This is a genomic window from Heyndrickxia sp. FSL W8-0496, assembly GCF_038007825.1.
Lineage (GTDB): Bacteria > Bacillota > Bacilli > Bacillales > Bacillaceae_C > Heyndrickxia > Heyndrickxia oleronia.
The window spans coordinates 1,673,069-2,134,441 of sequence record NZ_JBBOXX010000001.1 but is presented as its reverse complement, the minus strand read 5'-3'; the positions used below and the strand labels follow the sequence as shown (position 1 = coordinate 2,134,441).

The following is a 461,373-nucleotide window of genomic DNA, read 5'->3' as shown; positions in this document are numbered from 1 at the left end:
TTTACTAAAGCAATGAATCGCTTAGCTATTTTCCAAGCTATTTGCTGGACGATTGGTATGGCGATCATGTCTACATCTATGCATCTTGAAGGGCTATTAGGTGCACCTAGACGAACATCCTATACAACATATGGAGATGCTGCACAGGCACTGGATTGGATTCCATATCAAGTTGCTCAAGCAGTAGGTGGTTCCGTACTATTTTTAGGAATTGTATTGATTATCGTCATCGTCTTAAACCTTGCCTTTTTTGCACCGAAAGGAAATCAAGAGTTCCCAGTAGGTGAAGTAGCAGAAAATGCTGAGAAAACACCTATGGTATTAGAAAACTGGAAAATTTGGTTAACCATATTGGTAGCTTTAATCTTAATAGCCTATACCGTTCCTTTTGCTGATATGATTCAAAATGCACCACCAGGTTCAAAAGGATTTAAATTATGGTAATCAGAATTCCAATTTTATCTACTTTTACAATAAAATATAGGCATAATAAAACAGCCTTCGCGTCTTTACTATATCCTTTATAGTAAAAACAATAAATTAAAGATCCGCTCACTGCGGATCTTTTAACATTCCTTTGATATTCTTTTAGATAGATCCCCTTTTGTTTTTCTCTTTATGCTTAAAATAAACACTGAGGATAAAATAAACAGTATACCTATAAATTGTAAAATAACAATATCTTCTTTAAAAAGTATCATTCCTACTAAAATAGCTGCTACTGGTTCCATCGTCGCTAAAATAGCCGCCGTGCTACTTTCAACCTTATTTAATCCTATGGTATATAATAAATAGGCTAATACAGTAGGCACAGTTGCTAATCCAATCATATATAAGTGATTTTCAATCGTAAAATCGCTCATTTTCCGCCAAAAATGAAAAAAAGGAGCTAAAGATACGGTAGCAACTAAAAACGTGTAAAAGGTTATCGTCATTGAATCATAATGCTTCAAGGCTAATTTTCCAAAGATACTATACAGTGCATAGCCAAGCCCTGCCCCCAAACCAATAATAAATCCACTCCAATTCCAACTGGTTCCTCCTCCACTACTTGAAATCGCGATTAACGTACATCCCGTGATCGTTACAATTATCGCGAAAAATTTTTTTAGTGAGAGTTTTTCTTTTAATATAAAATAAGATAAAATCGCTACAAACGCTGGAGAAGTATATAGTAGCATAACAGCTAAGGATACGGAGAGTTGATTAATTGCGGTAAAATAACACCAATTAAAAAACACAATACTCAATAGACCAGTGCCAACAAAAAATGGGAGATGTTTTAATTTTATTTTAAACATAGCCTGTTTCTTTTGTATGAATGTTAAAGGAAATAAAAGAATCCATGCATAAACGACACGAATTGTCACGATTTCCATCGCAGTAAATCCATAACTAGTAAGTTTTTTCGTAAAAATAGAAATAAATCCCCAAGATAATGCCGCTAATATAATGAAAGCACTAGGCAATCGTTCCCCCTCCCTAGAGATGGAGGCTGCCTAAATTGAAAACTATTAGACAGCCCCTTATTAAAATTATAAATTATAGACTTTTGTATATTTATTCGTTAAGTATTCGATAAGATATTTTGCGTTTAGTCCTTCTCCCGTTACATCATGTAAAATTTCTAATGGTTTTTTCATTTTACCAAATTGGTGAATATTCTTTGTTAACCATTCTTGGATTGGCTTCAGATTTCCAGATGCTAATAACTCATCAAAATTCGGTAGCTCTTCTACCATCTTATGTTTAAACTGAGCAGCATACATATACCCTAAAGCATAAGAAGGAAAATAACCGAAACTGCCTCCAGACCAGTGAACATCCTGTAAGATACCTTCTGCATCATTATTTGGACGAATCCCTAAATATTCTTCATATTTATCATTCCAAATTTGAGGTAGATCTTTCACTTCAATTTCATCATTAAAAATTGCCTTTTCAATCTCATAACGAATAATAATATGTAATGGGTATGTCAACATGTCAGCTTCAATTCTGATAAATGAAGGCTTGGATTCATTGATCGCCTTATAAAAATCATCTATTTCGATTCCTTCAAATTGACCATCGGTATAATCTTGTAATATTGAATAATTATGCTTCCAGAAAGAATAATCCCTCCCCACAATATTTTCGTAGAATAGAGATTGTGACTCATGAATGCCCATCGATGTTCCACTACAAAGCGGAGTACCGATTAAATCTTTTGAAATATTTTGTTCATATAAGGCATGCCCGCCCTCATGGATGGTTCCAAATACTGCTGTCCGAAAATCATTTTCGTCATATCTAGTCGTTACACGAACATCTCCTGGATTTAATCCTGTTGCAAACGGATGGACTGTTTCATCCAAACGTCCCGAATCAAAATCATACCCCATTTGTTCTAATATCTTGAGGCTAAATTCTTTTTGCTTATCTTTCGGAAAATTTTCAAATAAGAAAGATGTTTTCGGCTTATTAGGCGATTCTGAAATTTTTTGAACTAAAGGAATAATTGCATTTCGAACCTCCGAGAAGACCTGATCGAGAATATCCACTGTAATCCCCGGTTCATACATATCCAATAATGTATTATATTTATTCCCTTCGTAGCCCCAATAATTAATAAATTTTTTCTGATAGTTAATAATTTTTTCCAAATAAGGAAGAAACATCTTAAAATCTGATTTTTCTCTCGCAACTTCCCAAACACTTTCCGCTTTAGATTGTAAAACGACATATTCCTGAAATTCCTTAGCAGGTATCTTTTTATTACGATCATATGCTTTTTTACATTCTTCCAATGTTTTTAAGGTAATTTCTGAAAGCTCGTTATTACAAGTCAAACTTGCAATATATGCTGCCATCTCTTCTGATGTTGACATGTGAAACACTTCAGAAGACAACATACCTATTACTTCTGCACGCTGATCAACACCATTTTTAGGAGCCCCAGTTCGTAAATCCCAATATATTAAGCCAAGCGCTTCATTATAAGCTTGCATTTTTTTAACATAATCTAAAAATTCTTTTTCTAATTCAATTAGATTTTCAGTCATTTTTATCCTCCTCCTCAATCGACTCTTTCTTATTTTATCATATTGTTCTGAAAAGGGAGAACTATTAATGAACAAAGTAAATTCCTAACTTAACTAAAAATTTAACAAGAAGAATTAAGTACTCTACTAATGCTTACACACGTTACAAGAAAAGCGCTAGTGGACCATTTTTTATAAAACAGTCCACTAGCGCACTATTAAATCATTCTTTCGTGAGAAACTTAAACTCTTGGTTCTACTGGTAATATTGATTTTACTTGATCCAAAATAGAATGATTACTTTCATTCTCCATCCATATATGAATGTCTCCCTTATCTGTGGACGTCCGAATTAGACGTCCAATTCCTTGTCTTAGTCGAAGTAGCATATATGGCAAATCAACCTCTTCGTATGGATTTACACTTGATTGACGTTTGGCATCAAAAACAGGGTCATTAGGAGGAAATGGTAAATTTGCGATAAGTACATTGGATAGAGATGGTCCAGGAATATCTAATCCCTCCCATAAATGGTATGAACAAAGGATCGTTTCGTCATTCTTTTGAAATTCTTCAACTAGATGACTAATTTCTCGATCTCCCTCAAATATTACTGGATAGTTCAATTCATTTGATTCGTTAATATACTTTTTAAATTGATTCATTGAATCCTTTGTATCAAATAAAATGAGGCTTTTTCCTCCCCTTTCATTTAGGAGATTAGTCATTTCTTTACTTTTATTTTTAGGATCATTTTTGTGCATAATAATCTTCATATTTTCTTCATAATCAAATGGTGAATCGACTTTTAAAGATAAGAATTTCTCTATACCAAGACTTTTTGCTATATAAGAATAATCGCCGTTATTTGATAGAGTTGCCGATGAAAAAATAAAAGGAATCTTTTTTGAAAATACTTCATCGCGTAGTATTTCCTCGACAAGTCTAGGCATAATCACTAGAGTATGTTCAGTATCCGACATTTCAACCCAAATAACACCCTTATCATCTTTAGAAAACAATTTTAAGAAATACAGCACTTGATCTAAATATTCTTCAACGATATGCAAATCATATTCATTTAAGACAAACATTTCACCCTCATAAACAAGCTGCTCTGACAATTTTTCTGTTTGTAAATGCAAAGAATGAGCATATTTCATTAGTTCATCTGATTTCTCAATATGATATCGTTCTGAACCACTAATAGACTTCGCGTCTCTTTCAATAATTTCAAATAATTTATCATTAAAGAATAATACATTTTCAATGGTGTATAACGTTTCTTCACGAACATCATTTTCCATAAGTCTTGTTAATAATGTTTCTAATGTTTCAGATTGAATTCGATAGGTTAAAGCCTTTTGACTAGCATATTCAAGTAAATGACCTTCATCAAAGACTACACAACTTGATTCTGGTAATAAAGGTAATTGCCCTTCACGGATTCTTGATTCCTTCGTCCAAATATGTTCCATATAATAATCATGAGAACAAATAATTAAATCTGCAGCTTTACGGTAATGATCTCGATGAAGAGTTTGTCCACATCGATGTCGTACATCACAGGCTAAGCAATCCTGTAATGAATCCCATCCAATTCGTTTCCATTTATCCTCAGAGAGATTAGAATAATCCTTTCTGTCTCCATATTTCTCATATTTAATCATGGATCCTTGTGCATGAACAAATTCAGGTAATTCTTCGTAGATATCGAGAAATTCATCTAATTCGTTCTTTGCTACTTCTTTATCTAATTTTTTTAAGCATAAATATTGGTCTCTTGACTTTGCTAATCTTACATCAGTCTTTAAACCAAGTGCTTGTTCTAATTTTTGAATATCGCCCTCTTTTTTAACAAGCTGTTCAATCAACGTCTCATCTGCACAAGCAATAATTGCAGGTCTACCTGTATACCTCGCATAGCAAATGGCATATAGAAGATAGACAATCGTTTTTCCTGTCCCAACTCCCGCTTCAGCAAACATGATACTTTTTTCTTTAAACGCTTTTTCTAATTGGAAGGCCATATAGATTTGTTCGTCTCTAATTTCAAAACCTTTTTCTGGAAGAAGATCGTAAAATACATCCCCAATCCAATCACCCAACTTTTCATAGAAGGATTCTTCCTTAGTTACTGTAAATGGTAATCCCGTTTTCATATTTTTCCTCCAGCTATTCACTTCTGTCATTTATTTCGATCAATAGGTTCACCATATAAAAACGCAAGTGCATCATCTACACTTGCGTTCTTAAATAATGGTTTTTTCCCTTGTTAACACATAGCTTTTAGCACAATTTAGAGAATGCTCTGCTTCCCTTAGCTGAGCCATTACCGCTTCAGATGGACTTTCCTCTAATTGGATAAGCCGATATGTATTAGAAATCGCTCTTGAGATTTTATCAAAGTCAATAGAAACCAATGACAAGTTTCCCACTCCTTCATCTAATTTTATATATTATTATACTCAAGGAATGGAGGACTTATAACTATGAACTTAATTTCTAGGTGGTCTTGGACCCCAAAATTGATAAAGATCTGTTCGAATAAACCCATTAAATAGTTTCCGCTTTTTCGTTGCCTTTTTACCATAAACTTCTTCAAATTGTTCATATGATGTCAGCATATAGATGGACCATGTATCTAGTTTAGAAAATGCTTTTCCCATTTCACTATATAATTTTTCGACTTCACGACGTTCACTAAGACGCTCCCCATAAGGAGGATTTCCAACAAGTACACCATATTGATCCCTTGTAGAAATATCAGTTACTTGCATTTGTTTGAATTCAATTAAATCACCTAATCCAGCTTCAATGGCATTTTCCTCAGACACTTTTATCATTCGATGGTCAATATCAGAACCAATGATCTTTAATGGTTGATCATACTTAGCTAGATCTTCCGCTTCATTACGCGCATCATCCCATATATTTTTTCCGATCCATGGCCAAGATTCTGAAGCGAAATCACGATTAAATCCAGGAGCAATATTTTGACCAATTAATGCAGCTTCAATGGGAATTGTCCCCGATCCACAAAAAGGATCCCAAAACGGACGATCAGGATGCCAATTGGTCAATTGGATAAGTGCGGCAGCTAAAGTTTCCTTTAACGGTGCTTCCCCTTGATTAACACGGTACCCTCTTTTATGAAGCCCTACTCCACTTGTATCGATTGTTAATGTTGCTATATCTTTGTGAAGTGCCACTTCAATTTTAAATAATGGACCATTCTCTTCAAACCAAGAAACCTGTTTATATTGGGAACGAAGTCGATCAACAATCGCTTTTTTTACAATTGCTTGACAATCTGAAACACTAAATAATTTTGACTTTACTGATTTACCTTGTACAGGAAATTCGGCATTAACAGGTAGGAATGTCTCCCAATTTAAAGCCTTCGTCTTTTCAAATAATTCATCAAATGTAACAGCCTTAAATTCTCCTACTTTAATTTTCACTCGATCAGCTGTGCGTAGCCAAAGATTACTACGTGCAATGGCTCGTTCATCACCTTTATATTCAATCTTACCATTATCGACTTTACATTCATAACCTAATTGATTTACTTCTTTTGCAACGATCGACTCGAGCCCCATCGCTGCAGTAGCAATTAAGGAATAGTTAGACATCATGTCACCCTTCGTATGTAATATTTTCACCTATCTAGTTTTTTTCTTTAAATAAGCATCTTTCAAACAGATAAGGATTATACAAAATATGCTCTCCTTTTCGGAAGGAGAGCATAACAATTTGTTTATTTATTACCTTCAATAACGTTCTGTAAGCCATGTTCTGTACCGTTGTACTTCTAACGACCAGGTAATGATCTCGTACTCAGGTGGTAATCATCTATCTACAGACACTTCATGTAGTGCCTGTCCCTTTCTTCGTTCATTTCCGAGAGAAAGGATTCCCCTACCATAATTTGAGTTTCTCGCTCGCGGGGTTTACCTCGTTCCACCCTTATGATTTCTCATAAGGCTACGTCACTGTGGCACTTTAAAGGTATTCACACCATATCCATTATTGGACTTAGGTATTTTCCCTGCCGTCAGCCCAGACGAATCCAAACTGCCCTAGCTTATGACTTTGCTAGGCACGATCACTACGGGCATCTCAGCACCGTGCGAGCATGGACTTTCCTCAACAACAGTTATCTGTTGCAGCGATTACCCGAACGCTATTTCATTACGACTTAACGTCGCTTGTTTATTATATATAAGATTTACTTAAATTTCAATAAGAAATTTCATCCAAGCAAATACTATTCACTCAGTTTGCTTCCAAAAACATGCTTTTCTAGATTTGATAGCCTCTTTAAGATATCAAAGTTAGTCGTTCCAGTTGTTGGCTGCGAAGGTTGTCTGCGAAATGAATCATCCGCTTGTTTCTTTAAGCGCATATTTTCCTGTTGTAAATCTTCTATTGTTTGATGAAAGGTTTCATAATCTTTAATAATAAAATCTAAAAATTTATCCACTTCTTCTTGCTTATACCCTCGAACTGCCGTTTTAAATTCTTTTTCTAAAATGTCCTTTGCAGTTAATTTAATTTTATCAGATAACATCTAACACACCACCTTAAATATTCGCAGGTTGCCCATTATTACTATTCTTTCAAAAATTAATATATTTGTCAATTTAATATGGTTTGACAACTAAAAAATCCAGTTAGATTTTATTCATAAATTAGTTTTGCTTTTTTACAGTAAGCATATAATAATGTTTATTTTTTCTTCACTACCGAAGAATTTTATCATTGTATTTTACTTTAAAGCAAGTGTGAAACGACTTATTGAGAATTCCATTGTGCCTCTTCTATTAACATTTGTAAATCATAAAAATCTATCGTTCTCATGTCATATTTACTCTCTTCGACTAATCGTTTTGCCTCATCAAAAATGTACTTTGGTGAACCTGGTTTTTCACCGTCATATACAATGATCATCCCTTGACTTTTATGTAAGAAAAGTTTGTTTTTATTACGGAATTGCTGTGGACTTGAATATGGTTGTTTTGATATAGAATCGACAAAATCAGCTTGACTAACGATCATTTCATAATAGTCTTTATTCATTTCATTCCAGCTCTCTTCTTGATGTAAAAAAGGTGTTAAAACAGCAAGCTTTAGTTCAGGATACTCATTTTGAAGTTCTAGAGTCACTTCAGCTGCCCAAAGTTCTACACCTAACTGGCCAGAAATTATCACCCATTCAAGTCCTTCATCCAAAAAGCTTACTAGCTCTTTTTTTATTGCCATTTTGATAAAGTCGATTGCGGGGTGTTTATTTGAAAATATCCCTAGTTCGAAGGGCTTATACCCCGTAATCGTAATTACATTAATCATCATTTTCACCTACTCTAAGACTCACTAGTTGATAAACCGATTATTTATATAAAAAAACAAGGATGGCAACTACCATCCTTGAAAATTCAACCTTTACCTCGGAAAACCGAATGGCATTGGTCCAGGACCACCCATTGGTCCCATAGCACCTGGCCCAAATCCACCCATCCCACCTGGAACCGGTCCGGAAACTGGACCTAAGTTTACATTTGACACTTCATTTACAAATGATTCAGTATGAGGATAGTAATTTGCGTGTCCAATTACTTGGTGATTCACATTTGTTGTATGTGATGGATAAATATGTGGTTGAATGAAATTTTGTTGAGTATGATTCGTACAGCATTTTGTCGGATGAACAATTGGTGGTAAAACCTTTCCACAAAACATAGTCATAACTCCCTTCATTAATTTGTCTTGCTACACTAACAAACTATGTGAAAAGGCTATAACATGTACTAATTCAAATACCTATTTTTAAAAGAAATCTTTTTTACTCGAAAGATTTAAATATTCTTGATTTTAACCAAAAATCAATTTAAAAGAAAGTATAAAAACTATCTTTTAAACTAGTAAAAAGCAATGCTGTTAAACAAACAACGATAAAAAACAAGATAAACAGTGCTCGATACATGATTTCAGCCCCTATAATCCAATAAATTGCAATGAAGATTTCCATTATTATTCACAAACGATAATTCGTCCATCTACCGTCGCAATTTATTATTCTACAGGTTTCTATCATTCGACACAATCATTCCCATATAAAATAATTATTAATTTTTTATGACATTCTTGTAAGTTTTTGGCGTTTTTTGAAAAACTTTTTGAAACCTACGTCGAATTATGCGCTTCCCCAGGAAATAGAAGCATTATTTTCTTTCAAGTCTAGTAATTCTTTTGATCAAATCTTGATAAATTTTATCATCCTTCTTTTGCTTTCCAGATTGCCCTTCTTCAAGCAAAGATAAACCGATTCGAGCGATTTTTAGTGCTTGTTCATAGTTCTTGAATTGGTGTTCGAATAATTTTGCAACCTCTATGCTTGATTTTATTTTAAGCTTACCATTCCCCATTTCTATCACTTCTAACCATAAATCCCTAGCTTCTGAATATTTTTTTTGCCTTTTCAAATGAAATGCTAATTCAAATTTCGCTTCAATCTCATTAGCAAGTGAAAGATTCTCAAACGTCTGAATAGCTACATCCTTTTCACCAATAGCTTGAAGCCATTTCCCAAGCATAAGTTTTTCTTGTGATGTCTGAGAGGGATCTAGCTGCAGAATTTGAAAGGTTAAGTGAGTATATAAAGTAATTAATGAAAGAATATCGTTTTCATTATGCTGTAAAATTGTAATGATCCCTTCAGGGTTTTTTCTTTCTACAAAATCAAAGTAAATCATCGGCGCTAAAAAACCTGGTACATCATCTTTTCTCTCAAATTCAAGAATATCCTTCTCTACATTTACTAGTTTTACAGAATCTAATTGATCCTTCCAAAATCTTCTTGATGCATGGTATAAATCAAAATGGCCAAATGATGGTAGTTTTGGGACATGTTCGCGAATAAGTGTATGCCTCGTTTTAACCTGTGGCCAATCAAAAGCTTTTCCATTGTATGTAACTAGGGTTGTATAATCAATATTCTCAAGAAAACTATAATATAAAGGGATTTCTAAACCAGGTTCAGGTAAAAAATGCTGCCTTAAAATGATTTCATCCTTTTCAAGATATGCGTATCCAAGTAGAAAGATTGTATTTCCAACACCGCCACCTAATCCAGTAGTTTCAGTATCGAAAAAGAACAAATCTTTCGGTTGATATCCATATGCAGATAATGGATGTTTCATACCATTATGATTCCACATATCAACAGCCTTAATATAATCTTGAAACCGATATTTTCCATGTTGATGGCTTAATGGATAATGAACCTCACGAATTAAGCAGTATTCATCTTCTAAATAATAAACCTTTGTATTTGCTTGTTCCCACATTTCTATGAAGGGGATTTCACCTTTTGTATCTATATTTTTTGGCTTTTCATTCATGTTTTTAGGCTGTTGTACCTGTTCTTTAACTATGTGATTTTTAAAGCGTTGCAGCTTATTTTTCAAGGACATGTTATTTCACCTCGATAGGGATCTATTCCTTAAAATGTGATAATAGATGTAATGCGATATTTTTAGAACGTGAAGTAGTTCCATCTAACCCAATACATGATGGGCAACCATTTTCACATGGACATTGAGATATCATCTCAGTCGTTTTGCTAATGATTTCTTTTATATTTTCAAATACCTTTTCACTTAAACCCACACCGCCCGGATAACGGTCGTACAAAAAGATGGTTGGCTTTTCATTGTGAATAGCTTTGATTTGTGGTACCACGTGAATATCCTGAGGATCACACATAACAAATAAAGAAACAATTGAATTCAATGCATGTGAAATTCCAATTAAACCTTCTTCTAATTTACTTTCTGATAACTCACTTTCAAACGTAAACCAAGTAGCACTTGTATGCAATTCTTGTTCAGGAAGATTGATGGGACCAGAGCCAATATTTTCATGTGTATTAAACTTAATTTTTTTAAAAATAGTTGCCATCGCTTGGACAGTGACATCTCCATAGCTCACTTCTCCATTATGAATATATTTATGTTTATCCTCTTCTAACACATGTAATTGTACGGCTATATTAGCATCAGTATAATAATCTACTTCAACTTCCCTTACATACGCTTTTTTCTCTTCCCAGTCTAGTTTCTCCACTTGGTATTGAATTCCTTGATGAAGGTAAATTGCTTCCTCATGTAAAAGGGTCATTGCACTAAATTGATCCATTTCACCAATCACTTTCACATTTGCTATTTCAGTATAATCAATCACTACAACATTTTCCTGTGAGGCAGAACGTAAACTAATATTATGTGCTGGAAAGGAATCATTCATCCAATTCCATTTTTCACTTCGGTAATGGAGGACTCTTTCTTCTACCAAATATTCAAGAATATCTTCAATTTCAACATCACCAAATGTTTCTCCCTTTTTAAAAGGTAATTCATATGCAGCGCATTTAATGTGATCAACAAGGATAATCAGATTATCTGGGTTAATTCTAGCAGTTTCGGGTGATTGATGCAGAAAATACTCAGGATGTTCAATAATATATTGATCGAGAGGTGAAGAACTTGCGACCATTATTACTAATGATTCTCCATGTCTTCTTCCTGCCCTCCCCGCTTGTTGCCATGCACTGGCAATTGTTCCGGGATACCCTGTCATAATACATACTTGGAGTTGACCAATATCTACTCCAAGTTCTAATGCATTGGTACTTACTACACCAATAATCTCTCCATTCCTTAATCCTTTTTCGATTTCTCTCCTTTGTGAAGGTAAATACCCTCCTCGATATCCTTGTATGGATTTAGAACCCAATTCATGTTTGACTACCTCTTGCAAATAGGTCAATATGATTTCAACTTTTACTCGACTACGCGCAAAAACAATTGTTTGAATTTTTTGCTGTAATAATTGCTTAGCAAGATGACTCACTTCTAATGTAGCACTTCTTCTGATATTTAAAGGCTTATTTACAATTGGAGGATTGTAAAAAATAAAATGCTTCTTCCCACTAGGAGCACCATTATTATCGATTAGCTCCATAGGCATTCCTGTCAATCCTTCTGCTAGTTCTTTTGGATTTGCAATAGTTGCAGAAGTACAAATAAATACAGGGTTACTACCGTAATACGTGCAAATTCGCTTTAATCTTCGCAGGACATTTGCCACATGACTCCCAAATACACCTCGATATGTATGTAATTCATCAATAATTATATATTTCAGGTTTTCAAAAAAAGCGACCCATTTTGTATGATGCGGGAGAATAGCGGAATGGAGCATATCAGGATTAGTAATCACAATATGTCCAGCTTTTCTTACCTTCTGCCTGATACTTGACGGTGTATCTCCGTCATATGTATAACTGTTAATGGCTAGTCCTGTTTCCTCAATAATCTCATTTATTTCACTTTTTTGATCTTGAGCAAGTGCCTTAGTTGGAAACATATACAATGCTCGAGACGTTGGCTCTTCGAGAATCGTTTGGATAACTGGTAAATTATAACAGAGAGTTTTTCCGGACGCTGTTGGTGTAACAGCAACAAAGCTCTTCCCTTGCATTGCCTGCTCAAACGACGATTTCTGATGTGTATATAGTTCAGAAATTCCTTTATGATTTAATGAATCTTTTAATAATGGATGAATTCTATTTGGAAACGGAGTAGTTTGTGCTTCTTTTGATTTTAATGTATGCCAATGAATAATTTGCTTATTTATATGAACATCCTCTTTTAAACCTTGGATGACTTCTTGTAAATTTTTTCGACGTTTCATTTTCTACACACCTCTTTCTATATTTTAGCGAATAAACGTTCGTTTTCCTAGTGTTTTTTATTGGTACTCATTGTCAAAAACATCATATTATACAATAGATAAAGTTGGTATTTAAATCTTACAGAGAGGAGTTTTTATTAAAATGACAGAGAAATTACCTGAAGAACCTAAAAAGGGATTGTTCCACGAACCCTTTCAAGACTTTTTTCGATCTATGAATGAACTTTTCCAGGAAAGGCCAGTGAAAGGCTTTCTTCAAAGCATTGATGATTTTTTTTCCTCGCCATTTCCAATCAATGGTTTCCCTATTGACTTAACTGAATTAGAGGATAAATATATTATCACCGCAAAATTATCTGGCATAAAAAAAGATCAAATAGATATTGGTATATTTCCTAAGTATATTACGATTACAGTCGAAAATAATGAAAAAGTTACAAAAGAAGATCAAACCCAAAATGTATTTTTTAATAAAAGCTCAATCCAACGATCCTCTAAAACCATTCCATTTCCGCAACCGATTATTGAAGATAAAGTCAAGGCAACCTATGAAGATGGCTTACTAACGATTAAAGTACCAAAGGAAAAAGGAAAACGATTAACAATAGAATAAACATAATAAAACGGAATCAGAAAATTAGCTGATTCCGTTTTAACTATTTAGCTGTTATATGATATATGTAAAACTATATTTTTCAAACGTTGGAAACACAAAAAACAAATGCTAGTTTAGACTAGATGGATAAATAAAAAAGCAAAAAGGCTTGGAACTCTACGGTTTGAAGAGTCCCCCTAGCCCTTTCACCATCGTTGACACCTGGTTAACTGCATTCATCATTTGCCCTGCTGTGTTGACCATTTTATTAAAGTCAATCGAACCATCCTGTGATTTAAAAGAGTTCATTAGTGAATTAATCCCGCCTGTTTGTGGTTGTTTAAAATGATTCCCTTGAGGATATGGATGAACGTATTGATTTAACATTTGATTTTGTTTATTGGTTTGATAGGTTTCTTTTGCTTGAAGCGGGTTATCAAAAATGTTTGGCTGTGGACTATGATTCTGTTCATAACCCGGTTGTTGATAATATGGACTGTTTCCATTTTGCATAAATGGTGGTATCCCATTGTAATGGTAAGGTCCGTATGGATGTTGATATGGTATATTTGGCTGATTATATGCTTGCATATGAGGAATACCCTGTGCATGATATGAATGATTTTGCGGTTGATAATTACGTATTGGTAAATAGTTCATATATGGATTATAACCTTTCATCACTTTTTCCTCCAGATGACAATCTTTACTACCACAATATGAATGGTAAAAAAAATGGTGATATGTCTAAGAAAAAAATAAAAAGGCAGGGTTTGACTCATCAGTTATTTTTTTGGGTTTCCTCCAACAGTCTTCTCAACACATAATCTACAGATTGAATATGACTTTTAAATTTTTTTAAACTAGAGTCTGGATAAAAGGCTTTAACCGAAACCATTTGGAGATTTTCACTTGTATTTTTTAACTGTATTGAATGTAAGTGTTTTGGCTGAACCTCATTTACCCAAGCAATTGCCAAGGGCAACCATTGTTCACAAGCATCTCTTACTTGATCTGCAAAGGGTTTAACATCTTGATAAAAATCCCCTTGTTCCCCTTTTTCTCTAACTTGATTATATGAACGATAGGCATAATCATTCAATTCTATTAATTTATTTGTTAAATGTATCAAGTCATTTTCGTACATTTGCATTATTCCTCCTGAGAAACTAACTAATGCAATTATACGCTGGAGTCACCACTAAGGTCAAAAAGACTAACTCAACCAAGCTGCTGCAACTTTGATTGTTCATTTTTAATGTTTATCGAAGTTGACAGTTTTTTAATTTTGAATTTCTTTTCGAGACGTTTCAGTTTAGCTTCTAAAATGGAGTGATCCTCAGAAGCCCTCAATATGATTTCTTTTCTTACTTTTTTGATTTCTGCGTCAAAACATTTTTCTAGCTTCTCTAATAACTGTTCACATTCCTCAAGCTTTGCTAAAATCTCTTCCTTTAATAACATATCAACGCCTCCTAAGATTCTTTTAACGCTATATATTCTTCCTAATCTTCTAATCACCTCCATGCATGACAAAACTAGAACTGATTCGTCAAAGAAAGTGTTAAACGAACAATTCCTTTTAATCTATTCGACAAAAGAATAAACTTCTTTAACAATGAATGGAGAACAGTCTTTGGTGCAAAATAGGTTCTAGGAGGTGGAAAATAATGAATAAAGAACTTAAAAATCAACGTAAAAAAGAAGAACGTTCTAAAACGAAAGCTGGTAACGGAAATCCTAAATTATCTGGGCCAAATCGTCCCTCAACTTAATTATAGAAATTCTAGTGATTCATACATTTATGCTGCTAGTAAGAAATAGGAAAAGGTTGATCCAAATGACAAAATTGGATCAACCTTTTTATTATTTTGTAATAAAATTACACCTAAATTTTAAATAAATGAAACAAATGGTGATTGCTATTCGTCGAATACTAATAAGAAGCAGCAAAAAATCAATATTTTCCCTTAAAAAACAACCATTTTACGCAATCTAACGTTATATTGGCAAGAAATCAAACTTTTTATTCACCCAATCTGTCCAGTTTTCTGCTATGATATAATTTAGTTTGTGAGGTGAGGATGAATGAATCTTCGATACCCTAATGGAAAACAATATACGATGAACAAAACGGGCATAAATAAATCTATCGCTTCGAAGAGTATTTCATACAGTAATAGAGGGATGACGTTGGAAGACGATTTAAATGTAACGAATCAATATTATTTACTAAATGAGATTGCTGTTATTCATAAAAAACCGACTCCGGTACAGATCGTTCATGTTGATTATAAGTCAAGAAGTACTGCAGTTATTAAAGAGGCGTATTTTAAACAACCATCAACAACCGATTATAATGGAGTCTATCAAGGTAGATATATTGATTTTGAAGCAAAGGAAACGAATAATACAACATCTTTTCCATTACAGAACTTTCATGAACATCAAATCGAACACATGAAAAAAGTAGTTGCACATAATGGAATATCCTTTGTTATACTTCGTTTTGCAAAAACTGAAGAAGTCTTTTTATTACCTAGTTCAGATTTATTTATCTTTTGGGATCGAATGCTAAATGGTGGGCGAAAATCTATAAAAAAAGAGGAAATTGAAGAAGTTGGACATCCTATCTCATTAGGCCTTCACCCTCGAATTGATTATATTCAAACGGTAAAAAAGATTTTTACAATCTAAGTTTTACACTTCTAAATCAATATTTGGTTTAGATTGGCTTTTTTTAAAATTTTTGTTGCTTATTTAAACATAATTGTAAAAACTATCATTTAAGCAATAATCAATGTTTAAAAACAGCCTAAAGGAAAGAGAGGAAAATTTGTTTATGGCTGAAAAATACCAAACACGTGAGGAACGAAGAAAACAGCAGGAAGCTGTTAAAAATAAAAAAGGAAAAGGTAAGAAGAAAAAACGTTCTATATTTAAGAAAATCATATTAAGTTTATTTCTAACTTGTGTTGTTGTTTTCTTGGCAGGTGTTGGAACATTCGCTTATTATGCAAGTAAAGCACCACATTTAAATAAAACCCAATTAAAAGATCCTATCGCTTCTGAGGTATTAGCGATGGATGGTAAATCAGCTGGAACGATCGGCGCAAAAAAACGAGATTATATTGCCTATGATAAAATTCCTGATAAAGTAAAGGATGCAATTATCGCTACTGAAGATTCTCGTTTCTTTAAGCATCATGGGATTGATCCAATTCGACTTGGTGGTGCTGTTATTGCCAATGTTACTCGTGGATTCGGTTCTGAAGGAGCGAGTACGATCACCCAGCAAGTGGTGAAAATGTCCTTTTTGACTAATAAAAAGACACTAGAACGTAAAGCACAAGAAGCATGGCTTTCATTACAGCTTGAACGTCAATACACAAAAGAAGAAATCTTCGAGATGTATGTGAACAAAATTTATATGTCAGCTGGAATTCATGGAATCCAAACTGCTTCTAAATATTATTATGGAAAGACATTAGATAAATTAACCCTACCGCAGATTGCATTAATTGCGGGACTACAGCAGAGTCCAAATAACTATAATCCATTTGAACATCCAGATTTGGCTGAAAAACGAAAAAATGTTGTTTTAGGGTTAATGTACCAACATAAGAAAATTTCTAAAGAGGAAATGGAAGAAGCGAAAAAGGTTCCTGTTACAAAAGGACTTAAAAAACAGACTAATGTCAACAATGTTGCTCAAAATAAATATGATGCGTTCATGGACATGGTCATTGATGAAGTTGAAGCGATGGGTTATAATCCATTTTCTGATGGCTTAAAAATCTATACTACATTAGATACAGATGCCCAAGAATATACAGAGCAAATTTTAAATTCAAATGATATTGTGCAATATCCGGATGATATGTTCCAAGCGGGTATCACATTATTAGATACGAAAACTGGAGAAATTCGTGCAGTAGGTGGGGCAAGAAATCCAAAAGTTCAACGTGGATTAAATCGAGCAGTGGATATCAAGCGTTCACCGGGATCTACAATCAAACCGATATTAGATTACGGCCCAGTGATCGAGGAAAAACAATGGTCCACTTATCATCAAATAGTAGATGAACCATATCATTATGAAAATAATGGTCCTGCATTAAATAACTTTGATAATCGTTTCTTAGGACAAATGTCAATGAGGGAAGCTTTATACCGTTCCCGAAATGTACCTGCGGCAAAGGCTTGGGCAGAAGTTGGTGCTGACAAAGCTAGAGAATTTGCTAATAATTTAGGCTTAAATTTACCAAAAGAAATTTATCATTCATCCTCCATCGGTGGTGGACTTGAATTATCCCCACTAAAAATGGCAGGTGCGTATGCAGCATTCGGTAATAATGGTATTTATAATAAACCACATACTGTAAGAAAAATTGTTTTACAAGATGGGGAAACTATTGTTAAAACAAATCCTGAACCAAAAGTTGCGATGAAGGATTATACAGCATATATGATTACAGATATGCTAAAAGATGTATTATCTTCAAAACCAGGGGCAACAGGTCGCTCAGCAATCATCCCTGGGCTTGATGTTGCGGGAAAAACAGGAACAACAAATTTTGCTAGCGAAGATGTTGCAAAATATAATATTCCTGCAGGCGCCAGCCCTGACTCATGGTTTGCAGGCTATACGACTAATTACACTGCTGCTGTCTGGACAGGATATGATAGTTCCAAAGATGAGAATGGTAACTTTAAATATTATTTAACACCAAATGAACAAAAAATCTCACAGCTCATCTTTAAAAGCCTAATGGAACATGTATCAGAAGGAAAAAACACACCTGATTTCAAAATGCCAAAAAGTGTTGTGAAGATTCCGATTGAAAAAGGAACAAATCCACCACAAAAAGCAAGTGAATATACTCCTTCGGGAAGTATTTCATATGAATTATTTGTTCGAGGTCATAATGAACCAAGTCAAGTTTCACATAGATATGAGCAATTAGAAGCTCCTACAAATTTAAACGGAACTTATGATCAAGCAACCAATCAAATAATTGTCAATTGGAATCATCCAAAAATATCTGAAGGCGTTTCTTTTGAAATATCTGGTTCACTTAATAATGAAGGTAAACAATCCTTTGGAAATACGAAGGATACAACATTATCAATAGCCAATCCACAGCCTGGTGGAACCTACCAAATTGAAGTGAAAGCTATATTAGGTGATCAAACAAGTAAACCAGCTACAATCACTATAAAAGTCCCAGATCCTGATGAATTAGGAAATGGCGATGATATTGGTGATATTGGTGACCAAGATCAAGACAATGGTGAACATAACGGTTCTGATAATGGTAATGGTCCTGGTAATGGGAATGACAATGGTTCTGGTAACGAAAACGGACCTGGTAATGGCAACGGAAATGGTAATGGCAATGGGCCTGGTAATGGCAATGGCAGCGGCAATGACAATGGAGGAGGTAATCAAGAAAATCCAGATCCAGGTAGCGGAACCGAAACACCCTAATTAATACAAAAAAGTCATCTAATCGAATATGATTAGATGACTTTTTTCATTATATGGTTACTCCCCTCTTCTTCATACGTTTTTGTCCTTCCCGACAAACACTTAATAAAGGGCAAATGTCACATTGCGGGTTTTGTGCCTTACAATGATATCTACCAAAAAAAATTAAGCGATGATGAGTCTGAGACCATTCATCTTTTGGAACTTTTCTCATTAATGTATTTTCTACTTCTAACACACTATCTTTCCATCTACAAATTCCTAGTCTTTTACTCACCCTTTCAACATGTGTATCTACGGCGATAGCAGGAATACCAAATGCTACTGAAACGACGACATTAGCTGTCTTTCGTCCTACACCAGGAAGTTTTGTTAATTCATCTCTATCCTCCGGAAGCTTCCCTTGATATTCATTAATAAGCATGCTACATAATTTTTGAATGTTTTTCGCTTTGTTTCTATATAGACCAATAGATCTTATATCATTTTGTAACTCTTCTAAAGAAACAGCTAAATAATCTTCGGGGGTCTTATATTTTTCAAATAAAGATTTAGTTACTTTATTAACAAGAACATCCGTGCATTGTGCTGAAAGTGAAACAGCAATGACAAGTTCAAAAGGATTAGAATGATTTAATTCACAATGTGCATTGGGAAACATTTTCCCTATTTCATCTAAGCAAAATCGAATTTGCTGCATATTTAACATTTTTCGTTCCACCTTGACTATTTCTTAAGTAATATATTATTGTTCTAACCAATTATAAAAAGGGATGGTTTTCGAATCACTTTTTTGAACGAGCGTAGTTTTTTTACGTTGCTGACGAAATTTATTACCATAATCCTTTGCTTGTTCAATTGTTTTAATTCCGTTTTTCTTCCATTCAAATAATATTCGATCAATATATCGAAAATTTAATTTTCCAGAAATAACAGCTTCCCTTAGAGCTGCCTTTATTACAGATGGATCTTGATGATCTTGGTCAAGCCACATCGCCAAAGTTTCGCATTCAAGAGGAGATAATGGTCTCCCAAATTCCTGTTCAAAAATAGTATATAGATTCGTTTCTTCATGTAAATTATGTTCTAGTTCAGCTTGTTTCTTTTCAAATGTAAACTCATCGATTAATTTACTCCATAGAGGTTTTAATGAGTACTTTTCATAACGTATATTCTCTTCGGAATACCCTTCTTCAATACTAATATATTGATTCTGAACTAATCTTCTTAACAATGAAGCACACATGCCATCGGGAATCGTCATTCTTTCTGAAAGCTGTGCCGGGGTAGGAAAATCATTTCCTTTTTCTAAAAAGGAAAAAACCTGTAATAACAAAACTAATTCAGTTTCGTTTAAACCAATATGTTTATATTTAACCATTAAAAGTCGAGGAATCTGAATCATCCCATCCTCAATCCATGATAAAATTAAATCCTTATCCATTTTGTACACCTCATAAATAAGTATAAAGGAAGTATTACAAATATGGAACAAGGAAAATCTGCCCTTTGATTTTCCCTAAATAGGAAAGTCATGTTCCTAGACTTTCCAAGAAAATCTGCCCTTTGATTTTCCTGTATACCCACACTGTAATGTCTATCAATCAAGAAAAAAAGGCTGTGTTTATTAGACACAACCTTTTCATTCGAAATTATGGGTAAAGTCGGTTAAGTAAACGTGGGAATGGAATTGTTTCACGAACATGCTCTACTCCAGAAATCCAAGCTACAGTACGTTCTAGTCCTAATCCAAAACCTGAATGCGGAACCGCTCCATATTGACTTAATTCAAGATACCATTGGTATGCATCTATTCCTAAGCCATGTTCTTCGATTCTTTTCTTCATTAATTCATAATCATAAATACGTTCAGAACCACCAATAATCTCCCCATAGCCTTCAGGCGCAATCAAATCAGCACATAGAACAACTTCAGGACGCTCTGGATGTGGTTGCATATAGAATGGCTTTAATGAAGTTGGATAATTCGTAATAAAGACTGGTTTATCAAATGATTCTGCAATTGCTGTTTCATGTGGTGCCCCAAAGTCGTCGCCCCACTCAATATCATTAAAACCTTTTTCATGTAGAAGCTTAAGGGCATCATCGTATTCAATACGAGGGAACGGTGCCTTTACTTGCTCAAGCTTAGAAGTATCCCTACCTAATCGTTCCAATTCTAATTTGCAATTCTTTAGAACTGATTGAACAATATGAGCTACATATTCTTCTTGAACTTTTAAGCTATCTTCATGTTGGTAAAATGCCATTTCTGGTTCAATCATCCAAAACTCAATTAAATGTCTTCTTGTTTTTGATTTTTCCGCGCGGAATGTTGGTCCAAATGAGAATACTTTACCTAAAGCCATTGCGGATGCTTCCATATATAGCTGACCACTTTGTGAAAGGTATGCATCTTCATCGAAATATTTTGTATGAAATAATTCTGTTGTTCCTTCAGGCGCACTTCCAGTAAGAATTGGTGGATCGATTTTAGTAAATCCATTGTCATTAAAAAATTCATACGTCGCGCGAATAATTTCATTACGGATTTTCATTACCGCATGTTGACGACGTGAACGCAACCAAAGATGACGATGATCCATTAAGAACTCTGTTCCATGTTCTTTCGGAGTAATCGGGAAATCATGTGCTTCATGAATCACTTCTACATCCTTTACTAAAAGCTCGTATCCGAAAGATGAACGACTATCTTCTTGAACAGTTCCTGTCACATAAATAGAGGTTTCTTGTGTTAAAGATTTTGCTTTTTGAAAAACTTCTTCAGGGACATCTGTTTTTACAACAACCCCTTGGATAAACCCTGTTCCATCACGAAGTTGTAAAAATGCGATTTTCCCGCTAGATCTTTTGTTGGCAACCCAGGCACCAATCGTGACGTCTTGTCCAACGAATTTATTTACTTCATTAATTGTCGTTTTCAATCTACTTCCCTCCAAAAACTTCAAAAACTACACTTCATATCATTTTATATCCAAACTTATTATACTAAACAAGTATATAAAAGGAAAATATTAATTAAAAATCCCCCCTATTTATTAGGGGGATAAAATTTATTTTATTGGCTCCATTTTTATAGTGGATTTATTTCATTTTACTTTTTACAAACTGTTGAATTCTTTCAATGGCTTTTTCTAATAGTTCTAATGATGTCGCATAAGATAAACGAATATAATCGGGAGCTCCAAAGCCTGAACCCGGAATGACTGCCACGTTTGCCTCTTCAAGTAATGCTTCTGCGAATTGATCCACTGAATCAAAACCTGTTAGCTTAGCTGCCTCGATTACATTTGGAAACAAATAAAAAGCACCTTGAGGCTTCAAACAGCTTACTCCTGGAATTTGAATAAGTTGTTGATGTATTTTATTCAATCTATCTTCAAATGCTTCTCGCATTGTTTCTACTGGCTCCTGAGTGCCATTATATGCCGCAATCGCTCCATATTGTGATGGAGTAGTCGGGTTTGAGGTGGAATGACTGGCAAGGTCTGTCATTGCTTTGATAATTTGTGCATTTCCAGCTGCATATCCAATTCTCCATCCAGTCATTGAATGTGATTTAGAAACTCCATTGATGATGATTGTTTGATTTTTTAATTCAGTTGAAAGTTCTGCAATTGAAACATGTGCATGATCACCATAAATTAACTTTTCATAAATTTCATCAGAGATAATCAAAATATTATGTTCTAAACAAATTTCACCTAATTCAGCTAACTCTTCTTTTGTATAAAGCATACCTGTTGGATTGCTTGGTGAGTTAATAATGATAGCTTTTGTTTTAGAAGTTATAGCAGATTTCAGCTGATCTGCTGTAATTTTAAATTGATTTGCTTCTTTTCCATTAATATATACGGGTTCTCCTCCAGCAAGCTTAACCTGTTCTGGATAACTGACCCAATATGGAATTGGAATGATGACCTCATCCCCTTCATTTAAAATCACTTGAAAAAGTGTATAAAGAGCATGCTTAGCACCATTTGTTACAATGACTTCAGAAGGCTTATAATCAATATTTTGATCCTTTTTAAACTTTCCAATAATAGCTTTCTTTAATTCAGGAAGTCCACCTGTAGCTGTATATTTTGTTTGTCCTTCATTCATCGCCTTTATTGCAGCGTCGATAATATGTTGTGGTGTATTAAAGTCTGGTTCTCCAGCTCCTAGACCGATTACATCAATTCCTTCTGCTTTCATTGCTTTTGCTTTTGCAGTAATGGCTAGTGTAGATGATGGTGTAAGAGCACTTACACGATTTGCTAGTTGTAATGTCATTTCTCCTCACCTTTTCTATATATTTGTAATCATATACGGAGTTTTATCATTATCCTTTAAAAAGTACACATAGGCATAATTTAACCGTGATGAATGATCAAGATATGAAATTTCCCAAACCGGTTCCTTTTCTAACATACCTAAGCGACTACCTAGAACTTTAGCCGGTTTTTCCTTTTTTATTACTGTATTAATTGCCTCAGACTTTGAAATTCCATCTGACCATTTTTCAATGGTAATTTGATCACTGTTTTTTTCAGGAATCCATACAGCAACCTTTTTCCCATTTTTTTGTTTTCCAACTGCTACATAATAGGTAATATCCCCATTATACAGATAAAATTGATCCATAGACGTAAGATTCGCCTTTTCTCTTGCCTTTTTTTCTGCAAAATCTTTCGCATGGCTTATAGGCTTCATTGATTGGAAGTATACATTTACACTGACCCCAACAATAACTAAAATACATAATCCAGCGATGATAATCCATTTTTTCATAATAACCCTCTATGTACGATATATTGTAAATACTGCTTTACTTTGGTCCTCAGTATCTAATGCTAATCCGAACATTAAATCTTGATTTTTTAATGTTCTGTTGAGTGCATCAACGATTTTGTATAATTCAGCTTGATATTCAATCTTTACAGTTGATAGCACTTCTATTTTGCTGTCCATCATAATCCCCCTACAAAAACAAATATTGTTATAAATATCGTAACCGATTATAGCCACAATATAAATACTGAAACACAAATTTATTATAACAACATTTCCGTGTTTATTAACGATATACCAAAAAATTTTTCTAATCCACACATTTTTTCACGCTGCTACTAAAAAGCAGCGTGTTTTTTACGATAAGAAATTATAAAATTCGATGTAGTTTTTATAATTGAGTCGTTCCTACTCAAGTCGAAACAACGCCTAACATCAAATATCTCTACGCTAAAAGAGAACAATTTCTTCTATAAAAGTTTTAATGCAAATTTTGTATTTAGAAAATCAAAAGCCAATGAACAACTCCACATGTCTATAACCACTTTTCAACCGTTTCAATCATTTCCTTTAATGATACATGTTCAATTGGAACAGATGGAATCGAGCGAATAAAAGCATTTCCATATGATGTTGTTTCAATTCTTCTATCAAATACAATGACAATTCCTTTGTCTGTACTACTACGAATAAGTCGTCCAAACCCTTGCTTAAATCGAATTACCGCTTCAGGTAATGAATAAGTAGAAAATGGATTTTTCCCTTCGGCCTGTATAGCTTCATTCTTTGCCCATGTATATGGCTCATCAGGAGGACTAAATGGCAATCTCACAATTGATAAACACGACAGATCTTCACCAGGAATGTCTACGCCCTCCCAAAAACTATTGGTACCAAAAAGGACCGCTTTATCAAATCGTTGAAAGTTTTTTGTTAATCTCATCCTGCTTCCTGTCGTAATTCCTTGAGCAATAAGTATAAAATCATCCAATAAGCCACTTTCCTTCATTAACTCATACGTTTTCTTTAACATGTCATATGAGGTAAATAAGACGAGCATTCTACCTTTTGTTGCCTGTGCAATGGCAATTAAATGATTAGCGATGGCTTCTACATATTCAGATACTGCCACCTCACGAATTTCAGGGATATCATTTGGAATTAACAACTTGGTCATTTCTGAATATGGAAAAGGAGAAGGAATTTGCTTTTTTATTAAATCCGCAAATTGATGAAGTCCTAATTCATTTTCAAAAAAACGGAAAGAATCTTTTACAGTTAAAGTAGCAGAAGTTAAAATCACACTCTTTCTTTTAGCAAAAAACTCTTTGCTCAATTTCTCACTTACAGAAATCGGCTGTGCTTGTATCGAAATACTATTAGGTATAGCCCTCATATCACCTTCTAGCCAATAAACAAATTCATTTGTTTGCTCTAACAAAAGATGTTGGATCGAATGCTTAAATGATACTAATTCATGCTCATAGCTAAAGACTTCCTCAAGAAGAGCCTTATCCTTTTCAGATAATTTTTCACTAATCTTTTTCAATTGACTTAACCGCTCTTCTAATCCATTTCTTATTTGATTAATGGATGATATTACTCTTTCAGCTGCAAATAAAATTGGTTGTAAAGTTTTTTCTTTCATTAACTTGTTTGAAAGACGAATCTGCAGTTTATGATGTCCTTTATTTTTCTTCTCATTTTTCAACAATTTCTCTGCAATAATCGTAAATAATTCATCGATTTCCGTTTCAAGCTCAGCGATAATAAAATCCAACTCAAAGGTAGGCATTTTTAGTGAAATTTTCTGCTTTTGTACCATTAATTCGAGTTGATAAAATAGTTGTTGTTTTTCATAAGAACCTAGTTGGCTACAAAAAAATTTGCTAGGAATATACTCTAATTTTTCTCCTAGAAAGCCTCTAGAAGTTTTTTCAAAATGATGGGCTTCATCCAGAACCACATAATTAAATTCTTTAAATAGTTGTTGCTTCTGAATTAAATCAAGTAGTAGCATAGAATGGTTTGTAATAACAATATCTGCATTCTCGGCTTCTCTTCTAGCGTATAAATAAAAATCCTTTGCTATCCATGGATCTCGTTCTTTCGATAAATGCCAGCCATCATGCCTTATCCGATTCCAAAAGATTTTTCCGCCACTTGATAAATTCACCTCATCAATATCACCTGTTTCCGTATGAATAAGCCAAACTAGTAACTGCATTTTCGTTAGGATTGTGTCATATTGCTGATCAGCCTCATAAAGTGTTTGTTCAAATTTAAATAAATTTATGTAATGTTGTTTTCCCTTAAGCACAACTGCTTTAAATGGAAAAGAAAGAACTTTTTCAAGTTTTTTCAATTCCGTATTTAATAATTGATCCTGCAATTGTATCGTATGAGTACTTATTAAAATGGGTTGATTTTCAGTTTTACTAAAATAAATACTAGGTAATAAATACGCAATTGATTTACCAATTCCCGTTCCAGCCTCAATCATTGCATGCTTATTTAATCGAAATGCTTCATACACCGTATCCATCATTTCATGTTGACCATCTCTTACTTCATAATGCTTTATTCCATTTGATAGTAATTTTTGCTTATCATGTTGATGTAAAGGATACTCCTTTTTTTCGCGATAGTTATAATTGGAGTATTTCTTATTTTTTTTACGGAGGGCAATTCCTTTAAATACCTCTAAATGCTCAGAGAGGTTTTCTAAATGATTTCGTTTCTCTGTCAGAATGTCTTCAAAAATTTCGTTTAAATTGCTCTTTAATCCTATTGAAAGTTTTGCAAGCTTTTCGAGTGTTACAAGTGGTAGCTCTCTTGTTTTGTTAATAAATTGCAAAAGCAATTCAGCGGTTACTAACGCATCACTATCCGCTTGATGTGGCCGATCATGCTTGATTGCGAGATATTCAGTCAACTCAAATAGCTTATAGCTATCAGACGTTGGCAATAATACTTTAGCTAATTCGACCGTATCGACATTTAAGCCGACAAATTCCGGACAACCTACTCGATTAAATTCTGATTGGAGAAAATTCAAATCAAACAAGACATTATGCGCCACAAAGATACTGTCTTTTAGAATCCTTGTTAATACAGGGGCCACTTCTTCGAATAATGGTGCATGTTTGACCATATCATCATTAATCCCTGTAAGTTCCTCAATAAATGATGGAATTGGTACACAAGGATTAACAAATGTTGTATATTGATCAATTATTTCTTCATTTTCAATGACAACAGCAGCTATTTGGATGATTCGGTCACCTTTTTTGGGTGAATTTCCTGTTGTCTCTAAGTCTACTACTACAAAACGCTGTTTCATTCAATCACCTATTTCATATTTCAAAAGGCTATTTTTGTTTCTACTTAGTTTATCATATTAAAGCGATTAATCCATAACTATTATATCCAAAAACGTATGCACCTTGTTCAATAACGTACGAATGTGAGAGCTATGCAATGACAATTTCAATATTTTAAATTGTAGCGTGGTTTAAACATTCTCTACATAATTCGGTTCATTAAACTATTTAGCATAAATTTTGAGAAAAGAGCATTATATACACTTTTCGTGTAAGGTTGCTTTGTAAAAGGGTAGCGTTTATAACCGTATGCAGCTCTTTTTTCAGTTAACATGGAGAGACTCATCTCCACTTGATGTTAGTTGGAACATAAACTAAATAGGATCTGAGAAAAGAGCCTATACATAAATACACTTCAACTAATGTGTTGCTTTGTAAAAGCCTACTGCCGGCTTTTACACACTATAAAAAGGGGGAGCGTTCTTATATTGCTTGCAGCTCTTTTCTCGGTGAACTAAAGAGACTTATCCTAAACTTATTTTTATTTGTAAAAAACTTAAATTCTATACTATTGAGAAAAGAGCCCTATACATAAATACACTTCAACTAATGTGTTGCTTGTAAAAGCCCTACTGCCGGCTTTTACACACTATAAAAAGGGGGAGCGTTCTTATATTGCTTGCAGCTCTTTTCTCGGTGAACTAAAGAGACTTATCTTAAACTTATTTTTATTTGTAAAAAACTTAAACACTATACTATTGAGAAAAGAGCCCTATACATAAATACACTTCAACTAATGTGTTGCTTTGTAAAAGCCCTACTGCCGGCTTTTACACACTATAAAAAGGGGGAGCGTTCTTATATTGCTTGCAGCTCTTTTCTCGGTTGAACAAAGGAGACTTATTCCAAACTTATTTTTATTTGTAAAAAACTTAAATTCTATACTATTGAGAAAAACCGTATCCACTGAGATACGGTTTTCTTTTTATCTTAAATGATTGTTGCTTCGGGTTCATAGGAAATCATCTGCGAAATATGGTTATTTTCATCCAGAATAGCGATTTTTGGCTGATGATTTTTTATTTTATCTTCTTGAATAAGAGCGTATGAAATAATAATGACAATATCTCCTACTTGAACAAGTCTGGCAGCTGCACCGTTCAGACAAATTACACCACTTCCCCGTTTGCCTGGGATAATATACGTTTCTAAACGTGCTCCATTATTATTATTAACGATTTGTACTTTTTCATTAGCAACCATTCCAACCGCGTCTAGTATATCCTCATCGATTGTAATACTGCCGACATAATTTAAATTAGCTTCTGTAACTGTTGCTCTGTGAATTTTCCCATTCATCATTGTACGAAACATAAATGATTCTCCTTTTATTTCTTTTGTGCAATCTACCGGACATCAAGGATGAGATTATCAATTAATCTTGCTTTTGAAAACTTAACTGCTATTGCGATGATAACCTTCCCTTCAATGACATCTAACGCTTTTAATGATGGATAAGAATATATTTCAACATAGTCAATCTCACCACTTGTATTTAATTGAAGATGATCAATCACCATTTCTATAATCCGTTTTTTAGATTTTTCACCAGAGTTAATTGCAGTCTTTGCCTTTGTAAGACTTTTATATAATTCTTTTGCCTCAACTCTTTCTGAATCCGATAAAAAGACATTTCTTGAGCTTTTTGCTAAACCATCAAGCTCTCTATTTGTTTCAACAGCAATAATTTGGATAGGTAAAAAGAAATCCTGTACAAGTCCATCAATCACTGCAATTTGCTGTGCATCTTTCTTACCGAAATATGCTCTCTCAGGCATAATTAGTGAAAATAGCTTTAACAAAATGGTAACTACTCCATCAAAATGGCCAGGTCTACTTCTCCCGCAAAGTACCCCGGCTCTTTCCACGACAGTAATTTGATTATTCATTTTATTTGGATACATTTCCTCAACGGAAGGTGCAAAAATATAGTCCACTCCTGCTGCTTCTGCTAAACGTTGATCATGTGCCAAATCTCGTGGATAGGAGTCAAAATCTTCATTTGGTCCAAATTGAGTAGGATTGACAAAAATACTCATAATCACGATATCATTTTGTTCCTTAGCTTTTTCCACTAAAGCTAAATGGCCTTCATGTAAATAGCCCATGGTAGGAACAAATCCGATACTTTCATGATTTTGTCTATGCTGCTTAACTATTTTCGAAATCGTCGTTCTATCTGTCACCAATTTCATTTTATTTTCCTCCGTAAAGTGTAGACAATTCCTCTTGTTTCATAGTGAACGTATGCTTATCCTCTGGGAATTTACTCGTTTTCACATCTGCCACATAATTTTTTAGTCCATTCAAGATTAAATCATTACTATCTGCATATGTTTTTACAAATTTAGGTACTCGTTCAACTCCGAACATCGTTAAGTCATGAAAAACTAATACTTGACCATCAACATCTACTCCTGCTCCAATACCAATGGTTGGAATACTGATGTTAGCTGTCACCTCTTTTGCTAATTGCTTTGGTACACATTCTAAGACAATTGCAAAAGCACCTGCTTCTTCACATTTTTTTGCATTTTCAATCAACTGTATAGCTGCATCTGCCGTTTTGCCTTGAACCTTATATCCCCCTAAGACACCTACAGTTTGAGGGGTTAAACCGAGATGTGCCATAACAGGAATACCTGATGATGTTAACGCTTCAATCATTGAAATTACATGTCCAGCACCTTCAACTTTTACAGCATTCGCACCACCATTTTGAATAAGACTAGCAGCATGTTTCAACGTTTCCTCCCGGCTAAGATGATATGTCATAAATGGCATATCGGTAACGACAAATACATCACTAGCTCCTCGTTTTACAGCTTTTGTATGATGTATCATATCCTCAATCGTTACAGGTACTGTTGAATCATACCCTAAAACAACCATCCCTAAAGAATCACCAACTAAGATCATATCCATATTGGCCTGCTGTGCCAATTTTGCAGTTGGAAAATCATACGCGGTAACCATGGTGATCTTTTCCTTATTTTGCTTCATCATTTTAAAATCTGTCGTTTGTTTCATCATGTTTCCTCCCTTAGTATTTGACTAGGGGAGCATCCAACCTTGCTTTTTATGGTTCTTGACACAAAGTCTAATTTACTGGTTCATATTTAGAACGTTTGATGCAAAAAAAGCCCTTCCGCAAGGCAGAAGGACTCCTGTTATTAGTAAATGATTGACCCATCCTCCGTCCCCGTCCAATTCATGGATCAAGGCAGAACAATATTCTATTAATAATAAATGTAAGCAAGGTGCAGTTCCTTTTGGATACTACCCGAGTAAATTATATCAAAATATTTCATTACTTACTATCCATTTTTTATTTTCCTACCTCAATATCCGCAGAATAAATATCATGAATGACACCATTTTTATCCTGGATTTTTAATACGCCTTCATCAGAGATACCTATTGCTTTACCAGCTATCACTTCATTAACGGTACGAGCAATAATGTCCTTCCCAATACTGATGGCATAGCTTTCCCATAATAACTTTAATGGAGCAAAGCCTTTTTCTAAGTAAATCTGATAATACTTTTCCAAATTAGCTAGTATTTGTTGAATAAGTATAGAGCGGGACAGCTTTCCACCATTTTCAATTGCTATTGATGTTGCAACTGAATGCAATTCTTCGGGAAAGTCTTCTCTCGTTTGGTTAACATTAATTCCGATTCCAATAATAATAGAGTGAATTTTATCCGAATCTGCTTGTAATTCCGTCAATATGCCGGTTACTTTTTTTCCTTTTATTAAGATATCATTTGGCCATTTAATTTCTGGTTGTAGGTCGCATAGTTGTTCGATTGCCTGTACAACTGCAACTGCAGTAATCAAAGTAAATTGCGGTGCCTTAAAAGGTGGAAGTTTTGGTCGTAACACAATGCTCATCCATATTCCAGTAAACTTTGGAGAATGCCAATGTCTAGTTAGTCTTCCTCTTCCATTCGTTTGTTCTTCAGCTACCACTATTGTTCCTTCTGGACAACCTTCTTGTGCTAGTTGATGGGCCACTTTTTGTGTCGAATCAATTGTATCTAAATATTGAATCATACTACCTAGTTTAGAAGTTTTCAGGCCTAAACGAATTTCATTTTCTGTCACTCTGTCCATTGTCGATATAATTCGATACCCCTTTTTACGAACAGCCTCTAGTTCAAATCCTTCTTTTCGCAGCTCCTCTATATGCTTCCATACTGCTGTTCTTGAACAACCTAAAATATCAGCAAGTGCTTGTCCTGATAAAAATTCTCCATTTGCATTGGTAAATGCCTCTAGCAATCGTTTGCGAATGGGAGATTGCATGTTCGACTCCACCCCTTTATCTCATCTCTATCATTGGCAATTTCTTTATTTAAAATGGCCAATTCAATCTGTTGCAATAAATCCTTAATCCAAGGTCCACCGGGTCGATTAAACCAATTTATTAAGTCTTCCCCTGAAATGACTATTTCTTCACGTGTCTTAATCGGCATGATTGAAAATTCATTCTCGATTGTTTCCTGGATCATGTATATCGACTGTTTATTCAATGTTTGATATACTACTTCAACATCAATCGCAATATCCTTTGTTGCATAAAAAAGTGAAGCAACTGTCCAAGAACTTTGATATCTTTCCTTCAAGACCGAAAGAGCTTTCACAATGTATTTCATTTGTTTAGATGGCATTCGCCATTCTCTTAAGAAATTCATCGGTTCGTTTACATCGATTAAGGCTAATATTAAAAGCCATGTTTGATTTTCGGAAAGTGCATTCACATCTAATTCTAAGCATTGTTTCAATTTATCTGTATGGTCTTTAAAACCGGGTAAGTAATCAATAATTTGACAATCAAACAATAGAGTTAAAGCTTGTTTTTTATTGCTGCCTCTAATTAACTTTGTAAATTCTGCGAATATACGCTCTATCGCAATATGCTTTAATAAATAGGCATTTTTACTAATTGCCAGCTTTGTGCCCATATGCAATGAAAACCCAAGTTGACTAACAAATCGAACCGCTCTCATCATTCTTAATGCATCTTCATGGAATCGTTCTTTTGCATCTCCAACTGTTTCAATTAATTGATCATTAATCGCTTGTATACCATTAAACAAATCAATGATTTTTCCTTTTTTATCCATGGCTAATGCATTCATAGTAAAATCTCTTCGTTCTAAATCCTTTGTCAATGAACGGATAAAATCAACCGTTTCTGGTCTGCGATAATCGCGATAATCAGATTCTGCACGAAAAGTAGTAACCTCATAGCCAATCCCGTCGAAGAGAACAAGTATCGTTCCATGTTCAATACCAATATCTACTGTTTGACTAAAAATTTTTTTTACTTCCTGAGGAGTAGCAGATGTTGCAATATCAACATCATCAATTTTTCGATCTAGTAAATAATCTCGGACGGAACCCCCGACAAAATATGCATCAAATCCATTACTTTCTAATGCCTCTAAAATTGGGATGGCACTTAGAAATGGTTCATTCATTCCATCCCCACCTTTTCTGTGTCTGGTATTAGATGGTAATAAATGTCTTCATATTGTTCAATTATTTTCTCTGACATAAACTGATGATGAACGGTTTGAATCGCATTTTCAGAAAACTCATTGTGTATTTTTTCATCTTCAAGAAGCTTTAACGCATAGCTTGAAATCATTTCAATATTTCCTAATTCACAAACATACCCATTCATATCATCTGTAATTACTTCTGGAATTCCACCAATATCGGTTCCAATACATGGAACACCACAGGCCATAGCCTCAAGAGCTACTAATCCAAAACTTTCCTTTTCTGATAGCAAAAGCATTAAATCACTTATGGAGTATAATTCTTCAAGATTATCTTGCTTTCCTAACATGAGCACGTCTTCATTTAGTTGTAATTCATTCACTAATTTGCATACGATTGTCATCTCGGGACCATCACCAACTAAAAGGAGTTTAGCAGGTAGTTTCTTTTTTATTTTGGCAAAAACCTTAACTACATCTGGTACTCTTTTCACATTTCGAAAATTAGATACATGGATGATGATTTTCTCATCTGGTGAAATTCCATATTCCGTTTTTAAATCACTTGAATTAACTTTTCTGTATACCCGTTCATCAATAAAATTATAGACTGTATCAATTTCTTTCTTTGGTTGGATTAGATCATAAGTTTGTTGAACTAAAGCTTTTGAAACAGCAGTCACATAATCAGATTGCTCTATACCAAAGCGAATCGCTTCAGTTAAAGAAGGATCATACCCCAACACAGTAATATCTGTTCCATGTAAAGTCGTTACAATCTTTACATTAGTCCCGGCCATCTGTTTTCCTAATATTGCACAAACAGCATGAGGCATTGCATAGTGAACATGGAGAATATCTAATTTTTCTCTCTTTATCACTTCTGCCATCTTACTAGCTAAAGCAATATCATAAGGTGGATATTGAAATACAGAGTATTGATTCACTTCGACCTGATGAAAATAGATATTATGATACATCTTATTTAAACGGAATGGGATGCTTGAAGTAATAAAATGGATTTCATGGCCTCGCTCTGCAAGAAATTTTCCTAATTCTGTGGCTATGACACCTGAACCTCCAACAGTCGGGTAACAGGTAATTCCAATTTTAAGCTTTTTTCTCATTCTCCAATCACATCCATATTTAATATAAGCGGCTTTTTCGTTTTAAAGCCCTCGGCAAATTTTACTCCAACTTCTTTTCCGAACATTCTCTCTCTCGCTTGTACAGTTTCAATATAGCCATCTGTTAGCGGTGTCCTTACACCTGTACTATTTATCACAAACTGGCTCTGGTATGTTTCTAAGCTTTCTACTTTTTTATCCATATAGTTGGTTACATCAATGACAAAATCAGGATGATGAAAACCATTTATCATATAATGATATAAACTTTTTGGTTTATGTGGAGGCAAATTTAAACTCGTTTCAAATTTTCTAATTCCCGCAGAAAATATTGCCTCTTCTACTAATTTTGCACAATTACCATGGTCAGGATGTCTGTCCTCTAAAAATGGCGCAAAAACCACTGTAGGTTTATATGTACGGATGACTTCTACAACCATGCGTATATGTTCAGTGGTAAGATAAATTCCACGATCAGGAATTTTTAATGAGATCCGTTCCTCAACACCTAAAATTGAGGCAGCCTTTGCCGCCTCAATCTTTCGATTTTTAACTGTTCCATTTGAAGACAATTCTGCTTCTGTTAAATCACAGATGACGACTTTTTTCCCTTCACTCGTCCATTTTGCAATCGACGCGGCCATTCCAATCTCTACATCATCTGCGTGTGCCCCAAATGCTAATATATCTATTTTCTTATTCATGCCTTGTTTCACCTCTAATAATACTTCGCCATTGTAAATCGCCTTTTTCTAGCCCACGAACAAGAACTTCGGCAGTACCCATATTCGTTGCAAGGGGAACGGAATATACATCACATAAACGAATTAATGCGGTCACATCTGGTTCATGTGGCTGAGCTGTTAATGGATCCCTAAAGAAAATAACCATATCCAGTTTATTATTTGCGATTAATGCTCCTATTTCTTGATCGCCACCATATGGCCCTGATTGGAAACGGATCACTGGTAGGTTTGTCTCTTCGTTTATCCTTTTCCCAGTCGTACCTGTTGCATATAATCGGTGCTGTGCAAAAATATCTTTGTATGCTGTCACAAACCGAATCATATCATCTTTCTTTTTATCATGTGCAATTAATGCAATCTCCATATCCTATGCCCCTTAATCAATAATATTTTCCAATCCGTAGACTAATGTATTGATTGCCAATACTGTTTCAATGGATAATTTGACCCCTGACATAAAGGAAGAACGATTATACGAATCATGACGAATTGTTAAGGATTGTCCATCTGCACCAAATAACACTTGCTGATGTGCAATTAATCCTGGTAAACGGACACTATGTATATGCATTCCATCAAAGTTGGCTCCTCTAGCACCAGTTATACTTTCTGATTCATTTGGATGTCCCTGTTGCTTTTTCTCCCTTGATAAAGAAATCATCTCCGCTGTTTTTACAGCTGTTCCAGAGGGTGCGTCAAGTTTCTGATCATGATGCATTTCAATTATTTCTACATCTTTAAAATATTTTGCAGCTAATTGGGAGAACTTCATCATTAACACCGCACCTATAGCAAAATTAGGTGCAATGATACAACCAATATTTTTTTCTTCTGCTAATTGTTTCAATTCTATTAGTTGTTCTTGGGTAAAACCTGTTGTTCCTACAACAGGTCGAACTCCATACTGTAGGGCAGTTTTTGTATGTAAATAACCAACTTCAGGTGTAGTTAAGTCCACAAATACATCTGCATTTGATTTCTGAAGGCATTCTTCTACATTTGAATATACAGGAATATTTTTGTATAATTGGAAATCTTCTATCTCGTGTAACATTTTCTGATCATGCTTATGATCTAAAACACTCACAAGCTCAAATTTTTCTTCGTGAAAAACCAGCTTGACTGCTTCTTTTCCCATTCTTCCACGAGGCCCTGCAATAATTACTCTCACTTTATCCATAATATTTACTCCTTTTCTTTTTTCGTCCATCTATCTTTATCACGTGTATTAAATTTGTACATTACTCTTTCATGAGCTTCTTGTAAATTTATATTTAATGAATTAGCTAAACAGATAAGAACAAACTGTAAATCTCCTAACTCTTCTTCCACCGTTTTTTCCTTTTCTGTATTCTTCTTCGGTTTCTCTCCATAATAATGATTAACTTCCCTTGCTAATTCACCGAGTTCCTCAGTTAAGCGGGCAACCATCGCTAATGGGCTAAAATAACCTTCCTTGAATTGTCCTATATAATCATCAACTTCTTGCTGCATTTGTTTTATTGTTTTTTCTTCCAATATCAATTACACCTCACTTATTTCTCTCTTCATGTTAGCTAAAACAAAAAATTTTTACAAATGTTTTAATTTATTCTAGAACCAAGCATTGCCAGTTGTAAATCCGTTTTATATAATGAGAACGTTGTGCTAATTTTGATTTTATTAACTTTTTCTTGAATAACTTGGACAATCTATACTCAAAAGGACAGGAGGAAACAACATGCTTCGTGGTTTAAAAATAAAAAATATTTTATTTATTCTATTAGGCTCTGCTATTTTTTCATTTGGTATCTATCACTTTAATATGCAAAATAATCTTGCTGAAGGTGGATTTACCGGTATTAACCTGCTATTATATGCCCTTTTTAACATAGATCCTTCCTATTCAAACTTAGTGTTAAACATTCCGGTATTTATTATCGGTTGGAAATTACTTGGGAAAAGAGAATTTATTTATACGGTGATTGGAACAATTGCAACATCCATATTTCTATGGATCTTTCAAAGGAAGCATTTAAATATTCCACTTGAGCATGATATGTTTCTTGCTGCTTTATTTGCTGGAGTATTTATTGGTATTGGCCTAGGGATTATTTTCCGTAATGGTGGTACAACAGGTGGCGTTGATATTATTGCACGATTAATATTTAAATATAAAGGATTAGCCATGGGTAGAACGATGTTCATATTTGATGCATGTGTCATCACTCTTTCCCTTTTGACCTATTTGAATTATCGTGAAGCCATGTATACACTAGTCGCTGTATTTGTTGGTGCAAGAGTGATCGACTTTATGCAGGAAGGTGCTTATACCGCAAGAGGAGCATTAATTATTTCACCAAAGCATGATGAAATCGCTAATTTAATTATGAATGATATGGAAAGAGGAGTAACAGTTCTACAAGGGCGAGGCTCCTACACAAAGGAAGAAAAAGATGTACTCTATTGTGTTGTTGGAAAAAATGAAGTCGTCCGTTTAAAAGGATTGATAAATGCCGTAGATCCACATGCATTCGTTTCCGTTACAATTGTTCATGATGTATTAGGAGAAGGTTTTACTCTTGATGAAAATAAGAAACCCATTGAAGTTTAAATTCATTTCCACAAAGTATAAAAAGGAAGGCATGTTATCATGCCTTCCTTTTCTTAATCATCACTTCTATTTGTAAAAATTAAGACCAGCCTTAACAATTCAAGAACTGCAACAGCTGCAGCAGCTACATATGTTAATGCAGCAGCATTAAGCACCTTTCTTGCATCATGCTCTTCCTGATTATTAATTATGCCTAATGAGACAACTTGATCCATTGCTCTTGACGAGGCATTAAATTCTACAGGGAGTGTGACTAATTGAAATAAAACCCCTAAAGCCATTAAAACAATCCCAATTAGAAGAAAAGTTTGACTAGCGAGTAATCCAATAATAATGAAAATCCAAGAAGCATTTGAACTAATATTTGCTACAGGAACAAGGGAGTGGCGAAATCTTAACGGACCATAGCTCTCTTTATCTTGAATAGCATGACCAACTTCATGGGCTGCAACAGCTGCTCCAGCAACAGAATTGCCATGATAGTTTGAAGAAGATAAATTTACCGTTTTCGTCATTGGATTATAATGATCACTCAAAAAGCCACTATGTTCAACCACTTTTACATTGTATAAACCATTTTCGTCTAAAATTCTTCTAGCTACTTCTGCTCCATTCATACCAGTAGTATTTGGAACTTCCGCATATTTCTTAAAAGTTCTTTGTACTTTAACCTGCGCCCAAATCGGAATAAGAGCAATAATAATATAGTAAATAATAAACTGCATTGGTTTCCTCCATATCTCGATGATATTACTATTATTTTATTCAATTCAGGTGAAATGGTCAATCATAATGCTCTTTTTGCTTCGTATGTTTTTCTCCTCTGTATTTTCTCCAGCCAACATACGATAATGTCATGACAATAATACTTCCTGTTGTAATAATCACCCACCATAATGAAGGATCTGTTTCATCCTCAGATAATTTATCGAAAATATGTTGTAAATCCGACTCTATAATATCTAATTGTACTAACTGTGTGTCATCTTCAATAATTCGATTTCTAAACTTATCAATGAAAGAAATATCAGAATCTAACTTTTCTAATTTTTCTAAGGACAAATCCACCTTTAAACTTGGTTGAATTAATGAATATTTTTCTAAAAACATAGTAAGTGCTGCTTCATATGCCATTCGGTCCTTCTCTTTAGCCGCTTCCTTAATTTGAGAAAATGCCCCCATAATTGGCTCCTGTAACTCTGTCCACATTGGTTGATAGTGAGAATTAATTGCATCAATCACTAATCGGAACGTAGTTACTTTATCCATTTTTTCTCTAGGTTCTAAGCTTACTTTATTTATGGCACGAATAGCATCATTATATGACATCATGACTATTTTTAATTCATCCATTGTTAATATCGAGCCGTAGGATGTCTCTTCAATAAATTGGTCTTGAAATTGTTCAAGAAATTTTTTAGCAGCTTCAAACCGGCCAATCTTTGTCATTTGTAAAGCTTCATCAGCAATTTTATCTAACCTATCTAGTGGTGAAGTTTCCGCCGCACGAATATGAGTGGAAGTCAAAAAAACAAGCGAAAATAGAAGGATTAATATTTTTTTCATCCTTGTCCCTCCTCAAACTACTAATAAAGTGTATGAGAAGATGGACAAGATTAGACCTGAATTTAAATAGGACTAATTAATAGATCGTTAATTTAAGACTATTTTTTCGAACGGAGAAATAATAGCCGATTGCTAACGATAATATGCTTAGCCAGAACGTAAAATATCCAATTTCCCGAACATAGATTGCCAATGCACCGTATTTCGGATATTGCATAAATACGTAGTCAATTACATCATTATGTAAGGTCCAGATAGCTACTATTATAATATGTTTAAGCTTTATTCGATAAAAAGGAGAATATAATATCCCTTCTATTGCCATAGCTCCATGTGACATAATTAGCATATACCCTTGCCATGGCAATTCTCCAGTCACAATTAAGGTTAAAATGTTCATGACTACGGCCCAAACCCCATATTTAAATAAAGTAACGATTGCTAAAGCTTCAATGATCGGCCAATTTTTTTTCAATAAAAACGCAAATAATACAAGAGTGAAAAACAAACTAGCTGTAGGGCTATCAGGTACAAAAGGAAGGAATATTGTCGGAGTAACATCAAATTGAGGTTTATACCATATATATCCATAAATTGTCCCTAATAAATTTACGATTAATAACACCCACAAAATATACCGATTCGCTAATATTGGATATAATAACTTCATTACGTACCGCCTTTCCTCTCACTCCCCAAATGACTTGAAATAGAAAGAAAAGCTGGCAAAAACGCCAGCTTTATCTCTTTCTATTATTCAGCTTTTAACCCTGAAATAAATTCAGATAGCTTTTTCAATTCATCGTCAGAACCTTTAAATTGATTAGCTGGCATATTGCCTTTACCTTCTTTAGCAATTTTTGCAACTTCATCAGCACTTAAACCAGTACCAATTAATGATGGAGCTGCAGGGCTACCAACAAGGTTTTCTCCATGACATGTAATACATGATTGTTTAGAAATAATTTGGTAGCCTTCTGAAGATTTATCAATATCTGCTTTCGCAACAATTTTTCCTTGCTCAGCCGCTTTTTCCCAATCATGGTGAGCCGCAGCTTCCCAAGTTAAATAGAAGACTGCCGCAATGGATAATAGCATAAATCCAGTAGCTAACGGACGTTTTAATGGACGTCTATGTGGTCCACGATCAATAAATGGAGCTAAAAGTAATCCTACAAATGCAATACCAGGAATAATTAGTCCAATGATATTATATGGACCTGATGCATAGGAATATTTCAACATTTGATAAAGGAATAAGAAATACCAGTCAGGCATTGGAATATAACCTGCATCAGCTGGGTCAGCAATACGCTCTAATGGTGCTGGATGTGCAGCAGTTAGGCATAAAAATCCAACTAAGAATACAGCACCGACCATCCATTCCTTTAATAGGAAGTTTGGCCAAAAGGCTTCTGTTTTCCCTGGATATTCCGAATAGTCCTTAGGGCCCATTTTTTTACGAACCGAAGGGTCAAGAACACGTGAATCCCCTACAAATTTCATCCCTTTTCCACGATGCATTATGTCCCCCTCCTTCTTATAAAGAGTCAAAAATTTCTTAAATCAATTATTATAGCGAAATTAATTTTACAATGGTCCAGAAATACCTTGTTTACGGATCATTAGGAAATGGGCAGCCATTAATCCTAATAATACTGCTGGCAAGAAGAACACGTGAATCGCAAAGAAACGTGTCAATGTTTGTGCACCAACAATATCCGGATGTCCTGAAAGTAGTTCTTTCGCATATGGCCCTATTAATGGTACAGAATCAGCAATTTGCAATGTAACTTTTGTCGCAAATAACGCTTTCATATCCCAAGGTAATAGGTAACCAGTTAAACCTAAACCAAGCATAACAAATAAAATAAGTACCCCAACAATCCAGTTTAACTCACGAGGTTTTTTGTACGCGCCTTGGAAGAAAACACGAAGTGTATGTAAGAAAATCATAACAATAACTAGACTTGCTCCCCAATGGTGCATACCACGAACAATTTGACCGAATGCTACTTCATTTTGAAGATAGTAAACAGACTCCCAAGCGTTCTTAATATCCGGTACATAGTACATTGTTAAAAACATACCAGATAAAATTTGGATTACCGTAATGAAGAAGGTTAATCCACCAAAGCAGTAAACAAACGCTGAAAAATGATGCGCCGGGTTTACATGTTCTGGTACTTCATGATCAGCGATATCTCGCCATAAAGGCGTAATATCTAAGCGCTCATCTACCCAATCATAGATTTTATTAAGCAATGATTACGCCTCCTTTACTTTACAAATGGATTTTCTTTCGGTTTTCCTAAGTACAAGTAACCATCCTTAACCTTTGTTGGATACGCATCCAATGGTGCAGACGGTGGTGTACCAGGGACGTTTTTGCCATTTAGCTCATAGCGTCCACCATGACAAGGACAATAGAATTGATGTGGATGTTGTTTGTTTTCGCCCCATGTTACGTTACAGCCTAAATGTTTACAAATCGGTGACAATGCGATAATTTCGCCCTTATCATCTTTATAAACCCATGCAGTTTGTTCTACATCTGACTTATACCATGCATCGACTTGTTCATATTTAAACACGACACGTTGTGGTTCATTTGTCAGATCAGCTACTTTTTTTGGCGTAGCGTGAAACTCACCAGCACCTCTATGCTGTAGAACTGGGTCTACTGCAAAACGAACCATTGGCATTAAAATTCCAGCTGCCATAAACCCTCCTACACCTGTAAGTGTGTAGCTAAGGAATTGACGTCTTGTTACAGGATTCTTGCTCATCCTTTTCCCCCCTCTAACAGTAAGGTAAGTCCAATGGACATTAATATAATACGCACAAATACAAACTAGGACATAACCATGATATATCAATCTTTCAACTAGGTCAATATGTCACTACTTTAAAAACATGTCAACAATGTGACGATTATCCGAATTATTATATAGTTTGCCATTGTTTTACGATAATATTTATTAATTGTTTAACTTGATCCTCTAAAATGGAATGTTTATATTGTTCTTCCATATGTTCAAGCGGGATAGAAGGTGTCCAGATCAATTTCCCCTCTGTTTTTTCTTGCTCCCTCCATGAGATATCAGAAGTTATATAAAAGATATGGGCAAAACCACTTTCTTTCAATTTCATCTCCCAATTTAGAAGCATGTCCATTTTTTGATGATCTTCCAATGTATTTAAATACGTAAAAGCTGGAAATAGAAGCAATCTTCCTTTAAATTGCCTTTCTAAATGTAAGGATAATAGCTCAATGAATTCACCTTGTGAAGCAGCTTGTTTCATTTCTGATCCAATTGCAATGGGCAATAAGGGGACGACTGCGGTATCAATAAACTGCTTCTCCTTTAAATAAAGATCAATATCTTTACCATTCCATTTCATATAAATTCTCCTTTATGTATATTTAAATTTAATTAATCTATTTTAAAGATCACTCCTATTTTACTAAAAACAAATAAAAATTGTAGAATTCATTAATATTTTTTTTCATTAATAAGTATTAGTATTTATTTTCATTTATTGTTCAATGCAATTTATTGCCTCTGACACTAATGTTGTATTTATAAATTTTCCCAAAAAATTTCAATATACAAAAAATGGAACTAATGGACTATTTTATAAATTTTGAATATATGTAATAATTTACCTGTAAAAATAATTAATTGGAGGTAAAAATTTGAAAAAATTTAAAGTGTTTTTGTCGGTACTTTTATTGTCAGTGTTTAGTATTGTTGGTTATGGTGAAATTAAGGCATCAGCAGCTAATATCGAGCAAGTTACTCCTAATGCAGCGTTTAATGTTAGTGTAACAAGTACTTCATGTAGTGGCGGATGCAGGGTTGGTTTAAAACTTACAGCAACCCCAGGTGCTAATGTTGAATTAATTTTTGGAATAGGTAGTGTAGAAATAAAGAGAAGGATGGTTTACAATATACCTGCATCAGGTGTGGTTTATGTAAGTGAAACATTACCTGGGCCAGGTTCATATTCGGTTGGTGCTCATCAAAGAACAAAAGGCTATCAATTTGCTACCACTTCCTTTACTTTAAAATATTAATGTTAATAAATATAATTAAAGCTTGTAGACGATTTGTCTACAAGCTTTTTTATTAATTATTTTTGGTTAAAAATCATATAAGTTCTGAAATATTCATGATTACCAAAGTAACCTTCTCCTCTTAAATTAACAAGGAGAAACTAGTCGACATTTAATTGTTTAAGCTGCTCTGTTAATTTGTTAAATGAATCTAAGTCATGGTTATCAAGAGCTTCATCAATTTCCTTTAATAATTTTTCCCGTTGAAATCCTAGAATACTTTCCTGTAAAAATTTTTCAGCAACTATACGATCTTCATCATTTATGCGTAATAAATTTGGCATAAATGGATTCTCTTCAAGCACAGCGGCATACTGATAAGAAAGATTAGCTGATTTGAAATTTAACTGGATGTAAATATCTTCCTCTCGATTTAAGCGAATATCATGAAACGATTTTTCAGCATCAGTAGTCATAATATTTTCTTTATAAAATCGGAATGGTACATTATCAACACAATGGGTAGACATTATTAATCCTCGAGGACAAAATTGCGCTTCTTCAACAAAATGAACCTTTTCCATTAATTGGTCATGACTCATTAAATAATTTAAGATCCAGACTGATTCCCTTCTCTTTAATTGATAATGATTCAAAAACCAGCGTATAAAATCTTTTTTCTCGTTGACAGATACAGGGGTGGCAGCCAATGTAATCCCTCCTCTGCATAATGAATATATGCGATTAATGATCTTCTAGTCGTTCCAAGAGTGAGATCCATTCCTCATTTAACGGATCATCATGTAAAAGTGTTTGAAAAATTTCAATTGCTTCTGATCTCTTTCCTTCTTCCATTAAGAAGTAACCATATTCCGCTAAAAATTCTGAATGATTCTTTAAGTCATTATATGCTTGCTGATAATGTTTTAATGCATCTTGATATTGTTCTAAAGCTTGGAAAGAGATTGCAGCATCCCAATGTAATTGTGGATCGATGTCACCTTCTTTTTCCATTTGCAATGTAATTTCTAAGACATCTTCATAGCGCTGTTGGTGAAGAAGAAGCTTATTTAGTGTTAAAGCAGCATCAATATAACCTGAATCTAAAACAAGTGCTTGTCGAAAATATTCTTCAGCAAGCGACTCATCTCCTAACTTTAACGCAAGCTTTCCACCAAATTGGTATAATTCTTTATTAAATTCATCTACTGCTATGCCAGATTTTACAGCTTGCATCGCATTTTCTAGATCCTCTTCACTTTCATAACATTTTCCTAAATACAAATAAAGTGAATGATATTCAGGATCCATTTCTCTCAATTGTATAAATAATTCGATAGCCTTTTTGAAAAATCCTGCTTGATAGGCGGTCAATGCATAACCAAATAATGTATTTATTTCATTATTTTCTTCAACGGCTCGTTCAAAGAAAGGTAAAGCCTCTTCGAATTTTCCGGCTGAACTCAGTACTTCAGCTAAACGTCCATTTATATCCACGCCTGCAATTAAAGTTTTTCCTCTATTAAGAAGCTCTTCATAGAACTTTATCGCTTCATTATTTTTCCCCTCCGATGCATAGAGTTCCCCTAATGCGAAATCAATAATGGATTCGTCTGGAAGTAACTGTTTTGCCTGACGTAGTTTATTCTCACTCACTTCCACTAATCCTTGCATTTGGTATAAATCCGCTAAAATTAGTAAAGCTCGCGGATAATCAGGATCATCCTCTTGGATTGAATCTAAATAACTAATTGCATCAGATTCCTTATCCATCTCAATGAGTATTTCTGCTAATGAAACTTTTAATTCACCTTCATTTGGATATGAGACAAGTAATAGTTCATAAAGTTCCTTTGCTTCATTTAAAAACCCTAATTGCAATAATTCCTCAGCTATTAAATATTTTTCTTCATCATTATTTGAATTTTTTATTTTAAGAAAAAGATCCTTTGCTTTATCCATATCTCCATTTTCTAGTAACTGAATCATTTTCTCTATATTTTCGTGTATGTTCATTTTCTTTCCCTTTCTTACACAAAGAGGGAAGTTCTTCTTATTATTATTTCTTCCCCGAAACCTGGACGAAATGCCACATGATTCGCCGTAGTAATTACTCGCCCTTTGTGTACCATAATCGCTAATCTACTATTATCATAAAGAATCTTACTCTGTTCAGCAACTATCCCGTTTTTAAAATAAAGATTATAATTGATTTCTCCCCCAACATGCAAATCTCCTCTCTTAGGGTATAAACCAAATTTCTTTAAGTCTTTTATTGAAATTGGGGTTTTTTGCAGCAATTCTTTAGAAAGTTTCGGAATTTTCTCTTTTCCTAACACATCATTCCATTGTTTTAAGATCAATTTTCTTTTTGACTCTTCTTTAGTTAATAAAGTCGGTACTAGTATAGGATTATAAGGAAACATTGCTTCTCTTATCCAACCCCATGGAATATCGTTTATAGTAGATTCATCTTGAATTTCTAATAAAATTATGGCAATTTTTTCCTTTTTACACTTTCGAATCAAACTAGTTGATAGTTTTTCTAATGGTAGTCTTATGGCAATACAATAATCAACAGGACTATTGAGTAATGTTATTCTTTTTTTATGTAGTTCTTCATCAAATTGGAATTCATATTGAATGGCGAAAGACGTAATAATCGTATGACAACCTTCTTGAAGAAAATTTTGAATGAAGTACTGTTTTAGTAATGGAAACGAGGTGTTGGGGAGTTTTTCGTCTAGCATCACATGTGTAGGTGTCATGATAAATGACGCTACATTCATTTTCATTAATGATGATTTCATCTTAGTTGCTTTAATTGAATGGAAGCTATTGTTTTTAATAATAAATGATTGCTGCTTAATGTCTTTTGCTTCTTCAGAGTATATATCTGCATTATCTATGATATACATACTTTCCCCTCCATCAAATAACTATATAGACAAGCTATGTTTAGATGGAGGAGAAAATGACAGGATGACCTGTAGATTTTTTTCTTATTTTTTTGTTAAATAATGTAAATGTTCAAAGAAATTCGGGTAGGAAACACTGACTGCTTCTGCTCCTTCGATATATACATCTTCTTGGCAAATTAAGGCAGCAATACTTAGCATCATCCCTATTCGATGATCTCCATAGCTTTTTACTTTTCCACCTTTTAGAGGTGTTTTCCCATAAATAATCATTCCGTCCTCTGTAGCTTCAATCTTTGCTCCAAGAATAGACAATTCCTTTACAACCGCATCAATTCGATTCGTTTCCTTTACTTTCAATTCTTCTGCATTTTTAATAACCGTTTTCCCACTTGCTTGGGTAGCTAAAAGTGCAATTATTGGCAATTCGTCGATCAGACGTGGAATCAACTCACCTCCGATTTCGATTCCCTGTAAATTACTCGTTTTTACAGTCACTGTACCTGATGGTTCGAAATTACTCAAAGTATTTTCTTTTACTTCAATGGAGGCACCCATTTTTTGTAAGACTTCAATAATTCCTGTACGAGTCGGGTTTAAACCAACGTTTTCAAGAATTACTTTACTCTCATTCACTATCACTGCAGCAACCATAAAGAAGGCTGCAGAGGAAATATCCCCTGGAACTTGAATATCTGAAGCTACTAATTTTTGTTTTCCAGATATCTTTATTGTATTTTCATTAATGGTTAAACTTCCACCGAATTGTTTAATCATTCTTTCTGTATGATCTCTCGTAGAAGCAGGCTCTATAATTGTCGTTTCACCTTCTGTTTGCAATGCAGCTAAAAGAAGACAGGATTTAACCTGAGCACTTGCGACAGGTAACCTATACTGTATAGGATGCAATGTACCACCTACAATAGATAATGGGGTATAATTCGCACCTCCCCTGCCATATATTGCCGCTCCCATTTGTTTTAATGGGTCTGTTACACGATTCATCGGTCTTTTAGCAATGGAATCATCTCCAATGATGACTGAATGAAAGGGCCTACCAGCAAGTAATCCAATAATAAGCCGTGTCGTTGTACCAGAATTCCCAACGTCTAATATTTCAACAGGTTCCTTTAAGCCATCAAAACCATTTCCATGTATTTTTATTTCGCCATTCTGCTCCTCTATCTTGATCCCAAGCTTTCGAAAGCACTCAATCGTGCTTTTACAGTCTGCTCCGTATAAGAAGTTTTTTACAGTCGTTATCCCTTCTGCAATCGCTCCAAACATAATGGCTCGATGAGATATCGATTTATCACCGGGAACATCAATTGTTCCATTCAATCCCGATTTTCTTGATTGTAGATGGATCATTTCGGCAACACCCCTTTTTTTTATTGTATGAATAGTTCATAATTGGTCCTATTTTTTAAACAAACCATCGCTTGTTCCCGATCTTGGATTGTTTGAAAACTAATTCGCAATACTCCATAAATGTCTTCTCTCGTTTCCAAAATTCGGATATTTGTAATACTTATTCGTTCTTCAGCTAAGTACCCAGTTATTTCGGAAATAACCCCTGGATAATCAGGTACATCGACATATAAATCATAAAAAGAATGGATGACACCTTTTGTATGTATGGGTAAGCCATCACGATAAGATTTTGCATTAGCAAAAAATTGATAGATTTTATTATATTCATCATCTATCAGCATTTGTTCGATTTTCTGCATTTCTTGTTTCCATTCACACATAAGCTGTAATAATACATCCTTGTTACGCAAAGATATATCAGTCCACATATGTGGGTTAGAGGAGGCAATCCGTGTAATATCTCGAAATCCACCAGCTGCTAATCTTTGCAATAATGGATAGATCTCTTGATATTTTTTTGCATGCCCTACTAATGACGCTGCAATAATATGAGGAAAATGACTAAGAATACCGGTCATTTCATCGTGTTCATCTGCGGTTAATTCAATAAACTTAGATTTTGTACCAACTAATAAATGTTTTAATTGGTTCACTTGTTCCGTCATGATTGTATGTTCGGGTGGAGTTAGCATGTAAAAGGCATTTTCAAATAACAAACGTTTGGCAGCTACCACTCCACTTTTATGTGATCCTGCCATCGGGTGACCCCCAATAAAAGAAATACCTTTCTCAATAAATAATGCAGCCTTTTTCATAATTGATTTTTTTGTACTTCCTGTATCGGTGATAATAACGCTTTGTTTTAATGGCAATAATGCTAATTCTTCCATTACTTTTTCCGTTTCAAAGATTGGAATAGACAAAATAATGAAATCGGCATCAATGGCACCTTGTTTGATGCTCTCTACCATATCATCGATTACTTTTAAAATTTTTGCCTGATTAGCTATCTCTGCATCCCGATCATAGCCGATAATTGTAGTATTTGGGTGCTCATTTTTAATTGCTAAAGCAACCGAACCTCCAATTAGACCTAATCCGATAACGAATATTTTCTGTTGCAACTCTTCTCCCCCTGATGTGTATAAATTCTAATTTATCATCGATGCTTGCTTCAGAAATTCGAGCATTGCATCCATAACACCATCATTTTGTTCTTTTGTACCAATTGTTACACGAACCGATGTAGGAAAACCTAATGCTTTCCCTGAACGAACAATATATCCCTTTGAGAGTAAAAATGAGAATACCTCATCACCATCATGTGCAAAATCAATTAAAATAAAATTTCCTTGTGAAGGATAATAATTTAGATTTTTTTTCTCACAAAATTGATAGAAACGTTCTAATTCCTCATGATTTAATTTCCTACAATTTTGAACAAAGCTTTGATCACTCAAAGCTACTGATGCTACTTTTTGAGCTAAAACATTTGTATTGAATGGTTGTCGGACAGGTTCAAGTGCTTGAATAATTTCTTCAGATGCAATTCCATATCCTATTCTAAAACTTGCAAGACCATAAATTTTAGAAAATGTTCTTGTCACAATTAAATTTGGATATTGCTGGATTAATACACGTGCATCATAATAATCTTCAGCGCAAACATATTCATAGTAAGCTTCGTCTAATACCACTAGTACATCTTCAGGTACTTTCTTTAAAAAACTCTGTAATTTTTCATCGTTAATATATACGCCTGTAGGGTTATTAGGACTACAAACCCAGACAATTGCTGTATCCTGATTAATTTGAGTAAGCATTCCATCTAAATCATGTTCCCCGTTTATTAACGGTACCTCTCTTATCTCAGCACCTTCTAATATTGCATTATGCTTATATTGTGAAAAGGTAGGATTGGCCATCACTGTATTTTTTCCTGGCTCTAGTAGAGCATTAGAAATAATATGTAGCAGTTCATCTGTTCCATTTGAGAAAATTAACTGGGTTGGCTTCACCCCTAAAAATTCAGCCGCTTCTTTTCGTAATTGGGTTGAATATCCATCCGGATAATAAGAAAATGTTGAGCTACCCTCTTTATCTAATAAGTCCTTTACTTTTAGTGAGTAGCCATACGGATTTTCATTTGATGCTAATTTATGAATTTCATCTAAATGAAAGGCTGCTTTCACCTCTTCTATTGATTTACCTGGTTGGTATGCCTTAAGATTTAAAATTTTACTATTCCATTTCATGAATATTCACTCCTTTATCAAATCTGGTCTCAGAGTTACTGCATCTTTTAAATAGATGTGTATAATATCTTGTTGAGCTTTATCTGTATTTACATGAATCATCACACGGATACAAAGAGGGAGACTTCCCTTTACATTAATTTCCTTCATACACATCACAGGTACATATTTCCATGAAGAAAACCTTCTCAATGCTTTGGCAGGAAACTCGGCATTGATATCTGCTGTTACTGATATGAAAACAGAAGCAACATTAGCTGCTTCTATGGCATTTTGTTCTATCAATTCCTTTATTAATTCCTCTGTCGAGTTCACAATCTCATTTTCATCATTTTGTGTAACTGTTGTCGCTCCCCTAACTCCGCGTATCATTTTACCCCTCCTATTAACTCATCATATAAAATGTTTCCCTTAATACAGGCACATCTACAGCTGTTAATACGGGTTCTCCTATGCTTTTAAGTAAAACAAAAACAGGTTTATTTGCAACAGACTTTTTGTCTCTTTTCATTAATTCGTATATTGTATCAAATTGTGTGGATGAAGGAATTTTCCACTGATACCCTAATCTTTCAATCCAATTTATAAATGAATCTAAATCAAACTCCAATCCAACAAGCTTTTTGCTTAATAAAAGAGCGTAAACCATGCCACACATAACTCCTTCACCATGAGTAAGATTACCAAATCCCGCATGTGCTTCTAATGCATGACCAAGTGTATGCCCAAAATTCAAATAGGCTCGTACACCACTTTCCCTTTCATCAAGACCTACAATTTTCGCTTTCACTTCAATTCCTCTTTTTAAATAGGTAGGAAGCTTGTCACTAATTACTTCTTCAATTGACTGGACATGATTCATGAGTTCATTTAAGAAATTAACATCCGCAATCAGAGCATGCTTAACCACTTCTGCAAATCCGCTTTTAATTTGTCTCACAGGCAAAGTATTGAGATAGTTTGTATTATAAATAACAATATCTGGTTGATAAAAAGCGCCAACCATGTTTTTACCAAGCGGATGATTGATGCCTACCTTTCCACCTACTGCACTATCATGAGCTAATATTGTGGTTGGGATCTGTATAAATGCAATTCCACGCATATATGTCGCTGCGACAAAACCGGCTAAATCACCAATAGCCCCTCCACCAAACGCAAGAATCACTGATTTTCGATCAAGACCCACTTTTAACGCAAAGGAAATACAGTCTTCATAAACCTTAAACGTCTTCGCTTTTTCTCCACTTGGAGTCGTATAGACTTCATAATCTATTCTTTCTGGGATACTATCAATGATCGTATTTAAATGAAGACGATTGACCGTTTCATCTGTCACCAATAGTACCTTTGAATATTTATTCAGTCTCATATGTAATGAATCTAAAATATCTTCCCCTATAAACACTTCATAATTTTTTGAATCAGTAAAAATCGCTACTTTTTCCATACTAAAAAAACCTACTATATGTTTTTTCTTTTTCTACGATTTCCTTTAATGTTTCAAAACGATCACTATAATACTGTTCAACTATTGCAGATGCTACTTCCCAAGCAACCACTGCTTCAGCAACAACACTAGCAGCAGGAACAGCACAGCTATCTGAACGTTCAATACTTGCTGTAAATGGTTCTTTTGTTTCAATATCAACACTTTGTAGAGGCTTATATAATGTAGGGATAGGCTTCATTACACCACGAACAACAATTGGCATACCGGTGGTCATTCCTCCCTCAAAACCACCTAAACGGTTGGTTCGTCGTTCATAGCCTCTTTCCTCACTCCAAAGGATCTCATCATGAACCTGACTACCTGGTATATGAGCCATTTCAAATCCCAGACCAAACTCAACACCTTTAAATGCATTAATACTCATAATGGCTGCAGCAATCTTAGCATCTAACTTCCGATCATAGTGCACATAACTCCCTACACCTGATGGCATACCTTCCACTATCACTTCGACAATTCCCCCAATGGAATCGCCATTCTTTTTAGCTTTATCAATCGCTTCCATCATATTCTTTTCTGCTTCCTTATCAATACAACGAACAGGAGATTTTTCACTTCTTTCTTTTAATTCATCTATGCTAGAGTATTCCAATGCATTTGCACGAACTCCGCCAATTTCAAGCACATGTCCTGCAACTTTTATCCCTAGTAATGCTAATAGCTTTTTTGCCACTGCACCTGCAGCTACTCTCACAGTCGTTTCACGTGCAGAGGAACGTTCTAATACATTACGCATATCACGATGACCATACTTTATACCGCCAACTAAATCAGCATGTCCTGGTCTTGGGCGAGTCACTTTTCTTTTGATTTCTTCATCTTGACCTTCCTCTAGTGGTTCTATCCCCATTATTTTGGTCCAATGTTTCCAATCCTTATTTTCTACAACCAAAGCTAATGGTGATCCAAGTGTTAAACCATGGCGAACTCCACCTAAAATGTTTGCGCAATCGGTTTCGATTTGCATTCTCCTTCCACGACCATAACCTTTTTGTCGTCTTGCTAATTCAGTGTTAATATCCTCAGCTGTTAAAGGCATTCCCGCGGGTAGCCCTTCAATAATCGTCGTAAGTTGTGGGCCATGGGATTCACCAGATGTTAAGTATCTCATTTCCTCTTCCTCCTTCAGTACTTTAAAGGATTTATGTATCACTATAACATAACTTCCAATAGAGATAAATAAAATTTTGAATTTTTACGATAGTCAAAAACCCTTATACAAATCTAAAAAATAGTAATTAAATTAATCCTATTAAAAAAAGTGACACCTAAAAAATGGGTCACCCTCAATTAAACTTTTTTATAAAAGAACGTATCTTCAATAGCAAAATGATAGGATTGAGGATTAAAAATTTGTTCGGTACTTCCTACAAATAACATTCCTCCTGGTCTTAGAGCTGCATTAAATTTTTGGTAAAGAGAATCTTTCGCTTCTTCAGTAAAATATATCATTACATTTCTACAAACGATTAAATCAAAACCTGATTCATATGAATCTGCAAGTAAATTATGTTGTTTAAATTTAACGGTTTTCTTTATCTCGTCTGCGACATGATAGTAGGAACCCTGTTTTTCGAAATATTTCTTTTTTATATCATCTGGTACTTCATTAAGAGATCTTTCAGGATATATACCTAACTTTGCTCTTTGTATCGCGTTTACATCAATATCGGTTGCCAAAATAGAAATACTCGATAAAGGAACATGCTTCGATAGCACCATTGCAATTGTATATGGCTCCTCACCTGTAGATGAAGCAGCCGACCATATTTTTAATGGCTTTCCATTTTTTAAGAGTGTAGGGAATATTTTATTTTCCAAAACATCCCATCTTTGTTTATTACGATAGAACTCGGAAACATTAATTGTCATTCTATCTAAAAATTCATTTAATAATTCTTGGTCATTATTCATCGCCTGAAAGAATTCTTGAAAAGATGTAAAACCTTTCTTTTCATACAAAGAGGTTAATCTTCTTTTCATTTGAGCCTCTTTATATAGAGATAAATCTATTTTGGTCTTTCTCTTTACTTGGTTAATAAAATCTACGTAATCCGTTGTCATTTCCATTCTCCTATGAAATAGTCATATTACTATTTAAGTATAACGGACTTTACCAATAAAAAGCACCATGAAAATGAAAAAAGATTGGTGAAATCACCAATCCTAAAAAAATTAATAAATCCAGTTATTAATTAATTTTGAGTACTCTACTAGTTCTTCTTCTTTGAAGAAAAGTCCAATCTCTCTTACTGCGCTTTCAGGTGAATCAGAACCATGAATAATATTTTTACCAACTGTTACTCCAAAATCACCACGGATTGTTCCAGGTGCAGCATCTTTTGGATTAGTAGATCCCATCATCTGACGTGCAGTAGCAATAACGTTTTCACCTTCCCAAACCATTGCAAAAACTGGACTTGAAGTAATGAAATCCACTAATTCACCAAAGAATGGACGCTCTTTATGTTCACCATAATGTTGTTCAGCTAATTCTTTTGATACGCTCATAAGTTTTGCACCAACAAGGTGGAATCCTTTTTTCTCAAAACGGGAAACGATTTCACCAATTAATTCTCTTTGTACTCCATCTGGTTTTACCATTAAAAATGTTTTTTCCATTATAAAATCCTCCTACTGATGTTCCTCTTTTTTTAGTTGGAAATATGTATCCTCGAAAATATTATCATTTTTTGCGAGATTTAGCAATGAAAGGTATGATAACTAGACTTTAATATTTACGCTTTCCAATGAAATTAGCCACATCAGTCAATGATTTTCTGACACGATTATTCGGAAGTTGCTCTAACATGGATAATGCTTTTTTTAAATATCGCTGACTCATTTCATTCGATTTCTCGATTGCACCTGAGCTTTTTATTTTCAAGATAATTTCTTTCATTTCATCTTTTGATGTATGCTCATTAATTCGCTTAATCATTGTTTCTATTTCAGGATCTTGCATAGCATATAGTACAGGTAGTGTAATATTTCCTTGCAGCAAATCACCACCAGCTGGCTTACCTAGTTCCTTTTCAGATGCAGTAAAATCAAGTATATCATCTGTAATTTGATAAGACATTCCAACATAATAGCCAAATTTATAAAGTTTCTTATGTATATCTTCTTCTGTTCCACCAGCAATTGCACCTAATTGGCAGCTTGCTGCAATTAATATAGCTGTTTTCCGTTTGATTCGTCGAAGATAATCACGTAAATTTTGATTATATCGATATTTATCTTGAATTTGCTTAATCTCTCCTATGCATACTTCTACCATCGTATCAGCTAATATTTTATGTGCTAAGTAATGATCAATTTTTGTCATGTATTCAAGAGAACAGGCTAATATGTAATCACCTGTATACATAGCAATACGATTATCCCATTTCGCCTTTACAGTGGGTTTGCCTCTCCTTAGCTCCGCATCATCAATTACATCGTCATGAACAAGAGAGGCCATATGAATAAGCTCTAAAGAGACAGCGACATTTTTTACTCTCTCAATATCATAATTTCCAAATTTAGCGGAGAGAAGTACAAAAATTGGTCGTATTCTTTTTCCGCCAGCCCTTATCAAATTTAAAGATGCTGTTTCCAATAATTTAGATTCAGACTGTATTGCTGCAATAAGTTCCTTTTCAATTATATCTATATCCGTTTTTAGGAACGAATACAATCTTTGCAATTTCATATAATATCCACCTAGCTTATTATTTCTCTTTATAGCCTATATGTGATGCTGCAGCGCCCCCGCTATAAGGCTTATATTGTATATTTACAAATCCTGCCTTTTCAAACATATTTGCAAGTTCTTTAATACCAGGAAAGTCCCTTGCAGATTCTTGGAGCCAAGAATACTCTTTATAGCTTTTCGCAAATATTTTTCCCATTAAAGGCATGATATATCGAAAGTACATATAATATAGTTGCCGATATCCGATCATGGTTGGCTGGGATGTTTCTAAACATACAGCTATACCACCTGGCTTAAGTACACGATTCATCTCTTTTAATACCTGCATATAATCTGGAACATTTCTTAAACCAAAACCGATTGTTACATAATCAAATGTATGATCATCAAATGGAAGCTCCATTGCATTCCCGTGGATCATTTCAACTTGATCAAGACCTAATTTTCGTACTTTTTCTTCCCCTACTTGAAGCATATTTTTACTGAAATCCAAACCGTAAACCTTGCCCTCTGTTCCTACTGCATCGGCAAGTGCGATCGTCCAATCACCTGTTCCACAGCAAACATCTAGAGCAGTTTTTCCTCTTTCCACAGCCATTTTTTTCATTGTATCTTTTCTCCATTTAAGATGCTGTTGAAAACTTATTACGGAGTTCATTTTATCGTAATTATCATAAATTTTTTCGAAAACATTATGTACACGCTCTTCCTTTGATGCCATCGCTTAACCCTCTTCCAAAAATAATTTTTCTCTTGAATGTTGTTTCAGAAGAAAATGTATTCTTTGATCTAATAATTGATTGAGATTTAATTTTTCCTTTACCATCACTATCTTTTCAATTGCCTGATCCAAAAATGGTTGACATTTTTCAATTAGGTAATATTTGTTTTCTGATGATAGTTGATGAAAAGACTTTAAATTAGTCGGCAAGAGAAGCTTAGTTAGCGCTTCAAAGAGTGTTGAGTGTTTCTCTTTTTTTACCTTATCAATTTCATTACTGATTGTAATTAAAAATAATAGCTCTTCACCTAGAATAGAAAGTTCTTTTGAACCAAAAAAATTAATAAATTTAGAAATAATCGTTGATTCAACCTTTTTTAAAGTATCCATATACTGTTCAACAGTGCAATCTTCTAGTCGGTAGATTGCTACTTTATGTTCATTTACGATTTTAATTCCTTCAGCAAGCGTTCGAATGAGTGGTACATTTTCAACTTCAGCTAATATTTTATAATATAGACCACTATAATAATCACCAGCTAAAACAGTTAATTGTCGCTTTTTTAACAATTCGGAGGTATTATTCACTTTATCATGGGTATCAAGGGCTATTTGAATGAGCATGGTCGTCGTTACATATTTATTTATATTTCCTTTTGAAAGCTTCATATTAGACAAGCTTTCAATTAATATGTTCATACGATCCTCATCAATATAGGGCTCATCAATAAACTGCATTAAATAATTTTGAGATATCTTTTGTTTAATTGTTTTTTTAATTAAAGCGATTTGTTGCATCCTTTCTTGCAAGTCCATTTCCCTTAAGCCCCATTTCTTTCTCGTACTTGATTTATAACTAAAAATAGTGTGTCATGAAAACTTCAACAAAAAATATTATAACATAAAAAAACTATATCTTGTGAGCATTATAAATTTGTTAGGCTCTTTTCTAAAACTTTGTTACAAGAGAAAAATATAATGATCAATTATGTATTAAATTTAGTATTTCTGAGCGTGCATATGAATCATTGACGAGTGATCCACGAACGGCTGTCGTAATAGCCTTTGCCCCTGGCTTTTTAACTCCTCTCATTGTCATGCACATATGCTCTGCTTCAATAACTACCATAACACCATGTGGGTCAAGAATTTCATATATTGAATCTGCTACAGTTGAGGTCATTCTTTCCTGTATTTGTGGGCGTTTTGCTACAATTTCAATTGCACGAGCTAATTTACTTAAGCCAGTGACTTTCCCATTACGAGGCAAGTAGGCGATATGTGCTTTCCCATAAAAAGGGAGTAAATGATGTTCGCACATTGAAATAAATGAGATATCTTTTACTAAAACTAGTTCCTCATGTTCTTCACTAAAAACTAAATCAAAAGATTCTTTCGGGTCCAGTTTAATTCCCTCAAATATTTCTTCATACATTTTAGCTACCCGCTTAGGTGTATCTAGCAAACCTTCTCTATCAGGATTCTCCCCAACAGCCTCTAAAATCATTCGAATAGCTTGTTCTATTTGGCTGTGATTGATCTCTACCATGGTGTGTCCTCCTACAAATTAAAAAACATTAATTATTTTTCAGTCATTATATCGGTTTCACAATTGTCTGTTTCCATAACAAAGTTTTAGAAAAGTGCCTTAACATAACAGTTCTAATCTTAGCATATTCTGTGTTATACAGTAAAATACTAGAATCGAGATTTGAAACATTTTGTTGGAAGTTTTGATTTAAGGAGAGTAACTATCTTGAAGAGTTATAAAAGAAAAAGGGCTGTTGCCAGCCCTTTTTTAACGCCTAAAGTAAAATATGTATTATTTCACAGCATCTTTAAGCGCTTTACCTGGTTTAAATGCAGGTACCTTGCTGGCTGCGATTTCAATTTCTTCACCAGTTTGTGGATTACGTCCTTTACGAGCAGCACGTTCACGCACTTCAAAGTTACCAAATCCAATTAATTGGACTTTATCACCACTAGCTAATGCATTTTGAATAGATTCGAAAATAGCATCAACTGCTTTAGTTGCATCCTTTTTAGAAAGTTCTGTGCTTTCAGCAACAGCATTGATAAGTTCAGTTTTGTTCATGCCATTCACCTCCTCCCAGAGAAATAAAACATTTAGTTTTTGTCCTATTTACATTACTAAACATTTTGACCGGTTTCTATACATGTATACCATGAAAAACCTGAATAGAACAGCGTTGATTGCTGAACCAACAACAATTCTGATAAAAGATTATCACAATAAAATAGCCTTAGCAAGAATAATTCGTGAATTAGTGGGAAATCTTTCATCAAAAAAGAAAAATACCAAGCTTTTTTAGCTTGGTATTTCTTTTTCTAAACGATTATAGTATAATCGCAATCAGTCCACCTGAACCTTCATTTATGATTCTTTCCAATGTTTCCTTAAGTTTATATCTAGCATTTTCAGGCATTAATGACAGCTTCGCCTGAATTCCTTCTCGTACTATTGAACTTAAGTTACGACCAAATATATCAGAGTTCCAAATGGATAGTGGATCATCTTCAAAGTCCTGCATGAGATATCGAACAAGTTCTTCACTCTGTTTCTCTGTCCCAATAATCGGTGAAAATTCTGATTCAACATCAACTTTAATCATATGAATGGACGGTGCAACAGCTTTTAATCTCACTCCAAATCGTGACCCTTGGCGAATAATTTCCGGCTCATCCAAACTCATATCTCCTAAAGTTGGAGACGCAATTCCATAACCAGTTTGTTTTACCATTTTTAGCGCATCTGCAATTTGATCATATTCTCGTTTTGCATGGGAGAAATCTTGCATTAATTCAAGCAAATGATCTTTTCCGCGAATTTCTACCCCTACTATCTCTTTTAATACTTGATCATACAGTTCATCAGGAGCAAACAAATCAATTTCTGCAACCCCTTGCCCCATTTCAATCCCTGCTAGTCCTGCATCCTGTATAAATTCATATTCATTAAATTGTTGTACGACACGATCAACATCTCTTAGCCTTTTAATATCTTTGACAGTTTCCTTGACTGCTTCTTGATAATTTTCTCTTAGCCAATGATTTTCTGTTAGAACCATCACCCAGCTTGGTAGATTAACATTTACTTCTAGCACAGGGAATTCATAAAGTGCCTCCCTTAAGACATTTAATACATCCCCTTCTCTCATGCTTTCAACTGACATGGCTACAACTGGTATATCGTATTTTTCAGCAAGTGATGAGCGCAAGGCTTCCGTTTCAGGATGATGAGGCTTCGCTGAATTAACAACCATAATAAAAGGCTTTCCAACCTCTTTCAACTCAGCAATGACTCTTTCCTCTGCTTCAACATAATCCTGACGCGGGATTTCCCCAATTGAACCATCAGTTGTAATGACGACGCCAATAACAGAATGCTCTTGAATTACTTTACGTGTTCCGATTTCTGCTGCTTCGTGAAATGAGATAGGTTCTTCATACCATGGAGTATGAATCATACGTGGTCCATTCTCATCCTCATACCCCTTCGCACCTGGTACGGTATACCCAACACAGTCAACAAGGCGAATGTTGACATCCAATCCATCACCGACATGAACAGAAACCGCTTGGTTCGGAACAAATTTCGGCTCAGTTGTCATTATTGTTCTACCTGCTGCACTTTGAGGCAGTTCATCCTGAGCTCGATTACGGTCCGCTTCTGTAGCAATATTTGGTAAAACGACTAACTCCATAAATTTTTTTATGAATGTTGATTTTCCAGTTCGTACTGCACCTACTACACCTAAATAAATATCGCCGCCTGTTCTTTCAGCAATATCTTTAAAAATATCAACCTTTTCCAAGAGATTCCCTCCCCACATTAAGTTCCTGGGACATTACATCCTTAAAAAGTTTTGGACACTATATGTGTATGATGTTGTCCTATTCTCTTATGACTATAAATTGATGATTTATCAACTTTTTCTATCATTTTGGCCAAGTTAATCTATACCTTGATAGTGGTATCCCATTCATCTATTACAAGTCATGAGACAGATTCATATCAATTTAAAATGACCACAAAACCATAAAAATAAAACCCTTCCTTTACAATATATTTTGCAAAGAAAGGGTTATGACTATTTTGCTAAAAAAATAGGTTCATTTTTTTGGTTTATTGTATAGGGTAGAGAATACGCTGGTACAAATAAGGAATCATCCGTTAAAATATGTCGTATATCCTCTCCAGGTTTAACTTTTACATTTTTGTTGCGAAGTACATGATATAGGTCACTACTATAGTCTACAAAAATGTCTCCTTGTCCTGTAACGACAAAAGGAAGATTATTATTTGTATACGGGGATACAACAAACGGTTCCTCCTTGTAACCAATTTTTTTATAGTTTAGTGTATATACATTTTTAGATACTTCATTTTTATATGGAGGATACCCTTGAGCATTGATCCTCATATGTAATTCTCTTATTTTTTCCGCTATTCTTAAATCAAATATTTTAACTGTAGGGTTTGTTTCTACATCTATTAAAACATATTGAAAGATTCCACCATTTTCATAAGAATTCCCAGGAGAATCAGATAAGTATTGCGGAACTATTTTTTTATAGTCTATTGGATATTTTTCATATATTGGTGTACTTTGATCCCGAGTCTTGATAGGTAGAATCCCACCATTATCTTTTTGAAATTTATCTACTGCCGTTTGTACTGATTGTATTTGATCCTCATAAGGAATTTGATTTTCAGTTAATTTTTCTTGAGGGTATAGACAACCACTTAACATAGTAATAGAAATACATACTAGAAATAGGAGAGTCAATCTTTTCAACGTACTATTCCAATCCTTTCCACGGAAAATTCATCATTAACTTGTAGGTCCTGTAAATACGACATATACCATGATTAATCCGCCTATAATTAAACATAAATAAGCAATAATTGCTGTTATAGCTTTTAAAAATTTGAATTTAATCTTATACCTACTTAAATAAATGACAACCATCGCTACTGCCATTAAGCCCATTCCAGCAATAGACACCCACATTTTAAACATCGATTCAGACATATAATATCCACCTTTTTGTTCAACTAATCTTATGTATAATGACTGCGTTTACTATTAAAAATAAGCAAAGCAACTATATTATAACACAATCCCTTCTATGGTCTATCTATGTTTGACAAGCCATGTGACAAAATCTGAAAAATTTTTCAATGACATCATTTGATCAATATCGATTAGTAAATGAACTGAAAAATTTTAAGTATCTTCTATACTTCATGCTGTTTTCATATCGTTAGTTGCCTTTTGTATAAGTCCTACTGCAGGCTATTACGCCTAATAAAATGTTTAGTGTTCCTATCACGTTCACCATTCTTTTCTTAGTTGATCAAAGGACTCGGCGGTCTTCAACCTATTTTTTTCCAATTAATATCACCTCAAAAATGTATAAGAAAAAATATCTTATTGAACAATAAAAAAACCGAAGCAAGGGGCGTTAACCTCACTTCAGTAAGAAAAAAATAGACAAATACCCATTCCACAAGTTTAAAGCTTTTACTTCATGGCATTTTATGCAATTCAATACCTATTTGCATCGTCGAATGCCCATTCATTTGAAAAAGTAGGACAAAAAAAGTTACTCAATGTATCATTCAATATTTAATAAATTTGTTAAATCTTCCATCTCATTCGTTTTCAATCTTCCCATGAGATTATCAACTGCATCTTTTGGATGGTATTCATTAAAGAGAACTCGATATAATTCATCGGTTATCGGCATTCTAACAGCATATTTCTCTGATAATTGATGTGCTGCTTTTGTAGTTCTCACACCTTCAACGACCATTCCCATATTTTCTAGTACTTCTTCTAACTTCATTCCCTTACCAAGCATATTTCCTGCTCGCCAATTTCGTGAATGAACACTTGTACAAGTGACAATTAAATCACCTATCCCAGAAAGACCCAAAAACGTTAATGGGTTAGCACCCATTTTTGTACCAAGTCTTGCAATTTCCGCTAATCCTCTTGTTATTAATGCCGCCTTCGCATTATCCCCATAGCCAAGTCCATCAGATATACCTGCTGCCAAAGCAATGATGTTCTTTAATGCACCACCTATTTCAACACCAATAACATCTAGGTTGGTATAGACACGAAAATTTTGATTCATAAATAGGTCTTGTACACGTTTAGCTGCATCTTCATTATGAGAAGAAACTGTAACTGTTGTTGGATGTCTCAAGCTTACTTCCTCAGCGTGACTAGGTCCAGATAAAACAACAACAGCATTTAAAAGATCGTTAGGCATTTCTTCTTCAATCATTTCAGATATTCTAAGTAAAGTATCTGGCTCAATTCCCTTGCTGACATGAACAATTGTTAATTTAGATAATTGAAATTCACGTATTTTCCCTAAAACTTCTCGAATGGCCTTAGTTGGGACAGCCAAAATGATGACTTCGATATCTTCAAGGGCTTCTTGTAATGAAGAATAACCAATAATAGATTCAGATAATTGAATATTAGGTAAATATTTTTGATTAGTATGAAAACGATTAATTTCCTCGATTTGTTCTTGTTTATGTCCCCAAAGACGTACCTCATGCTCATTGTCTGCTAAAACCATTGCCAGAGCTGTTCCCCAGCTACCCGCTCCAATCACTGCAACCTTTTCCTTTTTATTAGACAACACGATCACCTGCTTTTTTATTTGAAGATAAGTATAAAATGACAAAACAGTTTTTACGATAGCCATCTTGTTTTTCTCATTTACTGTTTTTTCACAATTATTATTTCCTTCTACGTGGTATTAAACGAATCGGTGTACCTTCAAAGTCAAAGGCATCACGAATTCTATTTTCAAGAAAACGTTCATAGGAAAAATGCATTAATTCAGGCTCATTTACAAAAACAACAAAGGTCGGGGGTTTAACTGCCACTTGAGTTGAATAATATATTCTTAAGCGTCTTCCCTTATCAGTTGGAGTTGGATTCATTGCAACAGCATCCATTACTACTTCATTTAATATGCTTGATTGTACACGCATTGCATGATTTTCACTTACAGTTTTAATAATAGGGATTAAATTTTGTAAACGTTTCTTTGTTTTTGCTGATAGAAATACAATTGGTGCGTAACTTAAGAAAAGAAAATGTTCGCGAATATTTTCTTCAAACTTCTTCATCGTTTTTTCATCTTTCTCAACTGCATCCCATTTATTTACTACAATTACGATTGCTCTACCCGCTTCATGTGCATAACCAGCAATCTTCTTATCTTGCTCTCTTATTCCTTCTTCACCATTAATTACGACACAGACAACATCTGAACGCTCAATCGCTCTTAAGGCACGTAACACACTATATTTTTCAGTACTTTCATAAACCTTTCCTTTTTTCCTCATTCCAGCAGTATCAATGATGACATATTCTTGATCTTCAAAGGTGTAGGAGGAGTCAATTGCATCTCTTGTTGTCCCTTCAACATCACTTACAATTACTCTTTCTTCACCTAAGATCGCATTTACTAGCGAGGATTTCCCAACATTTGGGCGTCCAATAAAACTAAATTTAATCGTATCTTCTCCATATTCCGTTTCTTCCATTTTTGGAAAATGTTTTGCAACTTCATCTAAAAGATCTCCAAGACCAATCCCATGTGATCCAGAAATCGGAAATGGATCTCCGAAACCTAAAGAATAGAAATCATAAATTTGATCTCGCATTTCAGGATTATCAATTTTATTTACACCTAAAACAACAGGTTTTTTTGATTTGTATAAAATTTTAGCGACCATTTCGTCTGCTGAAGTAATCCCTTCACGACCACTAGTAATAAAAATAATCACATCAGCCTCATCAATTGCGATTTCAGCTTGTCCTCGTATTTGTTCGAGGAATGGTTCATCACCGATATCTATCCCTCCGGTATCAATGATATTAAAATCGTGAGTAAGCCATTCTGCCGAGCTATAAATACGGTCTCTTGTCACACCGGGAACATCTTCAACAATTGATATACGTTCACCGACAATACGATTAAAAATTGTCGATTTTCCTACATTCGGACGACCTACAATTGCGACAACTGGTTTTGTCACCTCAATCACCCTTTCATTTATAATTTCTTTCATTTCATTCATTTTTACTCTTTCAATTACTTGTTTTAGTATAATGTCTAACCTACATAGTTTATCAATAATATGTATGACAAGCAATCATTGAATGGAAGAAACTCAAATCTAATAAAATAAGCGGTTAAACATCTCATCCATATTATAGAGAGCCCAAAACTATTTTAACAATTTCGCCTTATTTTCCTTCAGGACATTATTTTTTAGTGTTATACTTGTTATCATTTTATTAATCATAAACCAAGATAAAAGGAAAAAAACAACTAAAGCGCAAATATCTAAACACGATCTATCACCTATAATATATGGAAATCCCCACTTTTTTAAAATTAAAGAATAGATTATTTCTCCATGTATAGTACCAGTGAATGCACACAAAATTTGCGAAGATAAAGAACGAGGATATAATAATTGAGCAAGTAAAAAAAGCACGAATCCAAATAAAAATTTCCTGTCCATAAAAATCCAAACTGGATCGTATAATTCTAATAATAAAAATCCAGAATAACCAATCATAATAATAAAAATAGCCAAAAACATATAGACTTTTTTCCAAAATTTCAGCTTACTAAAATAAAAATAACAGATAATAAGTAGAATAATGGATGACAATTGCATCGGAATGGAAAAAAGCGAAATGCTATATGGATATACGATTAATAATAATAATGATAGAAATGCAATTCTGAATCTTAATCGGTTTTGACGACTTAAGATAAATGTAGTATAAATCCAAACTGACCATAAAAAGAATAAAGAATAAAAACCATCCATCCCTTTAACCTCCTTTCATTTTCATTATAGGAAAATAAAAAAGGTTCTAACCATGAATAGTAATAATTTTTCAAGTTATCCTACTTTTTAGGAGGTGTTTAAAATATGGGAAGAGATAGACAAGAAAAAAAGTTAAAACAAAGTAGAAGAGTTGAATCAGATCGAGATCAGGCCCTTCATTATAATGGCTCAACTAAATTAGAGAGTGCCGAGGATGCCAGAAGGAATCAAAAAGGCTAACATAAAATGGCAAATTTTATGTTTTATCTTCATTAGAGTAGATCCGAATAGATAAGCATGAACAAACTTTTATACTGAAAAAGGCTATCCTTATATAACTGTGAGGATAGCCTTATATCTTATTTTATTTATTTAAATCTTTTAGTTTATCACCAATCACTTCACCTAATTGGAATCCTTTTGTTTCTTCGGGAAGTTCATAGTCCACAACTTCTACTTCACGTTCTTCTAGATCTTTAATACTTAAAGAGAGGCGACTATCTTGAGTATTTACATCTAATACTTTCACTTGAACCTCTTGACCTTCTTTTAGAACTTCATGTGGTGTATTAATATGCTTATGAGAAATTTGTGAGATATGAACTAAGCCTTCCACTCCAGGGAACACTTCAACAAATGCCCCAAATGAAACTAATCTCTTCACTTTACCCGTTAGTACTGTTCCTTTCGGAGCCTTTTCTTCAATGTCTGCCCAAGGTCCAGGCTGAGTTTCTTTTATAGACAGTGATATACGTTCATTATCGTGATCAACCGATAATACTTTCACTTTTACTAGTTGCCCTTCCTCAATTACATCAGAAGGTTTTTCTACATGTTCATGAGAAAGTTGAGAGATATGAACAAGTCCATCTACACCACCAATATCAACAAAAGCTCCAAAATCTGTAATTCTTTGTACTTTCCCTTCAAGAATTTGACCAGCTTGAATATGATGTAGAGCCTGTTTCTTTTTCACTAATTTTTCTGATTCAATAACTGCTCTATGTGAAAGGATAATACGGCTTTTGTCACGATCAAATTCTACGATTTTAAAAGTTAATTGTTTACCTTTATAATCGCTGAAATCCTCTACATAATGATCTTCAACTAATGAAGCAGGAACGAAACCACGGATACCAAGATCAACAACTAATCCGCCTTTAACTACATCACTGATGGTTGCTTCAAAAATTTCATTGTTTTCAAAACGACGTTGCATTTCTTGCCATGCTATTTCTGCATCTACTTTGCGTTTAGAAACAACTAATGCTTCTTCTTCAACCTTTGTTACAATTAGATCAAGGACATCCCCTTCTTTTACAACGTCAGATGCTTGTTCAACATGAAGACTAGACAGTTCACTGATTGGGATGATGCCATCTATTTTACTACCTTCAATGGCTACCAGCACTTGTTTTTCTTCAACCTTAGTAACCGTTCCTTTTACCCTATCATTCTCTAAAAAGGTCTTTACTTCCACTTGATTCATATCATCTGTCATATGTACTCCTCCTTAATCCAAATAACGATAAGCTTTGGCTAGTTGTCTTTCAAGTCATCATCTCTATCGATAAAACTAGAAATCATCCAATTAGCAACAATAGCTTTTTATACTTTCAAACAATTCAAAAATGATCCTTTATACTAACTTCTAACAAATACTACATTTTGTCAAGTAAAGTGACTCATTTGCGATGTTCATCGATCAATTTTTTTATTCGATTCATGATCACATCTGTGACTTCACCAGGATTTGCTTTGTTATCACGATATTCTTGTAGGTCTATCGGTTCCCCATACACCACTTTTAATTTGCTAAAAGGTTTATAAGGTCCAATAATTGCACAAGGAATAACAGCGGCATCCGTCCTTAATGCAAAAAAACCTGCACCGGCAAGACCTTTACCTAGTTCCCCAGTTTTACTGCGTGTACCTTCAGGAAAGAGTCCTAGAACTTGATCCTTTTTTAGAACATTTAGTCCTTTACGCAACGCTTCCCTATCACTCATACCTCTTTTTATAGGAATGACATTTAATTTTTCCATTAATGTTTTTAATAGTGGTTTTTGAAAAAGTTCTTCCTTTCCCATAAATACAACTGGTCTAGGTGCTGTAATACCAACTACTGGTGGATCCAGATTATCGATATGATTAGCACATAAGAGCACACCACCCTTTTCAGGAAAATGCTCTTTGCCAATAACCTGAATTCTATATAGCGGTTTAAAAATCCTCCATACAACCACTTTTGCAAATGAGTAAAAAGTCACTTTTATTCGATCCTTTCATTAGCAAAATTCATTATTTTATTTACAACATCTTGAATAGATAATGAAGTTGTATCAATCACTATAGCATCATCAGCCTTCTTTAACGGTGAAACTTCCCGTTCTGAATCTAACTTATCCCTTAATTCAATTTCTTTTTGTAACTGATTTAAATCAGATGGATAATTTTTCGCAAGATTTTCAGTATGCCTTCTTAAGGCACGTTCTTCTACGCTAGCAAGTAAAAAGATTTTTAATTCAGCGTTCGGGATTACATGAGTTCCAATATCCCGGCCATCCATGACCACTCCACCGTCTTTAGCAAACGCTTGTTGCCTTCTTACCATTTCCTCACGAACTAGACGGTGTTTAGATACTTCCGATACATTATTTGTGACCGAAGCTTCACGGATTTTTTTAGTTACATCCACTCCATCTAAATAGACTAGCTGACCTTCCATCCCTGGCTTTAGTTCAATCATAGTGACATTCAGCAAGTCTGCTAGTGCTGATTCATTATTTGGAGATATCTGATGATCTAGAGCCTTTAATGTTAAAGATCTATACATTGCTCCCGTATCTATATAGATATAAGATAGTCTTTCGGCAACAATTTTTGCAACCGTACTTTTGCCTGCAGCAGCAGGACCATCAATAGCAATACGAATTTTTTGATTCATTCAGCTTTCCACCCATTCTTTATAATAACCATGACAATCCACGTTAACCAAATACTCTAGTATGATGTACTTTTAGGTAGTTAACAGTTCACTTAATATTAACATATTATATAACAACTAAAAAAGACAGAATCTAATCTGCCTTAATGATGATTCTTCCATGTTTCTATTATAGGGGTTTCATTCATTTTATTAACCCCTTCATAAAAGGTGATCTTTTGATAATCTTGAAAAAAATGAAGTGAGTGCAGAACCCCTTGAATCAATAGTAATAATATAAAGTGAAAAATTATTAATTTTACCATCCATCTTTCTATTAATTTCATTTCATTCACTCCCAAAATAATATATTAATCATTATGGGAATAGAAGAAATTCTTTATTCATTTAAGAAACTTAAATGTTTTTTAATTAAAGCTGACTTCAAGTCTTAAGACCAAATTATAATAGTTAAATTTCACCTAAGAAAATGCTTTAAGTTAATAATCCTTTTTTTCGAAGCTCTAATTGTCTTTCAAAACAGAAGCGAAAAAGTGATTGGGTATCTTTCTCATCTAAATCAATGAATTCAATTGATGCAATGTTCTTGCCTGCATCTTCCCAATTTCTTATGAGTTTAATTGGTGTATTAATATACTGATAATCTCCGTTTTGCATTGGAAGTACGATGGTAGCATCACCCGTTTCTAATGGGTGCATCTGTATATTTTTTGGTAAAAGAACGGCACATCCTCCTGCACTTATATCCTCAGTAATTGTCGTAAATCTTTCTTTAGAATTTTGTAAATACAAGGATATATCAACCGCTGTTTCAACCCTTACGTACTGTCTACGTTGTACCTTCTTAAACTCCTCAACTGGTGGGATATGTAAAATAATCAAGGGGATATTTTTTTTAACTTTGCCTATAACTTTTGTACGAAAGAGATAAGTTCCATTATCTTCTGTAGAAAAAATACAATTTAAATGTAAATCATTCACAAGAAAAGCAGTACGATTAGTCGTTAAACTAATGGGATAATCGATATATAAATTATTATTTTCAATATCAGCAATTTTGCATTTATATTTATCAGGATTATTACTTTCCAAAGATTCAAGAGTTAAGTTCATTCCAATATTTAACATCGATTTGCAAATCCTTCCTTGACATAAGAATATGGTCTTAAGTATATTATGCCATTTAATGACAGACTTTTCTAGATATTCACCAAAAGAAAATGAGGAAAGCTAAATTGCTTTCCTCATAATACATTGTGATATACAGGTTCAGCGTTTTGCAGTTTTTCTACATTTTCTTCTTTTCCATCGTTTGCATTTATAAAGATCCGGTACGTATCCTTACCTAGTGTACCTAAGAATTCATAGCAAAGCACTTCTTTTCCTAGTTCATTACTGATTATAGCCAATCTATCCTCCATTACCTTTAAGTTAGGATTAATAGAGCCTTTTGCCTCTGCCATTGTTAGCTTAGGCTTAGGAATTTTTCGATCCTCAGTATTTTTCATATAATCTTGAGCAGTAAAACCAATTATTTGTCCATTATCTAAAGCAACCTTTAACTTGATTGTTTCTGGATAGATTCGAACGCCTTCTTCATTTACTACAAAGGAAAAAACACCTATATGATCATATTGTGTACTCTCAAAAACCTCCATATGATCAAACTTATTATTTTTCAAAAATTTAGACGCAGCCTGAATTCCATCATTTAAACTTAAATTTTGCTTTGTAATGTCTCGCCTTTCAATAAAATATATCGGATGTCCGCCTTTTTTAGTCATATCCATATTGCCCTCATTACCATTCTTATCTGCTAAGGTTACACTATAGAAACTAAAATTAGCACCTTTTCCATTTTCGGTTACCTTTACCTTGGAAGGATTTTTTATGTTTGTAAACTTCTTTGCTATTTGAATTGCTTCATCTTTAGTAATCGATTTACCTTTTACGTCCCTAAAATTATTGTTATTTTTTTGAAAGCTTACTAAAGAAGGATCATTTGTATTCGATTCATCGTATCCCTTAACTGTTTTTTCTACCGTTTTAAATCCATCGATAATCGTATTATCTGCACCTTCCTTGCCAGTAGCTAGTGCCATTTCAACATCCATCCAACGTAAGTTGTTTTTTAGTACTAAGTGTTGTACTTTTCTAAGTTCCCCTTGAATATTAGCACTTTGTGAATATAATCTTTTAAGTGTCCCATATTCTTCATTAGATAGTGGTTCCTTATCAAGATCTCTAACTGCTGTCCGATAACTAAAATTTCCGATATTCGATAAAAATTCCTCTGTTTTATTAAATGGTAATAAAGTAAGAGGCAATTGACCTACATTACTATGTGCCTCCGAAGTAAGTCTCCATACATCTGCAAGGGCAGGTGAAAGAGACTTTCTTGAATTCATGGCTAACGTAGTACCAATTTGGTCATGTAACTGATCCATTTGATAAGCTAAATCATGAAATGCTCGTTGATAATTATTTTCAGCGTTTATTAAGATTGCATTTTTTTCTCGGTGTTCTTGGTACCCCCATACACCAGTTCCAATGACACCAAGTGATAATACAGCTATAATAATTCCTCTAATCATTCAAATCACCCCTTACATACAAAATATATGTTTGCCAATTTGCTTGATTTGTGGTCTCGACCAAATCCATTTACTTGTTGCTGTAACAGGATTAAAGTAATATAAAGCATTTCCTGTTGGATCCCATCCATTAATCGCATCAATCACAGCTTTTTTTGCCGTTTCATTTGGTGTTAACCAAATTTGTCCATCTGCTACTGCTGTAAATGCACCTGGTTCAAAGATTACACCTGAAATTGTATTTGGAAATGAAGAGCTCTCCACTCTATTTAATATGACAGCAGCTACTGCCACCTGACCTTCATATGGTTCTCCTCTTGACTCTCCATACACTGCATTAGCTAATAATTGAATGTCATTTTGAGAGTAGCCATTTGGTACATTGGTCGCGGTAACATTAGAAGTGCCTGATGGTTTTTTTGTTGTAGTAGTTTTTTTATTAGACGTAGATGATTTAGGCTTAATTTGTTTATTAATATCAACGCCACCATAATAGGTAAACTCATTCCCCTTTTTAATTTGATCTTTAACAAAGGCTGCATTATAATTCGATGCTTTAACCAATTTTGCTTTTGTTGTTGGTCCAGCTAATCCATCAATATCTAAGCCAAAATCCTTTTGAAAATTTCGTAATGCCCAATACGTTCCCCACCCAAAAACACCATCAATTTTACCTGTATAAAATCCGATATTCTGCAATCTTGCTTGCAATTCTATAACATCGTCTCCAACTGCACCCCTTTGGATCACTTGATTTGTAAACGCCTTAATTGGCTGTTTTGAACTTAAAATTGTCAATGTTACAAGACAGAATAAAAGTACGAAAACAACTTTTACAAAAATGTTGTTCCTCATTGCGTTTTACCCCTCCAAAAATTGTTTTAGAATTATGGCTAGTTTTTGTTTCCAAAGGAATTTTATACAAAAAAGTAATAGTATCCTGTCATTTGCTGAATTTAGGCAAAAAAAAACAACCGGACACAGATCATCCAATTGTATCTATAGCCGATTGATTATTTTCTGTCGTATTCATTTCATGATGCTTTTTAGATAAGGCATGTGCTTGCTTTACCTTTTTTAAACCTAGCCACCATAGAAAGAGCATAAACGGAATAATATAATATATCCATTTTGTCTTTGACAATAAAATATAATCATAAAATCCATGAAGTAGTAAAGGGATTGTGAAAGAATAAATTAATGCTTGCTTCATCTTACGATCAAGTGAGAATTTGGCCTTACCTAAGTAATAGCCCATAATTACCCCAAATAATGCATGACTTGAAACTGGTAGTAATGCTCTTCCAAAAGCAGTTCCGACACCATCAGCAATTAAATATAAAATATTTTCAACGGTTGCGAATCCTAAAGAAACACTAGCACCATAAACAATTCCATCATAAGGCTCACTAAAATCCCCATGCTGATAAACGACAAAAAAGAGGATAAACCATTTAAAAAATTCCTCTAATAATGCTATATTTATAAAAGCGTTAAAAATATTACCTTGTAAAATTTGCTCAATATCCAAAACATGCTGAATAAACATGATTGGAAACGTAAGAAATGCACCAAATAAAAAGGCCTTAAATACTAGTAGTACAGGCTCTAATTCATATTGATCTTTTAAATAAAAATAACTTAAAAGTGCTAAACCTGGTGCAATTCCTGCTGATAATATTACCAGCATTTTTCTGCCTCATTTCTTTTTCATTTTCTTAATCGTATCATGTATACTATAGAAAGAAAATAACCTTTTCAAAATTTGGAAAAGTATTGCTTTATTTGGGGGAATTTTTATGAAAAAAAATATATTGGTCATTCACACTGGTGGAACCATTTCTATGTATGAGGATGGGGAAACTGGTGCAGTTAAGCCCGGCGAAGAAAATCCTTTATCAGCTCAAACAAAAGGACTTTCTAATCTTGCTAATTTAATTGTAAAAGAGCCATTTAATTTACCTTCACCACATATTACAATGACAGAAATGCTAAAATTAAAGGAATTAATCATAAATGAAACAAAAGAAAATACTATTGATGGGGTTGTCATTACTCATGGAACAGACACTTTAGAGGAAACTGCTTATTTTCTTGACCTTACCACTGGACTTGAGCTCCCTATAGTAGTAACTGGGGCAATGAGGTCTAGTAATGAAATCGGTTCTGATGGATTATATAATTTAATTACGTCTATAAGAGTTGCTGCCTGTGAAGAAGCAAAAGGTAAAGGTGTACTAGTTGTTTTAAATGATGAAATCCATACCGCAAAAAACGTTACAAAAACACATACAAGTAATTTATCAACATTTCAAAGTCCACAGTTCGGACCAATTGGAATCATATCAAAGCCAGGTATATTTTTCCACAATGCACCGACACATAAGGAATATTATCCTATCGATAGCATTACAAAAAATGTAGCATTACTCAAAGCACATGCCGGAATGGACTCATTATTATTTAAAGCTATTTTAGATTTAAACTATGATGGTCTTGTAATTGAAGCATTAGGACAAGGGAATTTGCCGCCAGCAACTGTAGAAGGAATTAAGTTACTCATTGAAGCAAATATCCCGACAATCATTGTCTCAAGATGTTTTAATGGCATCGCACAGGATATTTATGGCTATGAAGGTGGAGGAAAACAGCTAAAGGAGTTAGGTGCGATCTTTTCTAACGGTTTAAATGGGCAAAAAGCTAGAATTAAACTTCTTATTGCCCTTTCACAAACAAATAATATGAAAGAAATCGAAGAAATGTTTCATAACATATAAAAATAGAAGCAGTCCTACAAGTACTAGGTTGTACTTGCTATGACTGCTTCTATTTTTTGAAGTCAATAAGATTACAGTTTTCAACGAAACATCATATAGGGCAATACCGAGTGGAATAAGGAAAAAAAGTCTTTTTTCTATTCTATCTCCCCCACCCTACCTCTAGTAAGAGATATTTTATTGTTTTTTTTCTTTTAAATAATTGGCGATTAACTCACCATGAAATCGTCCGTTTTCAATAAAGATTTCATTTGCATTATTCCCGGCAGCAAGCACACCTGCGATAAAAATCCCTTCCACATTTGTTTCCATTGTATCCTGATTAAATTCAGGCTTACCTGTCTCAGAATCAATCCTTACTCCCATCTCTTTTATAAAATGATGGTCAGGGTGGTAGCCAATCATTGCAAATACATAATCATTACTAATTTCCTTTATTTCCTCGTTCACTACATATCTCACAGTACCCTCAGTAATTGCTAAAGGCTCTGCATTAAATTCCATTTTTATTTGACCGTTTCGGATTAGTGAATCAAATTCTGGTAATATCCAAGGTTTTACACTTTTGGAATACTCCTTCCTTCTATATAATACCGTCACATTCGCACCAGCTTTATGTAATTCAATTGCAGCATCAACAGCTGAATTTTTCCCGCCAATTACCATGACATCCATATCGAAATATGGATGAGCCTCCTTAAAATAATGAAAAACATGTGGGAGAGTTTCTCCAGGAATATTTAATTGGTTTGGATGATCATAATAGCCCGTTGCGATGATTACATACTGTGCATGATATTCGTTCTTTGATGTATGAACTTCAAAACTGCCATCTTTCATTTTCTGTACACTTTTGACTGTTTCAAACCTATTAATCCGTAGATTTTTTCTTTTTACGACTTCACGATAATAAACTAATGCATGATTTCTTCTCGGTTTTAAATTTTCGTTTATAAATGGAACCCCACCAATTTCAAGCTTTTCACTAGAGCTGAAGAAAGTCTGATGGGTCGGATAATTGTAAATAGCATTGACAATATTTCCTTTTTCGATTACTAATGGATTCATTCCGATTTCTTGTAAAGCAATTGCAGCTGAAAGTCCACATGGGCCTCCTCCAACAATAATACAATTCTCAAACTGCATGTTTTGGTCACCTCTTATACACTATTTTGTTCATGAAAGAACAAAATGTTCCATATTCACTTTTTATATTATTACTAAACAGTACCGAACTGTTAATTAAAATCAAAAAATCTCCCATCCATAATGATAGGAGATTTTCTATTTTCATGCAATGATTTAAAATGATATGGAAAAGTCCATGTATAATTCGTTTAAATCCAACCTCTAAAGCGAGAAGCTTCTGCAGATTTTCTAACACCAACCATATATGCAGCTAGTCTCATATCGACTCTTCTCGTCTCAGCAGTATTGTAAACATTTTCAAATGACTGCACTAAGACTTTTTCAAGTTTCTCATCTATTTCTTCCTCTGTCCAATAGTATCCTTGATTATTCTGTACCCACTCAAAATACGAAACGGTTACACCACCAGCAGAGGCTAAAACATCAGGTACTAATAAAATACCACGATCAGTAAGTATTTGTGTGGCTTCTAATGTAGTTGGTCCATTAGCAGCTTCTACAACAATTTGTGCACGAATATTATGTGCATTTTCTTCTGTTATTTGATTTTCAATAGCAGCTGGGACTAAAATATCACAATCTAATTCTAGTAATTCTTTATTTGAAATGGTATTGTCAAAAAGCTTTGTTACTGTACCAAAGCTATCACGACGGTCAAGTAAGTAGTCAATATCTAAACCATTAGGATCATAAAGAGCACCATATGCATCTGAGATTCCGATGACTTTTGCTCCTGCATCATGCATGAACTTCGATAGGAAGCTTCCTGCATTTCCGAATCCCTGTACAACAACACGAGCACCTTCTAAATTAATACCGCGTTTTTTTGCTGCTTCGCGAATACAGATGGTTACTCCTTTAGCTGTAGCAGTTTCACGACCGTGAGATCCACCTAATACTAATGGTTTACCAGTAATAAAACCTGGTGAATTAAATTCATCGATTCTGCTATACTCGTCCATCATCCATGCCATAATTTGAGAGTTTGTGAAAACATCCGGAGCAGGAATATCCTTTGTTGGTCCTACGATTTGGCTAATTGCTCGAACATATCCACGACTTAATGCCTCAAGTTCACGAAATGACATTTCACGAGGGTCGCAAATGATTCCTCCTTTACCGCCACCATACGGTAAGTTAACAATTCCACATTTTAATGTCATCCAAATTGATAACGCTTTTACTTCTTTTTCAGAAACATTCGGATGGAAACGTATCCCACCTTTTGTTGGACCCACAGCATCATTGTGTTGGGCACGATACCCCGTAAAGATTTTTACAGAGCCATCATCCATTCGAACAGGTATTTTTACTGTTAGCATACGGATTGGTTCTTTTAGAAGCTCATATACTTCTTCAGGGTACCCTAGTTTTTCTAGTGCCTTATGAATTACTGTTTGTGTTGATTTTAAAACATCATGCTTTTCGTCAAATGCTTGATTATCTGCACCCAAATCGGCTGCCATTGTTGCAAACCTCCTAAAAATCACTCGTTGATGTGTATCATCCTTTCAGACATAGTATACACTTTTACTGCATTTATGCAAGACTTAAAATTATACTTTTTAAATTTTTGCAAACGCTATCAAACTATATTTAGATTTGCTTAGTAAAACTGACAAAAAATAGGGCAATAGAAAAAATTCTCATCGCCCCATTTAGGTTGTTATTGGTTGAAATAACTTAAAAGTACCGGTAAAGCATTATTTTCAATAATCACCATTCCATATTCCTCTACCATTTCTATAGACATAGTTGATTCAATTCCATACTCTTCACAAAGTACATTTACTGCCTTAGTATTTGGTATCTTAAGATAATATTGATCTTCGAAAACCATTAATTTACTATTCAAACGTATTTGCAAATTTTCAAAGCATTGTGCTAGTTGAATAACATCTTCAATTGATTCAAAGCAAAAAACACTATCTGGAATAAATGTTGGAATTAAATGATTCGTTGATTGCTCTTCATTCATTGATTTCTCATCCATAGTTAATATTAAAACAATTTCCATTGAACTTAGTGAGAATATTTCAATTGAGATCGTATCGGTAATTTCACACTGATATTCTTTTTTTGCAATTTCAACCATCTCATCAAAAAGGTCATACCATATAAATGATTCAAACTCATCTGTTAAAAATCCTTTATCAGATAACTCTTCAAATGTAATCGAGTATTTTATTTTATTTCGTGATAATCGTTCTAATTTCATTTATTTCCGCCCCCTGATATGGCTTCTATGACCATACTATGTAAAAATGGGGAGAAAGTTCATTTTAAAGTAATGATATGGGCTTCAGGTTTGGCACCAAGTCTTAAAGGAAATAATGATGTTCCGTAACCATTGCTTACTAATTGAATGGTATCTGAGTATTTATACACCCCACCTTTTTTATAAGGTGTATAACCTAAAATACGGATCTGGCCACCATGCGTATGTCCACTAAGAATAAATGAGATTGTATCAAAATCAAACATTTTTTGAGTAATATCTGGGTTATGACTCAATAAAATTTGAAAGCATGGTTCACTAATTTTTTCCATTGCTTTATGTAAATCATCCTGCTCTTGTGAGATATCATCAATTCCAATAATCGCAATTTTTTCTCCTGCTTTTGATTGGAGAAAATCAACATCATTCCTCAGCATTTTCACATCATATTTCTTAAAAATACGAAATAATTTAGTTTCATCAATTTCATAATCATTATTTCCCCAAATAAAATAAATTGGACCAAGCATTTTTAATTTGCGAAGATTTTCATCGATTCTTGTCAGTGGAACACCTTGTTCAGCTAAGTCACCACCAATTATTACAAAATCAACCTTCCCTAATGACTGCTTAATGATAGATGAATGAATATTACGCCGGTGTATATCAGAAATGAAAAACAGTCTAAGCTTCTTAAAAGATTTTGGAAAATTATTAAATCCAAATGTATGATATTGAATATTATTCTGAAAAGCTTCTGTCACCATATAAGCTACTAGTAATACTCCAGCAATTATTACCATCATAAAAATTAACCAATAAATCATGTTTTCCTCCAATAATTTGGATCAATTACTAATAAATCATACCATAAATGTTGGTAATCGACACAATTGCAAGCAATTTTTCCACTTATCCTATTAACTCATCTTTTTAATTAGAGCTGCGGCAAAAAATGAAAGGCAGTTGACCATTTAAGATCAACTGCCTCTTTTATTTAATCTTCAGTAATATTTAAGATTCTAAATCCTGCATCTTCTAAACTATCCGTAAACTTTTTAATATTATCTCGTTTTTCTATTTTTAAAATAATTCTTCTTACCAATTTATCTGTTTCATCAAACGTTACTAAAGAGATTACTGATTCATGATACTGCTGTATAATATTAGCTAATCTTGCAATTCTACCTTCTACTTCCACTGAACTAAATGCGATCCGAATCCCTGGACGTTTAATTCCAAAGGCACTTTGGAATTGTTCGATTACATCAAATCTAGTTACAACTCCTAGAAATTTTCTATTCTCATCTACTACCGCGAATAAAGGAAAATCCTTTAATTCAACTAATGTATTTTCAAAAATTTCATTACCCTGGAAAAAGATTTCCTGATGGGTTGCAATTTCCTTTACCTTTACTGTTTTTAGATACTCTTCTTTATTGAGCTCTGAATTAAAATAATTCCTATATATATGATAATGCGTAATCATACCTACATATTCATCCCCATTTAAGACAGGCAAACCATCAACTTGCTTTTTTCTTAGTACTTCCAATGCTTCTTCAATTGAATCTTCAGCATGAACATAAAAGCATTGAGATTTTGGAATCATAATATTTTTTGCGAACATCACTTTCACCTCATAAGATAGATTTCACCATGAATATATATTCTACAAACAATGAAATATTCCCTTTATGTAGATTCGCTTTTTTGCTTAAATATACATTTTATTTTATTGTCTTTATTTTAATGACATGTAGGACAAATCTTTCCCATAAAATTAAATGATGACAAATAGAAGGAGGGAAGAAGATGCATTCATTTTATAAAAGTTACAAACCTTATATTAGTCCATTTGATCCATGTCCACCGATAAAGGTAAAAACCTATTCAACACCACCCAATTTATATATGGGCTTTCAACCACCAAATTTACCACAATTCCCACCATTAGAAGCATTAAGAAAAGGAACACTTTGGCAACCATTATATGATCCTTACTATAGTCCTTATGAACGAGCAAAGGAGCGAACCGAGTGATGAATCAAGTACCTCCTGAATATTATCAAAAACTTGAGGAACTTCAGGCTATTGATTTTGTAATAGTTGAATTGACATTGTATTTGGACACTCATCCAAAAGACCAGGATGCTGTTCAACAATACAACCAATTTGTACATCACAGAAAGAAACTAAAAAAGGAGTTTGAAAAGCTGTTTGGACCGCTGACTAACTTTGGTTATAGTTATTCTGATTATCCATGGAATTGGAAGGATGCACCTTGGCCATGGCAAGTTTAAATAGACTAATAATAAATACAAAGGAGTGAATATCATTCATGTGGGTTTATGAGAAAAAGCTCCAGTACCCAGTTAAAGTTGGTCAATGTAACCCAATGCTTGCAAAATTCTTAATTGAGCAATACGGCGGTGCGGATGGAGAACTTGCTGCAGCACTTCGTTATTTAAACCAAAGATATACAATCCCAGATAAAGTTATAGGGCTACTAACAGATATTGGAACTGAGGAATTTGCTCATCTTGAAATGATTGCAACGATGGTGTACAAATTAACAAAGGATGCAACACCTGATCAAATGAAAGCAGCAGGTTTGGGTGCACATTATGCAGACCATGATAAAGCTCTTTATTATGAAAATGCTGCAGGAGTACCTTGGACAGCTGCACATATCCAAGCTAAAGGCGATCCAATTGCTGATTTATACGAAGATATTGCTGCGGAAGAAAAAGCTCGGGCGACTTATCAATGGATAATTAATATGAGTGATGACCCTGATATTAATGATACTTTAAGGTTTTTAAGGGAACGTGAAGTAGTTCATTCTCAGCGATTCCGTGAGGCAGTTGAAATATTAAAAGAAGAAAGAGGAAAGAAAAAAATATTTTAAATATTTCATGTTCCTCTATTTACTTTCATGGTATAAATTTATATTAAACTTTGCTTTCATGATTTCAAAAACTATATATCTAGAAGCCCAAGCATCATTTTTCCATAAATCTTTACTACGATCAACAATTTCACATCTTAATTCATGATACTCTTTTTCAGCTTTTTCTTTTTTTTCATAAAGCACCTTTGTCGCACCGAATAATCCTATAGCAAGAAAAATAAATAGCAAATGTGTATTGTCTCCCACCAGAATAGAAAAGATCTCTGAAAATGTATACGAATATGGTTCAATAATACGATAATATAAAAAATAAAGACATCCAAAACTGTAAAATACGCTAATTGTTAAAAGCAATATATGTTGCTGCTTTAAACGATCAAATTTTATTTTCCTGTTGACAAGATTTTGCAGCATTTGTTTTGTAGCTTGGTCAGTTTGCTTAAGTGATAAAATAGTAGATTCCATTGCAACTCCCCCTTTCAAATTCATTGTATGAACCAGTCCAAATAGGTATACCAAAAATAGATGTTCACTTAATTTTTAATTGAGGGGTAAGTCACCAATGACATATTTTTAGGGTGATCGGATTGAGACTACCTTTCACCCTAATACACTATAAACTTATTATGGAAGATGAATTTCCAACACTTGGCCAACAATGATGCCATCATTCGATAGATCATTCCATTGTTTTATACGATCTATTCCTGATTTGGAATGATAGTATTTTAACGCTATGCTATACAATGTTTCATTTGGCTGAACAGTGTGAAAAATAATTTTTTGGTCTTCCTTATTTGTCTGAGAATTGGTTTCCATATCTATTTTCTCGGCGACAGAATCATTTTGGGTCTCTTGTTCACCACTATTTTTATTTTCATTTGAGCCACTGTTATTATATGTACTAGGTTGCTTTGCCTGTTTTTTTCCCGGTGACACAAACTCATAAGGAACCTCTTCCCCAGCCATTTTCGCACCTAAATCAAGAAAAAATGATTTTTTTAATATAAATGTATATAAGGAAAAACTAATAATTGGTAATAAAATAAAAAAAGTTAACAGTACTCTTAATAATGGGAAAGTCATTTTCCTTTTTTTCTTTTTTCTTTTTTTAGTTCTTGAACCGTGTAGTTCACTTCTAGTAGGTAGACGATGCACCTCTTCATTTTCTTCTATATTCGTCTCATCCATCTTTATCTTTTCAATTTTCTTTCGATGGATCTCAATTGGATCTTTATATGGATCCGTCCTCATTTTTCATCACTTCCACTGCACTTTACTTAATTGTCTTGTTATTATATTTGATACTTAAACCAAGCAAAAAATCAACAATAAAATGCATGACGATTGTTGTCACAACATTATGGTCAGAAAACTCGTAAACCAGGCCCATCCAAAAACTTAGAACTACGATGTTTACGATCAAAAACCAATGTCCCCAGTACCGAATATGTGCAATTGCAAAAACGATACTAGCAATAACGATTCCGAAATTCGTTTGAATGACTCCTCTAAATAGGAGCTCTTCACTTAATGCAATTACTGCTGCTAAAAAAAGAATCTCAAGGAATGAGCGGTCTTTAAATATTTTTTCATTTACCCCACCATCGTCATAATAATGTTGAGGTAGAACTCTCATCAAAATTAGATCTAATATAACGATGATAATCCCACTGACAACTCCCAATGATAGGATAGATGAATTTACTTTAAATAAATGAAGAAACGATCGATAATCATTAAATAAAAAAATAGACAAAATGATAGAAATTATTAAGATTATTACTTGTGTAATATATAAATGGAAAGTTAGTTCCCGTTTCGACAGCTGCTTTATTATATCTGATTGTTTGTTTTTTCTCATTATTTTTCGCCTCTCAGCAATAAATGACCTAGCATGGACTGCCAAGTTTTCTGTTGCTCCTCATTAATTGACTCTACTATTTCCATTTCAAAATCTTCCATCTGTACGCCACAATTATCACAACAGTTGTGAATCAGAAAGGTTTGAGTTTCATTAAAATACTCTAATATATCTTTTCGACGGCATGAGGTTGATTTTAACCATTTTATCATATCCATCAGTTTTAATTGTTTATATTGAATCCTACTATCTCGGATTTTTTTCACTTTGTTAATTAATACAGACTTTTCCTCTGATAACTTACTATAATAGATTAAAAAACGATGCTGTATTTCAGATAAGTTAAGAAGATCCACATGCTTTTTTCTTTCATCAGATAGATTATAAAACTGTTCTATTTGAGAATCAGTTGGCAGTTCTTGATCGAACATTTGTAATGGTAATAATTCATCCCCTGGAGCATATAAAAGAATGGCTATGCTCTGTTCTCCATCTCTACCTGCACGACCAATCTCCTGTAAATAAGACTCGATTTGATAGGGCATATGAAAATGAATAACAAAGCGAATATTATCTTTATTTACCCCCATGCCAAATGCACTTGTTGCACAAATTATCTGTATCTGATCATGTAAAAATTGTTGCTGTATCAGTATTCTTTGCTCTTGATCCATTCCTGCATGATAAGCTGCTATATTACCTATGCCCTCATTGCGAAGCAATTGAGCAATTTCTTCCGCTAGACGCTTACTTGAAAAATAGATAATGCCAGGCTTTTGTAGATGTTTAACCAAATATAAAAGTTTTGTAACCTTCATTTGATGGTTCCTAACTTTATCCACAGTTAATGAAATATTCGGGCGATCCACAGAGAATATTAATTGATTTACTCTTTTTAATCGCAAATATTTAATTATATCTTCACGTACTTCTTCTGTGGCTGTAGCAGTTAAAGCTAATGTAACCGGATTCCCAAGTAATGCTCGTACCTCATGTAAATTTAAATAATCTGGTCTAAAATCATGACCCCATTGTGAAATACAATGTGCTTCATCTACTACAAATAGAGAGATATTCAATTTCTTAATCTTTTCTAATACAAATTCATTTGTCAGCATTTCGGGTGAAATATAAATAAAACGATATAAATGTAATGTATTTAGTAATTTTTTTCGTTCTTGAAATGTAAGAAATGAATTCAATGCAATTACCTTTTTTTCTCCCATCATCCGAAATTGATCTACTTGATCCTGCATTAAGGACAATAATGGAGAGACGATTAAAACAGCACCTGTCATTAAATAACCCGGCAACTGATAACAAAGAGATTTTCCGGTACCTGTTGGCAATAATGCCAATGTATCCTTGCCGTTTAAAACCGAAGAAATGACATCCTCCTGCCCCGTACGAAACGAAGAAAAACCAAAATGATTATATAATTCATCAGTTAAGTTCATTGCCATTCCCCTTGTTTTTTGCTAATGCTAATCGAATTTGAAAATATGATACCTCTTGTATTACTTCTTTAATCGGCTTTAACTTTTTTTGCCCTACGATTGCCGCTGTTTGAATAATTTCAGTTTCTAATTCCTTTGATAAATATGGTGAAACATCCAAATCTACTTGATTTAGCAAAATTTCAATTACATGGTCTTCAATTGTATTCGTTTTAAGTTTACGTAATGTCGCTATTTCTTGAATCGAATGCCCGTTTTTTAATAATAAATAGGTTTCTTTCGTAGAATTTGTTAGAGGAACGGATTGATGGCTGTCTTTTATAAGCGAAAATAATAGCGGATATTCCGAATTATTCTGCAAAATTGTACCGAGCATAAAATGCAGTAAATGGATAAAACGATACCAATATTCCGTATACTCCATTCCGAAATATTCAGCGGATTGCTCTATCGTTAAGCCGACCTGTTGATTACCTGTCAAACGAATGAGGAATAATTCCGTTTTTTCCGGAGGTTCCTGTTTAAAAATGGAAGATAACTCATGAAATAATTTTATACTTATCTCTTGTTTTGAAAAATGTGATTGCTTAAAAAAGGATTTAATCCATCTTTGTGTATCTGGATCCCTGACAATTGGATAGTATTTTTGTATATCATGAATGAAATTTGAAAGAACCTGAACAAATAATGTCAACCGTCTCCAGAAAATGATTCCTACATCTTGGTATTTCAATCCGTTTAAGTATGAAGGAAATGTATCTTTTTCAAAAAAAACAGCTAATTCCTTACAACCTTTTTCAGAAAGGACGAACTTTAGTTCGTCTTGTTGAGCAATCAATCCATTTTGATATAGGTCATGGATGATCTCATCAAATACATTCCGTTGTAGATTGGGAAAGGTTTGAAAAAAAATACCTAAATTAAATAAGTGAGCATCCTGAATCGTCTGAGATGACTTCTTACCTTTAAGTAAATGGTAAATGGAATAAACTGTACGTACTCCTTCTATTCTTTGTAATTGAACTAATACAATAGCTTGTAAAAACGTCATTATGTTTTTACCTCTTTGTCTTTTTATGTCTAATTTTATCATGAATGATAAAGCTGTTGTTGATTATTTTTATGAACAAATTAAGAAACAGAAACTATCTATTGAAAAGTTGCTAGATGAGTTTTATTATTAGGATTGTATGAATAATAATGTTTCACAATTATATAGCTCCCAGATCAATGGGTATAGATAGATATTAGGAGGTCTTTTTTCATGCCAAAATATACAATAGTTGACCAGGATACATGTATTGCCTGCGGTGCCTGTGGCGCTGCTGCACCAGATATATATGATTATGATGATGAAGGAATTGCCTATGTGATTCTAGACAATAATAAAGGTGAAGTAGAGGTCCCTGAAATTTTAGAGGATGATCTTATTGATGCTTTCGAAGGATGTCCTACAGATTCAATCAAAATGGCTGATGAACCGTTTGATGGTGACCCACTTAAATTTGAATAATAATAAAAAAGCAAGTGCCAATGCACTTGCTTTACGTATTTTTAAGGATGGTTTGTTTATTAATCCAATTTTGCATTTTTGAAAACAATAGCATAAATATAATAGCTACTAAAATACCTTTTATGAAATTAAACGGAAGAACTCCAGCAAGAATATATTCTTTTACATTAGGTACTTGGAAATTCATTAAAGCTAGATATGCAGGTAGGATGACAAAATAATTTAATATACTCATCATTACTGCCATTGAAATCGTACCGACAAACAAAGCTAAAGTCATACCTTTTTTCGTTTTCATTCGTTGGTATATATAATAAGTTGGAAGTACAAATAAAAGACCTGCAAAAAGATTAGCAATATGACCAATTGGAATCCCTGTTTCACTACCTGTCGTAAGGAAATCCAATAAATTTTTTATAAGTTCCACTAATAAGGCTCCGATAGGTCCGAAGATTAGTGCGGCGATCAATGCAGGTATATCGCTAAAATCTACGGTTAAATAATTCGGAAATGGCGGAATGGGAATTTTTATTAACATGATGACATACGCTAAACTACTTAATACCGCAATACTTACAAATGATTTTAAACCTAATTTTTTCATACTTTCTCTCTCCTTATGAGATCCATCTCTTGTCAGAAGAAAGTTGCCTATTTTTGAGCATAAATAAACCCTCAAGGAAAGAACCTTGAGGGAGAAAAAGGCATGCTCAATAAGCGTTCAAAACCTGCATTTTTTGAACGCTAAGAGACTGTCTATCGAAGGGTTACCCTATTAATAGACTGCTCTAGGCACCTCCATCTTCTCCCATCCAGACTGTACTGTCGGCTTTGGAATCACACCAAATCCTGCCTTATTATTCTAAAGGCTCGCGGGCTAAAAGCATTTATGAGCTTTATTACCGCCGGTCGGGATTTTCACCCTGCCCCGAAGATGAATCGTATTTTTTTTACATTTTAAATTATATCCCATCACGATACAATAGGGAAGTAAAATGATTCTAAAAAGTTTTTTTATAGGCTCCTTTTCTCATCGTTGCTATTTAAGTAAAGTTATAACAAGAAATATCAACTGATGATCGCTAACGTTGAAAAAGCTGCATCACCATAGGAACCTCTAGAATTCTTTAATGCGAGTAAAATCCGACAAATGTGCATTTACAAAAGCAATAAACTATACGAAAACAGCCTTTTTATCATTAAGATGTATTGCTTTTCGATTATTATGTATGCTTAATGACGATTTTTTGCTTAGTATGAATTAAATCCTTGTTAGAAATATTATTCCATGACAGTAATTGATCAATTGTTACATCAAATTTCCTAGATATTTTACTTAATGTATCCCCTGATTGAACGATATACATTTCCTCTTTATCATTGTTAGATGATAAGAAGTTATCTACATATATTGGTTGACCTTTTTCTATCGATTGATTACCAATAATCTCAGCTAAAAAATGTGTAATAATGACCTTTCGATCAGCGATCGGTTTTGCAGTCAGATTTAGTGTCAATTGTTCTTCCTTTTGTTTTTCTTTTTGTACTTCCTGTAAATTACCTGCCACATCAATGACGCGGTAAGGATCATGATTAAGAGCAAATACAAATTGTCCTATCTCTCCTTCACCAAATACAGTAAATGGATCGATTGCATTTACTTTGTCAATGGTCCATTCGCCTTTATGAATTTCAAAATGAAGGTGAACTCCAGTGGAATTACCTGTATTACCCATTTTTCCGATTTCATCACCTTTTCCAACAATTTGTCCTTCAGCTACCATCCGATTTTGCAAATGGGCATAAACGGTCTCAAAACCATTGTCATGATGGATAAAAATAACATTCCCATATGATGGAGAATAGTATGAACGAATGACTTCTCCTCCTTCTACAGCATAAACAGCTGATTGATATTCCCCAGCAATATCCAAACCTTTATGGATGCCACTTCTAGAATCAAATACATCCGAAATTTCCCCTTCTGCAGGAAAGTACCAATCGTCCGTATTTTCATATATATTTATTTCGGCAGCTTGCACTCTTCCGCCTAAAATAAGCATGCTTACACATAAAGCCATGATCGCTACAATTAACATTCTTTTTAAATAATCAAGCATAATTTTCCTCCTCGGATAAACAAACTCTTGCTTAAACTTATATGACTGCTTGTATATTTTTAGAACATATTGTCAAAATCAAGTTTGCTAGAGCGAATCTTATTTTATGCTAAATCAAAGCTTTTATTCAAAACAAAAAAAACTGATACTTTTTAAAGAAACTATTGTTACACACAAAAAAGAGACATTCTATATTTGAGAATGCCTCTTTATTATTATTTTTTTATAGTGTATTTATTTGGGGCAATCGGTACCTTAATTGGTTTAGAAAAATCGAATTTCTCCCATTTCATTGGGGAAACATCTTTAAAGAGTACCTCCTTATATCCAAAGCTTTTCGCTGTTAACAAAATCCCATCTAACATTAATTGGTAATCCTCATTACCTTGTGAAAAATCAAGTAACTTATTGAATTCGATATTGAGACTGTTATCATGATTTTCTGTCGCTTTCAGATGAATCTGATTTGGAATGATTGGTTGATAAATATCATTTGGTGCTTTTTTCATATTTTCTATAGCGGAATTAAAAGAACTATATTCCAAATCTGAAGGTACTAAAAGTTTCATACCATTTGTTTGAAGATAGGAGAAATACCCAACATTCACTAACGGCGATACCTTATAAGATTTTAATAATCCGATATTATTTAATTGAATTGGATCCCCATTTTCATCAGAATAATCAACTTCTTTAATATGATTTAAAAATGAAAAACTGTATTGTAAAATACGAGTTAAATTCTGTTCTACATATTCTGGAACTTTCCTCACCTGATCCTTAGGAACGGTAATGTGGAGTTTCTTCTCATTTTGTCTATATTGTAATTCCCCAGGAATATTGGGTAAACTAGCAAACCCCCATTGTTCTAGTGGTAACGCTTCAGCAGTTTGCAAATAATTAGTAAACCAATCAATATCCGATTTGGAAACCTCCACACTAATTGGTACTAGGATAGCGTCTTTCGTAAAAACTCCATAGGTAAACATATCATTTTGTTGCAAATCTTGTTCATATATTGCTGACATGCTTTTTTTATCAATAGTACGTGCAGAGAACTCACTTACTATTCCTTCGTCTGGACTGACATCTCTTTTCTCTGAGAAAGAAAACTGCGAATTATGTTCAATATTTTGTTGATCTTGGTCTGTGACTGCTTTATTTTCTAATGATTCTTTTCTAGGCTCGATTGTAGATTTAGCTATTTCATTAGGATTAGATTGCATGAAGGAAGATGATATTAACACAACTATAATAGCAAAAGTGGCAATGATGACGGACGGAATCATTAGCATTTTCTTTTTACTTTGTTTTTTTTCAACTTTATATTTTATATTTCTGTAAATTTCCTCAGGACTCCGTTGATCTCTCATTTTTGGCATATTCAACAAAAGATTTTTGATATATTCTTCTTCATTTTCAAACTCAGCCATACCGTTGTACTCCCCCTTCCTGACCCTTTTCTACCATCATTTCTCGTAAGATTTTCAGTGTACGATGTTGTGTAATTTTCACTTTACTTTCAGACCATCCAAGTATTTCGGCCGTTTCTGCAATTGTTAATTCATTAAAATAGCGCATAATAATCACCATTTTTTGATCTTGAGTACAATGATCCAAACACTCATATAATTTTCTCATATCATCACTTTGAATAATTATTTCTTCAGGTAAGGCAGACGAATCTTTTAATTGGCTGCGATTCCAGTCAAACGTATCTAATAATTTTTTTTTCCAACTTTTTTGCTTACGAAAATAATCAATTGCTACATTTCGAGCAATGGAAAATAACCACGTTTTTTCTGAGCTGTTTCCTTCAAAATTTTGATACGCTTTTAATACTCTAATATATACCTCTTGAACTAAGTCCTCAGCTAGTTCACGACTTTTTACCATATAAAATAAGAATTGAAAAAGATCGCGATGATATCTTTGATGTAAATCATTGAAAACGGAGTCCATTCATCTCCCTCCTCCGTTATATATTTAGTCGCTATCAATAAGGATAAGTTTCAATTAATTTCGAAAACATTTCCCTTTATGAGTTTATACTACCAAAATACGAAAAAAAAAGCGCTACATTTCATAGCGCTTTTTTGTCATAATATTTTTATTATGATATTTTCAGTACTTGTTTCTCATGAAACAAGATTTCTCGGCAGCATTCATCAATCATTATTCATTTACTTAGGTAAAAAGAAGGAAAATGTCGTCCCTTGTCCAACCTTGCTTTTAACAGTTATATTTCCATCATGGGCTTCTACGATATTTTTAGCAATTGCTAAACCTAACCCTGTACCAGATTTACCACGTGTTCTCGCCTTATCCGCCTTATAGAATCGTTCAAAAACAAATGGAATATCTTCTTCAGGTATCCCAGAACCATTATCTTCGACATTAATCTGGAACCCTTTATTGGTTTCCTCAAACTTTACTTTGACATTCCCATTCTCTGGTGTATGTCTTATTGCATTATCGATTAAATTTGTTAAAACTTGTTCAATGCGGTCTGAATCAATGAAAAACGTATCTCTTGTAGATTGTATTTCACAGCTTAAATGGACATGGTTTTCCTTTGCTAAACCATTAAATTTATTTGTTACTCTTTCAATAAACGTGTGAATCGGTATGTCATCTTTTACTAAGGAAATATGACCTGCTTCCATTCTAGCTAAATCTAATAGTTCATTTACAAGTCTACCTATTCTTAGTGTTTCATCGTAAATAATTTTTGCAAATTCCTTTTTCTCTTCATCAGATGCAGCGATATCGTCAATGATTGCCTCACTATATCCTTGCAGCATTGCTACAGGTGTTCTTAACTCATGTGATACATTGGCTATAAAATCGTCTCGAAGCTTATCTAATCGCCTTTCTTCTGTCATATCACGAATGACTACGACTGCCCCTCTTACACTCTCTTGATTATAGAGGGGGCTAACTATGATAACATAGGTCCTACCTTGAATCGTAATTTCACCTGTTTGTTCCATTTCAGTTTCAAGAACCTTTTGTAATAGCAATTCCTCTGGAGCTAAAAATGTTTCATCTTCACCTTGTTCATAAAACCATTGTTGAAGAAATTTTTCAGCAGGTGGATTTGTTATTAATATCGTTCCGTCACGATTTAATGTTAAGACTCCATCTGCCATACTACTTAAAATACTTCTTAGCTGTTCTTTTTCTTGATTTAAAGCATTTATATTAAACTTTAGTTGTTTTCCCATTTGATTGAAAGCAGTAGCTAACTCCCCAATTTCATCATGGGTTAATATCGGTACCTTTTTATCAAATTTTCCTTTTGTAATTTCAAAAACAGCTTCACGCATTTTTCTTAATGGAGCTGCTATCCTAGTTGATAAAAAGAACGCAAAACCAGTAGTTAATATAATAGCAATTCCAGCTGCTAATAATATGAGCCTTGTTGTTTGTTTTGTCGTTTCTTGCAAAATATCTAACGACCGATAAATAAATATAGCCCCATTGCTATTGTCAGTTACATGTAATGGAACAGCAGCAACGATCACATTTTCATATCTATTATTCGTGTTGTTACTCGGGGCAGCAAATTCTTTTCTTTTACTCTTCCCATTATTAAATACTGCTGAAAATTCCGGATCGTTTAAAATTGTACTCGGAGGTATTTTATCCTTCGCATGAATATTTGGAGAATAATAAACATTATCCTTACTGTATGCAATCATTACTTTCATTGAGCGATCGACGAATTCCAGAGCCAACTCTTTTCCAAGATCATCACCAGAATGTGTCTCTACAATATTAGCTACTTTATGAGCTGTATTAGATAAATCTTTTTCAATCTGCCCTACATGGTAGTTCTCGAAAAACTCAAGCAATAGAATCGTTAATATAAAAAGAACGAAACATACTAAAAATAAAATCGTTAGCCAGAGTTTTCCGACAACACTTCGCCATAATCTCATTCCGTGGTAACCTCAAATTTATATCCGACACCCCAAACCGTGACAATCATCTTAGCCGCTTGTTCTGACACACGATTTAATTTTTCACGAAGTCTTTTTACATGTGTATCGACTGTACGTAGATCACCGAAAAATTCATAATGCCAAACTTCTTTTAATAAGTGCTCACGATCAAACACCTTATCTGGTGATTTAGCGAGGAAATATAATAATTCATATTCCTTTGGAGTTAAGTTTACTTCTTTACCATCAGCACTGACTCGGTGTGCATCATTATCAATAGTAAGATGAGGAAAAACAATCATATCCTTCGTTTTTGTATCTGTATTTAAAAAGCTTGTAGAAGATGATCTTCTTAGTAAAGCTTTTACACGTAAAACAACTTCTCTTGGACTGAATGGTTTTACAATATAATCATCTGTACCAACTTCAAATCCTTCTACACGGTTTGCTTCTTCCCCTTTTGCTGTAAGCATTATGACAGGAGTAGCTTTTTTTTCACGTAGTTCTTTACAAACATCTATCCCATTTTTACCTGGCATCATCAAATCTAGCAGAATACAATCATAATCATTAGTTAATGCCATTTCTAATGCTGTCTCACCGTCTCCTGCTTCTTCGATATAATAGTTTTCTCTCTCAAGATACATTCTCAATAATCTACGAATTCTATCTTCATCATCTACGACTAAAATTCTTGCTTCAAAATCCATTTTTAATCCCCCTATCATAGACTATTATTCAAATTCTTTACTCATAATAAATTATATATGAAAAAAGAAAATGAATCTTGTATTGTCATTACTTTCTTAAAAAAGCCTCCACAAAAGTGAAGGCTTTTTTTTGTTTTGGATCTTTTCTCAAACATTGTTGCTTTTAAGTATTGTTAAACTAGTAAAAATAGATGGAAGACCAATAAGCCTTCCTTCCTCTGAGAAAAGAGGTACAAACTTCATAAAAACGTTGAACCAATTATTTGCTGTAATATCCAATATAAGGGCTTATAAAAAAGCAACAAACTTTACGAAAATTTTTATATGTCCTAATAATTAATTGGACGCATATGAATGAAGACCTGCTATTACAAGGTTAACAGCTACTAGATTAAACATAATAATAGCAAAACCAACAACTGCTAGCCATGCAGATTTTTCACCATGCCAGCCTTTTGATAAACGTAAATGTAAAAATGCTGCATAGAATAACCAAGTAACTAGAGCCCATACCTCTTTTGGATCCCAGCCCCACGGACGACTCCAGGCAATCTGGGCCCAAATCATAGCAAAGATCAAACCACCTAAAGTAAATACAGGAAAACCAATAATTACTGAACGATAGCTAATTTCATCAACAAAATCTAATTTCAAATTTTTAGTCAGTGGCTTTAATAGTGCGCCAATTCGTTTTCTTGCAATGACTCTTACGAGTAAGTAAATAATAATACCAGAAATAAGTGACCAAATAACTGTATTCAATTTCACTGCATTTACAATACCAGGCACATTAAATAGTGGTGTGAAGCGATCCGGTGTTTGCAATTCACCTTCATGAGGTCCAATCAATGCTGGTAGCTCATATTTCAATCCAGTTTGTTCAGCACCTTTTTTATCCACCCAATTAAATGTGGCTTCATAATGACCTGCTTTAAAAATAACCGAACAAATGACAAAACCTAAAACTGCAATTAGCGAAAACATTACGAGTTCTAAAAGAAATGTTCGAGCAGACTTTTTAGATTGATCAATGCATTTAACTAAATAGATTAATCCTGCAGCAAAACTAATGGCCAAAATCGCCTCTCCTGCTGCAACGGTTGTAACATGTATGTATAACCAATGGCTTTTTAATGATGGCACTAATGGATTCAGTTCTCCTGGGAACATGCTTGCAAATGCAATAACAAGTAATGCAATTGGTAATGCAAACAACCCAAGGACTGGAGTTTTATAAATAAAGTTGATCACAATAAATGCTGCTACTAGCATCATACCAAAGAAAGTTACAAATTCAAACATATTACTAACTGGTGCATGACCAGATGCAATCCAACGAAGGATAAAGTAACCTAATTGAGCAATAAAGCCAATTATAGAGACGATTACTGCAATCGTCCCCCAACGATTCGGCTTTTCTTCATTCCCATGAATCTTTTTTTGCCTAATTGCTCCTCCGAAGAAAAACGTGCCTAATAAATATAGAATAAAAGCTGCATATAATAAATTACTACTAATCTTAACTAATTCAGACAAATTCGCCCCTCCTTAATGTTTGTCTTTTTTCTTATCCTGCTGATCTACTGGTTCAGGAACATTTGTGCCTTGTAAAATATACTTAATTTCGTTCTTTATGCCATACCAATTTTTGTTGGTGTGTGCAGCAACTAGAACTTCACCATTCACACGTCTAATCCATATTCTACGATGATTCCAGTACATGCCTTGAACGACACCTATCATAAAAATAAGACCACCGAGAGCTAATATCCAAAGGGTTAAATCTTTTCGAACGGTTAGAATCGTTGCATTACGAGTATCGATTGATGAAAATGCAATTTTATAGTCATTTTCACCTAGTGGTTCTTGATTTAATTTAATTCCAATTAAACTAACTTCACCTTTTGGATGTTCAGGTGAAATCATATTAAATAAGAATGCTGGATTATTTGGCACAGAAGTTTTTGTTTGTGGTTCTCCTTCTTTAGAAATCCCACTAAAATCAGGATAATAACCCATTAGTTCTACTTTATACCCATTTTTCAAATCATAAACATCTTTCGGGTTATATAAATCAATTTTAAATTCACCCAATGATTGTCCATTCTTTTTATTTTGTAATTTAAACGACATTGCTTTTAGTTCATCAAGGGTGTAACTCATTTGATAAAGTCGGTAATGCTCCATTTTCAAAGGATCATTTACACGAATTGAATAATCTTTTACCTTTTTTAACTTATCCGATTCCCCTGCTATACCGCCATCTTCACGTTTATAGAGAGTTACATTCGTTTGGAAATTTTTCGCCACTGTACCAACTCGATCTAATGCTTGATTAAACTTTTCTTTATCTTTGTTTTTATCATATGTTTCTAAAATGAATTTCTTGTTTTCTAGTACATATTGCGAATGTGTACCTGGGATAACCTTCTTTTCTCCTTCACGTAGCTTTAATGTTTCATCCACATACATGCCGGGGACGGAGCGTAACATTGCACCTATAAGAAAAATAATAAGACCAATATGATTGACGTAAGGACCCCATCTAGAAAAACGTCCTTTTTCTGCTAGAATACTTCCATCTTCTTCCCGGATTTTGTATCTTTTTGCTTTAAGATTTTGTTTAATTAAATCAAAATGATTATCTGTAAGTTCTACTTCTGATCTGATATATAATCGCTGACGTTTTAAGAATCCCTCATGTCGACCAATTTTTTGAGTTTTCAATGCTCGATGTAGTGGAATAAAGCGATCCAAACTACAAATAACAAGTGAAACACCAATACTTGCAACTAATAACAAATACCACCATGAACTATAAAGATCTTGGAAGCCTAATTTGAACCATAATTCTCCAAACCAACCATATTCATCCTTATAATATTGTTCAGGAGTAAGTGAATTTATGTATTCTTCTTGCGGAAGGATCGTTCCGAGAGCACTTGCAATTAATGTTATAACGATTAACCATACTCCAACCTTAACTGATGAGAAAAAATTCCATATCTTATCTACAATTGTTTTATTATACGTTTGCGATCTGCGAGCACTACCTTCATAGCGCATGTCATGAAGTTTTTCCTGCTTAGCTTCATCTGTTAATGCTCTACCACAAGATTCACAAAGAATCGTACCAATAGGATTAACGTGACCACATACACATTTTATTTCTTTCATGATAAAACTCCTTAAGGTTTAATACTCTCCATTAAGTTTTTGATATCATCTTTAGACATCGTTGTTTCTACTATTTTCTTTATTGTTCCACTTGAATCAATAAAAAATGACGTGGGTATTGGATCTATGCCATATGCATTCTGTACATCCTTACTCTTATCTACTAGTACAGGGAAATTTAAATCATAGCTTTTTATAAACTTATTAATTAAGAAATTGGATTCTCCAACATTTGCAGCTAGAATTTCAACTCCTTGCTGTTTATACTCTTTATACAAATCTACCATGTAAGGCATCTCTTCTTTACAGGGCCCACACCAAGTTCCCCAAAAGTTTAAGAATACTCCCTTGCCTTTGTAATCGGATAAACGATGTTTCTGGCCATTCATATCTTGCAAAACGAAATCAGGGGCCTTCTCGCCAACTTTCAAAGCCTTACGACTATCCTTTGTTAAATTATTGTATAAAGCATAGGATACCGCAGCAATTAAAACGACTAGTATGATCGTTCGTATAACGAGCCTTTGCTTTTTCTTTTGTGACATTTCGTAACCTCCAATCGAAATTTCTGCCACATTATAATCAACATTATATCATTCCCCCAAATCATCCTGATTACCATAATTTGAAGGTTATGTGAAACTTTAAACAGTTGATAAACATGGATGGAACAACCATTTATTGGTTCCCTGATCCTGTTTCTGCAAGTGCACGTAATTGTTTAACCTCATGAGGAGAAAGTTCTCTTACTTCACCCGCATTTAACCCGTGTAAATTTAAAAATGCGTATCTTTCTCGTTTTAGCTTTTGAACGGGATGCCCTATAGCTTCAAACATGCGTCGAACTTGTCTATTTTTCCCTTCATGGATAGTTAATTCAATGATTGATTTTTGCGTTTTCTTATCTGCTGATAATAACTTTGCTTTTGCTGGTGCAGTTAACCCATCTTCTAATTTAATTCCTTTTTCTAATTGTCTCAACACTTGTTTTGATGGAATCCCTTTTACTTTTGCAACATATGTTTTATGAATTTCATAACGTGGATGCATAAGTAAATTAGCAAAATCACCATCATTTGTTAGGATTAACAGGCCTGAAGTATCATAATCTAAACGGCCAACAGGATATACTCTTTCCTTTATTTCCGGAAGAAAATCTGTTACCACTTTTCTGTTCTTATCATCAGTAACAGCAGATATGACTCCTCTTGGCTTGTACATTAATAAATATACTTTTGTTTCCCTTTCTAGCGGTATTTCATTCACTTCTACTTTATCATTAGAAGATACTTTGCTCCCTAGTTCAGTTACAATTTTACCATTTACTTTTACCTTACCCTCTAGAATTAACTCCTCAGCCTTTCGACGCGAGGCTATTCCCGCATGTGCTATAACCTTTTGAAGACGTTCCATCTATTTATCCACCTCATTTGAATTTTGAAAGTTATACTTTATGAATTATTACATATCAATGACAAAAAGCAAAGAAACTAAACCAGTTTAATGCGATTTTTGTTCTAAAACTTACTACTATTTATCATTCCATTCGTTTTTTCTAAAAACCGTTTTTGTATAATTTGTTACTCATTATATAAGTTTCAGCCGATCCTATGCAGTTTGCAGTTCTATTCCAGTGAATTAAAGGGGGGAACATTTTTATAAGTTTATACTTTACTTTACTAGCTATAAAATATTAAAAAAGAGCCTACAAAAAAAACATGGATGTTGGAGAATTATCCAAACATCCATGTAATAATAATGATAGCTGCACCTATACCAACCAAATCTGCTAATAAGCCAACTTTTAATGCATCACCCATTTTTTTAATACCTACTGCTCCAAAATAGACGGTTAGAACATATAGGGTCGTATCTGTACTTCCTTGAATGGTCGAGGCTAATTTACCAATGAAAGTATCTGGGCCATGTACTTTAAGAATATCACTCATCATTCCTAGAGCAGCATTTCCAGATATGGGACGAATCAGTGCTAATGGAACGATTTCTGTAGGAATTCCTAACCACTCAAGGACTGGCTTTATTAACTGTACAAAAAAATCTAATGCACCAGACGTTCGAAAGACAGTGATTGCTACTAACATTCCCACTAAAAATGGAATAATCGAAACTGCAATCTTTATACCTTCCTTACCTCCATCAACAAAGTTTTCATAGGCAGGTACTTTTTTCCACACACTATATAATAATATATAACCAATAAGAATAGGTATGATCCAAATAGAGATTAAGGAAATAATTTGCAATTTATTTCACCCCATTACGCGCTCTTTTATGATAAAAATAACGGTCTATTAAAATTGCTGCTATTGTTGCAATGGTTGTAGCCATAAGTGTCGGTCCCACAATTTCTGTAGGTGAAGCGGAATGGTAGTTCATTCGAATGGCTATTACTGTTGTGGGAATTATTGTCAATCCAGATGTATTTAACGCCAGAAAAGTGATCATTGACCTACTGGCACTTGTTTTTCCCCCGTTCAATTCCTTTAGCTGTTCCATTGCCTTTATTCCAAGCGGTGTAGCAGCATTTCCTAATCCGAACATATTAGCGATAATATTTGATAATATATAACCCATTGCTGGATGATTTTCAGGAACTTCGGGAAATAATCTCTTAATTAGTGGCCGAAAAATACGTGCAAATTTATCTAGGAGCCCTGACTCTTGTGCGATTCGCATAATCCCTAACCAAAATACTAATATACTTATTAAGCCAATACATAAGGTAACTGCTTCAGTAGCAGATTGAAAAATAGCCTCATTCACTTCTTTCATTCTTCCATTTATTGCAGCAAAAACTAATCCAATCAACGTCATCCCAATCCATATATAATTAACCATTGTTTTTCACACCTATATGGATTAAAAATGTTTTCACAAAAAAATTAAACCACCCTTTTTTCTCGTTCATTTCTGCGTATTTAAAATAAACAGGTACGGTTTTTAATCTCTGTTCATCTAAATATATGACTGCTTTACCGACTATTTCAGGAATGTTTTTTTGATCCTTCCACTCTTTTTTTGATTTTAATAGTTGATATTCAATGGTAACTTTATCTTTCTCTTCATTTGTTAGAGAATATACAACTTTATTTTTGATATAAATATGATTTTTTAAGTATTTTTGATTAATGTTATTGATTTTCCCTTTATCTAAAACAATGGTCGTATCAAAGTTCTTAAATCCATACTCAAACATATTGATGTGATCATCCCAGTCATTTGGTCCATTTAATGTAACAGCTATTAAATTTTGATGCTCTTTTGTAGCCGTTGTCACTAATGTACGTTTAGCTTTTTTTGTAAATCCTGTTTTTCCTCCTGTACAATATTTATACTTTTCAGTCAATAATCTATTTTTATTTGCCCAGCCTTTATAAGATTTTGTTCCTGAAATTTTTCTATACGTTTTATTTTGCATTGCATATTTAGTTAATAGCGCCATATCATATGCTGTTGAAAAATGATTATCCTTATTATCTAAGCCGTTAGGATTGGCAAAATGTGTATTTTGCATACCAATTTCTTCTGCTTTTTGGTTCATTAAGAAAACAAAACCATCAATACTTCCTCCAACATGTTCTGCAATCGCATTAGCTGCATCATTGCCCGATCTAAGCATTAAACCATAAACTAAATCTTCAAGCTTAACTATTTCTCCAGGTTTTAAATATATAGATGAACCTTCTGTCCGAACGGCAGTATCACTAATTTTCACATCCTCTTTTAATTTTCCAGATTCTATTGCTAAAATAGCTGTCATGATTTTAGTGATCGATGCAATCTTTCGAACATCCTTTGCATTTTTTTCATAAAGGATTCGCCCACTGTCTTGATCCATAAGTATCGCACTAGCTGCACTAACCGAAGGTGTCGCTGCAAAAGTTTTGTCTGGCAATACTATTAGAATAAGTAGAAATACAATCATCATTAATGATATAAACCGTTTCATATAATTGCCCCTTTTCTCAATGCTCATACGCTTAAACTATAGAACTATCTTTTGTACAAGTTTATGCAGGACAAGTTTGTATATGACAAGAAAAGCACAAGCATCAAGACATTCTTCATTCACTAAAGAGACTTTTTTCATCTCGTTCTAAATTAACATTACTGGGAGATGAATCATGCTTTATAGAAATTTAAGTAAGCTCATCACCGATATCCTCAAAAAAAAAAAAGACTATTTGCACTTGCAAATAATCTTTTTTACTACTACTAATTATTTTCGATTGTCTCTTGGAATTTCTCAAAAAATAAATCAGCATCTTCCTGCTCAAAGTCATCAATTGAAGCCTCTGCTAAAGGCGGTAATTCATTAATGTCCTTTAATCCGAAGTAATCTAAAAATTCCTTAGTTGTCCCATATAGGATGGCTCTACCTGCTCCATTTGCTCTTCCAACTTCTTTAATTAAACCTTTTGCGGTTAAGGTTTGCAGTGGACGTTCTGTTTTTACACCACGGATTTCTTCAATTTCTATCCTTGTAATGGGCTGCTTATAAGAAATAATCGCTAATGTTTCTAAAGCAGCCTGTGATAATGTATTCATTCCAGGAGATTCAACAAGTCTTTTTAAAAAAACAGAGTTTTCCTTTTTAGTAACAAGCTGATATGTACCAGCAAGTACAACGATAGCAATCCCTCTTTCTGCGTTCGAATCATACTCCTGCTTCAGTGATTCAACTAATTCAACTGCTTGATACTCTTCAAGCTCCATGACAGACATAATTTGTTTGATGGATAATCCTTCATCTCCTGCAGCAAACAAAAGACTTTCAAGAATTCCCTTCAAATTAGTAATTTCCAACCAAACTTACTCCTTTCCTTGCTACAAATATTTCCTCAAAATTCCCTTCCTGTTCAACCAATATTTCATTTCGCTTCATTAGTTCTAATACAGCAAGAAATGTAATCACGATATGATGTTTATCTGGTACCTCAAATAATGTAAAAAAGCTTCTTCTTCCTGATATGGAGGTTAAATCATTTAATATTTCCTCCATTCTATTTTCAATCGAAATTTCTTGTCTACTTATTTTCGTTGAAAGTGGCTTTTGTAATTTTTTTCTTCTTAATAATTTATTTAGAGCACCAATCATGTCATAAATCGTAACATCACTTTGTTGTTGATCGATCTGTATGTCTTTCATATACTCGGATAAATCACTTGGAGGTTTTGTAAATATCTGCCCACGCTCCTCTTCTAGATGCTTTAATTCTTGAGCTGCTTCCTTATACTTTCTATATTCAATCAGTTTTTCAACTAAATCATCACGTGGATCTTCCTCATATTCAAAATCCTCTTCTAGCTCTTCTTCATGCTTTGGAAGAAGCATTTTACTCTTTATTGCTAATAATGTCGCTGCCATTACTAAATATTCACTGGCAATATCTAATTCTAATTCCTTCATTGTATGAATGTAAATTAAATACTGCTCTGTAATTGCTGCCATTGGTATATCATATATATCAATTTCTAGTCGATTAATTAAATGCAGTAAAAGATCTAAAGGACCTTCAAACGCATCAATTTTTACATTATATTCCACAAATATCACCAATTCCAAATCAAAGCTTTTTTAAGTTACATAACACCATTGTTATTTAAGTATAGAGGATTATTTAAAGTAGTCCAATATAAATTTACCTTATACCGCAATGATTAACAATAAAAAATAGGCTGAGGCCTATACAACTCTAAAAAAACTTACATAGTATAAATCGACTAAACTATTTTCTTAGGAGGTTTTACATTATGTCAGACGGCTTTGGATATGGTGGCGGTTTCGCATTAATCGTAGTACTATTTATTTTATTAATTATTGTTGGCAGTGCATACATTTGGTAATTTACTCAATTATACATGATTAAAAAACAAGTTCAGTTTTGGTGCTGAACTTGTTTTTTTTGGCTTTTATGGAATGAAAAACACTATCATTCTCCTACTATTAAAATTAAAATCTTTCTATTTATGTTACACTTATATAAGACAGAGAGGAGTTCATTCATGATAGTAACAAAAGCATTTATACAATATTTAGTCCATTTCCATGGCGATAGAGATTATTTTGAATGCCATGAAATTCTTGAAGATCACTGGAAACAACAGGATGCAAGAAACCGTGACTCCATTTGGATTGCTTTTATTCAATTAGCAGTCTCCTTATATCATTATCGAAGAAAAAACCTGATTGGTGGTATCCGAATGATGGAGAAAGCCCTACAACGTTTCATTCACAAAAAAGACCAATTACTATTATTGAAAATTGATGTTGATGATTTAATTTGCAAAATCAATATAGTATTAGACAGGATGAAAACAAAACAAGATTATGAACCGATTCAAATTAAAATAGATGATCAACAATTATTAAATATATGTAAGGAAGAATGTAAAAAACTTGGTGTTACATGGGGAGGAAAAGAGGATTTGTCTAATGATCCTATTATTCATCGTCATTTACTACGTGACCGCTCTACTGTGGAAAACGAAAGATTTCTTTCTTCTGTCATAAAAAAAATGGAAAGAAACCAAGGTAAATTCATCAACAATTAGAAAAGGGCTCCGATCATTCATCGAAGTCCCCATCCTCTTTCTCACAGATTTCACAAAATGCTGCTGTGTATTCATTTGAAATAATTTTCTTACCTTCATATATTTGCTTTAATGATTTAAGCATATTTTTTCCAATTCCTTGAAGACGATGGGAAGGATTGACTGAGATGTGCTGAATTTCTACCGTTTCATTCTGAATAGTAACACCAATTAAGCCAACTATATCATCATCTATCTTCCATAAAAAAAGCTGCCAATCATCTTCCTGTTCATATTGCTTTATTGTCTGCTGAAGCTTTTTAATATCCTTCTCGTTTGGCATAAACGATAAAAGACCCATAGCAATTTTCTCAAATGCTTTTTTATATCGAATTAACATGAATATCCCTCGTTATCTTTAATACATAATGTGAATGCTTTTCTAACATTATAAACATTGGTGGCAAATAATAAACATTCTATCATACTTAGTCTTCACCTTATACGATAAATAACCAATAATATAATCCCCACCCTAAAGCTAATATTAGTATTAGAACAAATAACAAAGCGTTTTTTTTCCTCAAATGAATGACACTCCTATTTCTATTATTTCATCTCATCGTTGCTTGATCAAAAGGCCAAAAAAAAGAACTTGGGGCGTTCATTTTCAAAACACATCTATGTACCTTGTCTATTGTATCTATTTTCATCGTTTTTCGCAATCGTGAAAAAAGTGGTGTAAGTGTTTTCACTTCCAGCAGTATAAAAGACCTATAAAACAAACCCATTCAATCCCTAACTAGGACGATCGAATGGGTTCTTTTGATTTATGATTGATTGATTTTACTTGGTAGTGGTAAATCGAGTCTTATTAAATCCTCATATGTTTCTCGCTTTATCACTAAATAATCTTCACCATTTTCGACAAACACAACTGGAGGTCTTGGAATTCGATTATAATTATTGGACATAGAATATCCGTACGCACCAGTACAAAATACCGCTAAAATATCATTACTTACCGTCTTAGGTAAGGGTAAATCCCAAATTAACATATCACCTGATTCACAACATTTACCAGCGATTGAAAATGTTTCTTCAATAGTTGCTGTAGGTCGATTTGCTAGGACCGCTTCATATTTTGCTTCATATAAAGCAGGTCGGATATTATCGCTCATCCCTCCGTCCACTGCTAAATATTTCCTAACATTAGGAACATCCTTTCTCGAACCGATTGTGTATAAGGTGGTTCCGGCTTCTCCAACTAAAGATCTTCCAGGCTCAATCCAAATTTCTGGCATTGGTAGTTGATAAGATTTTGTTCTGTTTTGCACTTCGATGATAATTTCCTTGACATAACTATCAGGACTAAGAGGTTCATCCTCTTCAGTATAGCGAATACCGAAACCACCACCTAAATTTAATACAGAAGGGAAGTATAAAAATTTTGAATTCCATTCTGCTAATTTATCGATGATCTTTCTAGCAGCTAATATAAAACCGGTACTATCAAAAATTTGTGAACCGATATGACAATGGATTCCTAATAATTTTATATGGTCAGAACCCATTGCTATTTTTATTGCCTCTTCAGCTTGACCATTTTGAAGATCAAAACCGAATTTTGAATCCTCTTGTCCAGTCAATATATAATCATGCGTATGTGCTTCAATTCCAGGTGTAACACGTAAAAGAATGGAAATACTTTTTTTCTGTTCATTACATAAACTTTCCAATAACTCTAATTCATAAAAATTGTCTACAACAATGCATCCAATATTATGCTCGAGTGCTAGTAAAAGTTCTTCTTTACTTTTATTATTTCCATGAAAATGAATTCTTTCTACTGGAAATTTAGCTGCTAATGCAGTATATAATTCTCCACCAGAAACGACATCCAATGATAAACCCTCTTCATTTACTAAATTTAACATAGCTATGGACGAAAATGCTTTACTAGCGTATGCGACTTGTGATTTTACACCCAATTTTTCAAAAGTTTGTTTAAATCCTCTAGCACGTTCACGTATTAAAGTCACATCATACACATATACAGGTGTTCCATATTTTTGCGCCAAATAGACTGTATCAACACCACCAATTTCTAGATGTCCCTGTCCATTTACTGTCGTAGTACCATGAAAATACATCCGCTTCCCTCATTTCATTTGAATCACCGATTATAAGGAGAAATAGACAGTTGTCTGGGTTTGACAAACTGTCTACTATATTCAGTATTTATAATAAATTAGATAAACTTTATCATAAAAAAGTAATTTTGACAATCTTATTCTGGTGGTTGTCTAAATCGATCTCGCGGATGAACGATGCTTGGTCTTATTATTGATCCCGGAACGGTTCTTCTTATAAGAACATGGCTAATTGCTTGCGGATTAAATGGGATAAACGGCCATAAATAAGGGGCGTTCAAAGCACGTATATGAACCAAATAAATAATGAAAAGTGTACTACCAATCATCAATCCTGGTAGTTTGAAAAAGGCAACTAATAATAATAAGATAACCCTGACTATTTTATTGGCAACACTTAGTTCATAACTAGGTGTTGCATAGGTACCAATTGAGGCAACAGAAACATATAAAATAACTTCTGGTACAAACAAGCCCACATCTACTGCAATTTGACCGATTAACACGGCAGCAATTAAACCCATGGCAGTGGCTAAAGGAGTCGGGGTATGGATGGCCGCAATTCTTAGAAATTCAATCCCCATATCAGCAATAAAAAGTTGAAGAATTAATGGGATATGAGTATGTTTATTAGGACCAATAAAATCAATATTCTCTGGTAGAAAGTTCGGTTCTATTGCAAATAAATACCATAAAGGTAAAAGAAATAATGATGCAAGTATGCCGAGAAAACGAATCCAGCGGATAAATGTTCCGACTGCAGGTGCTTGTCTATATTCTTCAGCATGCTGAGCATGGTGAAAAAAAGTTGCTGGTGTTACCATCACACTAGGAGAAGTATCGATAAAAATTAATACATGTCCTTCAAGTAGGTGAACCGAACCAACATCTGCTCTTTCCGTATAACGAACGAGCGGATAGGGGTTATAGCCTTGTTTTAATAAGAACTCTTCAATTGTTTTATCGGCCATTGTAATCCCGTCGACATCAATGGTCTTTAATTCCTTCTTTATCGTTTCGATTAAATCTGGATTTGCCACCCCTTTTATATAGCCAATTGCTACATCTGTCTTTGATCTTTCACCAATCTGCATAATTTCAAATCTTAATCGCTCATCACGAATTCTTCTTCTTGTAAGTGCAGTATTAACAATAATATTTTCTACATATCCATCACGGGAACCCCTGACGACTTTTTCCGTATCCGGCTCCATCGGTTGACGGCCTGGGTAGCTACGTACATCTACAATAATCGCTTCGCCTTCGCCTTCTATAACGATTGCGATTAATCCTGATAAAACTTGATCTACCATTTCATCAACTGTTTTTACTTTTTCTACTGATTGATTGACAATTCTATTTTCAATTACTTCATAAACTTTACTGGAAAGTCGCTCGGTATCATTTAACAGTACGAGTTCTTTTAAAATTTCAATGATAAACTCTGTATCTGTGAGACCATTAACATAATATAGTTGGATATGTTTTTTTAAAACTTTAATGCTGCGTACTCCCAGATCAAAACTTACACCTAATCCGACTCTTTCTTCAAAAATTTTCTTTAGCTTTTTTACATCCTCAGGTATGGGGAGTTTATTGTTTAGATCTTTTGTCATAAAATCCACTCCTTTCTAAAACTAACTGTACAGCTTTTTTTGTAATTGGAGCTCCCTTTGAATAGTGATCTTGCTTTCCCATTTTTCCAATATCACCAATCCCAACAATAATTGGAACGTCTAATTGATCTAAAGAATACACCGTATCACCATTAATTTTTTTTAACTCCATTTCTGGAATTCCATATTTATCTACACCATAGGGAGTCAATTCTCCATCCCGATCGATACAAACATCAACCCTTGTCCATTCTGCTTGATGAGTTTTTGATGCGACAGCAATGATCCCTAGAACATCAATGTCAGGATGATTAGCAACAGTCAATAAGGAAGCCTCCCCTTGTCCTTCACCTAAAAATCCACTATCATCAAACATCACTAAAACTGGGTCACATTGCGCTTTTTTTATTAAATTGACGATCTCCTGACCAGAAAGATGGGAAGGATTTCCGTGGGACTGAGAAATGCAGCGGCCACCTATTTCCTTCGCTACTGCTTCCAAAGCTTTTCTGGCATAATCATCTCCATCTGTAATTAATATCACCTGTCGTTTACTATTCATACGAAAATCCTTTCTATTTTAATGATCAATAAAATAGATCCAATGAAATAATGAGCCGAAAACTTTTCCAAAAACGATTGCCATTAAAGCAATGATTAAATGACCTTCGATTCCAATTCTTTTTGCAAGAATTGGGATGACATTAATCACTTCTGTTAACGCAGCGGCAAGCATACCAACAAAAATTCCACATGCCAGACCAATAGGGATGAGTAATAGAGAAGTTAATTGAAAATGAATGTCCCTAAGCTGTGCCCAACCTCCCATTAACGAACCAATCACAATCGCCCATTCGTAAAGAGTAATGAATTTTGCTGTTTTCGATATTTGTGTCAAACGAGGAATAATTCCAAGAACTGATAGAAACGCAACCAAGCCACAACCAACAATTAATCCACCTGCTAATCCGATAAATGCTAAAAAGATCCACTTAATGATCATCAAGTCGTTTAATACTCTCTTTATTTTCATTCATTACTACATAATGATCGACATCTTGTTGGTAATTAAAGATTTCTACCTCTAATGGACTTGGTTCTTCATTAAATCTTTTTTTAAAGAGATGATTAAAGTAAATGATCATTCCTAAACCTAGCCCTAATGAATAAGGAATTTGAAGAATTAATGGTTTTGATTGATCATTCCCCGTAATCATTTTATATATTTTTTGATGAACGGCCCTCATACTAACATCCTCATGGAAATTCATGATGGCAAGTGCTGATCCTAAAAAAAGTAATAGCCAGATAAGAATAAAAAATATGATTGGTACTTTCTTTTTTTTATAAATGATATCGATAATCGTTTGCGATGGTCCTATTGTTTGGATATCAACAGCACCCCATTTTTCTGTAATAAGATCGATGAGTGTCATAACATCAATCACTACAGAAGATTTATCTGATGTAGATACTTCATATACCGTTAATTGTTTCAGCTTAGTTAAATCCTCTTCAGGTGCAATAATTTGTGCAATATCTGCAAGAGTAATTTTACTGTTCGGTCTTACTTCTACTCGATGCCGTAAACGAAGATAAATAAAACTCTCCATTTCCCTCAACCCCTGATTTTTTTATTGTAAATAGTAGTATGTGGAAATGAAATCATTTCATTCACGTTGTTTAATATGACTTTTCTAATGGCGACTTTCCAAAGACATTGCTGCTATTTAGATGTAGTTTTGACGAATAAATGGGTTGAAGAGCGTCAATCACCTTCTTATTCTAGGAAAAGTTGTAAACCTTATAACAACTTCTAATTAGTTGTAAAAGCAAGCTGGCAATAGGCTATACATAGCAAGACATACGAAAACGCCTTTTTAATTGAACAAAAAAAGGATCGCATGGTCTTATAAGTCCATACGATCCTTCATTTGTTCTAATATTTTTTTTTCTAATCTAGATACTTGTACTTGTGAAATACCTAATCTTTCCGCTACTTCTGATTGCGTTTGATCTTTATAATACCGTAAATATACAATTAATCTTTCACGATCGTCCAATCCACGAATAGCCTCTTTTAAGGCGATTTTATCAAACCATTTTTGGTCATTTTGATCAGCAATTTGATCGAGCAAAGTAATAGGGTCGCCATCATTCTCGTACACAGTTTCATGAATGGAGGATGGTGTTCTACTTGCTTCCTGAGCCATAATTACATCTTCAGCCGTTATCTCAAGATAATCAGCAATTTCATTCACAGTGGGGACTCGTCCTAAATCTTTCGTTAATAGATCCTTCGCCTTACGAATTCGATTACCAATTTCCTTTAACGATCGACTTACTTTTACTGTCCCATCATCCCTTAAAAAACGTTGAATTTCACCTATAATCATGGGAACAGCATATGTTGAGAACTTAACATCGTATGATAAATCAAATTTATCAACTGATTTTAAAAGACCGATACAACCAATTTGAAATAAATCATCTGGTTCATACCCACGATTTAAAAATCTTTGGACGACAGACCAGACGAGCCGAATGTTTTTTTCTACAATTTCATCTCGTGCCTCTTGATTTCCAGCCTGGCTCCTTTTGATTAAATCCTTGACCTCTTGATCCTTCAAAAACTTTCCTGTTTTCTCTTTCTTTAGTTCCACATCCATAGGCACGACTCCTTAATTACATAAGGCTTTTTTAATCGCCAAATGCTTTTTTAAACGAATAATGGTGCCTAAACCAGGTTGTGATTCAACTTCTATATCGTCCATAAAGTTTTCCATAATTGTAAATCCCATGCCTGAACGTTCCATCTCTGGCTTTGTGGTAAACAATGGCTGTCTTGCTTCTTCAATATCAGAAATTCCTGCTCCCTCATCACGAATAATCATTTCAACTACTCCGTCCTCTATGGCTACAGAAATATAAACCATTCCCTCTGGATTTCCTTCGTATCCATGAATAATCGAATTTGTTACTGCTTCTGAGACAACAGTCTTAATTTCTGTAAGTTCATCTAAGGTTGGGTCTAATTGCGCAATAAAGGCAGCAACTGTTACCCTAGCAAAGGATTCATTTTGACTAAGTGCTGAAAATTGAATATGCATCTCATTTTTCATTATTTACGCAACCCCCAATCTTTCTAAAGCAAATTTTTCTGACTCATCAAGTCTAATAATTTTAAATAGACCGGACATTTCAAAAAGCCTCTTTACTGCAGGAGAGATTGCGCAAACAACCATTTCACCATTTTTTTGTTTTATTTGTTTATATCTGCCTAAGATTACTCCTAAACCTGAACTATCCATAAATGTTAATTGTTCTAAATTTAATACAAGATGCTGTATTTGATAGTTTTCAATTGCTTGATTCACATTTTCTCTTAAGCTTTCAGCAGAATGATGATCCAATTCACCACTTAATCGAATGCATAGAACCTTTTGTTTGACTTCCAAATCGATTAATAGACTCACTATATATTTCCTCCTTCTATCTTTATAGTGAGTCAATTCGCCTTTAAAACCCTGTTTTCCTTCTTCATGACAAAACTAGAAGGATATCGTCATAATTAGCCTCTCTTCGACGTTATTCAATCAAACAATAAATTACAATGAATGATATTTTTGTTAATTCGTTTTATTGAACATACCAAATGAACGCTTAAATAGCTTCCACCATCCAGCTTGCTTTACATCTTTACTAGCTATTAGATTTGATTTTGCTAATACCTTTCCGTCTTTTTTAATTGTAATGGTCCCAATCTTATCGCCCTTTTTAACCGGTGCTTTTAGATTTTCATTTAGTTTAATTGTTTTCTTTATACTTTCTATTTTTTCTCCTTTTTTAGTTAATACAGAGATCGGTTCACTTGTTAATGCTTGAATTTTCTTTGTATCACCTTTACTTACTTTTACTTCTGCAAGTGATTGCCCTTTCTTATATATCGGATGAGTGACATATTTTGCAAAAGCATAATCTAGCATTTTAGATATTTGGGCATTTCTTACTTTCGTAGAAGGTGCTCCAAAAACCACTGCAACTACGCGCATACCATTCTTTTTTGCAGTTGCTGTTAAACAAAACTTGGCTTCATTTGTAAATCCTGTTTTCAAACCATCAACACCAGGATAAAACTTAACAAGCTTATTTGTATTAACTAACCAAAACTTCTTGTCGGTACTTTCACGTAAATAGGATTCATATGTACCTGTAAATTTCGTGATATTTTCATGTCTTAATAATTCTTTCGCCATCATTGCCATATCATAGGCTGAACTATAATGATCCTTCTCAGGTAAACCTGTTGCATTTTGAAACTTTGTATCTTTAAGTCCAAGCTCTTTTACTTTTTTATTCATCATGTCAACAAATTCTTCTTCACTGCCAGCTATCTTTTCTGCCATCGCAACGGAAGCATCGTTAGCAGACCCGATAGAAATACCTCTTAGCATCTCTTCGACAGTCATTTCCTCACCAGTCTCAAGAAAAATCTGTGATCCTCCCATAGAAGCTGCATATTCACTCGTCCGAACTTTTTCGTTCATTGATAGCTTATTTTGTTCAAGAGCTTCCATAATTAGTATCATGGTCATAATTTTCGTCATTGAAGCAGGCGGTAGCTTTTCATGACTATTCTTATCGTATAATATACTACCTGTATCACGCTCAATTAATATTGCTGATTTTGCGTCTGCAGCTAATTCTGTTGATTTTTCAGCTGCAAATGCAGGTAATGAAATCGTTGCAGTCAATAACAATAAGCATATGATTGAACTAAATATTTTTTTCATCTTGACCCCTCCATCATTGTTCTTCTTTTAACACGATACATAGCACCATTTTTTCCATCTCTAGTATTTTTATACAACGATTCCCCATTTCATCAATAAAAAAACAGTGGTCAATCCGTGTTCATCACGAATCGACCACTGTTAAATAATATAGTGGGTAATTGATGTCTAATTAATGTGTAATTTCTTCATGAACAAGTGTTGGAGCAGGTACTTTTTCTTTAGAAATTTTAATGTTTTTGTATAGGATCTGCTTCACTTCTTCAATTTGTTCTTGATTTGAATGAATAGTTAAAAGTGATTCACCTTTTTTCACTTGATCTCCAATTTTTTTCTTCAATACAATCCCAACAGCTAGATCGATGATTGATTCTTTTGTTGCACGACCAGCTCCTAACATCATAGCAGCTGTACCAATTTCATCAGCAACGATTTCAGAAATATACCCATCCTCTGTAGCTTCCAATTCAATGATATATTTCGCTTGAGGTAATTTTGCTGGATCATCTACAACTCCAGGATCTCCTCCTTGAGATTGTAAAAAGACTTTAAATGTTTCCAATGCTTTCCCATTGGAAATCACTTCATTTAACTTATTGCGTGCTTCATCTAGTGTAGCTGCTTTCCCAGCTAAATAAACCATATGACTACCTAATGTAAGACATAATTCTGTTAAATCTTCTGGTCCATCTCCACGTAATGTATCTATTGCTTCTTTGACTTCTAAAGCATTCCCTATCGCAAAGCCAAGTGGTTGACTCATATCAGAAATAACAGCCATCGTTTTTCTGCCAACATTATTCCCAATACTAACCATCGCTTTAGCAAGCTCTCTAGAATCATCCAGTGTTTTCATAAATGCTCCTGCACCTGTTTTAACATCTAAGCAAATAGCATCAGCACCAGCAGCAATTTTTTTACTCATGATGGAGCTTGCGATTAACGGGATACTATTCACCGTTCCTGTTACGTCTCTTAAAGCATAGAGCTTTTTATCTGCTGGTGTTAAATTTCCGCTTTGACCTATTACTGCAATTTTATTTTCATTTACCAGGCGGATAAATTCATCATTTTCAATTTCTACATGAAATCCTTTTACTGCTTCAAGTTTATCAATCGTACCACCTGTATGTCCTAAGCCTCTTCCACTCATTTTCGCCACAGGTACTCCTAATGCAGCAACTAAAGGCCCTAAAACTAAAGTTGTAGTATCCCCTACTCCTCCAGTAGAGTGTTTATCAACCTTTACTCCATCAATGGCAGATAGATCAATCGTATCACCTGAATTGACCATAGCCATCGTTAATTCTGCACGTTCACGTTCATTCATCCCTTGGAAATAGATCGCCATTGTCATAGCGCTCATTTGATAATCTGGAATGGAGTTATTGGTATATCCTTCAATAATGAATTGGATTTCTTCTGTTGTTAGCTCTTTCCCATCACGTTTTTTTTCTATCAAATCTACCATTCTCATTTTGGTTCACCAACTTTTATATTTTTAACAATTTCTTTTACAAAGAGTAAGAAATCTTTTCGAACCTTTTCTGTTGTTTCTATTACTTCATCATGAGTTAAAGGCTGATCTAATATCCCAGAAGCCATGTTTGATATACAGGAAATTCCTAATACCTTTAGCCCGGCATGTTTTGCTACGATTACTTCAGGAACAGTTGACATTCCTACTGCATCTCCCCCAAACGTACGGATCATTCTAACTTCTGCCGGAGTTTCATATGTAGGTCCTGTATTACCAACATATACTCCTTCTTGGATTCTAATATTTAACTTTTCAGCAACATTACGTGCAATTAAGCGTAATTCCTTATTATACGGCTCAGACATATCAGGGAAACGAGCACCAAATCGATTGTCATTTGGACCAATAAGTGGGTTACTTCCCATATTATTAATATGATCTGAAATAATCATTAAATCCCCTGGTTCATAAGTTTCATTTACCCCACCTGCAGCATTCGTTACGACTAGGACTTCAACTCCCAGTTCCTTCATAACCCTTACAGGAAATGTAACTTGGTCAAATGAATATCCCTCATAATAGTGAAAACGGCCTTGCATAGCAACTACTTCCATGCCGCTTAAAGATCCAAATACGAGTTGACCTGCATGGCCTTCGACCGTTGAAATAGGAAATTCAGGTATATCCTCATAACGGATTTTTACAGCATCTTCAATTTCATCTGCAAGAACCCCTAATCCAGATCCTAGTATGAGACCAATTCTTGGAGTTTTTGTATATTTGCCTTGTAAATATGTTACTGCTTGTTCTATTTGTTGAAAATTCACTCTTAGTTCCCCTCTATTCTTGTATATCTTTTAAAAAGCTAGTTCCGTATTTTGGCATTGTTACTTGGAAATTCTCAGCGACAGTTGCACCAATATCTGCGAAAGTTTTTCTAAGAGGTAATTCCTTTCCCTCTTTAAAACGTTTCGAATAGATCAACAGTGGTACATATTCGCGTGTATGGTCGGTACCATGATGAATAGGATCATTTCCATGGTCCGCAGTGATAATTAATAAATCATCATCTTTCATTTTTTCGAAAACTTCTGGCAAACGAGCATCATATTCTTCCAATGCTTTTCCATAACCAATTGGATCACGTCGATGACCATATAACGCATCAAAATCAACTAAGTTTACAAAGCTTAAGCCTGTAAATTCTTTATCAAATGTTTCGATAAATTTATCCATACCGTCCATATTAGATTTAGTTCGGATTGCTTCTGTTACTCCCTCTCCATCATAAATATCGGATATTTTCCCTAAAGCAATCACATCATAATGGCTATCCTTTAATTCATTCATAACTGTACGGTCAAATGGTTTCAATGCATAATCATGTCGATTAGGAGTTCTCGTAAAATGACCTGGCTCTCCGACAAATGGACGTGCAATAATTCGACCAACCATATATTTCTCATCTAAAGTTAGTTCCCTGGCGATCTCACATATTTTATATAGTTCTTCAAGTGGGACAATCTCTTCATGGGCAGCAATTTGTAGTACTGAATCAGCAGAAGTATACACAATTAATGCACCTGTCTCCATATGTTCCTTTCCAAGTTCATCAAGAATTTCTGTCCCACTAGCAGGTTTATTACCAATCATTTTTCGTCCGGATTTCTTTTCTAATTCATTGATTAATTCAGCTGGAAAGCCTTCAGGAAAAACTTGAAAAGGAGTTTCTATATTTAACCCCATAATTTCCCAATGCCCAGTCATCGTATCTTTTCCATTTGAAGCTTCCTGCATTTTTGTGTAATATGCAAGCGGAGGATTTGCCTTTTCAACACCCTGAATCTGCCGAATATTTGAAAGTCCTAATTTCCCCATATTTGGCATGTTGAGACCATTCATTTTCTCTGCAATATGACCAAAGGTATCTGCCCCTTTATCATCAAATTTCTCAGCATCTGGAGCTTCACCAATTCCTACTGAATCCATTACAATGAGATGTATTCGCTTATATGTATAGTTACTCAATTATTTCATTCCCTTCTTTAAAGATTAAAACGGTTACAAAAGGTTCAAAACTATATTACCCTTTTCCATGCATGTTACTCAAAATTAGAGCTAGATTAACCATTCATGTCTCCCCTCATGGTAAGAGGTCTGACAACTATATTGTATCAAATTCATTCCTTTTTCTGCAATAGTATCAAACGTTACATTTGAATGATTAAACATTGAATAGGGTTAGTATAAATAGTAAAGAGGTCTGCCCCATCATTCTATATCAAGGAAGAAATAGTTAATTTCTCACGAGGTACAGAATTATAGTGTGGTCAGACCCCTTAATAGACAAACTCTACCTATCTATTAAGCTCGTGGATGATGCTTTGCATAGACATCCTTTAATCTTGTTTTCGTTACATGCGTATAAATTTGTGTCGTGGAAATATCTGCATGACCTAACATTTCCTGTACAGCTCGTAAATCAGCTCCATTTTCTAATAAATGCGTCGCAAATGAATGGCGGAGGGTGTGAGGAGTTAACTCCATTTCAATATTTGCCTTTTTCGCCAGTCCTTTTAATATTTTCCAAAAACCTTGTCGGGTTAAACGATTTCCATGATGATTTAGGAATAAAGCTTCTGTTTGTCTCTGTTTCGAAGAAAGTTTTGGTCTGCCATCCTTTATATATTCTTCTAAAACAACGGTTGCAGTTTTGCCAATTGGGATAATTCTTTCTTTATTTCCCTTTCCAATACATCTCACAAACCCCATCGTTAAATGTAGGTCATCAAGATTAAGATTTATTAGTTCACTTACACGAATTCCAGTCGCATATAAAAGCTCTAGCATCGCTTTATCTCTCAATGGTAAAGGCCCTTTTTCCGAAGGAGCATCTAATAGTGCTTCAACCTCTGTTAAGCTTAGTACTTTCGGAAGACTTCTCTCTGTTTGAGGTGTTTCAATATGAACAGAAGGATCGTTTTCGGTTACTTTTTCTCTTAATAGAAATTGGTGAAAGGACCGAATTGATGCAACATGTCTTGCTAGAGTTTTAGCGGACTTTCCCTGCTGTTTTAAATGATGTAAAAAGTGGACAATATGTATTCTAGTAATCTCATTCAAGGATTGAATTTGCTCCACTTTAACCATATAAGTTAAATAGCTTTTTAAATCTCTTTCATAAGACACAATTGTGTTTTTGGATAATCCTTTTTCAACCACCATAAAATGGATGAAATCCTTTAAACGATCTAGCATATAATTACTCCCCATCTAAATAGAACAATAGTAAACGATCAAACCATCCCAAATCATTTTCTTCCACAGAATTTACTTTAATCGCTGTTCCTTTTGGTTCATCATATCGATGATAATCCTCATATTCTTGATTTACCCACATAATACCATAATAAAATAGTAATGTGCATCCAGTAAATAATATAAACACTTTTAACGTACGAAAAAACATCTTCATCCATGACATAGACCAGTCCATCCTTTTTTAAATTTATCTTATACAAGCCTATGCCAAAGAGTGCCATTTTTATACCTTTCACTTAATAAACATAAAAGAACCTTTTCACACGAAAAGGTTCTTCAATCTTCACTTTTTTCTTTATCCTGGCATCGCCAGCAAATCCCATGGAAGGTTAAGCGATGATCTTTAATTTTAAAGTTCCAACGTCTTTCTACAATTGCTTCTACATCTTCGAGTAAATCCTCTTGAATTTCATCTACAGCTCCACATTCTATACAAACTAAATGATGATGAAAATGTGCAGCTCCCTCTTGTCTTAAGTCATAGCGTGATACACCATCACCAAAATTAATCTTATCTACAACCTTTAATTCCGTTAATAACTCTAGTGTTCGATATACGGTTGCTAGGCCGATTTCTGGCGATTTCTCTTTTACAAGGAGGTAAACATCTTCTGCACTTAAATGATCTTCTTCGTTTTCCAGCAATACTCGGACGGTTGCTTCACGTTGTGGAGTAAGCTTATAGCTTGCAGAATGTAATTGTTTTTTTATTCTCTCAACACGACTTTCCATCTGAAGTATCCTCCCTCGCCACTATCCATTTTATTATAGCAGAAGGAAGAAAAGATGCAAAATAAAATTATTATAATCTCTAAAATAGAAATTTTATTTGATAATAATAATTATTATCTATTAATATATGACATTGCCGATTTCATTAATTCAGGTGAAATATACGCTTCAACACCTGCAGCAATGGATATAAAACCAACCGCAATGATTAACACAATAAAATATTGTGTTAACATTGGAATAATTTGAACCCCCATACTTTGTTTGATAAAGATTTTTCGAATTAACTTTAAAGATACACCAACAGCTACTACTGCAATAAAAATAAACATTGGGATGATAAAAAGATTTTGTGGTAATACGGTAACAAAAGAAAGAAGAAAGCCCCCCCATCCCATTTGATTGACAAGAAATCCTACGGAAAATCCAACAACAATTCCTTTAATAAATAACAGAACTAAAATAAGTGGCAAACCAATAATTGAGATTCCCAAAACCCACATTAAACCTAAAAATTTCACATTATGAAGAAAACTTAATCGAAATAAATCGGTTGGTGCTGCAATTTTCCCTTCCGAAATTTGTCCAAAAAATTGATTTAAATAATAAAATAAATCTTCCTTTTGGTCGATTGATAGGCTGTTCACAATAATGGCACCAAAAACTACTCCCATTAAAAATAAAACAATAATAAATGAGTAAATCGAGGAATATTCTTGTACATGGCGAATGATAGGATTAGACAACGACTTTTTTCTGCGCATTTTTACTTCCTCCTATTAATCTAGGTAACATAATCTCATTACTAAATTATGCAGGAAATAAAAAGATAGACCTTAAATCTACTAATTTTTAAAAATTATAATAGAATCAATAAGTTGGCGTTGCAAAAAAATTAGAGGGGTTCCCCCCTCATTACAAGATCGAATGATTAATCAAACCCTTTACATAAGCATTTTTTTTGCGACTAATGTAAAAGTCTTCGGCAATCCTATATCGTGAATTTTATGATTTGGTTCCTCTTCTAGAATATCTATTTTCATTGGTGCCTTTGCAACTGCTGTTACTACCTCTCCCAATGTCCACTTTCTTTGTAAGACATGTTGCAATTTAGCCTTTTCTTCTTCTGGCATATGCTTTGTAAACGCAACCTCATTCTTCACAATGGAAGGATCAAAATAATTCCCTAACACCTTATGCTTTTTACCAGTGGAGGTAATCAGTTTCGTTGAAATTGGATGGAATTCATGGAGTACAAATTTTCCATCCTTTCTTAATAACAGCTGAATTTTCTTCATTAATTCCTGTATATCTAACAAATAATGAAGAACTCCAAGTTCCATTAATACAAGATCGAATTGCTCTAAATATGTATCAATTGGTAGTGAGAGTACGTCAGAAACAATATAGTTGATCTTTACATTGACATGACTCGCAATTTCCATAGCGAACGCTTTATTTTCCTCTGAAAAATCAACAACAGTTACATCTGCCCCAAGCAGTGATAGGGCTACTGCTTTAATGCCATTGGAACCCATAAGATGCAGAACTTTTTTATTCGCAATTGGTTCAAGATAATGATCAAATGGGTGGAGCCTCCAACTTGGATTATGCCTAATTTTTTCTGCAATTTCTTGAGGGGAACCGTATCTATTTAATAAAGCTACATAATTATTTTGATTCCAAGCTTGTTCATTTAACTTAGTTACCTTAGCATGTTCATTTTCTAAGTACCAATGAATTTTTTCTCTATCTATACCGCTTTGTTCGCTAAATAAATATTTATAAAGGGATATACACCATATTGGTTGTTCATCGCATGTCACTTGGATTCGATAGGGGTTTGTTTTAATTGTCGTATTATAACGGCATTGTACAATAATGGTATATATATCTTGTTGTACCTGAAAGGATGCGGTGGCTATATTTGAGTTCAAGTCAGTCTTTTCTATTGTAGAGAATAGTTCATAGGCTTTTTCTATGATATCCCACTGTACTTCTATATATATAGTATTGAAATGAGGAATATCCACCCCTTGAATATATAAGGAAGTAGAATCTAAAAAATGATATGGGATATTTTCCTCATCAAAACGAATGGAAAGTTCCTTTATAGCTTGTGCATATTTTTTGTCTTTCATGTTAATCCTCCATCAATAGCTTGGATGAACGTTTATTGTTCATTAGCAACTCTACCATATTGGCCTCCGCCTCCAGCAGATAATTGCAGATTTCCCATTCTTGCTTTCATAATTAAATCAACTAACTCTTGTTTTATAACCTTTTCTAGTTCTTCCTTTGGAACATTATGTAAGATATTCATCTCTGTTCCGAAATGATCTAGAAGTTTTTCCATCGTTTTTGGTCCTAATCCAGGTAAGAAATCTAACGGTACTTGATGAATATAGGGTGGTCTATCGCAACCAGTCTCTGTAGTTGTTAGTTCCTGAATTCGTTCAGATACTCCCTTTGTAAATTGTGTTGATCCACATACGTGACAGACATCATGTTCTTTTTTAGCAAAGCATTTTGCACAGGTTGTTTGGTGGTATTTTCCAAGATAAGGATCTAGCCCATAATTCGCTATCACTTCATTTCCATCTTTTTGATGAAGTGCTTTTTCTAACCCCTTGAAAGTAGGAGCTTCTAATTGCATTATTTGATATTCACGTGCAATCTTCGCTAAAGAATGGGCATCTGAATTACTGACAAATGTATATCTATGGAGTTCTTTTATATGATCTGCCATGTCTGTATTTGAGCTTAATCCTAGTTCGATGGCATCAATAAGATTTGCATCAAATACTTCTTCTAACGATTTTTCAACGCCTTTACCATATAAGCTTTTAAACGGTGTAAATACATGGGCAGGAATAAATAGACCACCTAATGACTTTATTTTTTTTTGTAAGCTTCTAGCATCTTCGTGGATACGTTGTGTACTTAATTGATTATTCTTTACCTTTCCAGTATACCAATAGGAAAATTCCTTTAATGAGCGTAGTGAAGGAAAGTATCCTAATACATGCAATGGTCCTTTACAATTGTCATCATTTATTTCTATCTCTACACCTGGAATTAATGTAACCGATTCTTGATAAAGCAATCCTCCATCTTCCATTTCAATCATTTCTTTACTTTGCAGAAGATCTTCTATTTCAGCGATAACTTCAGGTGAATGGCAATCAATTACTCCAATCATATCTAAGCCTTTGGGTATTTTTGCTGCCTTCAAAATATTGGTAAGTGTCAATGTTTTTGAACCAGTAATTTTAACCGGTTTCCCTGTTTTCGTTCGTCCAATATGAATATGTAAATCAACAAAATAATTTTTCATCATTATTTTTGCGCCTCTTTTAACTGTAAATATTGAATTGCATATGCCGTTTTAGCATCAAATATTTTTTGTTCTTTTACTAGCTGAATAGCTTCCTCAAGTGATACCTCGATCAGCTCAACAAATTCATCCTCATCCGCAGCTCTAGGATTTTCTTTTTTTCTAAGCCCCGTTGCTAGATATAAATGAATAAGTTCATCCGCAAATCCCGGGGATGTATAAAAAGAAATGATATGGTCCAAACGGTTACACTCATACCCAGTTTCTTCTTCTAATTCCCTAACTGCAGTAACTTCAGGCTTCTCTCCTGGCTCCAACTTACCTGCTGGAATTTCAACGAGAGCTCGTTCCATCGGTTTACGATATTGTTCTACAAGAACAATTTTATTTTCTGGAGTTAATGCCAAAACTGCAACTGCTCCAGGATGTTTAATAATTTCTCTTTTTGAGGTTTTTCCATTTGGTAATTCAACATCATCTATTTGCAAACGAACGACTTTACCTTCAAATACTTTTTCAGTATGAATCGTTTTTTCTTCAAATTTATGCATTTCTTCCACTCCTAGTTCTAATTAAACATATCATTCATACATTTTAACACAACTAGGTAAGGAACAAATAATACGAACGGATTGTTGATCATCATGTATAGAATAAGGAGATGAGTTAACGATGAGAATCTATATTCAGAAGAATGGAATTGTATTAAGCGGCAAAGCTTGGGAAATTAGAGAACAGCTTAAATATTATTCTAAACAATACCAATTTGTTTATGATTGGATAAAGCAATCTAATTCATAACAAATTCTTGGTAATCTTACAGAATCTTCGATAGAATAGGAGAAAAAGTTAATTTGAAAGGACTTATTCTTATGGAAAAACAACAATTGGGAGCTTCCAATCTATTCATATCTAAGCTAGGACTTGGTTGTATGTCATTAGGTACTGATGAAAATAAGGCAAAGGACATTATTAAAGCAGCACTTGATGTTGGCATCAATTATTTCGATACAGCCGATCTATATGATTTTGGTGTAAATGAAGAAATTGTAGGGAAATCATTAAAATCCGTACGGGATCAAGTCATTATAGCAACAAAAGTAGGCAATCGTTGGAATAAAGATCGAACTGACTGGACTTGGGATCCATCTAAATCCTACATAAAAGAGGCTGTCAAAGCTAGTCTTCAACGGCTTCAAACAGACTATATTGATTTATACCAATTACATGGTGGAACAATTGAGGACAATATTGATGAAACCATTGAAGCATTTGAAGACTTAAAAAAGGAAGGCTTAATCCGTTATTACGGACTTTCCTCCATTAGACCAAATGTTATACGCGAATATGTTCAAAAATCTAATATTATTAGTGTCATGATGCAATATAGTTTATTAGATCGACGACCTGAGGAAACTGTTTTATCTCTTTTAAAAGCAAATAACATTAGCGTTGTTACTAGAGGTGCTTTAGCAAAAGGTATATTAAGTGAAAAAGCTCTCACTAAGATCCCACAACAAGGATATTTAAGTTACACGAATAAAGAATTGGTTGAGCTAGTTAAAGGAATTGAATCGAAATTAGTGAAAAAAAACCGAAGCATGACAGAGTTAGCATTGAAATATAATTTAAATAATGAAACTGTTGCAGCAGTTATCACCGGTGCTAGTTCCATTCATCAAATTAAAGAAAATGCTCATGCATTACAAGGAAATCCATTAACTAAGGAAGAATATTTGTTATTACAAGAACTCAGTAAACAAACAAACTATTCTGATCACCGCTAATAGTTTTTTATATGCTTATATTTAAGAGGGGTCACCCCCCTTTTTCTTTTTGCAGAAAACTTTTCACCATCTTTCGTTTTTTTTTAACAAAATCCCCAAATCGTTTCGATAAATATTACAAGGTTCACAAGTAATTCTTTGATTTATTTTTTGAAATATTCTAATTTTCTACATAATTGGATAATACATTCTTTTTTTTGTTCATTGCTCTAGGGATTTTCCCCCTTTTTTTCAGCTATAGTTATCGACAAATTTTACGAGTTAATTATGCTTAATTCCTTTATACTTTTCATAAAGATAGAGAAATAGTAATAGTAAAAAAGGTTTGCACAAGCTTAAAATTTCTTCATGGGATAGGAAATTGCAAACTTAATAGTTTTCTAGGGGGAAAAGGGAGATGGAAAAACAATTTATTGTAAAGAAAGAATCACTAGATCCTGAATGGGTCGACCTCATTCTTGATGCTTTTGATTTGGGAATGAGTGTTGAGGAGATAAAAGATTATTTTTCGAAAAAGCGTTACTCTTCTTGAAAGATTTTCCACACCTTCAAAGTATTCAAGTTAGATTTCACATGATTGTTTAGTATATTTTTTCACTCCATTAGATTTTTTACCATTACTAATATTTCACTCAGATTAGTTTTTTGACTTATTAATTATTTTTCATTTAATGCGAAACAATTCCTTCTGTATATGTTATAATAACACGAAGGAAGGTGACATTAAGTATGATTGGACAACGTATTAAAAAATTTCGCTTACAAAAACAATTATCTTTATCCGAACTAGCAGAAAGAGCTGGAATAGCAAAATCATATTTGAGCTCCATTGAGCGAAATTTACAATCCAATCCATCTGTTCAATTTCTCGAAAAAATTGCAGCAGTTTTAGGGATTTCCGTTAACTTGCTATTGCATGATCAAATAGATGAAACGAATACTACCGAACTCGATTCAGAATGGGAATCATTAGTTAGAGAAGCAATGAATTCAGGAGTTTCAAAAGAGGAATTTAGAGAATTTCTAGAGTTTAATAAGTGGAAAATAAATAATAAATAATAAGAGTTTAAGATGATTTCTTCATCGTAAACTCTTTTTTATTCATTAAGAAAGGAGACTTGACATTAATTACAGGCTTCAAAGTCAAATCAGCCATACTTTTGCCGCGCTAACAGCATCGACTCGCACTTTTTTTAATTGATGGTTTGATTTATAGGCTATTTTTCGTAATGCTTCTTGTGTAAAAGCCCTAATAGCAGCTTTTACACTAAATAAAGGCTTTCAACGTTTCCTATGAATTTTGTAGCTCATTTCATGTAAAATGAAGAGGATAGACGGCTTTCAACTCAAATTTCCGGTAAGACTATTTCTAAAGAATAATATTGTTTATGGGAAGAAATTATTTATATTTTTTCCAGTCCATCGGGTTTTCGTTTAATAATTCTTCAAACGACTTGTTTTTATCTTTTTGTCTTCTCTCTTCCCTTTTTCTCTCTTCTTCTAATTTCTTCTTCGACTCTTCATCCTGTTTCAGTTGCTGCTGTGTATGTTTCAACTTTAAAAGGATATCTTGATTTAACGTATCTTGCAATGTCAATTTATCATCGGTTTGTTTATTTTTTCTTTGTGTTTGTTTCGATCTTGCCATGGGATGACTCCTTTATATTCATTAATAATAGGCTCTTTTTACATAGATTATTAATTCCTAAATTTAGATTGAACCTGTAGTTCTTCTCATGAAAGCTTAATAAAAAAAGGGAATGCATTCATTCCCCCTTATTTTACTATAAATACTAATAGGCTTCTAGTTTGACATCCTTTGCAACTAATAGATCCGGTTCAGTTGATGAAAGAATTTCTTCTATTGAATATCCTTTTGCTACTTCCTTTAAGATCAAACCATTGGCAGTTACATCGATGACAGCTTGATCTGTAATAATCCGATTCACTACACCCTTACCAGTTAAAGGCAAACTGCATTGTTTGAGTATTTTGGGTTCGCCCTTTTTATTTACATGATCCATAATGACGATTATTTTTTGAGCACCATGGACAAGATCCATTGCTCCACCCATCCCTTTAATCATTTTGCCCGGAATCATCCAGTTCGCCAAGTCACCCGCTTCTGACACTTCCATTCCACCTAATATTGCTACATTAATATGTCCCCCACGTATCATAGAAAAGGATTCTGCACTATCAAAATATGCCGCACCTGGAATGGCAGTAACGGTTTCTTTTCCGGCATTAATTAAGTCGGCATCAATATTTTCCTCTGATGGATATGGACCAATTCCTAATAAACCATTTTCAGACTGTAAAACTACTTGTTTATTATCGGCAATATAGTTAGCTACTAATGTAGGCATTCCAATACCAAGATTAACATAATCTCCGTTTTCAATCTCCTTTTCCGCTCTGCGAGCAATTTTTTCTCGTATTGTGAACTTATCTAGTGCCATTCTACATTTCTCCTTTCACTATGTATTAATGACTGATGGTTCTTCTCTCGATTCTCTTTTCTTGTTTTCCTTGAATAATTCTTTGGACATATATACTTGGTGTATGGATAAAATTAGGATCTAAATCGCCAATTTCATAGAGCTCCTCTACTTCAGCAATGGTTACTTTTCCAGCTGCTGCAATCATTGGGTTAAAATTACGGGCCGTTTTGTTATAGACTAAATTCCCCATCTTATCCCCTTTCCAGGCTCGTATTAAACTAAAGTCTGCAATCAGCGCTTCCTCCAACACATATTCCTTCCCATTAAAATTACGGATTTCTTTTCCGTCAGCGATTGGCGTTCCGACTCCTGCTGGTGTATAAAAAGCAGGAATTCCTGCCCCACCTGCACGAATCTTTTCAGCTAGTGTTCCTTGTGGTGTTAATTCCACTTCTAGTTCTCCTGATAATACTTGTCTTTCAAACTCTTTATTTTCCCCTACATAGGAACCAATCATTTTTTGAATTTGTTTGTTCTGTAATAGAGGCCCAAGTCCCCAATCATCAATTCCACAATTGTTTGAGATAACGGTTAAATTTTTTACCCCTTTTTCAACTAACGCTTGAATTAAATTTTCCGGTATCCCACAAAGGCCGAAACCACCAACCATTAGAGTAGCCCCATCATGTATGTCAGCAACTGCCTCATGAAAGGATGTATAAACTTGTTTCATTGCTCTATCTCCCTTCTATTCTTGCATTATGCTAATTCAACGATTGTTGCAACACCCTGTCCACCACCGATGCATAAAGTAGCTAAACCTGTTTTCGCTTGTCTTTTTAACATTTCATGGATTAGCGTTACAAAAATTCTAGTTCCACTTGCTCCAATTGGATGACCAAGTGCTATCGCACCACCATTCACATTTAATATTTCTTTATTAAAATGTAGTTCGCGATCAACAGCAAGGCTCTGAGCGGCAAAAGCTTCATTCGCCTCAATCAAATGAATTTCCTCTAAAGAAAGGTTAGCCTTTTTCAATGCTTTATTTACTGCAGCTACTGGTCCAATCCCCATAATGCTCGGATCAACCCCTGCACTTGCATTGGCTTTAATTGTTACAAGCGGCTTAATACCAAGTTCTTCACATTTTTTCCGTGACATGACAACAACGGCAGCTGCCCCATCATTAATTCCTGAAGCATTACCTGCTGTTACAGAACCGTTCTTTTTAAAGGCTGGTCGCAATCCCGCTAATTTTTCAGGTGTCGTTCCTTTTTTCGGATATTCATCCGTATCGAATACGATTGGTTCGCCTTTTCTTTGCGGAATTTCAATCGGAATAATTTCCTCCTGAAATTTACCTGCCTCGATTGCCTTTACTGCCTTTGCTTGACTGTCACTTGAAAATTGATCCTGTTCTTGCCGTGTAATTTGATATTTATCACAAAGATTTTCTGCTGTAATTCCCATATGATAATCATTAAAAGCGCACCATAAACCATCTTGAATCATACTGTCTACGAGCTTTTGATCGCCCATTTTAAACCCATCCCTCGCCTGATTCAATAGATATGGAGCTCTGCTCATATTTTCCATGCCACCAGCGACAATAATGTCTGCATCCCCTGCCACTATTGCCTGGGTAGCCAAGTGAACCGCTTTTAATCCTGAACCACAAACCTTATTAATCGTCATAGAGGAAACGCTTTCAGGAACACCAGCTTTAATGGCAGCTTGACGTGCCGGATTCTGGCCAAGTCCTGCTTGAAGTACATTCCCCATAATGATTTCATCTACCTGATCACCACTAACCCCCGCCTTTTCAAGTGCACTTTTAATAACAATTGCACCTAACTCAGTAGCTGATGTATTTTTTAATGTACCATTAAAGCTACCTATCGCTGTACGTACAGCACTTACAATGACAACTTCTTGCTTTTCCACGTTTTCTCCTCCCCTGCTGAACATAGTACTTAAAAGCATTCTACATTTTATTTTTCGCTAAAAAATAAGAAATTCCTTTAATTTTCGCAATTCTTTTCTACTGCTTCCGCAGGAGTATGGTTGACTACTTCTCAAGATGTATTTATTTCAACTTCATACTCCTTTATAATAATATGCAATGAAACTTTTTTTTACGATATCCGTATATAATGATGTATTAGTTCTTTAGACAGGAGTCGATAGTTATGCACCCCTTTTTAGCATTCATGTTACGATTTTTTGTAACTCTTCCTACGATGACTATTATTTGGCTAATAAGCAATTTCGCATTTAACCAAACTTTTTGGTTCTCCGCATTGTTTGCATTAGGTGGAGGAGTGATTACTTACGTAGCCACTAAATGGTATACAGACCATGTTTTCTTAAAGAGGCATCAATTAACTAGGAAAGAGTATGCATATATAATAAAAAATCTAAAAGAGGCTCAACAGAAAATCTCACGACTACAAAAGGTATTTTTCAGTATTCGGAGTATCGGTTCTTTTAAACAAATGTTTGAAATTATTCGTTTGGTCAAACGTATCCAGTCGATTATAAAAAAAGAACCACAGCGTTTTTTCAAGGCGGAAAAGTTTTATTTCTATCATCTTGATTCTGTAGTTGAGTTATCAGAAAAATATTCCTTTTTAGCGTCTCAACCTGCTAAAAATGATAAATTATATTATTCATTAAACGAAACTCGTGATACATTAAAGGATTTAAAAAGATCGATCGAGAAAGATTTATATGAGGTTCTTTCCAATGATATTGAACATCTGGAATTTGAATTAGATGTAGCAAAACGCTCATTAAAAACATTAAAAAATCCATTGACGAAAGACGATGAAAGGAGATCTACTAAATGAGTGAAACAAAAGAAACATTATGGCAAGAAGATATAAGTGACGGGATGGATGACTTGTTATCTAACCCTTTTGGTGATAAAGAACTGATTATTAATGATACACCGTTACAAACAGAAACTGAAAAACCAACCCGATTAATTGATGTTATTCCCGAGGAAAACCGACAAAAGGCTATTCAATTAGCTGAGCAAATTGATCCTAAAAATCATCAATCCATTATTTTATATGGAACTCAAGCTCAATCCAAGCTTTTAAATTTCTCTCATTCTATGCTTGATCATGTACAAAAGAAAGATATTGGTGAGATCGGCGATATTCTTAGTGATTTAATGAAAAAATTACATGATGTAAATCCTGACGAATTAACACCTGAGAAAAAAGGGTTATTCTCTCGCATGTTCGGTAAGATTTCAAATTCTATTCAAGAGGTACTATCAAAATATCAAAAGACTGGTGCCCAAATTGATCGAATTAGTGTAAAACTTGATCATTCGAAAAAAACTCTACTTGCTGATGTTCAAATGCTTGAACAATTATATGAAAAAAATAAGGATTATTTCCATGCGTTGAATATTTATATTGCAGCTGGTGAAATCAAGCTTGAGGAATTACAAACAAAAACAATACCAGAATTAAAAAATAAAGCGGCTGCCACTGGAGATCAAATGGCTGTTCAAGACGTCAACGATATGATCCAATTTGCAGACCGATTAGATAAGCGACTTCATGACTTAAAATTAAGCAGACAAATTACAATTCAGAGCGCACCTCAAATTCGCTTGATTCAAAATACGAACCAAGCACTTGCGGAAAAAATCCAATCATCGATCATGACCGCAATTCCTTTATGGAAAAATCAAATTGCGATCGCATTAACCTTGATTCGTCAACGAAGTGCAGTGGAGGCACAAAAACAGGTATCGAAAACTACGAATGATCTACTTCTAAAAAATGCTGAGATGCTTAAGCAAAATACGCTTGAAACGGCAAGAGAAAATGAACGTGGTTTAGTAGATATCGAAACACTTAAAAAAACACAGGAAAATCTTGTTTCCACACTAGAAGAAACTCTACGTATTCAGCAGGAAGGTCGTGCTAAACGTTACCAGGCTGAACAAGAACTTATGACCATGGAAAATGAACTAAAGCAAAAACTGCTTAATTTAAAATCGTGATATTATGCGGTTTTCGTAAATGTTAATGCTAATAATAAAAAAATTTAGCGATTCGAATGAATTTTCCAGCCCTTTTCTAATTGAAATGAAGAGGTTAAAAGGCTCCAATACTAAATTATTAGTTAGCTAAATAGTAAATGTGTGATAGAATAGCCTACTTTAAAAACAAAGCTCTCATTCAGGGCTTTGTTTTTAATTATTCTTGCAATTCTTTCATTTCCCTCTAAAATGAAATTGGGAGGGAGATTTCATGTTATTACCTAATGAAGTAACTATTATTGAGGTTGGTCCTCGCGATGGACTTCAAAATGAAAAGAATTTTGTACCTACCGAAGTAAAAGAACAATTTATTCACAATTTATCTGATGCTGGAATACAAGAAATGGAGATTACCTCGTTTGTATCTCCGAAATGGGTTCCGCAAATGCAGGATGCAGCTACTATCGCGTCTTCAAATTACAATATTCAAAGGAAAATAGTTTTAACCCCCAATCGAAAAGGGGTTGATCGTGCACTTGAACTTGGTTGTGAAGCAGTAGCAGTTTTTGTTGGGGTTAGCAATAGCTTTAATAAGAAAAATATTAATAAAACGACGATGGAAAGCATGGAAGAACTAAAACCAATTATTGCAGAATTAAAGAAAAAGAATATTTTTGTTCGAGCCTGTATTTCCACCGCATTCTACTGTCCCTTTGAAGGAAAAGTTTCGGAAGAAGCCACTATTAAATTATGTCAAGAATTTGTCACTGCTGGTGTCGATGAGCTTAGTGTGGCTGACACGATTGGCATGGCTGTACCAACAGAATCCTTTGCACTGTTCTCAAAATTAAAAGAAAAGCTGCCAGCTATTCTTTTAACTGCTCATTTCCATGATACGAGGAAAATGGCTTTAGCAAATATCTTTGCAGCTTTGCAGGCTGGCATTGATCGTTTCGATACTTCTGCTGGAGGACTTGGGGGCTGCCCATTTGCACCTGGAGCAACTGGAAATGTTGCAACAGAGGATGTTGTTTATATGCTTGAAAGAATTGGCATTCAAACAGGAATTGAATTAGATAAACTCGTAAATGCCATTGATGTGATCGCACCTATGATTGCTCGACCAATCGAAAGTGGTTATTATCAACTAGCTAAGAAATCAGTATAGTTTTCTCCTCTTTTGCTCATTTTAAGGGTATCGTTGCAAATAAGGAGGATTGTCAAATGACTAAACAACGTGAAAAGGGCTATAGTCAAAAAGGGAAACCAACAGGTGATACAACAAAAAATATGATTGCTGCTGAAGAATTAGAGCAGGCCATTCACCCGACTAAAAGACAAAATTCCAAACAATAACTTGCTAGTTGAAACTGACTTTGTTAGTCAGTTTCTTTTTATATATGGTAAAATATAGAAAAAAACAAAAAAACATCGGAGGAACTCACTATGAAAAAAGGATTGTCCATTTTCGGTGGTGCCACATTATTAGCTACAACTGGATTGGGTCTCTATCTTTCCGAACGAATCATGCATATAACAAAAAAAGATGAAAAGTATGTATACGATCGTGAAGTTCATGCCAAACGGGTCGACCCTGTTTCTTTTGATGCCCTGCCAAAAGAAGATGTTATGATTCCTTCCCCTTTCGGCTACCAAATTAAAGCTTTATTTATCCGCCCCTTCCCCCAAGTCAAAAAGTATATGATTTTTTGCCACGGGGTTACCGAAAATAAAGTAAATTCCATTAAATATATGAATTTATTTTTGGAAAAAGGCTTTAATGCTGTCATTTATGATCATAGAAGACATGGAGAAACAGGCGGAAAAACTACGAGCTATGGTTATTATGAAAAACATGATTTAAAAGCTGTAGTTGATGCTCTTCTTTCCATTGAAGGAGAGGATATCGTATTTGGTATTCATGGCGAATCTATGGGTGCTGCGACTACCCTTTTATACGCAGGGATGCTAGAAGATCGCGCCAATTTTTATATTGTTGATTGCCCGTTCTCAGATTTTCGTGAATTATTAGCGTATCAAATCTCTAATGAGATTAAGCTTCCTGGAAAATGGTTTCTTCCCTTGGCAAATTTATTTATTCGATTGCGCGATGGGTACTCTTTAAAAAATGTTTCACCGATACAGGTTATAAAAAATATACAGAAGCCCATTTTATTTGTACATAGTGAAAAAGATGATTATATACTTCCGGAAATGACGAAAGAACTATTTAAACAGAAAAAAGGAGCTAAAATGCTTTATATGGCAATCAATGGAGCACATGCCCAATCCTTTAATGAAAACCGTCAGGAATACGATCAAACCATTGACGAATTCTTAACGAAGTATGTCAATGAAGCATGTAATTAAAAGAATTGTTAAGTTTTTCTCTTCCTATTTTTATTTTTTCTAAACATCCGCACCTGTCTATGAATACAGTAAATATTAAGGAAAAAAATAGGGAGAGATTGAAATGAACATTCATGTAGTACAAAAAGGAGAAAATCTTCGTGTGATTTCCCAGAGATATGGGGTCAATATAAATCAAATCGTTACGGCCAATCAATTGCCCAATCCCAATGTATTAGTCATTGGGCAAGCACTCGTTATTCCTGCCCCAGGACATGAATACGTTATTCAACCTGGGGACAATCTTTGGTCTATTGCCCAGCGATTTGGAACGACCGTTCAAGCGATCGCTGATATAAATCAAATTTCCAATCCAACCGATATAATGGTAGGACAAATATTAATTATTCCCATTCAGTACCATACCGTACGTTCAGGTGAAACCCTATGGTCAATTGCTCAACGTTATGGTGTCAGTATCACTTCTCTTACCCAAATCAATCGCGTTTTAAATCCTGCGAATCTTTATGTTGGGCAGGTTTTACGAATTCCAGAAACCTCCCTTCCTATAAAAGAAGTAAACGCTTATATTACTTCACTTGGTGAAAGTGGAGCTCGTGAAGTAAGGCAATTAGGTAGATACTTAACGTATATTTCTCCTTTTACGTATTCAATAAAGGAAGATGGCAGCCTCACTGAATTATCTGAAGCAGCCGTTTTGGATGCTGCCCGTGTGGAACAGGTTGCTCCACTAATGGTTGTTACAAATTTTACAAATAGCGAATTTAATTCTGATCTTGCAGCAACTATTTTAAGAAATCCCTCGCTTCAAAATACAATGATTGATCAATTGCTTTCTAAAATGCGTGAAAAGGGCTATTCAGGGGTGAATTTTGATTTTGAATATGTGTATCCAGAAGATCGTGAGAACTATAATGATTTTCTTAGACAGGTTGTTACAAAACTGCACCCTGAAGGATTTTTGGTTTCTACCGCACTCGCCCCCAAAATATCTTCTGATCAAAAAGGGATATTATATGAAGCACATGATTATGCTGCACAAGGAGAAATTGTTGATTTTATTGTTTTGATGACCTATGAATGGGGATGGGCTGGTGGAAAACCTTGGGCAATTGCACCGATTAACGAGGTGAAGCGAGTACTAGACTATGCTGTTACAGTTATTCCTCGTCAAAAAATTATGATGGGAGCGCCACTCTATGGTCGTGATTGGAAGATCCCCTGGAAGGAAGGGACCATTGCAAAAACAGTTAGCTCCCAGCAAGCTCTGAGCTTAGCAAGTAAGTATGGTGCCAGTATTCAATATAATACGACTTATCAATCCCCATTTTTCCGATATACGGACGAAAATGGTCAACAGCATGAAGTATGGTTTGAAGATGCACGTAGTGCTCAAGCAAAGTTTGACGTTGTAAAAAATTATCGACTTAGGGGGATTAGCTACTGGGTGCTTGGCAGTCCGTTCCCACAAAACTGGCTCGTCCAACAAAATAATTTCAATGCACGCAAACTTATTTAATGTTTTTTTTCTGCATTTTCATAACATCGGAATCAGTTTTGTCAATCATTATTTTCTCTTACTATCATCCAAAAGTAGTTAAAAAACCTTAAGATAAATAACATTAGAAATAATATCCATCTTACCTAGTTGCTTTTTCTACTTTTTCCTTATACCATCATAATAGAGTGCTAATTATAGAAAGGATGTTGTTAATGTCTAAAGTACAAATTAAAGTAAATGATAATGGATCCTACCGCATAACGGGGGATGTGGAACTAATTGACGCAGAAGGGAATGTGTTTGAAACTAAGCCGTCGTTTTCATTATGCCGCTGTGGATTATCTATGAAGAAGCCTTTTTGTGATGGTTCCCATAAAGGGCATTTTGAATCTGTTGTTCGTGCAAAATAAATAATTACAAAAAAAAAGAGTCCCGAAGTCATTCCTACGAATAATTCGTGATTCTTTTTTTTGATTCTTCAATATTCGCCTTCATTTTTATTAATCTCCTTTGTATAAAAAACAAATGGTCGGAGACAATGCTCTATTACGAGGTACATCCACATGTATTATTTATTCTTGATATTTCTTAATTAAATCAACAAACGCATCAACGAAGGATTGTAGGAATTTAACCGTTCCTTCATCTTTTATCTTACCATCTTCATCCAATATATCAGCGACATTTCCAATATAAGCCTCAGGTTGTTGAAGTATTGGCATATTTAAGAATACTAAAGGTTGACGTAAATGATGATTAGCACCAAACCCACTCAATTTACCTGGAGATTGACTGATAATTGCGGCTGGTTTGTTATTCCATACACTTGCTCCATAAGGACGAGAACCCACATCCAATGCATTTTTTAATACAGCAGGTATTGAACGGTTATATTCAGGAGTTACAAATAATACGGCTTTAATTTCCTTCATCTTGTTACGAAAGGTCGTATACTCCGGAGGAGCATTGTTTTCATCATCAAAATCCTGATTATATAATGCCAAATCTCCTATTTCAACAAATTCTGTTTCATATCCATTTGGGAATAAAGTTGCAACATTTGCTGCAAGTTTTTTTGAAAAAGATTCTTTCCGAAGACTACCAACCAAAATACCAACTTTAGTCATCATCCATTTTCCTCTCTGTTTTTTTATTGGACATAATAACATAGATTTCCTTTTATTATCTCTTAAATGATTGCTAATCATTCTTCAAACAGTTAAGCATTCGTTTAATTTCGTTGCTCAATCTTTTATAAAGTTTTTTATATGACTTTTAAAAGACCCACAAATCCTTCTTCCATTACTTCATCAAGCTCTATCTTTTTATGTAGTATATGCTTTGCTTTATATATTTTCTAAAATCTTATACTTTTATATGAACAGCTGCTTCATTTAATTCTATTCGCAAAAATCTCTATTTTGAGATATATAATAAATAAATTGATTCTAATAAATTTACAATATCAAAAAAAATTATCGGCTTTACCTTTGAATATAAACTAATCTTTATAAGTTATTAAGCAGCTTTTTCCTTTCAATAAAGTTGTTTAATTTTTCATTCAACAATAGCCCAACAAACTGATTCATAACTATTAACATTCATTACAGTTTGTTGGGTATTTCTAAAAGACTGTTTTCGTATAGATTATTGCTTCTCTATTGTCGACTTTTACATTTAATAAAGGTATTAGCGGTTAGTAGAAACAGATAATTATGATTAAAAATATCCCTAAGTAGGAACAATGCAGAAATATTAAGTTACATTTTGATTATGCTTAAATTTATCTAACATCTTAATGAATCCGACAAGACCCCTAATCGTAAATAAAGTAAAACTTACACTTCCGAAAGTATGAAACGGTGACCATTTTTTCCATTTAAATAATTTTGAATATTTTTGTAAATACCATTGACCTAAACTCATAGGGACACTAAAAAGTAGACTTTTCAAAAGTATTTTCCAAAAATTATCATTGTATGATAATTTAACCCAGATTACACTTAAAAGCGGGAAAAACAATATGTCATAAACGATATTGGTTTTAAAAATTTTTGGAAAAGGGCGAACAGGATACTCTATCCTTTTCGTACCTACAACATAAGCATCTATAAGGGTTGCGAGAACTCCTTTTGAGAAAAAAATAACAAGATTTTCTCTCATTTTTGATCCTCTAAATAAAAATGGTAGGCACAGCATGCATAGAGTAAATAGTAGATGTAGTAATCTTCTTTCCATTAAAAACATCCTTTCAAGGATTTATTTACAATTTCCTAAATAATTTGCATCTGCTTTAAATAATTGTAAAAATGAAATATAGGTAGACTTTATCATCCATATTATTTTTGCCTGAAAACATTTACAGTATTCTAGCATTACTTTTTATGCATGATGTATAATAGAGTGCGAATTTACAATATATTTCTACATTCCTAAAACACTGAAATGAGTTCAATGAATTGTTTTTCCTCCAATGATTCTTATGTAGACAGTACCTAAAATAACCTTTTAGGAAAATATTGCTCTACAACTCTTCTCCCCCTTTATTAGCTCAAGAACAAACTACAACCAAAAAGCATTAATCCTCCTTGGATTAATGCAATGTAAATGCAATAAAAAAATAACCTATATTTGTTGGATAAATTTAATCACTCATTTATATCTACATGATGCACCATTTGATCCTATCATTTGCTTTAACAGTACAAGAGGATAAAATTCTATTAGATAATCTAGGTTCTCTCTTATGTAAAATAAATGCTTGAAGATTATAAGTCAATTCCAAACTCAATAATAGTATATAACATTTTGTATCCTAATGATTTATATAAGGATATAGCCCTTCCACTAACACCAAATACACTTAAAGTGTGGCTTCACTCTTTCCTTTGTTTTTTAGGAACTTTAAAGCTTCTGTTATTACGCTTTAGCGATTCCTTTTCTTCTCCATTCTGTTATAAAAGAAATGTTTTCAGTAACACTTCTTTCCTTTCCCAAGTCATTACACTAATTCATTAAATAAAAAACTGTGTGCTAACGACACAGTTTTAAAATTCATCTATTTTAACCATTACATCCTTTAGCACTTCAATTGATTTAAAAATATCACCTTCAATCTCTATACTATGATTAGCACCTTCAATTAAACTTATTTTTAATCTATTATTGTTTTTAATTTTTTCGAATTTTTCATAGATATAACAAGGGTCATTATCACCAATAATACAAAGTGCCTGAGTTTTATTATTTAATAAAGCATTATAAACATCGTTTCGCTGTAATAAAGGAGTTAACCATATAGCCTTTGCTGAGTGATACTTCGGATATTTCAAAAGATGAGTCAATGCAATCGTACCTAATGATTTAGCAACTATAGTAAAGTCAGTGTAATCATTATCTTTTAAAATTGTTTCAATCACTGCTTGAACATCGGATGTATGTTCATCTGAACTTAAGGAAGATACTTCCTCTTGTGAATAATGATAATTTACAAGTAAAATATCAGAACCTTTTTTTAACATAATTCCTGTTGTATAGTGGAGTAATGGTGCCTGAGTAGTATAACCTGCACCAGGTAAGATGATAGTAAGAGAACTAGATTTCTCTTCATGTTTATAATGTATATATGGGATATCCCTGTTAGTTGATTTCGTATTGCCACTAATTAGTTTCATATTCCACACCCTTTTTATTTTAATAAAATTATACTATAAATCAAAAATTTACCAATATCAGTAATACACCACTTTAGTTTTTCTTCCATCCTACTAAGTAAAAAATAATTAGTATAAAATAATCACTTAAAACCTTTTATCTTTAGATATTCTCGCGTAGAATATTTAGACATTGGACTTCCACAATCACACGTGTTTAGGGAATAACGAAAAAGCCCAAGTTTCTCAATTTGATTGTAGAGAACCTGGACTACCCTATAAAAAAAATTGCTCTTGTAACCACTCAATTTTTATTGTTAACTAAGACATCTTGAAAACTGGTAATGCTTTTGTCATTAAAACACACTACGTACTAATCCGCCATCGATTCTCAAAGCAGATCCATTAATAGCTGAAGAAAGAGGACTACTTACAAACGTAACAAAATGTGCAATTTCTTCTGGTCGAATAAGCCTCTGAATGATAGAGGTTGGCCGATTTTCTTTCATAAACCGTCTTTCAGCTTCTTCCATGGTCAATTTCTCATTAGGATAAAGGGTATTTAGCATTGTTTCTACTCCTTCTGTTAGAGTTGAACCTGGCATAATAGTGTTGACTGTTACATTTGTTCCTTTAGTCAGCTCAGCTAAACTTCGTGAAAGCGAGAGCTGCATCGTCTTAGTTGCGCTATAATGAGCCATTTCTTGAGATGGCATTATGGCAGCTTCGCTAGCAATAAATATAACTCTTCCTTCCTTTTTTTGGATCATTTGATTTAGGTACCATCGAGTAAGCCGAACACCACTCATAATATTGACCTCAAACATTTTAAACCACTCTTCATCAGAGATAGTAAAATATTCTTTGGGTTCAAAGATTCCTAGGTTGTTAATGAGAATATCTACATCTGAAAATTCCTCTATAGCCTTTTGGCATCCTTGTTCTGTACCTAAATCAGAAACCAATGACTGAAGGATAGCTTCAGGAAACTGTTCTTGAATTTCTTTAATTGTTTGACTAACCTTTTCTTCACGACGTCCATTAATAATGACTGTAACACCTTCTTTTACTAATGACATCGCAATTGCTTTACCAATTCCGGCTGTTGACCCTGTAACGAGCGCAGTTTTTCCTTTCAAATGCAGAAACAAATTGAATCACTCCTAATTGCTTTTTAAATGATTAATTATATTTAATAATATGGTTAGTATGGATTTTTCCCCTTATTTTAAACTGAAGGGATAATTTTACTTATAGAAAGGTAGCTTTATCACGTGCAACTATATTGTTGTATATCCCATTGATAATCAAAATCTTTCGAGACATGACGAATTAGATGGTTAAAATCCAAACCTTCAATAGACCCGTAAGAAATCGAAACAACTCGATGTAAGGCTTTAGGATTTAACCAACAGAAAAAAGAGAGAGGTTGATGTACTTCTCTCCTTCAATCAAAAGCCAGGTGGACCACTATCTTGTTAATCCTTCCTGCATGTACATCACCAAAGGTTCATTACTGATATTGTCGCTACCCCCCCTATTATTCAATGAACAAGTAGTTTCATGAATTACAACTTAATCGCAGGAAAATGAGGCAAAACCTCTTCCCCTAACTCCTGTATTACTTCATCAGCTGGTCTTTTACTATCAAAAAGTGCAAAGAAAAGATGATTTACACCAATTTCTTTGTAAATATTCAATAATTCTATTAATCTATTACGTCCTATCCTGAATCCCAATCTTATAGCCGTAGGCATTTCATTTGGATCCTCAGACAAATCCAAATGCATCGGTTGTGAAAATGGTTTAAAAACTCCAGGATGGTATTCTTCAACAAGTTGTCTCCATTTTTCTATTGCTTCTGCTTGAAAATGCGGACTTCTAGGATAGTAAATCCATCCATCCCCATTCTTTGCAAACCATTCCATGGATTGTTGAGCGTAACCAGTAATCATTGTTGGAATTCGTTTTTTAGGTTTTGGAACTAAATTACTTCCTTGAATTAATCCTAACGAAGACTCAATAGAAGGATACTCCTCATATAATACTTGATTTAAATAATTAAATGATTCAAGGAATCGTTTTCCTCGTTCTTCATGGTTAACGTTTAAACCATAGAAATCTGCTCTTCGATCCCCAGAAGATACTCCCATAATTAGACGTTCTGGAAACAGTTGATCAATTGTCGCAATTTCTTTTGCAACGCGTAAAGGATGGCGCAGGGAAAGGACAACCGCTGCGGTTCCCAGAGCAATTTCTTTTGTATGGCTTGCTAAATATGTTAAATAAATTAACATATCATATATTTGTCCGGTAGCTGGGTCACCGAACGATGGATCATCTAATATGACATCTCGAAGCCATAAACCAGTAAAACCGTAAGACTCGGCTAATTGAGATAGCTCCACTTGTTTTTCCATCGTGGGAGTATCAAATTGATAATTTTCTAATGGTATATGGAGTCCTAGGGTCAACTCCCCTTCTTTATACATTCGACTATATCCATCATGCTTAGAGAATATATTCATAGTTTTTATCCTTCTTTCTTAACAAAATGCCATAATAACTCAGAGAACACTTCTTTTGGGAGACATCATATGACGATTCTTCTACCTTAAAAAGAAAGTCACCTTTTAAAAGGTGACTTTCTTTATTAAAATACTGTGACTTACTTGGGCTTACAGGTGAAAGATAAGATTCATTAGAAATTAAAATTATCAGGATCTGGACCTACTCGATGATTTTGATTTAAATCATCAATACGTTCCATATCTTCTTTGGTTAACTCCAAGTCAAATACATTTGCATTTTCTATAATTCGATGCTCTTTTGTTGATTTTGGAATAGTTACTACTCCGTTTTGTAGGTCCCAACGTAAGATGACTTGAGCAACGGACTTGTTATATTTAGTAGCAATTTCAGCTAGAACTTCATTATCTAATAATTGCCCTTGCATTAATGGTGACCACGCTTCTAATTGAATACCATGTTCTTGACAGAACGTTTGAACTTCCTTTTGAGTTAATCGTGGATGATACTCTACTTGATTCACCATCGGTTTAATTTCCGCATCTTTCATCAATTCTTCAAGATGATGTGTTTGGAAATTACTTACCCCAATAGCTTTAATTTTTCCTGCTTTGTAAAGAGTCTCTAATGCTCTCCATGCCTCTTTATATTTCCCTTCTACTGGCCAATGGATAAGATACAAATCAAGATAGTCTAGCCCAAGTTTTTTTAAGCTTGTTTCATAGGCTTGAATAGTAGACTCATATCCTAAGTCAGCATTCCAAACTTTAGAAGTCACGAACAAATCTTCTCTTGTGATTCCTGCTTCTTGAATTCCTTCACGAATACCTTGTCCAACGCCTTCTTCATTTCCATAGATAGCTGCTGTGTCAATACTACGATAGCCATTCTTAATAGCTGCTCTTACCGCATGAACCAACTCAGGTCCTTCTTCCACTTTAAATACTCCTATACCAAACCAAGGCATTTTTACTCCGTTATGCAAAGTAGTTGTATCCTGTAAATTTTTAACCATTCCTTTTACCTCCAAGATTCTTGATATTATTTATTATTCGAATGCTTACGCTTTTAAAATGTCCGACTTTTTGTAGGAATTACTCTATCTGCTCCCGTTATACCACTTTGTTCCCAATTTTCTAGAATTTTGTATCACGAAAAACCATGAGATCTTAATCCAATTAAGTAAATTAGATGTTAATTGAGAAGGCAGTGGACCCACTTATCATTTTTATCTTGATCAAATGTATTCTATTCATCAATGGTAAACTGAGCCATTCCATCTACGTTCCTTTCTAGTCATGATGTAAATTCTCCTTGAACAGGAACTTCAAAAAGTCTAGTAGAAAGTGTCCGCAAGAAGTATTATAAGCAATGTGTTTTATAAAAGTAAGTACGCACTTCAAAGTTATATAAGAACCCGAAAGTAACATAGTTACTTTTTGGTGCCTATAAATTTTAATTTGAAGAATAATTATCTACTTAAAAGGATCATATTTTGGTTGAAGCTATACCCGAGGTTATTGGTAGGAAATGGAAGTATGTATTTTTTTTATTTGACACATGGTAAAATGCGGACAATTTAATTTAAACGACTTGTGCCTGCCATCTCATAGAAAGTGTTAACCTAACAATGAGGTGAATGAAAACAGAATGGAATAATTGAATTATATATAAAAAAGCTTCTGCAAAATTCTAAGTCTAGAAAGAAGATTCCCAGGAAGGTGTAACAAGGGAAAAACTATTTTTACTAAAACTAAGGAACCAAGGCTACCTATAAGATGATTTTGACATGCAATCCTCCCCTGTTAATAAAGAGGATTATGAGAAATTATATAGGCTTATTATAGAAGAAACAAAAAAAGACCCTACAGGTACCTCCATAAGTTCATTAATAATGCTGTTTATGAATATTTAACAGGAAATGAAACCCACTTTCATATACTTCGCAGATTGTTCATAACTGAACATGCTTTTCATGCTTGAATTATGATAAACTGGTAAAGAACAGTTAGAGAATAGATTAACCTGATATATAGGAAAGAGGGTAAACATGCGAAGTGATGTAAAAATCGAGAAAGGTATTCAACATACCTCTTCAACGATTCAAAAACAGGCTTTGTCAAAAGTTTTGGCAGAAACCGTAAAAACAGGCATAATTAAATCAAATTTAATGGCGATGCTTGCTGGATTAGCATTAGCTTTATATACAAATCATATTAGACCCTTTGAAAAGCTACCTGAAATTATACTAGCAATCATTGGATCAGCTTTAGTTATAGGTGCAGCAGGTGTTTTTAATAATTTATATGATCGTGACATCGATTCCATTATGAATCGGACTAAAAATCGCCCAACTGTAACAGGTGCGATTCAACCAAAAACTGCACTCTTATTAGGTATCTTCATGGCACTAGTTGGACTCATTGCACTATTTTTCACTACTCCACTAGCAGCATTTTTTGGTTTTCTAGGCTTATTTTTCTATGTCATTCCATATACTATGTGGTCAAAGCGTAGAACCATTTATAATACGGAAATTGGAAGCATTTCAGGAGCGATGCCTCCGCTAATCGGATGGGCCGCCATTACTTCTGATATGATGCATCCCGCACTATTTGGAATTTTTGCGGTCATGGTCCTTTGGCAAATGCCACATTTTTATGCGATTGCTATTCGAAAGCATGATGATTATAAAGCAGCGAATGTACCGATGCTACCAGTAGTAAAAGGATTTAAACGTACATTCGTGCAAACAAATATATATTTAATTGCATTGATTGCAGCAAGCTTCCTATTTATTACTTTCAGTCTTAGCATTACAATTGTCGCGCTAGTATTAAGTGTAGCATGGTTCATCTTAAGTATTATGAGTTACAAAAAAATGGGTCCTGAAAAATGGGCAAAAACAATGTTTATATTTTCACTCAATCATTTAACCATTTTATTTGCAATTATCATTGTCTACTCTATTATCCGGACATATATTTAATAGATCTTGGACCGATCACAGAATATCATAGATCGGTCCTATTTTTTTATTTCAAATTCAAAACAATTTTTCCCCCTTCATACCGATCTTATATATTTTTCCTAATTGATTCATGTTGACATTCATTGTATTGCTTTTCCCCCACCATATCGGATACCTAGGGCCCAATAATTCATTCCTTTATGAGAAGAGTTCATCATCCTCATCATAATTAAGACTAAGATGCCATTAGGATTTTAAAACTGTTCAATTAACTTGTTTAGTACATCCATGTTTATGCGCTTTGCTCTTAGTTTATTGACTTTCAAATTCTCTAAAGATTTTTCAATGTTTTATATCTTTCATATCAAAAGTTATTTTTTCATTACCATCAATAATGACGATATTCGTTAATTTAGTTGATATATTTTTATCTACTTTAAAAACAAAGTTTTTTGGTTTTGCATCAGCGGTACATTCCCCATCCTTTGTAGATAACATAATATTCATCATTGAAGAATCAATTCTAATTTCTTTAATATTTGTAGGGCAACTCCCACTTTCAGTTAGCCCCAAAAAATATATGTCATATTTTGCAAAATCGATTTCTGGTAGATTTTTATCTTTGTTATATTCCTTCCAGATTTTTTTGTTCTCATTTTTCGTACTAGCTATTTGCATCAAAAAATGGTTTTCACCTCTATTAAATCCTTCAGGTAAACTTTGTTCACTTGACAACAAGTAATCCTTAATTGAAATATTATGATCAGAGGGTTTTACACAAGCATTCAAAAAAATTAACGAAGCAAATATTAGAGCAAAGAAAAATTTGTTCTTCATTTTAGCTCCCTTCTACTCACCAATTATTATTACTAGACGTTTTCATTGGTTAAATGTTTCATAATGAACCCCAATGATGTTATTATAATAGACGGAATATTCAATAAGCTCCCCCGAAGAAGTACCTTGATATTTTTCAGATTATTGCAACTTCGGCCGTTTAAAAACTGAATTTCTACAAAACAAGTATGTCATTAGATTTCAACTATCACGATTACAAAGGAGTTGCTTTTATTTGATCAGGACAAAAACATTTAGAGAGAGTATGAAACTTTATGACAAGGATGGACGTAAAAATTAGAAGTATATAATTTAGGAGGTGGGTTGAATGAATTTTCTGAAAGCCAACTATTTTGATTTTATTTTTTATATTGTCTTTAGTCTAGCGCTCTGTTATGACTATTTTCCAACTCTCTTTCCTTCAACACCTTTTCAAAAATGGATATTCTTTTTTGCCATTCTCATTTTATTCGTTATAGGGCTAATAAAGGACCAAATAAAAAATTCATCCGAACAAAATGTCTTTCCTGCACAATTATTTTTTCACATTTTTTCAATCGCCTTTATTGGAGCTTTAACATTTTTAGGTGGGGAATCTCATTCTGGAATCTCGCTCACGAATCCCATTTTATGGATTGTATTTACCGTTTCTTTTATCCAAATATTTCTTCAAAGGAAAAAAAGCAAGAGAAGGCGATTTGATACATTGTAAAACAATATAAATTAGACCGTTTTCTTTTTTATCATGGGCTGTTTTCGTAAAGTTTGTTGCTTTTATAAAAGCCTTAGTGGCTTTTATACCTTTACACCCAATAAAGGATTTAACAATTCTTTTGGAAATTGCCGCTCTTTTCTCAGTGAAAGGATAGATGTAGCAGTTTTTAGCCGATAGTTAATCGTTAAAACTTTACTTAAATAGCAACAATGTTTGAGATAAGAGCCTTTCATGCCTCTCTTCGTTTTTCTATAAGGAATAACCATTCACAAAAAAGCGAATAGTTTCTAACTCATCTTCATTTAATTGCCTTTTAATTATCTGCGACAATTCTTGAATGATTGAAGGTTCATTTCCAGCATATTTTTCAGTAAGGATTGCTGTGTTTTTTAATAGACTGAGCTGGGAACTAAACTGATTTTTCGTTAATGGCTCAGGTGTATGAGATTGAAAAATTATTTCTGCATCATATTTTTCAAGTTTGTCCAATAACTGGAGAGTTTCCTCTACCGTATAATTCCATTTCTCAGAATAAAGATTTGCATACATACAGTCCCCAAGAAAAAGCACTTTTTCCTCTGGGATATAAACGATACTAGAATCTGATGAATGATCCCCTCCAATATGTTCGATGAAACATGTCACTCCACCAAGGTCAATCGTCAGTTGACAATCAAATGTAATTTCAGGAACTGGAAGGTGAATCACTCGATTATTTCCAAGCTCCTTCTTTATGGCATCTGCACAAAATGGAATTTCGATTCCCTCTTTTACACGCTCATCTAAAAACTCATCCTCCCAAGATAAGAGCTGCATTTCTTCAATCTTTTCCTTAGTCTCAGCATAGCAAATTTTCGGAACAATCATCTCACTCATACCAAACACATGATCCCAATGCCAATGTGTAAGTGCTAAATAATCCCCTTTAATTTGTCTTTCTTCAAGTTGCTTCAAAAACAGCTTCGCGTGATTTTGCGAGTTTCCAGCATCAATTAATAAAGTTCTCTGAGATCCTTTAACCGCAGCCAAAATCGGGCGATCTGTTTCTTGATATGGAGGTAGATATAGGAAGTGGTCAGATATTTTTTGTAGTTTTTGCAAAGTTCATATCCTCCTTAACAATGTATGGATTAAATCATCTATTAACCAAGCTTACTCATCATTATTAGCGTTTTAAAATAAGGTGAACAAGTGATGATCTGTTCATATACCTATTCTACTGTACTCAATCCAGTATTCACCGTTTTGAACTTCCATTCCAGTTCCTTTCCAATTTAATGCTAAAAGCTCTTGCTGGCCATTTATATCTTTAATGTTTAACTTTACCTTTTCATCTAGAGACTTATCACAGGGTTCGTCTATTTTTTTGGTGAAAATATAGCGTAAACGACCACCATATTTTTCCTTTAGAGCAGCAATATGCATACCTTGGGCAAATTTATCTTTTAAACTAGGAATATTATATGGTGCAACAGTACAACAAAGATATGAATAAGCTAATTTCTTCCGTGCTAATTCTTTCATAATAAGTGTAGCTAAAGTTTGCTGCAACCGATTCCCACGATAGGTAGGATGAACATTTGAAATTTCTTGATAGATTACTTTTTTTAAGTTTTCTTCAGCAAGTCCAATATCTAATCCAAGATGTTCCTCATCAATGACTGGTACTAGGAGGGCACGAAAGGCAATCAATTCCTCATCCACAAACGCACCAATCATCAGACCATTTCCATTCAAGATATACGCAAATTCTTCTCTAGATAATGGCTGTAACATATCTCTATCCTCTAAAGCATCAATAACAATTTCTTGTAATTCTAATATCTTTTCTATATGTATTATAGATAACGGAATAACATGAAACGTTTCCTGTCCATTACATAAACTTCCTTCGAAAATTACTTCCATAAATCCACCTCCTTACTGAACTTTGTCCTGAAATACACTTAACTCATTCACAATCTTTTCACTCACATCAATCCCTAGCCCTGATTTTTCGGTCAATCGAATCATTAGAACATCATACTGAAGGGTACCAACATCCTTTGAAAATTTCAAAGGACCGGTTAATTCAACACTAGTAATATTTTTTATAGAAAAAGCAACATGAAATCCAGCAACAGAACCAATGGACGATTCAATCATTGAACCAATTTGACATTCTATTCCTGCGATTTCTGCTTGATGTGCCAGTTTCATCGCTGGATAGATACCACCACATTTCATTCGTTTAATGTTCACTTTGTCTGCAGCTCGTTTTTGAATGATTTCACGCATTTCACGTGTTTCTTTCAAGCCTTTATCTATCATAATAGATAATTATGCTCTCATTATTGTTTCAGCTAAAACACGTGCTCCTATATCTAGTGCCTTATGATTGAATGTCATGTTCGGATGATGCAAGCCTGGTGTCAAGTCAGCACCAATCCCTATCATTGTAGCTTTCACATTTGGATGTTTAATCGTATAAAAATGAAAATCATCGCTTCCCGATGTCACAACTGCTGGTGCAGTCGCTGCATCACCAACTACATGACGAATAGCTTTTTCAGCGATCGATGCCGCTTCCTTTGAAACTTCAGCCCCAGGTGTATAATCCACCCAACGAGCTTCAATATCAACCCCATATAAAGCTTTTAACCCACTTAATCCATTCATCATACGTTCCTGAAGTTCATTGAGTATAGAATTTTTTTGTGCCCGTACATCAATAGCAAACTCTGCAACACCAGGAATTATATTTAAGCTTTCCCCACCTGCTATAATTTTTGTTAATTTCGTTGAATACGATTCAAACGGTGAAATGTATATAGACTTCAAGAATTGATGCAACCCAACAACTACATCCAAAGCATTTTTTCCTTGATGCGGCCGAGCTCCATGTGCATCTTCACCAATTATTTTCCCTTCTAAAAATACCCCTGCCCCATGATGAATGGATGGTGCTACTAATCCAAATGGAAGCTCTTCAATCGGTCGTAAGTGAATACCAAATAAATAGTTCACCTGATCCATAGCCCCACGCTCAATCATTGCTAGTGCTCCATTCCCTTTTTCTTCAGCTGGCTGAAAAATAAAACGAACTCTTTTATTTAAGGTCTGATCTTTCAAATAAAGAAGTGCACCAAGGACCATTGTAATATTTGCGTCATGTCCACATGAGTGGTTGGCTTGCATGACCCCATTCACCTCTTGCCATAGTGCATCCATATCGGCTCTGACAGCAATTACTTCGTCCCCTTCACCTATTTCAGCAAATAAGCCTGTCACATCTGAAAAACGTCGACACGATATACCCACTTCATCTAAAATTTCGGCAATCTTATTTGTTGTATTAACCTCATTCCAACTCACTTCCGGGTGTGTGTGAAAATGATCAAACCATTTTAATATTTGTGTTTCTATATTGGCCATCATCTTTTTAACCTCCGACTATAAACATATGAATATAGTTTTTCTATTTTTTAAAAAAGGCCTTTCTTCCTACCCTTTCTACTAAACGTGGAAAAAGTGTATAGATGATGCTCCCTGCATTCATCCATTTTGGAGCATTAATTTCTCTCTTGTTTGTTAGCATACTATCCACAATTTGATTCGCTAATTTTTCCGGATTTAACATAAATCGTTCTACATTTTTAACATACGTACCTGACTGATCTGCAATTGAAAAAAAATTGGTTGCGATCGGACCAGGATTCACTGTTGTTACAAACACATCAAAAAGGGATAATTCCATGCGTATACTATTTGAATATCCAAGTACTGCATGCTTAGTTGCAGCATATATACTCGACTTGGGAGTAGCCATTTTTCCTGCCTGAGATGCGATATTGATGATATGTCCATACCTTTTTTTCATCATTTGAGACATCACCTCTTTGGTACATGCCATCAATCCAATTACATTTACGTCAAACATCCCTTTAATATGGCCAATGGAAACTGTATGTGCTTCTTCAAAAATTCCATATCCTGCATTATTAACTAGTACATCAATGTCTCCATTTTCCTCGGTGATTCTTTGAAATACTTTTGAGATTTGTTCATGATTTGAAACATCTAAATAATGGACGTCACATCGGACCCTGTACTTTTTATCTATTTCTTGTTTTATTCCTTCTAGCCTTTTTATATTTCTAGCAAGTAAAATCACATTGGCGCCATTTTTAGCAGAAGAAAAGGCAATTTGTTCACCTAATCCCCCTGAAGCACCAGTAATTACAATTGTTTTATTTCGTAGCCGTTGATTGGCCATCCTTCCCACTCCTATACTGCTGTAAAATAAGCCACACCATTTTCATTTACATGCTTTTCAACTGCCTCGATGGATAATAAAAAATCTATTTGTGCGGTTGTTTCTGATAATGTTAATCCTAATTCCTTCTGATAAACGGCTGGAAATAGCTGCTTACAAATCTCGTATGTTGTTAATGCTTGATTATGAAGCATTTCCCTTACTTGCATCGCGCGATCATATTGTCTTTGCAGCCTTCTTTCCACTAGGGCGTGTACATGATTAATTTCTGTACCATGACCAGTAAAAACCTTGTTAATTTCATATTTAAATAGCTTTTTTAAGGAAGCATTATATTGTAGCTGTGGTTTTGGACGCTCATTCTTTTTAAGTAATGGAGGTTCTAATAATGGATTAGATGAAATTGTCGCAAGAACATGATCTCCACCAATGAATATTCCATCCTTTGGGCGGTAAAAGGACAAATGGCTCTGAGCGTGTCCAAGAGTTTCTACGATTATCCAATCATTCAATCCCTCTATTTTATCACCTTCATTTATAGCATTTGTTAATGGGCGCTTAGAAGAGAATTTTAATGGTGATTTCCACTTTTTCAAAAGTGGGCTAAACTCACCTACGATACCAAACTCATGGAAAATCCTATAATAAAATTGATCATGGGCAATAAAAAAGTCTTTGTCCATTTTTAGAAAGGGCTCACAATAGGGGTGTCCTAAAACTTTTACATGATCTGGCAACCATTCTAACAAACCGACATGGTCAGGGTGATGATGGGTTAAAATTACTTGTTCGATATCATTAGGTGCATAACCCAATTGGGCTAATTGTTTAGTAAATGCTTCCCATGCTTCCTTTGTTTTTACCCCCGCATCAATAAGGGATAAAGCCTCCCCTTTCACTAAATAAACATTCACATCTCCTACAGCAAAAGGTGTCGGTAAAATAATCTTTGCAATATTTCCAATCCAAGAAGCCATTTCTCTCCATCCCCTTAATCCTATATTTCTATAATTTCTAAAAAGTTATTTATATATATTGTACCTAGTTTTATAAAGGATGTCATTATATCGATATAAATAAAACAGAAAATTTAAATAAATCACTTGACAAACAAGCACGCTCTTCTGCATAATCGATATAATTTAATGATTCATCGGCAATGAACAAGACTATTAGATGAAAAATGATGAAAGAGAGTGAGGTCCACTGGCTGAAAGTCTTCACCATCCACTTTTTCATTGAACCTACCTTGTGAGCTTATTGGTAAACCAATACGTTTCCCGACGTTACCGGTTCAAGATAAATGTAGAAGGAACAACTCTGCATTTAATAAAGGTGGTACCGCGAATCAACCCTTCGTCCTTTTTTGGATGAAGGGTTTTTTATTTATCTTTTTCTTTACTGCAAAAGTAGAGGCTGGAGATTCTGCCGCTAAACAAGCTGCAATGACAACTTTATTTCATTAACTTAAAACATTAAAAATGGGAATTTTACTAAAGAGGACTTTATTTATTCATATGAGAAGGAGGAAATACGATGAAAATTTCATTTATTGGTGCAGGATCCATGGCTGAAGCGATGATTAGTGGAATCATAAAGAAGAAATTGATTGATCAAAAAGATATTTTTGTAACCAATCGTTCCGATGATATTAAATTATCCACATTGCATGATAAATACGGGGTGCAAATAACCTATAAACTGGATGAACTCCTTAATGATGTAGACATTATTGTATTAGCCGTGAAACCAAAAGATGCCGATGAAGGACTTCAATTGATTCGCCCTTATATTCAGCCTAATACATTAATTTTATCTGTTTTAGCTGGAATTTCAATTTCATATATCCAGTCATTTTTAAATTGCCCAACTATACGTGCAATGCCAAATACTTCTGCCGCTATTGGAAAATCAGCAACAGCTATTGCTCTAAGTCCAGACGTTACAAAAAAACAATTAAATGATACAACAAAGCTTTTATCCGCAATAGGAAATACTACTATCGTTGAGGAAGAAAAGCTTGATGCAATTACCGGCTTATCTGGGAGTGGACCTGCTTATATTTACTATATTGTCGAGGCTATGCAGCAATCCGCAGAAGAAATCGGTCTTGAAGAAACAGTAGCAAAGCAATTGATTATTCAAACACTACTCGGAGCAACAGAAATGCTCAGTGTTTCAGAAAAATCTCCTGCAGATCTAAGAAAGGCAGTCACAAGCCCTGGGGGAACAACGGAGGCAGGAATACGGGTTCTTGAGAATAATCAAGTAAAGGAAGCATTCATACATTGTATTAAAGAAGCTACTTTACAATCTAGAAGACTTTCCAGAACAAGGAAAATAAAGCAATGATAACTTTGAATCATTCTATTGCATTTTTTTAGGCTCTTTTCTCAAAGATTGTTGCTATTTAAGGAAAGTTTTAAGGAATAACTATTCGCTGAATACTGCTACATCTATCCTTTCACTGAGAAAAGAGCGGCAATTTCCATGAGAATCGCTGAATCCTTTATTGGGTGTAAAAGCAGGCACTTTGGCCTTAACAATAGCAACAAACTATACGAAAATAGCCTTTATTTATTATCATTGAAGACAAATGTCCTCCCATATGCCTTCCCAAGCAAGTTTCTTTCCTCAACCACTAGCTATTGCTATAATTTTTATTAATCTTTGAGGAGGGAAAGAAATGACTGTAAAATTATTTGAACCATACACACTTAAAAATATTACCATCAAAAATAGAATCATCATGTCACCAATGTGCATGTACTCATGTGAAGCTGAAGATGGGAAAGTAACCGATTGGCATCGAACTCACTATACAAGTCGGGCCGTAGGGCAGGTAGGAATGATTATTCTTGAAGCTACCGCTGTCACACCACAAGGCAGAATTAGCCCTCAAGATTTAGGAATTTGGAATGATGACCATATTGAAGGATTATCAGAATTAGTCAAACTTATTAAGTCACATGGTTCTGTCGCTGGAATTCAAATTGCGCATGCAGGTAGAAAAGCCGAACTAGAAGGAGAAATTATTGCCCCTTCCGCTATTGCTTTTGATAATAAAAGTAAAACACCGAAGGAAATGTCTAAATCGGATATAGAAGAAACGATTGAGGCATTTAAACAAGGCGTTTTACGTGCAAAAAAAGCTGGTTTCGAAGTAATTGAATTACATGGGGCACATGGTTACTTAATCAATGAATTTTTATCTCCACTTTCGAACAAGCGAACCGATGAATATGGAGGTTCAGCTGAAAATCGCTATCGTTTTTTACGAGACATCATTGAAGCTGTGAAAACAGTATGGGAAGGACCGCTTATGGTTCGAGTATCTGCTAATGACTATCATGCTGAAGGATTAACTCCAGAGGATTATGTTCAATTCGGTATATGGATGAAGGAACAAGGAGTAGATCTTATTGATGTAAGCTCAGGTGCCGTTGTTCCAGCAAGAATCTCTGTTTATCCAAGCTATCAAGTACCATTTGCACAGGAAATTAAACAAGGCGTAAACATCGATACTGGAGCAGTAGGGCTAATTACATCTCCGCTACAAGCAGAGGAAATTCTCCAAAATGACCGTGCTGATTTAATCTTATTAGGACGTGAATTATTAAGAGATCCTTATTGGCCAAGAAAAGCCGCAAAAGAGCTTGGTGTTACGATAGAAAGCCCCGTACAGTATGAACGTGGATGGAAATAAGAAAAGATTGTTGTTTAGCATAATTTTTGTAAAATAATATTGAAAAGCAACAAATTATAAGAAAAGTATTTTTTTAAATGCCAAAGTACCTCAGAACTTTTGTCTGAGGTACTTTTTTTGATAGCTGTTTCTCGTGAATTTCGCTGATACACATTTTTCTGCATTTCGCTCTGTTATCTGTTTCAAAACCTCTAGTTGACCCACATATTGTCTATTTTAGCCTTCTAGACGATATGATATTTCGCTCATTTAGATAGATACTTCCATAAAATCATGTGCTATCACTGTTTGAGGGAAAATCGTTTTTGCTTCCTCAATTAATTGTTGCCAATCTCCTTTACCATATCTTGAGCTAATATGTGTTAAGCATAAATTTTTCACATTGGCCTTATAGGCGACCTTAGCAGCCTGAATAGTTGTTGAGTGAAAATAATTATGAGCCATTTCTTCACTATCCCCTGCGAATGTCGCTTCATGAATCAAGAGATCAGCCTGTTGCGCAAGACGAATTGCATTTTCACATGGTCTTGTGTCTCCTAGTATTGTGACTATCTTACCTTTTTGATTCGGGCCAACATAGTCTTTTCCATGGATCAATCGTCCATCCTCTAGATAAACGCTTTCCCCATTTTTTAATTTGGCATAAATAGGTCCTGGAGGAATCCCATCTTCTTTTAGCTTAACAGCATCTAAGGTTCCTATCCGATCCTTTTCAGTGATTCGATAGCCATAACTATGTACAGCATGGTCCAATGTAGCCGCCTCAACGACAAACTGATCATCTTCAAATATAATGCCATCACTTATTTCCTCAATTATTAATGGGTATTGTAAATGGGTTTCACTCACCCTTAAGGACACTTCAATAAAATTTTTGATTCCTTTTGGACCATAAATGGTTAAGGTTGTGTCCCCCCCTTGGAAAGATCGACTTCCTAATAAACCTGGAAGGCCAAAAATATGATCACCATGTAAATGGGTAATAAAAATCTTTTCCAATTTTCTCGGTTTTAATGATGTATGTAAAATTTGATGTTGCGTCGCCTCTCCACAATCAAATAACCATATTGATTTTCTTTCTTCTAACAATTTTAAAGCAATCGATGTAACATTACGTAACTTCGCTGGTATTCCTGCACCAGTTCCTAAAAATAAAATATCCAAGAGAGTCCCTCCCAAAAACAACTATTTATTTATATTATCATATCTTTCATAAAATAGTCTTTAGTGCGTTAATTGCATATCAGTTGCTAATTCATATAAGAATGGAGTAAATTTAATACTTGGATGCACGAGAAAAAAGTAACACAATAAAAAATTTATGATTCTTTACTATTAACAACAAGTTATTGGTATCCTATAAACTAGAATGCAAAAAAGGAGAGAATGAACCACGATGACAACAAACGAAACACATACATCATTAATTATGATTTTTGGTGCAACAGGTGATTTAGCAAAGAGAAAACTATACCCTTCCCTTTTTCATTTATATAGAAAAGGCAAACTGGCTGATAAATTCGCGATTATCGGAACGGCTAGAAGCCCGTGGACACATGAGGAATTTCGTGCAAATGTTAAGGATTCCGTATTAACAGCACTAGGTTCCAATGAACAAATTGATGATTTTGCTTCTCATTTCTATTATCAACCACATGATGTAACTGATTCTGAGTCTTACATAAAATTACGTAATTTAGCAGGAGAACTTGATTCCAAATATGAACTACAAGGAAATAGAATTTTCTATTTAGCAATGGCCCCTGAGTTCTTTGGAACAATTGCAGATCATTTAAAATCAGACGGTCTAACGGAAACAGAAGGGTTCAAACGCTTAGTAATTGAAAAACCGTTTGGACATGATTTAGAATCTGCAGAAAAACTAAATGCACAGATCAGACAATCATTTGCCGAAGAAGAAATTTATCGTATCGATCATTACCTTGGCAAAGCAATGGTACAGAATATTGAAGTCATTCGATTTGCTAATGCTTTCTTTGAACCATTATGGAATCATCGTTATATTTCAAATATCCAGATCACTTCTAGCGAAAAACTCGGTGTTGAAGAACGAGCAAGATATTATGAAAAAAGTGGTGCCTTAAGGGATATGGTACAAAACCATATGCTACAGATGGTAGCGTTATTAGCGATGGAGCCCCCTATTCGCTTATCTACGGATGAAATACGTAGTGAAAAAGTTAAAGTCTTCCGTGCATTGCGTCCAATTGAAGGAGAGGAAGTAAATAACTATTTTGTACGAGGACAATATGGACCTGGTTCCATTGATGGTGAAAAGGTTGAAGGATATCGAAACGAATTAAATGTAGATCCTCAATCAAATACAGAAACATTTGTAGCTGGTAAGTTGATGATTGATAACTTCAGATGGGCAGGTGTCCCGTTCTATATCCGTACAGGAAAACGAATGACAGCAAAATCAACCAAAATTGTTGTCCAATTTAAAGACATACCAATGAATCTTTACAAAAATAATCATGATCAGTTAAATCCAAACTTGCTTGTTATTCATATTCAACCTGATGAAGGAATTACTCTACACCTAAACGCTAAAAAATCAGGTCAGAATATGCAAACCAATCCTGTCAAATTGAATTTTTCAAATGAAGGATCAAATGGAATTAATACTCCTGAGGCATATGAAAAACTCCTCTATGATTGCTTACAGGGAGATGCAACAAACTTTACTCATTGGGATGAAGTAGCCTTATCATGGAGATTTGTAGATAAGATTTCAGAGGTTTGGGAAAATACAACATCTAGTACTTTCCCTAACTATTCTTCCGGTTCTATGGGACCAGACGATGCAGATAAACTTGTCGAAAAAGATGGATTTTTCTGGTGGAACGTAACTGATCTCGATGTAGACGATTGTAACTAATGATTCTCATTAACTAACCGAACAATCCTTTTAAAAAGTAAGCAAAAGAATCCATTTTGAACAAAAATAATCAAGATGGATTCTTTTTTATCCTATTTCCTCACTGAAGTCCACTATACCTTTCATTTCCCTAAGAAAAAAGTTGCAAACTCCATAAGAATGCTGAATCCTTTAATGGGCTTTTACAAAAGCAATAAACTATACGAAAACACCAATAACTACAATCATTTGTAACAATTTACCTTCAATTGCCTATGTTATAATAAGGATTCTAATATATAGGAGGATTGTGCTTTGTCTAGACAGCCAAATATTGATGATTATTTACAAAAAGGGATGTACGGGGATAAACAAATAAAACCGGATGAAAAGAGGAAATTTCTTGGTACATTTCGTGAGCGAATCATTATTGCCCTAAAAAAAAGCCAAGTAATGGAAAACAAGATTTATTACGAGATTGAGGAAATGATGTTAAAGTATCCAAATTCGAAGCTTTTATTAAATGGAGACATAAATTATCCTTCTCTCTCTAAATATATACAAATTGCAAAAAAACATGGGAATCCTTATTCCATCATTACGAATAAAGATTCTAATACATCGATAGGATTAGTTCTTGCACTTGATTATGCTATAAATATTGAAAATATTTATATCACTAACGAACTGACTCCTAAATCAAAAAAACAGAAAAAAGCAAGCTTTTGGTCCTCTATAAAGAGTACTCTTAATAGAAGAAAAAAATAAAAGGCTTGCTATTTCTTTCTGTCATTGTTTTTTAAACCTTTTAACACTGCATTTTCACCATATTTTTCGCGTAATTGATCAATTGCTTTATATAAAGGTTCTTTAACTGCAGCCTTTTCATAGGAAAACAAATTAAGTTGTTCAACAGCATGTTGCTGATCGACAAGATCTTGCCCTGTAACCCCTAGTAAACGAATCGGGTTGCCATTCCAATGCTTCATAAAAAGTACCTTCGCAGCATTATAAATATCACTGAACTGAATGATAGGATTATTTAGCTTTCGACTTCTTGTTATAGTGCTGCGATTTTTGTATCTTATTGTAATGGATACATTTTTCGTTAAGTAGTTTTTCTTCTTTAAACGTTGGGCAGTTTCTAATGCTAACCTTTCAAGCACTTTTAGAAGCTCTTGTTGATTAGAACAATCCTTCGGTAATGTGGTCGAGCTCCCTACACTTTTAAAGTCATTTGCTGCATTCGGATCAACTATACGCAAATCTACTCCATTTGCACGTTCTTTTAATTTCATACCTCGAATACCAAGTATCTTCTCAAGCTGCTTGTCATCTGAAAAGGCTAAATCCTTAATCGTTTGCAATCCTATATTCATTAATTTCTCTGCAGTTTTTTTTCCAATTCCATGCATTTCAATTAGTGGCAATTTCCAAATCTTTTCAGGTATATCTCTTTTTCTCATAATAGTAATGCCCATTGGTTTCTTCATATCCGATGCCATTTTAGCAAGAAATTTATTTGGAGCTATTCCAATGCTACAAGGTAAATCCAACTCATTTAATAATTGTTTCTGAATTTTAGTAGCAATTTCCAGCGGAGTGCCAAGCTCATAGCTCTCTGTAATATCAATATATCCCTCATCAATCGAAACGGGTTCAACTAAATCAGAATATTGTCTTAAAATATCAAACATCGCACCTGATGCTTCACGATATCGCTCAAAATTCGGTCTTAGTATAATCAATTTAGGACATAATTTCTTTGCTTCCCAAACTGCCATCGTTGTTTTGACACCAAATTTTCTTGCTTCATAGCTACAAGTAACTATAATGCCCTTCCGCTCCTCAGGATTACCTGCAACCGCAATTGGCTTCCCTTTTAATGAGGCATCATAGGCCATTTCAACAGATGCAAAAAAGCTATTCATATCAACATGTAATATGACCCGTCCATTTTTTGGATAGTATTGCTTCATTTGCTCACTTCCTGTTCCATGTAAAAATGCATGTTTTCACATGCATTATATCTCTTGCTGTTTCATATATTCAATAATATCTTTTATTCCTTCTAATGATTGTACTAATAAATTAGGATCAATCATCGTAATTAATCTTGATTCAAGATTAGCAACACTCCGGAAATATTTAGTTCTTTGATAGGCCATTAGACCAATTTGTTTTAAAGATTCTTCTGGAATGTTTAAGATTTCCTTTGCCTCTTTTACGAGTAATCCTATGTGTAGTTCCTCCGTATTTAAAACAATAAGCTTGGATTGATCATTATTCAGTAAAGTAGTTTGATAGAGAACTTGTTCAAAATCGATAACAGGAATAAGTTCCCCTCTTGATTTCACAATTCCTTTTACAAAGTCAGGTAAATTAGGAATTCTTGTTGCATGTTCAAATTTTTCAATGGAAATAACATGATCAACGGAGATTCCATATTCTTCATTTCCAACTTGAAATACAATTGCTTGTTCATTTAGATCCACAATCATAATCCCCCAAACATAATTTCTAAATCAGACCGCCTGTAGCGGCCTGATTCATTTTTATCTTTATGCGCCTGCCACTTCTTCAACAATGGCAACAACCATTTCAGAAAGCTTAACAAGTTCCTCAACTGGCATGCGTTCATTGGTTGTATGAATTTCTTCATAACCTACAGCTAAATTTACTGTTGGAATCCCAAATCCTGCAATGACATTTGCGTCACTACCGCCACCACTTTGCTCCAACTTACTTTCACGTCCAATTTTAGCTGCTGCCTTTTTCGCAATTTCAACGACTAAATCGCCATCAGCAAATTTAAAGCCTGGATACATGACTTGAACATCCACTTCAGCTTTACCACCCATTTCAACTGCTGCTTGTTCGAATGCTTCCTTCATTTTCGCCACCTGTGCTTCCATTTTTTCAGGTACTAGTGAACGTGCCTCTGCTAAAATAGTCACATGGTCACAAACAATATTTGTTGCTTGTCCACCCTCAAAACGTCCGATGTTAGCTGTTGTCTCTTCATCAATTCGACCAAGAGGCATTCTTGAAATTGCTTTAGATGCAATTGTAATTGCTGATACACCTTTTTCAGGGGCAACACCAGCATGTGCTGTTTTCCCAAGAATAGTAGCATTTACTTTTGCTTGTGTAGGTGCAGCAACGACGATATTTCCAACTTTTCCATCACTATCTAAGGCAAATCCGTATTTTGCTTTCACTAAATTTCGATCCAATGCTTTAGCTCCAACTAAACCAGATTCTTCTCCAACAGTAATAATAAATTGAATGGTACCATGTTCAATATTTTCTTCCTTTAATACACGCAACGCTTCAAACATAGCTGCAAGACCTGCTTTGTCATCTGCACCAAGAATAGTGGTTCCATCTGTTACAACATAACCATCTTTAATCGAAGGCTTTACACCATTACCAGGAACGACAGTATCCATATGTGAAGTGAAATAAATGGGATCAACATTCTCCTTTGTACCTTTTAAAGTACAGATCAAATTCCCCGCCCCATGTCCAGTTTGAGACATCGTATCATCTTCAAATACCTCAACACCTAAATCTTTAAATTTTTTCTTTAAGACCTTTGAGATATTTCCTTCATTTTTTGTTTCAGAATCAATTTGTACTAATTCTAAAAATTCATTAAGTAAACGCTCTTGATTAGCCATATGAAAGACCTCCAAAAATGTATGTATTCTTCTCTATATTAGTATATCTCTAAATAAGTGGATGGACAAATAAACATTCTTTCTAGGACATAAAAAAAGGAAAGTCTGCAATATAAATTCACAGCTTTCCTTAATAATAGATTAGTACGGAACTCTCTTACTATTATAAATGACAATACGCTCATTAGATCTGCTTCCATTATGGAAAAACGCAATAATTACAGGTGCAAGAATTAATAAAAAAATGGATGACATGAGTAAAAGAAATGATCCTGTGCGCAATTTTTTCTCTCCGACATTTTCATGGTTTTTTAAAAATTCACTTGTTGCTTTATTTCCTAAAACATCAGCAGAATTAACAATCTGATTATTATCTATATCATAGTAGTAAATTTGCGAATTATCCCAGAAATAAATGTCCCCACGTACTTCCTTAAATGCGACAAAAAGCACTTTCACATTTTTATCTGTTTCTTTCTTATTTTCCATTACAGGAACATTGGTTTCAATTGAGTCAATCACATTTACAGAATGATTATCATAATATGTAACTTCGTCTTTTAACGCTTTATTAATATCTTCAAGCATGGAGCCTTCACCTAGAACTGTTGTACTTGAAAAAGAAACTAAAAGCAGAGTTAAAAATATAAGAAAACCCAGTCGTTTCAATATTATCACCCCTACATATAATAAGTACTTCTACAATATATTCTAGATTAGCCCCCTTTTTTTGAGTAATAAAGCAAAAGCAAGTAATCTGTAAATTATATTCGTTGGAAAAACATACTCATTTTATATCCATACTATGACAAGTTTGAAAGAAATATTCTTGAACTTGAAACATAAAAAGCGTTCTTCGGTTACAACGGTATATTCCCATGTTTTTTATATGGTCTTTCTTCCTTTTTGTTTCTCATCATTTCCAATGCTTGTATCAATTTAATTCTAGTTTCTCGCGGATCAATTACATCATCAACCATACCGCGGGATGCAGCTACATAAGGATTAGCAAATTTCTCTCGATATTCTTCAATTTTTTGTTTTCTTGTTTCCTCAGGATGATCACTGCTATTAATTTCTTTCGCAAATATAATATTGGCAGCTCCCTCTGGACCCATAACGGCAATTTCTGCATTTGGCCATGCATAGACGAGATCTGCACCGATTGATTTACTATTCAGAGCTACATAAGCACCACCAAATGCTTTTCTTAAAATAACGGTAATTTTGGGAACGGTTGCTTCAGAATATGCATACAATATTTTCGCACCATGTCGAATAATACCGCCATGTTCTTGCTTTATTCCAGGGAAAAAGCCGGTTACATCTTCAAATGTAATGATTGGGATATTAAAAGAATCACAGAAACGAATAAAACGTGAGGCTTTATCTGATGAATCAATATCTAAACCACCTGCCATGACCTTGGGCTGATTGCAAACTAGCCCCACTACTTCCCCTTTAATACGTGCTAGTCCAATAACAATATTCTTAGCAAATTCCTTTTGAACCTCAAAAAATGATTGATCATCAACTACTTGTTCAATCACCTTTCTAATATCATACGGTCTAATCGCATCGAAAGGAATCACATCCGTTAAGTCAGGTCGGTAATCATTTGACTCATCAAACGGTTGGATTGGTGCTTTTTCATGATTATTTTGTGGTAAATAAGTCAATAATGTACGCACCATGCTCAACACTTCTTCTTCATTTTGAGCACGAAAATGAGCATTGCCGCTAATCGAGTTGTGCACTTTAGATCCGCCTAAATCTTCTGAGGAAATTTTTTCTCCTGTTACCGTTTCTATTACTTTTGGACCGGTAATGAACATTTGGCTTGTCTCATCTACCATAAAAACGAAATCAGTTATAGCAGGTGAATAAACAGCCCCCCCTGCACATGGACCCATGATAACTGAAATTTGTGGAATGACTCCAGAATAAATCGAATTTCGATAAAAAATATGTCCATACCCATCTAAGGAAACGACGCCCTCTTGTATACGTGCTCCACCAGAATCATTAAGACCGATAAAAGGAGCACCATTTTTTGCTGCCAAATCCATCACATTGGCAATTTTCTCCGCGTGCATTTCTCCAAGTGCACCGCCAAAGACCGTAAAATCTTGTGAAAACAAATAAATTGGACGGCCATTTACTTTAGCATATCCTGTAACAACCCCGTCACCAGGACCTTTAATCTCAGATAAACCAAAATCATGGCTTCGATGCTCAATAAAAGGATTTAATTCGACAAATGTGCCTGGATCGACTAACAAATCAATTCTTTCCCTAGCTGTTAATTTGCCTTTTTGATGTTGTTTCTCGATTTTTTCATCTCCTCCACCGAGCTCGATTTCTCTTTTTTTATCATATAATTCATTGATTTTTTCATATATATCTGTCAATTTCATTCTCTCCCTGAAGTATAAATTTCATCTTTCATTTTGCTTTTCGCATAATTCATAGAGGACTCCATGTCCCGATTTTGGATGAAGAAAAGCGACTTGAGCACCACCTGCTCCGAGCTTGGGTTGTTCTTGAATCATCTTTATTCCTTTTTCTTTAAGCTCTTTCATGCGTGAATTAATATCCTCTACCCCAAAAGCGATGTGGTGAATTCCTTGACCACGTTTTTCTAAAAATTTAGTAATGGTACTAGATTCATTTAATGGCTCCAATAATTCTATTTTTACATTCCCAGCATCAATAAACGCCACTCGAATCTTTTCTGAATCTACTTCTTCAATATGTAAGCATGTAAATGGAAGCGTTTCCGTATAAAAAGGCAAAACGTCCTCAATTGAGTGTACGGCAATACCAATATGATCCACTTTTTTCATTATGACCCCTCCCCTTGTTGTATCAATATATACTTATACATGAAGTGTCAAATTTCCTGCAATTATTTGATATTTTTAGTCGTTACTTTCTCTTTCAACTCATACAATCTTTCATAAAAACGTCTTATTTAATTCTATTTATGGCTTGTCTTCGTTTCTTTTTGTGAATAAAATATGTATAAGGAATCCTTGAAATAAGGAGTGAATGTATACATGTCTAAAAAAACGCAAAAATTTATAGTCTATTTAATGTTAATCGTTATGCTGGCTTCTACTTTATTAATGGGACTCTCATGGTTATTATAATTGCCTCTTTTCTCATGTTTCTATTAAAGTATTGATTTTACTGATAAAAATATGTTAAATAACGATCATTCCTTGCATTACATTGTTCTTATAAAGCTGAATGTGAAAAAGGCGATAATAAGGCTTTTACACAGGCAACAAACTATACAAAAAAAGTCTTATAATAAAAAAAATCCGGTCGCTAACCGGATTTTTTTATTACCTATTAAATTTCCTCACAATATTGATCAAAGTATTCTTGTAGTTTATTTACGACAGACATCGGATCATGTCCTTCGATTTCGTGACGCTCAACCATTGTTAATAGCTTCCCATCTTTTAATAGAGCAAATGATGGGGATGAAGGCGGATACCCTTCAAAGTAACTACGAGCTTTTGCCGTAGCTTCTTTATCTTGTCCAGCAAACACTGTGACAAGATGATCTGGTCTTTTATCATGATGAATCGCATGAGCAGCCGCTGGGCGTGCTATTCCACCTGCACAACCACAAACAGAATTGACAAGGACTAAAGTAGTCCCTTTTTGGTTTAATGCCTCATCCACTTCTTCTGCAGTTAATAATTCTTTATAACCAGATGCCGTTGCCTCTTCCCTTGCACCACGGACGACATCATTCATGAATAGATTGAAATCCATACTCATTTTCTCGCTTCCTTTCATACCTCAATTAATCTTCCTATTCATCATAGCAGGTTTTTCCTCAATTATACAAATAATCAATTTCAAAAATAGATCAGCACTCATTTGATATTTTTTGTAAAGGAAAAGGTTTAAGAAATTTTAAAGCGGGTATGATATGAATACATCTAGATCCATACCCCTAAACTCCCTAGATGTTATTGGATAGCGATCGCTCGCTGTCCTTTTTTTATGTTTAATAATTTTTATTTCTCCTTTTTAAAATAGGATTGGAAAAGATCATTCACCGCATTTGTAACGGTTATATTTCCTTCAATCACTGATTTTTTATAAATTGGAAGTAGTTTCTTCACCTCAGAATGTTGGAAAAAGGACTGCTCTAGCCTTTCTGTGATTTGTGAAAACATCCACTCCTGTGCTTGTAGCTTCCTTCTTTCCGCAAAAGCTCCAGATTCACTTGTATTTTCCATAAAGCTAGTAATTATATTCCAAACATTTACAATGCCATTTCCATAAAGAGCGGAGCAAGTATAAGCTTTCGTTTCCCATCCTTTAGTAGCTGGCATAAGAAAATGAAGAATTTGATTGTATTCTTTCCGTGTTTTTTCTGCTAAGGATTTATTATCACCATCAGCTTTGTTCACAACAATAGCATCAGCCAATTCCATAATTCCTTTTTTCATCCCTTGCAACTGGTCACCTGCACCGGTAATAGTCAAAAGCATGAAAAAATCAACCATGCCTCTAACAATCACTTCACTTTGACCAACACCAACCGTTTCTACAATAATCACATCAAATCCTGCAGCTTCACATGCTAGAATTGATTCTCTAGTTTTACGATGTACTCCTCCTAATGTCCCAGATGAAGGGGATGGACGAATATATGCATTTTCATTTTTTACTAATCTTTCCATCCTTGTTTTATCACCTAGAATACTGCCACCACTAATACTTGAACTTGGATCAATGGCAAGTACCGCCACCTTATGTCCTCGTTCACATAATAACATACCGAATTCTTCAATAAATGTACTTTTCCCTGCACCAGGTACACCAGTAATGCCAATTCGAATTGAATTTCCTGTAAAAGGCAGTAATTCGCCAAGTATTTCTTGAGCTTTTTCGAAATGATGGGGTGCATTACTTTCAATAAGCGTGATCGCCTTTGAAAGAATCATTCGATCTCCTTGTAAAATACTTTGTACGAAATCAATCACAGAGGGATCTTCTTTCAGTCGTTTTCGAAATAGTTTTCTAGATGATTTCGTAAATCCATCATGTGTGGAAGAAATCCCTGGTACATAGGATGAGGTATCATGTTCATCATTTGACCATTCAGGTCGATTTAAATTAGTCATTTAATCCGTCACTTCCTCATAGCCTAAACGATGATAAATTTCTTCAATCACCTTTCCTGCTGCAACAGGAATGACTGTACCAGGTCCAAAAATCGCTGCTGCCCCATTTTCCTTTAAAAATGGATAGTCTTGAGCAGGAATCACCCCACCGATAACGACAACTATATCTTCACGACCTATTTTTTTAAGTTCTGCAACTAATTGTGGCAATAAGGTTTTATGTCCTGCCGCTAATGAACTCACACCGATGACATGGACATCATTTTCAGCCGCTTGTTTGGCTGTTTCTTCCGGAGTTTGGAATAATGGACCAATATCCACATCAAACCCTAAATCCGCAAATGCGGTTGCAATGATTTTAGCCCCGCGATCATGGCCATCCTGCCCCATTTTTGCAATTAATATTCTCGGTCTTCGTCCTTCATTCTCCATGAATCCCTCTGCCATTTCCTGCACCTCGGAAATCTCCTCTTCATTTGAAAAATGCGAGCTATATACTCCACTCACAGAACGAATCACCGCCTTATGTCTTCCAGAAACTGATTCAATCGCATCTGAAATTTCACCTAATGTAGCACGGGCACGGGCAGCATCGACAGCAAGCTCTAGTAAGTTTCCTTCTCCACTCTTTGCTGCCTTAGTAAGTTTTTGCAGACTAAGTTTAATATCATTTTCATTTCGCGATGACTTTAAATGCTTCAACCGTTCAATTTGTTTTTGCCTAACCACCGTGTTATCAATATTTAAAATATCAAGAGGCTCCTCTTCCTCTAAACGAAACCGATTCACACCAATAATCGTTTCCTTCCCTGAATCGATGTATGCTTGCCTTCTTGCGGAGGCTTCTTCTATTCTCATTTTTGGTAAGCCTGTTTCAATCGCCTTTGTCATTCCACCTAGACTTTCAATCTCTTCAATATGCTCCCATGCTTTATTCATTAATTCATTTGTTAGAGATTCAACATAATAGGAGCCTCCCCAAGGATCAATAACATTTGTAATCCCTGTTTCCTCCTGTAAATATAGTTGCGTATTACGGGCAATTCTTGCAGAAAAGTCAGTTGGTAGTGCAATGGCCTCATCAAGTGCATTGGTATGAAGTGATTGTGTATGTCCCATTGCTGCTGCATGTGCCTCAATCAAAGTCCTTGTTACATTATTAAAAGGATCCTGCTCGGTTAAACTCCACCCAGATGTTTGCGAATGTGTTCGTAGTGCCAGTGACTTTTTGTTTTTAGGTTCAAAAGGTTGGATTAATTGTGCCCAAATTCTTCTCGCTGCACGCATCTTTGCCACTTCCATAAAATAATTCATACCGATAGCCCAGAAGAACGATAATCTCGGAGCAAATGAGTCGATATCAATCCCTGCTTTTAAACCTGTTCGAACATACTCTAATCCATCCGCTAATGTGTAAGCTAATTCAAGATCTGCCGGTGCACCCGCCTCTTGCATATGGTAACCTGATATTGAAATGCTATTAAATTTCGGCATTTTTTTTGATGTATATTCAAATATATCCGCAATAATTTTCATAGACATTTCAGGAGGATAGATATACGTGTTACGAACCATATATTCTTTTAAAATATCATTTTGAATCGTACCAGCAAGTTTCTCTGGTGGTACTCCTTGCTCTTCCGCAGTTACTATATAGAATGCTAAAATTGGTAAAACTGCACCATTCATTGTCATAGAGACGGACATTTGATCAAGAGGAATCCCATCAAAGAGAATCTTCATATCCAAGATTGAATCGATAGCAACCCCTGCTTTTCCTACATCACCAACAACGCGCGGATGATCAGAGTCATATCCTCGATGTGTGGCTAAATCAAAGGCAACAGATAATCCTTTTTGTCCCATCGCTAAATTTCTTCTGTAAAATGCATTACTTTCTTCAGCAGTGGAGAATCCTGCATATTGGCGAACTGTCCAAGGACGATTTACATACATCGTAGGATACGGACCTCTCGTATACGGAACCAAACCTGGTTTATCATCTAAGTGGTTTAGTCCTTGAATATCCTTTTTGGTATAAAGTGGTTGAATAGAGATTTTTTCATTCGTTTCAAATAATTGGTCCTTCGTTATCGAAGGGGTGTCATACCGTTTTAGAGCAGACATTAATTCTGGTTCAATGATTTGAAAATTTGGTTTATTCCCCACCTATTCCACCTCCCATAATGACAACAACGTGGTTAATTTTTCGATCCTATTTTGATTTTTATTAATTGATCCAGAGATGCCCTTATTCTTCAGTTGTGAAAATACTTCAATTGTAATATTCCCAACAATATCAATGATAGGTTTTCTATTATTTTTTGAAAACCAAGTTTCATATTTCCCTAAAAATAATTGATAAACATCATCATTTCCACAAACACAATAATATGGGTAGTTAGTTTCTCTCATGAAGGTTTGCATATCATCTATATTCATGCACTCCTTGCTCCATGTAGCTTTTATCCCACCAGAAGCTAAAAAGCCAGTTGCAAAATCTGCACGTGCTTTATGATCCTTTAATGGTCCTAAACAGATTATTCCAGCTTGAGGAGGTACTCCCATTTGTTCTAGTTGATAAGATTTTTTTCTTAGCCTTTCAAATGGCTCAGATAATCTATTTACTGAAGTGTTCGCATTGTGTTTATGAAATTCAGCTGGGAAAGTGATTGGTTCTGCTAAATTAACATACACATTGGTTCCAATTAATGATTGCTTACCAGTAGCTATTGCATTCTGTCTTTTTTCCAATACTTGATTGATTTCATTTTGAATCCAGTCTGATTTAAGAACGTCAATTATTCCACCTTTCGCATCGATTAATTGAAATTGCTCCCATGCTTTACCGGCAATTTCATTCGTAAGGGATTCAATATAATAAGAGCCGCCTGCAGGATCGATGACTTTACTTAAATGAGCTTCTTCTCTTAGGATCCATTGAATATTTCTTGCAATCCGAGCTGAGAACTCATTTGATTCTGTATAAGCCTCATCAAATGCTGCGACATGAAGAAAATCAACCCCACCAATTACTGCCGCGAATGCTTCGTTTCCAGCTCTTAAGAGATTGACATATGGATCCAAAATGGATTTCGTCAATGATGAAGTTTCTGCACTAGTGGTCACATGCTGATATTCTTTAGGTAATTGATAAGCATTTGCTACTGTAGACCATAATCTGCGAAATGCGCGAAGCTTAGCTATTTCCATAAAAAAGTTCGCACCAATTGAAAAGTGAAAAACTAGTTTTTCAGCAATTCTTGCTGGTTCCCATTGTTCATCCTTTAAGCTTTCTATATAAAATATCGATTCCGCAAGAGCAATGGCAATTTCCTGTATAGCATTTGCCCCAGCATTATGATAGGGGGCTGTGTCTATTAATATTGTTTTTAATTTTGGAAACTCATTATCTGCTCGCTTGATTTGTATGATCCATTCATTCAATTCCCTATCATCCAGGTTCACTATATCCCCTTTAGCAATTTTCCGTGAAATGATATCGGTTCCTACAAAACCGTTTATAGTTTCCTTCTCTGGATGCCTCAACAGTTTTTCCAACAAGCCTTTAAAATGGTTCTTTGTTGGTAAGAAAAGAGGTACCTTTCTAAACTCAATTCCTTTTAGATCCAAAAAATTAATTTGATCAAAATCCTCGACTTGATCGACGTCAAATACAATGGTTTCCTGCCCTCTTTGCATAAAATTTTGAAGCATCGGGTAAAGATCTTCCCAGCTACTTTTCTTTATTTGTTGGGCAATTTTCCATCCAAACTGCTTCCTTCCAAGCTCATCGAATCCTCTTGTATGTAATCCTGTACCAGGAATCTGCTCTATTTTTGTTTGATCAATATCTTCAACTGTATATAAAGGTTTCAAAGCAATATTTTCATACGTATCTTTAGTTGATATACCCCTACCCTTTAGTGATTGTTTAACTGCTTCTTCCCAATCTTCTATGGAATGAACAGTAAAGTTCTTTTGCTTTATGTCCTTTACATTCATTACCTGTTAAACCCCCTTTGTTCTTTGTAAACGATTGCAATTTTTATAAAATAAAATAGATTATGAATTACCTAATATTATTTTAATATAAATAAAGTTTTCAATCTACTTTTTCCCGATTTATTCTAAGTTTGTTTTAATGTAGCGGATTATGTTTTTAATGCAGCAGTAATTATCCTTCATGATTCCATATATAGACTAAAATTGTCTCTCAAACTTATGTTGAAAGACATTTCTAAACGAAAAATGAGGATGATGTGTCCTTCATGTACAAATAGTATAAATATTGCAAAGGCTGTTTTTGTATCGTTTTATTACCTTATGTAAATGGCCTACTGCAAGCTTTTATACCTAATTAAGGGGCAAAATTTCACAGTGAAGTTCTTCGACTTATTCCTATTATCCTAAATAGCTACATAGTTTGAGAAAAAAGCCTACAAAAAAGAACCCGCCATAATGACGAGTTCTCCACAAGTATTTCTTATTAGTAGACAGACGTTTCGTTTGAAATATTTTCAAGAATTTGTTTTACACGTTGAAGGAATCTACCGCAAATTAATCCATCAAGAACACGGTGATCTAGGGACATACAGAGGTTCACCATGTCGCGAACTGCGATCATCCCATTATTCATGACAACTGGTCGTTTCACAATCGATTCAACCTGTAGAATTGCAGCTTGTGGATAATTAATGATCCCCATTGATTGGACAGAACCAAATGAACCTGTGTTATTCACAGTAAATGTTCCACCTTGCATTTCATCTGCTTTTAATGTTCCCGTACGAACTTTATTTGCTAAATCAAATATTTCCTTTGCGATTCCTTTGACTGATTTATCGTCTGCATTTTTAATAACAGGAACAAATAATGCATCATCCGTAGCAACCGCTATTGAAATATTAATATCTTTCTTTTGAATAATTTTGTCACCAGCCCACATTGAGTTAATTTGTGGGAATTCTTTTAGGGCTTGTGCTACTGCCTTAACAAAGAAAGCAAAATAAGTGATATTAAATCCTTCACGTTTTTTGAAGTCTGATTTGATGGAATCACGATACTCCACTAAGTTTGTTACATCAACTTCCATCATTGTCCAAGCATGTGGTGCTTCATGCTTGCTTCTTAACATATTGCTTGCAATTGCTTTTCGAACCCCGCTAACAGGGATTTCAATATCCCCTGGCAATGTTGGAATATTAACAGTTGGTGTAGATGGCTTCGCAGCAACAGCAGCTACAGGTGCTGCAGGCTTATTTTCTACCGTTTGATTAGTTTGTACTGTTGCCTCATTACTTGCCTTTGGAATATTTCCAGACTCAATGATTTTAAGTAAATCTTTTCTTGTAATCCGACCATCTTTACCTGTACCATCAACTAGCGTTAGATCAATATCGTGCTCCTGTGAAAGCTTAAGAACAGCAGGTGAGTAACGTGCTTTTCCTTTGTTTTCCTTTATTTCTTGTGATGGTGCAGAATCTTTTTTATCTATTTCTGTCTTCTCCTCGCTATCTGAAGAAGCCGTAGCCGTTGCATTTCCTTCCACTTCCATCGTACAAATCACTTGACCTACTTCAAGAGTATCACCTTCTTCAGCAATTAACTCTTTAATTACCCCTGTAAAAGAAGACGGTACTTCTGCATTTACTTTATCTGTCATCACTTCAGCTAGCGGGTCATATTTATTTACATGGTCTCCCGGGGAGACAAGCCATTTACTTATTGTACCTTCTGTTACACTTTCCCCTAGTTGAGGCATCGTAATTTTTTCTAGTGTCATTAAGGGTACCTCCTTGTCATCTATTGATCAGTATTAGTATTCAGCTAATTCCCTCATTGCTTTTTCAACTTTATCAGGGTTAACCATAAAATACTTTTCCATTGTCGGTGCATATGGCATAGCCGGAACATCAGGTCCTGCCAAGCGCATGATTGGAGCATCTAAATCAAACAAGCAATTTTCCGCAATAATCGCAGAAACCTCACTCATGATGCTACCTTCTTTATTGTCCTCGGTTACTAATAAAACTTTTCCAGTTTTTGAAGCTGCCTCAATAATTGCCTCTTTATCTAATGGATAGACAGTACGGAGATCCAATATATGAGCTTCAATTCCATCTTGCGCAAGCCTTTCTGCCGCTTGTAAGGCAAAGTGGACACTTAATCCATATGTAATAACCGTGATGTCATCACCTTCACGCTTAACATCTGCCTTCCCAATTGGTAAGACATAATCATCATCAGGAACCTCTCCCTTGATTAGACGGTATGCACGTTTATGCTCAAAGAAAATAACAGGGTCCTCATCACGGATTGCAGCCTTTAGTAATCCCTTGACGTCATATGGAGTCGATGGCATAACAATTTTCAATCCTGGTTGATTAGCAAACACTGCTTCAACAGATTGAGAATGATACAATGCACCATGAACACCACCACCATACGGTGCGCGAATAACCATTGGGCAATTCCAATCATTATTCGAACGATAACGTATCTTCGCTGCTTCTGAAATAATTTGATTAACAGCAGGCATGATAAAATCAGCAAACTGCATTTCAGCAATAGGTCTCATTCCATACATCGCTGCTCCAATTCCGACACCTGCAATTGCCGATTCTGCTAATGGGGTATCAATAACACGCTCTTCACCAAACTGATCATAAAGACCTTGTGTAGCCTTGAATACCCCACCTTTTTTACCAACATCTTCTCCTAAAACAAATACACGTGAATCACGTTCCATTTCTTCTCGAATTGCCATTGTAACTGCATCTATATATGAAATAACTGGCATTTTTTGTTCCCTCCTGTTCTCCTAAAAATTATTCACTTTTAGCATAGACATACTTCAATGCATCCTCTGGATCTGCATAAGGTGCATTCTCAGCGTAATCTGTCGCTTCATTAACAATCTTCATCACACGATCATTTATTTCTTTTTCAAGTGCATCATTCAATACACCGACTTCCTTTAAATAAGCACCAAATGTAATGATGGAATCCTTCGTTCTCGCTTCTGCAACTTCATCTTGTGAACGATATGCACGATCATCATCATCTGAAGAGTGAGCAGTTAAACGATAAGAAATGGCTTCAATTAGTGTTGGGCCTTCACCTTTTCTTCCTCTATCAGCAGCTTCCTTCACCGCTTTATATACCTCTAATGGATCATTACCATCAATTGTTACTCCAGGCATTCCGTACCCAATTGCACGATCAGATACTTTTTCACATGCTAACTGACGTTCAATAGGAACTGAAATCGCATATTTATTGTTTTCACACATAAAAATTACAGGTAATTTATGAACTCCTGCAAAGTTTGCTCCTTCATGGAAATCACCTTGATTTGAAGAGCCTTCGCCAAATGTCACAAATGTAACTAAATCTTTCTTTTCCATTTTACCTGCTAAAGCGATCCCTACTGCATGTGGCACTTGAGTAGTTACAGGAGAGGATCCTGTTACAATACGATTTTTCTTTTGTCCAAAATGGCCTGGCATTTGGCGACCCCCAGAGTTTGGATCTTCTGCCTTTGCGAATCCAGATAACATCAGTTCTTTAGGAGTCATTCCAAATGCTAAGACAACTCCTAAATCACGATAATAAGGAAGGACATAGTCCTTATCACGGTCTAAAGCAAATGCTGCACCAACTTGTGCAGCTTCTTGTCCCTGACAGGAAATAACAAATGGTATTTTTCCTGAACGGTTTAACAACCACATTCGTTCATCAATACGGCGTGCCATTAACATTGTTTCATACATTTCTAAAACGGTTTCGTCCGATAAACCTAAAGCTTTATGTCGATTTTCAGTCATAGTTTCCTACCTCCTAATAAAATCTAATTTTATGAATGAATCGCTTTGCCGTCAACAGCTAATGCTGCTTCACCAATTGCCTCACTTAATGATGGGTGCGGATGTATAGTATGTGCAACCTCCCATGGAGTGGCATCAAGAACACGAGCAAGTCCCGCTTCAGAAATCATATCTGTCACATGTGGTCCAATCATATGAACACCAAGAATATCATCTGTATCCTTGTCTGCAATGATTTTCACAAAACCATCTGCTTCTCCATAAACTAAAGCTTTACCGATTGCTCTAAAATTGAATTTCCCTACTTTAAGTTGATAGCCTTTTTCCTTTGCTTCCTGTTCTGTAAGACCGACACTTGCCATTTCAGGATTACTATAAATACACTTAGAAATTAAAGAATAATCGATTGGATCTGGTTTTTCCCCAGCAATATGTTCGACAGCAACAATTCCTTCATGTGAAGCAACATGGGCTAATTGTAAGCCACCAATCACATCACCGATTGCATATATATGTGATTCCTTCGTTTGAAAATATTCATTTACCTGGATAAATCCTTTTTCTACTTGAATTTCAGTGTTTTGTAACCCGATATTTTCAGTATTCGCTTGGCGTCCTACTGAAACAAGAATTTTTTCACCTTTAAAACTTTGTTGTTCACCTTTTACTTCAGCAGAAATTGAAACTTGTGTATTTTCAATCTGTAAGGATTCAGAAAGAACTTTTGCAGAGGTTACAATTTTCACCCCTTTTTTCTTTAAGATCCGCGCTGCTTCCTTCGAAATTTCATGATCTTCAGTTGGAACTATTCGATCAGCATATTCAATGACTGTAACTTCTACACCAAAATCATTTAACATCGATGCCCACTCAATCCCAATCACACCGCCACCAACAATAATAATTGATTTGGGTAATTCAGTTAAACTGAGTGCCTCGTCAGATGAAAGAACTTTTTCCCCATCAAACTCTAATCCTGGAAGTGATCGAGGACGAGAGCCTGTCGCAATAATCACATTTTTAGGAATGAGCATTTCATTTTCTTGACCATTGTTCATCTCTACAGAAATTGTTCCAGGCATCGGGGAGAAGATAGATGGTCCTAAAATTCGACCAATTCCTTCGTAAACATCAATTTTTCCTTGTTTCATCAAATGTTGAACGCCACGATGTAGTTGATCAACAATTTGATTTTTTCTTTCTTGCACACGTGGAAAATTAAGCTGTACTTCTCCTATTTCAACTCCAAAATCCTCGCTTTTTTTAGCAGTTGCATAAACTTCTGCACTACGTAGTAAAGCTTTACTTGGTATACAACCTTTATGTAAACAAGTACCGCCTAATAGGCCTTTCTCAACAATCGCTGTTTTAAGCCCTAATTGTGATGCTCGGATGGCGGCAACATAACCACCAGTTCCACCACCTAAAATGACTAAATCATATTCTTGTGCCAAAAATATTCCTCCTAACTTACTCACATTTTACATTTTATGAACAATTTTATCATTCGTATATTCTTTTGCTTGTTCTTCACCTATGAGGACACGTAAAGTTCCTTCAGCTAAAGCTTGAAGCTCATCTTCACCTGGTTGTACAATAACATCTGCTATCCAATTAATATACTCGCGAATTTTACTTACAAACTCTTTTCCGTATGCAAGACCACCGGTTAAAATGATCGCATCGACCTTTCCTTTTAAAACAGCGCTTGCAGATCCGATCTCTTTAGCTACTTGATATGCCATCGCATCATAGACAAGCTTTGCATTCTCATCACCATGTTCAATCATTTTTTCTACTTCAATCGCATCATTTGTCCCTAGGTAGCCAACTAAACCACCTTGACCTACGATTTTCTTCATAATTTCTTCACGATAATACATCCCAGAAAAACAAAGATCGATAAGATCACCGACTGGAACCGTACCTGCTCGCTCAGGACTAAATGGCCCTTCACCATGTAAACCATTATTTACATCGATCACTCTACCATTTTTATGTACACCAACTGTAATGCCTCCGCCCATGTGAACAACAATAACACTTAATTCCTCATATTTTATTCCTAATTGCTTAGAGACTCGTCTTGCAACGGCTTTTTGATTTAATGCATGAAATATACTTTTGCGTTCAATTAATGAAAAACCAGATATTCTTGCAAGGGGCTCCAGCTCGTCAACAACAACAGGATCAACGATAAATGCAGGAATATTTAATGCAGTAGCTATCTCATATGCTAATATCCCCCCGAGGTTTGATGCATGTTGGCCTGCATATCCTGAGTGTAAATCATCTAGCATCTCTTTATTTACTGTATAGGTTCCTCCTTCAATAGGGCGAAGCAGGCCACCCCTTCCACATATAGCATCTAAACGAGATAAGTTTATCCCTTCTTCATCTAATGTTTCAAGAATAGTTTTTTTACGAAATTCATATTGGTCAGCTATTTTATGAAAGCTTTGTATGAATTGTGAATCATGACGGATTGTTTTTTCAAAAATAGAATGATCATTTACAAAGACACCAATTTTAGTCGAAGTTGATCCAGGGTTAATCACTAATATTCTGTGTTCGTTATGCGACAAAGCTGTTACCTCCATTTACTTTCTTAACGCGAAAGATGTGAAGAATTATTTTTTTACAAAACAGCATCAATGAACCAGCGTGATGCTGATTCATTGATGGATGAAACCAGTTGTTGCTTAAGCACGATTGCTTAAAATATGTTTGCTATTTAATAAAAATTGACTTCTAGATTTTGAAACCTTTGCAATTCTTTCTTCAGCCATACGATCCGCTGCCATGTAAGTAGGAATTCCGTCACGCTTCGAAATTTCAATTACTTTTGCCACATTTTGATAAATTCCTTCTACCTTTTTCATAGCACGTTCATGATTATATCCATTCAGTTCATCTGCTACATTAATAACACCACCAGCATTAATGACATAATCTGGTGCATAGACAATGCCCATCTCATGAATTTGATCACCATGACGAGTTTCCTTTAATTGATTATTTGCAGATCCAGCAATAACTTTTGCCTTTAATTGTGGAATTGTTTCATCATTAATAATTGCTCCTAGTGCACACGGTGCAAAAATATCACTTTCAACACCATAAATATCATTAGGATCTACAGCTTTTGCTCCAAATTGTTCAACAGCTCTTTGTACCGCTTCTTTATTAATATCAGTAACAATTAGTTTAGCGCCTTCCTCATTCAAATAACGGCATAATTCGAATGCAACATTACCTACACCTTGTACTGAAACCGTTAACCCTTCAAGTGAATCGGATCCAAAAGCTTCTTTAGCTGCAGCTTTCATACCAACGTAGCAACCGTATGCAGTTACAGGTGATGGATTACCTGAAGATCCGAATGCAGGAGAAATTCCTGTTACAAAATTAGTTTCTTCATGAATTAAATCCATATCAGCTACAGTTGTTCCTACATCTTCAGCTGTAATATATCGACCATTTAACCCTTGAATAAAGCGACCAAAGGCACGGAACATTTCTTCGTTCTTGTCTTTACGTGGATCACCAATAATAACAGTTTTCCCTCCACCTAAGTTCAAACCTGCTGCAGCATTTTTATAGGTCATTCCTCTTGCTAAACGAAGTGCATCTTCAATTGCTGCATCCTCTGATGCATAAGTCCACATTCTTGTCCCACCTAATGCAGGTCCTAAAGTTGTATCATGAATAGCAATAATGGCTTTTAATCCAGATTGTTCATCCTGACAGAATAATAATTGTTCATAATCATATTTACCCATGTATTCAAAAATTTTCATTTAATCTCTCTCCATTTCAACTTAATTTGATGAGCATATTGCAAGTGCTAGTGAATATAATTTATTCTCGGCACTATCTGCTCTAGATGTTAATACAATTGGTACTTTTGCACCAGCTATAACTGCAGCAACTTTTGCCTTAGCAAAATAAATTAATGATTTATAAAGGGAGTTTCCCGTATCAATAGTTGGTACTAATAGAATATCCGCTTGACCCGCAACTTCACTATGAATCCCTTTGTGCTTTGCCGCCTCAAGAGAAATAGCATTATCAAGTGCAAGTGGTCCATCAACGAGACAATTTTTAATTTGCCCCCTATTATTCATTTGTGTTAGTGCTGCTGCATCTAATGTTGCTTTCATTGTAGGATTAATTACTTCTACTGCTGCCAAAACTGCAACTTTTGGAAGTTCAATTCCAGTTGCACGAGCAATTTGAACAGAATTGTTTATAATATGAGCCTTTTGTTCAACATCAGGCTCAATATTCATAGCAGCATCTGATACAAATATTAAACGGTCAAATGCTGGTACTTCAAATGCAGCAACATGTGATAAAACTTTCCCCGTTCTTAGTCCATATTCCTTTTTTAATACTGTTTTCAATAACATAGCTGTAGGAATATTTCCTTTCATTAGAACGTGAGCATTACCACTCCCCACTGCAAGCACAGCTAATTTAGCTGCTTCATCATTAGATTCGGCATGAATAATTGCAATATCCTCATGGCCAATTAGCTGCGGAAAATTGCGATCGATTAATTCGTAAATCCCTTTTTCCGATCCGTATAATAAAAAACTAGCCAGCCGATGTTCCACAGCGAGTGAAACCGCTTCCAATACCTCGTAATCCTCAGCGGCTGCAATTGCCACTTTTGCCTTATTTTGTTGGGTTGCTTTTTTTATTACTCCGTCTAAATTCATGTTCGTTGCCTCAACCCCTTTTCTTATTCTTTCACCAAATAGATATCATGCAATTTTCATACCAAAAATTATTATAGCATGTTCATAGCAACTAATAAAAAATATACACTTATCTCTGCGTGCAATATTTTTCTCACTATGCAAATTATTGCATGTTTATATTTGCAAGATTATATTTTTCAATTTTATAATATAGATTTCTAATTGAAACACCTAATTGCTTTGCCGTTGCTGTTTTATTCCCATTATTTTGCTCTAACACTTGTTTAATAATATTTTTTTCATATTGATCTACTAATGATGTTAAATCCTTATCAATTGTTATATTTAAAGGTGATTCTAATGTCTTTGCTTGGTGGCTGGTTAAATCCATAATATGCCTGCTATCCAATTGCACTTCATTATAGCCCATAAATATTATGGCACGTCCTAGGATATTTTCTAACTCTCGAACATTTCCCGGCCAATCATATTCCATTAGTTTTACAATTGCCTGCTCAGTTATTCCTTCAACATTCCTACCATAGTCTTGATTTAATTTATGAATCAACTTATCACACAATAATGGAATTTCCTCTTTTCTATTTCTTAAAGGAGGGATATGAATCGGCATTCGATTCAAACGATAATACAAGTCTTCGCGAAACGAGCGATCCGCAATCGCTTTCTCAAGATTGACATGAGTAGCAGCAATGATTCTAACATTTATCGGGATAGCATTTGTACCTCCAACACGTACTATTTCGTTTTCCTGTAAAACCCTCAATAACTTTGCCTGAGTATTTGCACTTAATTCACCAATTTCATCAAGGAAAATACTCCCATTATTAGCTTCTTCAAACAAACCTTTTTTTCCGCCTCGTTTTGCGCCAGAAAAGGCTCCTTCTTCATAGCCAAATAATTCACTTTCCAATAAAGATTCTGAAATAGCTGCACAGTTCACACGGATAAATTTATTATATTTACGATCACTTGCATTATGTATTGCATGTGCGAATAACTCCTTACCTGTTCCAGATTCCCCTCTGAGTAAAATGGTTGCAGGCGTTTTTGCCCCTAACTTTGCCTGTTCCACCGCAATGTTCATTTCGTCAGAATTAGAAATAATATCTTCAAAGGTATACTTAGCTTCTAAGTTCCGAATAATTTGTCTTGCGCGATTTAATTCCTTTGTAAGGGATTGAATCTCGGAAACATCGTGAATTACCCCGACACTTCCTTTTAAAATTCCATCTACTATAATTGGTGCAACATTAACGATTACCTCTTTTTTCATTGGGCCAACACGCATTTTTGTACCTCTTATTGCTCGGCGTGTTTGAATGACCTTTAAATGCATACTTTCTCCCTCAGAGATATCTGCTGTGGCAGGCTGACCAATTACTTGTTCTTTTGGTAGCCCGGTAATTCTTGTATATGCAGGATTAATTAATATCCCTCGCCCATTCTCATCAACAACGGAAATTGCTTCATCACTTGACTGAATGATTGCTTCTAACATTGTTTGGATTTCTTTCAGATTTGTTATTTCCTCCGCTAGATTAACAACCTCCGTTATGTCTTTAAACACGGCAATGGCTCCGATCACTTCATTACGATCGTTCGTCATTGGAATTCTAGTGGTGATAATTCTTTTTCCATTTTCAAGAACGGATTCTTGATTACTTTCTATTCTTTTAGTTGAAATAATTCTCGGCAATTTACTTTTAGGAATAACTTCATGAATATGTTTTCCAATTGCTTTTGATACAGGTACACCTGTCATACGGGCTGCACTTTTATTAAAGAAAATGATCATTCCATCTGTATCAATCACAACCATAGCATCATCAGTAGAGTTTAAAATTAAATGGTGTTTATATGTCTCATTTTGTAATTCTGTAATTAATCCTTCTTTTTCCTCCATTAAAGTAGCAATTAAATATGCAACACTGCCAGGAATTAAGACAGTTTGTTTACTTCTTACTTCTAAAATTTCTTGAAATACATTTTGATCACCTGTGACTTCAATTATAATATCTATCGAGTCATTTAAAAAATCTCTCCAATTGCTTCCTGTAGGGATTCCTTTTTTTTCTGCCAATTGGATTGCCTTAGCATTTATATTTCGATCAATGACCGCCTGTATCCTGAAATTATTACTACCTAGAAGCATTTTCAAAATTGCTGCTCCGCCCTTGCCTCCTCCAACTAATAGAACATTCTGCAATTTTGTTCCTCCCTAAATATGCAAAATTTTTCATACTATTATTTTATGTTTAGAAGAAATAATTTTCAAGTTTGGACTAACCAATTATTTCTCTCGGATGGATTCTACTTACTGTTTGCTTGACAAATATTTTGTTTGGTATATGATTTTTTTGAAAGCGTATGTATAAGGAGATAGCTCATGATTCGTTTATTTGCATTAATTATTATGGTGATCCCAGGGATTATTGCCGCAATTGGTATTAAGTTAATGAGAGATATGTTATTCGGAATTCTTCAAGCGCCTTTTCCATATCTTTGGCTGCAATTTTTAATCGGCTTTATATTTTTTCTTGGTGGTTTAGGATTTATTGCAGGATTTGTATTTTATCGAGATCGTAAAAGAAATAAAGTTCAAAAGAGATTCGTCAAAAAGTCTAAATAAAATAGGATGTTCCTATAGCAGCATAAAGCTAAGGACATCCTTTTTTATTTTAGGGTCTCATCATTTGTTTTTTTATTTTTTTTGCTTTTTCTGGATAATCAGTTATAATTGCTGAACACTCAATGGCTATTAATCGCACCATATCTTCTTTTTTATTAACTGTATATGGTCTTACAGCAATACCATCTTCAATAGCACCTCTAATAATCATATCTGGAGCTGCCTTCATATTTGGATGCATCCCTTTTGCATGGATGGCACGTGCATAAATCCAAGGCATATAGAGACCTTCAGAGTACAAAGGTGCTGTTTCTATCTCCGGTGCCAATTGATAACAGTTTACAAGTGAGTAATGATTAAAAGACGATATTATGATTCGCTCCTCATATTCATATTCTCGTATCAAATCAATTACTTTTTCTTCAAGAAACGGATACATAATTTTCCCATTTTTCAATTCAATATTACATTGAAGATGATTTCCTTTCATCCAATCAAATACTTCTCTTAACGTAGGAATTCTAGGTACTCGTATAAAAGACTGAAAGGTCTTAAATTTATAACTTGCATTCAACGATTTTAAATCACTTAGAAAAAAATCTTGTACAAATCCTTTTCCATTCGTTGTTCGATCCACTGTTTCATCATGAATAACAACAATTTCTCCCTCTTTGGACAAATGTACATCCAATTCAATTCCATCTGCACCACATTTCTCCGCTGCAATAAACGATTCCATCGTATTTTCAGGGTGTGTCCCCGCTGAACCACGATGGGCAAAAATTAAAGTCATTTTTTCACGTCCTTTTTTGATACTGCGATTTAGCTCTATCTTATATAGTCACTTATCCAATTTGATCACTCACTGAAAAACTAGATGCCTCATTTATGAATTTGCCCTTTTCTCAAAAAAGGCAATCAACCCCTTTATTTAACTAAGCAAAGAGACTACAGATCAAAAGATTAAATAGCGACTTCATCTTTCGAGTGGATAGATACAATTCGAATATTTTTAAACATACACCTATATACATAGTATAAACAGATTGTAGGCAGGGAGTGCATAATGAAAAAAGTCTTAATAAAAATGATTATACTAGTCGTTTTACTCGTTTTATTCCTATTTCTATTTTTTAAACTTCCAAAAAGCACATATAAAAGGGTTGAGATCGTCGAAAAATACTACACTCCTCACTCCAATGGCAAGGCTAAAGGGATTACTACAAATAAAAATGTTCCTACCTATACAATCCCAAATGGTCAGGAGGCTTGTTTAATGGAATTCAGCAATGGTCAAATATTAGAAATGGACTGTATTCAATACCTCAACTATAAAGTCGGAGAAAAAGTAAAGATTAAATACGACAAACACCGGCTCCTTGATATCAGGAGGAAGTAAAGTGAACCACCAAAAGAGAATCAAACCCCACAAAGAATATTTAGTGTTATATTCTACACCAATAATATTCTCTGTGGGGTCTTTCCTTTTTGGATTAGGCTGTTTTCGTATCGTTGGTTGCTTTTGTAAAAGCCCAACTGCCGGCTTTTACACCTAAAATGATTCATCAGTTCTATGAAGTTTAAAGCTCATTTTTCAGAGAAATGAAAAATGTAATACTCAGCCGATAGTTATTAGTTAAAACTTTAATCAAATTGCAACAATGCTTGAGAAAAGAGCGTTGGATTAAATGATTAATTTCCGTTTTACATTAAAGTATGTTGCAATGCCTAAACAAACATACATGCCTACCAATATTGAGCAAATAATTGGTGAATATGAGTATAAACTTTTCAATATGAAAAATCCAATAGCTAATAGATATACTAAAAAAATTGATCCCGCTACCTTTCTTTTAACAATTAATGAAGAAAGAATAGCTAAAGATAACATTGTCATGAATAGATGAAAAACTAAAATAATTGATCCCTCTAATAAAATATTATCCATAAGTTCCCTCCTGTAATGCACCATTTATTATGACCATCTATATACGTTTTACCTAAATAGTGGATACGGAATCAATCAGTACCATGACAAAAAGGAATAAAAAATGTAATTTGGTCTTATTAAATAGTGGAATTTGATTAAATAAGCAGTTTTTCTTCCAAAGTGCAAGGTCAAAGCAAATATGAGCATTGCAGATATTGCCTTCGGCTGCATTACCAAAAGGCAGTAAAACAACTTGCAATAAATAAGCTGTCTGCAATAAAAAGGGATAAGATTAACTAAAATTGCGAAGAAGATTTCCTAAATTTATTGTTAACCATATTTTTAAGAAGATGATGATATCTTTCATTGGTATTTTTTAATTACAAAATAATGGATATTATCATTATGACATAAAAATTTCAAACATTCAATTAAGTAAATCTATTCTCATCCTTTTAAAGGATATTCAAAGTCTCTTTCCACAATTAAATATACAACAGCCTTCAAACCTTTTTTTAATTGAACATTATCGATAAAGCAACAATGTTTTTGTAAAAAGAAAAAAAAGGGCTGTTTTCGTATAGTTTGTTGCTTTTGTAAAAGAAAAGCCCAACTGCCGGCTTTCACACCCATTTAAGGATTTTAGAAGCGGTTCTTAAGGAGATGGCAGCTCGTAATATGAATGTTGTAGCGATCTTCAGCCGATATTTATTAGCAAAAATCTTTAATTAAACAACACCAATGTTTGATAAAAGAGAAAAATAAATTTAATCCCAAACAAAAAAAGACATCTTCTTATATAAAGAATGATGTCTTTATGAAACAAATTATATTTTCAAGTGTTGATACTGTACTTTAACAACATCAGCAAATAATGTGAATTATGATGCCTTATGTTCTAAACGCAATTTATCTGCAACCATTGCAATGAATTCTGAGTTCGTTGGCTTTGCTTTTGACATACTGACAGTGTAACCAAATAAGGAGGAGATAGAGTCAATATTTCCACGGCTCCAGGCCACTTCAATTGCATGACGAATGGCCCTTTCTACACGGCTTGCAGTGGTATTATATTTTTTTGCAATATCAGGATACAATACCTTTGTAATAGAACCTAATAATTCAATATCATTATATACCATTGAAATGGCTTCTCGTAAATATAAATACCCTTTAATATGTGCAGGGACTCCAATTTCGTGTATGATACTGGTTATGCTTGCATCTAAATTTTTAGGCTTTTGCTCAGTCCTTATAGAAGGATGACTTGTTTTCTTAATTATTGGACTAGATTTTCCACTAACTTGCCTAATCTGACTAGCCAAATTGTTCATATCAAAAGGCTTAAGAATAAAATAAGAAGCACCTAATTCAACTGCTTTTTTTGTAACATCTTCCTGACCAAATGCAGTTAACATAATGACATTTGGCATTTCACCATTTTCCCGTAACTGTTGTAATACCCCTAATCCGTCCAAATGCGGCATAATAATATCGAGAATGAGAACATCAGGCTTAGCATCTTGCAATAGTTCTAAGCACTCCTGACCATTATAAGCAACACCACTTATTTCCATGTCCTCTTGGGATGAAATGAATTCCTCTAATAATCCGACTAGTTCACGATTATCATCTACAATAAAAACTTTAATTTTGTTCACTCCATGTTTCCTCCTCAATCACCTAAACGCGTTTTTCAACTTTTATTTGTTCTCTAATGAGATTTCGACAATGGCGTATAAATTCCTTCTGATATTTAAAAATTTCTCAAAAAAACTATAAAATCTTTATTTTTCTCTTAAAATCTCTTATTTTCGACCTAATTCGATTTTCGGTATTATATTTGTCGAAAAAACTTTATTTTTATCATACCATAAATTATATCGGTAATTTCATGTTAATATTGAATAAGATTTTTTCCAATTTTGTTCAGCATCCAAAATGCCATCATCACTTATTTCATAACCTACTTAGATCTAAGAAAAAGTATGATAAAAAAAGCAAGCTGGTAGAATTTCTCTATCAGCTTGCTTTTTCATGTTGTTTTTTATAAATATTTATCCCTGCTTCGCGAAGCATCCACTCTATATGAACACCATATCCCGAAGTAGGATCATTTACAAATACATGTGTGACAGCTCCAACCAATTTTCCCTTTTGAATTATTGGACTACCACTCATGCCTTGGACAATACCACCAGTCTTTTTAAGAAGCTTTGGATCAGTTATTTTGATAATCATTCCTTTAGTTGCTGGAAACTTTTGTGGGATTGTATTAACAATTTCTATGTCATATTCCTCCACTTTATTCCCTTCGACAACAGTTAGTATTTTAGCTGGTCCTTCTTTTACTTGGTTGGATAAAGCAATGGGCATCGGCTTATCATATTTTTCATTTGATAAAGTTTTATCCAACGTACCGAATATCCCAAATGGGCTATTTCGCTTTATATCTCCAATTACTTCATGATCGGAAGAAAATCGTGCTAACTTCTCACCAGGCTTCCCATCACTTCCTTTTTCTATTGAAGTAACTGTGGATTTTAAAATTTGTCCATCATCAACAACAATTGCTTTTTTCGTGTCCATATCTGAAATCACGTGACCAAGTGCACCATATTTTTTTGTTTTTGGATCAATAAAGGTCATTGTACCAATTCCTGCAGCTGAGTCTCGAATATATAACCCAAGCTTATAGCTTTGTTCTGATTGATCTTTTTCAGGATTTAATGAGGTTTTTATAATTTCCTGCTCGCGCTGGATAGTAATTTTTAATGATTTCCCCTCTTCTCCAGCCTTCTTCACCATAGGCGCCACATCTGACATTGTTTCTATTTTTTCATCATTTATTTCAGTTATAATATCTCCTACTTTGATTCCAGCCCTTTCTCCAGGTGAAACTTTACCAGATTTTGTTTCTACAAGATGATGACCGACTACTAAAACCCCTAAAGTATTTAATTTTACTCCTATTGAATGTCCACCCGGAATCACCTTAAAATCCTTAATGACATTAATGTCAACTTTTTTAATAGGTATTCCCGCAAATTCAAAGAAGATTTCATCTTCTCCTGTAGTATTCCCTTTAACAGTTAATGACTTCTTTTCCGAAAAAACATTTACACTTTCGCCATCATGCCTAACTTTAGCGGAGACTTTTGCTGTTTTAGGAAAACTTAGCTGATCACCTTCAAACAATGTGACATGGGTTGGAATGCTTAAATAATCTTGGAATGGTATTGAAAAACTAAATATACAAAGTGAAACAAGGAGAAATCCACCTAATATTTTTCTAAGAAGTTCAAATTTCAAAACCTTTCACTCTCCTCGCTTCTAATCCACACAAAATGGTTCTTGGAAATAGCCTTTTCTTTTTTAATTGGCTACAATTTTAATTTAGCCTTGATAGGGCGGAAATATAACAAGGGAAAAAGAAAAAAGCTAACCATTCATGGATAGCTTTTCAAGTTGCCTTCTTTGCATAAGCCAATTGTAATAATTCTTCTGCGTGTTCCTTTGTTTTATCCGTAATTTCAACTCCAGAAATCATACGGCCTACTTCCTTTATTTTTTCATTATGTTCGAGGGTTCTGACCAATGTTCTTGTACGTCCGTCAACCGTTTCCTTCATAATAAATAAATGAGTATCAGCCATGGCAGCTACTTGTGGGAGATGAGATATACATAATACTTGAGAGTGTTCAGATACTTGGTAAATCTTCTCAGCTATAGCTTGAGCAACCCTACCGCTAACACCCGTGTCGACTTCATCAAAAATAATAGAAGTAATTCCTTGGTGTTTCGAAAAGATTGTTTTTAAGGCAAGCATCATTCTTGATAATTCCCCACCTGATGCCACTTTATTTAAAGGTTTCAACGGTTCCCCTGGATTTGTCGAAATATAAAATTCAATAATATCTAATCCATCCTTACGAAACGGTGGGTTTGGGTTTCCTTTAAGTTCGTCAGCAGATTGAAGGAATCTAACTTCAAAGATAGTTTTATCCATGTATAAATGTTTTAATTCATCATGGATTGCCTTAGTTAATTGATCTGCCCATATCTTTCTAAGATCATGTAACTGCTTTGCTTCAAGAAATAAATCCTTCTGAACTTGGTAAAGTTTTTTTTGTAAATCCTCAATATGACTTTCTCTATTTATAATCGTTTCAATTTCTTCTTCGATGGTGGCACTGTATTCTAATATATCTTCAACTGTCCCACCATATTTCCTTTTTAATTGATTGATTTCATTTAGACGACTTTCTATATCATTTAGCCTCTCCGGACTATACTCGAGACTATCATATTCGTTACGAATCGTTCGTGCTACATCCTCTAATATATAAAAACAATTAGACACAGATTCTAAAATAGGACTAAAATCCTTCTCAATTTCAGCAGCAGCTTCTAATTGAGTCATCGCAAGGCCAACCCAATCAATTCCTTTTTGTTCCCCTTGGAGTGCTCCATAACTTGTTTTTAATGAATCAAACAGTTTTTCAAAATTTGAAAGCTTCCTTTTCTCCTCCATTAATTCCTCATCTTCATTTAATTGAAGATTAGCCCCTTGAATTTCACGAAGCTGAAATTGAATAAGATCGAGTCGATGCGCCATTTGTTGTTCATTTTCACTTAAACTTTTTAGTTTCGAAAGGGTTTGTTCATATTGTTTATATAGTATTCCATAATTATTTAGTGCTTGTTCAATTTCCTGACTTCCAAATTGATCTAAGAGACGTAAGTGATTGGATTCATTCATTAATTCCTGATGTTCATGTTGACCATGAATATCAATTAGAGTACTTCCAATTTCTCTTAAAATTGATATAGTAACAAGCTTTCCATTAATTCTACATACACTTTTACCAGCACTTGATAGATCCCGATGAAGAATAATCATACCTTCTTCAATATCAATGCCAAATTCCCTTGCTCTCTCATAGCAGGGATGTGTTGGGTCATCTAAGATAAAAAGTCCCTCTATTTCAGCTTTTTTTTCTCCATGTCTTACAAATTCCGAAGACCCTCTACCACCAACTAATAAATGAACTGCATCGATGATGATTGATTTACCCGCACCGGTTTCACCAGTTAAAACAGTCAATCCTTTTTCAATTGATAAAAATAGTTCATCAATGATGGCAAAATTTTTTATGGATAATTCCTGTAACACTGAAAACTTCACCTCATTTTTCATCAAGCTTTTTGCCCAAACTCTGCTTTTATTATCTTTTTTATTTACTAATTAGCAACAGGATTTTCCATGCTAGGGTATTATTAGAGCATGTCTAATATTTTTTCTGAAATCAGCTTAGATTTCTCCTCATCTCTACAAATAATTAAACATGTATCATCACCACATAGTGTACCAATGATTTCATCCCAATCAAGGATATCAATCAATGCGCCAAGTGCATGTGCATTTCCTGGTAATGTTTTCAAAACGATCAGATGGCCCGCAGAATCTATACTTATAAATGCATCCATTAAGGTTCTTTTTAATTTTTGCATTGGATTAAAACGTTGATCTGCAGGTAGGCTATATTTGTATCTTCCATCCATTAACGGAACTTTCACTAAATGCAATTCTTTAATATCTCGTGATATTGTAGCCTGAGTGACATTAAACCCGCCATTTCTTAAATGTTCAACTAATTCATCTTGCGTTTCTATATCAAAATTAGCAATAATTTCTCGGATTTTTATCAATCGTTGTCCCTTACTCATACTCATCCACCTTTATTCAAAATACATTAAAACAACTTTTGCATATTAAACTTTTTACTTCCATGTTAGCCTATTTTAGTTTAAATGTACACTTAAACAGCGTAATAAACATGGTTACTCCATAAAATTGTGTACTAGGAATTAGAAAAGAACAGATCCTTATTGATCTGTTCTTCCTGATAATTCACTGTGTGCTTTTTCAACTACTTCGTTAATAGAGAACGTAAGATTGCAAGTACCTTCCGTATCGATATTCTGCCCAGACCATTGTAAGTGAATTAAAAATTCAATATTCCCTTCTCCACCTGTAATCGGTGAATATGAAAGGTTCTCTACATTATAGCCCTCTTGAATTGAGAGCTTTATAATCTTTTCTATTACTGCTTCATGAACTTTTTTATCTCTTACAATTCCCTTTTTGCCCACTTGCTCTCTTCCTGCTTCAAATTGTGGTTTAATTAAAGCAATTACATCACTTGACGGCACTAATAAGGTTTTTAATACTGGAAGAATTAATGATAAGGAAATAAATGAGACATCAATAGTTGCCAAATCCGGCATTTCCCTAATTAAATCTTGAGGGGTTACATAACGAAAATTTGTTCTCTCCATTACAACAACCCGATCATCATTTCTTAATTTCCATGCTAATTGATTGTATCCCACATCAAGTGCATAGGACATTTTGGCACCATTTTGAAGTGCACAATCTGTAAATCCGCCTGTAGAAGAACCAATATCAATTAAAATCTTATCCTTGGCAGTCACATTAAAAACATTTAATGCTTTTTCTAATTTTAATCCACCCCTACTTACGTAAGGAATGACATTTCCTTTAACAGTTAATGGAATATCTTCTGCTACCTTTTCACCGGGTTTATCTAACCGTGATTCATTTGAATAGACAATACCCGCCATAATGGCACGCTTAGCTTTTTCCCTTGTGTCAATGAGACCTCTTTCCACCAGAAGCACATCTAGACGTTGTTTTTTACTTTTCATTTTTCATGCCCTTTTTTGTATTTTAGGTGCAATAGCTTGTACCTTTTTTACAACTTCTTCTGTTGTCATACCAATTTCCTGTAATAATTGATTTACACTACCATGCTCAATGAACTGATCGGGAATCCCCATTCGATCGATTGTATTAGTAAATCCATGATCATGAGCATATTCAATAACCGCACTTCCAAATCCGCCTTGAAGTACAGCTTCTTCGATTGTTAATATCGGTAAGTTTAATGATAATAAATCATGTAACATATTTTCATCCATCGGTTTAATAAAGCGTGCATTAATCACTTTAACTGATAATCCTTGTTTTTGCAGAAGATTCGCAGCTTCTAAAGCCATTGGAATAGTCGTCCCAAATGTAAGAATTGCTGCATCCTTTCCTTCACGTAGAATTTCCCATGTACCTATAGGAATTGTTCGAAGTTCCCTATCCATCGGTACACCATAACCATTCCCACGTGGGAATCTCATAGCAATAGGACCATCATCATATTGAATGGCTGTATTAACCATATGTTGGCCTTCATTTTCGTCTTTCGGCATCATTAAAACGAGATTTGGAATATGTCTTAAAAAGGCAATATCGAAAACCCCTTGATGTGTTTCACCATCAGCACCAACTAAACCCGCTCGATCAATCCCGATGAAAACGTTTAAGTTTTGTCGACAAATATCATGAACCACTTGATCATAGGCTCTTTGTAAAAATGTTGAATAAATTGCCAAAAACGGTTTCATTTTTTGTGTCGCTAAACCTGCTGCTAAAGTAGCTGCATGTTGCTCTGCAATTCCTACATCATACATTCTATCTGGCAATTCTTCCGCAAATTTCTCAAGCTTCGACCCAACAGGCATCGCTGGAGTTATCGCAACGATCCGTTCATCCTTCTTAGCTAAACGTAGAACTGTATCACTCACTAATTTGCTCCATGCAGGTGGTGCTCCGACTGGCTTGATTAAATCACCGGTTTCAATTTTATATTGTCCGGTACCATGCCAGGTACCTATTGTATCATTTTCGGCAGGTTCATACCCCTTACCTTTTTTAGTAATGACATGTAATAAAATTGGACCCTTTGTCTTTTTAGCGTATTGAAATTGCTCAAATAAAGCATCGAAATTATGACCATCAACAGGACCTAAATAAGTAAAGCCTAATTCCTCGAAAAAGATTCCAGAAACGAGGAAATATTTCATGCTGTCCTTTAATCTTTCAGCAGTTGCTGCTAATTTCCCTCCAACCGCTGGAATTTTCTTCAATAAATTTTCCAACTCATCTTTCGCCCATTGATATTTATTGGCAGTGCGTAAACGGCCCAAAATATTGTGTAATGCCCCAACATTTGGTGCAATAGACATTTCGTTATCATTCAATATCACAATAAGGTCCTTTTTTTCATGACCAATATGATTTAATGCTTCTAATGCCATTCCACCTGTTAATGCACCATCTCCTATAATTGGAACAATATAGGACTTTTCTTTTTTAATATCTCGTGCAATCGCCATTCCCATTGCAGCAGACAGTGATGTAGAAGAATGTCCCGTTTCCCACACGTCATGTTCACTTTCACACATTTTCGGGAATCCAGATAATCCTTTATATTGCCTTAATGTAGTAAACTGATCAGCACGTCCGGTAAGGATTTTGTGAACATATGATTGATGTCCAACATCCCATAAAAATTTATCCTTCGGGCTATCAAAACATTTGTGTAATGCGATTGTTAATTCAACAACCCCTAAATTAGGACCAATATGTCCTCCTGTCTTTGACAGATTTTCTATCAAAAATGAACGAATCTCCTTACTTAATTCTTTTAATTGACTCGTATTCATTGTTTTCAGAAAGGAAGGGTCCTTTATTGATAATAGATCCAAAACGGATCACTCACTTTCATTTAAATAGATTTTACTTTAATCATTATCAGTTTTAATAAATAATATAACGTTGACCACTCATGCATGTTTTTTCGGGGCCAGATGAGTACCTTAAAAATTGCCGCTATCTTTTATAACGGCAAACTAATATCCATGTATTTTCATGTTTTTTTGTATTATAACATATTTTCTTCTTTAACTCATTTATGAATCCCTTACTTCAATAAGGCTAGCCATTTCTTCGAGTAAATTTGAATGTAAATTAAGTGTTTTTATACATTCTTTTGCTTTTTCTGTATGGAAATGAAGTCGTTTTTTTGCACCATTTAATGATAATAAAGAAGGATAGGTACTCTTTACATTTTCGACATCACTTCCAACAGGTTTCCCTAGTGTCTCTTCGTTTCCTTCAATATCTAAAATATCATCTCTTATTTGGAATGCTAAGCCGATATTTTCAGCATATTGTGCTAAAATGTCAATCTGCTCATTTGTTGCATCTGCAATAATTGCACCTGCTTTTACTGCATATAATAAAAGTTTTCCCGTTTTATTTTTATGAATATATTCTAATTCATCAATGGTCAAGGATTTATTTTCCCCTAGCATATCGGCTACCTGACCACCAACCATTCCCTCCGGGCCAGCAGATATAGCTAATAATTCCATCAGCTTCACCTTTTTATCATTAGATAGTTTGGGATCTTGAGCAATTACTTGAAAGCTATATGTAAGTAATCCATCACCAGCCAATATTGAATAGGCTTCCCCGAAAACCTTATGGTTAGTTGGTTTGCCTCTGCGTAAATCATCATTATCCATCGCTGGTAGATCGTCATGGATAAGAGAATAGGTATGTATCATCTCTAGTGCACAGGCAACAGACAACCCCTCCATTTCGTTCTGACCGAATGAACGAATTGTTGCAAATACTAAGGACGGTCTTATTCTTTTTCCACCAGCTTGAAGAGAATAATCCATAGCCTCTTTAATGATCATAGGAGCGTTTAAGTTTGAAATATATGCAGAAAGTTGATTCTCTAATTCTTTATTCATTTTTGACATAAATGTTTTTAAATGCAAGCTTAATCCTCCTCTTTGATGATAAACTCCTCTTCACCATTATCTGTAATAATACTAGTTAGTTGCTCTTCTACTGTTTTTAACTTATCGTGACAAAGCTTTGAAAGTTCCATCCCTTTTTTATAGATCGTCAATGCTTCCTCTAAAGGGACATCTCCTTTTTCTAAACGTTGAACAATGACTTCTAATTGTTCCATTGCTTCTTCAAATGATAATGTTTCATCCATTTTTTTCATTCCTTTCCAATTTCTTTCACTTCACAAATAATATTTCCATCAGATACTTGTACTCGAATACGATCGTCTTCTTTTATTTGGTTCACACTTTTAATAATCTGTTGATTCTCTGTATAGGCAAGACTATATCCTCTATCCATGACTTTCAATGGGCTTAATGCTTCTAATGTCATAAGAACCTTTGAGAACTCCTGCTGTTTATCCTTTAGAGTAATCATTAATTGTTTTTGAAGTTCATTGTTTAATCTTTCGTATTTTTCCTTTTCATGTTCAACCTGTTTTTTCGGTTGATTCCTTAAAAATTGTTTTTGCAGTTGGGTAAAGTCAATGAAAAGAGATTGAATTTTTTGCTTCATCTCACGACTTAATTGGTTCGTTAATCGGTCCAAATGTTCCATTTTTTGTTCATATAAGCGCTGAGGGTTTTTAAATACATAAGAACGCTCTAAAAATTCCAGTCTTTTTCGTTCATGTCTAATCATCTCAGAAGTGCTTCGAATTAATCTCGATTTTCGATTCAAGAGTTTTTCCATTAACTCCTCTATATGAGGGACAGCTAATTCTGCCGCCCCAGTCGGTGTAGGTGCACGTAAATCTGCAACAAAGTCTGCAATGGTAAAATCTGTTTCATGCCCAACTGCTGAAATGATAGGTATATGTGAATGGGCAATAGCTCGTGCAACAATTTCTTCATTAAATGCCCATAACTCTTCAATTGAACCACCACCGCGCCCAACAATTAAGACATCTATGCTTTCCATTTGATTCATTTTTTCAATTGCGTCTGCAATGGATTTTGCAGCATTTTCACCCTGTACTAAGGCTGGGTGTAGAATCATTTTTCCGATAGGATATCTTCGCTTAATTGTAGAAATAATATCTCTAACAGCCGCTCCTGTCGGTGATGTAATAATTCCAATCGTATTGGGATATTGAGGTATTTTTTGTTTTCTTTCCAGAGCAAATAATCCTTCACTTTCTAACTTTGCCTTTAACTGTTCGTAAGCTAAATACAACTCTCCTATCCCGTCTGGCTGCATTTCCTTTACATAAATTTGATATTGGCCACTGCCTTCATAAACAGTTATTTGACCTTGAATTAAAACATTCATCCCATTTTCAGGCTGGAATTTTAATACTTTATTAGCAGAGGAGAACATCACAGCTAGAATTCTAGCTTTATTATCTTTTAAGGTAAAATACATATGACCACTGGAATGCTGTTTAAAATTTGAAATTTCTCCTTTTACATAGATATTAGCTAAATACGGATCGACATCAAATTTTCTTTTAATATATTTGGTTAACGCTTGAACAGTTAAATACCGATTTGCTGTCAAATGTAACACCCTTTTTATAATTAATATTGAAAAGGAGACTGTATTGACTCCATAGTGTTTTTCTTCATTTTAATGGTATGATTACTATATCTAAGCCATACATTATGTAAAAACAAAAGCTGCTTCAAGGGAAGTCAGCTTTTGTTTTATTATACATCTTAATCATTAGGTTGACGATATTTTAATAATTTTTCAGTGGATTTCAGCTTATTTTGTTAGCTTTATTATTCATTTACTTTTGAGTCGTATCTTTTATTTTCGATAATACGCCATTAATAAATTTACTGGATTGCTCATCACCGAATCGTTTAGACACTTCTAATGCTTCATTGATCGCTACGTTTGCTGGAATATCATCAACATACATTAATTCGAATACACCTAAACGTAAAATATTTAGATCCACCTTTGCTAACCGATTGATTGTCCACTTTTCAAGGTGTTGAGCAATCATTTCATCAATTTCATTTAAATGATTACTTGTCCCATGTACCAATTCATTTAAATATTCATTTTTTTCTTCACCTTTGACTACATTTTTAATGGCCTCATCTGGGGAAGCTTCGTTGATATCTATTTGAAATAATGCTTGGAGAGCCTTCTCTCGTGCTGTTCTTCTTTTCATTTTCAATTAAAACTCCTTTTTCTCTAAATGAGGATGTCAACGTCAACGCCTCAATATTGATTCATATTGTCCCTTATTATTTTACACTAAAAAGATAATAGCATAAAAAATACATTGAACGCACGATTTATCCTAATTTCATTCATTTTTATTATAATTCATAAAAAAAGTAAAGCCAAGGGCGTGTACCCTTGGCTAGTGGTTTATATCATTTCTGGTTCGTAGTCATTTTCTTGCTTTTGTGTTTCAAATTGTATACCAACAATATGAATATTAACCTCTTGTGCTTCTAAAGCTGTCATATTCAGTAATGCTTGACGAATATTGTCTTGAATTTTCCCTGCAACTGTTGGTATTGAAACACCAAAATTCATCGTACAATAAACATCAACAAGTATTCCTTCTTCCGTTAGGTCTACCTTTACACCTTTACCATGGTTCTTTCTTCCGAGTTTTTCAGCAACACCGGATGCAAAATTTCCTCTCATTTGAGCTACGCCTTCCACTTCCGTTGCTGCAATACCTGCGATTACTTCAATAACCTCTGGAGCAATTTCAATTTTACCTAAACCGTCTTGACCTTGGTCCATTTCTAGCATTGTATTTGTTTCAACCATCAATCAAACACCTCCATCTATGATTATTTCATTATATCGTATTTTTCTAAAAACTTCGTATTGAAATCACCACTTACAAATGTTTCATGTTCTAACAATCGCATATGGAAAGGAATAGTTGTATGAATTCCTTCTACTGCAAATTCACTTAAAGCACGTTTCATTCTCGCAATCGCTTCATCCCTTGTCGCTCCATAAGAAATAACCTTTGCAATCATAGAATCGTAATATGGTGGAATTGTATATCCAGGATATGCGGCAGAATCGACACGAACTCCTAGTCCACCCGGTGGTAAATACATATCAATTTTCCCTGCGGATGGCATGAAATTCTTGGCAGGATTTTCTGCATTGATTCTACATTCAATCGACCAGCCCTTAAAAGTTACTTCCTCTTGTTTAATCGATAGTGGTTGACCAGATGCAACGAGTATTTGTTCTTTTACCAGATCTACACCTGTCACCATCTCTGTAACAGGATGTTCTACTTGTATTCTCGTATTCATTTCCATAAAATAAAAAATTTGATTATGATGATCAAAAATAAACTCAATCGTTCCTGCACCAGTATAATCAACTGCTTTTGCTGCTTTTACAGCTGCTTCACCCATTTTTTCACGTATTTCAGGGGTAAGTGCTGGTGATGGAGATTCTTCTAATAGTTTTTGTAAACGTCTTTGGATTGAACAGTCACGTTCACCTAAATGAATTACATTCCCATGTTGATCAGCCATAATTTGGATTTCAACATGTCTAAAATCTTCAATGTATTTCTCAATATAAACACCAGGATTACCAAATGCTGTTGCAGCTTCTTGTTGTGTGATATTGATTCCTTTTACTAGTTCTTCTTCATTTTTCGCAACACGGATTCCTTTACCACCACCACCAGCAGTAGCTTTAATGATTACAGGATATCCCATTGAATTGGCTAATTGGATTGCTTCTTCAATTTCATTAATAATTCCTTGAGAGCCTGGGACGATAGGTACACCTGCATCCTTCATTGTTTCCCTTGCAACGTCCTTTGTACCCATCTTAGAAATCGCTTCTGGACTAGGTCCGATGAAGATAATATTGCATTCCCGACATAGCTCTGCAAAGTCAGCATTTTCAGCTAAAAATCCATATCCAGGATGAATTGCATCACAACCTGTTAATTTAGCAATACTAATGATATTTGTTACATTTAAATAACTATCTTTTGATGCTTTTGGTCCAATACAATAAGCTTCGTCAGCTAACTGTACGTGAAGGGCATCTTTATCAGCTTCTGAATAAACCGCTACAGCTTCAATACCTAAATCACGACACGCACGGATAATCCTAACGGCAATTTCACCGCGATTGGCAATTAATACTTTTTTTATCATGATGTTCGCTCCTTACTTAGTCTTCACCAAGAATAAAGGTTGTCCATATTCAACAAGCTGGCCATCTTTAACTAAGATTTCAACAATTTCTCCGTCAACTTCAGCTTCAATTTCATTAAATAATTTCATCGCTTCGACAATACAAACAACTGTATTGCTCTGAACAGTTGATCCAACTTTCACATACACGTCAGCGTCTGGTGATGGGGATTGATAAAATGTCCCAACCATTGGAGAAACAATTTTATGCAAGTTCTCATCTTGTTTTTTAACAGGTTGTTCTACTATCTCTTGAACTGGCTCATTTTTCACTTGTGACGCAGCTGGAGCAGGCGCTACTGGTTGCATCACTGGAGTTTGGGCAATAGGAGCTTCAACAACCGTCACATCTGAATTTTTCTTCATTTTAATTGAATATCCTTCACCTTCCAATTTAAACTCATTAATGCTTGATTGATCAATAAGCTTAATTAGTTCACGAACTTCTTGTATTTTCATAAAAATAACACCTCTTTAGTTTTTTGGATAAACCATCAATATGTACATGATTAATAATTATTATCCTGCTATTACATATCTGCTGTCAAACTTCATTATGAATAGATGATTAACTCTAGCAGAATGATTTAAGACTTACTACTAATATCATACGATAAGACTTAGTAAAAATTCAATAACCTAATAGAACCAATCTAATTTTACGAATAATAAAAGGTGATCCAATTCACTCCGGATCACCCTAAACATGACTATTTACGGTTGAAAATCTACAGCTACTTTTTGCATGTTGCCCATTTCTTCCTGTACTAATCTTAAAATTTGATTTGCTGCTTTGGTATTATGTTCTTTTGCTTTAACTGTAATTTTCATTTCAGTCCCATCTGCTCTTACTAAAACATCTTCATAGCCTTTAGATTTTATTAATTGTTCTAAAACCTTTTCAGTAGTTGCTAGTTCATTTAATTTCTTCATTTCATCCTGTGCTTTACTTCTTTCTTCAGCTGATAAATCAGTTGACGCTAACGTTTTTGTTAAATCATCCTTTGCTTTGCTACGATCATCCTGACGATCTATACGAATTTGTTCGAACACCTCATCACTTTGTTCTGTCACAACATTCATGTTTTGTTCTTTCTTAGTAGTTTCTTTTTCCTTCGTTGCTTCTTTTCCATCTTTCTGCTCGACCGCGGCCATATCTGATTGTTTTGGATCTGAAGTAACATAATAGACGGAAAGTACGACGACTAAACTTAACATTGTTAATAACCATACAGTTTGTTTTTTCAATAACATGGATATATCCCCCTTAATTTTTTTTAGGTTGAACAGACACTTTATGTGTTGGAACATCTAAAGCCCTGGATACCGCTTCTATGATCATACTTTTTACTGATATATTTTTGGCTCCGTCTGCTACGACTAGAACCCCTCTAATTTCAGGTTTCTTTGTTTCAGTAATCAATGGTATTTCTTTGTCACCATCTCTAATGATGACAAGTTTTTCATCTTTGGAAAGATCCTCAATCTGCCGTTCTCCACCATTTTGGTCAGTTTCTGTTGTAGTTTGATTTTGAATCACGGTGTTTTTTTCGTAAACTTTACTTTCCGTTGCTGCAAGATTGACGATGACTCTAACCTTACCCACTCCGGACATTTGCTCTAATACATCTTTTAGCTCTGTTTCATATTGCATTTCATAATCTTTCATCTTTTTATTTTGATCCTTATTCCCAGAACCAAATGTTTCTACATCTTTTTGATCGTCAGTTGCACTATAAACCGAAGTGGTCGAAGAGGTTTCCTTATTCCCAGTTTTCCAGATGTCACTGATTAGCATTATTGCTATTCCACAGACTAGTAGAATAAGGAGGTATTGATATTTCTTATTTTTTTTATTAGAATCATTCTCTTTGCTTTGAAATAATTTTTCTTTTAACCAATCAATAGGACCTTTATTATTGTTCATTCAGATTGCGAACCCTCCCTTCATAGTGAAGTTCAATCTGATCTTTTGTTACATTCCATTGATCTGCTAAGGTTTCCTTAATGCTTTCCATCTCTTTTAAATGTTTGTCATTCTTGGGTTGATTTGCTTGAATCTCAATAGGTTCTATTGCAGCAATTGAATTTTCTTTGGCTTCTTCCAAATATACAATCACCTTATCTATAGGATTTTTACCATCATTTTTTTGTCCACTTTCCTCGAGATTAATGTTTTGTATTTGCTTACCATATTGATCCATCAACTCCTCCTTGACATCATTTTTCATTTGGACAGCCACTTGTTCTAATGTATATTCATCTTGTACAGCTTGTATTTCTTTTTTTTTCGATTCTATTAAATTTTCTAGTTTTTTATTATCCACTGTTTTTTCAGAAGAAAAGGAGGTTAAGACTTGATCAAAGTCCTTTGAAAATACTTTGATAAGTGGGGTAATGATGATGGCAATTAACAAAAGACCTGTTACCATTTTTGTATATTTCTTCATATTAGAGTTCGGTAAGAGCATGTCCACTATCATCGCTAATAAAATGAAAACTACAATATTCATGATCCATTCTGTAAGAAAACTCATGTAACCTCTTCCCCTTGCCTAACACAATTTTTCAATTTAACGCATCATCATCGTTATATTCCCTGCTACAATAATAATAGTGATACTTAAAAAAAACATAAGAGCAACAATTGCCAGAGCTGCAAATACATAAACCATATTTTTACTAATTGTATCTAAACATTTAATGACTGGACCGTTTCCAATTGGTTGAATAATTGCAGCGGTGAATTTGAACATAAACGCAAGTGCTAAAATTTTAATAGCAGGAAAAGCGGCAATGATTAGAACAATTGCTACCCCTGCAATTCCCAAGGTGTTTTTTAATAATACGGAGGCACTTATTACCGTATCAGCAGCATCAGTAAACATTCTCCCGATTACAGGAACAAAATTACCTGTAACAAATTTTGCAGTTCGAATTGTTATTCCATCTGTTACAGCGGTAGCTGTTCCTTGAACAGAAATAACTCCTAAAAAGATCGTCATAAATATCCCTAATAAACCGATACTTCCATTCCGTAATAGCTGTGCAAGCTGTGTTGCTTTATACTGATCAGATAAAGTACTAACAATACTAAGGATGGTTGATAATAATAGTAAAGGTAAAACAATATATTGAACGAGTACTCCACTAGTATTCATAAGAAATAATATAACTGGATGAAAAAAAGCTGCTGAAGTTATTCCACCTGAGGTTGAAATCAGTGCGAGCAGAAGAGGAATAATCGCTAATATAAAATTAGTCATCATGCTTATAGCATTTTTTGCATATTCAATAGCTACATGAAAACTATTAAGTGCTAATATTGTAAGAACGATAAAAACGATTGCATAAGCGACTTTACTAATAGTTCCCTGTTCAAATGCTTGGTGTAAGGATTGTAGAAACATACTAAAGATCGTTAAAATTATTAAGGAACCTAATAATTTTCCATTTGCAATGAGTTCGTGAAAAGTAAACTTAAGAATCCCCTTAAACCATTGGTTGAGGGAAAATTCTTTATCCCCTTTTATAAAATCAATTAAGCTACCTTTCTGACTATCCGGTAAATAACCTCCATATTCATGGATAACGTTATCCCAATATTGCTTCAATTCATCAATGCCTAAGTCATTCATTTGTTTTTCAACTAATTCTTCTTGCAGTGATGGATTTGTCTCGCTATTAGAGGCTGCATATGTGTTGCTCTGTCCAAAAAGAGTAGTAAATAGGATGGCCATTATTATCAAGATCCATTGCCGCAAAACGTATTCACCTCACAAGCTTGTACTATCCATTGGGAACCAAATTTAGGACGGTTTCTATTAATACGGTTAAAATCGGAATAGCCATTGCTAATATTAGTATTTTGCCTGCTAGTTCAACTTTTGCTGCCATAGCTCCTTGTCCAGCATCCTTTGAAATATGTGAAGCGAATTCAGCTATATAGGCGATTCCAATAATTTTTAAGATTGTTTTCACATAAATTGTGTTCACATTAGCATTCGTTGCAATGGTTTCAACCATCCGAATAATGGTATATACTTGATCCACTAAATAAATGAATATTGCGCATCCAACAAATAGCACTAATAAAAATGCAAAATTAGGTTTTTGCTCTTTTATAATTAAAGCGAGGAAAGTTGTGATTAAGGCAATCCCAACAATTTTTAAGATTTCAATCCTTATTCCCTCCCCTAGCCTTGAAATAAAAATACTGATTTTATTTTTTGAAATAAATCATCGACAATGGAAGCCACTAGAAATAAAATGTATAAAAATCCAAAGAGAGTGACCCATTGAGCATATTCCTTTTTGCCTACTTGATCTAAAATAGTGTGCAGGAATGCGACGATAATACCAACACCAGCTATTTTAAAAATCACATCTACATCTATTCCCACATCTTTCCCTCCTGTCAACTACAAAAGCAAAATAACCACTAATAATCCCGATAAAAAGCCTAAGCTTTTCATCATTTTTTCATAGCGCTGCTGTTTGTCACGTGCATCTTCTTCCTCGCGTTCTAGATGTGTTAAAGTTAGGATAATTTGTTTTTGTTCAGTCATTCGATCATGTTTTCCTAAAGTTTCACCGAATTGGACAAGAATTTCATATTCACTTCTTTTTAATGAAGTCAATTTCCAAATCTCTTGTAAGCTCTCCTCCCAGGCACATTTAACTGTTGTTTCCATCGTTGTCAGCCGTAAAGAAAATTGTTCAAAACATGTTGCAATTGGCTTAGGCATTTGAGTAGATAGTCTCCTTGCTGCTTCATGAAGTGGAGTATGTCCATACATAATTTCAGCTTCTAATGATTGTAATGCTGTACGAAACATACGTAATTGCCTTGTTCTTTCACTTAAGCGCTTGGATAATTCGAACCCAGCCCATGTAGTAGAAAAAATAATAAAGATTGCTCCGATTACTCTAACCACTCGATACACCAACTTTATATATCCGTTCTTTACCATTTTCATCACAAATTTTATCAATTGTTCCTGGTCCTTTTCTTCTCGTCAATTCAATATAATTTTCAAAAACCCGGGAACGTAATATTTCAGTTAAGTTTGGTCGTTTTTTTATTTCTTCATATGATTTCCCATGTGTAGTCATAATCAATGTAATACCTGCATTTGCAGCTTCCATAATTGCTTCACTGTCTTTTTTACTTCCTATCTCATCCACAATCAAAACATCTGGACTCATCGAACGAATAAGCATCATCATACCTTCTGCTTTTGGACATGCATCAAGAATATCAACTCTTGGCCCAAATTCTAATTGTGGGATTCCATGAACACAACCTGCAATTTCAGATCGCTCATCCACTATTCCAACTTTTAAGGGGGGAATCTTTCTTTTCGTATCTCCGGTTGAGATAATTCTTGCAATATCGCGTAAGAGGGTGGTTTTTCCCGACTGTGGGGCACCAATAATCATCGTATGGCGCCAGCGATTCCGATAAAGCACAGGAATATAAGGATTTGCCACTCCAATTTTTTCCCTTGCGATCCGAAAATTAAAAGAAGCTAAATTTCTAATGGCTTTTACTAATCCATTCTCAAGAATTACCTTTCCAGCAAGACCGACACGATGCCCACCGGGAATCGTGATATAACCTTTTTTTAATTCTTCTTCCAATGTATAGAAAGAAAAATTCGCCAATTTATTTATGATCTGCTCAGCATCTTCTTCTGTAACGATATAGGGAATAAAATAGGGCTCACCTTTAGACATTATTTCTATTGGTCGATTAATTCGTATTCTTATTTCCTCCGTCCAATCTAAAACAGGAGTTGGTAATTCTTTTATTTTTACTGAGATATTCTTCGGCAAGAATGTTAGTATGTTTTCTATTTTCAACTCCTCCTTATTTTGAATAAAAATCCTATTATAAAAATATCGTTGTACATGCCTTCTGATATTAAATGTATTCGCAACAAATTAGAGTATGACTAATAATATAAAAAAAGAGGATGCCATAAGTGGTTAACACTTACGGCATTCTCTTTAAAAAATATCAAAATGGTAAAAGTAGTGTTTTCTACCGATCTGTTCTTCTCCTAGTAATCGTATATAACTGCAAAGGAGTCAAGTCATCGAACAAACTTCATTATAATAAAAATGGAAATTTACTTTATGAAGGAAAAAAATTGAGAGTTTCACTTTCGAAAACAAAAAAGCAGACTTTCTCTTCTTAATGGGAAGAGAAAGTCTGCCTGCGCTTTAGTTAGCGATTAAGCACGTGATACATATGAACCGTCAGTTGTATTGATAATTAATTTGTCGCCTTCATTTACAAAGAAAGGAACTTGCACGATTAATCCTGTTTCAACTGTAGCTGGTTTAGAACCACCTGAAGCCGTATCACCTTTAATACCAGGTTCTGTTTCAGTTACTGTAAGTTCAACTGTGTTAGGAAGCTCAATACCTAGTGTTTCACCTTGGTACATCATAATTTGTACTTCCATATTTTCTTTTAAGAACTTTAATTCATAATCGATCGCTGCAGCACTTAATTCAATTTGTTCATAGGATTCATTATCCATAAATACATGTTGATCCCCATTTGCATATAGATATTGCATTCTACGGTTATCAATTTGTGCTTTGCCTACTTTTTCTCCAGCACGAAATGTTTTTTCTTGAATTGCGCCAGTTCGAAGATTACGAAGCTTTGAACGAACAAAAGCAGCACCTTTACCAGGTTTTACGTGTTGGAAGTCCATGACTCTCCATATTCCTCCATCCACTTCTATTGTTAGACCAGTTCGAAAATCGTTAACAGAAATCATCTTGTTTTTTCCTCCTAATTGTTCAGCAACATAAAGATATTCTTTTATGTGCATCCAGTTACAAAATCATATTAAAGAATTATTAAGTCTTTTGTTGAATGAGTTAAAGTTTCATTCGAATTTTCCGTAATTAAAGTGTCATCTTCAATACGAACACCACCAACACCAGGTAAATAAATTCCTGGCTCTACAGTAACAACCATTCCTGGTTGAAGAGCAAGTTCTGATCTAAAGGAAAGTGCTGGACCTTCATGGACTTCAAGCCCTATTCCATGGCCAAGAGTATGACCAAAGTATTCACCGTAGCCTTTTTCAGCAATATAGTCTCTTGCTATGGCATCCGCTTCTATACCTGTCATACCTGGTTTAATTTTTTCCACAGCCAGCAATTGTGATTCAAGAACAATATCATAAATCTCTTTTAGTTTATCTGATGGATTTCCTACAGCAATTGTACGAGTAATATCTGATACATATCCTTTATGTAAGGCACCATAATCTAAAGTAACAAAGTCACCCTTTTCGATCACTTTATCAGAAGCTACTCCGTGAGGAAGAGCAGATCTTGTACCAGAAGCAACAATGGTATCAAAAGATGAAGAGGTAGCACCTGCTTTTCTCATAAAAAATTCAAGTTCATTGGATACTTCCAACTCTGTAACTCCAGGCTTAATATACTCTAATATATGTTTAAATGCAGCATCTGCAATGTCGGCTGCTTCCTTTAATATCTTAATCTCTGCATCCGTCTTAATCAAGCGTAAATTTTCAACTAAACCTGAAACTGGAACTAATTCCGCATTAAATGTTTTGTCATACAGCATATAAGCAGAATAATTCACATAATCTTGTTCAAATCCTAGTTTTTTTATTCCCAGTGCTTCGACTTGCTTCGCAATTTCATCATGAATTAACCCTTTATGTTGAATGACATCATAGCCTTCTGCTTGTTTTGTGGCTTGTTCTACATAACGAAAGTCCGTAATAAATTGAGCAGCATCACCTGAAATAAGTACAACACCTGCTGTTCCAGTAAAATTAGAAAGGTATCTGCGATTGTATTGACTCGTAATTAGTAATCCATCGATACCTGCTTTCGTGAATTGCTTTCGTAAATTCTCTAGTTTTTGCATAGTTACTCTCCCCTTAATATGTATTCAATCATTGCTTTTAATGCTAGTTCATAACCGTAAAGTCCGAACCCAACAATTTGCCCCACTGAAACCGGTGAAATGACTGATTCTCTTCTAAATGCTTCCCTTGTATGGACATTCGAAATATGTACTTCAATGACGGGTACATCGATTGCAGCTATAGCATCCCGAATGGCATAGCTATAATGAGTAAATGCACCTGGGTTAAAAATGATTCCATTATATTTTGTCATACTAGCCTCATGTAACTGATCAATTAAAACCCCTTCGTGATTTGATTGAAAAAAATCAACCTTTACATTATACTCTTCTTCTAGTTTAGCAAAGCGTTTCTGTAACTCTTCTAGGCTGTTTTTGCCATAAATATTTGGTTCTCTTTGACCTAATAAATTTAGATTAGGGCCGTTTAATAATAAGATTTTCATCATTCAAAACACCTTTTAAAAAATTTGAAACATTCTTATGAATATTCTATTGAATATTTTATCATAACTTTTTTCGCTACGAATAGTGAAATCACTCATTCAATTTTCTTTCTCTAAAATATTTAAATTCATTATGTTCATATGAAATTGAATATCCGACAAACAATCCGTATAATGCATAAATACAAGCAGAAGTAATCAGGGTATTATGATCATTTTTGAAAAATGGTTTCATACTAGGAAAAATGGGATTAAGAATAAAAAAAACGACGAGATAAAGGATCAAACCATATACAATCCCTACCCACATAGATTTAAATTTTTTTAAAACAAGATAATAAACTAAAGCAACACCAATGGATATAATGCCATACATGATAATCGTTATAATGATCCCAATCCAGCTACCTCTCCAATTTCCTACTGTAAAAGGTTCTAATAGAATATTCGGTTCTATCTTTGTAAAGTTAAAATAATAACATAAATAAGCCAATAAGCTCCAAAGAATCCCACCAATAAATCCAGTGACTAATGCCATTGAAATAAATGAGACACGATGGTTTGAATGTTTTTCTTCCATATGTGACATATGAACACCTCCGAATATAATACTTACCCTTAGAATATCCACCGTTAATTAAACTAGTCGTAATTTTATTTTTTTAGTAAAATAAAGTTAATATGTTTGCTATTTCTGATTAGTTCAATAAGTTAGAAACTCATTCATAGAAAATTAGTCGAGACAAATAGCGAGGAAATGGTTGGTGAATAATAAGTGGAAAGTCAAAATAGACCTGCTTATGGTGGTCAGGCAGTTGTTGAAGGTGTAATGTTTGGCGGAAAGCACCACACTGTTACAGCAATTAGAAGAAAAGATCGTTCAATTGATTATTTTTATTTACCTAGAAAGTCAAATTCAGTATTACAGAAATTAAAAAAAGTCCCTTTTTTAAGAGGGATTATCGCTTTAATCGAGGCAAGTGCAAACGGGTCGCAACATTTAAATTTCTCCAGTGAACGTTATGATGTAGACCCTGAAAAAGATGAAGAAATTTCTGAAGAGAAAGTATCGAGAATAACTATGATATTAGGAGTCGCTACACTCGGAGTTCTTTCCTTTATTTTTGGAAAATTTGTTTTCACTCTTGTGCCAGCCATTTTAGCATCATTTATGAAATCGATTTTTCCTAGTGATGTTGCACAAGTTCTAATTGAAGGCTTAATAAAGCTTCTTCTATTATTAATTTATATTTATTTTGTCTCATTGACACCAATGATTAAACGAGTATTTCAATATCACGGTGCAGAACATAAAGTAATCAATGCCTATGAAAATCATTTAGAGCTGACAGTTGAAAATGTTCAATCCCAATCAAGACTTCATTATCGATGTGGAAGTAGTTTTATATTATTTACCGTTATTGTAGGTGTTTTTGTTTATATGCTCGTACCGACAGATCCACTATGGTTGCGACTAGTTGATCGTATCGCACTATTACCGATTGTTCTTGGAATATCATTTGAAGTACTTCAATTGACAAATAAACTAAGAGATATTCCTGTATTACGTTATTTGGGTTACCCTGGACTTTGGCTTCAACTACTTACGACTAAAGAGCCTGCTGATGACCAAGTAGAAGTAGCTATTGCTTCGTTTAATGAATTGCTAAAATTCGAAGAAGAAAAAGTACCTATGAAAGCTGATATGCCAAACTTAGAAATGTAATAAATATCAATTCTCTTTACCTATCAATGATAATATTTTTTATTCAATTGACACTTTCTAAGTTTACCGAAACAGATAATGTGAAAAATTGGTATAAAAGGATGGAATTGCGGACAAAATGCATAGGAAAAGTGCAAAGCGTCTCGGTCAGTCTTCAATAACGGATGATTAAAAGGCTAGGCGCTGAAGCTAGATCTGATGTTTCTATTGGAGGTGTCTTTTCTGATGGTAAGAAATTGGCTTATTGGTTTAGTTTGTCTATTGGCTATTATCGGGCTTGGATCATCAATAATACAACAGCCAGGGGCATTATTAAAGCAAGTATTTATTGCAGCTATTCTTATTTGCGCCTGCTATTTTATTTATCGGATTTGGTCTAGTAAGCGACCGAATGCAAAGGATAAAAGAGAGTTTTTAAAAGCAGCACGAAGATCTAAAAAACGACTTAAAAATCGTCATACAACTACAAGTACTCACTCACAGGCTCTTAAGAAGCCAATCCGTAAGAAATCTCAAGCTAATTTAACAGTAATAGAAGGAAAAAAGGGAAAAAAGAAAAATCGCGCCATTTATTAAGCAAAGAGCTAGCGACGTTGGTAATGAAGTAATAGCTTCAGTATAATCAGCTTAATTATTCTTTCATTAATATGACCATGTTTTTAAAAATTTTAATGTTTTTGAACGCCCTAGCTCAATAAGGGCGTCTTTTTTTTCCTTTGTAAGTTGGAAATCAGTTGACATAAAATTTTCAGCAGAAATAAACACAATATCTTTTTCATGTTTTCTCGAAATATACCTAGCATCATGGGCTTCTTTCATTGTTTCGAATAGAGCTTCAAATAATTGAACACCATTTTTTATATTGTGTTTCGGTTGGTCCATTATTTTTGAACTAAGTGTCAAACCCAAGACTGGACGGACCTTCTGCGTTTCTTTATTCACAAAAATCCACATTGGAAAATTACTTAAGACCCCCCCATCAACCAACACACTTATCCCCTCTAAACTTCGAAGCTTCATAGGTTCAAAAAAATACGGGATACTACAACTCATCCTGATAGCCCTGGCAACTGGAAAACTGTCAATCGGTACACCATATTGCACCAAATCATCCGGCAATACAAGCAACCTACCATTGCTTAAATCTGAAGCAATCACTTTCAACGAATCCTTTGGCAGATCTGCAAATGTGTATACTCCTTTAGCAGCTAGTAGTTCGGATAATAAATTTTCTAACACTTTACCTTTATATAAACCTAATCTCCAATAAAGTAATATCCATTTTGCAATTTGCTTCGGAATTGGCAGCCATGAATTACGTGAATCTAATAATTTTTTAAAATCCAGATGATCAAGCAAATCCTTCAGTTCTTGACTTGAGTAACCCGCTGCTACTAATCCTGCGATTATTGATCCTGCACTTGTTCCTGCAAGTCGTTTAAAGGTGAAACCTTTTGATTCAATTGCCTCATATGCCCCAATTAAAGCCAGACCCTTTATCCCACCTCCAGAAAACACTCCATCTATTTCCATGTTCTGCATCCCCTTTGGTGTCATTTCTCTTTTTATATTTGTAAGATGAAGAGGTTTAAATTAGAACATAAAAAAAGAGATGAGAGTAATTTCTCATGTCTCTTTAAAAAAAAGATTAATTAAAAAATGTTCTTTAAGCTTATTATTAACCTCTACAAATACACCATAAAAAAAGATTTTGAACTATTCGACTCATTCATTAAACGGACTACACTTCGTTTTTATTCATTCCTATCAAATTTTGGGGTGAGAGAAATTCCTTAGCAAACATTAGATACAAGTACTCTTGTACAAAATATTACCTATTTTTTGAACTTGAATGAATATCTTTGTATTTTAACATGATGAAAACTTATAAAGGATGCAAAAAAATTAGTGTGGTAGTACAGTAGGTAGTGTGACATAATTGATCCATATAAGGTAAACTTATATACTATTAATTTTGATAAAGGGTGATTTTATGAAAAATACAGTATCGGTTAATCTTAAAACAAATAGGAGGGGAACTATACTTTAACCCTCCTAAAAACAAGGAGGAAAATATGACTCGGAGTGAAGTTATTAAAATCTGTGATGAATTTTTGCTTTCAACCATTTCAAAATTATATGGATTGGAAGAATATCGAATTGGACTGATTTCCCCACACGAGGGAGGGCGAAATATAGTTTATATTTGTGAAAAAGAAGGATCAAAATCAAAAATACTTAGGATTTCTTACTTAAACGACAGGCACCTAGAGGATTATCTTAGTGAATTAGAATATATAAAATATCTATTTAATCATGGTGGCAGTGTTTCAAATGTAATCAGTTCTTTAAACGGGAATATTCTAGAAGAAATTTCCTATAACGACCAAAAGTTTTTCGTCAGCTTATTTGAAAAAGCTAAAGGAAAAATGCTTGTTGAAAACAATTATATGTATCGAGAGGGCGCAGAAATAACTGAATATTATTATAATTGCGGAAAAGTTCTTGGGAAACTACATCAATTATCAAAAAAATATACGCCTATTCATAGCAGATATAATTTCTTTGACAAATTTAATGAACACTACATCGATGAATTGATACCCGATACCCTCACTTTACTCAAAACAAAACTGAAAGAGCTTATTAAAACACTGAAAAACCTCAGTAGAAATAGAGATAATTTCGGTATGATTCATTTTGATTACAATGACGGAAATTATTCGATAGACTTCGATAATGGGCAAATTACGGTGTATGATTTTGATAATTCTTGCTTTAGCTTTTATATGTTTGACCTTGCTTCGCTCTGGATAAATGGGGTTGGATGGATTCAATTCGAGCCTGATCCTATAAAACGGAGGAAGTTTATGGATGATTACTTTAATATCACTCTTGACGGGTATAGGTCCGAAACCGAAATTGCTGATCATATGCTAAATAAATTACCATTATTTATTAACACAGCTATTATGGAAAATATCGTAGACACGTTTGAGGTAATGAAAAATAATGAAAACGATCAAGTGTGTGACGAGGCGTTTATGTATCTTGTAAAATGCTTAGAGGACGACATTCCTTACATGGGATTTTTCAGTGATATATATTCTTGTGATGCCCCATTTGAATTGGAAGAAGGGAACGTATAGATTTTGTTTTTAACGTTGATCCAAGTACCAATTTAATATTTACTATGAAATTCCATTAAGTAAGCATTCAAGCGAGCTAAACACAAATTCCTATAGCTCGCTTGAAAACATAATGAATTTCTAACCAATATGTGACAAAAACATTGTTTTCAATCAGTTTAATTGACTTAAAATGAGTTTACTTTTTCTTCTCATTGCTTTTAACCTCTTATTCAGCTAACCAGCTCCGTTACTTTAAGTAAATTGAATCACAATCTTTTGTCTGATTTTGCTTAATAACACAAGCCCTAGAGAAATGATTTTTAAGGCAATAGCTTCGTGACTTTTATTTCAAAGCTACATTTCATCTCTTTCAACTTACTTATAATCCACATTTTAATTGTGCATTACAATTATCACATGTATTACAACCACCGATTTCCTTGACTGTTCCTTTACGACATACCGGACATGTATTGCCAATTTCAGAACCAATCGTTACACTTGTTGATCTTAAGTCTTGAATGGTATCTACCAGCACAACGTTTTGTTTATCATTGGAGCGATCCAATGTCATTCCATCATCTACTTGATTTTCTTCAGCTTTTAATGTTAATACTTGGGAGTCTCTGCTTCCATCTACATATACCGTTCCACCTTTGGCTCCACCTTTATATAGACGCTCATACACCTTCTGAACTTGATCAACGGCATAGCCACGCGGTGCATTAACCGTTTTTGAGATTGAACTATCAATCCATCGTTGAATGATACATTGTACATCAGCATGTGCTTCTGGGGCTAACTCCATCGCAGTAACAAACCATTCAGGTAATTGCTCAGGGTTTACATCTGGATTTTTTGTTAAATATTCTTGAACAATTTCTGCTTTTACTTCAATAAATTTTCCAAGACGTCCACTTCGATAATACGTAAATGAGAAATAAGGTTCAAGGCCAGTTGAACAACCAATCATAGTACCAGTAGATCCAGTAGGTGCGACAGTTAATAAATGGGAATTCCTAATTCCATGTTTTAAGATCGATTGTCGAATATCTTCAGGCATTTTCTTCATGAATCCTGTATGAATAAATGCTTCACGTAATTGATTCGTTTCTTCAGTAGTTTCTCCTTGTAAAAATGGGAAGCTACCTTTTTCCTTTGCTAGCTCAATTGATGCACGGTAAGCAGTCGTTGCAATAGTCTCCATTACTTGATCTACTAGTTGATTCCCTGCTTCTGAACCATATTCCTTTTCACAATAGATCAATAAGTCTGCTAAGCCCATAACACCAAGTCCTACACGACGTTCACCTAATGCTTGTTTTTTATTTTGTTCAAGAAAATAAGGTGTTGCATTAATCACGTTGTCTTGAAGGCGTACACCTATTTCAACGGTACGCTTTAATTTATCAAAATTAACTGTCTTTGTTTCTTTGTTCGCCATCTCAGCTAAGTTGACAGCTGCTAAATTACAGACAGAATATGGAGCAAGTGGCTGCTCACCACATGGATTTGTCGCTACTACTTTTTGTCCATAACTTTTGGCATTTGTCATGTCATTCGCATTATCGATAAAGAAGATCCCTGGTTCAGCTGAGTAAGTAGCACATATATTGATTAAGTTCCAAAGTTCCTCTGCTTTAATTTTGCGATAGGTTCTCACTTTATGACCAAGCTTTTCCCATTCGCGAACATCGCCGATTTCTTGCCATTTCGTATTGTAGAGTTCCATTTCTTCGGCACTATAATTTTCAACATCCGGGAAGCGTAAAGCATAATCCTCATTATTTTCAACTGCATCCATAAAGTCTTTCGTTAAGCAAACGGATATATTCGCACCAGTTAAAAATTCCGGATTATGGACCGTGTATGTTCCGCCTTCACGTAATTTATCTTCCGCTTCTTTAATGATGCTTTCGCTAAAACCACCTAATCCAGGGATTGTCTTATAATTAATAATCCCTTGATACATCGCCTTTTCTTGCTCTGTTAAAGGAGTGAATTTCAGCTTGTCCTTCGCATGTTTTTTAATCGATTCATCCTTGGTGTTTTCTATTAAAAATCGTAGGATTCTCGGGTTCTGCATCTTTGAAATGATAAACTCAACAATATCAGGATGCCATGAGGACAACATAATCATTTGAGCGCCTCTTCTTGATCCACCTTGTTCTACAAGATGAGTGAGCTTAGCAATATCATCAAGCCATGAAACTGAACCTGAGGATTTACCATTGACCCCTTTTGCTAATGTGTTTCTTGGGCGTAAAGTCGATCCGTTTGTTCCCACACCGCCACCACGACTCATAATCTCCATAACTTGCTTACGGTGTTCAGATATACCTTCTCGAGAATCAGGAACAAAAGGCATGACATAACAATTAAAATAAGTAACTTCAGTATCTGCCCCTGCACCATACAAAACCCGTCCAGCAGGTACAAAATTTAAGTTTACTAGCTCTTGATAAAACTTTTCAAACCACTCTTGACGTTTTTCTTCTGTTTTTTCTACTGAAGCTAAGCCTGTTGCGTTCCTTTTAGCAATTTGCTCATAAAACACTTCTAATGGTTTTTCGATAATATCTAGTGGTCTTGTTATTAATCCAGATTCCATTTCTTTCGGATCATCTAAAGCACTGCGATATTCTTCGTCCACTTGTACATCAGCAGTTTTCTGTTCCCAATTAATATGTTTGATAAACCCTAAACCACGTGCAGGAAATTTTGGATCTTCTTTAATCGTCAGGACAACGAAGTCTCCCTCTGCTAATGTGATCTTTTCCGTATCTTTAAATGAATAACGATCAATCATTACTAAACGTGAAACACCTTTATGGGTAATGCGCATATCAGGGGTCACTGGATGTACTTGAGGAAACAATTTAATCGCTTTATTTAATTGTTCCTCGTTAATTTTCAATTCACTTGTTAACGCAACAGACATATAGACAACTCCCTCTATCTTTCTATCATTTTACTCCTACAAGTTTTTATTCTCGTTGTTTTCTCCTTAATAAAGTTACCATAACCAACCATTGAAAATCAACAACAAAATACAATATATAGTATCTGAACCACTACCACAAATACTATATATTGCGCAAGTGTTTAACATTGTTCTTTTTTGTCAAATCATGAAACAAATAAAATAAGTAGAAAAAAGGAGAAAAAATGTGTTTTAGTATTAAAAAGGAACATTTTCAATCAATTTTACTGGTTGCATAATATTATCCCTGTACAAACCCCGATGATATCTACTCTGAACACATAAAAAATGAAAATAAAAAATTTTTATATGAAAAAGTTTTGATTCCAAGTCTATTGATGAATATAATAGAAGATAGTGTTACCTCGTAGAAAGGAGAAAGACTAGTGGGAAGTTTATATTTTCTTATTATTGTAATCATAGCCTTAATTGCATACACTCTTTTTAATTATTTTTCCCAAAAGAAAGCGGTAAAAACTTTAAGTGAAGAAGAGTTCAAAGCAGGTTATAGGAAAGCGCAATTAATTGATGTACGGGAAGCAAATGAGTTTGATGGAGGACATATACTAGGTTCAAGAAACATCCCTCTTTCCCAATTAAAAATGAGAATGAAAGAAATCCGTCCAGATAAGCCTGTTTATTTATATTGCCAAAGCGGAATGCGTAGTGGACGAGCTGCCCAAATGCTTTATAAAAAAGGCTATCGTGAGCTCTATCAATTACAAGGCGGATTTAAAAAATGGACTGGAAAAATAAAATCTAAATAACTTATAAGTAAAAAGACCTCTTCATTAAAAAAGAGGTCTTTTATTTTGGCTATTTTCGTATAGTTTGTTGCTTTTGTAAAAACCCAACTACAGGCAGCAAAGTTATAGAAAAAAGCATTTTTTTATATTATTTTACATATCTTAAAACTGGTTTACGTGCAGCTAAGGTTTCATCTAAACGTTTTACGACTGTAGTATGTGGAGCTTCTTGCACAATCTCAGGATTTTCTTCCGTTTCTTTCGCAATCTGAATCATTGCATCAATAAAAGCATCCAAGGTTTCCTTCGATTCTGTCTCTGTAGGCTCAATCATCATACATTCCTCAACATTTAATGGGAAGTAAATAGTTGGTGGATGGTAACCAAAATCTAAAAGACGCTTGGCAATATCTAATGTACGTACCCCCAATTTCTTTTGACGCTTCCCACTAAGAACGAATTCATGCTTACAGTGACGATCATACGGAAGATCATAGTATTCTGCTAATCTTCTCATCATATAATTGGCATTGATTACTGCATTTTCAGTTACTGCTTTAAGTCCATCTGGTCCCATTGTTCGAATATATGTATATGCTCGAACATTAATGCCAAAATTTCCATAGTATGGCTTTACACGACCGATTGATTGTGGACGATCATATTCAAATGTATATCGATCGCCTTCTTTAACCAATACTGGTTTAGGTAGGAATGGAATTAAATCCTTTTTCACACCTACCGGACCTGAACCTGGTCCACCACCACCATGTGGTCCAGTGAAGGTTTTATGCAGATTTAAATGAACAACATCAAATCCCATGTCGCCAGGACGTGCTTTCGAAAGGACAGCATTTAAATTTGCCCCATCATAGTATAATTTTCCACCAGCACCATGAACAATTTCAGCCATCTCTAAAATATTTTCCTCAAATAACCCAAGAGTATTTGGGTTGGTTAACATTAATGCAGCTGTATCAGGACCAACTAATTTTCGTAAATCCTCTAAATCTACTAATCCATTCTCATTAGACTTTACAGTAATCGTCTCAAGACCTGCTACTGTAGCTGATGCCGGATTGGTTCCATGAGCAGAATCTGGTACAATCACTTTCGTTCGATTTACATCACCATTTGCTTCATGATAAGCACGGATCATCATTAATCCCGTCCATTCCCCGTGCGCTCCAGCTGCAGGCTGTAAAGTGACTTCATCCATACCAGTTATTTCAATAAGATGCTCTTGAAGATCATACATTAATTCTAATGCACCTTGAACTGTGTCTTCATCTTGGAGTGGATGAATATGAGCAAATCCTGGAAAACGAGCAACAGATTCATTTATTTTAGGGTTATATTTCATCGTACATGAACCGAGAGGATAGAATCCAGAATCTACACCATGATTTTTCTTTGATAAAGCAGTATAATGACGCATAATATCTAATTCAGATACTTCTGGTAGATTGGGCTCCTCATCACGAATATATTCAGCTGAAAAATATTCACTAATGTCAATATTAGGAACATCAAGTTCAGGAAGACTATAACCGATTCGGCCAGGTTTTGTGAGTTCAAAAATTAATGGTTGATCCACCTTATTCATGGCTATCCCTCAATTCTTTAATAAATTGATCAATTTCCTCTTTTGTACGTAACTCAGTAACAGCAATCAACATATGATTAACCATTTTCGGATAATCTTTGCTTAAGTCATACCCACCAATAATTCCTGTTGCAAGCAATTGTTTATTTACTTCTTTAACAGGCTTATTTAATTTCACGACAAACTCATTAAAGCTTGGTCCATCCAATACAAGTTCAAAACCATTTTGAGAAAATGCTTTTTTCGCATAACAGGCTTTTTGGATATTTTGAACCGCCATTTCTTTCACACCTTTTCTTCCAAGGGCTGTCATGGCTACTGAAGCTGCTAATGCGTTCAATGCTTGGTTCGAGCATATATTAGATGTTGCTTTATCTCGGCGAATATGCTGTTCACGGGCTTGAAGAGTTAATACATAGCCTCTTTTCCCATTTTCGTCAACTGTTTCTCCAACTAATCGTCCTGGCACCTTTCTCATTAATTTATTAGTAACTGCAAAGTACCCACAATGTGGACCTCCAAAGCTTTGTGGAATGCCAAACACTTGAGCATCGCCGACGACAATATCTGCACCAAACTTTCCTGGAGGGGTAATAGCACCCAATGCTAGAGGGTTACTCGAAACAATAAATAAACCTTTGTGTTGATGGACTATAGGCTCGAATTCTTTTAATGGTTCAATTCTTCCAAAGAAGTTAGGGTATTGTAAAATCACTGCTGCTACATCTTCATTAATTTCTCTTTCTAATGCCTTTATATCTGTCACACCATTTTCATGTGGAATTTCAACCACATCAATATACTGACCTTTTGCATATGTTTTTAAGACTTCACGTGATTCCGGGTGAACAGTTTCAGAAATAAGGACTTTTTTTCTACGTGTTTGGCCACAGCTGAGCATTGCTGCTTCGGCTAACGCTGTTCCTCCATCATACATAGATGAATTTGCTACATCCATACCTGTTAATTCACATATCATGGTCTGAAATTCAAATATTGCTTGTAATTCACCTTGAGAAATTTCCGGTTGGTATGGCGTATACGCCGTATAAAATTCAGATCTACTTATGACATGATCAACAATCGTTGGTATATAGTGATCATAAACACCAGCACCTAAAAATGAAATATTTTGCTTTACATCCATATTTTTTGCTGCCATTTGACTTAATTCTTTAAGTAAGGAGCTTTCAGATTTTGCTTCTTTTATGTTATATAATCCATTAAAACGGACTTTTTCTGGTATATCACTGAATAACTCATCAACAGAGTCAACCCCTATTGTTTGAAGCATTTCTTTCTTATCCTGCTCTGTCATCGGTAGATAACGATGCTTTGTCATATATCTCTCTCCCATCCTATTTTTTAGGTCGTTTATAAAATGGTGTTTGTATTACTTTTGCTTTTAAACGTTTATTACGAATTTCAATATCGATCTCTTGATCTAGTTCTGTAAATTGAATATCAACAAGACCTAAACCAATATTTTTCTTCAATGTAGGGGACTGTGTTCCTGTTGTTACCCAGCCAATTTCTTCGGCTCCTGAGAAGATTTTATATCCATGACGTGGAATTCCACGATCAATCATTTCAATTCCTATGATTTTTCTAGTTAAACCTTTTTCCTTTTGTTCTTTTAATACGGACTTTCCAATAAAGTCAGCGTCCTTAGTCGTTTTCACAGCAAATCCAATCCCAGCTTCAAGGGGACTGATTTCCGCAGTTAATTCTTGACCATATAATGGCAAGGTTGCTTCAAAACGAAGAGTGTCCCTAGCTCCTAAGCCACAAGGAAGTAGCCCTTCTTCCTTTCCGGCAGCTAATAGTTCCTTCCATAATGAAATGGTATCCCCTGCACGACAATAAATTTCAAAGCCATCTTCACCCGTATACCCTGTACGAGAAACTAATGCTGTTATCCCTTTAATACTCACTTCAGGATTAAATTTAAAAAATTTAATATCGGCCAAATTCATGTCATTCACAATCGATTGTAGAATCGTTTCTGCAAGGGGACCTTGAATAGCAATTTGACCAATGCTTGAAGAAATATTTTCTAAAGCGACATCACCTTCCACATGTTCCTTTAGCCAGTTAAAATCTTTTTCAATATTGCTGGCATTCACTACAAGGAGGTAATGTTCATCTGAATACTTATAAACTAATAGATCATCAACAGTACCACCATTTGCATTGCACATGGCATTATACTGTGCACCATGAATGGCAATCTTTGAAATATCATTTGTCATGACTTTTTGTAAAAATGCTGTACTGTCTTTTCCTTTAACCGTTATTTCACCCATATGGGATACATCAAATAAACCAGCTTTCGTACGAACTGCTTCATGTTCTTCTTTAATACTCGAAAATTGTACTGGCAATTCCCATCCACCAAAATCAATTGTTTTGCCACCATATTCTTTATATACATCATATAATGGTGTTCTCTTTAATTCTGACATTGATGATCCCCCTATCAATATAATTAAATTTGGCTTTCTTCCACTTTCAATTAATTTCAAAGATTTAGACATAAAAAAGGACAGAGAAAACCAATTTTTAAATTAGTCTCTGTCCTGGCACCTGAAAGTTTACCTTCACATTTGTTCCGATACGATTGCTTTGAAACATATGAAAAGGATTTCCCCTTTGGTGGCTCCTAAATAGAAAGCACTCTCCAGAGTTGCGTCATACAAGAGTCTTTTTGCCTGAGAGATTCATAATTCTTTATTATTTGCTCCTTCGGCGTCGCACTTAAGCGATCTCTCCCCCTGTAATCATTCGCCTATATTTAATTGAAAAATGGATATACTACTAAAATAAGCTTTTTATTCATTTTTAAATCCTTTTCAAGCTATATCCATCCTATCATTATTCATTATTTTCAGCAATCATTTTTCTAGCATTTTCGAACAAAAAATACACCTTTTACAAAAGAATTCTCGCAAGAAAAGGCATACATTTTATTTATAACACTAAAATACGAACATTTATTATATGTATTATTTTTTTGTTCGTCTATTATTCATATATATCTATATCGGATTGAATGATGAGGTGGTTTTATGTCAATAAAAATAAATTTTGATCACTCATGGAGTAAGGGTTTAGCAGATCGATTCGTAAAGGATGGTCCCTGGGGAAATTGGCAATTATATGATTTAGCAATCCAGATGGAAAAACAACAAATTATACCTGAGTTTGAAGGATTACAATGCACAAAACACTTAGCAAACTTAAAGCCTTTGCCACACCAGCTAGAAGTTGCAAAACAGGTTGTTGAAAATATGAATGGTAAAGCCATTTTGGCAGATGAGGTTGGATTAGGAAAAACAATTGAAGCCGGATTAATTTTAAAGGAACTCATGATCCGGCGTCTTGTAAAAAAAGTGTTGATCCTTGTTCCCGCCTCTTTAGTCTCTCAATGGGCGTTTGAATTGAACACAAAATTCTATATTCCAGCAGTTGCTCAGAAAAAAAGCTATGTTTGGGATCAATGTGATTGCGTGATTTCTTCCATCGATACCGCAAAACGATCTCCACATCGGGAAAAAATTTACGAGCAAAATTATGATTTAGTCATTATTGATGAGGCACATAAATTAAAAAATCATAAAACAAAAAACTATGAATTTGTGCAAAATCTCAAAAAAAAGTTCTGTCTTTTGCTAACAGCGACTCCAATCCAAAATCGTATTGATGAGATTTTTCATTTAGTATCACTTTTAAAACCTGGTCATCTTGGTAGTCAAACGAACTTTTTTGAAAAATATAAAAGTGGTGAAAGGTCGACAAAGGATGAAGAACGCTTAAAAGAACTAGTTAATAAAGTAATGATCCGCAATCGTAGAACAGATACAGGGATTGAGTGGACTAAACGTCATGTAAAAACTATTTTAATTGATTTTTCTAAAGAGGAAAGAGATTTATATGATTCCATCCAACTATTGAAAACTAATGATCAGGCATATGGCCCAGGCGGTTTTTCTATGATGACTTTACAACGCGAAGCATGCAGTAGCAGGGAATCTGTCTACTATACATTAAAAAACATGTTGAAAAAGTACGAAAATCCATCGGCTCTTTTTACAGAACATATTTCACTTTTATTTAAAAAAATTGAAGCCGTTAAACAAAATTCAAAAGCTGAGAAAACTTTAGAATTAATAAAAAATATAAATGATAAAGTCATTATTTTCACTGAATATCGAGCTACACAGCTTTATTTGCAATGGTTTTTAAAGCAACATGGAATTAGCTCTGTTCCGTTTCGCGGCGGATTTAAACGTGGGAAGAAGGACTGGATGAGAGAATTATTCCAAAAACATGCACAGGTTTTAATTGCAACCGAGGCTGGTGGGGAAGGAATTAACCTACAGTTCTGCCATCATATGATAAATTTTGATTTACCTTGGAATCCAATGAGATTAGAACAACGGATTGGACGTGTACATCGTCTAGGTCAACAAGAAGATGTTCATATTTATAATTTAGCTACGAAAAATACGGTCGAAGATCACATTCTTAAACTTCTTTATGAAAAAATAAATTTATTTGAACGTGTAATTGGAGAATTAGATGACATTTTAACAAGGTTGGAGTTTGGAAAATTAGAAAATCATTTGCAAGACATCTTTCAGAACTCACGAACTGAAGGAGAAATGAAAATTAAAATGGATAATTTAACAGAAATGATACAGTTTGCCGAAAGTATGAAAGAAAAAGAAGGAGGTAATTTCGGTGCAGCAGCAGGAAATTCATCAATATCTTAGTCAATATTTTGAAGCAAACGAGTGTGAGATTATTGAAAGTGAAGCTGGTTACTTAACCGTTCAGTTAACAAAGGAACTTGATAAAGAATTAATGAATCGTCCTTTTTACTGGCATTATTTAGAGAAAACAGGTGGAATCCCTAACCCAATGAAATTAACTCTGATTACTGATCAAGAAAAAGCTCCTGATCAAATCAAAGGCGAGGTCATTCATTTTGGTTCTCCTCGTCTTCATCAAATTTTTCAATCGACGAAGAATTTTGCAAAATATATTCGATTATATGAAATCTCTCAAACTATGCCTAAGCAACAAACACCTTTATACCCATGGCTAGGAATGAATATAAAAATTTCTTATCAATGTGATCGGAAACGTGATGTTTTCCGGTCATTTGGTTTAAACCTTATTAACGGTATGCTCATTGAACAATTTCATGAAAAACTGACAAAGAAAGTGCTATCCCCTAAAATTCCAGATTTAAGTTTTACCTTAACACCAATTATTATGCCTACAAGTGGTGTAACTAGAATTGAAAATTTTTTAAAACAGGAAATTATGAAGGAAGATCATTCATGGGCAGAAGAAGCAACACAGCGTTGGAATGAAGATTTATCTTTATTAGATCATTTTTATGAAGACATCGAAGAAAAACCGGAAGCTTATTTAACAGAAAAAGAAGCGTTAAAACATCAATATGAACCTTTCATTACAATTGAAATTATCAATGGTGGATTATTTTATTTGATGGACAATCATATACATGAAGAGAACTAACAAGAGAGGGAACACCTAAGTATTGCCATGGCACTCAAACAATTCACGACTATAATCATTTCCATTGTGGATTGAATTGTAGTAATCAACAATCTTCATTGTAAGCCTAGTAGTGTAGCTATCTTTATAATAAAGTCTGTTCGTATGAAGGACTTGCCATTCTCTGCATATTATAATTAGTTAAAGCATTCCCTAAATAGCAACAGGTTTGAGAAAAGAGCATAATATACATTAAAGATTGTTTGGTGCTTTTGTAAAAGCCTTATTGCCGGCTTTTATACCTAAATAATAGGACAGCGTTCTTTCTAAGTTTACAGCTTTTTTCTCAATAGAATTAAAGGATTTGGCTGTCTTCAACCTATTTTTATTAGTTAAAACATTCTCTAAGTAGCAACAAGATTTGAGAAAAGAGCATAATAAAAAATAGGAGAGATTACTCTCCTATTTCCTTTTAAATAGCATGATAATTGAATAGGGCAATACACCAAACCAGCGATAAAGAAATGGATTCTTTTGTTCTTTTCGTTCCAATCGTGATTGGATTCGATCGGATTTTGGCGTGTCAAAGTGCTTCACAAAGGTTTGGGTAATATATTTTACATAATCATTAGTAGACATATTTTTTACACCACCCCTATGATACTTAATTATTGCCAAGCTCTAATCCTTGTATACATCCTTCAATTTTTTTTACCGTTTCAGGGATGGATAAATTAGTGGTATCTATAATCATATCTGCACTTTCCTTATAATACGGCAATCTTGATTGATATAGATTAATCATTTCCATTTCTGATTTATTCCGTGCCAATGGACGTGTCGGGTCATTTTGTATTCTTTTTACCATCTGAAGAGGATCACATTGCAAAAATATTGTGAAGCCTAATTTTTTTAATAATTGTTGATTCACTTCTGAACCAATAATTCCCCCTCCAGTAGTGATAATCCCTTTATACTCTTCTGTCCTTTGTAAAATTTCTGTTTCTTTTTTGCGAAAATATACTTCACCTTTATTTGCAAAAATTTCCGCAATGGTTGTTCCTTCTTCTATCTCAATCAAAACATCTGTATCATATATAGAACATTTCAATAGTTCGGAAAGTTCTTTTCCAATTGTTGTTTTTCCGGCACCCATAAAACCTATGATATACAGCTTATCCACTATTTCCTTCTCTCCTTAATTTTCATTCCATTTTAATAGACGATGGTCTTTTATACTATATAATACTTGATATTTAATTGCTCGACCATTCTCTATTGATGTAGTAATCTTTATTAAATAATTCTCTTCTTCTTCTTGAGGATAGACATGATAATTAATCTTTCCTTGATTAAATGCAATTGTGCCACTATCCATATAATTTTGATTTTCAATTTGCCTGATTAAGCTTTTTATTGCCATCACATTTAAACTATTACTGATATAATATCTTTTTGTTTCATGCAAATATTGTTTTTCAGATAAATAAATATGGGTGGATGATGTTAGGACTAAAAAGGTAATAAATATAACCCCTAATATGAGAGGGAAAACAAAACCTTTTTGATTTCTCATTGCCGACTCCTTCCATCTATTGACGATATACGATTGAACTATAATAGGCATCCCGTTGATGATCATTAATAAATTGAATGTGAACTTGCAACTTTAAATCGTTTACTCTGAATAGTACCTGATCTATATTTTGTAATACAATTTCATGACCTTCAGAATCAACTCTTCGTCTTAAGACATTCCCATACTGTTCATACATAATCATTTGATTGTTCCTTTTAAGAAAAAGCCTATTATTACTTACATCCCATCCATCACTTTCCCTCATTTCTTTTCTTAACTGGATTAAAAAAAGAGTCCATTCATAATCCTCTTCAGTTGATAAGGATTGATTAATATGCTCGTATGTTTTAATCAACAGGGGGAAAAGGAGAAAGATCATCGAAATGATAAGCATCGTAAGAATACATTCTGTTAAAGTAAAGCCCATCTGATTTTGTTTCTTCCTTAGTACAATGATTCCTTTCAGCATAATAAACACAAGCCTTCCATTCCGGGTTATTTTCAATAAAAACTTGATATGAAACACCATCAATTTGAACTTCATTCGCAATACTTGTTCCATTAATGACATATTCCTCAAGATGTTCATAAAGTACCCTAACAGCAGTCAAATCCTGTTTTTCATCTATTTGTTTTTGTAAAATCAAGAACATTAATGGAAATAAAAGAGCAGTAATCATCACCATTCCTCCAAGAGAGAGAATTCCTTCTGCCAATGTGAATCCCTTACTATTATTCAAATCGAAATCTCCCCCTTCCAATATAAAATATCAGCTTCATCTCACGTTTATCACTTTTAAAACGCAGCGTTCCAAATTTACTTATATTTCCACTTGGTAATATTGTATATGAGGTTAAACTGCCACCACTTAACATGTCGATTGATGGTGGTAGTTTTCGATCAAAGAGGACTGTACTATCGCTTGTTGAAAGGGCTGTATATTGATCATAGTAGGGATAAAACTGAACCAATACTGATTCATGGCGATTCATGGCATAGGACTGTGCATAATAAAGATCTGCTTCAAGTTGGGTTATAAATACATTCCTTTCAATTGCCCCCCTCATTTTTTTGACACTTGCGCTCCCAAGAAGCAGGAAAATTGTTAAAACAAGTAAAACTATTAAAACTTCAATAAGTGTAAAACCCCTTGACCCTTTTAGCACGATCATGATGGATCCTTTACTTCTGTGACTTTCCCTTCGGAATTGATGGAAATTTCATTCCCATTCGGACATTTTGTCTTTTTCTCTACTAGATACCCTTCATTTACTAATTCTTGAATCGTATTCGGAAATTTTTTATACTCCATTTCATACGCCTGAACCTGTCCTTGTACCATTTGAACAAAAGCCTCACATCCTTTATTATTTATCGATTTACTATGCTTTGTAATATTAGGAATGGCAACAAAAATTAATACCGTAATAATTAATAAGACAACAAGCATTTCTATTAATGTGAAACCACTTTTATTTTTTAATATTTTCATTTCTTCATCACCTCATTAAATGGAATCTATCATTTCAAACATTGGCAAGAGAATAGATAAATACACAGAAACAACCAAAATTCCAATAAAGATAAACATAATTGGTTGTAGGAGCCGAAAGATTTTTTGTATCTTCTCTTCAAGTTGCTTTACACAAAACCGACTGTAAAACTGTAGTTCATCATCTAATCGACCATTTTTCTCACCATGCATAGTAATTGTTATAAATTGTTGATCCAAAAATTTCAATCTAGAAAGAGCATTAGAAAATGAGTAACCAAATTTCAATTCTTTTCGAATAGCAAAGGCTATTTCTCGTATCAATGGTTTAAAATTTTGACTAGACATCATATCCAGAATTTCGTGAACAGAAAATCCGCTTTGTAGCAAAAAGCTCCATTCTCTTGCTAAAAAATGACTTATATATAATTTGTAATAAAAATGAACAAATGGGATATGACATATCCATTCTGCTCTTTCAATCGGATTTTTCTTGCGAAATAGAAGATAAATGAAAAAACTAACACAAATAATCAAGATTAGGATCATTAACAAGTAAAATTGAGAATTTTTCATTAAGGAAATTAAAAAACTAACGGTAAAAGTAGGTTGATAATTCATCGAAGAATAAAGTAATTCAAATTGTGGTAGTAAAAAATTTTTTAACAGTTGCAGAACAAATGCGAGGAGAAAAATGAGCAGTAAGGGATATTGAAAAAGCTTCATCATCGTTACCTGGTCATGATGTTTTTTGGTTAAATAGGTTCCTGACTCCTTCAAAGCATATGATAAATTGCCATGCTGGTCTGCAAAAAACAATTGTGCACAAACCTTTTTATCAAATTTTTTTCGATTTAATACTTCATAAAATGGGACTCCATTTTGTAAATCGACTAGTATATCATTAGGGTTGATTTTCGAATTACTCTTAAGATGCTGCAAAAAATCTATTGCCTCTGCAAGAGTGAAGCCGTTTTCAAGCATCTCACCTATTCTATTTAAGAATATCCCCTGAACCTTTAATGGGATTCGGTTCTTCCTCATCAAAAACCCAACGATCGTATTCGCTTTTGGAAATGTATCCAAGTGCAATCCCCTTTCTTATTACTTTCTTTAATGTTTGATAGTTCGATCGACAGTTTTGACCTTTGGCCTCATTTAACACACTTTTCAACATTCTTCCTGACAATAATTCATAAACCGCTGTCCGATTTCCTTTTTGGAAATTCGAACAAAAACGGGAACAACGCTCGCCACAAATCGAACATTTTAATGATACAAGTCGCTGTGCACTAACTGCTATCAATGTTTGTTCAATATCATGCCATTCCACCCCAAATTCTAATAAACGATAAATCGCCCCCTTTGCATCCCTCGTATGCAATGTACTAAGCACCAAGTGTCCTGTTAGCGCTGCTCTAATTGCAATTTTAGCTGTTTCACTATCCCGTATTTCCCCAACCATAATCACATCAGGATCATGACGTAAAATAGCCTTTAATCCAGTACTATAAGTAATACCTGCCTTTTCATTCACTTGCACTTGCACAAATGAACTATTTTGCTGCTCTACTGGATCTTCAAGTGTAATGACATTTCGCATGAGCTGATTGGAACAATGATCCACTAATGTATACATTGTTGACGATTTGCCACTTCCCGTTGGTCCAGTAAAAATAATCATTCCATGAGAGTGCATGAGCAGTGCGATTAATTTTTTGGTAATCATAGGGAACAGCGAAATTTGATCGATAGTGATGGATTGATGTTGGGGTAGGATTCGTATAACAAGACTTTCCTTGGCGAGGGCCGTTGGTAAGGTAGAAATTCTAAACGAAGTCTTTTTCTCGTGCATGAGATGAAATGAACCACTTTGAGGTCTTCTTCTTTCACTAATATCCATTGAGGAGATAAATTTAAAATGAGATATTAGCCTTTCTCCAATTTCTAATGAATAATCACAATATGGAGAGAGTCTTCCATTAAATCTAAATTGTACATGGTAATCTTTTGTCCTTGGGATAATATGGATATCTGTTGCACATAAATTGATTGCTTGTCCCAGTAGTAAATCAGCGATTTTTTCTATGGACATATATCATAAGCCACCACCTTTAATTATTTTATAACTACTTCGACAAAAAGTTTCAATCTCCTTCATAAAAATATATTTTAATCCTAAATTTTTCAATCAATTTTTATGTGTATTTATCACGTAAATGTCACAAACTAAAATACCGAGATATTTACATTTTCTATACTTTTCCTTTATAATAATAAATTGATGGAGTAAAAGGTACAAAGGAGGGATACATATGGATCGCATGTACAGAGTATTAGGATTTTGGACAGCAATTTTTGCAGTCATGCTTTATCTTGGGGATTTAAACACACTTGCATTATTATTCCTTGGTCAAACCGTATTCTTTGTTCTACTAAGTTATTTGAAATTATCTGAACGTATGTATATGTATATTTTTGGGGCGTACCTTACAATCTTCTTCGCTGGTTTTACATACTATACAACATTCATATTAGTACCAGGTGTAGAACATTAATTAAAAGAAGACTCTTGAAACGTTCAAGAGTCTTTTTTTTAGGCTCTTTTCTCAAATATTGTTGCTATTTAAGTAAAGTTATCACTAATAAATATCGACTGAGGACGGCTACACGTTTCATATTATTAAGAAAAGAGCTGCAATCTCCATAAGACCCACTAGAATCCTTTATGGTAGTAAAAGCCGGTAGTTAGTCTTTTACAATAGCAACAAACTATACGAAAACAGCCTTTTCTTGCTATGAAAGGCAATATTCAATACTGGTTATTAATGTTCAAAAATTTCTGCTTTGTTCAACTCAATTGCCTAGCCCCTCGAAGTTAAACGTCTACAATAAAAGCAAAAGCAGATTTCATTATGGAGTGAATATACTTGATGGGTTAAGTAAGCTGTTTGTGCTTTCTTATTCTGCTAAGAAAGGATTCGTTCGTTTCTCTTTTCCTATAGTTGTTTCTGGCCCGTGTCCCGGCAAAACCATCGTATCATCAGGTAATACTAATAATTTTTGTTTAATACTTGTTAATAATTGTTGATGGTTTCCGCCTGGAAGATCGGTACGACCAATACTCCCTAAAAACAAGGTATCTCCTGCAAAAACCGTAGATAATTCCTTTATATAATATGAAAGACTGCCGGGTGAATGACCAGGTGTTTCAAAAAGTTCAATGGTAAATTCACCAATGGTCAATGTATCTTCTTGATGAATAATATAATCCGCTGGTTTTTGCTGAACTGCATTCCCCATCATAAACATCTGTGACCCATTTAAGTGAGGGTTATTTAACCAGTCAGCTTCCTTTTTGTGAATATAAACAGGGATATGGAAGACATCTCTCATTTGGTCTACTGCACCTATATGATCAAAATGTGCATGGGTTAATAAGATAGCGATTGGTTTAAGCTTTTGCTTATTAATAATTGAATGGAGCTTTGCTCCTTCATCACCTGGGTCAATAATAATACATTCCTGTTGATCCCCAACAAATAAATAGCAGTTCGTTTCTAATGCTCCTAATGGAACTCTTTGCCATTTCATTATATTAACACCTCTTTTTCAATCTTGTTCATTAATCGTAACATAGCTATAAAATATATTGTACAAGTATTGATTTTGTTTGGGTATACTATTAACAAGTCAAAGAACTTTCACTTTTGTACCTCGACAAATTTATTATAAAATTGTAAAATATCATTGAGTGCCATTATCATTTTACATATGAAAAATTGTCTACTTTACGAAGGAAGGGGTCATTATCAAATGGGTACAGTCATCATTTTTGCTTTAGTAACATTACTTGCTGTATTTGGAACAGTTAGTGCCTTCAAAAATAAAAATCCATTAGGAATTGTTTTTGGCGTAATTACACTAGGTGTTTTTGGTTGGTTTACTGTAATGACAGTTATTCATTCAGGATACCCAGCAACAATATAATCAATTAAAAAGAACAGAGTATATTGGCTCTGTTCTTTTTATATTTCTTCGATTTCTTTAACAAGGGGAATTACCCGTTTCCCTTTAAGATCTATAATATTTTCGAACTGATATCCATATAAACATAATTTTTCATTTGGTGAACATGTAATTGGTTCATTCTTTAAGTTTTTAAATAACACTTTTTCTTTCTGATTTTCAATATCAAAGCTAATTAATTTATAATCCTGATCATATTGATCGATTGAGCCGCTTTCATATGGAATAAAAGAAAGGAAGTGCTTATCCTTCTCTAAGTAATCATTAAAAGGAACCAACCATTCATTAAATTGACTTAAATGAGGGACGCGAAAGGAAAACTTATCTTTTAAGGATTTATTATAAAAATGATAAATTGCTTCTTCTTTCGCCTGAGGATTCACTTCAACTGTCATGAGAAGATCCTTATATGTATCAAATTGATATAGATTAGTTTTTAGAGTTTTTGGTTGATCTACTTGTTTTAAATTATAAGAAATTAAGTTCGATGGAGCACTTGAGTCTTCCTTATTCCTGTTTTGCATAATTAGAGAATGACTACCAAACCATTTAACAAACGGATCGTCAAAAACATATTCAGTCATTTGTAATTGATTTAATTGAAGAACCTCAACCTTATAAGTCCAATCCTCATAAAATATGGTCAAAGCAAGGAGCTGTGGATTCTCTTTATTCCAGTTATAAGTCAGATCAAAGGACTCTATATCTTTTGAGTAAATCGTTTTACCTGCATCGTCCAATATATAAATTCTAGCAAGATTACTTAATGGAGCGGTTTGAATTAGTACCTTTGAACGATCAGGGCCTATTTTTACCGTTTTGATTGAGTCCTTACTATTAAAAAAGAGAGATTGTTTTCCACTCGTTATATTATATTTATAAACCTGAAACTCCTGATCATTTTTAGTAATATACAATATGGTATGATTATCAAACCAACCAGCAACTTTTTCAAATTCACCATTATCAACATGTATTGGTTTCAATTCCATGATAGGTTCTTTTGGTTTTTGAATCGTTTGATGATCCGAATATTCCTTTTCACAACCACTTAAAAGAAAAAGAAATAACATAAAAGAGAAGATTGTATAAAAGTTATGATGTTTATGTTTTTTCTTTTTCATCTGTTACACTCCTTATATATTTCTCTACCCTTACAAGAAAAATAAGAAAACCCTATTATACGAGTTTTCTTATTATAGATTATCACTTACAGTTGATGTATAAAATCTTAGCAGATCTCCGTAAATGATCTTATCAGAATAATCAAGCTCCATATTTGCTTTTTCTTGAAAATCACGACAAAAACTTTTATCTATTACTTCTCCAGTGTCTCGCAAATAACAGTTATTTGCTGTCCAAGCATACTTGTCAGTTATAAATTGACCATCTCGGAGAACGGTAAAATTAAGATGATCTGGAGAAAATAAATCTTTCCCAAATTGTATATCTTTTTTTGTATCCACTCCTAATAGATGAAGTATGGTTGGTCGAATATCAATTTGGCCACCTACTTCGGATAGCACCTTTCCTCTTCCGTTATCAGTAACACCAGGTATATGGATAATGAAAGGAACCCTTTGCAGATCTAAATTTACATATGGGGTAATTTCTTTCCCTAAATATTCCCCCATCGAATGATGATGGTTTTCAGATATACCGTAATGATCACCATACATCACGATGATCGAATGATCATATAAACCTGCCACTTTTAATTTTTCTATAAATTTTTTTATGGCTTCATCCTGATAGCGAACAGTGGTGAAATAACGATTCACCATCTTATCACTAGATGTATATTCATTGATTAGCTTATCTGATTCATTCAAAATAAATGGATGATGATTGGTTAATGTAAGCATTTTTGCATAAAACGGAGTTGGCATATTCTTCATTAAGTCAACAGATTGTTCAAAGAAAGGAATATCCTTCATTCCCCAGCCTACAGAATTCTCATCAGTGATAGAATAGGATGTTGAGGAGTAAAATCGTTGATACCCTAAAGATTTATACATTATATCTCGGTTCCAAAAGCTTTTATTATTTGCATGCATTCCTGCTGTAAAATAGCCATTTTGGTTTAATTTTTCAGCTAAAGAATTATATTCATTACTTGCATGCGTAAAAAATACAGCTCCTCGATTTAATGGAAATAATGAGTTTTCCTCTAAAAATTCTGAATCTGAGGTTTTTCCTTGGCCTGTTTGATGATAAAACTGATCGAAATAATAGCTATCCTGAATAAACTCATTCAAAAATGGTGTGATTACTTGACCATTCACTTTGGAATTAATAACAAAGCTTTGTGTTGACTCTAGGGAAATAACGATAACATTTCTTCCTTTCGCTATTCCAAAAAGCTTTTCATTCGGCTTTGCATAATTTGCACGTACATAATTCTCAATATCAATTAAGTTGCTCCCATTTGCCAGAGCTTTTTGTGCGGATGTTTTTGATTGAAGGAAAATATCGTATAAATGATAATTAAAGGAACCAATATTTTTTACTAAGATTTCTCTATCAAACGTTCGTGAAAGCAACTGTGGACGTTGTGCTTCAGCTAATCCTAGATTTAAAAACAAAACTGCTCCTGTTACAAGAAAATAGGCCCTTCTGTTGATTCTATTGGTCTGCTTAAAAGTCACCAAGCTGGGTTTGAACTTAACAAGAAGCATTAAAATTATTACATCTATAAAGTAAACAAAATCCCACCAATGAATCTCTGCTACTGCGCTATCCCCTAAATCACCAAAATTACTTGTTTGAAATAAAACCGGCAGTGTTAAAAAATCGGTAAAAAAACGATAAAAGACAACATTCGCATAAATAATCAAAGAAAGAAATACACTCATCAGAATAATATAGCGTATTCGTACTTTTTCCGATTTAAAGAATAGTGACAAGCCAAATACAAACAACAAAAAACTTGCAGGATTTATAAATAATATAAATTCCTGCATCCAATTTTCAATCTTAATCTGGAAAGCTGTCTTATAAATAAGGTAGGTCTTGATCCAAAGAGCTATTGCTCCGATAACAGGAAACAAAATATTCATCTTTTTAAATTTGATCATTTATACATTGGAAACCTCCTTCATCCAAAAACTCCGATAGTGGGGATTTATTTTTCCACTATGCACTATGATCCATGTCGGAAATTCCATAAAATTAAATTGAACTACGTGCTAATCGTAATACCCAATATATATGACGTCCAAAACCATTAAAAAGTTTCATGTTTGTCCAAAGATTTGTAACATACCTTTGCTAGCTCATAATTTATTTATTTCCAACATTCCCCTGAATTAGCCATGCAGCACCAATTACACCAGCATCATTCCCTAAAGTGGCTAAATCAATACGTGTAGATTGAGCTACAGTTGAGAATGCAAATTTTTGAAAATAACGAATTAACGGATCTAATAAAGTTTTCCCTGCTCGTGATACGCCACCGCCAATAATTATTTTTTCAGGATTAAATACATTCCCAACATTCGCCAATGCAATGCCTAAATAAAATACAACTCTATTTACAATTTCATTTGCCAGTATGTCGCCTTCTTTTACACTGTCAAATACATCCTTAGCAGATATTTTTCCATTTTCAGAATAGATGTCCTTCAATAATGAATCATTTTCATATGCATGAATAGCTTCAGTAGCCAATCGTGATATTCCTGTTGCTGAAGCAATAGTTTCTAGGCAACCTGTTTTCCCACAATTACAAGGAGCTCCATTCTCTGGGATAACCGTAATATGGCCGATTTCACCAGCTGCTCCTTTGATACCTTGAACGATTTTTCCATTAGTAATAATTCCACCACCAACACCTGTTCCTAATGTCACACAAACGATATCTGTAGCGCCCTGTCCAGCACCTTTCCACATTTCTCCTTGAGCTGCGCAATTTGCATCATTATCAATTACTACTGGCAGTCCAGTTAGTTGTGTTAATGTGCGAGAGATTGGATAATTATTTTCCCAGCCAAGATTGACTGCTTCATAAATAATTCCTTCCTCTAAATTTACTGCACCAGGAGCGCCCATTCCAATTCCCTTAAGAATTTCTTTCCCTACATTTAGTCTACCTAATTGTGTATCAATTGACTCAGAAATATTTTTTAAAATATTTTTTCCGGCATCGGTATTATCTGTATCAATTTCCCATTTATGTATAATATATCCATCCTCGTGAATAAAAGCTAGTTTAGTAGTAGTACCTCCTAAATCCACACCTACAATCCATTGTTTTTCCATCCCATTCTCCCCCATTTACCATAATTCATTTTTATTTTTTTCTTGTCTTAAAACTAAGATTGCTCGTTGAAATATTTCTTTCTCGATTAATCCTAATTTGTATAACTCTTTAACTTCCATTTCCATTAATTCTATATCAGCATTTCGATTTCCTACGTAAATGATGATGCCAAATTTTTTTAATAATTGTTGTACATCATAAAATGTCTTCAAATCCACACCCTCTTGACTTCAACCGGATTCTAATCATAAATCAGTATAGTAGATATTATGCTGATGAACAAGTTTCAGAAAGATAAATTTGAGCTAAACAAACATAAATAAAAAATGGTGATCGTATAGTAGATTGAAGGGACAAGCAAAAGGTTGGGGCGATTCAATGAAACGAAAAAAACAAAATTTCGGATGGATGATTCTATTTATAACAATTCTAATCTTTATATTAAAAGTAACACTATCACCAGTTAAAGAAACAATTATTTTCTTTCCGCTCCATAAAGAAGCACAATTTATTAAAGCGGAATCACAGTTAAATGTTACAGCTTCAAAAGTCAGTCCTAATAAATATAATCTTACCTATCATCTCTACTCAGAATTGGATCGATCGGCTTATTTAAGACAGGATATAGGATTATTGTATCGAAATGGCAAACTTGCAAAGATCATTGGACTTAAAAATTGGAAGCAATATTCAGCTAACCTGAACCAGAATGATTTGATCAAGAATAATGACACAGCTTTCTACCAAGCAATTTCCTACCATTATGGTGAAATACAAGAGAATAGCAACATTACTAGTGTTCAAACAATGTCTATGGATTCACTATATGTTGTTAAATCAAAGTACGGTCAAACATTTAACTCTTTTCATCATCCCCAATCAGAATTAGAAAAGGAGTGGCAGGATACATTAAAACCATATATTGATAATCAATTAAATGCAATTTGGAATAAAGGAATGAACGAACTAGATATTAATCGTCATCAATATAATTTAGTTATCCCACTGACTGAATTATCCACCTATAAAGATAAACCATTACCTGGGTTTACTATGAGAAAATCAGAGGAAATGATCGGGAAGTTATGGGAAGGGATGTATAAGAATTACCTGTTTGGAATAAAAACAGAAGAAGGTACATCCATTAGTCCTTATGGAAGTACCATTCCTCTATTATTATTTAATCGAGACAAAACGGAAATTTTAGTACTGATTATCACAAAAGATTTTCAGCCTATAATCTTGAAACAGCTGATTTAACCTTCTAATTGATTCAGTTGTTCAAGATATTCTTTATACTTTTTATCATCTGATATTTGAATTGCCTCTTTTAAATGCTGTTTAGCCTTTGTAATATTCCTATCATCTTGATAATAGATTAGTGCTAAATTAAAGTGGGCTTCATGGAAATCAGGTTTTAATTGAATCGTTTTTAATAAATGCTTTTTAGCATCTTCAGTTTTATTAAGCTGCAACTCTGTGTATGAAAGCTGGAAATACGTTAATGCATCTCCCTTTCCTGTCTTTTCAAAATTACTTAATCGTTCATATACTTTTTCATAGTTTTGTCCTTTTTGAATTTCATGCTGAGCCCAGCTATTTATACTTGTTGCTGTTTCATGATGGTAGCCAAAATATAATGAAACGGCAGTGATGATCATTGTTAGAAGAAAAGCTCCGATCTGAAGCTGCACTTTCCGTTTGTTAGGAAAATACACAATAGCTGAAGCAAGAAATCCTCCAAGGAGACCTCCAATATGTGCAGAAAGATCAATAACTGGAACAGTGAAGCTAATAACCAAATTTAATATTAGGACTACAATAACATTTGTTCCCATCGTTCTAAAAAAGATCTTAGGATTAGTAGCACCTATAAATAGTAATGCACCAAAACATCCGTAAATTGCACCACTCGCTCCTGCCGATATTTGATCACTAAATATAAAACTAGCAAGTACACCAGCAAATCCCGAAAAAAGATAGATCAATATAAAACGAATTCTACCATAGACTCTTTCAACAATTGTACCTAGAAAATAAATAGCAATTGAGTTCATAATCACATGTGAAAGTCCAATATGAAGAATGATTGGTGTTATAAATCTCCACCATTCTCCTTCCATAATCGCAGGATTATACTTCGCACCATATTTGATTAAATTCTCAATATTTGTACTTCCGCCAGTTATCTCTAAGAGAATAAACATAATAATCTGGATAACTAAAAAAGCATATGTAAAAAACGGCTTCCCATTATTAAAAAACTGTTGTTCTTGTTGAGAGCTTTCTACAGCTTTGTTTAATGCAGCTGATTTTATTGCTAATATCTCCTGATCATCATATTCATCTTTAAGCTGAATGGCTGATGGAATATTGATGATACTTCCAAAACCATTCACTTCTTTGTCAATTATCACACTATGAACAGTTGTTTTTTTATTCACCTGAAGCGGATGACGAATATATGATTCATATTCATCTACAGGTGTGTATTCACTAATATAAAGGTTTAAGACAGTTAATTCCCTTTTCATTAGATGTTTTCGTACATTTTCTGCTCTTACAGCAGTATGCTGGATATCACGTTGAAGCTTATTTCCCCAATCAAGATCATAGCGCAATAACCGAATGACTTGAGCATCTTTTTTTGAAGTATTTTCAAGCCATAATTCATCATGCCGTTCACTAATTTGCAATAATGAATAATTTTTTTCTATTATAAAATAATGGGCTAATCTCCAAAATAAAAAATCCTCTCTACTACTCAATCAAGCTCCTCACTCTCTATTTTTTCTTTTACTGTTTTTTCTATTTATGTATAATCAACAACAACATTTTATATAACTATAACGAAAAAACAGACCAACTGTAAAGGAATCTCCATTGTCTACAGCTTGTCTGTCTGCAATTTAAATATTTTTTTATCGGAAAGCACTCTCCATAAATTTGGATTTAACTCCTGGAATGCTCATTACCACTCTAATAGCTATTTTTCTAAGCCAGTAGCTACCCATTACAACATTTAATAATTTATATCTATACTTGAACACACTATAAATAAAAACTCCTGATAGTAACCACTTAAACAAGGTTTTCATCAGCATTCCTCCCATATAAAGTGTCAATGTTTATCAAGTATAGTGTGTGAAGGAAGACATCATTTTATCCAAAGTCTGTACTATTTGCAAATAATCTTATCACTTTCCGTTATAATGATATCTACCGGTATATCATGGTCCTCTATGGGTAAATTTTCTTTTATTTGTTCACTAAAAGCTAAGGAAATTTTACTTCCTTCATATTTAAGTAAAAAACGATCATAATATCCGCCACCGAATCCTAAACGATAACCTTGTTTAGTAAAGGCTAAGCCTGGGACAATGATTAAGTCTAAGTCTGTTCTTTTAATTTCACTCGCTATATCTATTGGCTCATAAAGTCCAAAATAAACACTTTCTAACTGAGTAAAAGAAGTAATTTGTTTAAAGACCATTTCCTTTGTTTGAGGTACACACTTAGGAACTGCTACCTGTTTTCCTATATCCCAAAGGTGACGAATAATTTGCCAAGTATCAACTTCAGGGAAACGGGATAGTGTAATCGCAATTGTATTGGCTTCTTTAAATTCCTTAAGTTCTTTCAAGCGTTTCGAGATAACATAGGAATTTTGTTCATATGTACACCGATTCAATGTGTCTAGGCTTTTCTTATACTTTTTTCTAAGTTCACTTTTTTCCATCATCCCCACCCCACCTTTTATCATTCAAGAAAAAAACCTAATATAAGAAAAAAAAGCAGCGGGATAGCCCAGCTGCTTACTTTGTTTCGCGATGTGCAGTTACACGTTTTTCTCTAGGACAGTATTTTTTAAGCTCAATACGGTCCGGATTATTACGCTTGTTTTTTGTTGAGATATAGTTACGCTCACCGCAATCTGTGCAAGCTAAAGTTATATTTACACGCATGTCTTTCCCTCCAAACTTCATTGCATTCATCACTATTCATACGACTTTTCTATAATATCATTTTTCTTATGGAAATGCTAGTCCGTTTTTATTTCCTTTTCAAGAAGAATAAAAAGTTTTGATACTTGAAGAACCTTCCAGAATAATAATACATCATAATTATGGAAGAAAACGTTTGTTTATGCTATAAATGAAAAGGAGCAAAAAATTGAAAGGGTGAGTATATGAGTGCATTAATTATTTTGCTGCTCATTTTGTCCATTATATTATTTATCGTATCCTTTTTCCAAAAGGATCAATCATCAAATGTAAAGAAAGAATTGGACGATCTTTCTATGAATCTATATCAAGAAACCTATCAAATGAATAAACGAATTAAAGTTTTAGAGGAAGAACTTCTTGTTGATGATCAATTGATGAAAAAAGAGCTATCAAAATCGGACAAGCCTATTGTCAATGAAATATTAAGGAACCAAGTAATTGCTTTATTTAAGCAAGGTTTAAGCGTTGAGCAAATATCCAAACAATCCGCTTTAGCTCAAGCAGAAGTAAAAAATGTGATTGCTAACTTTTTAAACCAGTAAGAAGGCGGGTGAAATACATATGGGCAAACAAATAACGAGAGCCTTCGCTGCAGGTCTTTTACTTTCAGCCATACTCATCCTTATTTTTAAACCATTTGATTCTGGTGACAAGGAAGCGGCTGTAAAAAAAGGCTATGTCCAAGTTAAAGAAACTGAATATAATCAAATGAAAAAAGAAAAAACAGAATGGGAAGAAAAGTATAAGGCCCTTTCAGCGAAGAATAAGGAAACTTCAGTAAAACCTAAGGATGATAAGTCAAAGACAAAATCCGATAAAACTGAAAAAGAACCGAAAAAAGATACAACAAAAGATAAAACAAAAGATACAGCAAAGAAAGAAACAACTAAGGAACCAATTGTTAAATATCAATTGACAATCAAAAAGGGAATGACTCCTAACCAAATAGCAGAAAAGCTAAAGGCAGCAAAAATTATTGATCATCAAGGAAATTTTGTTGAGTATTTAATTAAAAATAAATATCATGAAAAAATCCAACTTGGTGACTTTAATGTAACAAATGAAATGGATTATAAAGAAATTGCTGTTATTATTACAAAAGGTAGATAACGTAAATGAAAGAAACCACCTAGATTACTCTAGGTGGTTTCTTTTTATTAGAAAATAGTCATAGGTATTGAATATGAGTTTCTATTTTTTTATGAACCATTTGCATTGTTTAAAATTATTTCATAGTTTAATTTAAGATATTCAAAACTATTCTGATTGATCCTCTGTTATATTTGCTTGTTTTTTAGCATCGTCTATATTTTCAACTTTATTTGTTGAGCTTGATTTAGTTAATCCTTCTTTTGCACGTTTTTCTTTTAAATCAAAATATGCTTTAAAAACTTCGTCAGCAATCTCAAGATTTACGTGTGTTTTATCAGTCGTTGACCAAGGTAATACGACTGAAAGTGCAATTTCTGGATTATCATATGGTGCATAGCCTACAAACGTCAAGTTATATAACATAGGATGAACCGGTAACGGTCCGTCATAAAGTGCTTGGGCTGTTCCAGTTTTACCAGCAATTTTATATTTTTTATTTTTTATCGTTGCATATCCCGTACCATTAGGATCATTCACGACTAATTTAAAACCATCTTGTACCCTTTCAATCCATTCGGTCTTCATATCCACTTTATTCAACACTTTAGGTTGGATTTCTTGAATTACAGGGCCCATCTCATCAATTTTTTCATTTGGCTCACGAACTTCTTTTCCTATATGAGGTTGAATTCGGTAACCCCCATTGGCAATTGTAGAAACATATTGAACAAGCTGAAGTGGTGTATAAGTGTCATACTGTCCGATGGCAAAGTCCAGAACTTTCCCTGACTCTGGAGGTATTTGACCAGCACCATACCCTGTTTGTTCTCCAGGTAAATCAATACCTGTTTTAATCCCTAAACCAAATTGTGCAAAATTCATCCGAAACTTATTTATTGCATCAATTTTATCAATGCTTAACTTTCCATGCGGAATATAATTTTGCTGTCCTCCAATTTTCATCGCAGTTTTAAACATATATACGTTGGAAGATTGTTTTAGTGCAGTTAAGTCATTTATACTTCCCATCGTCTTCCATGATTTTTTAACCTTTGTTCCAGCTAAATAAACAGGTTCATCTCTAATTACTTCACCTGGATGAATTGCTCCTGTTTGATATCCAGTTAATACAGTTGCACCTTTAACAACTGAACCAGCTGAATAAGAAGTAGTCATATTTCCTAAAGCAAAATCCGCAACATCAGTAGAACCCGTATCTTTATCACGAATATATTGCTTACCTGCCATTGCTAAAACTTCACCAGAATTAGGATTCATTACTGAAACAAATGCTCGATCTATATAGGGTTGGCCAATTTTTGCCTTTGCTAATTTTTCCTTAATTATCTTTTCAACCGCTTGCTGGAATTCAATATCTATGGAGAGTACGAGATCATCTCCTCGTTTACCTTCCCTTATAACATCTGATTCTAATACATTTCCCGCCTTGTCTGTAACATTTTTCACTTTCTCTTTTCGACCCTGCAGAACATCCTCGTATTGATATTCTATGTAACTTTTTCCTACTCGATCGTTTCGACTATAATCTCTTGCTAAGTAGTAATCAACAAGTTCTTTTGGCAAGCCCTCTTTAGAACTGGAAATTTTGCCAATCACAGACCCAAGAGTTTCATTGCCGGCTTCGTCCTTATAAACATTATATCGATCCCAATCAGTAGTCGTATTGACGCCAGGTAGTGAATCAAGATTTTCACTAACAATCGCATATTCATCAGGTGAAACATTTTTGTTTTTTATTATTTGTGGAGAAAGAGGATATCCTCCAATCATCTCACGATAGATAGCTAATACTTCTAACTCTTGCTTTGAAAAGGAATTGATTTCATCATCTGTAATTCGATCAAGTGTTAGTTTATAGATCTTTGTATTATCATTTTTAAGTTTTTCTTTTTCAGCCTTTGTAACTTTTTCATCAGCCTGTTTCGGATGATTTAAGATCCAAAAATCTTTTTTATCTCTAACCGTTATTGCCTTAAAGTCTTCTTCTGTATCTTTTTTTATAATCTTTGCTAAATCCTTTGCAACTTTTAAAATATCCTCTTGCTTAATATTTTGTGGCCTAGTATATGTAATCGCATTTAACGGTTTATTACCAACTACTAATTTACCATTACGATCTAAGATTTTACCACGTGGTACAGAGGTATTTACCGTTACATTCTCTTTTCTATCAATTTCCCGTTTATAATCATCACCATAAACAATCTGAACGATTCCTAAGCGAAGAATGAGGACAGAAAATAGTATAAAGACAACAAAAAAAAGAATATTCATTCTTAAGCCGACAAACGCCTTTTTTTTCTTTTTCGTTTTCTTCAATAGACAAATCCCTCCCACTTTTCTACATCACTCTACATTGTATAGGAAAAGAGGGAGAAATTCTATAAATATCATGAAGAAATAAAAGGAAAAATGTAAAAAAATAATGAAACTTTTTCTTAACTATTCCTCAATGGTTTCTTCATTTTTAGTTGTATCCATTTATTTTTTTATTGTTTGTATTGCAGTACTGTTCTCCATTTCACCACGATTTTTCTTTAGTTCAAAATAGGCTTTAAATACTTCATCTGCTATAACAAGATTAGGTGAAAAATTCTTATCTGTAACAGACCACGGAACGACAACTGAAATGGCCACCTCAGGATTATCATAGGGTGCATAACCAGCAAACGTCAGGTTCCAAAGCATCGGATGACCTGCTTTTGGTCCGTCATATTGTGCTTGTGCTGTACCTGTTTTCCCGGCAATTTTAAATTGCTTATTTTTAATCATTCCATAACCTGTTCCTAATGGTTCATTAACGACAGAAATTAGTCCCTGCTGTACACGTTCAATCCATTCTGTTTTCATGTCTAGTTTATTTAATATCTTCGGACTAATTTCCTGTATAATTGGACCCAATTCACTCATATGCTCTCCTGGTTCACGAATTTCCTTAGCAAGATGTGGCTGAATCCGATACCCTCCATTAGCAATAGTAGAAATGTATTGTACAAGCTGGAGAGGTGTATAGGTATCATATTGTCCAATGGCAAAGTCTAATACCTTCCCTGGTACATCAGGAATGGCTCCTCCGTAACCAATCTGTTCTCCCGGCAAGTCAATTCCTGTTTTGACACCTAATCCAAATTGCGCAAAATTATGACGGAACTTTTTTAATGCTTCTACTTTATCAATATAAAGAGGTCCATTCGGGATGTAGGTTTGTTGCCCCCCTATTTTCATCGCTGTTAAAAACATATAGACATTTGACGATCTTTTTAATGCGTAAAGATCATTTATTTGACCAAATCCACTCGTATTCCATGAACTTTTTTTCTTCGTATCTTTAAAGTATAAAGGGCGATCCTCCAGATAAGTGTTAGGAGCAATTGCACCTGTTTGATATCCGGTTAACACTGTAGCAGCCTTGACAGTGGAACCCATCGAATAAGATGTGATCATATTTCCTAATGCAAAATCAACCATTTGGTTATTACCAGTCTTATCTGCCTCCAATAACTTCCCACCCAAAGCTAGTATTTCACCCGTATTAGGATTCATAACTGTCACAAAAGCCCGATCTAAATATGGTTGACTTGCGGTCTTATGTTTCATAATTTCTCGAGAAATAATTTCCTCTACTTTTTGCTGAAGCTCCATATCTACTGAAAGAACAAGATCATTCCCTCTTTTTCCTTTCCGTATGACATTTGATTCAATCACATTTCCTTGTTTATTCGTTACATTATTAATTTTTTCTTTTTGTCCTCTCAATATCTCTTCATACTGATATTCTAAATAGCTTTTACCTACACGATCATTGCGGCTATAGCCAATGGCCTCATAATAGTTTGCTAATTCACGAGGTAACCCCTCTTTAGAGGTTGTTATTTTTCCTAGTACTGATGCGAGTGGTGCATATCCATTTTCTTGTTTATAAGTATTATAACGATCCCAATCTGTCATCGTATTGACACCGGGAAGTACATCTAAATTCTCTGCAATGATAGCCATTTCTTCTTTCGTTACATTTTTATTTTTAATAATTTGTGGCGATAATGGGTAACCACTCATCATTTCTCGATATATAGCAAGTACTTCCAGCTCTTTTTCAGTGAAAGACTGGATTTCCTTTTCGGTAATTCTTTTAAGAATTAATTGATATATTTGCTTATCATATTCGTTTTTATCGAGTTTTTTCTTTTTTAACATTGCTTCATCTAAAGGTGAAATTTTTGCTTGTGCCTTTTTAGGATGTTTTAAAATCCAAAAGTCTTTTCGGTCCCTCTCCGTTATGGCTTTTATATCTTCTTCAGACTTTTTATTTATCATCCCAGCCAATTTTTTAGCAATTTCTAATATTTTTTCGGTTTCAATTGATTGTGGTCTAGTATAAGTGATGGCATTAAGAGGCTGATTCCCAACGATCAAATAGCCATTTCGATCAATAATCTGACCCCGCGGGACGGGTATCGAAATGATTACATCTTGTGTTTTCTTAATCTCATTTTTGTATGTGTCCCCATAAACAATTTGAACAATACCTAAACGAAAGATCAACAAAGAAAATAATAGAAAAACTATAAAAAAAAGGATATTCATTCTAATAGGAATATAAACTCTTTTTTTCTTACTCATTTTTTCACCACTTTCTCTTAATCCCTTTCTTATATTGTAAAAGAAAAAATGGTGAAATAGTATTAAAATTTAGAAATATCTAAATAAAAAAGATGTCACCATAAAAAATGGGACACCTTTTTTATCTAAGGCATAGATTGAAATTTTACTCTTCTTAAAAAATAAAACACACATAAGTATCCTGCACCTAAAATCATCAATAGAAATGGTATGCTTTTATCTTGATTAAAAAATGTTATAGCTCCAATAAAAGCTAGGATGGAGACAATTCTACCGAGATTTAAAAAGAGTTCTCGCACAACGATATATTCAATTCTCGCTTCTGCCGCCTTCCAGCCTTTCCCTATTACATCATATGTCATCGAAATGTATGGGACAAGAACGATCGGGTAGGCAATGGCAATAACAGCTGCATAAATCAATAATCTAACGTAACTGAAATCAAATACAATAATATAAATGGCTCCATATAAAAGAATTCCTCCTAATAGAATCGCTTTTTTTCGAAACTTATTTTTAATAAATTTCGGAACAATTGAATAGGCAATAAAGGAAATTCCTGAATTTATTAATCCAAAAGTTCCTAAAGCGAATTCGCTTCCTGTTGAAACAAAAACAAAAACGGATATGATGAAAGCGAATGTTCCATCTCGTAGGCCTTGAAAAAAATGAGCAGTGGTAATTAGTCGCCAATTCTCATCATTTTTTCTTTGACTTAAAACACGAGCTAATAAATAACTTCCATGAGCAGGACGCCTTTTAATAAAGAAGCTCAGAACTACAGCTAGAGCAAAAAGAGTGAGAGAAAGACCAAACACAATCGTATATCCAAGATTTGATACAAATCTCGAAATGATATATCCTGCTAATATTGGACCTATCATGCCTCCTCCAGAGCTCAAAGTTCCTAAAAAACCGTTGAAAAAATCTCTTGTCTCTGGCTCAGTGATTTCAAATGTTAGGACATTAAAGGCTAACCAATAAAAGCCATAACCAATTCCTAACAAACCTCCTAAAACGATTAAATATCTTGATGCATGTTCACCAAAAAGCAGCACCGAAATATAAAAAAGGGCCAGAAAAATCACACCAATTCTTAGTACGATGACTCTGTCTATTTTTTTCGCCCACCTCCCAGCAAGAATAAATGTAAGTGGTTGAAAAATAACAACTGATAAATTATAAACTGCTAAATCAATAAATTCACCTGATTGTTTCCATAAGTAAATGTTTACAAAAGTATTAGAAAGTGCCACACTGAGTGAATATATACCACCAATAAATAACAATAAAGAAAGATCTTTTGTTAATTCAACTTCACCTAACCATTTTCTAAATATCATAAAAAACTCCCCTTTTTCATCCTTTATAGCTTTTGAAAAAGGGGGGACATTATACATATTTTTGCGAAGGCACTTTTTTAACTTTATTGTTATATACAATTTCTATTGTTAATTCAGCAAGAAATGGTTGAACAATCTTTTTAGATAAAATAATAAAAAGCACCGGAAAACCGGTGCTTTAGTTATTTTATTACTTTGCAGCTGAATATAATTTAGCTACTTCATCCCAATTTACTACATTCCAAAATGCTTTAATGTAATCAGGACGGCGATTTTGATAATTTAAGTAATACGCATGTTCCCAAACATCTAAGCCTAAAATTGGTGTTTTACCTTCCATAATTGGGTTGTCTTGGTTTGGAGTGCTTGTTACTTCTAATTCACCATTATTTACAACTAACCAAGCCCAACCTGAACCAAAACGTCCTGCAGCTGCTGTTGCAAATTCTTCTTTAAATTTGTCAAGGCTGCCGAATTTTTTATTAATCGCTTCAGCCAACTCACCAGTTGGTTCTCCTCCACCATTTGGAGATAAAAGCTTCCAGAATAATGAATGGTTTGCATGTCCGCCACCATTATTACGTACAGCTGTACGTTTAGCTTCAGGAACTGCATCTAGGTTTGCGATTACTTCTTCTACTGATTTGTTAAGAAGTTCATCATTTCCTTCAAGTGCAGCGTTTAAGTTTGTAACATATGTGTTATGATGTTTTGTGTGATGAATATTCATAGTTTCCTTATCAATATGTGGCTCAAGAGCGTCATATGCATAAGGTAATTGTGGTAATTCAAATGCCATGGTAAATTCCTCCCTATGTAAAGTGATTGAATCAAATGATTCATTATTTTCAACTTAAGATTACCAAAGTTAGTAGGTGTTGGGCAAATATATTGCCTATTTTTTTAGAAAAAAATTCCCTGACATAGAAACTTCCTTAATAATTCACAATTTGAAATGACATTTAGTAAAAAAAAATCTAAAATGATAAATAGTTGTACAAATCTAGAATAGTGTATAAATGAAGGAAGTGATGTTTAATGACGATTATCCAACGATTTGTTAAAAGCTTATATTCACCAAAGGATATTGCCAAATATCGTTTTCTTGGAATCGGAAGGACGATATTATATGTATTTTTACTAATGCTACTTTCAACAATTCCCAGTCTTTATCATCTATCAAAAATGTCTATTCAAGCATTAAACGAAGGAAAGCAAATTTTTATGGACGAATTACCTCCGTTTATCATTGAAAACGGTGAATTAACATCAAATGAAAGAAAACCGATCATTATTAAAAAGGATGGCTTTGATATTATCTTTGATTCAACTGGAAAGACCACGGAAAATGATGTTAGAAATCATGGAAATGCGATTGCTTTATTAAAAGATGAATTTTTTGTTGTTAATAATCAAACAGGTCAAAATTTCTCTTATTCTACCTTTCAAGATAAGAAAATGGAAAATAAAGATATCGATAAATTTTTAACATCCATTCATGGGGTTCTATGGATTGTGCTTCCAATTATTTTTGTTTTTCTATATTTATTTACTGCTGCATTAGGATTTATAAAAGTATCTATTTTTGCTGGCATTGGGGTTTTAATCGCTCAAGCTCTTAATCGTAAACTTCAATACCGTCAAAGCTGGCGGCTTGCTGCACATAGTATTACCTTGCCAACTGTATTTTTCTTCTTAATGGATGCCATAAAAACAGTTGTTCCTGGTGGACTTTTTATCAACTGGATCGTTTGTTTCATAATGCTCTATCTAAGCATTCGTGAAATACCACAACCAAAAATGAAAGCATGACAAAAAAACTGGCTTAAATGGTGAGCATCAATATTAGCTCTAAAAAAAGCCAGTTTTTTTGTCATATTTCTTCGGGACTAGCATATATATTCTAAAAAAGGAGGCGCTAGTCTTGAAAAAAATCCTCGCATTCGTCGCAGTAATTATTGTTATTTACAGTATCTATATTGATTTAAATTTTGGTACTATTCCAGCTATCTCACATGCTTCCGAAGTAAAGGAAAATACTAAACCGTCTACTGCAAAAAAATCCTCTTCTTATAAAGAAATAATCATTAAGCCTGGAGATACTGTCCTATCCGTCGTTGAAGGAGTTAACAAAATCCCGCTTTCGGTGTCTATCGACAAAGTCATAAATGATTTCATCCAATTGAACAACGGAATAAAGCCAGAAGAAATTCAAATTGGTCAAATATATAAGATGCCTTTGTACTGAAATAAATAATCTAGCTTCAATTCCTTGTCAATAATAGCGAAATACTGATACAATACAAATGGTTATAACTAATTATAATTGTTTTTAATATAAAGGAGCGAATTACCCTTGGGTGAAATTACACATCGTTCAAAAACTCGTCCCGTTAAGGTTGGGAACCTAACGATCGGGGGCAGCAATGAACTTTTTATTCAAAGCATGACGACGACAAAAACACATGATGTGGAAGCGACAGTAGCTCAAATTAAACGTTTAGAAGAAGCTGGCTGTCAAATTGTACGCGTCGCTTGTCCAGATGAAAGAGCAGCAAACGCCATTCCGGAAATTAAAAAAAGAATTAATATCCCACTAGTGGCAGATATACATTTTGATTACCGCTTAGCCTTAAAGGCCATTGAAGGCGGAGTGGATAAAATTCGTATTAACCCAGGTAATATTGGTAAAAGGGAAAAAGTAGAAGCTGTGGTTAATGCTGCAAAAGAAAAAGGTATTCCTATTCGTATCGGTGTAAATGCTGGTAGCTTAGAAAGACATATTTTACAAAAATATGGATATCCGACAGCTGATGGTATGGTCGAAAGTGCATTACACCATATTAAAATTCTAGAAGATCTTGATTTTCACGATATTATCGTTTCAATGAAAGCTTCTGATGTTAACCTTGCAATCGAAGCATACGAAAAGGCTGCTCGTGCATTTGATTATCCTCTACATCTTGGTATTACTGAATCTGGAACATTATTTTCCGGTACTGTTAAAAGTGCTGCAGGTTTAGGAGCTATTTTAAGCAAAGGAATTGGTAATACACTTCGTATTTCACTTAGTGCCGATCCTGTTGAAGAAATAAAAGTAGCTAGAGAACTACTTAAATCTTTCGGATTAGCATCGAACGCAGCAACGTTAATTTCATGCCCAACATGTGGCAGAATTGAAATTGATTTAATTAGTATTGCTAATGAGGTTGAAGAATACATTTCAACGATTAAAGCACCTATTAAGGTTTCTGTATTAGGCTGTGCTGTAAATGGTCCTGGAGAGGCGCGTGAAGCTGATATAGGTATTGCAGGTGCACGTGGTGAAGGTCTTTTATTCCGGAAAGGCCAAATCGTCCGTAAGGTACCTGAAGAAACAATGGTTGAAGAATTAAAAAAAGAAATCGATCAAATTGCTGAAGAATATTATCAAAAACAAAAAAATGAACAAAAAGCATAAGAAAAGTGCGGAATTGATCCGCACTTTTTTTTTTTGGCTCCTACATTCAAGCGATCCATTATTTTAATTTTTCTAAATCACTAGCCTATTTAAAAAAATGGTTGAACAAAAATTCCAAGGATAAGTGAAACAACACCAATTCCGATACTCCATGCACCTAAAGCTCTTGCTCCCCTTCTTCTTGCAACAAAGCCAAGTATAGTTCCAGCTGCCCCAAGTACTATCGGTAAAAAAAATAGGGATAGAACAGATAACGCTAATGCTGACCAGCCAATGACTTTTCCACTAACATGAGCATGTTCATGATCCTTGTCTTCACTTACATCATTTTCACGATCACGATTAAACGAAACCGGTGCAGCAACTTCTGCAGCCGTTTCCTCATGATAGTCATGATTTTCCTTGTCTTCCATACGTTCCTTATGAAAACTATCTTCTAGCTTGTCATAACGTGTTTCATCATTCATAATATCCCTCACTTTCTAATAGTAAGTGCAGGAGCATTATTATTGTGTGCTATTCTTATTATTTCATGACAACAATCTTTTCCAGTACCAAATCATATTACAACGATTAAATCCTATATATGTTCACTTTTTTAATAAATATGTTACACTTTTTAATGTTACATATTCGATATTATTTGAAACTGCTAAAGGAGTTATAAAAATGATAAAAAAAAGATTTGGAATTGATATTGATGGAACCGTCACCCATCCTGATTCCTTAATTCCCTATATTAATGATAAATATCACTTAAAGTTAACTTTAGAGGATATTACTGAATATGAATTAACCAATGTTATAAATATACCACCAAAGGAATTTTACGAATGGTTTACTGAATCTGAACCAATCATTTATTCTGAGTCACCGCTCGCAATGGGAGCAAAGGAAGTTTTAACGAAATGGAAAGAGCAATTCCAATTGTTCTTTATAAGCGCAAGAAGCTCCCATTTATTAGATGTGACTGAAAAATGGTTTAATAAGAATGATTTACATTACCACCATATTGAACTGATTGGATCCCATCATAAGATAGAGACAGCAAAAAAGTATGAAGTAGATCTCTTTATGGAGGATAAGCATGATAATGCTGTAATGATTCACGAAGAGCTTGGCATTCCAGTAATTTTATTTGATACACCTTATAATAGAGACTCTATTCCTGATGGTGTCATAAGAGTGAAGAACTGGTATGAGGCAGAAAAATGGGTAGAATCTTGGATTAAGAATCAACAGTAAAAAAGTCAAAAAAATCATAAGGTTTATTCCTTATGATTTTTTATCCATTTATTTTTATACATTCAGGACATTTACCGTATATCTCGAACTTATGTCCTGAAACATTATAACCGACTAAATCCTCATCTAATACTGCCATTGGACATGTTTGAATTTCTTTTGTTTTTCCACAGTCAAGACATATAAAATGATGATGATGTTCTCTTGTTGCACAACTAAACCTAAAATTTTTCTCACCAGACAATTCAGTTGCTTCTAGAATTCCAAGATCCACGAATAAGGATAAATTACGGTAAATTGTATCAAAGCTTAATCCCGGATAATCGTCCTTCATATATTCAAGAACATCTTTTGCCGTTAAATACCTATTATTTGAAGCAAATAACTCAAGCATTTGCTCTCTTTTACCTGTATGTTTAAATCCCTTATCTTTTAGTTTTTGTATTGCACTTGTCACTTGCATGGTTTACACCTCTTTTAAAGATGCTATTCATTTAAGAATGATTTCGATTTATTCTTCTTCCTTAAGTATACATGAGAAAATATAATATGTAAATTTATCAACTTGATTCTTACCACTATGGAGGCAACTATGTGGATTTTTGATAAAAAATACATTTCTATGAACATTTATAATGTCCCCTTCATATGTATCAATGAGGGGTGATGTACAGATGAAATTACTACAAAATGTAATTAATTACAAAATCAACATGATTACAGGTGATGAATTATTAAAATACGCCAAACAATTTAATGTTCAATTATCAAAGAGTAATGCACATAAAATCGCTGCCTATTTACGTGGAAAACAAGTTAATATTTTTGATGATGCAGAACGAACAAAACTTATTAAAGCAGTAGCAAAAATAACTGGACCTGAAACAGCAAAAGAAATTAATCGTATTTTTATCCAATTCACAAAATAAAAAACATTGAGGGAATTATCCCCTCAATGTTTTTTTATTATTCATTTACTATATCAGTCAGTAAATTTTCATTGAATTGCTTATTTCTTAGCATTGCAATTTCTTGCTTATATGGTGCTTTTTTATTATTTTTATCTTCACCAACAAATGGAGTTTCTAAAATTTTAGGAATATCCGCTAACTGAGGGTGATGAACAATATAATTTAATGCATCAAATCCAATATGTCCAAATCCGATATTTTCATGTCGATCTTTTCTGGATCCTGTTACATTTTTACTATCATTGATGTGTAGAACTTTAATGCGTTCAAGCCCAATTAAACGATCGAACTCATCTAATACCTCATCAAAATTATTAATTATATCATAACCCGCATCATGTGTATGACATGTATCAAAACAAATTGATAGCTTATCATTATGATGTACCCCATCTATAATTTTAGCTAATTCTTCAAAGGATCGTCCACATTCAGAACCTTTTCCTGCCATCGTTTCCAAAGCGATTTGAACACTTTGATCAGTTGTAAGAACTTCATTTAAACCTTTGATTATCTGCTCAATTCCCTTATCTGCTCCTTCCCCTACATGTGCGCCTGGGTGAAGAACAATTTGTTTTGCTCCGATCGCTTCTGTTCTTTCAATTTCTGTTCCTAAAAAATTCACCCCAAGTTCAAACGTTGCTGGGTTTACCGTATTACCGATATTAATAATATAAGGTGCATGAACAATGATCTCCTCAATACCATTTTCTTTCATATGAGCAAGTCCTGCTTCAATATTTAGATCTTCTATCTTTTTTCTTCTCGTATTTTGTGGGGCTCCTGTATAGATCATGAACGTATTTGCACCATATGAAACAGCCTCTTCACTTGCCCCAAGCAACATTTTCTTTCCACTCATTGATACATGTGATCCTAGTTTTAGCATTTCTCCTCACTCCATATCATTGACTTATTTTATTTACGTTTTTGTAGTTTTCTTTCTCTCTTTTTCATTTTTTCAACCTGTTGATTAATTTTCTTTTTGTACCCAGGCTTTACTTTTCTTGGTTTTTTCATCATATTTCTTGCTTTTTCTTCTATTTCATCTACCTGTTTTTTTCGGTTTTTTCTTTTATTACGTTCAGCGATTGAAACCCACTCGCCTTTTTGTAAATCTTTATAGCTAAAAACAATCCCCATTTTTTCTAACTTATTTAAAGCATCTTCATCTGAAGGCTGATAGATAGTAGTAGCAATTCCGGAATAGCCAGCTCTTGCAGTCCTTCCAGCACGATGAATATAAAAATCTAAATCCTGAGGTAATTCAAAATTAATAACATGACTTACCCCTTCTATATCAATTCCACGGGCCGCTAAATCCGTCGCAACAATATACTGAAATTCAAGATTTCGAATTTGCTTCATCATTTTTGTTCTTTCACGAGGAGATAAATCTCCATGAATTCTTCCAACTTTTAAGCCTTTTTCAAGAAGATTATCTGCTACCTCGTCAGCCATTGATTTTGTATTTGTAAAGACAATCGCTAAATATGGATTATATGAAATTAACATATCAAACAATAAGTCAATTTTCTCTCTACTACGTAAAGGTACTAGATTGTGCTCAATATTTTGTGCAGAAATATGTGTAGGCTGGACATGTTCATATTTCGGATTCTCCATATATTTCTTTAAAAATGGTTTTAATTTTTCAGGGATTGTAGCTGAAAAAACAAGCATTTGTAAATTTTGAGGCATTTTCCCAGCAATTTGATCCACCTCATACAAAAATCCCATATCTAACATGATATCTGCTTCATCGACAACAAGAATTCTTGATGTATGAAGCAATAAAGCCTGTTCTTTCATTAAATCATGAATACGTCCAGGTGTTCCCACAACAATTTGAGGTTGTTTTTTTAATTTTTCTATCGTTCGTTGTTTGTCTGTTCCACCAATAAAACATTTACTCATGATGGTTTGTTCCGTTTGATACTTAGTTATTTTGACGATTTCTTGATAAATCTGATTGGCTAATTCACGTGTGGGTGCGGTGATAACAGCTTGTACCTCTTGTAATTCAGGATCAACCATTTCAAGGATAGGTAATAAATAGGCATGGGTTTTTCCTGTTCCTGTTTGAGACTGTCCTACCGCACTTTCCCCTCTAAGGATAGTAGGAATCATTTTTTGTTGTATTTCTGTAGGCTCATAAAAACCAAGATTATTTATCGCCTCTTCAATATATGTCTTAAACTTAAATGTTGAAAATTTATTTTGTTTCACAATGACACTCCTTTTTGTAAGGACATTTACCGATCAATTTATGATTTTTAGTCCATTTTGTTATTATAATCGACAATAGTTAAAACTTCCACTCCTACAAAAAGTTAACCCTTAAAATTAGGTAATTAATATAAATTTATCATATGAATGGATAACAGACATCAAAGGAAGACGTTTTTTTCATATTTGCATATTGTAATATAGAAGGATAATGAGTAGAAAGGAGGAAAAAAATGCCACCTAGAGGATTTCCCCCAATGAATGGACCGATGCAAGGATTTCCAAGTCCTTTTAGATCTATGCCGCGGACTCCAATGATCCCCCAAGGTAGAATGTTTCAAGCACCAATGCAAGCCATGGGAAGACCTTCCCTCTTTGGAGGTGCACCACCATCAATAGGGAGTACTGGGAGTAGAGCTGGTGGTGGTCTAATTTCAAGATTATTCCAACGTGCTGGGACAGGGCAAGCTGGCAATGTGGCCAATGCAGCTGCTGGGTTTCAACGTGCAACTGGTGGAGGTGGATCTTTACTTGGAAACTTAGGCAATATTGCTAATCCAGGAAAAATTGGTTCATTTTTAAATAATACACAAAATGTGATTAGAACGGCTCAACAAATTGGGCCTATGGTACAACAATACGGTCCGTTAGTTAAAAATCTTCCTGCGATGTGGAGAATGTACAAAGGTTTAAAAAGCGTAGGTTCAGATGATGATTCAGACGAAAATGTAGACACTGAAAATCAAGAAGTTGAAGTGGAAAGTGAAAGTAATAATAAAAGCGAAAATAATCAATCAAAAAAAGGTAATACCTCCAAAAAAACATCTTCCAAAAATTCAAAGATGACTAAGAAGACAGATGATATTGATCTCGAAATAGAATCCGAATCCACCGAAACAAATAAAAAAGGTCAATCAGTCCCTAAACTTTATATTTAAATTTTATGTATGAATTCCGTTAGGTGAGTATGTTACTACCTAACGTTTTTCTTTTCTTTGTAAAATATAAGGATTTTTTATATAATAGGAATGATGCAATGCTTAAAGGAAAAACCTTTAGTTGGGAGGATGAACTATGGAGGTATTAAAAATCTCTCCACGTGGTTATTGCTATGGTGTTGTTGATGCTATGGTAATCGCGCGTAATGCCGCTTTAGATAAAACATTACCACGCCCAATCTATATACTGGGTATGATTGTTCATAATAAACATGTTACTGATGCGTTTGCTGAAGAAGGGATTATTACTCTTGACGGAACAAATCGTAGAGAAATCCTTGAAAAGGTGGACAAAGGTACTGTAATTTTCACTGCCCACGGAGTTTCACCCGAGGTTAGAGAATTAGCAAAAAATAAAGGACTTGTTACTATTGATGCTACTTGTCCAGATGTAACGAAGACACATGATCTGATTCGTGAAAAAAAAGCTGAAGGTTTTGATGTTATATATATCGGAAAAAAAGGACATCCCGAACCTGAGGGAGCGTTTGGTGTAGCTCCTGACATTGTACATCTAGTTGAAACGATTGAGGATGTAGAACAATTAGACGTAGCAAATAAAAAAGTTATTGTCACAAATCAAACAACAATGAGTCAATGGGATGTTATGGATATTATGGACAAAGTGAAAGAAAAGTATCCGTATGTAGAGCAACACAAAGAAATCTGCCTTGCTACTCAAGTTAGACAAGAAGCGGTGGCTCAACAAGCTGGAGAAGCGGATGTACTTATTGTTGTTGGTGATCCTAAAAGTAATAACTCGAATCGTCTTGCGCAAGTATCAGAACAAATTGCACATACTAAAGCCTATCGGATTGCCGATATCTCTGAAATTGAAATTGACTGGATTAAAGATGCAAAAAAAGTTGCAGTAACAGCTGGAGCCTCAACTCCAACACCAATTGTTCGGGAAGTTATTACTTTTCTTGATCAATTTGATCCAGAAAACGAAGAAACTTGGAAACACGAAAAACAAGTTCCACTTCATAAAATTCTACCGAAAGTAAAAAAATTAGCTACAAAAAAATAAAATCCCTTCGGGGATTTTATTTTTTTTGTATAAACTATCATAGATTAATAAAGACTCTAAATAATAGTAAAAGGATCAGTATGGATCTTTGAAGCAATAAACTTCACATCGAACCCTTTTTCCATACTCATTTTAGAAAGTTGTTCGGCAACGCCTGTTTTCATTACCTTTTCGACATTATGACCCGGATCAACAATATTTAGTCCAATATTCATCGCATCATGAGCATTATGGTAGTAAAAGTCACCTGTAACAAAAACATCGGCTCCTTTAAACTTTGCTTTAGAAAAATACTTATTACCATCCCCGCCTAAAACTGCAACTTTCTTAATGCGATCTTGTAAGTCGCCAACCACCCTTACGAAATTGACATCTAATGATTGCTTCACATGTTCTGCAAATTCCTTGAGCGTCATTTCTTCTTGTAATTGACCTACCCGTCCTAACCCTAACATCTCGCCTTGGTTTTCAAGTGGATAAACATCAAATGCGACCTCCTCATATGGATGGGATTGCAGCATAGCATTTATCACTTTTTTTTCTAATTTAGCAGGAAAAATGGTTTCTATACGTACTTCTTTTACCTCTTCAAGTGTTCCTGCTTTACCAATGTACGGTGTGGTCTGCTCATCAGGTAAAAATCTCCCTGTCCCTTGAGCACTAAATGTACAATGGCTATAATGACCAATAGCTCCAGCTCCAGCAGTACCAAGCGCATTCCTAACTGCCTCTTCATGATCAATCGGTACATAGACAACTAATTTTTTCAATTTTTCTTCATATGTAGGATCTAATATTTCAGTATGCTGTATACCAAGGGCCTTTGCTAATAAATCATTTACTCCACCCTTAGCCACATCTAAATTTGTATGGGCAGCATAAACAGCAATATCATGTTTAATAAGTTTTTCAATAATTTTACCTTGTGACTGCTCTGTTAAAACATTTTTTAATGGTCGAAAGATGATTGGATGATGTGCAATAATCAATTGAACATTATTTTGAATGGCTTCATCAACTACCTCTTCCAATACATCTAGAGCAATCATAACAGTTTGAACTGGCTTATTTAAACGCCCAATTTGAAGGCCAATAGGATCACCTTCCATCGCATACTTTTTAGGAGAAAACTGTTCAAATAGCTGTATAATTTCATGCCCGTTTACTTTCTTCATGTTAATACCTCCTCAACCAAAGATATATTTTTTTCAATAGCTAGTTTTCTTTCAATTATTTTTTCTTGATTTTCTGCAAGATTCATTCGATCCAAAATTATTCTCCATTGCTTTAATTCATCCGACCATTTTTTAATAAAGACATCGCTTTTTTCCTTAATCAGAAACGGTCCTAATAATAATTCTGCATCCGTTAAATGTCTTACCTGCGAACGTTCATTATTTTCAGCAACAATAATTTCATAAATTTTTTCATCTTCCTCTAAAATTTCCTCTGCAATGATTACCCAATTATTTTGTACGCACCAATTTCGAATATGATTAGCTCCAATATTTGGTTGAAGAATTAATCTCTTTACACCTAACAAACGGTCCTTTCCATTTTCCAGTATAGATGCAATTAATGGTCCACCCATTCCAGCAATCGTAATACAATCCACCTCATTAGGTTGGAGGACCCCTAAACCATCACCTTTACGGACAGAGATCTTACTTTCATACCCACATTCCATGACCTGTTGTTTTGCTGTTTGGTATGGCCCCTCTACTACTTCACCCGCAATTGCGCATTGTGCTAGACCCTTTTTAATCGCATAGCACGGTAAATACGCATGATCTGAACCAATATCTGCAAAAGTTGAATTTTTTAATAAATATTGACTAACCATTTCTAAACGTTTTGAAAGTTTTTCACTATTCATGTTTTCACCACTTTATTTTAAACTAGGACCTAACATCCACATAAACCTATTCTATACAAAAAAGAGCTCCTTGCAAAATGCAAAGAACCCCTTTGGCTTAATATCTGCTTATTTTAATTTCATTAGCCAATCTGCCATAGCATCAATATTTTCAGCCTTAACTAATCCACCAGGCATACCGCCAGTTGTCCCATTTTTCAGAACATCTTTTAGCTTATCCTTGCCTAGCTTTTCACCCATACCATGTAAATTTGGACCTGTAGCACCTTCAAGGTTATTCCCATGGCAACTAATACATGTTGATTTGGCAAAGGCTTCTGGTTCAAATTTTGTTGCTACTTCTTCTCCCCCACCTTCTTTTTCTTTTGCTATCTCTTTAGCATCTCCTAAACCTTTTACAGATAGAAAGAAAACAAGTGCGATTCCTAATAGCCCTATTAAAAGATAAGGAATTAAAGGATTTCGTTTCATAATATACCTCCTTATGTAAGAAACGTAAAAAATGAATACATTATACAAACAACTTTATTTTACTCGAAAAACTTTGGAAGGGAAAGGGTTAACCGCAAAGATTCAACATTTTTTCGGAATTTAGACAAAAACTCCATCTTAATGATGAAGTTTTTCACTTTTTCTGTTTTTAGTTTGTTCAATTATCAACTTTTCATAAGGAACTTTTTTTCACTTTGTTTAAGATTATCGCGCTTATTCAAAAATTATTTAATAAAATCCTTTTTATTGACAACCAATTTCCCTTGCAATGACCATCCTTTGTACCTCAGAGGTCCCTTCTCCAATTTCAAGTAACTTCGCATCTCTCATAAATCTTTCAACATGATAGTCTTTCATATAACCATTTCCACCATGTATTTGAACGGCTTGATTTGTAATTTCCATGCAAACCTCTGAGGCATATAATTTACACATAGCTGCTTCCTTAGAAAATGGTTTCCCTTGATCCTTTAACCAAGCAGCTTTATATACCATGTTTCTAGCAAGTTCAATTTTCATCGCCATATCTGCGATTTTAAATTGGGTAACTTGGAACTGGGATAGTGATCGACCAAATTGTTTTCTTTCTTTTACGTATTGTAATGACTTCTCATATGCTGCTTGTGCGATACCTACTGCCATTGCTCCAATTCCAATTCTTCCACCATCCAATGTAACTAGAAACTGTTTAAAACCCTGACCTTTTTCTCCTAATAAATTTTCCTGTGGAACCCTTACATCTTCTAAGACTAATTCGGTTGTATTCGACGCATGAAGTCCCATTTTTTCATAATTGTTAATAATAGAAAATCCTGCGGCATCTGTTGGCACAATAATTGAACTAATTTCTTTCTTAAACTTATCCATTCCTGTAATGGCTGTTAAAGCTACATGTTTGGCATAACTTGCATTTGTTATAAAGCATTTATTCCCATTAATAATAAAATCATTTTCATCCTCAATAGCAGTAGTCTTTGTACCCCCTGCATCAGAACCTGCACTTGGCTCAGTTAAACCAAATGCTCCTAATGATTCCCCGGTACAAATTGGCACTAAATATTTCTGTTTTTGCTCCTCCGTACCAAATAAATTAATTGGTGCCCCTCCAAGTGAAATATGTGCAGAATATGTAATTCCAGTTGAACCACATGCTCGACTTAATTCTTCCACTACAATTGCGAAACTTATCGTATCTGCACCTGCACCACCGTATTCCTCTGGAAATGGAAGTCCCATCATTCCTAGTTTTGCTAGTTTATTTATAATATCCATAGGAAATTCTTTATTAATATCTCTTTCTAATGCCCCTTTTTCCACTTCTTCTGTAGCAAATTCCTTTATTGTTTGCCGAATCATTTCCTGTTCTGCAGTAAGATGAAAATTCATTCTATATCCCCCTTTGCTATTGTAGCCGCTTACATTTATTATTATAATGTAAGTAGAATTATTTTCACAACTTTTAAAAGTTTTGAAAAATTCATTTACTATACTAGGATATAGATTGATAACGTAATTATTCCTACTACTCCGGAAACAGTAAAAAATAATAATTTTAATTTCCAACCTGTTACTACCCATAAAATACAATTTAAAAAAAGTGTAATTAATAAAGCAATAGAATAGTGATTAAAAAACTGATCGGTTAGTTGAACGGATAATAATAGCAATAAAATAGCAGAACTAATATAAAAAATATAGTACCAGGTTTCTTTTTTAGAATAATAAATTCCTAAGATTAGTAATAAAACGACAAAACTTGTCAAAATCATCATTTGCAAAACAAAAGCTAATTCAGTAAAATAAATGACAAATAATGAAATAAGCAATAAAGCACTAATTAAAATTAGAAATAATGATAACCTATTGACTAATTTATTACTTTTCATCCTATCATTATGATTATTTTCAAACTCACCCTCACTATAAAGGGCAAGTAAATAATCACAATAATGATCAGGCAGCATTTTATGTTCTTTCCAATAAATAATTTCTTTAATAATTACTTCTTTACGTGAAGAATTCATATGCAACACATCCTAAATACTCTTTCGAGATAAGAGGTAAAAAATCCTTTTTTTCGACTTAATTTCGGTAAAACAAAAATAGGACTGTCTAAAAGTAAAAGGGGAAGACCCACAATCCAATACTTAGAACGAACAAATTATTCGTTCTAAATACAGGATTTAAGTGTCGTCCCACCTTCAATAGACAGCCCCATATTCAATCTTATTCCAAGAAGTCTTTTAAACGTTTGCTTCTAGAAGGATGGCGAAGCTTTCGAAGTGCTTTCGCTTCAATTTGACGAATACGTTCACGGGTAACGCCAAATACTTTTCCAACTTCTTCTAGTGTTCTTGTACGCCCATCGTCTAATCCAAAACGTAGACGAAGTACGTTTTCTTCACGATCTGTTAATGTGTCAAGTACATCTTCTAGTTGCTCTTTTAATAATTCGTAAGCAGCATGTTCTGAAGGTGATGTAGCGTCTTGATCTTCGATAAAATCGCCAAGATGTGAATCATCCTCTTCACCTATTGGTGTCTCTAAAGAAACTGGTTCTTGAGCAATTTTTAAAATTTCACGAACCTTTTCTGGAGTTAAATCCATTTCTTCAGCAATCTCTTCTGGAGATGGTTCTCGCCCTAAGTCTTGAAGAAGCTGTCTTTGAACACGAATTAATTTGTTAATGGTTTCTACCATATGAACAGGAATACGTATTGTACGAGCTTGATCGGCAATAGCACGAGTGATCGCTTGACGAATCCACCATGTAGCATAGGTACTGAATTTAAAGCCTTTATCATAGTCGAACTTTTCAACTGCTTTAATGAGGCCCATATTACCTTCTTGAATTAAATCTAGAAACAACATGCCACGGCCCACATAACGCTTTGCAATACTTACAACCAAGCGTAGGTTGGCTTCAGCAAGTCTTCTTTTTGCCTCTTCATCACCTTGCTCGATACGTTTAGCTAATGATATTTCCTCTTCAGCAGATAGTAAGTCTACTCGACCAATTTCCTTTAAGTACATTCTCACTGGATCATTTATTTTTACACCTGGAGGAACGCTTAAATCATTAAGGTCAAACTCTTCATCATCTTTCTCTAATTCATGTAAATTAGGAGCATCTTCATCTTCATCGTCATCATTTTCCTCTGAGATTTCAATACCTTGTTCACCTAAGTATTCATAAAATTCATCCATTTGTTCAGAGTCTAATTCAAAATGACCTAATTTACTTGAAATCACTTCATATGTTAATACTCCTCTTTTTTTACCACGCTCAACTAGTTGTTCTTTAGCTTGATCAAGAGTTAATTCGGATTCAATTTCTTTGGAACGAGCTGATTTTTCAGCCATCTGTCCCCCTCCTTCCAAGTATTTCATGCAATTTGCAGAATATTTATAAAGACTTACGCAGTACAATAATTTCTTTAGCCAAGTCAATCGCTTTTACAAAGTCATTTTCTTGTTCTGCTTTTTTTTGCAAGTTTTCTTTTTCCTTTATTTTTAACATCTTTTGATGTTTCAACACCTGATTCACATAATCCTCGATTTCACGATCTGCAACTTCACTGTTTAATGGCATCATTTCAAGTTCAGTTACGATTCTTCGTAAATTTTCATCTGGTAAATATAATAAGAATTTACTTGTGTCGGCTTCATTTCCCTCTTCATAAAATCCAAGGAGATAAGTAAGTATTGCTTGGTGTTCATCATAATAAAGAATAATTCCATTTAATAAATCTTTTATTTTAAAGGCTAAATCAACACTTTGTAGCATATGAGCAAGTAAACGTCTTTCTGCAGTTTGATTTGCCGGTAATAAACGGGACTTCTGTTGTAAAAACAATCTGTTTTGATTGTTTTCTCGTTGTTTGAAATGACCATTTTTCTTCTTAGCATAATACATTTGCTGTTGTTGTTGTTTCAGAGCATCTAATGAAATAGAAAATTCATCCGCTAATTGGCGTAAATAATGATCTCTTTCAACAGCTTTATCAAGATTTGTTATTTCCTCTATAATCTTTTCGATATATCTTAACTTTTCTCCTTCATTTTGAAGCTTTTTCCCTAAGCGATGATATTCCATCTTAAAAGCCATAAATGTAAGACTACCAGCAATAATTTCTTGACGAAATTTTTCACTACCATATTTTTTTATATACTCATCCGGATCAAATCCTTCAGGCATTCTTGCTATTCGAATTTGACAGTGATGATCTGTTAATATATTGGCAGCACGATATGCGGCTTCAGTTCCCGCAAAATCTGAATCATAACAGATAATAATTGTATCTGTCATTCGTCTTATTAGCTGTACATGCTGCTCAGTTAACGATGTTCCCATCGTCGCGATACCATTATAAAGTTCTGCCTTATCAGCAGATATTACATCAGCAAATCCTTCGAATAATATGGCTTGTTGCTGTTTTTTTATAAAGCTTTTTGCCCGAAAAAAATTATAAAGAACATTACTTTTATTAAACAATTCAGTTTCTGGACTATTTAAATATTTCGGCTGATCCTCTTTTTCAATCGATCTTCCTGCAAAAGCAATGGTTTCGCCTTTGCTATTTTGGATAGGAAACATGATTCTGTTTCGGAATCGGTCAAAGTAGGAGTCACTGTTTTCTTTTTGTATGATTAGTCCTGCCTTTTCCATAAGGCTTAATGAAAAACCACGTTTTTGCAAAAGTTTTACAACAAAGTCCCAACTAGGTAAGGAATACCCTATTTGAAATTTTTCAATACTATCTAATGTAAATCCTCGATCAACGAGATATTCTAGCGCATTTTGCCCTTCTTTTGTATTAACTAATAAATGATGATAAAACTTTTGAAGAAGTTCATGCGCTTCAAGCATTTGTTTTTTTTCACTATTTACTTTTGAATCTGAGCGATTTTGTTCAGATCCTATTTCTAAATCTAATGGTATTTTCCCTTTCTCAGCTAGCTTAATGATGGCTTCCTGGAAGCTTAATCCATCAATATCCATCAAAAAAGAAATTGCATTTCCACCAGCTTTACAACCAAAACAATGATATATTTGCTTATCAGGTGATACCGAGAAGGAAGGTGTATTTTCACCATGGAAGGGACATAAACCAAAATAATTACGTCCTTGTTTCTTTAAATGAACATATTCGCCAATAATATCTACTATATCTATTGATTGACGAATTTCATTAATTTTATCCTCAGGAATAATTCCAACCATGAAAACATCCCCAATTGAAATTTTTCTCTCTATTATGTTTGATTTGTATAGATTATACAGTTATAACTTTACTTTACATTTTTCGACAAAATCTCCTCAAGCGTATACAAAAATGATTGCCTATCACTTTTAGTAAATGCTTTTGGGCCTTTCTCATATTTCCCTTGTCGCCTAGCTTTAGCAGCTAAATAACGAAAATCAAGAGCAGTAGCAATTGACTCTTCTACATATTCTTTACCTCTTGGAGAAATTGCCCTCACTTTCTTCGGGAGTACCAGGCTTGCAAGCCCTATATCCTGAGTAATGACAATATCATTTTCCTTTACATGATTCATTATAAATAAATCAGCTGATTCTTTATAAGGATCAACATAAATCCAAGTAGCATCACTATTTTTTGTTTGATGTGCATAAGAGGCAATAAAATAATAGAGCATTTTATACTTCTTAGCAAGAAAAATGATTTCCGATTTAACTGGACATGCATCTGCATCAACAAATATGATGGATTCATTTCTTTCTGTATTAGTAATAATTCTACATCACTCCACAGAATCCTTCTTTCTTTTCCATACTATGAGTATATTTTTTTGCTTTTGTCGAATTTTTCTAAGCCTTGACTCTTGACATATCTCAATAGTTAGTTTATTCCTTAATCCGTGACTCTAAACCTATTTTAAATACATTTTTATCACAATTTTTTATTATAGTATATTTCTCTGATTTTGACCATATATTTTTATTTAAAATATTTTTATTCTTTACCCATTCTTGACAATAAAAATAGTAAAGGGATCTGTCCCCACATTCCTGTATCTGAAATAAGAAATCGTTCATTCTAGATACAGTATATATATTCTCTGGAGTCAGACCCTTTATAGAATCTTGTGTCTAATGATTTCTATTCATAATTATATTTGCTGTTTCTTCAACTGCCTTATTTGTTACATCAATTACTTTACATCCCATTTTTGAAACAATCGCGTCAAAATACTCTAATTCCTTTTTTATTCGATTAATATTTGCATAGCTTGCTTCATCATTTAAACCTAAAGCTTGTAGCCTTTCCTTACGAATAAAATTAAGTTTTTCAGGGCTGATCCTTAATCCAAAACATTTATTAGGTGATACCTGAAATAGTTCTTCAGGAGGGTCTACCTCTGGTACAAGGGGGACATTGGCCACTTTAAATCGCTTATGTGCTAGATATTGAGATAAAGGAGTTTTTGATGTTCTGGAAACACCCACTAAAACGATATCTGCTCGCAGAATTCCTTTAGGATCTCGTCCATCATCATATTTAACAGCAAATTCTATTGCTTCAACCTTCTTAAAATAATCATCATCCAATTTTCGAACTAATCCTGGTTCACATAATGGTTCTTTATGATATAGCTCTTGAAATTTATCCATTAAAGGACCAATAATATCTACCGCATTGACATGTTGTTCATTTGTTCGTTTTTTTATATAATCCCGCATAGCAGGCTTCACCAAAGTGTGAACAATCACACCATGATTAAGCTTAGCTAAGGAGACAACCTCATCAATATGCTGGTAATCCTCAACATATGGAAAACGTTTGATTTCTGCATCTTTTCCATTAAATTGACTAATCGCTGCTTTAGTAACCAATTCAGCTGTTTCACCAACCGAGTCTGAAACGACATAAATAATCGGTCGCGTCATTTTAAGATCACCATCCTGTCATTTCTTGATATTAATATAAATTTTCGTCAGCAAGTGATACAAAGGCTTTTGTTATATTTGTTTTAGTTATCCGTCCAATTACCTCAAAGCCGTTTCCCTCGGATGATTCCTTAACCACGGGAACTGAATCAATTTGCTTCTCAATTAATTTTTTTGCAACATCAATTAATAAGTCATCTTTTTTACACACCGTAATATTCGGCATTCTTGTCATAATAATATTCACTGGAAGTGAAGAGAGTTCTTGCTTACCGATACTCGCACGTAATAAGTCCTTTCGCGAAAGGACTCCAACTAATAACAGCTTATCATCTACGACAAATAACGTACCTACATCTTCAAGAAAAACTGTTACAATTGCATCGTAAACTGATATATTTTCATTTACAACTACAGGAATTGATTGATAGTCTTTGACGACTATTTTTTTTAAACTGTCTGTTAAAAGCTGTGTACTTGATTTTCCAGTGTAAAAGTAGCCAACCCTAGGCCGCGCATCCAAATATCCAGCCATTGTTAAAATAGCTAAATCTGGGCGAAGTGTTGCTCTTGTTAGATTTAATTTTTCTGCTATATGTTCACCGGTTATAGGCCCATTATCTTTTACGATTTGTAATATGGTTTCCTGTCGATTATTCAGTTCTATTTTCCACACCACCTAACCAGTATAAAATCTAAATAATGTTATACTCATACACAAATATTATATACTATTTACTTATATTGAAAAGAAATTTGTTAAATATAAAAAGCTGTTTTCGTATAATAGGTTACTTTTGTAAATACCCTCCAACGTTCTTGTATATGTTCAACTTATTTTTATATGTAAAAACATTATCTTTTTAGCAGCAATATTTGAGAAAAGATCCATATAAAAAAACTCCATAAAAATGTGGAGTTCCTATCATACTATGAGGGCAAACTTACATTACAGCATTTGGCGAAATTTTTCGATTTGCTCTAAAAATTTTTTTGATTTTAAATGCAAACCGGAATACTCATCATAATACATAGATATAATCAAACGTAGTTCCTTTTTTGTTTCTTCTTTAACTGACACTGATCCTAGTCTGTTTAGATCAATAAAATAAAAGAGTCGTAGTAACTTAATAGCTATTGGTGAGGTAGGGATATGATAAGGGTCTTTCTCATAGCATCGATGGCAAAGAAGACCATTTTCCCGAATAGAAAAGGCAAACTTCCCATCTTTATTCCCACACACAGCACATTGATTCATGCAAGGATACAATCCAAGTACATTTAACATTTTCATTTCAAAAATATTCGTTATGATTTCTAAATCAACATCTTCATTTATATAATTTAATGTTTGGTATAAAAGTTCAAAAAGAAAAGGATTTGCCCTTTTCTCTTCAACCGCTTTATCTAATAAATCAATAATATACGAAGCATATCCTGTTTTAAAAATATCTTCACGAATAGATCGAAGAGAAGAAATAATTTCTCCCTGCTGCAGTGTACCTAGTCCTGAACCTAATGAGACTAAAAAGTTCCCATATGTAAATAGTTGAGAGATAGAGGAAAGACGGCTATTCGGCTTTTTAGCGCCTCTAGCCATCACTCCTATTTTCCCAAACTCTCGTGTAAATATTGTAACAATTTTATTTGATTCACCATAATCAATTGATCTAATAACGATGCCTTCACATTTTTGAAACATAAAATCCACCTTCCAAAGCAAGTCTCACAAGCTTCCCAGGTGACGCACGATCATTGCAACTTATGAAATGGGGAAATCAATTTCATTAAATTCATGATCTGTATTTAATGGTTCATCCTGACGATCTTTTTCAAGCTCTTTAAATAGCAAATACGTATCAATACTTCCAGTTTCCGCAAAGACTTTCCAGGTAAATTCTATCATAACATTAACCCCGCCTTTCATGTTGTGAAAAACTCATGAAATCATTAGTAAAGCCTTTAATACTAGGTTTACCAAGACTCCTTGGAACATGTGACGTAAATATTGCTAATCAAAAGGATGCATAGAAATCAATTTTTCATTTTTAAAAACTTGCTAATTAATATTCATCTTCTCTAAAGCCAAAATCTCGCAACTGTGTAATTTTATTTCTCCAATCTTTTTGAACTTTCACCCATAGCTCTAAATAAACTTTAGATCCAAGTAAGTTCTCAATATCTATCCTTGCTCTTTTTCCTACTTCTTTCAACATACTACCTTGTTTTCCGATAATGATCCCCTTTTGAGAGGAACGTTCAACGATGATCGCTGCCATTACATGTATTGTTTCACTTTCCGGCTTTTTCTGCATCTTTTCGATAATTACAGCAATCGAATGCGGAACTTCTTCTCTTGTTAGATGCAATACTTTTTCTCTAATTAACTCTGAAACGATAAAACGTTCAGGGTGGTCTGTAATTTGATCTGCAGGGTAATACTGAGGCCCTTCAGGCAAGTATTCTTTTATTTGCTCAAGCAATCTTTCAGTATTCTGTCCCTCTAGAGCAGATATTGGAATAATTTCAGCAAAATCATATAATTCCTTATATTTTTCAATTATTTTAAGCAAGTCGTCTGGGTGCACTTGATCGATTTTATTTATAACAAGGAAGACAGGTGTACGGACTGTTTTTAATTTTTCGATGATAAATTCATCACCTTTTCCATATCCTTCTACCGCATTGATCATAAACAAAATCAGGTCCACTTCTTTGAGTGTATTTGTTGCAACCCTCATCATAAAATCGCCTAATTTATGTTTTGGCTTATGAATTCCTGGTGTATCAATAAGTATTATTTGTGAATCGTTTGTCGTAAGTACTCCTTGAACTTTATTTCTTGTTGTCTGTGGTTTGTCACTCATAATTGCAATTTTTTGGCCGATCACTCGATTAATATAAGTGGATTTCCCAACATTTGGTCGACCTATGATAGATACAAACCCTGATTTAAATGATTGCTGTTCTGTACTTTTATTTTGCATGTAAATCCTCCGGAGAAAATGCGCCTGGCAATAATTGCTCAACAGTTAATTCTTGAATATCACCTTTTAAATTTGTCAAAATCACTTTCATATCTTTAGGGCAAAGTTCAGAGATCACTTGTCGACATGCTCCGCATGGTGGTACAGGTCTTTCCGTATCAGCTGTTACAACAAGAGCAGTGTACTTTGTATCGCCATCAGAATATGCTTTATACAGAGCTGTACGCTCCGCACAATTTCCAACTGTATAAGCAGCATTTTCAATATTACAGCCATGATATACTTTTCCATTTTCACTTAATAGTGCAGCACCGACCGGAAATTTGGAATAAGGTACATATGCTTTGTCTCTTGCGATTTTCGCTTCTTCAATAAGCTGTTCTAAATTCATTATGTCTACCCCTTCTATTATAGTTTACTACAAATTCATCACAAAGTTATGGAATATTTTTATTTTGTTTAGAATATTTTCAAAACTCTTATATTTTAATTTGAAGTAGCTTTGAAAATATTTTACCGTAAAGAGAAACCCACTGCAAATAAATAGAAAAAGCTGCTTGTTTAGCAACTTTGACTTGTTAAGTTGTCTAAAGAGCACAACTTTGTTGACAAAATGCCATAATAGCAGCTTTAAAGTGATTTATTATTATCCTATGTAAGATTGAAATAGACGTGCAAGTTTCGGTAAAAAGATGATACTGCCTATAATTACCGTCATTATAGAATAAACTAAAACTGCCCCAGCTGCAATATCTTTCGCTTGTTTAGCTAATGGATGATAACTAGGGGACACAAGATCGACTATTCGTTCAATAGCCGAATTTATTAATTCCAGCGTAATGACCCCAAAAATGCAGAGGCAAATAAATATCCATTCAAATAATGATATGTTCAAATAGAAACTAAATAAAATAACGATAACCGAAGCAGCGAAATGAAATTGTACATTTCTCTCTGTTTTACATGCATGCATTATACCTTGAAATGCAAACTTAAATGCCTTCCAGAATCGCCCTTTATCTCGTAAGCCCATATTCATCTAAAATAGCCCTTTGCAATCCAAACATCTCTTTTTCATCTTCCTCTGTCATATGATCATATCCGAGTAAATGTAGAAGGGAATGAACAGCAAGAAAGGCAAGTTCCCTTTCAAATGAATGCCCATATTCCATTGCTTGTTCTTGGATTTTAGGTACCGAAATGATAATATCTCCAAGCATACGTGGTATATCTATACCATTTATTGTGATTTCGTCATCACCAAGTTCTTCCATAGCAAAAGAAATGACATCAGTCGGTTGATCCTTATCTCGATACTCTCGATTAATTTCTTGAATTCTTTCGTTCGTTACAAAGGTAACAGATACTTCACTCCCATTCTCTATCCCAAGCTTTTCAGAAGCAAAATTTAATATTTTTTCGACGAGATTTAAATCCGCTTCTTTCATTTCGCTTGTTTCGTCAATAAAATCAATAATTAAAGCCATATTATTCATCCTTTTTCATATTTAAGTTGTCTCTTATTTTGGGTTTGGATACTCTATCCGTGAGTGGAAGATCCCATTTAACGTTTCACAAAATGTTTTTTTAATCACTTCTATTTCCTTTAATGTTATATCACATTCATTCAATTGACCATCCTTTAATCGTTCTTGAACAATAGAATCAATCAAATTCTTAATCTGTTCAGGTGTTGGATGTGTCATCGATCTTACTGCTGCCTCCACACTATCAGCAATACTAATAATTGCCGCCTCTTTCGTTTGAGGTTTTGGACCAGGGTAGCGATAGTCCATTTCATCAATAGGATCATTTTCTTCTTTTGCTTTATAGTAAAAATATTTTAATAATGTAGTTCCATGATGTTGTTCTGCTATATCAACAATCTCCTTAGGTAATTTATGCTTTTTAAGCATTTGTGCACCATCTGTCGCATGTGCAATAATAATATCTTTACTCGTTTCAGGAGAAATATGATTATGTGGATTTTCTATATTCATTTGATTTTCAATGAAAAATTGTGGTCTTCGTGTTTTGCCTATATCATGATAATAGCATCCCACTCTGGCTAATAATCCATTTGCACCGATTGCCTCACATGCTGCTTCAGCTAAATTTGCCACCATTACACTATGATGATAGGTACCTGGTGCTTCCGTTAAAATCTTTTTCAATAATGGATGATTTGGACTTGAAAGTTCGATTAATTTTAAAGTGGACAAAACACCAAAACCAGCCTCAAAAAATGGCAACAGACCAATCGTTAGTATAGCAGATAATAACCCGGAAACAAATGCAAAGATCGTATAGTAAAGATACTCCATTTTGGTAAATTGACCATTGCCTAAAAATAACAAAAAGAAAATGATAAGGATGTTTATAATCGAAATGAAAAATCCCGCCTGTAAAATATTCGATTTTCGATTACGATTTGTTAATAATAATATACCAGCTGTTCCGCTAAATAAAATATAAATCGCAATCTCAATATTTACCGAACCTGTTATTTCATCATGAAAAATAATACTACCACAAGCAGCAAGTATAATCGTAATGATAAAGGCAAAACGTTCGTTAAGCATCATACGAATTAACATCGGTGCCATTGCAGCAGGGAATAAATAACCAATTTTATCAAGTTCTAAATCCGCCATTAAACCTATAATTTTCATTAATAATAAACTGATAATAAAAATTAGACTTAGCAGAATTAAATAATTTTGTTTTTTTTCTTCGCTTACTCGAAAAGTAGAAAAATACAAATACAAAGAACCTATAATCAGAAATACGAATATCCCCAAACCAATATATGGCTTAATGGTTGGATTACTTTTTAATAGACCCAGCAGTTCAAGCTGATGATAGCTTTCATGGTCAATGAGATGACCCTCTTGAACAATAACTTGACCTTGTAGTATTTTTATTGGTTCTACACTTTGCATTGCTTGTTTTTTTCGAATGTCTGTTTGTTCAGGATCATAAATATCATTTGGGACAATTGCATATTTACCCAATGCAATAGCAGCTGATTTTAACTCTGTTGGAATGGACGAATCACGAATTAGATCTTCTATTCTGCCTTGATACTGCCTAACTTTATCTTCGCGAATCTTTTCTCCCATTAATTGTTCAACCTGGCTATTAAGTATATTTCTCGTCTGCTCCAATTCAAAAGGAGTTGCCTTGAGTAAGTCCATCAAGACAACATCCGAAATAGACTTTGTTACATCTTCATTTACATCGGATGTAAGTTTTGATTTTAAGTCAACCAATCTTTCTTTGTCTGTTTTTTTATCCGCCTTTTCCATTTCTTTATCTTTTATATGAGCTGGGATTTCTTTATTGGCATCCGTTACGAAATCAAAGATCGAATTAATTAGAGAAACTCGATTTTGCTCCTTTTCTTTTTGAAAGGTATAAACCTTTTCTACTGCATCTGCTGCCTTTTGTTGTTCATCCTTCGTCTTTTCTTCATCAACAATTGTCTTAGGTGAACGTATGGTTTTATCTGCCACTGAAAATAACTCTATATCATATGTCTGAGGTTTTACATTATAAAAAAGAACGCCATATAACAATATAGCCAATATCAGAAAACAAATAAATGTAAACACTTTATAACTTAATAATGTGCGGACTTTGCTTATATAATCTTGAAGATTCATTTACTCCCCACCACCATTTTTTGCTTTTCTCAGCTCTTCCCTAATTATGTAAAATAATATCAGTTTTTGTATTGAAATGCATCCATATTTATTATATTCATTCATTCCTTCTAACTCATTAATTCGACAATAGCTGATATTATCCCTTTTAATCAAAGGCCATTTTTGTATAGTTTATTGTATTTGCCAAAGTCCTACTACCAGCCGAGAAAAAGCCAATCCAAAGAAAAAACCCGACTAAAAAGTACGGGTTAAGAAGAGTGTATATTATATGCATCAATAATCCGTGCAACAAGAGGGTGACGCACGACATCACTTTGTTCCAAGTATACGAAAGAAATTCCTGAAACATTTTCTAAGATTTTTTCAGCTGCCACTAGTCCAGATTGAATCCCTTTCGGTAAATCAATCTGTGTACGGTCTCCTGTAATTACCATTTTAGAGCTGAAGCCTAGGCGGGTTAAGAACATCTTCATTTGTGCTTGAGTGGTATTTTGAGCTTCATCCAAAATAACAAAGGCATCATCTAAAGTTCTTCCCCTCATATATGCTAGAGGTGCAATTTCTATGGTTTCTCTTTCAATCAACCTTTGTGTATGCTCACTGCCTAATACATCATTTAATGCATCGTAAAGCGGGCGTAAATATGGATCTACCTTTTCCTTTAGATCGCCAGGTAAAAAGCCTAAACTTTCTCCTGCTTCTACTGCGGGTCTTGTAAGAATAATTTTTCTCACCTGACCACTCTTTAATGCTGCAACAGCCATTACAACCGCCAAATATGTTTTACCTGTCCCAGCTGGACCTATACCAAATACTAAATCATGCTTTTTAATATCATTGATATATTGCCTTTGACCGAGAGTTTTTACTCGAATAATCTTGCCTTTCGCATTTTTAGTGATTTCTTCTTCATAAATATCTGTAAAATACTCTATCATTCCCTGTTTTTCCATTTGGATGGCGTAGACAACATCCCGGCCACTAATGTTAATCCCTTTCCTAATAACCCTTAATAGTTGAAATAGAACATGGTACACTTTTTCTACATTTGTTTCTTTTCCAGATACATCAATTGTTTCTCCTCGAGTAACAATTGATACTTCATATTCTGCTTCTAACATTTTTAAGTTTGAATCTGAGATTCCAAATAAAGCAATCGCTTCATTTGGATTTTCTAGTTGAAGTTTAGATGTTTTTAAATCTTCTGTCATTCTATGTCTCCTTGAATGATTGGTTTTTCTATTGCAATATTTTCGATAACTTGGAAATATATTGATAAATTAACTTTACCATTCTCGACCTTCTCATGCAAAACATATTCATCAACTACTTTAGCATCTGTAGGAATTTTTGACTTTAAGTCATTACGCGCCTTTTCCTTAGCAGCATCAATTGCTTGTTTTTCACTATATTTTCTTTTCACATTTTCTTTTTCTCTTACGGTTGTTTCTTCGTACTTTACTGGAAGAGACCACTTTATAAAATTTATTTTATGTGGTTCTTTTTCTGAATCGTATTCTTTATATTCAATTTTTCCAAATCCCCACAAAGGAACCTTTACCGAACCAAAATTCAAGCTATATTTTCGCTTTTCTTTACCTGTATAAACTTGGAAATCTGACTCAAGTGGCATCTCAACTGTTGACTTATACCATGTCTTACCATAGATTTTTCCAATTGCAGCAACTTGTTTCTCATTATGCTCATTGCCAATTGTACCCGAAACAAGTAACTGACCCTTTTTCACATATTGATTAATTTTAACCATTTGTTGACCATTTTCAACAAAAGTATCCACTATCACAGCTTTTTTAGTCGCTACAAGGTCTTGTGGTGACTTTTTCTCTGGTGGTTCAGGTATCGTCTTTTCCACTACCTGGAAATGAAAGGTTGTCCCGTTTAATTCGACACCAATCCAAGTTAATTCAGGAATGCGATCTTCTAGCTTTCTTTGAATCGTTTCTACATCATCTACAAAAAACTGTAGTTTCCCAATATGAATCCCTAATTTATCTAATTCCTTGCGTATTTGATGTTCTAATTTCGGGCTAGCTCCCTTTATTTGTATTCCCCATATAATATTCGAGAGAATCGTAATAACGATAAAGAAAAGCAAAAACCCTGTGAAAAATCCTGAATTTTTCAATACTCTTTTCCATAAAAAAGGAGCACCTTGTCCATTTAAAAAGGAAATCTTACAGTCATATTTTCTGCTCTGATGCCTTAGTTTATGTAAATCCTGCAACCGCATAAAAAAAGTAATCGCAGTTGTACCTTGTCTTTTAACATTCCATATAGTTAAATGGGAACGGGTGAGCTGATTTATCAATCGCTCTACACCTTTCCCTTCTACCTTTACATGGATCTTACCACCAAAAAAAGTAATCCATTGGTTCTTCAAGAAAAGTCACTCCCTATTCATTTAAATAAATTACTTCATCGATTTTTCCTTCTAATAATATTTCTTCGGGTAATATCGTTCGAATAACGAAGGATTGACCTTTTACTAACAATTGTCCCTGCTTTAGAAGTAATCGAACCTCACGATCTGAAAAGGTTAATAATCCGCGGTGATTTTCTATATAAATATGGATTTGTCCGATCATCGTGATTCGGGGAAGATCCATCATGACATCCTGTGGAAGCTCCATTTTGCTTGTCATCCAATTACGAAGTTGTCTGCTCCATTTTTTTGCCATAAAAAAGAACCCCCTTTCATCTCATATTTATGAAGTAGGAAGGGGATTCAGCACACATTTTTAAAAAGAAAAAATCGTGTCTGGTGATCGACACGATTTCTCTATAATTTTTTATCTTCTATATGGTCTCTTTGATCTTGGTGGGCCTAAAACCTCTGATAAAATGATACCCTTTAATAGATCATTTTCATCAATATCAAGCTGTTTAGGTTCATTTTCTTTATTAACCTTCTGAGGGAGCATTTCTTTTTCAAATGAATCCTTCAAATCCACTTCTGGAGTAGGCTCAAATGCTTCTTTAATTTCCCTATATTTATCCTGAATTTTATCAGGTGGTGATGTAGTTTCGGTAATAGTTTTCGAAAGGGGCCGATTACTCCTCGGTGTAGAGACCGGTTTTGGAGCCTCTTGTTTAGCTTGTTTCCCCACATTCGATTTTTTATTAAGAAAAAGACTAATTAATCCTACAATTACCGCTATGATTAATGATTCCAAAGGAATTCCTCCCTACCTTTGGTTAAATACGTTATTCTGGCTTTTGTTGATCCTTCTTATCTGATGTCATTTTTCCAATGGATCCTCGCATATCTGTATCTGATTCAATATTTTTAAAGTTTAAATAGTCCATAACTCCAATATTTCCAGATCGTAATGCTTCAGCCATTGCTAATGGGACGTCTGCTTCTGCTTCAACAACTTTTGCTCTCATTTCTTGAACTCTTGCCTTCATTTCTTGTTCAGAAGCAACAGCCATTGCACGGCGTTCCTCTGCCTTTGCTTGGGCAATTTTCTTATCAGCTTCGGCTTGTTCAGTTTGAAGATGCGCACCGATATTCTTACCGATATCCACATCAGCGATATCTATGGAGAGAATTTCAAAAGCAGTTCCTGCATCCAATCCTTTTTTCAATACTGTTTGAGAGATTAAATCAGGATTCTCTAATACCTTTTTATGATTGTCTGAAGAACCGATTGTACTTACAATCCCTTCACCAACACGCGCAACAACTGTATCTTCACCAGCTCCACCGACAAGGCGTTCAATATTCGCTCGTACGGTAATTCTTGCTTTCGCTTTTACTTCAATACCATCCATTGCAACACCAGCAATAAATGGTGTTTCAATGACCTTTGGATTTACACTCATTTGAACGGCTTCTAATACATTACGACCAGCTAAATCAATTGCAGCACATCGTTCAAATGTAAGTGTAATATTCGCTCGATGAGCAGCAATTAAAGCATTTACTACACGATCAACATTTCCTCCAGCCAAATAATGGCTTTCTAGCTGATTAATTCCTACATCAATCCCTGCTTTACGTGCTTTTATCAAAGGATTGATGACACGACTTGGTATGACACGTCGTAACCTCATACCAATTAAGGTGAAAATTCCAATTTTAACGCCTGCTGCTAAAGCTGATATCCATAGCATAACTGGAACAAAAGTTAATAGTATGGCAAGAACAATAATACCAGCTGCAATTGCTAATAATATAAGTATTGTACTTGGATCTAAACCCATTAAATTTATCCTCCTTCAAGAATTTCGATTATTTATCTAGTCTAACGACAATTCGAGAGCCCTCTACTTTTATTACTTTAACGCTCTGACCATTATCGATATACCCGCCTTCACTCACTACATCAATTCTTTCATCATCTATCGTTATCGTTCCCGCAGGACGAAGTGGGGTAATGGTTAGACCTGTACGACCAATTAGCTCCACACGATTTTCATTTGATACATATCCTTTTTCAGTACTCGTTGAATCAGATAAGACGATCTTTTTAAATATTTTCATCCGTTTACCCAACACCTTTACCATTATAATCATGCCAATAATAGCTACTAATACAGCAATTATTATTGATATTCCCATGTAAAAGATGTTTCCCCCTGCTATGAGTAAACTTCCTATAATGGCTGCAGCTCCAAGGATTCCCGCAATCGCTCCAGGTAAAAAGAATTCTGCGATAATCAGTGCGATACCTATAATGAACAATATAAGAGATTCATAGCCTGCTAAACCTGCAACTAAATGTCCATAGAAAAATAATAATAATGCTGTTAATCCCATTGTACCAGGTATACCAAAGCCTGGGGAATATAATTCTACTACTAAACCAAGACTTGCTATGGATAGTAGAATAGGAACAACGATAGGATTAGTTAAAAACCTGGCGATTTTTTCAGCAAAGCTTAGATCAACATGCTCGATTAAAGCATTGTCATACCCAATATGCTTTAATAACTCCGATAAATTTTTGAATGTACCTTCTGAATAACCCACTTCAACAGCTTGTTCAGAAGTTAATGTCAGCAATTTCCCTTTTCCAGCATTTAGTTTTGGAAGATCAATATCCTTATCAGCCATGGCTTCTGCATAGATTGGGTCCCGCCCATGCTGTTTAGCTGCCGCATTCATTGCAGCTTTCCAGGCACTTTCCGCTTTTTCTCCTGCTGTGTTCCCTTGTTGATTAATCACTGCTGCAGCTCCCATTGTGGCATCCGGTACCATATAAATTTCATCTGCAAACAAAGAAATATAGGCACCCGCAGATAGTGCTTTATTATTAACAAAAGCAATTTTCTTTATATCAGTACTATTTAAAAGTTTACCTATATCACTTGCTGCATTTACAGCACCGCCTGGAGTGTTAATATCAAACACGATTAAATCAGCATAATTTTCCTCAGCTGTATCAATGGCTCTTTTCAAAAAAGCATGCAATCCCTTTTCAATCTCTTCTTCAATAGGAATGACTACAACGTTTTTTTTACTTTGACTTTCTGCACTTGCTGAAAAAAATAAACTTCCTACAATTATTAATAGAGATCCTAATATAAAGAGAGCTTTTTTCAAATTATCCCCCCTTTCTACTCATCTTCAGTTTTTCCTTATTTGTTTTACGTTTTTGTAACATAAAAGTTTCATTTATGTAGAAATAATTTCAAGAATTATTTCAAGAAAAAAGCCAGGAAGTTAAAAAACTTCCTGGCTTTTTTGTTAAGCTAATTGCTGCTTTACGATATTATTTACAGTTGAACCATCAGCCTTACCTTTAACTTTCGGCATAATGGCACTCATCACTTTTCCCATATCAGCTTTCGATGTAGCACCAACTTCTTTTATTGTTTCGAGAACAATCGTTGTCAGTTCATCTTCTGAAAGCTGTTCAGGTAAATATATATCCACATAAGTTAGTTCTGTTTGAATTTTTTCAACGAGATCTTCACGACCTGCATTTCGAAATTCCTGGAGGGAGTCTTTGCGTTGCTTCACTTCGCGAGAAAGGATTGTCAGTTCATCCTCTTCTGACAGATCTTTACCAAGCTTAATCGCTTCATTTTGCAATGATGCTTTAAGCATGCGGATAACAGAGAGTTTTTCTTTTTCTTTGTTTTTCATCGCTTGTTTCATATCTTCATTTAAACGCTCGAGAAGACCCATTATTCCACCCTCTCTTAGAACTTACGCTTTCTAGCAGCTTCAGACTTTTTCTTACGTTTTACGCTTGGTTTTTCATAAAATTCGCGCTTTCTATATTCTTGTAAAGTTCCTGTTTTAGAAACTGTACGTTTGAAGCGGCGAAGAGCATCTTCAAGCGATTCGTTTTTACGAACAACTGTTTTTGACATCTCTCTTTCCCTCCCTCCGAACACACACTACGGCTTCATGCAACACATAAAAAAACCATGTACCATGACATTATAATATATCCTTTTTACGAGGTCAATAAACTTTCATAGGGTTGTTTAAAATGTCCTATAAAAAATTGTGTAAAATTAACTATTTCTCTACTGTAAACACAATAAATTTTACTATTTTTTAAAAGCGGCATTTTCATTGTTATTATACCATATGATTACTAATGAGGTGGGAGGACATGCTTTATTTAGGTTTATTTATTGGTTTAGTGGGAAGTTTCTTATTAGGTATGACTTGGCTTCGTATTGGCTTATTTAATCTTTCAGGGAAAGCAATGGAGGTATGGCTAAAAAAAATAACAAGTACTCCTATTAAAGGAATGGTCGTAGGAATAATCATGACGGCTATATTACAAAGTAGTTCTGCAGTTATGGTCATTACGGTAGGTTTAGTTGCGGCGAAAATTTTAAGCTTTCCACAGACTATAGGAATTATCTTAGGAACAAATATCGGCACAACCTTTACTTTAGAATTCCTTTCGTATGATTTATCACAATTAATTATTCCTTTTTTAATCATTGGTTTATTTTTTTTACTTTTTAATCGACCAAAAATAAAAAGCCTAGGTTTTATTTTTACCGGTTTTGCAATAATTATCTCCGCAATGAGAGGGTTCGAATGGCTTGCAGGCCCCTTAACAAAACTCGACTTTATTCAGCATCTTTTAATATTAATAAATGGTCATATGATATATGCATTTTTATTTTCGATTCTTTTAACGGCATGTATTCAATCAAGTACAGTTATGACTGGAATCGCTATGAGTTTTCTAAGCGCAGGGATATTCCCCCTCGAAACTGGGATAATCATCATGCTTGGTGCAAATATTGGTACATGCATAACTGGCTTACTAGCAAGTATCGGTGCTGGAGAGGAAGCAAGATTAACGGCTTACACCCATATATGGCTTAATCTAGTTGGCGCTATATTGTTTATTCCGTTTATTCAGTATTTAGGTGATATTTCAAGACACTTAACCTCTAATATTGAAACCCAATTAGCACATGCAAGTGTTATATTTAATGTCATTTGCTCATTAATTGTTCTTCCGTTTGCCACAAGATTCGGTAAATTCATTATCCGAATACACGGTAAAGGTAAGATTAAACCCATTTAATAAAGAAGAGACAAGATTGAATTCCCCATTCTGTTCTTTTAAATGAGGTACTTAATAGAGAGTTTAATTGACTTCAATAGTAAATGTAGAGCTCGATTGACCTATTACCATTAAAGGATAGAAACTTTTTATTCATTCTTACACTAAAACTGTTTTCATATAGTTAGTAGCTCTTGTAAAAGCCCAACTGCCGGCTTTACACCCAATAAAGTTTTTCAGTGGTTCTTATGGAGATTGCAGCTCTTTTCTCAGTAAGATGAAAAGAGTAGTGATCCTCTACATACTTTACAAGTTATAACTTTACTTGAATAGTAACAATGTTTGGGAAAAGAGTTTACACTAAAACCCAGAGAGTACCATTCTCTGGGCTTTTTACTTTCTTTCTATTACTTAATAATCACTATCACTGGTTAACCCTTGGACAATTTTTACACCTGAGCTAGCACCAATACGTGTTGCACCTGCTTCAATCATTTGCTGTGCATCTTCAGGACTTCTTACACCTCCAGATGCTTTGACACCTATATTTGGTCCAACTGTTTTGCGCATTAAAGCGATATCTTCAACTGTTGCTCCACCTGTAGAAAATCCTGTAGAAGTCTTCACATAATCAGTTCCTGCTTTTACAGCGAGTTCACATGCACGAATTTTTTCTTCTTCAGTAAGAAGGCAAGTTTCAATAATTACCTTTGTTAAAGCTTTACCTTTTGCAGCATTTGTAACCGCTAATATATCCTGTTCAACTAGTTCAAGATCTCCACTTTTAAGGGCGCCAATATTTATTACCATATCGACTTCCTCCGCTCCGTTTTCAATGGCATTTTTTGTTTCAAATGCCTTTGTTTCAGGAGTTGTAGCCCCTAAAGGAAATCCAATAACAGTACATACCTTTACATCTGAACCTTGTAAAAGATCTGCTGCATATTTAACCCATGTTGGATTAACACATACGGATGCAAATGAATATTCTCTTGCCTCCTCACACAAACTTTGAATTTGTGACTTTGTTGCTTCAGGCTTTAGCAATGTATGGTCAATCATTTTTGCAATGTTATTCGTCATAATTTTAACTCTCCTTTATGTAATTTATGTTGTACGTACCTCTATTACTATATCATTGATAACCTATCATTTCGAGTAGATTTAGTATCCCCAAAATAAAAAAAATTAGAAGTAAATCCAAAGTCAATGTCATGAAAACCCTTGACTTTAAATTCAACTTCTAATTTTTTCTAAAACCAATTACATTGCTTGCTGTTGATTGACCTCATCAATTTCATCCATCACACGGACAAATTGGCCTTCATTATAAGGATAGCCAGATTTAGTAATTTTAACTTTCACAATTTGACCAACCATATCTTCAGTTGCAGGGAAAACTACTTTTAGATAATTATCTGTATATCCCTCATAAAGACCACTAGCTGGATCATCTTTGAATTTTTCTTCCGGAATAACTTCTAATACTTCATTCTCAAAATTAGAGGCATATTCCTTCGCTAATTGATCTGACAACGAAATTAAGCGATGAACACGTTCATTTTTAATCTCTTCATCAACTTGATCCTCCATGCGAGCAGCAGGAGTACCTGTACGCTTCGAATATGGGAAGACATGAAGTTCAGCAAATTTATGTTTTTTAATAAAATTGTAGGTTTCCATAAATTCTTCTTCTGTTTCCCCAGGAAACCCAACGATAACATCGGATGTTATTGCAAGTCCAGGCAAAGCCTTTTTCAATTTCAACAGTCTTTCTTCATATTCTGCCATCGTGTATTTCCGTCTCATTCTTTTTAGGACTGTATCAGATCCTGATTGAAGAGGTATATGCATATGTCGAACAATTAATTTCGATTTATCGATTACCTCAATGACCTCATCCGTTAATTGACTAGCTTCTATAGATGATATGCGGATTCGTTTTAATCCTTTTACTTGTTTCTCCATATCGCTAAGTAGCATAGCTAAATTATAATCCTTAAAATCCTGTCCATATCCACCTGTATGAATTCCCGTTAAGACAATTTCTTTATAACCAGCGTCTACAAGTTGCTGTGCTTGATGAATGACTTCTTTTGGATCACGGGATCTCATAAGACCACGTGCCCATGGAATAATACAAAATGTACAGAAGTTATTACAGCCTTCTTGAATTTTTAATGATGCACGTGTTCGATCAGTAAAGGCTGGAACGTCCAATTCTTCATACACACGATTTTTCATAATGTTTCCGACACCATTAATTGGTTTTCTTTCTTGTTTGAATTGCTCTATATAGTCGAGCATTTTTGTCCGATCTTGTGTACCTACAACAATATCAACACCAGGTATAGCCATAATTTCTGCAGGGGAAGTCTGTGCATAACAACCAGTAACACAAATGACTGCATCTGGATTTTTTCTTACTGCACGACGAATCACTTGACGACTTTTTTTATCACCAGTATTTGTTACAGTACATGTGTTGATGACATATACATCTGCCATTGATTCGAAATCTACCCGATCATAGCCTTGAGCTTTAAATAATTGCCATATTGCCTCTGTTTCATAATGATTTACTTTACATCCTAATGTATGAAATGCCACTTGTGACATTGCAATCACCTCATTAATTCTAATTGGTAAGAAATTGCGGATAATGCATATAAAGGAGCTGTTTCAGTTCGTAATATTCTTGGACCTAATCCACAAATACAAAATCCCGATTCTTCCATTTGTTTCACTTCATCATTCGTTAGACCACCTTCAGGTCCAAATACGATGAGTACTGTCTCGCCAGCATTAAACTCATTTAATTTTTTTACAAAATTGGAGGTTTCCCCCAATTTCGCACTCTCTTCAAATGCAACTAATTTATGATCGAATGGTTGGCTGTATTCAAGTAGTTTTTTTAACGATAGCGGAGCGGTAACTTTAGGTATATATTGTCGATGGGCTTGTTCCGCTGCCTCTAATGCAATTTTTTGCCATCGTTCAAGCTTTTTCTTTTCCTTTTTAGGCTCCCATTTAACAATGGAGCGATCCGCTATAAAAGGGACAAATTGAAAAGCTCCGAGCTCTGTTCCTTTTTGAATAATTAATTCTAATTTATCCCCTTTAGGCAGTCCGCTCGCAATTGTTACTTTTACAGGCATTTCCTTATTTTCATCTTCCCATTTTACTACATTTGCGATAATTTCCTCATTGGTAATATCAACTATTTTAGCAACCCCTGATTTACCTTCTGAAAAAACAATAAAAAATTCATCATTCACTTTCATTCTCATTACATGTGAAATATGGTGATAAGCATCACCTTTCAAGTGAAATTGATTTTCTCCATCATAGTTCTTATCGATGAAATAACGTTGCATCTCCTTGATCACCCACGTTTTGCAATAAAAGCAACCCAGTCTTCCATTATAATCGTTTCTTCAATGGTAAAACCTGAAGCTATCATCGCATCCTTTACTTGATCTTTTTTCTGCTGAATGATGCCTGAAGCAATAAAATATCCGCCCATTTTAACTGCTTTTGCCACGTCATCTGTAAAACTCATAATTACTTCAGCTAGTATATTTGAAACAACAACATCCACTTGTCCATCCATTCCCTGCAGAAGGTCATTTTTGGAAACAGTAACCACTGATTGTACTTTATTTAGCTTTACGTTTAGCCTAGCTGATTGTACTGCCACTTCATCTAAATCAAGTGCCGTTACTTTTTCTGCTCCTAGCATAGCAGCAGCAATACTTAAAACACCTGAACCTGTGCCAACATCAATGACAGAATCACCCTGTTTCACTGTTCTTTCTAATGCTTGAATGCACATAACTGTTGTAGGATGTGTCCCCGTTCCAAAAGCCATTCCAGGATCTAATTCAATAATTAACTCATCACTTGATACTGGTTCGTATTCCTCCCAAGTAGGAACAATCGTAAACTTTTCAGATATTTTCACTGGATTATAATATTTTTTCCAAGCAGTTGCCCATTCTTCTTCATTGACTTCACTAATAGAAACATCATTATGACCGATATCAATATTTAGTTCAGTCAAGTTGTTTATCGATTGCTTAATTTCTTCAATCGTTTCACCTAAAAAGCTATTCACTGCTATATACGCTTTGATAATTACACCTTCTTCAGGATAATCATCTGGGTTGAGTTGGTAGATTTCACCAAACTGATCTTCCCTCTCTTTAATAAGATCAAATGGGTCTTCGATTACTACCCCACTAGCACCTGCCTCATGTAAAATATTTGAGATCGGTTCAATTGCTTCATTTGTCGTATGGATCATAATTTCAGACCATTTCACTTCTACCAACTCCATCTTTTATTTATTGCATTCGAAAATAATTAATCACTCGAGGAATTATTCCCCTTTAAATGCTCTCTTCATTTTGTCAAAAAACGATTCATTATGTTCATCTGGAACAGTACCACTAATTTCTGAAAACTCACGTAATAATTGCTTTTGTTTTTCTGTTAACTTTGTCGGTGTAACGACCTTAACATGAATATGCTGATCTCCAACACCATAACCTCTAACATTTGGAACACCTTTTCCACGTAGGCGGAATTTCGTACCTGTTTGTGTACCAGAAGGGACCTTTAACTTAACTTTTCCATGTAACGTTGGAACTTCAATCTCATCCCCCAACGCAGCCTGAGAGAAAGTAAGAGGAACCTCACAATATATATCGTCCCCATCACGTTCAAAGAATTCATGTTCTTTTACATGGAATACGACATAAAGATCTCCAGCAGGACCACCGTTTATACCAGGTTCACCTTGACCTGAAACTCTTAATTGTTGACCATCATCAACTCCTGCAGGAATCTTCACATTGATTTTTCGACGTTTCTTTACTTTTCCTGTACCACCACATGTTTTACATTTATCTTTAATCATCTTACCTGTACCATTACAATAGTTACATACTCGACGATTAACAATTTTGCCAAATGGTGTATTTTGTTCTGTATTTAATTGGCCTGATCCATGACAGTGAGAACAAGTTTCTGGTTTCGTACCAGGCTTTGCTCCAGTACCATGACATGTATCACAGTTCTCTTCACGAGGTATTTCAATAACTGTTTCTTTCCCAAATACCGCTTCATCAAATTCTAAGCTCATTGTGTATTGAAGGTCTGCACCTTGTCTTGGTGCATTTGGATCACGACGTCTTGATGATCCACCACCAAAGAAGGTACTAAATATATCCTCAAAGCCTCCAAACCCACCAAAGTCACCATTACTAAATCCACCAAATCCTTGGTTTGGATCAGTATGTCCAAATCGATCATATTGGTCACGTTTTTGGTCATCTGACAAAACTTCATAGGCTTCTTTTACTTCTTTAAATTTTTCGTCCGCTCCAGCTTCTTTATTAATATCTGGATGATATTTTTTAGATAATTTTCGATATGCCTTTTTTATTTCTTCTTTTGAGGCATTTTTTTCTAATCCTAATACTTCATAATAATCCCTTTTACTCATTCAAACTCACTCCCGAATCCTTTCGCATAAAGGTTATTTTAACATTGACGTTGGGAACAATCAATAAAAAGAACAGTAATTATCAGATAACCCCAAAGTCTTATGGAGCTTTTTTACTTCGATTCACTAAACATAAGAGCTCTAGTTTAAAACAAAAAGCCAAAGCCAAGAATGACCTGACTTTGACTTTTTGAACATGTATATGTGGAGACTATTTTTTATTTATCATCTTTTACTTCTTCAAATTCTGCGTCGACCACATCATCGTTATTATTTCCTTCTTGGCCTCCAGCAGCATTTTGCTGTGCTTGTGCTTGTTTTGCTGCTTCTTCATACAATTTCATTGATAGATTTTGTACAATTTCTTGGAGCGCATCTTTCTTTTCACGGATTTCAGTTAAGTCATTTTTCTCAATAGCCGCTTTTAATGCATCTTTTGCTTCCTCAGCCTTTTTCACTTCGGCTTCTTCTACTTTACCTTCAAGATCTTTTAACGTTTTTTCAGTTGTAAATACAAGCTGATCTGCTTCATTACGTAATTCTACTTCTTCTTTACGTTGTTTATCTGCTTCAGCATTTTCCTCAGCTTCTTTTACCATACGATCGATTTCTTCATCTGATAATCCTGAAGATGATTTAATCGTAATATTTTGTTGTTTACCAGTACCTAAATCCTTAGCACTTACATTAACGATACCATTTTTATCAATATCAAATGTTACCTCGATTTGTGGAATTCCACGTGGTGCTGGCGGAATATCAGATAATTGGAAACGGCCTAATGTTTTATTATCTGCAGCCATTGGACGTTCACCTTGAAGAACATGGATATCTACGGCAGTTTGATTATCTGCAGCTGTTGAGAACACTTGTGATTTAGATGTTGGGATTGTAGTATTACGATCAATTAGTTTCGTAAACACAGCTCCCATTGTTTCAATCCCTAATGAAAGTGGTGTTACGTCTAATAGTACAACATCTTTAACATCCCCAGTAAGAACTCCACCTTGGATAGCAGCTCCCATTGCAACAACTTCATCAGGATTTACACCTTTATGTGGATCCTTACCAGTTTCTTTACGAATAGCTTCTTGTACAGCTGGAATACGTGTAGAGCCACCAACTAGGATAACTTTATCAATTTCACTTGGTGATAATCCTGCATCCTGCATAGCACGTCTTGTCGGACCCATTGTTCTTTCAACAAGGTCTGCAGAGATTTCATCAAATTTAGCACGTGTTAGGTTCACTTCTAAGTGTAAAGGTCCTGCTTCACCAGCTGTAATAAATGGTAATGAAATTTGTGTAGAAGTTACACCAGATAAGTCTTTCTTCGCTTTTTCTGCTGCATCTTTTAAACGTTGCATAGCCATTTTATCTTTAGAAAGATCAATACCATTTTCTTTTTTAAATTCAGCAACTAAATAATCCATAATTACTTGGTCGAAATCATCTCCACCAAGCTTATTGTCACCTGCAGTTGCACGAACTTCGAATACTCCGTCTCCTAGCTCAAGAATAGATACATCAAATGTTCCACCGCCTAAGTCATAAACGAGAATGGTTTGATCTTGATCCATTTTATCTAACCCATACGCAAGTGCTGCAGCAGTTGGCTCGTTAATAATACGTTCAACTTCTAATCCAGCAATTTTCCCTGCATCTTTAGTTGCTTGACGTTCAGCATCATTAAAATAAGCTGGAACAGTAATAACTGCTTTATCAACAGTCTCTCCTAGATATTCTTCTGCATATGATTTTAAATATTGAAGGATCATTGCTGAAACTTCCTGCGGAGTATACTCTTTCCCTTCAATAACCTCTTTATGGTTTGTTCCCATATGACGCTTAACAGAAATAATGGTATTAGGGTTAGTGATTGCTTGACGCTTAGCCACTTCCCCTACTTGACGCTCACCATTTTTAAATGACACTACAGATGGAGTAGTACGATTTCCTTCTGGATTTGGAATGACCTTTGGTTCTCCACCTTCAAGAACAGCGACACATGAGTTGGTTGTTCCTAAGTCAATACCGATAATTTTGCTCATGTTAATTTACCTCCTACTATCATATGTAAAAAAATTTATTGGTTTACCTTTACCATAGAAGGGCGAATAACTCGATCCTTCAATATATAACCTTTTTGAAATTCTTCGATGACAATGTTAGAATCGAAGTTTTCATCTTCACCTTGCATAATAGCTTGATGAAAATTAGGGTCAAACTCTTTACCTACAGCCTCTATTACCTCAACACCTTCTTGTTTCAAGGCATCAATAATATTTCGATATACCATTTCTACACCTTGCATCAACTGTTTTGCTTGTTCATCTTCAGGTGTTATTTGCATAGCTCTTTCGAAATTATCAATGGCCGGTAATAAATTTGTAACTAAGCTTTGAGCCTTATATTTTTCATTCGCCTCACGGTCGATTTGAACTCTTCTACGGAAGTTATCAAAGTCAGCACGTAAACGCAGATAACGATTTTCAGATTCATCAAGTTTTTTCTGAAGTTCCTCTATTGCATCATTAGCATCGGATTCTTCTTTTTCTTTTGTTTCAATTTGTTCAGAAGAATTCACTTCAGTCTCTTCTTCAAAAATTGTTTCAACCGTTTCCTCAGTCATTTCTTGATTTTTCTCTTCTGCCATTGTTTTCACCTCCCTTAAAGAAAAATGATAGGCGCCCTGGTTAACCTATACCTAGGCGCATATTTGTAAAGATGGTTATACTCACAAAAAAAGACTAGAAACCAGCGCGTATGACTAATTTCCAGTTGTTATGTCATTTGCAATTGTTCACCTAGATTTAGCTGTGAAACAAATTTGTTAATGCTTTTGACATATCCGTACTCAAAAAATCTAATAAACTAATGACCCTGGAATATTCCATTCTTGTAGGCCCGAGTATCGCTATAGTTCCAACTGGATCATTTCCTATCGAATAGGTTGCTGTAATTAAACTACAGTTTTCCATTTCCGACCGCTCATTTTCTTTTCCAATCTTCACATGTATCCCATGCGGTATTTGTTTAACAATTTCATAAAAACCATTTTCTCTTTCAATCATGTCCATTAAAGAATGGATTTTTTGTATATCTTGAAATTCTGGCTGATTAAATATATTCGCCTTTCCACCAAAGAAAAGTTTCTCCTGTTCCTTCACACTAATTGTGTCTGACAATGCATGAAGGATAGAATCATAATTTTGAATATGTCGCTTAAGTAGTTCAGCTACCTCTTTATATATCTTACTTTTCAATTCAGAGATTGGAACATCGGTTAATTTCTCATTTAAAATATTAACCATCTTTTCTAAATCCATAAGATTAAAGCCTGAAGGTATTGTGAACATTCGGTTTTCGACATGGCCAGTATCAGTTATCATGATTGCAATGGCCGTTTCATTGTTCAAAGGAACAATTTGCAGTTTTTTCAGCTTCGTTATTTTAACCTTAGGTCCTAATAAAATAGCTGTATAATTGGTTAACTCTGAAAGAATTTTTGCCGACTTTTGCACAAGTTTTTCGAGCTCATAAATTCTTTCTGCAAAAATAGAATGAATACGTGATATTTCCCCCGCATCTAGCTTTTGTGGAGCTATAATATGGTCAACATAATATCTGTATCCTTTTTCTGAAGGTATTCTTCCAGAAGATGTGTGGGTTTTTTCTAAATAGCCCATTTCTTCTAAATCTGCCATTTCATTACGAATAGTAGCAGAGCTAAAGGAAATTTCATTTTTTTTAGAAAGTGTTCTTGAGCCGACAGGTTGTGCAGATCGAATAAAGTCATCAGTAATTACTCGTAATATAAGAAGCTGACGATCTGTTAACAACTTTCATCACCTCTGTTAGCACTCATACAATCCGAGTGCTAATTCTAATAATAAATTATCAAAACTATACCACTATGTCAATATTTTTACCCCTTTACCTTCCTTCTATTTTAACCCTTTTAATATTTATTTATAGACCTAAAAATGCCTGGAAAACCTCATTCCCTAAAAATCTTCCTTCTCTAGTCAGTTGAACCGATCCTTCACTTATTTGTAATAGTTGTTTATGAATCAATTGTTCAATTGGCTCTTTAAAGACGTCGAGCATATTCATTTCAAATTTTTGGTTAAATTGCTCTATATTAACCCCATCGTTTTTTCTTAACCCTAAAAACATCTGCTCTTCCATCATTTCATTTTTCGTTAAAACGTTCGCCTCTAAAATTGGCAAATGCCCTGCTTGAAGCTTTTCGATATATTTTTTTATTGGACCTATGTTTGATTGTCGTACCCCATTAACATAGCCATGGGCTCCTGCGCCAAACCCAAAATATTCTTCGTTATTCCAATACACTAGATTATGCTTACTTTCATAATTTTCTTTTGAGAAGTTACTAATTTCATATTGGTGATACCCGTGCTTTTCCATTGTATCAATTAATACACTATACATATTAGCCTCCAACTCTACAGATGGAAGATGAAGTTTCCCCTTTTGCATTAAATTATAAAAAACCGTTTTAGGTTCTACAATTAAAGAGTAACTAGAATAATGTGGTAAATTTAGATGCAATGCTTTACTTAAAGTATCGATAAAATCTTTTTCAGTTTGCAGAGGTAAGCTATAAATTAGGTCGATGCTTATATTTTCAAAACCTGCTTGGTGCGATTTCTCGATCGTCGTGTAGACATCTTTTTCTGTATGTGCTCTACCAATTTTTTTTAGTAATTCATCATTAAAAGATTGAACACCGAAACTAAGCCGATTGACATCATAATTCTTCAAAATATTTAACTTTCCCCTAGAAAGATCACCTGGGTTGGCTTCAAAAGTAAATTCTCCCTCGCTGTTGTATGGTAGTATATTTCGAATTCCTTTACATAGTTTGTCAAGCTGACTTTCGTTTAAAACCGTTGGAGTTCCACCTCCAACAAAGATAGTTTCTAATTGTTCTGTTGCATTTCTTGATATTGTTAATTCCATTTCATGTAATAACTGATCTATATAATCATCTACTGGCTGCCCTTTTAAGAAAACCTTATTAAAATCACAATAGTAGCAAATATGCTCACAAAATGGGATATGAATATAAGCTGACTTCACCAATTTTAAAATCCTCTCCAATTTAAATGTTTCCTACAACTAATAAATACAGTCTCTTCCAGTCATACAAAAAGAGGGAGTGATCGCATGATAAACATCAAGCTTACTCCCTTTTTTTCATTATTTTGTACTTGTATCATCCATTTTCAGAACCGCCATAAACGCCTCTTGCGGAACTTCAACTGATCCTACTTGCTTCATCCGTTTTTTACCTTCTTTTTGTTTTTCAAGTAGTTTTCGCTTCCGAGAAATGTCTCCTCCATAGCATTTAGCTAAGACATTTTTCCTCATCGCTTTAATGGTTGATCGTGCAACAATTTTTTGTCCGATAGCTGCTTGAACAGGAACCTCAAATTGCTGACGTGGAATAATTTCCTTTAATTTCTCTACAATGATCTTTCCACGCTCGTAAGCAAAATCCCGATGCACAATAAAGCTTAGTGCATCCACTTTTTCAGAATTTAAAAGAATATCCATCTTGACTAATTTCGACGGCTTATAGCCAATTAACTCGTAATCAAAAGAAGCGTACCCCTTCGTACTTGATTTCAATTGATCAAAGAAGTCATAAACAATTTCAGAAAGAGGTATTTCATATATTACATTAACCCTAATATCATCCAAATATTTCATATCAATAAATGTTCCACGTTTTGCTTGAGATAGCTCCATAACAGCCCCAACATATTCATTTGGAACCATGATGGAAGCTCGTACATATGGCTCTTCAACCTTATCAATTTTTTGTGGATCTGGCATATTTGACGGATTGTCCACATTTACTTCTGTACCATCAGTTAATAACACATTGTATATTACACTCGGTGCGGTAGTAATTAAGTCAATTTTAAATTCCCGTTCAATCCGCTCTTGAATAATTTCCATATGCAAGAGTCCCAAAAACCCACAACGGAAACCAAAACCAAGCGCTTGTGATGTTTCTGGTTCAAACTGCAGGGAGGAGTCATTTAATTCAAGTTTTTCGAGTGCTTCACGAAGATCATTAAATTTTGCTGAATCAATAGGATATAATCCGCAATATACCATAGGATTTAACTTCCTATATCCTGGTAACGCCTCATTAGCTGGATTGATAGCACTTGTAATCGTATCCCCTACTCGCGTATCTCCTACATTCTTAATTGAAGCGGTTAAAAATCCTACATCCCCTACAGTTAGTTCATCACATGCAACTGGCTTAGGCGCATATACCCCTATTTCAGTAACTTCAAATTCCTTACCGGTTGCCATCATTTTAATTTTGTCGCCAACTTTTACCGTTCCTTCTACAACACGAATATATGCGACTACTCCCCGATATGCATCATATAAAGAATCAAATATTAATGCTTTTAATGGCGCTGCAGGATCACCTGTTGGGGCAGGTACCTTTTCAACAATTTGTTCTAAGATTTCTTCGATACCTATACCCGCTTTTGCAGAAGCTAGAACAGCTTCAGATGCATCTAATCCAATCACATCTTCAACTTCCTGTCGTACACGTTCTGGATCTGCTGCTGGTAAGTCAATTTTGTTTATTACTGGCAAAATTTCCAAATCATTATCCAAAGCAAGATAAACATTGGCAAGGGTTTGTGCTTCAATTCCTTGGGCAGCATCAACAACAAGAATGGCTCCTTCACAAGCTGCTAAACTCCTTGAGACTTCATAGGTAAAATCGACATGTCCCGGGGTATCAATTAAGTGAAGAATATAATCATTTCCATCCTTTGCTTTATATTTTAATTGCACAGCATTTAATTTTATGGTAATTCCTCGTTCACGTTCCAAATCCATTGAATCGAGCAATTGTGCTTTCATTTCTCTTGAAGTAAGAGCATTTGTTTTTTCTAAAATTCGATCTGCTAAAGTTGATTTCCCATGATCAATATGGGCAATAATAGAAAAGTTGCGAATCCTTTCCTGTCTTTTCAGTCTATCTTCATTATTCATTTTTTTCACTCCTGTTAAACGCCACATGTAAACTATTTTTGATTATATCAGCAGGATTTGCAAGATTCAATTGAAATTAAACTAGTTGAAAGAATTTAAATGAAAATAAGGGCAAATTTCACCTTCGCTGTCTAAGACACACTTGTCGAAGGATGAGGCGGTGGAGCTAGATATTGCAGGACCAAATGAATATTGAAAACTGTATTTTTAAAAGAGGCTGTCTGAATAGTGGTATATGAATCATACCACTATTCAGACAGCCTCATCTTTATCAGTCTTTTCAAAAATCTTCTTACTTTTAAGGTTAATGATGAACTAGCAATCAACCCTTGATTTCACGGGTTTTTATTGAATGTAAATGCTGGAAGTTGTGCTTTCACAAAAAACAACCAAGAATACGAAATTAGCATTTTTATAAGATAGAAGAGAAAAAATTGATTATTTTTTCTGTAATACTAGATATCATATTAGCCATAGTCTTTCCCAGGGATGAGAAAAAATTAAACGCTTTGATTTCTTTCAACCTCTCCTTTTTAGCCTCTAAATCATGCGAGGTTACATTCTTTCCAAGTACCGATGCTTCAATCTCACCATTCTCAACTTCCTTCACTGTGATCGGTGCTTTTAATCCTTCCTCTTGGTAACCTTTCATTTCCATCATTCCTTCATTGGCTTTTTGCATTCCCATTAATACACCAATGAATAATGCACTACAGATCAAAAGGCATTTCAGCATAAAACGCTTCATTTTTAAATCATCCCTTTATTAGCTAATATTAATACTTAGGTTATTGTTTACCAGGTGGATTGGATTGATTTCCATCTACCTGTTCAGCTTGCCAATAATATTCACTAAAAACATCTGCTAAAGCGGCAGTTGTTCGATACATTTCTTCAAATGTATTATCCACTCCACCTACTTCGATTAATATTGCATTTGATGAAAGATCTTGGTTGAACTTTCCATTTGTTAAAGAACCTTCCTTCTTTAAAACTCCTCTTGAAAGACCTTTATACTTTTCTTGTAATAATTTATCTAACTGCTTAGCTAGCTTTGCATTCTTTTCATAGTTCGGGTTATTTCCTCCAATAACAAATGCAATCTTGGCGTAGGATTGTCCATTAATCGTGATCGTGGTATCTTTTTTACGACGTGAATCTCGATGAATATCGATTAAATAGTTCAGGTCCCGATTTTTGTTCATTGCGGTTTGAATCACTTCACGAGATTCCTGATAAGATTGGGGGTATTTCCAACCCTTTTGAATTAATAGAGTTTGAACATCGGTTTTGTCCACAATAGTCCCTATGCCCCGGTCTTCTAATTGCTCTTTTAGCTTCATACCTACATTCGTAACGTTAATCTTTGAATGTTGAGCTGCGTTTGGATCTGTTATACCATCTAAATATGGAAGAAATGATTCTCGTGTATGTGTAAAATAGATATAAACAGTCTTTTTCTCTAGATCGGAAGATGATGCATTGTGTTTTGTATCATTCTCTTTCTTCTCCTGAGATTCATTTGGTACTTCCTTTAAATTAGGATCTTCCTTTGCATGGAAGATCTTATCAGAAGGAACAGACTCTATCGGTAAATTCGTAAAATTTGTTCCTTCTCCAGCAACAAGAATTTCACTATCAAAAAAAGCAAAACCTGGTAGTTCACGTCCGATAAAACTTCTCGGATCTTTAAAGCTAATATTGGTTGCCATATTTATGATCGTGTTTCCCAAGCTTGGAAACTCTTCTGTATCTTGCATTCCTGCTTTAATCATCTGTGTATCTGTCGCCAAAAAATGAAAAAGTACTTTACTCGATAAATGCTTCGTTGCTTGATGAATTAAATTTGAATTTACCCGATATCCTGGTTTTAAAGCTGTAAGTAATCCTGAAATAGAGAACATTAAAACTAATGCTAGAAAAAAGATAACTCCTGCCTTTATTACACTAGAAATGTTCAACGTAACGATATAGCTACGATTTTTATATGATTTCATCGTTCCACCCTTTCTAGCAATTTTTATAGTAATGTATGTTTTTACTAGAAAAAGTAGAACAATTTAGCAGAATGAAATGACTTATCTTACAAAAACGAGACGATTCTCCTATCTTGTTTTATAACCAACATTTTCTTGGTTAACAGATGTATGTAATGCAGAATTTAAACCATTAGCGATTAAATTGGCCATATCTTCAATAAATACATCAACTTCCTTCGGTGTAACCATTAAATTATGACCAAGAGGCGCCAACACTTCATGAATTAATGTTCGTTTCTCGTCATCATCAAGCGTCCCGATCATCCCCATAAACATTTTCCGGTGCTGTTCTCCAGGCAAATCCTCTTCTGTCAATTCTCGTTTTTCACCAAATGTCATACCTGAGGGCGCCAATGAACGCGAAGGACGATTTCCCTCTCTCATTTCCCTTCCAAAATGCTTTAATAAATAGTCTATTGCATCACTAGTAATTGATACAGCATCAACAACAGTAGGTACACCAATTGCAATCACTGGCACCCCTAGCGTTTCTTTGCTTAGTTCTTTTCTTTTATTCCCTACCCCAGACCCTGGATGTATGCCAGTATCTGATATTTGTATCGTTGAATTGACGCGTTCAATCGAACGGGATGCAAGTGCATCAATGGCAATAATAAAATCAGGTTTAGACTTTTCCGCAACCCCGAAAATAATATCGCTAGTTTCAATACCCGTTAACCCCATTACCCCTGGCGCTAGAGCACTTACAGAGCGATAGCCCTCTTCAACATTTTCAGGTTGCAAATTAAATAGATGTCTAGTGACAATCACATTCTCACAAACAAGTGGACCAAGGGCATCCGGTGTTACATTCCAATTTCCTAAGCCGACAATTAAACAACTGGCATCCTTTGGAATTTTTGAGGCTTGAAGGAATTGACTAAACTCATTCGCAAACACTTCCTCTACTTCTTTTTGTAAATCAGAATCTTGTTGACGGATACCCTGAACCTCTATAGTCAAATAATTTCCTGCTTTTTTACCTATCGCTTGTTCACCTTGTTTGGTTATTTGTACAGTTGAAATTTTTATATCTCCAACTTGTCGGTCCTTTATCATTACTCCTTCAATTTCCGTTTCCTTTTCTTGGCTTTTTAAGCGTTCTTCTACAGCCATGTCTTTTGCTTCTAAAGCTAAGTCTGTTCTCACGGAATACAAGCTTAAATCTATTTCATCTCGATTCTTCATCAATATGTTCCTCCTTATGTAGACACAAACATATTAGGATTTTTTTCATATTTTATATTTTTACCTAATTTAGATAGTTTCATTCCTATTAACAATGATTTACAGAATAGTACATCTTAAAATTACTAGAAAAGCTCTTTTTCTATTTCTTTTTCTAGGCTAAGTATTGCATAATCAAGGTTCGTTTGATAAAATATCACTTGTTCTTATTGTTAAGGATTGTGAAAGTCGAGTGATTGAATTTTCATTACTCGTAGGAGGTGAAAGAAATGCCAAACATCAAATCTGCCATCAAACGCGTAAAAACTAGCACTGAAAGTAACGCACACAACTCTGCTATGAAATCAACTATGCGTACTGCTGTGAAGAAATTCGAAGCTGCAGTTGTCAATAAAGATGAAAACGCAAAAGACCTATTAGCTACTGCTGTAAGTCAACTTGATAAAGCAGCATCAAAAGGTCTTATCCATAAAAACACTGCGGATAGACAAAAAGCACGTTTAATGAAAAAATTAAACACAGCTAATGCTTAATAAGAAAAAACGATCCAATTAAGGATCGTTTTTTTATTCACTAATTTTATTTCAATTGAAATAGAAACATCTCTATAATCATCACTTTATCTAAAGAGCTTGTTTTCATTTGATAATCACATTTAGCTAATAAATGCATGATTCTTTTCAGCTCTTCTTCTGAAAATAGCTGTGCTTGTCCAGCAGCCAATTTAATTCGAAAGGGATGGACTTTTAAATGTGAAGCTATTTGCTGCTGACCATACCCTCTCCTTGATAGCTCTTTTGTTTGATAAACAAGTCTAAATTGGTTGGCTAAGATAGATAGAATTTTGATTGGCTCCTCATTTTGCTTTAACAAATCATAATAAATCCTTAACGCATCACTTATATTTCGATGAACCACTTTATCTACAAGGCTAAATATATTTTGTTCAAGTGTCCGAGAAGCTAAACGTTCAACTGTTGCTTTATCAATCTTATTATTTTCCCCAATAAAAAGAGAAAGTTTATCTATTTCACTAGAAAGCATCATTAGGTTTGTTCCTGACAAAGTTATAAGTAATTCCGCTGCATCTTCATCGATCGTGACACCATTCAGCTTAACCTTCCCAATTACCCAAGATTTTAACTCCGCATCTTTTAATTTTTTAGCTTCAAAAACAGATGCATTCTTTTTTATTAGTTTTGTTATTTTCTTCCGTTCATCCAATTTTTCATTGGGAGCAATGATTACTAAAATAGTATAATCAGGTGGATTTTGTATGTATTCTTCTAATTTCAAAAGATTATGTTCCACTTTTTGTTTTCCTTTTTCAGAAGTCAAGAAAATAGCGTTTTGTAATATGACCAGTCTTTTTTCACCCATAAAAGGAAATGTCTCAGCATCCTCTAATGCCACTTCTATAGGTACCTCTTCCAAATCATAAGTGGACAAATTAAAATCCATTTCTTCTTCCGTTAACATATTATTCACTAATTTTTGCTTTGTTTCATTGATTAAATAGCTTTCTATTCCATATAATAGATATAATGGAGAAAAAACCTTTTGTTCAATCTTTTTCCATAGGTCAATCATTCGAATCCTTCTTTCTAAAGGAGTTATACTTCTATCGTAAAAAAGGATTAGGATTTTGACAAGCATTTTAAAGGGGATTAACCTTTTAAATATGGAAGGATAACCCCCAAATCTATAGTTAACGTTAATAAAAAAGGCCTAGGATACTTTTTTATTAACGGTAGACTTTTATTTATTTTTATTCTCACCGTGTCTTTGAAAAGTATTTGTGTAAACTCTTGTCAGTATAGGGATTTGTTATATAGATTTTTTTAAGCAAATAGTCTATACTAAAGTTGAAATAGGAGGGGTCGTTGTGAATCAATTTGAAAAAAATGTACAATCAAAACGTAACGATGCAATCGATTCAGGAGTTGGATTTGGTGTTTCATTCGCACTTTTTGCTGTGATGTTCATCATTGCCACTATTATCAAATTTGTAGGCTAATTTAAAAAACATGAATTTATGAGAGAGTTTGCTTTTGCAAACTCTCTTCATTTTTCTCACACTTAAACGTTTTTTGATTGGATAAACTACTTTATACTATGGTGAAAAGGTTCGAAAGGTTCCATTATTTTGTAAAAAATTATACTGTATCGCACCTTGTAAATCTGTACGGAATATTTTAATATGATTTTCCGTTAATCTCTCAAGAACTTCCTTGTGAGGATGGCGATAGCGATTATTTTTCCCAGCAGAAATAATGGCATAGGTTGGATTTAACTTTTGAAGAAATACATCTGTGCTTGACCCTTTACTTCCATGATGCCCTATTTTTAAAACATCGACTTTTAAATGCTCATTTTCTAATAATTCTTTTTCTCCTTTGGCTTCCAAATCCCCTGTAAATAGCCAACTAAGACCTCCAAATTCCGCATAAAGAACTAAAGAATCATTATTCCCTTCATAATGATTATCGAACGGAAAAATGATCCGAAAATATCCAGATTGATTTTTCCACTTAAATCCAGCCTTTACTACATTAATTGATATGTTTTTACTTAATGCCATTTGTACTGTTTTTAACATCATAGGCTTTTCCCATGAATTTGGGGATAGAAGTATTTCATGTACAGTAAACCTCTCTAACAGCTCTTCAGCAGCTCCAATATGATCTGAATCACTATGCGTCAATATTAATTTATCTATTTTAGTTATCCCTTTACTCTTTAAATACGGTAAAATAATATCTTTTCCAACCGTAAATGGTTTTTTTCTTACCGCCCATTCCTCTTGAGGAAAGCTCACTTCTCCCCCTGTATCAATTAAATATGTTCCTCGATGAAAAGGAAGACGAATTAATATACTATCACCTTGACCGACATCAATAAATGTCACTTCTCCTGTTGGATCATAAAATTGCGAGATCTTAAAAATGAGGATCATCATGAAAAGGGGAAAAATTGAATAAGTAATTGAACGTCTCCTTTCAAGAAGAAACAAGACCAATTGACTGACAACAATGAATATACATAAGAAGAACATACCCGGTTTCCCTGTAACTAAAACTCCATATTTAAAATCCAGCAGACTGCCAAAACCTTCGGAAATAGATACGACGATATGTGATGCGTTCTCAATGAAATGAAAAACAGTCAAATCGATATAACTACTTACAAAAGTAAGAAAAAATAATGGTAATACTATAAAGGTATATAAAGGAACATAGATAATGTTACTAAAAATGCTGGTCAATGATATTTCAAAAAAGTGAAAAGAAAGAATCGGTAAAGCAGAAATTTGTGAGATGAAAGATACCAACATTAAATTGGTAAAAAAACTTCTGTAGCGAAGAAGAAGGGATCTTGAAGCGAGCAGAATACATAAACTTACAGTAAAGGATAATTGAAATCCAATATGAAATATGATAAATGGATCTTTCAGTAAAAATAAAATAAAACATATTGAAAGTGCATCTGTCGAAGAAATAGGTGAGTTCTTTCGGATAGTACCTATAATGAGCATGGACATAATAACAGCACGTACAACTGGAGGATGAATACCTGTTATTATGGCATAGGTGGGTAGAATGATTAATAAAATCCAGCTCGCCATTTCCCGAGGACAACCTAGTCGAATAAGTATATAAAATATCCCAGAGGATATGACACCAACATGTAAACCTGAAATAGCTAATAGGTGAACAATTCCTAAACGTTGATATAAGGAGTAAATTTCTTCTGAAAAGCTACTACTATCACCAAACAAAAGGGCTTTAGCATAAGGAATCGTATTTGGAGAAAATAAATTATCCACTCTTTTTAAACCATTTTCCCGAGCACGTAAGACCCATTGAATGAACCCTTTACTTGATTCTTCACAGCTAGTAATTGATGTAACTTTTAATATCCAATGTACATTTTGTCTATATAAATAAAGACGATAATTAAATAAATTTTCGTTTCTATTAGATTCAGGCTTTTGTAACTCACCTTCTACTTTACAAATGATTCCACTATACATATTTTCCATTAACCACTTCTTTTCGACTTCTGTACCTATTTTGTAATTCAATACGATATTTTCTTTTTGATTGGTTTTTGCCATTGATTTAAACTGATTTCCATTAATATGAGGGGTTTCATTAAGTTGAATGAAAAAGGAGGTTTGTGTAGGTGAAATCTTTGTCACTTGCCTTTGCTCATTGGCCCATAATCCATAAAGTGCAAAAATAACATATATCCCGACGGATAGGATAATTAATTTTCTCTTTTTTAATAATACAATCCGTAACCAAATGCAATGAAAAACAATGATTAGCCCCCAATGAACCCCTAAAAAGAGTGAACTTCCACAGAGGGCTGCACCCGCTAGAAAAAGCCAATATCCTTTCATAATCTACCTATTATACTAAATCCTCAAATAGTTTTTTTGCTTCATTTTGCAAGGAATTTAATTCTGTTTCACTTATTCCCACATCATCTAATTTTTTTAGAAGAGTTTGAACAAAACTTATTTTTTGTTGAGAGTGTAAATCTAAGGATTTTTTATTAAAAGGAACTTTTTCAACATATACACCTGCTTTTTGATATAACTCCATTGCATATGGATGATTCTTATAATCCTCGGAATAGTATACTGATTTAATTCCTGCCTGAATAATGGTTTTACAGCATTGCAAACAAGGAAAATGTGTTACATAGATTTCTGCTCCATTTGTAGGAACACCGAATTTTGCACACTGTAATATTGCATTTGTCTCAGCATGAATCGTTCTAATACAATGATTGTCTATAACATAACAACCTTCATCAATACAATGTTCTCCACCGGCTATTGATCCATTATAACCACCTGCAATAATTCTTTTATCACGAACAATGGTCGCCCCCACTGCTAGTCTCGTACATGTACTTCGATAAGATAGTAAATGGCTTTGCGCCAAGAAATATTGATTCCAAGAAATTCTTTCCATATCTTTTTCCCCTCTTTATAGATTATTTCTCTACCTATATAGTTTATAGGTACATTTGTTACCCCGTCAATGTTCGATTCTAGCGTTTCTATTTTCCGTTACAGAATTTCTATTTCACTCAAATCGAAATCGAGTCTTTTAGTTTTTCATATGTCTTTTCACCAATACCCGTAACGTTTTTAATATCTTCTATTTTCTTAAATTCTCCCTTTTGCTCCCGATATTCTATAATGGCATCGGCTTTCGATGGGCCAATACCAGGGATCGTTTGAAGCTGATCCTTATTAGCAGAATTTATATTTACTTTTCCCTCACTATTGTTGATCGTACCTACACCTTCATCAAATAGAGACACATTTATTTCTTCTCCAATTTTAGGAACATATATTACCATTTCGTCTTTTACTTTTTGAGCTAAATTAACTTTCAATTTATCAGCATTTTTGCTAAATCCCCCTGCCTTCGTAATGAGATCTTGTACTCTTTCCCCATTATTCGCTTCATAAATTCCAGGGTTAACGATTTCCCCTTTCAAATCAACGATGATCTTCATGTCCACTATGTTTTTTTGATCCTCATCTTCATCTTCCTTTTGACCTGATTCTTCTAAATATGCTGAGAAATCACTCGTATGAATACCTAGTTTTTCCCGTTGACTTTTTCCAATAAACAGGAAAATAACGATCACCACAACTCCAACCGCTACTAATAGAAATTTATATTGTTTAAAAATTCGTTCCAACAACTTAACACCTCATTTATTAATTTGTTTTTTACTGAATAAGGACAATCATGTTAGACATAAAGTATTGTGAATAGTTTTTTGACGGTCATCGTTTTCAAGTAGTATGCGACCCGAGGAGTGTTGAAAATGAACATAGGCTTTATTGGTACCGGTAATATGGGGAGTATTCTTGTTGAAGGATTTATTGAGGGAAAAGCAGTCAACCCTTCAAATATTTATATAACCAATCGAACAAAGGTAAAAGCTGAAGCCCTTCAACAAAAATTCCCATCGATTCATGTTTGTGATGAGGCATCAAAGGTCATCGAAAATTGTCATTTGGTCTTCATTTGTGTAAAGCCACTTGATATTTATCCATTATTAGAGAAATATAAAAACGAGCTGACAACGGAAAAATGTCTGGTTTCCATCACAAGTCCAATCTCTGTAGACCAACTTGAACAATTACTCCCTTGTTCTTGCATTCGTGCGATCCCAAGCATTACTAATCGTGCATTATCAGGGGTGTCCTTATTAACTTTTGGAAAAAACTGTGATAGCTATTGGGAAAGAAAGCTGAAAGAACTTTTCTCTTTCATATCTACTCCGATTGACATTGACCAAAATATTACAAGAGTAGCGTCAGATATTGTTAGTTGCGGTCCAGCTTTTTTTAGTTACCTTACCCAACGATTTATTGATGGTGCAGTTGCTGAAACCAAAATAGATCAAACGACAGCAACGATTTTAGCTGGTGAAATGTTAATTGGCCTAGGAGAACTCTTAAAGAAAGGTTACTATACTCTTCCTACTCTACAGGAAAAGGTTTGTGTTAAAGGAGGAATCACAGGGGAAGGCATAGGAGTACTTGAAGATGGTATTGGGGATGTCTTTGAAAAACTGTTTCAAGCCACGCATAGTAAATTTAATGAAGATCTGGAGATTGTTACAAAACAATTTAGTTAATACTAGTTTCGACAAAAACTCTATTTTTCCTTCAAAAAAAAGTCGGATTTATAAAATTATAAATCCGACTTTTTCTCTTGTTTATTTTTTTTACAAACGAAAAATATTCTTTCGGAAGTATCACTTGGAATGTTATCAGAATAATCAGCAGAAACTTCAAGAACATCAAAGCCTGTGGCTTCTAACCATTTAGAATACTCACTAATTGGAAATGTTCGCTGTCTATGAAGCTCATCAAATCGTATATACTGATCAGTTTTTTCATTCAATACAAAAAAGGTAAGCTCATGTTCCACTGAATGGGGAAAGTCTCCTTCAAAACTATTCCATATATATGAAATTTCATCATCAATATACGTAAATGTTTCATTCATAAATATTTGGTCCACTTTATAAATAGAATGAACATCAAAAATAAACAAGCCATTATCATCTAAGTGAGTATATACCCCCTTAAATGTTTCTTGTACTTCTTCGGGAGTAGAAAGATAATTTAAAGAATCACAGAAAATAGTAACTGCATCAAAAGTTCCAAGGCCTTCTAAGGCACACATATTCTGTTGAAAAAGTTGAATAGGTATACCTAATTTTTCTGCCTTTTCGCGAGCGACCATTAACATATCCTCTGATAAGTCCACCCCTGTTACTTCGAAATCTTCTTCAGCTAATTTAACGGTTAATTCTCCAGTACCGCATGCTAAGTCCATGACCTTTTTTCCAGAAATATTATATTTTTTTACTTTATTTTGAAAAAAATTCAGCCATTGATCATATGGAACATCACGCATTAAATCATCATAAATATAGGCGAAATCCCCATAATTCATGGTGTTAGCTCACTGCGTATATCTTCGAATGGCGCATCACCCCATAGGCGTTCCAAATTATAGTAGCTACGCTCATCACGATGAAAGACATGCGCAACGACATCACCTAAATCAATTAATACCCACTTTCCTTCATCAAAGCCTTCCATGCGCTTGACAGAGTACCCAATTTCTTCTGATTTATCTTTAATCTCACTTGCAATAGCTTGAACTTGCTTATCAGAATTACCATGGCAAATTAAGAAATAATCTGCAATTAGGGATATTCCCTTCATATTTAAAACAACAATATCTTCAGCACGTTTATCATCAGCTGCTTTAACCGCTGTATTCAAAAGTTCTCTATTCTCCATACACATATCTCTCCTTTTTCATGACAAGATCATTATAAAACGTGAACGTATCCGGATATACGGCCTGATTTTTATTCATTAAGAAAATAATTGTATTTTTAACTGAGTAAATCAGTGCCTCATCTAAATCCTTTTTAGCAAGTTTTCTTGCTTCTTCAACACCTGGAAACTGGCGTCCTGGCTCAATATAATCAGCTAAATAAATAATTTTTTCAAGAAGCGTCATATTCATTCGACCGGAGGTATGGTAACGTACCGCGTTAATAATTTCTACATCCTTAATCCCTACCTCCTCCTGAATCAAATATGCACCTACTGGTGCATGCCATAATTCAGGATTGTACTGTAACAGAAACGGGTCAAACTTTTGCTCAATGATGATTTTTTTCATTTCCTCAAGCGGTCGAAATTTGGCATAGTCGTGAAAAATCGCAGCTAATTCAGCCTTTTTTTCATCTGCCTCATATAGTTTCGCTAAATCAATTGCTGTCTCCATTACACCTAAAGTATGTGTGTAGCGCTTTTCAGTCAACTGTTTTGCTACTATTTCTAATGCTTTATTCCTCTCCATATAAATTGTGCTCCTTTATATAATTCATGACCTTATCAACGACCAAATATTTAATTGATTGCTTATTTTTTACTTTCGTTCTTATTAAAGTCGAAGATAAATTTATATCAGGAATCTCAATGTATTGAATCGGGTATTTAGTTTGATGGGAATGTCCCGGCCGATTAACGCCAACGAATTTTATCATTTGGATTAATTCTTCTACACGATACCAATTTGGCAAATATTCAATCATATCTGCACCAATAATAAAATAAAAGTCTATGTCAGGTTCTCTCTTTTTTAATAATGAAACCGTATCAAATGTATAGGAGGGCCCTTCCCTTTCAAACTCTATTAAATCTAATAAAAAATAGGGTTGATCATTTATTGATAAAGAAATCATTTTTTTTCGATCATCATTTGTCACCCGACTATTTCTTACTTTATGAGGTGGTATTTTATTCGGCATAAATCGAATTTCATCCAAGTGTAATGCCTCCTTCACCTCATTTGCCATGATTAAGTGGCCTAAATGTGGAGGATCAAACGTTCCACCTACAATACCAACACGCTTTTTCATCAATGCATCACCTATGGTAGTTGTAATTGTTTATTTTCCCTTGATTCCTTATAAAGAACAATGATGTTTCCGATAATTTGAACAAGTTCAGCTTTTGTCCCATTAACTAAAAGGTTCGCTACAGAATCTTTATCTTCTTCACAATTTTGTAAAATACTTATTTTAATTAATTCACGTGCCTCCAAAGCCTCAGAGATTTGCTTTACCATATTATCATTTACGCCACCTTTTCCAACTTGAAAAATTGGATTCAGATGATGTGCTTTCGAGCGTAGAAATCTTTTTTGTTTACCTGTTAACATGTTGTTGTCCTCCTAGTTGGTTTATCACAATTTGTTTCATTCTTCTTACATCCGGTACTCTGCCTGTCCATTTTTCAAAAGCAATTGCCCCTTGATAAATAAACATTCCTAATCCATTACTTGTGGATGCTCCCTTTTCTTTTGCCGCTTTTAATAAAGCAGTTTCAAAAGGATTGTATATAATATCAACCACATGTGTATTGGGTAGAATATTATGAATCGATAGTGGTGTCTCATTCATATTTGGACTCATCCCAATAGAAGTAGTTTGTACGATGAGAGAATAGCTGTCTAGCGTTTTCTCTGCCTCATCCATCGTTAATATATTGGTTTCAGATGGATAAGGACAGGATTCAACTAATTGTTTTGCTCGTTCAGTTGTTCGATTACATATATCGATAGCCTGAACACCATCATGTACAAGAGAATAAAAGATGGCCTTAGCCGCTCCACCTGCACCAATGATTAAGACCTTTTCTTTTTCTAACTCTCTCTTCCATTCCTCTTTCAAACTTCGGATAAATCCTAAACCATCAGAATTGTAGCCTACAAAAGAATCATTCTCACGTACAACTGTATTTACTGCGCCGATCGCTTTAGCTAATGGGTCGATTTGATCTAATAATGGGATAATATTCGTTTTATGCGGTATTGTTACATTAAATCCTGCAATACCAAGTACCTTCATCCCTTTTACCGCTTCTTCTAAATGATTAGATGTTACGTGAAAAGGAAAATAACAATGATCTAAGTTTAGACTCCTAAAAGCATCAGTATGCATTAATGGAGATAATGAATGGGCAATGGGATCCCCAATAACACCATAAATGTTTGCCATGACCAACGCCCCTTTAAATTAATGAAGATCGGATCATTACATTTACACCTTTAGGGACATACGCGGCAATTTTTGCCCCAGGTTCATTGACTGTTACCCACCCTAGTCCAGAAAAGACAATATCTGTCTTTGCTTCCTTAATAACAAATTCATGACGGACTAAATTCGGAAAATGATTTAGATCATCTTTTCTTGGTGGTTGTAATAAATCACCTACATGTTTTTCATATATTTGATCAGCATTTTCTATTTTGGTTCGATGAATTTTTAGCTCATTAGAAACATAACATACAAGGGATCTTCTTCCACCACTGATGTAATCCAACCTAGCTAGTCCACCGAAAAATAATGTTTGTTCTTCGTTTAATTGGAAAATAGTTGGTTTAATTTCTTTTTTGGGTGTAATAATTTTAAGGTCCCTTTTATCAACAAAATGTGCCATTTGATGATGATTAATAATCCCTGGTGTATCAATTAAATCACTTCCATCACTTAATGGAATTTCAATCATATCTAACGTGGTCCCAGGAAAATGTGAGGTTGTTATTATATCTCTTTCACCAGTAACATTTTTTATTATACGATTTATAAATGTTGATTTACCAACATTGGTACAACCTACAACATAAACATCTTTTCCGTCACGATATTGATCGATCTGCTCCATTGCCTCATCCATAGAGTGACCTTTCGTTGCACTGACAAGGAGAACATCTATCGGGTTTAATCCTAATTCTTTCGCTTGTTGCTTCATCCATTTAACTAGCTTTTCTCTCTTCACCGATTTTGGTAGTAAATCTTCTTTATTCCCAATTAAAAGAATCGGATTATTACCAACAAATCTATGTAATCCAGGTAGCCAGCTTCCATTAAAATCAAAAATATCAACAATCTTTACGATTAAACCATCAACCGTCCCTAACCCATTTAATATTTTCAGAAAATCGTCATCCGTAAGTGAAACATCCTGTACTTCATTATAATGTTTAAGTCGGAAACATCGTTGGCAAATTAATGTTTCCTTTTCAAATGCAGATGGTGGTGCATATCCTAATTCTTTCGGGTCTTCTGATTGAACAGCAATCCCGCAGCCAATACAAATATTTTCAATCAATGTTAATCCTCCCAATTAATTAATCCTTTTTTCTTAAATGATGACATAATTCTACGTTCTATTTGTCGATTAAAGCGAGTGACAAATCCATCTGATTGTGCGACAGGGATAACTAAAATGGTATAAAATCCACTTCGATTTCCACCAAGAACATCAGTTAAAAGCTGATCGCCGATTACTACTGTTTCTTCTTTTGACACATTCATCAGTTGGATTGCTCGTTTAAAAGCTTTTGTGAGCGGCTTACGAGCCTCATAAATATAAGAGATCCCGAGTGGTTCAGCAAATGCCTTTACTCTTCTTTCATTATTATTTGAAACAATTGTTACTTTAATATTATGTTTTTTCATATCCGCAAACCATTCAATAAGCTTTGGGGTAGCATTTGGCCGATCCCATTCGACTAATGTATTATCTAAATCTGTAATTATGGCCTTTATTCCTTTTTCTTTTAAATCCTCGGGTTTAATTAGAAATACATTTTTTACATGTTGATTAGGTAAAAAATTTTTCAGCAACAATCATTGACACTCCTATCTATGTTAGACCGACTTCCCTTATTTTAAAATCGAGTACTCACTTTTTTGTTACACTTTATCATACCAATTTTAACTCTGTATTCAAAATAAAAGTTTGTTCGTCATTGTAATTTCTCTCTCTTCTCTACTATGAGGAAATCTATGACAAATATTTTTCGACAAAACTCCCATCATTCTACACTGTGGATAACTTTATTCACAATACCCACATTGTTTTAACCGCATATTGATAATTTATAAACAAGATAATCACAAGTTATCCACCATGCATTGTGGATAACAAGAACGCTTGTTCTATCGATAGTAGTTTGTTAAAGTAATAATACATCATGGATAAATACATAAATATATGATATTTTTTTCTACTTTTAGAACGTAAATGTATATGGAGGTGATGGCTTATTATGAGAAAATTATCTGATGAATTGTTAATCGAATCCTACTTTAAAGCAAAGGAATTAAAGTTAAGCCAGGATTTTATACGCCTCATTGAAACGGAAATTCATCGTCGTACGCTGACAAATCGCATAAAAATATCATCATAAACATATGGCGGGGCAGTCTGATAATATCATTTTCGGACTGCCCCTCTTTTCTTTCCAGTATTATCATTTTATTTATCAAAATATCCTATTGCTTCACCAACCTTAATGTCAGTTGGAATCTGTATATTCTTATCTAAATAAAAAGTTCCCTTTTCAAATAATAAGACGACCGTTGATCCAAATGAAAAGTATGCTATTTCATCCCCTTTTTTCCATTGTTCCGTTAAGTGGGTACAAACAATCGAATTAATAAACATCGCTCCGACCTTTACAATTAGTACTGAACCTTTATCATGTATCAATTCCGTAATCACTCGATAATTTTTTGCTAATGGTGATTTCCCATATTTCAGTCCAAATTGATTGACAGGATAGGATTTTTCACCTAATGTATATTGTCGGACTACTTTTCCTGTTACTGGACTATGTATACGATGGTAATGTTTTGGGCTTAAGTATAAAATAATGAATTGTCCACCTATGTATTTATCGATCTTTTTTTCTTCACCTATCATTTCTTGTAATGAGTAAATTTTTCCTTTTACTCTTATATGCTTATCAGCTGTTATTTTACCGGCATCTTCTATAACTCCATCCACCGGACTAATGATGGCTTTATGATCAACAGAAATTTTTCGGGCATTTGGTTTCAATTTTCTAGTAAATAATTCATGTAATGTCGAATAAGTATGAAGATCTTGAAGCATTTCATGCTGATTAATTTTATAAACCTTTGCATATGATGAAATGAAAGGCCTGCTAATCTTTGATTGGGCAAACTTTTTTATACAATTAGAAGAAAACTGATGATTTGTCAATTCAATCAAGAATCGATAGATCCACTTTTTCACAACATCTCCTCCAGCATTGGCAAAAAATCTTTAGGTTATTGCATTATATTATAAAATTTTATTATATAATGGAAGAGGGTGTATAAAAAACTTTGAGAAATCTTCTTTCTCAGATTCAGAAGTTGAAAATATTATCTATCTAGGAGGTGAGTAAAGTGTTTCATTCTGATGTCATAGATCAGACCCTCAAAAAGCTTAGAGCACAAACTGCTAATATGTTAACATTATTAAATTTAGGATTAGGTGGTTTTGCTATTCTAGTGGCTATTCATGGACAATTAGGACTCAGCGTTATTCTTATATTCATGGCCGCTCTTGCGGATCGATTTGATGGTCTAGTTGCTCGCAAATTAAATATCGTATCAGAAATGGGCAAACAATTAGATTCAATGAGTGATATTATTTCATTCGGAGTTGCTCCAGCTATCCTTCTATATCAAGGAATTCTGCATTCATTTGGCTATCCCGGACTATTTTTCACAGTATTTTATATAGGTTGTGGCGCTTTTCGATTAGCTCGATTTAATATTACTGAAGGAAATGGGTATTTTACTGGTTTACCTATAACAGCTGCAGGTTGTCTTGCGACCTTAAGTTACCTTGCACTGCCAGTTTTTCCAACGCATTTATATTTATTTATTATTCTTATTTTAGCTCTACTAATGATCGCATCATTTAAATTAAAAAAGTTTTAATAATAAATTGATAGTATAAATGGGGATGATTTGTTTGCCAAATCATCCCCATTTTTTTCATTGCTTTGTCGCCTCTAAAAATTCCTCAACATCCTTCACGCACAGCTTAACTCCTTCTTCCCAAAAATCTCGCTTCGTTAAATCAACATTTAAATGTTTCAGCGCAAGATCCTCAACCTGCATGGAACCTGTATCCTGTAGGAGCGCCATATATTTTTCCTCATAACCTTTCCCTTCTTTTTGAGCCTGTGCATAGATCCCTAACGAAAATAAATAGCCAAACGTATATGGGAAATTATAAAATGGAACACCAGTAATAAAGAAATGGAGCTTGGAAGCCCAGAATAATGGATGGTATTCCTCCAATCCATCCCCATATGCCTCTTTTTGTGCTTCTAACATCAACTCATTTAAACGTTTTTTACTTACGATTCCTTTTTTACGTTCTTCATAGAATCGTGTTTCAAATAAGAATCTAGAATGGATGTTCATTAATAAAGCTACAGATCTTTGAACTTTATCCTCTAATAAAGGTAATCGCTCCTTATCACTTTTTGCATTCTTTACTGATGCATCAGCAACAATCATTTCTGCGAAAGTTGAAGCAGTCTCTGCCACATTCATGGCATATCCTCTTTTTAAAGGATGAACATTTTTTAAGGCATACGAATGGAATGCATGGCCTAATTCATGAGCTAAAGTTGAAACATTGGAAGGCGTTCCAGAGTAGGTCATAAAAATTCTAGATTGGCCACTAACTGGAAAAGAAGTACAAAAACCACCTGGTCTTTTACCCGCACGATCTTCCGCTTCAATCCAACTATCCTCAAATGCTTTTTTGGTAAAGCTAGCTAATTGATCACCAAATTTACCAAAGTGCTGAATAATAAATTCAGCTCCTTCTTGATAGCTAAATTGAGTATTCACCTTTCCAATTGGTGCATCTAAATCGTACCAGCTTAACTTTTCAATTCCGAGAAGTTCAGCTTTTCTTTTTAGGTAGTCCGTTAATGGTTTCTTATAATCACTTATTACTTGCCACATAGACTCTAAAGTTTCTTTCTGCATACGATTATAGCTTAAAGGCTCTTTTAAAACCTCATCCCAGCCTCTTTCCTTGTAAAGTGATAACCGGAAACCCGCAAGATGATTTAGTGTTGTTGCAAACATATCAGCTTTCTCATCCCAAGCTTTTTCCCAATTTTTAAAAACAGTTGCTCGAACATTTCGGTCAGGATTCGAAAATTTATTATGTGCTTGACCAACTGAAAGTTCAACTATTTCTCCATTCTCTTCAAACGGAATTTTCACTTGACTTACCAATGTGTCATACATATCTCCCCAACCATGGTATCCATCAACACTTAATGAATTCACTAAGGCTTCCTGTTCTTTTGGTAACTTTTCCTTTGCAAGTTCCCTACGTTCATTCAATACGAATGCTAATTCTTTAATCTCAGGGTTTTGTAATAACTGTTGCCATTGATCCTCTTCAATCCTTCTTAATTTATCATCAAAATTAGTTAGAATTGTATTTAACTGAGCACGTAATTCTGCAACATTTCCTTTTAATTCACTTGCTTTTTCATCCAATGTATTTTGTGCCTGTAAACAGCTTACGAACGCACCAGCTTGAGTAAGCATTTGTGTGTTTGTTTGTAACTTTTTTAGTAATTCCAAAAATTTAGTTTCTTCATGTAACACATGGATTGAATCCCAATTATCCACTTCATTATTAAATGAGATAATTTCCTCTTTAATCTTATCTAAAAAATTTCTAAACTCTTCCGAATTACTTCCATCTTTGAAAAAAACATCTAAGTCCCAAGTCAATGAATAGGTTGTCGTTGTCAAAGTAATTCCCCCTTTTATGTATGTACATTTTTATTATAAACATACCATCTAAATTTTTCTAATATTTTAAACACCTTTAAAACCGAAATTTTTTTCGCACTATTTTTGGAATGCCACAATTTTGCCACTGTATAGTAAAAATCTGTTCATTTTTGAATCATCTAACTAAAAATTTGTATGCTACATTAAAGTTAGATATTCAAAGGAGTGATGAACATGTTTTCTATTGTTATCGGGCTTGTTTTATGTACTGCGGTTGCCTTAGTCATTGCTGCTGAAGTAACGGTGGAAATGGAAGGGTAATAGATATCATCTGCTAGAAAAATTCCCCCTTTTATATAAATAAAGGGGGAATTTAACTTTTATTCTTGCTGATTCTTTTTCTTTTCCTTCTCCGCACGATAAAATTCATGAAACATTTTCATTAATGCTCTTTTTTCTATTCGTGATACATAGCTCCTTGAAATACCTAATTCCTTAGCTATTTCTCTTTGTGTTTTTTCTTTTTGTAAATCAAGACCAAACCTACCAATAATCACTTCTTTTTCACGCTCATCTAGAACATCAATATACTCTTTAACCTTTTCAAGTTCCATGCTTAATTGAATCGTATCAAAAACATCTTCAGCATCTGATTTTAAAACATCGATCAACGAAATTTCGTTCCCCTCCTTATCCTGACCAATGGGATCATGTAGGGATACATCCTTTTTTGTCTTTTTTAGTGCTCGTAAATGCATGAGTATTTCATTTTCAATACATCTAGCCGCATAAGTAGCAAGTTTGGTACCTTTTCCCTCGGAATAGCTTTCAATTGCCTTAATAAGGCCAATCGTTCCTATAGAAATTAGGTCCTCAACATCCTCTCCTGTATTCTCAAACTTTTTGACAATGTGAGCAACAAGACGAAGATTATGTTCAATCAAAATGTTCCGGGCCTCATCATCCCCATGAGCCATTTTCTTTAGATACTTTCGTTCGTCACTAGCAGAAAGAGGTTGGGGGAATGCATTATTTTTTACATACGAGACCAAAAAAATAAGTTCTTTAAAAAGATAGCCAATTGCTGTTAAGATTCCGGACATTTTCTCACCTCCGTTAGGCTTTTACCTATACATAATGCTTATGTAATTTAGCCTTTGTTCGTGCAGGTCCTACTAAAGAAAATTAAAGGAAAAGTTTTCCGAAAATAAGAATAATGGTTGTTATTTATAAGGTAAAAAAGAAAAAGGGATAAAACCTAGTGAACTGAACCGATACTTCGCTACCCATTTTTTTAACATCGTTGTACTGACATTATGGCGTTATGCTGTATCTTTGAAAGATTCAACACCTTTAAGGTAGTCTTGAATAGCATTTAATTTAATTTCCAGTGAATATTTCGTCATAAAAAAACTGCACCTCCAATTGTTAGTTGTGACTAACAATTGAGTGCAGTTCATAGTGGTTCAACCCTTTTTCTTTTTATGAAATGAAATGGTTAATAGCATAATTTGCAAAAACAATGTTATTCCTCCTATTCAACTGTTAGCTAGGCGGAATCTTTCTCCACCCATAAAGAATTCAACCTTTTTGTTTGCCAAATTAACATCACTAATATCTCCCTTCTAATTTTTATTTTTCAATTACATATTTCTGTAAAAAAGCTCACAGTACTTCATTTTGTTCTCATCAATTATTTGATTAATTCTTTGTTCATGGACACAATCTTCTAAAGACTGTTTACGTTTTTTGATGGTAACTGTTACAAAAATCAAATTTAGTGTCATACGATCACCTCCTTATTCATGCGTTTCTTACTATTAATGGGGTTTCTTACGGAACTGCTAAATGTTGTAATTAGGATCAGTCCTCTTCTTAGTCACTTTCTTCACTATAAACAAATTGTAAACAAAAAATAAATGATGCAGCTTAATTCTTAGACAAAAAAAGCCGCAGGGAATACCGTTTCCACTGCGGTTTTTTGGACACAAAAAAGCCGCAGGAAGAAACATATCCATCCTACGACTTCGAAAATTAGCTGTCATTTAAAGCAAATCAAATTCGGGTTAGGTCGAATGGATTACAAAATATTGAATTGTAATGAAAAAATAAATTTGAGATTCTTTTCATTTTAAACGACCTCCCTTTCATGAAATATTTGTTTACGTAGGTAAGTATATCCAATAATGATAGCTTTGTAAACATTTTTTTGAAATTTTTTTATTTTTCTTTTGTTGGTTTTGCTCTTTTGATAAAAAAGGCTAATACAAAGGCAACAGCAGCAATTCCAGTGGCTACTACAAAAGCATCATTTATACCACTAACCGTAGATTGTTGGACTACCTTCCCGTAGATGATACTGGTGGCTAAACTTTCCCCCGATTGTGGTGGAAGACCTGCCATTTGAGCAATTCCTTGACCTAATTGTGACATTTTACTTTGAATATAAGGATTTGAACTTGCAATGATATTCCCATAATTTGCGGTATGATACGATGATCGAGTTGTCATAACGGTAACTAGAAACGCTGTTCCAATACTTCCGGCAACTGTCCTTGCAGTATTAGAAGCAGCCGTTCCATGACTTGTTAATTTTAAAGGTAGCTGATTCATCCCTTCCGTCATTACTGTCATCATTAAAAATGACATCCCAAACATCCTCATTACATATAGCAACATTATATGCGAATAGGTTGTCTGCATTGTTAATTGAGTAAATTGCCAGGTGGTTACTACAGTGATTATAAGACCAAATAAGGCTAATGGTCGCGCCCCCATTCGATCAAATAACCATCCAGATATTGGTGACATAATTCCCATAATAATTGCACCTGGAAGCATTAATAATCCTGATTCTAATGCAGTAAACCCTCTAATATTCTGTAAATAAATCGGTAGCAGGATCATAGCAGCGAACATAGCCATATTAATAACCATACTTATAATGGTAGTGAGTGCAAATATATCATATTTAAAGACACGTAATTCAAGCATTGGTTTATCTGTTGTTAATTCTCTCCATGTAAATAGAATTAAACCAATTACCCCAATGGCTAAGGAGATAATAACGACCATACTATCCCAGCCATTATTTCCTGCCTCACTAAATCCATACAGTAGAAACCCTAAACCGATCGCAGAAAAAATAAATCCTGCAGTATCGAATTTTGGATTGGTTACCTTTGTTACGTCCTTCATCCAAGCAAATGCCAGAATTAAATCGATGATCCCAAAAGGGATTACAATATCGAATAAGATTCTCCATGAATAATGTCCAATTAACCATCCTGACAAGGTTGGACCAATTGCTGGAGCAAATATCATCGCTACCCCCATCAATCCCATTGCTGAACCACGTTTATCTGGTGGAAAGATCGTTAAAAATACCGTCATCAATAAAGGCATAATGACCCCTGCTCCTGCAGCTTGTACGACCCTTCCTAACATCAGTAAGGAAAAAGTTGTAGAGATAGAGCATATAATAGAACCGATTGTGAAAGCAGAAATAGAGAAAATCAGCAACTTTCTTGTACCAAGTTTTGCAATCAAGAACGCGGTTATCGGAATGAAAATTCCATTTGTTAACATATATCCCGTTGATAACCATTGAACCGTATTTGCGGATACATTTAGATCATTCATGATATGCGGAATCGCTACATTAAGTAAGGTTTGATTTAATATTGCTACAAATGCCCCAAGCATCATCGCAGCAATAATTTTCCCTCTATTTTTAGCAAATTGATCGACCGGCTTATCATTTTGACTGCTTTCCTGCACTTGATCATCATCACGGTTTTCTTCTTCTTCAATCAATCCTGCAGCTTCATTAACATACTCTAGCGCTGGCTCGGTAATTGCTGAGGATTGAAGTGTTTCATCGATTAACTCATCTGCAGTCGTGACCTCTTCGTTCTTTTCTTGCGTCTCAGCTATTTCCTCTACTTGAGGTAGTGTTGCGTTTTTTTTGCGAATCATATAATTCACAAATAATAGCAAAAGAATGGATACAAGAATATAACCTGCGATATATATTGACATGTCATCACCTACTTATGAATTCGCACAGTCACATTCATACCTGGAACTAAGTTAAGATTACTTTCAATTGATATCCTAACAGGAATAACTTGAACCTCTTTTGTATAATTCCCTGAGGCAGTATTGGTTGGCAGAAGAGAGAATGTTCCAGCTGTTGCTAGCCCAATTTCCTCAACTTTTCCTTTTAAAGAGGTATTAGGGAATGCATCAACATAAACATCCACATTTTGGCCAATTTCAACATCATCTATATTTGTTTCTTCAATATTTGCTGTTACCCATAAATTAGATAAATCATAGCTAATTGCTAAGGGTGTACCTGCTCCAACAATTGTGTTTGGTACTGCATTGGATTGAACGACTGTACCATTTGCAGGAGCAGTAATATCCATATTAACTGGACCATTATCGCCTAGTGTTTGAACTGTTGCGATTTTATCATTTTTGGCAAAGGTATCTCCCGTTTTAAGGTTCCAAGCGGTTAATGTTCCATTAACTGGTGAGGCAATCGTGACTTGCTGACCCGCAATTTGCGCATTATCCGTACTTAAATAAGTAACTGATCGATTATAGAAAAAATAAGCTGTAAATCCACCCCCTACCAAAATGATTAGTAAAATTACATTAATTAAGATCATTCGCTTAGCATTCATAGATGTTCCTCCCATAAAAATGAACATTGTAAAACATTCAAACATTCTTCCCTATTTTTTCTCTCATTCTTTTTTTTATCCAGATCATTTTATGATTTTCCTTTACAACAAAAAAAATAGCACATAATTGTACTATTTTTTCATTAAATACTCTTCCCCTTCATCACTATCAAGAAGAATTTTTCTATATCGGTTAGATTGAAAAAGAAAATAGACAGAAAGTAAAAGTAATAAAACGGTTCCGCCCATTAATAAATCTGTTTTAATAATTGTTTTATCCTCTAATGGTAGTACGACGCCAAGATATAAAAACGATGATAATGCTAAAGATGTAATTCCAAATCTTTTAAAGTCGACCATTTTCTCATAAAGAACTCTTGCTTTAGACATATACGTCATCCTCTCTATGAATCTACTAATAACTTTAACATATATAGTAGAAAGATTTATTAGGTAATTAAAGGGAATATAGAAGGACATGAGCGCGATAAAAAAAACGAGAGCAATATAATACCTGCTTATGTTGAGAATAGATGAAGGATTTGGTCGAGGCTTATGCTAAAACAATTTCTTAAACTTGTTGTATATGTAAGATGATAAAAAACTTATACATGTTAATACACTAAAAAAGGATAGGTGAAGTTGTTTATTCACACTATCCTTTAGTTTATTATATTTTGTACAGTTATAATGCTTTTTTACCCAATTTGTAACAATTGCAGATCTTTTCTCAGTCCAATAAAGGGGGCTGATAGTTTAGCCTTTGGTTTATTTATCTTTACCTTAATAGCAATATTGTTTAAACATATAGCCTTTAATTAAAATGCTTCACCATTTCCATTACAAGCTTTGCAGAATGAAGAGCAGCCGTTTCTAAAAATTGATCAAATGAAATATTCGATTCTTTCCCAGCAATATCTGATAAAGATCGTATAATGACGAACGGTGTGCCAAATTGATAAGCAACTTGTGCAATAGCAGCAGCCTCCATTTCAGCTGCTTGAAGCTGTGGAAACTTTTCATGAACAAATGCAACCCTTTCTGGATCGTTCATAAAAGAATCACCTGTTGCAATCAATCCTTCACTTACTTGAATGTCTTGAATAGATTCTGCAGCTCTCTTAGCAATTGAGATTAATTTTTCGTCTGCATTAAATGCAGCAGGCATTTGAGGTACTTGTCCATATTCGTAACCAAATATTGTTGCATCGACATCATGCTGACGAACCTCAGTAGAAATAACAATATCGCCAACCTTTAAGGATGGATTAAATCCACCTGCAGATCCGGTATTAATTACTATATCTGGTTTATATTGATGCAAAAGAATCGTTGATGACATAGCAGCATTTACTTTTCCAATTCCAGAGCGAAGTAATATCACCTCTACACCATTCATTTCTCCCGTAGAAAACTCATATCCTGCTATGGTTTCTATTTTTAAATTATTAATATTTTCTCTTAAAATGACGACTTCTTCTTCCATCGCACCAATGATTGCTACTTTCATATTCATACCTCTTTCATTTAATTATCATTCACAAATATTATAAATCAATATAGAAAAAAAAGCATTTTTACAAAGAAATCCTTGAGCATGATTTTATAGATGAGGAGTTTACAATACTTTTTCTTAGTGAAAATGAAAGATACTTTACTTATATAGCAACAATGTTTGAGAAAGGAACCTATAAAAAATATGCTACAATACATTTGGAGGGATGTTGATGAGCTTACGATTTGAATTAATAGAGGATAAGATTGAATTTTTTGAAGCTGTAGATTTAAAAAATCTAGAAAAGAAAATCAATGAAAAAATTGAACAGAATAAGGCGATTATGCTACATGTCCATTCTGTTTCTCATCAAATGCAGCTCACTGAAAATGGGCAGCCATTTTATTCTGCAGTTGTACATTTTAAATTAAAAAGATAGGGTGACCAAATGCACACCCTATCTTTTATCATTTTTGTTTAATTCTAATACTTTTATTGGTTTCCAACCTTGACCATCTTCCCAGCTTAAATAGACACGATATGTCTTTGACGGATCATTTTTAGAGGAAACTGTACCTGCCACTAAATTATCAGATCCACCCTCACGTCCTAAATACCAAATAGTTAAACTTTCTTCGGGTATTCCAGTAGCATAAGATAAAGCTTTGGTTTTTTCCTGCCAATCTATCGAATCTTGATCTGAGGAATATTGGTGACCATTGGTTTGCTCTGTTCCGATACCTTTCCAATTAGGATTAGTATAAGATTTTTTCACATTTGGTTCATCACTTTCTTGGGAGATAACTTCTTCACTATTTAAGTCCTCTCCTTCAAGATCCTGTTTTTCATCCTCAGATGATAGCTCATCATTATCATCCTTATCTTCATTTGTATCATTATCAGAAGTCATACGGTCTTTATTTTCACTGTTGTTGTTTTTATTCTCTTTTGAGTCATGAATACCTTTGGCTTGTTCTGTCTCTTTATTTTTATCTATAGCTGCTTTCTTATCATCATCATTTCCACCAAAAAAGATTTTACTTCCGACAATGATAATAAGTACAACAACAACTAATATAAGTGAATTTAGGATAATATTCGTTTTTCGCCTTTTTGATCTTTGAGCTGACCGGGAACGAATTTGATCGTCAAAATCATTTGCCATAAACAAAATCCCCCTTTTCATCTTTACTATCATACCATGTCTTTTAAAAGAGGAAAAGTTTGTGGAAATAAATTAATGCTTTTCGACTATATTTATTGATCGTATTCATAAATCGATTGAATAATATCTGAAAATAGTGGGTTAATCCCTCCTTCATTTTCTAGAACACCTAAGTTCACAACCACTAATGCATATTTAGGCTGATTAAATGGAAAATACCCTGCAAACCATTTATTATGTAACTGCTGATTATTTTCATTATAGATCCCCGTCTCTGCAGTACCTGATTTGCCGGCAACTTCGTATGGAAGATTCTGAAACCATCTCCCAGTCCCTTGATTACTCGTTACAACATGCCTTAACATTCCTTGTAATTTCATAGCAGTAACCTTTGAAATCGAATCTCCTTTATTTCCTTGTTTAGGGAAATCCATCATCGTTGTCCCATCTTGATATTTAATGGCAGAAACAGCCTTTACGGCTTGTCTTTCTCCTCCCCTAGCAATCGTAGCCATCATATTTGCTACTGCTAATGGAGTTACTCTCACTTCCTGTTGTCCAATACCTGTTTGAGCAACAAAATTATCATCTATTTTACTATCTTCCTTTGAAAATACCTGTCCCTCGTCTTCTCTCAGCTGTCTAAAGTCAGTAAAATGATATACATCTCCCTGCCAACTGATTTGTCCAATTAACCCTAACTTTGTCGCATATTCCTCTAGCAGATTTGGATCTTTTTCCTTCAGTCTTTTTGCCAAATCACCAAAGGCCCGATTACAACTTACAGAAAAGCTTTCATCAAAATTCAGTTCTCCCAATGCCCTTTCGGCAGGCTTCCCATATAAATCCTCACTACAAGGAAACGTTTCATTTTCCTTCACCACACCCGTTTCAATGGATGCTGCTGCAACTACTGTTTTAAAAATAGAACCAGGAATCTGTTGCTTCAGCATTAAATTTTCTACAGCATTATTTTCATATGGATGTTTGGGGTTAATTTTTGGCCGTGATACATCAGCTAAAATTTCATTTTTCTCAATATCCAGTAATAGGACGCCGCCTTTTTCAATTTTATATTGATCCACTAGTTTTTCTAATTTATCTTGCAACTCTTTATTTAAAGTTGTTTGAATATTCACAGGAAAGAAAGGATTACTTGGACCAGTATATTTCACATTAATACCAAAGAGCGGTCCCCCCATGGCATCTACATGATATACAAGCTTTGATGCGCCATCTGGTAATAGAAATTCATCAAATTGCTTCTGTAATCCTGTAATGCCTATTTTTTGATTTTGCATGCCCTTCTTATCTGGATACCTTTTTAGGAAAGTTTCAGCTTGCTCACCAGTTATACCTATAAATTGAGCTCCTAAAGGGTTCTTTTCTATAAACTTCTTGCGTACAGCAAATACTCCAGGTATTTTTAAATGGTTAATTTGCTCTACTTGCTCATCAGATAATATTAATGGATCAATCTCACTAAAAACAAAAGGTTCCTTCGCTTTGTCGATTTGATCCAAAAGCTGATCCTCAGAAACCTCTAGGATACTTGCTACTTTCCCTGAATCCCATCGCATTGATTTTAAAAATGGAAATAAAATCAGAACAGACTTTTCTGAGTATGTTAATGGTTGATTATTTCTATCTAAGAATTGTCCCCTACCATCATCAATAATAATCTCTTGTGTTCGTTGGGCCACGCTTTCTTCTATTAGATTTATATGGTGCTTAGAATAGGATTCAGTTTGAATCAATTGTAGTTGAACAAGTCGTGCAATCAGTAATAAAAACATTATGATTAAAGTTACTGAAAAAAATATATATCTTTTTTTTCTCATGTATCCACCTCTAGTGTCTTGTCATTCACTACACTCCCTTCTCTCATTCTTGACCGAATTACAGTTTCTAATCGATTAATTGAATAATTAATTATTATTTTTCTGAAAAGACAAGAAAAATAAAGAACGCGTTTGGAGTAAATAAAAAAGAAACTGTTTTTAATAGTTTGTTGCTTTTTTAAAGCACTGCTGGTGGTATTTATAAACAAGAAGCCTCAGTAGTTATTTTGAAATTTGGAGCTTTTTTTAGCTAAATGAAGGAATCTAACCATTTTCAACCTATATATTATTTTGAATGTTACTTGAATAGTAACAAGCTTAATAAAAGAGTTCAAAAAAAGACTGCCTAAAAAGATTAGACAGTCCTTTCACTATTATTTTATAGAAACGATTTTTACCTTCATTTCACCACCAGGTGTTTGAACAGTAACTTCCTCATCAATTTTTTTGCCAAGTAGACTTTTTGCGATAGGTGAATCATTTGAAATCTTCCCTTCAAACGGATCAGCTTCAGCACTACCGACAATGGTATAAGTTTCTTCATCTCCATCAGGAAGTTCAACAAAAGTGACTGATTTTCCAAGTGTTACTGTATCTGAACTTGAACCATCATCTTCAATGATTTTTGCATTTCTAATCATATTTTCTAAAGTTGTTACACGTCCTTCTACAAACGCTTGCTCTTCTTTCGCTGAATCATACTCCGAGTTTTCAGATAGATCTCCGAAACTACGTGCAATTTTTATACGTTCAACAACTTCTTTACGTTTAACCGTTTTCAAGTATTCAAGTTCTTGCTCTAATTTTTCTTTTCCTGCTTGTGTCATAGGAAATACTTTTTCTGCTGCCAATTCCCTTCACTCCTAATTTTCTATTTGTATAGGTTGTAAAATACATCATAGCGCGTCCTATAAATAGGGCGCGCTTATTAATATATAATTATTATCTAGACTATCGTATTACAAAAATGATTTTTGTTCAAGAATTGTTTGAATTTTGGTGACAACCAAATCAATTGCAACATGATTTTGTCCACCTTCTGGAATAATTACATCAGCATATCTCTTCGTTGGTTCGATAAATTGATTATGCATTGGTCTTACTACATTTGTATATTGTTCAATGACTGAATGCATGGTACGACCACGATCTTCAATATCTCGTAGCATTCTGCGCATAATTCTTAAATCAGCATCTGTATCAACATAAAGTTTTATATCCATTAAATTGCGCAATCTTTCATCTTCTAATACTAAAATTCCTTCTAAAATTATAACATCCTTTGGTTCTACTATAATTTTTTTATCGGAACGTGTATGTAAAGTGTAATCATACACAGGCTTTTCTACCGCTTGATAATTTAAAAGCTTTTCAAGATGCTCAATTAATAAATCATTATCAAATGCTAATGGATGATCATAATTTGTTTTTAATCTTTCTTCAAAAGGTAGATGGCTTTGGTCTTTATAATAATAGTCTTGCTCAAGCACGAGGATAGAATGCCCTTTAAAATGTTCATATATCGCTTGAGTGACACTAGTTTTTCCCGATCCCGATCCACCTGTAACCCCGATGACTGCTGGCTTACTTCTCATTGACTAAATGGTCCCCTTTCCATTACTTTTTAAAGGCTTCTTGGATATAATTTCATATAACGATTTAGCCTTGAAATATTCTTATTTCGTTTTCCGACTTACAGCCAAACCATCTCCTACAGGTATAATGGTCGTCAAGTAGTCTTCGTGGTTAACTAACCATTCATTATATTTTTTTATTTTTCCTACAAGATTGCGTATCCGCTTATTCTCAATATTCTCTTCAGCAACTAGTCCCTTAAACAATACATTATCTGTATACACATACCCATCTTTTGTTAAAAAGGGTGTATAGAGTTCAAAAAATTTCATATATTGACCTTTAGCTGCATCAATAAAAATGGCATCAAATGGACCAAATTTCTTTACTTCCTCTACGATTTCAAGGGCATCTCCCTTTAGTACATTGATTTTGTTCCCATATTGGGACTGTTTAATATTTTTAATGGCCTGCTCATATCGCTCATCATCTCTTTCAATTGTCACAATTTGGACATCTGTCAATGCATCTGCCATCCTCATCGCAGAATATCCAATTGCCGTTCCAATTTCAAGAATTTTACATGGTTTCTGCATCGATATTAATTGAAGCAAAACTTCAATTCCAGCTAACTCCATAATTGGCACACCATTTTCTTGTGCATAATGTTCCATTTCTTGAAAAAGGGGACTTCTTTCTTTAATTAAAGATTCAACATAAGTATGAATAGAATCCTTCACATTTATTTGCCTCCTAGACGAAAAGGAGATGACATGAAAAGTAGAAAGCTTCTTACAACAGCTTTCTACTACTTCTGCCCTAATCGATTCGGTAGATTATAAAAACACGATAATTATTTTAGCATATTATTTATTAAAAAGCTATTTTAGTCCTAATCATTGTCAACATTTGTTATATATTTTTCTTTCAATTTGTTATGTTCTTCTAATGACTTCGAATAATAAACTTTTCCCGTTTTCTTTGCAGCTAAGAAATAAAGGTAATCCGTTTTTTCCGGGTTAATTGCAGCCTCTATTGAAGTTTCACCTGCATTTGAAATCGGACTTGGTGGTAAACCTTTAACCTGATAGGTATTATACGGTGAAACTACCTCTGTATCCTTATAAGTCACCCGTTCCTTATGTTTACCTAAAGAATAAAGAACTGTTGGATCTGTTTGTAAAGGCATTCCTACTTTTATACGATTATAAAAAATACTCGAGATTTTATGACGATCCGCTTTTTCTGTAGCCTCTTCTTCTATTAATGAAGCCATTGTTAATGTTTCATGGATCGTTAATTTCTTTTTATTCATCTGATCCTCATATTTAGCAATAATCGAATTGGTTTTAACTAACATTTTATTAACCAACTGATCAAGGGTTGGTTTTTCTTCATAAAACGAGTAGGTAGCAGGAAATAAATAGCCTTCAAGTGGATGTTTAATATCCTTCTCTAACAATTTATCTGTCAATAAATGAGGATACTTTTCCATCAAGCTTTTAATATACTGTGGATCATCCAGTTTTTTTAAGATTTCAGCCTGGTCATAATCAGTGTGCTTTGCGATTATCTTAGCAATTTCATCTAGTTGTAGACCTTCAGGAATTGTGAACTTGAGCTTTGCTTGTTTTAAAACCTTCCCTTTTTTTAAGTTCGTAATAATTTGATCTATTGTCATAGATGGGGATAAATCATAGGTACCCGCCTGGAAACCTGTCTCATTATTTAACTTAACGTAATATTTAAAGATTAACTCACTCTTGATAATCCCTTTTTTCTCTAAAATTTGACCAATAGACGAGGCTGAAGATCCAATAGGAATTTCCACTTTTTTCATTTCTTTTGAACCCGGACTTACAGGCTTTAATGAAGATTGAATATACAAATATCCTGTTAATGCAATTCCTGCAACAATTAAGACAACTACTAGGCTAATAATCATAACTATTTTCCTAATAGTCCTTGCTTCATTACTTTTCCTTAACAGATTATTATATATTTCATCTTTTTTATCTTTTTTACCCTTTTGTTCAGTCAATTTATCTATCACCCTTTCAAGCAGCAGACCTTACAAGGTATTCATATAGTGAACTTTACTTTCACCTATTATGTCCCATACATTATACTATAACTTTCCTAAGTTTCGACTTATTTTTTATGGACTTGTTTTAAAACTTTTTTGTTATTGTGAAACATTTTTTCTTATTACAAAGGATAAAGGCACTATACACATTAGGAATAAGATAAAAAAACCTTTTCCAAAAGGAAAAGGTTTTTTTTACATTTAATAATGTAATTATTCTTCTTCTTGTTCATCAAGAAATGTATTTAACATTTCTTCAATCATATCCCATTCTTCTTCAGTTTCAATTGGTTGAAGATCTCCTTCTTCACCATCTTCTTTTTGAATAAAGGATGATGCATGAATTTCGATTTCTTCGTTATCGTCTTCTTCTGCTCCAACTGGGAAATAAAGAACGTATGACTTTCCAAACTCTTCAGATTCAAATGTAAAGAGCACTTCATACAATTGCTCGTTTCCATCTTCATCAATTACTGTAATATGCTTTTCACCATGTTCCATTTTCTTCACCTCATTAATTTTGACTATCAAGAAATCCTTGAAGTATCATACTAGCTGCCATTTTATCAATGACTTTTTTTCTTTTTTTGCGGCTAACATCTGCCTCTAAAAGAACTCTTTCAGCTGCCATTGTTGTTAAGCGTTCATCCCACATTACTACTGGGAGGCCTAGTTGTTCTTTTAAATGCTCAGCATATGCCTTTGATGCCTCACCACGGGGACCAATCGTATTATTCATATTTTTAGGAAATCCTACAACAATTTTTTCAACTTGATATTGTTCAGCAATTTCAGCAACACGATCGTATCCAAATTTACCTTTTTCCTCATCAATCGAAATGGTTTCAATACCCTGTGCGGTCCAGCCAAGCTCATCACTTACTGCCACTCCGACTGTCTTGGATCCAACATCTAGACCCATTATTCTCAATTAAAATCCCTCACGATGCTGTTTTAAATATGACTTAACCAATACCTCGATCATTTCATCTCTTTCTAGTTTACGGATAATATTCCGCGCATCATTATGACGAGGAATATATGCTGGATCACCTGAAAGGAGATATCCTACAATTTGGTTAATCGGATTATAGCCCTTTTCTTGTAAAGCTTGATAGACCTGTAATAGTACTTCTTTAACATCCTGATCAAAAGGTTCTTCCGAAAAATTAAAACGCATGGTTTTGTCAAAAGAGCTCATTTTACAGCACCTCTCTTTAAAAAGCTTGTCCAATAAACACAAGCCTATTTTTTGTTTAATGCCTATTTAGAAGCTCACCCAATTTTTTCGACCAGAAACTTTCACTATTTCGTTCATTAGGAGGAAGGAGGTGCTAATTAGGGGAGCACCAAAGCCAAAGTTTTTTCCTAATTATTGGTATTAACCCCTTTACTTTAAAGACATCTCCTTCAAGGCACTATATCTTATCTTCATTGTACACCACTTTTTATTTGAATCAAATGGATTTTACCCACTCTTTCACAAATTCAAGTGCAGAATCTAATTTCTCTGGATCTTTACCACCTGCTTGAGCCATATCTGGACGACCACCACCGCCACCACCGCAGCGTGTAGCTACCTCTTTCACTAATTTACCAGCATGGTATCCCTTATCTATTAGATCTTTTGTAACACCTGCGATAATATTTACCTTATCATCTTGTACAGATCCAAGAACAACAATACCTGTTTCTAGCTTTTGTTTCAACTCATCTGCCATATTTCGTAGATTATTCATATCTACACCTTGAACCTTACTAGCTAAAACTTTAATACCATCTATTTCTACGGTCTGATCGATAATGCTTCCAGCTTCGATATTTGATAGCTTAGCGGCTAATGATTCGTTTTCTCTTTGTATTTCTTTCATATCACTAAGTAAGTTATCAATTCTTGTCAAAATATCTTTTGGATTTGCTTTTAATTTTTCTGCAGCTTCATTTAAGCGATGGATTTGCTCATTCATCAAATGATAGGCTGCTCCACCAGTTACAGCTTCTATACGTCGTGTTCCTGCACCAATTCCACTTTCCGTAACAATTTTAAACACACCAATTGCAGAGGTATTTGCTACATGACATCCTCCACAAAGCTCAATGCTATAGTCACCCATTGAGACTACACGAACAATATCGCCATATTTTTCTCCAAATAGAGCCATTGCCCCCATCTCTTTTGCTTCAGCAATCGGTTTACTTTGAATGATCACTGGAATGCTTGCCCATATCTTTTCATTTACAATTTCTTCAATTTTCACTAATTCCTCAGATGTAATTTGTCCAAAATGAGAAAAGTCAAAGCGAAGACGATTAGGCTCTACTAAAGAACCTGCTTGATTGACATGTGAACCGAGTACATCTTTTAAAGCTTGATGTAAAAGATGAGTTGCCGAATGGTTCTTTATTGTTTGATTTCTCTTTTGACCATTTACAGAGGCTAAAATTTCTTGATTCGTTTTTATTTCGCCTTCTTCTATGATTGCACGTTGTAGATGCTGTCCATTTGGTGCTTTTTGAACATCTTTTACTAGCACCTTTAACCCATTTGCAGTAAGAGTTCCCTCATCAGCAATTTGTCCACCACTTTCTGCATAAAATGGCGTTTCATCAAGAATAAATTGGATTTCGTCGCCTGCTACAGCATGATCAACGATTTCTCCATCTTTTAAAAGAACAGAAACTTTTGTCTGTATTGATAATGTTTCATACCCGACAAACTTGCTATCTACCTTAATGTCACCAAGAACTCCACCCTGAACCTGCATTGAACCTACATCCTGTCTTGCATTTCTAGCACGCTCGCGTTGGTTTTCCATTTCTTTTTCAAAACCTTCGTGATCAACCTTTAATCCTTCTTCTTCAGCATATTCTTCTGTTAATTCTACAGGGAAACCATAAGTATCATATAATCGGAATACATTTTCACCAGAAATTATATCGGATCCTTCTTCCTTAGCTTTTTTTATTACTGAAGAAAGAATAGCCAAACCTTCATGTAATGTTTCATGGAAACGTTCTTCCTCATTCTTCACTACTTTTTGAATAAACTCTATATTTTCTTTTACCTGAGGATAAAAATCTACCATGATTTCCGCTACAACGGGAACTAATTTATACATAAATGGTTCATTAATTTGGATGGTTTTAGCATATCTTACCGCTCTACGTAAAAGTCTGCGTAAAACATATCCACGACCTTCATTCGACGGAAGGGCACCATCACTAACTGCAAAAGATACTGTACGAATATGATCAGCTATTACTTTAAAGGCAACATCTTTTTCGACATTTTCTCGATATTTTTCACCAGAAATTTTTTCTGTTGCTTGAATAATTGGCATAAATAAATCAGTATCAAAGTTTGTTGGGACTTCTTGAATTACAGAAGCCATACGCTCTAATCCCATACCTGTATCAATATTTTTCTTCGGTAGAGGGGTATAAGTGCCGTCTGGGTTATGGTTAAATTGTGAAAATACAAGGTTCCAGACTTCTAAATATCTTTCATTTTCCCCTCCCGGGAATAATTCTGGATCATTTTTATCATCCCCAAATTCAGGTCCACGATCATAAAAAATTTCAGTATTAGGTCCACTAGGTCCTTCACCGATATCCCAAAAATTCTCCTCTAAGCGGATAATACGTTCTTCTGGAATTCCAATTTTTTTATTCCATAATTCGTGAGCTTCATCATCCTCAGGGTGAATGGTTACAGATAATTTATCTGGATTAAAACCGATCCATTTTGGACTAGTTAAAAATTCCCATGCCCATTCAATAGCTTCCTCTTTAAAATAGTCACCAATCGAAAAGTTTCCAAGCATTTCAAAAAAAGTATGATGTCGGGCTGTTTTCCCAACATTTTCAATATCATTTGTTCGAATTGCTTTTTGAGCATTCGTAATTCTAGGATTTTCAGGAATTACACGGCCATCAAAGTATTTTTTCAGTGTAGCTACCCCACTATTAATCCAAAGCAATGACGGATCATCATGAGGGACAAGGGAAGCACTTGGTTCAACCTTATGACCTTTTTCTTGGAAAAAATCTAAAAACATTTGGCGAATTTGTGCACCAGTTAATCTTTTCATACATATTACCTCCATTTAAAATTGAGAAATAAAAAAAGCCTCCATCCCTGGACAGGGACGAAAGACTTATTCGCGGTACCACCCTGATTAAAGACAAATCAATGCCTTTCTCTTGGGTGCCTATAACGCGGCAAAACGGCAGTTTTTTTCTGCACTCCAGATTAGCCTTCTGTTATCCTTCATCTTAGAATTTCTTTCAGCCAGGGAAATTCCTCTCTTTCTGTGCTCATTAATACACATTTAAGATGGACTATAACATACTTGATCCTTCAACATTTTCAGTAATATTTGGATTGTTTCCACTTATTTTTGACAACCAATCGCACAAAAATAAATGATAAACATTTACATATTCGAATTATAAAAAATGAAAGCACCCTTTGTCAATCTTGTGAATGAATATTAGCTATAAAATAGTTCCTCACATGAATAATTGCTACCTTAAAAATTGCTAAAACAGGTACTGCCAGAATTAAACCAATGACTCCACCTATTTCTCCACCCATAGTTAATGCTAATATAATGAATAACGGATGCATATGTAATGATTTTCCAACTATTAGCGGTGATAATATATTACCTTCAATAAACTGAAGAACCGCAATAATAATTAATACATATACTAAATATTTTACAGAAATTGTTGCAGCTATAATGCCTGCAGGAACAGCTCCTATAATCGGTCCAAAATAAGGAATAATATCTGTAATTCCAACAATTATACCTAGTAAGATTGGATATTTGATTCCCATTATCCAGAATGCAATTGTGGAAATGATTCCAACTAGTAAACAGACTAGAAGCTGACCTCGTATATAACCACCTATCGATTCATCAACATCTTTTAAAAATTTTGTACCAGCTTTACGCCATTTTTTCGGTGTGAAATACCATGTCGCTCTTTTTACACTATCAATATCTTTTAATAAATAGAAAGAAAGAAAAGGGATAATTGCTAAAATAAAAATAAAATTAATAAGCTTCATTAATGAATTGATCGCATTAGATAAAAATCCGCTTAGCCAAATTTCAAATTTATCAATTCTTCCTTCTATTTGTTCTTTCATTCCATCCGGCCAGCGTGAAGTAGAATCATGTAAATTTTCTACCCAATTTCGATAATGATTAGCAAATTCAGGAATATGGTCAGATAAATCCTTAATTTGCTCAATTAAAATTGGAATGCCTAAATAAATACTATAGCCTATTCCCCCAAAGAAAATCACATAAATTATAATGATAGCAATCCCTCTATGTAGACCAGTCCTATGCAATTTTTCAACAAGAGGATGTAGAAGATAAGTAAAGAAAGCAGCGATAAAAATTGGTAAAAATGCAGATAAAAGAACCTTTCCAAGCGGCATCCAAAATGGTTTGAGTAATAGGAAGACGTATAAAATGATTAAAACTAATAAAATATATGCTAAGTAAAATAACAAATACCAGCGAGGTTTTCGCAATGTTTATCCCTCCCGATACTAGTATTCGTGAAATGGAATATTTTATCCTCATTACAAAAGGACTGCCTATAAAATAGACAGCCCTGGTTCATTTTATTTAAATGCTTTTCTTAAACGTTTCGTCATTTTTTTCATTTGTTTATTATCGAAATATCCTTGTCTTTGTGAGATTGCAGTTGCTGCTATCCCTGCTCCAAAACCTAGCAAGGAGACGACTGTTTTATTCAAAACAATGCACCCCTTCCAAATTTTAACTTAAGCGACGAGATTCCTCATCAAATAAATCGTCTAACGAGCTTAAGGTACCATCTTCCTCTACTTGATGGGTATAGATCGTTTCTTGTGAAATGGAAAGCTCTATAAAGCAATTCCAGCAATAATATTGATTAATACCGATTTTACCAAGATCCTTACTTTGGCAATTTGGACATTTCATCATAGGATAAGCCACCTCGCAATTGTTTTACTGACACGATGATGGCATCCTTCCCTATCTTTGGAGGACCATTTACTTGAATTACTTTTTTCCCTTCCAACATATCTGTAAAGAAGCCATCAGTTAGTTCGTATCCGATAATTTTTCCCAATTCTTCGGAAAAATATACGTCCTCGAGCAATCCTAACTGATCCCCACTTGTTGAAAGAGCTAATTTTTTCATAAGGGGGTTCGAATGGTATAAAGTATACTCATTATCTCGATCCTTATATTTTTCAATCTGTGTATCCTCATGAAGAACAATTCCATGTTGACCAAAGCTTTGAACATGACTTATCGCTATTCTGCAATTTTTGCCAAAAAAACTATCCTTTTTACATAAAAGACACGTGACTTTTCCCTCTGCCGATATCCCTATATCACATACCTCGCCAAACAATTCCCCACTGGAAAGATAAACAGGCATTCCTTTTAAAAGACTCAATGTTCTCAAAAAGCATCCCACCTTTTTCGAACATTTATATTGTCTGTTTTATTTTCAAAAACATAAGGTGTAACGTTTACCAATATTAATTAAACTTACTTTAGCTTAAATTAACAAAAGTTCCTTCTCAAACATTGTTGCAATTTAGGTAAGTGTGTACGAATAAATATCCGTTAAAATCTGTCGCACCCATTCATTTCCCTAATGACAGGAGTGACAAACTTTATAAGAATTGCTATAGCCTTTAAATACCGCAAATTTATGAAAACGGCATAAAAAAAAGAGGCAAAATTGCCCCCTTTGATTGAATGATTATTCACCAAGATCCACATTGTGGTAAACTTGCTGAACATCTTCCAAATCTTCTAATGCATCAATTAGTTTTTCAAATTGCACTTGTCCATCATCAGGAAGTGAAATTTCATTTTGAGCAAGCATAGTAAGCTCTGCTACTGTAAATTCAGTAATCCCTGCATTTTTAAATGCCTCTTGAACAGCATGGAATTGATCTGGCTCAGCATAAACAATAACGGAATCCTCTTCTTCAAGAATATCACGAGCATCCACATCTGCTTCCATCAATAGCTCTAATACTTCATCGGCAGTTTTTCCCTCTACTCCAATAACTGCTGTATGATCAAACATATAAGCAACAGAGCCTGTCACACCCATATTTCCACCATTCTTTCCAAAAGCTGCACGAACATCAGCTGCTGTACGATTTACATTATTGGTTAAGGCATCTACAATTAGCATTGATCCGTTTGGTCCAAAACCTTCATATCTAAGCTCATCATAGTTTTCATCTGATCCGCCTTTGGCTTTCTCAATTGCACGATCAATAATATGCTTTGGTACATTATATGTTTTTGCACGTTCTAATACGAATTTTAATGCTTGATTTGATTCAGGATCAGGTTCTCCTTGTTTCGCAGCAACATAAATCTCACGACCAAATTTTGCATAGATTCGACTAGTATTTTTATCTTTCGATGCTTTTTTTTCTTTAATATTGTTCCACTTACGACCCATTTCGAACACTCACTTTCAAATAATAAGGTAATAATTATCTGTATATCTTTTGAATACCGTTCGTATACCAAAATATATTATACCGCAAACACATTATTCGTTCATAGATTAAATCCTTAATTAACTTAAAAAATCATACGGTGTAATATTTTCCATTCCAATCATTGGATCAACTTTGAACATATTTTCCTCATTAAAAATAAATATTTCACCTTTATTTTCTTCTTGCGGGTTTATTTTCTCAAGAATACATAATTTATCATATAGACTTGTCTTCCTTAGTTGATCATCTTCTCTTTCGATTCCAATCCGGAATGCTTCTTCTTCACCACAAATAATTAAGGATTGCTTACTTCTTGTTATTGCAGTATACAATAACTTTCTTCTAAGCATTCGATAATAACTTTTTACAACAGGAAGGATAACGATCGGAAATTCACTTCCTTGTGATTTGTGAATAGAGCAACAGTATGCATGGGTAAATTGATTAAAATCCTGGCGGGAATAAGTGACCTCAATTCCATCAAACGATACTAGGATCAGGTCTTGCTTTTCCGTATTTTCCTTTGCATAGAAAATTGATATGATTTCACCTATATCACCATTAAAGACATGTTTCTCTGGTTGATTGACAAGTTGTAATACTTTGTCTCCAATTCGATATTTACTCTCACCAAAACTAATTTCCTTCCGATTTCCTGTATCATTCGGATTAAAAATTTCTTGTAACAAAACATTTAACCGATCGATCCCTGCAGGTCCTCGATACATTGGCGCGAGAACTTGTACATCTTTTTGAGTATAACCTTTTCTTTTTGCACTTGATACGACTTTCTCGATCACTTCAGGGATTTGTCCTGAGGTACAACGTATAAATGATCGATCCTTTTGTTGCTTTGTCACATCCTCTGGGATATGACCATTCTTGATTTCATGAGCGAGTTCAATGATAGATGAGCCATTTTCTTGGCGATAGATATCTGTCAATTGTACAGTAGGAATGACCTTAGACCTTAATAAATCTTTTAATACTTGTCCTGGTCCAACAGAAGGAAGCTGGTCTTCGTCCCCTACAAATATAACCTGTATATGATCAGGTAAAGCCTTTAGCAATTGATGTGCTAACCAAGTATCAACCATAGACATTTCATCTACAATTACAAGCTTACCATCAACCATTTTCTCGTCATCTGTATCTAAATCCTCTTGTCCCGTCATCCCTAATAAACGATGAATCGTCATAGCCGGCAAACCAGTTGATTCCGCCATTCTTTTTGCCGCTCTTCCAGTAGGTGCAGTCAATACGATCGGAAAGGGGTTTTCCTTATTATACTTTTTAGGATCGAGAGAGCACCCATTTAGTTCTGCATAAAGTTCAACAATCCCTTTTATGACAGTTGTTTTTCCAGTTCCAGGACCCCCAGTTAATATCATCATTGGAGACATTAATGCTTTTTGGATTGCTTCTTTTTGAGATGGCGCATATTGTACTCCAATCCTTTCCTCAAGTTCCCCTAATGCCAGTAAAAATTCGGATTCTGGAAATTGATCTTGATACTCCTCTTGTTGAAGTATACGTTGCACATTTGTTACAATGCCTTTTTCTGAAAAATAGAGGGATGGGATGTATAATTTTTGGTTTTCTCCAATTAATTTTTCCTCTTCAGCTAGCTTAATAATTTCAGCCGAAATATCAGTATATTCGATTGTAAAAGGTTGAGACTCTTCCAATAATTTCTTAACTTTAGGAAGTAAATCCTCTGAATCCATGTATACATGACCATTTTGAAGACATTCTTGCTCCAATGTATACATACATGCTGCTTTAATCCGATCAGGATGATTGCCTACCAGCCCTAATTGTTTACCAATTTCATCCGCTCGGCCAAAGCCAATTCCTTCAATATCTTCAACTAACTGAAAGGGATTTTTTTGGATCATTTCTAATGATTGTTCTTTATAAACTTGATAAATTTTCATTGATATTTGTGGCCCAAAACCAAATTGGTTTAGACCAATCATCACACGTTCCAGGCCTTGATGTTCAATTAATTTATCATATAAGCTTTTAGCTTTTTCAGATGGTAGTTTAGGGATACTATCTAGTATGGTTGGCTGATCAAGGATTTTACTGATCGCATTTTCACCGAGCTCCTCAACAATCCGTTCCGCTGTTTTTTTACCAATCCCACTAAATATTTCACTTGATAAATAAGCAATAATTCCTTGTTTCGTTTGCGGTATTTCTTTTTTAAAATGTTTAGCTTGAAATTGAGGTCCAAACTTTGGATGCTCTTGCATATCTCCATAAAAAATATATGTTTCCTGCTCATGTATTTTAGGAAAATGACCTGTAATTACAGCTTCTTTTTCGTTATATTCAAGATTCGTTTCGTCCACCCTTATCCTTATGACAGAGTATAAATTTTGTTCATTATGAAAAATGGTAACGATATGACGTCCCCTTATATATTTTTCATCGTTTGCAAATAAATCAAGTGAGTTTTGCTGTTCCAACATGAGCCCCCCTTTTTTTAGCGGGATATTATTTGTTCGCTTCCCTCATTTTTTCAATCATTTTCAAACCATATCCTGCTAGTACATGATCTGATTGAATTTCTAATGCTTTATTAAAAAAGGTTTCTGCCTTTTCTGGACTTTCGTAATAACCTAAATAGGCTACACCTAAATTATAATAAGCATCGGCATGATTAGGATCTTTATTAATAATTATTTCAAAATGTTTAACAGCCATTTCATACACTTCTGATTGTGCCAACGCTAGTGCATATTGAAATCTTGCATCAATATCCTCATCATTCAATTCAACACTTCTCTGTAGGTATGGAATCGCCAATTTAGGACTTCCTAACTGTACAAAACACATACCAATCATGAAATAAATATCGTTATTATGTAAACCATTCTTTTCAGCTTTTTCAAATTGTTTAACTGCCTCTTCATAATTTTCTAATTCATACAATACATTTCCCAGACAATAGTAAGCAGCTGAAGCACGATCATCTAGTTCAATTGCTTTTTCAAAAAATCTAATTGCTTTTTCTCTTTCATTAACAGCAATTAATACATTACCAAAATTGATATATGCCACAGGATCATTGGGATTTTCTTCAATTGCTTCATTAAAATATTTGATTGCTTCCTCAAATTTTCCTTGTTGTAAACATTCAATTCCTTTTTTATTTTTATCCAAAATCATTACACCCCGAATCAGTTTTATACTAGTTGAAATTATATCATAGTCATTTAGCTTTTTTCATAAGAAAGGCAGTTTTCGAATAGTTTGTTACTCTTGTATAAGAAAGCCCAACACCGGCATTCTATAGGATTCAAGCGGTTCTTATAGAGATTGATTTTCGTTAAAACTTTACTTAAAATAGCAACAATATTTGGGAAAAGAACCATAAGTAAGAGTAAGCTCCTTAGTCAAACCCCAATGATGAAATAACCTCATGAAAGATAAAAGGATGAGAGGGTAGAGTAGAGCTAACGAATGCTCTTGAAAACAGGATTAAAATTTCTTCTTATTTTTCACAAAGAAATACCTCATCCCTAAGTATGGATGAGGTACTCCTCAATACTGTTAACCAACATACATTAATTGTTTACCTTCTTTAAATACTTTATCGATTGTTCCTCCACCTAAGCATTCTTCACCATTGTAAAACACAACTGCTTGTCCAGGTGTAACTGCTCGGATAGGTTCATCAAAGACAACCTCTACTTCGTTATTAGCTAATACCTTCACTGTAACTTTATTATCTGGTTGACGATATCGGAATTTCGCTGTACATGTAAACTCTTTTTCGTTCATATTTTTAGATACCCAACTCACATTTACTGCAGTTATGGAGTTTGAATATAATGAATCATGATCAAAGCCTTGTTCAACAAATAGAATATTTTCTTTCAAATCTTTTCCTACTACAAACCAAGGTTCACCAGAACCACCAATGCCTAAACCATGCCTTTGCCCAATAGTATAGTACATTAAACCATCATGCTCACCCATAGGTTTTCCGGATAAGGTGGTCATTTTACCTTTTTGAGCAGGTAAATAATTACTTAAAAATTCTTTGAAATTTCTTTCCCCAATAAAGCAAATTCCAGTACTGTCTTTTTTCTTTGCCGTTGCAAGATTTGCTTCTAAAGCAATTTCTCTAACGCGTTTTTTATCCATGTCACCAATCGGGAATAACACCTTTTCAAGCTGTTCGCTTGTCAATTGATTTAAAAAATACGTTTGATCCTTATTTTCATCCAAGCCACGGAGCATTTTATACTCTCCATCTTGGAAAGCAACCCTTGCATAATGACCTGTTGCTAAATAGTCTGCTCCCAGATTCATTGCATGCTCTAAAAAGGCTTTAAATTTAATTTCTTTATTGCACATTACATCAGGATTCGGTGTACGCCCAGCTTTATATTCATCTAGGAAATAAGTAAAAACTTTTTCCCAGTATTGTTTTTCAAAATTTACTGCGTAATATGGGATTCCAATTTGATTACAAACACGGATTACATCATTATAGTCTTCTGTAGCAGTACAAACACCAAATTCATCCGTATCATCCCAGTTTTTCATAAATATTCCTATTACATCATATCCTTGTTCTTTTAATAAAAGCGCAGCAACAGAAGAATCGACTCCCCCTGACATCCCTACGACTACTCTTGTATCTTTTGGTTCCTTTTTCATGTATCCTCCCTACTTTCTACTTACTCTTCGCACGATTGCTCCTACTTCATTTGCAGCTTTTTCTATTTCATCTAGTGTATTACCTAGTCCAAAACTAAAACGAATGGAATTTCTTAAACGCTCGGAGTTTTTTCCGAACATGGCTACTAATACATGTGAAGGCTCAATTGAACCTGCAGTACATGCTGAACCACTAGAAGCCGCAATCCCTGCTAAATCTAAATTTACTAACATTGCTTCTACATCTGTTCCAGGGAAACTGATATTTAGCAAATGTGGCAATGAATTTGTTTCTACAAACCCATTTATCTGGTAATCAATTTGTTGTTTTTCTAAAATTTCTACGAACTTTTGCTTAAATTGAAGAAATAATTTTTGCTTCTCATCCATCATTTCTTGTGCAATTTTTACTGCCTCCGCAAAACCGACAATGGAAGTGATATTTTCAGTGCCGGCACGTCTTTTTAATTCTTGTTCTCCACCATGTAATCTTGATACTAATTTAGTACCAGTTTTAATATATAGAAAACCAATGCCTTTTGGCCCGTTAATTTTATGTGCAGATACTGAAAGTAAGTCAACATTTAGATCTTCTACATTAATCTTTAATACACCATAGGCTTGTACCGCATCAGTATGAAAATAAGCTTGATGATCTTTTAAAAGCTCTCCGATCTCTTTTATTGGCTGTATGGTTCCTACTTCATTGTTTCCATACATAATCGTCACAAGAATTGTATCATCTCGAAGTGCTGCTTTTACCTCTTCAACTGCAACTTGTCCTTTTTCATTCACTTCAAGATATGTTATTTCAAAACCTTGCTTCTCTAAATATTCACAAGTATGCAAAACAGCATGATGTTCAATTTTTGTCGTAATAATATGTTTACCTTTTTCCTTCATTGCTTCCGCTACACCGATGATGGCATAATTATCGGCTTCAGTACCACCACTCGTAAAAACAATTTCATTAAATTGTGCATGAATACTTTGTGCTATCAAAGTTCTTGATTCATCTAATAACGCCCTTGCTTCCCGTCCATATGAATGAATACTAGAAGGATTTCCGAAGGACTGATTTAATACATTGATCATTTTATCAATCACTTTCGGATGTACGGGTGAAGTCGCCGCATGATCAAGGTAAATTTTTTCCATTTTATTTCCACCTCTAATTAAACAATCTTTTTTAGGCTCTTTTTTCAACTATTATTGTTATGAAAGTACGTTTTAACTTGTTAAAATAGGTTAATGTCCGTCTTACCCCATCATTCTTCTGAGAAAAAAGCTATATACTGCCTTAAAGCCGAATCCTTTATTAGAGTAAAAACGGCAGTAAAACCTTTTAAGAGCATTTAAACTATACAAAAAACAGCCTTATTTAAATGTAGAACATATATGAATCAGTTTCCCCTTCGTCTTTATAATTGACTAGGTCTTGAATCGTTGTATTATCTAAAACATCCTTAACAGCATCACGGATTTTTATCCAAAGGGATCTCTTAACCGGTTCTTCATCCTCAATTCCTTCAACCGGACTGATAGGCCCCTCTAACACTCTAATAATATCACCAGCCGTTATTTTAGATGGATCATCAGCTAAAATGTAACCACCATATGCCCCACGAATACTTTTAACTAGCCCGGCATTTCTTAACGGAGCAATTAATTGCTCCAGATAATGCTCTGACAAATCATGCATTTGGGCGATGGTTTTTAAAGAGGTTGGACCTTCGCCAAATCTTTTTCCTAATTCAATCATAATCGTCAAACCATAACGGCCCTTTGTTGAAATCTTCATAACTGCACCTCGATTTATTTCAATATTTCTTATTAACGAACTTTACACATACACATCCTTAAACAAAAAATCCGACAATGATGGACCATGAGCCAATTGTCAGACTTAGATGCATAATGCTCACTAGCTTCCTTCTAAAAAAGTGTTCTGAATGCAATATTAGAACGAAATTACTTATCATTTACACCATTTACTACTAAACTAATTGATCTATTTACATAAAACTATTCAATAAGAAATCCAACTAATTAAAGTTAATTTCTTTTTAAGTATTAAATACTTCCATTTATTGATAAATAGAAACAGTACGTTTGTCCCTATTTTCTCAATATAAAATAATAAGCTTTTGCCATTATAGCATAATTAAATACATAAATATATTCAGTAAGCTTATAGGGATTATTTCTTAAATTCTTCTAGTTTTCGGTAAATAGCTGCCAACCTCTTTTCTTCTCCTGCTTCAATCGGTTCATAATACTTCGTACCTTCTAAACTACTTGGAAGATATTCTTGCTTTACCCATCCACCAAAAGTGCCGATGGGATAATCATGGGGATATTTATAGCCGACATGACCAAGAACTTTTGCGCCAGCATAATGCCCATCACGTAAATGTTTTGGTATCTCACCAACTTTTCCTGCTCGAATATCTGAAATGGCTTTATCCAGTGCTTTATAGGCGGAGTTGGATTTTGATGAAAGACACATTTCTACTACTGCAACAGATAGAGGTATTCTTGCTTCTGGCAGACCTAATCGCTCGCTAGCTGTAATAGCGGATAATACATTTGTACCAACTGATGGGTTTGCTAAACCTATATCTTCAAAAGCTATAACTAATAGTCTCCGATTCACTGCAACCAGATCACCTGATTCTAATAAATGTGCAAGATAGTAAAGGGCTGCATCTACATCACTTCCACGTATACTTTTTTGAAGACTTGACAACAAATTATAAAAATTGGAACCTTTTTTATCACCATAAACCCCAATTTTCCCTATTAAATCATCAATGATTTCATCTTGAATAATATACGTATCATTCTCTTTATTTGATGAATAAACGATAGATTCTAACAAAGTTAACGATTTTCTTGCATCTCCCCCAGATCCTCTTGCAATTTTTTGTATTTGTTCATTTGTAATTTGGATAGCAAGCTCTCCTAGTCCCTTTTGTTTATCATGGATCGCACGATTAAGAAGCTCTTGAATATCATCCTCTGTTAGTCTTGATAATTGCTTAATTTGTCCACATCTACTACGAATCGCAGGATTTACATCATGAAAAGGGTTTTCTGTTGTTGCTCCTATCAAGATAATTGTTCCATTTTCCACATGTGGTAATAAATAATCCTGCTGTGCCTTATTAAAACGATGAATCTCATCGAGAAATAATATTAATTTTCCAGTTAATCTTGTCTCATCTACTACCGCCTCTACATCTTTCTTACCTGCAGTAGTTGCATTAAGTGCAACAAAGGGAATTTCTGTCGTTCCCGCTATCGCATAAGCAATGGACGTCTTTCCAATTCCTGGTTCACCATATAATAGCATAGAAGGGACAAATCCATTTTTTATCATTTTATATAAGCTTGTATGTTTTCCGATAATTTCTTTTTGGCCAACAACTTCATCAATCGTCGTCGGACGCATTCTAAACGCAAGTGGTTCACCATACACGATCAAAAACCTCCAATGATATATCTATCCATCATTATATCTTTAAACGTTTTTTATTGAAAACCGAAAAACTCTAAAACAAAAAAGGGATGGAACATCCATCCCTTTATCCCATTTACGCTGCAACATCCCTCTTTGTAAAAATACCAAAAGCGAGTAGCATAAAAATAACAAAATATATAAGTAACATAATGATGGAAAACCCAAGAGTCATTCCTGATACTAATGGTGTCCCATCAAAATATTGCATTAAATTTGTATTAGCAAACAGGATATACTTAGCCCAGTCATATTTCACTGCAATAAGGGCAGTAACATTTCCCCCCATTAGTAATAAGAAAATTGATATTCCAATGGCTAATGAGCTATTTCTAAATACAGCTGAAATCATAAAGGCCATCGTTGTTAGCATGATTACATCTAATGAAGAAAGTAAATATGTTTTCATCAAATACAGGATCATATTTTGCTCGACGACATGGCCATTTGAAAATGCAAGGTGAATATGATCTCCTTCGTTTCCAAATAAGATAAATCCTAAGATTCCAGAAGAAGCAAATAAGATAGCAAGTAATAGAATACCAAATAATAGGACTGTAATATATTTTGATAATAATATTTTCCATCTATTAATCGGACGAATTAATAGTAATTTTATCGTCCCCCAACCAAATTCACTAGCAACAATTCCTGCGGCAATAATAATGGTAAATAAACCAACAAATGAAATGAGCATGGTATTATCACTTATAAAAGTGTAACCATTGGATTGATCTGTAGGGGGAATATTATGATCTAAACGATATTGATTGATTTCAATTTGCTGTTCATAATGTTTTTTCATTTTATCTGCTGATTTTGGAAGATCCTTTATATTTTGTTCATCAGCTTTAATTTGTTGGGTAATACTTGCTCTCCATTCCTTGTTAGACGGTTGCTGTACTTTAGATTCATAGTATTTAGTCAGAGCACCATTTCCAATTACACCAATTAGAACTAATGCGATCATTACATAAGTGCCTACACGTTTAAATATTTTTATCCATTCATTATAAACCAGTTTAAGCATGTACTTTCTCCTCCTTTGATGTGATCTCTAAAAAGCGATCTTCTAATGATTTTGACATCGGCTTTACTTCATAAATCCGAATTCCTGCCTGAATTAAAGCCTGAATGAATTCAGGGACTTGATTTTTTTCAATTTCCACTTCAATTCCAGTCTCTACTTGTTTAATTGAATATTCTTGTAAAGTTTTCAAAGATTCCTTGGCATTTTCAGTTAACTCTACTTCGATAAAGTACTTTTGTTTTGTATCCTCATAAACAAAATCATGAACCTTTTGTACATCAATTAATTTTCCTTTTTGTATAATCGCAATTCGGTCACACATCATTTCCATTTCAGATAGAAGATGGCTAGATACAATTACAGCCATTCCTTTTTGCTTAGTCAGTTTCCTTAAATGGTCACGAATTTCACGAATTCCTGCTGGATCTAACCCATTAGTTGGTTCGTCTAAAATCATTACTTTAGGTTCATGCAATAAACTTTGTGCTAAGCCTAGACGTTGTCTCATCCCTAGGGAATACGTTTTTACCTTCTCGTGTATACGATCTTCCAGACCGACCAATTCAATGACCTCATTTATTTTTTCCTTTGTAATCCCTTTAATCATCCTGGCATATTGCATTAAGTTCTGATAACCCGTAAGAAATTTATACATTTCTGGATTTTCAACAATCCCGCCAACATTTCTCAATGCTTCTTCATATTCGCTTTTTACATTTTTTCCACAAACCAATATATCACCAGAAGAAATTTTCATTAAACCAACTATCATTCGGATAGTAGTTGTTTTACCGGCACCGTTTGGACCCAAAAAGCCGAATACTTCACCCTCTTCAATATTAAAAGTTAAATTATCTATAATTTTTTTTCCTTTAATCACTTTCGTGACATTTTTCAGTTCAACAACTGGTTTCATTTTTCCTCTCTCCCTTTCGTGTCAATATGCTCCATTTCTTGTTTAAACCATTTTAATACAGACAAACCTTCTTTTTCTCTTAAATCTTCCACATTTTTATGACCAAGAATATTCCCATTATAAATAGCAACAACTTCATCTAATAATGGTTCAATTTCATTAATTTCATGTGTCGCCATGATAACAGTTTGTTCTCCAAAATCGATATAGGATAATAAGCTTTTTACGATTGAATCTCTAACCATCGGATCTAAACCAGAAAATGGTTCATCTAGTAATAGTACAGATGTTTTTCTTGCTAGAGCCAAGACGAGTTTTAATCTTCCACGATTACCTTTCGATAATTGTTTGATTTTTTTTGATCGATCTAATTTTAATTCTGTTAAAAGAAGTAATGCTTTATCCATATTAAAATCGCTGAATTGGGACTGATAAAATTGAATCATATCTTCAACTGTAAATGGATCATAAAACATATCTGATTCAGTTAAATAGGCGACCGTTTGCGATATTTTTCTAGTTACCTTTTTTCCATTAACCAAAATTTCTCCACTGTTAGGATAGACTAAACCGCCAATCATTTTTAATGTAGTCGATTTACCACTTCCATTTGGACCAAGTAGACCATAAATTTTTCCTTTTTCAAATGTCATACTCGTATTTTTCAAAGAAAATTCTTTTCCATATTTTTTAGTAACATTCTTCAGTTCAATTGTCATCTTTATCCCACCCTAAATAATTCTCAAGCCCTTCTAACATCTCTCCTTTAGTAAAACCAAGTTCCTGCATACTTTTAACATAGGTCTCGACAATTTCCGTTTTCATTTGATCTTTTAGTTGCTTAAGCACATCTATATTTTCAGTAACAAATGTACCTTGTCCTCTTCTTGATTCTACAATATCCATTCTTTCCAGCTCCCCATATGTTCGTTGAATCGTATTTGGATTCACTCCAGATTGAATAGCCATTTCACGAACGGATGGTAATTTTTCTCCTGATTTTAATTCTTCACGTATAATTTTCTGACATATCCGTTCAACAATTTGCAAATAGATCGGCTTCGTTGCTAGAAATTCTTCTGTCATACTGTCTACACCTCAACCTTCTTATCCAATAGCCAGCTGGTGATAACGAATAAGATGAGCGAAATGATGAAATAAATCAAAATAGGAATTAGTGGAACATCTGTATTTGCAAATGTAAAATTCCACGTTGCGTTTTTATACTGAAAAGAAGGGTTTAAGCCAATAGAAAAATGCCATTTATCTAATAAATTGGAAAAAGCGTCGATTTTTAAGATTAGATCCTCAATAATTGACAACACAATAAAAATCACTACAATTACTAACCAACGAACCCTTCTAATCCTCGGAAATTTACCTAATGAATGATAGATCGCCCAATAAAACATAATCCAAAATGTTAGATATAAACCTAAAGCCATAAGAAAAATCGAAACTGAAAATGATTCATTAATTAGTATAGAATCCAAGTTAATAGTAGAAGAAATAGAAAATTTAAAAACAATATAGCCATAAATGAATAATAGTAATAATGAGATTACTTGATAGCTGATTGCTGTGATTATTTTTGATAGCAGCAATTTTGTACTGCTTTGTGGATTATATAACCATAACTGAGTTTTCCCTTCCACTCTCAAAGATGCAGATACTAGAACAGGAATTAACATAGTATTGAGCACCAATAGCATGATGAATATACCGATTGGCACCATAGGTTCATGCATGTATTTAGACAAAAAAAATGAGCCAATCATAAATAAAATATTGATTGCAAACCAGACGATAAATAAAAATCGTGAAATCATTAAATCTTTCTTTACCAAACCAACTAACGAATTCATTATGTACCTCCAAATCACACTGTATTAGTGTACTACAAAAATAGTACACTAACACATACATACATGTCAATATAAATTTACTATTTTTTCTAGCTAATGTTTTTTTATTCCAAATAAAAAAAGTCGCCCTAAAGGACGACTTTTATCGATCTTTTACTCTTTTTATTGGAATATCCTTGACAATATCCCGAATGACATAACTTGCCATAAATAATCCTGCGGTTGATGGAACAAAGGCATTTGAGGACGGAGGCATTTTAGCTTTTCTTATTTCTGCATCGTCATTACCAACAACCTTTCTAATATCTTCACGAATAACAATTGGACTTTCATCGGAGAAGACTACAGGAATGCCTTTACGAATTCCGTCTTTTCTAAGTCTTGTACGGATAACTTTTGCAATAGGATCGGTATGTGTTTTAAAGATGTCCGCAATTTTTAATCTGGTAGGATCCATTTTATTTGCAGCACCCATACTTGAAATAATATTTATATTTCTATTTAAACATTCTTTTATTAAATGAATCTTATAAGCAATAGTATCTGAAGCATCCACAACATAGTCTAATTGATGACTAAAAAATTCCTCATAAGTTTCTTCAGTATAAAACATTTTCAGAGCAATTACTTCACATTCGGGATTTATATCCTTTATTCTTTCTTTCATTAAATCCGCTTTAGATTGGCCGACTGTTGATAATAACGCAGGCAACTGACGATTGATATTCGTTATATCTACATCATCTTTATCCACTAACACTAATTTACCAACACCTGATCTTGCTAAGGCCTCAGCAGCAAATGATCCTACACCGCCAACACCAAGTACCGCTACAGTACTATTTTTAATTTTTTCAATTCCTTCTACTCCAATTGCTAATTCATTTCTCGAAAACTGATGAAGCACAATATCATCTCCAAAATTCTACTTTGTCTTAATCGCAAAATGGGATAGATATCCCCTTGCTTTTTTATTTCCTTGATTAAGAATAAACAAATCCTAAGATAAAATCAATCTACTAGAAACTAAAAGCCTCAAAGCTAAACAATAACAAAACCCTCTATCTGTAGAGGGTTGAATAGTTAATATGAGAGATAAGCCCCAATCATGCCGTCGGAAAATCCTAATGTTTTGAACCCGCTCTAAAAGCAGGTGGGTGTTCTGTTTCAGCTTTATACGTCCTTATCAATAAGGCATGTATGCCACATGAAAACTCCAAACTCCCATTGTTAATATGTTCGGTCAAAACGAATAGGTACATGAAACGTACACATCAGGACTTATCTTATTGATTAAAATCTTACCATAGTAAAATTCATTTTTCAATCATACTATAGTCAGAAAAATGTTACGAATTTTGACAATCATTCATTGCATAATTATTCTTTAACATTTAATGCTAGATGTAAATCTTGTAACTGCTGTTCACTTACCGTTCCTGGTGCTTCAGTTAATAGACAGCTTGCACTTGCCGTTTTAGGAAATGCAATAGTATCACGTAAATTGGTACGTCCAGCTAATAACATAACAATTCGATCTAAACCTAAAGCAATTCCTCCATGTGGTGGTGTGCCGTAATCGAAAGCCTCAAGAAGAAATCCAAATTGTTCTCTTGCTTGCTCCTCAGTGAAACCAAGGCATTTGAACATTTTTTCTTGGATGTCTCTTTCGAAAATACGTAATGAGCCTCCACCTAATTCATAACCATTTAACACCAAATCATATGCCTGTGCTTTAACATTCACCGGATCTGTTTCTAATTTTTCTACATCTTCACGTGCTGGCATCGTAAATGGATGATGAGCGGCATAATAACGACCTTCTTCTTCGTCATACTCGAATAATGGCCAGTCTGTTACCCAGAGAAAATTAAATTTAGATTCATCAATTAACCCAAGCTCTTTTCCTAATTTTAAACGAAGTGCACCTAATGCATCAGCAACAACAGATTTCTTATCTGCCACAAATAATAATAAATCTCCGGTAACAGCTTCTAAAATAGTACTCATTTGCTCTTGTTCTTCAGGAGAGAAGAATTTAGAGATTGGTCCTTTCAAACCTTCTTCTTCCACTTTTAACCAAGCTAATCCTTTCGCACCATAGCGAGAAACAAACTCTGTTAAATGATCAATATCCTTTCGAGAATATTGACTAGCTGCACCCTTCACATTAATGGCTTTTACCTGCCCCCCATTAGCTACTGCAGCTGCAAAAACTTTAAATCCAGAATCCTTTACAAGTTCAGAAACGTTTATGAGTTCCATTGCAAATCTCGTATCTGGTTTATCGGATCCGAATCTGCTCATTGCTTCATCATATGTCAGTCTTGGTAATGGAGTAGGAAGATCCATTCCTTTTACTTCCTTCATTAAGCGAGACATCATTCTTTCCGTCATATCCATGATATCTTCTTGACTATAGAAGCTTGTTTCAATATCAATTTGTGTGAACTCTGGCTGACGGTCTGCACGTAAATCTTCATCACGGAAACAACGAGCAATTTGATAGTATTTATCAAATCCAGAAACCATTAATAATTGCTTAAATATTTGTGGAGATTGAGGTAGTGCATAAAATTCGCCAGGATGTACACGACTAGGAACTAAATAATCACGTGCTCCTTCTGGAGTACTCTTCGTTAAAATTGGTGTCTCAACATCTAAAAACCCTTCGTCATCAAGGAAACGACGAAATGATTTCGTAACATCGTGACGCATTTTAAAAGTTTCGAACATAACCGGTCTACGTAAATCAAGGTAACGATATTTCAAGCGAAGATCTTCTGCTACATCTGTTTGATCCTCAATCATAAATGGTGGTGTTTTCGCTTCATTAATAATTGTCACTTCTTCTACTTTGATTTCAATTTTTCCAGTCTTTAATTTTTCATTGACTGTAGATTCATCCCTTGCAACTACCGTTCCTTTAACATCTAATACATATTCTGAACGAATTTTATTTGCAATTGCTAAAGCTTCTGAAGAAAAATCAGGGTTGAAAACAATTTGTACAATTCCTGAACGGTCACGAAGATCGATAAAAATTAATCCCCCTAAATCCCTTCTCTTTTGTACCCATCCTTTTAATATAACTGTTTCACCAATATGCTGTTCTGTTACTTCTCCACAATAATAAGTACGTCCAAACATCTTTCTTAGCCCCCTACTTACAGATCCTTTTAAATTCATTAATAAAATCAACAAGTGAAATCTCGACCTGTTTACCCGTTTCCATATTTTTCAAATTAGTGATTCCTTTTTCTAGTTCATCCTCACCTAAAATAGCTACATACTTGGATTTCATACGGTCTGCTGCTTTAAATTGTGCTTTCATTTTACGGTCGAGGTAATCTTTTTCCGCTGAAAAGCCTTCTTTTCTTAACTGTTGTAGCATGATCATTGCTTTATGTTTTGCTTCATTTCCTAGCGCAACTATATAACAATCAATTTCATCTTCAAACGGGAGAGTGATTCCCTCCACGGTTAAAGCTGCTAGTAATCGCTCAATGCTTAAAGCGAATCCAATTCCTGGTGTTTCGGGTCCACCCATTTCCTGGACCAGTCCATTATATCGACCACCACCACATAGTGTTGTTATAGCTCCAAACCCCTCAGCATTACTCATAATCTCAAATGCTGTATGGTTATAGTAATCTAGTCCCCTAACGAGGGTAGGGTCAACCTCGTACTCAATCCCCAATTCCTGTAAATACACTAATACTTGATCAAAGTATTCTTTCGATTCAGAGTTTAAATAATCAAGAATTGATGGAGCTGATTTCATTAATTCATGGTCTCTATCCTTTTTACAATCGAGTATTCTAAGAGGGTTCTTTTCTAGTCGATTTTGACAGTCTGAACAAAACTCCTCAATTCTTGGTTTAAAATGATTGATAAGTGCATTCCTATGAGCAATTCTGCTGTCTTTATCACCTAAACTGTTTATGACTAATTTCAAATGTTTTAATCCAAGACGACTATATAATTCCATTGCCAAAGAAATAACCTCTGCATCTATCGCAGGATCCTGGCTACCTAATGCCTCTACTCCAAATTGAACAAATTGGCGAAATCGACCAGCCTGTGGTCTTTCATAGCGAAACATCGGACCATTATAAAATAGCTTTACAGGCTGACTAGGATTTCCAAACATTTTATTTTCAGTATAGGAACGGACCACTGATGCCGTACCTTCAGGACGTAGGGTTAAACTTCTTCCTCCACGATCATCAAACGAGTACATTTCCTTTTGAACGATATCAGTCGTATCGCCTACTCCCTTTTGAAATAGCTCTGTATGTTCAAATATCGGGGTTCTTATTTCTTTATATTGATATTTTTTGCATAGATCCCTTGCAGCAGCCTCAATAAACTGCCACTTTTCTACCTCTCCAGGTAAAATATCCTGGGTTCCTCGTGGAATTTGTATAGCCATTATTAAACCTCCTTCATGTCCAAGGACTGAGACTTTCCTCAGTAATAAAAATATTAAATTAGCCCATATAAATAAAAAAACCCTCAGTCCCTTGTTTAAAAAAACAAGGGACGAGAGTTGTATTCCCGTGGTGCCACCCTAATTGAAGCAAATGCTTCCACTTAACACAGTTAACGCCTGCTAGACGTTTACCCCTACTAGAAAAACCTCTTTCAGGGCAAAACCTACAAAGTGTTCATTCATTAAGACAGCATGTAGAAATGCTTTCAGCCTTGGACATTTCCTCTCTTTTCATGTGTTTCTTAACTACTATTCTTTATCATTGGTTATATGCGAATATTTTTATTTTATTTATATAATAATACGGGGCAGTAATAGTATTGTCAAGGCAAAATTAATTTCTCCCTAATTTCTTTTTTAATAATTTCACATCGCCTAATGATAACCCAAATTCCGATGCAAGCTCCAATGAAGTTGCTTGATTTTCTCTTTCAATAAACGAATGTAAATTGGTGCCAAAGATTTGATTTCCTTCATTTGTAACTAACTGGCTCTTTTCATTTGATCGCATCACTTTTACTCCTTTATTTCTAATTTTTTCTGTCAAAAAATACGAAAGTATTTTCCATGATTCGATAGCAAAATTAATCATGGTTCTCTTTAATTCCTTATACTTATTCATTTTCTATACTTGTAATTGTTTTACCGCTCAATCGTCGAAGAAAAATGAATCGCCTCAAAACATCATTAAAAATATCAATTCTTGTCTTATTTTTATCATTTCCCAATCACCATTTTTTCTTCCATAAAAAAAGGATTTTTAAAATATTTCAAGAACTGAATATTAGACACTTTACATATTTCATCACATGATTTCTAGAAGGGGTGTTTCATCGCTTGATTAAAAGAAGTTTTATATTGTTTACTTTAATTGTGTTCATAACTATAGGGTCAATCCAACCTTTCAATTATGTACAAGCCGAGTCAACAGTGAAGGTTGAAGTAGAAGTTCTCAATATTCGAGAAGGACCTGGACTTTCTTATCCAATCATCCATAAAGGGAAAATAGGAGAAACATATGGATTACTGCAGGAAAAACAAGATTGGTATGAAATACAACTTGAAAACGGACAAAAAGGTTGGGTTGCAGATTATCTTGTTTCAGTAGATGAGCAACAGAAGCATTTGGAAAGCAATGGTATAGTTACGGTTGATGGACTGAATATTCGTTCTACACCCAATCTATCAGGAAACATTATTGGAAAATTAAACGCAGGTGAAGCCATTCAAATTTTGAACGAGTCAAAGGATTGGATCCAAATCTCAATTGGTAATAGAGGACAAAAAGGTTGGGTTAGTCGCCAATATATTATGTTTGATACTAAAAATGAAATGAACACTCCTCAACAATTGAACGTAACAATCATACATAATGGAACGAACCTACGAAGTCAGCCGAGCACCTCATCTCCAATTGTTGGAAAAGGAAGTAGTGGAGACTCCTATACGGTTGTCGAAACGAAGAATAATTGGTACAAAATTCAGCTTTCTAACGGGAACTTTGCATATGTCGCCTCTTGGGTCGTATTAACGACAATGGAAACAATTCAAGACAATGACAAAAAGAAAGAAAAGGGATTAAAGGGAAAAATCATTGTTATTGACCCAGGTCATGGAGGACGAGATTCAGGTACAATTGGATTTAGTGGAACATTTGAAAAAGATATTACTTTACAGACTGCAGAAATGTTAAAAAATAAATTAAAAGAAGACGGTGCCATCGTTTATTTAACTAGAGAAAAAGATGCTTTTGTGCCGCTACCTGCAAGGGTTAATCTGTCTACTATCCATCGTGCAGATGCTTTTATTAGTCTACATTATGACAGTATTGATGATCAAAGTGTCGTTGGCCATACAAGTTATTACTATCACTCCTATCAAAAGATACTAGCAGAAAATATTAATAATGGAATTTCAAATATATTAGAAATTAACAATCGTGGTGTTCGTTTTGGTGACTTTCATGTCATTCGAGAAAACACACAACCTGCTGTCCTTCTAGAATTAGGATATTTAAGTAATCCTGTTCAAGAAGCGTCTATTAACAGTAAAAAGTACCAAGAATTAATGACTGATGGAATATATAATGGTCTAGTCAATTATTTTAATTAATTGCTAATAGCATCTAATAATGTAAAAGGGATGTCTATTAAAGAGTCAGACCTCTTAATAGACACCCCTTTTTTTAACTTTCAATTATTAGTGTAACAGGACCATCATTGATTAAGGAAACATCCATCATAGCTCCAAATTCCCCTGTGGCTACATAGATTCCATGATCTCTCAACATCTGATTAAAAAGATGATAGATTTCTTCTGCTTTGTCAGGCTTGGCAGCTTCCATAAAATTAGGACGCCTTCCTTTACGACAATCACCATATAATGTGAACTGGGAAACAGATAAAATTTGACCGCCGACATCTAATAACGAATAATTCATCTTTTCATTTTCATCTTCGAAAACTCTTAAATGGACGATTTTATCTGCTAAATATTTTGCATCTCTTTCTGTATCTTCATGTGTAATTCCAACTAGCAATACAAACCCATTGGATATTTCCCCTACTACTTTCCCATCCACTTTAACACTGGCTTGCTTACTTCTTTGCAATACAACCTTCATACTATATGACTCCTTTACATCTAACTACCGATCAAAACACCCTATTTATTGAATAAAACAATTAGTCATTCGTAATTCGACTTCTACCTAACTCATAATCCGACGAACGGAATATATATCAGGTATTTGCTTAATTCGTTCAACTACTTTATGAAGATGGCTGATATTTTGTATAGAGATAGACATTATGATTGTTGCCATTTTATTTCTGTCAGAACGTCCACTTACAGCTGTTATATTTGTTTTCGTCTCATTTACCGTTTGGAGAACTTCATTTAACAAGCCACGCCGATCATAACCAGAAATTTCAATTTCAACATTGTATTCCTTACTAACGGTTGTATCAGATTCCCATTCAACTTCAATTAAACGGTTTTGCAGTTCCTCAGAAGTAACATTTGGACAATCTGTTCGGTGTACAGAAACACCTCTTCCTTTAGTAATGAAGCCAACAATTTCATCTCCAGGGACAGGGTTGCAACATCTAGATAAACGAATCAGTAAATTATCAATTCCTTTTACCGTTACCCCAGTATCCCGTTTTTTCGGTTTAGCTGGTGCCTTCATGTCTGCTACAATTTCATTAACTGCCTCTTCTTGATCACGTTTTCTCCTTAATTTCTCTGTCAGTCGATTAGCAATTTGAAGTGCAGTAATGCCATTATATCCAACTGCTGCATACATATCGTCTTCATTTGAAAAATTAAACTTCTCTGATACACGTTTTATATTTTCTGCTGTTAATATCTCTTTTAAATCAAAATTTAAATTCTTTATTTCCTTTTCTACTAATTCTTTGCCCTTTACGATATTTTCTTCTTTACGCTGGCGCTTAAAAAATTGGCGAATTTTATTTTTCGCTTGGGTTGTTTGAGCCATTTTTACCCAATCTTGACTAGGACCATATGAATGCTTAGAAGTTAATATTTCTACGATATCACCGGTTTTTAATTTATAATCAAGTGTCACCATTTTCCCATTTACCTTTGCTCCAATGGTTTTATTCCCAATTTCAGAATGGACACGGTAAGCAAAATCAATCGGAACAGACCCAGACGCTAATTCAATTACATCACCCTTAGGGGTAAAGACAAAAACCATATCTGAAAATAAATCAATTTTTAATGATTCCATAAATTCTTCTGCATTTTCAGATTCATTTTGAAATTCCAGAATTTCTCTAAACCAAGATAATTTCTTTTCAAAAGAGGTTTGATTATTGACGACTTTGCCCTCTTTATATGCCCAGTGAGCAGCAACCCCATATTCTGATATCCGGTGCATTTCAATCGTTCGAATTTGAACTTCAAGAGGATCACCCTTCGGACCAATGACCGTTGTGTGAAGAGACTGATACATATTTGGCTTAGGCATGGCAATATAGTCCTTAAATCTACCTGGCATTGGTTTCCAACATGTATGAATAATTCCTAATACAGCATAACAGTCTTTTATACTATTCACGATAATGCGAACAGCCAACAAATCATAAATTTCATTAAACTGTTTATGCTGTAAAACCATTTTACGATAAATAGAATAAATATGCTTAGGACGACCAGAAATTTCAGCCTTAATAGAAACATCTTCAAGTCTTTCATTAACTTCTTCGATGACATCATCTAAATATTGCTCACGTTCTGCCCGCTTCTTTTTCATTAAGTTGACAATTCGATAATATTGTTGGGGATTTAAATAACGAAGTGCGGTATCTTCAAGCTCCCATTTTATTTTGGAAATTCCAAGTCGATGTGCAAGAGGAGCAAATATTTCTATCGTTTCATTGGCAATCCTACGCTGTTTTTCAACAGGTAAATGTTTCAGTGTTCTCATATTATGGAGTCTATCTGCAAGCTTTATGAGAATAACACGAATATCCTGCGCCATTGCAACAAACATTTTTCGATGATTTTCTGCTTGTTGTTCTTCATGCGATTTATACTTAATCTTTCCAAGCTTTGTTACTCCGTCGACAAGCATTGCTACTTCTTCATTAAATGCTTCGCAAAGCTCTTCTAATGTTACTGCTGTGTCTTCAACTACATCATGTAAAAATCCTGCTGCTACAGTAGACGGATCCATTTCCAAATCAGCTAAGATTCCTGCTACCTGAACAGGATGAATAATATACGGTTCACCCGACTTACGATACTGCTCTTTATGAGCGTCAGCAGCGAATTCATATGCCTTACGCACTAAGGCAACATGTTCTTCGTTCAAATATTTAGTTGTACGATCAATTACTTGTTCGGCGGACATTATTTGATCCTTCGCCATATATAAAATCACCTTTAATTTTTAATGTAAGATAGAAAAGCATAAGCGCCTTGGCCAGGCCAGCCCTAAAGACGTAAGAAAATCCGCTTTTTGATTTTCTAAAAAGGAAAGTTGGCTTTTTAACTTTCCAAGAAAATCCGCTTTTTGATTTTCTCTATTACTAGTTTTTGTCTAGGGTCCCGACGCTATATTTGGACAAATATTTAATAAAAATAACAATACTAAGTTTAAAATGATTATAATTACTATTATCGAAAAAAAAACGTATAAAGTAAAGTGAATAATGCAGTTTTTTCTACAAGTTTCATTATTCTAGGTAATTTTCGTATAGTTTGTTGCTTTGTTAAAGCCTGATTGACGGCTTTTACATCCAATAAAAGATTCAGCGATTCTTATTAAGTTTGTAGCTCTTTTCTCAATAAAATGAAGGATGTAGTATCTTCAGCCGATAGTTATTTGTTAACACTTTACATAAATAGCAACAAAATTTTAGAAATAGAGCCTTATTCTAAGATAAAAAGCACCCAAATCGAGTGCTTTTTACTACTTTGCTAATATAGCATTGTAAAGAAAATTAGTAATTCATTAACGTTAAAATATCATAACCATCCAGTTTTTTTCTTCCCTCAAGATAGGATAGTTCAATTAAAAAGGCGATTCCAGCTACAATTCCTCCAAGCTCTTCAACTAATTTAATTGTAGCTTCAATCGTACCACCAGTTGCGAGAAGGTCATCTGTAATTAATACTCTTTGACCAGGTTTAATTGCGTCCTTATGAATAGTTAATGCGTCTTTACCATATTCAAGGCCATATTCTACCTTTATCGTTTCACGAGGTAGTTTTCCTGGTTTTCTTACTGGAGCAAAACCTACTTCAAGTGCATAGGCAACCGGACATCCGATAATAAATCCTCTTGCTTCCGGTCCTACAACTAAATCAATTTCTCTTTTTTTTGCGTATTCTACTATCTGATCTGTCGCATATTTATATGCTTGTCCATTATCCATTAAAGTCGTTATATCTTTAAATACAATTCCTTCTTTGGGCCAATCTGGAACAATTGTAACAAATTGTTTTAAGTCCATTGCTTTGTTTCCTCCTCAACATCTTGCAAACCAATCATTCTTTCATCAAACCAGTTTTTTAATTCTTGATAGGATGAAAATAATAATTCATTTTCTAATGTCATTTTTGCTAATTTTTCTTGATATGTGGATGATTCCAATAAATCTCTTTTCGATTTAACTGGATGAATTGTAATTAACCCATTCTTTATTGTAACAAATTCTAGTTCAAAAAACACCTGTGACATAAAGTCAACCGTTTCTCTTGTCCAACCACGGTGACTTGCTAAATCATTCCCAAAACGACTTAAATCAAATGTCCCCCGTTTTCTTAAAAACGCATAAAACCATTTAAAATGTTCTCTAGTTGGTAAAGTACTAAAGAAATGTTCTTCTTTATGATAAAAATAAGTGTAGACCCTCGATGGTTGTTTGTTGTATATCAATGATTCTAGTATCTCTTTTGAAGGAGGAAGATCTAATAGTATAATATTCCCACCATTAATATTTAAGGACTTTGCTTGTGGAATATCCTTCAAATGGACGATTGTACCATTAAGTTCTGATTTTTGAAGTTCTTTAATGTTATCTTCATGAAATACAATAAATATACTATTATCCATAGGTACTTGCTGAATCCACTTTTTTAGAGGTTTATGTCCTCTAACATCAAAAAGTTGCCATTCTTCAATCATCATATCTTTGATAAAAATTTGTGGTTTTCTAATATTATTCCATTCATTTACTGCAAGTTCACCAATAGCAGAAACAGATGCAAGCGGGGAAATTTGCTTGGAGTATTCACCTAACCCAAAACCTACTCCATCCAAATGAACTCCTGACTTTTCAAATATTACCTTCAAATGCTTATTGTCAGCACCTATTTGACGTATTTGTGAAATAGATAAGTCTTGTACTAACACTTTTGGTTTCGGATTAGACATCCCATAAGGTTCTAGCAAATTTAATTGTTCAATCGCTTCAAGATGGATATCCCCAATGGGAATACACGCATCAATTTCAGTAATAGGAACAAAATCTTCCTCTGTTAATACATCTTTAGCTATTTCATGTAATCGACTTCTTAGTTGAGAAACATCATCAATTTTCAAGGTCATACCAGCAGCCATTGGATGACCTCCAAAATGGGGAAGAATATCCCTGCATGCTGATAAGCTTTTAAATAAATCAAAACCAACAATACTACGGGCAGATCCTTTAGCCAAATTTGTTGAAGTATCGAAACTCAAAACAATGGTAGGACGATAAAATTTTTCTACTAGCCTCGATGCAACAATACCAATTACACCTGCATTCCATCCCTCTTTACCTATTACAAGTACACGGCTTTCTTTTAATTCCATGTTATCTTCCACCATAGCAATGGCTTCTTTAGTTATCTCATTGACGATAGATTGGCGTTCTTTATTCATTGCATCAATTTCTTGGGCAATGTTTTCGGCTGCTATTTTATCGTTAGTAAGTAACAGTTCTACAGCAGGGTCTGCACTGTCCAGCCTTCCAGCTGCATTTAACCTTGGACCAATAACAAACCCCACTGTCTCTTCATTAATATCTGATTGTTTAGTATTTGTTAGCTCGAACAGCGCTTGGAGTCCCTTATTTTCAGTATTAACTAATCTCTTAAGGCCATTTTTAACAATAAGGCGATTTTCTCCACGTAATGGAACTAAATCGGCAATAGTTCCAATCGATACAATATCTAGTAAATGTTCAGGAATTTTTCCATATAATGCATGAGCTACTTTAAATGCAACCCCTACACCTGCTAATTCTTTAAACGGGTAATGACTTTCCGGGTGTTTCGGGTGCACAATTGACAATGCCTGAGGTAGAATAGGACCCGGTTCATGATGATCGGTAATAATTAAATCCATTCCTAGCTCTTTTGCAATATCCGCTTCATGTACAGCTGCTATACCGGTATCAACTGTAATAATTAAATCAATTCCAATGGATGCTGCATAGCGAAATGCCTCTTCATTTGGACCATAGCCTTCGGTAAAACGATTGGGTATGTAAAAATCCACATTGGCATCTAAATCATTTAATACGGTCATCATGACAGATGTACTACTTACACCATCTGCATCATAATCTCCATAAATTAATATTTGTTCTTTATTTTTTATAGCTAAGCGTATTCTATTAACTGCCTCTTCCATCCCATAAAGCAGATATGGGTCATGAAAGGATTCACTTTCACCATATAAAAAGGATTTAGCATCTTCAATTTTTTCAATTCCACGATTCACTAATAGAGTAGCTACGAGTGGAGTTATGTTTAAATGATTTACGAGTTGTTCCACAGCATTTTGATCTGTATCTCGCACGACCCATCTTGTTTTTGACTTTAACATATTTCCACCCCTCCAACCTATATATTATACAATGACGATTTCTAGATGTCATCTTTATGAAAGGGGAGAAAAATAGTTAAAGATTAACAAATAAATGACTTAGTCATACTTTGTTTCTAAGAATTCCAATATCTCTCCATTTAAGCCTTCATAAAACACTGTTTTCCACCCATTAGATAATTGATAAGGACCCTCAACTGGAACCAAACCTTTGCTTTTAAAATTACTTATCATTTCTTCTAAATTTTCGATTTCAAATGCCAAATGAGTAGAAGTTAGCTTCATCGTCGGAAGGTTTCGTTTGATTAATTCGATCAAAAAACCATTTCCTGAAAGAAAAACGATCTCTTCATCCATGAATTGGAATTTACTGCACACTTCTAAATTAAGTATATTTATATAAAAAGAGATGGATTCTTCCAAATTTGAAACTTCTATTCCAAAGTGATGAACCTTCAAAAACGACCACCTTCTTTTATAATTAAATAATAAGATTCATATCTCCAAATTCATGCCATAAATATTTATGGCTCAGTGCCTCTTGATAAGCATGATATAAATGATTGGGATTGACAAACGCAGTTAACAAATCCAAATGACTGGCTTCTGGTTCATGGAAACCTGTAATTAGTCCATCAGCTACTTGAAGCTTTGTATCAGCGGCAATATACAAATTGGTCCAACCATCCTTCTCTGTGATTTCCCCATATTTATCAACAGCAGATTCTAGAGCCCGGACAACCGTCGTACCAACTGCAATAACTCTACCATTATTTTTTTTTGTCTTTTTAATAGCTTCTACAGTCGCCTCATTGATTACGTACTTTTCAAAATTATCAAGAGGACCTAAATGCCATCGATCATCTAACAAATAACTTAAACCAGTATGAAGTTGAAGATAGGCTATTTTCACACCTTTTTTCTGAAGACGAAAAAGAAGCTCCCAACTAAACGCTCTACCAGCTGAAGGCATTTCAACAGAACCCGGCGTTGTTGCAAAAACGGTTTGATAATAGTCTAATGACCATGCTTCTTTTGTATATTCATATCTTACTGGTTCACCGATTTGATAAATTTGATTGTATAAATCAGAACAGCACATATTAAACTGAAGGATTGAAAATGGTTGATTGGGATCCGAATGGGTGACTGTTGCCTCTAATTTCGAATTAAACTTTACTTTTTCCCCCTTCTTCAAGTGATTACCAATTATAAGTGCTTCCCATAATGAAGGATTTTTTTGATGAGCAAGGCGAATTCCAACTTGCTTTTGTGTTCGTTCACATATCCCTTGAAGATCTGCTGGTACTGTTCGACTTGAGTTTAATATAATTAGATCATCTTTATTTAAATATTGGTCTAAACGAAAAAACAAACTATGATCTATTTTTCCATTCTTCTTATTAAGCACCATCATTTTCACATGATCTCTTCTTACTCCTCTCCGCTCGGGAGGAGCAATTGCATTTAATTCATCAGGTAAATGGAAATTCAATACATTGGTTACCATTTGCTGTTCATCCTTCCCTAAAAAAATTCTGTGCATTTATTCGTTTTCCAGTTACGCCTATCGATTGGTCAGATGCTAAATAGCCAAATACATCTACGAGTTGATTAGGATCAGCAAGTTCATAATCACAGTCGGGTACGGCGAGTTTATGCATTTCCGTATCCATTTCACCAGGATCCACCATGTTTATCCTTATATTCGTTTCACTTAATTCATCGGCCCATGTTTCCGTTAATCCTTCTAAAGCAAACTTTGAAACACCATATGCTCCCCATCCAGCAAATCCTGTATTTCCTGCCTCAGACGTGACATTAATAATACTTCCTTGATTACGCAATAGCATCCCTGGCAATACCCGCCTTGAAACAATAAATGGACCGATCGAATTCACTCGCATAACCTCCATAAAATCTTCCTCTGGATAATCGATTAAAAATGGCATCGGACTAGGACCAAGTATGGATGCATTATTAATGAGTACATCAATTTTTCCAAAATGAGCTTCAGTCATTGCCACAAATCGTTCAACATCTTTTGGAATGGATGCATCTGCCACTACAGCTAAAATGTTGTTTCCCATTGCTTCTATTTCATTTTTAACCTGAAGCAAATGCTCTTCACCTCGTGCACAAATTGCTAAATCACAACCCTCATTTGCAAAATAATAAGTTAACGCTTTACCCAAACCTTTTGATGCGCCTGTAATCATGACTACTTTATTCATTACGTTTCCCCCAATCATTTTTATACTTTTTATACATTTTTATATAATAAGTATATTTATTATAATAATTATCAAATTAAATAGTCAATTATTTTTCTTATCAATTTTTCGACAATTAAAAAAAGGCTGTTTTCGTATTGTTTGTTAATTTTCAAAAGCCCAACTAACGGGTCTTATGTAGATTTCAGCACTTTTCTTAGTAAAATAAAAAATGTAGTGATCCTCAGTTTAAAATTAAAACTTTACTTGAATTGCAACAATGTTTGCGAAAAGAGTCTTATAAAAAAATAAAAAAGCTATCTGACATTTAATCAGATAGCTTTTATTTTTTATTTAATTACACCTGTGGTTCATCAGACCATTTACGTTTTTCTTTAACTGTTTTAATTGGTCCTTTTTTCTTTAATTCACGTTTCTTTAAGACATACCATAATTGTGCAGCAATGAAAATGGAAGAATAACAACCCATAATTAAACCAACAAGTAAAGCAATTGAGAAGTTTTGAATTGATTCGCTTCCGAAAATAAACAATGCAGCAGCTGTTATGACTACAGTTAATACAGTATTAATTGAACGTGTTAACGTTTGACGCAAACCTACGTTTACAATTTCTGCAATATCTTCAGCTGTTTTCAAACGCCCTTTAAATTTCATATGGTCACGGATTCTGTCAAAGGTAACAATCGTATCATTAATTGAATAACCTATAATCGTCAAGATCGCCGCGATAAAGGTTAGATCCACTTCTAGCCTTGTAATACTAAAAAAGGTAACCATTAGAAAGGCATCATGCAGAAGTGCCACAACTGCCGCTACTCCCATACGCCATTCAAAACGGAAAGCGACGTAGATAATTATTCCAATGGCAGCTATGATTACCGATTTAAAGGCATTTTTCGCCAATTCCTTCCCTACAGTTGGAGAGACGGTGCTCACATTTGTTGGACCATATTTCTTTGTAAAGTAATCCGTAATATGCGCTACTTCAGCTTTATTAAAGGCCCCTTTAAAACGCATAACTCCGATTTCGTTTTTATTCCCTGATAGGACAATATCCTCAGTCGTTAATTTTAATTTATCAACATCCTTTTGTAGCTGAGACGCAGTTAAAGAATGTTTTGCCAACACTTCAACCCTTGTCCCACTCGTATAATCAATACTTAAATTTAATTTAAATACGGATAGAACAATTATTCCAACAATTGTTAGAATGATCGAAAACATGAAAAATTTATTATGATGCTTAACAAAATCAAAGCGATCAAATTTTGTAGGAAGCTTATGGGCATCCATATTTTCGGAAATGTCGTGCATATCCTTTTGTTTTACTCCAAAAAAGCCTGGTTTATTCTTTAGAAGATTACTATTCACCCAAAGCCCTAAGAAAAGTCTAGAACCATAAACGGCTGTGATGAAGCTAAGTAATATACTGATAATTAGTAAAGTAGCAAACCCTTTGACCGAGCTTGAACCATAAACAAACAATACAACAGCTGCCAAAATCGTCGTAATGTTGGCATCAAATATCGTCATAAAGGATTGCTTATTACCTGCTGCAAATGCAGCTTTAACCGTTCGACCTACTCTTAATTCCTCTTTAATCCGTTCGTACGTGATAATATTGGCATCTACTGCCATACCTACCCCGAGGACCAATGCCGCAATACCCGGCAAAGTTAGAACTCCATTGATCAAATCAAATACCAATAGCGTTAAATAAATATAAATAGAAAGGGTTACTACGGCAATAAGGCCTGGTAATCGATAATAGAACAGCATAAATAAAAATACTACTGCAACACCAATGATCCCCGCTTCAATTGTTTTATTTAATGCATGCTCTCCGAATTTAGCTCCTACTGAAGTCGAGTAAGTTTCTTTTAACTTTACCGGTAGTGCTCCAGCCTTAAGTAATGATGCTAAATTTTGTGCTTCTTGAATGGTGAAGTTCCCTTCGATAGTAACTGTGTCCGTATTAAATACTTCTCTAACATTTGGATTTGAAAGGAATTTAGGATCCTTCTTTTTCACTTCTTCCTTATAGGAATCCTTTCCTTCTTCAAAATCGAGCCAAATAATTAACTGATTATTTGGAGCCATATTTACAATTTTTTGTGTTACATCGTGAAACTTTTTACGATCTTTTACTTGCAAAACGACATTTGGCTGTCCATTTTGCGTATAGGATTGTTTAGCTTTGCCTTCAACTAAATCGGTTCCATCCATTAATTTATTGTCATTCACATCGCGAAATGAAATATTCGCAGTAGTAGCTAATATATCTCTCGCTTCTTTTTGATCTTTGACACCTGCAAGTTGAACACGAATTTTATCTTTTCCTTCGATAGTGATAGTAGGTTCATTAACTCCAAGTGCATTTACCCGTCGATCTAACGCTTCAACGGTATTCGTCATTACATCTTTTGTAATTTTTTGTCCCTTTTTCGCAGGTTCAACCTTATAAAGAACTTCAAAACCACCTTGTAAATCAAGGCCGAGATTAATATGTTTCAAAATACTATTGGTTGTCCCACCCATTAATCCTGCAAATAGCAGAATAATTAAGAAAAAGGCTATAATACGACTTCTTTTTACCATTATGTAAAATCCTCCTAGCAAATTAAGAAAAGCGTGTAAACCAATTGCTTTCACCAAACATCTTTAATATCGAAATACATTGAAACTTTAAGACACTAACTGGAACTATATAAAATAAAAACGATAATAACATTATGAAGTAGAAAAAAAAATGTGTCAATTTTTCTTTTAAGCACTTTTTTATAAACTTATCCATATCTAATCATGTAATAATCGATTAAAAATTTACGAAGTATGGATGTAGGAAAATATTCGCAGCCTATTTTTTATAGCTTTAAAGTAAAAAACGAAAAGTTACAAATTATCGGCTTTTGTATGTAATAATGCTTGTAGCTCTTCCTCATTTAATTCTACATTCCAACTAGTAGTGCGATAGGCTTCTACAGTGGTGAAGTTCATAAAATCCCCTATTTTAATTGCTAAAACATCTGATACTAATTCATGCATATGAATATCTTCTGTTCGCCTCTTCCAAATTTTTTTCTTTAAAAAGTTCCATAAATCCCGTGTTTCGATTTTACCGTATCCTATAAGTTCAAATTCCTCTGCCTTACTTTTTAAAGCTGGCTCTAATACCCCAAAATATTGATCATAAATATGTTTAGCCTCCCTCAATCCCCTTCGCTCCTTTTATAATGAACTTGTCATGCTTTGTCCATCTTGTTGCATATACATTTTATTGTATATGAAAATACCGCTTTTGAGAAGGTAGGTCAATTGGATGTCAAAATTTTTAAAAGGAACAATGATTTTACTTGTTGCTGGCCTTATCACAAGGGTTCTTGGCTTCATTAACAGGATGGTTATTGCCCGTTTTATTGGTGGAGAAGGTGTGGGCTTATATATGATGGCATTTCCGACTTTAATGCTTGTTATTACAATAACACAAGTAGGATTGCCTGTAGCCATTTCGAAATGTGTGGCGGAGGCTGCTGCATTAGGAGATCGTCAAAAAATAAAAAAAATACTAGTGGTTTCACTTACAATAACGGTTTCATTATCCCTTATCTTTACACCAGGATTAATTTTATTGGCACCCTATTTAACAAAAACCTTATTTACTGATCCAAGAATTTACTATCCATTAGTAGCAATCACCCCTATCATTCCCATTGTAGCTGTCTCTGCTGTTCTTAGAGGATATTTCCAGGGAATGCAAAACATGAAACCATTTGCAATTTCCCAAATGATTGAACAAGCAGTTAGAATTGTATTAATTGCTGTACTGACTACTCTCTTTTTACCATATGGGATTCAATATGCTGCTGCAGGTGCAATGTTTGCTTCTATTGTTGGGGAACTTGCTTCTTTAGCCTATATGTTTACTATGTTTAAATTGAAAAAGAAATTTAAGGTTAGAAGGAATTTTTTTCATGTTATGAAGGAAGGAAAGGAAACAATCAGTGAACTTTTGAGAGTAGCACTCCCAACGACAGGGAGCAGACTTATTGGAAATGTTTCTTGGTTTTTAGAGCCTATTGTTGTTGCTCATAGTTTAGCTATTGCTGGATTTACCGCAAGCCTTGCTACGAAGGAATATGGAGTATTAACAGGTTTTGCATTGCCATTGCTTATGCTACCTTCATTTGTAACCCATTCACTATCTACAGCACTTGTTCCTGCCATCAGTGAAGCAAGTTCACAAAGAAATTTTTCTTTAGTCGAGCATCGATTACAGCAAGCCCTTCGCTTTGCTTTACTTGCTGGGGGGATATCTGTTGTTATTTTGTATGTTTTTGCAGAACCACTTATGGAAACCGTGTATGGGTCTAAAAATGGAACAAATTTAATAAAGCTTATGGCCCCTTTTTTTATATTTCAATATTATCAAGGTCCACTACAGGCAACTTTACAAGCACTGGATCTAGCAAAAGCGGCAATGATAAATAGTATGATTGGTGCAATTGTCAAACTAGGTATGATTTTTATCCTCGCATCTAATCCCGATTATGGAATCACTGGGGCAGCACTAGGAATAATGACAAGCACTTTACTTGTCACATTACTTCATTACACTACAATAATAAAAAAAATACAATTTACAATATATATTCTTGAATATGTTAAATTTCTAATAACTACTTTAGTATCTGGTTTTATTGGTTATTGGTGGTACCATCATTATTTAATACAAGAAACGCCATTCACAAGACTAATCTGTGGAATCATTATTACCTCTATTGTTTATCTATTATTATTACTCCTAACAAAACTTATAAATAAAGAAGATTTATCTTATATACCAATCATTAAAAAATTTGTCTAGAAGGGATATTGTATCCCTTCTCTATTCCATTTCATCCTTTAAATCAATATAAAATTCACCATCTTGAAAACTGCAAAAGGATATCTGATTTATATCGGAATACCCTCTTTTTCTTAGCTCTCTTCGAAGCCACATTTCGGAAACCTTTCGATTAGCAAGATTTTCATGCGAAATTTCACCATCAACAATAAAAGGAAGCGTAAAAACTTGCTTTTGTTTCTTTTTCTTATCCTTTTTTACAATGGATAATTCACCAGATGTTTCTAAAATGGCATACTCCACATCTGCAATATTATTGATATCCTTTTGCCTTAACTGCATTAATAAATCATCAAAATTATAACGCTGTCTTTTCATTGCTTTTTCATCAATTTTGCCTTTACGAATAACGATGGATGGAGTGCCATCAATCATTTTACGAAATGTAGGACTTTTCAACGAAATTAACGCAAAGAAAACTTGGATCCCAAGTAAGATGACCATTGGAAGAATGGTATGACCAATAGGCTCTGCGTGATTTTCAATTGCCACAGCAGCTAATTCACCGATCATAATAAAAATAACTAAATCAAGTACACTTAATTCCCCAATTTCACGTTTTCCCATTAATCGAAAAATCACAAGAATAAGAAGATATAATATGACTGTCTTCCAACCGATTGTAAAGTATTGATACAAGCCCATTTTAAAATCCTCCTATGTATAATCATTCCTACTTAGTATGTCACTTTTTAATGGGAAAACCTTTGGTAAAAAATTGTTATACCATTAATCCTTACTTTTTCAAAAATATTAGTCTAATTTTGTTTTTCTTGAATATGCTTGTACTAGTAGAAAAAGGGATTTTCTGAAGGGAGAGATGAGAAATCGAAGCTAAAAAGCTAGGGACTAGTCTAATCTTTGGGGTATTAACTATCTTTGTATTAATTACCATTTCAAGTGTCATTTTCGCTTTCATTTTAAGATTCACTGAGCTTCAAGAAGGTTCAATAAAACTAATCGTTACTATTATTTCATTCATCGCTCTATTTATTGGCGGATTCATTTGTGGAGGAAAGGGACAACAAAAAGGGTGGCTTTCTGGTGGGTTAACAGGGATCGTTTACACATTCATTATTTTTCTTTTTCAATATCTAGGTTACGAAAAGCTTTTCACCTCTGAACAAACGATTTATCATATTTGCTATATTCTAACTGCCATGATGGGTGGTGTCTTGGGAGTGAATATGACATCCTCCCCTCCTAGAAAAGCCTAAAAAAAAGAAGCATCCATGCGGTTGCTTCTTTTTTTTTTAATACATTATTCAGCGCTAGGAGAAGAAGCTGCTGATTCTGTTACTTCTCTAATCGCAGAACGATCATATGTAAGACGGCTTCCATCTCCACATTTAATTACAATTTGTCTGTCGTCAATTGCATCGACAGTTCCATGTAATCCGCCAATTGTCACAATCTTATCACCTTTTGACAAATTATTTTGCATCATTTGAACAGATTTTTGTCTTTTTTGATTTGGTCTAATGAGCAAAAAGTAAAATAGGACAAACATGATTAAAATAGGTATTAATCCACCTAAATTCCCCATTCATTTCCCTCCTTTCAGTTTTAGAAATTTTTCGCATCCGGACGGTTAAATCCATATTGCTCAAAAAATTCTTCTCGAAAATCACCAAGTCTATCTTCCTTTATGGCTTGTCTGACTTGTTGCATTAATTGTATCAGAAAATAGAGATTATGGTAAGTTGTAAGTCTAATTCCGAACGTTTCGTCACATTTTATTAGGTGACGGATGTAAGCTCGTGAATAATTTTTACAAGTATAGCAATCACAATTTTCATCTAAAGGCCTATAATCTCTAGCATATTTAGCATTTTTAATTACCAATCGACCTGTGCTCGTCATACATGTTCCGTTTCTACCAATTCTCGTTGGTAGTACACAATCAAACATATCGATGCCTCGAATTGCCCCATCAATTAACGAATCTGGTGAACCAACTCCCATTAAATATCTTGGTTTATTTGTTGGAAGTAATGGAGTTGTAAATTCTAATACACGATTCATCACATCTTTTGGTTCTCCAACAGATAGCCCACCGACAGCATAACCAGGAAAATCTAGAGATGTTAAATCCTTAGCGCTTAATTTTCTTAAGTCCTCGTATTCTCCACCCTGAACGATTCCGAATAATCCTTGATCGTGCTTTCTTGAATGGGCAGTCAAACAGCGTTCTGCCCAACGAGAAGTACGTTCGACTGATTTTTTCATGTATTCATGTGTTGCCGGGAATGGTGGACATTCATCAAAAGCCATCATAATATCGGAACCGAGTGCATTTTGGATTTCCATTGATTTTTCTGGAGAAAGAAATAACTTATCCCCATTTAAGTGATTACGAAAATATACTCCTTCTTCCTCAATTTTTCGAAAATCACTTAAACTAAAAACTTGAAATCCGCCGGAATCTGTTAAAATGGCTTGATCCCAATTCATAAATTGATGTAGTCCTCCCGCTTCCTTTACAATTTCATGCCCAGGACGAAGCCATAGGTGATAGGTATTACTCAGGATGATTCCTGATCCTATTTGTTTTAATTCTTCAGGTGACATAGTTTTAACTGTTGCTAAAGTGCCAACTGGCATAAACATAGGTGTATCGTAAGAACCGTGTGGTGTATGGATTTTCCCTAATCGGGCACCGGTTTGCTTACATGTTTTAATTAATTCATATTTAATTGCAGTCAAAGATGATTCTCCTTCCAATATACAAATGCTAAAACGCTATCAGGGTTAACAGCGAAATATTTAATACAAATCGATTATATAATTAACATCGCATCGCCAAAGCTAAAAAAGCGATATTTTTCCTTTACTGCTTCTTCATAGGCATGTAAGACATTTGGTCTACCTGCTAGGGCACTAACAAGCATAATTAATGTTGATTTTGGTAAATGGAAATTCGTAATCATTCCATCTATCCCTTTAAATTCATAGCCTGGATAAATAAAAATATCTGTCCATCCACTTGTAGCAATAATTTTACCATTATTTGCACTTGCGATTGTTTCTAGAGTTCTTGTAGAAGTTGTTCCAACTGAAATGATTCTACCACCCTGTTCTTTTACACGATTAATTAAATCAGCTGTTTCTTCAGATACTTGGTAAAATTCAGCATGCATTTCGTGTTCATGAATATCTTCAACACTAACAGGTCTAAAAGTACCTAGACCAACATGTAAAGTTAAAAATGTGATATGGACACCCATGTTTTTTATTTCCGTAAGAAGCTCTTCAGTAAAATGTAGTCCAGCTGTCGGAGCAGCTGCAGAACCCGTTTCTTTCGCATAGACCGTTTGATATCGATCCCGATCTTCTAACTGCTCTTTTATATATGGCGGTAATGGCATTTCTCCAAGTTCATTTAATACTTCATAAAATATCCCTTCATAATGAAATTCTATTATTCTTCCACCATGATCTTTTTCCGCAATACATCTTGCCTTTAGCTTTCCATCGCCAAAGACGATTTCTGAGCCTACTTTTATTCTTTTTGCTGGCTTAACCAATGTTTCCCATCGATCATTTTCCATTTGTTTTAATAATAATACTTCAATTTTTGCCCCAGTATCCTCTTTAATCCCAAATAATCTGGCAGGTAATACTTTTGTATCATTTAAAACTAAACAATCTCCAGGCTTTAAGTATTTTGTTATGTTTTTAAAAACTTGGTGTTCAATTTCACCAGTTTGTTTATTTAATACCATTAAACGGCTATCAGACCGATTCTTTAATGGGGTTTGAGCAATTAAAGATTCTGGTAAATTAAAATCAAATAAGTCAATTTTCATGTTGTCACCTTCATATTATTTTTCACTTTTTACTAATGAATAAAAACTATTTCAACGGCATCTCGAGCTGAAAATGCTGATAAACTAAATTTGTCACCATTCTTCCCCTAGGTGTACGTTGAAGAAAACCAATTTGCATTAAATAAGGTTCATAAACATCTTCAATCGTATCCGGCTCTTCTCCAATACTAGCGGCAATCGTTTCTAGTCCTACAGGTCCACCACGAAATTTCTCAATTATTCCTTTTAGTAATTTATGGTCAATATGATCCAATCCAAGACGATCGACCTGGAGGAGTTCGAGTGAGTAATCTGCCAAATCTAAGGTAATAACTCCATCACCTCTAACTTGGGCGAAATCTCGAACTCTGCGCAATAATCGATTGGCTATCCGTGGAGTTCCGCGAGAGCGTCTAGCAATTTCTATTGCTCCTATTTCCTCTATTTCAGTATTTAATATTTCAGACGTTCTTATAACAATATCAGTCAGTTGTTTTTCATTATAATACTCCAAACGACAAAGAACGCCAAATCGATCCCTTAATGGGGCAGAAATAGCACCTGCACGTGTAGTTGCACCTACTAAAGTAAAAGGGGGTAAATCCAATCGTACTGATCTTGCTCCTGGTCCTTTTCCAATCACTATGTCTAAACAAAAATCTTCCATAGCTGGATAAAGGATTTCCTCAATGGAACGAGGTAGGCGATGAATTTCATCAATAAATAATACATCACCAGGTTCTAATGCAGTTAAAATAGCTGCTAAATCTCCAGGTCGTTCTATAGCCGGCCCGGAAGTTGTACGCATATTAACCCCCATTTCATTTGCGATAACAGCGGCTAATGTCGTTTTCCCTAGACCCGGAGGACCATATAATAAAACATGATCTAGCGATTCATGTCTTTGTTTAGCAGCTTCTATAAAAATTGCTAAATTGTTTTTCACTTTTTCCTGACCTATATAGGTAGATAAGCTCTGTGGACGTAAGCTTTGTTCAAATGTTTGTTCATGCTCAGTCGCTTCTCCCGATACCACTCGATCTTCCATATAACTCCCTCCTTTTGAAGATGCTAGTGAAAATTGTCATTAGCCTATGACTTCATTAATTTTTTCAATGCTACTTTTATATACTGATCAGTAGTTAAGTTTTCTTGTTGTAACTCTGATGAAATCTTCTTAATTTCTTTATCAGAGTATCCAAGGGCTTTTAATGCTAATATTGCCTCTTCAAACTGTGTGGAGGTATGGGAAGCTTCTTCTACTCGATCACTATTAAATAAATTTGGAAAATAATCAGGTACCACATCCTGTAATTTTCCTTTTAAATCAAGAATCATTTGTCGAGCAGTCTTTTTTCCAACCCCAGGAAATTTAACTAAAAATGCTTCATTCTCGTCCTCAATAGCGCCTATTACCTGCATAGGATCACCAAATGCTAGGATAGCAAGGGCTCCTTTAGGACCAATTCCCGAAACATTTAACAGTTTTTTAAACAGGGTTTTTTCCTCCATTGTTTGAAAACCATATAGAGCAATAATATCCTCCCGTACATGCTGGTATATGTATATTTTAACAGGCTCCTTTTGAGTGGTTGAAAAAACAAATGGATTAGGAGTATATACCTGATATCCTATACCATTATTTTCAACAACTACATTTTCAGGAGTCACCATTCCTATTGTTCCAATAATATATTCATACAAACTACTTCTCTCCTCATCTTTGCTACATTTCATTGTAACATAATCATTTAGTAGATGTGTAAATACGAACATAAAAAAACCGGATCATTTTAGATCCGGTTTACTCTACTTGAGTTTGAATTGAATAAGGTTTTAACGCTTTAAGAACCTTATCATAATCTTCTTTTGATTTGATTGGTATTCCTTTTTTCAACTCTTCTTGTTTTTTACCTTCTAGTTTTTTAATATCTATTTGAAAGAATGACTGAATGATATCTGCTTTTTTCGGTTTACCATTAAAAATAGAGATAATCCCATTATCGGAAATACCGAAATATCCATTGGCTTTTAGTAAAGGGGAAATATCATTCACTTTCTTCTGTAATACGATTTGTTCCTCATCCATTTGGATGATATTCCAATTTCGATATTTTCCTTTTATTTCTTCAATGGTATCTACATTTTCTTTTAGAATCTCCTCACTTACTTCCCCATCTATATACACTCTTTCTAATATTATAGTTTTATTCTTAGGATTCGTTGCAACTTCAATCGATTTAGGTTGACTATCTGTCTTATTTTCTTTTACCTGTTCGCGATCATCTTGCAATAAATAAGAATAGAATACACTCAATACAATGACACATACAAAGACGATTCGAACAAAAAAATTCATAGTTTGTCACCTCAATAAAAGGAAGTATGTTTATACGTGGTTAGTATGACCATACTCTAATAAAATTATCCAATAAAAAAAGAATAGTGATTTTACCACTATTCTTGTCAGTATATTTATTCTCGATTTCGTTCTATATTTTGGGATTCGATTAAATGTTTCGCATCCAATTTAACCGCGTCCTTTGGGCCACCATTCCTTAATTCATTATCCAATTGACGAACACGATAATACGTGCCAAGGTCGGAAGTGATAAGTAATGGGCGATTACCGATTGTAGGCTGAACCGCTTGCTTTACTCTTACTTTCGTTTGCTTAGCATTATTATCATCCTTCAGAACAAGTGAAACTAACACTTTATCGCCATAAATAAATGCACGTGCATCTGAAACATTCTTCACAGCAGCTGCTTGATTCGCTACTTTTTCTGCCAGTGCACCTTCATAAGCTGTATAATAAGAGGATTTGGCAGCAGAATTTCTCTGATTTAAATGTCCATGATAATTAATGTCACGTAGATGCCTATTACGATTAACAACACGAAAGTTTGTATCATATTGAGTTAATGGTGATTGAACATGATGATCATAATCATCTGGGTGTCCAGAAGGAAGTAAATGATTATTATTTTTTATATTATCTTCGCGTCCAAACGTATAATCCATCAATTCTTGCATGGGTCCATCATGATCAATATATTGTGCGTTATTAGTATGGTACCCAACAGGTTGAAAATTACTTTTGTTTTGAGTATTACCTGCATTATCTTGGTTTTGTCCGCAACCGGCTAAGCCACTTATTAAAAATAAAGCAATGGGTGCAACTATCAGTTTTTTATTCAAACAGTTCCCCCCCTAATAATTTAACCTAGAGCAAAAAGCTCACTAATATTTTGTGAAGAAGGGGTTATTCTATACTATTTGTAATTGGTTTTATTCCCTTAACATTCCTCATATTGATTTGGCCAGTTCTTCTGTAAAAATTCTCCTCATATTGAAATGGTTTAAGGTTATTTCTTTTAAATAAATCAGTAATTGAGGTTTACTTCCTTCTTCCTTTTTAATTAATCTTACATATCGATTCCATTCACGTAAAATATCTGTCGGAAATATTAATGCAATTAAAAATTCTTTCATTTCTAGATAGGGACTTAATAGTTGATGTCGTCTTAGACGAGTTAAAGACCAAGAAATATTAGGAAGAACTCGATTTGCGAATTGCAAATAATCGATCATAGGGTTTGCAAGTTGGATGAGATCAAAATCAATGATATATAATCGCAGATATTGATTGAGTAGAAAGTTATGGTGAGCGACATCACCATGAATAATACAATTTGGTCCTTCATTGTAAAAAGATTTGTTTCGCTCCATTTGAGATAATGCCCATTTTGCCCAATCTACATACTTGTTTAAATAATAAGTCGGGATAAAATTTATTAGGAGTGGGATGTTAGCTATAAACTCTTTTAAGCGTTGCTCCCATTTCATTTGTTGATCAAATACTGTTAAGTTTGGTTTAAATATGTCTAGAAATTGACTTGTTGTCTCATGAAATTGCTTGAGTAATTTTAATGCACTAGTTCTCTCACTAAAAGTTTGATACGTAAAGCTAGATCCTTTTTTTAAATACTCAACTAAAGCAAATACACGTTGATCAAATTTTATGATTTTTTCTTGATGAATAGGATGAAATTGATATGTAAAATAAAAGTCATGTTTAAAAAGTTGTTCAACAAAATGAATTTGATTGAACAATTTTTCTTCTGAAAAGAATTCCTTTAATATCCATTTACTACTATCTGTATAGCAAAGCCATATCCCATCTTTAATTTTTTTTATATTTCTAAACTTTTCTCCTGTAATTGTAGACAAAGAAAGAAGGAGACGATTTTCGAGTCCGTCTCCAGTGCTATAATTATTCAAAATCATCACTGTCTTCTTGTCTTGGGAATGGGTAACCTCCTGGATAGCCCTGTGCATATGGGGAACCAGGGTACATATGACCATAATTCATTTCATTTGGATACCACGGATATTGGCCATATGGTTGTTGACCATAAGGTTGCTGGCCATATTGACCGTAGTGTCCATATTGACCATAAGGATGACTATACATATGGTCATGATCATAGTGATAATCATGGTCATGATCATAATGATGATCATCATGCTGGTGCCCATAATGTTGATGACCATAATATTGAGGGTTATTCGGTCTCATTCCATACATTCCCATTTGTTGTTGCTCATAAGGATTATATGGCATTGTTTGCATTGGTGGCATATTTGGGTATTGCCCTTCATTTGCTGGTGGGTAGACTCCTTGGTTAAAATGTTGGTATTCCATAGGATTCATACCAGAATAACCTGATTGTGGATCTTGATGATAGCCACCTTGATGCATACCAGGATTGGCCATCATTGGAATTGATGAAGAAGATGATTCATCTTCATACATCCAATTACCTGCTTCAGGCACAGCAGTTGGATGTGCCCCCATAGATTGTGGCATGACTTGCTGATACGGTACACATTGTTCATGTGGCATTTGCCCCATTGGTGCTACAGGTCCTCCTTGCGCCAAAGGAAATTGTCCCATTGGTATTCCGGGTCCTTGTGTCATAGGATATTGCCCCAACGGTGCTTGAAAGCCATATGGCTGATGGTATGGATACGGTGTTGGGCCACAGCCACAATCAGCTACTGGCATACAAGGTACACTCGGATACATTTCAACACACTCCTCTTGAACTGGCATGGGCATTTCAATCGGACTCTCGACTTTTTCCTCATGTACCGGTGGTGGAACAAATGGTTGTGGAGCTTGCACCTGGGCCTGCATTTGTGACATATTCATTGTGTAATAATTATTAATATCTATTTCCGGAATAACTGGTTGAGGCATAATCGGCGTATAAATGGTTTCCTTTTTTTCTTTTGGAACCTCTTTTATTATTTCCTTTTGGACTGGAAGTGTTGGTGTAGGCTTCTCCTTATAGGGATGTACTGCCTTAGGTTGTTCCTTGTATGGTTGTTCAGCCTTAGGCATTTCCTTTACTGGGCTTACCATTTCTTTCTTAATTGTTCCACCGGTCGTTGGTACTTTAATTTTCATACCAGGCATAATCATTTCCGGGTTTGATAATTGGGCATTCATTTTCTTTAATTCCTCGAAATTAACGCCATATTTTTTAGCAATATTCCACAGAGTATCGCCTTTTTGAACAATATGGATCTTCACTCATTTCCCCTCCTCAGGCATAAGTCCATATAGTCTATGTTAAAATGGGCAAAGTGCTAATAATCTTCAAAAAAAATTTATGTTTCAACAAAATAAAATATGCCTTATTACATATTGGATGTGGCTTATAAATTTAGAAAGTAAAATGGTTTAAAGGGTATACAAATTATGGTAGAATCCTTATATAACAAGGATTCTAGAAGGGAGTCTATTTTTTTGACTGCGGAAAAAAAATTATTTGGTGAAGATCGACGACAATTTTTATTAAATATTTTAATGACAAGCAATAGTCCGATAACAGGTGCAGACTTAGCCAATAAAGCCAATGTAAGTCGCCAGGTCATTGTGAATGATATGACCTTGCTAAAGGCAAAGAATGAACCGATAGTAGCTACAAGTCAAGGTTATATATATTTACGTCATGCACATGATAATCAGTTATTTGAAAAAACAATTGCCTGCTTCCATACCCCTGAGCAAGCAGAAGAGGAACTTAATCTTATTGTCGACCATGGGGTTACAGTAAAAGATGTCAAAATTGAACATCCTGTGTACGGTGATTTAACAGCTTCGATCATGGTTTCAAATCGAAAAGATGTGAAACAGTTCATTTCAAAAGTAAAAGATACCCAAGCGGTTTACTTATCAAATTTAACACATGGTGTGCATATTCATACGATCGTAGCCAAGGAAGAAGCTCAACTGCAAAAAGTAGAAGAAGAATTAAAACATGCAGGTTATTTAATTAATGTTCAAGAATAAAGAGGTGGTCTCACAGAAGGGAATTTAATGCCCCTTATGAGACTACCTCTTTCTCATGATTCACTGCATTGTACGAGGAATAGCTACCTAATACTTTTACCTTGCAACCAAGTACCTCGATTTCCTCTAAAGCATTTTTTACTAATTGATTTTGCATTTCATGATTAATGTCTATCATAAAAAAATAGTGGCCTAAACCGGTTTTTAATGGTCTTGATTCAATTTTACTTAAATTAATTTGTCTCCAGGCAAATGCTGATAAAACTTGATGTAAAGCACCCGCTCTGTCTGATGGTAGAGTTACCATAATTGTAGTTTTTTGATATAAAGGCTTAAGCTCTTTATTAACCTTCACATCTTCATGAGCTAATACGATAAACCGTGTATGATTGAAATGGTAATCATGAATATTTTCTTTAACAATTTGTAAATGATATTTTTCTGCAGCCATTTCATTTGCAATTGCAGCTAACTTCAATTCTGGATGTTCACTTATGTACTTAGCAGCTGCAGCAGTCGAGGTGAATTGCTCTAAAGTGACCCCCCGAAACTGTTGATGCAGAAATTGATGACACTGGGCAAGGGCATGTGGATGTGATAAAATTTTCTCTACTTCAGTCCAATTATTGGTTTGCAAAGGATGGACCATTAAATGCTGCTGTATTGGGACTATGACTTCAGCTCTAATTGGTGGATTTATTTCATGATATAAATAATCAATGGTGAGGTGAACAGTCCCTTCTAATGCATTTTCAAATGGAACAATTGCAACATCTACTTCCCTACATTTAACGGCATTTAAGCAATCAGGGATTGTTGTATATGCAATTCGTTCTGCATCGGGAAAAGTATTCTGGACAGCAATATCTGTAAAGGTGGCCTTTGGCCCTAAATAACCTACACGCATCTATTTCTCCCTCCTTATATCCATTTCTTATACTCCCGAACCTAGTATCTCTACCTTATCAACAAAATCCAAGCGTCTTAATTTAGACAACAATTCATCAAGACTTATCATAATATCTGATACCTCTAAGGTAATGGTAACATTCGCACGTCCTTGAATAGGGATAGTTTGGTGAATCGTTAATATATTACATAAGGATGTGGCGATAATTCCTAATAACTCATGTAGGGTGCCAGAACGATCTTCCAAATGAAAAAATAAAGTAATCATTCTTTCCTTAACAATGGAATGAAATGGAAATACAGTATCACGATATTTATAAAAAGCACTGCGACTTAGATCAACACTCTGTGCAGCATCAGCAACAGATTCGGCTTTTCCCCTTTCAAGAAGCTCTTTTACTTCGAGAGTTTTTCTCATTGCCTCTGGCAATACGTCTTCACGCACTAATATAAATTTATAGTCTACTTCTTTTTTCCCCAACGATCTTTCCTCCAGTAGTACTAAAATTTAGTCAAGGGTTGTCTATAAGCGAACGGTTTGCTCCCTTATAAGACAACCCATACAATTACTCAACAAATTCAAATTCATATTCCATTATTTTCACAATATCACCATTTGTTGCTCCGCGCTGTCTTAAAGCATCGTCGATACCCATTGAACGCAATTGACGAGCAAATCGTCTAACTGATTCATCTCTAGTAAAGTTAGTCATTTTAAATAGTTTTTCCAGCTTTTCACCTGTTACAACAAAACTACCGTCAGGTTCCCTTGTAATGTCAAACTCTTGTTCTTGCTTTTCATGCTTGTAAACCACACGTTTAATTTCTTCGTCCCCTACTACTTCATGGATAGGGAATTCAGGTGTTGTTTCTAAAAGGTCTGCAATCTTAAATAATAGATCTCTTAACCCATTTTGAGTAATAGCTGATATAGGAAAAATTGGATAATCTTCTTTCACTTGTTCTTTAAACTTTGCTAGATTTTCTTCCGCATCAGGCATATCCATTTTGTTAGCAACAATGATCATTGGTCTTTCCATTAAACGCAGATTATACTCTTTTAATTCTTGATTAATCGTTAGATAATCTTGGTAAGGATCTCTTCCTTCTAATCCAGACATATCGATCACATGGACAATCACTCGTGTCCTTTCAATATGACGTAAAAATTGATGCCCCAATCCAACACCTTGATGTGCACCTTCAATTAATCCAGGCAAATCAGCCATTACAAAACTACGGCCATCCCCCGTCTCTACTACTCCTAAATTGGGAACAATTGTTGTAAAATGATATTCCGCTATTTTAGGTTTTGCCGCAGAAACGATGGACAATAGTGTAGACTTACCTACACTTGGAAAACCTACTAGCCCTACGTCAGCAAGAACCTTTAACTCGAGTACAATATATCGTTCCTGGCCAGGTTCCCCATTCTCGGATATCTCAGGTGCCGGATTAGCTGGGGTAGCAAATCTGATATTTCCCCTTCCTCCACGACCTCCTCTAGCAACAATTGCACGTTGCCCATGCTCCGTTAAATCAGCAATGATCTCATTTGTATCATCATCTTTCACGACTGTACCAGGCGGAACTTTTACAATCATATCTTCGGCTCCTCGGCCATGTTGGCCCTTTGACATGCCGTGTTCTCCTCGGTTTGCTTTGAAATGACGTTGATATCTAAAATCCATTAAGGTTCTAAGTCCTTCTTCAACAACAAAAACGACGTTAGCTCCTTTCCCACCATCTCCACCTGCGGGTCCACCTTTAGGTACATATTTTTCACGGCGAAAGGCAACCATACCATTTCCACCGTCTCCACCTTTTACGTAAATTTTCACTTGATCGACAAACATAGAAGTACCACCCTTATTGTTAATATTAATTATGTAAGAAATATATTTAAAAACTTACAATATAAATTCAGCAGAAAAATGCGAGATATCCATCTCTTTAATCTTTACATCTTCAACAATTTCTTTTTGAGCAGCAAACCATTGACTAAGTATTGACAGCTTTTGTTCCTTTATTGTTCCATTAAAATCAAAAACAAAACGTGTTTTACCTTGAAAACGTTCAAAAGTAATGGATAGGTAATTTTCCTGATAAGGTTCGACAGCACTGTCAAGAATATGAAAAAACGATTGAATCCAAGTAGATAACCATTGATCATCGACCGTTAGGCCCCCACTTTCATTAAGTATTTCATATTCCATATGATATGGATGGGGTTTCCAGTTAAATGTTAGAAGAATTTCTGCAAAATGAGGAAGTTTTAAATTTGAAAGCCTAGATTCTTGTTGTGCCTCTAATATCATTTCTTCCAAAATTCGTTCTACACTATCTATTTTATTCAATGCTATATTCCCTTTTATTAATTGAAGCCTATTCATCCAATCATGACGTGCATGGCGTAGCACATCAACTACCGTCCAATTTTCCATTAATAGATTCTCCTATTACATTCATATCATTCTTTTGATTAGTATATCAAAAGTCGGATTTTAATGCATATAATAAAAAAGCATGGGGAGCTTGTTTATCAGCGTACAGTTAAGTAAAATTTGAGATGCCCAATTCACCTTTGTAGTCTCTTCACCAATTCAGGAAACACAAAGAGGAAAGGGTGTTGTCTTTTATTGTAGGAAGAAGAACTGTTGAAATAACCTAGCTGGAAGGACCTTAAACTGGTTAAAGTTGGACTAAGTTATATGGAATTAATACTTGATAAAAAAAACTCTAACCGATCCAATCGATTAGAGTTTTTTAATCGTCATATTAAGCTTCTTGTGCAACAGGATATACGCTCACTTTTTTCTTGTCACGGCCCATACGCTCGAAACGTACGATACCATCAACTTTTGCGTATAGAGTATCGTCGCCACCACGGCCAACGTTTTCACCTGGATAAATTTTTGTACCGCGTTGACGGTAAAGAATGGATCCACCAGTTACTAATTGACCATCTGCACGCTTCGCGCCAAGACGCTTCGCGATAGAGTCACGACCGTTCTTTGTAGAACCTACTCCCTTTTTAGATGCGAAAAATTGAAGATCTAATCTTAACATTTGTTCCACCTCCTACCCGAAGGTTATTTTGATATATTTACCATAATCGCGTTCAATCGTTTGTAATGAAACGACCATCCCTTGTAACAGTAATTGTACCTTTTCCTCTTCATCAGCAGATAAATGATCAGGGATTGTACATTCAAGAAAGCCACCATTTGATTGTGTAATCATGGGTTCAATCTTAGTCAATTCCATAATGGCATTAATCGCACCGAATGAAACAGCTGAAGCACCTGCACAAACGATATCTTGGCCTTTTTCAGCAAAATCGGCATGTCCCTTCATCTTAAAAGATGAAATATTCCCACCAGATGTTTGCTTAATTTGAACATGTATCATGTTCAGTCACCCTTATGCATTGATTTTTTCAATCACAACTTTTGTAAATGGTTGACGGTGACCTTGTTTTTTGTGATAGTTTTTCTTTGGCTTATACTTGAAAACAACCAATTTTTTAGAACGACCTTGCTTTTGAACTTTAGCAGTTACAGAAGCACCTTCAACTAGAGGGCTACCAACTTTTACATTTTCGCCACCTACAAAAAGAACTTTGTCAAAAGTAACAGTTTCACCTTCAGCAACATTCAATTTTTCGATAGTAATTGCTTGGCCTTCTTCAACTTTGATTTGTTTTCCACCAGTTTCAATAATCGCGTACATACTTGCACCTCCTTAATAAACTCAGACTCGCCAAAACCAGGCGTTTTGCAATAAGCAAAAACTTATTACCTGTTTCGAGCGGTTGTAGCACGGGTGCTACAAACATAACATGAAAATCTTATCAAAATACCCGGCCTATGTCAATGCTTAATTACTCATCTTTTTTGCCAATTCTTCTTTCGTTCCAAACTGACGAATATAATATATTGGACGACAAAATGGAATAATGGATAAATAGATTTGTATACCTAATAACTGTTCTAATCTTTTAAGATGAACATCATTTTCGCCACAAAAAATGTTTTTTACATCTTCCGTTAATTCGATAAACACTGCTTCATGTTCCTTAAAAGGTTTCTCCCATAGTTCACGCTCCAAACGAAAAGCAATTGTTTCCCTACTTTCAACTTTTCCTCTGCCAGAACAAACCGGACAAGGATTTAAAAGAGTCTCCGATAATGATTTTTTTGTTTTCTTTCTTGTTAATTGAAGAATTCCTAATGGAGAAAATCCTATTACCCTAGTATGTTTTGAATCCTGCTTAAATTCATTTTTTACAATTTCCAATACTAAGTGACGATCCTTTTCACTTTTCATATCTATAAAATCAACTAGGATCATTCCACCATAATCTCTTATCAGGACTTGGCGAACCATCTCTTTTGCAGCTAAAATATTGGTCTTTAAAACTGTATCTTCGAAACCTTTCGTACCGGAAAATTTACCAGTATTTACATCGATACTAATGAGTGCTTCCGTTTCATCAATTACGATATATGAACCATTTTCTAGCCAAATGAGTCTCTTTAATGATCTGTCTATTTCAGATTCAATCTTATAATATGAGAAAATATTTTCATCACTAATATGGAGCTTATATTCCCATTTTTCAGGGAAATACTGTTTTATTTCCTTCAATCTGTTCTGATTATTAGAAATCACTCTGCCTTCCTTCAAACGAGTTAATTCTTGAAATAACTCTTTTTCAAATAATGAAGTTTTATAAATAAGTGCAGGAGACTTTACTTTCGCTACCTCGTTCAATAAATGTTGATACCGTTTACGTAGAGATTCTAATTCATTCCTCCACTCCTCTTCAGTTGAATCGAAAGCTTCCGTACGTATAATAATTCCTTCATGATCTTGTTTATGATTGTTAGCGATTGTCCTCCACTTTTCGCGATCCTGAATATTCCCTTTTTTTGATACAGCAATATACTCCCCCTCAGGTAAATATATTAATTTATCACCATTGATTTCAATCAATGCTGTTAATAAGGGGCCTTTTATATTTGTTTCATCTTTTTTTACTTGAACAAGAATACTTTCACCTTTACTGATAAATTTTGAAATCGGGTGAAATTTCTTATTTGGATCATCATTGTGTAAGTAAAATGGCAATTGGTCACGATGTAAGTATCCATGTTTTTCACTGCCGATATCTATAAAACAGGCATTCATTCCATTTTTTACATCTACCACTTTACCAAAATAAATATTCCCCACTTTCGTTTCATCATGGGGTTGTTCAATAAATAGTCTTGAAACTTGATCCGTTTCCTTCGTTGCAAATCTTTTTTCTGATATTTTCTCATCGATAAAGATTTCATTCATAAAATTCACCTATCCATAATCAGTGCTAAAAGAGCTAATCCATTAGTGTTTCTACACTTTTAGACAGCTCCTCAAAATTACTACTCGTCAATAACTATACAAGAGATCCTTTACTTTTGCATCTGTTTGTTTTTCTGCAAAATAGGCATGCAACAGCTCATTTTCATCTAGATGACCAATTTCTTCATCATTTTTTACAATTAAAAGTGGATGCTTTTTTCCACGTTGGAACTTTCCGAGCACATCAAATAAAAAGTCCTCACCACTTACCTTTAATGGACGTAAACGTTCAAAACTTATTCTTTTTCCATAATAACGCTCTAATAAAAATCTCATAAATACAAAGTTCATCTGCTTCCATTCTGCCCATAATGATAAATATAAATAAATCACGACAATCCATATATTTAAATTAAATGGATGATAAAGAATAGCAATTAAATGAAAAGCAATTAAAAAGATCACTGAACTCGACAAAGTGATCCGAATAGATTGAAGAAAGGGCTTATTCATAGAAAAAATGATGTGTAAAAGCTTACCACCATCAAGTGGCCATATAGGCAATAAATTAAAAATAAGAATCATTATATTATATTCCATAAAGATAGTAAAAAGATGGGTTGATACAAATCCCATTTTTTCTAGTAGTAACATCATCAAGCCCATCCATAAATGCTGAAGGGGACCTGCAATGATGACAAAGAGCTCTTCCTTGAGAGGGCGATTCCCATGTTCATCCATTTCAGCTACTCCTCCAAATGGAAGAATTGAAATCCTCTTTATTCTCCATGAAAAAATATAGGCCATAACACTATGTCCCATTTCATGAATAAATATAATCGTAAAAAGTACTAGTAATTCTTGAAAGTTGGCAGTTATGACTGCAATACCGACAACAATCCAAAATAAAGGATGAATATGGATTTTACGGAGCAGCCCCACGAAATTATTCAAATTTTATCACCTGAATAGGATCAATAAATTTTTTCCCCTGCTTAATTGCAAAATAAAATTCTCCAGACCGTCCATTCTCCTTATTTGATACTGTACCAACTTTCTTTCCTGTCTTTACTTCCTCATATTGACTAACATCAATGGTTTCTAAATTTCCATACCATGATTCTGTCATATCTGAATGCTGGATAATAACGGTATTACCTAGATCATTTTTTTTACCAGCAAAAACAACCCGCCCTCCACTCATCGCCTCTACTGCTTCATCGTATTTTGTTTCAATCAAAACTCCACGTCCGTCAGTAGAGAAATTTGTAAGCACTCTCGCCGAAGCATCCATCACATACTGATCCTGTGCGAGATCTAAGCCCTCGTTTTTTTTCTCCTTGGTTGGTAGGATAGCTAGTGGCTTACCAAACTGTTTTTCATACCATGCAGATACAGCTGCAAATTGAAATTCTGTTTTCATTGTGTTTTCGACAAAACCTTTAACAGAATCAAGCTTTGGAGTAGACGTTTTAAAAATGATAGCAATTACCAAAACTAGAATGGCAGACATTAAAATTTTGAAAAGAAAGATTTCTTTATTCCAAAGTGGGTGTATTTTACTTGGTGGATCTGCTTCAAAAATTGAGTATTCCTCATTTTCTTCCCAATCAATAGAAGGAGAATTCACGGTACCTACTTTTCTTCTTTTTGGATATGTTTTCGTTTTCCTCCTTTTCTCGATTTGTTTCCGAATTTCGTCCGATCGATTTCCCATCCTATCACCATTCTCCCTTAAACAGTTTGTACAATTATATGAATGAAGGAAGATGGATATGACAAGCTTTAGTGAATAACACCAAAACAATATTTTTTAAAATCACATTAAAAAAGCCCTCCATTAGGAGGGTTTGATTAAGCTTTCACACCAAATAATTTTTTTATTTTTGCAAATACACCTGTTTTAGGATCTTCCAATTGCTGCAGCGGAACTGATTCACCTAGTATTCTTCTCGCAATATTTCGATAAGCAATTGAAGCTTTACTATTTGGATTCATTACAATTGGTTCCCCTTGATTTGAGGATTTAATTACTTCTTCATCATCTAGTACAATTCCTATTAAATCTATAGAAAGATGGGTAGTAATTTCATCAATATCAAGCATATCGCCATTGGTCATTAAATGATTTCGTATTCTGTTAATGACTAATCTTGGTGCTTCAATATGTTTCTCTTTTTCTAGCAAACCAATTATCCGATCTGCATCACGTACAGCAGATTTCTCTGGTGTTGTTACAACGATTGCTTTATCTGCTCCAGCTACGGCATTTTTGAATCCATGTTCAATACCAGCAGGACAATCGATAACAATATAATCGTACTCTTGCTTCAATTCACTGATTAGATTTTTCATTTGTTCTGGATTTACCGCTGTTTTATCACTTGTTTGTGCAGCAGGGAGAAGAAATAACTTATCTTCGAATCTTTTATCCTTTACTAATGCTTGATGGGGTTTACAACGGCCCTCCACAACATCTACTAAATCATAAATGATTCTGTTTTCAAGTCCCAACACAACATCCAAGTTCCGAAGTCCAATATCTGTATCAACAAGACAAACCTTCTTTCCTTGGAGAGCTAGTGCGGTACCTAAATTAGCAGATGTAGTGGTCTTACCAACACCACCCTTACCGGAAGTGATAACTATTGCCTCACCCATGATTAGTATCCCCCTTTAAATCTAGTAATATTTGGTCTAAGATGTTTTAATACCTGAATACGATCAATGACAATATGATTAGTGTCGTCTATGTATGCACATTCCATTCCATGCTGTTCTTCTTTACCATACTGATCAGGGGCCCGATTAATACAATCAGAGATTCTTATTTGTGATGGCATCATTAACGATGCTGCAACAACAGCATCTTTATTACCATTAAATCCTGCATGTGCAACACCCTTAAGGGCCCCCATAATAAAGATATTACCACCAGCAATTGCGGTTCCGCCAGGATTCACATCTCCTACCAGTAATAAATCACCTGGTACCTCTAATACTTGTCCAGAGCGAACAATGGTTGTTACCGAATAGATTTCATTCTCTTTTTGCATTTTTTCGGCCGATTCCTTCGTTATTACATTACTCTGAACTTCTTCAACAACTAAATTTCGTTTATTACGCACTAATTCTTTTAACTCTTCCTCTTGATCCGGAGAGATATATCTATTTCCTACTTGTATTCTAACAGTGATTAGAGGACTTTCTTCATTCTCTATATGATGAACAACAAGCTTTTCTTCTAACTCTTCTTTCAATTCAAGGTAGGAGCATTGGTCGTTCAAATGTAGAATTAGTCCTTCTTTTGTACCCTTAATCATCACATTCTGTCTTTTTCTCATCGCAAATTGCTCACCTCAGTGGCTATAATATTCGACAATACTAAGTGATTTTCCTCTATTCTAATTTGTGATTCATAAAATTATTCAGCTATCACTTGCTTCTTTCTCCGTTCCATTAATTTTTTTAATGGGTAAGAAAAAATAACAAAGAATATCAAATTAACCACTAATGTTGGCAAAAGTCTAATATTCAAAAAAGTCATCATTGACATTGATATATGTTCAATTAAAATATTTAGCTCGTATACTAGAAATTCAACGATAGCAACATTTAATATAGTCACAAGCCCAGCAATAAATATATTCGTTTGGAGTATCTTCATCATCTTGGAAGCAATATAGATAGATAATGGAAACAAGAATAGATAAACTCCCAGAATTCCTGTATGAAATACATCAAATATTAATCCGAAAATAAACGCAAATACAATGGCACGATTTCTGACATAGTAAATACCCATTAACAAAAGTACTACTAAGAGAAAATGTGGCACAATAATCATTCTACTTCCAAAGGGATCTCTTGGAACAAATTGAACAAACAAACTCTCACTAATAAAACAAATGCTTAAAATAAGAGGAAGAATAATGCGTTTCATCATTCTCCCTCCCCATGCTGCTTCACTTTGCGATCAATTATTTGCACATGTTCGATACTGTAAAAGTTTGCATATGGTTTTACATAAGCGGTTTGGGTTAGTCCATTTTCATCCGGCACTAATTTTTCAACCGTACCAATAAGAATATCCTTTGGAAAAATCCCTCCTAAACCAGAGGTTTCTACAACATCACCTTTTTTTACTTTCACATCATAAGGAATCGTTTTAAGTAATAACACTTTGTTTTCCTCATCATATCCTTCAATTAGGCCATATTCAGGTTTTTCACTTTTAATAACAGCCGATATACGATTTTTAGGATTTGTTGAACTCAAAAGCTCTACTTTTGAATAGAACTCTGAAGTATCCACTACTTTTCCTAAAAGTCCCTCTGATGTTATTACTGCCATATTTTTTGCAACACCATTGACAGAGCCTTTATTTATATTGATATATTCATACCATTGTTCAGGTGATCTCGAAATAATTGTCGCTTGTATCGATGAATATTCCCTTAAATCTTCTTTATCTAAGATTTTTTTCAATTCATCATTTTGCTGTTTTAAATCTGCCACTTCAGCAGATAATTTCGGCAGTTCTTCTAAACGAGCCTTCAATTTTTTATTTTCGGTATATGTATTTTGGATATCTTTAATACTTCCGAAAAAATCAGCTACTCCATTTGCAGGTATAGCTATGACTGATTGTCCAAAACCTACAATATCTCTAACAAATTGTTCTGGTTTCGATACATTTTTATGATCACGTAAAGAATAACCTATTAATGCTACTAGTAAAATAATACTAATTAGCAAAATTATCAAACGTTTATTTAAAAAGAATTGTGGCATACTATCCACCCCATTAAGAAAAAATCCATTTATGTATAGTAAAAACAAGAAGGATAGGGGCATGATGCCCCTTCCCCTTATTTACTATCTTTTACTCTATTTTTAAACAAATCAATATGTTCAAGTGCGTTACCTGTTCCAATTGCTACACAATCCAATGGATTTTCGGCAATTAAGACTGGCATACTTGTTTCCTTACTAATTACTTTATCTAAGTTACGTAGCAAGGCTCCTCCGCCGGTTAAGACGATTCCACGGTCCATAATATCCGCAGCAAGTTCAGGAGGTGTTTGTTCCAATGTGCCTTTTACAGCATCAATAATTGCATGAACAGTATCATGTAAAGCCATAGAAATTTCTTCAGCTGTAATTTCAATGGTTTTTGGTAATCCTGTTAATAAATCACGTCCACGAATCTCCATTGGTTCAATGCCTTCAGGTTCTCCAGCTGAACCTATTTCCATTTTAATCGCTTCAGCGGTACGGTCACCAATTAAAAGATTATAAGTTTTTCGAATATAGCTAATAATGGATTCATCAATTTCATCACCAGCTACACGGATGGATTGACTCGTTACAATCCCACCTAATGAGATTATAGCTACTTCAGTTGTACCGCCACCAATATCAACGACCATACTCCCAGTAGGTTCCCATACCGGCAGGTTGGCACCAATCGCAGCTGCAAAAGGTTCTTCAATTGGAAATGCATCACGTGCGCCAGCTTGTCTTGTTGCATCAATAACAGCTCTTTCTTCAACAGACGTAATACCAGATGGTACACATACCATCACATATGGTTTTCTAGAGAATCCTCCGCCTTTATTTTTCGTTGCTTGCTTTATATAATATTTCATCATGGTTGCTGTTGTTTCATAATCAGCAATAACCCCGTCCTTCATTGGTCTAGTTGCCACAATATTACCCGGAGTACGGCCAATCATATTTTTTGCATCATTACCAACAGCAACGATTTGTTTCGTATCTGTATGTATGGCCACAACAGAAGGCTCCCGTACAACGATTCCTTTTCCTTTTATAAAAACGAGTGTATTCGCTGTTCCTAGATCAATCCCAAGATCTCTACTACCAAACATTGATGTATCTCCCTTTCTACTCTGAAATGTTTCCTAAGGCTTATCCATGCCTTATAACATTTAAATACAATTTTCTTTTCTTTTTTAAGCTATATGAACAAAAATTATTCAGTTATAGCCACTTATTCTGAATATGAATGATTGGAGCAGATTAAACCATTATTTCTTCAAATCCTAAAATACGAACTACTCCATATCAAAAACAATGTTTCTCTATCTTATATTGTGTAGTTCATGTAAAAATATTGTCTTTTTTTAGCGAAGAAACAAGTTTCTGCAAAAATCATAAACATTATTATATCGTAACAAGAGCAAAAATAATAGTACTATAAATATCCTTTTTCTTTCAGACTTACGAATTTTTTGTCCCCTATAATTAAATGGTCTAAAATTTCAATCCCTATTATTTTACCACACTCTACTAATCTTTTGGTTACTTCAATATCTTCACGTGAAGGACCTGGATCTCCCGATGGATGATTATGGATACAGATAATGGATGCAGCGGATCTTCGGAAGGCTTCCTTAAATACCTCCCTTGGGTGGACGATTGAGGCATTCAAGCTTCCGATAAAAATGGTTTGTTGATGGATCACTTGATTTTTTGTACTTAAATATAAACAAACAAAATGTTCCTGTGAAAGAAACCGCAAATCATTCATAACGTAATTTGCAGCATCTTCTGGACTTCGAATAATGTAACGGTCATTATAGGTAAGATTCCCTATTCTGCGACCGATTTCAATAGTAGCTAAAATTTGAACGGCTTTCGCAAACCCAATCCCTTTAATTTTCATTATTTCTTCTAATGAGGCTTCCTTTAACAATCTTAACCCATCAAAGGCTTGCAACACGCGATTAGCCATTTGAATTACTGACTCATCCTTTGTCCCTGTTCTAAGTAGAATGGCCAGTAGTTCTTGATTAGATAGGCTCCTCGCTCCGTGTTTAACAAGCCGTTCACGTGGACGTTCACCAGCAGGGTAATCGCGAATCATTATTTTTTCCACTTTCTGTGTAACCTCCTAAGCGAGATGCGCATTTTAAGAGGCCGTACATCAAAATGAGGATAATAGGTTCCATTCCTCAAGTACTTTTTTTAATCGTGAGATCGGTAAACCAACAACATTGTAAAAATCACCTTGTATGGATTTTACAAATATAGATCCTAAACCTTGAATACCGTACGCACCAGCTTTGTCGAATGGTTCACCACTGTTTAAATAATTTTCAATTTCCCTTGATGACAGCTCCCAAAATGTCACATCTGTTTTTTCGTAAAACGTTTGAATTCTTTCCGCATGAATAATCGCAACACCAGTTAAAACCGAATGTGTTTTACCTGAAAGCCCTTCAAGAATGCTTCTTGCATGATCTATATCCTTTGGTTTCCCAAGAATTTGCTGAGCATGTACAACAATCGTGTCTGCTCCGATAACAATGGAATTTGGATACTCTCTTGATACAGCTTTAGCCTTTCTTGTCGCTAACTCTAAAACAACTTGCTCTGGGGAGTAATTTTTTTCAAATTCTTCATTCACATGACTGGTTACGACCGTAAATGGGGTTTGTAACTTTGCTAGAAGTTCTTTTCTGCGAGGAGATGATGAAGCTAATATTAAATTAGACATGTGTTCACCTAAACTTTCTTAGTAGAAGTTGAGAGATACAATATTATCCTATCAAATAACATAACCATTCACAATGAAAATAATCGAAATTTGGCATAAAAAAGAAATTTTTCTTCTACAAAACTAATCCCTATTGAATTAGAATTTCCGACCTTCAATAGGGAATATAAAATAATCTATTTTAATTGATTTATTTTTTCAACAAAGGTTAATAAGGACATTTGCGCATCCATTAATTCTTCCTTATTTTGTAGATCTTTGAAGCTAATCAGTGACTTTAGACTAGTTACTTCCAGTTTCCTCAATAAATCAATATCCTTACTTTTGACGTCCTTTATGCTATTTATTTGGTTTATTTTTTCTTGAAGTGATGCAATTTTTTCACTGTTCGTTTGCCCAGTAATAAAGGATTTTGAAATTTCTTCTGCTAATGTCGGGAAAAGCGAAATCGCTTCAGTAATAAGCTTTGCTTCATCTTTTGTAGTTATAGATATTTTTTTCCCTTCAATACTTAGCTCCTTTGCATAAACTTCAACCCCTTTATCTTTTAATATAGAGGCTAATTCTTTAGCAGTATCTAAATTACCTGAAACACTTATATAAATATAATTCTGATTATTCATAGGAAGCACAATCGCTGGTAGCCCCTTACTTTTAATCGTATTTACTATAGGTTCAGGGTCTTTAAAAACACCACCTTGGACAAAAGAAGATGTTAGGGTTGGAATTTGAACCGTCGAAGATATTCCATTATTAGATGGCGCTTGATTGGTATCAGTCTGTTTAGAAACATTTGCTTGTCCTGATGAATTCGTTTGATAAATAACTATTTTCAACATAAATATCCCAATAATGACACCAATAGTTACTGCAGTGATTACTGAAATCAAAAGTGCTGATAGGTGTTGATTCCCTGATTTTCTTTTGAATTTATTTTTAAAACTAGATTTGGAATGAATGTTTGGATAATGGATTTTTTTAAACTCATTGACTTCGTTTTCATCTATTTCAGGAAGCACCCAATCAAACGAATCCTCTTCTGAAGCGTTTTCCGCACCTGCAGCTGTTTCCTTCTTCGCTACTTTCCAATCATGGATTTCCATTTCCTCTTTAAATGGACGTTCTTCTCCATTTATTTTAATTTTGATCCTAGGATTTTGATTCTGCTTGTCCATTTTTGTCTCCCTTCCGTGCGCATATTTGTTATATGCTACCACATGGATAAAAAAAAAGAACAAGACTTTTGTCGTCTTGCCTGTGAAGGATTTCGTCAAATTTTTCAATAGGAGATGATTACACAATACATTCATAGTAGTACACCAAAATACCAAGAAATAATTACATTTCCGTAAAAAAGAGAAATAATCGATGCTAAGCTAATAAAGGGGCCAAATGGAATCGGTTTTCTTTTTTTATATTTTCCAACAATAATGATAAAAATCCCGTAGAGGGCACCGAGGATCGTGGCTAAAATAAATGTCAACAAAGATAGCTTTGTACCCAGTATTAATCCGATAACAAAAAAAAGTTTAACATCTCCCCCACCCATTGCACCCTTGCTAATAATAGCAATGAACAATAATAAAGAAAAACCAATTATTGCACCTACAATGAAATCCCACCATGGGTTTGTGGGATAAAATATTCTTAAGAAGATAAATACACTGCAGAAAAATAACAATATTCTATCAGGTATAAGCATATAAATAATATCTGTTACCGTAATAATGATCATTAATGATATAAATAGTAGAACAAATAGTAAATCAATATCCCATCCAATTTTCATATAAGAATAAGCAAATAAGGCTCCAGTCAATATTTCCGTTATAGGATACAATACTGACAATTTGGATTTACACTGCTTACACTTTCCATTTAATAAGAGGAATGATAGTAAAGGAATTAATTCGAACCAGCGTAATTGGTGTTTACAACTCGGACAATGTGATCTCGGAAAAAATATTGATTGATTAACTGGGACTCTTAATCCAATCACATTAAAAAATGATCCAAATACAAGACCTAATATGAAAAAATATACGATCATCAAACTATCCATATGAGTAAAATACTCCTTAAGTTATAATAGTTTATCTAAGTCTATTATATTGTTTGATTGGATAAAATATCTACAAAAACAAATATTTCTAAATCTTATTATTACTTCACGTATTCCGCTACACGATTTTTCCCCTCACGCTTGGCTCCAATATATAAGGCTCGATCTGCATGGCGAATTAGGGCAAGGGCATCATCTGCATCATTTGGTGCTGAAGCTACTCCAATACTGACAGTTATATCCACACTTTCATATTTTTCATCAAAGTCTAAAAAATTTTGTGTACTAAATGGGCGATTAGCAATAGTTAAACGAACGATTTCCGCTAACCGTAATGCTGATTTCTTATTTGTATCTGGTAGAAGAATAACAAATTCTTCTCCTCCATACCTAGCTACAGTTCCTCTATTTCCTATTAAACTACGAATTCTTTTTGCCATTTGAACAAGGATCTCATTTCCGCTTTGATGGCCATATGTATCATTAATCTTCTTAAAATAATCTATATCTAACATGATGATAGATAATTCTTTTCGGTCACCTTTTTTCAGTAATTCAAATTCACGCGTAAGAAGATCATCAAAATATCGATAATTATATAATTTTGTTAATGAACAATGTTCACTTATATTTTTTGTTTTTTCATAATGTCTAGCATTTGATATCGCTACGCCAAAATAAGAACATAAAATATCTAACATTGACGTTTGATATTTTTCATATTGCTTCTTTCGTGTAGAGGCTAAAAATAATATCCCCTCTACTTTTTTTTCTCTAAAAATCGGAACACAAATAATACTTTCCGCACCTTTAGGCATATATCCTTTTGCATCCTTCTCCCATTCAGATTTTTCATGGTAGAAAACGGCTTTTCTTGTTCCCCATACCATTCCACTAATCCCTTCATTCTTTTCAATTGGTGGAATACTATTTAATTGTTGCTCTCCTTTTTCTACTCCTCTAAGAAGAACAAGTTTATCGTTTTTTACGTCTAAAATATAGGCATAATCTACCGGTAACATTTGCGATATTTTTTGAATAAATACATCTAGTACTTCATTGACCTGCAATCTCTCTGTCAATTGATGTCCTATTTCTGCGGCGCGCTGTAAATAATCATTAATTCTTTCTGATGAATTATACATTCTTAACACATAACCAAAACTAAGGAAGGGGATCCCAATTAAAAGAAATGCAACATAGCTAATCTCTTCAAATAAATAATATAATGCAAGACCAAGTGGAAGAATCATAACTAATGTACAGAAATCCCAAATCATATCTTTAGCAAATAATTTTGCTTTCTTTTTTAACATTATTTTCGACCAGTATAAAAGGATTTGATTTAAGATAAAAAGAACAATTTGATATACAAATAATGGAATAATTAATTCTTGAATGGAAAAATACCCAACTTTGCCTCCAAGTGCATAAAATACAGCTCCACTAAAAAGTGAAATAACAAAAAACATGATTGAATTAATAAAATAACGATAACTATCATCTTTTCCTATCTTTAATGAAAACATCAGCATAAGGATGGAAAATTGCATAAAAATAATCTCATATATTAAACCATGTAAAAGAAAGGCTACTAACGTTACCCATTGTACTAAAAATATCGGAGTATCATTAATAATGATGGGGAAATAGGCAACTACGCCTACTAAAACTAAAAAGACTAAAATTAAAAGTGGGTTCATGGGTACAGAGGGGAAAAAACGGTAAGCTATATATATACCAGCAGGTAAAATTAGCAACCATGAGATGATTAGAAGCTTAGTTGGTTTAATAGCTTGATTACTCATTCTTGCCCCTCCCGAACTAGTTAATAAGTCTCAATTTTATAAAATATTCTACCAAATTATAGTTAAATTGTCATTATATTTTCTCATTAATCCTTGTAGTTATTTTCTTTAATGATTATTCTTAAGTAGGGTTTCACTTCACTAATAAAGTATAATGAACCTGAAATGATTAGTACCTCATCACGCGTTAAAGTCATATAGACATTTTCAATTAATTCGCGCCAATTACTATTTACCTTAGCATTAGGAATAGGATATATTGACAAAAATTCCTCCGCTTCTGTTATTCTCGGTGAGTCGAATTGGGTAAAATATATTTTCGAATCAATACTTGCTAATGTTTTTAACATAGGCTTTAACTCTTTATCACGTAGGGCAGCAAAGACGATATGTCTTCTTTTATTCGGGAAATGTTCCTCTATGGTCTGGACAAGTGATAATACTCCTTCTGGATTATGAGCGCCATCCAGGATTACCACAGGCTTTTCACTGACCATCTCCATTCTTCCCGGCCAAAACGCTTTTTTTAACCCTTCTCTTATTACATGTTCAGGTATTTTCAAAAAATCAGCTGCAGTGATTGCTAATGACGCGTTTTCAACCTGGTGATATCCAAGCATTGAAATTTCGATATTTTTATAAAATGATACAGCTGAATGGTAGGAAAATTGTTCACCTTTTTTCAATGTTTTCACTTCATCTATCGCGAAATCTTTCCCACCTACCAAGAGCTTGGCTCCTAACAGTTTTGACTTTTCAATAAAGACGTTTAAAGCCTCTTCCTGCTTAGCCCCAGTTATAATTGGTGTATCTTTTTTTATGATTCCTGCTTTTTCAGTAGCAATTTCCTCAACCGTATTACCAAGAATATTCATATGATCCATTCCAATATTTGTAATAATGCTCATGATTGGAACTAGTATATTGGTTGAGTCTAATCTACCACCAAGTCCTACTTCAAAGATGTTAATATCCATTGGATTCATATTAGCAAAGTAATATATAGCCATCGCGGTAATCACTTCAAATTCTGTCATTGTTCCTAGTTCTGTTGTTTCAATCTCTTCGACTATAGGTTTGATGACGTTCACCAGCTGAATAATCTCTTCATCCTTTATTGGGGCACCATTTACACTTATACGCTCGTTAAACGTTTCAATGTAAGGTGAAGTAAATGTTCCGACCTTATAGCCCGCTTCATTTAAGATCGAACGAAGATAAGTAACCGTCGAGCCTTTTCCGTTTGTTCCTCCAATATGGATGACCTTTAATTTTTTTTCAGGAGATCCTAATTTTTCCATCATCCATTGCATTCGTTCTAAACCAGGTTTAATACCAAATCTTAATCTTGAATTAATCCAATGAATGGCTTCATCATACGTTTTCATTACGATTCCCTCTTTTTTCTACTGATGTAATAATAAAGAGGCTGCCTGTTTTTTTAGACAGCCTCTCACGGTTGATAATAACATTAATTTTGCTTTAATTCTTCTATTCTTGCTTTAACAGCTGCTTGTTTTTCTAAATAATCTTTTTCCTTTGCTCGTTCCTCTTCAACGACCTGAGCTGGAGCTTTGCTTGTGAATTTTTCATTACCTAGTTTCTTTTGTACTCTATCTACTTCTTTAGACCATTTATCTAATTCTTTTTCCAAACGTGCTATTTCTTCATCAATATTAATCAAACCTTCAAGAGGAAGGAATAGTTCAACTCCTGTTACAACAGCAGTCATCGCTTTTGCTGGTGTATCCATTTCAATATCCATGATTAATTCTTCCGGATTACAGAAACGTTCAATATAGGACTGATTCTTTGTTAAAACGCTTAGTACTTGTTCATCCTTTGCCTTAAGTAATAGTTTAATCTTTTTACTTAATGGTGTATTTACTTCTGCACGAATATTACGTACCGAACGAATGATTTCAACTAATAATTTCATTTCACCCGCTGCGGCCTCATCATGTAAATCATTGTTTTTCGTAGGCCAATTTGCTACCGTAATCGATTCACCTTGATGAGGTAGATTTTGCCAAATTTCTTCTGTAATAAATGGCATAAATGGATGTAAAAGACGCATCGTGTTATCTAAAACATACGCTAAAATAGAACGAGTTGTTTTCTTAGCAGTCTCGTCTTCCCCATAAAGTGGTAATTTAGCCATTTCAATATACCAATCACAGAAATCATCCCAAATGAAGTTATATAAAGCTCGACCCACTTCCCCAAACTCATACTTATCGGCAAGTTTAGTTACTGTTTCGATGGTTTCATTTAAACGAGTTAAAATCCATTTATCTGCAACTGATTTTTCACCATTTAAATCAATTTCATCAAAAGTTAATCCATTCATATTCATTAAGGCAAAGCGTGAGGCATTCCAAATTTTATTGGCAAAATTCCAAATGGATTCAACCTTTTCCATACTGAACCTTAAATCTTGACCTGGTGAGCTGCCTGTCGATAAGAAATACCGCAGTGAATCTGCCCCATATTTATCGATAACATCCATTGGATCAACGCCATTTCCAAGAGATTTACTCATCTTTCGACCTTGTTCATCACGAACAAGACCATGAATTAATACATCTTTAAATGGTATTTCGCCAGTAAATTCTTTCGCTTGAAAAATCATTCTAGCTACCCAGAAGAAAATAATATCGTAACCAGTTACTAATGCATTCGTTGGGTAATAACGTAGAAAATCTTTTGCCTCAGTATCGGGCCAACCCATAGTCGAGAATGGCCACAGTGCTGAACTAAACCATGTATCTAATACATCTGAATCTTGCTCCCAGTTATCAATATCAGTTGGTGGATTTGTATCAACATAGATTTCACCTGTTTCCTTATGATACCAAGCTGGAATTCGATGACCCCACCAAAGCTGGCGCGAAATACACCAATCACGAATGTTTTCCATCCATCGTAAATACGTATTTTCAAATCTTTCAGGTACAAAGTGAACTTTTGATTCGGATTTTTGTAATTCAACTGCTGCATCTGCTAATGGCTGCATCTTAACGAACCATTGTGTTGACAAATATGGTTCAACAACAGCACCACTACGTTCAGAATGTCCAACAGAATGCATATGATCTTCTATTTTAAAGAGTACATTTTCTGCCTGTAAATCTTTAACGATTTGTTTACGACATTCAAAACGGTCCATGCCTACATATTTACCTGCTTTTTCATTCATGGTTCCGTCTTCATTCATAACTAATATACGTTCTAAATTATGGCGGTTTCCAATTTCAAAGTCATTAGGATCATGTGCTGGAGTGATCTTAACTGCACCTGAACCAAATTCCATATCTACATAATCATCACCAACAATCGGTATTTCACGGCCTGTTATTGGTAAAATAACCGTTTTTCCGATTAAATGTTTATAACGATCATCATTCGGATGAACAGCTACAGCTGTATCTCCTAGCATGGTTTCCGGACGTGTTGTTGCAATCTCAATATGCCCTGAACCATCTGCTAATGGATAACGCATATGATAAAAAGCACCCTGTATATCTTTATATATTACTTCAATATCAGATAATGCTGTTTTGGTTGCAGGGTCCCAGTTAATAATATACTCCCCACGATAAATAAGTCCCTTTTTATAAAGAGTAACAAACACCTTTTTAACTGCATCTGATAATCCTTCATCTAGAGTAAATCTTTCGCGGGAATAATCTAAACCTAACCCAATCTTAGCCCATTGCTTGCGAATAAAAGCTGCATACTCCTCTTTCCATTTCCAAGTTTCTTCTACAAATTTTTCTCTTCCGAGATCATACTTTGATATACCATTTTCTCTTAATTTCGCCTCAACTTTAGCTTGTGTAGCGATTCCTGCGTGATCCATTCCTGGTAGCCATAATACATCATAGCCCTGCATTCTCTTCATTCTTGTTAGGATATCTTGTAATGTTGTATCCCATGCATGACCAAGATGCAATTTCCCCGTCACATTTGGAGGTGGAATAACGATTGTATACGGTTCCTTATTTGGATCGTCTGCTGCCTCAAAGAATTTTCCTTTTAGCCACCATTCATAGCGGTCCTTTTCTATGGCATTCGGATCATATTTGGTTGACATTTGTAATTCATTTGTTTCCATTTCTTTCTCCTCACTTTCAGTAAAGGGTACCAAAAAAATAAAAAACTCCCATCGTCAAAAGGACGAAGGGAGCGATTTTCGCGGTACCACCTTTTTTCACAGAAACAGCATTAATAGAACTATTTCTGGCACTTATGTAAGATAACGGCTCTTCGCCGGCTTCCATTACTCCGCTATGTTTCACAGAAGCTACTCATGGGTGACTTTTCCAATGTTCTCTCTTAGGAAATCTTTCAGCTATTGATTTCCCTCTCTGAAGAAGTATAATAAATACCTCTGATAAAGTAGTATCCCATTGTACTTTTCCCAATCACTGCATTTACATTTTGATTTATTTTTATTTATTATACTATCTAATTAATAGTCATCTCGTCAATTATTATTGCCCATTTTTTTAAAAAAATTCATGGATAATCATTCAATTTACACTCTGACACAGATTCGCCTATTAATCATACATTATTACTAAGGGGATCGATAAGAGGAAGGTGAAAGAATGAAAAAAAAATTTAATCAATATACATTACAGTCTTGGATGAAAACATTCAAAGGCATATGTAAACAACTAATTATTCCTTTTACTATCTTTCAAGCTATTCGAACCATTTTATTACCCACTGCATTTGATGTTTTGTTATTAGCAATATTTATTTTAATTGCCTTTGCATTTCAAAACGAATGGATCTAGATATTTGCTAAAAACAAATATGGGTTGGGGTGGTAAAATAACAATATAGACCCATCCTTAATAGCTAGGAAGGGTCTGTCTTTTGTTTATCTATTTCATTCATTCGCATAACCACATATTCTGTATTTTTTAATAGCCAATATTTTCTTTGAAGTTGTTTAACAAACTCCCATTCATTCTTTTTTGTTTTCTTCAAATAATATTCCTCAACTATTTGATGAATCGGACCTGGATATGCTAAATAGCCAAGAAATAAGTATTTTTCATCCTCTCGAAATGGAAAATGCGATAAATATGTGTTTAGCCAATCCACACACTCATCCATACGCTTCGGAAATGTATTTAATGTTCTAGCTAAGAATGGTAATAAATCATGTATTGGGGACAAGATATTTGATTGTTCAAAGTTAGAAAAATATCCATAGCCCCTCTCATCGTATAAAAAATGCTCTGTAGAAATTTTCCCATGAACAACGACAGTTCTTCCCTTTTCCTGATCCTTTGAAACCTCATACCATTTTTCAAGTTGCTCTTTTGAATATTTTGCAGCTCGAAAGATATCCTGATAGAATGTACAAAACATTAATTCAAATGGTGACATATACCACTTCTGTTCACTACGTTCTAAAAATTCTTCAAAAAACTCGGTTTCCCTTTCCCATTGCCAAACAGTTTGATCATAATGCTCTTTACGTTGTTCTTTAGAAAGTTGGATGTCCTTAACTGATAAAGTATGAAGCCTAGCCAACTCCCTAAACATTTTTTGATGTTTTTCATTTCTATCTTCTTTCTCTTCATTTGGTAGCCAAGGCATTAAGTAATATAAATCATTTTTATGGAGAACCCCATATCTCCCATCCATTGTAGGATAAATTGGCACAATCCGATTATATCCACGATGGTATAGCATTTGAACATTTTTTACAAAATCTGTACCCTTTTGTGGAGAGATTCTTTTTAAAGCAAAAACTCCTTCATTCGTAATAACTTTAAAGCTTTTTCCATATTTCTCGTAAAAATTAACATTTAAACCATATTGTTTAATAATCGTGTGAATATCTGTTTTTTTCGTCTTAGCCATCCTTTCACCTGCTTAACCCCTACGTATTGCCATTTTCATCATCTGAGAACATTTACATATAATCAACAACAGCGATTCACTAGGCTAGGAGTAAGAGCTAGACTTTAATTATTTTTTTGTAGCACTTACATATGAAGGAATATAGAGAACCTGCCCTTCATATACGTCTTGATTAATTTCTAAATGATTCATTCTTAATATTTGTTGAACACTAATCTCATATTTATTAGCTAAATAATCGAGGGTCTCCCCATTTTGAACGATAACCACTTTTAGCTTCGCTGCTTTATCATCTGCTTTCCTAGCAAAAAAATCAGCTAATGAAATAGATTCGTACTTCCCAAATTTCTTCTTTTTCTTTGTTTTACTTTGATCTTCTTCTTCAGGAGATTCATATTCTTCCTCTGCCTCTGACTGGGCAGATGGAGAGGATTCAATCTCATTGGTATCCTCATAATGTGCAGAGGATTCATTTCTGTGATCTCCAGAAACTTGAAGAAATTCCTCTTCTGATTCATTTACTATTCCTAGATTTAAAATAGGCTCTTCCTCTTTATTTTCTATCATTTCTTCATGATTTTCTGGTTCTTTCCTTGCTTCAATGACAAACGGTTGAAATAATTCTTCATCAACTTTAAAATCTACAAACTCTTCTTCGTTATTTTCCTCTTTTTCCTCCTCCTCAGGTTGTGGTTTTACTGGTAGTCCTCGTTCTAAATGGTATTCAGGTATTGATTCACTTTCTGTTTCAAACAATACAGGATCAACATTAACAGACTCTTCTGTATTATCTTCGGATTCGGTTTCCGAAACTTGTTTATTTACTTCTGTTTCTAATAATGATATCGGTATTTCTTGTTCATCACTTTCTTCCATTTCTTCATTGCGAATTCCAAAAATCGAAAGATCTGCAGTAAGTTTTAATTTACCTTTTTCCGGTAGTATATAGTCAAACATATCAATGCTTACATCGATATCTTCGAGTTGATTGATTCTATTCTTAGGTATCGTTACATCAACAGGAAAGCGATGTTCAAATTGATAAACACCATCATCTTCCCGATATTCAACCTGATGAACAAATTTTCCATGGAGATCTAATTCTTTTTCTTCGTACTCTTCTCCTCCCCCTTTGTATTCACCTTGCAGCTGTAAATTACCAATAATTTGTACATATTGCTCTTGTTCTTGAATGGTTATATGTGGATCTAATGAAATGGATAGAAGTTCATCAACTTCCTGTCCTTTTTTAAACCAAACATACTCCTCTAATGAAAATCGCAGTGACGATTGACTTTGTGACAAAGTGGATTCCTCCCTTCAATTCCAATAAAAACTAGCTATGTCATTTATATTTTTATGAATGAAATAAGAAGAATATGATTTTTTTAAATAAAAAAACCACATGATGGAAAACATCATGTGGTTTCAGATCCACTAACCTCTGATTGTCTTAAAGGTAGTTTCAACTGCTTTTATTGTTTTTTCAATATCCTCATCTGTATGGGCTGTCGATAGGAAAAGTCCCTCAAATTGAGAAGGTGGTAAGAATACACCATTATTTGCCATTCCTCGATAATACTCAGCAAATAACTGTAAATCAGAAGTTTTTGCTGTATCATAATTTATTACATCTTCATTTGTTAAGAAAATACCAATCATCGAACCAGCTCGATTGATTGTATGCGGAATTTCATATTTCACTGCAGCATTATGCAAACCTTGTTCTAGTTTGTCTGCTTTTTTAATAAATTCTTTATACGTATCCGGAGTCAATTGAACAAGTGTTTCATAACCAGCAGTCATTGCTAATGGGTTACCAGATAAAGTTCCAGCTTGGTAAACAGGACCACTTGGTGCAATCTTTTCCATGATTTCTGCCTTTCCACCAAAGGCACCAACAGGAAGTCCTCCACCAATTACTTTCCCTAAGCAAGTTAAATCTGGAGTGATCCCAAAATACCCTTGTGCACAATGATAATCAACACGGAAACCAGTCATAACCTCATCAAAAATCAATAATGATTCATACTGGGAAGTTATTTCTCGCAATCCTTCTAAAAATCCTGGCTGTGGTGGAACAACACCCATATTGCCTGCAACTGGTTCTACAATAATACAAGCAATGTCTTCTCCAAATTGCTGGAAGGCAGCTTTAACTCCCTCCAAATCATTATAAGGAACAGTAACCGTATTAGAAGCAACACCTTCAGGTACACCAGGGCTGTCAGGTAAGCCTAGTGTAGCTACACCTGATCCTGCCTTAATTAACAATGAATCACCATGCCCATGATAGCTTCCCTCAAATTTTAAAATCTTATTGCGACCTGTATATCCTCTTGCAAGCCTTAACGCACTCATAGTTGCTTCGGTTCCAGAGGAAACCATCCGAACAATTTCAATAGATGGTACACGTTCTTTTACTAGCTTTGCAAGCTTGTTTTCAGCTAATGTAGGTGCACCAAAGCTAGTCCCATTCTCAGCAACCTTCTTCAAGGCACTGACTACTTGATCATTTGTATGACCTAGTATTAGTGGTCCCCATGATAAAACATAATCAATATATTCATTTCCATCAATATCATATATTTTTGAACCTTTTCCCTTTTCCATAAAAATCGGATCCATATTGACGGACTTAAAGGCACGAACAGGACTATTCACCCCACCGGGCAAAAGTGTAATAGCTTCTTTAAATGCTTTCTTTGAATTTTCATAGGATCGCATCATATTAACCCCCATTTAGTTCGGATTGTTTTTCATTCTGCTTTTTCTTTTATGACAGTTTCTACCTGATAATTAAAGGAAAAAACAAGCAAAAATAACTAGAACAATGAAATAATCTTATTCAGTTATTCAGCTAACCATTTTGCAACATCTTTTGCAAAATAGGTAATAATTAAATCGGACCCAGCTCGTTTCATACTTGTTAACGTTTCTAGTACAATAGTCTTTTCATCGACCCAACCATTTTGTGCAGCCGCTTTTATAAGTGAATACTCACCACTCACATTATAAGCAACTACAGGAAGATTAAATTCATTTTTTACATCCCTTACAATATCAAGGTAAGAAAGTGTTGGCTTGACAATAAGAAAATCTGCTCCTTCTTCCACATCCGATTCAGCTTCTCTTAACGCTTCTAAGCGATTGGCAGGATCCATTTGATAGGTTTTTCGATCTCCAAATTGTGGTGTGCTTCCAGCTGCATCACGAAATGGACCATAGAATGCAGAAGCATATTTTACTGCATACGACATAATTGGAATATCCTCATAACCCGCTTCATCTAAGCCCTTTCTAATGGCCGCGACGAACCCATCCATCATATTTGATGGGGCAATAATATCTGCACCAGCCTCCGCTTGACTTACAGCTGTTTTTGCCAATAGATCAAGGCTAGGATCATTTAGAATTTTTCCATCTGCAATCACTCCACAATGTCCATGATCGGTATATTCGCAGAGGCAGGTATCGGCAATAATAATAATCTCAGGATACATCTTTTTAATCAAACGTGTGGCTTCTTGGACAATTCCATGATTGTGGAAAGCACCGGACCCTTCAGCATCCTTCTCATTAGGCACCCCAAATAACAAGACAGATTTAATGCCTAAAGCAACTACTTCATCCATTTCACCTTTTAACTGATCAAGGGATAGGTTGTAAATACCTGGCATAGATGAAATTTCCTTTTTAATATTTTCTCCTTCGACAACAAAGATTGGATAAATCAAATCATCAATATGTAAATGAGTTTCACGAACCAATGCTCTCATATTCGCTGAACTACGAAGTCTTCTATGACGTTTAAATTGCATGTCTTTCATTTTTTTTCCTCCTTAAGTTTCGCTAATTGACATAAGCTATCTAACATTGAATCTATAGTATACACCTCTGGGCTTGCAGCAACGGAAAAACCATATTGTTCAATTGCTTTTTTGGTTACGGCACCAATCGCAATAAATTCAATATTTTTTAGGGCATACTGCAATGAACAGGAGGTAACAACCTCCATAAAATGGTGAAATGTCGAAGGACTAGTAAAAGTCGCATAATCCAATTCCCTATCTACTAGTAATTGGACAAGCTTATCTCTACTTTTATATGGAAAAAAAGTTCGATACACAATCCATTCATCAACTAAAACTTTTTTTTCCTCTAGTCCATCAACAATCGTTCTACTAGCTAAATTGCCTTTCGCAATTAATATATGTTTAGTCGAGTGTTCCTTTTTTAGAAACTCAACAATAAAGTCTGCCGCACTAAATTGAGATGGATAGAAACCTACCTTAACTCCATATTTCTCTACAGCTTCCTTTGTTTTACTCCCAACGGCCGCAACATTATTTTTAATATCAGACGGACAAAAATTGGGATTTAAACGGGTACATTCTTCAAAGAAATAGTTAACACCATTTTGACTGGTAAATATGATCCAATCATATGAAGGCAGTTTTTGAACATATTCGCGAGCATGTTGATCATTATTTACTGTAAAATCAATCAGCGGGATGATAGAAGAGCTACCACCTTTACTTATAATTTTACTTGCAAGCTCCTCACCTTTCCTACCTCCCCGGGTAACCAATATTTTTTTGCCTGCTAGGGGCAAATCGTTAATCATCTTACTCTTGCTCCTGCTTAACTCGATCAATTAATTGTTTTGCGCCTTGTTCTGTAAGAATTGCAGCTGCCTTTTCTCCAACAATGACCGGGTCTTCGCCCATAACCGTTTCTTTATATATGATTTTTCCATTAGGATCAGCAACTAGTGCAGTTAAAGAAATTTGAGCATTGTCGGTAATTGTTGCATAACCAGCAATCGGAACTTGACAGCCACCCTCCATTTTATGAAGAAATGCCCGTTCTGCTGTTACTGTTTCCTTTGTTTCCTTAGATGTTAGCTTTAATAATTCATCGAGCAATTCTTTGTCATCTTCACGACACTCGATAGCTAATGCTCCTTGACCTACAGCAGGAAGACAAACCTCAGGCTCTAAGTATTCAGTTACAACATCACTACTCCATCCCATACGAGATAGACCTGCTGCGGCCAAAATAATGGCATCATATTCATCTGTCTCTAACTTAGCTAATCGCGTATCAATATTTCCACGGATCCATTTGATTTCTAAATCCGGACGCTCAGCTAGTATTTGAGCACTTCTACGTAGACTACTCGTCCCTACCTTTGCACCTTTCGGTAAATCCCTTAATGTCATATGTCCTTTGGAAATTAATACGTCACGGTGGTCTTCACGATGCGGAATACAGCCGATGGTAAGACCTTGAGGTAAAACTGCTGGCATATCTTTCATGCTGTGAACTGCCATATCAATTTCTTTATTCAATAATGCTTGTTCGATTTCCTTGACAAAAAGTCCCTTTCCACCAACCTTTGATAAAGTAACATCAAGGATTCGATCTCCTTTTGTTACAATTTCCTTTACTTCAAATTCAAAAGGGACACCTAGTTTCTTTAATTGATCTGCTACCCAATTGGTTTGCGTTATTGCTAACTTACTTCTACGTGATCCAATAATAATTTTCCTCATTATGTAATCCTCCTATGAATACCAAAAATGAAACGCGGATAATCGGCTAACTAAAAAGAAATTGATAAGTACTACAAGAAATGCTGCAATATTCCAAAGTGCAATGGATTTTCCAAACATATTTCTCCGCTCTCTTAAATAAAGAATAAGACTGTATATAATCAGGATAATAAATGATCCAATAATTTTTGAATCATACCAATGAAATACGGATAGTTTAATAAATGCCCACTGGAGTCCTAAAATCAAACTCAATATAAGCATAGGAACACCAATAACATTTAATACGTATGACATCTTTTCAAGCTTAGATAAATCATTTAGTCTCCATAGCCTGTGGCCCCATTTTTTTTGCTTCAGCAACTTATACTGAAGTAAATAGAGAGACGAAAAAACAAATGAAAACGAAAATGCCGCATAAGATAGAATAGCCATTGTTATATGAATAAATAATAATTCAGATACTAATCTTTCTGAAACTGCCGTACTCTGTGTATGTACAGGTGCAAATGTATGTATTGCCATAAAAATAAAACCAATAATATTCGTAAAGAAAACTGTAAAATCTACTCTTAATATTTTATTTATTATAAGTGATAAGGTTAGTAATACCCATGCATAGAAATAAATCCCCTCAAATAATGAAAGGACAGGGAATCTTCCTGTTCGAAATACGTACATAAACAAAAAAATTGTTTGAAGAGACCAAACAATTGCAAGTAACCAATAAGCGAGCTTGTTCGCCTTCTGATTTTGATGTTGAAAATCATTAAAATATAAAAGGATACTAATCGCATATAATACAATCATTACTTCATGAAGCCTCGACATGACCATATCAAACATAAGAAAATTCAACCTTTCTCAAGAAAAGAATAAGAGATTGGTAAGGGACGAGTCCTTCCCCTTACCTATCACTTACAAAAATAATGGTTGCTGCTTTATACAGGCTGAACATTCCATTTTAGTGAAGTACTTTGACTTTTTTCTTCCATTTGTTCTGGTTGTTCATCAATATTAAAGATTTTCTTAAACAACTCTAATTGTTCGGCAGCATTTGGTTGAGCTGCTATTTCCTTTGCCTGGGCAACAGGGTCCTTTAATAATTGATTAACAATGCTCTTTGTATGTTTATTTAATATTTTCCGTTCACGTTCAGTTAAATTTGGCATTTTTCTTTCAATGCTCATCATTGTCTCTTTCTGAATAGATAGGGCTTTTTCACGTAAAGTAGTAATAACTGGTACTACCCCTAGCATATTTACCCATTCATTGAAACGAACAATTTCTTCCTCTATCATGAGCATGATATTTTCAGCAGCTTTTTTTCTTTCCGCAAGGTTAGCTTCAACAATACCTTCTAAATCATCGATATCATATAAAAATACACTATCAAGATCAGCTATACTAGGGTCTAAGTCACGTGGTACTGCAATATCAACCATAAATAAAGGACGTCCCTTTCTCATCCTTTCAATCGCTAGCATCATATCCTTCGTTATAACATAATCTTTTGAACCAGTAGAGCTAATTAAAATGTCTGCTTCAACTATTGCACATTGAAGTTCCTGCAATGTTTTAGCTTGCCCATTAAATTGTTGTGCTAGATCTTGTGCTTTTTCAAATGTCCGATTAATAACGGAAACCTTGGTTGCTCCACTGCCATATAGGTTTTCAATCGCTAGCTTGCCCATCTTACCGGCACCAACAACTAACACATGTTTATTTTTCAAATCACCAAGTACCTTTTTAGCTAACTCCACTGCAGCATAGCTTACAGAAACAGCATTAGAGCCAATTTCTGTTTCAGAATGCGCCTTTTTAGCTAAAGTAATCGCTTCTTTGAATAAGTGATTAAAAATCGTTCCAGTTGCTGATACTTCTTGACTCATAAAGAAGCTGTTCTTCACTTGACCTAGAATTTGTGTTTCACCAAGAACCATGGAATTCAATCCACAAATAACTTTAAACAAATGTTCAATCGCCCCATCCTGTTCATAGAAAAACAAGTAAGGGGTAAATTCCTCTTTATCAATTTGAAACCATTCTGAGAGAAAATCTTTAATATAATAACGTCCTGTATGCAGTTGATCGACAACCGCATAAACCTCTGTTCGATTACATGTTGAAACAATTACATTTTCCAAAATGCTTTTTTTATTTTTTAATGCTGTCGTAGCAGCCGATAAATCCGCCTCATTAAAGGACAGCCTTTCACGTATCTCTACAGGGGCTGTTTTATAATTTAAACCAACAGCTATGATGTACATAAAAAATGGCACCCCCAAAAAAATTTGACAACTAATGAACCTTATATTTTCTATTATATCATGTCCATTTTCCTATTCTTTTATTAAATGTGAAAAGAAAATGAAACCTATGTTATATTAGTAATAATTAATCATAGTCCATATGTACAGTATCAAAAAATAAGCTTAGAATCAAGTAAATGAAACGAAAGCAGGTTAATTATGAAAAACCAAAAAATCTTTCCTGGATTGATTTTATTGGGGTTTGGTTTATATTTTTATTTAGAACATAGTCAAATTGACATATTGAAGGAATATCTTACTTGGCCAACCCTTCTTATTATTGTAGGAATCGCATTTTTAGGACAAGGCTATGGAGGAAAAGATTATGAAGCCATATTACCTGGCGTCATCTTAACAGGTTTTGGTATTCATTTTCACATTGTTAATCGATTATCCATATGGCCAGATCACATAGGAATCTTCATTTTAATCATTTCTTTAGGCTTTTTATTACGTTATCAAAGGACAGGGAATGGTTTATTTCATGGTGTTTTATTTTTAATTATTTCTATTATTCTTTTATTCTATAATGAAGTACTTCAATGGTTAGGCTTATTGGAAAATAAAGCAGAGAATATCATCAATCTTTGGCCATTTCTTTTAATCATTCTCGGAATATATCTATTATTTTTTAAACGAAAATAAAAAGCTGTTTTTGTAAAATTCATCGTCCTTTTCTCAATAAAGGAGTTGCAGTCTACACTTTTATTATTGATAAAACTTCACTTAAAATAGCTATAATGTTTGAGATAAGAGCCAAATAAAAAGACCTTCGTGTTATGCTGTGCCCCAAAAGTTAGAATGGATTGTTCTAATTTTTGGGGTGCATACCACTTGAAGGTCATTTTTACATCCATTTATTTAGAATACCCCATATCTTATCTTTGCCTTCACCGGTTTCTGATGAAAAAAGGACAATTTCATCTTCCGGATCAAAATTTAGGGTTTCTTTAGTAATTTTTAAATGCTTTTGCCATTTCCCCTTAGGAATCTTGTCTGCTTTTGTTGCAATGACCAAACAAGGGATTTGATAATGTTTTAAAAAGTCATACATTAATATATCATCTTTTGTTGGAGGATGTCGTAAATCAACGATAAGAAGTACGGCACATAATTGTTCACGTGTCGTTATATAAGTCTCAATCATTTTCCCCCATGCTTCTCGTTCTTTTTTGGAAACTCTCGCAAAACCATAGCCAGGAACATCTACAAAAAATAAGCTATCTTCAATTTTATAAAAATTCAAGGTTTGAGTTTTTCCTGGTTTAGATGATGTTCTTGCAAGAGCCTTTCTGTTGATCATTTTATTAATAAATGATGATTTCCCTACATTTGAACGCCCTGCAAGCGCAAACTCAGGAATACGTTCATCTGGATACTGCTCTTGTCTAACTGCGCTAATAACTAATTCAGCTTGATTTACTTTCATTTCAATTCACCTGCTAATGCTACCTTTAAGACTTCATTCATATTTGAAACAGGAATTAATTTAAGATCCCCTCTAACGCTTTCTGGAATGTCATCAATGTCCTTTTCATTGTCTTTTGGTAAAATAATCGTTGTAAGTCCAGCACGATGTGCACTTAAAGTTTTTTCCTTCAAGCCACCAATCGGTAAAACTCTCCCTCTTAAAGTAATTTCTCCTGTCATACCCACTTCTTTACGAATCGGTATTCCTGTTAAAGCAGAGGTTAAAGCTGTTGCGATTGTTATCCCTGCCGAAGGTCCATCTTTTGGAACAGCACCTTCAGGTACATGGATGTGTATATCATATTTTTCATAGAAATCTTCTTCTAGCTTAAATTCGATTGCTTTTGATCGAACGAAACTTAAGGCAGTTTGTGCAGATTCCTTCATTACATCTCCTAATTTTCCTGTCAACACAAGCTTGCCTTTACCAGGAGAAAGAGAAACCTCTATTTGTAAGGTGTCACCACCTACCGTCGTATATGCTAATCCTGTCGCTACACCGACTTGATCCTCTATTTCTGCCTGACCGTAGTGATATCTTGTCTTTCCTAAATATTCTTCAATATTTTTGTCGGTCACGATTACACGTTTTCTTTCTGACGAAACAATAATTTTTGCTGTTTTTCTGCAAATTGATGCGATTTCTCTTTCTAAACTTCTAACTCCTGCTTCACGTGTATAGTAACGAACAATTTTTTGAAATGCTTCATCCCTCACTTGCAATTGACCCTTTGTCAAACCATGTTCGTTCATTTCCTTTTGTAGTAAATGATCCTTTGCAATATGAATTTTTTCCAATTCCGTATAACCAGGTATGGAAATAATTTCCATTCTATCACGGAGAGGTCCAGGTATAGAAGACAAATCATTAGCCGTTGTAATAAACATGACCTTCGATAAGTCATATGTTTCTTCAATATAATGATCACTAAAGCTATGGTTTTGTTCTGGATCTAATACCTCTAGCATAGCTGCAGAAGGGTCACCACGAAAATCATTAGACATTTTATCAATTTCATCTAATAAAAAGACTGGATTGATTGTACCTGCTTTCTTCATCCCTTGAATGATTCTCCCAGGCATAGCACCAACATATGTTCTACGATGACCTCGAATCTCAGACTCATCTCTTACTCCACCTAGAGAAATACGAACAAATTTTCTTCCTAAGGATTCTGCAACAGAACGTGCAAGACTTGTTTTACCAACCCCAGGAGGTCCGGCTAGACAAAGGATTGGCCCTTTTAAGGATTGAGTTAATTTCTGTACAGCTAAATACTCAAGTACACGTTCCTTTACTTTATCAAGACCATAATGCTCTCGATTTAAAATCTCTTCAGCCTTTGAAATATCTAAATCGTCTTCTGTCGCATTAGACCACGGAAGAGAAATTAACCAGTCAATATAATTACGTATGACTGAGCTTTCAGCAGAGCTTGAAGGCACCTTTTCATATCGGTCTAGCTCTTTAAGCGCTGTTTTCTTCACATGTTCAGGCATACCGGATTTCTCAATTTTCTCCGTAAATTCTGCTACTTCACCAGTTTTCCCTTCTTTATCACCTAGTTCTTTTTGAATGGCTTTCATTTGTTCACGTAAATAATATTCCTTTTGTGTACGCTCCATTGACTTTTTGACACGTTGACCAATCTTCTTTTCTAAGTTTAATACTTCTTTTTCATTATGAATAATTTCAATTACTTTGTTTAAACGCGCTTTAATATCAACGGTTTCAAGGACTTCCTGTTTTTGAGATAATTTTAGAGGTAGATGTGAAGCAATAATATCGGCCATTCTACCTGGCTCTTCAATATCAGAAACTGTTTCAAATGTTTCTGCTGAGATTTTTTTAGATAGCTTTATGTATTGTTCAAAGTACTCAAGCATGGTTCTCATCAAAGCAATCATTTCTACATCACTAGTATCATTTTGCTCATATGTTTTTAGTGAAACAGCATAATAATTATTTTCATCATAGAAATGTTGAATTTCCGCTCGATATAATCCTTCTACCAGTACTCGTATAGTTCCATTAGGTAATTTAAGCATTTGCTTAACCTTTGTAAGTGTCCCCATACGGTATAGATCCTCTTCATTTGGTTCATTTATTGAATCATCTTTTTGAGTCGTCAAAAAAATTAAGTGATCATTCATCATAGATTGTTCTAAAGCTTGAACTGAATGTTCACGCCCCACATCTAAATGAAGGACCATTGTAGGGTACACAAGCAATCCTCGCAGTGGTAGCAGAGGAACAGTGTGTTCTTTTTTCTTTGGCAAATTAGTGCACCTCCATAAACCATTGCATTCTTTCCACTCACTAGGTGAATCTTTTTACAATTCTAACGTATTTAAATAATCGTGTCCATTTTAAAGAACATATCATTCTTATCCTATTCAAATCTTCTAATGGGGTGACCTTTAAACGCACATTCATTGCGTATTGGTCACCCTTTATATGAATTAAACGCTTTTTTTATCCATCGCTTCTAATGACGTCTTTAATGGTGACTCCTCCTCAAAACGATGGATTAAAGCAATTTTAATCGCACTTTCAAATTCACGTATTGGAATAATTGTAATACCTTCAATTTCATTTAAAATGGATTGCATGTTTTCTTCAGGAATAATCACTGTTTTTACTCCTGCTTGTTTTGCCGCCTTCACCTTAGCGAATACGCCTCCAACAGGCTTGACATTTCCATGTATGCTTATTTCTCCTGTCATAGCAATTGAATGATCAACAGGAATTTTATAGATAGCTGAATATATCCCAGTAGCCATCGCAATTCCTGCAGATGGACCATCGATTGGTATTCCTCCTGGGAAATTTACATGAATATCATATTGGTCTGCAGGTACCCCCATTGTTCGTAAAACAGTAATGACATTTTCAATTGAACCTCTTGCCATACTCTTTCTTCGGATCGATTTTCCCTGTCCCCCAATACTTTCCTCTTCAACAATACCAGTAATGTTTATCGTCCCCTTTTCTTTCGCTGGAATAACTGTTACTTCAATTTCAAGTAAAATTCCACTGTTGGGACCTGTGACTGCTAATCCATTTACAAGACCTACATTCGATTCCTCGCCAATTTTTCTTTCTAATCTAGGAGTTAATTGACTAGATTGAATGATCCATTCAATATCTGTATTACTTATATCATTTCTTTCTTCTTGAATCGCTAATCCTGCTGCAATTTGTACCATATTTACTGCTTCTCGACCATTTCTAGCATAGGAGGAAAGAATTTGCAATCCTGATTCATCAATTGTAAGATTCACTTTTTCCGCGGCTTTTTTTGCTACCTTAGCAATTTCATCTTGTTCTAAATCCCGAAAAAACACCTCCATACATCTAGAACGGATAGCTGGAGGTATTTCATTAGGAGTTCGGGTGGTTGCACCAATTAATCGAAAATCTGCTGGTAATCCATTTTGGAATATATCATGAATATGTGAAGGAATTTGAGTATTTTCCGCACTATAGTAGGCACTATCAAGAAATACCTTACGATCTTCTAATACTTTTAATAGTTTGTTCATTTGAATTGAGTGTAGTTCACCAATTTCATCGATAAAAAGTACACCGCCATGTGCATTTGTTACTGCCCCCTGCTTTGGTTGTGGAATTCCAGCCTGTCCCATCGCCCCTGCCCCTTGATAGATAGGATCATGGACTGAACCAATAAGCGGATCGGCTATGCCACGTTCATCAAATCTTGCGGTTGTTGCATCTAACTCAATAAATACCGAAGTTTGTTTAAAGGGAGATTTCTCATTGCGTTTAGCCTCTTCCAGAACTAGTCTTGCTGCTGCTGTTTTCCCTACCCCCGGTGGCCCATATATAATGACATGTTGTGGATTTGGACCACAAAGTGCTGCTTTTAATGATTTTATGCCATCCTCTTGTCCGACAATATCTTCAAATTTAGATGGACGGACTTTTTCCGCCAACGGTTCCGTTAATTTGATGGAACGAAGCTTTCGCAATTGCTCCATTTCCTTTCGTGATTCCCGATCTATAGAAATCTTTTGTGTTTTTTGGCTCTTTAACAAGTTCCAAAAATATAATCCTATAATCACCCCAAAAAATAACTGAATAAATAATGCTATCCCTGTCCAACTCATCGTATTCCCTCCAAGATGCTTTTTATATGAAGGAAAAAGGGACGTAAGTGGTAATCATCTACCTTCTTCTGCTTACGTAACCCTTTCATTCAATTTCCTTCATGTTAACTGATGAAGTACAAAGCGGCTCCATCGGATTTGTATACCAACTAGTATCTCCTGCAGTTTGGGGGAATAAACTAATTTTTTTGCATATAAAAAGCCTAGCGACATTTACGCTAGGCTTTTTATATTTAGGCAGTTTTCGTTTGTTCGTTTCCTTCAACAACCGTTCCATCTTCTAATATTAATTTTGGTGGTTCTGAATTTAGTACGGCTTCTTTTGTTACAATACATTTTTTAATATCACTTCGTGAAGGTAAGTCAAACATTACATCAAGCATAATACTCTCGATGATTGAACGTAAACCACGCGCGCCAGTTTTTCTTTCAATTGCACGTGCCGCAATTTCTTTTAATGCACTGTCTTCAAACTCAAGTTCTACATCATCTAGTTCAAGCATTTTACGGTATTGTTTAACTAATGCGTTCTTTGGCTTTGTTAAGATTTCAATTAACGCTTCTTCATCAAGTGGCTCTAAACTTGCAATAATAGGTAAGCGTCCAATAAATTCAGGAATCAAACCAAATTTCAGTAAATCCTCTGGTAAGACTTTGGACAATAATTTTTTATCTTCAATATCAGCTGATTTATTTTCGCCACCAAATCCAATAACCTTCTGTCCAAGACGTCGCTTAATAATTTGTTCAATTCCATCAAAGGCTCCACCACAAATAAATAAAATATTTGTCGTATCAATTTGAATAAATTCTTGATGTGGATGTTTACGACCACCTTGTGGAGGAACACTTGCAACAGTGCCTTCAAGAATTTTTAATAAAGCTTGTTGTACACCTTCACCAGAAACGTCTCTTGTAATTGATGGATTTTCTGATTTACGTGCTACCTTATCAATTTCATCAATATAGATAATACCCTTTTCAGCCTTTTCAACATCATAATCAGCAGCTTGGATTAATTTTAATAAGATATTTTCAACATCTTCCCCTACATACCCTGCTTCTGTTAATGAAGTAGCATCAGCAATTGCAAATGGAACATTCAAGATTCTTGCCAAAGTTTGGGCAAGAAGGGTTTTCCCACTTCCAGTAGGTCCGATTAAACAAATATTACTTTTAGCAAGTTCAACATCATCAATCTTGCTATTTGAGTTAATACGTTTGTAATGATTATATACTGCTACTGCTAATGATTTTTTTGCTTGATCCTGACCGATTACATATTCTTTTAATATTTCACGGATTTCTAATGGCTTTGGTATATCTTTAAATTCAACCTCTTCTTCTGTACCAAGCTCTTCTTCTACAATTTCTGTACATAGCTCAATACACTCATCACATATATATACACCTGGTCCGGCAACTAATTTACGAACCTGATCCTGTGTTTTACCACAAAACGAACATTTTAGCTGTTGTTTTTCATCGTTGAATTTAAACAATGAGATTCACCCCTTATAAAGACTTACTTACTAAGTATTATCTTGAAAAGAATTCATTTTATAAAATAAAAATAATATATCATAATGGATGATATAGTACTTTTTATTTGTTATGAGATAAACTCCTAATTATTTTATTCTTTTCAAAAAAATGGCTGTTCCGTTGTACTTAAAACAATTATGTATTGGATTGTATCACATTTATATGCCTGACAGGAAGTTTTAAGCTCTACTAACTATTTCGACGTCGATAGTTTATTTTCCTACTTACTCCAGATTTTCCCGAAAATAAATGAAATATTCCTCATATGTATAAATATTTTTATTGCTTTTATGTATAATATAAAAATTTTTATAAAACAAGGCACGAAAAGTCGTGCCTTGTTCCATTTACAACCTATTTTCTTATGAGGCAAAGTCGCCTCCGCTTTTCTATATTGTCTAGCTCCGGCTCCTAGCCCCTCGAGGTCAAATAACCTGATGCAAGAAAAGTCAAACTACAGACTTTTTTGCATCAGAACATTTGCTTGTCGGGGCTGTTCAAGTCGCCTCCGCTTTTCTATATATTATGCAACAGTTTTGCTGTTTTGTACAAGAAATTCGACTGCTTTACGAATTTTCACATCTTTTTTGACTGTATCTAATCCACCAAGTGCATTTTTGATATCTTCAACAGACATGTTGTACATACCAGACATTTTAGTAATTTCTTCTTCAGCTTCTTCATCAGAAACTTCAATTTTTTCAGCTTCAGCAATCGCTTCTAATGTAAGATTCATACGAACACGTTTTGTTGCGTCTTCTTTCATTTGTTCACGTAATGCTTGTTCATCTTGACCAGAGAATTGGAAGTATAAGTCAAGGTTCATTCCTTGCATTTGTAAACGTTGAGCAAATTCTTGCATCATACGATCAACTTCAGTTGTAATCATTGCTTCAGGAATATCCATTTCAGCATTTTCAGTAGCTTTTTCTACAACTGCATCTTGAACTGCATGCTCTGCTTCATGCTCTTTAGAATGTTTTAAATTAGCTTTAGTTTTTTCTTTAAGTTCAGCAAGAGTTTCAACTTCACTATCCACATCTTTAGCGAACTCATCATCTAATTCAGGAAGTTCTTTAGTTTTAATTTCATGAACTGTTACTTTAAACGTAGCTGGTTTGCCAGCTAATTCTGCAGCGTGATATTCCTCTGGGAATGTTACTTCTACATCTTTTTCTTCCCCAGCTTTTACACCAACTAATTGTTCTTCAAAACCAGGAATGAAACTATTTGATCCAAGTACTAGAGAATAGTTTTCTGCTTTCCCACCTTCGAAGGCTTCACCATCAACAAAACCTTCAAAATCAATCACTACTGTATCGCCATCTTCAGCAGCGCCTTCTTCTTTAAGAACAAGTTCTGCATGACGTTCTTGTAATGTTTTTAATTCATTCTCTACATCTTCATCTGTTACTTCAGTATCAAATTTTTCAACTTCTAAGCCTTTGTATTCACCCAGTTTAACTTCTGGTTTTACTGTAACAGTAGCTTTAAAGATTAGTTCTTTTCCTTTTTCCATTTGCTCGATATCAATTTCAGGACGATCTACAGGCTCAATCCCTGTTTCTTCAATTGCTTTTGCATATGCATCCGGTAGAATCACATCTAAAGCATCTTGGTATAAAGATTCCACACCAAAACGTTGTTCGAACATTCCGCGTGGCATTTTTCCTTTACGGAATCCTGGAACATTTACTTGTTTTACTACTTTTTTGAAAGCTTCATCTAAACCAGCTTTTACTGTATCCGCATCAACTTCTACAGTAAGTACACCTTGGTTACCTTCAAGCTTTTCCCATTTTGCTGACATACCTTTCCCTCCAACAATCTATATTTTGATAGTGTAATGAACAGATTTGATAGATAATTCCTCTAATTAATGCCATTACTTTTTAAATGAAAATACATTACAACCCTTTCATTATAACACACGTTATCTCCGTTTCAAGAAGGAGCTATAGAATCGGTAAAGAAATTTCTTCAAGTCTTTCAATAAAGTCAATCGAATTTGCTAGACTCTCAGCATCCGCTTCAAATTTAGTTGCTATTTTATCAATATCTATATTATCCCCATAGAGCTTTCCGACATAACCATATAATGCAGCTGCCCATAATGCTTTATTTTTGGGAGATAATTCAAAAGGGTAAAGTAGGAAAAAGTGTCGATCCAAAATTTCTTTCATTTGTGAAAACAAAGTTGGATTTTCATGCTCTATTTTTTCCTTTAAAAAGTTCGTTAGCTCTAAATAGAACGGAGTTTCAAAAACCGGTTTAATTTGATCAGGAGAAATTTCTCCATCATAATGAAACTTCTTTACCGTTACCTGTCTGTTAAAGTGATGTTCCCGTAAAACATTTAATATCATAGTCTGTATAAATGGGTGTTCGCGTTCATTTTGAAGATGCTCCAATAATTCGTCTATATAAGGATAAATATTTTGGTTTGCCAATTGGGCAATTTTAAACATATTTTCCTTCATATCATTTGACGAAAATAAAGGCTCGTGATCTACACGTTTTCTACTTTCAAACGGATTGTCCATTCGAGTTTGACTGAATTGAAGTAGTTTTTCATAATGATCCAATTTATCGAAAGGGACTTCTTTTTCATCTATTAATGCCTTTATTGTATGTACTACAGCATCATGATCACCCATTTGAATTAAAATCATAATGTACACATCATTTATTTCAAAATAATCTCCAATTCCCTGTTGCAATAATTTTAAACATAACTCCTTCGCTTCCTCAAAATCACCGTTTTCATACAGGGCTAAGAGATATGCAGTACTAATTTCCTGATTACTAGGATCCATTTCATTTGCTTGTCTTAATAAATTTACTGCTTCCGCATATCGGTGATGATGTAAATGTTCAAGACCAAGCTCCATTAGACGATCCTTTAAAAAAGGAAAGGGAATTATTTTCTGTTTATCCTTGGGTCCTTTATCATTGCTGTTCATCAAAAAAACCGCCTTTATTTATAAAAGTAAAACAAGTGTAGCATGAATGAACACATGATTACAAAAACGATTAGCTATTTCCTTCCACAACAAAAAAAAGCTTACTTAACAGTAGGCTTTAGGTAAATAAGAATGGCGTCCCAGGCAGACGTTAATTACTCCTTATAAAGCCTAGTATATCAATGTTTCTTTGAAGTGGTGTGAAAAAAATGTGTAAAAAAACATATCACTTGAAAACAAAAAAGCACAGCGTGTATAAGTAGTGTTGGTAGCACTTCTTATACCGTCCGCCTACTCACGATAGGCAAACACTTGCTGTACCTCTTAGGTGTAGTTTATTACATCATGAGTTGATAAGCAACGGTTTGCTTAAACAGGCCGTTGCTTTTTTGTTTCCTAAAAAGGAGACATATTAATATGAAGAAACTAATCAAAATTGTCGCAAGTGTGGATTCCTTCCACAATCTTTCAACATTTGACTGTATTGAAGATATGAATAAAACTGTTCGTATTTATAGAGAAATCATCAAATCGTCAGTGAGTCGTTCTGACGTACAAACTAGACTAATTGCATTACTGGAAGTATTAAAGCGCCATAGCTGCAAGCAAATCGGTGTTAGCTACATGTCTAAAAACACTATTGCTGATAAGTTAGAACTATCTTATAAAACTGTACAACGCTTAATGAAAAAATTAGAGGAACTAGGAATGATCCGTCAAATACCCATGAAAAGAAAATCTGATATGCTTCAAACTGCTAATGCAATCCAGATCATTCCAGCTAAAAATGATGTGTCCGACAAGACCCCTCCTAAAAAGTCCGAGAAGTGTCCGGCCATTAAAACTACTTCTAGTTCTTTAAAACAAAATATTAATAATAAACGTAAAACAATCGTTTCATTTGCTCAAGCTAATTTTATTGCTTCTTGGGTTCCAGAACAATTTGGAAAGCTTGCTAACTGTTTCTATCATGAAGCTAAAACTATTAATGAATTTTGGAAAGTAGTTAAACAGAACAATCCTATCATCAATCATGTGGAAGGCACTCGAGCATTTACTGATAAACAAGAATTACATATTGGAATTAAGGCACTAAAAGAGTTGGTTATGAAGGTTAAAGGTGGAATGAGTATTAAGAATAAATTTGGATACTTTAATGGGATTGTTAACAAGATAATGGACAAGCTTTACTTTGATGATGAGTTTATGGGTCTTATCTAATCTCATCAAAAGTGTAGACATGAGCTCTAAGATTATTTTGTTTGATCCAGGACTCGAATTTTCTCTTTCGATCTTTACTAATAGTAAATACATACAAGACAGGTATAGTTTGTTTTATATTTTTCATTACTTCAACATACGAATCAATTTTCTTGTGATTTTCAATCATTTTTCGGGCGTTATCAATTTCTATTAAGTGCATATATCCATTACGTTCAAATTTAGCATCAGCAATTACTTTCTTGTAAGTCAGATTTAATCCACTGAAGATAATTCCTTGTTTAATTGATTCGAGTTCAATTATGTGTTCTCTTTTCCAATCTAATGGACAATTGAAATGAAAATATACTTCATTTGCTAACAGACTATGTTTTATAAAGGCTGGATTACGTTTAATAACTTTAGTTGATCCAATTAAATCTATACCATTTTTATTCAAATAAAGGACTTTTTCTTTATAAAAAAAAGTCGTATGAACGTATGGTTCCAGTTGTTTAACAACCCTACATGCATTTCGATAACTTTTCAAGTCATGCTTTTGCCTTAATTGCCTGATTGTAACCATTCCAAGTTGGTCAATTGTTGTTAGTAGACTTTCTATCCTTGACTGCGTTGATAATAGCATCTTGTTTCCCCTCCAACTTGCTAAACATATATTTATCATCAATATATGGAACTTGAATGGTACGATTCTTTTCTATTTTGTAAATGGCTCTACCTGGTATTGAAGGAAGATCTTCAGCTCCTATATCGTCCAGGATAACTCGACTTGCAATTTGAGCTGCAGCAATAAAAGATAATCTGGCCACAATATTCATTTTTACTTGCATTGGCACTGCTTCCTTAGTTGGATATTGAGTACAAAAGATTAATCTATATCCTAATGCTCCACCGATACGAGCAATTTCAGATAATGCTGCCTGACAAAACTTTGCATATTTCCTCGAATCTCCTTCCACAATATTTGGAGATAGTTCTGCACCCTCATCCACGATGATAAATGTTCTTTTCTGGATAGATGTATCAACAATATTGGTATATTGCTTTGATCTCATGAATTTCTGACGTCCTTTCAAATCTTCAATGATTGTGGAGAGTAACTCTGTAGATTCGAATATATCACTCGATACCTCTTTGACTTGTGGAATACCAATATAATGACCAAACTCCATTCCACCTTTTAAATCCAGAATATAAAATTCTACATTCTCCATTTGATTCATGAGTAATGAATAAAACATCTCTTTGATTAATACTGTTTTACCAAACCTTGTTACACCACCTACAAGCATATGAGGATATTTATCAAAGTCATGATATAAGATGCCTTCGTGATTTCTTCCAATGGGTATTTCCCATTTTCCCTCATTCAATAAATCATCTGTGTATGACCATTTTTCCGGCAACTTTTGCTTATAAACTTTAATTTTCAAAAGACCATCATACTCTATTTCAATATCCTTGTTTAGACCGTCTACAATAGCTGATTTTATGGTTTCAAATGCTTCTGAAGGTATTCCCAAGGGTAATGTATATAAGTAAGTTGAATACTGTTCATTATCATGTTTTTTGTACAATTTTGGATATAAAAATGAATCATCCTTTTTGATACCTACTTTTCTATTTTCAAATATGGTTTGAATCTTTTTTACATCGGATATTTGTTTCTTTGGAAAAAGTGCTGCACCAACCGCAACCGCTGGAATTGCTAACCACTCAATCATTATTAAACCTCCTTTTCACCACAACTTATCAATAATTTTATTTTCAATCGCCTTGTAACTATCAATTTCACAAGCATCAAATTTGTACATGTGATCTAGAATGGATTCATATTCTTCTTTTGTCTCACACTCTTCAAAAATAGAATTCAGATGACTGGATGAAAATAAGAAAGGTTCGTTTAATTCATCAAATTGATTTCTTCTTAATCTGTCTTTGTTCCACTTACTATCTGCCAAGCTTTGAAACATTGACCTCAACATATTATTCATTGACATGTTCATTCCTCTTTTCTTTGAATACTTCATTGTAAGATTCACTAAATGTATTGTTCATTGAAGTATTCAATGATAGGTAGGGCAATGATTAATTCGTATATTTCACTTTATATTTCATAGGGCTATATATTTATATACTTATAGAAATATCCGACTTAACTCTTTCAATAAATACAAAATTCCTCCGTACTTGACCACCTCCATTACGAAAGACACTAATGATCCATTGATTGCTATACCAGATTTATCAAGTAGAGCAACTCCTACTAATGCTCCGCCTGTAGCACCTACAAATACTAATCCAAATGTGAAAGGATCCATTTCTTCTCACTCTCCCTTCTTTGTATAGTTCATTGTATGGGCGATTGAAATAAAAATGCATGTCTATCATAAATTTATTGTGATTTTCACAAAAATATTGTGAAAGGTTTTCATAAAGCTTGTATCGAATGTATATAATGGGTGATGAAACATGATTATTTGTTTTTTAGGAGCTTGGATAAAGCAATCAAAATATAGTAGACCTGAAATATGTAAGATGTTTGGAATATCCCAAAACACCTTATCTAATTGGTGTACTGGAAAGACTTATCCATCTATCCCACAATTATTGAAACTTTGTAAGCTTTTAAACGTAAAAGTAGAGGATTTATACAAATTAAGGGAGGAAGAAAACAATTGAAGAAAATATGTATAGCAACAATGATCTTATTGTTGTTAGTTGGTTGCAGTAGTGCAAAAACTGAATCAAAAGAATTTGAAACAAGTAATAAGAAAGCAGTTTCTGTTATTGATAAACTTGATAACTTCCCAGTATCACTTAATACATTTGTGAAAGATTATAATTCAAACACATCACTACAATTGAAAAATCCTTCTGAAGTAGATTTTCAAGTTTTTAATGAAAACCAAGGCTATTCGAAAACACTTATTCAGGAATCTAGTGGCAATGTTCAATATAATCTAGATGCTATTTTTGATAATGATAAAAATTTTAAAAGGATTATTTATAATGCAACCATGCCAGATAAAGGAGATCAGGATGCCATTTCTGTTCTAACAGCTACACTTTTTTCATTAGGTATTGATGTTGGTTTTTTGAATGATTTCATTGAAAGTGGGGAAACTGATTCAGAGTTTAATAACAATGGTTATAAAGTGTATTTTTTGTTTGAAAAATCAATAGGATTTTTAAATGCAACTGTAGATAAAGAATAAAAAATAACCGTCCAAATGGGCGGTTTTAATCTATTACAGTTACATTTAATATCTTATCAAATCGGACACTCGCTATACCGTCTTCTGAGACTACTTTAATTTCTTTCTTTAATTGATCAATGGAACTTATATAACCAAATAATTTCCTTTCAAACCCATCATCAAATAAAGATAATTCAACATATAAATTATAATCTTTAGCATACCTAATCAATTGTTCAAACTCCGAAATTCTATCTTCATCAAATAAAGGCATATTTATTTTTTGACTTTCTATCCACGCTTGCTTTAATTCTCCTATATGCTCAGGCATCATAAACCCGTGCCATTTTTTCATACCTCTGTCATGGATGTTGTTATTACTCATTGTTGTTATGCCCCTCTTCTATGCATCTTTAAAGGTGCAATCGATAAAATGTTACTTAGTTTAAATGTACGAACCTGTTTTCGTGAATAGCAATATGCTCTAAAGGATTGATCCCCTACTTTTTCTACTTGAATAATTCTTTGAGTAATCTCACCTTTATTAGATAAATAAATCATTTCAAGCTTTTCATGTGATTCAACTGCTCTAAGAAGTAAACCTTTCATCGATTGCCCTCCTTAATATTCGCTCTTTTTACAAATTATATACGAACGACCGTTCGATTTCAACTTGATTTCAGAACAAACGTTTGTATATAATTAAAGAAAAAAAGTGAGGGATAATGAATGAAATTAATCCCTGAAAAGGATCAAGCGGTTATTGAAAAAGCTATATATTTACCTATGGTAATAATCGTTCTTAATCAAGATTTGAAAATAATTAATGATAGTCCAATAAAATTAAAATCACCTTATATGGAATGGATAGAAAAAACAATCATCACTGTCCAAAAAGAATTATCCGATGTTAAACGTTATATGAAACAAAATCAAATAAAAGTGGAAAAGATGAAAACTGAAGAATTATTTACACAATATGTTTTTATCTATAAAGGGTATGAGGATATCCATAGATTTTTTAATCCAAGGCTTAGAAATCGAACTGAAGAATTATTAAAGTATTACCTATATCAACGATTTAATGGCAATAACAACTAAAAACCTTCATAATTAAACTGAGGTGAGTATTTTGACCATAAACATTGATATTTATCTAAAATTTGAGGATAAGTATTATCGAAAAGGTTGTAGATTTTCCACACTTTCCCCATTTAACGGTGCAGAAGATGCTGCTAAATATACATACATTTACATTAAACAATTCAAAAGAAAACATGAAAATAAATTGATTGAAATTAATAAGGTTATTTATGAAGATACAATTGATATTACTGAAGAAGTTCAGAAGTTATATAGAAATGGTAATTTATATCTAGTGAAATAAAAAAAAGAACCTCTCTCTAAAGAGAAGACTTTTAAATGAGTGGGAAAAACAATGGAGTTAGACAATAAATTACCCAATATACTTATACGGCCTATTGCTAGAGTATTTATTGATTAGTACATTTTATTATTTTTAAATATTTTTGTTTGGGTTGTCTCATAAAATGATTAAAGCTCCCACTAAAACTGTGAAGGAGCTTTATCAATATGATTAACACAATATCAGGCGAGTAGTTATACTATGTGCATTAAAAGATTAAATTATTCATTTTGTCTAAATAAAAAATCCCTCTTTATTGAGAAGGGCTTTTTTTCAGCTCTTTTTTTCTTATTCGACTAAAGGGGCAGCTTAGTTCAATAAGAGTAATACTAATTGGGATATTTTCCTTCATTTGCTTTTATAGAAAATTTGTTATTGTAAGGGGATAGTATGAATTTTAATCAGGATGCGGTGATAATAAATGTATGAATTTAAGCATGAGATAGAAAAGAAAGAAAAGAAGTTTAATCTATATTTAATTCTTTATATTATCTGTTCAATAATAAATTTAATTTTCGACTTTACTGACCTTTGGACTGAGGAAATTTCTATTCCACGCTTTATTTTTAATATATTGTTTTATGTTTTAATCCTTTATTTTAGTTTAAAAAGAAAGCAATGGGCTATGTGGTTAGTTAGGTTAGAGGTTTGGCTGAATATATTGTTACTGGTACTTATTATGATTAGTACGATAAAGTCATATCTTAAATAGTTATTCAATTTACGGGGGCAGGTTAGTTAATGAAGGAATTTATTAGATGTTGCCGAAATTAACATATGAGGTGATACTAAATGGATTATGAACCACCAAAACAGACAATTGCAGTTTCTGCTCTAGTAAAGAACGATAAAGATGAGATATTATTACTTAGGACTCATTGGCGTTCTGATACTTGGGAAATGCCAGGTGGAAATGTTGAAGTTGGAGAACCCTTAGATAAGGCTGTTTGTAGAGAATTTTTAGAGGAGACAGGAGTTGTAATACATCCTGTTGGTATTACAGGTGTCTATTTTAATGTAACAAAGCACGTTTTATCAGTTGTTTTTAAAGCTGAATATGTTAGTGGAGAAATAAAAATTCAACCCGAGGAAATAAAAGAGGCTAGATTTATTGGAATAAATGAATCTAATATAGAACATTATATTACTCGCCCACAACAAAAATCTCGGACGCTAGATGCGATGAAATCAAAGTATTTTATTCCATATGAAACTTGGGAAGTAAACCCAACTTATAACTTATTGTCCAGATTATATAACGAATAAGTTACTTGGAATTTTGACCACGGGCAAAAGTATAAGCTCCAGCTACCCTTCAAGGTGGCTTTTTTTATTTTACTAAGGGGCAGTTTAGCTGAAGAATATCCAAAGAAAACAGCACCCTTTTAAGGATGCCTGCATTTAGTTATTTCATTTGGCTTTAACCTTCTTCTTTTGAAATCGATAGCCTGCCACTCTATGGTTTTTTCATTACTAAAAGTAATCGTTACTAAATCATGTGGGGGACTATGAGCACCTTCAAATGTTGTAACCTGCACGGTGACATTAAATAAGTAACTACCTATTGGCAGCTGCTTAATTTGAGTTATTTTACCACACATATTTTGTTTAATTTCTCCATATTGCTTCTTCAATTCCTGTTGAATTGAGGGATAAAGCATAATGAAAATCACGTCATCACGCAACTGTACATCATTTTTAGTTACGGTTTCAGCTTTAACGGGTGAATAAGCGAAAAGAGTTAAATAGGCAATAAATATGAAAAGGCTTTTTCTCATAAAAATCCTCCATTTCAGGTTTCTCTTATAATTAACAATTTATGAAATTCTTATTAAGCTAACGGGTGCATCCCTTTAATAAGGGATGCTTTTTTTCTTATTGTACAAATGGGGCAGTTTAGTTGAAAAAGGAAAATGAATAATGCGTATTTGACTCATTTAGTGAACTAAAAGGGCATACTAAGGTAAAAAAGGTGTGACTTTTGTGAAACAAGCATTATTTCTTATCACATTAATCTCATTACCATTTCTATTGGGATTAGTTAAAGAGAAGGAAGAAGAGTGTCTTCCTTGTAAAGAATGCTACGATATAGCTTGGGATAACGGATGGAGAGAAGGATATGCGACAGGTCAAGTAAACCAAAGATATAGCATTGTTAGAACTCTTATACAAATGGGCAAAACAGACCAAGAGATTGTTTATATAGCAACAACCAGTTATGTTGAATTTATATCATGGTTATTTTGAGTTTGAAGCATCAAGATATGAACTTATCAGGAGTCTTCTAAAAGAAGGTAAAACGGATGAGGAAATTGTCAAAAATACGCATTCTAGTTTTTATGAATTGGAACAAGTGAAAAAACAACTCAAACAGTATAATGGAAAATTCAAATGGGAAATGCAGTAAATAAAAACTTAATATAAGCGAAAGCGATAAGTCTTGGTGAACCAAATGAAAATATTGTGAAGAAATGTACTTAAGCTAAGGGGGCTTTAGTTAAACAAGAATTACCCCCTCTCTAGTGAGAAGGGATTTATGTGGAGTCTTGATGTAATTTTAATATGTGAGAAAACAATCAAATTATTCCATATCCCACAAATTTTTATTCACTCATAATCTATTCTAAATTATGTTTATTGGATTGGGTAATTTCACTTTTCCTTTTCAATCTCTTTTAATCTTGCTTCAAGATTTTCGATATCAGCTGCATTTTCAGCAATTAATTTTAAAAAGTTTCGTCTTAATCGGTTCACGACGATAGCATCTTCTTCTCGTCGCAAAAAGTCTTTTGGTCTTGAACCATCATAATATCCGTTTTCTTTAGCTTCTTTCCAATCTTTTTCCGCCCATTTATCTACTGTATCAATATCTTCCTGTTTATCTTCTTTTTTCTCTAATTGTTTTTTCAAAGCATCAATTTGTTCTTGTAGTTCCTGAGCCTGTGACATTGATAAATCCGCTCCCTTTTCATTCAATTTATTTGCAACTCGCTGTTTGAAATCAGTAAATTTCTTTCCATCTGTTACCCATGGTGCCGGACAGTTTTTATGTGTTACATCATAATGACGAACTATATCTTTTACTGGATCCCATCCAAACATCTTTGAGAGTTCAACGAAAACATCCTCTGTTCTTTTAATCGTATCTGGATGGAACGATCCGTCTTTTTCTTGGCACATTTCAACCCCAATTGATAAATAATTAGCATCAGGTTTTAATTCTGGTATCCCTCGATATTTACCATCGTTTGCTTGATACGACACCTCATCTAATGGAATAATGCATCTTGCCTCATTCTTATCTACAAAAATATGAGCTGAAGCAAATCTCCTTTCCTCCTCAGGTAGCTTTTCATTTTGTTCTATTAGGGTTTTGCCAAAATACGTTACATGATTCTTAGCAGGTGCGCCAGGATTCGCAGTATAATGAAGGATACCTTTTACCCTCCCTTTTAGCTTTAACCCTGGTCTAGAATATCGATTAATTTTTATAAAATCATTTATCCATACAGACATGCACGTGACTCCTTTCAAAATAAAAAGAGCAACAACTATTTGCTGTCGCTCTTCACTATATTTTTTGTTCCACTATATAAGCCTGTAGCTGATAATCCAAGCATCAACCCTACAATAATTCCCTCTTTTATTGGTGCATCGAAATAAAAAATGCCTGCTAACAATCCGAAAAATACAGCTACAAAAGGTGAAAATTTGTCTGGTAAACCACCTCTTTTAAATAACTCAACCAATCCTAAAATTAACGGAATAATCGCCATGTCGTAGATTTCAAACATTATTATCATCCTTTCAAATTTGTATCAAATTATTTCGGGGGTAAACGCTCTTCCATATCATCTAATTTAGTTATGATGATGTCGTATTTCGTACTAAATCTCTTAATGATCTCATTCTGATCATCAATTGTTTGATACAACTGTTTTTCTCTTTCTTGGCTTTCCTTTCTTGAAGAATAAAAAAGCCAAACAAAAAGGACCGCAAAGGGTCCTTGGGTTAAAAAATATTGTGCTAGGCTTGCATCCATATGGCATCACCGCCTCATAAAAAATTGCCTTGATCAGTTCAAGGCATTACTTTATAGATAATTTATTTAGTGGTATCTAAACCAAACAAACCATCCCTTTTCCTTATTTTTTGCTAAAAATAGTTGACCTTGGCTTGCACTAGCTCCTTGTATCTTCGGGAAATCTAAACGTACTAGCCACGATTTATCAGCTATTTCTTTACCACAAAAATATTTAGCCATTCCATAATAATCTTCTTCCTTTTTGTTACCAACAGTCATTGGAAAGGGTACGGCCGAAACTATATTCCATTCTGAATAATTATCAGAGGATTCCCCGACCTCATAGGTTTGAGGAATAATTGTTTTTAACGCTTTAACTACTTCTTGTTTATCCTTTATTGTTACTTCTTCTAAATTTGATAAGACCGGACACTTTTCAGGTTGCGCATAAACTTTGGTAGTAAAAGAAAATAAAGAAATAATCATAACCAAAAAGAATAATCGATTCACACAACTCACCTCTCGATTATTCTCCCTGATCAATAATAGCCTTATTCCTTTTTGGAGCTAAATTTCTAGATGGGTTCACATGTTGGCACCACTCCACTTTTATTTCCGCACTTCCCCACTCATTTGAGCAAGCGACTGTTTAATTTTCTTTAAAATAGTTGGTCTGTTGTTCCCAAATGTAGCTTCAATTTGGAAAGGTGATCCGACCTCATAAATTTCTTTGATTTCAGTAATTCGAGAATCTAATGTGACACCCCAATCACTGTTTTGCAAAGTGACAATATCACCTAAATCATAGTCCTCTTCGTACTTATAATTTGAATGTGTAATAATTTGTCCTTCAAGATAATGTTCTTGAGTTAGCTGTGCTAATTGCTGATTTCCTCGATCAGTTAGGTCTTTAATAATGTCCTTTTCTGGTCTAGGTACAGTTTCAGTAGTAGTTCCACCTTCCCCATCCGGCACCTCAATTTCCATCGTTTCCTCAATATCACGAGCATCTACAAATGTTTCAAATCTGAATAAACCTTCTGCTTTCCCTACTTCAATCACTCGACGTTCAACACCTTCACCCTGTCCAGCTACATAAGCCACATTACGATAATTCAAATCAGAATCTACAAAACTCATATTCTGAATATTATCGAATTGCGGTGAAAAAATAACCGGAGAATGTGTATCTTGATTGGCCGATAGATTTCTACCTTCCAATACATCAGAAATCCATTTCTTTTGTTTATAATCCATACTAACATTCCAACCTATTCCCGAAAGAAGTGAAATCTCTGTTAGTTCTTCACCAAGATTTTTAAATCTAGATTGCCAGTTAACGGTGATTCCTCTTTTAAGGTCTGCAGCCATTAACAATTGTGGGTTTTTTCTTCTGATATCTATGGGATTAATCACATTATTATTTATATAGTGTTTCATTACGGTTTCAGCTGGACCTTGCTTATTGTCATAAGCCGTATGAAGGGGTGGTAACGTCAACTTTTCACCCATAACAATTTTTAATTCTAAAGCTTTTATGAGCCAGTTTTCTGTTGCTTTACCTTGCTCATTAAGTTCAATTTCTTTGTGTAAGATAAGATAGGCTTTATGTCTATCATCACCTATAACAATAATGTTTCTTTTTTGAAGCTTATCTGTGTATTTCTTATAACGATTGATTCTCAGTTCGAGATCCCCAATACCTGACCATGATCGTATGAACATTAGACTTTCGTAATTGCTAATTTCAGCAATAAACTCATTATACGGCGTGAAAATACGAATCGGTTTTTGCATTTTACCTCCAATTTCTTCGCAACTTTTATCAACCTCATAACGATTACTATGGTGTGAGGTGATAATCATGAAGAAATATAAACATTGGATTAATGTAAATGTTGAAATTGATGTTGCAAAAATTATTTTCTATCTTTATCTTCTGACACAGTTGTTTTAATACTGTGTCTTTTCCTTTTTAGAGCATAAAAAATACGCCTATTCAGCGTTTTCGGAATCAAGTATTTTATAAACAACATCCCTCAAATTACTTAAATCTGGAACATCTTCTCTAGTGTATTTCGGATCTGTCCTAAACTTTTTCAAAACTAATGTTACTAATCCAGAGTTTTCATTAAACATTATTTACCGCCCCCTGTTAGCAAACTAGCAAGCTCAAGAATCGAGTCTTCAATTGGTTTTAATTCGTTGATTAATTCTTTGTAAAGGATCGTCCTATTATTTAACAATTGGTTTGTCCAATTTTCATTCAAAACTAATCCTTCTGTATCTTCAAAAATATACTTTCCTTTTTCAAAATCGTCTGGTTTTGTTACATCTGCTTCTATACATTTAAATAATTCTTTAGGTACTTCATGCCATTGATCACCAACTATAAAAACTAAATAACCACTTTCTACTTCTAAAACTTTTTCTTCAATGAAAAATACCTCATTTGTGTTTTTGTCTATAAGTAAATACACCATTTTCACCTTCTCTCTTTTAATTAGGTATGCCCCAAGCTATACAAGCAAATTTACTATATGTTTCGAATTGTGGTTGTTGGTATGACGAAGTAACTTCAATATCTGCGTATATTCGATTTCCAACAACTCTAACCCCACTACCATAAGTAAAATCAGCTCTTGCTTGTAAAACAGTACCACCAGTATTTCCACCATTTATCCATCTATTTAAGTACAAAGGTTCTCCATAAGTTGTACTAACAAAATCCCTAAATAATATAGGTATATAGCCACTGTATCTATCAGAATTAATAGTTGTGTAAATACCTGTAAAATATATAAGACATCCTTTCGGTATAAAACCCGTAAATAAAAATTGTACTGTAAAAAACCTACTCCAAGTAGTAGATGTTCTTAATGCATTGTTTGCACTAATATAATCCTCACTAACTTTCATTTCTGCCGCTTTCACATATCCACTTCCGTTGTAATACCCTTCTGGTATAGCAATATTTGTGCTTGTAGGATAAAAAACAATACCACCCCTGTTTGGCATTGTTCCAACTTGTTCACCGTCATCATTAGTAAATGTTTTAGTCACTAACACTTGTGCAGGTTGTGCGTTACCACTCCCCCCTTCACCCTGTAAGATAAAATCCGTTCCATTGTACCTTAAAGTGTAAATTCCATTTGGTTTTAATGAACCAATACTAATAGATCCACCATTTGGTTTTTTAACATACTTTTCGCCCAAATTATTAATATTTATTAATACTCCAAGTGCGTTATTAGTCTCCAATATTTTTATCGATAATGCTAATCCTTCATAATATTGAGTTACACCATCTAGTGTTATATTATATTTACCTTTTGTATCATATCTAGTTGCTACTGCATATGGTATGTGTTCTTTATAATCATGAATATGTTCTTCTAAAGTAGCATTATCAAAGTTAGGAAGAATCTTAGAACCTGCCCAAGGGCATATATCTGTTTTCCCTCTTTCGTCAATCACATCATTAGCATTAATATAAGTCTGTCCACCAATGATTTTTACTTGTGCTAAAGAGATTTCATAAATAAATTGATCTCTTTGTAAAGCAGGAGCAACAGGTACAACAGCAGGTACTCCCTTCTTAATAAACGATTTTACAAAACGAGATTCAGTATTAAGATCCATACGAACTACGATTCTATCAATTCTGCTTTTGCCAAGAGTTTCAGTATCATGAGTAAGTGACAACTTTGAATCATTCTCATAAAACCGTCCTTCAATAAAGGCAATACCTGTATCTATTTCAGTGATCATGTTAGATCCATTTGCAGTGACCTTTAATTCGTTTCCTGCTCTTTTCATCAAGCCTGTTGTAACTAGAGATTTAAAATAATCGGTAAATCCTTGTGCATTGTATTCCCTATCTTTCTTTCCATTTGCATCGATTGTAGGGTCAAAAAACATAGATTTTTCAGCCAATTGCTACACCCCCACATATAAGTTTTTGTATTCAATAAATACATCTGGCTTACCGCCTTCTGTAATAAAACTAAGCTGATTTTCTCCAACGTCTAAACTAAAAAAAGACCAAGGTAAATCAAGGTCTATATATCCCATGGCATCAGTTTTCACACCATCAGGAGCAATAATTTGAACGGATTTATTATTAAAATCCGTTGTGATTACAAGGCTATATCCATCTGGAATTGTTCGTTTAATTCGCAGGGTTTCACCTGTATTCAACTTGGTGATTTTCGGATTTACTGATTCACCGCGAAATGTAATTTTCACCGGTGTTGGAACGTCACCTTCATTTACAAGCGTCCTGGTATCTCCCCTAGTAGCAAAGCTAACTGGAAAAGAAAATGGAAAACTAAAGTTAGATACAAAATCCTCTAGCTTCACATTAGTTGGATTGATATCTTCCCAATATGGGTTAGCACAAAACAAATCAATTATTGCCTTTTGTGATTGTCTTGGACGTTCATCTGGATACTTTGGAACATGCTCTGAAATTGCTCTGATCTGACGTTTTACAAATCCATTTTCATAAATAAGTAATCCCTCACCTAGTTTTGGATTAAATATTCTAGATAATATTTGCCTATTAATCTGAAAATCTTTTAATATGGCCACCTCAATGGGGATTACTCTTTCATTCATCAGAACATCGATTGGTTCACTACCATCCTGGAATGGAGATTTTGATGTTTGAATTTCTGCATCTACATCACCAAGACCTTCGATTTTATTCAAGAAAAAAGGGAATTGATAGCCAATCTCTACCGATTCCCCTCTTGCATTTATAAAGGTTATTTTTTGCATTACGTTGTTAACCCCCATTCTGGTGCCAAGTGTTGTAAGGCTTGTTTACTTTTCCTTGCAGTTTCACTTGGTTTAGGGTTAGGACTATTAAAAATAAGCTGTTGAGTGAAATTCCCTCCTGCTACACCACTTAAAAAAGCCTTTTCTAAGAGGATCAATAGCTTGTCTAACTTATCTTCAAGTCCAGGAGATTCAATCTGATTTTTCACTATAAACTCATGAGAATTTGAACGAATCCCATTTGCTGCAGATCCTATAATATTTGCTAGACCTGAAACATTTGGAATAGCAGATTTTGCAAGTTGTTTAGCAGCAGCCATTACAGAATCTACTTGATCAAGCATCCCACCTTCTAAACCTTGACCTACGTTAACACCTATTTGGTATGTTTTACGGGATGGAGATCGAACTTGTAAAGATTTACGAATAGTAGCTGAAATAGAATCTGCAATAGATCTCGCTTGAGCCATTAATGGACCTTCCATTGACTTCATACCATTCATTAGACCTTGGATTGTATTTTTTCCAATTGCACTCATGCTGGCATTCATAGCATTAAATTCATTAGTTGTACCATTACGAATTTCTTTAACCTTTTTAGTCCAATCTGTTTTCAATTGTTCCAATTGAGAATTAGCGTTTTTATGCAATTCATCTATTTTCTTTTTGGTATCAGTTTTAAGCCCTTCAAGTTCATTAGTAGCTTGTTGGCGAGCAAGTTCATTTTTCACTTTCCAAAGACGAACAAAATCTTCTAGCTGCGTATCAGTCATGTTATTTAGTGCAATAACTTCTGCAGCCGCTTTAGGACCCATTTGTCTTAATTCTTCAAGTAGTCCTTTATCTATTCCTTTTTGAGCTAACTGCTCAATACTAGTTGCCCATTGACTAAAGAGGTTTACTTGATCAACCAAATTCTGAACAAGTTTTTCCCCTGTAACATCCGCTTTTAAAGAGACTTCATCAAAAATACCTGCGAAAGAGTATAACGCATTTGTACGATCTTCCACGGCCTTTCGATACTCTTCATTTAAGGCATTTTCTTCATCGATCAATTTCTGATTTATTTCTTGAACCTTTGTTAAATATTCATCATTTAAGGAAGTAAGCTTATCATGAATTTCCTTTTTAACACGGAAAACATTTTGTTCAGCTTCTTCACGTTCCTTAGAACCCTTCTTAAAACGTGCCTGGACCCTTTCCCATGCTGCTAATTCCTCAGCAAGAGCAAGTTCGTTTGTCTGCTTTTTCTTGTCGATGTATGCCTTTGATTGATCAAAACTCTTTTTAAGTGCTTCTGCTTCCTTTTTTAAAGCATCTTTTCTAGCTTTTTCAATTTCCAGATTGACTTTTTTTATCTGATCTCCAGTTTTAGCATATTGCTTGCTAACTTTTTGCAGTTCTTTAATATAGCCATTTGCATCAATTTTGCCCATTTTAAATTTATATTGAGCATCATCCATTGCGGAATTAAATGCTTTTTTAACTGCAGCAGCCATTGCTTTTGCACTAGCTGAAGCAGATTTTGTATTCTTCTTAATACCTTCTTTAAAACCATCTGCATAGTTTTTCCCTTCCTTTTCTGTCTGTTTAGAAGGGGAATGAGAATCAATAGATTTCTTCAATGCTGATAATGCAGTTTTCCCTAAGTTCCATGCAGCATTAAAGATAGAATTACCTGTGGAAGCTACAGAAATAGAATTAATAAAACCGGATACAAAACCTTGTCCTGCATCTTCAGTTTTAACAGATTTAAGTCCTTCTTTCCCACGGTTTGCAAGACCTGCTGCACTATTAAAAACAGTGCTATATTTAGATAAGATTCCGTTACTAAGTTCTTCACCGGCTTTTTTACCTCCACCACCATCAGAGGTTTTGGAGAGAACATTTTTGACTTCATCTGTTATTTCTTTAGCAGTCCGCATGTTTTTACTGGTGGTACTGTCAAGACCCTCATTATGTGCATTCCCTTTGTTTTCACCGGCTTTTTTAGCCTTATCATCGCCTTTTGACATTTCATTAAGGGATTCGTCCACCATTTGTTTTGCTGTTTTTACTGCCTGTTCTTTGGTCATTCCAGTCGATTTCAAAAAGGCTGCAAGATCTTTTTCATATTCAGATTTAGTCTTTTTAGAGAAATTCGTACTGCTCTTTAAAACCTCTTCCGTGTGAGCCTTCCACCGTTCGAAATATTCACTGGTAGTTTCTTCTACAGAATAAACATATCCTGTTGCAGTACTCATATATTTCTTTTGCTTTTCAAATTCTTTTCCGGTTGCAATATCTATTAATTTGCCACGAGTATCTAAATGAGATGCAAGAGTTGATAAAGTCTTGTCACGTTCCTGTGCAGCTAGAGCCAACATTTGGTTAGTTCGAGATTCCACACCTGTCATCAAATTATTATATTGCTCTTGACTTATCCGACCTTGTGCTAGTGCTTGTTCAAATGTTTTTTGCTTATCTCCATAGTATTTATTTGCAGCATCTATTGATTTTTTATAAGAATCATTAATAGATTTTGTATACTTTTCTGCTTCATCTGCAAGAACCTTTCCTTGCTTGTCACTTATAGATTTTTGGATAGCTCGAAGTTCATCTTGAGTTCTAGCAAACTCCTTAGCTCCACCCTCCATGATTTTTAAGGCTTCTGAATACTTTGTAGCAAATTCCGCTGGCATTTTAGAAATGTCATTATTATATTTTTCATGTGCTTCTTTTACAGTATCTAAAGCTTTTTTATAGTCAGCAATGTCTTTATCAAAGCTTTCTAGCACTGTATTTGTCATTTCTTTAGCTTTATCTTTTCCAGCCTTGCCAGCTATATCATAAACCTCATTAATGGCATTTGTTAGTTTTTGTTTCTGTGTTTCTAAAGCAGTTATTACTTGATCTGCCATTTTAGAAAATGCATTAACTACTTCTTGAGAGGTTGCTTTTGCTTTTTCGCCAGACATATTTTGTAATTCTAGCATTTTAAGCTTAGCGCCTTCGTATAAATCGGTATATCCTTTGACACCTTTCATCGTGCCTGTAGATAAACCATCCCCATACCGTATAGCTGCTATTTCAGCCTCTTCTTGCTTCTTCTTTAAATTCTCCGTATGCTCATGTGCTGCGAAAAGAGCAAGCCCTAAAGCGCCAACACCTGCAGTTATTCCAGTAATCGCTAAACCGACCGGTCCTGCAAATGTCATCAATGCTCCAATACCCATTGTTAATGTTCCCACAACACCAACAACCCCAAGCATTGCAGTACCAAGAGCAGTTGTCTTTACTATTGTTTCTTGAGTGCCTTTATCAAGATTTTGGAACCATCGAATAATATCTGTAGCTTTTTGTACCACACCTTCAAATGCAGACATTAAATGCTGAGATAAAGTAATTTGTAAGCCTTCAAATGCAGATTGTAGTTCAACTACCTTTCCATAAGCATTATCTGTCATAGTCTCAGCCATTCTCTTAGCTGCCCCGTCTGCATTCTCTAATGCTTTAGTATTGTTCTCAAGTGTTTCTGAGCCAGCATCAAGTAGTACTGCCCAATGTTTATATGCCTGGGCACCAAAAAGAATTGATAGAGTAGAAGAAGTCTGTTCTTTGGTCATGCCTTTAGTGCCTTTTTCAATTTCTTCAATTACTTTAGGCAATGGTTTCATGTTGCCTTCCGCATCGAAAAATGACATTCCTAATCTCTTCATTTCTTCTTTCATCTGTTTTGTTGGTTTTGCTAATCTTGATAGTGATGTAGCAAAGGCTTGACCTGCCATTGAACCTTTGATACCTGCGTTAGCAAGTGACATGGTTGCAGCTGCTGATTCTTCCATTGTCCAACCAAGTGCGTGAGCGACAGGTGCAAGATAGGTCATAGCCTCGCCCATTTGCTCAACATTTGTATTAGCGTTAGCTTGTGCATAAGCAAAAATATCTGCTGCATGTGTTGCTTTGTTAGCACTAAGTCCAAAAGCTTGCATTGTATCCGAAGTGATATCAGCAGCTCTACCAAGGTCTAGTGATCCAGCAGCTGCAAGGTCTAGCATCCCTGGCATTGCTGATATAATGTCATTTGTTTTCCATCCTGCAAGAGCTAGATATTTCATACCCTCGGCAGCTTGACTTGCACTAAATATGGTCGCAGCTCCTAGATCCTTAGCTTGTTGTTCTAGCAACTTAAATTCACTAGTGGTAGCACCGGATATTGCTTTTACTTCTGACATACCACGTTCAAAATCCATGGCCACACCGACGGCCTTTTTCATTTCTAATGCTATGGCAGAAAATCCAATACTAGCTGTAATACCAACAGAGGCACCGATATTTCGCATTTTCATGCCAACGGCATCTAAATTAGATGAAAACTTACTAAAACTAGAATTTTGGTTTTTTAATTCCTTTTGAAGTGTACCTAACTTTGTATTTGTTTGAGTTAACTCATTTTGAAAGTTATTCAGTTTGGTATTTGCCTTAGTAATCTCTAATTCTAGATTTTTAGTTTCTTGTGCATCTTTTCCTTTGGATTGGGAAATACGACGATATTCCTCTTCTAGTCTTGATATTGCTTGTTTTTGAACGTCAATTTTTTTGGTTAATGCATCTGCATGCAACTGGGTTTTATTGAGAGCATTATCGAAATTCTTGGAGGAAGATGCAGCCAAAGAAAAATCCGCATCGATCTGCTTCATACGAAGAGATAATGCGGACATATCTGTTTGGAATTTTTTAATGTTTTGATTTTCTCCGAACTGATTCATTTTTTTATTAGTTGCAGTCAGTTCGTTTTGCATTTTATTGAGTTCTGCTGTAGCATAATTCAGTCGTTTTGCTAGATTTTCGGTTTCTTTTGCATCCTTGCCCTTTTGAGCAGCAGAATCGAGATAGGCATCCTTTAATGTCTGAACCCTTTTTCTTTGAAGCTCTATTTGTTGGGTAAGGAGCTGAATCTTCGCTTCCGATTGTTTTAATTCATTACCCCAAACATTTATGCTTGTTCGATTTGCTTCAAATTCCGACTTTACTAGTTTCATTTGACGAGCAACAGCACTCATCTCACTATTAAACTCTTTTGAATTTGAATACAAACGAACCTTAACATCTGTTCCCTTCGCCAATTACTACCACCTCCAATCAGCCAAGGATTTGATCAATATAAACGACATCTTCTTTTTTCTTTTCCTGTTTTCTACGGGCCAATAACTGCAAGTGATAAACAATATCCATTTCATCTATTTGGTTTTGAGTGAAACCGATATCAATTAAAGAATTATATAAATCCTGAACAGCTTCACTCAAGGTTAGTTTTTTGAGGTGTCCTTCGATTCTCCATCCGCTAATAACCCACTTGCAATTGCAATATTTCCAATCACGAAATGAACGGTAGCATAAACGGTGTTAACAATTTTTCTAGCATCGATACCATTTTCAAAATCATCAGCATCAAATTTATTACCAAACACATCACAGACAAATTGGAAATTTTTATCATAATCAAATTTATCTGAATCAAATGATTGAATTTCTTGTTCAATCTCAGCAGCCAAACGAAATAACTTCCCAGGTATAAAGCTTGGAGCAGTAAACTTTTTATTTTTCCCATCAATTTTTAAAGAAATAGAAAATGAATCCATTTTATTTTCCTCCAATCAAAAATAAAAAAGAGCAAGGATATCCCTGCTCTTTTAAGTGGTTATATTTTGTTTGAATTCCCCATTAAGACTACGACCAAGATAAGGTGACGCTGTTATCCGTTTCATTCGAAGCCGTTAATCCTTGGGGTGTATTAGGGTGTAGAATTTAATTGAGATTTGTCATAAATTACTTCCTTAAACCAGTCCATTCCTTTAAGTTGCTCTGTTTCAGCCTGAGCTTTCCAATTCCCATTATGTTGAAGTGGCATAAATTTCAGTTTAATTTTTGAAGTTTGTGGATCAGCTTTCCCCTCATCTGTTTTGTGTTCAATAGGCAATAATTCGGGTTTACCTTTTAATAACCAGTAATATCTATATCCACCAGATGAAACTTTCGCACGAAAACCAAGTGCAAGGTTTATCGGTTGATCATCTTTATTGGAGAATTGAACACCATTTACCTCATTCATGTTATAAATCTTTTTTTGCATGGTAAGTGGTAAATCTGCAACCTCTAAATCGACATCTATATCACCTAAGCTATTAATTACATCATAAGCTGAATTATCTGCCCAAAACGTAGTACTTTCCGTTTTTGGATCAACTTTAACATTAACAGCTCCTTCTAACTTTGTAGGTGTTTCGAACAATGCTGCATCAGTAGTATCACCAGTTAATTCCGCGATATGAAACATGTCTAAACCATGTACTAAACCCATTCTATGAACCTCCTAAATATGTTTTTAAATATCTCATAGGTTTGTGATAAACCTTTATTTCTTCTTCATATAAATCATTAGAGTCATAACGTGAAAAGCCGATAGACTTCATTGTCTTATCGACTTCTTTGGCTATAGGGGTTTCTGATGAAATAGTTTCAGCTGTATTAAAAATGCTAATTTGAAAACGAACTTCTGCAGATATAGCTTCATTATCTGCATAATCATCATCCCCATTTTTTAGTTCCGAATAAACTATTCTTGGATATTCTGGACCATCTTTTGGTGGTTTAGCATTTCTATTGTGGAATCCACCAGGACAAAGAGAAATCAACAAAGTATTTTTTTTAAATGCTTGAAAAATCTCTGTTTTTGCATCAAAAGGACCTGTCATTTCTTGATCGCCCCTATATAAATGCTGGCCATTGCTTCAGTTGCTTCCTCTGCACCTTCATCCGCCCCCTTTTCTATAAATGGATAGGGTGGCATTTTAGATGTACCGTACTCTAAAAACTTAGCTCGCCAAGCTACTTTTTTATTTGGGCCAACCTCAACAAATTTACCATCATCATTTTCTTTTGGACGAGAAACGGTAAGGTTATCCTGAATATGCGCTTGATTCTTATTACTTCGATTAACATTCGCTTTTTGATGTTGAGCAATGATTTCTCCCCCTGCTTTTAAGGCCTGATTATCAACCTTTTCAACATCACGACCCATTTCTTGAAATTTAGCTGTTAATTCATCTAAACCATCGAAATCAAAACTACTAGGCATGAATCCCCACCTCTTCACATATGATCTCATAAAATTCTCTGGAGTCTTTAGCATAATCGAAGTCTTTTACATCAAAGGTACGTCCTTCTTTTTTATGAACAATCCGCATATTATGCTTTACATTTTTATTTACTCGGATAATTATCTTTTTTGGAGAACGAACTTCCATAGAACCTGCAACCATGACATCAACATTTCGCATCGAACCGGTTCCCTTAATTGCTCCCCAAACAGTAAAGGCATCTTCATACCCTTCAACCCAATCCCCTTCATCATCTTGATAGCGAGTTGGGATTTGAAAAGTTAGGCGCTTATTTAGATCCGCTAGATTTATTCTTTTCAACTAAAGCACCTGCCTTTAAATCCAGTATGAGGGTTTGCAAACTATCATTAATCCCTTTTTCAACAGCTTCATTTTCATAGCGTTTCATAACTAACAACATGATTGCTAGTTCATAAGTTTTAGAGCCTTTTACTTCAGGAATCCCTTTCCCCTTTAAAGTTTCCTTTGCTTCATCAATATAAAAAGTGAGAAGGTCATCCTCCTCCTCATCAATCCGCAATTGTTTTTTGATTAAAGCTAAATTCATTTTATTCGCCCTCAGGTGGTGGTGTAGGATCAGTAACAGTAACCGCGCAAGTGGCCTTTTTAGTATTATCCGTTTTGCTAGTAACTGTTATTGTTGCACTACCTGACTTAACTGCTACAACTTTCCCATTTATATCTACCGTAGCAATTGAAGGATCACTTGATGTCCATGTAACTGCTGGATCGGCAGTAGAAGGAGAAACGGTAACTGTTAAAGTGTTGTTTGCTCCCGTCTCTAATGCTAGTGTTGTTTTATTTAATGTAACATTTGAAACCGCACTATATTTAGTGCGAACCAATAAAGGTTCACTTAAAGCTGATTCTCCAACTTCATTTTCTGCTGATATCTGGTAACTATATTCCTTATTTGCAGTTAAACCCGTATCAGTAAAAGACTTTTCTGTAAGACCGCTGGCTACTTTCTTGCCATCACGGTACAAATTATAAGTTTCCATGATTTTTTCTCCTTTCCTATCCCCACGCCTTATTCCCAAGCCAAAGTAACAGTCGTTACCGTTTGGCTTGGACTATTAAGGTTTTGGGGTGTGTTAGGGAGTAGTTTGCACTTCAGCAATTCGGAATGCAGAGTTTAAGGAACGTTTTTGGTCATACCATGCTGTTAAAACAAATAGGTAATCCCCTGTATCTACATTCTTGTCAGAATCATATACCAAACCATCATAGTTGATTCTGAAATAGTTGAAGTCTCCAACGATTGGTTTTACTGCACCATCAGCAAACTCAACCGGCTTGCCTAATACTTTTTCAGGTGGAGCATCGTAGAAATTTGTAGTCCCATTAGATAAATACTCGATAATTTCCATATAGTCACTATAAGTCATCAAGATTTTTGCATTATCTCTGAAGTCCTCTGGTAAATCAGCAATTGCTTCCTTAATTGCTTTATGGAGATTTTCACCCTTTACTCGTTTAATATCTGAACCATTATAAAAGGACATATGTTCAAGACCTGGTTTAGGGGTAGTAGTCAATGCATCTTTCTTTTCTTTAGCAGCAAGACCAGAACGTAAGGCATTATCAACGAAACTTACTAATTCTAAATCTGTTCCATGAATCACTGTATCAGGAATTTTAACCTTTACTTTAAATTTGTTACGTCCAAATGAAACAGTATCTCCAGTCAGCTTAATTTCTTTTGCTACTTCACCATCATTTACAAAATCGTCATCATCGAGAGTGTAAGCTATCTTAGGTATTTCTAGTCCTTTGATGCTCGTTACACTTGCAAGTTCACGTAACTGGTTCTTAGCAAATGGTTCATGAACAATATCTTTTGTCATTGTTTTTGGAAGAAGCTTGTCCCCTCCAGTTTCATTACCAGCAGGAATAGCAATTAATTGTTTGACTTCATCACTAATTGGACGACCCTGAACTGAAGCACGAATAAACTCTGCTTTCGCTTTTACCATTTTGGCTTCCTGATCAAGTCCATCAAATCCTGCTCTTTGTTGCTGAATTTGTTGTTCATTAAATTTTGCTCTTTGTTCGGCTTCTAATTGATCGTGTTGCTCCTTGATAACATCAAAACGTGCCTTTAAATCTCCTTTTGATTTTTGAAGATCTTGAATTTTTTCCATGGTCGCAGAAGGGTCAATTGCTTTTTGAGCAAGTTCACCTTCAACTTTTTGTAATTGTTGGCCAATAGTAGCCATTGCTTGTTTTAATTCGAATAAAGTTTTCATTATATCAATCCTTCCAAAATAGTATTTAAATAAGCAGAATTAGATTTTGCTTCTTCCGCAATTCTTTGCCGTTCGGCCATCTCTTCTGCTGAAACAGATGAATTTTGACCAGGAATTAATTGCTTTGGTACATTTCGATATTGCTTTGCCCACTTTTCATCAAACGCATAAGCTACTGCTTGATTTGCCTCAATAACCTCATCGCAAAGACCTAACTCTAAACATTGCTCTGCGGTTAACCATGTATCTTCCTCAAGCATTTCATATAACTTTTCTTCAGACATTTTATCACCAGCACGATCTAGATAATGTTGGCACATTGCTTTGCTAATACGTTCCACATCATCCGCTTCCTTACGTAGTTGTTTTGCATTCCCATATGCTCCTGTCATCGCGTGATGAATCATCATTAATGCATTTGCTGGCATAATAATACGTTTTGAAATCATTGGTAAGACAGATGCACAGGATGCAGCTACTCCATCGATGTGTGAAATGATATCTGCTGGATGTCGTTGTAACATTGCTATAATTGCCATCGCTTCAAATACACTACCTCCAGGACTATTAATATATAAATTAATAGTTTCGATTCCATCGCCAAGTGAATCTAGTTCATTTTTAAAAGTAATAGACGATACCTCACCATACTCTTCCCAAGCATACTTAGTAATCTCACCATAAATAAAAATATCTGCTGTTTTGTTATCAGCAGATGCTTTCATTTGAAAAAACTTATTCTTTTTCTGTTTTCCCACTATCCTTCACCCCCTTTCGTTGGGTTGGATCCATTTCCATCGGATATAGATCACCAGATACCCATAATTGAGCAGCCGCTCCGCCTTTAGGAGGCAAATCTTCTAATCTCCTGACTTCATCTGGTTCCATGCCACCACCTCGCAGCATAACTTGATAAAATTGCGTTCTTGCAGCAGTATCACCCCTAAGCAAACCACCAAGATTAAACTTGAAGTAACAACCCTCTTTACGATCATAGTCCGTCAACAGCTTTCGATTCATTTCAGCTTCATATTGTCTAACAATAGGTAACACAGTCATATTGACGAACTGAATCATCAACTGTTCATTACTACCATAACTCTGCCCTTCTGTATCATTAAGGAATAAAACTGGGACATTAAAAACGTTGGCTACCCTTGAACGTGTAATTCGTTCGGATGCCAACGTATCGGAAGCAAAATATTCTTTTTTCATTTTATCAATTTGTACGCCAGGTTCTTGGAATAGAATCCCACCATTATCTTGATAAAACCTTCTAAAATCATTGATTATTTCTTGTCTTTTATCCTCATCAACATTCGAACCATAGGTAAGAATAAAGCTATCTTTTTTTTGCATTTCTGAAAGAGAAAACTCTTGAACAGCTTTATCATATTCAAGTGTGTTTTTCAATACATCCAATGGACTTATTCCTGCCCACCTACTAGTACCGGTTATATGCTTAACATGAAACATATTCATATTATGAAAATAGTAAGTACCACCCACACCTTGAACCTGATACCATAAGTTATTGTCATCTGTATTTATAAAAGGAGTAACATGGGAAGAATCAAGTGGGACTAGTGCTTCAACTTGCATTCGAATATCCCTCATAATAACTGCATACCCGTTACCAGTTTCGTTTCTAGACACTTCGATTTTATTGATCCAATCAAAACCTGACATGTTAGGATTAGGAGTATTAATCACTACATCAGCTGCTTGATTCATTACAATGTCATAGTTTTGATAAAGCTTTAGGGGTAAAGATGATAATGTATTTGCCAAACGACTTATAACACTGAAAATCGTTTCATTTGTTGCTAATTTCGAGTTATCAATCCCCCAAAACTTACGACCAAACCAGGAAGAAAAATTATACAAGGAACCTTTCCAACCAGCAACCGCGCCTTTGACAGCCCCTTTAAATTTGTTTGTCCATTTCAAAATCTCACCACCTTTCAATATTTAAAGTTCTTTTACTCCTTTGGTTATAATGTTCTATTCTTTAGCACACTTATTCCAATTGAAAGATTTTGGAATAATTCTACTTGCTTTCTTTTCCTCTTCATACATCACAACCCATATATTGCCTTTTTTCTCTAATTCTTTTATCACATTATTTCCATCGATTCTTTTATATAGAAAGTAACCCTTTGTACCTTCAATCCCATTCTTTAGAAACAATCGCCTAGAACCATTACTTGCACCCACAAATAATTGCTGAAGCGAAATCTTATCATACTGATTTTTAATATGTTCCCCCAGTTTTAAATCCAAGTCCAAGTCATCGAAAGTATATTCTCTGTACCCAGATAAATCTAATTCAAAACTCTCAACTATGTCTCTTAATACCTTCTCATTAAATTCTTTCATTATTATCTCAAACTCTTCTATACAAACTTTTTTAGGTGGCTTTATTTCACTTTTTGAAACGGCATTTACAGTTTCAACATTAGTTCCAAGTAGTACAATTAGATATAAAATTAATAAGTTAGAACCCAATTTTACCAAGGACATCACTCCAGATAATTTTTCTTATATATTGTCCGGATCAGTTTTAACTATTCTTATCTAAAGATTAGTTGTTCTACATGTCATTTTACTAGGTCCTTTACAGATACAACCTTTATTTTGCCTTCTCCTTTAGGTTTTACAAACATCTTCATAACTTCCACATGACTGTTTATAAAGGCTGCAAAACCATCGATTTTTCTAAACTTACTTTGCTTTTGAGGAAGTTTATTTTTATTGGCATCTTCCCTCATTTTTACGTTATTGACGTACCATCTAAATAAACGGTCAACAAGTGGTTTTTCCATTTCTGAATTTATATAACTAAATATGACATTGCCATCCAAGAATCTCTCCTTAGCATCATCCACAGCTGGACCAAGTGTTAAAAATCCTTGTCTTACTATCTCAGTTGCAAAACCATAGGAGTTTAAAGATTCAACAAGGCCATAAGCTTTTGCAGGGTCATACATTATTTTTTGAAGGGAATAAATTTTTGCTTTCCCAACAAACCAATCGTAAATATACTCTTTTTTCACGTAATCACCTGGAATAATCGTCAATAATCCTTGCTGTTCATATTCCCTATATGGAATTTTTTCATTGTTTTCTTTAACTTTCTTTTCAGGTATCCAAGAATGAGATAAGACAAAAACTTCTTCGGTATCAATGATAGGAAACTCTAAGCATGCACTTGTAAAATCCTCTGAATCTGAAAGATCGAACGCACCAATACATACCTTGCCTTTTAAATCATCCAAATTAATTACTTTGTTATTCTTTTTGATTGTTTTAAAATCCAAAAATGATTGATGACTATTATTTACAAACATATTGAATTGCTTAGTGATGAAATCACTGCGTTCTTGTGGAGTGCGCTTGTCTTTTTTCCAATCGTCTATGAGTGTGACTAAATTTAGGGATACACCCATATTTGGATTTGCTTTGATCCACATTTCAGGCTGATCAAATTCTTTTTCATTATCCAATTCAGCCATAAAATAAAAAGTGCGATCATCAGGAACCGCACCTTCAAGGACTTCATCTGCTTGAGAGTAATAATCTACTAAAGGTCCATCTAATTGATACCCAGCAGTTGTAATATATAAAATTAATGGCTGCTTACGAGATCCACGGGACTTTTTAATAACATTTATTAGACGATAATCTTTAAACTCATGGATTTCATCAAAAATCCCAAGATGAGTATTAAGACCATCCAATTTTTCAGAATCGGAAGCCCTTGGCTCAATTCGAGATTTCGTTTTATCATAAAAAATCCCTTTTTGATTGGTTCTGAATCGCTTTCGTAGTTTAGGTGAACTTTCCACCATAGCTTTTGACTCATCAAATAATTCTCCAGCCTGTTGCTTAGAATTGGCTAAAACATAAACCCTTGCCCCTTTTTCATGGTCCTTACTTACAGCGAAGTTGGCTAATCCGGAAATAAGAGTCGTTTTTCCGTTTTTACGACCAAGAAAAATAAGGCCCTCACGAAAACGCCTTATACCTGTATCTCTATGAACCCATCCATATAGTGAGCCTATGACAAAATGCTGCCATGGTTGAAAAACTAAATTATCATAATCACCTTTTGATGGTTTGCAATATTTTTCAATAAACCGAATAGGTCTATGCGCTAATTCTTCATCAAAAACATAAGGAAATTCGTCAGTTCCTGCACGTTTTAAATCATTTAAATGACGTTTACACGCTAATTTTATCTTTTTTCCAGCTACAATATTTCCTTCTACTACTTGTTGAGCATACCAAGTTGTTAAAAGCCTGGTAGAAAAATATTCTAAAATAAACCCTTTTTTTACTTGTTCATTTCGCCAGTTTTGATACCAATTTTCTAGTTCAATAGGGTTTGCAGTCATTAAAGACCACGAATCTTTTTTCCGCGTTATTACAGACATTTTTTAACCCACTTTAAAAATCGTCAAAGTCGTCATCGTCATCAACACTCTGACCATTCGCTATTTTTTTTCGTTGAGCAGGTGTCAAACCTAGCGATTTCAACAAGTTATTAAGAGTTTGAACAGTTTTAGTCAATTCAATAGAAAGGGGGTTTTTTACTTTATTTTTTGCACCAGCTTTATTTGTGTACTCATACATCAATTCACCTTTCATGATTTCTTTTTGTAAACGTCTATAAAATCGATGTGTTTCCACGTACAATTTTATTAATTCTTCATCCGATTCACGATAGGATTCTCCTAAATAATCCCTCAACATTTTTGCAGATGGTACAGCCATTTTTAAACAACCCCCTTTCTATTGAAATTTCAAAGTTTGTATTTTACCCCCCTTTCATAAAAAAATCATTTGCGTAGCAAGGGAGGAAGTCCTGCCGGTCTGCAGCGAATCGCTTTTTCAGAAAAATAGGGAGGGGGGCTACCTCAAAACACTTCATCATTTGCGATTGTGCTAATCACTTTAACCTTAACCTTCTTCTCAACCTTCTTTTTCCCATAACCTTTCTCTGGATGCTCTTTGTTATGACAGGAAGGACAAATAGTTTCCAAGTTTTCGAGATCCAAAGCAAGATCTGGGAATTCTTCTAGAGATTTAATATGGTGAACTGTGTTTGCCGGTGTAATTATGCCTTTCCTAAAACACTTTTGACAAAGGTATTTATCACGAATAAGAGTTAACTTTCTACGCACTTTCCAAGGGGTTCCGTTATAAAATCGTTTAGCTTCTTTATTCCGTTTATATTTGTCATAAAATTGATGTTGTTTCATATGATGGGTTCAAACGAAATAGTTTTGATGGGTATTGGTTTCTCTCCACACTCTTTTTCCGCGTGTTTGATAAAAATTCTAGGCGGTTTTGGAACACTGGTATCTGTTTCCCATTTAAACTTAAGGTCAATCATTCGCTTTATCTCTTCGCCTTCAAATAAAACTCGAGGAACACTATCATATGAATCTAATTCTATTACTAATAATTTTGTAAAATCTTTTTCATTAGAAAGGTCAACTTCTTGTACCAGACATTTCCTTTCTTTATACCCATCATATAAATCCAAGACTGTTTCAACTTGATCAGGTGTTAAATCAAAGCAATGTTCTTTATTAAATTCGATTATTTTCCCTCTTACGTATATCGCTCTTTCTGTAACCTTTATAGGTTTGCGTTTAAATGGTTTTGATAAGACAGGACCATTACATCTTGGACATCTTATTCCATCCAAATGTTCATTACCTTTTGCTATTGTTATTGTTCGGCATTCTTTATCGATACATTCAAGTTGGAATTTCGGTTTCATTTAATATAAACTCCCTTCTTAAATAAAAAAGCTACCTGTTAAGTACTTATCTGTTCTTTCAATTCATCCATTCTTTTTGAAGCATTCAATTTTAGATTTATAATTTCTTGCTCCAACTTTTGAATTTGCCTTTGCATTCTTCTCACTTCTTGATCAGTTATATAAGCTGTATATCTAGTCTTACAATGCGGACAAACAAAATATGTTTCTTTAATTCCTTGACCGTGTTTCTTTTCCTTTGGTTGTACAGGGAAATTCTTTTTACACTGATCGCAGTTTACTAAATTCATTTCCTTCTCACCCTTCCACCTACTCTTTTAAACCTGTCACGATTTGTTCCCATAATGTCATGCCAATTAACTTTCTCTTGTTTCAGTTTAGACTTTTCTTTTTTATTTCTAGCTGCTCGTCTTAGTTGGTTGAACTTACGAATAGAATATTTATTTATATGATCAGCAAGTTTCATGAATTCACCTTCTTTTATGCAAAATAAAAAGCATCCACTAATCCGTGAATGCTAAACGCCGTGTTTCTCCATATCTATTTGTTTTACAAAGTAATCAAGATTTTTTCTAAAATAATTATGATTAATAAACAATGTAATGGTTAATATACAGATAACAATTAATAAAAAAATAGTTTTAATTGAATAAGAATAAAAAATTAATAATAACCCTACTGTAATCAATGATAATACACCACTTGTAGTTAATGCTCTTAGAGCATGCACTTGCCCTAGACGGTGTCTATATATTCTTTGAATTTCTTGTCCATATTTACTTTTCATTATAATTTGATCAAGTTTATATTCTCCTTTAAAGTATTTTTTCCAATTTGTTATTATAAGAAATCCAAATAACATACTAATTTGATGAATCATATGGCCAATAATAATTCCAGTTACACCTAATAATGCAGTTATTCCAATTATAGAAACATCTAAACTTTTTAAATACTGAACTAAGCGTTCTTTATCATCTAGTAAAAAATATATAAAGATTACAAGAGTATAAAACCAACCTGGGATTCCCCACCTTACTAAATGTTTAGCTTCAAAATTCAATATCTCCCCCTCCTCTATTAAAACTATTTTATCTAATAATTTCATTTGCTAGTATATATTTATATATTTCTTTAATTATTTCTTTCTTATACCTCTAATTAGCGGTAGGCACTGTACTCTAATTAGCGGTAGGTGATACCTCTAATTAGCGGTAAGTCAGACTATCCTCTAATTAGCGGTAGGTCATCTGTTCGGTTGCCAAAATCAATGGATTTGGGTGGAAAAGTTGCAAAGAGGAAAGAAAAAACACCCACTTAAAGTGAGTGTTAATTACCATCCTACTCCACCCGGATCTTTGGCTAATGCTATGTAGCCACCACCGCCTGGGTCTTTATATTTTGGATTGTATCCTGTACCACGTGGATCTAACATAATAATCCCTCCTTTCGTTTACTTACGTTATTCGACAATATAATATAAATTCCTTCTTCAACATAAAATGCGGGTAAGGATTTGCACCCTACATACCTGTGGTTATCAACTATAATTGACTCGGCACCTCTTTTGCGTCTACCTATTCCGCCACCGCATAAAATAAAAAGACACTCATGGTGGATGTCTTAAAGATCAATTTCTATTCAGTTTTGATTACATTCATAAGCAAAGCCCTAATGAACCTAACTAATCTTCCCTTTCACCTGCCGCCTTTAGATCAAGATTATAATCATCAATTGCGTCTACAATTTCCCTTTTCATTTTTAAGGCGTAGTCTTCATATTCAGTACCTTTAATTGATTCAAGAAATTGCTCAATAGGTTTTAGAATTTGTTCTTTATCCATTTAATTCACCTTCTTTTATGCAAAATAAAAAGCATCCTTTATGTGGATGCATTTCTAGTCTAAAATCAGTTTATCAATTATTATCTTCAAAAAAACTTAGTACTGATAAATAACTTTCCTCGTCTTTATGGGCTTCTATCTTTTCATCCATAGCTTCACAAAATTCTCGTTGCATATGAGATATTTTAAACTCATACAACTCATTTGTTGCCGCGAATACACCGATCATTTTTAAAGCCATGTAAAAACCTGAAATCATATTCTTATAAGATAAATGGAGATCTTCTAGCAAATTAGCATCTATTGTAATCTTTTCAGTAATTGCGTTTGTAATATCCTTCACAACTATAGCTTTATCATTTTTATAGCTTAGGTACAAATATAATAAGATTAAAGTAAAAAATGGTGTTGTTTTGCTGGAAGCTATTTTGATTTTATCCATCCATTGTTCTTTAGATAATACTACTTCGATATCATTACTATTGTCATTACCAATTTTTCTGCTTATTAGTTCCTCAAAACCTGAGAACCTACTATCTACTTTTTCATCTAAAGTATGATTAATAGATTCTATTTTTTTTTCTAGATTTTCAAATAAAACATTTATACTGTTATCCTCTAATTTAGCTGAGACTTCGACTATTTTCTCTGCAGATTCTTCAAGTTTCTTTGTTGAAAACATAGTTGTAAAACCTTGATAATACGAATAAACGATTGCTAACACTGCTAATATTATTGATACAACAGTACTTGCAAAGGCCCAATTATCAAGCAATGGTTGATTATTTTTCCCATAATCAGATGACAAAAGCCATATAACAAAAGTGAAAGCGAACCAATAACCTAAGTCTTTTTTTGTTACCCATTTAAACATATATATCTCCTTCCAACCACAATTAAGAGTAAAAGGAACTATAAGAACAAATACTATTTTTCGTCGAATTATGACAAATTAATTCCATTTCCTATTAGCCTTTGTTATATTTTTCTTTTGAATATCTTTAACTAAAGAATGAAGTTCATCAATAGTAGGCTTACTTTGTATGATTTCAGTAATATCATTAGAAATATATTTTCTTCCACTTTCATGCCTATATCCTTCTTCATTTAGCTTATTTGCAACTTTAGCAACACTACCTATTATTGCATAATTTTTAATAACCAATTTTTCAAACGTGTCAGCTTCATAAGTTTCTACTAATTCTATAAATTCTTTAAGTTTTATAATATATTCTTCAGCCTTTGTAATTTCTAATTTTGCATTTTCTAAATTTAAGAATGCTTTCAATTACATCTCCTCCTTTTTACCTACATATTTCGATAAAAATCAGGAAAATCCTTCAAATAAATATTAAAGCCATTTCTTACTTCGGTGAATGGCAAACCGTCCCGATCCATTCCTTAGTGACTGGGATCGCCACTCAAAGGAGGTGAAGCAAGTTACGGTGTGTTGCCACTATAACTCAGACCGTAACCAGGAATGGAGTAAAAGAAAAAGCAACCATTATTGGCTGCTTTTCGACTTCGCTTTAAAAGATAAGACTCCAAGAATATAATTTGCTATTGCAATTAAATAATTTTCTCCTAAAAAAACATCAGCAAATTTATTATAACTTAAGCTTTTATCAACATGGGTACCACCATTTTTATTAGCGTAACTTTTTATTATATCCTTGATAGTATGATCCACTACTTCATATATTTTGAAAGTATTTTCTTCGTTTTCTAGAAACGAAGAAACATCAGTTAATTTCATTTTTGTTGAACAAGTACATTTGTGTCGTATTACTACCTTATCGGAAACTATTAAGCTCATATCGTTATGAGATCCTTCTACAATAATCTCATTCGAACAATCAATACAGTTAAACTTCTTTGGTAATAAAACAGGGTGTCCTATAGTCATAACTACCTGATTAACCCAATCATTTAACTCCAAATGTTCCCCATCATGGTTGAATAGCTGTGTTAAATCCAACATTGTTGTATTTTTTTCTTTAACTATTGTTTTATCAGTAACTGGTGCTAAAACTGGTACTTTACCACCTTTTAGGATTAATGAGTCTTCACCCTCACACAAAAGAATTCTTAGTTGAGTAGCAATTACCTTATTAAATGATTTTTTCTTTTTCTCCTCAACCAAATAAATACTTTCTCCTAAAATTTCAGCAATATCATTAATGATTCTTCGATAACCTTCTGATTTTAATTTAAAGCTAAGTTGTTCTATTTTCATTTAATCACTCCCAAGAAGAGTAATTCTTCAATGAAAGTCAATTTCCCTCTTATTATCAAAAAATATATATCAAAAAGACGGCACTCCCAACCTGAGCGTTGTCTTTGATAAAATTATCTATGATATAAATTTAACAGGTAAATTTCAAAATAACACGATTATTTTTCAAAATTATTTTTTCTTTTTTTCTAATTATTTTCTTACAAAAATCCTAATATTATCGAAATAATTGACACAACTAATGCTAAAAATGCAATCGAATTTGAATTTTTGGCCAATCTAACACTAGGCTCTTCCTTTTGCAATTTATTTTTTACTCTTACATCTTCAACTTTATCAATAATTAAAGCTCTTATTTTATTAAAAGAGTTATTGATTTTTGCTTCACTCGTCATATTTATTGATTCTAAATCCCCCAGAATTTTTGAAATCTCATTTTTATATTCTATTTCGACCATCTGCATAAAAAAAGAAGTATAAGAATCAATAAATTTATTTTCAATATTATTTAATTGATCTGTACTTAATGTTATACGCATGTATTCTTGGAATTCATCGATTAATTGTAACTTTTCTTTACAAGAATTAATCGTATTATTAGTGATTGTATCTAAAAGATTAACAATAAACATTCCAGATTGCATCATACCTCTACTACTTGCTTCTTCTGTGACTCTCCTCATTTCAAAAAAAATTTCTGTACTTAATTCATTTAAGCTATTATTAATTTTTCTTGAAAAATATTTATCTATCTCCTTCTCTGAATCTTTTTCCATCTTTCCTCCCCCTTTTCAACGATTAATAATTAATTATAGCACTTTGGGACATTTTAGGATAAATGGGAAATGCACCTATAAATAAGTGCATTTACTAATTTTTTATTTATTTTTCTTCTTTCAAAACTGCAATATTTAGATTCAAAGCTAATTTATAAAAGGCCTTCCAACGAATTTTTGAATATGTTCTTTCGGATACGGGCGGCTGAAACTTAAAACAATATATATTTATATCAGTTAAATATTCAGCATCCTCACTCATGTATCTTTCTTCAATCAAAAAACGTTCCATTTTAGGTAATCTTCTAACAGCTCTCTCCATACGTTCACAAAAGTTTTTACGATATTGTTGTTCATCAACATTATGAATAGCAATTGAACCTGTCTGATCACCAGTAAGATTACCTCTTCCCCCACCGATATCATCCATATGAGAAGTAGTTGCAGCTTCTCTTTCATCAAAGGTTAAGTATTTAAACAATCTATATTTTTCAAGGGCAGATTCGACTGCCCTCTGTGTTTCTTTTCTATCTAATTCTGGTAATTCAAATGCCATAAGGTGTTTTCACCCCTTGTATTCGATTGGTTCTCTATTTTATCTATTAATCGAATAAATTATCGTCATCATCCAATTGATCATCATCTGTAACTTCTAAGGAATCTTTTTCATTTTCTTCATCCACATTATCACCATTGTTATTTTCTTCTGGAACATCATCTATTGACATTTGACCATCTGGAACACTAACATTACCTGATTTATCTACATTGTATTTCATTCCTTCATGAGTATTTTCCTCAGGGAAATCATCAGCACTCATTTGGGCTTCAATAATATTTAAAGTAACATCTGACCCTGCTTTTTTGTAAAAATTAAATGTATTCTCTGCAGATGCATCACCTTTTACAATAAATTCAAGAACGGTTTTTTTACTGTCTTTAGTGGACTTATTAAATTCACATCTTAATTTCTGTTCGACTCCCTCCATTTCTAGGATAACAACTTCACGTGTAAGTTTATTTAGTTCCGGTTTCTTTTCATCTTCACCTTTGACGTGAAACTGAACCAATTCTTTTTTGCTATCCTTTGTTTGCTTATTAAAATGCGCTTTTACTTTCACTTGCATATTTTATCGCTCCTTTATTTTTTTATTTTTTGTGTTACTAAACTATAAAAAAGACTCTTTATCGTTAAATAGACAAATTGCCTTACGGGTTATTTATAGTTTGATTTTTCCGTTATTTATAGGGCATTTCTAGCCTTAGAAAACCTTTGAGCTGCTTTTAGTCGTTGTTCTTCGGTATAAACTCTTACCTTTTTCATACTGACTTGTTTTTCTGTCAAAGTTCCTTTTACAGCTATCGGTTTTCCATTCTCCGATTCTACGATGAAAATCTCTGTTATATTAGTAAGTTTTCGTATGTGTTTTGGAACATTAGAGTAAACGTTCCATAGACCTGTTGAGTTGTCAAAAACCAATGTAGTTTCTTGCTCTTCTCGGGAATACCCCATTAGATTTAAACCTCCTGATTAATATCAATTTAGCGAAATGAAGCCATCAAAAATTCATACTTTAGATCATCATAATTTAAATCCTTTATATCTCTACCATCAGTTGACTTAGTGACATTCATTTTTTGTAATTCTTGGATGAGATACTCGCGTTTCTTTTGCTCCATTACTTTATCGTAAAGGATACCCATCCTCTTTAACCCTCCTCATTTTTGCTATCCAGCATGTTTCGAAAGTGTTCTGAATAAAAATTTTGCGATTAAAGCTGTCCCTATCAAAAATCTTTCCACTACTAGATATTTCAGTGAGAGGATAAATAATTTCAAATCCTCTTGCTTCTAAATCACTTATTGCTTGTTCAGCTTCATGTTTTCTTCTACGGCGAATCACGACCGGTCTCATGATTTCACCTTCTTTTTCTTTTTAACTTTTGGCTTAGGATTAAGGATAGATTCAATCACTTGTGCTTGATAATGAAATCCGTTGTATGAATTTGTTTCCTCTACTAAAAATAAATCCATTGCAATTCTAGCCATTACATATGCATCCCGAACGTTATCGCTTGGGTGTTCAAATCCCCATTGTTTAAAAATAGGCAAAACCATTTCATCTTTTTTAACATTACCTTTACCAGTAGCAAACTTTTTCACTGCATTTGGAGATACTTCTGTATAACTATGATTTCTTCTATGCAACCCCATTCGAATTCCCCAGCCAATGCCACCTAATTGAATAGCTTGTTGCGAAGCGAATCCAAATCCTTCTATGACAATAAAATCACCTGTTTTAACATGGATTAATACTTCATCGATTAAAGTAGCCATTCGATAAGGATCTTTTGAACCAACTCCGGTTAATTCTTTTGCTCTTACTACGTTCCCATACTCATCTAAAGCTACAAATCCTGTTTTAGTTGATGGGTCAATTCCTACGAATCTCACATCCTCACTCCTAACATGATTATTATTGAATCATTTACATTTTAGTTTCATATAATTAATCAATCTCTACGTGCATCTCCGTCCTGTTTTACTTACCAGTTAGCCTATGGTAAAAACTTAGGAGGAGGTTGTACAATGATTGAAATACTTAAGGTATTTATCTCAATTGTAAAATCGATATTACCTAGAAAAACTAATGTTGAAATAATTGTTATTACTGTGATCATCAAACAGTAATCATTATTAACTGATGTGCGTAGGGGCTGGGCGGACTCTCACAAGGGAGACGTCTAGCCTTTTATAAAATAATTAAATTTATACCGATTTTTTGATTATCAAGTATTGTTATTACTTCAATATTTGTAAAAGCAATTTACACTTTTCTATATTTAAGCAGCTTAAAGCCTTGATTTATCAACATACCTATTAGTTAAAATAATTAAATATATAAACTAAATTTTCTCATCATCAAAATGGCAGTTCCTTTGGGATTTTTTTGTGTAGTTCGTTAAACCACTCTTTATCATTTGTATCAATGGCGAGCTCCATCATCTGATATAAATCCTCTTCCTCAAGTTCCTCTCCATATGGAAAGACATCATTAAAATCGATCCAAACTTTTCTTTCATACTTAACACCATTTGATTTTCTTAACACTTGCACCTCGTATTGCTGCAACCCATTAGAAGCTTTTAGAATATACCCAATGAAACGTGACCCAAATGTTCCTGGTATTGCTATCCAATCACCCTTTTTAAGTTTTGCTTCCTGTGTTTGCACTTTCTTTCCCCTCCTAATCAACTGATCTTTCATTTTGTTTCATAACTCATGTATAAGTTCCAGCTGCACTTCACTAAGTCGCTTTTCTGCTATTTGTACATAATCCGGGTTAAGCTCAATGCCTATAAAATTCCGATTATGTTTTATAGCCACTTTTCCTGTAGTTCCGGATCCAAAGAAAGGATCTAATACTACACCGTTTTTGGGACATCCGGCTAACACACAAGGCTCAATTAAATCTTCTGGGAAAGTTGCAAAATGTGCTTCTTTTAATGGTTTAGTTGAAACTGTCCATACGGAGCGCTTATTTCTTTTGTCACGAATTGCTCTGAATGCTTGGTTTCCATACTTTCCATTGAATGAACCTTGTACCTTATCTTCCCGGATTTTCTTTTGTGGAGGACCAAAAGCGCCTCGAGATCCCCTAATATCTTGCGTACCATAAATAGCTGGTTCTTTAATGCTCTCATGATCGTAGTAATAGTTTTGCGATTTACTTAAAAGAAAAATATATTCATGTGATTTAGTTGGCCTATCTTGTACACTTTCAGGCATTGCATTTGGTTTATTCCAAATGATATCTTGTCGTAAGTACCAACCATCTTGTTGAAGCGCAAAAGCTACTCTCCATGGCAATCCTATTAAATCTTTTGGCTTTAGACCCTCTACTGCCTTCGGAGTCGAAACAATTCCTGAAACTTGTCCAATACTTTGAAAATGGTTGTTTCCGGGATTTCCTTTCCCGTCAGCATTTCTACCTCGTCCACTTCCTGCATAAGCATCTCCAAGATTTAGCCAAAGGGTGCCATCATCTTTTAAAACCCTTTTTACTTCATGAAAAACGTTTTTTAGAGATAGAACATATTCATCAACAGATGGCTCCAAACCTATTTGTTTCTGTTCTCCATAATCCCTTAGTCCCCAATAAGGAGGACTAGTTATCACTGTATTAACCGATTGATCAGGAAGTGTTTTTAAAACATCCAGACAATGGCCGTGAATAACCTTATTTAATTCCACTTCCCTCACCCCTCTATCAAACTTAATTGCTATTTAGTTTTATCTCTGGGTAATTCCTCAAATTGCTGCTTCCAACCACGGAACAAAAGTCGAAATTCATTTATTCCAGTGTCACGACCTTTGGCAATAAATTGTTGAACTACTTTACCGTTTTTATCCGTATCACTTGGATCATGCCATAGGAATTCGATTGTATCTGCATCCTGTTCAATAGATCCTGATTCTTTTAAATGGGAAAGTTGTGGTTTTTTGAAGTTCTCACTTTCCCTTGTCATTTGACTAAGCATCATAAAACAACAATTCATTTTTCTAGCAATCTGTTTTGCTTCTCGAGTAACGTTACCAATAGCTTGGGACCTCGTTTCACCTTTTTTTTGAGGGATTTTCATAATTTGCAAGTAATCTACAGCTATCATTGACAGCTTTCCATATTTTCGTTTAAACCTTTTAGCAGTTGCTCTTATTTCCTCAATAGTTATACCTGCTGAATCCTGGATATGGATTGGTAAACTTTCTACTTTTTCATATGCTTCTTCGATCATTGCATACTCTTTAACTGAAAGATTCTTCTTTTTTATACGTCCATAGGGAATTCCAGTTAGATTACTTATCATTCGGTCTTTAATCTGGTTTTCATCCATTTCTTGTGAATATAAAAGTACTGGACCGTTTTGAGCTACCCCTATAATTCTTTGAATTAACATAGCAGTTTTACCAGCTGATGGTCGCCCTGCTGATATAAAAAGCCATCCTCTCCAAAGACCATTTGCCCATTCATCAAATTGCTTAAATCCTGTCGGAATAAACTCTGCTTTTGTTATTAGATGTTTAAAATAATCTTGTCTTGTTTCAGCAAAGCTCTTCATTTTCCCGTTTTCTTGAGGTCTTAAATCTGCAACAAGGCTTTCTACTGCTGAAAAATATTCCTCATCAGATTCATAATCCTCTCGGGATAACGCCGAAATCTGATAGCCTAATGTTTCACCTCTTCTGCGAAGTGCCTTTGAGCGTACAATATCCGCATAATATTTAACATTCGCAACTGAAGGACAAGATTCTGCTAGTTGAGTAAGATATGAGATACTGACATTGTTAAGTTTGTTATGTTGAACATACATTTCTGCTACTGTGGCAATGTCAACTGGCTTGTTTTTATCTTCAAGCCAGCGCATCACTCTGTATATTTGTTGATGTTTTTCATTAATAAAATCTCTATCTTCAAGAAATACAATTTCATCTAATACATTTGAATCAAGAAATACTCCACCAAGTACGGCCTGTTCTGCCTGATCAGTTTGAAAATCATGTTCCCCAATTGAATGCATCTGGTTCACCACCATCTTCTAACCATTTTTGAAACTCAATTTCTTTATCCCTTGGATCTCTTTGCTGATTATTAGATGCTGATTTAGGTTGTTTTTGAGCATTCATTTTTATCGCAAGCTCAGTGAATTTTTCACGGAGTTTTTTAGCTGAAAGAATATTAGTTCTCCAAAATGAATCTTGTGTTACCCAATCTATAACATCTTTTGCTAAACGCTTATTTACTCCATCCAATTCAATTAGCTTTCTGAAGTCATCAGCATAACTCTGCAGATTTGCTTTTTTAATAAGATGCTCCACACCTGCATCTTTGGCAACCTTAGATATCTTTTCATGAAAATAAACGGCCATCTTGTAATAGGAATTATCCTCATCATATTTCTTCACTTTTGATGGTTTCTTAGTTGGTTTTTCTTGTGGGATTTCTTTTGCTATAGGATTGCCCCATTTATCGTAATCCTTATTAAAACCCATAATTCTTGCCCCCCTTGAACCAATCCCAATGACTTTAATAATGTTCCTGTTTATTAAACTTGTAAGTTCTCTATCGACTTGACTTTTATTTGCATCAATCGCATTTGCTAAATAACTTATAGACATTTCATGTGTCGTTTCTTGAAATCCATAGGTATTTCTCCAAATAGCCAAAACGATACGAAATTGAGTGCCATTAAGATTGGTTTTCATGATATTCTCTAAAATTTCATTGGCAATCCTAGTATGCCCTTTTTCAACTTGTGGATTTGCCATATTAATTCATCCGTTCACGATGTTTTTGATAATTTTTGTGAATAAAAATTTGTTAATTTCTCTGCGAATAATCGAACATCTGTGGCTTCGTCTTCGATATATTCTCTACTTAACCAATCTTGTATGATGTCACTAACTTCATCAGTAAGGGTTGAATATTGCGGTTTATATCCGTTTGCCAATGCTTTAACATATTCGGTTGGTTTAATGGCTGCAAACTCTTTTAAGATAAGAGAATCACCACTTGTTCCAGTCACATTAATATTTAGTAAAAGTGAATTAAGTTGATCTTTTGTAAGAAATCTTCCCCAACATGCTTTTACTCTTTCGAAAGCTTCAAAAACTTCTTGTGGTAATTCAACCTTATTTGTTTTGATGTTTCCATTTACCTTCAATCAAATCACCTCAATCTCATAGTGTTTACCTTTCTTGTATCCCTTTTTCATTAAAGCTTTGATTACTGTCATTTCTGCTAATGTAGGCATGTTATTTTTGCTGGATAAATGGGTAAGGTATATCTTTTCTCTATTACCTTGCACTAATTTGCTTAAAGCATCTGCAGTCTGCTGATTAGATAAATGCCCCATATCCGAAAGAATTCTGCCCTTCACACTGTTAGGATAATCTGATACTTCAACCATTTTTCGTTCGTGGTTTGCTTCTATGATGTAAATATCTGAATCTCTCATTGCTGCTAATATTTCAGAATCAATATGGCCGGTGTCCAAGCAAATCGATACTTTTTTTCCATTTTCCTTTTGGACTGTATACCCCATTGGTTCATATGCATCATGGTGAGTTCTGAAAGCACCCACTAGAAAATCATTTATGCTCATTAACTTCCCTGGTAGTTTTATTCCTTGTAAATCCTCATCAATACCATGTATTGACTTCCATTCCTCAACTGCTGCATAAACAGGAATCTTGTACTTATTTGCTAATGGCAACCCTTTTATGTGATCTCCATGAGCATGTGTGATAAAAATAGCTGCAATATGGTTAGGTCTGATTCCAACCTCAAGCAATCTCTTTTCAATTTTTGTTTTAGCAATACCAACATCTATGAGAATAGTAGTTTCATGGGACCGAATAGCAATACAATTGCCACTCGATCCACTTGCTAAAATATCAACCCTCATATTAATCACCTAGTCCAATACATCAGCATCAGAAGCTTGTGCTTCATTCATATCAATATGCATGTCCATAATGTCGAGCAATCCAATTAATTCTTGAAGTGTAGGATTGTCTCCAATTTGTGGAGCATGATCTTTGATGTAATTCTGCTTTGCTACCTTTCCAGTAATTCCAAGACGTTTGAATTTTGCTTGCATTTCTTTTTTAGCTTGTGTTAATTGCGGATCTTCTTCATTTGTTTCTTGGTTTGTTGGTGCATCTATAATTTCTTGATTTGGTGTAATGTCTTTTCTAGGCTTATATTCTGGAATAGTACTTTCACCTTCACCATGAGTGATTGTTTCATCTTCAAACTCAAGTCCATATTGACGTTTTAATGCACGCTGTTGAACATGTTTCCCAAACATATCTTGTGTCCATTTGTTCCAGTTATCCTTGTTTTGACCAGTAAACATATGTGCTACTTCGTCAATATCCATGATCACCGTTACTGGACGATAACCTTTTCTATATGCTATTGAATAAGCGCCAATAATTTTTCCTCTCGGAAATCCAATTTCATGTTTAATGACCTCTAGTTCTTTGGTTTCAGCATTTTTAGCAATCTTAAATTCATCATTTTCATGAACCATTTGAGTATCTGGTGGTTCAAACCCTTCTTGTTCCCTTGCCTTTGAAAGATAAGCTTCTGCAGCAAATTGGATTCGTGCGGTGCTGCCATATTTGATAAAGAAAATTTCATTTTTAAATGGATCTAAACCGTATGAAGCTGCCTTATGAGCAAATAAAACAAATTCAGCATCGTTTGCAGTTGGTGCCAGTGATGATCTCATTACATTAATTACTTCTGGTTTAAAAGCTTCTTGAATTTCTGGTGTTAACATAAGTGAGTTGTTTGTCATTATTATTTCCCCCTCGGTTTTTCAAGCATTCTTATATCAAGTAATTGATCAATTGCATTTTTTAAATCCATTGCTTCTGAAATTGACAGGCTAAAATTTGGTGTATCCTCATGGAACGGAAAACTTATTTCAATAGACAATGCATCTTTTCCATACATCCTTAAAGCAATACAATCATTCTTTTCAGGTGGAAGTGATGGAAATCCCGAACTAATTGGAACTACTTTGATTGGCATCAGTAATCATCCTTTTCTATAGTCAATTCTTTTTCAGCTTCAACCCTAGAAATGATTAATTGTCCACTTGGCTGCTTAAAACTTGTTATAGATTCAGCATTATCAATAAATACTGGTGTGATCACTTCACTTTGTTTTGATAAGACTTCCCTTAATTCCAGACCAGCTCGGATACTTTCTGAAAGGGAAAGCTTGCGATAAGGCTTACCATCCATTTCAATTTCAAATGTATTTTTCAACTCTCCATTCTTCTGTTTTTCAAAAAGTCGGATGGAAAGTGTATCGAATAAGGCTTGTACTTTTTCAGCTTGTAATTCAGCTTCTTTTGCTCGAAATGCTTTGATAGTGTCTAGAATAAAAATGGATTCATTGAGTGAAGAAAGTAATTCTTTTTCTTCCTTCTCTGCTTGCTGCACTTGTTCTTGAAAAAGTTTATAATCTTTATGCTTTGATAACTCTTTTTCGAGTGGATCTATCTTTGATTGAATTTCTCTTACTTTTTCAATCTGTTCAGTAACATCAATGTATTCCAATGTTTTCAGTTCTTCTTCTAGCTTTTTTCGATCCTCTACAATTTGATGAAAAATCTTTTTGAAGTTATCTTTACGTTGTTCATGTTCATCTCTTACTGACTGTAATGATTCTTCCTGTAAAGGTTGTTTACACACACGGCAATGGTCTTCAATCTTTTCATTTTTTAATAAATCCCAATCCTTTTTCATTTGATCTCTTTCTTTATTGAGATTGTTGATTTTTGCATTAAGAACATTTATGCGCCCATTAATTTCCCCTGCACTATCAGTAACTTTTTCAATTTCTTCTCTATCTCTTTTTAAAGGATTTAATTCAGCAACTATAGAGTCAAAAGGAATTGTTGGCTGATAGTGTTCCATTTGTTCTTTAAGTGTTTTTGTTTTACTTTGTGCAGCAATATATTGTTTGTCTTTCTTTTTCTTGTTATCTTTATGCAGATCTTCAAGACCATTAAGAGAATGCTTTTTTAGTAGAGGTTCTAGGCATTTTTTTTGCTCGTCCAGCATATGTTTTAATACTTCTTTATTTGCTGGGGCAGTAACATATTTCAGAAGCATTTCACGTTGATCTTCCCAATGTAGAGTAAAAAAGTAATTTTGATTAAATAGAGAAAGAAATAAATTTTTATCAAAGAGTTGATCTAAGATTTCTTTGAAACTCCCTGCTTTGCTAGGTACTTCATTGATGTAATAATGTGTCTTTCCTTTATGTAACTCTCGACCTAGCAAAACTTGTTTTTCATCTATAAAAAATAAAAGTGAAACCTTTGTTCCTTCTGATTCGTAAGTTATCGGTGTTGGATCTAATTTGCTTCCAAGTGAATCAACACCGTATAATAGCCATGTAATAGCTTCTTGAATGGAGCTTTTACCTTGAGCATTGTCACCAGTGATCTTTGTTTGCTCGCCAAAGTTAACAGTGAGATCACGGTGACTTTTAAAATTTTGAAGTGTTAATGTTATAAATGTTATTGCCACAATTTACGACTCCTTTCGATAAATAATTAAAGCATCAGAACTCCAAGAATCCTCTGTTGCACTTGTGCTGAATTTAATATCTATTACCTCTAAATCAGGATGATTTTCTAACCAACCATTAATTTTTTCTGTGAGATCCTCACCTATGATTTGTTGAACTGATATTTCACCTGCTACCCCAATTTCCACTATTTTCACCTCCCTTCAAATATTCCGATTACTTATCATCAAATTTCGCCACGTGGCTAAAAAGGAAAGCCTGGTTAGGCTTATTCACTTTTATCTGTGATGAAGTCAAAAATCATGATGCCAACTAAGACAATTAAAAAGACTAATAGATATAATGCGAAATTGTTCATTTAACATCATCCCTTTTATGAGAATATTTGCTGAAAATATTTATCTAAAAATGCTGCCATTTTATTTGCTTGAAATGCCCATGTTTGACCTTTCTTTTTAGGATAAAATACGAATCCACCAGTTTCTGAATCTAGTATTTTTCTAAAACGAGAAGGATATAAAATATGTTCTTTTATCCACTCACTTTTTCGTTTTGTTTTAATTTCAAGGTCTCGCATGTTCCAGTAAACACCAGTCAATGATTGATTTTTTAATTCTTCAAATTCTATCTTTTTGATAAGAATAGAATCCTCTGGGATTGGAATACTTATACTGATTTGAAATTGTTGCATATCACTTCCTCCTTAACATCCTGTAGTTTCATTTTTGAAACCTCAGGATATAAAAAATAGTCATCTGCGCTTATATTAAATTGTTTACAAATTATACGGACTTCTTTTAATGAAAAATCACCTCCAGTTCCGTTTAAATTTTGGTTCAAAGCTGACAGTGATTTCTTTAACAACATTGCCACATCACGTTGATTTATGTTGTTTTCAACTAAGAACGCTTTGAACTTTGAGTACGGTGTATGTCTTCTCTCCACTTCTTTCACAATTTATCACCTTCTAATCTTTTGTTTCATTTTCGAAACTTAACCTTAGTATATCACCAGAAGTTTCAAAGTCAATAACATTTTTCCAGAAAAACTAAAAAAATGTTGCGAAATCGAAACCCATCAGTTACACTTTAGATATATCTAAATTAGTACGGAGGATAAAAAACATGGAATTAGAAATAGGAAGGAAAATAAAAGAACTTAGAATTAATCGAGGTTTGTCACAAGGGGAATTAGCTGAAAAAATTAATGAACAATTTAATACTACCCTTAATAAAGGAATGGTATCTAAATGGGAGAATGGTTTAGGAGATCCACGACTTGAATACGCACGATACCTAGCATTGTTTTTTGATGTTTCCTTAGACTTTCTTTTAGATATAGAAGAAAAACAGGAAATTGATACAATTGCTGCACATCATGATGGGGAAGAATGGACAGAGGAAGAACTTAATGAAATAGAACGGTTTAAAGAATTTGTGAAATCAAAAAGAACTAACAAGGGGATGTAACTTCATGTATGATGCTCTTCTTTCAGAATGTTTGAGACTAGATATTGATGTTTATGAGGAGAACATCAAAGGATCTATTAAAGGGTTATATTCGGACAATATTATATGGATTAATAAAAAGATAAAAAATACAATCGAAAAAACGTGTATTCTCGCTGAAGAACTTGGCCACCATTTTACATCCGGCGGAAACATACTTGATCAATCATCTATTGTTAATCGAAAACAAGAAATAAAAGCAAGATCATGGGCTTATGAAAAACTTATTCCTTTAAGTAAAATTGTACAAGCACAAAAAGAAGGTATACGTAATCGTTTTGAATTAGCAGAATACTTGGGAGTTACTGAAGAATTTTTACAAAGCGCTTTAGATAGATATAAAGAAAAGTATGGAATTTATACCATGGTTGATGGACAAACATTAACAATGGATCCACTTAATATCTGGTTATACACCGAAAGGAGGTGAAATAAAAAATGGCTAGTTTTCAAAAGCGTGGAAAGACTTGGCAATATACTATTAGTGCTAAGCCTAAACCTATTCGTAAAGGTGGATTTAAAACTAAAAAAGAAGCTCAGGTTGCTGCTGCAGAAGTCGAAGATCAGTTATATAAAGGTACACTTCCAAATTTAAAACCAATACCTTTTGATGAATATTTTGAGTCATGGCTTAAATTATACAAACCGAATATTGCAAAGAACACCCTAGAACGTTATAAAGTAACCCTAGAGACGATTAAAAAGGTGTTTGGCGGTATACCTATTCAAGACATAAACAAACGCTCGTATCAAGCTTTTTTAAACGAATACGGGCAAACCAGGGGATTAGCAACATCAAAAAAGTTAAATTCTCAAATTAGAGCATGTGTTAAAGAAGCAATAGACGAAGGAATTATTCGAGTAGACTTTACCCGAGGTGTCACAACCACTGGAAAAAAACCTAAGAAGACCGAAGAAAAACATTTAAATTATTTTGAGAGCAAACGACTTCAAAAATATTTACTTAAAAATTTAAATCCAAATAGTAGTGTTGTTAATTATGCAATCCTACTTGCACTAACAACAGGAGTGAGATTTGGTGAATTGGTTGGTCTTACAAGGGATGATTTCGATTTTAAGAAAAATAAAATTAGTATTAACAAAACATGGGGTTACACAAATAAAATGCCTGAAGGCTTCGGACCTACAAAAAATGAACAATCTATTCGTGTAATAAGAGTAGATAAAAGTACCATGAAGGTATTTAAAGAACTATTTAAGAATACACCAGAGAATCCACATAAATTGGTATTCTATAGTCCTATTTCTAAATACAAGGTAATAAGTAATAACGGAATAAATAAAGTTCTAAAAGCAATTCTCGATAAATTAAATATTGATCCAATTACTATTCATGGATTAAGACATACTCACATTAGTGTATTGCTATATAAAAGATTATCAGTTACTTATGTTTCAGAAAGAGCTGGACACAAAGATATAAATACAACACTTGGCACATATGCACATGTGCTAAAAGAATTGCGTGAAGAAGATGAAAAGGCAGCTGTTGCTATATTTGAGGAGGCTGTCTAGTATGTGTAAAATTTGTGTAAAAAAAATTAAAAACCTATCTTTTTCAATCGATTACTTATTAGATAAAGAAATAAAAAAAAACACCCATAAACATTGATATATCAAGATTTAAGAGTGATTAGCGACTTTTTTAATCTTATTCATAAATAATTTAATGGCGTCCCAGGCAGGATTCGAACCTGCGACCCACAGCTTAGAAGGCTGTTGCTCTATCCAGCTGAGCTACTGGGACATATTATAATTTTTTAACCTGCTTAACTTCTAGTCGTCCCGATTTCGGTTTTCTTTTCTGGGATGTGGCTCAATCGGTACGCTGATGTTTTTTCTTCGATGCTTACTCGGTCGTGCTCTATCCAACTGAGCTACTGGGACATATATATAAATATTACAAAATTACTATATAAGACAATTATTATTTTATTCAATTACCATTAAAAAGTCAATAGATTTTTTCTAATGTTCTATTGCAGCTCTATATGAACTGCAATAGATCCAATTGACTATATATAAAAAGTTAATCTTAGTTCCTCTAACTCCTGATGAGCATCAGTGAAAAATTGAATTGTAATCATATTTTTTTCTTTTTGAACAAGTGCATATGTTCTTTCTCTTCTCCCGCGAGGCATTAAAAAACTACCTGGATTTAAAAATAAGGTTCCATTGATCATTTCAGCACCAAGGATATGTGAATGTCCAAAAAACACAAAATCAGCATGTACTTCTTTTGCTTTATATGACAAATTCATTAAGGTCATTTTCACATTGTAATGATGTCCGTGTGTAATAAATATTTCATTGCCATTGATATTTTTACGAATATCAAGCGGGTACTGTTTATCAAAATCACAATTACCACGTACAATTAAAAACCCTTGAACTTCGTCTTCATTTGACATAAGCTCTGAATCACCACAATGGATCATTGCATCGACCTGATTTTCGTATCTCTGCTTAAGTTCTCCTAATTCTTTTTTCAATCCGTGACTATCACTTACAATCAATAGCTTCATTTCATTTCACCTTGATTCAATTTATCTTTAAGGATCATATAGAGATTTTGCAGAGCAGCTGCACGGTGACTAATTTGATTTTTTTCTGATGATGGTATTTCTGCCATCGTTACTCCTTTATCTTTAAGAAAAAATATCGGATCATATCCAAATCCATTTTCCCCATGTCTCTCACGAAGAATTTCACCTTCACATGTTCCAGATACAGTTATTGTTTTTTCTCCAGGTACTGCTAGAGCCAATGCACAATAAAACCGAGCTGCACGATCACCTGCAGGCACATCTTTCATTTCTTTTAAAACTTTATCAATATTTTTCTCATCATCTTTTTCTTCGCCTGCATATCTTGCAGAATAAATTCCTGGTCTTCCATTCAATACATCAATACATAATCCACTATCATCAGCTAGTACCATTTGACCAAATTGTGAAGCGATGGTTTCCGCTTTTAATACTGCATTTTCTTCAAAGGTATGTCCTGTTTCTTCAACATCTATTGCATCAGGAAAATCTAATAATGTTTTTACTTTAATATTAAATGCTGAAAATAAACTCTCAAATTCTTTTGCTTTCCCACTATTTTTTGTTGCTATAATTACTTGTTGTTTCATTTTTTATTCCTCACATGTAAGCGTAATATGATTTGCGATTGGACCTAATGCCTTTTGTTGAATGGAAAAGATTTCTCTCAACCCATGCGTTGCTGTTTCAATTAATTGCTGCAATTCATTTGGGGAAAATGTTGCTTCCTCTCCTGTGCCTTGTAATTCAACAAAATTTCCTGCCCCCGTCATGACGACATTCATATCTACAAGTGCCTGACTATCTTCCGAATAATTTAAATCTAATACTGCACCATGATCCTTTATTATCCCCACACTCGTTGCTGCAAGATAGTCCGTAATCGGAAACGTTTTTAACGTTTTATTTTCATATAATTTTGAAAACGCTTGAGTCATCGCTATAAAGGCACCTGTAATCGAAGCTGTACGTGTGCCTCCGTCTGCCTGAATGACATCGCAATCGATCCATATTGTTCTCTCGCCAATACTCTCTAGATTTACCACTGCACGTAATGCTCTCCCAATTAAGCGTTGAATTTCCATCGTTCTCCCGGAAACCTTTCCTTTTGAAGATTCACGTATATTACGCTGTTCAGTTGCCCGTGGGAGCATTGAATATTCTGCAGTTATCCATCCCTTGCCACTTCCACGCATAAAGGGTGGCACTCGATCTTCTATACTTGCTGTACAAATTACTTTTGTATCACCAACTGTAATTAATACCGAACCTTCAGGGTGTTTTAAGTAATCAGTTTCTATATGTATTGGTCGTAATTGTAGTTTTTCCCTACCATCAACCCGCATGTAAATATCCTCCCTTAACTTATAAAATAAAAAGTTCTACCAATAAAAAGAGGTGGCAAAATGCCAACCTCTTTATTCACAGTATATAGTATATCAAACTTTTATGATTAAAAACTACCAGTGTTCACATTTTCCGGCCGTGTTACTGGTTCTGTTAGTGGCTCACCATTTTCATTGACAAGTTTAGAACTTCCATCAACTTCAACTGCTACACTTTTAATTTCCTTTTTCTCTGTTAATGTATAAACCAGTGGTTTTAAAACACTGTCTGCAATCTTCTTTTCCTCAAAGCTTCCTAGAATATTTTCATTAAAATTTAATGTTACTTGCCCATCTTTAATAACAGGATCTTCCAACAATGCTACATCAGATTGGAATGCACTAACAAGAGGAGAATTTTTATTTGGCCCTTTAACTAATTCTGCAACAATTTGTTTAATCTCTGCATTCACATCAGTAGAATCTATATTCTGGACACGTTTTGTCACAGGTACATAGTATGAGTGACCACCATTTTCAGCCAAGTAATAGACTGTAAGCGGATGTGTATTAGTCACATCGATTACATCTGACAAGTCATTATTTATACCATTAGCTCTCGTTAATCCCTCTTGATTAATCGGTGTTCCATTAACTGGCATTTCCTTTAAAGGTTCGCCATTTACCATTAATTTAACTTTATCGATTGAATCAAATTGGGTTAATGTCCAGGTTATCGATTGAAGAATTTTTTCCTCATCCGCTTTATCGTAATTTTTGAATTCCTTAGAAAAATCAACTACTGCAGTACCATCTTTTTCAACGTTCACACTTATATTTGTGTTTGCAGGTAGGACTGTTCGGAACCCGTTAGGTATTAAATCTTGACCTGGTCCATCACTTACCAAATATTCTAAAGCTTGTGCAGCAACTCCCGATTTATTCGGTAATGGCAATGTTTGTGAAACGACATAACCGTTTTTATCAATTAAATACAGTTCAGTCATCACAGTATTTTTTTCTTCATTACTATTCTTTTCAGTACTTTTTAAGGAATCAGTATTTTTCAATGAAGTAACCTTTTGAGGAGGATCAATTTTCTCCATTTTTTCCTCTCCAAATAAACCACAACCAGATAAATATACACTTGATGCCAATAATGTAACGGCTACCGTTGCCTTTGTTTTTTTAGACATATCGTACCCCTCCTAGGACAGTTTGTACTAATATGTATACGAGCTTTCTTTTCAAAATAGACCGTTTTCAAATAAAAAACCATATACTCAGGAGTTATTCATCTCCTAAGTATATGGTCTCTACATCCTTTATCTCTCGTTCAAGCCATGATGAAGCAATATTACTAAAAATACTACTCGATCCTGTTGTAAAAAAGTGATGTTTTGGTGTTGTTTCATTCATATTCATAATATGACGAAAATATAGGATTGTACTAATTTCTCTTGCGGTTTCATCACCTGAACTAATCACCTGCACATGATCACCCATCACATTCTTAATGATTTCTCCTAACAAAGGATAGTGTGTGCATCCAAGTATTAATGTATCAATATCACTTTTTTGAATTGGATACAATGTCTCTGCAACTATTTTTTTTGCAATAGCACTTTTATATTCACCGCTTTCAACTAACGGTACAAACTTCGGACATGCTAAGGAAGTAATGCTTGTCTTTTTATTAATTGATTTCAAAGCTCTATCATACGCTCCACTTTGAATGGTACCAATCGTGCCTAATATGCCAACCTTAAATGTTTTTGTTAATTTTAAAGCTGCCCTTGCTCCAGGATAAATAACTCCAAGAACAGGGATTTTTAGTTCAGAACGAATTTCGTCTAACACAACTGCTGTTGCAGTATTACAGGCAATAACAAGCATTTTAATATTTCTTTTTAATAAGAATTTTGTCATTTGCCATGTGAAAGCTTTCACTTCACTTACAGGTCTGGGGCCGTATGGACAACGTGCCGTATCGCCAACGTACATAATACTTTCATTAGGTAATTGTTTGAGTACTTCCTTAACAACCGTTAATCCTCCAACACCTGAATCAATAATACCAATTGGTTGGTTCAAAAATCTCGCCTCATTCTTCTCTCATTTCTTGATGTAATTTCATGAGGCTGTCTTTTAATTGAAGAACCTCATCTGAAGAAAAATTAAAAAGAATATCTTGTAAATATCCTTGTCTTTTTTGAATGACTTCATCTATCATTTGTTTCCCTTTATCCAAAAGGTGAATACGTACTACTCGTCGATCATGCGGGTCTTTTACCCTCACAACTAATTCGTTCTTTTCCATGCGATCGATTAAATCAGTAGTAGTACTAAATGCTAAATACATTTTATTCGATAATTCACCAATTGTCATGTCCCCTTCTTCAAATAGCCACTGTAAGGCAACAAATTGCGGAGGCGTGATCGTATAATTACTTAATAATTCCCTGCCCTTTTGCTTAATAATTGCTGAGATATAACGCAGATCCTTTTCTATTGTTGCAACAATATCTTTTGGATGTTGTTGTACATTTCCTTCATTATTCATTAATGAAGAACCCCCTATCAATTAGAAGTTAGAGGTTGAAAGTCGGATATTAAGTATGGTTCATTCTTACTAAACCCACGAATCAAACATCAATTCCTCTGAACTTTCATAAGCTATCTATTAAATAGTACTAGAAATATTGTCACCTTTTTTCTAAAAAAATTCAAGCATGTTTTTATTAAGCTTCACATTTAAAATTCAAAGCAAAACCGACTGCAGTCTGGCAGTCGGTTTCTTGGTTAAAGCTTTAATTCTCCCATGCGAAGAAGTTCCACTACAGCTTGAGAACGCCCCTTGACTCCAAGCTTTTGCATGGCATTGGAAATATGATTTCGAACTGTTTTCTCGCTTATAAACAATTCGCTTGCAATTTCTTTTGTTGTCTTATCTTGAACTAACAGCTCGAACACTTCTCTTTCTCTTTTTGTAAGCAGCGGTTTGTGTGTGAATTCGTTGTCCTTCAACTATTGTAACCCTCCTTGCCTTCGCCAGCTTTAAACCGCGGGGATGGGTAATTTGATTGTCAGATTATCATATGTGAAAGAAATAATTAGAGTGACATTGTATTGGCAAGGAATAAAAGAAAAAGAGAAAAATGTGCTGTTTATTTATTTTTTTGTAGCTTACGACTGAAATTTATACTGATAATTTTTAATGACTAGTAGCTAATTTTAATTTTTCCTCTTCAGTCCAAGGTATTCCTTTCCCTGTCTCTGTTGAAATTTGAACCATTGCACCTCTTCCAACAAAACAAATTTCATTTTGTTCATTTACTGCCATATAATGAATATCGACCGAAGAGGTTCCAACTTTATTAGCCTTAACAAAAATATTAAGCGTCTCACCGAAAAATACCTGCTTTATGTAATCACATTGTAGATCAGCTACAACGGGAATTGCATGAGTTGTCTCCTTTATCCAATCTTGCATAAATGCTTTTTGTTTTAAAAATTCAATTCTCGCCTCCTCAAAATAAGTAAATGGGACTGTGTTATTTAAGTGACCAAACATATCTGTTTCTGAAAAACGAACAGTTATAGGATGATAAAAAGAAAAGCCTTTTCTCCATTCATCAAAGTTTTCTATATAGGATATATTTTTCATCATTTATTTCTCCTCCCCTATAAATGAATGAGCATTCATTCCATTCTATTATAGCGAGAAAATAATTCAGTGGAAAGTGTTTTCACTGAATTATCAGGTAAATCCAACTTCTAGAAATTATAGTTAACTCTTTTTATTACCATAAAGAAGCTAGAGGTGGAATAAAACAGAGGGATGATGTCTAAGTAAAAAGCCGCCCACACATGTGGACGGCCGTTTAAATTAATCTACCATATGATCGCTTCCGAAGAAGTTTTTAAACATTTGGAATGTAGCTGCACGATTTAATGAAGCGATGGAAGTAGTCAAAGGAATACCTTTTGGACATGATTGCACACAGTTTTGAGAGTTACCACAGTTTGCAAGTCCTCCATCTCCCATGATTGCTTCTAAACGCTCATCTTTATTCATTGCACCTGTAGGGTGGCTATTAAATAAACGAACTTGTGATAGTGGAGCCGGTCCAATAAAATTGGATTTGCTATTTACATTCGGACATGCTTCTAAGCAAACACCACAAGTCATACATTTAGATAATTCATATGCCCATTGACGTTTTTTCTCTGGCATACGTGGCCCTTCACCTAGATCATAAGTACCATCAATTGGAATCCATGCCTTTACCTTTTTCAAGGAATCAAACATACGACTACGATCTACTTGCAGGTCACGAATAACTGGGAATGTACGCATTGGTTCTAAACGAATCGGTTGTTCCAGTTTGTCAATTAAAGCAGAACAGGACTGTCTAGGCTTTCCATTTATAACCATTGAACATGCGCCACAAACTTCTTCCAAACAGTTCATATCCCAAGTAATAGGCGTTGTCTTTTCACCTTTTGCATTTACTGGATTCCGACGAATTTCCATTAATGATGAAATTACGTTCATATTTGGACGATACGGTAATACAAATTCTTCTTGATAAGGAGCAGAATTTGGATTATCTTGACGAGTAATAATAAAGCGTACCGTTTTTTGTTCACTCATCCTTATTTCTCCTCTTTCGTTTTAGTATAGTCGCGTTCATAAAGT

At 34.3% G+C, this 461,373-nt stretch carries 491 protein-coding genes, 1 tRNA gene, 2 other RNA genes, 1 pseudogene, 2 riboswitches and 4 other annotated features (1 of these 501 running past the window's edge); of the genes and pseudogenes, 75 read left to right on the top strand and 420 right to left on the bottom strand.

Features of this window, described 5'->3' with window-relative positions; translation table 11 throughout:
* A protein-coding gene (locus tag NST63_RS10790) for a b(o/a)3-type cytochrome-c oxidase subunit 1 (RefSeq protein ID WP_341042061.1) crosses the window boundary here: on the top strand, positions 1-444 show its end. It extends 1,206 nt beyond the left edge of the window; 444 of the gene's 1,650 nt are visible here — the last part of the coding sequence; its start codon lies off the left edge, out of view; it ends in the stop codon at positions 442-444.
* 122 nt (positions 445-566) lie between these two features.
* Here NST63_RS10790 and NST63_RS10785 read toward each other — a convergent pair whose 3' ends face one another.
* The 11 genes from NST63_RS10785 to NST63_RS10735 all read right to left on the bottom strand — a co-directional run bounded on the left by NST63_RS10785 (position 567) and on the right by NST63_RS10735 (position 12,779).
* On the bottom strand, positions 567-1,469 hold the full coding sequence (locus NST63_RS10785) for a DMT family transporter (protein WP_212942805.1): 903 nt from the start codon (positions 1,467-1,469) through the stop codon (positions 567-569).
* Between the two features lie 66 nt (positions 1,470-1,535).
* A complete protein-coding gene (locus NST63_RS10780; RefSeq protein WP_341042059.1) occupies positions 1,536-3,044 on the bottom strand; it encodes a carboxypeptidase M32 in 1,509 nt (502 codons plus the stop codon).
* Positions 3,045-3,265: 221 nt separating this feature from the next.
* Entirely contained in the window at positions 3,266-5,185 is a 1,920-nt protein-coding gene (locus NST63_RS10775) for an ATP-dependent DNA helicase (RefSeq protein WP_212942810.1), read from the bottom strand.
* A gap of 90 nt (positions 5,186-5,275) precedes the next feature.
* Positions 5,276-5,452: a hypothetical protein gene (locus NST63_RS10770; protein ID WP_212942813.1), complete on the bottom strand. Its 177-nt coding sequence runs from the start codon at positions 5,450-5,452 to the stop codon at positions 5,276-5,278.
* A gap of 69 nt (positions 5,453-5,521) precedes the next feature.
* Entirely contained in the window at positions 5,522-6,658 is a 1,137-nt protein-coding gene (locus NST63_RS10765; protein ID WP_212942816.1) for a THUMP domain-containing class I SAM-dependent RNA methyltransferase, read from the bottom strand.
* 147 nt (positions 6,659-6,805) lie between these two features.
* Positions 6,806-7,210: RNase P RNA component class B (gene rnpB, locus NST63_RS10760), an RNA gene on the bottom strand.
* A gap of 83 nt (positions 7,211-7,293) precedes the next feature.
* Positions 7,294-7,596, bottom strand: coding sequence for a cell division regulator GpsB (gpsB, locus tag NST63_RS10755; protein ID WP_058002404.1), 303 nt, complete (start codon positions 7,594-7,596; stop codon positions 7,294-7,296).
* Between the two features lie 224 nt (positions 7,597-7,820).
* On the bottom strand, positions 7,821-8,372 hold the full coding sequence (locus NST63_RS10750; protein ID WP_341044172.1) for a DUF1273 domain-containing protein: 552 nt from the start codon (positions 8,370-8,372) through the stop codon (positions 7,821-7,823).
* 96 nt (positions 8,373-8,468) lie between these two features.
* Entirely contained in the window at positions 8,469-8,765 is a 297-nt protein-coding gene (locus tag NST63_RS10745) for a CotD family spore coat protein (RefSeq protein WP_212942818.1), read from the bottom strand.
* A 482-nt stretch (positions 8,766-9,247) separates the two neighbouring features.
* Positions 9,248-10,498 carry a ribonuclease H-like domain-containing protein gene (locus NST63_RS10740; RefSeq protein WP_212942819.1) on the bottom strand — a complete coding sequence of 417 codons (1,251 nt, stop codon included), beginning with the start codon at positions 10,496-10,498 and terminating at the stop codon, positions 9,248-9,250.
* 22 nt (positions 10,499-10,520) lie between these two features.
* Entirely contained in the window at positions 10,521-12,779 is a 2,259-nt protein-coding gene (locus NST63_RS10735) for a DEAD/DEAH box helicase (RefSeq protein WP_341042057.1), read from the bottom strand.
* Between the two features lie 142 nt (positions 12,780-12,921).
* Between NST63_RS10735 and NST63_RS10730 the strand changes: the two genes are divergently transcribed.
* Entirely contained in the window at positions 12,922-13,392 is a 471-nt protein-coding gene (locus tag NST63_RS10730; RefSeq protein ID WP_341042056.1) for an Hsp20/alpha crystallin family protein, read from the top strand.
* 159 nt (positions 13,393-13,551) lie between these two features.
* Here the strand turns inward: NST63_RS10730 and NST63_RS10725 are convergent, their stop codons facing one another.
* From NST63_RS10725 to NST63_RS10715, 3 genes are all read right to left on the bottom strand, one after another.
* Complete coding sequence (locus tag NST63_RS10725; protein ID WP_341042055.1) at positions 13,552-14,055, bottom strand: YppG family protein; 504 nt, start codon at positions 14,053-14,055, stop codon at positions 13,552-13,554.
* A 100-nt stretch (positions 14,056-14,155) separates the two neighbouring features.
* Complete coding sequence (locus tag NST63_RS10720; protein ID WP_212942824.1) at positions 14,156-14,521, bottom strand: YppE family protein; 366 nt, start codon at positions 14,519-14,521, stop codon at positions 14,156-14,158.
* Positions 14,522-14,595: 74 nt separating this feature from the next.
* On the bottom strand, positions 14,596-14,838 hold the full coding sequence (locus tag NST63_RS10715; protein WP_341042054.1) for a hypothetical protein: 243 nt from the start codon (positions 14,836-14,838) through the stop codon (positions 14,596-14,598).
* A 624-nt stretch (positions 14,839-15,462) separates the two neighbouring features.
* Here NST63_RS10715 and recU point away from each other — a divergent pair.
* A complete protein-coding gene (recU, locus tag NST63_RS10710) occupies positions 15,463-16,071 on the top strand; it encodes a Holliday junction resolvase RecU (RefSeq protein ID WP_259545173.1) in 609 nt (202 codons plus the stop codon).
* 145 nt (positions 16,072-16,216) lie between these two features.
* Entirely contained in the window at positions 16,217-18,865 is a 2,649-nt protein-coding gene (locus NST63_RS10705; RefSeq protein ID WP_341042052.1) for a PBP1A family penicillin-binding protein, read from the top strand.
* 49 nt (positions 18,866-18,914) lie between these two features.
* On the opposite strand, the gene nth is transcribed toward NST63_RS10705, so the two are convergent.
* From nth to NST63_RS10620, 17 genes are all read right to left on the bottom strand, one after another.
* On the bottom strand, positions 18,915-19,574 hold the full coding sequence (gene nth / locus NST63_RS10700; RefSeq protein ID WP_212942830.1) for an endonuclease III: 660 nt from the start codon (positions 19,572-19,574) through the stop codon (positions 18,915-18,917).
* A gap of 36 nt (positions 19,575-19,610) precedes the next feature.
* On the bottom strand, positions 19,611-20,309 hold the full coding sequence (locus tag NST63_RS10695) for a DnaD domain-containing protein (RefSeq protein ID WP_058002393.1): 699 nt from the start codon (positions 20,307-20,309) through the stop codon (positions 19,611-19,613).
* A 208-nt stretch (positions 20,310-20,517) separates the two neighbouring features.
* Positions 20,518-21,810: an asparagine--tRNA ligase gene (gene asnS, locus NST63_RS10690; RefSeq protein WP_058002392.1), complete on the bottom strand. Its 1,293-nt coding sequence runs from the start codon at positions 21,808-21,810 to the stop codon at positions 20,518-20,520.
* Positions 21,811-21,970: 160 nt separating this feature from the next.
* Positions 21,971-23,161 carry a pyridoxal phosphate-dependent aminotransferase gene (locus NST63_RS10685; protein ID WP_212942844.1) on the bottom strand — a complete coding sequence of 397 codons (1,191 nt, stop codon included), beginning with the start codon at positions 23,159-23,161 and terminating at the stop codon, positions 21,971-21,973.
* A 15-nt stretch (positions 23,162-23,176) separates the two neighbouring features.
* A complete protein-coding gene (locus NST63_RS10680) occupies positions 23,177-23,659 on the bottom strand; it encodes a cell wall elongation regulator TseB-like domain-containing protein (RefSeq protein WP_212942846.1) in 483 nt (160 codons plus the stop codon).
* Between the two features lie 9 nt (positions 23,660-23,668).
* Complete coding sequence (locus NST63_RS10675) at positions 23,669-23,839, bottom strand: YpmA family protein (RefSeq protein ID WP_065107196.1); 171 nt, start codon at positions 23,837-23,839, stop codon at positions 23,669-23,671.
* A 355-nt stretch (positions 23,840-24,194) separates the two neighbouring features.
* Positions 24,195-27,002 carry an ATP-dependent DNA helicase DinG gene (gene dinG, locus NST63_RS10670; RefSeq protein WP_341042049.1) on the bottom strand — a complete coding sequence of 936 codons (2,808 nt, stop codon included), beginning with the start codon at positions 27,000-27,002 and terminating at the stop codon, positions 24,195-24,197.
* Between the two features lie 970 nt (positions 27,003-27,972).
* Positions 27,973-28,356: an aspartate 1-decarboxylase gene (gene panD, locus NST63_RS10665; RefSeq protein WP_078110642.1), complete on the bottom strand. Its 384-nt coding sequence runs from the start codon at positions 28,354-28,356 to the stop codon at positions 27,973-27,975.
* Positions 28,357-28,388: 32 nt separating this feature from the next.
* Entirely contained in the window at positions 28,389-29,237 is an 849-nt protein-coding gene (gene panC, locus NST63_RS10660) for a pantoate--beta-alanine ligase (protein WP_078110641.1), read from the bottom strand.
* 1 nt (position 29,238) lies between these two features.
* A complete protein-coding gene (panB, locus tag NST63_RS10655) occupies positions 29,239-30,072 on the bottom strand; it encodes a 3-methyl-2-oxobutanoate hydroxymethyltransferase (protein WP_078110640.1) in 834 nt (277 codons plus the stop codon).
* Positions 30,073-30,370: 298 nt separating this feature from the next.
* Positions 30,371-31,354, bottom strand: coding sequence for a biotin--[acetyl-CoA-carboxylase] ligase (locus tag NST63_RS10650; RefSeq protein ID WP_078110639.1), 984 nt, complete (start codon positions 31,352-31,354; stop codon positions 30,371-30,373).
* Positions 31,324-32,532, bottom strand: coding sequence for a CCA tRNA nucleotidyltransferase (locus tag NST63_RS10645; protein WP_212942850.1), 1,209 nt, complete (start codon positions 32,530-32,532; stop codon positions 31,324-31,326). Before NST63_RS10645 ends, NST63_RS10650 begins: the two co-directional genes overlap by 31 nt.
* The gene (gene bshA, locus NST63_RS10640; protein ID WP_341042047.1) at positions 32,529-33,683 is read right to left on the bottom strand and encodes an N-acetyl-alpha-D-glucosaminyl L-malate synthase BshA; all 1,155 of its coding nucleotides are present in this window, start codon (positions 33,681-33,683) and stop codon (positions 32,529-32,531) included. The genes NST63_RS10645 and bshA overlap by 4 nt, the downstream gene beginning before the upstream one ends.
* A complete protein-coding gene (gene bshB1, locus NST63_RS10635) occupies positions 33,680-34,387 on the bottom strand; it encodes a bacillithiol biosynthesis deacetylase BshB1 (protein WP_212942854.1) in 708 nt (235 codons plus the stop codon). Before bshB1 ends, bshA begins: the two co-directional genes overlap by 4 nt.
* Positions 34,380-34,793, bottom strand: coding sequence for a methylglyoxal synthase (gene mgsA / locus NST63_RS10630; protein WP_212942856.1), 414 nt, complete (start codon positions 34,791-34,793; stop codon positions 34,380-34,382). The genes bshB1 and mgsA overlap by 8 nt, the downstream gene beginning before the upstream one ends.
* A gap of 12 nt (positions 34,794-34,805) precedes the next feature.
* A complete protein-coding gene (gene dapB, locus NST63_RS10625) occupies positions 34,806-35,609 on the bottom strand; it encodes a 4-hydroxy-tetrahydrodipicolinate reductase (protein WP_341042045.1) in 804 nt (267 codons plus the stop codon).
* A gap of 5 nt (positions 35,610-35,614) precedes the next feature.
* Positions 35,615-35,947: a nucleotide pyrophosphohydrolase gene (locus tag NST63_RS10620; protein ID WP_058002379.1), complete on the bottom strand. Its 333-nt coding sequence runs from the start codon at positions 35,945-35,947 to the stop codon at positions 35,615-35,617.
* Between the two features lie 202 nt (positions 35,948-36,149).
* Between NST63_RS10620 and NST63_RS10615 the strand changes: the two genes are divergently transcribed.
* Complete coding sequence (locus NST63_RS10615) at positions 36,150-37,022, top strand: YitT family protein (RefSeq protein ID WP_058002378.1); 873 nt, start codon at positions 36,150-36,152, stop codon at positions 37,020-37,022.
* A gap of 53 nt (positions 37,023-37,075) precedes the next feature.
* Here the strand turns inward: NST63_RS10615 and NST63_RS10610 are convergent, their stop codons facing one another.
* From NST63_RS10610 to NST63_RS10580, 7 genes are all read right to left on the bottom strand, one after another.
* Positions 37,076-37,747, bottom strand: a complete 672-nt coding sequence (locus NST63_RS10610) for a zinc metallopeptidase (RefSeq protein WP_071976092.1) — start codon at positions 37,745-37,747, stop codon at positions 37,076-37,078.
* Between the two features lie 58 nt (positions 37,748-37,805).
* Positions 37,806-38,588: a sporulation protein YpjB gene (ypjB, locus tag NST63_RS10605; protein ID WP_251337181.1), complete on the bottom strand. Its 783-nt coding sequence runs from the start codon at positions 38,586-38,588 to the stop codon at positions 37,806-37,808.
* Positions 38,589-38,664: 76 nt separating this feature from the next.
* On the bottom strand, positions 38,665-39,258 hold the full coding sequence (locus NST63_RS10600) for a DUF1405 domain-containing protein (RefSeq protein WP_058002375.1): 594 nt from the start codon (positions 39,256-39,258) through the stop codon (positions 38,665-38,667).
* An 83-nt stretch (positions 39,259-39,341) separates the two neighbouring features.
* Positions 39,342-40,112 (bottom strand): menaquinol-cytochrome c reductase cytochrome b/c subunit, encoded by a 771-nt coding sequence (locus NST63_RS10595; protein WP_071976094.1) that lies wholly within the window; start codon positions 40,110-40,112, stop codon positions 39,342-39,344.
* Positions 40,113-40,178: 66 nt separating this feature from the next.
* Positions 40,179-40,853: a menaquinol-cytochrome c reductase cytochrome b subunit gene (qcrB, locus tag NST63_RS10590; RefSeq protein ID WP_058002373.1), complete on the bottom strand. Its 675-nt coding sequence runs from the start codon at positions 40,851-40,853 to the stop codon at positions 40,179-40,181.
* A 14-nt stretch (positions 40,854-40,867) separates the two neighbouring features.
* Positions 40,868-41,377, bottom strand: a complete 510-nt coding sequence (locus NST63_RS10585) for a QcrA and Rieske domain-containing protein (protein WP_212942862.1) — start codon at positions 41,375-41,377, stop codon at positions 40,868-40,870.
* A gap of 157 nt (positions 41,378-41,534) precedes the next feature.
* Positions 41,535-41,993: a YpiF family protein gene (locus tag NST63_RS10580; protein WP_212942864.1), complete on the bottom strand. Its 459-nt coding sequence runs from the start codon at positions 41,991-41,993 to the stop codon at positions 41,535-41,537.
* Positions 41,994-42,288: 295 nt separating this feature from the next.
* Here NST63_RS10580 and NST63_RS10575 point away from each other — a divergent pair, with 295 nt between their 5' ends.
* The gene (locus tag NST63_RS10575) at positions 42,289-42,669 is read left to right on the top strand and encodes a hypothetical protein (protein WP_212942867.1); all 381 of its coding nucleotides are present in this window, start codon (positions 42,289-42,291) and stop codon (positions 42,667-42,669) included.
* Between the two features lie 140 nt (positions 42,670-42,809).
* Here NST63_RS10575 and NST63_RS10570 read toward each other — a convergent pair whose 3' ends face one another.
* The 22 genes from NST63_RS10570 to NST63_RS10465 all read right to left on the bottom strand — a co-directional run bounded on the left by NST63_RS10570 (position 42,810) and on the right by NST63_RS10465 (position 64,031).
* A complete protein-coding gene (locus NST63_RS10570) occupies positions 42,810-43,358 on the bottom strand; it encodes a ReoY family proteolytic degradation factor (protein WP_212942869.1) in 549 nt (182 codons plus the stop codon).
* Between the two features lie 34 nt (positions 43,359-43,392).
* Positions 43,393-44,664, bottom strand: coding sequence for a tetratricopeptide repeat protein (locus NST63_RS10565; RefSeq protein ID WP_341042042.1), 1,272 nt, complete (start codon positions 44,662-44,664; stop codon positions 43,393-43,395).
* 14 nt (positions 44,665-44,678) lie between these two features.
* On the bottom strand, positions 44,679-45,566 hold the full coding sequence (locus tag NST63_RS10560; protein ID WP_341042041.1) for a hypothetical protein: 888 nt from the start codon (positions 45,564-45,566) through the stop codon (positions 44,679-44,681).
* 84 nt (positions 45,567-45,650) lie between these two features.
* Complete coding sequence (gene aroA / locus NST63_RS10555; RefSeq protein ID WP_212943544.1) at positions 45,651-46,934, bottom strand: 3-phosphoshikimate 1-carboxyvinyltransferase; 1,284 nt, start codon at positions 46,932-46,934, stop codon at positions 45,651-45,653.
* A gap of 23 nt (positions 46,935-46,957) precedes the next feature.
* Positions 46,958-48,064 (bottom strand): prephenate dehydrogenase, encoded by a 1,107-nt coding sequence (locus tag NST63_RS10550; protein ID WP_341042040.1) that lies wholly within the window; start codon positions 48,062-48,064, stop codon positions 46,958-46,960.
* Positions 48,065-48,091: 27 nt separating this feature from the next.
* Entirely contained in the window at positions 48,092-49,195 is a 1,104-nt protein-coding gene (gene hisC / locus NST63_RS10545; protein ID WP_341042039.1) for a histidinol-phosphate transaminase, read from the bottom strand.
* A 6-nt stretch (positions 49,196-49,201) separates the two neighbouring features.
* Entirely contained in the window at positions 49,202-49,567 is a 366-nt protein-coding gene (gene aroH / locus NST63_RS10540) for a chorismate mutase (RefSeq protein ID WP_212942879.1), read from the bottom strand.
* Between the two features lie 13 nt (positions 49,568-49,580).
* Positions 49,581-50,645 carry a 3-dehydroquinate synthase gene (gene aroB, locus NST63_RS10535; protein WP_341042038.1) on the bottom strand — a complete coding sequence of 355 codons (1,065 nt, stop codon included), beginning with the start codon at positions 50,643-50,645 and terminating at the stop codon, positions 49,581-49,583.
* Position 50,646: 1 nt separating this feature from the next.
* Positions 50,647-51,819: a chorismate synthase gene (gene aroC, locus NST63_RS10530; protein ID WP_212942883.1), complete on the bottom strand. Its 1,173-nt coding sequence runs from the start codon at positions 51,817-51,819 to the stop codon at positions 50,647-50,649.
* A 179-nt stretch (positions 51,820-51,998) separates the two neighbouring features.
* On the bottom strand, positions 51,999-52,772 hold the full coding sequence (locus NST63_RS10525; protein WP_212942886.1) for a CheR family methyltransferase: 774 nt from the start codon (positions 52,770-52,772) through the stop codon (positions 51,999-52,001).
* 111 nt (positions 52,773-52,883) lie between these two features.
* On the bottom strand, positions 52,884-53,330 hold the full coding sequence (gene ndk, locus NST63_RS10520) for a nucleoside-diphosphate kinase (RefSeq protein WP_058002360.1): 447 nt from the start codon (positions 53,328-53,330) through the stop codon (positions 52,884-52,886).
* A 109-nt stretch (positions 53,331-53,439) separates the two neighbouring features.
* On the bottom strand, positions 53,440-54,402 hold the full coding sequence (gene hepT / locus NST63_RS10515; RefSeq protein ID WP_212942888.1) for a heptaprenyl diphosphate synthase component II: 963 nt from the start codon (positions 54,400-54,402) through the stop codon (positions 53,440-53,442).
* Positions 54,403-54,421: 19 nt separating this feature from the next.
* Positions 54,422-55,126, bottom strand: coding sequence for a demethylmenaquinone methyltransferase (locus tag NST63_RS10510; protein ID WP_058002358.1), 705 nt, complete (start codon positions 55,124-55,126; stop codon positions 54,422-54,424).
* 3 nt (positions 55,127-55,129) lie between these two features.
* A complete protein-coding gene (locus NST63_RS10505) occupies positions 55,130-55,942 on the bottom strand; it encodes a heptaprenyl diphosphate synthase component 1 (protein ID WP_212942890.1) in 813 nt (270 codons plus the stop codon).
* 166 nt (positions 55,943-56,108) lie between these two features.
* Positions 56,109-56,675 (bottom strand): GTP cyclohydrolase I FolE, encoded by a 567-nt coding sequence (gene folE, locus NST63_RS10500; RefSeq protein WP_212942891.1) that lies wholly within the window; start codon positions 56,673-56,675, stop codon positions 56,109-56,111.
* 273 nt (positions 56,676-56,948) lie between these two features.
* On the bottom strand, positions 56,949-57,221 hold the full coding sequence (locus NST63_RS10495; RefSeq protein ID WP_058002355.1) for an HU family DNA-binding protein: 273 nt from the start codon (positions 57,219-57,221) through the stop codon (positions 56,949-56,951).
* 262 nt (positions 57,222-57,483) lie between these two features.
* Positions 57,484-58,962, bottom strand: a complete 1,479-nt coding sequence (gene spoIVA / locus NST63_RS10490) for a stage IV sporulation protein A (protein ID WP_058002354.1) — start codon at positions 58,960-58,962, stop codon at positions 57,484-57,486.
* A gap of 276 nt (positions 58,963-59,238) precedes the next feature.
* On the bottom strand, positions 59,239-59,946 hold the full coding sequence (locus NST63_RS10485; protein ID WP_212942894.1) for a hypothetical protein: 708 nt from the start codon (positions 59,944-59,946) through the stop codon (positions 59,239-59,241).
* Positions 59,947-59,982: 36 nt separating this feature from the next.
* Complete coding sequence (locus NST63_RS10480) at positions 59,983-60,183, bottom strand: DUF2768 domain-containing protein (protein WP_212942896.1); 201 nt, start codon at positions 60,181-60,183, stop codon at positions 59,983-59,985.
* 586 nt (positions 60,184-60,769) lie between these two features.
* Positions 60,770-61,879: an NAD(P)H-dependent glycerol-3-phosphate dehydrogenase gene (locus NST63_RS10475; RefSeq protein ID WP_212942898.1), complete on the bottom strand. Its 1,110-nt coding sequence runs from the start codon at positions 61,877-61,879 to the stop codon at positions 60,770-60,772.
* 34 nt (positions 61,880-61,913) lie between these two features.
* The gene (gene der, locus NST63_RS10470) at positions 61,914-63,224 is read right to left on the bottom strand and encodes a ribosome biogenesis GTPase Der (protein WP_341044167.1); all 1,311 of its coding nucleotides are present in this window, start codon (positions 63,222-63,224) and stop codon (positions 61,914-61,916) included.
* Between the two features lie 192 nt (positions 63,225-63,416).
* Positions 63,417-64,031: a YphA family membrane protein gene (locus NST63_RS10465; protein ID WP_212942906.1), complete on the bottom strand. Its 615-nt coding sequence runs from the start codon at positions 64,029-64,031 to the stop codon at positions 63,417-63,419.
* Between the two features lie 105 nt (positions 64,032-64,136).
* Here NST63_RS10465 and NST63_RS10460 point away from each other — a divergent pair, with 105 nt between their 5' ends.
* On the top strand, positions 64,137-64,271 hold the full coding sequence (locus tag NST63_RS10460) for a YpzI family protein (RefSeq protein ID WP_065107195.1): 135 nt from the start codon (positions 64,137-64,139) through the stop codon (positions 64,269-64,271).
* Positions 64,272-64,395: 124 nt separating this feature from the next.
* Here the strand turns inward: NST63_RS10460 and rpsA are convergent, their stop codons facing one another.
* The 8 genes from rpsA to prsW form a co-directional block, all read right to left on the bottom strand.
* Entirely contained in the window at positions 64,396-65,532 is a 1,137-nt protein-coding gene (rpsA, locus tag NST63_RS10455; RefSeq protein ID WP_212942907.1) for a 30S ribosomal protein S1, read from the bottom strand.
* A gap of 184 nt (positions 65,533-65,716) precedes the next feature.
* Positions 65,717-66,301 (bottom strand): lysophospholipid acyltransferase family protein, encoded by a 585-nt coding sequence (locus NST63_RS10450; RefSeq protein WP_058002348.1) that lies wholly within the window; start codon positions 66,299-66,301, stop codon positions 65,717-65,719.
* 2 nt (positions 66,302-66,303) lie between these two features.
* The gene (cmk, locus tag NST63_RS10445; RefSeq protein ID WP_341042034.1) at positions 66,304-66,978 is read right to left on the bottom strand and encodes a (d)CMP kinase; all 675 of its coding nucleotides are present in this window, start codon (positions 66,976-66,978) and stop codon (positions 66,304-66,306) included.
* 143 nt (positions 66,979-67,121) lie between these two features.
* Positions 67,122-67,304, bottom strand: a complete 183-nt coding sequence (locus tag NST63_RS10440) for a DUF5359 family protein (protein ID WP_058002346.1) — start codon at positions 67,302-67,304, stop codon at positions 67,122-67,124.
* Between the two features lie 148 nt (positions 67,305-67,452).
* The gene (locus NST63_RS10435; protein ID WP_212942912.1) at positions 67,453-68,106 is read right to left on the bottom strand and encodes a flagellar brake protein; all 654 of its coding nucleotides are present in this window, start codon (positions 68,104-68,106) and stop codon (positions 67,453-67,455) included.
* Positions 68,107-68,222: 116 nt separating this feature from the next.
* The gene (gene ypeB / locus NST63_RS10430; RefSeq protein WP_212942914.1) at positions 68,223-69,572 is read right to left on the bottom strand and encodes a germination protein YpeB; all 1,350 of its coding nucleotides are present in this window, start codon (positions 69,570-69,572) and stop codon (positions 68,223-68,225) included.
* Positions 69,573-69,584: 12 nt separating this feature from the next.
* On the bottom strand, positions 69,585-70,427 hold the full coding sequence (sleB, locus tag NST63_RS10425; protein ID WP_212942916.1) for a spore cortex-lytic enzyme: 843 nt from the start codon (positions 70,425-70,427) through the stop codon (positions 69,585-69,587).
* A 130-nt stretch (positions 70,428-70,557) separates the two neighbouring features.
* Positions 70,558-71,262: a glutamic-type intramembrane protease PrsW gene (gene prsW, locus NST63_RS10420; protein WP_058002342.1), complete on the bottom strand. Its 705-nt coding sequence runs from the start codon at positions 71,260-71,262 to the stop codon at positions 70,558-70,560.
* 109 nt (positions 71,263-71,371) lie between these two features.
* On the opposite strand from prsW, the gene NST63_RS10415 reads away from it, so the two are divergent.
* Positions 71,372-72,349: an asparaginase gene (locus NST63_RS10415; protein WP_212942918.1), complete on the top strand. Its 978-nt coding sequence runs from the start codon at positions 71,372-71,374 to the stop codon at positions 72,347-72,349.
* Between the two features lie 177 nt (positions 72,350-72,526).
* Here the strand turns inward: NST63_RS10415 and NST63_RS10410 are convergent, their stop codons facing one another.
* The 5 genes from NST63_RS10410 to NST63_RS10390 all read right to left on the bottom strand — a co-directional run bounded on the left by NST63_RS10410 (position 72,527) and on the right by NST63_RS10390 (position 77,346).
* Positions 72,527-73,495, bottom strand: coding sequence for a YpdA family putative bacillithiol disulfide reductase (locus tag NST63_RS10410; protein WP_341042033.1), 969 nt, complete (start codon positions 73,493-73,495; stop codon positions 72,527-72,529).
* Positions 73,496-73,686: 191 nt separating this feature from the next.
* The gene (locus NST63_RS10405; protein ID WP_058002339.1) at positions 73,687-74,964 is read right to left on the bottom strand and encodes a Glu/Leu/Phe/Val family dehydrogenase; all 1,278 of its coding nucleotides are present in this window, start codon (positions 74,962-74,964) and stop codon (positions 73,687-73,689) included.
* A gap of 200 nt (positions 74,965-75,164) precedes the next feature.
* On the bottom strand, positions 75,165-75,716 hold the full coding sequence (locus NST63_RS10400) for an adaptor protein MecA (RefSeq protein WP_058002338.1): 552 nt from the start codon (positions 75,714-75,716) through the stop codon (positions 75,165-75,167).
* A gap of 59 nt (positions 75,717-75,775) precedes the next feature.
* On the bottom strand, positions 75,776-76,543 hold the full coding sequence (locus NST63_RS10395; RefSeq protein WP_341042031.1) for a metallophosphoesterase: 768 nt from the start codon (positions 76,541-76,543) through the stop codon (positions 75,776-75,778).
* Positions 76,544-76,713: 170 nt separating this feature from the next.
* Positions 76,714-77,346, bottom strand: a complete 633-nt coding sequence (locus NST63_RS10390) for a CBS domain-containing protein (RefSeq protein ID WP_071976104.1) — start codon at positions 77,344-77,346, stop codon at positions 76,714-76,716.
* 185 nt (positions 77,347-77,531) lie between these two features.
* Here NST63_RS10390 and NST63_RS10385 point away from each other — a divergent pair, with 185 nt between their 5' ends.
* The 3 genes from NST63_RS10385 to NST63_RS10375 are packed head-to-tail and all read left to right on the top strand — an operon-like array spanning position 77,532 to position 78,627.
* A complete protein-coding gene (locus NST63_RS10385; RefSeq protein ID WP_212942925.1) occupies positions 77,532-77,759 on the top strand; it encodes a spore coat associated protein CotJA in 228 nt (75 codons plus the stop codon).
* Positions 77,759-78,019 carry a spore coat protein CotJB gene (locus tag NST63_RS10380; RefSeq protein ID WP_212943548.1) on the top strand — a complete coding sequence of 87 codons (261 nt, stop codon included), beginning with the start codon at positions 77,759-77,761 and terminating at the stop codon, positions 78,017-78,019. Before NST63_RS10385 ends, NST63_RS10380 begins: the two co-directional genes overlap by 1 nt.
* A 38-nt stretch (positions 78,020-78,057) precedes the next feature.
* Complete coding sequence (locus tag NST63_RS10375; RefSeq protein ID WP_058002333.1) at positions 78,058-78,627, top strand: manganese catalase family protein; 570 nt, start codon at positions 78,058-78,060, stop codon at positions 78,625-78,627.
* Between the two features lie 15 nt (positions 78,628-78,642).
* On the opposite strand, the gene NST63_RS10370 is transcribed toward NST63_RS10375, so the two are convergent.
* The 5 genes from NST63_RS10370 to NST63_RS10350 all read right to left on the bottom strand — a co-directional run bounded on the left by NST63_RS10370 (position 78,643) and on the right by NST63_RS10350 (position 83,002).
* The gene (locus NST63_RS10370) at positions 78,643-79,095 is read right to left on the bottom strand and encodes a DUF2663 family protein (protein WP_341042028.1); all 453 of its coding nucleotides are present in this window, start codon (positions 79,093-79,095) and stop codon (positions 78,643-78,645) included.
* Between the two features lie 159 nt (positions 79,096-79,254).
* Positions 79,255-79,884, bottom strand: coding sequence for a LysM peptidoglycan-binding domain-containing protein (locus NST63_RS10365; RefSeq protein WP_212942928.1), 630 nt, complete (start codon positions 79,882-79,884; stop codon positions 79,255-79,257).
* 22 nt (positions 79,885-79,906) lie between these two features.
* Positions 79,907-80,494, bottom strand: a complete 588-nt coding sequence (locus tag NST63_RS10360; protein ID WP_341042027.1) for a CPBP family intramembrane glutamic endopeptidase — start codon at positions 80,492-80,494, stop codon at positions 79,907-79,909.
* On the bottom strand, positions 80,494-81,951 hold the full coding sequence (locus NST63_RS10355; RefSeq protein ID WP_212942933.1) for a RecQ family ATP-dependent DNA helicase: 1,458 nt from the start codon (positions 81,949-81,951) through the stop codon (positions 80,494-80,496). Before NST63_RS10355 ends, NST63_RS10360 begins: the two co-directional genes overlap by 1 nt.
* Positions 81,938-83,002 (bottom strand): helix-turn-helix domain-containing protein, encoded by a 1,065-nt coding sequence (locus tag NST63_RS10350; RefSeq protein WP_341042026.1) that lies wholly within the window; start codon positions 83,000-83,002, stop codon positions 81,938-81,940. Before NST63_RS10350 ends, NST63_RS10355 begins: the two co-directional genes overlap by 14 nt.
* Before the next feature lie 213 nt (positions 83,003-83,215).
* Here NST63_RS10350 and NST63_RS10345 point away from each other — a divergent pair, with 213 nt between their 5' ends.
* Positions 83,216-83,464 carry a ferredoxin gene (locus NST63_RS10345; RefSeq protein WP_058002327.1) on the top strand — a complete coding sequence of 83 codons (249 nt, stop codon included), beginning with the start codon at positions 83,216-83,218 and terminating at the stop codon, positions 83,462-83,464.
* A 31-nt stretch (positions 83,465-83,495) separates the two neighbouring features.
* On the opposite strand, the gene NST63_RS10340 is transcribed toward NST63_RS10345, so the two are convergent.
* The 15 genes from NST63_RS10340 to NST63_RS10270 all read right to left on the bottom strand — a co-directional run bounded on the left by NST63_RS10340 (position 83,496) and on the right by NST63_RS10270 (position 98,987).
* Entirely contained in the window at positions 83,496-84,068 is a 573-nt protein-coding gene (locus NST63_RS10340; RefSeq protein ID WP_341042025.1) for an ECF transporter S component, read from the bottom strand.
* A 192-nt stretch (positions 84,069-84,260) separates the two neighbouring features.
* Positions 84,261-84,404, bottom strand: a riboswitch (FMN riboswitch).
* Between the two features lie 283 nt (positions 84,405-84,687).
* Complete coding sequence (locus NST63_RS10335) at positions 84,688-85,584, bottom strand: M23 family metallopeptidase (protein ID WP_212942938.1); 897 nt, start codon at positions 85,582-85,584, stop codon at positions 84,688-84,690.
* A 215-nt stretch (positions 85,585-85,799) separates the two neighbouring features.
* Positions 85,800-87,017 carry a hypothetical protein gene (locus tag NST63_RS10330; RefSeq protein WP_341042024.1) on the bottom strand — a complete coding sequence of 406 codons (1,218 nt, stop codon included), beginning with the start codon at positions 87,015-87,017 and terminating at the stop codon, positions 85,800-85,802.
* Positions 87,010-87,546: an RNA polymerase sigma factor SigX gene (gene sigX / locus NST63_RS10325; protein ID WP_212942955.1), complete on the bottom strand. Its 537-nt coding sequence runs from the start codon at positions 87,544-87,546 to the stop codon at positions 87,010-87,012. The genes NST63_RS10330 and sigX overlap by 8 nt, the downstream gene beginning before the upstream one ends.
* 221 nt (positions 87,547-87,767) lie before the next feature.
* Complete coding sequence (locus tag NST63_RS10320) at positions 87,768-89,528, bottom strand: ATP-binding protein (RefSeq protein ID WP_212942957.1); 1,761 nt, start codon at positions 89,526-89,528, stop codon at positions 87,768-87,770.
* Positions 89,525-90,241 (bottom strand): response regulator transcription factor, encoded by a 717-nt coding sequence (locus NST63_RS10315; RefSeq protein WP_212942959.1) that lies wholly within the window; start codon positions 90,239-90,241, stop codon positions 89,525-89,527. The genes NST63_RS10320 and NST63_RS10315 overlap by 4 nt, the downstream gene beginning before the upstream one ends.
* 336 nt (positions 90,242-90,577) lie before the next feature.
* Positions 90,578-91,777, bottom strand: coding sequence for a c-type cytochrome biogenesis protein CcsB (gene ccsB / locus NST63_RS10310; protein WP_341042023.1), 1,200 nt, complete (start codon positions 91,775-91,777; stop codon positions 90,578-90,580).
* Positions 91,778-91,789: 12 nt separating this feature from the next.
* On the bottom strand, positions 91,790-93,418 hold the full coding sequence (resB, locus tag NST63_RS10305; protein WP_180212384.1) for a cytochrome c biogenesis protein ResB: 1,629 nt from the start codon (positions 93,416-93,418) through the stop codon (positions 91,790-91,792).
* A gap of 11 nt (positions 93,419-93,429) precedes the next feature.
* A complete protein-coding gene (gene resA, locus NST63_RS10300) occupies positions 93,430-93,963 on the bottom strand; it encodes a thiol-disulfide oxidoreductase ResA (protein ID WP_212942963.1) in 534 nt (177 codons plus the stop codon).
* A 133-nt stretch (positions 93,964-94,096) separates the two neighbouring features.
* Positions 94,097-94,831: a 23S rRNA pseudouridine(2605) synthase RluB gene (gene rluB / locus NST63_RS10295; protein ID WP_212942964.1), complete on the bottom strand. Its 735-nt coding sequence runs from the start codon at positions 94,829-94,831 to the stop codon at positions 94,097-94,099.
* A 320-nt stretch (positions 94,832-95,151) separates the two neighbouring features.
* A complete protein-coding gene (locus NST63_RS10290) occupies positions 95,152-95,682 on the bottom strand; it encodes a spore maturation protein (RefSeq protein ID WP_058002316.1) in 531 nt (176 codons plus the stop codon).
* Position 95,683: 1 nt separating this feature from the next.
* Complete coding sequence (locus tag NST63_RS10285) at positions 95,684-96,277, bottom strand: nucleoside recognition domain-containing protein (RefSeq protein ID WP_212942965.1); 594 nt, start codon at positions 96,275-96,277, stop codon at positions 95,684-95,686.
* A complete protein-coding gene (locus tag NST63_RS10280; RefSeq protein WP_341042022.1) occupies positions 96,270-97,388 on the bottom strand; it encodes a D-alanyl-D-alanine carboxypeptidase family protein in 1,119 nt (372 codons plus the stop codon). Before NST63_RS10280 ends, NST63_RS10285 begins: the two co-directional genes overlap by 8 nt.
* Positions 97,389-97,654: 266 nt before the next feature.
* On the bottom strand, positions 97,655-98,245 hold the full coding sequence (gene scpB, locus NST63_RS10275; RefSeq protein WP_071976117.1) for an SMC-Scp complex subunit ScpB: 591 nt from the start codon (positions 98,243-98,245) through the stop codon (positions 97,655-97,657).
* Complete coding sequence (locus NST63_RS10270) at positions 98,232-98,987, bottom strand: segregation/condensation protein A (RefSeq protein ID WP_180212382.1); 756 nt, start codon at positions 98,985-98,987, stop codon at positions 98,232-98,234. Before NST63_RS10270 ends, scpB begins: the two co-directional genes overlap by 14 nt.
* A gap of 206 nt (positions 98,988-99,193) precedes the next feature.
* Here NST63_RS10270 and NST63_RS10265 point away from each other — a divergent pair, with 206 nt between their 5' ends.
* Both NST63_RS10265 and NST63_RS10260 read left to right on the top strand, forming a co-directional pair.
* Positions 99,194-99,286 (top strand): YjcZ family sporulation protein, encoded by a 93-nt coding sequence (locus NST63_RS10265; protein ID WP_071976118.1) that lies wholly within the window; start codon positions 99,194-99,196, stop codon positions 99,284-99,286.
* Positions 99,287-99,445: 159 nt separating this feature from the next.
* A complete protein-coding gene (locus tag NST63_RS10260; RefSeq protein WP_212942967.1) occupies positions 99,446-99,994 on the top strand; it encodes a DUF309 domain-containing protein in 549 nt (182 codons plus the stop codon).
* Positions 99,995-100,007: 13 nt separating this feature from the next.
* On the opposite strand, the gene NST63_RS10255 is transcribed toward NST63_RS10260, so the two are convergent.
* From NST63_RS10255 to NST63_RS10160, 20 genes are all read right to left on the bottom strand, one after another.
* Positions 100,008-100,373: a GNAT family N-acetyltransferase gene (locus NST63_RS10255; RefSeq protein ID WP_212942968.1), complete on the bottom strand. Its 366-nt coding sequence runs from the start codon at positions 100,371-100,373 to the stop codon at positions 100,008-100,010.
* A 430-nt stretch (positions 100,374-100,803) separates the two neighbouring features.
* Positions 100,804-102,126, bottom strand: coding sequence for a diaminopimelate decarboxylase (gene lysA / locus NST63_RS10250; RefSeq protein ID WP_341042021.1), 1,323 nt, complete (start codon positions 102,124-102,126; stop codon positions 100,804-100,806).
* A gap of 137 nt (positions 102,127-102,263) precedes the next feature.
* Positions 102,264-103,742: a spore germination protein gene (locus NST63_RS10245; RefSeq protein WP_341042020.1), complete on the bottom strand. Its 1,479-nt coding sequence runs from the start codon at positions 103,740-103,742 to the stop codon at positions 102,264-102,266.
* Positions 103,720-104,304: a stage V sporulation protein AE gene (locus tag NST63_RS10240; protein WP_212942973.1), complete on the bottom strand. Its 585-nt coding sequence runs from the start codon at positions 104,302-104,304 to the stop codon at positions 103,720-103,722. The genes NST63_RS10245 and NST63_RS10240 overlap by 23 nt, the downstream gene beginning before the upstream one ends.
* 18 nt (positions 104,305-104,322) lie before the next feature.
* Positions 104,323-104,745, bottom strand: a complete 423-nt coding sequence (locus NST63_RS10235) for a stage V sporulation protein AB (protein WP_212942975.1) — start codon at positions 104,743-104,745, stop codon at positions 104,323-104,325.
* Positions 104,735-105,355: a stage V sporulation protein AA gene (locus NST63_RS10230; RefSeq protein WP_212942977.1), complete on the bottom strand. Its 621-nt coding sequence runs from the start codon at positions 105,353-105,355 to the stop codon at positions 104,735-104,737. Before NST63_RS10230 ends, NST63_RS10235 begins: the two co-directional genes overlap by 11 nt.
* A 297-nt stretch (positions 105,356-105,652) precedes the next feature.
* Complete coding sequence (sigF, locus tag NST63_RS10225) at positions 105,653-106,411, bottom strand: RNA polymerase sporulation sigma factor SigF (protein WP_058002304.1); 759 nt, start codon at positions 106,409-106,411, stop codon at positions 105,653-105,655.
* Positions 106,412-106,423: 12 nt separating this feature from the next.
* The gene (spoIIAB, locus tag NST63_RS10220; RefSeq protein ID WP_212942979.1) at positions 106,424-106,864 is read right to left on the bottom strand and encodes an anti-sigma F factor; all 441 of its coding nucleotides are present in this window, start codon (positions 106,862-106,864) and stop codon (positions 106,424-106,426) included.
* A gap of 3 nt (positions 106,865-106,867) precedes the next feature.
* On the bottom strand, positions 106,868-107,218 hold the full coding sequence (gene spoIIAA, locus NST63_RS10215; RefSeq protein WP_058002302.1) for an anti-sigma F factor antagonist: 351 nt from the start codon (positions 107,216-107,218) through the stop codon (positions 106,868-106,870).
* A 153-nt stretch (positions 107,219-107,371) separates the two neighbouring features.
* On the bottom strand, positions 107,372-108,535 hold the full coding sequence (locus NST63_RS10210; protein ID WP_341042019.1) for a D-alanyl-D-alanine carboxypeptidase family protein: 1,164 nt from the start codon (positions 108,533-108,535) through the stop codon (positions 107,372-107,374).
* Positions 108,536-108,707: 172 nt separating this feature from the next.
* Complete coding sequence (locus tag NST63_RS10205) at positions 108,708-110,012, bottom strand: pyrimidine-nucleoside phosphorylase (protein WP_212942982.1); 1,305 nt, start codon at positions 110,010-110,012, stop codon at positions 108,708-108,710.
* Positions 110,009-110,842: a purine-nucleoside phosphorylase gene (locus tag NST63_RS10200; protein WP_212942983.1), complete on the bottom strand. Its 834-nt coding sequence runs from the start codon at positions 110,840-110,842 to the stop codon at positions 110,009-110,011. Before NST63_RS10200 ends, NST63_RS10205 begins: the two co-directional genes overlap by 4 nt.
* A 13-nt stretch (positions 110,843-110,855) precedes the next feature.
* Positions 110,856-112,043 (bottom strand): phosphopentomutase, encoded by a 1,188-nt coding sequence (gene deoB / locus NST63_RS10195; RefSeq protein ID WP_341042018.1) that lies wholly within the window; start codon positions 112,041-112,043, stop codon positions 110,856-110,858.
* 336 nt (positions 112,044-112,379) lie between these two features.
* Positions 112,380-113,273 (bottom strand): site-specific tyrosine recombinase XerD, encoded by an 894-nt coding sequence (gene xerD, locus NST63_RS10190; RefSeq protein WP_341042016.1) that lies wholly within the window; start codon positions 113,271-113,273, stop codon positions 112,380-112,382.
* A gap of 4 nt (positions 113,274-113,277) precedes the next feature.
* Positions 113,278-113,499: a YqzK family protein gene (locus NST63_RS10185; protein WP_341042015.1), complete on the bottom strand. Its 222-nt coding sequence runs from the start codon at positions 113,497-113,499 to the stop codon at positions 113,278-113,280.
* 113 nt (positions 113,500-113,612) lie between these two features.
* Entirely contained in the window at positions 113,613-114,068 is a 456-nt protein-coding gene (gene fur / locus NST63_RS10180; protein WP_058002295.1) for a ferric iron uptake transcriptional regulator, read from the bottom strand.
* A 113-nt stretch (positions 114,069-114,181) separates the two neighbouring features.
* Positions 114,182-114,832: a stage II sporulation protein M gene (gene spoIIM, locus NST63_RS10175; RefSeq protein WP_058002294.1), complete on the bottom strand. Its 651-nt coding sequence runs from the start codon at positions 114,830-114,832 to the stop codon at positions 114,182-114,184.
* A gap of 180 nt (positions 114,833-115,012) precedes the next feature.
* Positions 115,013-116,209, bottom strand: a complete 1,197-nt coding sequence (locus tag NST63_RS10170; RefSeq protein WP_341042012.1) for a class I SAM-dependent methyltransferase — start codon at positions 116,207-116,209, stop codon at positions 115,013-115,015.
* Between the two features lie 32 nt (positions 116,210-116,241).
* On the bottom strand, positions 116,242-117,405 hold the full coding sequence (locus NST63_RS10165; protein WP_212942987.1) for an endonuclease Q family protein: 1,164 nt from the start codon (positions 117,403-117,405) through the stop codon (positions 116,242-116,244).
* Between the two features lie 2 nt (positions 117,406-117,407).
* The gene (locus NST63_RS10160; protein WP_212942988.1) at positions 117,408-117,956 is read right to left on the bottom strand and encodes an NUDIX hydrolase; all 549 of its coding nucleotides are present in this window, start codon (positions 117,954-117,956) and stop codon (positions 117,408-117,410) included.
* Positions 117,957-118,077: 121 nt separating this feature from the next.
* Here NST63_RS10160 and mciZ point away from each other — a divergent pair, with 121 nt between their 5' ends.
* The 4 genes from mciZ (at position 118,078) to NST63_RS10140 (ending at position 120,251) form a co-directional block, all read left to right on the top strand.
* Positions 118,078-118,206, top strand: a complete 129-nt coding sequence (mciZ, locus tag NST63_RS10155; RefSeq protein WP_212942989.1) for a Z-ring formation inhibitor MciZ — start codon at positions 118,078-118,080, stop codon at positions 118,204-118,206.
* A gap of 71 nt (positions 118,207-118,277) precedes the next feature.
* Positions 118,278-119,192: an aldo/keto reductase gene (locus NST63_RS10150; protein ID WP_341044164.1), complete on the top strand. Its 915-nt coding sequence runs from the start codon at positions 118,278-118,280 to the stop codon at positions 119,190-119,192.
* A gap of 397 nt (positions 119,193-119,589) precedes the next feature.
* Complete coding sequence (locus NST63_RS10145) at positions 119,590-119,724, top strand: anti-repressor SinI family protein (protein ID WP_212942993.1); 135 nt, start codon at positions 119,590-119,592, stop codon at positions 119,722-119,724.
* 197 nt (positions 119,725-119,921) lie between these two features.
* Positions 119,922-120,251 carry a helix-turn-helix domain-containing protein gene (locus tag NST63_RS10140; protein WP_212942995.1) on the top strand — a complete coding sequence of 110 codons (330 nt, stop codon included), beginning with the start codon at positions 119,922-119,924 and terminating at the stop codon, positions 120,249-120,251.
* 340 nt (positions 120,252-120,591) lie between these two features.
* On the opposite strand, the gene NST63_RS10135 is transcribed toward NST63_RS10140, so the two are convergent.
* From NST63_RS10135 to NST63_RS10120, 4 genes are all read right to left on the bottom strand, one after another.
* Entirely contained in the window at positions 120,592-120,840 is a 249-nt protein-coding gene (locus NST63_RS10135; RefSeq protein WP_212942996.1) for a YqkE family protein, read from the bottom strand.
* A 145-nt stretch (positions 120,841-120,985) separates the two neighbouring features.
* Positions 120,986-121,654, bottom strand: a complete 669-nt coding sequence (locus tag NST63_RS10130; protein ID WP_341042010.1) for a CoA transferase subunit B — start codon at positions 121,652-121,654, stop codon at positions 120,986-120,988.
* 25 nt (positions 121,655-121,679) lie between these two features.
* Positions 121,680-122,369 carry a CoA transferase subunit A gene (locus tag NST63_RS10125; RefSeq protein WP_251337238.1) on the bottom strand — a complete coding sequence of 230 codons (690 nt, stop codon included), beginning with the start codon at positions 122,367-122,369 and terminating at the stop codon, positions 121,680-121,682.
* A gap of 26 nt (positions 122,370-122,395) precedes the next feature.
* Positions 122,396-123,583 carry an acetyl-CoA C-acetyltransferase gene (locus NST63_RS10120; RefSeq protein WP_341042007.1) on the bottom strand — a complete coding sequence of 396 codons (1,188 nt, stop codon included), beginning with the start codon at positions 123,581-123,583 and terminating at the stop codon, positions 122,396-122,398.
* A 245-nt stretch (positions 123,584-123,828) separates the two neighbouring features.
* Between NST63_RS10120 and NST63_RS10115 the strand changes: the two genes are divergently transcribed.
* The 7 genes from NST63_RS10115 (at position 123,829) to NST63_RS10085 (ending at position 129,923) form a co-directional block, all read left to right on the top strand.
* Positions 123,829-124,488 (top strand): 5-bromo-4-chloroindolyl phosphate hydrolysis family protein, encoded by a 660-nt coding sequence (locus tag NST63_RS10115; protein ID WP_212943000.1) that lies wholly within the window; start codon positions 123,829-123,831, stop codon positions 124,486-124,488.
* Complete coding sequence (locus NST63_RS10110; RefSeq protein ID WP_212943001.1) at positions 124,485-125,663, top strand: toxic anion resistance protein; 1,179 nt, start codon at positions 124,485-124,487, stop codon at positions 125,661-125,663. The genes NST63_RS10115 and NST63_RS10110 overlap by 4 nt, the downstream gene beginning before the upstream one ends.
* 250 nt (positions 125,664-125,913) lie before the next feature.
* Positions 125,914-126,810, top strand: a complete 897-nt coding sequence (locus NST63_RS10105; protein WP_212943003.1) for a hydroxymethylglutaryl-CoA lyase — start codon at positions 125,914-125,916, stop codon at positions 126,808-126,810.
* A gap of 56 nt (positions 126,811-126,866) precedes the next feature.
* The gene (locus NST63_RS10100) at positions 126,867-126,998 is read left to right on the top strand and encodes a hypothetical protein (protein ID WP_257234099.1); all 132 of its coding nucleotides are present in this window, start codon (positions 126,867-126,869) and stop codon (positions 126,996-126,998) included.
* A gap of 90 nt (positions 126,999-127,088) precedes the next feature.
* A complete protein-coding gene (locus NST63_RS10095) occupies positions 127,089-128,012 on the top strand; it encodes an alpha/beta hydrolase (protein ID WP_341042004.1) in 924 nt (307 codons plus the stop codon).
* Between the two features lie 103 nt (positions 128,013-128,115).
* Positions 128,116-129,531 (top strand): LysM peptidoglycan-binding domain-containing protein, encoded by a 1,416-nt coding sequence (locus tag NST63_RS10090; protein WP_341042003.1) that lies wholly within the window; start codon positions 128,116-128,118, stop codon positions 129,529-129,531.
* A gap of 194 nt (positions 129,532-129,725) precedes the next feature.
* The gene (locus NST63_RS10085; protein ID WP_058002281.1) at positions 129,726-129,923 is read left to right on the top strand and encodes a CDGSH iron-sulfur domain-containing protein; all 198 of its coding nucleotides are present in this window, start codon (positions 129,726-129,728) and stop codon (positions 129,921-129,923) included.
* Positions 129,924-130,085: 162 nt separating this feature from the next.
* Here the strand turns inward: NST63_RS10085 and NST63_RS10080 are convergent, their stop codons facing one another.
* The 6 genes from NST63_RS10080 to NST63_RS10055 all read right to left on the bottom strand — a co-directional run bounded on the left by NST63_RS10080 (position 130,086) and on the right by NST63_RS10055 (position 136,710).
* Positions 130,086-130,640, bottom strand: coding sequence for an NADPH-dependent FMN reductase (locus tag NST63_RS10080; RefSeq protein ID WP_212943550.1), 555 nt, complete (start codon positions 130,638-130,640; stop codon positions 130,086-130,088).
* Between the two features lie 628 nt (positions 130,641-131,268).
* The gene (locus NST63_RS10075; RefSeq protein WP_212943009.1) at positions 131,269-131,751 is read right to left on the bottom strand and encodes a CBO0543 family protein; all 483 of its coding nucleotides are present in this window, start codon (positions 131,749-131,751) and stop codon (positions 131,269-131,271) included.
* Positions 131,752-132,560: 809 nt separating this feature from the next.
* On the bottom strand, positions 132,561-133,187 hold the full coding sequence (locus NST63_RS10070; protein ID WP_341042000.1) for an alpha/beta hydrolase: 627 nt from the start codon (positions 133,185-133,187) through the stop codon (positions 132,561-132,563).
* Positions 133,188-133,522: 335 nt separating this feature from the next.
* On the bottom strand, positions 133,523-134,317 hold the full coding sequence (locus tag NST63_RS10065; protein ID WP_341041999.1) for an SDR family NAD(P)-dependent oxidoreductase: 795 nt from the start codon (positions 134,315-134,317) through the stop codon (positions 133,523-133,525).
* A gap of 417 nt (positions 134,318-134,734) precedes the next feature.
* Positions 134,735-135,694 (bottom strand): LLM class oxidoreductase, encoded by a 960-nt coding sequence (locus NST63_RS10060; protein WP_212943015.1) that lies wholly within the window; start codon positions 135,692-135,694, stop codon positions 134,735-134,737.
* Between the two features lie 173 nt (positions 135,695-135,867).
* Positions 135,868-136,710, bottom strand: a complete 843-nt coding sequence (locus tag NST63_RS10055) for an aldo/keto reductase (RefSeq protein WP_341041997.1) — start codon at positions 136,708-136,710, stop codon at positions 135,868-135,870.
* Positions 136,711-137,745: 1,035 nt separating this feature from the next.
* Between NST63_RS10055 and cyoE the strand changes: the two genes are divergently transcribed.
* Positions 137,746-138,684 (top strand): heme o synthase, encoded by a 939-nt coding sequence (gene cyoE, locus NST63_RS10050; RefSeq protein WP_212943017.1) that lies wholly within the window; start codon positions 137,746-137,748, stop codon positions 138,682-138,684.
* A 324-nt stretch (positions 138,685-139,008) separates the two neighbouring features.
* Here cyoE and NST63_RS10045 read toward each other — a convergent pair whose 3' ends face one another.
* On the bottom strand, positions 139,009-139,503 hold the full coding sequence (locus tag NST63_RS10045) for a hypothetical protein (RefSeq protein WP_212943018.1): 495 nt from the start codon (positions 139,501-139,503) through the stop codon (positions 139,009-139,011).
* 328 nt (positions 139,504-139,831) lie between these two features.
* Between NST63_RS10045 and NST63_RS10040 the strand changes: the two genes are divergently transcribed.
* Positions 139,832-140,215, top strand: a complete 384-nt coding sequence (locus tag NST63_RS10040; protein WP_341041996.1) for a hypothetical protein — start codon at positions 139,832-139,834, stop codon at positions 140,213-140,215.
* Between the two features lie 252 nt (positions 140,216-140,467).
* Here NST63_RS10040 and NST63_RS10035 read toward each other — a convergent pair whose 3' ends face one another.
* The 6 genes and pseudogenes from NST63_RS10035 to NST63_RS10010 all read right to left on the bottom strand — a co-directional run bounded on the left by NST63_RS10035 (position 140,468) and on the right by NST63_RS10010 (position 145,450).
* Positions 140,468-141,319, bottom strand: coding sequence for an MBL fold metallo-hydrolase (locus NST63_RS10035; RefSeq protein WP_341041995.1), 852 nt, complete (start codon positions 141,317-141,319; stop codon positions 140,468-140,470).
* 102 nt (positions 141,320-141,421) lie between these two features.
* Positions 141,422-142,126 (bottom strand): GNAT family N-acetyltransferase, encoded by a 705-nt coding sequence (locus NST63_RS10030; RefSeq protein WP_341041994.1) that lies wholly within the window; start codon positions 142,124-142,126, stop codon positions 141,422-141,424.
* A 12-nt stretch (positions 142,127-142,138) separates the two neighbouring features.
* Positions 142,139-142,537, bottom strand: a pseudogene (locus NST63_RS10025) (enolase C-terminal domain-like protein); the annotation flags it as partial.
* Positions 142,538-143,635 (bottom strand): amidohydrolase, encoded by a 1,098-nt coding sequence (locus NST63_RS10020; protein ID WP_341041993.1) that lies wholly within the window; start codon positions 143,633-143,635, stop codon positions 142,538-142,540.
* Positions 143,636-143,675: 40 nt separating this feature from the next.
* The gene (locus tag NST63_RS10015) at positions 143,676-144,473 is read right to left on the bottom strand and encodes an SDR family NAD(P)-dependent oxidoreductase (protein WP_341041992.1); all 798 of its coding nucleotides are present in this window, start codon (positions 144,471-144,473) and stop codon (positions 143,676-143,678) included.
* Positions 144,474-144,484: 11 nt separating this feature from the next.
* Positions 144,485-145,450, bottom strand: coding sequence for an MBL fold metallo-hydrolase (locus NST63_RS10010; RefSeq protein WP_341041991.1), 966 nt, complete (start codon positions 145,448-145,450; stop codon positions 144,485-144,487).
* A 173-nt stretch (positions 145,451-145,623) separates the two neighbouring features.
* Positions 145,624-145,840 (top strand) — a binding site (T-box leader).
* A gap of 169 nt (positions 145,841-146,009) precedes the next feature.
* Between NST63_RS10010 and proC the strand changes: the two genes are divergently transcribed.
* Together proC and namA are read left to right on the top strand one after the other, a co-directional pair.
* Positions 146,010-146,825, top strand: a complete 816-nt coding sequence (proC, locus tag NST63_RS10005; RefSeq protein ID WP_212943030.1) for a pyrroline-5-carboxylate reductase — start codon at positions 146,010-146,012, stop codon at positions 146,823-146,825.
* 334 nt (positions 146,826-147,159) lie between these two features.
* The gene (gene namA, locus NST63_RS10000; protein WP_212943031.1) at positions 147,160-148,179 is read left to right on the top strand and encodes an NADPH dehydrogenase NamA; all 1,020 of its coding nucleotides are present in this window, start codon (positions 147,160-147,162) and stop codon (positions 148,177-148,179) included.
* Between the two features lie 249 nt (positions 148,180-148,428).
* Here namA and rnz read toward each other — a convergent pair whose 3' ends face one another.
* Complete coding sequence (gene rnz / locus NST63_RS09995) at positions 148,429-149,343, bottom strand: ribonuclease Z (protein WP_341041990.1); 915 nt, start codon at positions 149,341-149,343, stop codon at positions 148,429-148,431.
* Between the two features lie 232 nt (positions 149,344-149,575).
* Here rnz and zwf point away from each other — a divergent pair, with 232 nt between their 5' ends.
* Both zwf and NST63_RS09985 read left to right on the top strand, forming a co-directional pair.
* The gene (zwf, locus tag NST63_RS09990; RefSeq protein ID WP_212943033.1) at positions 149,576-151,081 is read left to right on the top strand and encodes a glucose-6-phosphate dehydrogenase; all 1,506 of its coding nucleotides are present in this window, start codon (positions 149,576-149,578) and stop codon (positions 151,079-151,081) included.
* A 294-nt stretch (positions 151,082-151,375) separates the two neighbouring features.
* Positions 151,376-151,828, top strand: coding sequence for a YueI family protein (locus NST63_RS09985; protein WP_212943034.1), 453 nt, complete (start codon positions 151,376-151,378; stop codon positions 151,826-151,828).
* An 8-nt stretch (positions 151,829-151,836) separates the two neighbouring features.
* Here the strand turns inward: NST63_RS09985 and NST63_RS09980 are convergent, their stop codons facing one another.
* The 6 genes from NST63_RS09980 to mce all read right to left on the bottom strand — a co-directional run bounded on the left by NST63_RS09980 (position 151,837) and on the right by mce (position 157,589).
* Complete coding sequence (locus tag NST63_RS09980; protein WP_341041989.1) at positions 151,837-153,039, bottom strand: DNA polymerase IV; 1,203 nt, start codon at positions 153,037-153,039, stop codon at positions 151,837-151,839.
* 45 nt (positions 153,040-153,084) lie between these two features.
* Positions 153,085-153,561, bottom strand: a complete 477-nt coding sequence (locus NST63_RS09975) for a chemotaxis protein CheW (RefSeq protein ID WP_212943037.1) — start codon at positions 153,559-153,561, stop codon at positions 153,085-153,087.
* 60 nt (positions 153,562-153,621) lie between these two features.
* Entirely contained in the window at positions 153,622-154,743 is a 1,122-nt protein-coding gene (locus tag NST63_RS09970) for a tripeptidase T (RefSeq protein ID WP_212943039.1), read from the bottom strand.
* A gap of 141 nt (positions 154,744-154,884) precedes the next feature.
* Complete coding sequence (locus tag NST63_RS09965) at positions 154,885-155,412, bottom strand: hypothetical protein (RefSeq protein ID WP_341041988.1); 528 nt, start codon at positions 155,410-155,412, stop codon at positions 154,885-154,887.
* A gap of 191 nt (positions 155,413-155,603) precedes the next feature.
* On the bottom strand, positions 155,604-157,154 hold the full coding sequence (locus tag NST63_RS09960) for an acyl-CoA carboxylase subunit beta (RefSeq protein ID WP_341041986.1): 1,551 nt from the start codon (positions 157,152-157,154) through the stop codon (positions 155,604-155,606).
* Positions 157,155-157,181: 27 nt separating this feature from the next.
* Positions 157,182-157,589, bottom strand: a complete 408-nt coding sequence (mce, locus tag NST63_RS09955) for a methylmalonyl-CoA epimerase (RefSeq protein ID WP_212943046.1) — start codon at positions 157,587-157,589, stop codon at positions 157,182-157,184.
* A gap of 213 nt (positions 157,590-157,802) precedes the next feature.
* Between mce and prli42 the strand changes: the two genes are divergently transcribed.
* Entirely contained in the window at positions 157,803-157,895 is a 93-nt protein-coding gene (gene prli42, locus NST63_RS09950; protein ID WP_152984711.1) for a stressosome-associated protein Prli42, read from the top strand.
* 205 nt (positions 157,896-158,100) lie between these two features.
* Here the strand turns inward: prli42 and NST63_RS09945 are convergent, their stop codons facing one another.
* The 12 genes from NST63_RS09945 to NST63_RS09890 all read right to left on the bottom strand — a co-directional run bounded on the left by NST63_RS09945 (position 158,101) and on the right by NST63_RS09890 (position 174,658).
* Positions 158,101-158,538 (bottom strand): BrxA/BrxB family bacilliredoxin, encoded by a 438-nt coding sequence (locus tag NST63_RS09945; protein WP_071976149.1) that lies wholly within the window; start codon positions 158,536-158,538, stop codon positions 158,101-158,103.
* A gap of 242 nt (positions 158,539-158,780) precedes the next feature.
* Positions 158,781-159,896: a methylmalonyl Co-A mutase-associated GTPase MeaB gene (gene meaB, locus NST63_RS09940; protein ID WP_341041983.1), complete on the bottom strand. Its 1,116-nt coding sequence runs from the start codon at positions 159,894-159,896 to the stop codon at positions 158,781-158,783.
* The gene (gene scpA, locus NST63_RS09935; RefSeq protein WP_373312628.1) at positions 159,897-162,038 is read right to left on the bottom strand and encodes a methylmalonyl-CoA mutase; all 2,142 of its coding nucleotides are present in this window, start codon (positions 162,036-162,038) and stop codon (positions 159,897-159,899) included.
* Positions 162,039-162,065: 27 nt separating this feature from the next.
* On the bottom strand, positions 162,066-163,901 hold the full coding sequence (locus NST63_RS09930) for a methylmalonyl-CoA mutase family protein (protein WP_341041982.1): 1,836 nt from the start codon (positions 163,899-163,901) through the stop codon (positions 162,066-162,068).
* Positions 163,902-164,385: 484 nt separating this feature from the next.
* Positions 164,386-165,681 carry a dihydrolipoamide acetyltransferase family protein gene (locus tag NST63_RS09925; protein WP_212943054.1) on the bottom strand — a complete coding sequence of 432 codons (1,296 nt, stop codon included), beginning with the start codon at positions 165,679-165,681 and terminating at the stop codon, positions 164,386-164,388.
* A 33-nt stretch (positions 165,682-165,714) separates the two neighbouring features.
* Positions 165,715-166,698, bottom strand: coding sequence for an alpha-ketoacid dehydrogenase subunit beta (locus tag NST63_RS09920; protein WP_058002249.1), 984 nt, complete (start codon positions 166,696-166,698; stop codon positions 165,715-165,717).
* A 28-nt stretch (positions 166,699-166,726) separates the two neighbouring features.
* Positions 166,727-167,725, bottom strand: a complete 999-nt coding sequence (locus tag NST63_RS09915; RefSeq protein WP_058002248.1) for a thiamine pyrophosphate-dependent dehydrogenase E1 component subunit alpha — start codon at positions 167,723-167,725, stop codon at positions 166,727-166,729.
* 29 nt (positions 167,726-167,754) lie between these two features.
* Positions 167,755-169,179 carry a dihydrolipoyl dehydrogenase gene (gene lpdA / locus NST63_RS09910; RefSeq protein WP_341041981.1) on the bottom strand — a complete coding sequence of 475 codons (1,425 nt, stop codon included), beginning with the start codon at positions 169,177-169,179 and terminating at the stop codon, positions 167,755-167,757.
* 27 nt (positions 169,180-169,206) lie between these two features.
* Positions 169,207-170,325 carry a butyrate kinase gene (gene buk, locus NST63_RS09905; RefSeq protein WP_436580113.1) on the bottom strand — a complete coding sequence of 373 codons (1,119 nt, stop codon included), beginning with the start codon at positions 170,323-170,325 and terminating at the stop codon, positions 169,207-169,209.
* A gap of 102 nt (positions 170,326-170,427) precedes the next feature.
* Entirely contained in the window at positions 170,428-171,525 is a 1,098-nt protein-coding gene (gene bcd / locus NST63_RS09900; protein WP_341041979.1) for a branched-chain amino acid dehydrogenase, read from the bottom strand.
* 21 nt (positions 171,526-171,546) lie between these two features.
* Positions 171,547-172,449 carry a phosphate butyryltransferase gene (gene yqiS, locus NST63_RS09895; RefSeq protein WP_341041978.1) on the bottom strand — a complete coding sequence of 301 codons (903 nt, stop codon included), beginning with the start codon at positions 172,447-172,449 and terminating at the stop codon, positions 171,547-171,549.
* 145 nt (positions 172,450-172,594) lie between these two features.
* Positions 172,595-174,658, bottom strand: a complete 2,064-nt coding sequence (locus NST63_RS09890; protein WP_212943063.1) for a sigma-54 interaction domain-containing protein — start codon at positions 174,656-174,658, stop codon at positions 172,595-172,597.
* A gap of 180 nt (positions 174,659-174,838) precedes the next feature.
* Between NST63_RS09890 and NST63_RS09885 the strand changes: the two genes are divergently transcribed.
* Positions 174,839-175,081, top strand: coding sequence for a DUF2627 domain-containing protein (locus NST63_RS09885; protein WP_212943065.1), 243 nt, complete (start codon positions 174,839-174,841; stop codon positions 175,079-175,081).
* Between the two features lie 49 nt (positions 175,082-175,130).
* On the opposite strand, the gene NST63_RS09880 is transcribed toward NST63_RS09885, so the two are convergent.
* Positions 175,131-175,874 carry a glycerophosphodiester phosphodiesterase gene (locus tag NST63_RS09880; RefSeq protein WP_212943067.1) on the bottom strand — a complete coding sequence of 248 codons (744 nt, stop codon included), beginning with the start codon at positions 175,872-175,874 and terminating at the stop codon, positions 175,131-175,133.
* Between the two features lie 273 nt (positions 175,875-176,147).
* Here NST63_RS09880 and NST63_RS09875 point away from each other — a divergent pair, with 273 nt between their 5' ends.
* Positions 176,148-176,480: a hypothetical protein gene (locus NST63_RS09875; protein WP_212943070.1), complete on the top strand. Its 333-nt coding sequence runs from the start codon at positions 176,148-176,150 to the stop codon at positions 176,478-176,480.
* A 285-nt stretch (positions 176,481-176,765) separates the two neighbouring features.
* Here the strand turns inward: NST63_RS09875 and NST63_RS09870 are convergent, their stop codons facing one another.
* The 26 genes from NST63_RS09870 to NST63_RS09745 all read right to left on the bottom strand — a co-directional run bounded on the left by NST63_RS09870 (position 176,766) and on the right by NST63_RS09745 (position 199,914).
* Positions 176,766-177,029 carry a hypothetical protein gene (locus NST63_RS09870; protein WP_341041977.1) on the bottom strand — a complete coding sequence of 88 codons (264 nt, stop codon included), beginning with the start codon at positions 177,027-177,029 and terminating at the stop codon, positions 176,766-176,768.
* An 863-nt stretch (positions 177,030-177,892) separates the two neighbouring features.
* Positions 177,893-178,672 carry a sporulation transcription factor Spo0A gene (spo0A, locus tag NST63_RS09865; RefSeq protein ID WP_212943074.1) on the bottom strand — a complete coding sequence of 260 codons (780 nt, stop codon included), beginning with the start codon at positions 178,670-178,672 and terminating at the stop codon, positions 177,893-177,895.
* A 361-nt stretch (positions 178,673-179,033) separates the two neighbouring features.
* On the bottom strand, positions 179,034-180,323 hold the full coding sequence (spoIVB, locus tag NST63_RS09860; RefSeq protein WP_212943075.1) for a SpoIVB peptidase: 1,290 nt from the start codon (positions 180,321-180,323) through the stop codon (positions 179,034-179,036).
* 151 nt (positions 180,324-180,474) lie between these two features.
* Positions 180,475-182,187 carry a DNA repair protein RecN gene (recN, locus tag NST63_RS09855; protein WP_212943551.1) on the bottom strand — a complete coding sequence of 571 codons (1,713 nt, stop codon included), beginning with the start codon at positions 182,185-182,187 and terminating at the stop codon, positions 180,475-180,477.
* 104 nt (positions 182,188-182,291) lie between these two features.
* Entirely contained in the window at positions 182,292-182,741 is a 450-nt protein-coding gene (ahrC, locus tag NST63_RS09850) for a transcriptional regulator AhrC/ArgR (RefSeq protein ID WP_212943077.1), read from the bottom strand.
* 159 nt (positions 182,742-182,900) lie between these two features.
* A complete protein-coding gene (locus tag NST63_RS09845; protein WP_212943079.1) occupies positions 182,901-183,743 on the bottom strand; it encodes a TlyA family RNA methyltransferase in 843 nt (280 codons plus the stop codon).
* A gap of 3 nt (positions 183,744-183,746) precedes the next feature.
* On the bottom strand, positions 183,747-185,636 hold the full coding sequence (dxs, locus tag NST63_RS09840; RefSeq protein ID WP_212943081.1) for a 1-deoxy-D-xylulose-5-phosphate synthase: 1,890 nt from the start codon (positions 185,634-185,636) through the stop codon (positions 183,747-183,749).
* A gap of 204 nt (positions 185,637-185,840) precedes the next feature.
* Positions 185,841-186,701, bottom strand: a complete 861-nt coding sequence (locus NST63_RS09835) for a polyprenyl synthetase family protein (RefSeq protein ID WP_212943553.1) — start codon at positions 186,699-186,701, stop codon at positions 185,841-185,843.
* Between the two features lie 20 nt (positions 186,702-186,721).
* On the bottom strand, positions 186,722-186,946 hold the full coding sequence (xseB, locus tag NST63_RS09830) for an exodeoxyribonuclease VII small subunit (protein WP_212943083.1): 225 nt from the start codon (positions 186,944-186,946) through the stop codon (positions 186,722-186,724).
* Positions 186,947-186,951: 5 nt separating this feature from the next.
* Positions 186,952-188,295, bottom strand: a complete 1,344-nt coding sequence (gene xseA / locus NST63_RS09825) for an exodeoxyribonuclease VII large subunit (protein WP_341041976.1) — start codon at positions 188,293-188,295, stop codon at positions 186,952-186,954.
* Positions 188,296-188,527: 232 nt separating this feature from the next.
* Complete coding sequence (nusB, locus tag NST63_RS09820; protein WP_212943087.1) at positions 188,528-188,920, bottom strand: transcription antitermination factor NusB; 393 nt, start codon at positions 188,918-188,920, stop codon at positions 188,528-188,530.
* A 203-nt stretch (positions 188,921-189,123) separates the two neighbouring features.
* Positions 189,124-189,537, bottom strand: coding sequence for an Asp23/Gls24 family envelope stress response protein (locus NST63_RS09815; protein ID WP_212943555.1), 414 nt, complete (start codon positions 189,535-189,537; stop codon positions 189,124-189,126).
* 23 nt (positions 189,538-189,560) lie between these two features.
* A complete protein-coding gene (gene accC / locus NST63_RS09810; RefSeq protein ID WP_058002229.1) occupies positions 189,561-190,910 on the bottom strand; it encodes an acetyl-CoA carboxylase biotin carboxylase subunit in 1,350 nt (449 codons plus the stop codon).
* A 12-nt stretch (positions 190,911-190,922) separates the two neighbouring features.
* A complete protein-coding gene (gene accB / locus NST63_RS09805) occupies positions 190,923-191,408 on the bottom strand; it encodes an acetyl-CoA carboxylase biotin carboxyl carrier protein (RefSeq protein WP_341041974.1) in 486 nt (161 codons plus the stop codon).
* Positions 191,409-191,663: 255 nt separating this feature from the next.
* Positions 191,664-192,203: a SpoIIIAH-like family protein gene (locus NST63_RS09800; protein ID WP_180212359.1), complete on the bottom strand. Its 540-nt coding sequence runs from the start codon at positions 192,201-192,203 to the stop codon at positions 191,664-191,666.
* 13 nt (positions 192,204-192,216) lie between these two features.
* On the bottom strand, positions 192,217-192,876 hold the full coding sequence (spoIIIAG, locus tag NST63_RS09795) for a stage III sporulation protein AG (RefSeq protein ID WP_341041973.1): 660 nt from the start codon (positions 192,874-192,876) through the stop codon (positions 192,217-192,219).
* Entirely contained in the window at positions 192,866-193,486 is a 621-nt protein-coding gene (spoIIIAF, locus tag NST63_RS09790) for a stage III sporulation protein AF (RefSeq protein WP_341041971.1), read from the bottom strand. The genes spoIIIAG and spoIIIAF overlap by 11 nt, the downstream gene beginning before the upstream one ends.
* A gap of 36 nt (positions 193,487-193,522) precedes the next feature.
* Positions 193,523-194,713 carry a stage III sporulation protein AE gene (gene spoIIIAE / locus NST63_RS09785; protein ID WP_212943092.1) on the bottom strand — a complete coding sequence of 397 codons (1,191 nt, stop codon included), beginning with the start codon at positions 194,711-194,713 and terminating at the stop codon, positions 193,523-193,525.
* A 25-nt stretch (positions 194,714-194,738) separates the two neighbouring features.
* Entirely contained in the window at positions 194,739-195,125 is a 387-nt protein-coding gene (gene spoIIIAD, locus NST63_RS09780; protein WP_373312629.1) for a stage III sporulation protein AD, read from the bottom strand.
* 20 nt (positions 195,126-195,145) lie between these two features.
* Positions 195,146-195,352, bottom strand: coding sequence for a stage III sporulation protein AC (gene spoIIIAC / locus NST63_RS09775; RefSeq protein ID WP_058002222.1), 207 nt, complete (start codon positions 195,350-195,352; stop codon positions 195,146-195,148).
* A gap of 18 nt (positions 195,353-195,370) precedes the next feature.
* Positions 195,371-195,886 carry a stage III sporulation protein SpoIIIAB gene (spoIIIAB, locus tag NST63_RS09770; RefSeq protein ID WP_078109397.1) on the bottom strand — a complete coding sequence of 172 codons (516 nt, stop codon included), beginning with the start codon at positions 195,884-195,886 and terminating at the stop codon, positions 195,371-195,373.
* Entirely contained in the window at positions 195,879-196,808 is a 930-nt protein-coding gene (gene spoIIIAA, locus NST63_RS09765; RefSeq protein WP_058002423.1) for a stage III sporulation protein AA, read from the bottom strand. The genes spoIIIAB and spoIIIAA overlap by 8 nt, the downstream gene beginning before the upstream one ends.
* Positions 196,809-197,188: 380 nt before the next feature.
* Entirely contained in the window at positions 197,189-197,746 is a 558-nt protein-coding gene (gene efp, locus NST63_RS09760) for an elongation factor P (protein WP_058002220.1), read from the bottom strand.
* 71 nt (positions 197,747-197,817) lie between these two features.
* Positions 197,818-198,879, bottom strand: coding sequence for a M24 family metallopeptidase (locus tag NST63_RS09755; RefSeq protein WP_341041970.1), 1,062 nt, complete (start codon positions 198,877-198,879; stop codon positions 197,818-197,820).
* A gap of 2 nt (positions 198,880-198,881) precedes the next feature.
* Complete coding sequence (gene aroQ / locus NST63_RS09750; RefSeq protein ID WP_071976164.1) at positions 198,882-199,328, bottom strand: type II 3-dehydroquinate dehydratase; 447 nt, start codon at positions 199,326-199,328, stop codon at positions 198,882-198,884.
* Positions 199,329-199,416: 88 nt separating this feature from the next.
* Positions 199,417-199,914, bottom strand: a complete 498-nt coding sequence (locus NST63_RS09745) for a YqhR family membrane protein (protein WP_139358067.1) — start codon at positions 199,912-199,914, stop codon at positions 199,417-199,419.
* A 240-nt stretch (positions 199,915-200,154) separates the two neighbouring features.
* Here NST63_RS09745 and NST63_RS09740 point away from each other — a divergent pair, with 240 nt between their 5' ends.
* Both NST63_RS09740 and NST63_RS09735 read left to right on the top strand, forming a co-directional pair.
* Positions 200,155-201,051 (top strand): DUF1385 domain-containing protein, encoded by an 897-nt coding sequence (locus NST63_RS09740; RefSeq protein ID WP_445663902.1) that lies wholly within the window; start codon positions 200,155-200,157, stop codon positions 201,049-201,051.
* Positions 201,052-201,276: 225 nt separating this feature from the next.
* Positions 201,277-201,627 (top strand): SA1362 family protein, encoded by a 351-nt coding sequence (locus NST63_RS09735; protein WP_212943094.1) that lies wholly within the window; start codon positions 201,277-201,279, stop codon positions 201,625-201,627.
* Positions 201,628-201,693: 66 nt separating this feature from the next.
* On the opposite strand, the gene NST63_RS09730 is transcribed toward NST63_RS09735, so the two are convergent.
* Positions 201,694-202,584 carry a patatin-like phospholipase family protein gene (locus tag NST63_RS09730; protein ID WP_341041968.1) on the bottom strand — a complete coding sequence of 297 codons (891 nt, stop codon included), beginning with the start codon at positions 202,582-202,584 and terminating at the stop codon, positions 201,694-201,696.
* A 542-nt stretch (positions 202,585-203,126) separates the two neighbouring features.
* Here NST63_RS09730 and NST63_RS09725 point away from each other — a divergent pair.
* Positions 203,127-204,200: a phosphotransferase enzyme family protein gene (locus tag NST63_RS09725; protein WP_341041967.1), complete on the top strand. Its 1,074-nt coding sequence runs from the start codon at positions 203,127-203,129 to the stop codon at positions 204,198-204,200.
* Between the two features lie 361 nt (positions 204,201-204,561).
* On the opposite strand, the gene NST63_RS09720 is transcribed toward NST63_RS09725, so the two are convergent.
* Positions 204,562-207,123 (bottom strand): vitamin B12-dependent ribonucleotide reductase, encoded by a 2,562-nt coding sequence (locus NST63_RS09720; protein WP_212943097.1) that lies wholly within the window; start codon positions 207,121-207,123, stop codon positions 204,562-204,564.
* A 428-nt stretch (positions 207,124-207,551) separates the two neighbouring features.
* On the opposite strand from NST63_RS09720, the gene NST63_RS09715 reads away from it, so the two are divergent.
* Entirely contained in the window at positions 207,552-207,932 is a 381-nt protein-coding gene (locus NST63_RS09715) for a rhodanese-like domain-containing protein (RefSeq protein WP_058002197.1), read from the top strand.
* 127 nt (positions 207,933-208,059) lie between these two features.
* On the opposite strand, the gene gcvPB is transcribed toward NST63_RS09715, so the two are convergent.
* From gcvPB to gcvT, 3 genes are read right to left on the bottom strand one after another with little or no spacing between them, the layout of a single operon-like run.
* Entirely contained in the window at positions 208,060-209,517 is a 1,458-nt protein-coding gene (gene gcvPB, locus NST63_RS09710) for an aminomethyl-transferring glycine dehydrogenase subunit GcvPB (protein ID WP_212943099.1), read from the bottom strand.
* The gene (gene gcvPA / locus NST63_RS09705) at positions 209,510-210,859 is read right to left on the bottom strand and encodes an aminomethyl-transferring glycine dehydrogenase subunit GcvPA (protein ID WP_341041966.1); all 1,350 of its coding nucleotides are present in this window, start codon (positions 210,857-210,859) and stop codon (positions 209,510-209,512) included. Before gcvPA ends, gcvPB begins: the two co-directional genes overlap by 8 nt.
* Positions 210,860-210,875: 16 nt before the next feature.
* A complete protein-coding gene (gene gcvT / locus NST63_RS09700) occupies positions 210,876-211,982 on the bottom strand; it encodes a glycine cleavage system aminomethyltransferase GcvT (RefSeq protein WP_341041965.1) in 1,107 nt (368 codons plus the stop codon).
* Positions 211,983-212,206: 224 nt separating this feature from the next.
* Positions 212,207-212,301, bottom strand: a riboswitch (glycine riboswitch).
* Between the two features lie 284 nt (positions 212,302-212,585).
* Between gcvT and NST63_RS09695 the strand changes: the two genes are divergently transcribed.
* On the top strand, positions 212,586-214,292 hold the full coding sequence (locus NST63_RS09695; protein ID WP_212943103.1) for a DEAD/DEAH box helicase: 1,707 nt from the start codon (positions 212,586-212,588) through the stop codon (positions 214,290-214,292).
* On the top strand, positions 214,261-215,067 hold the full coding sequence (locus tag NST63_RS09690) for a YqhG family protein (RefSeq protein ID WP_212943105.1): 807 nt from the start codon (positions 214,261-214,263) through the stop codon (positions 215,065-215,067). Before NST63_RS09695 ends, NST63_RS09690 begins: the two co-directional genes overlap by 32 nt.
* Positions 215,068-215,508: 441 nt before the next feature.
* Here the strand turns inward: NST63_RS09690 and NST63_RS09685 are convergent, their stop codons facing one another.
* The 9 genes from NST63_RS09685 to comGA are packed head-to-tail and all read right to left on the bottom strand — an operon-like array spanning position 215,509 to position 220,213.
* Entirely contained in the window at positions 215,509-215,685 is a 177-nt protein-coding gene (locus NST63_RS09685; protein WP_065107193.1) for a YqzE family protein, read from the bottom strand.
* A gap of 25 nt (positions 215,686-215,710) precedes the next feature.
* Positions 215,711-216,229 carry a shikimate kinase gene (locus NST63_RS09680; protein ID WP_242598147.1) on the bottom strand — a complete coding sequence of 173 codons (519 nt, stop codon included), beginning with the start codon at positions 216,227-216,229 and terminating at the stop codon, positions 215,711-215,713.
* A 15-nt stretch (positions 216,230-216,244) separates the two neighbouring features.
* Entirely contained in the window at positions 216,245-216,622 is a 378-nt protein-coding gene (gene comGG / locus NST63_RS09675; RefSeq protein WP_212943109.1) for a competence type IV pilus minor pilin ComGG, read from the bottom strand.
* A 16-nt stretch (positions 216,623-216,638) separates the two neighbouring features.
* Positions 216,639-217,052 carry a competence type IV pilus minor pilin ComGF gene (gene comGF / locus NST63_RS09670; protein ID WP_341041963.1) on the bottom strand — a complete coding sequence of 138 codons (414 nt, stop codon included), beginning with the start codon at positions 217,050-217,052 and terminating at the stop codon, positions 216,639-216,641.
* The gene (locus NST63_RS09665; RefSeq protein ID WP_212943112.1) at positions 216,973-217,365 is read right to left on the bottom strand and encodes a type II secretion system GspH family protein; all 393 of its coding nucleotides are present in this window, start codon (positions 217,363-217,365) and stop codon (positions 216,973-216,975) included. Before NST63_RS09665 ends, comGF begins: the two co-directional genes overlap by 80 nt.
* Complete coding sequence (gene comGD, locus NST63_RS09660; protein WP_212943114.1) at positions 217,358-217,798, bottom strand: competence type IV pilus minor pilin ComGD; 441 nt, start codon at positions 217,796-217,798, stop codon at positions 217,358-217,360. Before comGD ends, NST63_RS09665 begins: the two co-directional genes overlap by 8 nt.
* Entirely contained in the window at positions 217,795-218,118 is a 324-nt protein-coding gene (gene comGC, locus NST63_RS09655; protein WP_071976172.1) for a competence type IV pilus major pilin ComGC, read from the bottom strand. Before comGC ends, comGD begins: the two co-directional genes overlap by 4 nt.
* 15 nt (positions 218,119-218,133) lie before the next feature.
* Positions 218,134-219,204: a competence type IV pilus assembly protein ComGB gene (gene comGB / locus NST63_RS09650; RefSeq protein WP_212943116.1), complete on the bottom strand. Its 1,071-nt coding sequence runs from the start codon at positions 219,202-219,204 to the stop codon at positions 218,134-218,136.
* Positions 219,113-220,213: a competence type IV pilus ATPase ComGA gene (gene comGA / locus NST63_RS09645; protein WP_341041960.1), complete on the bottom strand. Its 1,101-nt coding sequence runs from the start codon at positions 220,211-220,213 to the stop codon at positions 219,113-219,115. Before comGA ends, comGB begins: the two co-directional genes overlap by 92 nt.
* Before the next feature lie 220 nt (positions 220,214-220,433).
* Between comGA and NST63_RS09640 the strand changes: the two genes are divergently transcribed.
* Positions 220,434-220,676: a DUF2626 domain-containing protein gene (locus NST63_RS09640; RefSeq protein WP_058002183.1), complete on the top strand. Its 243-nt coding sequence runs from the start codon at positions 220,434-220,436 to the stop codon at positions 220,674-220,676.
* Between the two features lie 403 nt (positions 220,677-221,079).
* On the opposite strand, the gene NST63_RS09635 is transcribed toward NST63_RS09640, so the two are convergent.
* Positions 221,080-221,712, bottom strand: coding sequence for an MBL fold metallo-hydrolase (locus NST63_RS09635; RefSeq protein ID WP_212943275.1), 633 nt, complete (start codon positions 221,710-221,712; stop codon positions 221,080-221,082).
* Positions 221,713-221,934: 222 nt separating this feature from the next.
* Here NST63_RS09635 and NST63_RS09630 point away from each other — a divergent pair, with 222 nt between their 5' ends.
* The gene (locus NST63_RS09630; protein ID WP_065107192.1) at positions 221,935-222,108 is read left to right on the top strand and encodes a DUF2759 domain-containing protein; all 174 of its coding nucleotides are present in this window, start codon (positions 221,935-221,937) and stop codon (positions 222,106-222,108) included.
* 38 nt (positions 222,109-222,146) lie between these two features.
* On the opposite strand, the gene NST63_RS09625 is transcribed toward NST63_RS09630, so the two are convergent.
* The 4 genes from NST63_RS09625 to NST63_RS09610 all read right to left on the bottom strand — a co-directional run bounded on the left by NST63_RS09625 (position 222,147) and on the right by NST63_RS09610 (position 226,620).
* Positions 222,147-223,271 (bottom strand): YqgU-like beta propeller domain-containing protein, encoded by a 1,125-nt coding sequence (locus NST63_RS09625; protein WP_341041959.1) that lies wholly within the window; start codon positions 223,269-223,271, stop codon positions 222,147-222,149.
* A 72-nt stretch (positions 223,272-223,343) separates the two neighbouring features.
* A complete protein-coding gene (locus NST63_RS09620; protein ID WP_341041958.1) occupies positions 223,344-225,224 on the bottom strand; it encodes an LTA synthase family protein in 1,881 nt (626 codons plus the stop codon).
* A 205-nt stretch (positions 225,225-225,429) separates the two neighbouring features.
* Positions 225,430-226,407, bottom strand: coding sequence for an ROK family glucokinase (locus NST63_RS09615; RefSeq protein WP_212943278.1), 978 nt, complete (start codon positions 226,405-226,407; stop codon positions 225,430-225,432).
* Positions 226,408-226,422: 15 nt separating this feature from the next.
* Entirely contained in the window at positions 226,423-226,620 is a 198-nt protein-coding gene (locus NST63_RS09610) for a YqgQ family protein (protein WP_078110806.1), read from the bottom strand.
* 166 nt (positions 226,621-226,786) lie between these two features.
* Here NST63_RS09610 and NST63_RS09605 point away from each other — a divergent pair, with 166 nt between their 5' ends.
* A complete protein-coding gene (locus NST63_RS09605; protein ID WP_341041956.1) occupies positions 226,787-227,668 on the top strand; it encodes a hypothetical protein in 882 nt (293 codons plus the stop codon).
* Here NST63_RS09605 and NST63_RS09600 read toward each other — a convergent pair.
* The 4 genes from NST63_RS09600 to rpmG form a co-directional block, all read right to left on the bottom strand.
* Entirely contained in the window at positions 227,665-229,176 is a 1,512-nt protein-coding gene (locus tag NST63_RS09600) for a rhomboid family intramembrane serine protease (protein ID WP_341041955.1), read from the bottom strand. The two genes, NST63_RS09605 and NST63_RS09600, sit on opposite strands and share 4 nt — an antisense overlap.
* 153 nt (positions 229,177-229,329) lie before the next feature.
* The gene (locus NST63_RS09595) at positions 229,330-229,506 is read right to left on the bottom strand and encodes a hypothetical protein (protein WP_158022210.1); all 177 of its coding nucleotides are present in this window, start codon (positions 229,504-229,506) and stop codon (positions 229,330-229,332) included.
* Positions 229,507-229,586: 80 nt separating this feature from the next.
* The gene (locus NST63_RS09590) at positions 229,587-230,150 is read right to left on the bottom strand and encodes a 5-formyltetrahydrofolate cyclo-ligase (protein WP_341041954.1); all 564 of its coding nucleotides are present in this window, start codon (positions 230,148-230,150) and stop codon (positions 229,587-229,589) included.
* Between the two features lie 73 nt (positions 230,151-230,223).
* Positions 230,224-230,373, bottom strand: a complete 150-nt coding sequence (rpmG, locus tag NST63_RS09585) for a 50S ribosomal protein L33 (RefSeq protein ID WP_058002175.1) — start codon at positions 230,371-230,373, stop codon at positions 230,224-230,226.
* Between the two features lie 224 nt (positions 230,374-230,597).
* On the opposite strand from rpmG, the gene NST63_RS09580 reads away from it, so the two are divergent.
* Together NST63_RS09580 and NST63_RS09575 are read left to right on the top strand one after the other, a co-directional pair.
* A complete protein-coding gene (locus NST63_RS09580; protein WP_058002174.1) occupies positions 230,598-230,957 on the top strand; it encodes a hypothetical protein in 360 nt (119 codons plus the stop codon).
* 19 nt (positions 230,958-230,976) lie between these two features.
* Positions 230,977-231,525, top strand: a complete 549-nt coding sequence (locus NST63_RS09575) for an endolytic transglycosylase MltG (protein WP_212943286.1) — start codon at positions 230,977-230,979, stop codon at positions 231,523-231,525.
* Between the two features lie 147 nt (positions 231,526-231,672).
* Here NST63_RS09575 and NST63_RS09570 read toward each other — a convergent pair whose 3' ends face one another.
* The 4 genes from NST63_RS09570 to sodA form a co-directional block, all read right to left on the bottom strand.
* A complete protein-coding gene (locus NST63_RS09570; protein WP_212943288.1) occupies positions 231,673-233,847 on the bottom strand; it encodes a peptidoglycan D,D-transpeptidase FtsI family protein in 2,175 nt (724 codons plus the stop codon).
* A 162-nt stretch (positions 233,848-234,009) separates the two neighbouring features.
* Positions 234,010-236,148, bottom strand: a complete 2,139-nt coding sequence (locus NST63_RS09565) for a penicillin-binding transpeptidase domain-containing protein (protein ID WP_058002171.1) — start codon at positions 236,146-236,148, stop codon at positions 234,010-234,012.
* A 125-nt stretch (positions 236,149-236,273) separates the two neighbouring features.
* Complete coding sequence (locus NST63_RS09560) at positions 236,274-237,491, bottom strand: MFS transporter (protein WP_058002170.1); 1,218 nt, start codon at positions 237,489-237,491, stop codon at positions 236,274-236,276.
* A 190-nt stretch (positions 237,492-237,681) separates the two neighbouring features.
* A complete protein-coding gene (sodA, locus tag NST63_RS09555; protein WP_212943292.1) occupies positions 237,682-238,290 on the bottom strand; it encodes a superoxide dismutase SodA in 609 nt (202 codons plus the stop codon).
* A 239-nt stretch (positions 238,291-238,529) separates the two neighbouring features.
* On the opposite strand from sodA, the gene NST63_RS09550 reads away from it, so the two are divergent.
* The 3 genes from NST63_RS09550 (at position 238,530) to ispG (ending at position 240,951) form a co-directional block, all read left to right on the top strand.
* A complete protein-coding gene (locus NST63_RS09550; protein WP_341041952.1) occupies positions 238,530-239,303 on the top strand; it encodes a DUF1189 domain-containing protein in 774 nt (257 codons plus the stop codon).
* A gap of 112 nt (positions 239,304-239,415) precedes the next feature.
* Positions 239,416-239,739 carry a hypothetical protein gene (locus NST63_RS09545; protein ID WP_212943295.1) on the top strand — a complete coding sequence of 108 codons (324 nt, stop codon included), beginning with the start codon at positions 239,416-239,418 and terminating at the stop codon, positions 239,737-239,739.
* A gap of 117 nt (positions 239,740-239,856) precedes the next feature.
* On the top strand, positions 239,857-240,951 hold the full coding sequence (gene ispG / locus NST63_RS09540) for a flavodoxin-dependent (E)-4-hydroxy-3-methylbut-2-enyl-diphosphate synthase (protein WP_139254887.1): 1,095 nt from the start codon (positions 239,857-239,859) through the stop codon (positions 240,949-240,951).
* Between the two features lie 89 nt (positions 240,952-241,040).
* Here the strand turns inward: ispG and NST63_RS09535 are convergent, their stop codons facing one another.
* On the bottom strand, positions 241,041-241,418 hold the full coding sequence (locus tag NST63_RS09535; protein WP_242598159.1) for a DUF4190 domain-containing protein: 378 nt from the start codon (positions 241,416-241,418) through the stop codon (positions 241,041-241,043).
* 202 nt (positions 241,419-241,620) lie between these two features.
* Here NST63_RS09535 and NST63_RS09530 point away from each other — a divergent pair, with 202 nt between their 5' ends.
* Positions 241,621-242,196, top strand: a complete 576-nt coding sequence (locus NST63_RS09530) for a hypothetical protein (RefSeq protein ID WP_212943296.1) — start codon at positions 241,621-241,623, stop codon at positions 242,194-242,196.
* Between the two features lie 40 nt (positions 242,197-242,236).
* On the opposite strand, the gene NST63_RS09525 is transcribed toward NST63_RS09530, so the two are convergent.
* Positions 242,237-242,659, bottom strand: coding sequence for a Fur family transcriptional regulator (locus NST63_RS09525; RefSeq protein ID WP_058002163.1), 423 nt, complete (start codon positions 242,657-242,659; stop codon positions 242,237-242,239).
* Positions 242,660-242,870: 211 nt separating this feature from the next.
* Between NST63_RS09525 and NST63_RS09520 the strand changes: the two genes are divergently transcribed.
* Complete coding sequence (locus NST63_RS09520; protein ID WP_058002162.1) at positions 242,871-243,125, top strand: DUF2624 domain-containing protein; 255 nt, start codon at positions 242,871-242,873, stop codon at positions 243,123-243,125.
* 37 nt (positions 243,126-243,162) lie between these two features.
* Here NST63_RS09520 and NST63_RS09515 read toward each other — a convergent pair whose 3' ends face one another.
* Both NST63_RS09515 and NST63_RS09510 read right to left on the bottom strand, forming a co-directional pair.
* Entirely contained in the window at positions 243,163-244,056 is an 894-nt protein-coding gene (locus NST63_RS09515) for a deoxyribonuclease IV (RefSeq protein WP_341041950.1), read from the bottom strand.
* Positions 244,057-244,085: 29 nt separating this feature from the next.
* On the bottom strand, positions 244,086-245,396 hold the full coding sequence (locus NST63_RS09510; RefSeq protein ID WP_341041948.1) for a DEAD/DEAH box helicase: 1,311 nt from the start codon (positions 245,394-245,396) through the stop codon (positions 244,086-244,088).
* Positions 245,397-245,629: 233 nt separating this feature from the next.
* On the opposite strand from NST63_RS09510, the gene NST63_RS09505 reads away from it, so the two are divergent.
* Entirely contained in the window at positions 245,630-246,334 is a 705-nt protein-coding gene (locus NST63_RS09505; protein WP_242598160.1) for a YqfQ family protein, read from the top strand.
* Positions 246,335-246,470: 136 nt separating this feature from the next.
* Positions 246,471-247,424 carry a 4-hydroxy-3-methylbut-2-enyl diphosphate reductase gene (locus NST63_RS09500; protein WP_212943299.1) on the top strand — a complete coding sequence of 318 codons (954 nt, stop codon included), beginning with the start codon at positions 246,471-246,473 and terminating at the stop codon, positions 247,422-247,424.
* Between the two features lie 56 nt (positions 247,425-247,480).
* On the opposite strand, the gene NST63_RS09495 is transcribed toward NST63_RS09500, so the two are convergent.
* From NST63_RS09495 to rpsU, 25 genes are all read right to left on the bottom strand, one after another.
* Positions 247,481-248,599 carry a Nif3-like dinuclear metal center hexameric protein gene (locus tag NST63_RS09495; protein WP_212943300.1) on the bottom strand — a complete coding sequence of 373 codons (1,119 nt, stop codon included), beginning with the start codon at positions 248,597-248,599 and terminating at the stop codon, positions 247,481-247,483.
* Positions 248,596-249,300: a tRNA (adenine(22)-N(1))-methyltransferase gene (locus NST63_RS09490; protein ID WP_341041947.1), complete on the bottom strand. Its 705-nt coding sequence runs from the start codon at positions 249,298-249,300 to the stop codon at positions 248,596-248,598. Before NST63_RS09490 ends, NST63_RS09495 begins: the two co-directional genes overlap by 4 nt.
* A gap of 108 nt (positions 249,301-249,408) precedes the next feature.
* Complete coding sequence (gene cccA / locus NST63_RS09485; RefSeq protein ID WP_058002155.1) at positions 249,409-249,771, bottom strand: cytochrome c550; 363 nt, start codon at positions 249,769-249,771, stop codon at positions 249,409-249,411.
* Positions 249,772-250,035: 264 nt separating this feature from the next.
* Positions 250,036-251,178, bottom strand: a complete 1,143-nt coding sequence (locus tag NST63_RS09480) for an acyl-CoA dehydrogenase family protein (protein WP_212943302.1) — start codon at positions 251,176-251,178, stop codon at positions 250,036-250,038.
* 98 nt (positions 251,179-251,276) lie between these two features.
* Entirely contained in the window at positions 251,277-251,816 is a 540-nt protein-coding gene (locus tag NST63_RS09475) for a hypothetical protein (protein ID WP_251337327.1), read from the bottom strand.
* A 202-nt stretch (positions 251,817-252,018) separates the two neighbouring features.
* Positions 252,019-253,155, bottom strand: a complete 1,137-nt coding sequence (gene rpoD, locus NST63_RS09470) for an RNA polymerase sigma factor RpoD (protein WP_058002152.1) — start codon at positions 253,153-253,155, stop codon at positions 252,019-252,021.
* Between the two features lie 43 nt (positions 253,156-253,198).
* Complete coding sequence (gene dnaG / locus NST63_RS09465) at positions 253,199-255,016, bottom strand: DNA primase (protein WP_058002151.1); 1,818 nt, start codon at positions 255,014-255,016, stop codon at positions 253,199-253,201.
* A 68-nt stretch (positions 255,017-255,084) separates the two neighbouring features.
* On the bottom strand, positions 255,085-255,477 hold the full coding sequence (locus tag NST63_RS09460; RefSeq protein ID WP_235813236.1) for a YaiI/YqxD family protein: 393 nt from the start codon (positions 255,475-255,477) through the stop codon (positions 255,085-255,087).
* Positions 255,478-255,907: 430 nt separating this feature from the next.
* The gene (locus NST63_RS09455; protein ID WP_058002149.1) at positions 255,908-256,705 is read right to left on the bottom strand and encodes a pyruvate, water dikinase regulatory protein; all 798 of its coding nucleotides are present in this window, start codon (positions 256,703-256,705) and stop codon (positions 255,908-255,910) included.
* A gap of 31 nt (positions 256,706-256,736) precedes the next feature.
* Positions 256,737-257,384, bottom strand: coding sequence for a helix-turn-helix transcriptional regulator (locus NST63_RS09450; protein WP_058002148.1), 648 nt, complete (start codon positions 257,382-257,384; stop codon positions 256,737-256,739).
* 270 nt (positions 257,385-257,654) lie between these two features.
* A complete protein-coding gene (recO, locus tag NST63_RS09445; protein WP_058002147.1) occupies positions 257,655-258,407 on the bottom strand; it encodes a DNA repair protein RecO in 753 nt (250 codons plus the stop codon).
* 60 nt (positions 258,408-258,467) lie between these two features.
* On the bottom strand, positions 258,468-258,611 hold the full coding sequence (locus NST63_RS09440) for a YqzL family protein (protein ID WP_065107198.1): 144 nt from the start codon (positions 258,609-258,611) through the stop codon (positions 258,468-258,470).
* A 157-nt stretch (positions 258,612-258,768) separates the two neighbouring features.
* A complete protein-coding gene (era, locus tag NST63_RS09435) occupies positions 258,769-259,692 on the bottom strand; it encodes a GTPase Era (RefSeq protein WP_058002146.1) in 924 nt (307 codons plus the stop codon).
* Positions 259,682-260,083: a cytidine deaminase gene (locus tag NST63_RS09430; RefSeq protein WP_058002145.1), complete on the bottom strand. Its 402-nt coding sequence runs from the start codon at positions 260,081-260,083 to the stop codon at positions 259,682-259,684. Before NST63_RS09430 ends, era begins: the two co-directional genes overlap by 11 nt.
* 255 nt (positions 260,084-260,338) lie before the next feature.
* Complete coding sequence (locus NST63_RS09425) at positions 260,339-260,731, bottom strand: diacylglycerol kinase family protein (RefSeq protein ID WP_058002144.1); 393 nt, start codon at positions 260,729-260,731, stop codon at positions 260,339-260,341.
* A complete protein-coding gene (ybeY, locus tag NST63_RS09420; protein ID WP_058002143.1) occupies positions 260,709-261,179 on the bottom strand; it encodes an rRNA maturation RNase YbeY in 471 nt (156 codons plus the stop codon). Before ybeY ends, NST63_RS09425 begins: the two co-directional genes overlap by 23 nt.
* Before the next feature lie 33 nt (positions 261,180-261,212).
* Complete coding sequence (locus tag NST63_RS09415; RefSeq protein ID WP_058002142.1) at positions 261,213-263,357, bottom strand: HDIG domain-containing metalloprotein; 2,145 nt, start codon at positions 263,355-263,357, stop codon at positions 261,213-261,215.
* Between the two features lie 251 nt (positions 263,358-263,608).
* Positions 263,609-264,571: a PhoH family protein gene (locus NST63_RS09410; protein WP_058002141.1), complete on the bottom strand. Its 963-nt coding sequence runs from the start codon at positions 264,569-264,571 to the stop codon at positions 263,609-263,611.
* Positions 264,568-265,761 carry a sporulation protein YqfD gene (gene yqfD, locus NST63_RS09405; protein ID WP_058002140.1) on the bottom strand — a complete coding sequence of 398 codons (1,194 nt, stop codon included), beginning with the start codon at positions 265,759-265,761 and terminating at the stop codon, positions 264,568-264,570. The genes NST63_RS09410 and yqfD overlap by 4 nt, the downstream gene beginning before the upstream one ends.
* A 13-nt stretch (positions 265,762-265,774) precedes the next feature.
* Positions 265,775-266,059, bottom strand: coding sequence for a sporulation protein YqfC (gene yqfC / locus NST63_RS09400; protein WP_058002139.1), 285 nt, complete (start codon positions 266,057-266,059; stop codon positions 265,775-265,777).
* A gap of 111 nt (positions 266,060-266,170) precedes the next feature.
* Positions 266,171-266,554: a hypothetical protein gene (locus tag NST63_RS09395; RefSeq protein ID WP_058002138.1), complete on the bottom strand. Its 384-nt coding sequence runs from the start codon at positions 266,552-266,554 to the stop codon at positions 266,171-266,173.
* Between the two features lie 31 nt (positions 266,555-266,585).
* Positions 266,586-267,587 carry a flotillin-like protein FloA gene (gene floA / locus NST63_RS09390; protein WP_058002137.1) on the bottom strand — a complete coding sequence of 334 codons (1,002 nt, stop codon included), beginning with the start codon at positions 267,585-267,587 and terminating at the stop codon, positions 266,586-266,588.
* Positions 267,588-267,615: 28 nt separating this feature from the next.
* Positions 267,616-268,929 (bottom strand): NfeD family protein, encoded by a 1,314-nt coding sequence (locus NST63_RS09385; RefSeq protein ID WP_058002136.1) that lies wholly within the window; start codon positions 268,927-268,929, stop codon positions 267,616-267,618.
* 144 nt (positions 268,930-269,073) lie between these two features.
* Positions 269,074-269,517 (bottom strand): GatB/YqeY domain-containing protein, encoded by a 444-nt coding sequence (locus NST63_RS09380; protein WP_058002135.1) that lies wholly within the window; start codon positions 269,515-269,517, stop codon positions 269,074-269,076.
* A 14-nt stretch (positions 269,518-269,531) separates the two neighbouring features.
* Positions 269,532-269,705: a 30S ribosomal protein S21 gene (gene rpsU, locus NST63_RS09375; RefSeq protein WP_039238310.1), complete on the bottom strand. Its 174-nt coding sequence runs from the start codon at positions 269,703-269,705 to the stop codon at positions 269,532-269,534.
* 248 nt (positions 269,706-269,953) lie between these two features.
* Here rpsU and NST63_RS09370 point away from each other — a divergent pair, with 248 nt between their 5' ends.
* Entirely contained in the window at positions 269,954-270,892 is a 939-nt protein-coding gene (locus NST63_RS09370; RefSeq protein ID WP_058002134.1) for a Na/Pi symporter, read from the top strand.
* 390 nt (positions 270,893-271,282) lie between these two features.
* Here the strand turns inward: NST63_RS09370 and deoC are convergent, their stop codons facing one another.
* From deoC to gpr, 13 genes are all read right to left on the bottom strand, one after another.
* Entirely contained in the window at positions 271,283-271,954 is a 672-nt protein-coding gene (gene deoC, locus NST63_RS09365) for a deoxyribose-phosphate aldolase (protein WP_212943307.1), read from the bottom strand.
* Between the two features lie 180 nt (positions 271,955-272,134).
* Positions 272,135-273,490: a tRNA (N(6)-L-threonylcarbamoyladenosine(37)-C(2))-methylthiotransferase MtaB gene (mtaB, locus tag NST63_RS09360; RefSeq protein ID WP_058002132.1), complete on the bottom strand. Its 1,356-nt coding sequence runs from the start codon at positions 273,488-273,490 to the stop codon at positions 272,135-272,137.
* A 5-nt stretch (positions 273,491-273,495) separates the two neighbouring features.
* On the bottom strand, positions 273,496-274,248 hold the full coding sequence (locus tag NST63_RS09355; RefSeq protein WP_058002131.1) for a 16S rRNA (uracil(1498)-N(3))-methyltransferase: 753 nt from the start codon (positions 274,246-274,248) through the stop codon (positions 273,496-273,498).
* 8 nt (positions 274,249-274,256) lie between these two features.
* Positions 274,257-275,195 carry a 50S ribosomal protein L11 methyltransferase gene (gene prmA / locus NST63_RS09350; protein WP_058002130.1) on the bottom strand — a complete coding sequence of 313 codons (939 nt, stop codon included), beginning with the start codon at positions 275,193-275,195 and terminating at the stop codon, positions 274,257-274,259.
* 57 nt (positions 275,196-275,252) lie between these two features.
* Positions 275,253-276,380, bottom strand: coding sequence for a molecular chaperone DnaJ (gene dnaJ / locus NST63_RS09345; protein ID WP_058002129.1), 1,128 nt, complete (start codon positions 276,378-276,380; stop codon positions 275,253-275,255).
* 218 nt (positions 276,381-276,598) lie between these two features.
* Positions 276,599-278,431, bottom strand: a complete 1,833-nt coding sequence (gene dnaK / locus NST63_RS09340) for a molecular chaperone DnaK (protein ID WP_058002128.1) — start codon at positions 278,429-278,431, stop codon at positions 276,599-276,601.
* A gap of 35 nt (positions 278,432-278,466) precedes the next feature.
* On the bottom strand, positions 278,467-279,036 hold the full coding sequence (gene grpE / locus NST63_RS09335) for a nucleotide exchange factor GrpE (RefSeq protein ID WP_058002127.1): 570 nt from the start codon (positions 279,034-279,036) through the stop codon (positions 278,467-278,469).
* Between the two features lie 157 nt (positions 279,037-279,193).
* The gene (gene hrcA, locus NST63_RS09330; protein WP_058002126.1) at positions 279,194-280,222 is read right to left on the bottom strand and encodes a heat-inducible transcriptional repressor HrcA; all 1,029 of its coding nucleotides are present in this window, start codon (positions 280,220-280,222) and stop codon (positions 279,194-279,196) included.
* Between the two features lie 130 nt (positions 280,223-280,352).
* Entirely contained in the window at positions 280,353-281,486 is a 1,134-nt protein-coding gene (gene hemW / locus NST63_RS09325; RefSeq protein ID WP_341044163.1) for a radical SAM family heme chaperone HemW, read from the bottom strand.
* A 120-nt stretch (positions 281,487-281,606) separates the two neighbouring features.
* A complete protein-coding gene (gene lepA / locus NST63_RS09320) occupies positions 281,607-283,439 on the bottom strand; it encodes a translation elongation factor 4 (protein WP_058002125.1) in 1,833 nt (610 codons plus the stop codon).
* Between the two features lie 412 nt (positions 283,440-283,851).
* The gene (locus NST63_RS09315; protein ID WP_058002124.1) at positions 283,852-284,187 is read right to left on the bottom strand and encodes a YqxA family protein; all 336 of its coding nucleotides are present in this window, start codon (positions 284,185-284,187) and stop codon (positions 283,852-283,854) included.
* A 40-nt stretch (positions 284,188-284,227) separates the two neighbouring features.
* Positions 284,228-285,436, bottom strand: a complete 1,209-nt coding sequence (spoIIP, locus tag NST63_RS09310) for a stage II sporulation protein P (protein WP_058002123.1) — start codon at positions 285,434-285,436, stop codon at positions 284,228-284,230.
* A 108-nt stretch (positions 285,437-285,544) separates the two neighbouring features.
* Positions 285,545-286,666: a GPR endopeptidase gene (gene gpr / locus NST63_RS09305; protein WP_058002122.1), complete on the bottom strand. Its 1,122-nt coding sequence runs from the start codon at positions 286,664-286,666 to the stop codon at positions 285,545-285,547.
* A 269-nt stretch (positions 286,667-286,935) separates the two neighbouring features.
* Between gpr and rpsT the strand changes: the two genes are divergently transcribed.
* The gene (gene rpsT, locus NST63_RS09300; protein ID WP_058002121.1) at positions 286,936-287,199 is read left to right on the top strand and encodes a 30S ribosomal protein S20; all 264 of its coding nucleotides are present in this window, start codon (positions 286,936-286,938) and stop codon (positions 287,197-287,199) included.
* A 46-nt stretch (positions 287,200-287,245) separates the two neighbouring features.
* Here rpsT and holA read toward each other — a convergent pair whose 3' ends face one another.
* A complete protein-coding gene (gene holA, locus NST63_RS09295; protein ID WP_212943311.1) occupies positions 287,246-288,256 on the bottom strand; it encodes a DNA polymerase III subunit delta in 1,011 nt (336 codons plus the stop codon).
* Positions 288,257-288,551: 295 nt separating this feature from the next.
* Here holA and NST63_RS09290 point away from each other — a divergent pair, with 295 nt between their 5' ends.
* Positions 288,552-288,683, top strand: a complete 132-nt coding sequence (locus NST63_RS09290) for a YqzM family protein (RefSeq protein ID WP_065107191.1) — start codon at positions 288,552-288,554, stop codon at positions 288,681-288,683.
* Positions 288,684-288,779: 96 nt separating this feature from the next.
* On the opposite strand, the gene NST63_RS09285 is transcribed toward NST63_RS09290, so the two are convergent.
* The 3 genes from NST63_RS09285 to NST63_RS09275 form a co-directional block, all read right to left on the bottom strand.
* A complete protein-coding gene (locus tag NST63_RS09285) occupies positions 288,780-291,071 on the bottom strand; it encodes a DNA internalization-related competence protein ComEC/Rec2 (RefSeq protein WP_058002119.1) in 2,292 nt (763 codons plus the stop codon).
* A 10-nt stretch (positions 291,072-291,081) separates the two neighbouring features.
* Positions 291,082-291,651 carry a ComE operon protein 2 gene (locus NST63_RS09280; RefSeq protein WP_058002118.1) on the bottom strand — a complete coding sequence of 190 codons (570 nt, stop codon included), beginning with the start codon at positions 291,649-291,651 and terminating at the stop codon, positions 291,082-291,084.
* A gap of 118 nt (positions 291,652-291,769) precedes the next feature.
* Positions 291,770-292,393 carry a helix-hairpin-helix domain-containing protein gene (locus tag NST63_RS09275; protein ID WP_058002117.1) on the bottom strand — a complete coding sequence of 208 codons (624 nt, stop codon included), beginning with the start codon at positions 292,391-292,393 and terminating at the stop codon, positions 291,770-291,772.
* Between the two features lie 129 nt (positions 292,394-292,522).
* Here NST63_RS09275 and comER point away from each other — a divergent pair, with 129 nt between their 5' ends.
* Entirely contained in the window at positions 292,523-293,341 is an 819-nt protein-coding gene (comER, locus tag NST63_RS09270) for a late competence protein ComER (RefSeq protein WP_058002116.1), read from the top strand.
* A 56-nt stretch (positions 293,342-293,397) separates the two neighbouring features.
* On the opposite strand, the gene NST63_RS09265 is transcribed toward comER, so the two are convergent.
* From NST63_RS09265 to NST63_RS09230, 8 genes are read right to left on the bottom strand one after another with little or no spacing between them, the layout of a single operon-like run.
* A complete protein-coding gene (locus NST63_RS09265; RefSeq protein ID WP_058002115.1) occupies positions 293,398-294,168 on the bottom strand; it encodes a methyltransferase domain-containing protein in 771 nt (256 codons plus the stop codon).
* The gene (rsfS, locus tag NST63_RS09260; protein WP_058002114.1) at positions 294,165-294,521 is read right to left on the bottom strand and encodes a ribosome silencing factor; all 357 of its coding nucleotides are present in this window, start codon (positions 294,519-294,521) and stop codon (positions 294,165-294,167) included. Before rsfS ends, NST63_RS09265 begins: the two co-directional genes overlap by 4 nt.
* Positions 294,511-295,092, bottom strand: a complete 582-nt coding sequence (yqeK, locus tag NST63_RS09255; protein ID WP_341041943.1) for a bis(5'-nucleosyl)-tetraphosphatase (symmetrical) YqeK — start codon at positions 295,090-295,092, stop codon at positions 294,511-294,513. The genes rsfS and yqeK overlap by 11 nt, the downstream gene beginning before the upstream one ends.
* Entirely contained in the window at positions 295,079-295,654 is a 576-nt protein-coding gene (locus NST63_RS09250) for a nicotinate-nucleotide adenylyltransferase (RefSeq protein ID WP_058002112.1), read from the bottom strand. The genes yqeK and NST63_RS09250 overlap by 14 nt, the downstream gene beginning before the upstream one ends.
* Positions 295,655-295,665: 11 nt before the next feature.
* On the bottom strand, positions 295,666-295,956 hold the full coding sequence (gene yhbY / locus NST63_RS09245; protein ID WP_058002111.1) for a ribosome assembly RNA-binding protein YhbY: 291 nt from the start codon (positions 295,954-295,956) through the stop codon (positions 295,666-295,668).
* Positions 295,943-296,794, bottom strand: a complete 852-nt coding sequence (aroE, locus tag NST63_RS09240; RefSeq protein WP_058002110.1) for a shikimate dehydrogenase — start codon at positions 296,792-296,794, stop codon at positions 295,943-295,945. The genes yhbY and aroE overlap by 14 nt, the downstream gene beginning before the upstream one ends.
* A 13-nt stretch (positions 296,795-296,807) precedes the next feature.
* A complete protein-coding gene (gene yqeH / locus NST63_RS09235; protein ID WP_235813230.1) occupies positions 296,808-297,908 on the bottom strand; it encodes a ribosome biogenesis GTPase YqeH in 1,101 nt (366 codons plus the stop codon).
* Between the two features lie 2 nt (positions 297,909-297,910).
* A complete protein-coding gene (locus NST63_RS09230; RefSeq protein WP_058002108.1) occupies positions 297,911-298,429 on the bottom strand; it encodes a YqeG family HAD IIIA-type phosphatase in 519 nt (172 codons plus the stop codon).
* 422 nt (positions 298,430-298,851) lie between these two features.
* On the opposite strand from NST63_RS09230, the gene NST63_RS09225 reads away from it, so the two are divergent.
* Positions 298,852-298,992 carry a sporulation histidine kinase inhibitor Sda gene (locus NST63_RS09225; protein WP_058002107.1) on the top strand — a complete coding sequence of 47 codons (141 nt, stop codon included), beginning with the start codon at positions 298,852-298,854 and terminating at the stop codon, positions 298,990-298,992.
* Between the two features lie 68 nt (positions 298,993-299,060).
* On the opposite strand, the gene NST63_RS09220 is transcribed toward NST63_RS09225, so the two are convergent.
* Positions 299,061-299,843, bottom strand: coding sequence for a phosphatidylserine decarboxylase (locus tag NST63_RS09220; protein WP_058002106.1), 783 nt, complete (start codon positions 299,841-299,843; stop codon positions 299,061-299,063).
* 155 nt (positions 299,844-299,998) lie between these two features.
* On the opposite strand from NST63_RS09220, the gene pssA reads away from it, so the two are divergent.
* The gene (gene pssA / locus NST63_RS09215) at positions 299,999-300,538 is read left to right on the top strand and encodes a CDP-diacylglycerol--serine O-phosphatidyltransferase (RefSeq protein ID WP_058002105.1); all 540 of its coding nucleotides are present in this window, start codon (positions 299,999-300,001) and stop codon (positions 300,536-300,538) included.
* A gap of 57 nt (positions 300,539-300,595) precedes the next feature.
* Here pssA and NST63_RS09210 read toward each other — a convergent pair whose 3' ends face one another.
* The 7 genes from NST63_RS09210 to mtnN form a co-directional block, all read right to left on the bottom strand.
* Positions 300,596-302,392: a M3 family oligoendopeptidase gene (locus tag NST63_RS09210; protein WP_058002104.1), complete on the bottom strand. Its 1,797-nt coding sequence runs from the start codon at positions 302,390-302,392 to the stop codon at positions 300,596-300,598.
* 362 nt (positions 302,393-302,754) lie between these two features.
* Positions 302,755-303,477, bottom strand: coding sequence for an RNA polymerase sporulation sigma factor SigK (gene sigK, locus NST63_RS09205; protein ID WP_071974994.1), 723 nt, complete (start codon positions 303,475-303,477; stop codon positions 302,755-302,757).
* Positions 303,478-304,017: 540 nt separating this feature from the next.
* A complete protein-coding gene (locus tag NST63_RS09200) occupies positions 304,018-304,161 on the bottom strand; it encodes a YrzI family small protein (RefSeq protein ID WP_078109906.1) in 144 nt (47 codons plus the stop codon).
* 433 nt (positions 304,162-304,594) lie between these two features.
* A complete protein-coding gene (locus tag NST63_RS09195) occupies positions 304,595-306,415 on the bottom strand; it encodes a DHA2 family efflux MFS transporter permease subunit (protein ID WP_341041939.1) in 1,821 nt (606 codons plus the stop codon).
* Positions 306,416-306,423: 8 nt separating this feature from the next.
* Positions 306,424-307,068, bottom strand: a complete 645-nt coding sequence (locus NST63_RS09190) for an efflux RND transporter periplasmic adaptor subunit (RefSeq protein WP_078109908.1) — start codon at positions 307,066-307,068, stop codon at positions 306,424-306,426.
* Between the two features lie 132 nt (positions 307,069-307,200).
* Entirely contained in the window at positions 307,201-307,458 is a 258-nt protein-coding gene (locus NST63_RS09185) for a YrhC family protein (protein WP_341041937.1), read from the bottom strand.
* 424 nt (positions 307,459-307,882) lie between these two features.
* Positions 307,883-308,578: a 5'-methylthioadenosine/S-adenosylhomocysteine nucleosidase gene (gene mtnN / locus NST63_RS09180; protein ID WP_341041935.1), complete on the bottom strand. Its 696-nt coding sequence runs from the start codon at positions 308,576-308,578 to the stop codon at positions 307,883-307,885.
* Between the two features lie 217 nt (positions 308,579-308,795).
* Here mtnN and NST63_RS09175 point away from each other — a divergent pair, with 217 nt between their 5' ends.
* Positions 308,796-309,002 (top strand): DUF2536 family protein, encoded by a 207-nt coding sequence (locus NST63_RS09175; protein ID WP_341041934.1) that lies wholly within the window; start codon positions 308,796-308,798, stop codon positions 309,000-309,002.
* 18 nt (positions 309,003-309,020) lie between these two features.
* On the opposite strand, the gene NST63_RS09170 is transcribed toward NST63_RS09175, so the two are convergent.
* The 31 genes from NST63_RS09170 to NST63_RS09020 form a co-directional block, all read right to left on the bottom strand.
* The gene (locus NST63_RS09170) at positions 309,021-309,728 is read right to left on the bottom strand and encodes a DUF1510 family protein (RefSeq protein WP_058002097.1); all 708 of its coding nucleotides are present in this window, start codon (positions 309,726-309,728) and stop codon (positions 309,021-309,023) included.
* 92 nt (positions 309,729-309,820) lie between these two features.
* The gene (locus tag NST63_RS09165) at positions 309,821-311,569 is read right to left on the bottom strand and encodes a peptidoglycan D,D-transpeptidase FtsI family protein (RefSeq protein WP_212943324.1); all 1,749 of its coding nucleotides are present in this window, start codon (positions 311,567-311,569) and stop codon (positions 309,821-309,823) included.
* 374 nt (positions 311,570-311,943) lie between these two features.
* Complete coding sequence (gene greA, locus NST63_RS09160) at positions 311,944-312,420, bottom strand: transcription elongation factor GreA (RefSeq protein ID WP_058002095.1); 477 nt, start codon at positions 312,418-312,420, stop codon at positions 311,944-311,946.
* Between the two features lie 108 nt (positions 312,421-312,528).
* Complete coding sequence (gene udk / locus NST63_RS09155; RefSeq protein ID WP_058002094.1) at positions 312,529-313,164, bottom strand: uridine kinase; 636 nt, start codon at positions 313,162-313,164, stop codon at positions 312,529-312,531.
* Between the two features lie 81 nt (positions 313,165-313,245).
* On the bottom strand, positions 313,246-313,884 hold the full coding sequence (locus tag NST63_RS09150; protein WP_242598161.1) for an O-methyltransferase: 639 nt from the start codon (positions 313,882-313,884) through the stop codon (positions 313,246-313,248).
* 152 nt (positions 313,885-314,036) lie between these two features.
* Complete coding sequence (mltG, locus tag NST63_RS09145) at positions 314,037-315,185, bottom strand: endolytic transglycosylase MltG (RefSeq protein ID WP_058002092.1); 1,149 nt, start codon at positions 315,183-315,185, stop codon at positions 314,037-314,039.
* A gap of 258 nt (positions 315,186-315,443) precedes the next feature.
* Positions 315,444-315,731 (bottom strand): DUF1292 domain-containing protein, encoded by a 288-nt coding sequence (locus NST63_RS09140; RefSeq protein WP_058002091.1) that lies wholly within the window; start codon positions 315,729-315,731, stop codon positions 315,444-315,446.
* Between the two features lie 13 nt (positions 315,732-315,744).
* The gene (gene ruvX / locus NST63_RS09135) at positions 315,745-316,161 is read right to left on the bottom strand and encodes a Holliday junction resolvase RuvX (RefSeq protein ID WP_058002090.1); all 417 of its coding nucleotides are present in this window, start codon (positions 316,159-316,161) and stop codon (positions 315,745-315,747) included.
* The gene (locus NST63_RS09130; RefSeq protein WP_058002089.1) at positions 316,162-316,431 is read right to left on the bottom strand and encodes an IreB family regulatory phosphoprotein; all 270 of its coding nucleotides are present in this window, start codon (positions 316,429-316,431) and stop codon (positions 316,162-316,164) included.
* A gap of 256 nt (positions 316,432-316,687) precedes the next feature.
* Positions 316,688-319,321 (bottom strand): alanine--tRNA ligase, encoded by a 2,634-nt coding sequence (gene alaS, locus NST63_RS09125; protein WP_212943326.1) that lies wholly within the window; start codon positions 319,319-319,321, stop codon positions 316,688-316,690.
* Positions 319,322-319,704: 383 nt separating this feature from the next.
* Entirely contained in the window at positions 319,705-320,781 is a 1,077-nt protein-coding gene (locus NST63_RS09120; protein WP_058002087.1) for an AI-2E family transporter, read from the bottom strand.
* A 93-nt stretch (positions 320,782-320,874) separates the two neighbouring features.
* A complete protein-coding gene (locus tag NST63_RS09115; protein ID WP_139254802.1) occupies positions 320,875-321,009 on the bottom strand; it encodes a YrzQ family protein in 135 nt (44 codons plus the stop codon).
* A 22-nt stretch (positions 321,010-321,031) separates the two neighbouring features.
* On the bottom strand, positions 321,032-321,220 hold the full coding sequence (locus tag NST63_RS09110) for a hypothetical protein (protein ID WP_058002086.1): 189 nt from the start codon (positions 321,218-321,220) through the stop codon (positions 321,032-321,034).
* Positions 321,192-321,710, bottom strand: coding sequence for a PRC-barrel domain-containing protein (locus NST63_RS09105; RefSeq protein WP_212943328.1), 519 nt, complete (start codon positions 321,708-321,710; stop codon positions 321,192-321,194). The genes NST63_RS09110 and NST63_RS09105 overlap by 29 nt, the downstream gene beginning before the upstream one ends.
* Positions 321,711-322,013: 303 nt before the next feature.
* On the bottom strand, positions 322,014-322,733 hold the full coding sequence (locus tag NST63_RS09100) for a YebC/PmpR family DNA-binding transcriptional regulator (protein ID WP_058002084.1): 720 nt from the start codon (positions 322,731-322,733) through the stop codon (positions 322,014-322,016).
* Between the two features lie 120 nt (positions 322,734-322,853).
* Entirely contained in the window at positions 322,854-325,253 is a 2,400-nt protein-coding gene (gene recD2 / locus NST63_RS09095; protein ID WP_242598162.1) for an SF1B family DNA helicase RecD2, read from the bottom strand.
* A gap of 25 nt (positions 325,254-325,278) precedes the next feature.
* Positions 325,279-325,947 (bottom strand): tetratricopeptide repeat protein, encoded by a 669-nt coding sequence (locus NST63_RS09090; RefSeq protein WP_058002082.1) that lies wholly within the window; start codon positions 325,945-325,947, stop codon positions 325,279-325,281.
* Positions 325,948-326,337: 390 nt separating this feature from the next.
* Entirely contained in the window at positions 326,338-327,453 is a 1,116-nt protein-coding gene (mnmA, locus tag NST63_RS09085) for a tRNA 2-thiouridine(34) synthase MnmA (protein WP_058002081.1), read from the bottom strand.
* A 9-nt stretch (positions 327,454-327,462) separates the two neighbouring features.
* Positions 327,463-328,611 (bottom strand): cysteine desulfurase family protein, encoded by a 1,149-nt coding sequence (locus tag NST63_RS09080; protein ID WP_341041931.1) that lies wholly within the window; start codon positions 328,609-328,611, stop codon positions 327,463-327,465.
* Positions 328,612-328,834: 223 nt separating this feature from the next.
* Complete coding sequence (gene cymR, locus NST63_RS09075; protein WP_058002079.1) at positions 328,835-329,254, bottom strand: cysteine metabolism transcriptional regulator CymR; 420 nt, start codon at positions 329,252-329,254, stop codon at positions 328,835-328,837.
* 399 nt (positions 329,255-329,653) lie between these two features.
* Positions 329,654-330,934, bottom strand: coding sequence for a replication-associated recombination protein A (locus tag NST63_RS09070; protein ID WP_058002078.1), 1,281 nt, complete (start codon positions 330,932-330,934; stop codon positions 329,654-329,656).
* Positions 330,935-331,049: 115 nt separating this feature from the next.
* The gene (locus NST63_RS09065) at positions 331,050-332,003 is read right to left on the bottom strand and encodes an ABC transporter permease (RefSeq protein WP_212943336.1); all 954 of its coding nucleotides are present in this window, start codon (positions 332,001-332,003) and stop codon (positions 331,050-331,052) included.
* Positions 331,996-332,919 (bottom strand): ABC transporter ATP-binding protein, encoded by a 924-nt coding sequence (locus NST63_RS09060; protein WP_212943338.1) that lies wholly within the window; start codon positions 332,917-332,919, stop codon positions 331,996-331,998. Before NST63_RS09060 ends, NST63_RS09065 begins: the two co-directional genes overlap by 8 nt.
* Positions 332,916-333,638, bottom strand: coding sequence for an ABC transporter ATP-binding protein (locus tag NST63_RS09055; RefSeq protein WP_212943340.1), 723 nt, complete (start codon positions 333,636-333,638; stop codon positions 332,916-332,918). The genes NST63_RS09060 and NST63_RS09055 overlap by 4 nt, the downstream gene beginning before the upstream one ends.
* The gene (locus NST63_RS09050; protein ID WP_212943342.1) at positions 333,628-334,005 is read right to left on the bottom strand and encodes a GntR family transcriptional regulator; all 378 of its coding nucleotides are present in this window, start codon (positions 334,003-334,005) and stop codon (positions 333,628-333,630) included. The genes NST63_RS09055 and NST63_RS09050 overlap by 11 nt, the downstream gene beginning before the upstream one ends.
* A 5-nt stretch (positions 334,006-334,010) precedes the next feature.
* Positions 334,011-334,784: a hypothetical protein gene (locus NST63_RS09045; protein WP_212943344.1), complete on the bottom strand. Its 774-nt coding sequence runs from the start codon at positions 334,782-334,784 to the stop codon at positions 334,011-334,013.
* 142 nt (positions 334,785-334,926) lie between these two features.
* Entirely contained in the window at positions 334,927-335,691 is a 765-nt protein-coding gene (locus NST63_RS09040; RefSeq protein WP_212943347.1) for a tRNA threonylcarbamoyladenosine dehydratase, read from the bottom strand.
* 188 nt (positions 335,692-335,879) lie between these two features.
* Positions 335,880-336,068, bottom strand: a non-coding RNA gene (ssrS, locus tag NST63_RS09035) — 6S RNA.
* A gap of 96 nt (positions 336,069-336,164) precedes the next feature.
* Positions 336,165-337,934, bottom strand: a complete 1,770-nt coding sequence (gene aspS, locus NST63_RS09030; RefSeq protein ID WP_341041930.1) for an aspartate--tRNA ligase — start codon at positions 337,932-337,934, stop codon at positions 336,165-336,167.
* 13 nt (positions 337,935-337,947) lie between these two features.
* On the bottom strand, positions 337,948-339,219 hold the full coding sequence (gene hisS, locus NST63_RS09025; protein WP_212943351.1) for a histidine--tRNA ligase: 1,272 nt from the start codon (positions 339,217-339,219) through the stop codon (positions 337,948-337,950).
* 103 nt (positions 339,220-339,322) lie between these two features.
* Positions 339,323-339,551 (bottom strand) — a binding site (T-box leader).
* Between the two features lie 62 nt (positions 339,552-339,613).
* Positions 339,614-339,790 carry a hypothetical protein gene (locus NST63_RS09020; protein ID WP_341041929.1) on the bottom strand — a complete coding sequence of 59 codons (177 nt, stop codon included), beginning with the start codon at positions 339,788-339,790 and terminating at the stop codon, positions 339,614-339,616.
* Positions 339,791-340,116: 326 nt separating this feature from the next.
* Between NST63_RS09020 and NST63_RS09015 the strand changes: the two genes are divergently transcribed.
* Positions 340,117-341,391 carry an N-acetylmuramoyl-L-alanine amidase gene (locus NST63_RS09015; RefSeq protein WP_341041927.1) on the top strand — a complete coding sequence of 425 codons (1,275 nt, stop codon included), beginning with the start codon at positions 340,117-340,119 and terminating at the stop codon, positions 341,389-341,391.
* A gap of 73 nt (positions 341,392-341,464) precedes the next feature.
* Here NST63_RS09015 and dtd read toward each other — a convergent pair whose 3' ends face one another.
* From dtd to NST63_RS08970, 9 genes are all read right to left on the bottom strand, one after another.
* Entirely contained in the window at positions 341,465-341,902 is a 438-nt protein-coding gene (gene dtd / locus NST63_RS09010; RefSeq protein WP_212943356.1) for a D-aminoacyl-tRNA deacylase, read from the bottom strand.
* Between the two features lie 87 nt (positions 341,903-341,989).
* Positions 341,990-344,179 carry a RelA/SpoT family protein gene (locus NST63_RS09005; protein WP_058002067.1) on the bottom strand — a complete coding sequence of 730 codons (2,190 nt, stop codon included), beginning with the start codon at positions 344,177-344,179 and terminating at the stop codon, positions 341,990-341,992.
* 574 nt (positions 344,180-344,753) lie between these two features.
* The gene (locus NST63_RS09000; RefSeq protein ID WP_058002066.1) at positions 344,754-345,266 is read right to left on the bottom strand and encodes an adenine phosphoribosyltransferase; all 513 of its coding nucleotides are present in this window, start codon (positions 345,264-345,266) and stop codon (positions 344,754-344,756) included.
* Positions 345,257-347,626: a single-stranded-DNA-specific exonuclease RecJ gene (gene recJ, locus NST63_RS08995; protein WP_341041926.1), complete on the bottom strand. Its 2,370-nt coding sequence runs from the start codon at positions 347,624-347,626 to the stop codon at positions 345,257-345,259. The genes NST63_RS09000 and recJ overlap by 10 nt, the downstream gene beginning before the upstream one ends.
* Positions 347,627-347,725: 99 nt before the next feature.
* Positions 347,726-348,085 carry a VOC family protein gene (locus NST63_RS08990; protein WP_341041924.1) on the bottom strand — a complete coding sequence of 120 codons (360 nt, stop codon included), beginning with the start codon at positions 348,083-348,085 and terminating at the stop codon, positions 347,726-347,728.
* Positions 348,086-348,107: 22 nt separating this feature from the next.
* A complete protein-coding gene (locus NST63_RS08985) occupies positions 348,108-349,172 on the bottom strand; it encodes an S-adenosylmethionine:tRNA ribosyltransferase-isomerase (RefSeq protein WP_242598163.1) in 1,065 nt (354 codons plus the stop codon).
* Complete coding sequence (locus tag NST63_RS08980) at positions 349,144-349,860, bottom strand: SDR family oxidoreductase (protein ID WP_058002063.1); 717 nt, start codon at positions 349,858-349,860, stop codon at positions 349,144-349,146. The genes NST63_RS08985 and NST63_RS08980 overlap by 29 nt, the downstream gene beginning before the upstream one ends.
* A gap of 337 nt (positions 349,861-350,197) precedes the next feature.
* Entirely contained in the window at positions 350,198-352,459 is a 2,262-nt protein-coding gene (gene secDF, locus NST63_RS08975; protein ID WP_058002062.1) for a protein translocase subunit SecDF, read from the bottom strand.
* Between the two features lie 294 nt (positions 352,460-352,753).
* Positions 352,754-353,074, bottom strand: a complete 321-nt coding sequence (locus NST63_RS08970) for a post-transcriptional regulator (protein WP_058002061.1) — start codon at positions 353,072-353,074, stop codon at positions 352,754-352,756.
* 106 nt (positions 353,075-353,180) lie between these two features.
* Here NST63_RS08970 and spoVB point away from each other — a divergent pair, with 106 nt between their 5' ends.
* Positions 353,181-354,725, top strand: a complete 1,545-nt coding sequence (gene spoVB / locus NST63_RS08965; RefSeq protein WP_058002060.1) for a stage V sporulation protein B — start codon at positions 353,181-353,183, stop codon at positions 354,723-354,725.
* Positions 354,726-354,746: 21 nt separating this feature from the next.
* Here spoVB and NST63_RS08960 read toward each other — a convergent pair whose 3' ends face one another.
* Positions 354,747-355,409, bottom strand: a complete 663-nt coding sequence (locus NST63_RS08960; protein WP_058002059.1) for a DUF421 domain-containing protein — start codon at positions 355,407-355,409, stop codon at positions 354,747-354,749.
* A 182-nt stretch (positions 355,410-355,591) separates the two neighbouring features.
* On the opposite strand from NST63_RS08960, the gene NST63_RS08955 reads away from it, so the two are divergent.
* Positions 355,592-355,981, top strand: a complete 390-nt coding sequence (locus tag NST63_RS08955) for a TIGR04086 family membrane protein (RefSeq protein WP_083498333.1) — start codon at positions 355,592-355,594, stop codon at positions 355,979-355,981.
* Between the two features lie 44 nt (positions 355,982-356,025).
* On the opposite strand, the gene yajC is transcribed toward NST63_RS08955, so the two are convergent.
* The 9 genes from yajC to safA form a co-directional block, all read right to left on the bottom strand.
* Entirely contained in the window at positions 356,026-356,310 is a 285-nt protein-coding gene (gene yajC, locus NST63_RS08950) for a preprotein translocase subunit YajC (protein ID WP_058002058.1), read from the bottom strand.
* 20 nt (positions 356,311-356,330) lie between these two features.
* Positions 356,331-357,470 (bottom strand): tRNA guanosine(34) transglycosylase Tgt, encoded by a 1,140-nt coding sequence (gene tgt / locus NST63_RS08945; protein ID WP_071977008.1) that lies wholly within the window; start codon positions 357,468-357,470, stop codon positions 356,331-356,333.
* Between the two features lie 74 nt (positions 357,471-357,544).
* Positions 357,545-358,573, bottom strand: a complete 1,029-nt coding sequence (gene queA / locus NST63_RS08940) for a tRNA preQ1(34) S-adenosylmethionine ribosyltransferase-isomerase QueA (protein WP_058002056.1) — start codon at positions 358,571-358,573, stop codon at positions 357,545-357,547.
* A 46-nt stretch (positions 358,574-358,619) separates the two neighbouring features.
* Positions 358,620-359,621: a Holliday junction branch migration DNA helicase RuvB gene (gene ruvB / locus NST63_RS08935; protein ID WP_212943363.1), complete on the bottom strand. Its 1,002-nt coding sequence runs from the start codon at positions 359,619-359,621 to the stop codon at positions 358,620-358,622.
* A 44-nt stretch (positions 359,622-359,665) separates the two neighbouring features.
* Positions 359,666-360,277, bottom strand: a complete 612-nt coding sequence (ruvA, locus tag NST63_RS08930; RefSeq protein ID WP_341041920.1) for a Holliday junction branch migration protein RuvA — start codon at positions 360,275-360,277, stop codon at positions 359,666-359,668.
* A 100-nt stretch (positions 360,278-360,377) separates the two neighbouring features.
* Entirely contained in the window at positions 360,378-360,932 is a 555-nt protein-coding gene (locus tag NST63_RS08925) for a BofC C-terminal domain-containing protein (protein ID WP_058002053.1), read from the bottom strand.
* A 116-nt stretch (positions 360,933-361,048) separates the two neighbouring features.
* Positions 361,049-361,774: a YhcN/YlaJ family sporulation lipoprotein gene (locus NST63_RS08920; RefSeq protein WP_341041918.1), complete on the bottom strand. Its 726-nt coding sequence runs from the start codon at positions 361,772-361,774 to the stop codon at positions 361,049-361,051.
* Between the two features lie 108 nt (positions 361,775-361,882).
* The gene (locus NST63_RS08915; protein WP_058002051.1) at positions 361,883-362,863 is read right to left on the bottom strand and encodes a phosphotransferase; all 981 of its coding nucleotides are present in this window, start codon (positions 362,861-362,863) and stop codon (positions 361,883-361,885) included.
* Positions 362,850-364,175 (bottom strand): SafA/ExsA family spore coat assembly protein, encoded by a 1,326-nt coding sequence (gene safA / locus NST63_RS08910; protein ID WP_341041917.1) that lies wholly within the window; start codon positions 364,173-364,175, stop codon positions 362,850-362,852. Before safA ends, NST63_RS08915 begins: the two co-directional genes overlap by 14 nt.
* Before the next feature lie 216 nt (positions 364,176-364,391).
* Between safA and NST63_RS08905 the strand changes: the two genes are divergently transcribed.
* Positions 364,392-364,937 carry a transcription repressor NadR gene (locus tag NST63_RS08905; RefSeq protein WP_152984708.1) on the top strand — a complete coding sequence of 182 codons (546 nt, stop codon included), beginning with the start codon at positions 364,392-364,394 and terminating at the stop codon, positions 364,935-364,937.
* A 34-nt stretch (positions 364,938-364,971) separates the two neighbouring features.
* Here NST63_RS08905 and pheA read toward each other — a convergent pair whose 3' ends face one another.
* The 22 genes from pheA to NST63_RS08795 all read right to left on the bottom strand — a co-directional run bounded on the left by pheA (position 364,972) and on the right by NST63_RS08795 (position 386,701).
* A complete protein-coding gene (gene pheA, locus NST63_RS08900) occupies positions 364,972-365,844 on the bottom strand; it encodes a prephenate dehydratase (RefSeq protein WP_058002048.1) in 873 nt (290 codons plus the stop codon).
* A 27-nt stretch (positions 365,845-365,871) separates the two neighbouring features.
* Entirely contained in the window at positions 365,872-366,327 is a 456-nt protein-coding gene (locus tag NST63_RS08895; protein WP_212943373.1) for an ACT domain-containing protein, read from the bottom strand.
* Between the two features lie 85 nt (positions 366,328-366,412).
* Positions 366,413-367,702, bottom strand: coding sequence for a GTPase ObgE (obgE, locus tag NST63_RS08890; RefSeq protein ID WP_341041916.1), 1,290 nt, complete (start codon positions 367,700-367,702; stop codon positions 366,413-366,415).
* Positions 367,703-367,756: 54 nt separating this feature from the next.
* Positions 367,757-368,290 (bottom strand): Spo0B C-terminal domain-containing protein, encoded by a 534-nt coding sequence (locus tag NST63_RS08885; protein WP_216385759.1) that lies wholly within the window; start codon positions 368,288-368,290, stop codon positions 367,757-367,759.
* A gap of 334 nt (positions 368,291-368,624) precedes the next feature.
* Positions 368,625-368,915, bottom strand: a complete 291-nt coding sequence (gene rpmA, locus NST63_RS08880; protein WP_058002044.1) for a 50S ribosomal protein L27 — start codon at positions 368,913-368,915, stop codon at positions 368,625-368,627.
* Positions 368,916-368,927: 12 nt separating this feature from the next.
* Positions 368,928-369,257: a ribosomal-processing cysteine protease Prp gene (locus NST63_RS08875; protein ID WP_058002043.1), complete on the bottom strand. Its 330-nt coding sequence runs from the start codon at positions 369,255-369,257 to the stop codon at positions 368,928-368,930.
* Between the two features lie 12 nt (positions 369,258-369,269).
* On the bottom strand, positions 369,270-369,578 hold the full coding sequence (gene rplU / locus NST63_RS08870) for a 50S ribosomal protein L21 (RefSeq protein ID WP_058002042.1): 309 nt from the start codon (positions 369,576-369,578) through the stop codon (positions 369,270-369,272).
* Positions 369,579-369,591: 13 nt separating this feature from the next.
* Positions 369,592-369,672, bottom strand: a sequence feature (ribosomal protein L21 leader region).
* 53 nt (positions 369,673-369,725) lie between these two features.
* Positions 369,726-371,192 (bottom strand): Rne/Rng family ribonuclease, encoded by a 1,467-nt coding sequence (locus NST63_RS08865; protein ID WP_212943375.1) that lies wholly within the window; start codon positions 371,190-371,192, stop codon positions 369,726-369,728.
* 87 nt (positions 371,193-371,279) lie between these two features.
* Complete coding sequence (locus tag NST63_RS08860; RefSeq protein WP_058002040.1) at positions 371,280-372,146, bottom strand: M50 family metallopeptidase; 867 nt, start codon at positions 372,144-372,146, stop codon at positions 371,280-371,282.
* The gene (locus NST63_RS08855; RefSeq protein WP_212943376.1) at positions 372,139-372,909 is read right to left on the bottom strand and encodes a M23 family metallopeptidase; all 771 of its coding nucleotides are present in this window, start codon (positions 372,907-372,909) and stop codon (positions 372,139-372,141) included. The genes NST63_RS08860 and NST63_RS08855 overlap by 8 nt, the downstream gene beginning before the upstream one ends.
* Before the next feature lie 137 nt (positions 372,910-373,046).
* On the bottom strand, positions 373,047-373,853 hold the full coding sequence (minD, locus tag NST63_RS08850; RefSeq protein ID WP_058002038.1) for a septum site-determining protein MinD: 807 nt from the start codon (positions 373,851-373,853) through the stop codon (positions 373,047-373,049).
* Positions 373,854-373,855: 2 nt separating this feature from the next.
* The gene (gene minC / locus NST63_RS08845) at positions 373,856-374,536 is read right to left on the bottom strand and encodes a septum site-determining protein MinC (RefSeq protein ID WP_058002037.1); all 681 of its coding nucleotides are present in this window, start codon (positions 374,534-374,536) and stop codon (positions 373,856-373,858) included.
* Between the two features lie 80 nt (positions 374,537-374,616).
* A complete protein-coding gene (gene mreD, locus NST63_RS08840) occupies positions 374,617-375,135 on the bottom strand; it encodes a rod shape-determining protein MreD (RefSeq protein ID WP_212943378.1) in 519 nt (172 codons plus the stop codon).
* On the bottom strand, positions 375,135-375,986 hold the full coding sequence (mreC, locus tag NST63_RS08835; protein WP_078109892.1) for a rod shape-determining protein MreC: 852 nt from the start codon (positions 375,984-375,986) through the stop codon (positions 375,135-375,137). The genes mreD and mreC overlap by 1 nt, the downstream gene beginning before the upstream one ends.
* Before the next feature lie 77 nt (positions 375,987-376,063).
* Entirely contained in the window at positions 376,064-377,083 is a 1,020-nt protein-coding gene (locus tag NST63_RS08830; RefSeq protein ID WP_058002035.1) for a rod shape-determining protein, read from the bottom strand.
* A gap of 326 nt (positions 377,084-377,409) precedes the next feature.
* Positions 377,410-378,081 carry a RadC family protein gene (gene radC / locus NST63_RS08825; protein WP_436580133.1) on the bottom strand — a complete coding sequence of 224 codons (672 nt, stop codon included), beginning with the start codon at positions 378,079-378,081 and terminating at the stop codon, positions 377,410-377,412.
* Between the two features lie 60 nt (positions 378,082-378,141).
* The gene (locus NST63_RS08820) at positions 378,142-378,714 is read right to left on the bottom strand and encodes a Maf family protein (RefSeq protein ID WP_341041912.1); all 573 of its coding nucleotides are present in this window, start codon (positions 378,712-378,714) and stop codon (positions 378,142-378,144) included.
* A gap of 176 nt (positions 378,715-378,890) precedes the next feature.
* Positions 378,891-379,889, bottom strand: a complete 999-nt coding sequence (locus tag NST63_RS08815; RefSeq protein ID WP_341041911.1) for a hypothetical protein — start codon at positions 379,887-379,889, stop codon at positions 378,891-378,893.
* 131 nt (positions 379,890-380,020) lie between these two features.
* Entirely contained in the window at positions 380,021-380,776 is a 756-nt protein-coding gene (locus tag NST63_RS08810) for a prepilin peptidase (RefSeq protein ID WP_212943380.1), read from the bottom strand.
* A 101-nt stretch (positions 380,777-380,877) separates the two neighbouring features.
* On the bottom strand, positions 380,878-382,584 hold the full coding sequence (locus NST63_RS08805) for a sensor domain-containing diguanylate cyclase (protein ID WP_078109886.1): 1,707 nt from the start codon (positions 382,582-382,584) through the stop codon (positions 380,878-380,880).
* 86 nt (positions 382,585-382,670) lie between these two features.
* On the bottom strand, positions 382,671-383,972 hold the full coding sequence (locus tag NST63_RS08800) for a bifunctional folylpolyglutamate synthase/dihydrofolate synthase (protein ID WP_212943382.1): 1,302 nt from the start codon (positions 383,970-383,972) through the stop codon (positions 382,671-382,673).
* 83 nt (positions 383,973-384,055) lie between these two features.
* Positions 384,056-386,701 carry a valine--tRNA ligase gene (locus tag NST63_RS08795; protein ID WP_212943384.1) on the bottom strand — a complete coding sequence of 882 codons (2,646 nt, stop codon included), beginning with the start codon at positions 386,699-386,701 and terminating at the stop codon, positions 384,056-384,058.
* Positions 386,702-386,756: 55 nt separating this feature from the next.
* Positions 386,757-387,024, bottom strand: a binding site (T-box leader).
* Between the two features lie 173 nt (positions 387,025-387,197).
* Between NST63_RS08795 and NST63_RS08790 the strand changes: the two genes are divergently transcribed.
* Positions 387,198-387,389 carry a hypothetical protein gene (locus NST63_RS08790; RefSeq protein ID WP_058002029.1) on the top strand — a complete coding sequence of 64 codons (192 nt, stop codon included), beginning with the start codon at positions 387,198-387,200 and terminating at the stop codon, positions 387,387-387,389.
* Between the two features lie 64 nt (positions 387,390-387,453).
* Here the strand turns inward: NST63_RS08790 and ysxE are convergent, their stop codons facing one another.
* From ysxE to hemA, 8 genes are all read right to left on the bottom strand, one after another.
* Entirely contained in the window at positions 387,454-388,470 is a 1,017-nt protein-coding gene (gene ysxE, locus NST63_RS08785) for a spore coat protein YsxE (RefSeq protein ID WP_341041908.1), read from the bottom strand.
* 108 nt (positions 388,471-388,578) lie between these two features.
* Complete coding sequence (gene spoVID / locus NST63_RS08780) at positions 388,579-389,775, bottom strand: stage VI sporulation protein D (protein WP_341041906.1); 1,197 nt, start codon at positions 389,773-389,775, stop codon at positions 388,579-388,581.
* A gap of 132 nt (positions 389,776-389,907) precedes the next feature.
* Positions 389,908-391,197, bottom strand: a complete 1,290-nt coding sequence (gene hemL, locus NST63_RS08775) for a glutamate-1-semialdehyde 2,1-aminomutase (protein WP_341041904.1) — start codon at positions 391,195-391,197, stop codon at positions 389,908-389,910.
* A gap of 125 nt (positions 391,198-391,322) precedes the next feature.
* Positions 391,323-392,300, bottom strand: coding sequence for a porphobilinogen synthase (gene hemB, locus NST63_RS08770; protein WP_058002025.1), 978 nt, complete (start codon positions 392,298-392,300; stop codon positions 391,323-391,325).
* Complete coding sequence (locus NST63_RS08765; RefSeq protein WP_212943387.1) at positions 392,297-393,097, bottom strand: uroporphyrinogen-III synthase; 801 nt, start codon at positions 393,095-393,097, stop codon at positions 392,297-392,299. The genes hemB and NST63_RS08765 overlap by 4 nt, the downstream gene beginning before the upstream one ends.
* A gap of 1 nt (position 393,098) precedes the next feature.
* The gene (gene hemC / locus NST63_RS08760; protein ID WP_212943388.1) at positions 393,099-394,028 is read right to left on the bottom strand and encodes a hydroxymethylbilane synthase; all 930 of its coding nucleotides are present in this window, start codon (positions 394,026-394,028) and stop codon (positions 393,099-393,101) included.
* Between the two features lie 12 nt (positions 394,029-394,040).
* Complete coding sequence (gene ccsA / locus NST63_RS08755) at positions 394,041-394,874, bottom strand: cytochrome c biogenesis protein (protein ID WP_058002022.1); 834 nt, start codon at positions 394,872-394,874, stop codon at positions 394,041-394,043.
* A 95-nt stretch (positions 394,875-394,969) separates the two neighbouring features.
* On the bottom strand, positions 394,970-396,298 hold the full coding sequence (gene hemA, locus NST63_RS08750; protein WP_058002021.1) for a glutamyl-tRNA reductase: 1,329 nt from the start codon (positions 396,296-396,298) through the stop codon (positions 394,970-394,972).
* A 201-nt stretch (positions 396,299-396,499) separates the two neighbouring features.
* Between hemA and NST63_RS08745 the strand changes: the two genes are divergently transcribed.
* The gene (locus NST63_RS08745; RefSeq protein WP_341041900.1) at positions 396,500-396,985 is read left to right on the top strand and encodes a LiaI-LiaF-like domain-containing protein; all 486 of its coding nucleotides are present in this window, start codon (positions 396,500-396,502) and stop codon (positions 396,983-396,985) included.
* Positions 396,986-397,187: 202 nt separating this feature from the next.
* Here the strand turns inward: NST63_RS08745 and yihA are convergent, their stop codons facing one another.
* The 6 genes from yihA to NST63_RS08715 all read right to left on the bottom strand — a co-directional run bounded on the left by yihA (position 397,188) and on the right by NST63_RS08715 (position 406,449).
* On the bottom strand, positions 397,188-397,769 hold the full coding sequence (yihA, locus tag NST63_RS08740) for a ribosome biogenesis GTP-binding protein YihA/YsxC (protein WP_058002019.1): 582 nt from the start codon (positions 397,767-397,769) through the stop codon (positions 397,188-397,190).
* Positions 397,766-400,090 (bottom strand): endopeptidase La, encoded by a 2,325-nt coding sequence (gene lon / locus NST63_RS08735; RefSeq protein ID WP_058002018.1) that lies wholly within the window; start codon positions 400,088-400,090, stop codon positions 397,766-397,768. Before lon ends, yihA begins: the two co-directional genes overlap by 4 nt.
* A 183-nt stretch (positions 400,091-400,273) precedes the next feature.
* A complete protein-coding gene (gene lonB / locus NST63_RS08730) occupies positions 400,274-401,941 on the bottom strand; it encodes an ATP-dependent protease LonB (protein ID WP_212943390.1) in 1,668 nt (555 codons plus the stop codon).
* 233 nt (positions 401,942-402,174) lie between these two features.
* Positions 402,175-403,443 (bottom strand): ATP-dependent protease ATP-binding subunit ClpX, encoded by a 1,269-nt coding sequence (clpX, locus tag NST63_RS08725; protein ID WP_058002016.1) that lies wholly within the window; start codon positions 403,441-403,443, stop codon positions 402,175-402,177.
* 566 nt (positions 403,444-404,009) lie between these two features.
* Positions 404,010-405,296, bottom strand: coding sequence for a trigger factor (gene tig / locus NST63_RS08720; protein ID WP_078110051.1), 1,287 nt, complete (start codon positions 405,294-405,296; stop codon positions 404,010-404,012).
* Between the two features lie 145 nt (positions 405,297-405,441).
* Positions 405,442-406,449 (bottom strand): tetratricopeptide repeat protein, encoded by a 1,008-nt coding sequence (locus NST63_RS08715; RefSeq protein WP_341041899.1) that lies wholly within the window; start codon positions 406,447-406,449, stop codon positions 405,442-405,444.
* 417 nt (positions 406,450-406,866) lie between these two features.
* Between NST63_RS08715 and NST63_RS08710 the strand changes: the two genes are divergently transcribed.
* Positions 406,867-407,670, top strand: a complete 804-nt coding sequence (locus NST63_RS08710; protein WP_341041897.1) for a helix-turn-helix domain-containing protein — start codon at positions 406,867-406,869, stop codon at positions 407,668-407,670.
* Here NST63_RS08710 and NST63_RS08705 read toward each other — a convergent pair.
* The 4 genes from NST63_RS08705 to NST63_RS08690 form a co-directional block, all read right to left on the bottom strand.
* Positions 407,663-408,295 carry a hypothetical protein gene (locus NST63_RS08705; RefSeq protein ID WP_341041896.1) on the bottom strand — a complete coding sequence of 211 codons (633 nt, stop codon included), beginning with the start codon at positions 408,293-408,295 and terminating at the stop codon, positions 407,663-407,665. The two genes, NST63_RS08710 and NST63_RS08705, sit on opposite strands and share 8 nt — an antisense overlap.
* Positions 408,246-409,394 carry an FtsK/SpoIIIE domain-containing protein gene (locus tag NST63_RS08700; protein ID WP_341041895.1) on the bottom strand — a complete coding sequence of 383 codons (1,149 nt, stop codon included), beginning with the start codon at positions 409,392-409,394 and terminating at the stop codon, positions 408,246-408,248. Before NST63_RS08700 ends, NST63_RS08705 begins: the two co-directional genes overlap by 50 nt.
* 15 nt (positions 409,395-409,409) lie before the next feature.
* Entirely contained in the window at positions 409,410-409,670 is a 261-nt protein-coding gene (locus NST63_RS08695; RefSeq protein ID WP_341041894.1) for a hypothetical protein, read from the bottom strand.
* Positions 409,671-409,808: 138 nt separating this feature from the next.
* The gene (locus NST63_RS08690) at positions 409,809-409,991 is read right to left on the bottom strand and encodes a hypothetical protein (RefSeq protein WP_180212453.1); all 183 of its coding nucleotides are present in this window, start codon (positions 409,989-409,991) and stop codon (positions 409,809-409,811) included.
* A gap of 151 nt (positions 409,992-410,142) precedes the next feature.
* On the opposite strand from NST63_RS08690, the gene NST63_RS08685 reads away from it, so the two are divergent.
* Both NST63_RS08685 and NST63_RS08680 read left to right on the top strand, forming a co-directional pair.
* Positions 410,143-410,352, top strand: a complete 210-nt coding sequence (locus tag NST63_RS08685) for a helix-turn-helix transcriptional regulator (RefSeq protein WP_341041892.1) — start codon at positions 410,143-410,145, stop codon at positions 410,350-410,352.
* On the top strand, positions 410,349-410,888 hold the full coding sequence (locus NST63_RS08680; RefSeq protein ID WP_341041891.1) for a hypothetical protein: 540 nt from the start codon (positions 410,349-410,351) through the stop codon (positions 410,886-410,888). The genes NST63_RS08685 and NST63_RS08680 overlap by 4 nt, the downstream gene beginning before the upstream one ends.
* Positions 410,889-410,913: 25 nt before the next feature.
* On the opposite strand, the gene NST63_RS08675 is transcribed toward NST63_RS08680, so the two are convergent.
* Together NST63_RS08675 and NST63_RS08670 are read right to left on the bottom strand one after the other, a co-directional pair.
* Positions 410,914-411,255 (bottom strand): YolD-like family protein, encoded by a 342-nt coding sequence (locus NST63_RS08675; protein ID WP_341041890.1) that lies wholly within the window; start codon positions 411,253-411,255, stop codon positions 410,914-410,916.
* Between the two features lie 5 nt (positions 411,256-411,260).
* Complete coding sequence (locus tag NST63_RS08670) at positions 411,261-411,479, bottom strand: WYL domain-containing protein (protein ID WP_341041888.1); 219 nt, start codon at positions 411,477-411,479, stop codon at positions 411,261-411,263.
* Between the two features lie 120 nt (positions 411,480-411,599).
* Between NST63_RS08670 and NST63_RS08665 the strand changes: the two genes are divergently transcribed.
* The 3 genes from NST63_RS08665 (at position 411,600) to NST63_RS08655 (ending at position 413,562) form a co-directional block, all read left to right on the top strand.
* Positions 411,600-411,971, top strand: coding sequence for a hypothetical protein (locus NST63_RS08665; RefSeq protein WP_341041887.1), 372 nt, complete (start codon positions 411,600-411,602; stop codon positions 411,969-411,971).
* A 31-nt stretch (positions 411,972-412,002) separates the two neighbouring features.
* On the top strand, positions 412,003-412,257 hold the full coding sequence (locus NST63_RS08660) for a hypothetical protein (RefSeq protein ID WP_341041885.1): 255 nt from the start codon (positions 412,003-412,005) through the stop codon (positions 412,255-412,257).
* 831 nt (positions 412,258-413,088) lie between these two features.
* Complete coding sequence (locus NST63_RS08655; protein WP_341041884.1) at positions 413,089-413,562, top strand: NUDIX hydrolase; 474 nt, start codon at positions 413,089-413,091, stop codon at positions 413,560-413,562.
* Positions 413,563-413,681: 119 nt separating this feature from the next.
* On the opposite strand, the gene NST63_RS08650 is transcribed toward NST63_RS08655, so the two are convergent.
* A complete protein-coding gene (locus tag NST63_RS08650) occupies positions 413,682-414,074 on the bottom strand; it encodes a DUF3888 domain-containing protein (RefSeq protein WP_341041882.1) in 393 nt (130 codons plus the stop codon).
* A 205-nt stretch (positions 414,075-414,279) separates the two neighbouring features.
* Between NST63_RS08650 and NST63_RS08645 the strand changes: the two genes are divergently transcribed.
* Complete coding sequence (locus NST63_RS08645) at positions 414,280-414,543, top strand: hypothetical protein (protein ID WP_341041881.1); 264 nt, start codon at positions 414,280-414,282, stop codon at positions 414,541-414,543.
* 405 nt (positions 414,544-414,948) lie between these two features.
* Here the strand turns inward: NST63_RS08645 and NST63_RS08640 are convergent, their stop codons facing one another.
* The 52 genes from NST63_RS08640 to NST63_RS08385 form a co-directional block, all read right to left on the bottom strand.
* Positions 414,949-415,812: an N-acetylmuramoyl-L-alanine amidase gene (locus NST63_RS08640; RefSeq protein ID WP_341041879.1), complete on the bottom strand. Its 864-nt coding sequence runs from the start codon at positions 415,810-415,812 to the stop codon at positions 414,949-414,951.
* A gap of 35 nt (positions 415,813-415,847) precedes the next feature.
* Positions 415,848-416,090, bottom strand: coding sequence for a hypothetical protein (locus tag NST63_RS08635; protein WP_341041878.1), 243 nt, complete (start codon positions 416,088-416,090; stop codon positions 415,848-415,850).
* Positions 416,091-416,119: 29 nt separating this feature from the next.
* Positions 416,120-416,338, bottom strand: a complete 219-nt coding sequence (locus tag NST63_RS08630) for a BhlA/UviB family holin-like peptide (RefSeq protein ID WP_341041876.1) — start codon at positions 416,336-416,338, stop codon at positions 416,120-416,122.
* A gap of 66 nt (positions 416,339-416,404) precedes the next feature.
* Complete coding sequence (locus tag NST63_RS08625) at positions 416,405-416,830, bottom strand: hypothetical protein (RefSeq protein WP_341041875.1); 426 nt, start codon at positions 416,828-416,830, stop codon at positions 416,405-416,407.
* A gap of 99 nt (positions 416,831-416,929) precedes the next feature.
* Positions 416,930-418,117, bottom strand: a complete 1,188-nt coding sequence (locus tag NST63_RS08620) for a siphovirus ReqiPepy6 Gp37-like family protein (RefSeq protein ID WP_341041874.1) — start codon at positions 418,115-418,117, stop codon at positions 416,930-416,932.
* A gap of 198 nt (positions 418,118-418,315) precedes the next feature.
* Positions 418,316-418,459, bottom strand: coding sequence for a hypothetical protein (locus NST63_RS08615; protein ID WP_341041873.1), 144 nt, complete (start codon positions 418,457-418,459; stop codon positions 418,316-418,318).
* Complete coding sequence (locus tag NST63_RS08610) at positions 418,459-418,803, bottom strand: hypothetical protein (RefSeq protein WP_341041872.1); 345 nt, start codon at positions 418,801-418,803, stop codon at positions 418,459-418,461. The genes NST63_RS08615 and NST63_RS08610 overlap by 1 nt, the downstream gene beginning before the upstream one ends.
* A 16-nt stretch (positions 418,804-418,819) precedes the next feature.
* Complete coding sequence (locus NST63_RS08605) at positions 418,820-420,256, bottom strand: hypothetical protein (RefSeq protein ID WP_341041871.1); 1,437 nt, start codon at positions 420,254-420,256, stop codon at positions 418,820-418,822.
* Positions 420,257-420,259: 3 nt separating this feature from the next.
* Positions 420,260-421,102: a phage tail domain-containing protein gene (locus tag NST63_RS08600; RefSeq protein WP_341041870.1), complete on the bottom strand. Its 843-nt coding sequence runs from the start codon at positions 421,100-421,102 to the stop codon at positions 420,260-420,262.
* On the bottom strand, positions 421,102-426,207 hold the full coding sequence (locus NST63_RS08595; RefSeq protein ID WP_341041868.1) for a phage tail tape measure protein: 5,106 nt from the start codon (positions 426,205-426,207) through the stop codon (positions 421,102-421,104). The genes NST63_RS08600 and NST63_RS08595 overlap by 1 nt, the downstream gene beginning before the upstream one ends.
* A 16-nt stretch (positions 426,208-426,223) precedes the next feature.
* A complete protein-coding gene (locus NST63_RS08590) occupies positions 426,224-426,388 on the bottom strand; it encodes a hypothetical protein (RefSeq protein ID WP_341041865.1) in 165 nt (54 codons plus the stop codon).
* Between the two features lie 2 nt (positions 426,389-426,390).
* Positions 426,391-426,723, bottom strand: a complete 333-nt coding sequence (gene gpG, locus NST63_RS08585) for a phage tail assembly chaperone G (protein ID WP_341041864.1) — start codon at positions 426,721-426,723, stop codon at positions 426,391-426,393.
* A gap of 152 nt (positions 426,724-426,875) precedes the next feature.
* Positions 426,876-427,442, bottom strand: coding sequence for a major tail protein (locus NST63_RS08580; RefSeq protein ID WP_341041862.1), 567 nt, complete (start codon positions 427,440-427,442; stop codon positions 426,876-426,878).
* A 1-nt stretch (position 427,443) separates the two neighbouring features.
* Complete coding sequence (locus tag NST63_RS08575) at positions 427,444-427,836, bottom strand: hypothetical protein (RefSeq protein ID WP_341041861.1); 393 nt, start codon at positions 427,834-427,836, stop codon at positions 427,444-427,446.
* The gene (locus tag NST63_RS08570) at positions 427,833-428,219 is read right to left on the bottom strand and encodes an HK97-gp10 family putative phage morphogenesis protein (RefSeq protein ID WP_341041860.1); all 387 of its coding nucleotides are present in this window, start codon (positions 428,217-428,219) and stop codon (positions 427,833-427,835) included. Before NST63_RS08570 ends, NST63_RS08575 begins: the two co-directional genes overlap by 4 nt.
* Positions 428,212-428,562, bottom strand: a complete 351-nt coding sequence (locus tag NST63_RS08565) for a phage head closure protein (protein ID WP_341041857.1) — start codon at positions 428,560-428,562, stop codon at positions 428,212-428,214. Before NST63_RS08565 ends, NST63_RS08570 begins: the two co-directional genes overlap by 8 nt.
* Positions 428,531-428,809, bottom strand: coding sequence for a head-tail connector protein (locus NST63_RS08560; protein WP_341041855.1), 279 nt, complete (start codon positions 428,807-428,809; stop codon positions 428,531-428,533). The genes NST63_RS08565 and NST63_RS08560 overlap by 32 nt, the downstream gene beginning before the upstream one ends.
* Position 428,810: 1 nt before the next feature.
* The gene (locus NST63_RS08555; RefSeq protein WP_341041853.1) at positions 428,811-429,263 is read right to left on the bottom strand and encodes an Ig-like domain-containing protein; all 453 of its coding nucleotides are present in this window, start codon (positions 429,261-429,263) and stop codon (positions 428,811-428,813) included.
* A gap of 93 nt (positions 429,264-429,356) precedes the next feature.
* Complete coding sequence (locus NST63_RS08550) at positions 429,357-430,511, bottom strand: phage major capsid protein (RefSeq protein WP_341041852.1); 1,155 nt, start codon at positions 430,509-430,511, stop codon at positions 429,357-429,359.
* Positions 430,511-431,269 (bottom strand): head maturation protease, ClpP-related, encoded by a 759-nt coding sequence (locus NST63_RS08545; protein ID WP_341041851.1) that lies wholly within the window; start codon positions 431,267-431,269, stop codon positions 430,511-430,513. Before NST63_RS08545 ends, NST63_RS08550 begins: the two co-directional genes overlap by 1 nt.
* The gene (locus NST63_RS08540) at positions 431,247-432,461 is read right to left on the bottom strand and encodes a phage portal protein (protein ID WP_341041850.1); all 1,215 of its coding nucleotides are present in this window, start codon (positions 432,459-432,461) and stop codon (positions 431,247-431,249) included. Before NST63_RS08540 ends, NST63_RS08545 begins: the two co-directional genes overlap by 23 nt.
* A gap of 54 nt (positions 432,462-432,515) precedes the next feature.
* Positions 432,516-433,028, bottom strand: a complete 513-nt coding sequence (locus NST63_RS08535; protein WP_341041848.1) for a hypothetical protein — start codon at positions 433,026-433,028, stop codon at positions 432,516-432,518.
* 83 nt (positions 433,029-433,111) lie between these two features.
* Complete coding sequence (locus tag NST63_RS08530) at positions 433,112-434,908, bottom strand: terminase large subunit (RefSeq protein WP_436580134.1); 1,797 nt, start codon at positions 434,906-434,908, stop codon at positions 433,112-433,114.
* A gap of 52 nt (positions 434,909-434,960) precedes the next feature.
* Positions 434,961-435,287 carry a P27 family phage terminase small subunit gene (locus tag NST63_RS08525; protein ID WP_251345462.1) on the bottom strand — a complete coding sequence of 109 codons (327 nt, stop codon included), beginning with the start codon at positions 435,285-435,287 and terminating at the stop codon, positions 434,961-434,963.
* A gap of 143 nt (positions 435,288-435,430) precedes the next feature.
* Positions 435,431-435,775 carry an HNH endonuclease gene (locus NST63_RS08520; protein WP_341041846.1) on the bottom strand — a complete coding sequence of 115 codons (345 nt, stop codon included), beginning with the start codon at positions 435,773-435,775 and terminating at the stop codon, positions 435,431-435,433.
* Positions 435,772-436,302, bottom strand: a complete 531-nt coding sequence (locus NST63_RS08515) for a hypothetical protein (protein WP_341041843.1) — start codon at positions 436,300-436,302, stop codon at positions 435,772-435,774. Before NST63_RS08515 ends, NST63_RS08520 begins: the two co-directional genes overlap by 4 nt.
* 38 nt (positions 436,303-436,340) lie before the next feature.
* A complete protein-coding gene (locus tag NST63_RS08510) occupies positions 436,341-436,592 on the bottom strand; it encodes a hypothetical protein (RefSeq protein ID WP_341041842.1) in 252 nt (83 codons plus the stop codon).
* Positions 436,589-436,768, bottom strand: coding sequence for a hypothetical protein (locus tag NST63_RS08505; RefSeq protein WP_341041841.1), 180 nt, complete (start codon positions 436,766-436,768; stop codon positions 436,589-436,591). Before NST63_RS08505 ends, NST63_RS08510 begins: the two co-directional genes overlap by 4 nt.
* 51 nt (positions 436,769-436,819) lie before the next feature.
* Positions 436,820-437,365 (bottom strand): hypothetical protein, encoded by a 546-nt coding sequence (locus tag NST63_RS08500; RefSeq protein WP_341041840.1) that lies wholly within the window; start codon positions 437,363-437,365, stop codon positions 436,820-436,822.
* Positions 437,366-437,986: 621 nt separating this feature from the next.
* Complete coding sequence (locus NST63_RS08495) at positions 437,987-438,145, bottom strand: hypothetical protein (protein ID WP_341041839.1); 159 nt, start codon at positions 438,143-438,145, stop codon at positions 437,987-437,989.
* Positions 438,146-438,218: 73 nt separating this feature from the next.
* Positions 438,219-439,019 (bottom strand): hypothetical protein, encoded by an 801-nt coding sequence (locus NST63_RS08490; RefSeq protein ID WP_341041837.1) that lies wholly within the window; start codon positions 439,017-439,019, stop codon positions 438,219-438,221.
* A gap of 78 nt (positions 439,020-439,097) precedes the next feature.
* Positions 439,098-439,433, bottom strand: coding sequence for a hypothetical protein (locus NST63_RS08485; RefSeq protein ID WP_341041836.1), 336 nt, complete (start codon positions 439,431-439,433; stop codon positions 439,098-439,100).
* 216 nt (positions 439,434-439,649) lie between these two features.
* Positions 439,650-440,381 (bottom strand): hypothetical protein, encoded by a 732-nt coding sequence (locus NST63_RS08480; protein WP_341041835.1) that lies wholly within the window; start codon positions 440,379-440,381, stop codon positions 439,650-439,652.
* Between the two features lie 200 nt (positions 440,382-440,581).
* Entirely contained in the window at positions 440,582-441,157 is a 576-nt protein-coding gene (locus NST63_RS08475) for a hypothetical protein (protein WP_341041834.1), read from the bottom strand.
* 106 nt (positions 441,158-441,263) lie between these two features.
* Positions 441,264-441,713 carry an ArpU family phage packaging/lysis transcriptional regulator gene (locus NST63_RS08470; protein ID WP_341041833.1) on the bottom strand — a complete coding sequence of 150 codons (450 nt, stop codon included), beginning with the start codon at positions 441,711-441,713 and terminating at the stop codon, positions 441,264-441,266.
* A 46-nt stretch (positions 441,714-441,759) separates the two neighbouring features.
* The gene (locus NST63_RS08465) at positions 441,760-442,284 is read right to left on the bottom strand and encodes a hypothetical protein (protein WP_341041832.1); all 525 of its coding nucleotides are present in this window, start codon (positions 442,282-442,284) and stop codon (positions 441,760-441,762) included.
* A 116-nt stretch (positions 442,285-442,400) separates the two neighbouring features.
* The gene (locus NST63_RS08460) at positions 442,401-442,670 is read right to left on the bottom strand and encodes a hypothetical protein (protein ID WP_341041830.1); all 270 of its coding nucleotides are present in this window, start codon (positions 442,668-442,670) and stop codon (positions 442,401-442,403) included.
* Between the two features lie 29 nt (positions 442,671-442,699).
* Entirely contained in the window at positions 442,700-442,861 is a 162-nt protein-coding gene (locus tag NST63_RS08455) for a hypothetical protein (protein WP_341041827.1), read from the bottom strand.
* On the bottom strand, positions 442,842-443,072 hold the full coding sequence (locus NST63_RS08450; RefSeq protein WP_341041826.1) for a hypothetical protein: 231 nt from the start codon (positions 443,070-443,072) through the stop codon (positions 442,842-442,844). Before NST63_RS08450 ends, NST63_RS08455 begins: the two co-directional genes overlap by 20 nt.
* Entirely contained in the window at positions 443,069-443,611 is a 543-nt protein-coding gene (locus NST63_RS08445) for a hypothetical protein (RefSeq protein ID WP_341041824.1), read from the bottom strand. Before NST63_RS08445 ends, NST63_RS08450 begins: the two co-directional genes overlap by 4 nt.
* Before the next feature lie 468 nt (positions 443,612-444,079).
* Positions 444,080-444,391: a hypothetical protein gene (locus tag NST63_RS08440; RefSeq protein ID WP_341041822.1), complete on the bottom strand. Its 312-nt coding sequence runs from the start codon at positions 444,389-444,391 to the stop codon at positions 444,080-444,082.
* A 39-nt stretch (positions 444,392-444,430) separates the two neighbouring features.
* A complete protein-coding gene (locus NST63_RS08435) occupies positions 444,431-445,411 on the bottom strand; it encodes a DNA-methyltransferase (protein ID WP_341041820.1) in 981 nt (326 codons plus the stop codon).
* Positions 445,412-445,440: 29 nt separating this feature from the next.
* Entirely contained in the window at positions 445,441-446,736 is a 1,296-nt protein-coding gene (locus NST63_RS08430) for a replicative DNA helicase (protein WP_341041818.1), read from the bottom strand.
* Positions 446,714-447,484, bottom strand: coding sequence for a replication protein (locus NST63_RS08425; RefSeq protein ID WP_341041816.1), 771 nt, complete (start codon positions 447,482-447,484; stop codon positions 446,714-446,716). The genes NST63_RS08430 and NST63_RS08425 overlap by 23 nt, the downstream gene beginning before the upstream one ends.
* A gap of 14 nt (positions 447,485-447,498) precedes the next feature.
* On the bottom strand, positions 447,499-447,879 hold the full coding sequence (locus tag NST63_RS08420) for a hypothetical protein (protein WP_212943264.1): 381 nt from the start codon (positions 447,877-447,879) through the stop codon (positions 447,499-447,501).
* A complete protein-coding gene (locus tag NST63_RS08415) occupies positions 447,880-448,623 on the bottom strand; it encodes an MBL fold metallo-hydrolase (RefSeq protein ID WP_341041814.1) in 744 nt (247 codons plus the stop codon).
* A gap of 9 nt (positions 448,624-448,632) precedes the next feature.
* The gene (locus NST63_RS08410; protein WP_341041812.1) at positions 448,633-449,523 is read right to left on the bottom strand and encodes a RecT family recombinase; all 891 of its coding nucleotides are present in this window, start codon (positions 449,521-449,523) and stop codon (positions 448,633-448,635) included.
* Between the two features lie 2 nt (positions 449,524-449,525).
* Positions 449,526-449,759 carry a hypothetical protein gene (locus NST63_RS08405; protein ID WP_212943267.1) on the bottom strand — a complete coding sequence of 78 codons (234 nt, stop codon included), beginning with the start codon at positions 449,757-449,759 and terminating at the stop codon, positions 449,526-449,528.
* Positions 449,759-451,270 (bottom strand): ATPase, encoded by a 1,512-nt coding sequence (locus NST63_RS08400; RefSeq protein WP_341041810.1) that lies wholly within the window; start codon positions 451,268-451,270, stop codon positions 449,759-449,761. Before NST63_RS08400 ends, NST63_RS08405 begins: the two co-directional genes overlap by 1 nt.
* A 3-nt stretch (positions 451,271-451,273) precedes the next feature.
* The gene (locus NST63_RS08395; RefSeq protein ID WP_212943269.1) at positions 451,274-451,459 is read right to left on the bottom strand and encodes a hypothetical protein; all 186 of its coding nucleotides are present in this window, start codon (positions 451,457-451,459) and stop codon (positions 451,274-451,276) included.
* A 185-nt stretch (positions 451,460-451,644) separates the two neighbouring features.
* Entirely contained in the window at positions 451,645-451,962 is a 318-nt protein-coding gene (locus NST63_RS08390; RefSeq protein ID WP_341041808.1) for a DUF771 domain-containing protein, read from the bottom strand.
* Positions 451,938-452,225, bottom strand: a complete 288-nt coding sequence (locus tag NST63_RS08385; RefSeq protein WP_341041806.1) for a helix-turn-helix transcriptional regulator — start codon at positions 452,223-452,225, stop codon at positions 451,938-451,940. The genes NST63_RS08390 and NST63_RS08385 overlap by 25 nt, the downstream gene beginning before the upstream one ends.
* A gap of 170 nt (positions 452,226-452,395) precedes the next feature.
* Between NST63_RS08385 and NST63_RS08380 the strand changes: the two genes are divergently transcribed.
* Genes NST63_RS08380 through NST63_RS08370 form a run of 3 tightly spaced genes read left to right on the top strand, consistent with a single transcriptional unit; the run spans position 452,396 to position 454,315 of the window.
* On the top strand, positions 452,396-452,740 hold the full coding sequence (locus NST63_RS08380) for a helix-turn-helix domain-containing protein (protein ID WP_341041804.1): 345 nt from the start codon (positions 452,396-452,398) through the stop codon (positions 452,738-452,740).
* A gap of 4 nt (positions 452,741-452,744) precedes the next feature.
* Positions 452,745-453,209: an ImmA/IrrE family metallo-endopeptidase gene (locus tag NST63_RS08375; RefSeq protein WP_341041802.1), complete on the top strand. Its 465-nt coding sequence runs from the start codon at positions 452,745-452,747 to the stop codon at positions 453,207-453,209.
* An 8-nt stretch (positions 453,210-453,217) separates the two neighbouring features.
* Positions 453,218-454,315, top strand: a complete 1,098-nt coding sequence (locus NST63_RS08370) for a site-specific integrase (RefSeq protein ID WP_341041800.1) — start codon at positions 453,218-453,220, stop codon at positions 454,313-454,315.
* Positions 454,316-454,470: 155 nt separating this feature from the next.
* Here the strand turns inward: NST63_RS08370 and NST63_RS08365 are convergent.
* From NST63_RS08365 to sdhB, 10 genes are all read right to left on the bottom strand, one after another.
* Positions 454,471-454,547: transfer RNA gene (locus NST63_RS08365), tRNA-Arg, on the bottom strand.
* Between the two features lie 268 nt (positions 454,548-454,815).
* Positions 454,816-455,325: a metallophosphoesterase gene (locus tag NST63_RS08360; protein ID WP_058002013.1), complete on the bottom strand. Its 510-nt coding sequence runs from the start codon at positions 455,323-455,325 to the stop codon at positions 454,816-454,818.
* On the bottom strand, positions 455,322-455,936 hold the full coding sequence (locus NST63_RS08355) for an XTP/dITP diphosphatase (RefSeq protein ID WP_212943392.1): 615 nt from the start codon (positions 455,934-455,936) through the stop codon (positions 455,322-455,324). The genes NST63_RS08360 and NST63_RS08355 overlap by 4 nt, the downstream gene beginning before the upstream one ends.
* Before the next feature lie 3 nt (positions 455,937-455,939).
* Positions 455,940-456,692: a ribonuclease PH gene (rph, locus tag NST63_RS08350; protein ID WP_058002011.1), complete on the bottom strand. Its 753-nt coding sequence runs from the start codon at positions 456,690-456,692 to the stop codon at positions 455,940-455,942.
* A gap of 107 nt (positions 456,693-456,799) precedes the next feature.
* A complete protein-coding gene (locus tag NST63_RS08345) occupies positions 456,800-457,867 on the bottom strand; it encodes a GerMN domain-containing protein (RefSeq protein WP_212943396.1) in 1,068 nt (355 codons plus the stop codon).
* 94 nt (positions 457,868-457,961) lie between these two features.
* Complete coding sequence (gene racE / locus NST63_RS08340) at positions 457,962-458,765, bottom strand: glutamate racemase (protein ID WP_058002009.1); 804 nt, start codon at positions 458,763-458,765, stop codon at positions 457,962-457,964.
* Positions 458,766-458,775: 10 nt separating this feature from the next.
* A complete protein-coding gene (locus NST63_RS08335) occupies positions 458,776-459,234 on the bottom strand; it encodes a MarR family winged helix-turn-helix transcriptional regulator (protein ID WP_071976986.1) in 459 nt (152 codons plus the stop codon).
* Positions 459,235-459,473: 239 nt separating this feature from the next.
* Positions 459,474-459,698, bottom strand: coding sequence for a helix-turn-helix domain-containing protein (locus NST63_RS08330; protein WP_055739090.1), 225 nt, complete (start codon positions 459,696-459,698; stop codon positions 459,474-459,476).
* A gap of 187 nt (positions 459,699-459,885) precedes the next feature.
* Entirely contained in the window at positions 459,886-460,338 is a 453-nt protein-coding gene (locus NST63_RS08325; protein WP_212943587.1) for an acyl-CoA thioesterase, read from the bottom strand.
* A 222-nt stretch (positions 460,339-460,560) separates the two neighbouring features.
* Complete coding sequence (sdhB, locus tag NST63_RS08320; RefSeq protein WP_058006596.1) at positions 460,561-461,328, bottom strand: succinate dehydrogenase iron-sulfur subunit; 768 nt, start codon at positions 461,326-461,328, stop codon at positions 460,561-460,563.
* Positions 461,329-461,373 lie beyond the last annotated feature (45 nt).

What these genes read in the sequence shown, in the direction of transcription:
- NST63_RS10780 (WP_341042059.1), bottom strand. Translation starts at nt 3,044, where the DNA reads ATGACTGAAAATCTAATTGAATTAGAAAAAGAATTTTTAGATTATGTT.
- NST63_RS10775 (WP_212942810.1), bottom strand. Translation starts at nt 5,185, where the DNA reads ATGAAAACGGGATTACCATTTACAGTAACTAAGGAAGAATCCTTCTAT.
- NST63_RS10765 (WP_212942816.1), bottom strand. Translation starts at nt 6,658, where the DNA reads ATGTCTAACTATTCCTTAATTGCTACTGCAGCGATGGGGCTCGAGTCG.
- gpsB (WP_058002404.1), bottom strand. Translation starts at nt 7,596, where the DNA reads ATGTTATCTGATAAAATTAAATTAACTGCAAAGGACATTTTAGAAAAA.
- NST63_RS10745 (WP_212942818.1), bottom strand. Translation starts at nt 8,765, where the DNA reads ATGTTTTGTGGAAAGGTTTTACCACCAATTGTTCATCCGACAAAATGC.
- NST63_RS10740 (WP_212942819.1), bottom strand. Translation starts at nt 10,498, where the DNA reads ATGTCCTTGAAAAATAAGCTGCAACGCTTTAAAAATCACATAGTTAAA.
- NST63_RS10735 (WP_341042057.1), bottom strand. Translation starts at nt 12,779, where the DNA reads ATGAAACGTCGAAAAAATTTACAAGAAGTCATCCAAGGTTTAAAAGAG.
- NST63_RS10730 (WP_341042056.1), top strand. Translation starts at nt 12,922, where the DNA reads ATGACAGAGAAATTACCTGAAGAACCTAAAAAGGGATTGTTCCACGAA.
- NST63_RS10725 (WP_341042055.1), bottom strand. Translation starts at nt 14,055, where the DNA reads ATGAAAGGTTATAATCCATATATGAACTATTTACCAATACGTAATTAT.
- NST63_RS10720 (WP_212942824.1), bottom strand. Translation starts at nt 14,521, where the DNA reads ATGTACGAAAATGACTTGATACATTTAACAAATAAATTAATAGAATTG.
- NST63_RS10715 (WP_341042054.1), bottom strand. Translation starts at nt 14,838, where the DNA reads ATGTTATTAAAGGAAGAGATTTTAGCAAAGCTTGAGGAATGTGAACAG.
- recU (WP_259545173.1), top strand. Translation starts at nt 15,463, where the DNA reads ATGAATCTTCGATACCCTAATGGAAAACAATATACGATGAACAAAACG.
- NST63_RS10705 (WP_341042052.1), top strand. Translation starts at nt 16,217, where the DNA reads ATGGCTGAAAAATACCAAACACGTGAGGAACGAAGAAAACAGCAGGAA.
- nth (WP_212942830.1), bottom strand. Translation starts at nt 19,574, where the DNA reads ATGTTAAATATGCAGCAAATTCGATTTTGCTTAGATGAAATAGGGAAA.
- NST63_RS10695 (WP_058002393.1), bottom strand. Translation starts at nt 20,309, where the DNA reads ATGGATAAGGATTTAATTTTATCATGGATTGAGGATGGGATGATTCAG.
- NST63_RS10685 (WP_212942844.1), bottom strand. Translation starts at nt 23,161, where the DNA reads ATGACATTACAACTAGCAAATCGTGTAAGTGCTCTTACACCATCATCT.
- NST63_RS10680 (WP_212942846.1), bottom strand. Translation starts at nt 23,659, where the DNA reads ATGAAAAAATGGATTATCATCGCTGGATTATGTATTTTAGTTATTGTT.
- NST63_RS10675 (WP_065107196.1), bottom strand. Translation starts at nt 23,839, where the DNA reads ATGGACAGCAAAATAGAAGTGCTATCAACTGTAAAGATTGAATATCAA.
- dinG (WP_341042049.1), bottom strand. Translation starts at nt 27,002, where the DNA reads ATGAAACAGCGTTTTGTAGTAGTAGACTTAGAGACAACAGGAAATTCA.
- panD (WP_078110642.1), bottom strand. Translation starts at nt 28,356, where the DNA reads ATGTTTCGTACAATGATGAATGGGAAAATTCACAGAGCAACAGTTACA.
- panC (WP_078110641.1), bottom strand. Translation starts at nt 29,237, where the DNA reads ATGAAATTGGTGACAGATAGAACGACGATTTCGAAAATAGTTAAGCAG.
- panB (WP_078110640.1), bottom strand. Translation starts at nt 30,072, where the DNA reads ATGAAACAAACGACAGATTTTAAAATGATGAAGCAAAATAAGGAAAAG.
- NST63_RS10650 (WP_078110639.1), bottom strand. Translation starts at nt 31,354, where the DNA reads ATGCAATCTCCCATTCGCAAACGATTGCTAGAGGCATTTACCAATGCA.
- NST63_RS10645 (WP_212942850.1), bottom strand. Translation starts at nt 32,532, where the DNA reads ATGAATGAACCATTTCTAAGTGCCATCCCAATTTTAGAGGCATTAGAA.
- bshA (WP_341042047.1), bottom strand. Translation starts at nt 33,683, where the DNA reads ATGAGAAAAAAGCTTAAAATTGGAATTACCTGTTACCCGACTGTTGGA.
- bshB1 (WP_212942854.1), bottom strand. Translation starts at nt 34,387, where the DNA reads ATGAATAAGAAAATAGATATATTAGCATTTGGGGCACACGCAGATGAT.
- mgsA (WP_212942856.1), bottom strand. Translation starts at nt 34,793, where the DNA reads ATGGAGATTGCATTAATTGCACATGATAAAAAGAAAGATGATATGATT.
- dapB (WP_341042045.1), bottom strand. Translation starts at nt 35,609, where the DNA reads ATGGATAAAGTGAGAGTAATTATTGCAGGGCCTCGTGGAAGAATGGGA.
- NST63_RS10615 (WP_058002378.1), top strand. Translation starts at nt 36,150, where the DNA reads ATGCTTCGTGGTTTAAAAATAAAAAATATTTTATTTATTCTATTAGGC.
- NST63_RS10610 (WP_071976092.1), bottom strand. Translation starts at nt 37,747, where the DNA reads ATGCAGTTTATTATTTACTATATTATTATTGCTCTTATTCCGATTTGG.
- ypjB (WP_251337181.1), bottom strand. Translation starts at nt 38,588, where the DNA reads ATGAAAAAAATATTAATCCTTCTATTTTCGCTTGTTTTTTTGACTTCC.
- NST63_RS10600 (WP_058002375.1), bottom strand. Translation starts at nt 39,258, where the DNA reads ATGAAGTTATTATATCCAATATTAGCGAATCGGTATATTTTGTGGGTG.
- NST63_RS10595 (WP_071976094.1), bottom strand. Translation starts at nt 40,112, where the DNA reads ATGCATCGTGGAAAAGGGATGAAATTTGTAGGGGATTCACGTGTTCTT.
- NST63_RS10585 (WP_212942862.1), bottom strand. Translation starts at nt 41,377, where the DNA reads ATGAGCAAGAATCCTGTAACAAGACGTCAATTCCTTAGCTACACACTT.
- NST63_RS10580 (WP_212942864.1), bottom strand. Translation starts at nt 41,993, where the DNA reads ATGAAATGGAATGGTAAAGATATTGATCTTTATTTAAAGGAGAAGCAG.
- NST63_RS10565 (WP_341042042.1), bottom strand. Translation starts at nt 44,664, where the DNA reads ATGAACATACACGAAAATATAGAGAAAATGATTCAGTTACTAGAAAAT.
- NST63_RS10560 (WP_341042041.1), bottom strand. Translation starts at nt 45,566, where the DNA reads ATGTATATCATAGATAATGCAGATATATACTCTGAAGAAGCAAAAGAC.
- hisC (WP_341042039.1), bottom strand. Translation starts at nt 49,195, where the DNA reads ATGAAATGGAATAGTAAAATTTTAAATCTTAAGGCATACCAACCAGGT.
- aroH (WP_212942879.1), bottom strand. Translation starts at nt 49,567, where the DNA reads ATGATACGCGGAGTTAGGGGAGCGACAACAGTTACACAAAATGATGAA.
- aroB (WP_341042038.1), bottom strand. Translation starts at nt 50,645, where the DNA reads ATGGAAAAAGTAGCGATTTTTACTGATTCAAAAAATTATGAAGTGTTT.
- aroC (WP_212942883.1), bottom strand. Translation starts at nt 51,819, where the DNA reads ATGAGATACTTAACATCTGGTGAATCCCATGGCCCACAACTTACGACG.
- NST63_RS10525 (WP_212942886.1), bottom strand. Translation starts at nt 52,772, where the DNA reads ATGACAACGGATTACGTAGATTTTATTAACCAAGTAAAGAGAAAGACC.
- ndk (WP_058002360.1), bottom strand. Translation starts at nt 53,330, where the DNA reads ATGGAAAAAACATTTTTAATGGTAAAACCAGATGGAGTACAAAGAGAA.
- hepT (WP_212942888.1), bottom strand. Translation starts at nt 54,402, where the DNA reads ATGAAATTGCAAAGATTGTATTCGTTCCTAAAAACGGATATAGATATA.
- NST63_RS10510 (WP_058002358.1), bottom strand. Translation starts at nt 55,126, where the DNA reads ATGGCATCAAAGGAAGAGCGTGTACATAATGTTTTCGAAAAAATTTAT.
- NST63_RS10505 (WP_212942890.1), bottom strand. Translation starts at nt 55,942, where the DNA reads ATGGACTTGCAAGAAAGGATGCAACAAATCGCTTTAATTAAAAAAACA.
- folE (WP_212942891.1), bottom strand. Translation starts at nt 56,675, where the DNA reads ATGGTAGAGATCAATCACAGCCAAATAGAACAAGCTATTCGAATGATT.
- NST63_RS10495 (WP_058002355.1), bottom strand. Translation starts at nt 57,221, where the DNA reads ATGAACAAAACTGAACTTATCAATGCTGTTGCTGAAAGCACAGAACTT.
- NST63_RS10480 (WP_212942896.1), bottom strand. Translation starts at nt 60,183, where the DNA reads ATGTCTGAATCGATGTTTAAAATGTGGGTGTCTATTGCTGGAATGGGC.
- NST63_RS10475 (WP_212942898.1), bottom strand. Translation starts at nt 61,879, where the DNA reads ATGGCTATCGTAAAAACTGTTTTGTCATTTTATACTTATCTTCAAATA.
- NST63_RS10465 (WP_212942906.1), bottom strand. Translation starts at nt 64,031, where the DNA reads ATGGATGGTTTTTATTCTTTATTCTTTTTATGGTCAGTTTGGATTTAT.
- NST63_RS10460 (WP_065107195.1), top strand. Translation starts at nt 64,137, where the DNA reads ATGGGAAGAGATAGACAAGAAAAAAAGTTAAAACAAAGTAGAAGAGTT.
- rpsA (WP_212942907.1), bottom strand. Translation starts at nt 65,532, where the DNA reads ATGACAGATGATATGAATCAAGTGGAAGTAAAGACCTTTTTAGAGAAT.
- cmk (WP_341042034.1), bottom strand. Translation starts at nt 66,978, where the DNA reads ATGAATCAAAAAATTCGTATTGCTATTGATGGTCCTGCTGCTGCAGGC.
- NST63_RS10440 (WP_058002346.1), bottom strand. Translation starts at nt 67,304, where the DNA reads ATGAAATTAATAGAAAGATGGATGGTAAAATTAATAATTTTTCACTTT.
- NST63_RS10435 (WP_212942912.1), bottom strand. Translation starts at nt 68,106, where the DNA reads ATGTTAAATATTGGAATGAACTTAACTCTTGAATCTTTGGAAAGTAAT.
- ypeB (WP_212942914.1), bottom strand. Translation starts at nt 69,572, where the DNA reads ATGATTAGAGGAATTATTATAGCTGTATTATCACTTGGTGTCATTGGA.
- sleB (WP_212942916.1), bottom strand. Translation starts at nt 70,427, where the DNA reads ATGAGGAACAACATTTTTGTAAAAGTTGTTTTCGTACTTTTATTCTGT.
- prsW (WP_058002342.1), bottom strand. Translation starts at nt 71,262, where the DNA reads ATGCTGGTAATATTATCAGCAGGAATTGCACCAGGTTTAGCACTTTTA.
- NST63_RS10415 (WP_212942918.1), top strand. Translation starts at nt 71,372, where the DNA reads ATGAAAAAAAATATATTGGTCATTCACACTGGTGGAACCATTTCTATG.
- NST63_RS10410 (WP_341042033.1), bottom strand. Translation starts at nt 73,495, where the DNA reads ATGCAGTTTGAGAATTGTATTATTGTTGGAGGAGGCCCATGTGGACTT.
- NST63_RS10405 (WP_058002339.1), bottom strand. Translation starts at nt 74,964, where the DNA reads ATGGCAGCCGATTTGGGTGCAGATAATCAAGCATTTGACGAAAAGCAT.
- NST63_RS10400 (WP_058002338.1), bottom strand. Translation starts at nt 75,716, where the DNA reads ATGAAATTAGAACGATTATCACGAAATAAAATAAAATACTCGATTACA.
- NST63_RS10395 (WP_341042031.1), bottom strand. Translation starts at nt 76,543, where the DNA reads ATGATTTATTGGTTAATTTTTATGATGGTAATAATTGCTGGAGTATTA.
- NST63_RS10390 (WP_071976104.1), bottom strand. Translation starts at nt 77,346, where the DNA reads ATGTTCGCAAAAAATATTATGATTCCAAAATCTCAATGCTTTTATGTT.
- NST63_RS10385 (WP_212942925.1), top strand. Translation starts at nt 77,532, where the DNA reads ATGCATTCATTTTATAAAAGTTACAAACCTTATATTAGTCCATTTGAT.
- NST63_RS10380 (WP_212943548.1), top strand. Translation starts at nt 77,759, where the DNA reads ATGAATCAAGTACCTCCTGAATATTATCAAAAACTTGAGGAACTTCAG.
- NST63_RS10375 (WP_058002333.1), top strand. Translation starts at nt 78,058, where the DNA reads ATGTGGGTTTATGAGAAAAAGCTCCAGTACCCAGTTAAAGTTGGTCAA.
- NST63_RS10370 (WP_341042028.1), bottom strand. Translation starts at nt 79,095, where the DNA reads ATGGAATCTACTATTTTATCACTTAAGCAAACTGACCAAGCTACAAAA.
- NST63_RS10365 (WP_212942928.1), bottom strand. Translation starts at nt 79,884, where the DNA reads ATGAGGACGGATCCATATAAAGATCCAATTGAGATCCATCGAAAGAAA.
- NST63_RS10360 (WP_341042027.1), bottom strand. Translation starts at nt 80,494, where the DNA reads ATGAGAAAAAACAAACAATCAGATATAATAAAGCAGCTGTCGAAACGG.
- NST63_RS10355 (WP_212942933.1), bottom strand. Translation starts at nt 81,951, where the DNA reads ATGAACTTAACTGATGAATTATATAATCATTTTGGTTTTTCTTCGTTT.
- NST63_RS10350 (WP_341042026.1), bottom strand. Translation starts at nt 83,002, where the DNA reads ATGACGTTTTTACAAGCTATTGTATTAGTTCAATTACAAAGAATAGAA.
- NST63_RS10345 (WP_058002327.1), top strand. Translation starts at nt 83,216, where the DNA reads ATGCCAAAATATACAATAGTTGACCAGGATACATGTATTGCCTGCGGT.
- NST63_RS10340 (WP_341042025.1), bottom strand. Translation starts at nt 84,068, where the DNA reads ATGAAAAAATTAGGTTTAAAATCATTTGTAAGTATTGCGGTATTAAGT.
- NST63_RS10335 (WP_212942938.1), bottom strand. Translation starts at nt 85,584, where the DNA reads ATGCTTGATTATTTAAAAAGAATGTTAATTGTAGCGATCATGGCTTTA.
- NST63_RS10330 (WP_341042024.1), bottom strand. Translation starts at nt 87,017, where the DNA reads ATGGCTGAGTTTGAAAATGAAGAAGAATATATCAAAAATCTTTTGTTG.
- sigX (WP_212942955.1), bottom strand. Translation starts at nt 87,546, where the DNA reads ATGGACTCCGTTTTCAATGATTTACATCAAAGATATCATCGCGATCTT.
- NST63_RS10320 (WP_212942957.1), bottom strand. Translation starts at nt 89,528, where the DNA reads ATGAGATTATGGCGAAGTGTTGTCGGAAAACTCTGGCTAACGATTTTA.
- NST63_RS10315 (WP_212942959.1), bottom strand. Translation starts at nt 90,241, where the DNA reads ATGGATTTTGAAGCAAGAATTTTAGTCGTAGATGATGAAGATAGAATT.
- resB (WP_180212384.1), bottom strand. Translation starts at nt 93,418, where the DNA reads ATGAAAGAAATAAAATGTGTATGTGGTCACGTTAATCCTATTGGTACG.
- resA (WP_212942963.1), bottom strand. Translation starts at nt 93,963, where the DNA reads ATGTCACAAAAGAAAAAGCAAAGGCTCGTTATACGAACGATCATACTA.
- rluB (WP_212942964.1), bottom strand. Translation starts at nt 94,831, where the DNA reads ATGGAACGTCTTCAAAAGGTTATAGCACATGCGGGAATAGCCTCGCGT.
- NST63_RS10285 (WP_212942965.1), bottom strand. Translation starts at nt 96,277, where the DNA reads ATGGTTAATTATATATGGATTGGGATGACGTTGATTGGATTAGTTTTT.
- NST63_RS10280 (WP_341042022.1), bottom strand. Translation starts at nt 97,388, where the DNA reads ATGAAACGGTTTATATCATTAATGATGATTGTATTTCTACTTATTCTA.
- NST63_RS10265 (WP_071976118.1), top strand. Translation starts at nt 99,194, where the DNA reads ATGTCAGACGGCTTTGGATATGGTGGCGGTTTCGCATTAATCGTAGTA.
- NST63_RS10260 (WP_212942967.1), top strand. Translation starts at nt 99,446, where the DNA reads ATGATAGTAACAAAAGCATTTATACAATATTTAGTCCATTTCCATGGC.
- NST63_RS10255 (WP_212942968.1), bottom strand. Translation starts at nt 100,373, where the DNA reads ATGTTAATTCGATATAAAAAAGCATTTGAGAAAATTGCTATGGGTCTT.
- lysA (WP_341042021.1), bottom strand. Translation starts at nt 102,126, where the DNA reads ATGTATTTTCATGGTACTACGACAGTAAATGGACAGGGACATCTAGAA.
- NST63_RS10245 (WP_341042020.1), bottom strand. Translation starts at nt 103,742, where the DNA reads ATGACAAAAGATCTAAACAATAAACTCCCCATACCTGAGGATGTAAAA.
- NST63_RS10240 (WP_212942973.1), bottom strand. Translation starts at nt 104,304, where the DNA reads ATGAATAGTAAACGACAGGTGATATTAATTACAGATGGAGATGATTAT.
- NST63_RS10235 (WP_212942975.1), bottom strand. Translation starts at nt 104,745, where the DNA reads ATGATCATTAAGTGGATCTTTTTAGCATTTATCGGATTAGCAGGTGGA.
- NST63_RS10230 (WP_212942977.1), bottom strand. Translation starts at nt 105,355, where the DNA reads ATGGAGAGTTTTATTTATCTTCGTTTACGGCATCGAGTAGAAGTAAGA.
- sigF (WP_058002304.1), bottom strand. Translation starts at nt 106,411, where the DNA reads ATGGATGTGGAACTAAAGAAAGAGAAAACAGGAAAGTTTTTGAAGGAT.
- spoIIAB (WP_212942979.1), bottom strand. Translation starts at nt 106,864, where the DNA reads ATGAAAAATGAGATGCATATTCAATTTTCAGCACTTAGTCAAAATGAA.
- NST63_RS10210 (WP_341042019.1), bottom strand. Translation starts at nt 108,535, where the DNA reads ATGAAAAAAATATTTAGTTCAATCATATGCTTATTGTTATTGACTGCA.
- NST63_RS10205 (WP_212942982.1), bottom strand. Translation starts at nt 110,012, where the DNA reads ATGAGAATGGTAGATTTGATAGAAAAAAAACGTGATGGGAAAGAGCTA.
- xerD (WP_341042016.1), bottom strand. Translation starts at nt 113,273, where the DNA reads ATGCTAGATCGTTTAAAGGATTTCATCCATTTTATGGTGGTTGAAAAA.
- NST63_RS10185 (WP_341042015.1), bottom strand. Translation starts at nt 113,499, where the DNA reads ATGTCATGGATGAAGATGTTTTTTCGTACGTTAAAAGTGTTTATATTA.
- fur (WP_058002295.1), bottom strand. Translation starts at nt 114,068, where the DNA reads ATGGAAAGTCGTGTTGAGAGAATAAAAAAACAATTACATTCTGCAAGC.
- spoIIM (WP_058002294.1), bottom strand. Translation starts at nt 114,832, where the DNA reads ATGCGCAGAAAAAAGTCGTTGTCTAATCCTATCATTCGCCATGTACAA.
- NST63_RS10170 (WP_341042012.1), bottom strand. Translation starts at nt 116,209, where the DNA reads ATGAAAGACAAAAAATATGCACAAGCTATAAAGGAACTTTCCATTCGT.
- NST63_RS10165 (WP_212942987.1), bottom strand. Translation starts at nt 117,405, where the DNA reads ATGAAAAATTATTTTGTTGATTTACATATTCATATTGGACGAACGAAA.
- NST63_RS10160 (WP_212942988.1), bottom strand. Translation starts at nt 117,956, where the DNA reads ATGCATAAATTTGAAGAAAAAACGATTCATACTGAAAAAGTATTTGAA.
- mciZ (WP_212942989.1), top strand. Translation starts at nt 118,078, where the DNA reads ATGAGAATCTATATTCAGAAGAATGGAATTGTATTAAGCGGCAAAGCT.
- NST63_RS10150 (WP_341044164.1), top strand. Translation starts at nt 118,278, where the DNA reads ATGGAAAAACAACAATTGGGAGCTTCCAATCTATTCATATCTAAGCTA.
- NST63_RS10145 (WP_212942993.1), top strand. Translation starts at nt 119,590, where the DNA reads ATGGAAAAACAATTTATTGTAAAGAAAGAATCACTAGATCCTGAATGG.
- NST63_RS10140 (WP_212942995.1), top strand. Translation starts at nt 119,922, where the DNA reads ATGATTGGACAACGTATTAAAAAATTTCGCTTACAAAAACAATTATCT.
- NST63_RS10135 (WP_212942996.1), bottom strand. Translation starts at nt 120,840, where the DNA reads ATGGCAAGATCGAAACAAACACAAAGAAAAAATAAACAAACCGATGAT.
- NST63_RS10130 (WP_341042010.1), bottom strand. Translation starts at nt 121,654, where the DNA reads ATGGCACTAGATAAGTTCACAATACGAGAAAAAATTGCTCGCAGAGCG.
- NST63_RS10125 (WP_251337238.1), bottom strand. Translation starts at nt 122,369, where the DNA reads ATGAAACAAGTTTATACATCCTTTCATGAGGCAGTTGCTGACATACAT.
- NST63_RS10115 (WP_212943000.1), top strand. Translation starts at nt 123,829, where the DNA reads ATGCACCCCTTTTTAGCATTCATGTTACGATTTTTTGTAACTCTTCCT.
- NST63_RS10110 (WP_212943001.1), top strand. Translation starts at nt 124,485, where the DNA reads ATGAGTGAAACAAAAGAAACATTATGGCAAGAAGATATAAGTGACGGG.
- NST63_RS10105 (WP_212943003.1), top strand. Translation starts at nt 125,914, where the DNA reads ATGTTATTACCTAATGAAGTAACTATTATTGAGGTTGGTCCTCGCGAT.
- NST63_RS10100 (WP_257234099.1), top strand. Translation starts at nt 126,867, where the DNA reads ATGACTAAACAACGTGAAAAGGGCTATAGTCAAAAAGGGAAACCAACA.
- NST63_RS10095 (WP_341042004.1), top strand. Translation starts at nt 127,089, where the DNA reads ATGAAAAAAGGATTGTCCATTTTCGGTGGTGCCACATTATTAGCTACA.
- NST63_RS10090 (WP_341042003.1), top strand. Translation starts at nt 128,116, where the DNA reads ATGAACATTCATGTAGTACAAAAAGGAGAAAATCTTCGTGTGATTTCC.
- NST63_RS10085 (WP_058002281.1), top strand. Translation starts at nt 129,726, where the DNA reads ATGTCTAAAGTACAAATTAAAGTAAATGATAATGGATCCTACCGCATA.
- NST63_RS10080 (WP_212943550.1), bottom strand. Translation starts at nt 130,640, where the DNA reads ATGACTAAAGTTGGTATTTTGGTTGGTAGTCTTCGGAAAGAATCTTTT.
- NST63_RS10075 (WP_212943009.1), bottom strand. Translation starts at nt 131,751, where the DNA reads ATGGAAAGAAGATTACTACATCTACTATTTACTCTATGCATGCTGTGC.
- NST63_RS10070 (WP_341042000.1), bottom strand. Translation starts at nt 133,187, where the DNA reads ATGAAACTAATTAGTGGCAATACGAAATCAACTAACAGGGATATCCCA.
- NST63_RS10060 (WP_212943015.1), bottom strand. Translation starts at nt 135,694, where the DNA reads ATGAATATATTCTCTAAGCATGATGGATATAGTCGAATGTATAAAGAA.
- NST63_RS10055 (WP_341041997.1), bottom strand. Translation starts at nt 136,710, where the DNA reads ATGGTTAAAAATTTACAGGATACAACTACTTTGCATAACGGAGTAAAA.
- cyoE (WP_212943017.1), top strand. Translation starts at nt 137,746, where the DNA reads ATGCGAAGTGATGTAAAAATCGAGAAAGGTATTCAACATACCTCTTCA.
- NST63_RS10045 (WP_212943018.1), bottom strand. Translation starts at nt 139,503, where the DNA reads ATGAAGAACAAATTTTTCTTTGCTCTAATATTTGCTTCGTTAATTTTT.
- NST63_RS10040 (WP_341041996.1), top strand. Translation starts at nt 139,832, where the DNA reads ATGAATTTTCTGAAAGCCAACTATTTTGATTTTATTTTTTATATTGTC.
- NST63_RS10030 (WP_341041994.1), bottom strand. Translation starts at nt 142,126, where the DNA reads ATGGAAGTAATTTTCGAAGGAAGTTTATGTAATGGACAGGAAACGTTT.
- NST63_RS10020 (WP_341041993.1), bottom strand. Translation starts at nt 143,635, where the DNA reads ATGATGGCCAATATAGAAACACAAATATTAAAATGGTTTGATCATTTT.
- NST63_RS10015 (WP_341041992.1), bottom strand. Translation starts at nt 144,473, where the DNA reads ATGGCCAATCAACGGCTACGAAATAAAACAATTGTAATTACTGGTGCT.
- NST63_RS10010 (WP_341041991.1), bottom strand. Translation starts at nt 145,450, where the DNA reads ATGGCTTCTTGGATTGGAAATATTGCAAAGATTATTTTACCGACACCT.
- proC (WP_212943030.1), top strand. Translation starts at nt 146,010, where the DNA reads ATGAAAATTTCATTTATTGGTGCAGGATCCATGGCTGAAGCGATGATT.
- namA (WP_212943031.1), top strand. Translation starts at nt 147,160, where the DNA reads ATGACTGTAAAATTATTTGAACCATACACACTTAAAAATATTACCATC.
- zwf (WP_212943033.1), top strand. Translation starts at nt 149,576, where the DNA reads ATGACAACAAACGAAACACATACATCATTAATTATGATTTTTGGTGCA.
- NST63_RS09980 (WP_341041989.1), bottom strand. Translation starts at nt 153,039, where the DNA reads ATGAAGCAATACTATCCAAAAAATGGACGGGTCATATTACATGTTGAT.
- NST63_RS09975 (WP_212943037.1), bottom strand. Translation starts at nt 153,561, where the DNA reads ATGATTGTGGATCTAAATGAACAAGCAATTGTATTTCAAGTTGGAAAT.
- NST63_RS09970 (WP_212943039.1), bottom strand. Translation starts at nt 154,743, where the DNA reads ATGGCTAATCAAGAGCGTTTACTTAATGAATTTTTAGAATTAGTACAA.
- mce (WP_212943046.1), bottom strand. Translation starts at nt 157,589, where the DNA reads ATGAAAAAAGTGGATCATATTGGTATTGCCGTACACTCAATTGAGGAC.
- prli42 (WP_152984711.1), top strand. Translation starts at nt 157,803, where the DNA reads ATGTCTAAAAAAACGCAAAAATTTATAGTCTATTTAATGTTAATCGTT.
- NST63_RS09945 (WP_071976149.1), bottom strand. Translation starts at nt 158,538, where the DNA reads ATGAGTATGGATTTCAATCTATTCATGAATGATGTCGTCCGTGGTGCA.
- meaB (WP_341041983.1), bottom strand. Translation starts at nt 159,896, where the DNA reads ATGACTAATTTAAATCGACCTGAATGGTCAAATGATGAACATGATACC.
- NST63_RS09930 (WP_341041982.1), bottom strand. Translation starts at nt 163,901, where the DNA reads ATGAATGTAAAGGACATAAAGCAAAAGAACTTTACTGTTCATTCCATA.
- NST63_RS09925 (WP_212943054.1), bottom strand. Translation starts at nt 165,681, where the DNA reads ATGACACTAGAAAAAATTACGATGCCTCAACTAGGGGAAAGTGTAACA.
- NST63_RS09920 (WP_058002249.1), bottom strand. Translation starts at nt 166,698, where the DNA reads ATGCCAGTTATTTCATATATAGATGCAGTTACAATGGCAATTCGAGAA.
- NST63_RS09915 (WP_058002248.1), bottom strand. Translation starts at nt 167,725, where the DNA reads ATGACTGAAAATCGACATAAAGCTTTAGGTTTATCGGACGAAACCGTT.
- buk (WP_436580113.1), bottom strand. Translation starts at nt 170,325, where the DNA reads ATGGAGGTAACAGCTTTGTCGCATAACGAACACAGAATATTAGTGATT.
- bcd (WP_341041979.1), bottom strand. Translation starts at nt 171,525, where the DNA reads ATGAAAATTTTTGAATACATGGGTAAATATGATTATGAACAATTATTA.
- yqiS (WP_341041978.1), bottom strand. Translation starts at nt 172,449, where the DNA reads ATGAATTTAGACGGAGTAATAAAAAAAGCAACCCAACAAAATAAGGCA.
- NST63_RS09885 (WP_212943065.1), top strand. Translation starts at nt 174,839, where the DNA reads ATGATTCGTTTATTTGCATTAATTATTATGGTGATCCCAGGGATTATT.
- NST63_RS09880 (WP_212943067.1), bottom strand. Translation starts at nt 175,874, where the DNA reads ATGACTTTAATTTTTGCCCATCGTGGTTCAGCGGGGACACACCCTGAA.
- NST63_RS09875 (WP_212943070.1), top strand. Translation starts at nt 176,148, where the DNA reads ATGAAAAAAGTCTTAATAAAAATGATTATACTAGTCGTTTTACTCGTT.
- NST63_RS09870 (WP_341041977.1), bottom strand. Translation starts at nt 177,029, where the DNA reads ATGGATAATATTTTATTAGAGGGATCAATTATTTTAGTTTTTCATCTA.
- ahrC (WP_212943077.1), bottom strand. Translation starts at nt 182,741, where the DNA reads ATGAGTAAGGGACAACGATTGATAAAAATCCGAGAAATTATTGCTAAT.
- NST63_RS09845 (WP_212943079.1), bottom strand. Translation starts at nt 183,743, where the DNA reads ATGAAAAGTAAAAAACAACGTCTAGATGTGCTTCTGGTGGAAAGAGGT.
- NST63_RS09835 (WP_212943553.1), bottom strand. Translation starts at nt 186,701, where the DNA reads ATGTCAAAAATGAATAAAGAATTAGAGAATCAACTTTCTGCATATATT.
- xseB (WP_212943083.1), bottom strand. Translation starts at nt 186,946, where the DNA reads ATGGATGAAACATTATCATTTGAAGAAGCAATGGAACAATTAGAAGTC.
- nusB (WP_212943087.1), bottom strand. Translation starts at nt 188,920, where the DNA reads ATGAAAAGAAGAACAGCACGAGAGAAGGCTCTCCAAGCATTATTTCAA.
- NST63_RS09815 (WP_212943555.1), bottom strand. Translation starts at nt 189,537, where the DNA reads ATGGTTGAAACAAATACAATGCTAGAAATGGACCAAGGTCAAGACGGT.
- accC (WP_058002229.1), bottom strand. Translation starts at nt 190,910, where the DNA reads ATGATAAAAAAAGTATTAATTGCCAATCGCGGTGAAATTGCCGTTAGG.
- accB (WP_341041974.1), bottom strand. Translation starts at nt 191,408, where the DNA reads ATGAAAATACAAGAAGTTCGTGAACTAATTAAGCTTATTGATCAATCA.
- NST63_RS09800 (WP_180212359.1), bottom strand. Translation starts at nt 192,203, where the DNA reads ATGTTATTGAAAAAACAAACTGTATGGTTATTAACAATGTTAAGTTTA.
- spoIIIAG (WP_341041973.1), bottom strand. Translation starts at nt 192,876, where the DNA reads ATGAACAATAATAAAGGTCCTATTGATTGGTTAAAAGAAAAATTATTT.
- spoIIIAF (WP_341041971.1), bottom strand. Translation starts at nt 193,486, where the DNA reads ATGAGTTTTCTTACAGAATGGATCATGAATATTGTAGTTTTCATTTTA.
- efp (WP_058002220.1), bottom strand. Translation starts at nt 197,746, where the DNA reads ATGATTTCTGTTAACGATTTTCGAACTGGTCTAACAATAGAAGTGGAT.
- NST63_RS09755 (WP_341041970.1), bottom strand. Translation starts at nt 198,879, where the DNA reads ATGCAAAAACTAGAGAATTTACGAAAGCAATTCACGAAAGCAGGTATC.
- aroQ (WP_071976164.1), bottom strand. Translation starts at nt 199,328, where the DNA reads ATGATGAAAATCTTATTATTAAACGGCCCTAATCTAAATTTATTAGGT.
- NST63_RS09745 (WP_139358067.1), bottom strand. Translation starts at nt 199,914, where the DNA reads ATGTCACATATGGAAGAAAAACATTCAAACCATCGTGTCTCATTTATT.
- NST63_RS09740 (WP_445663902.1), top strand. Translation starts at nt 200,155, where the DNA reads ATGTTTGGCGGAAAGCACCACACTGTTACAGCAATTAGAAGAAAAGAT.
- NST63_RS09735 (WP_212943094.1), top strand. Translation starts at nt 201,277, where the DNA reads ATGGTAAGAAATTGGCTTATTGGTTTAGTTTGTCTATTGGCTATTATC.
- NST63_RS09730 (WP_341041968.1), bottom strand. Translation starts at nt 202,584, where the DNA reads ATGGAAATAGATGGAGTGTTTTCTGGAGGTGGGATAAAGGGTCTGGCT.
- NST63_RS09725 (WP_341041967.1), top strand. Translation starts at nt 203,127, where the DNA reads ATGACTCGGAGTGAAGTTATTAAAATCTGTGATGAATTTTTGCTTTCA.
- NST63_RS09720 (WP_212943097.1), bottom strand. Translation starts at nt 207,123, where the DNA reads ATGTCTGTTGCGTTAACAAGTGAATTGAAAATTAACGAGGAACAATTA.
- gcvPB (WP_212943099.1), bottom strand. Translation starts at nt 209,517, where the DNA reads ATGAATAAGGTGGATCAACCATTAATTTTTGAACTCACAAAACCTGGC.
- gcvPA (WP_341041966.1), bottom strand. Translation starts at nt 210,859, where the DNA reads ATGACAAAGCATCGTTATCTACCGATGACAGAGCAGGATAAGAAAGAA.
- gcvT (WP_341041965.1), bottom strand. Translation starts at nt 211,982, where the DNA reads ATGTCAGAATTAAAGAGAACACCATTATATGATGTATATAAAGAATAT.
- NST63_RS09695 (WP_212943103.1), top strand. Translation starts at nt 212,586, where the DNA reads ATGTCAATAAAAATAAATTTTGATCACTCATGGAGTAAGGGTTTAGCA.
- NST63_RS09685 (WP_065107193.1), bottom strand. Translation starts at nt 215,685, where the DNA reads ATGTCTACTAATGATTATGTAAAATATATTACCCAAACCTTTGTGAAG.
- comGG (WP_212943109.1), bottom strand. Translation starts at nt 216,622, where the DNA reads ATGAGAAATCAAAAAGGTTTTGTTTTCCCTCTCATATTAGGGGTTATA.
- comGF (WP_341041963.1), bottom strand. Translation starts at nt 217,052, where the DNA reads ATGGGCTTTACTTTAACAGAATGTATTCTTACGATGCTTATCATTTCG.
- comGD (WP_212943114.1), bottom strand. Translation starts at nt 217,798, where the DNA reads ATGATCGTGCTAAAAGGGTCAAGGGGTTTTACACTTATTGAAGTTTTA.
- comGC (WP_071976172.1), bottom strand. Translation starts at nt 218,118, where the DNA reads ATGAAAATATTAAAAAATAAAAGTGGTTTCACATTAATAGAAATGCTT.
- comGA (WP_341041960.1), bottom strand. Translation starts at nt 220,213, where the DNA reads ATGTCCATAGAAAAAATCGCTGATTTACTACTGGGACAAGCAATCAAT.
- NST63_RS09640 (WP_058002183.1), top strand. Translation starts at nt 220,434, where the DNA reads ATGGATCGCATGTACAGAGTATTAGGATTTTGGACAGCAATTTTTGCA.
- NST63_RS09635 (WP_212943275.1), bottom strand. Translation starts at nt 221,712, where the DNA reads ATGAAATGGCAAAGAGTTCCATTAGGAGCATTAGAAACGAACTGCTAT.
- NST63_RS09630 (WP_065107192.1), top strand. Translation starts at nt 221,935, where the DNA reads ATGGGTACAGTCATCATTTTTGCTTTAGTAACATTACTTGCTGTATTT.
- NST63_RS09625 (WP_341041959.1), bottom strand. Translation starts at nt 223,271, where the DNA reads ATGAAAAAGAAAAAACATAAACATCATAACTTTTATACAATCTTCTCT.
- NST63_RS09620 (WP_341041958.1), bottom strand. Translation starts at nt 225,224, where the DNA reads ATGATCAAATTTAAAAAGATGAATATTTTGTTTCCTGTTATCGGAGCA.
- NST63_RS09615 (WP_212943278.1), bottom strand. Translation starts at nt 226,407, where the DNA reads ATGGAAAAACAATGGATTGTAGGTGTGGATTTAGGAGGTACTACTACT.
- NST63_RS09605 (WP_341041956.1), top strand. Translation starts at nt 226,787, where the DNA reads ATGAAACGAAAAAAACAAAATTTCGGATGGATGATTCTATTTATAACA.
- NST63_RS09595 (WP_158022210.1), bottom strand. Translation starts at nt 229,506, where the DNA reads ATGAAAACCTTGTTTAAGTGGTTACTATCAGGAGTTTTTATTTATAGT.
- NST63_RS09590 (WP_341041954.1), bottom strand. Translation starts at nt 230,150, where the DNA reads ATGATGGAAAAAAGTGAACTTAGAAAAAAGTATAAGAAAAGCCTAGAC.
- rpmG (WP_058002175.1), bottom strand. Translation starts at nt 230,373, where the DNA reads ATGCGTGTAAATATAACTTTAGCTTGCACAGATTGCGGTGAGCGTAAC.
- NST63_RS09580 (WP_058002174.1), top strand. Translation starts at nt 230,598, where the DNA reads ATGAGTGCATTAATTATTTTGCTGCTCATTTTGTCCATTATATTATTT.
- NST63_RS09575 (WP_212943286.1), top strand. Translation starts at nt 230,977, where the DNA reads ATGGGCAAACAAATAACGAGAGCCTTCGCTGCAGGTCTTTTACTTTCA.
- NST63_RS09565 (WP_058002171.1), bottom strand. Translation starts at nt 236,148, where the DNA reads ATGAGTAAGAAAAAAAGAGTTTATATTCCTATTAGAATGAATATCCTT.
- NST63_RS09560 (WP_058002170.1), bottom strand. Translation starts at nt 237,491, where the DNA reads ATGATATTTAGAAAATGGTTAGGTGAAGTTGAATTAACAAAAGATCTT.
- sodA (WP_212943292.1), bottom strand. Translation starts at nt 238,290, where the DNA reads ATGGCATTTGAATTACCACAATTACCTTATGCATATGACGCTCTTGAG.
- NST63_RS09550 (WP_341041952.1), top strand. Translation starts at nt 238,530, where the DNA reads ATGACGATTATCCAACGATTTGTTAAAAGCTTATATTCACCAAAGGAT.
- NST63_RS09535 (WP_242598159.1), bottom strand. Translation starts at nt 241,418, where the DNA reads ATGAATGATGAAACACGTTATGACAAGCTAGAAGATAGTTTTCATAAG.
- NST63_RS09530 (WP_212943296.1), top strand. Translation starts at nt 241,621, where the DNA reads ATGATAAAAAAAAGATTTGGAATTGATATTGATGGAACCGTCACCCAT.
- NST63_RS09525 (WP_058002163.1), bottom strand. Translation starts at nt 242,659, where the DNA reads ATGCAAGTGACAAGTGCAATACAAAAACTAAAAGATAAGGGATTTAAA.
- NST63_RS09520 (WP_058002162.1), top strand. Translation starts at nt 242,871, where the DNA reads ATGAAATTACTACAAAATGTAATTAATTACAAAATCAACATGATTACA.
- NST63_RS09515 (WP_341041950.1), bottom strand. Translation starts at nt 244,056, where the DNA reads ATGCTAAAACTAGGATCACATGTATCAATGAGTGGAAAGAAAATGTTG.
- NST63_RS09505 (WP_242598160.1), top strand. Translation starts at nt 245,630, where the DNA reads ATGCCACCTAGAGGATTTCCCCCAATGAATGGACCGATGCAAGGATTT.
- NST63_RS09500 (WP_212943299.1), top strand. Translation starts at nt 246,471, where the DNA reads ATGGAGGTATTAAAAATCTCTCCACGTGGTTATTGCTATGGTGTTGTT.
- NST63_RS09495 (WP_212943300.1), bottom strand. Translation starts at nt 248,599, where the DNA reads ATGAAGAAAGTAAACGGGCATGAAATTATACAGCTATTTGAACAGTTT.
- NST63_RS09490 (WP_341041947.1), bottom strand. Translation starts at nt 249,300, where the DNA reads ATGAATAGTGAAAAACTTTCAAAACGTTTAGAAATGGTTAGTCAATAT.
- cccA (WP_058002155.1), bottom strand. Translation starts at nt 249,771, where the DNA reads ATGAAACGAAATCCTTTAATTCCTTATCTTTTAATAGGGCTATTAGGA.
- NST63_RS09480 (WP_212943302.1), bottom strand. Translation starts at nt 251,178, where the DNA reads ATGAATTTTCATCTTACTGCAGAACAGGAAATGATTCGGCAAACAATA.
- NST63_RS09475 (WP_251337327.1), bottom strand. Translation starts at nt 251,816, where the DNA reads ATGAATTCTTCACGTAAAGAAGTAATTATTAAAGAAATTATTTATTGG.
- rpoD (WP_058002152.1), bottom strand. Translation starts at nt 253,155, where the DNA reads ATGGCTGAAAAATCAGCTCGTTCCAAAGAAATTGAATCCGAATTAACT.
- dnaG (WP_058002151.1), bottom strand. Translation starts at nt 255,016, where the DNA reads ATGGTTGGAATTATTCCTGAGGATAAAATTAATGAAATTCGTCAATCA.
- NST63_RS09455 (WP_058002149.1), bottom strand. Translation starts at nt 256,705, where the DNA reads ATGACGCGACCGATTATTTATGTCGTTTCAGACTCGGTTGGTGAAACA.
- recO (WP_058002147.1), bottom strand. Translation starts at nt 258,407, where the DNA reads ATGTTTCAAAAATGTGAAGGCATCGTTATTAGATCAATTGATTATGGT.
- NST63_RS09440 (WP_065107198.1), bottom strand. Translation starts at nt 258,611, where the DNA reads ATGATAGAATTTACCTGGAAAGTCTTTGCGGAAACTGGAAGTATTGAT.
- era (WP_058002146.1), bottom strand. Translation starts at nt 259,692, where the DNA reads ATGCAAAATAAAAGTACAGAACAGCAATCATTTAAATCAGGGTTTGTA.
- NST63_RS09430 (WP_058002145.1), bottom strand. Translation starts at nt 260,083, where the DNA reads ATGAATTTAGAACAGCTTATTGAAGAAGCGAAAATCGCAAGAGACAAA.
- NST63_RS09425 (WP_058002144.1), bottom strand. Translation starts at nt 260,731, where the DNA reads ATGAATATGGGCTTACGAGATAAAGGGCGATTCTGGAAGGCATTTAAG.
- ybeY (WP_058002143.1), bottom strand. Translation starts at nt 261,179, where the DNA reads ATGGCTTTAATTATTGATTTTATTGACGAAACAAGCGAAATGAAAGAA.
- NST63_RS09415 (WP_058002142.1), bottom strand. Translation starts at nt 263,357, where the DNA reads ATGAATCTTCAAGATTATATAAGCAAAGTCCGCACATTATTAAGTTAT.
- NST63_RS09410 (WP_058002141.1), bottom strand. Translation starts at nt 264,571, where the DNA reads ATGACAGAAGATTTAAAAACATCTAAACTTCAACTAGAAAATCCAAAT.
- yqfC (WP_058002139.1), bottom strand. Translation starts at nt 266,059, where the DNA reads ATGGCAAAAAAATGGAGCAGACAACTTCGTAATTGGATGACAAGCAAA.
- floA (WP_058002137.1), bottom strand. Translation starts at nt 267,587, where the DNA reads ATGGGTTTAGATCCAAGTACAATACTTATATTATTAGCAATTGCAGCT.
- NST63_RS09380 (WP_058002135.1), bottom strand. Translation starts at nt 269,517, where the DNA reads ATGGGTCTTCTCGAGCGTTTAAATGAAGATATGAAACAAGCGATGAAA.
- rpsU (WP_039238310.1), bottom strand. Translation starts at nt 269,705, where the DNA reads ATGTCAAAAACAGTTGTTCGTAAAAACGAATCGCTTGAAGATGCTCTT.
- NST63_RS09370 (WP_058002134.1), top strand. Translation starts at nt 269,954, where the DNA reads ATGCTTTATTTAGGTTTATTTATTGGTTTAGTGGGAAGTTTCTTATTA.
- deoC (WP_212943307.1), bottom strand. Translation starts at nt 271,954, where the DNA reads ATGACGAATAACATTGCAAAAATGATTGACCATACATTGCTAAAGCCT.
- mtaB (WP_058002132.1), bottom strand. Translation starts at nt 273,490, where the DNA reads ATGTCACAAGTGGCATTTCATACATTAGGATGTAAAGTAAATCATTAT.
- NST63_RS09355 (WP_058002131.1), bottom strand. Translation starts at nt 274,248, where the DNA reads ATGCAACGTTATTTCATCGATAAGAACTATGATGGAGAAAATCAATTT.
- dnaJ (WP_058002129.1), bottom strand. Translation starts at nt 276,380, where the DNA reads ATGAGTAAAAGGGATTATTATGAAGTATTAGGATTAGAAAAAAATGCC.
- dnaK (WP_058002128.1), bottom strand. Translation starts at nt 278,431, where the DNA reads ATGAGCAAAATTATCGGTATTGACTTAGGAACAACCAACTCATGTGTC.
- grpE (WP_058002127.1), bottom strand. Translation starts at nt 279,036, where the DNA reads ATGGCAGAAGAGAAAAATCAAGAAATGACTGAGGAAACGGTTGAAACA.
- lepA (WP_058002125.1), bottom strand. Translation starts at nt 283,439, where the DNA reads ATGAATAATGAAGATAGACTGAAAAGACAGGAAAGGATTCGCAACTTT.
- NST63_RS09315 (WP_058002124.1), bottom strand. Translation starts at nt 284,187, where the DNA reads ATGAAGCGTTTTATGCTGAAATGCCTTTTGATCTGTAGTGCATTATTC.
- spoIIP (WP_058002123.1), bottom strand. Translation starts at nt 285,436, where the DNA reads ATGAAATCATATAAAAATCGTAGCTATATCGTTACGTTGAACATTTCT.
- gpr (WP_058002122.1), bottom strand. Translation starts at nt 286,666, where the DNA reads ATGAAGAATCGAGATGAAATAGATTTAAGCTTGTATTCCGTGAGAACA.
- rpsT (WP_058002121.1), top strand. Translation starts at nt 286,936, where the DNA reads ATGCCAAACATCAAATCTGCCATCAAACGCGTAAAAACTAGCACTGAA.
- holA (WP_212943311.1), bottom strand. Translation starts at nt 288,256, where the DNA reads ATGATTGACCTATGGAAAAAGATTGAACAAAAGGTTTTTTCTCCATTA.
- NST63_RS09285 (WP_058002119.1), bottom strand. Translation starts at nt 291,071, where the DNA reads ATGAAAGGATATTGGCTTTTTCTAGCGGGTGCAGCCCTCTGTGGAAGT.
- NST63_RS09280 (WP_058002118.1), bottom strand. Translation starts at nt 291,651, where the DNA reads ATGGAAAGAATTTCTTGGAATCAATATTTCTTGGCGCAAAGCCATTTA.
- comER (WP_058002116.1), top strand. Translation starts at nt 292,523, where the DNA reads ATGAACATAGGCTTTATTGGTACCGGTAATATGGGGAGTATTCTTGTT.
- NST63_RS09265 (WP_058002115.1), bottom strand. Translation starts at nt 294,168, where the DNA reads ATGAATTATGGGGATTTCGCCTATATTTATGATGATTTAATGCGTGAT.
- rsfS (WP_058002114.1), bottom strand. Translation starts at nt 294,521, where the DNA reads ATGGAGAATAGAGAACTTTTGAATACAGCGGTTAAAGCAGCTGATGAT.
- yqeK (WP_341041943.1), bottom strand. Translation starts at nt 295,092, where the DNA reads ATGGAGAGGAATAAAGCATTAGAAATAGTAGCAAAACAGTTGACTGAA.
- NST63_RS09250 (WP_058002112.1), bottom strand. Translation starts at nt 295,654, where the DNA reads ATGAAAAAGCGTGTTGGTATTGTAGGTGGAACGTTTGATCCTCCACAT.
- yhbY (WP_058002111.1), bottom strand. Translation starts at nt 295,956, where the DNA reads ATGTTAACAGGTAAACAAAAAAGATTTCTACGCTCGAAAGCACATCAT.
- aroE (WP_058002110.1), bottom strand. Translation starts at nt 296,794, where the DNA reads ATGGCAAACATTTATGGTGTTATTGGGGATCCCATTGCCCATTCATTA.
- NST63_RS09225 (WP_058002107.1), top strand. Translation starts at nt 298,852, where the DNA reads ATGAGAAAATTATCTGATGAATTGTTAATCGAATCCTACTTTAAAGCA.
- sigK (WP_071974994.1), bottom strand. Translation starts at nt 303,477, where the DNA reads ATGTCCGGAATCTTAACAGCAATTGGCTATCTTTTTAAAGAACTTATT.
- NST63_RS09200 (WP_078109906.1), bottom strand. Translation starts at nt 304,161, where the DNA reads ATGACACTAAATTTGATTTTTGTAACAGTTACCATCAAAAAACGTAAA.
- NST63_RS09195 (WP_341041939.1), bottom strand. Translation starts at nt 306,415, where the DNA reads ATGTCAATATATATCGCAGGTTATATTCTTGTATCCATTCTTTTGCTA.
- NST63_RS09190 (WP_078109908.1), bottom strand. Translation starts at nt 307,068, where the DNA reads ATGAATGCTAAGCGAATGATCTTAATTAATGTAATTTTACTAATCATT.
- NST63_RS09185 (WP_341041937.1), bottom strand. Translation starts at nt 307,458, where the DNA reads ATGTCTAAAGCAAGAGTTCTTTATGAGAAAATGGTCGACTTTAAAAGA.
- mtnN (WP_341041935.1), bottom strand. Translation starts at nt 308,578, where the DNA reads ATGAAAGTAGCAATCATTGGTGCGATGGAAGAAGAAGTCGTCATTTTA.
- NST63_RS09175 (WP_341041934.1), top strand. Translation starts at nt 308,796, where the DNA reads ATGAGCTTACGATTTGAATTAATAGAGGATAAGATTGAATTTTTTGAA.
- NST63_RS09170 (WP_058002097.1), bottom strand. Translation starts at nt 309,728, where the DNA reads ATGGCAAATGATTTTGACGATCAAATTCGTTCCCGGTCAGCTCAAAGA.
- NST63_RS09165 (WP_212943324.1), bottom strand. Translation starts at nt 311,569, where the DNA reads ATGAGAAAAAAAAGATATATATTTTTTTCAGTAACTTTAATCATAATG.
- udk (WP_058002094.1), bottom strand. Translation starts at nt 313,164, where the DNA reads ATGAGAAGTAAGCCAGCAGTCATCGGGGTTACAGGTGGATCGGGATCG.
- NST63_RS09140 (WP_058002091.1), bottom strand. Translation starts at nt 315,731, where the DNA reads ATGGAACATGGTGAAAAGCATATTACAGTAATTGATGAAGATGGAAAC.
- NST63_RS09130 (WP_058002089.1), bottom strand. Translation starts at nt 316,431, where the DNA reads ATGAGCTCTTTTGACAAAACCATGCGTTTTAATTTTTCGGAAGAACCT.
- alaS (WP_212943326.1), bottom strand. Translation starts at nt 319,321, where the DNA reads ATGAAAAGATTAACTGGTGCACAAATTCGCCAAATGTTTTTAGATTTT.
- NST63_RS09110 (WP_058002086.1), bottom strand. Translation starts at nt 321,220, where the DNA reads ATGATGAAATGTCCAAATTGCCAAAGTAAGGATCTTGGTAAAATCGGT.
- NST63_RS09100 (WP_058002084.1), bottom strand. Translation starts at nt 322,733, where the DNA reads ATGGGTCGTAAGTGGAACAATATTAAAGAAAAAAAAGCATCGAAAGAT.
- recD2 (WP_242598162.1), bottom strand. Translation starts at nt 325,253, where the DNA reads ATGTTGGAACAGCAAAACTCACTTGATTTATTTGCAAACGATGAAAAA.
- mnmA (WP_058002081.1), bottom strand. Translation starts at nt 327,453, where the DNA reads ATGAAAAAGGAACCAAAAGATACAAGAGTAGTCGTAGGGATGTCAGGG.
- NST63_RS09080 (WP_341041931.1), bottom strand. Translation starts at nt 328,611, where the DNA reads ATGGAAAAAATTTACCTTGATCATGCGGCGACTTCACCCGTACATCCG.
- cymR (WP_058002079.1), bottom strand. Translation starts at nt 329,254, where the DNA reads ATGAAGATTTCAACAAAGGGCCGTTATGGTTTGACGATTATGATTGAA.
- NST63_RS09065 (WP_212943336.1), bottom strand. Translation starts at nt 332,003, where the DNA reads ATGCTTAAACTGGTTTATAATGAATGGATAAAAATATTTAAACGTGTA.
- NST63_RS09060 (WP_212943338.1), bottom strand. Translation starts at nt 332,919, where the DNA reads ATGAAACCAGTTGTTGAACTGAAAAATGTCACGAAAGTGATTAAAGGA.
- NST63_RS09055 (WP_212943340.1), bottom strand. Translation starts at nt 333,638, where the DNA reads ATGACAATTGAACTGAAGAATGTTACTAAAAAATATGGAAAAGAATTT.
- NST63_RS09050 (WP_212943342.1), bottom strand. Translation starts at nt 334,005, where the DNA reads ATGACAGAAGAATTTCTAGCAACGAAGCCGATCTATTTGCAAATTGTT.
- NST63_RS09045 (WP_212943344.1), bottom strand. Translation starts at nt 334,784, where the DNA reads ATGAATTCGTTAGTTGGTTTGGTAAAGAAAGATTTAATGATTTCACGA.
- aspS (WP_341041930.1), bottom strand. Translation starts at nt 337,934, where the DNA reads ATGTTTGGACGTACTTATTATTGTGGAGAAGTAACAGAACAGCATATT.
- hisS (WP_212943351.1), bottom strand. Translation starts at nt 339,219, where the DNA reads ATGGCTATACAAATTCCACGAGGAACCCAGGATATTTTACCTGGAGAG.
- NST63_RS09020 (WP_341041929.1), bottom strand. Translation starts at nt 339,790, where the DNA reads ATGCGATCAAATGAAAAGAGCCAGTTAGTTACAAATGAAGGAAATCAA.
- dtd (WP_212943356.1), bottom strand. Translation starts at nt 341,902, where the DNA reads ATGAAGGTTGTATTGCAAAGAAGTAAGCAAGCCAGTGTTAAAGTGGAT.
- NST63_RS09005 (WP_058002067.1), bottom strand. Translation starts at nt 344,179, where the DNA reads ATGGCGAAGGATCAAATAATGTCCGCCGAACAAGTAATTGATCGTACA.
- NST63_RS09000 (WP_058002066.1), bottom strand. Translation starts at nt 345,266, where the DNA reads ATGGACTTAAAACAATTTGTTACAATTGTTCCAGATTGGCCCAAAGAA.
- recJ (WP_341041926.1), bottom strand. Translation starts at nt 347,626, where the DNA reads ATGTTAAAGTCAAAAACAAGATGGGTCGTGCGAGATACAGATCAAAAT.
- NST63_RS08985 (WP_242598163.1), bottom strand. Translation starts at nt 349,172, where the DNA reads ATGCACAGAATTTTTTTAGGGAAGGATGAACAGCAAATGGTAACCAAT.
- NST63_RS08980 (WP_058002063.1), bottom strand. Translation starts at nt 349,860, where the DNA reads ATGAATAAAGTAGTCATGATTACAGGCGCATCAAAAGGTTTGGGTAAA.
- secDF (WP_058002062.1), bottom strand. Translation starts at nt 352,459, where the DNA reads ATGGTAAAAAGAAGTCGTATTATAGCCTTTTTCTTAATTATTCTGCTA.
- spoVB (WP_058002060.1), top strand. Translation starts at nt 353,181, where the DNA reads ATGTCAAAATTTTTAAAAGGAACAATGATTTTACTTGTTGCTGGCCTT.
- NST63_RS08960 (WP_058002059.1), bottom strand. Translation starts at nt 355,409, where the DNA reads ATGGGCTTGTATCAATACTTTACAATCGGTTGGAAGACAGTCATATTA.
- yajC (WP_058002058.1), bottom strand. Translation starts at nt 356,310, where the DNA reads ATGGGGAATTTAGGTGGATTAATACCTATTTTAATCATGTTTGTCCTA.
- queA (WP_058002056.1), bottom strand. Translation starts at nt 358,573, where the DNA reads ATGAAAATTGACTTATTTGATTTTAATTTACCAGAATCTTTAATTGCT.
- ruvB (WP_212943363.1), bottom strand. Translation starts at nt 359,621, where the DNA reads ATGGAAGATCGAGTGGTATCGGGAGAAGCGACTGAGCATGAACAAACA.
- NST63_RS08925 (WP_058002053.1), bottom strand. Translation starts at nt 360,932, where the DNA reads ATGAATTTTTTTGTTCGAATCGTCTTTGTATGTGTCATTGTATTGAGT.
- NST63_RS08915 (WP_058002051.1), bottom strand. Translation starts at nt 362,863, where the DNA reads ATGATTTTGAATAATTATAGCACTGGAGACGGACTCGAAAATCGTCTC.
- pheA (WP_058002048.1), bottom strand. Translation starts at nt 365,844, where the DNA reads ATGCGTGTAGGTTATTTAGGGCCAAAGGCCACCTTTACAGATATTGCT.
- obgE (WP_341041916.1), bottom strand. Translation starts at nt 367,702, where the DNA reads ATGTTTGTCGATCAAGTGAAAATTTACGTAAAAGGTGGAGACGGTGGA.
- NST63_RS08885 (WP_216385759.1), bottom strand. Translation starts at nt 368,290, where the DNA reads ATGGAAAATTGGACGGTAGTTGATGTGCTACGCCATGCACGTCATGAT.
- rpmA (WP_058002044.1), bottom strand. Translation starts at nt 368,915, where the DNA reads ATGTTAAGATTAGATCTTCAATTTTTCGCATCTAAAAAGGGAGTAGGT.
- NST63_RS08875 (WP_058002043.1), bottom strand. Translation starts at nt 369,257, where the DNA reads ATGATACATGTTCAAATTAAGCAAACATCTGGTGGGAATATTTCATCT.
- rplU (WP_058002042.1), bottom strand. Translation starts at nt 369,578, where the DNA reads ATGTACGCGATTATTGAAACTGGTGGAAAACAAATCAAAGTTGAAGAA.
- NST63_RS08865 (WP_212943375.1), bottom strand. Translation starts at nt 371,192, where the DNA reads ATGAATGAAATCTTTATCGATGAGAAAATATCAGAAAAAAGATTTGCA.
- NST63_RS08855 (WP_212943376.1), bottom strand. Translation starts at nt 372,909, where the DNA reads ATGGGAAATCGATCGGACGAAATTCGGAAACAAATCGAGAAAAGGAGG.
- minD (WP_058002038.1), bottom strand. Translation starts at nt 373,853, where the DNA reads ATGGGTGAGGCAATAGTTATCACTTCCGGTAAGGGTGGTGTTGGTAAG.
- minC (WP_058002037.1), bottom strand. Translation starts at nt 374,536, where the DNA reads ATGAGAAAAAGACAGAATGTGATGATTAAGGGTACAAAAGAAGGACTA.
- mreD (WP_212943378.1), bottom strand. Translation starts at nt 375,135, where the DNA reads ATGAAACGCATTATTCTTCCTCTTATTTTAAGCATTTGTTTTATTAGT.
- mreC (WP_078109892.1), bottom strand. Translation starts at nt 375,986, where the DNA reads ATGCCACAATTCTTTTTAAATAAACGTTTGATAATTTTGCTAATTAGT.
- NST63_RS08830 (WP_058002035.1), bottom strand. Translation starts at nt 377,083, where the DNA reads ATGTTTGGTAGTAGAGATCTTGGGATTGATCTAGGAACAGCGAATACA.
- radC (WP_436580133.1), bottom strand. Translation starts at nt 378,081, where the DNA reads ATGATTCGCGATTACCCTGCTGGTGAACGTCCACGTGAACGGCTTGTT.
- NST63_RS08820 (WP_341041912.1), bottom strand. Translation starts at nt 378,714, where the DNA reads ATGTCTAATTTAATATTAGCTTCATCATCTCCTCGCAGAAAAGAACTT.
- NST63_RS08815 (WP_341041911.1), bottom strand. Translation starts at nt 379,889, where the DNA reads ATGGACAAGCAGAATCAAAATCCTAGGATCAAAATTAAAATAAATGGA.
- NST63_RS08810 (WP_212943380.1), bottom strand. Translation starts at nt 380,776, where the DNA reads ATGGATAGTTTGATGATCGTATATTTTTTCATATTAGGTCTTGTATTT.
- NST63_RS08805 (WP_078109886.1), bottom strand. Translation starts at nt 382,584, where the DNA reads ATGAGTAATCAAGCTATTAAACCAACTAAGCTTCTAATCATCTCATGG.
- NST63_RS08800 (WP_212943382.1), bottom strand. Translation starts at nt 383,972, where the DNA reads ATGAAAACGTATGATGAAGCCATTCATTGGATTAATTCAAGATTAAGA.
- NST63_RS08795 (WP_212943384.1), bottom strand. Translation starts at nt 386,701, where the DNA reads ATGGAAACAAATGAATTACAAATGTCAACCAAATATGATCCGAATGCC.
- NST63_RS08790 (WP_058002029.1), top strand. Translation starts at nt 387,198, where the DNA reads ATGAAAAAAAAATTTAATCAATATACATTACAGTCTTGGATGAAAACA.
- ysxE (WP_341041908.1), bottom strand. Translation starts at nt 388,470, where the DNA reads ATGGCTAAGACGAAAAAAACAGATATTCACACGATTATTAAACAATAT.
- hemL (WP_341041904.1), bottom strand. Translation starts at nt 391,197, where the DNA reads ATGCGATCCTATGAAAATTCAAAGAAAGCATTTAAAGAAGCTATTACA.
- hemB (WP_058002025.1), bottom strand. Translation starts at nt 392,300, where the DNA reads ATGAAAGACATGCAATTTAAACGTCATAGAAGACTTCGTAGTTCAGCG.
- NST63_RS08765 (WP_212943387.1), bottom strand. Translation starts at nt 393,097, where the DNA reads ATGATTAACGATTTGCCCCTAGCAGGCAAAAAAATATTGGTTACCCGG.
- hemC (WP_212943388.1), bottom strand. Translation starts at nt 394,028, where the DNA reads ATGAGGAAAATTATTATTGGATCACGTAGAAGTAAGTTAGCAATAACG.
- ccsA (WP_058002022.1), bottom strand. Translation starts at nt 394,874, where the DNA reads ATGTTTGATATGGTCATGTCGAGGCTTCATGAAGTAATGATTGTATTA.
- hemA (WP_058002021.1), bottom strand. Translation starts at nt 396,298, where the DNA reads ATGTACATCATAGCTGTTGGTTTAAATTATAAAACAGCCCCTGTAGAG.
- NST63_RS08745 (WP_341041900.1), top strand. Translation starts at nt 396,500, where the DNA reads ATGAAAAACCAAAAAATCTTTCCTGGATTGATTTTATTGGGGTTTGGT.
- yihA (WP_058002019.1), bottom strand. Translation starts at nt 397,769, where the DNA reads ATGAAAGTAAATCAAGCTGAATTAGTTATTAGCGCAGTTAGACAAGAG.
- lonB (WP_212943390.1), bottom strand. Translation starts at nt 401,941, where the DNA reads ATGAGTTGGACAGGGATAGCATTATTTATTCAGTTATTTTTTGGGGTG.
- tig (WP_078110051.1), bottom strand. Translation starts at nt 405,296, where the DNA reads ATGTCAGCAAAATGGGAAAAGCTTGAAGGTAACCAAGGTGTACTTACT.
- NST63_RS08715 (WP_341041899.1), bottom strand. Translation starts at nt 406,449, where the DNA reads ATGAACAGCAATGATAAAGGACCCAAGGATAAACAGAAAATAATTCCC.
- NST63_RS08710 (WP_341041897.1), top strand. Translation starts at nt 406,867, where the DNA reads ATGAAGAAACTAATCAAAATTGTCGCAAGTGTGGATTCCTTCCACAAT.
- NST63_RS08705 (WP_341041896.1), bottom strand. Translation starts at nt 408,295, where the DNA reads ATGCTATTATCAACGCAGTCAAGGATAGAAAGTCTACTAACAACAATT.
- NST63_RS08700 (WP_341041895.1), bottom strand. Translation starts at nt 409,394, where the DNA reads ATGATTGAGTGGTTAGCAATTCCAGCGGTTGCGGTTGGTGCAGCACTT.
- NST63_RS08695 (WP_341041894.1), bottom strand. Translation starts at nt 409,670, where the DNA reads ATGTCAATGAATAATATGTTGAGGTCAATGTTTCAAAGCTTGGCAGAT.
- NST63_RS08690 (WP_180212453.1), bottom strand. Translation starts at nt 409,991, where the DNA reads ATGGATCCTTTCACATTTGGATTAGTATTTGTAGGTGCTACAGGCGGA.
- NST63_RS08685 (WP_341041892.1), top strand. Translation starts at nt 410,143, where the DNA reads ATGATTATTTGTTTTTTAGGAGCTTGGATAAAGCAATCAAAATATAGT.
- NST63_RS08675 (WP_341041890.1), bottom strand. Translation starts at nt 411,255, where the DNA reads ATGAGTAATAACAACATCCATGACAGAGGTATGAAAAAATGGCACGGG.
- NST63_RS08670 (WP_341041888.1), bottom strand. Translation starts at nt 411,479, where the DNA reads ATGAAAGGTTTACTTCTTAGAGCAGTTGAATCACATGAAAAGCTTGAA.
- NST63_RS08665 (WP_341041887.1), top strand. Translation starts at nt 411,600, where the DNA reads ATGAAATTAATCCCTGAAAAGGATCAAGCGGTTATTGAAAAAGCTATA.
- NST63_RS08655 (WP_341041884.1), top strand. Translation starts at nt 413,089, where the DNA reads ATGGATTATGAACCACCAAAACAGACAATTGCAGTTTCTGCTCTAGTA.
- NST63_RS08650 (WP_341041882.1), bottom strand. Translation starts at nt 414,074, where the DNA reads ATGAGAAAAAGCCTTTTCATATTTATTGCCTATTTAACTCTTTTCGCT.
- NST63_RS08640 (WP_341041879.1), bottom strand. Translation starts at nt 415,812, where the DNA reads ATGTCTGTATGGATAAATGATTTTATAAAAATTAATCGATATTCTAGA.
- NST63_RS08635 (WP_341041878.1), bottom strand. Translation starts at nt 416,090, where the DNA reads ATGTTTGAAATCTACGACATGGCGATTATTCCGTTAATTTTAGGATTG.
- NST63_RS08630 (WP_341041876.1), bottom strand. Translation starts at nt 416,338, where the DNA reads ATGGATGCAAGCCTAGCACAATATTTTTTAACCCAAGGACCCTTTGCG.
- NST63_RS08620 (WP_341041874.1), bottom strand. Translation starts at nt 418,117, where the DNA reads ATGCAAAAACCGATTCGTATTTTCACGCCGTATAATGAGTTTATTGCT.
- NST63_RS08615 (WP_341041873.1), bottom strand. Translation starts at nt 418,459, where the DNA reads ATGTTTAATGAAAACTCTGGATTAGTAACATTAGTTTTGAAAAAGTTT.
- NST63_RS08610 (WP_341041872.1), bottom strand. Translation starts at nt 418,803, where the DNA reads ATGGTGTATTTACTTATAGACAAAAACACAAATGAGGTATTTTTCATT.
- NST63_RS08600 (WP_341041870.1), bottom strand. Translation starts at nt 421,102, where the DNA reads ATGCAAAAAATAACCTTTATAAATGCAAGAGGGGAATCGGTAGAGATT.
- gpG (WP_341041864.1), bottom strand. Translation starts at nt 426,723, where the DNA reads ATGGATTCATTTTCTATTTCTTTAAAAATTGATGGGAAAAATAAAAAG.
- NST63_RS08580 (WP_341041862.1), bottom strand. Translation starts at nt 427,442, where the DNA reads ATGGGTTTAGTACATGGTTTAGACATGTTTCATATCGCGGAATTAACT.
- NST63_RS08575 (WP_341041861.1), bottom strand. Translation starts at nt 427,836, where the DNA reads ATGACAGGTCCTTTTGATGCAAAAACAGAGATTTTTCAAGCATTTAAA.
- NST63_RS08570 (WP_341041860.1), bottom strand. Translation starts at nt 428,219, where the DNA reads ATGCCTAGTAGTTTTGATTTCGATGGTTTAGATGAATTAACAGCTAAA.
- NST63_RS08560 (WP_341041855.1), bottom strand. Translation starts at nt 428,809, where the DNA reads ATGAATTTAGCTTTAATCAAAAAACAATTGCGGATTGATGAGGAGGAG.
- NST63_RS08555 (WP_341041853.1), bottom strand. Translation starts at nt 429,263, where the DNA reads ATGGAAACTTATAATTTGTACCGTGATGGCAAGAAAGTAGCCAGCGGT.
- NST63_RS08550 (WP_341041852.1), bottom strand. Translation starts at nt 430,511, where the DNA reads ATGAAAACTTTATTCGAATTAAAACAAGCAATGGCTACTATTGGCCAA.
- NST63_RS08530 (WP_436580134.1), bottom strand. Translation starts at nt 434,908, where the DNA reads ATGACTGCAAACCCTATTGAACTAGAAAATTGGTATCAAAACTGGCGA.
- NST63_RS08525 (WP_251345462.1), bottom strand. Translation starts at nt 435,287, where the DNA reads ATGGCTGTACCATCTGCAAAAATGTTGAGGGATTATTTAGGAGAATCC.
- NST63_RS08520 (WP_341041846.1), bottom strand. Translation starts at nt 435,775, where the DNA reads ATGAAACAACATCAATTTTATGACAAATATAAACGGAATAAAGAAGCT.
- NST63_RS08515 (WP_341041843.1), bottom strand. Translation starts at nt 436,302, where the DNA reads ATGAAACCGAAATTCCAACTTGAATGTATCGATAAAGAATGCCGAACA.
- NST63_RS08510 (WP_341041842.1), bottom strand. Translation starts at nt 436,592, where the DNA reads ATGAATTTAGTAAACTGCGATCAGTGTAAAAAGAATTTCCCTGTACAA.
- NST63_RS08505 (WP_341041841.1), bottom strand. Translation starts at nt 436,768, where the DNA reads ATGAAACTTGCTGATCATATAAATAAATATTCTATTCGTAAGTTCAAC.
- NST63_RS08495 (WP_341041839.1), bottom strand. Translation starts at nt 438,145, where the DNA reads ATGGATAAAGAACAAATTCTAAAACCTATTGAGCAATTTCTTGAATCA.
- NST63_RS08490 (WP_341041837.1), bottom strand. Translation starts at nt 439,019, where the DNA reads ATGTTTAAATGGGTAACAAAAAAAGACTTAGGTTATTGGTTCGCTTTC.
- NST63_RS08480 (WP_341041835.1), bottom strand. Translation starts at nt 440,381, where the DNA reads ATGAAAATAGAACAACTTAGCTTTAAATTAAAATCAGAAGGTTATCGA.
- NST63_RS08475 (WP_341041834.1), bottom strand. Translation starts at nt 441,157, where the DNA reads ATGGAAAAAGATTCAGAGAAGGAGATAGATAAATATTTTTCAAGAAAA.
- NST63_RS08470 (WP_341041833.1), bottom strand. Translation starts at nt 441,713, where the DNA reads ATGGCATTTGAATTACCAGAATTAGATAGAAAAGAAACACAGAGGGCA.
- NST63_RS08465 (WP_341041832.1), bottom strand. Translation starts at nt 442,284, where the DNA reads ATGCAAGTGAAAGTAAAAGCGCATTTTAATAAGCAAACAAAGGATAGC.
- NST63_RS08460 (WP_341041830.1), bottom strand. Translation starts at nt 442,670, where the DNA reads ATGGGGTATTCCCGAGAAGAGCAAGAAACTACATTGGTTTTTGACAAC.
- NST63_RS08455 (WP_341041827.1), bottom strand. Translation starts at nt 442,861, where the DNA reads ATGGGTATCCTTTACGATAAAGTAATGGAGCAAAAGAAACGCGAGTAT.
- NST63_RS08450 (WP_341041826.1), bottom strand. Translation starts at nt 443,072, where the DNA reads ATGAGACCGGTCGTGATTCGCCGTAGAAGAAAACATGAAGCTGAACAA.
- NST63_RS08430 (WP_341041818.1), bottom strand. Translation starts at nt 446,736, where the DNA reads ATGCATTCAATTGGGGAACATGATTTTCAAACTGATCAGGCAGAACAG.
- NST63_RS08425 (WP_341041816.1), bottom strand. Translation starts at nt 447,484, where the DNA reads ATGGCAAATCCACAAGTTGAAAAAGGGCATACTAGGATTGCCAATGAA.
- NST63_RS08415 (WP_341041814.1), bottom strand. Translation starts at nt 448,623, where the DNA reads ATGAGGGTTGATATTTTAGCAAGTGGATCGAGTGGCAATTGTATTGCT.
- NST63_RS08410 (WP_341041812.1), bottom strand. Translation starts at nt 449,523, where the DNA reads ATGACAAACAACTCACTTATGTTAACACCAGAAATTCAAGAAGCTTTT.
- NST63_RS08405 (WP_212943267.1), bottom strand. Translation starts at nt 449,759, where the DNA reads ATGCCAATCAAAGTAGTTCCAATTAGTTCGGGATTTCCATCACTTCCA.
- NST63_RS08390 (WP_341041808.1), bottom strand. Translation starts at nt 451,962, where the DNA reads ATGCAACAATTTCAAATCAGTATAAGTATTCCAATCCCAGAGGATTCT.
- NST63_RS08380 (WP_341041804.1), top strand. Translation starts at nt 452,396, where the DNA reads ATGGAATTAGAAATAGGAAGGAAAATAAAAGAACTTAGAATTAATCGA.
- NST63_RS08375 (WP_341041802.1), top strand. Translation starts at nt 452,745, where the DNA reads ATGTATGATGCTCTTCTTTCAGAATGTTTGAGACTAGATATTGATGTT.
- NST63_RS08370 (WP_341041800.1), top strand. Translation starts at nt 453,218, where the DNA reads ATGGCTAGTTTTCAAAAGCGTGGAAAGACTTGGCAATATACTATTAGT.
- NST63_RS08360 (WP_058002013.1), bottom strand. Translation starts at nt 455,325, where the DNA reads ATGAAGCTATTGATTGTAAGTGATAGTCACGGATTGAAAAAAGAATTA.
- NST63_RS08355 (WP_212943392.1), bottom strand. Translation starts at nt 455,936, where the DNA reads ATGAAACAACAAGTAATTATAGCAACAAAAAATAGTGGGAAAGCAAAA.
- rph (WP_058002011.1), bottom strand. Translation starts at nt 456,692, where the DNA reads ATGCGGGTTGATGGTAGGGAAAAACTACAATTACGACCAATACATATA.
- NST63_RS08345 (WP_212943396.1), bottom strand. Translation starts at nt 457,867, where the DNA reads ATGTCTAAAAAAACAAAGGCAACGGTAGCCGTTACATTATTGGCATCA.
- NST63_RS08335 (WP_071976986.1), bottom strand. Translation starts at nt 459,234, where the DNA reads ATGAATAATGAAGGAAATGTACAACAACATCCAAAAGATATTGTTGCA.
- NST63_RS08325 (WP_212943587.1), bottom strand. Translation starts at nt 460,338, where the DNA reads ATGAAAAATATATCCTATATAGAAAACTTTGATGAATGGAGAAAAGGC.
- sdhB (WP_058006596.1), bottom strand. Translation starts at nt 461,328, where the DNA reads ATGAGTGAACAAAAAACGGTACGCTTTATTATTACTCGTCAAGATAAT.